At 65.3% G+C, this 454,701-nt stretch carries 430 protein-coding genes, 11 tRNA genes, 1 other RNA gene and 1 riboswitch (2 of these 443 only partly in view); of the genes, 284 read left to right on the top strand and 158 right to left on the bottom strand.

Annotation, left to right across the window (positions count from 1 at the left end; genetic code table 11):
* The 3 genes from AN936_RS10975 to AN936_RS10965 all read right to left on the bottom strand — a co-directional run.
* Positions 1–13: the 5' portion of a hypothetical protein gene (locus tag AN936_RS10975; protein ID WP_054588193.1), read on the bottom strand. Its footprint begins 1,190 nt before the window's first position; only the first 13 of its 1,203 coding nucleotides appear in the window; it begins with the start codon at positions 11–13; the stop codon falls past the left edge of the window.
* Between the two features lie 250 nt (positions 14–263).
* Positions 264–614, bottom strand: a complete 351-nt coding sequence (locus AN936_RS10970) for an EthD family reductase (protein ID WP_054588192.1) — start codon at positions 612–614, stop codon at positions 264–266.
* Positions 615–743: 129 nt separating this feature from the next.
* The gene (locus AN936_RS10965; protein ID WP_158500075.1) at positions 744–1,472 is read right to left on the bottom strand and encodes a GntR family transcriptional regulator; all 729 of its coding nucleotides are present in this window, start codon (positions 1,470–1,472) and stop codon (positions 744–746) included.
* Positions 1,473–1,695: 223 nt separating this feature from the next.
* Here AN936_RS10965 and AN936_RS10960 point away from each other — a divergent pair, with 223 nt between their 5' ends.
* The 8 genes from AN936_RS10960 (at position 1,696) to AN936_RS10925 (ending at position 10,065) form a co-directional block, all read left to right on the top strand.
* Positions 1,696–4,008 (top strand): TonB-dependent receptor, encoded by a 2,313-nt coding sequence (locus tag AN936_RS10960; protein ID WP_149037646.1) that lies wholly within the window; start codon positions 1,696–1,698, stop codon positions 4,006–4,008.
* Positions 4,009–4,176: 168 nt separating this feature from the next.
* On the top strand, positions 4,177–4,917 hold the full coding sequence (locus AN936_RS10955; protein WP_054588189.1) for a helix-turn-helix domain-containing protein: 741 nt from the start codon (positions 4,177–4,179) through the stop codon (positions 4,915–4,917).
* A 371-nt stretch (positions 4,918–5,288) separates the two neighbouring features.
* Complete coding sequence (locus AN936_RS10950; protein ID WP_054588188.1) at positions 5,289–6,350, top strand: zinc-binding dehydrogenase; 1,062 nt, start codon at positions 5,289–5,291, stop codon at positions 6,348–6,350.
* Entirely contained in the window at positions 6,347–7,375 is a 1,029-nt protein-coding gene (locus AN936_RS10945) for a phosphotransferase family protein (protein ID WP_054588187.1), read from the top strand. Before AN936_RS10950 ends, AN936_RS10945 begins: the two co-directional genes overlap by 4 nt.
* Positions 7,372–7,779 carry a hypothetical protein gene (locus tag AN936_RS10940; RefSeq protein ID WP_054588186.1) on the top strand — a complete coding sequence of 136 codons (408 nt, stop codon included), beginning with the start codon at positions 7,372–7,374 and terminating at the stop codon, positions 7,777–7,779. The genes AN936_RS10945 and AN936_RS10940 overlap by 4 nt, the downstream gene beginning before the upstream one ends.
* A gap of 24 nt (positions 7,780–7,803) precedes the next feature.
* A complete protein-coding gene (locus tag AN936_RS10935) occupies positions 7,804–8,916 on the top strand; it encodes a hypothetical protein (protein WP_054588185.1) in 1,113 nt (370 codons plus the stop codon).
* A 4-nt stretch (positions 8,917–8,920) separates the two neighbouring features.
* A complete protein-coding gene (locus AN936_RS10930) occupies positions 8,921–9,694 on the top strand; it encodes an SDR family NAD(P)-dependent oxidoreductase (RefSeq protein WP_054588184.1) in 774 nt (257 codons plus the stop codon).
* The gene (locus AN936_RS10925; protein WP_054588183.1) at positions 9,691–10,065 is read left to right on the top strand and encodes a limonene-1,2-epoxide hydrolase family protein; all 375 of its coding nucleotides are present in this window, start codon (positions 9,691–9,693) and stop codon (positions 10,063–10,065) included. Before AN936_RS10930 ends, AN936_RS10925 begins: the two co-directional genes overlap by 4 nt.
* A gap of 6 nt (positions 10,066–10,071) precedes the next feature.
* Here AN936_RS10925 and AN936_RS10920 read toward each other — a convergent pair whose 3' ends face one another.
* The 4 genes from AN936_RS10920 to AN936_RS10905 all read right to left on the bottom strand — a co-directional run bounded on the left by AN936_RS10920 (position 10,072) and on the right by AN936_RS10905 (position 15,103).
* On the bottom strand, positions 10,072–10,869 hold the full coding sequence (locus tag AN936_RS10920) for an SDR family NAD(P)-dependent oxidoreductase (protein ID WP_054588182.1): 798 nt from the start codon (positions 10,867–10,869) through the stop codon (positions 10,072–10,074).
* A 9-nt stretch (positions 10,870–10,878) separates the two neighbouring features.
* Positions 10,879–11,313 (bottom strand): GFA family protein, encoded by a 435-nt coding sequence (locus tag AN936_RS10915; RefSeq protein WP_054588181.1) that lies wholly within the window; start codon positions 11,311–11,313, stop codon positions 10,879–10,881.
* A 64-nt stretch (positions 11,314–11,377) separates the two neighbouring features.
* A complete protein-coding gene (locus AN936_RS10910) occupies positions 11,378–13,645 on the bottom strand; it encodes a TonB-dependent receptor (RefSeq protein WP_158500074.1) in 2,268 nt (755 codons plus the stop codon).
* A 192-nt stretch (positions 13,646–13,837) separates the two neighbouring features.
* The gene (locus AN936_RS10905; RefSeq protein WP_054588179.1) at positions 13,838–15,103 is read right to left on the bottom strand and encodes a cytochrome P450; all 1,266 of its coding nucleotides are present in this window, start codon (positions 15,101–15,103) and stop codon (positions 13,838–13,840) included.
* A gap of 148 nt (positions 15,104–15,251) precedes the next feature.
* Between AN936_RS10905 and AN936_RS10900 the strand changes: the two genes are divergently transcribed.
* The gene (locus AN936_RS10900) at positions 15,252–16,253 is read left to right on the top strand and encodes a LysR family transcriptional regulator (RefSeq protein WP_054588178.1); all 1,002 of its coding nucleotides are present in this window, start codon (positions 15,252–15,254) and stop codon (positions 16,251–16,253) included.
* Here AN936_RS10900 and AN936_RS10895 read toward each other — a convergent pair whose 3' ends face one another.
* Positions 16,254–16,631 carry a nuclear transport factor 2 family protein gene (locus AN936_RS10895; RefSeq protein ID WP_054588177.1) on the bottom strand — a complete coding sequence of 126 codons (378 nt, stop codon included), beginning with the start codon at positions 16,629–16,631 and terminating at the stop codon, positions 16,254–16,256. It lies immediately after the preceding gene.
* 193 nt (positions 16,632–16,824) lie between these two features.
* Here AN936_RS10895 and AN936_RS10890 point away from each other — a divergent pair, with 193 nt between their 5' ends.
* The 5 genes from AN936_RS10890 to AN936_RS10870 are packed head-to-tail and all read left to right on the top strand — an operon-like array spanning position 16,825 to position 21,930.
* A complete protein-coding gene (locus AN936_RS10890; protein WP_054588176.1) occupies positions 16,825–17,919 on the top strand; it encodes a phosphotransferase family protein in 1,095 nt (364 codons plus the stop codon).
* Positions 17,920–19,335, top strand: a complete 1,416-nt coding sequence (locus tag AN936_RS10885; protein ID WP_054588175.1) for an aldehyde dehydrogenase family protein — start codon at positions 17,920–17,922, stop codon at positions 19,333–19,335. It abuts the gene before it with no gap.
* Positions 19,332–20,099: an SDR family NAD(P)-dependent oxidoreductase gene (locus tag AN936_RS10880; RefSeq protein ID WP_054588174.1), complete on the top strand. Its 768-nt coding sequence runs from the start codon at positions 19,332–19,334 to the stop codon at positions 20,097–20,099. The genes AN936_RS10885 and AN936_RS10880 overlap by 4 nt, the downstream gene beginning before the upstream one ends.
* On the top strand, positions 20,096–20,914 hold the full coding sequence (locus tag AN936_RS10875) for an SDR family NAD(P)-dependent oxidoreductase (RefSeq protein WP_054588173.1): 819 nt from the start codon (positions 20,096–20,098) through the stop codon (positions 20,912–20,914). Before AN936_RS10880 ends, AN936_RS10875 begins: the two co-directional genes overlap by 4 nt.
* Entirely contained in the window at positions 20,914–21,930 is a 1,017-nt protein-coding gene (locus AN936_RS10870; protein WP_234715813.1) for a zinc-dependent alcohol dehydrogenase family protein, read from the top strand. Before AN936_RS10875 ends, AN936_RS10870 begins: the two co-directional genes overlap by 1 nt.
* A 10-nt stretch (positions 21,931–21,940) precedes the next feature.
* Here the strand turns inward: AN936_RS10870 and AN936_RS10865 are convergent, their stop codons facing one another.
* The 6 genes from AN936_RS10865 to AN936_RS10845 form a co-directional block, all read right to left on the bottom strand.
* Positions 21,941–22,546, bottom strand: a complete 606-nt coding sequence (locus tag AN936_RS10865) for a DUF3800 domain-containing protein (protein ID WP_054588172.1) — start codon at positions 22,544–22,546, stop codon at positions 21,941–21,943.
* Positions 22,547–22,551: 5 nt separating this feature from the next.
* Positions 22,552–23,043 (bottom strand): DUF11 domain-containing protein, encoded by a 492-nt coding sequence (locus AN936_RS10860; protein ID WP_084758283.1) that lies wholly within the window; start codon positions 23,041–23,043, stop codon positions 22,552–22,554.
* Between the two features lie 37 nt (positions 23,044–23,080).
* Complete coding sequence (locus AN936_RS10855) at positions 23,081–23,476, bottom strand: hypothetical protein (RefSeq protein ID WP_054588170.1); 396 nt, start codon at positions 23,474–23,476, stop codon at positions 23,081–23,083.
* Positions 23,477–23,535: 59 nt separating this feature from the next.
* Complete coding sequence (gene ftsH, locus AN936_RS10850) at positions 23,536–25,479, bottom strand: ATP-dependent zinc metalloprotease FtsH (protein WP_054588169.1); 1,944 nt, start codon at positions 25,477–25,479, stop codon at positions 23,536–23,538.
* 230 nt (positions 25,480–25,709) lie between these two features.
* Positions 25,710–25,874 (bottom strand): hypothetical protein, encoded by a 165-nt coding sequence (locus AN936_RS25310; protein ID WP_201782982.1) that lies wholly within the window; start codon positions 25,872–25,874, stop codon positions 25,710–25,712.
* Entirely contained in the window at positions 25,871–26,422 is a 552-nt protein-coding gene (locus AN936_RS10845) for a winged helix-turn-helix transcriptional regulator (protein ID WP_201782981.1), read from the bottom strand. The genes AN936_RS25310 and AN936_RS10845 overlap by 4 nt, the downstream gene beginning before the upstream one ends.
* Before the next feature lie 149 nt (positions 26,423–26,571).
* Here AN936_RS10845 and AN936_RS10840 point away from each other — a divergent pair, with 149 nt between their 5' ends.
* The 7 genes from AN936_RS10840 to AN936_RS10810 all read left to right on the top strand — a co-directional run bounded on the left by AN936_RS10840 (position 26,572) and on the right by AN936_RS10810 (position 38,196).
* A complete protein-coding gene (locus AN936_RS10840) occupies positions 26,572–27,708 on the top strand; it encodes an acyl-CoA dehydrogenase family protein (RefSeq protein ID WP_054588168.1) in 1,137 nt (378 codons plus the stop codon).
* A gap of 81 nt (positions 27,709–27,789) precedes the next feature.
* Positions 27,790–29,253: a protein adenylyltransferase SelO gene (locus tag AN936_RS10835; RefSeq protein WP_054588167.1), complete on the top strand. Its 1,464-nt coding sequence runs from the start codon at positions 27,790–27,792 to the stop codon at positions 29,251–29,253.
* A gap of 146 nt (positions 29,254–29,399) precedes the next feature.
* A complete protein-coding gene (locus tag AN936_RS10830) occupies positions 29,400–31,766 on the top strand; it encodes an autotransporter assembly complex protein TamA (protein WP_054588166.1) in 2,367 nt (788 codons plus the stop codon).
* Positions 31,766–35,995: a translocation/assembly module TamB domain-containing protein gene (locus AN936_RS10825; protein WP_054588165.1), complete on the top strand. Its 4,230-nt coding sequence runs from the start codon at positions 31,766–31,768 to the stop codon at positions 35,993–35,995. Before AN936_RS10830 ends, AN936_RS10825 begins: the two co-directional genes overlap by 1 nt.
* Entirely contained in the window at positions 35,995–36,192 is a 198-nt protein-coding gene (locus tag AN936_RS10820; protein WP_054588164.1) for a hypothetical protein, read from the top strand. The genes AN936_RS10825 and AN936_RS10820 overlap by 1 nt, the downstream gene beginning before the upstream one ends.
* A 66-nt stretch (positions 36,193–36,258) precedes the next feature.
* Positions 36,259–37,374 (top strand): acyltransferase family protein, encoded by a 1,116-nt coding sequence (locus AN936_RS10815; protein WP_084758282.1) that lies wholly within the window; start codon positions 36,259–36,261, stop codon positions 37,372–37,374.
* 249 nt (positions 37,375–37,623) lie between these two features.
* Entirely contained in the window at positions 37,624–38,196 is a 573-nt protein-coding gene (locus AN936_RS10810; RefSeq protein WP_054588162.1) for a TMEM165/GDT1 family protein, read from the top strand.
* Positions 38,197–38,204: 8 nt separating this feature from the next.
* Here the strand turns inward: AN936_RS10810 and galE are convergent, their stop codons facing one another.
* Complete coding sequence (galE, locus tag AN936_RS10805; protein WP_234715811.1) at positions 38,205–39,221, bottom strand: UDP-glucose 4-epimerase GalE; 1,017 nt, start codon at positions 39,219–39,221, stop codon at positions 38,205–38,207.
* 329 nt (positions 39,222–39,550) lie between these two features.
* On the opposite strand from galE, the gene rpmF reads away from it, so the two are divergent.
* From rpmF to AN936_RS10780, 5 genes are all read left to right on the top strand, one after another.
* Positions 39,551–39,730, top strand: a complete 180-nt coding sequence (rpmF, locus tag AN936_RS10800; protein ID WP_011541714.1) for a 50S ribosomal protein L32 — start codon at positions 39,551–39,553, stop codon at positions 39,728–39,730.
* Positions 39,731–39,752: 22 nt separating this feature from the next.
* Positions 39,753–40,787, top strand: coding sequence for a phosphate acyltransferase PlsX (plsX, locus tag AN936_RS10795; RefSeq protein WP_054588161.1), 1,035 nt, complete (start codon positions 39,753–39,755; stop codon positions 40,785–40,787).
* Positions 40,784–41,749 carry a beta-ketoacyl-ACP synthase III gene (locus tag AN936_RS10790; protein ID WP_054588160.1) on the top strand — a complete coding sequence of 322 codons (966 nt, stop codon included), beginning with the start codon at positions 40,784–40,786 and terminating at the stop codon, positions 41,747–41,749. Before plsX ends, AN936_RS10790 begins: the two co-directional genes overlap by 4 nt.
* 161 nt (positions 41,750–41,910) lie before the next feature.
* Positions 41,911–42,204, top strand: coding sequence for an integration host factor subunit alpha (locus AN936_RS10785; RefSeq protein WP_054590227.1), 294 nt, complete (start codon positions 41,911–41,913; stop codon positions 42,202–42,204).
* Positions 42,205–42,218: 14 nt separating this feature from the next.
* The gene (locus AN936_RS10780) at positions 42,219–42,623 is read left to right on the top strand and encodes a MerR family transcriptional regulator (RefSeq protein ID WP_054588159.1); all 405 of its coding nucleotides are present in this window, start codon (positions 42,219–42,221) and stop codon (positions 42,621–42,623) included.
* A gap of 12 nt (positions 42,624–42,635) precedes the next feature.
* Here the strand turns inward: AN936_RS10780 and AN936_RS10775 are convergent, their stop codons facing one another.
* Genes AN936_RS10775 through AN936_RS10765 form a run of 3 tightly spaced genes read right to left on the bottom strand, consistent with a single transcriptional unit; the run spans position 42,636 to position 46,414 of the window.
* A complete protein-coding gene (locus AN936_RS10775) occupies positions 42,636–43,187 on the bottom strand; it encodes a SixA phosphatase family protein (RefSeq protein ID WP_054590226.1) in 552 nt (183 codons plus the stop codon).
* A gap of 56 nt (positions 43,188–43,243) precedes the next feature.
* Positions 43,244–45,991, bottom strand: a complete 2,748-nt coding sequence (locus AN936_RS10770; RefSeq protein ID WP_054588158.1) for an ATP-dependent DNA helicase — start codon at positions 45,989–45,991, stop codon at positions 43,244–43,246.
* Between the two features lie 54 nt (positions 45,992–46,045).
* Positions 46,046–46,414 carry a PilZ domain-containing protein gene (locus AN936_RS10765; protein ID WP_054588157.1) on the bottom strand — a complete coding sequence of 123 codons (369 nt, stop codon included), beginning with the start codon at positions 46,412–46,414 and terminating at the stop codon, positions 46,046–46,048.
* Between the two features lie 488 nt (positions 46,415–46,902).
* Between AN936_RS10765 and AN936_RS10760 the strand changes: the two genes are divergently transcribed.
* Together AN936_RS10760 and AN936_RS10755 are read left to right on the top strand one after the other, a co-directional pair.
* Complete coding sequence (locus AN936_RS10760; RefSeq protein WP_054588156.1) at positions 46,903–48,519, top strand: lysine--tRNA ligase; 1,617 nt, start codon at positions 46,903–46,905, stop codon at positions 48,517–48,519.
* Complete coding sequence (locus tag AN936_RS10755) at positions 48,516–48,995, top strand: asparaginase domain-containing protein (protein WP_054588155.1); 480 nt, start codon at positions 48,516–48,518, stop codon at positions 48,993–48,995. The genes AN936_RS10760 and AN936_RS10755 overlap by 4 nt, the downstream gene beginning before the upstream one ends.
* Positions 48,996–48,998: 3 nt before the next feature.
* Here AN936_RS10755 and AN936_RS10750 read toward each other — a convergent pair whose 3' ends face one another.
* Entirely contained in the window at positions 48,999–50,030 is a 1,032-nt protein-coding gene (locus AN936_RS10750; RefSeq protein ID WP_054588154.1) for a fatty acid desaturase family protein, read from the bottom strand.
* 145 nt (positions 50,031–50,175) lie between these two features.
* Between AN936_RS10750 and AN936_RS10745 the strand changes: the two genes are divergently transcribed.
* Positions 50,176–52,827, top strand: a complete 2,652-nt coding sequence (locus AN936_RS10745) for an EAL domain-containing protein (protein WP_054588153.1) — start codon at positions 50,176–50,178, stop codon at positions 52,825–52,827.
* A gap of 70 nt (positions 52,828–52,897) precedes the next feature.
* Here the strand turns inward: AN936_RS10745 and AN936_RS10740 are convergent, their stop codons facing one another.
* Entirely contained in the window at positions 52,898–54,178 is a 1,281-nt protein-coding gene (locus AN936_RS10740) for a metal-dependent hydrolase family protein (RefSeq protein ID WP_054588152.1), read from the bottom strand.
* 120 nt (positions 54,179–54,298) lie between these two features.
* A complete protein-coding gene (locus AN936_RS10735) occupies positions 54,299–54,934 on the bottom strand; it encodes an RcnB family protein (RefSeq protein WP_234715810.1) in 636 nt (211 codons plus the stop codon).
* Between AN936_RS10735 and AN936_RS25460 the strand changes: the two genes are divergently transcribed.
* Positions 54,893–55,363, top strand: a complete 471-nt coding sequence (locus AN936_RS25460; RefSeq protein WP_234715809.1) for a hypothetical protein — start codon at positions 54,893–54,895, stop codon at positions 55,361–55,363. The two genes, AN936_RS10735 and AN936_RS25460, sit on opposite strands and share 42 nt — an antisense overlap.
* 31 nt (positions 55,364–55,394) lie before the next feature.
* On the opposite strand, the gene AN936_RS10730 is transcribed toward AN936_RS25460, so the two are convergent.
* Both AN936_RS10730 and AN936_RS10725 read right to left on the bottom strand, forming a co-directional pair.
* On the bottom strand, positions 55,395–55,940 hold the full coding sequence (locus AN936_RS10730) for a (2Fe-2S)-binding protein (protein ID WP_054588150.1): 546 nt from the start codon (positions 55,938–55,940) through the stop codon (positions 55,395–55,397).
* Positions 55,941–55,967: 27 nt separating this feature from the next.
* Positions 55,968–56,732: a class II aldolase/adducin family protein gene (locus AN936_RS10725; RefSeq protein WP_054588149.1), complete on the bottom strand. Its 765-nt coding sequence runs from the start codon at positions 56,730–56,732 to the stop codon at positions 55,968–55,970.
* A 273-nt stretch (positions 56,733–57,005) separates the two neighbouring features.
* On the opposite strand from AN936_RS10725, the gene rpsU reads away from it, so the two are divergent.
* Together rpsU and AN936_RS10715 are read left to right on the top strand one after the other, a co-directional pair.
* Complete coding sequence (gene rpsU / locus AN936_RS10720) at positions 57,006–57,212, top strand: 30S ribosomal protein S21 (RefSeq protein WP_003047635.1); 207 nt, start codon at positions 57,006–57,008, stop codon at positions 57,210–57,212.
* A gap of 341 nt (positions 57,213–57,553) precedes the next feature.
* Positions 57,554–57,736, top strand: a complete 183-nt coding sequence (locus tag AN936_RS10715) for a CsbD family protein (RefSeq protein ID WP_054588148.1) — start codon at positions 57,554–57,556, stop codon at positions 57,734–57,736.
* A 71-nt stretch (positions 57,737–57,807) separates the two neighbouring features.
* Here AN936_RS10715 and AN936_RS10710 read toward each other — a convergent pair whose 3' ends face one another.
* The 4 genes from AN936_RS10710 to AN936_RS10695 all read right to left on the bottom strand — a co-directional run bounded on the left by AN936_RS10710 (position 57,808) and on the right by AN936_RS10695 (position 60,235).
* Positions 57,808–58,563: a hypothetical protein gene (locus tag AN936_RS10710; RefSeq protein WP_054588147.1), complete on the bottom strand. Its 756-nt coding sequence runs from the start codon at positions 58,561–58,563 to the stop codon at positions 57,808–57,810.
* A gap of 86 nt (positions 58,564–58,649) precedes the next feature.
* A complete protein-coding gene (locus AN936_RS10705) occupies positions 58,650–59,099 on the bottom strand; it encodes a DUF1330 domain-containing protein (RefSeq protein WP_054588146.1) in 450 nt (149 codons plus the stop codon).
* On the bottom strand, positions 59,096–59,647 hold the full coding sequence (locus tag AN936_RS10700) for a GNAT family N-acetyltransferase (protein ID WP_054588145.1): 552 nt from the start codon (positions 59,645–59,647) through the stop codon (positions 59,096–59,098). The genes AN936_RS10705 and AN936_RS10700 overlap by 4 nt, the downstream gene beginning before the upstream one ends.
* 180 nt (positions 59,648–59,827) lie before the next feature.
* Complete coding sequence (locus tag AN936_RS10695; RefSeq protein WP_054588144.1) at positions 59,828–60,235, bottom strand: glycine zipper 2TM domain-containing protein; 408 nt, start codon at positions 60,233–60,235, stop codon at positions 59,828–59,830.
* A 186-nt stretch (positions 60,236–60,421) separates the two neighbouring features.
* On the opposite strand from AN936_RS10695, the gene AN936_RS10690 reads away from it, so the two are divergent.
* The gene (locus AN936_RS10690; RefSeq protein WP_054588143.1) at positions 60,422–60,643 is read left to right on the top strand and encodes a hypothetical protein; all 222 of its coding nucleotides are present in this window, start codon (positions 60,422–60,424) and stop codon (positions 60,641–60,643) included.
* Positions 60,644–60,668: 25 nt separating this feature from the next.
* Positions 60,669–61,586: an EamA family transporter RarD gene (gene rarD / locus AN936_RS10685; RefSeq protein WP_054588142.1), complete on the top strand. Its 918-nt coding sequence runs from the start codon at positions 60,669–60,671 to the stop codon at positions 61,584–61,586.
* Here the strand turns inward: rarD and pyrC are convergent, their stop codons facing one another.
* A complete protein-coding gene (gene pyrC, locus AN936_RS10680; RefSeq protein ID WP_054588141.1) occupies positions 61,587–62,612 on the bottom strand; it encodes a dihydroorotase in 1,026 nt (341 codons plus the stop codon). It lies immediately after the preceding gene.
* 322 nt (positions 62,613–62,934) lie between these two features.
* Between pyrC and AN936_RS10675 the strand changes: the two genes are divergently transcribed.
* The 3 genes from AN936_RS10675 (at position 62,935) to AN936_RS10665 (ending at position 64,926) form a co-directional block, all read left to right on the top strand.
* Positions 62,935–63,660 carry a YgfZ/GcvT domain-containing protein gene (locus AN936_RS10675; protein WP_054588140.1) on the top strand — a complete coding sequence of 242 codons (726 nt, stop codon included), beginning with the start codon at positions 62,935–62,937 and terminating at the stop codon, positions 63,658–63,660.
* 32 nt (positions 63,661–63,692) lie between these two features.
* Positions 63,693–64,304, top strand: coding sequence for a hypothetical protein (locus tag AN936_RS10670; protein WP_054588139.1), 612 nt, complete (start codon positions 63,693–63,695; stop codon positions 64,302–64,304).
* 82 nt (positions 64,305–64,386) lie between these two features.
* Positions 64,387–64,926: a retropepsin-like aspartic protease family protein gene (locus tag AN936_RS10665; RefSeq protein ID WP_234715808.1), complete on the top strand. Its 540-nt coding sequence runs from the start codon at positions 64,387–64,389 to the stop codon at positions 64,924–64,926.
* A gap of 18 nt (positions 64,927–64,944) precedes the next feature.
* On the opposite strand, the gene AN936_RS10660 is transcribed toward AN936_RS10665, so the two are convergent.
* Complete coding sequence (locus tag AN936_RS10660; RefSeq protein WP_054588137.1) at positions 64,945–65,433, bottom strand: Lrp/AsnC family transcriptional regulator; 489 nt, start codon at positions 65,431–65,433, stop codon at positions 64,945–64,947.
* Positions 65,434–65,525: 92 nt separating this feature from the next.
* On the opposite strand from AN936_RS10660, the gene AN936_RS10655 reads away from it, so the two are divergent.
* A complete protein-coding gene (locus tag AN936_RS10655; protein WP_054588136.1) occupies positions 65,526–66,401 on the top strand; it encodes an EamA family transporter in 876 nt (291 codons plus the stop codon).
* Positions 66,402–66,442: 41 nt separating this feature from the next.
* Positions 66,443–67,120 carry an MBL fold metallo-hydrolase gene (locus tag AN936_RS10650; protein WP_054588135.1) on the top strand — a complete coding sequence of 226 codons (678 nt, stop codon included), beginning with the start codon at positions 66,443–66,445 and terminating at the stop codon, positions 67,118–67,120.
* Between the two features lie 6 nt (positions 67,121–67,126).
* On the opposite strand, the gene AN936_RS10645 is transcribed toward AN936_RS10650, so the two are convergent.
* Together AN936_RS10645 and AN936_RS25750 are read right to left on the bottom strand one after the other, a co-directional pair.
* Positions 67,127–67,567, bottom strand: a complete 441-nt coding sequence (locus AN936_RS10645; RefSeq protein ID WP_054588134.1) for an MAPEG family protein — start codon at positions 67,565–67,567, stop codon at positions 67,127–67,129.
* A gap of 87 nt (positions 67,568–67,654) precedes the next feature.
* Positions 67,655–67,783, bottom strand: coding sequence for a hypothetical protein (locus AN936_RS25750; RefSeq protein ID WP_257719800.1), 129 nt, complete (start codon positions 67,781–67,783; stop codon positions 67,655–67,657).
* A gap of 118 nt (positions 67,784–67,901) precedes the next feature.
* Here AN936_RS25750 and AN936_RS10640 point away from each other — a divergent pair.
* Positions 67,902–67,976, top strand: a tRNA-Thr gene (locus tag AN936_RS10640).
* 28 nt (positions 67,977–68,004) lie between these two features.
* Here the strand turns inward: AN936_RS10640 and AN936_RS10635 are convergent.
* A complete protein-coding gene (locus AN936_RS10635; protein WP_054588133.1) occupies positions 68,005–68,883 on the bottom strand; it encodes a LysR substrate-binding domain-containing protein in 879 nt (292 codons plus the stop codon).
* A 165-nt stretch (positions 68,884–69,048) separates the two neighbouring features.
* Here AN936_RS10635 and AN936_RS10630 point away from each other — a divergent pair, with 165 nt between their 5' ends.
* Positions 69,049–71,373, top strand: coding sequence for a CDC48 family AAA ATPase (locus tag AN936_RS10630; protein WP_054588132.1), 2,325 nt, complete (start codon positions 69,049–69,051; stop codon positions 71,371–71,373).
* A 3-nt stretch (positions 71,374–71,376) separates the two neighbouring features.
* On the opposite strand, the gene AN936_RS10625 is transcribed toward AN936_RS10630, so the two are convergent.
* Positions 71,377–72,675, bottom strand: coding sequence for an MFS transporter (locus tag AN936_RS10625; protein WP_054588131.1), 1,299 nt, complete (start codon positions 72,673–72,675; stop codon positions 71,377–71,379).
* A 162-nt stretch (positions 72,676–72,837) separates the two neighbouring features.
* Between AN936_RS10625 and AN936_RS10620 the strand changes: the two genes are divergently transcribed.
* Entirely contained in the window at positions 72,838–73,473 is a 636-nt protein-coding gene (locus tag AN936_RS10620; protein WP_054590225.1) for a class I SAM-dependent methyltransferase, read from the top strand.
* Between the two features lie 3 nt (positions 73,474–73,476).
* Here AN936_RS10620 and AN936_RS10615 read toward each other — a convergent pair whose 3' ends face one another.
* Positions 73,477–74,673, bottom strand: a complete 1,197-nt coding sequence (locus tag AN936_RS10615) for a phospholipase D-like domain-containing protein (protein WP_054588130.1) — start codon at positions 74,671–74,673, stop codon at positions 73,477–73,479.
* A gap of 147 nt (positions 74,674–74,820) precedes the next feature.
* Between AN936_RS10615 and rpoZ the strand changes: the two genes are divergently transcribed.
* Together rpoZ and AN936_RS10605 are read left to right on the top strand one after the other, a co-directional pair.
* The gene (gene rpoZ, locus AN936_RS10610) at positions 74,821–75,165 is read left to right on the top strand and encodes a DNA-directed RNA polymerase subunit omega (RefSeq protein ID WP_054588129.1); all 345 of its coding nucleotides are present in this window, start codon (positions 74,821–74,823) and stop codon (positions 75,163–75,165) included.
* 344 nt (positions 75,166–75,509) lie between these two features.
* Positions 75,510–76,058 (top strand): FKBP-type peptidyl-prolyl cis-trans isomerase, encoded by a 549-nt coding sequence (locus AN936_RS10605; RefSeq protein ID WP_054588128.1) that lies wholly within the window; start codon positions 75,510–75,512, stop codon positions 76,056–76,058.
* Between the two features lie 34 nt (positions 76,059–76,092).
* Here the strand turns inward: AN936_RS10605 and AN936_RS10600 are convergent, their stop codons facing one another.
* The 5 genes from AN936_RS10600 to pyrE are packed head-to-tail and all read right to left on the bottom strand — an operon-like array spanning position 76,093 to position 79,792.
* Complete coding sequence (locus tag AN936_RS10600; protein WP_054588127.1) at positions 76,093–77,196, bottom strand: AI-2E family transporter; 1,104 nt, start codon at positions 77,194–77,196, stop codon at positions 76,093–76,095.
* 11 nt (positions 77,197–77,207) lie between these two features.
* Positions 77,208–78,050: a signal peptidase I gene (gene lepB / locus AN936_RS10595; protein ID WP_084758281.1), complete on the bottom strand. Its 843-nt coding sequence runs from the start codon at positions 78,048–78,050 to the stop codon at positions 77,208–77,210.
* A 7-nt stretch (positions 78,051–78,057) separates the two neighbouring features.
* A complete protein-coding gene (gene acpS / locus AN936_RS10590; protein ID WP_054588125.1) occupies positions 78,058–78,459 on the bottom strand; it encodes a holo-ACP synthase in 402 nt (133 codons plus the stop codon).
* Positions 78,456–79,205 (bottom strand): pyridoxine 5'-phosphate synthase, encoded by a 750-nt coding sequence (locus tag AN936_RS10585; RefSeq protein WP_054588124.1) that lies wholly within the window; start codon positions 79,203–79,205, stop codon positions 78,456–78,458. The genes acpS and AN936_RS10585 overlap by 4 nt, the downstream gene beginning before the upstream one ends.
* Positions 79,202–79,792, bottom strand: coding sequence for an orotate phosphoribosyltransferase (gene pyrE, locus AN936_RS10580; RefSeq protein ID WP_054588123.1), 591 nt, complete (start codon positions 79,790–79,792; stop codon positions 79,202–79,204). Before pyrE ends, AN936_RS10585 begins: the two co-directional genes overlap by 4 nt.
* A gap of 232 nt (positions 79,793–80,024) precedes the next feature.
* Between pyrE and coxB the strand changes: the two genes are divergently transcribed.
* The 20 genes from coxB to AN936_RS10485 all read left to right on the top strand — a co-directional run bounded on the left by coxB (position 80,025) and on the right by AN936_RS10485 (position 104,398).
* A complete protein-coding gene (coxB, locus tag AN936_RS10575; protein ID WP_054588122.1) occupies positions 80,025–81,125 on the top strand; it encodes a cytochrome c oxidase subunit II in 1,101 nt (366 codons plus the stop codon).
* A gap of 17 nt (positions 81,126–81,142) precedes the next feature.
* On the top strand, positions 81,143–82,813 hold the full coding sequence (gene ctaD, locus AN936_RS10570) for a cytochrome c oxidase subunit I (RefSeq protein ID WP_054588121.1): 1,671 nt from the start codon (positions 81,143–81,145) through the stop codon (positions 82,811–82,813).
* A 339-nt stretch (positions 82,814–83,152) separates the two neighbouring features.
* Positions 83,153–84,064, top strand: coding sequence for a heme o synthase (locus AN936_RS10565; RefSeq protein ID WP_054588120.1), 912 nt, complete (start codon positions 83,153–83,155; stop codon positions 84,062–84,064).
* Entirely contained in the window at positions 84,061–84,225 is a 165-nt protein-coding gene (locus tag AN936_RS25240) for a hypothetical protein (RefSeq protein ID WP_173585652.1), read from the top strand. The genes AN936_RS10565 and AN936_RS25240 overlap by 4 nt, the downstream gene beginning before the upstream one ends.
* Positions 84,222–84,779, top strand: a complete 558-nt coding sequence (locus AN936_RS10560) for a cytochrome c oxidase assembly protein (protein ID WP_054588119.1) — start codon at positions 84,222–84,224, stop codon at positions 84,777–84,779. The genes AN936_RS25240 and AN936_RS10560 overlap by 4 nt, the downstream gene beginning before the upstream one ends.
* Before the next feature lie 81 nt (positions 84,780–84,860).
* Positions 84,861–85,736 carry a cytochrome c oxidase subunit 3 gene (locus tag AN936_RS10555; protein WP_054588118.1) on the top strand — a complete coding sequence of 292 codons (876 nt, stop codon included), beginning with the start codon at positions 84,861–84,863 and terminating at the stop codon, positions 85,734–85,736.
* Complete coding sequence (locus tag AN936_RS10550; protein WP_054588117.1) at positions 85,737–86,132, top strand: DUF983 domain-containing protein; 396 nt, start codon at positions 85,737–85,739, stop codon at positions 86,130–86,132.
* Entirely contained in the window at positions 86,125–86,769 is a 645-nt protein-coding gene (locus tag AN936_RS10545) for an SURF1 family protein (RefSeq protein ID WP_054590224.1), read from the top strand. Before AN936_RS10550 ends, AN936_RS10545 begins: the two co-directional genes overlap by 8 nt.
* An 81-nt stretch (positions 86,770–86,850) precedes the next feature.
* Complete coding sequence (gene thrC / locus AN936_RS10540) at positions 86,851–88,248, top strand: threonine synthase (protein WP_054588116.1); 1,398 nt, start codon at positions 86,851–86,853, stop codon at positions 88,246–88,248.
* Positions 88,241–89,131 (top strand): class I SAM-dependent methyltransferase, encoded by an 891-nt coding sequence (locus AN936_RS10535; RefSeq protein ID WP_054588115.1) that lies wholly within the window; start codon positions 88,241–88,243, stop codon positions 89,129–89,131. Before thrC ends, AN936_RS10535 begins: the two co-directional genes overlap by 8 nt.
* 170 nt (positions 89,132–89,301) lie before the next feature.
* Positions 89,302–92,343, top strand: a complete 3,042-nt coding sequence (locus AN936_RS10530; RefSeq protein WP_054588114.1) for a TonB-dependent receptor — start codon at positions 89,302–89,304, stop codon at positions 92,341–92,343.
* A 103-nt stretch (positions 92,344–92,446) separates the two neighbouring features.
* Positions 92,447–94,012 carry a tryptophan halogenase family protein gene (locus tag AN936_RS10525; protein WP_054588113.1) on the top strand — a complete coding sequence of 522 codons (1,566 nt, stop codon included), beginning with the start codon at positions 92,447–92,449 and terminating at the stop codon, positions 94,010–94,012.
* The gene (locus AN936_RS10520; RefSeq protein WP_054588112.1) at positions 94,009–94,728 is read left to right on the top strand and encodes a SapC family protein; all 720 of its coding nucleotides are present in this window, start codon (positions 94,009–94,011) and stop codon (positions 94,726–94,728) included. Before AN936_RS10525 ends, AN936_RS10520 begins: the two co-directional genes overlap by 4 nt.
* Positions 94,721–95,767 (top strand): cupin-like domain-containing protein, encoded by a 1,047-nt coding sequence (locus AN936_RS10515; protein ID WP_054588111.1) that lies wholly within the window; start codon positions 94,721–94,723, stop codon positions 95,765–95,767. Before AN936_RS10520 ends, AN936_RS10515 begins: the two co-directional genes overlap by 8 nt.
* Positions 95,764–97,263: a tryptophan halogenase family protein gene (locus AN936_RS10510; protein ID WP_054588110.1), complete on the top strand. Its 1,500-nt coding sequence runs from the start codon at positions 95,764–95,766 to the stop codon at positions 97,261–97,263. The genes AN936_RS10515 and AN936_RS10510 overlap by 4 nt, the downstream gene beginning before the upstream one ends.
* Positions 97,260–98,192 (top strand): glycoside hydrolase family 16 protein, encoded by a 933-nt coding sequence (locus tag AN936_RS10505; RefSeq protein ID WP_054588109.1) that lies wholly within the window; start codon positions 97,260–97,262, stop codon positions 98,190–98,192. Before AN936_RS10510 ends, AN936_RS10505 begins: the two co-directional genes overlap by 4 nt.
* Positions 98,192–99,256: a LacI family DNA-binding transcriptional regulator gene (locus AN936_RS10500; RefSeq protein ID WP_084758280.1), complete on the top strand. Its 1,065-nt coding sequence runs from the start codon at positions 98,192–98,194 to the stop codon at positions 99,254–99,256. Before AN936_RS10505 ends, AN936_RS10500 begins: the two co-directional genes overlap by 1 nt.
* A 26-nt stretch (positions 99,257–99,282) precedes the next feature.
* Positions 99,283–100,485 (top strand): MFS transporter, encoded by a 1,203-nt coding sequence (locus AN936_RS10495; RefSeq protein ID WP_054588107.1) that lies wholly within the window; start codon positions 99,283–99,285, stop codon positions 100,483–100,485.
* A gap of 92 nt (positions 100,486–100,577) precedes the next feature.
* On the top strand, positions 100,578–103,049 hold the full coding sequence (locus AN936_RS10490) for a glycoside hydrolase family 3 protein (RefSeq protein WP_234715806.1): 2,472 nt from the start codon (positions 100,578–100,580) through the stop codon (positions 103,047–103,049).
* Between the two features lie 44 nt (positions 103,050–103,093).
* Complete coding sequence (locus AN936_RS10485) at positions 103,094–104,398, top strand: sugar MFS transporter (protein WP_084758279.1); 1,305 nt, start codon at positions 103,094–103,096, stop codon at positions 104,396–104,398.
* A gap of 3 nt (positions 104,399–104,401) precedes the next feature.
* On the opposite strand, the gene AN936_RS10480 is transcribed toward AN936_RS10485, so the two are convergent.
* A complete protein-coding gene (locus tag AN936_RS10480) occupies positions 104,402–105,007 on the bottom strand; it encodes a TetR/AcrR family transcriptional regulator (RefSeq protein WP_054588105.1) in 606 nt (201 codons plus the stop codon).
* A 102-nt stretch (positions 105,008–105,109) separates the two neighbouring features.
* Here AN936_RS10480 and AN936_RS10475 point away from each other — a divergent pair, with 102 nt between their 5' ends.
* From AN936_RS10475 to AN936_RS10445, 7 genes are all read left to right on the top strand, one after another.
* Positions 105,110–106,102 carry a 3-oxoacyl-[acyl-carrier-protein] synthase III C-terminal domain-containing protein gene (locus AN936_RS10475; protein WP_054588104.1) on the top strand — a complete coding sequence of 331 codons (993 nt, stop codon included), beginning with the start codon at positions 105,110–105,112 and terminating at the stop codon, positions 106,100–106,102.
* A complete protein-coding gene (locus AN936_RS10470) occupies positions 106,102–107,097 on the top strand; it encodes an NAD-dependent epimerase/dehydratase family protein (protein WP_054588103.1) in 996 nt (331 codons plus the stop codon). The genes AN936_RS10475 and AN936_RS10470 overlap by 1 nt, the downstream gene beginning before the upstream one ends.
* A complete protein-coding gene (locus tag AN936_RS10465; RefSeq protein ID WP_054590222.1) occupies positions 107,094–107,942 on the top strand; it encodes an MBL fold metallo-hydrolase in 849 nt (282 codons plus the stop codon). Before AN936_RS10470 ends, AN936_RS10465 begins: the two co-directional genes overlap by 4 nt.
* On the top strand, positions 107,932–109,179 hold the full coding sequence (locus tag AN936_RS10460; protein WP_149037644.1) for a cell division protein FtsA: 1,248 nt from the start codon (positions 107,932–107,934) through the stop codon (positions 109,177–109,179). The genes AN936_RS10465 and AN936_RS10460 overlap by 11 nt, the downstream gene beginning before the upstream one ends.
* Positions 109,172–110,335 carry a hypothetical protein gene (locus tag AN936_RS10455; protein ID WP_054588101.1) on the top strand — a complete coding sequence of 388 codons (1,164 nt, stop codon included), beginning with the start codon at positions 109,172–109,174 and terminating at the stop codon, positions 110,333–110,335. Before AN936_RS10460 ends, AN936_RS10455 begins: the two co-directional genes overlap by 8 nt.
* The gene (locus AN936_RS10450) at positions 110,332–111,348 is read left to right on the top strand and encodes an aromatic ring-hydroxylating oxygenase subunit alpha (RefSeq protein WP_054588100.1); all 1,017 of its coding nucleotides are present in this window, start codon (positions 110,332–110,334) and stop codon (positions 111,346–111,348) included. The genes AN936_RS10455 and AN936_RS10450 overlap by 4 nt, the downstream gene beginning before the upstream one ends.
* A 69-nt stretch (positions 111,349–111,417) precedes the next feature.
* Complete coding sequence (locus AN936_RS10445; RefSeq protein ID WP_054588099.1) at positions 111,418–112,527, top strand: NAD(P)-dependent alcohol dehydrogenase; 1,110 nt, start codon at positions 111,418–111,420, stop codon at positions 112,525–112,527.
* Between the two features lie 9 nt (positions 112,528–112,536).
* On the opposite strand, the gene AN936_RS10440 is transcribed toward AN936_RS10445, so the two are convergent.
* On the bottom strand, positions 112,537–113,667 hold the full coding sequence (locus AN936_RS10440; RefSeq protein WP_084758278.1) for a GGDEF domain-containing protein: 1,131 nt from the start codon (positions 113,665–113,667) through the stop codon (positions 112,537–112,539).
* A gap of 215 nt (positions 113,668–113,882) precedes the next feature.
* Between AN936_RS10440 and AN936_RS10435 the strand changes: the two genes are divergently transcribed.
* Positions 113,883–114,272 (top strand): hypothetical protein, encoded by a 390-nt coding sequence (locus AN936_RS10435; protein ID WP_054588097.1) that lies wholly within the window; start codon positions 113,883–113,885, stop codon positions 114,270–114,272.
* Positions 114,269–115,273: a pyridoxamine 5'-phosphate oxidase family protein gene (locus AN936_RS10430; RefSeq protein ID WP_054588096.1), complete on the top strand. Its 1,005-nt coding sequence runs from the start codon at positions 114,269–114,271 to the stop codon at positions 115,271–115,273. The genes AN936_RS10435 and AN936_RS10430 overlap by 4 nt, the downstream gene beginning before the upstream one ends.
* 15 nt (positions 115,274–115,288) lie before the next feature.
* Here the strand turns inward: AN936_RS10430 and AN936_RS10425 are convergent, their stop codons facing one another.
* Positions 115,289–115,873, bottom strand: a complete 585-nt coding sequence (locus AN936_RS10425; protein ID WP_054588095.1) for a TetR/AcrR family transcriptional regulator — start codon at positions 115,871–115,873, stop codon at positions 115,289–115,291.
* Between the two features lie 158 nt (positions 115,874–116,031).
* On the opposite strand from AN936_RS10425, the gene AN936_RS10420 reads away from it, so the two are divergent.
* The 12 genes from AN936_RS10420 to AN936_RS10365 all read left to right on the top strand — a co-directional run bounded on the left by AN936_RS10420 (position 116,032) and on the right by AN936_RS10365 (position 134,666).
* Complete coding sequence (locus tag AN936_RS10420; protein ID WP_054588094.1) at positions 116,032–117,219, top strand: efflux RND transporter periplasmic adaptor subunit; 1,188 nt, start codon at positions 116,032–116,034, stop codon at positions 117,217–117,219.
* Positions 117,216–120,407 carry an efflux RND transporter permease subunit gene (locus AN936_RS10415; RefSeq protein ID WP_054588093.1) on the top strand — a complete coding sequence of 1,064 codons (3,192 nt, stop codon included), beginning with the start codon at positions 117,216–117,218 and terminating at the stop codon, positions 120,405–120,407. Before AN936_RS10420 ends, AN936_RS10415 begins: the two co-directional genes overlap by 4 nt.
* Positions 120,407–121,813 (top strand): efflux transporter outer membrane subunit, encoded by a 1,407-nt coding sequence (locus AN936_RS10410; RefSeq protein ID WP_054588092.1) that lies wholly within the window; start codon positions 120,407–120,409, stop codon positions 121,811–121,813. The genes AN936_RS10415 and AN936_RS10410 overlap by 1 nt, the downstream gene beginning before the upstream one ends.
* Before the next feature lie 325 nt (positions 121,814–122,138).
* On the top strand, positions 122,139–124,118 hold the full coding sequence (locus tag AN936_RS10405) for a serine hydrolase domain-containing protein (RefSeq protein ID WP_054590221.1): 1,980 nt from the start codon (positions 122,139–122,141) through the stop codon (positions 124,116–124,118).
* A complete protein-coding gene (locus AN936_RS10400; protein WP_054588091.1) occupies positions 124,118–125,158 on the top strand; it encodes a dipeptide epimerase in 1,041 nt (346 codons plus the stop codon). The genes AN936_RS10405 and AN936_RS10400 overlap by 1 nt, the downstream gene beginning before the upstream one ends.
* 137 nt (positions 125,159–125,295) lie before the next feature.
* Entirely contained in the window at positions 125,296–126,438 is a 1,143-nt protein-coding gene (locus AN936_RS10395) for a dipeptidase (protein WP_054588090.1), read from the top strand.
* Positions 126,439–126,472: 34 nt separating this feature from the next.
* Positions 126,473–128,623 (top strand): TonB-dependent receptor, encoded by a 2,151-nt coding sequence (locus AN936_RS10390; RefSeq protein WP_054588089.1) that lies wholly within the window; start codon positions 126,473–126,475, stop codon positions 128,621–128,623.
* A gap of 20 nt (positions 128,624–128,643) precedes the next feature.
* The gene (locus AN936_RS10385; protein ID WP_054590220.1) at positions 128,644–129,684 is read left to right on the top strand and encodes a DUF1611 domain-containing protein; all 1,041 of its coding nucleotides are present in this window, start codon (positions 128,644–128,646) and stop codon (positions 129,682–129,684) included.
* Positions 129,681–130,820: a hypothetical protein gene (locus tag AN936_RS10380; protein ID WP_054588088.1), complete on the top strand. Its 1,140-nt coding sequence runs from the start codon at positions 129,681–129,683 to the stop codon at positions 130,818–130,820. Before AN936_RS10385 ends, AN936_RS10380 begins: the two co-directional genes overlap by 4 nt.
* Positions 130,817–132,394, top strand: a complete 1,578-nt coding sequence (locus AN936_RS10375; protein ID WP_054588087.1) for a serine hydrolase — start codon at positions 130,817–130,819, stop codon at positions 132,392–132,394. The genes AN936_RS10380 and AN936_RS10375 overlap by 4 nt, the downstream gene beginning before the upstream one ends.
* Complete coding sequence (locus AN936_RS10370) at positions 132,391–133,575, top strand: dipeptidase (RefSeq protein WP_054588086.1); 1,185 nt, start codon at positions 132,391–132,393, stop codon at positions 133,573–133,575. Before AN936_RS10375 ends, AN936_RS10370 begins: the two co-directional genes overlap by 4 nt.
* Positions 133,572–134,666: an amidohydrolase family protein gene (locus AN936_RS10365; RefSeq protein ID WP_054588085.1), complete on the top strand. Its 1,095-nt coding sequence runs from the start codon at positions 133,572–133,574 to the stop codon at positions 134,664–134,666. Before AN936_RS10370 ends, AN936_RS10365 begins: the two co-directional genes overlap by 4 nt.
* Position 134,667: 1 nt before the next feature.
* Here the strand turns inward: AN936_RS10365 and AN936_RS10360 are convergent, their stop codons facing one another.
* Complete coding sequence (locus tag AN936_RS10360) at positions 134,668–137,364, bottom strand: LuxR C-terminal-related transcriptional regulator (RefSeq protein ID WP_054588084.1); 2,697 nt, start codon at positions 137,362–137,364, stop codon at positions 134,668–134,670.
* 180 nt (positions 137,365–137,544) lie between these two features.
* Between AN936_RS10360 and AN936_RS10355 the strand changes: the two genes are divergently transcribed.
* The 4 genes from AN936_RS10355 (at position 137,545) to AN936_RS10340 (ending at position 143,707) form a co-directional block, all read left to right on the top strand.
* Positions 137,545–140,145, top strand: coding sequence for a TonB-dependent receptor (locus AN936_RS10355; RefSeq protein ID WP_234715805.1), 2,601 nt, complete (start codon positions 137,545–137,547; stop codon positions 140,143–140,145).
* A gap of 77 nt (positions 140,146–140,222) precedes the next feature.
* Positions 140,223–140,993, top strand: a complete 771-nt coding sequence (locus tag AN936_RS10350; protein ID WP_054588083.1) for an SDR family NAD(P)-dependent oxidoreductase — start codon at positions 140,223–140,225, stop codon at positions 140,991–140,993.
* 32 nt (positions 140,994–141,025) lie between these two features.
* Entirely contained in the window at positions 141,026–142,150 is a 1,125-nt protein-coding gene (locus tag AN936_RS10345) for a DUF5938 domain-containing protein (protein WP_054588082.1), read from the top strand.
* A gap of 12 nt (positions 142,151–142,162) precedes the next feature.
* On the top strand, positions 142,163–143,707 hold the full coding sequence (locus AN936_RS10340) for an acyl-CoA synthetase (protein WP_054588081.1): 1,545 nt from the start codon (positions 142,163–142,165) through the stop codon (positions 143,705–143,707).
* Here AN936_RS10340 and AN936_RS10335 read toward each other — a convergent pair.
* Positions 143,698–144,774, bottom strand: coding sequence for a threonine aldolase family protein (locus tag AN936_RS10335; protein ID WP_054588080.1), 1,077 nt, complete (start codon positions 144,772–144,774; stop codon positions 143,698–143,700). The two genes, AN936_RS10340 and AN936_RS10335, sit on opposite strands and share 10 nt — an antisense overlap.
* Before the next feature lie 50 nt (positions 144,775–144,824).
* A riboswitch (SAM-I-IV-variant riboswitch) is annotated at positions 144,825–144,933 on the bottom strand.
* Between the two features lie 56 nt (positions 144,934–144,989).
* Positions 144,990–145,907 (bottom strand): MurR/RpiR family transcriptional regulator, encoded by a 918-nt coding sequence (locus AN936_RS10330; RefSeq protein ID WP_054588079.1) that lies wholly within the window; start codon positions 145,905–145,907, stop codon positions 144,990–144,992.
* Positions 145,908–146,058: 151 nt separating this feature from the next.
* Between AN936_RS10330 and AN936_RS10325 the strand changes: the two genes are divergently transcribed.
* Genes AN936_RS10325 through AN936_RS10305 form a run of 5 tightly spaced genes read left to right on the top strand, consistent with a single transcriptional unit; the run spans position 146,059 to position 153,659 of the window.
* The gene (locus AN936_RS10325) at positions 146,059–148,203 is read left to right on the top strand and encodes a TonB-dependent siderophore receptor (protein WP_054588078.1); all 2,145 of its coding nucleotides are present in this window, start codon (positions 146,059–146,061) and stop codon (positions 148,201–148,203) included.
* A gap of 5 nt (positions 148,204–148,208) precedes the next feature.
* Positions 148,209–149,708 (top strand): amidohydrolase family protein, encoded by a 1,500-nt coding sequence (locus AN936_RS10320; protein ID WP_234715804.1) that lies wholly within the window; start codon positions 148,209–148,211, stop codon positions 149,706–149,708.
* Positions 149,705–150,757 (top strand): DUF1611 domain-containing protein, encoded by a 1,053-nt coding sequence (locus tag AN936_RS10315; RefSeq protein WP_054588077.1) that lies wholly within the window; start codon positions 149,705–149,707, stop codon positions 150,755–150,757. The genes AN936_RS10320 and AN936_RS10315 overlap by 4 nt, the downstream gene beginning before the upstream one ends.
* On the top strand, positions 150,754–152,355 hold the full coding sequence (locus AN936_RS10310; protein ID WP_234715803.1) for a serine hydrolase domain-containing protein: 1,602 nt from the start codon (positions 150,754–150,756) through the stop codon (positions 152,353–152,355). Before AN936_RS10315 ends, AN936_RS10310 begins: the two co-directional genes overlap by 4 nt.
* On the top strand, positions 152,352–153,659 hold the full coding sequence (locus tag AN936_RS10305) for an erythromycin esterase family protein (RefSeq protein ID WP_054588075.1): 1,308 nt from the start codon (positions 152,352–152,354) through the stop codon (positions 153,657–153,659). The genes AN936_RS10310 and AN936_RS10305 overlap by 4 nt, the downstream gene beginning before the upstream one ends.
* 34 nt (positions 153,660–153,693) lie before the next feature.
* On the opposite strand, the gene AN936_RS10300 is transcribed toward AN936_RS10305, so the two are convergent.
* Positions 153,694–153,784: transfer RNA gene (locus AN936_RS10300), tRNA-Ser, on the bottom strand.
* Between the two features lie 74 nt (positions 153,785–153,858).
* Between AN936_RS10300 and AN936_RS10295 the strand changes: the two genes are divergently transcribed.
* Together AN936_RS10295 and AN936_RS10290 are read left to right on the top strand one after the other, a co-directional pair.
* Entirely contained in the window at positions 153,859–154,857 is a 999-nt protein-coding gene (locus AN936_RS10295) for a peptidylprolyl isomerase (RefSeq protein ID WP_054588074.1), read from the top strand.
* A gap of 6 nt (positions 154,858–154,863) precedes the next feature.
* On the top strand, positions 154,864–155,178 hold the full coding sequence (locus AN936_RS10290) for a DUF1905 domain-containing protein (protein ID WP_054588073.1): 315 nt from the start codon (positions 154,864–154,866) through the stop codon (positions 155,176–155,178).
* Here AN936_RS10290 and AN936_RS10285 read toward each other — a convergent pair.
* The gene (locus AN936_RS10285; protein ID WP_054588072.1) at positions 155,168–155,431 is read right to left on the bottom strand and encodes a hypothetical protein; all 264 of its coding nucleotides are present in this window, start codon (positions 155,429–155,431) and stop codon (positions 155,168–155,170) included. The genes AN936_RS10290 and AN936_RS10285 overlap by 11 nt on opposite strands.
* Positions 155,432–155,535: 104 nt before the next feature.
* Here AN936_RS10285 and AN936_RS10280 point away from each other — a divergent pair, with 104 nt between their 5' ends.
* On the top strand, positions 155,536–156,996 hold the full coding sequence (locus tag AN936_RS10280) for an ATP-binding protein (protein WP_054588071.1): 1,461 nt from the start codon (positions 155,536–155,538) through the stop codon (positions 156,994–156,996).
* 104 nt (positions 156,997–157,100) lie between these two features.
* Here the strand turns inward: AN936_RS10280 and aguB are convergent, their stop codons facing one another.
* The 3 genes from aguB to AN936_RS10265 all read right to left on the bottom strand — a co-directional run bounded on the left by aguB (position 157,101) and on the right by AN936_RS10265 (position 160,732).
* Positions 157,101–157,952 (bottom strand): N-carbamoylputrescine amidase, encoded by an 852-nt coding sequence (gene aguB / locus AN936_RS10275; protein ID WP_054588070.1) that lies wholly within the window; start codon positions 157,950–157,952, stop codon positions 157,101–157,103.
* A gap of 7 nt (positions 157,953–157,959) precedes the next feature.
* The gene (locus AN936_RS10270) at positions 157,960–158,943 is read right to left on the bottom strand and encodes an agmatine deiminase family protein (protein ID WP_054588069.1); all 984 of its coding nucleotides are present in this window, start codon (positions 158,941–158,943) and stop codon (positions 157,960–157,962) included.
* Between the two features lie 106 nt (positions 158,944–159,049).
* Complete coding sequence (locus tag AN936_RS10265; RefSeq protein WP_054588068.1) at positions 159,050–160,732, bottom strand: M28 family metallopeptidase; 1,683 nt, start codon at positions 160,730–160,732, stop codon at positions 159,050–159,052.
* A gap of 130 nt (positions 160,733–160,862) precedes the next feature.
* On the opposite strand from AN936_RS10265, the gene AN936_RS10260 reads away from it, so the two are divergent.
* Positions 160,863–162,836 carry an alpha/beta hydrolase family protein gene (locus AN936_RS10260; protein WP_054588067.1) on the top strand — a complete coding sequence of 658 codons (1,974 nt, stop codon included), beginning with the start codon at positions 160,863–160,865 and terminating at the stop codon, positions 162,834–162,836.
* Positions 162,837–162,908: 72 nt separating this feature from the next.
* Here the strand turns inward: AN936_RS10260 and rpsD are convergent, their stop codons facing one another.
* Positions 162,909–163,520: a 30S ribosomal protein S4 gene (gene rpsD / locus AN936_RS10255; protein ID WP_037557879.1), complete on the bottom strand. Its 612-nt coding sequence runs from the start codon at positions 163,518–163,520 to the stop codon at positions 162,909–162,911.
* 201 nt (positions 163,521–163,721) lie between these two features.
* Between rpsD and AN936_RS10250 the strand changes: the two genes are divergently transcribed.
* The gene (locus tag AN936_RS10250; RefSeq protein ID WP_054588066.1) at positions 163,722–164,030 is read left to right on the top strand and encodes a chorismate mutase; all 309 of its coding nucleotides are present in this window, start codon (positions 163,722–163,724) and stop codon (positions 164,028–164,030) included.
* On the opposite strand, the gene AN936_RS10245 is transcribed toward AN936_RS10250, so the two are convergent.
* Genes AN936_RS10245 through rpiB form a run of 5 tightly spaced genes read right to left on the bottom strand, consistent with a single transcriptional unit; the run spans position 164,027 to position 167,208 of the window.
* On the bottom strand, positions 164,027–164,764 hold the full coding sequence (locus tag AN936_RS10245) for an RNA methyltransferase (RefSeq protein WP_173585651.1): 738 nt from the start codon (positions 164,762–164,764) through the stop codon (positions 164,027–164,029). The two genes, AN936_RS10250 and AN936_RS10245, sit on opposite strands and share 4 nt — an antisense overlap.
* Positions 164,761–165,225, bottom strand: coding sequence for a transcriptional regulator NrdR (gene nrdR / locus AN936_RS10240; protein ID WP_054588065.1), 465 nt, complete (start codon positions 165,223–165,225; stop codon positions 164,761–164,763). The genes AN936_RS10245 and nrdR overlap by 4 nt, the downstream gene beginning before the upstream one ends.
* A gap of 3 nt (positions 165,226–165,228) precedes the next feature.
* Positions 165,229–165,447: a hypothetical protein gene (locus AN936_RS10235; protein ID WP_054588064.1), complete on the bottom strand. Its 219-nt coding sequence runs from the start codon at positions 165,445–165,447 to the stop codon at positions 165,229–165,231.
* Between the two features lie 4 nt (positions 165,448–165,451).
* Positions 165,452–166,759, bottom strand: coding sequence for a serine hydroxymethyltransferase (gene glyA / locus AN936_RS10230; protein WP_054588063.1), 1,308 nt, complete (start codon positions 166,757–166,759; stop codon positions 165,452–165,454).
* Entirely contained in the window at positions 166,756–167,208 is a 453-nt protein-coding gene (gene rpiB / locus AN936_RS10225) for a ribose 5-phosphate isomerase B (protein ID WP_054588062.1), read from the bottom strand. The genes glyA and rpiB overlap by 4 nt, the downstream gene beginning before the upstream one ends.
* Before the next feature lie 147 nt (positions 167,209–167,355).
* On the opposite strand from rpiB, the gene AN936_RS10220 reads away from it, so the two are divergent.
* Complete coding sequence (locus AN936_RS10220) at positions 167,356–167,550, top strand: hypothetical protein (RefSeq protein ID WP_054588061.1); 195 nt, start codon at positions 167,356–167,358, stop codon at positions 167,548–167,550.
* A gap of 89 nt (positions 167,551–167,639) precedes the next feature.
* A complete protein-coding gene (locus AN936_RS10215; RefSeq protein WP_234715802.1) occupies positions 167,640–168,248 on the top strand; it encodes a DUF3667 domain-containing protein in 609 nt (202 codons plus the stop codon).
* 6 nt (positions 168,249–168,254) lie between these two features.
* Here the strand turns inward: AN936_RS10215 and AN936_RS10210 are convergent, their stop codons facing one another.
* The gene (locus tag AN936_RS10210) at positions 168,255–168,911 is read right to left on the bottom strand and encodes an alpha/beta hydrolase (RefSeq protein WP_054588059.1); all 657 of its coding nucleotides are present in this window, start codon (positions 168,909–168,911) and stop codon (positions 168,255–168,257) included.
* A gap of 139 nt (positions 168,912–169,050) precedes the next feature.
* On the opposite strand from AN936_RS10210, the gene AN936_RS10205 reads away from it, so the two are divergent.
* The 12 genes from AN936_RS10205 (at position 169,051) to AN936_RS10155 (ending at position 179,462) form a co-directional block, all read left to right on the top strand.
* Positions 169,051–170,154 (top strand): cysteine desulfurase family protein, encoded by a 1,104-nt coding sequence (locus AN936_RS10205; protein ID WP_054588058.1) that lies wholly within the window; start codon positions 169,051–169,053, stop codon positions 170,152–170,154.
* Entirely contained in the window at positions 170,151–170,489 is a 339-nt protein-coding gene (locus tag AN936_RS10200; protein WP_149037777.1) for a 2Fe-2S iron-sulfur cluster-binding protein, read from the top strand. Before AN936_RS10205 ends, AN936_RS10200 begins: the two co-directional genes overlap by 4 nt.
* The gene (gene bla / locus AN936_RS10195; RefSeq protein ID WP_054588056.1) at positions 170,489–171,370 is read left to right on the top strand and encodes a class A beta-lactamase; all 882 of its coding nucleotides are present in this window, start codon (positions 170,489–170,491) and stop codon (positions 171,368–171,370) included. Before AN936_RS10200 ends, bla begins: the two co-directional genes overlap by 1 nt.
* 72 nt (positions 171,371–171,442) lie before the next feature.
* An RNA gene (gene ffs, locus AN936_RS24085) (signal recognition particle sRNA small type) lies at positions 171,443–171,540 on the top strand.
* Between the two features lie 43 nt (positions 171,541–171,583).
* Positions 171,584–173,308, top strand: coding sequence for a DNA polymerase III subunit gamma/tau (locus AN936_RS10190; RefSeq protein ID WP_084758274.1), 1,725 nt, complete (start codon positions 171,584–171,586; stop codon positions 173,306–173,308).
* Entirely contained in the window at positions 173,305–173,640 is a 336-nt protein-coding gene (locus AN936_RS10185; RefSeq protein ID WP_054588055.1) for a YbaB/EbfC family nucleoid-associated protein, read from the top strand. The genes AN936_RS10190 and AN936_RS10185 overlap by 4 nt, the downstream gene beginning before the upstream one ends.
* 125 nt (positions 173,641–173,765) lie before the next feature.
* Positions 173,766–176,162: an endopeptidase La gene (gene lon, locus AN936_RS10180; protein WP_054588054.1), complete on the top strand. Its 2,397-nt coding sequence runs from the start codon at positions 173,766–173,768 to the stop codon at positions 176,160–176,162.
* 171 nt (positions 176,163–176,333) lie between these two features.
* Positions 176,334–176,606, top strand: coding sequence for an HU family DNA-binding protein (locus AN936_RS10175; protein ID WP_054588053.1), 273 nt, complete (start codon positions 176,334–176,336; stop codon positions 176,604–176,606).
* 171 nt (positions 176,607–176,777) lie between these two features.
* Positions 176,778–176,852 (top strand) — tRNA-Val (locus AN936_RS10170).
* 101 nt (positions 176,853–176,953) lie between these two features.
* Positions 176,954–177,265, top strand: a complete 312-nt coding sequence (locus AN936_RS10165) for a hypothetical protein (RefSeq protein WP_054588052.1) — start codon at positions 176,954–176,956, stop codon at positions 177,263–177,265.
* 127 nt (positions 177,266–177,392) lie between these two features.
* Positions 177,393–178,055 (top strand): response regulator transcription factor, encoded by a 663-nt coding sequence (locus AN936_RS10160; protein WP_054588051.1) that lies wholly within the window; start codon positions 177,393–177,395, stop codon positions 178,053–178,055.
* 102 nt (positions 178,056–178,157) lie between these two features.
* Entirely contained in the window at positions 178,158–179,462 is a 1,305-nt protein-coding gene (locus AN936_RS10155) for a sensor histidine kinase (RefSeq protein WP_054590215.1), read from the top strand.
* A gap of 39 nt (positions 179,463–179,501) precedes the next feature.
* On the opposite strand, the gene AN936_RS10150 is transcribed toward AN936_RS10155, so the two are convergent.
* Both AN936_RS10150 and AN936_RS10145 read right to left on the bottom strand, forming a co-directional pair.
* Positions 179,502–180,194 carry a glutathione S-transferase N-terminal domain-containing protein gene (locus AN936_RS10150; RefSeq protein WP_054588050.1) on the bottom strand — a complete coding sequence of 231 codons (693 nt, stop codon included), beginning with the start codon at positions 180,192–180,194 and terminating at the stop codon, positions 179,502–179,504.
* Positions 180,191–180,478, bottom strand: coding sequence for a chorismate mutase (locus AN936_RS10145; RefSeq protein WP_054588049.1), 288 nt, complete (start codon positions 180,476–180,478; stop codon positions 180,191–180,193). The genes AN936_RS10150 and AN936_RS10145 overlap by 4 nt, the downstream gene beginning before the upstream one ends.
* Before the next feature lie 108 nt (positions 180,479–180,586).
* Here AN936_RS10145 and AN936_RS10140 point away from each other — a divergent pair, with 108 nt between their 5' ends.
* From AN936_RS10140 to AN936_RS10125, 4 genes are all read left to right on the top strand, one after another.
* On the top strand, positions 180,587–181,600 hold the full coding sequence (locus AN936_RS10140) for a polyprenyl synthetase family protein (RefSeq protein ID WP_054590214.1): 1,014 nt from the start codon (positions 180,587–180,589) through the stop codon (positions 181,598–181,600).
* Between the two features lie 10 nt (positions 181,601–181,610).
* Positions 181,611–181,994, top strand: coding sequence for a DUF1801 domain-containing protein (locus AN936_RS10135; RefSeq protein WP_054588048.1), 384 nt, complete (start codon positions 181,611–181,613; stop codon positions 181,992–181,994).
* Positions 181,991–184,456: an ATP-dependent helicase HrpB gene (gene hrpB, locus AN936_RS10130; protein WP_054588047.1), complete on the top strand. Its 2,466-nt coding sequence runs from the start codon at positions 181,991–181,993 to the stop codon at positions 184,454–184,456. The genes AN936_RS10135 and hrpB overlap by 4 nt, the downstream gene beginning before the upstream one ends.
* A 189-nt stretch (positions 184,457–184,645) precedes the next feature.
* On the top strand, positions 184,646–184,924 hold the full coding sequence (locus tag AN936_RS10125) for an ETC complex I subunit (protein WP_054588046.1): 279 nt from the start codon (positions 184,646–184,648) through the stop codon (positions 184,922–184,924).
* Positions 184,925–185,018: 94 nt separating this feature from the next.
* Here the strand turns inward: AN936_RS10125 and AN936_RS10120 are convergent, their stop codons facing one another.
* From AN936_RS10120 to AN936_RS10100, 5 genes are all read right to left on the bottom strand, one after another.
* The gene (locus AN936_RS10120; protein ID WP_054588045.1) at positions 185,019–185,234 is read right to left on the bottom strand and encodes a DUF4170 domain-containing protein; all 216 of its coding nucleotides are present in this window, start codon (positions 185,232–185,234) and stop codon (positions 185,019–185,021) included.
* Between the two features lie 81 nt (positions 185,235–185,315).
* Positions 185,316–185,672 (bottom strand): hypothetical protein, encoded by a 357-nt coding sequence (locus AN936_RS10115; RefSeq protein WP_054588044.1) that lies wholly within the window; start codon positions 185,670–185,672, stop codon positions 185,316–185,318.
* Positions 185,656–186,048: a hypothetical protein gene (locus tag AN936_RS10110; RefSeq protein ID WP_054588043.1), complete on the bottom strand. Its 393-nt coding sequence runs from the start codon at positions 186,046–186,048 to the stop codon at positions 185,656–185,658. The genes AN936_RS10115 and AN936_RS10110 overlap by 17 nt, the downstream gene beginning before the upstream one ends.
* Positions 186,048–186,497 carry a phage holin family protein gene (locus AN936_RS10105; protein WP_054588042.1) on the bottom strand — a complete coding sequence of 150 codons (450 nt, stop codon included), beginning with the start codon at positions 186,495–186,497 and terminating at the stop codon, positions 186,048–186,050. Before AN936_RS10105 ends, AN936_RS10110 begins: the two co-directional genes overlap by 1 nt.
* Before the next feature lie 6 nt (positions 186,498–186,503).
* Positions 186,504–187,049, bottom strand: a complete 546-nt coding sequence (locus AN936_RS10100; RefSeq protein ID WP_054588041.1) for a hypothetical protein — start codon at positions 187,047–187,049, stop codon at positions 186,504–186,506.
* Between the two features lie 213 nt (positions 187,050–187,262).
* Between AN936_RS10100 and eno the strand changes: the two genes are divergently transcribed.
* The 8 genes from eno to AN936_RS10060 all read left to right on the top strand — a co-directional run bounded on the left by eno (position 187,263) and on the right by AN936_RS10060 (position 195,041).
* Positions 187,263–188,537, top strand: coding sequence for a phosphopyruvate hydratase (gene eno / locus AN936_RS10095; protein ID WP_054588040.1), 1,275 nt, complete (start codon positions 187,263–187,265; stop codon positions 188,535–188,537).
* Between the two features lie 87 nt (positions 188,538–188,624).
* Positions 188,625–190,130 (top strand): EF-hand domain-containing protein, encoded by a 1,506-nt coding sequence (locus AN936_RS10090; protein ID WP_084758272.1) that lies wholly within the window; start codon positions 188,625–188,627, stop codon positions 190,128–190,130.
* A 92-nt stretch (positions 190,131–190,222) separates the two neighbouring features.
* Positions 190,223–190,549, top strand: coding sequence for an FtsB family cell division protein (locus AN936_RS10085; protein WP_054588038.1), 327 nt, complete (start codon positions 190,223–190,225; stop codon positions 190,547–190,549).
* 139 nt (positions 190,550–190,688) lie between these two features.
* Positions 190,689–191,759, top strand: a complete 1,071-nt coding sequence (gene pdhA / locus AN936_RS10080) for a pyruvate dehydrogenase (acetyl-transferring) E1 component subunit alpha (protein ID WP_054588037.1) — start codon at positions 190,689–190,691, stop codon at positions 191,757–191,759.
* 1 nt (position 191,760) lies between these two features.
* A complete protein-coding gene (locus tag AN936_RS10075) occupies positions 191,761–193,149 on the top strand; it encodes a pyruvate dehydrogenase complex E1 component subunit beta (RefSeq protein ID WP_054588036.1) in 1,389 nt (462 codons plus the stop codon).
* A 115-nt stretch (positions 193,150–193,264) separates the two neighbouring features.
* Positions 193,265–193,897 (top strand): hypothetical protein, encoded by a 633-nt coding sequence (locus tag AN936_RS10070; protein WP_054588035.1) that lies wholly within the window; start codon positions 193,265–193,267, stop codon positions 193,895–193,897.
* An 86-nt stretch (positions 193,898–193,983) separates the two neighbouring features.
* Positions 193,984–194,694, top strand: coding sequence for a serine O-acetyltransferase EpsC (gene epsC, locus AN936_RS10065; protein ID WP_054588034.1), 711 nt, complete (start codon positions 193,984–193,986; stop codon positions 194,692–194,694).
* Entirely contained in the window at positions 194,694–195,041 is a 348-nt protein-coding gene (locus AN936_RS10060; RefSeq protein WP_054588033.1) for a DUF2794 domain-containing protein, read from the top strand. The genes epsC and AN936_RS10060 overlap by 1 nt, the downstream gene beginning before the upstream one ends.
* Here the strand turns inward: AN936_RS10060 and AN936_RS10055 are convergent.
* Both AN936_RS10055 and AN936_RS10050 read right to left on the bottom strand, forming a co-directional pair.
* Positions 195,019–196,092 (bottom strand): hypothetical protein, encoded by a 1,074-nt coding sequence (locus AN936_RS10055; protein WP_054588032.1) that lies wholly within the window; start codon positions 196,090–196,092, stop codon positions 195,019–195,021. The genes AN936_RS10060 and AN936_RS10055 overlap by 23 nt on opposite strands.
* Positions 196,093–196,213: 121 nt before the next feature.
* Complete coding sequence (locus tag AN936_RS10050) at positions 196,214–197,116, bottom strand: SDR family oxidoreductase (protein WP_054588031.1); 903 nt, start codon at positions 197,114–197,116, stop codon at positions 196,214–196,216.
* Positions 197,117–197,579: 463 nt separating this feature from the next.
* On the opposite strand from AN936_RS10050, the gene AN936_RS10045 reads away from it, so the two are divergent.
* A complete protein-coding gene (locus tag AN936_RS10045; RefSeq protein ID WP_054588030.1) occupies positions 197,580–198,941 on the top strand; it encodes an OprO/OprP family phosphate-selective porin in 1,362 nt (453 codons plus the stop codon).
* A gap of 231 nt (positions 198,942–199,172) precedes the next feature.
* Complete coding sequence (locus AN936_RS10040; protein ID WP_054588029.1) at positions 199,173–199,580, top strand: hypothetical protein; 408 nt, start codon at positions 199,173–199,175, stop codon at positions 199,578–199,580.
* Positions 199,581–199,655: 75 nt separating this feature from the next.
* Here AN936_RS10040 and phoB read toward each other — a convergent pair whose 3' ends face one another.
* The 7 genes from phoB to AN936_RS10005 all read right to left on the bottom strand — a co-directional run bounded on the left by phoB (position 199,656) and on the right by AN936_RS10005 (position 207,305).
* A complete protein-coding gene (gene phoB / locus AN936_RS10035) occupies positions 199,656–200,351 on the bottom strand; it encodes a phosphate regulon transcriptional regulator PhoB (protein WP_054588028.1) in 696 nt (231 codons plus the stop codon).
* A complete protein-coding gene (phoU, locus tag AN936_RS10030; RefSeq protein WP_054588027.1) occupies positions 200,351–201,070 on the bottom strand; it encodes a phosphate signaling complex protein PhoU in 720 nt (239 codons plus the stop codon). Before phoU ends, phoB begins: the two co-directional genes overlap by 1 nt.
* A gap of 24 nt (positions 201,071–201,094) precedes the next feature.
* Positions 201,095–201,877 (bottom strand): phosphate ABC transporter ATP-binding protein PstB, encoded by a 783-nt coding sequence (gene pstB, locus AN936_RS10025; protein WP_054588026.1) that lies wholly within the window; start codon positions 201,875–201,877, stop codon positions 201,095–201,097.
* 7 nt (positions 201,878–201,884) lie between these two features.
* Complete coding sequence (pstA, locus tag AN936_RS10020) at positions 201,885–203,141, bottom strand: phosphate ABC transporter permease PstA (protein ID WP_054588025.1); 1,257 nt, start codon at positions 203,139–203,141, stop codon at positions 201,885–201,887.
* Positions 203,134–204,510, bottom strand: a complete 1,377-nt coding sequence (pstC, locus tag AN936_RS10015) for a phosphate ABC transporter permease subunit PstC (RefSeq protein ID WP_054588024.1) — start codon at positions 204,508–204,510, stop codon at positions 203,134–203,136. The genes pstA and pstC overlap by 8 nt, the downstream gene beginning before the upstream one ends.
* Before the next feature lie 175 nt (positions 204,511–204,685).
* The gene (locus AN936_RS10010) at positions 204,686–205,735 is read right to left on the bottom strand and encodes a substrate-binding domain-containing protein (RefSeq protein WP_054588023.1); all 1,050 of its coding nucleotides are present in this window, start codon (positions 205,733–205,735) and stop codon (positions 204,686–204,688) included.
* A 355-nt stretch (positions 205,736–206,090) separates the two neighbouring features.
* Positions 206,091–207,305: an IS256-like element ISSpma2 family transposase gene (locus AN936_RS10005; protein WP_006954973.1), complete on the bottom strand. Its 1,215-nt coding sequence runs from the start codon at positions 207,303–207,305 to the stop codon at positions 206,091–206,093.
* A gap of 297 nt (positions 207,306–207,602) precedes the next feature.
* Here AN936_RS10005 and AN936_RS24685 point away from each other — a divergent pair, with 297 nt between their 5' ends.
* The 4 genes from AN936_RS24685 to AN936_RS09995 all read left to right on the top strand — a co-directional run bounded on the left by AN936_RS24685 (position 207,603) and on the right by AN936_RS09995 (position 210,320).
* Positions 207,603–208,361 carry a hypothetical protein gene (locus AN936_RS24685; protein ID WP_149037642.1) on the top strand — a complete coding sequence of 253 codons (759 nt, stop codon included), beginning with the start codon at positions 207,603–207,605 and terminating at the stop codon, positions 208,359–208,361.
* Positions 208,358–209,002, top strand: a complete 645-nt coding sequence (locus tag AN936_RS24080) for a GTP pyrophosphokinase (protein ID WP_084758271.1) — start codon at positions 208,358–208,360, stop codon at positions 209,000–209,002. The genes AN936_RS24685 and AN936_RS24080 overlap by 4 nt, the downstream gene beginning before the upstream one ends.
* Positions 209,003–209,311 carry a putative quinol monooxygenase gene (locus AN936_RS10000; protein ID WP_054588022.1) on the top strand — a complete coding sequence of 103 codons (309 nt, stop codon included), beginning with the start codon at positions 209,003–209,005 and terminating at the stop codon, positions 209,309–209,311.
* Positions 209,312–209,771: 460 nt separating this feature from the next.
* Complete coding sequence (locus AN936_RS09995; protein ID WP_054588021.1) at positions 209,772–210,320, top strand: hypothetical protein; 549 nt, start codon at positions 209,772–209,774, stop codon at positions 210,318–210,320.
* Positions 210,321–210,425: 105 nt separating this feature from the next.
* Here AN936_RS09995 and uvrA read toward each other — a convergent pair whose 3' ends face one another.
* Positions 210,426–213,320, bottom strand: coding sequence for an excinuclease ABC subunit UvrA (uvrA, locus tag AN936_RS09990; protein ID WP_054588020.1), 2,895 nt, complete (start codon positions 213,318–213,320; stop codon positions 210,426–210,428).
* 244 nt (positions 213,321–213,564) lie between these two features.
* Here uvrA and AN936_RS09985 point away from each other — a divergent pair, with 244 nt between their 5' ends.
* Complete coding sequence (locus AN936_RS09985; protein ID WP_054588019.1) at positions 213,565–215,640, top strand: M13 family metallopeptidase; 2,076 nt, start codon at positions 213,565–213,567, stop codon at positions 215,638–215,640.
* Between the two features lie 289 nt (positions 215,641–215,929).
* Here AN936_RS09985 and AN936_RS09980 read toward each other — a convergent pair whose 3' ends face one another.
* Positions 215,930–217,456 (bottom strand): BCCT family transporter, encoded by a 1,527-nt coding sequence (locus tag AN936_RS09980; protein WP_054588018.1) that lies wholly within the window; start codon positions 217,454–217,456, stop codon positions 215,930–215,932.
* On the opposite strand from AN936_RS09980, the gene AN936_RS09975 reads away from it, so the two are divergent.
* A complete protein-coding gene (locus tag AN936_RS09975; RefSeq protein ID WP_149037641.1) occupies positions 217,444–217,998 on the top strand; it encodes a hypothetical protein in 555 nt (184 codons plus the stop codon). The two genes, AN936_RS09980 and AN936_RS09975, sit on opposite strands and share 13 nt — an antisense overlap.
* Before the next feature lie 7 nt (positions 217,999–218,005).
* Here the strand turns inward: AN936_RS09975 and AN936_RS09970 are convergent, their stop codons facing one another.
* The 7 genes from AN936_RS09970 to AN936_RS09940 all read right to left on the bottom strand — a co-directional run bounded on the left by AN936_RS09970 (position 218,006) and on the right by AN936_RS09940 (position 227,415).
* Positions 218,006–218,506 carry a hypothetical protein gene (locus tag AN936_RS09970; RefSeq protein WP_149037640.1) on the bottom strand — a complete coding sequence of 167 codons (501 nt, stop codon included), beginning with the start codon at positions 218,504–218,506 and terminating at the stop codon, positions 218,006–218,008.
* A gap of 62 nt (positions 218,507–218,568) precedes the next feature.
* The gene (locus AN936_RS09965; protein ID WP_054588015.1) at positions 218,569–219,297 is read right to left on the bottom strand and encodes a LytR/AlgR family response regulator transcription factor; all 729 of its coding nucleotides are present in this window, start codon (positions 219,295–219,297) and stop codon (positions 218,569–218,571) included.
* Position 219,298: 1 nt separating this feature from the next.
* On the bottom strand, positions 219,299–220,465 hold the full coding sequence (locus AN936_RS09960) for a sensor histidine kinase (protein ID WP_234715799.1): 1,167 nt from the start codon (positions 220,463–220,465) through the stop codon (positions 219,299–219,301).
* 95 nt (positions 220,466–220,560) lie between these two features.
* Positions 220,561–221,916, bottom strand: a complete 1,356-nt coding sequence (locus AN936_RS09955; protein WP_054590213.1) for an MATE family efflux transporter — start codon at positions 221,914–221,916, stop codon at positions 220,561–220,563.
* 107 nt (positions 221,917–222,023) lie between these two features.
* Positions 222,024–222,509, bottom strand: a complete 486-nt coding sequence (locus AN936_RS09950) for a hypothetical protein (RefSeq protein ID WP_054588013.1) — start codon at positions 222,507–222,509, stop codon at positions 222,024–222,026.
* Positions 222,509–225,190, bottom strand: coding sequence for a valine--tRNA ligase (locus tag AN936_RS09945; protein WP_054588012.1), 2,682 nt, complete (start codon positions 225,188–225,190; stop codon positions 222,509–222,511). The genes AN936_RS09950 and AN936_RS09945 overlap by 1 nt, the downstream gene beginning before the upstream one ends.
* Positions 225,191–225,345: 155 nt before the next feature.
* On the bottom strand, positions 225,346–227,415 hold the full coding sequence (locus AN936_RS09940) for an alpha/beta hydrolase family protein (protein ID WP_054588011.1): 2,070 nt from the start codon (positions 227,413–227,415) through the stop codon (positions 225,346–225,348).
* A gap of 53 nt (positions 227,416–227,468) precedes the next feature.
* Between AN936_RS09940 and AN936_RS24680 the strand changes: the two genes are divergently transcribed.
* From AN936_RS24680 to AN936_RS09930, 3 genes are all read left to right on the top strand, one after another.
* Positions 227,469–227,891: a hypothetical protein gene (locus AN936_RS24680; RefSeq protein WP_149037639.1), complete on the top strand. Its 423-nt coding sequence runs from the start codon at positions 227,469–227,471 to the stop codon at positions 227,889–227,891.
* On the top strand, positions 227,864–228,151 hold the full coding sequence (locus AN936_RS09935; protein WP_054588010.1) for a hypothetical protein: 288 nt from the start codon (positions 227,864–227,866) through the stop codon (positions 228,149–228,151). The genes AN936_RS24680 and AN936_RS09935 overlap by 28 nt, the downstream gene beginning before the upstream one ends.
* Before the next feature lie 116 nt (positions 228,152–228,267).
* A complete protein-coding gene (locus AN936_RS09930; RefSeq protein ID WP_335337310.1) occupies positions 228,268–229,026 on the top strand; it encodes an HPP family protein in 759 nt (252 codons plus the stop codon).
* Here the strand turns inward: AN936_RS09930 and AN936_RS09925 are convergent.
* Together AN936_RS09925 and AN936_RS09920 are read right to left on the bottom strand one after the other, a co-directional pair.
* Positions 229,023–230,309, bottom strand: a complete 1,287-nt coding sequence (locus AN936_RS09925; protein ID WP_054588009.1) for a metal-dependent hydrolase family protein — start codon at positions 230,307–230,309, stop codon at positions 229,023–229,025. The two genes, AN936_RS09930 and AN936_RS09925, sit on opposite strands and share 4 nt — an antisense overlap.
* Positions 230,282–231,187, bottom strand: coding sequence for a neutral zinc metallopeptidase (locus AN936_RS09920; RefSeq protein ID WP_054588008.1), 906 nt, complete (start codon positions 231,185–231,187; stop codon positions 230,282–230,284). The genes AN936_RS09925 and AN936_RS09920 overlap by 28 nt, the downstream gene beginning before the upstream one ends.
* A gap of 156 nt (positions 231,188–231,343) precedes the next feature.
* Here AN936_RS09920 and AN936_RS09915 point away from each other — a divergent pair, with 156 nt between their 5' ends.
* The 5 genes from AN936_RS09915 to AN936_RS09895 all read left to right on the top strand — a co-directional run bounded on the left by AN936_RS09915 (position 231,344) and on the right by AN936_RS09895 (position 236,465).
* Positions 231,344–232,492, top strand: a complete 1,149-nt coding sequence (locus AN936_RS09915; protein ID WP_054588007.1) for a patatin-like phospholipase family protein — start codon at positions 231,344–231,346, stop codon at positions 232,490–232,492.
* Between the two features lie 25 nt (positions 232,493–232,517).
* A complete protein-coding gene (locus tag AN936_RS09910; protein WP_054588006.1) occupies positions 232,518–233,303 on the top strand; it encodes a 3-hydroxybutyrate dehydrogenase in 786 nt (261 codons plus the stop codon).
* A 159-nt stretch (positions 233,304–233,462) separates the two neighbouring features.
* Positions 233,463–234,050 carry a DUF4893 domain-containing protein gene (locus AN936_RS09905; protein WP_234715797.1) on the top strand — a complete coding sequence of 196 codons (588 nt, stop codon included), beginning with the start codon at positions 233,463–233,465 and terminating at the stop codon, positions 234,048–234,050.
* Positions 234,051–234,070: 20 nt separating this feature from the next.
* Complete coding sequence (locus tag AN936_RS09900; RefSeq protein ID WP_054588004.1) at positions 234,071–235,387, top strand: amidohydrolase; 1,317 nt, start codon at positions 234,071–234,073, stop codon at positions 235,385–235,387.
* A gap of 253 nt (positions 235,388–235,640) precedes the next feature.
* Positions 235,641–236,465 carry a helix-turn-helix domain-containing protein gene (locus tag AN936_RS09895; RefSeq protein WP_234715796.1) on the top strand — a complete coding sequence of 275 codons (825 nt, stop codon included), beginning with the start codon at positions 235,641–235,643 and terminating at the stop codon, positions 236,463–236,465.
* A gap of 116 nt (positions 236,466–236,581) precedes the next feature.
* Here the strand turns inward: AN936_RS09895 and AN936_RS09890 are convergent, their stop codons facing one another.
* Both AN936_RS09890 and AN936_RS09885 read right to left on the bottom strand, forming a co-directional pair.
* The gene (locus AN936_RS09890; RefSeq protein ID WP_054588003.1) at positions 236,582–237,469 is read right to left on the bottom strand and encodes an alpha/beta hydrolase family protein; all 888 of its coding nucleotides are present in this window, start codon (positions 237,467–237,469) and stop codon (positions 236,582–236,584) included.
* Positions 237,470–237,471: 2 nt separating this feature from the next.
* The gene (locus AN936_RS09885) at positions 237,472–238,239 is read right to left on the bottom strand and encodes a crotonase/enoyl-CoA hydratase family protein (protein ID WP_054588002.1); all 768 of its coding nucleotides are present in this window, start codon (positions 238,237–238,239) and stop codon (positions 237,472–237,474) included.
* 247 nt (positions 238,240–238,486) lie between these two features.
* Here AN936_RS09885 and AN936_RS09880 point away from each other — a divergent pair, with 247 nt between their 5' ends.
* On the top strand, positions 238,487–238,669 hold the full coding sequence (locus tag AN936_RS09880) for a hypothetical protein (protein ID WP_054590211.1): 183 nt from the start codon (positions 238,487–238,489) through the stop codon (positions 238,667–238,669).
* A gap of 72 nt (positions 238,670–238,741) precedes the next feature.
* Positions 238,742–239,731, top strand: a complete 990-nt coding sequence (locus AN936_RS09875) for a TerC family protein (protein ID WP_054588001.1) — start codon at positions 238,742–238,744, stop codon at positions 239,729–239,731.
* Positions 239,732–239,775: 44 nt separating this feature from the next.
* On the opposite strand, the gene AN936_RS09870 is transcribed toward AN936_RS09875, so the two are convergent.
* Both AN936_RS09870 and AN936_RS09865 read right to left on the bottom strand, forming a co-directional pair.
* Entirely contained in the window at positions 239,776–240,075 is a 300-nt protein-coding gene (locus AN936_RS09870; RefSeq protein ID WP_054588000.1) for a hypothetical protein, read from the bottom strand.
* Positions 240,076–240,292: 217 nt separating this feature from the next.
* Positions 240,293–241,885: an isocitrate lyase gene (locus AN936_RS09865; RefSeq protein ID WP_054587999.1), complete on the bottom strand. Its 1,593-nt coding sequence runs from the start codon at positions 241,883–241,885 to the stop codon at positions 240,293–240,295.
* Between the two features lie 139 nt (positions 241,886–242,024).
* Here AN936_RS09865 and AN936_RS09860 point away from each other — a divergent pair, with 139 nt between their 5' ends.
* Both AN936_RS09860 and AN936_RS09855 read left to right on the top strand, forming a co-directional pair.
* Positions 242,025–243,413, top strand: coding sequence for a helix-turn-helix domain-containing protein (locus AN936_RS09860; RefSeq protein ID WP_054587998.1), 1,389 nt, complete (start codon positions 242,025–242,027; stop codon positions 243,411–243,413).
* A 114-nt stretch (positions 243,414–243,527) separates the two neighbouring features.
* Positions 243,528–244,838 carry a sensor domain-containing diguanylate cyclase gene (locus AN936_RS09855; RefSeq protein ID WP_054587997.1) on the top strand — a complete coding sequence of 437 codons (1,311 nt, stop codon included), beginning with the start codon at positions 243,528–243,530 and terminating at the stop codon, positions 244,836–244,838.
* Positions 244,839–245,198: 360 nt separating this feature from the next.
* On the opposite strand, the gene AN936_RS09850 is transcribed toward AN936_RS09855, so the two are convergent.
* From AN936_RS09850 to AN936_RS09830, 5 genes are all read right to left on the bottom strand, one after another.
* Entirely contained in the window at positions 245,199–247,259 is a 2,061-nt protein-coding gene (locus AN936_RS09850) for a transglycosylase domain-containing protein (protein ID WP_054587996.1), read from the bottom strand.
* Positions 247,260–247,472: 213 nt separating this feature from the next.
* Positions 247,473–249,299: a DUF885 domain-containing protein gene (locus AN936_RS09845; RefSeq protein WP_054587995.1), complete on the bottom strand. Its 1,827-nt coding sequence runs from the start codon at positions 249,297–249,299 to the stop codon at positions 247,473–247,475.
* Between the two features lie 105 nt (positions 249,300–249,404).
* Positions 249,405–250,439 (bottom strand): mannose-1-phosphate guanylyltransferase, encoded by a 1,035-nt coding sequence (locus AN936_RS09840; RefSeq protein ID WP_234715795.1) that lies wholly within the window; start codon positions 250,437–250,439, stop codon positions 249,405–249,407.
* 46 nt (positions 250,440–250,485) lie between these two features.
* A complete protein-coding gene (locus AN936_RS09835; RefSeq protein WP_054587994.1) occupies positions 250,486–251,457 on the bottom strand; it encodes an NAD(P)H-dependent flavin oxidoreductase in 972 nt (323 codons plus the stop codon).
* Between the two features lie 278 nt (positions 251,458–251,735).
* Positions 251,736–252,638, bottom strand: coding sequence for a carbon-nitrogen hydrolase family protein (locus AN936_RS09830; RefSeq protein WP_054587993.1), 903 nt, complete (start codon positions 252,636–252,638; stop codon positions 251,736–251,738).
* Between the two features lie 335 nt (positions 252,639–252,973).
* Here AN936_RS09830 and AN936_RS09825 point away from each other — a divergent pair, with 335 nt between their 5' ends.
* The 4 genes from AN936_RS09825 to AN936_RS09810 are packed head-to-tail and all read left to right on the top strand — an operon-like array spanning position 252,974 to position 259,719.
* Positions 252,974–254,362 (top strand): TIGR03013 family XrtA/PEP-CTERM system glycosyltransferase, encoded by a 1,389-nt coding sequence (locus tag AN936_RS09825; protein ID WP_054587992.1) that lies wholly within the window; start codon positions 252,974–252,976, stop codon positions 254,360–254,362.
* 2 nt (positions 254,363–254,364) lie between these two features.
* Entirely contained in the window at positions 254,365–256,500 is a 2,136-nt protein-coding gene (gene prsK, locus AN936_RS09820) for an XrtA/PEP-CTERM system histidine kinase PrsK (RefSeq protein ID WP_234715794.1), read from the top strand.
* Positions 256,497–257,873, top strand: a complete 1,377-nt coding sequence (prsR, locus tag AN936_RS09815; protein ID WP_054587991.1) for a PEP-CTERM-box response regulator transcription factor — start codon at positions 256,497–256,499, stop codon at positions 257,871–257,873. The genes prsK and prsR overlap by 4 nt, the downstream gene beginning before the upstream one ends.
* Position 257,874: 1 nt before the next feature.
* The gene (locus AN936_RS09810; RefSeq protein WP_054587990.1) at positions 257,875–259,719 is read left to right on the top strand and encodes a tetratricopeptide repeat protein; all 1,845 of its coding nucleotides are present in this window, start codon (positions 257,875–257,877) and stop codon (positions 259,717–259,719) included.
* A 244-nt stretch (positions 259,720–259,963) separates the two neighbouring features.
* Here AN936_RS09810 and AN936_RS09805 read toward each other — a convergent pair whose 3' ends face one another.
* On the bottom strand, positions 259,964–260,311 hold the full coding sequence (locus AN936_RS09805) for a GntR family transcriptional regulator (RefSeq protein WP_054587989.1): 348 nt from the start codon (positions 260,309–260,311) through the stop codon (positions 259,964–259,966).
* A 71-nt stretch (positions 260,312–260,382) separates the two neighbouring features.
* A complete protein-coding gene (locus AN936_RS09800) occupies positions 260,383–260,964 on the bottom strand; it encodes a nitroreductase family protein (RefSeq protein WP_054587988.1) in 582 nt (193 codons plus the stop codon).
* 187 nt (positions 260,965–261,151) lie between these two features.
* Between AN936_RS09800 and AN936_RS09795 the strand changes: the two genes are divergently transcribed.
* From AN936_RS09795 to AN936_RS09775, 5 genes are all read left to right on the top strand, one after another.
* The gene (locus tag AN936_RS09795; protein ID WP_054587987.1) at positions 261,152–262,792 is read left to right on the top strand and encodes a peptide MFS transporter; all 1,641 of its coding nucleotides are present in this window, start codon (positions 261,152–261,154) and stop codon (positions 262,790–262,792) included.
* Positions 262,793–262,795: 3 nt separating this feature from the next.
* The gene (locus AN936_RS09790; RefSeq protein WP_084758268.1) at positions 262,796–264,208 is read left to right on the top strand and encodes an amidohydrolase; all 1,413 of its coding nucleotides are present in this window, start codon (positions 262,796–262,798) and stop codon (positions 264,206–264,208) included.
* Positions 264,209–264,327: 119 nt separating this feature from the next.
* A complete protein-coding gene (locus AN936_RS09785; protein WP_234715793.1) occupies positions 264,328–265,611 on the top strand; it encodes an amidohydrolase family protein in 1,284 nt (427 codons plus the stop codon).
* A 167-nt stretch (positions 265,612–265,778) separates the two neighbouring features.
* Positions 265,779–266,477, top strand: a complete 699-nt coding sequence (locus AN936_RS09780) for an NnrU family protein (protein ID WP_054587985.1) — start codon at positions 265,779–265,781, stop codon at positions 266,475–266,477.
* 7 nt (positions 266,478–266,484) lie between these two features.
* Entirely contained in the window at positions 266,485–267,027 is a 543-nt protein-coding gene (locus tag AN936_RS09775) for a DUF1003 domain-containing protein (RefSeq protein WP_054587984.1), read from the top strand.
* On the opposite strand, the gene arr is transcribed toward AN936_RS09775, so the two are convergent.
* The 3 genes from arr to AN936_RS09760 form a co-directional block, all read right to left on the bottom strand.
* The gene (gene arr / locus AN936_RS09770) at positions 267,020–267,442 is read right to left on the bottom strand and encodes an NAD(+)--rifampin ADP-ribosyltransferase (RefSeq protein WP_054590208.1); all 423 of its coding nucleotides are present in this window, start codon (positions 267,440–267,442) and stop codon (positions 267,020–267,022) included. The two genes, AN936_RS09775 and arr, sit on opposite strands and share 8 nt — an antisense overlap.
* A gap of 242 nt (positions 267,443–267,684) precedes the next feature.
* Entirely contained in the window at positions 267,685–268,680 is a 996-nt protein-coding gene (locus tag AN936_RS09765) for an aldo/keto reductase (RefSeq protein ID WP_054587983.1), read from the bottom strand.
* Positions 268,677–269,930, bottom strand: coding sequence for a dicarboxylate/amino acid:cation symporter (locus AN936_RS09760; protein WP_084758267.1), 1,254 nt, complete (start codon positions 269,928–269,930; stop codon positions 268,677–268,679). The genes AN936_RS09765 and AN936_RS09760 overlap by 4 nt, the downstream gene beginning before the upstream one ends.
* Positions 269,931–270,054: 124 nt before the next feature.
* Between AN936_RS09760 and glmM the strand changes: the two genes are divergently transcribed.
* From glmM to folP, 7 genes are all read left to right on the top strand, one after another.
* Entirely contained in the window at positions 270,055–271,401 is a 1,347-nt protein-coding gene (gene glmM, locus AN936_RS09755; RefSeq protein ID WP_054587982.1) for a phosphoglucosamine mutase, read from the top strand.
* Positions 271,394–271,618 (top strand): DUF1272 domain-containing protein, encoded by a 225-nt coding sequence (locus AN936_RS09750; protein ID WP_054587981.1) that lies wholly within the window; start codon positions 271,394–271,396, stop codon positions 271,616–271,618. Before glmM ends, AN936_RS09750 begins: the two co-directional genes overlap by 8 nt.
* Positions 271,615–272,757 (top strand): bifunctional hydroxymethylpyrimidine kinase/phosphomethylpyrimidine kinase, encoded by a 1,143-nt coding sequence (thiD, locus tag AN936_RS09745; RefSeq protein ID WP_054587980.1) that lies wholly within the window; start codon positions 271,615–271,617, stop codon positions 272,755–272,757. Before AN936_RS09750 ends, thiD begins: the two co-directional genes overlap by 4 nt.
* 136 nt (positions 272,758–272,893) lie before the next feature.
* Positions 272,894–273,448 carry a ribonuclease HII gene (locus tag AN936_RS09740; protein WP_173585649.1) on the top strand — a complete coding sequence of 185 codons (555 nt, stop codon included), beginning with the start codon at positions 272,894–272,896 and terminating at the stop codon, positions 273,446–273,448.
* 18 nt (positions 273,449–273,466) lie between these two features.
* Positions 273,467–274,363, top strand: coding sequence for an oxidoreductase (locus AN936_RS09735; RefSeq protein ID WP_054587978.1), 897 nt, complete (start codon positions 273,467–273,469; stop codon positions 274,361–274,363).
* Positions 274,364–274,708: 345 nt separating this feature from the next.
* Positions 274,709–275,860: a site-specific DNA-methyltransferase gene (locus AN936_RS09730; RefSeq protein WP_054587977.1), complete on the top strand. Its 1,152-nt coding sequence runs from the start codon at positions 274,709–274,711 to the stop codon at positions 275,858–275,860.
* A 99-nt stretch (positions 275,861–275,959) separates the two neighbouring features.
* Positions 275,960–277,090 (top strand): dihydropteroate synthase, encoded by a 1,131-nt coding sequence (gene folP, locus AN936_RS09725; protein ID WP_054587976.1) that lies wholly within the window; start codon positions 275,960–275,962, stop codon positions 277,088–277,090.
* Here the strand turns inward: folP and AN936_RS09720 are convergent.
* The 3 genes from AN936_RS09720 to AN936_RS09710 all read right to left on the bottom strand — a co-directional run bounded on the left by AN936_RS09720 (position 277,087) and on the right by AN936_RS09710 (position 279,608).
* Positions 277,087–277,431, bottom strand: a complete 345-nt coding sequence (locus AN936_RS09720; protein ID WP_234715792.1) for an ArsR/SmtB family transcription factor — start codon at positions 277,429–277,431, stop codon at positions 277,087–277,089. The two genes, folP and AN936_RS09720, sit on opposite strands and share 4 nt — an antisense overlap.
* Positions 277,428–278,084 (bottom strand): SRPBCC family protein, encoded by a 657-nt coding sequence (locus AN936_RS09715; RefSeq protein WP_054587974.1) that lies wholly within the window; start codon positions 278,082–278,084, stop codon positions 277,428–277,430. The genes AN936_RS09720 and AN936_RS09715 overlap by 4 nt, the downstream gene beginning before the upstream one ends.
* Positions 278,085–278,171: 87 nt before the next feature.
* Entirely contained in the window at positions 278,172–279,608 is a 1,437-nt protein-coding gene (locus tag AN936_RS09710; protein ID WP_054587973.1) for a sigma-54-dependent transcriptional regulator, read from the bottom strand.
* 237 nt (positions 279,609–279,845) lie between these two features.
* On the opposite strand from AN936_RS09710, the gene AN936_RS09705 reads away from it, so the two are divergent.
* The 7 genes from AN936_RS09705 (at position 279,846) to AN936_RS09675 (ending at position 285,322) form a co-directional block, all read left to right on the top strand.
* Positions 279,846–279,968, top strand: a complete 123-nt coding sequence (locus AN936_RS09705) for an aa3-type cytochrome c oxidase subunit IV (protein ID WP_054587972.1) — start codon at positions 279,846–279,848, stop codon at positions 279,966–279,968.
* A 12-nt stretch (positions 279,969–279,980) separates the two neighbouring features.
* Entirely contained in the window at positions 279,981–281,102 is a 1,122-nt protein-coding gene (locus AN936_RS09700) for an NAD(P) transhydrogenase subunit alpha (RefSeq protein ID WP_054587971.1), read from the top strand.
* Between the two features lie 107 nt (positions 281,103–281,209).
* Positions 281,210–281,938: a fasciclin domain-containing protein gene (locus tag AN936_RS09695; RefSeq protein ID WP_201782979.1), complete on the top strand. Its 729-nt coding sequence runs from the start codon at positions 281,210–281,212 to the stop codon at positions 281,936–281,938.
* 41 nt (positions 281,939–281,979) lie between these two features.
* On the top strand, positions 281,980–282,564 hold the full coding sequence (locus AN936_RS09690) for a fasciclin domain-containing protein (protein WP_054587970.1): 585 nt from the start codon (positions 281,980–281,982) through the stop codon (positions 282,562–282,564).
* 159 nt (positions 282,565–282,723) lie between these two features.
* Complete coding sequence (locus tag AN936_RS09685; RefSeq protein WP_039573456.1) at positions 282,724–283,005, top strand: proton-translocating transhydrogenase family protein; 282 nt, start codon at positions 282,724–282,726, stop codon at positions 283,003–283,005.
* Position 283,006: 1 nt separating this feature from the next.
* Positions 283,007–284,512 (top strand): NAD(P)(+) transhydrogenase (Re/Si-specific) subunit beta, encoded by a 1,506-nt coding sequence (locus AN936_RS09680; RefSeq protein WP_054587969.1) that lies wholly within the window; start codon positions 283,007–283,009, stop codon positions 284,510–284,512.
* 111 nt (positions 284,513–284,623) lie between these two features.
* Positions 284,624–285,322, top strand: coding sequence for an aspartate/glutamate racemase family protein (locus AN936_RS09675; RefSeq protein ID WP_054587968.1), 699 nt, complete (start codon positions 284,624–284,626; stop codon positions 285,320–285,322).
* 111 nt (positions 285,323–285,433) lie between these two features.
* On the opposite strand, the gene AN936_RS09670 is transcribed toward AN936_RS09675, so the two are convergent.
* Positions 285,434–285,847 carry a DUF2147 domain-containing protein gene (locus tag AN936_RS09670; protein ID WP_054587967.1) on the bottom strand — a complete coding sequence of 138 codons (414 nt, stop codon included), beginning with the start codon at positions 285,845–285,847 and terminating at the stop codon, positions 285,434–285,436.
* A 92-nt stretch (positions 285,848–285,939) separates the two neighbouring features.
* Here AN936_RS09670 and AN936_RS09665 point away from each other — a divergent pair, with 92 nt between their 5' ends.
* The 8 genes from AN936_RS09665 to AN936_RS09630 all read left to right on the top strand — a co-directional run bounded on the left by AN936_RS09665 (position 285,940) and on the right by AN936_RS09630 (position 293,649).
* A complete protein-coding gene (locus tag AN936_RS09665; protein WP_054587966.1) occupies positions 285,940–287,154 on the top strand; it encodes a parallel beta-helix domain-containing protein in 1,215 nt (404 codons plus the stop codon).
* Positions 287,151–288,179, top strand: coding sequence for an SO2930 family diheme c-type cytochrome (locus tag AN936_RS09660; RefSeq protein WP_054587965.1), 1,029 nt, complete (start codon positions 287,151–287,153; stop codon positions 288,177–288,179). The genes AN936_RS09665 and AN936_RS09660 overlap by 4 nt, the downstream gene beginning before the upstream one ends.
* Before the next feature lie 49 nt (positions 288,180–288,228).
* The gene (gene maiA / locus AN936_RS09655; protein WP_054587964.1) at positions 288,229–288,861 is read left to right on the top strand and encodes a maleylacetoacetate isomerase; all 633 of its coding nucleotides are present in this window, start codon (positions 288,229–288,231) and stop codon (positions 288,859–288,861) included.
* A complete protein-coding gene (locus AN936_RS09650; RefSeq protein ID WP_054587963.1) occupies positions 288,858–290,912 on the top strand; it encodes a TonB-dependent receptor in 2,055 nt (684 codons plus the stop codon). Before maiA ends, AN936_RS09650 begins: the two co-directional genes overlap by 4 nt.
* Before the next feature lie 143 nt (positions 290,913–291,055).
* On the top strand, positions 291,056–291,502 hold the full coding sequence (locus tag AN936_RS09645) for a MarR family winged helix-turn-helix transcriptional regulator (protein ID WP_054587962.1): 447 nt from the start codon (positions 291,056–291,058) through the stop codon (positions 291,500–291,502).
* Positions 291,495–291,776, top strand: coding sequence for an HPr-rel-A system PqqD family peptide chaperone (locus tag AN936_RS09640; RefSeq protein ID WP_054587961.1), 282 nt, complete (start codon positions 291,495–291,497; stop codon positions 291,774–291,776). Before AN936_RS09645 ends, AN936_RS09640 begins: the two co-directional genes overlap by 8 nt.
* A complete protein-coding gene (locus AN936_RS09635) occupies positions 291,773–292,639 on the top strand; it encodes an HprK-related kinase A (protein ID WP_054587960.1) in 867 nt (288 codons plus the stop codon). The genes AN936_RS09640 and AN936_RS09635 overlap by 4 nt, the downstream gene beginning before the upstream one ends.
* Positions 292,636–293,649 carry a nucleotidyltransferase family protein gene (locus AN936_RS09630; protein ID WP_054590206.1) on the top strand — a complete coding sequence of 338 codons (1,014 nt, stop codon included), beginning with the start codon at positions 292,636–292,638 and terminating at the stop codon, positions 293,647–293,649. Before AN936_RS09635 ends, AN936_RS09630 begins: the two co-directional genes overlap by 4 nt.
* On the opposite strand, the gene AN936_RS09625 is transcribed toward AN936_RS09630, so the two are convergent.
* The gene (locus AN936_RS09625; RefSeq protein WP_054587959.1) at positions 293,646–294,308 is read right to left on the bottom strand and encodes an HAD-IA family hydrolase; all 663 of its coding nucleotides are present in this window, start codon (positions 294,306–294,308) and stop codon (positions 293,646–293,648) included. The genes AN936_RS09630 and AN936_RS09625 overlap by 4 nt on opposite strands.
* A gap of 59 nt (positions 294,309–294,367) precedes the next feature.
* Between AN936_RS09625 and glmU the strand changes: the two genes are divergently transcribed.
* From glmU to AN936_RS09580, 9 genes are all read left to right on the top strand, one after another.
* On the top strand, positions 294,368–295,726 hold the full coding sequence (gene glmU / locus AN936_RS09620; RefSeq protein WP_234715791.1) for a bifunctional UDP-N-acetylglucosamine diphosphorylase/glucosamine-1-phosphate N-acetyltransferase GlmU: 1,359 nt from the start codon (positions 294,368–294,370) through the stop codon (positions 295,724–295,726).
* Positions 295,727–295,730: 4 nt separating this feature from the next.
* Entirely contained in the window at positions 295,731–296,276 is a 546-nt protein-coding gene (locus tag AN936_RS09615; RefSeq protein ID WP_054587957.1) for a GNAT family N-acetyltransferase, read from the top strand.
* Positions 296,273–296,590, top strand: a complete 318-nt coding sequence (locus AN936_RS09610; RefSeq protein WP_054587956.1) for a hypothetical protein — start codon at positions 296,273–296,275, stop codon at positions 296,588–296,590. Before AN936_RS09615 ends, AN936_RS09610 begins: the two co-directional genes overlap by 4 nt.
* A gap of 172 nt (positions 296,591–296,762) precedes the next feature.
* The gene (locus tag AN936_RS09605; RefSeq protein WP_054587955.1) at positions 296,763–296,987 is read left to right on the top strand and encodes a ribbon-helix-helix domain-containing protein; all 225 of its coding nucleotides are present in this window, start codon (positions 296,763–296,765) and stop codon (positions 296,985–296,987) included.
* Positions 296,984–297,352, top strand: a complete 369-nt coding sequence (locus AN936_RS09600; protein ID WP_054587954.1) for a PIN domain-containing protein — start codon at positions 296,984–296,986, stop codon at positions 297,350–297,352. The genes AN936_RS09605 and AN936_RS09600 overlap by 4 nt, the downstream gene beginning before the upstream one ends.
* A 31-nt stretch (positions 297,353–297,383) precedes the next feature.
* On the top strand, positions 297,384–299,207 hold the full coding sequence (gene glmS / locus AN936_RS09595) for a glutamine--fructose-6-phosphate transaminase (isomerizing) (RefSeq protein WP_054587953.1): 1,824 nt from the start codon (positions 297,384–297,386) through the stop codon (positions 299,205–299,207).
* 6 nt (positions 299,208–299,213) lie between these two features.
* The gene (locus tag AN936_RS09590; protein ID WP_149037638.1) at positions 299,214–300,131 is read left to right on the top strand and encodes a hypothetical protein; all 918 of its coding nucleotides are present in this window, start codon (positions 299,214–299,216) and stop codon (positions 300,129–300,131) included.
* Between the two features lie 36 nt (positions 300,132–300,167).
* Positions 300,168–300,869, top strand: a complete 702-nt coding sequence (locus AN936_RS09585; protein ID WP_054587951.1) for an HAD family hydrolase — start codon at positions 300,168–300,170, stop codon at positions 300,867–300,869.
* Between the two features lie 426 nt (positions 300,870–301,295).
* Positions 301,296–302,174 carry a dienelactone hydrolase family protein gene (locus AN936_RS09580; protein WP_054587950.1) on the top strand — a complete coding sequence of 293 codons (879 nt, stop codon included), beginning with the start codon at positions 301,296–301,298 and terminating at the stop codon, positions 302,172–302,174.
* A gap of 100 nt (positions 302,175–302,274) precedes the next feature.
* Here AN936_RS09580 and AN936_RS09575 read toward each other — a convergent pair whose 3' ends face one another.
* The gene (locus AN936_RS09575; protein ID WP_054587949.1) at positions 302,275–302,742 is read right to left on the bottom strand and encodes a DUF411 domain-containing protein; all 468 of its coding nucleotides are present in this window, start codon (positions 302,740–302,742) and stop codon (positions 302,275–302,277) included.
* A gap of 47 nt (positions 302,743–302,789) precedes the next feature.
* On the opposite strand from AN936_RS09575, the gene AN936_RS09570 reads away from it, so the two are divergent.
* Positions 302,790–303,359 (top strand): hypothetical protein, encoded by a 570-nt coding sequence (locus AN936_RS09570; RefSeq protein WP_054587948.1) that lies wholly within the window; start codon positions 302,790–302,792, stop codon positions 303,357–303,359.
* On the opposite strand, the gene AN936_RS09565 is transcribed toward AN936_RS09570, so the two are convergent.
* Positions 303,344–304,324, bottom strand: a complete 981-nt coding sequence (locus AN936_RS09565) for an aldo/keto reductase (RefSeq protein WP_234715790.1) — start codon at positions 304,322–304,324, stop codon at positions 303,344–303,346. The genes AN936_RS09570 and AN936_RS09565 overlap by 16 nt on opposite strands.
* Positions 304,325–304,428: 104 nt before the next feature.
* A complete protein-coding gene (locus AN936_RS09560) occupies positions 304,429–305,019 on the bottom strand; it encodes a LysE family translocator (RefSeq protein ID WP_054587946.1) in 591 nt (196 codons plus the stop codon).
* 82 nt (positions 305,020–305,101) lie between these two features.
* On the opposite strand from AN936_RS09560, the gene AN936_RS09555 reads away from it, so the two are divergent.
* The 8 genes from AN936_RS09555 to queE all read left to right on the top strand — a co-directional run bounded on the left by AN936_RS09555 (position 305,102) and on the right by queE (position 311,844).
* A complete protein-coding gene (locus AN936_RS09555; protein WP_201782978.1) occupies positions 305,102–305,545 on the top strand; it encodes an Lrp/AsnC family transcriptional regulator in 444 nt (147 codons plus the stop codon).
* 67 nt (positions 305,546–305,612) lie between these two features.
* A complete protein-coding gene (locus AN936_RS09550; RefSeq protein ID WP_173585648.1) occupies positions 305,613–306,599 on the top strand; it encodes an LLM class flavin-dependent oxidoreductase in 987 nt (328 codons plus the stop codon).
* Between the two features lie 115 nt (positions 306,600–306,714).
* Positions 306,715–307,902, top strand: a complete 1,188-nt coding sequence (locus AN936_RS09545) for an aspartate aminotransferase family protein (RefSeq protein WP_054587943.1) — start codon at positions 306,715–306,717, stop codon at positions 307,900–307,902.
* Positions 307,903–307,930: 28 nt separating this feature from the next.
* Positions 307,931–308,857 (top strand): ornithine carbamoyltransferase, encoded by a 927-nt coding sequence (gene argF, locus AN936_RS09540; RefSeq protein ID WP_054587942.1) that lies wholly within the window; start codon positions 307,931–307,933, stop codon positions 308,855–308,857.
* Positions 308,854–309,768, top strand: a complete 915-nt coding sequence (locus tag AN936_RS09535) for an Hsp33 family molecular chaperone HslO (protein WP_054587941.1) — start codon at positions 308,854–308,856, stop codon at positions 309,766–309,768. Before argF ends, AN936_RS09535 begins: the two co-directional genes overlap by 4 nt.
* A 168-nt stretch (positions 309,769–309,936) precedes the next feature.
* The gene (locus AN936_RS09530; RefSeq protein WP_149037637.1) at positions 309,937–310,332 is read left to right on the top strand and encodes a DUF3617 domain-containing protein; all 396 of its coding nucleotides are present in this window, start codon (positions 309,937–309,939) and stop codon (positions 310,330–310,332) included.
* Positions 310,333–310,525: 193 nt separating this feature from the next.
* Positions 310,526–311,215 carry a 7-cyano-7-deazaguanine synthase QueC gene (gene queC / locus AN936_RS09525; protein WP_054590204.1) on the top strand — a complete coding sequence of 230 codons (690 nt, stop codon included), beginning with the start codon at positions 310,526–310,528 and terminating at the stop codon, positions 311,213–311,215.
* Complete coding sequence (gene queE / locus AN936_RS09520) at positions 311,212–311,844, top strand: 7-carboxy-7-deazaguanine synthase (protein ID WP_054587940.1); 633 nt, start codon at positions 311,212–311,214, stop codon at positions 311,842–311,844. Before queC ends, queE begins: the two co-directional genes overlap by 4 nt.
* A gap of 3 nt (positions 311,845–311,847) precedes the next feature.
* Here the strand turns inward: queE and AN936_RS09515 are convergent, their stop codons facing one another.
* Positions 311,848–312,189 carry a hypothetical protein gene (locus AN936_RS09515; protein WP_054587939.1) on the bottom strand — a complete coding sequence of 114 codons (342 nt, stop codon included), beginning with the start codon at positions 312,187–312,189 and terminating at the stop codon, positions 311,848–311,850.
* 9 nt (positions 312,190–312,198) lie between these two features.
* The gene (gene lipB, locus AN936_RS09510) at positions 312,199–312,852 is read right to left on the bottom strand and encodes a lipoyl(octanoyl) transferase LipB (protein WP_054590203.1); all 654 of its coding nucleotides are present in this window, start codon (positions 312,850–312,852) and stop codon (positions 312,199–312,201) included.
* 132 nt (positions 312,853–312,984) lie between these two features.
* On the opposite strand from lipB, the gene AN936_RS09505 reads away from it, so the two are divergent.
* Positions 312,985–313,800, top strand: a complete 816-nt coding sequence (locus AN936_RS09505; protein ID WP_054587938.1) for a hypothetical protein — start codon at positions 312,985–312,987, stop codon at positions 313,798–313,800.
* A gap of 48 nt (positions 313,801–313,848) precedes the next feature.
* Positions 313,849–314,703 (top strand): glycerophosphoryl diester phosphodiesterase membrane domain-containing protein, encoded by an 855-nt coding sequence (locus tag AN936_RS09500; RefSeq protein ID WP_158500073.1) that lies wholly within the window; start codon positions 313,849–313,851, stop codon positions 314,701–314,703.
* Between the two features lie 63 nt (positions 314,704–314,766).
* Here AN936_RS09500 and hemF read toward each other — a convergent pair whose 3' ends face one another.
* The gene (gene hemF / locus AN936_RS09495) at positions 314,767–315,627 is read right to left on the bottom strand and encodes an oxygen-dependent coproporphyrinogen oxidase (RefSeq protein ID WP_054587936.1); all 861 of its coding nucleotides are present in this window, start codon (positions 315,625–315,627) and stop codon (positions 314,767–314,769) included.
* Complete coding sequence (locus AN936_RS09490) at positions 315,624–316,082, bottom strand: tRNA (cytidine(34)-2'-O)-methyltransferase (RefSeq protein WP_054587935.1); 459 nt, start codon at positions 316,080–316,082, stop codon at positions 315,624–315,626. Before AN936_RS09490 ends, hemF begins: the two co-directional genes overlap by 4 nt.
* Positions 316,083–316,304: 222 nt before the next feature.
* On the opposite strand from AN936_RS09490, the gene petA reads away from it, so the two are divergent.
* From petA to AN936_RS09465, 5 genes are all read left to right on the top strand, one after another.
* Positions 316,305–316,862, top strand: a complete 558-nt coding sequence (petA, locus tag AN936_RS09485; RefSeq protein WP_054587934.1) for a ubiquinol-cytochrome c reductase iron-sulfur subunit — start codon at positions 316,305–316,307, stop codon at positions 316,860–316,862.
* 13 nt (positions 316,863–316,875) lie between these two features.
* Positions 316,876–318,156 carry a cytochrome b gene (locus tag AN936_RS09480; protein ID WP_054587933.1) on the top strand — a complete coding sequence of 427 codons (1,281 nt, stop codon included), beginning with the start codon at positions 316,876–316,878 and terminating at the stop codon, positions 318,154–318,156.
* A gap of 31 nt (positions 318,157–318,187) precedes the next feature.
* Positions 318,188–318,997 carry a cytochrome c1 gene (locus tag AN936_RS09475; RefSeq protein WP_054587932.1) on the top strand — a complete coding sequence of 270 codons (810 nt, stop codon included), beginning with the start codon at positions 318,188–318,190 and terminating at the stop codon, positions 318,995–318,997.
* A gap of 26 nt (positions 318,998–319,023) precedes the next feature.
* Complete coding sequence (locus AN936_RS09470) at positions 319,024–319,578, top strand: adenine phosphoribosyltransferase (protein ID WP_054587931.1); 555 nt, start codon at positions 319,024–319,026, stop codon at positions 319,576–319,578.
* Positions 319,579–319,657: 79 nt separating this feature from the next.
* A complete protein-coding gene (locus AN936_RS09465; RefSeq protein WP_054587930.1) occupies positions 319,658–320,161 on the top strand; it encodes a nucleotidyltransferase family protein in 504 nt (167 codons plus the stop codon).
* Between the two features lie 260 nt (positions 320,162–320,421).
* On the opposite strand, the gene AN936_RS09460 is transcribed toward AN936_RS09465, so the two are convergent.
* Together AN936_RS09460 and AN936_RS09455 are read right to left on the bottom strand one after the other, a co-directional pair.
* Positions 320,422–321,210, bottom strand: a complete 789-nt coding sequence (locus tag AN936_RS09460; protein WP_054587929.1) for a DUF1134 domain-containing protein — start codon at positions 321,208–321,210, stop codon at positions 320,422–320,424.
* A gap of 159 nt (positions 321,211–321,369) precedes the next feature.
* Positions 321,370–321,462 (bottom strand) — tRNA-Ser (locus AN936_RS09455).
* A 275-nt stretch (positions 321,463–321,737) separates the two neighbouring features.
* Here AN936_RS09455 and AN936_RS09450 point away from each other — a divergent pair.
* From AN936_RS09450 to AN936_RS09430, 5 genes are all read left to right on the top strand, one after another.
* On the top strand, positions 321,738–322,442 hold the full coding sequence (locus tag AN936_RS09450; protein ID WP_054587928.1) for a glutamine amidotransferase: 705 nt from the start codon (positions 321,738–321,740) through the stop codon (positions 322,440–322,442).
* 86 nt (positions 322,443–322,528) lie between these two features.
* Positions 322,529–323,173: a PepSY-associated TM helix domain-containing protein gene (locus AN936_RS09445; RefSeq protein ID WP_054587927.1), complete on the top strand. Its 645-nt coding sequence runs from the start codon at positions 322,529–322,531 to the stop codon at positions 323,171–323,173.
* Between the two features lie 12 nt (positions 323,174–323,185).
* A complete protein-coding gene (locus tag AN936_RS09440; RefSeq protein ID WP_054587926.1) occupies positions 323,186–323,707 on the top strand; it encodes a DUF2271 domain-containing protein in 522 nt (173 codons plus the stop codon).
* A gap of 18 nt (positions 323,708–323,725) precedes the next feature.
* A complete protein-coding gene (locus AN936_RS09435; RefSeq protein ID WP_054587925.1) occupies positions 323,726–324,556 on the top strand; it encodes a DUF4198 domain-containing protein in 831 nt (276 codons plus the stop codon).
* Between the two features lie 92 nt (positions 324,557–324,648).
* A complete protein-coding gene (locus tag AN936_RS09430; protein ID WP_084758265.1) occupies positions 324,649–325,515 on the top strand; it encodes an FAD:protein FMN transferase in 867 nt (288 codons plus the stop codon).
* Here the strand turns inward: AN936_RS09430 and AN936_RS09425 are convergent.
* The 4 genes from AN936_RS09425 to AN936_RS09410 form a co-directional block, all read right to left on the bottom strand.
* Positions 325,512–326,195 carry a Fe2+-dependent dioxygenase gene (locus AN936_RS09425; RefSeq protein ID WP_054587923.1) on the bottom strand — a complete coding sequence of 228 codons (684 nt, stop codon included), beginning with the start codon at positions 326,193–326,195 and terminating at the stop codon, positions 325,512–325,514. The two genes, AN936_RS09430 and AN936_RS09425, sit on opposite strands and share 4 nt — an antisense overlap.
* A 57-nt stretch (positions 326,196–326,252) precedes the next feature.
* Entirely contained in the window at positions 326,253–328,544 is a 2,292-nt protein-coding gene (locus AN936_RS09420) for a TonB-dependent receptor (protein ID WP_084758264.1), read from the bottom strand.
* A gap of 183 nt (positions 328,545–328,727) precedes the next feature.
* Positions 328,728–329,489, bottom strand: coding sequence for an energy transducer TonB (locus AN936_RS09415; protein WP_234715789.1), 762 nt, complete (start codon positions 329,487–329,489; stop codon positions 328,728–328,730).
* Positions 329,490–329,505: 16 nt separating this feature from the next.
* A complete protein-coding gene (locus tag AN936_RS09410; RefSeq protein WP_054587921.1) occupies positions 329,506–330,372 on the bottom strand; it encodes an alpha/beta fold hydrolase in 867 nt (288 codons plus the stop codon).
* Between the two features lie 104 nt (positions 330,373–330,476).
* Here AN936_RS09410 and AN936_RS09405 point away from each other — a divergent pair, with 104 nt between their 5' ends.
* Positions 330,477–331,268, top strand: coding sequence for an SDR family oxidoreductase (locus tag AN936_RS09405; RefSeq protein ID WP_084758263.1), 792 nt, complete (start codon positions 330,477–330,479; stop codon positions 331,266–331,268).
* 43 nt (positions 331,269–331,311) lie between these two features.
* On the opposite strand, the gene AN936_RS09400 is transcribed toward AN936_RS09405, so the two are convergent.
* A tRNA-Val gene (locus AN936_RS09400) sits at positions 331,312–331,386 on the bottom strand.
* A 71-nt stretch (positions 331,387–331,457) separates the two neighbouring features.
* Positions 331,458–331,835, bottom strand: a complete 378-nt coding sequence (gene cpdR, locus AN936_RS09395) for a cell cycle two-component system response regulator CpdR (RefSeq protein WP_054587920.1) — start codon at positions 331,833–331,835, stop codon at positions 331,458–331,460.
* A gap of 208 nt (positions 331,836–332,043) precedes the next feature.
* Here cpdR and AN936_RS09390 point away from each other — a divergent pair, with 208 nt between their 5' ends.
* Positions 332,044–332,850 carry an N-formylglutamate amidohydrolase gene (locus tag AN936_RS09390; RefSeq protein WP_054590200.1) on the top strand — a complete coding sequence of 269 codons (807 nt, stop codon included), beginning with the start codon at positions 332,044–332,046 and terminating at the stop codon, positions 332,848–332,850.
* A gap of 182 nt (positions 332,851–333,032) precedes the next feature.
* On the opposite strand, the gene AN936_RS09385 is transcribed toward AN936_RS09390, so the two are convergent.
* Both AN936_RS09385 and AN936_RS09380 read right to left on the bottom strand, forming a co-directional pair.
* Positions 333,033–333,109 (bottom strand) — tRNA-Pro (locus tag AN936_RS09385).
* Positions 333,110–333,216: 107 nt separating this feature from the next.
* On the bottom strand, positions 333,217–333,645 hold the full coding sequence (locus AN936_RS09380; protein ID WP_054590199.1) for a JAB domain-containing protein: 429 nt from the start codon (positions 333,643–333,645) through the stop codon (positions 333,217–333,219).
* A 142-nt stretch (positions 333,646–333,787) separates the two neighbouring features.
* On the opposite strand from AN936_RS09380, the gene thyA reads away from it, so the two are divergent.
* From thyA to AN936_RS09360, 4 genes are all read left to right on the top strand, one after another.
* A complete protein-coding gene (gene thyA / locus AN936_RS09375; RefSeq protein WP_234715788.1) occupies positions 333,788–334,723 on the top strand; it encodes a thymidylate synthase in 936 nt (311 codons plus the stop codon).
* Between the two features lie 97 nt (positions 334,724–334,820).
* On the top strand, positions 334,821–336,131 hold the full coding sequence (locus tag AN936_RS09370) for a 3-methyl-2-oxobutanoate dehydrogenase (2-methylpropanoyl-transferring) subunit alpha (RefSeq protein WP_054587919.1): 1,311 nt from the start codon (positions 334,821–334,823) through the stop codon (positions 336,129–336,131).
* A gap of 44 nt (positions 336,132–336,175) precedes the next feature.
* Positions 336,176–337,180, top strand: coding sequence for an alpha-ketoacid dehydrogenase subunit beta (locus AN936_RS09365; RefSeq protein ID WP_054590197.1), 1,005 nt, complete (start codon positions 336,176–336,178; stop codon positions 337,178–337,180).
* Between the two features lie 4 nt (positions 337,181–337,184).
* Positions 337,185–338,471: a dihydrolipoamide acetyltransferase family protein gene (locus tag AN936_RS09360; protein ID WP_054587918.1), complete on the top strand. Its 1,287-nt coding sequence runs from the start codon at positions 337,185–337,187 to the stop codon at positions 338,469–338,471.
* A 107-nt stretch (positions 338,472–338,578) separates the two neighbouring features.
* Here AN936_RS09360 and AN936_RS09355 read toward each other — a convergent pair whose 3' ends face one another.
* The 4 genes from AN936_RS09355 to AN936_RS09340 all read right to left on the bottom strand — a co-directional run bounded on the left by AN936_RS09355 (position 338,579) and on the right by AN936_RS09340 (position 346,267).
* Positions 338,579–343,639, bottom strand: a complete 5,061-nt coding sequence (locus AN936_RS09355; protein ID WP_234715787.1) for a hypothetical protein — start codon at positions 343,637–343,639, stop codon at positions 338,579–338,581.
* A 98-nt stretch (positions 343,640–343,737) separates the two neighbouring features.
* On the bottom strand, positions 343,738–344,802 hold the full coding sequence (locus AN936_RS09350) for a DUF11 domain-containing protein (RefSeq protein ID WP_054587916.1): 1,065 nt from the start codon (positions 344,800–344,802) through the stop codon (positions 343,738–343,740).
* A 74-nt stretch (positions 344,803–344,876) separates the two neighbouring features.
* Positions 344,877–345,341, bottom strand: coding sequence for a hypothetical protein (locus tag AN936_RS09345; RefSeq protein ID WP_234715786.1), 465 nt, complete (start codon positions 345,339–345,341; stop codon positions 344,877–344,879).
* Between the two features lie 11 nt (positions 345,342–345,352).
* Positions 345,353–346,267, bottom strand: coding sequence for a hypothetical protein (locus AN936_RS09340; protein ID WP_234715785.1), 915 nt, complete (start codon positions 346,265–346,267; stop codon positions 345,353–345,355).
* A gap of 292 nt (positions 346,268–346,559) precedes the next feature.
* Between AN936_RS09340 and AN936_RS09335 the strand changes: the two genes are divergently transcribed.
* On the top strand, positions 346,560–347,759 hold the full coding sequence (locus AN936_RS09335) for an AI-2E family transporter (RefSeq protein ID WP_173585647.1): 1,200 nt from the start codon (positions 346,560–346,562) through the stop codon (positions 347,757–347,759).
* Between the two features lie 43 nt (positions 347,760–347,802).
* A tRNA-Asp gene (locus AN936_RS09330) sits at positions 347,803–347,879 on the top strand.
* A gap of 80 nt (positions 347,880–347,959) precedes the next feature.
* On the opposite strand, the gene AN936_RS09325 is transcribed toward AN936_RS09330, so the two are convergent.
* The 4 genes from AN936_RS09325 to AN936_RS09310 all read right to left on the bottom strand — a co-directional run bounded on the left by AN936_RS09325 (position 347,960) and on the right by AN936_RS09310 (position 349,954).
* On the bottom strand, positions 347,960–348,205 hold the full coding sequence (locus AN936_RS09325; protein WP_054587913.1) for a DUF2842 domain-containing protein: 246 nt from the start codon (positions 348,203–348,205) through the stop codon (positions 347,960–347,962).
* Entirely contained in the window at positions 348,202–348,795 is a 594-nt protein-coding gene (locus AN936_RS09320) for a 5-formyltetrahydrofolate cyclo-ligase (protein WP_054587912.1), read from the bottom strand. Before AN936_RS09320 ends, AN936_RS09325 begins: the two co-directional genes overlap by 4 nt.
* Positions 348,796–349,302: 507 nt before the next feature.
* Entirely contained in the window at positions 349,303–349,755 is a 453-nt protein-coding gene (locus AN936_RS09315; RefSeq protein WP_054587911.1) for a cell division protein ZapA, read from the bottom strand.
* Positions 349,748–349,954: a hypothetical protein gene (locus AN936_RS09310; RefSeq protein ID WP_054587910.1), complete on the bottom strand. Its 207-nt coding sequence runs from the start codon at positions 349,952–349,954 to the stop codon at positions 349,748–349,750. The genes AN936_RS09315 and AN936_RS09310 overlap by 8 nt, the downstream gene beginning before the upstream one ends.
* 157 nt (positions 349,955–350,111) lie before the next feature.
* Here AN936_RS09310 and tkt point away from each other — a divergent pair, with 157 nt between their 5' ends.
* From tkt to AN936_RS09280, 6 genes are all read left to right on the top strand, one after another.
* A complete protein-coding gene (gene tkt, locus AN936_RS09305; RefSeq protein WP_054587909.1) occupies positions 350,112–352,079 on the top strand; it encodes a transketolase in 1,968 nt (655 codons plus the stop codon).
* Positions 352,080–352,115: 36 nt separating this feature from the next.
* A complete protein-coding gene (gap, locus tag AN936_RS09300) occupies positions 352,116–353,123 on the top strand; it encodes a type I glyceraldehyde-3-phosphate dehydrogenase (protein WP_054587908.1) in 1,008 nt (335 codons plus the stop codon).
* Positions 353,124–353,140: 17 nt separating this feature from the next.
* Positions 353,141–354,337, top strand: coding sequence for a phosphoglycerate kinase (locus AN936_RS09295; RefSeq protein ID WP_054587907.1), 1,197 nt, complete (start codon positions 353,141–353,143; stop codon positions 354,335–354,337).
* Entirely contained in the window at positions 354,334–354,972 is a 639-nt protein-coding gene (locus AN936_RS09290; RefSeq protein ID WP_054587906.1) for a TIGR02466 family protein, read from the top strand. Before AN936_RS09295 ends, AN936_RS09290 begins: the two co-directional genes overlap by 4 nt.
* 87 nt (positions 354,973–355,059) lie before the next feature.
* Positions 355,060–355,950, top strand: a complete 891-nt coding sequence (locus AN936_RS09285; protein WP_054587905.1) for a fructose bisphosphate aldolase — start codon at positions 355,060–355,062, stop codon at positions 355,948–355,950.
* A 4-nt stretch (positions 355,951–355,954) separates the two neighbouring features.
* The gene (locus AN936_RS09280; protein ID WP_054587904.1) at positions 355,955–356,611 is read left to right on the top strand and encodes an O-methyltransferase; all 657 of its coding nucleotides are present in this window, start codon (positions 355,955–355,957) and stop codon (positions 356,609–356,611) included.
* Here the strand turns inward: AN936_RS09280 and AN936_RS09275 are convergent.
* Positions 356,608–357,009: a hypothetical protein gene (locus AN936_RS09275; RefSeq protein WP_234715784.1), complete on the bottom strand. Its 402-nt coding sequence runs from the start codon at positions 357,007–357,009 to the stop codon at positions 356,608–356,610. The two genes, AN936_RS09280 and AN936_RS09275, sit on opposite strands and share 4 nt — an antisense overlap.
* Positions 357,010–357,044: 35 nt before the next feature.
* Between AN936_RS09275 and thiE the strand changes: the two genes are divergently transcribed.
* From thiE to AN936_RS09260, 3 genes are read left to right on the top strand one after another with little or no spacing between them, the layout of a single operon-like run.
* Complete coding sequence (gene thiE, locus AN936_RS09270) at positions 357,045–357,671, top strand: thiamine phosphate synthase (protein ID WP_084758260.1); 627 nt, start codon at positions 357,045–357,047, stop codon at positions 357,669–357,671.
* Between the two features lie 53 nt (positions 357,672–357,724).
* Positions 357,725–358,852 (top strand): L,D-transpeptidase family protein, encoded by a 1,128-nt coding sequence (locus AN936_RS09265; RefSeq protein ID WP_054590194.1) that lies wholly within the window; start codon positions 357,725–357,727, stop codon positions 358,850–358,852.
* Positions 358,852–359,454 carry a M23 family metallopeptidase gene (locus tag AN936_RS09260; protein ID WP_084758259.1) on the top strand — a complete coding sequence of 201 codons (603 nt, stop codon included), beginning with the start codon at positions 358,852–358,854 and terminating at the stop codon, positions 359,452–359,454. The genes AN936_RS09265 and AN936_RS09260 overlap by 1 nt, the downstream gene beginning before the upstream one ends.
* On the opposite strand, the gene AN936_RS25060 is transcribed toward AN936_RS09260, so the two are convergent.
* Positions 359,451–359,600, bottom strand: coding sequence for a hypothetical protein (locus tag AN936_RS25060; protein WP_158500072.1), 150 nt, complete (start codon positions 359,598–359,600; stop codon positions 359,451–359,453). The genes AN936_RS09260 and AN936_RS25060 overlap by 4 nt on opposite strands.
* A 125-nt stretch (positions 359,601–359,725) precedes the next feature.
* Between AN936_RS25060 and AN936_RS09255 the strand changes: the two genes are divergently transcribed.
* The 3 genes from AN936_RS09255 to AN936_RS09245 all read left to right on the top strand — a co-directional run bounded on the left by AN936_RS09255 (position 359,726) and on the right by AN936_RS09245 (position 363,218).
* Positions 359,726–361,684, top strand: a complete 1,959-nt coding sequence (locus tag AN936_RS09255; protein WP_054587902.1) for an OPT family oligopeptide transporter — start codon at positions 359,726–359,728, stop codon at positions 361,682–361,684.
* 110 nt (positions 361,685–361,794) lie between these two features.
* Complete coding sequence (efp, locus tag AN936_RS09250; RefSeq protein ID WP_054587901.1) at positions 361,795–362,358, top strand: elongation factor P; 564 nt, start codon at positions 361,795–361,797, stop codon at positions 362,356–362,358.
* Positions 362,359–362,399: 41 nt separating this feature from the next.
* Positions 362,400–363,218, top strand: coding sequence for an inositol monophosphatase family protein (locus tag AN936_RS09245; protein ID WP_054587900.1), 819 nt, complete (start codon positions 362,400–362,402; stop codon positions 363,216–363,218).
* Between the two features lie 124 nt (positions 363,219–363,342).
* Here AN936_RS09245 and AN936_RS09240 read toward each other — a convergent pair whose 3' ends face one another.
* Positions 363,343–363,825, bottom strand: a complete 483-nt coding sequence (locus tag AN936_RS09240) for a YbjN domain-containing protein (protein WP_054587899.1) — start codon at positions 363,823–363,825, stop codon at positions 363,343–363,345.
* A 221-nt stretch (positions 363,826–364,046) separates the two neighbouring features.
* Here AN936_RS09240 and AN936_RS09235 point away from each other — a divergent pair, with 221 nt between their 5' ends.
* The 20 genes from AN936_RS09235 (at position 364,047) to AN936_RS09140 (ending at position 383,270) form a co-directional block, all read left to right on the top strand.
* A complete protein-coding gene (locus AN936_RS09235; RefSeq protein ID WP_054587898.1) occupies positions 364,047–364,421 on the top strand; it encodes an NADH-quinone oxidoreductase subunit A in 375 nt (124 codons plus the stop codon).
* Positions 364,418–364,972: a NuoB/complex I 20 kDa subunit family protein gene (locus tag AN936_RS09230; RefSeq protein WP_145923404.1), complete on the top strand. Its 555-nt coding sequence runs from the start codon at positions 364,418–364,420 to the stop codon at positions 364,970–364,972. The genes AN936_RS09235 and AN936_RS09230 overlap by 4 nt, the downstream gene beginning before the upstream one ends.
* Positions 364,972–365,886, top strand: coding sequence for an NADH-quinone oxidoreductase subunit C (locus AN936_RS09225; RefSeq protein WP_054587897.1), 915 nt, complete (start codon positions 364,972–364,974; stop codon positions 365,884–365,886). Before AN936_RS09230 ends, AN936_RS09225 begins: the two co-directional genes overlap by 1 nt.
* Positions 365,887–365,921: 35 nt before the next feature.
* Entirely contained in the window at positions 365,922–367,139 is a 1,218-nt protein-coding gene (locus tag AN936_RS09220) for an NADH-quinone oxidoreductase subunit D (RefSeq protein WP_173585685.1), read from the top strand.
* On the top strand, positions 367,136–367,438 hold the full coding sequence (locus AN936_RS09215) for a hypothetical protein (protein ID WP_149037634.1): 303 nt from the start codon (positions 367,136–367,138) through the stop codon (positions 367,436–367,438). The genes AN936_RS09220 and AN936_RS09215 overlap by 4 nt, the downstream gene beginning before the upstream one ends.
* Positions 367,431–368,099: a complex I 24 kDa subunit family protein gene (locus AN936_RS09210; RefSeq protein ID WP_054587894.1), complete on the top strand. Its 669-nt coding sequence runs from the start codon at positions 367,431–367,433 to the stop codon at positions 368,097–368,099. Before AN936_RS09215 ends, AN936_RS09210 begins: the two co-directional genes overlap by 8 nt.
* Before the next feature lie 142 nt (positions 368,100–368,241).
* Positions 368,242–369,531, top strand: coding sequence for an NADH-quinone oxidoreductase subunit NuoF (gene nuoF / locus AN936_RS09205; RefSeq protein WP_054587893.1), 1,290 nt, complete (start codon positions 368,242–368,244; stop codon positions 369,529–369,531).
* Positions 369,528–370,259, top strand: a complete 732-nt coding sequence (locus tag AN936_RS09200) for a hypothetical protein (protein ID WP_149037633.1) — start codon at positions 369,528–369,530, stop codon at positions 370,257–370,259. Before nuoF ends, AN936_RS09200 begins: the two co-directional genes overlap by 4 nt.
* Positions 370,252–372,264: an NADH-quinone oxidoreductase subunit NuoG gene (nuoG, locus tag AN936_RS09195; RefSeq protein WP_054587891.1), complete on the top strand. Its 2,013-nt coding sequence runs from the start codon at positions 370,252–370,254 to the stop codon at positions 372,262–372,264. The genes AN936_RS09200 and nuoG overlap by 8 nt, the downstream gene beginning before the upstream one ends.
* 91 nt (positions 372,265–372,355) lie before the next feature.
* On the top strand, positions 372,356–373,399 hold the full coding sequence (gene nuoH / locus AN936_RS09190; protein ID WP_054587890.1) for an NADH-quinone oxidoreductase subunit NuoH: 1,044 nt from the start codon (positions 372,356–372,358) through the stop codon (positions 373,397–373,399).
* Positions 373,396–373,884, top strand: coding sequence for an NADH-quinone oxidoreductase subunit NuoI (nuoI, locus tag AN936_RS09185; RefSeq protein WP_054587889.1), 489 nt, complete (start codon positions 373,396–373,398; stop codon positions 373,882–373,884). The genes nuoH and nuoI overlap by 4 nt, the downstream gene beginning before the upstream one ends.
* Positions 373,885–373,896: 12 nt before the next feature.
* Positions 373,897–374,508: an NADH-quinone oxidoreductase subunit J gene (locus AN936_RS09180; RefSeq protein WP_054587888.1), complete on the top strand. Its 612-nt coding sequence runs from the start codon at positions 373,897–373,899 to the stop codon at positions 374,506–374,508.
* Positions 374,505–374,810: an NADH-quinone oxidoreductase subunit NuoK gene (gene nuoK, locus AN936_RS09175; protein WP_003051614.1), complete on the top strand. Its 306-nt coding sequence runs from the start codon at positions 374,505–374,507 to the stop codon at positions 374,808–374,810. The genes AN936_RS09180 and nuoK overlap by 4 nt, the downstream gene beginning before the upstream one ends.
* A 4-nt stretch (positions 374,811–374,814) precedes the next feature.
* On the top strand, positions 374,815–376,869 hold the full coding sequence (gene nuoL, locus AN936_RS09170; protein ID WP_054587887.1) for an NADH-quinone oxidoreductase subunit L: 2,055 nt from the start codon (positions 374,815–374,817) through the stop codon (positions 376,867–376,869).
* Positions 376,866–378,425 (top strand): NADH-quinone oxidoreductase subunit M, encoded by a 1,560-nt coding sequence (locus AN936_RS09165; protein WP_149037632.1) that lies wholly within the window; start codon positions 376,866–376,868, stop codon positions 378,423–378,425. Before nuoL ends, AN936_RS09165 begins: the two co-directional genes overlap by 4 nt.
* The gene (gene nuoN / locus AN936_RS09160; RefSeq protein ID WP_054587886.1) at positions 378,422–379,852 is read left to right on the top strand and encodes an NADH-quinone oxidoreductase subunit NuoN; all 1,431 of its coding nucleotides are present in this window, start codon (positions 378,422–378,424) and stop codon (positions 379,850–379,852) included. Before AN936_RS09165 ends, nuoN begins: the two co-directional genes overlap by 4 nt.
* Positions 379,774–380,574: a biotin--[acetyl-CoA-carboxylase] ligase gene (locus tag AN936_RS09155; protein WP_084758258.1), complete on the top strand. Its 801-nt coding sequence runs from the start codon at positions 379,774–379,776 to the stop codon at positions 380,572–380,574. The genes nuoN and AN936_RS09155 overlap by 79 nt, the downstream gene beginning before the upstream one ends.
* A 1-nt stretch (position 380,575) precedes the next feature.
* Entirely contained in the window at positions 380,576–381,361 is a 786-nt protein-coding gene (locus tag AN936_RS09150; RefSeq protein WP_054587885.1) for a type III pantothenate kinase, read from the top strand.
* Positions 381,358–382,992, top strand: coding sequence for a ribonuclease J (locus AN936_RS09145; RefSeq protein WP_054587884.1), 1,635 nt, complete (start codon positions 381,358–381,360; stop codon positions 382,990–382,992). Before AN936_RS09150 ends, AN936_RS09145 begins: the two co-directional genes overlap by 4 nt.
* Before the next feature lie 17 nt (positions 382,993–383,009).
* Entirely contained in the window at positions 383,010–383,270 is a 261-nt protein-coding gene (locus AN936_RS09140) for a DUF1467 family protein (protein WP_054587883.1), read from the top strand.
* A 191-nt stretch (positions 383,271–383,461) separates the two neighbouring features.
* Here AN936_RS09140 and AN936_RS09135 read toward each other — a convergent pair whose 3' ends face one another.
* Positions 383,462–385,831 carry a hypothetical protein gene (locus tag AN936_RS09135; protein ID WP_054587882.1) on the bottom strand — a complete coding sequence of 790 codons (2,370 nt, stop codon included), beginning with the start codon at positions 385,829–385,831 and terminating at the stop codon, positions 383,462–383,464.
* Between the two features lie 68 nt (positions 385,832–385,899).
* Between AN936_RS09135 and AN936_RS09130 the strand changes: the two genes are divergently transcribed.
* Entirely contained in the window at positions 385,900–386,193 is a 294-nt protein-coding gene (locus AN936_RS09130; RefSeq protein WP_054587881.1) for a hypothetical protein, read from the top strand.
* A 177-nt stretch (positions 386,194–386,370) separates the two neighbouring features.
* Positions 386,371–387,672, top strand: coding sequence for a hypothetical protein (locus AN936_RS09125; RefSeq protein ID WP_054587880.1), 1,302 nt, complete (start codon positions 386,371–386,373; stop codon positions 387,670–387,672).
* Between the two features lie 297 nt (positions 387,673–387,969).
* On the opposite strand, the gene AN936_RS09120 is transcribed toward AN936_RS09125, so the two are convergent.
* Complete coding sequence (locus AN936_RS09120) at positions 387,970–388,443, bottom strand: Lrp/AsnC family transcriptional regulator (RefSeq protein ID WP_054587879.1); 474 nt, start codon at positions 388,441–388,443, stop codon at positions 387,970–387,972.
* A 183-nt stretch (positions 388,444–388,626) separates the two neighbouring features.
* On the opposite strand from AN936_RS09120, the gene AN936_RS09115 reads away from it, so the two are divergent.
* The 4 genes from AN936_RS09115 (at position 388,627) to AN936_RS09100 (ending at position 393,024) form a co-directional block, all read left to right on the top strand.
* Positions 388,627–390,264, top strand: coding sequence for a sensor histidine kinase (locus tag AN936_RS09115; RefSeq protein ID WP_054590189.1), 1,638 nt, complete (start codon positions 388,627–388,629; stop codon positions 390,262–390,264).
* 53 nt (positions 390,265–390,317) lie between these two features.
* A complete protein-coding gene (locus AN936_RS09110) occupies positions 390,318–391,322 on the top strand; it encodes a polysaccharide deacetylase family protein (protein WP_234715783.1) in 1,005 nt (334 codons plus the stop codon).
* 67 nt (positions 391,323–391,389) lie between these two features.
* A tRNA-Ile gene (locus AN936_RS09105) sits at positions 391,390–391,465 on the top strand.
* Between the two features lie 83 nt (positions 391,466–391,548).
* A complete protein-coding gene (locus AN936_RS09100) occupies positions 391,549–393,024 on the top strand; it encodes a M20 family peptidase (protein WP_054587877.1) in 1,476 nt (491 codons plus the stop codon).
* A gap of 12 nt (positions 393,025–393,036) precedes the next feature.
* On the opposite strand, the gene AN936_RS09095 is transcribed toward AN936_RS09100, so the two are convergent.
* From AN936_RS09095 to AN936_RS09080, 4 genes are all read right to left on the bottom strand, one after another.
* Positions 393,037–393,113: transfer RNA gene (locus AN936_RS09095), tRNA-Pro, on the bottom strand.
* A gap of 37 nt (positions 393,114–393,150) precedes the next feature.
* Complete coding sequence (locus AN936_RS09090; RefSeq protein WP_054590188.1) at positions 393,151–393,582, bottom strand: VOC family protein; 432 nt, start codon at positions 393,580–393,582, stop codon at positions 393,151–393,153.
* A gap of 14 nt (positions 393,583–393,596) precedes the next feature.
* Positions 393,597–393,968: a hypothetical protein gene (locus AN936_RS24075; RefSeq protein ID WP_158500071.1), complete on the bottom strand. Its 372-nt coding sequence runs from the start codon at positions 393,966–393,968 to the stop codon at positions 393,597–393,599.
* A 205-nt stretch (positions 393,969–394,173) separates the two neighbouring features.
* Entirely contained in the window at positions 394,174–395,580 is a 1,407-nt protein-coding gene (locus tag AN936_RS09080) for a M28 family peptidase (protein WP_149037775.1), read from the bottom strand.
* 134 nt (positions 395,581–395,714) lie between these two features.
* Here AN936_RS09080 and ettA point away from each other — a divergent pair, with 134 nt between their 5' ends.
* The 3 genes from ettA to AN936_RS09065 are packed head-to-tail and all read left to right on the top strand — an operon-like array spanning position 395,715 to position 398,553.
* A complete protein-coding gene (ettA, locus tag AN936_RS09075) occupies positions 395,715–397,394 on the top strand; it encodes an energy-dependent translational throttle protein EttA (protein ID WP_054587875.1) in 1,680 nt (559 codons plus the stop codon).
* A 5-nt stretch (positions 397,395–397,399) separates the two neighbouring features.
* Positions 397,400–397,858, top strand: a complete 459-nt coding sequence (locus AN936_RS09070) for a PaaI family thioesterase (protein ID WP_054587874.1) — start codon at positions 397,400–397,402, stop codon at positions 397,856–397,858.
* 32 nt (positions 397,859–397,890) lie between these two features.
* Positions 397,891–398,553 carry a hypothetical protein gene (locus AN936_RS09065; RefSeq protein WP_054590186.1) on the top strand — a complete coding sequence of 221 codons (663 nt, stop codon included), beginning with the start codon at positions 397,891–397,893 and terminating at the stop codon, positions 398,551–398,553.
* 81 nt (positions 398,554–398,634) lie between these two features.
* On the opposite strand, the gene AN936_RS09060 is transcribed toward AN936_RS09065, so the two are convergent.
* Positions 398,635–399,354 carry an SDR family oxidoreductase gene (locus AN936_RS09060; RefSeq protein ID WP_054587873.1) on the bottom strand — a complete coding sequence of 240 codons (720 nt, stop codon included), beginning with the start codon at positions 399,352–399,354 and terminating at the stop codon, positions 398,635–398,637.
* Between the two features lie 71 nt (positions 399,355–399,425).
* Here AN936_RS09060 and uvrC point away from each other — a divergent pair, with 71 nt between their 5' ends.
* The 7 genes from uvrC to AN936_RS09025 are packed head-to-tail and all read left to right on the top strand — an operon-like array spanning position 399,426 to position 406,006.
* Positions 399,426–401,360 carry an excinuclease ABC subunit UvrC gene (gene uvrC / locus AN936_RS09055; RefSeq protein ID WP_054587872.1) on the top strand — a complete coding sequence of 645 codons (1,935 nt, stop codon included), beginning with the start codon at positions 399,426–399,428 and terminating at the stop codon, positions 401,358–401,360.
* 13 nt (positions 401,361–401,373) lie between these two features.
* Entirely contained in the window at positions 401,374–401,766 is a 393-nt protein-coding gene (locus AN936_RS09050; protein WP_054587871.1) for a PaaI family thioesterase, read from the top strand.
* On the top strand, positions 401,754–402,491 hold the full coding sequence (gene recO / locus AN936_RS09045; RefSeq protein ID WP_054587870.1) for a DNA repair protein RecO: 738 nt from the start codon (positions 401,754–401,756) through the stop codon (positions 402,489–402,491). Before AN936_RS09050 ends, recO begins: the two co-directional genes overlap by 13 nt.
* 48 nt (positions 402,492–402,539) lie before the next feature.
* On the top strand, positions 402,540–403,586 hold the full coding sequence (gene leuB / locus AN936_RS09040; RefSeq protein WP_054587869.1) for a 3-isopropylmalate dehydrogenase: 1,047 nt from the start codon (positions 402,540–402,542) through the stop codon (positions 403,584–403,586).
* A gap of 4 nt (positions 403,587–403,590) precedes the next feature.
* Positions 403,591–404,799 carry a trans-sulfuration enzyme family protein gene (locus tag AN936_RS09035; protein WP_054587868.1) on the top strand — a complete coding sequence of 403 codons (1,209 nt, stop codon included), beginning with the start codon at positions 403,591–403,593 and terminating at the stop codon, positions 404,797–404,799.
* A gap of 17 nt (positions 404,800–404,816) precedes the next feature.
* Entirely contained in the window at positions 404,817–405,218 is a 402-nt protein-coding gene (apaG, locus tag AN936_RS09030) for a Co2+/Mg2+ efflux protein ApaG (protein WP_054587867.1), read from the top strand.
* The gene (locus AN936_RS09025) at positions 405,215–406,006 is read left to right on the top strand and encodes a LysR substrate-binding domain-containing protein (RefSeq protein WP_054587866.1); all 792 of its coding nucleotides are present in this window, start codon (positions 405,215–405,217) and stop codon (positions 406,004–406,006) included. The genes apaG and AN936_RS09025 overlap by 4 nt, the downstream gene beginning before the upstream one ends.
* 3 nt (positions 406,007–406,009) lie before the next feature.
* Here AN936_RS09025 and AN936_RS09020 read toward each other — a convergent pair whose 3' ends face one another.
* Together AN936_RS09020 and parE are read right to left on the bottom strand one after the other, a co-directional pair.
* A complete protein-coding gene (locus tag AN936_RS09020) occupies positions 406,010–407,323 on the bottom strand; it encodes a serine hydrolase (RefSeq protein ID WP_054587865.1) in 1,314 nt (437 codons plus the stop codon).
* 12 nt (positions 407,324–407,335) lie between these two features.
* Positions 407,336–409,315: a DNA topoisomerase IV subunit B gene (parE, locus tag AN936_RS09015; protein WP_054587864.1), complete on the bottom strand. Its 1,980-nt coding sequence runs from the start codon at positions 409,313–409,315 to the stop codon at positions 407,336–407,338.
* Between the two features lie 170 nt (positions 409,316–409,485).
* Between parE and AN936_RS09010 the strand changes: the two genes are divergently transcribed.
* Positions 409,486–410,331, top strand: a complete 846-nt coding sequence (locus AN936_RS09010; protein WP_054587863.1) for an outer membrane protein — start codon at positions 409,486–409,488, stop codon at positions 410,329–410,331.
* A 51-nt stretch (positions 410,332–410,382) separates the two neighbouring features.
* Here the strand turns inward: AN936_RS09010 and AN936_RS09005 are convergent, their stop codons facing one another.
* Complete coding sequence (locus AN936_RS09005) at positions 410,383–410,781, bottom strand: PaaI family thioesterase (protein WP_054587862.1); 399 nt, start codon at positions 410,779–410,781, stop codon at positions 410,383–410,385.
* Positions 410,778–411,458: a GcrA family cell cycle regulator gene (locus tag AN936_RS09000; RefSeq protein WP_054590185.1), complete on the bottom strand. Its 681-nt coding sequence runs from the start codon at positions 411,456–411,458 to the stop codon at positions 410,778–410,780. Before AN936_RS09000 ends, AN936_RS09005 begins: the two co-directional genes overlap by 4 nt.
* Before the next feature lie 111 nt (positions 411,459–411,569).
* On the opposite strand from AN936_RS09000, the gene AN936_RS08995 reads away from it, so the two are divergent.
* The gene (locus tag AN936_RS08995; protein WP_054587861.1) at positions 411,570–412,442 is read left to right on the top strand and encodes an ABC transporter permease; all 873 of its coding nucleotides are present in this window, start codon (positions 411,570–411,572) and stop codon (positions 412,440–412,442) included.
* Positions 412,443–412,451: 9 nt separating this feature from the next.
* Here the strand turns inward: AN936_RS08995 and hspQ are convergent, their stop codons facing one another.
* The gene (hspQ, locus tag AN936_RS08990) at positions 412,452–412,826 is read right to left on the bottom strand and encodes a heat shock protein HspQ (RefSeq protein WP_054587860.1); all 375 of its coding nucleotides are present in this window, start codon (positions 412,824–412,826) and stop codon (positions 412,452–412,454) included.
* A gap of 178 nt (positions 412,827–413,004) precedes the next feature.
* Between hspQ and AN936_RS08985 the strand changes: the two genes are divergently transcribed.
* Entirely contained in the window at positions 413,005–413,631 is a 627-nt protein-coding gene (locus tag AN936_RS08985; protein ID WP_054587859.1) for a Yip1 family protein, read from the top strand.
* Between the two features lie 65 nt (positions 413,632–413,696).
* Here AN936_RS08985 and AN936_RS08980 read toward each other — a convergent pair.
* Both AN936_RS08980 and AN936_RS08975 read right to left on the bottom strand, forming a co-directional pair.
* Positions 413,697–413,786: transfer RNA gene (locus AN936_RS08980), tRNA-Ser, on the bottom strand.
* Between the two features lie 89 nt (positions 413,787–413,875).
* Complete coding sequence (locus AN936_RS08975) at positions 413,876–417,124, bottom strand: amidohydrolase family protein (RefSeq protein ID WP_054587858.1); 3,249 nt, start codon at positions 417,122–417,124, stop codon at positions 413,876–413,878.
* Positions 417,125–417,271: 147 nt separating this feature from the next.
* Here AN936_RS08975 and AN936_RS08970 point away from each other — a divergent pair, with 147 nt between their 5' ends.
* The 7 genes from AN936_RS08970 to AN936_RS08940 all read left to right on the top strand — a co-directional run bounded on the left by AN936_RS08970 (position 417,272) and on the right by AN936_RS08940 (position 425,361).
* On the top strand, positions 417,272–418,450 hold the full coding sequence (locus tag AN936_RS08970; RefSeq protein ID WP_054590184.1) for a CaiB/BaiF CoA transferase family protein: 1,179 nt from the start codon (positions 417,272–417,274) through the stop codon (positions 418,448–418,450).
* 74 nt (positions 418,451–418,524) lie between these two features.
* Positions 418,525–419,409 carry a glutathione-dependent disulfide-bond oxidoreductase gene (gene yghU, locus AN936_RS08965; RefSeq protein ID WP_054590183.1) on the top strand — a complete coding sequence of 295 codons (885 nt, stop codon included), beginning with the start codon at positions 418,525–418,527 and terminating at the stop codon, positions 419,407–419,409.
* 223 nt (positions 419,410–419,632) lie between these two features.
* Positions 419,633–420,088 carry a TadE/TadG family type IV pilus assembly protein gene (locus AN936_RS08960; RefSeq protein ID WP_054587857.1) on the top strand — a complete coding sequence of 152 codons (456 nt, stop codon included), beginning with the start codon at positions 419,633–419,635 and terminating at the stop codon, positions 420,086–420,088.
* A 4-nt stretch (positions 420,089–420,092) separates the two neighbouring features.
* Positions 420,093–421,721, top strand: coding sequence for a TadG family pilus assembly protein (locus AN936_RS08955; RefSeq protein WP_054587856.1), 1,629 nt, complete (start codon positions 420,093–420,095; stop codon positions 421,719–421,721).
* Positions 421,722–421,837: 116 nt separating this feature from the next.
* Entirely contained in the window at positions 421,838–422,737 is a 900-nt protein-coding gene (locus AN936_RS08950) for a PAS domain-containing protein (RefSeq protein ID WP_054587855.1), read from the top strand.
* A gap of 184 nt (positions 422,738–422,921) precedes the next feature.
* Entirely contained in the window at positions 422,922–424,115 is a 1,194-nt protein-coding gene (locus tag AN936_RS08945; protein ID WP_054587854.1) for an acyl-CoA dehydrogenase family protein, read from the top strand.
* A 106-nt stretch (positions 424,116–424,221) separates the two neighbouring features.
* Complete coding sequence (locus AN936_RS08940; protein WP_054587853.1) at positions 424,222–425,361, top strand: acyl-CoA dehydrogenase family protein; 1,140 nt, start codon at positions 424,222–424,224, stop codon at positions 425,359–425,361.
* Positions 425,362–425,725: 364 nt separating this feature from the next.
* On the opposite strand, the gene AN936_RS08935 is transcribed toward AN936_RS08940, so the two are convergent.
* The 4 genes from AN936_RS08935 to AN936_RS08920 form a co-directional block, all read right to left on the bottom strand.
* On the bottom strand, positions 425,726–428,176 hold the full coding sequence (locus tag AN936_RS08935) for a TonB-dependent receptor domain-containing protein (RefSeq protein ID WP_054587852.1): 2,451 nt from the start codon (positions 428,174–428,176) through the stop codon (positions 425,726–425,728).
* 2 nt (positions 428,177–428,178) lie between these two features.
* Positions 428,179–429,129, bottom strand: coding sequence for a FecR family protein (locus AN936_RS08930; protein WP_054587851.1), 951 nt, complete (start codon positions 429,127–429,129; stop codon positions 428,179–428,181).
* Entirely contained in the window at positions 429,119–429,820 is a 702-nt protein-coding gene (locus AN936_RS08925) for a sigma-70 family RNA polymerase sigma factor (RefSeq protein ID WP_335337309.1), read from the bottom strand. The genes AN936_RS08930 and AN936_RS08925 overlap by 11 nt, the downstream gene beginning before the upstream one ends.
* Before the next feature lie 91 nt (positions 429,821–429,911).
* Positions 429,912–433,121: an autotransporter outer membrane beta-barrel domain-containing protein gene (locus AN936_RS08920; protein ID WP_054587850.1), complete on the bottom strand. Its 3,210-nt coding sequence runs from the start codon at positions 433,119–433,121 to the stop codon at positions 429,912–429,914.
* Positions 433,122–433,324: 203 nt separating this feature from the next.
* Between AN936_RS08920 and AN936_RS08915 the strand changes: the two genes are divergently transcribed.
* The gene (locus AN936_RS08915; protein WP_201782977.1) at positions 433,325–434,044 is read left to right on the top strand and encodes a 2OG-Fe(II) oxygenase; all 720 of its coding nucleotides are present in this window, start codon (positions 433,325–433,327) and stop codon (positions 434,042–434,044) included.
* A gap of 7 nt (positions 434,045–434,051) precedes the next feature.
* Here AN936_RS08915 and AN936_RS08910 read toward each other — a convergent pair.
* A tRNA-Ser gene (locus tag AN936_RS08910) sits at positions 434,052–434,141 on the bottom strand.
* 249 nt (positions 434,142–434,390) lie between these two features.
* Positions 434,391–435,530 carry an NAD(P)/FAD-dependent oxidoreductase gene (locus AN936_RS08905; RefSeq protein WP_054587849.1) on the bottom strand — a complete coding sequence of 380 codons (1,140 nt, stop codon included), beginning with the start codon at positions 435,528–435,530 and terminating at the stop codon, positions 434,391–434,393.
* A 290-nt stretch (positions 435,531–435,820) separates the two neighbouring features.
* Here AN936_RS08905 and AN936_RS08900 point away from each other — a divergent pair, with 290 nt between their 5' ends.
* The 10 genes from AN936_RS08900 to mazG all read left to right on the top strand — a co-directional run bounded on the left by AN936_RS08900 (position 435,821) and on the right by mazG (position 444,832).
* Positions 435,821–436,831, top strand: coding sequence for a lytic murein transglycosylase (locus tag AN936_RS08900; RefSeq protein WP_234715781.1), 1,011 nt, complete (start codon positions 435,821–435,823; stop codon positions 436,829–436,831).
* A complete protein-coding gene (locus AN936_RS08895; protein ID WP_054587848.1) occupies positions 436,815–437,813 on the top strand; it encodes a septal ring lytic transglycosylase RlpA family protein in 999 nt (332 codons plus the stop codon). Before AN936_RS08900 ends, AN936_RS08895 begins: the two co-directional genes overlap by 17 nt.
* Positions 437,814–437,824: 11 nt before the next feature.
* On the top strand, positions 437,825–439,042 hold the full coding sequence (locus tag AN936_RS08890; RefSeq protein WP_084758635.1) for a D-alanyl-D-alanine carboxypeptidase family protein: 1,218 nt from the start codon (positions 437,825–437,827) through the stop codon (positions 439,040–439,042).
* Positions 439,036–439,665 carry a dTMP kinase gene (tmk, locus tag AN936_RS08885; protein WP_054590178.1) on the top strand — a complete coding sequence of 210 codons (630 nt, stop codon included), beginning with the start codon at positions 439,036–439,038 and terminating at the stop codon, positions 439,663–439,665. Before AN936_RS08890 ends, tmk begins: the two co-directional genes overlap by 7 nt.
* Positions 439,662–440,639: a DNA polymerase III subunit delta' gene (locus AN936_RS08880; RefSeq protein ID WP_054587847.1), complete on the top strand. Its 978-nt coding sequence runs from the start codon at positions 439,662–439,664 to the stop codon at positions 440,637–440,639. Before tmk ends, AN936_RS08880 begins: the two co-directional genes overlap by 4 nt.
* A 47-nt stretch (positions 440,640–440,686) precedes the next feature.
* On the top strand, positions 440,687–442,267 hold the full coding sequence (gene metG, locus AN936_RS08875) for a methionine--tRNA ligase (protein WP_054587846.1): 1,581 nt from the start codon (positions 440,687–440,689) through the stop codon (positions 442,265–442,267).
* Entirely contained in the window at positions 442,267–443,043 is a 777-nt protein-coding gene (locus AN936_RS08870; protein ID WP_054587845.1) for a TatD family hydrolase, read from the top strand. The genes metG and AN936_RS08870 overlap by 1 nt, the downstream gene beginning before the upstream one ends.
* Before the next feature lie 13 nt (positions 443,044–443,056).
* Positions 443,057–443,821, top strand: coding sequence for an MBL fold metallo-hydrolase (locus tag AN936_RS08865; protein WP_054587844.1), 765 nt, complete (start codon positions 443,057–443,059; stop codon positions 443,819–443,821).
* The gene (locus tag AN936_RS25050) at positions 443,818–443,994 is read left to right on the top strand and encodes a hypothetical protein (RefSeq protein WP_158500068.1); all 177 of its coding nucleotides are present in this window, start codon (positions 443,818–443,820) and stop codon (positions 443,992–443,994) included. The genes AN936_RS08865 and AN936_RS25050 overlap by 4 nt, the downstream gene beginning before the upstream one ends.
* A 64-nt stretch (positions 443,995–444,058) precedes the next feature.
* Positions 444,059–444,832 (top strand): nucleoside triphosphate pyrophosphohydrolase, encoded by a 774-nt coding sequence (mazG, locus tag AN936_RS08860; RefSeq protein WP_054587843.1) that lies wholly within the window; start codon positions 444,059–444,061, stop codon positions 444,830–444,832.
* Here mazG and hflX read toward each other — a convergent pair.
* From hflX to dusB, 7 genes are all read right to left on the bottom strand, one after another.
* On the bottom strand, positions 444,810–446,165 hold the full coding sequence (gene hflX, locus AN936_RS08855; RefSeq protein WP_054587842.1) for a GTPase HflX: 1,356 nt from the start codon (positions 446,163–446,165) through the stop codon (positions 444,810–444,812). The genes mazG and hflX overlap by 23 nt on opposite strands.
* Before the next feature lie 20 nt (positions 446,166–446,185).
* Positions 446,186–446,740 (bottom strand): RNA chaperone Hfq, encoded by a 555-nt coding sequence (hfq, locus tag AN936_RS08850; RefSeq protein WP_084758255.1) that lies wholly within the window; start codon positions 446,738–446,740, stop codon positions 446,186–446,188.
* A gap of 63 nt (positions 446,741–446,803) precedes the next feature.
* Positions 446,804–448,183, bottom strand: coding sequence for a sigma-54-dependent transcriptional regulator (locus AN936_RS08845; protein WP_054587841.1), 1,380 nt, complete (start codon positions 448,181–448,183; stop codon positions 446,804–446,806).
* Positions 448,173–450,437, bottom strand: coding sequence for an ATP-binding protein (locus AN936_RS08840; protein WP_234715780.1), 2,265 nt, complete (start codon positions 450,435–450,437; stop codon positions 448,173–448,175). Before AN936_RS08840 ends, AN936_RS08845 begins: the two co-directional genes overlap by 11 nt.
* 145 nt (positions 450,438–450,582) lie before the next feature.
* On the bottom strand, positions 450,583–452,001 hold the full coding sequence (ntrC, locus tag AN936_RS08835; protein ID WP_054590176.1) for a nitrogen regulation protein NR(I): 1,419 nt from the start codon (positions 451,999–452,001) through the stop codon (positions 450,583–450,585).
* Positions 451,998–453,095, bottom strand: coding sequence for a two-component system sensor histidine kinase NtrB (locus AN936_RS08830; protein ID WP_054587839.1), 1,098 nt, complete (start codon positions 453,093–453,095; stop codon positions 451,998–452,000). The genes ntrC and AN936_RS08830 overlap by 4 nt, the downstream gene beginning before the upstream one ends.
* Entirely contained in the window at positions 453,092–454,090 is a 999-nt protein-coding gene (dusB, locus tag AN936_RS08825; protein WP_054587838.1) for a tRNA dihydrouridine synthase DusB, read from the bottom strand. The genes AN936_RS08830 and dusB overlap by 4 nt, the downstream gene beginning before the upstream one ends.
* A 96-nt stretch (positions 454,091–454,186) precedes the next feature.
* On the opposite strand from dusB, the gene AN936_RS08820 reads away from it, so the two are divergent.
* Positions 454,187–454,701: the 5' portion of a bifunctional 2-C-methyl-D-erythritol 4-phosphate cytidylyltransferase/2-C-methyl-D-erythritol 2,4-cyclodiphosphate synthase gene (locus tag AN936_RS08820; protein WP_054587837.1), read on the top strand. It continues 667 nt past the right edge of the window; the window shows 515 of its 1,182 coding nt (coding positions 1–515); it begins with the start codon at positions 454,187–454,189; its stop codon lies off the right edge, out of view.

Genomic DNA, 454,701 nt, shown 5'->3' with positions numbered 1-454,701 from the left:
TGTAACCGGACATCGTCGCTCTCCTGGGTGGGTTTGGGTCCGTACTCAATGACCACGCCGTCGAGGCGCCCAAATGGCGAACAGGTCGGGCCGAAAGACGCGCGGGGAAGGCTGGTTGCCTTTCCAAGTGGCGTTCGGCCCGAGATGGAAGCCATTTGGGCGTCCCGCAGGGATTTGATCAAAATGGCCCATCACAGCGTCGAGAAGTCTTGAAATATCGACATATTCCTTCGCCTTTTCTCCTCGTGCTGAGCCATTTTGCTTCAAACCTCGACGGCGTGGTCATTGAGTACGGTCCCATGGGCTGCGGCCAGTTTGCTGACCTGCAGGATGGGGGTGACATTGGTGTAATTGGGAATGTCGGCGAACAGCGTCGCGCCCTCGGCGGCGATGCCGGCGTCGAACGCGGCGCGCGACGTGAAATGCATCTCGCTGACGGCCCAGAAGGGCGGCGGCGATCCGTCGAGCGCGGCGGCGCCGATGGTGGTGCGAATCGCCTTCAGCCCGTGCGGCGCCAGCAGCGCCTGCGCGGTCCTGGCATGCGACATTTGGTAATAGCCGGCGTCGAACCGGCTACCCGGCTCGTTCGGATAAATGGCTGTGATGCACAGCATGACCCACCTCTACCGCGGCGCGCGATTCGTCGCGGCTCGTTGAGAGGGAACTAAACGTGTCGGACGATTTCGTCCAGTGATTTTAACGGACGCATTGCGGGCGTGTGCGACTGTTAAGCTTGAAAATCCCTAGATTTCCAACGATGGGAAGGCGTGAGACGGCAATTCGTGGATCGTTTTTCGCGTGCCGTCGAAGTGCTTTTTAACCGCGCGATCGGCTCCGGCGGGGTCGTTTTCGACGATCGCCTTGGTGATTTTCGCATAGCCCGAGGCGTGCAGCATCCGCTGCCGTTCGGTCTGGATCGTCTCGACCTGCGCGCGGAACAGGTCGGTGCGGCTGAGCGGCATCGCGCGCGCGAGTTCCATATTGCCGCCGATGTCGATCATCGCGTCATAGAATTGCCGCCGGCGATCGAGGTAGAGCCCGCGATTGCGCTCCCTCGTCGCGGTATCAATGTTTGCGGCTGCGGCCAGCATGCGGCGGCGCTGCGCCTCGGTGCCGCAATTTTCGGCAGCGAGTCGCGCGCCCAAGCGCGCCAGCGGTTCGAGCGTGTCGAGCAGGTCGAGCACCGATTTGCGGTCGAGCGTGCTGATATAGGCGCCGCGAAAGCGGTTGAGGGTGACGATCCCGGCCGCCGCGAGATGCTTGAGCGCTTCGCGCAAGGACCCCCGGCTGATGCCGAGCCGGCGCGTCAGATCGGGTTCCAGCAGGTGCTGTCCGGGCACGAATGACCCCGACCTTATGCCCTGCAAGATCGATTCCGAAACGCGGTCGGCGGCGCTGGCGACCGATCCGTCGCTTGCCGTCTTTGCCTCCGCCGCTTCGTCCGCTGTCGCACTTTTCCGTGCCGTTTTCATATTTGTCGCCATTTCGGTTCCTGCCCCTGAATGTCCCGCATGTAACTTATGCGGCACCCGGCGTCCATCATCTGTCTTCGAAACCGTCTTACACTGTCATCACACGAAATCGTCGAACGATATTGACGGATGTCCGTCAATGTGAAATGAAGACGTCCGGCGGGGCGTCCTCGCCGGGACATGGACTCGCGAAAATGCGGGCCACAACGGGAGGAGAGGATCGATGGGTTCCATGCGTGTCGCCATTTCAATCGGCTGTTCGATGCTGGCATTGGGGGCTGCGCCGGCCGCCGCCTATGGCCAGGAAGCAGGGCCGGCCGCGCCCGCGGCGAGCGGGTTCGACGGCAACGAGATCATCGTCACCGCGAACAAGCGCGAGGAATCGATCAACCGCGTCGGGCTGACGATCAAGGCGGTCGGCGCGGAAGACCTCAGCGAACGCCAGATCACCTCCGCCGCCGATATTGCACAGGCGGTCCCCGGCCTCAGCTACACCAACAGCGCCAACAACACGCCGGTGTTCACGCTGCGCGGTGTCGGCTTCTACGACACCTCGCTCGGCTCCTATCCGACCGCCAGCGTCTATCTCGACCAGGTTCCGCTGCCGTTCCCGGTGCTGACCACGCTGACCGCATTCGACCTCGAGCGCATCGAGGTGCTGAAGGGGCCGCAGGGCACGCTGTTCGGGCAGAATTCCACCGGCGGTGCGATCAACTATATCGCCGCCAAACCCACTGCCGATTTCGAGGCGGGGGTCGAGGCGAGCTATGGCCGCTTCAACCATTTTATCGGCAATGCCTATATCAGCGGTCCGCTGAGCGAGACGCTTCGCGCCCGCGTCGCCATTCGCGGCGCGCGCAGCGGGCCCTGGCAGAAAAGCTATACCCGCGACGACGAAAACGGCCGCGTCCGCGAACTCGCGGGCCGCTTCCTGCTCGACTGGGAGCCGAGCGACACGATGAGCTTCCAGCTCAACATCAACGGCTGGCAGGACAAGAGCGACCCGCTCGCGGTGCAATATCTCGCCTTCAACGAACAGGCGGTGTCGAACACCCAGATCGTCCGCGACTATCCGCGATCGCCGCTGACGTCGCGGGCCGCCGACTGGTCGACCGACAACGGCATGTTCATCAACCGCAAGTTCGCGCAGGCTTCGCTGCGCGGCGATATCGAATTGGGCGGCGGTCTGACGCTGACCTCGATTTCGGCGTATAGCCGGTTCAATCAGCGCGGCGCTCTCGATCAGGACGGGATGAACCTGCAGGACATCGACCTGCGCGCTTTTGCCGGGCGCATCCGCAGCCTTTCGCAGGAATTGCGGATCGCCAACGATCCGGCCAGCCGCGTCCGGTTCATCGTCGGCGGTAACTACAGCCGCGACAAGGTCTATTATATCGAGAACCTGCTCTATGGAGACTCGTCGGCCTTTTACAATTTCGGGATCACGACCAGCGAAAATTACAGCGACCAGCGGATGCGCAATCTTGCCGCGTTCGGCAATGTCGAGTTCGACATCGGCGATAAGCTGACCGTCAAGGGCGGCATCCGCTATACCGATGCGCGGCGCAGTGCGACCATCTGTAACCGCGACGGCGGCGACGGCCTGACCTCGGCGCTGTTCACCTTCTTCTCGCGCCTGCTGTCGGGCGACCCGACCCGGCCGGCGCTGGGTCCGACCGACTGTTTCGTGCTCGACGAGAATTTCTTCAACGGGCCGGAGTTCAAGAGCCAGCTCAACGAGGACAATATCTCGTGGCGCGCGGGCGTCGATTTCAAGCCGTCGAGCGACCTGCTCATCTATGCCAATGTGTCGAAGGGCTACAAGGCGGGGACGTTCGGGAACATCAACGCCTCGTCGACCGCGCAGTTCAATCCCGCGGTGCAGGAATCGATCCTCAATTACGAGGGTGGTTTCAAGGCGCAGTTCGCCGATCGCCGCGTGTCGCTGAACGGTGCGGTCTTCTATATGGACTATCGCAACAAGCAGCTTCGCTCGAAACTGATCGATGCGACCTTCGGAATTCTCGATGCGATCATCAACATCCCAAAATCGCATCTTCAGGGCTTCGAACTGGAGTTGCAGGCGCGGCCGACAGAGGGGCTGAGCGTCGGCGCGGCGCTGACCTATGTCGACTCCGAGATCGACCGTTATGTCGGCGTCAATGCGGGCGGCGTGCAGGCGGACTTTGCCGGGACGCGGGTGCCCTTCACCCCGAAGTGGCAGGCCGCCACCAATATGCGCGCCGACATTCCACTGAGCAGCGGACTCAATCTGTTCGGCGGCGCCCAACTGACCTATCGCAGCGCCACCAACGCGATCGTCGGCGAAACGCCGCTGTACAAGATCGACGATTATGCGCTGCTCGACCTGCAACTGGGGATCGAGGAACCCGACGGCCGCTGGAAAGCGACGCTGTGGGGCAAGAATGTCACCGGCACCTATTATTGGACCAACGTCGTTGCGGGGCAGGACACCGTCGTCCGCTATGCGGCAAAACCGGCGACCTATGGCGTGACGCTCGGCTACCGCTTCTGACGGTCCGTCGCGGCGGGCGCCAAGGGGAGGCCGGGTTTCCTTTGCGTCCGTCGCCCGCCAGCCTGTGGACTCCTGTCGCGCGGTCATGGTAGGACGAAATCGTTCAAAGAAGCTTTGAACGGGACGACGCGGCAAAAGCCGTGCGTGAAGGGAGAGGAGCGAGGAAACATGCTGGTTTCACGCGATATTGCGGCCCGGGCCGACCAGATGATCGCATCGTGCGGTCTCGACAGTCTGTCGATCTTCTTTTCGGCGCAGTCACAGGGTGCGACCGACCTGACCTATTTGTTCCACCATGGCGTCTCCGAAGAGGCGCAGCATGCGTACAAGGACGGCCGGGTGTTCGAGGAAGACCCCTTCACACGGGTGATCGATCGCACCGACCGCTGCGGCCGGATGATCCGCTGGGGCGAGGACCGGCTCGACCGCGTCGCCGACGGTGCGACCGAATATCGCCAGTTCATCAACTGCCATTCGGTCGATGTCGTCGGCGCGTGGGTGCAGCAGGTGCTGCCCGATTTCTACCTGCTGATCGGCGCACATTGCCACCCGGACGGGCACCGCAAATCGGACGTCGCGCACGGGTTGCTCGAACGGGAAAGCGCGGCGATTTCGCAGATGGTGGTCAGCCAGTTGTTCGAGGAGATCCTGGCGGGTACCGGGGGCCGCGGCACGTTGCAGGCGGCGCTCTCCGACAGCGGACCCGCCGCCGGCGGGGTCGCGGCGAAACTGTCGTCGCGCGAGTTGCAGATCGCCCAGCTCATCGGTGCGGGAAAGCAGAACAAGCAGGTCGCCTTCATCGCCGGCATCTCCGAATTCACCGTCGAAAACCATTTGCGGCGCATCTATCGCAAGCTGGATGTCCATAATCGCGCAGCGATGACCGCCAAGATTTTCGGCAGTCATTAGGACCCGTGCTCGATTGCAGCGCGGTCGAGGTTTGAAGCAAAATGGCTCAGTGCAAGGAGGGAAGGCGAAGACATATGTCGATATGTCGAGACTTCTCGACGAAGCAATGGGCCATTTTGATCAAATCCCTACGGGACGCCCAAATGGCTTCCCTCCCGGCCTGAAAGCCGCTTGGAAAGGCAACCAGCCTTTCCGGCGCGTCTTTCCGGCCGAGATGTTCGCCATTTGGGCGCCTCGACCGCGCTGCAATCGAGCACGGGTCCCAGGCAATAGCGGGTTTCCGTCACTGGCGATGACGCGCGCCGGACCATAGCCTCTTTCCATGATCCGCAGCGCCTTTCGGGAATGCGGACGATTGGGAATGGAAGTCTATGAAGGCCATGGTCCTCGATGGCGGCACGCTCGCCCTGACCGATATCGCCGAGCCGGTGCCCGGCGCCGGGCAATTGCTGACCCGGCCGCTGGTGTGCGGTGTGTGCGGCAGTGACCTGCATGCCAAGGATCATAGCGATCATCTGTGCAACCTGCTCCACCGTGCGGGTTTTCGCGGCTTCATGGACCCCGCGAAGCCGGTCGTGATGGGGCATGAATATTGCTGCGAGGTCCTCGAAGCCTCGAACGGGTTCGAGCGCGGCCAGCGTGTCGTTGCGCAGCCGTTCATCGCCGGGCCGGACGGCGTCGAACTGATCGGCTATTCGAACCGCTTCAACGGCGCTTTTGCCGAACAGATGCTGCTCCAGGCCGATACGGCCTTCGCGGTGCCCGATCATGTGCCGACCGATATCGCGGCGCTGACCGAACCGCTCTCGGTTGCCGTCCACGCGGTTGCCGAAAGCGGCGCCGATGCGAGCTGTGCCTTTGCCGTCTTCGGTTGCGGCCCGGTGGGATTGTTCGTGATCAGGCGGCTGAAGGCACGCGGCTTCGGGCCGGTGCTCGCGATCGAACCCAATGCGGCGCGGCGCGAGATGGCGGCGCGGCTGGGTGCCGACGCCGTGCTCGCGCCCGGCGATGCGGCGGGCGAGGGGTGGTGGAACGACCTTGGCCTGCCGCTTGGCCTGTCGGATGCGATGGCGCGGGCACCCGAGCTGAAGAAGCGCGAGCGGGCGATCCTGTTCGACTGCGTTGGCAAGCCCGGCATGCTGATGGCGATCGGCGCGGCGGCGCCGGTCGGTGCGACGATCACCGTGGTCGGCACCTGTATGGAAACCGATCCGATCGAGCCTGCCTTCTTCCTGCAAAAGGCGCTGCAACTGCGTTTCGTCTTTGCCTATTCGCCCGCCGATTTCGCCGATGCCTTTGCAATGATCTCGGCCGATCCCGACAGCCTCGCGCCGATGGTCACTGGAACGGTCGGCCTTGCCGACGTCGATCGCGCCTTCGCATCGCTGTCGGGGGGCGGGTCCGACATCAAGCTGATGGTGACCCCGACATGAAAGCGCTGACCGAAGCCGATATGACCGCCTATCTGCAGGCGCGCTTTCCGGATTGGCGCGATGTGCGGATTGACGGGCTGCACCGGCTGCCGCTCGGCGCTTCGCGCGAGACCTACCGGTTCGACCTTTCCTATGCGGATGCCGAGGGGCCCCACCGCGACCGGCTGATCCTGCGCCGCGACCCGCCGGTCAGCAACGTCGATAGCGACCGCCACCACGAATATAGTTCGTACCGCGCGATCCATGGCCATGGCATTCCGGTGCCGCGGATGATCTTGCTCGAGGAAGACCCCGGCCCGATGGGCGGCGCGATCTCGATCGCCGAGGATCTGCGCGGTTATCACAACAGCGAATATCAGCTTCAGGAACCGGATTGGCAGGACAAGCTGCCGCATATCGCCGAGCAGATGTGGGGCACGATGGGGCGCCTCGCCGCGGTGCCGGTCGAAAAACTCGATCTGGAGTTCATGGTCCCCGCGACGCCCGAGAGCACGGCGATGCAGGAACTCGATTTCTGGGAAGCGACGCTCGACAAGAATGACGTCGGCCCCGAACCGGTCACCCGCGCCGCGATCCGCTGGCTGCGCCGCAACCCGCCGCCGCCGGCGCAGAAGCTGGCGATGGTGCATGGCGATTTCCGCGCCGGGAATTTCCTTTACGACGACGGCGGCAATCTGGTCGCGGTGCTCGACTGGGAAATGGCGCATCGCGGCGATCCCTTGGAGGATCTCGCGTGGAGCCTCGCGCGCGTCTTTTCCTTTGGCAAGGACGAGCGGCGCAGCGGCATCGCGCCGCGCGAGGATGCGATCCGCATCTGGGAGGCGGCGAGCGGGCTCAACGCCGATCCCGAGGCCTTGCACTGGTGGGAGTTGCTCAATTGCGTGAAGGGGCAGGGCATCTGGAATAGCTGCGCCCACGCGTGGACGACGACGAGCGGCGAGCGCGAGGTGATCCATGCCTATGCCGCCTGGTGGCTGCGCAATGCGCAGGACCGCGCGATACTCGAACTGATGGGGCATTTATGAAACCGTCGATCCCGGTCGCCGCGCGTGACCTTGCCGCGCGTTTGCGCGCCGAAATCGTCCCCGAACTCACCGGCTTTCGCGCCAATAATGTCGCGATGGGATCGGCGATGATCGACATGATCGCCGAAGAGTTCGACCGCGCCGCGGCGCGATTGTTCGAAGAGAATGCGGCGGTGCGCGCGCTGTTGCAGCGTGGGGGCGTCGCGATCGCGACCCCCGCGGCGCCCGACCTCCGTGTATCGGCGCTCGAAGCCGAGAATGACCGGCTGCGCGCTGCGCTCATCGACTTGCAGGCGGCGCTCGAAGACCGCGACGATGACGAAGCGCGCGCGCTCGATGCCGATATCTGGCGCGAACTCGCACGCTCGGTCGAGCGACGCCGCGTCGCCTCCGCCAATTTCTGATCCCTCCCCATATTGGAGATAAACATGCTGACCGCCGCCGACGATTTCGCGATCCACCAGACTCCCGAGCCGATCGCCTATTCGGGCACCGACCGCAATTTCTATGACCGTTACTGGTTCAACGGCTACGAGCCCGACGGGTCGCTGTTCTTCCTGGCCGGCATGGGCATCTATCCGCACCTCAACATCATCGACTGCGGCATTTCGATTCAGGTCGACGGGGTGCAGCATTGCCTGCGCGGCAGCCGCGTCCTGACCGATCGCATGGACACGTCGGTCGGCCCGATCCGCATCGAGGTGGTCGAGCCGCTCCAGAAGCTGCGGATCGTCGTCGACGAGCATGACGGTATCGCCGCCGACATCACGATCACCGGCCGCGCCTTTCCGATCGAGGAACCGCGCTTCATGCGCCGCGTCGGTACCAAGGGTTTCCTCGACTATACGCGCCTGACCCAGAACGGCCACTGGACCGGCTGGATCAGCATCGACGGCAAACGCATCGATTTGAGCCCGCTGTGCACCGGCACCCGCGACCGGTCGTGGGGGACGCGTCCGATCGGCATGTCGGACCCGCAGCCCAATCCACTGGCGGGCGAGCAGGGCTATTTCTGGCAATGGACCCCGCTCAATTTCAAGGACAAGAGCTTCTTCTTCCACATCGCCGCCGAGCCGAGCGGGCATGTGTGGAACAAAAGGTCGGTGCTCTGCCCCGACGGTACCGGCCCCGAATCCTTCCTCGAAACCGAAAATGCGGAGATGGAAACGGTGCTCGAACCCGGTACGCTGTGGCCGAAGAGCGGCGTGCTGACCGTCGATTACGGCACCGGTCCCTACCGGCTGGAGTTCGAACCGTTCCATCGGATGCAGATGAAGGGCATCGGCTATTTCCACAGCGAATGGTTCCACGGCAATTACCATGGTGCGCTGCGCGTCGAGCGCGAGGATTTCGCGGTCGCCGATCTCGACCCGACAAAGCTTGAGAATTTGCACGTCCAGCGGCTGTCACGGGTCCGGATGACCGAGCCCGACGGCACGGTCGAGGAAACGATCGGCACGTTCGAACAGGCGATACTTGGTGCTTATGCGCCGCTGGGCGTCGAGAGCGCGATGGACATCACGCGCTGGGACAAGGACTGATCCGATGGGAAAATTGAGCGGTAGGGCGGCGATCGTCACCGGCGGCACCGACGGGATCGGCTACGCCATCGTCAGCCGGCTGCTCGACGACGGGGCGCAGGTGCTGTTCTGCGGCCGGACGCAGGCGCGGGGCGACGAGGCGCTGCGGCGCCTCGCCAACCCGGACGCGCATTTCATGGCGACCGACGTCGGCGAAGAGGGCGACGTCGAGGCGCTGATCGCGCATGCGGTCGAACTGTTCGGCGGTCTCGACATCCTTGTCAACAATGCGGCGGTTGCCGCGGTGGCATTGATCCACGAGCATAGCACCGAGGACTGGCGGCGCAGCAATGCGGTGAATTATGACTCGGTCTTCTTCTCCTCGCGCGCCGCGATCCCGCACCTGCGCAAGACCAAGGGCACGATCATCAACATCGCGTCGATTTCGGGGCTGGGCGGCGAGGGGGCCTATCCCTCCTATTCGGCCCAGAAGGGGGCGGTCATCCAGCTGACGCGGGCGATGGCGGTCTATCATGCGCGCGAGGGCGTGCGGATCAACGCCATCTGTCCGGGGTTCATCGAGACCCCGGCCACCGACGCGTTCAAGGCGTTGCCCGACCTGCTCGACCGCTGGATCAAGGAAATCCCGGCGCAGCGCCCGGGGCGGCCGGAAGAGATCGCGAACCTGACCGCCTTCCTCGCTTCCGACGAGGCAGGTTTCATGTTCGGGTCGATCGTCGTCGCCGACGGCGGCGTCAGCGCCGGTTCGGGTCAGCCGACGCAGGTTCCGCTCGGGTGACGGCCGGTCCGGTCGCCGTGGTCGAGGCACTGGTGGCGGCGTTCAATCGCCGCGATGCCACGGCCATCGCCGGATTGCTGGCCGACGATGTCGTGTGCGCGGGTATCCCGCTCGAACCGGCGCATGGCCGCGCGGCGACGATGGACATGCTGGCGCCGTTTCTGGCTGCGGAGGCGATCGACTGGCGCATTCTCGCCATCGCGGCGAACGGCAATATCGTCTTCACCGAGCGCGAGGATCGTTTCCGTTTTGCGGGACAGGGCTGGACATCGGTGCGCGCCGCCGGGATTTTCGAGATCGACGGCAGCGGCCGTATCGCTGCCTGGCGCGATTATTTCGACCTTGCCGAGCTCGAGCGCGCGATGCCCTGACGCCGGTCAGGCGGCGGTATAGCCGCCGTCGGCGATAAATTCGGAACCGGTGATGAAGGCGGCGGCGTCGCTTGCGAGGAAGGCGATCAGCGGCGCGATGTCGTTGGCATCGCCGAGCCGGCCCATCGGGATTAGTTTTGTCCATGCCGCCAGCGCGGCCTCTGGGGTGAGGGGGGTGCCTTCGGCATCGGTGGGCGGGTCCCAACTGGCGCCAAGGTTCGTTGCCACCGGCCCGGGCAGGACGGCATTGACCCGGATGCCCGTGCCGGCCAGCTCGATCGCCACCGCCTTGCTGAGTCCGCGCACCGCACCCTTGGACGCGCTGTAGGCCGCGAACTGCGCGCCGCCGACCTTGCCATAGACCGAAGAGATGTTGACGATCGAGGTGGTCCCAGCGCCTGCGGCGATCGCGGCGCGCATCAGCGGCAACGCGCCCTGCATCCCCATATAGATGCCCTCGACATTGATCGCCATCTGCCGCCGCAGAATGTCGATCCCGGCTTCGGCAAAGGGTTTGGACATCATGATGCCGGCGTTGTTGACGAGGATATCGAGCCGGCCGAATGCCGCGCCCGCCTGCCCGAACACCGCGTGCCATGCGTCGGCGCTGGTGACGTCATGCGTCGCTGTCAGTACGTCGCCGTCGAGCTCGGCAGCAAACGCCTCCAGCCCGGCGGTATCGATGTCGGTCAGCAGCAGCCGCGCGCCCAGCGCATGAAACAGCGTCGCCGTCTGGCGGCCGATGCCCGACGCGGCCCCGGTGATGACGGCGACCTTGCCGTCCAGATTCAGGATTGCGCTCATTCGATTGTCCTAGATGTTCGATCCGGCGTGGCGTTCGGTTCCGGCCAGTGCGGGCAGGAAGGGCAGGGCGCGGTCGCAATAGACCTCGATCGCGGGATGGAGCCCGGTCGGGTCATCGAGCGTGCCCGCCTTGATCAGCATGATGCCCGGCATCGGTTCGATCGTCGACAGGATCGGCGATCCGCAGGCGGGGCAAAAGACGCGCGCGACCGTCCGGCCGCTGTCGCTGCTGTCGTGGAATGTCCGGGTTTCGCCCTGCAGGTCGAAATCCGCTTCGGGCACCGCCGCGACAATCCCGAAGGCGCTGCCCGACTGGCGCTGGCAGTGGCGGCAATGACAGATGGCGGTGAGCAAAGGCGCACCGCCGAAGCTGTAACGCACACTGCCGCAGAGGCAGCCGCCGGTGGTGCGTTCGGATGTCGGCTTGTCGGTCGTCCTATTCATCGGTCGTTGTACGGGAACGGCAACCGGCGGGACCCGAAGACCCCGCCGGCCACTCTCCTTTTTCCTAGAATTTGTAGCGCGCGGTCACGCCATACATGCGCGGCGGTGCGTGGAGCAGATAGTCGTAACCAAAGGCATCGCGCAGGTTGAGGCCGTACATGAAGTATTTCTTGTTGAAGATATTGGTCGCCCACAGCCGGACGGACAATTGCTCGCCTTCCCAGCCCAGCGTCGCGTCGGCGAGCACATGGCCGGGCGAGTTGAGGAACTGGTTGCCGGCCTCGTTGTTGAACGGCGAGAAGAACTGCTTGCTGGTGTAGACGAGGTTCGGCGAGAAGACGACTTCGCCCGATCCGATCGACCCGATCGTCCAGTCGGCACCGGCGTTGATCGTCCATGTCGGCGCATTCGGCAGGTTGTTGCCGTCGAGATTGACCCCCGAAAGCGTCAATTTGTCATAGGTGGCGTCGAGCCAGGTGACCGACAGGTTCGCGGTCAGCGACGACACCGGCCGGATATTGAGTTCGGCCTCGACCCCCTTGATCGTCGACCCCGGTGCCGAGCGGATGAAACCGGTGGTACCGATGACCTCGTTGAGCTGCTGGTTCTTGTATTTGGTCAGGAACGCTGCGGTGGTGAAGGTCGCCATCCCGTCGAACAACCGTGTCTTGGCGCCGATTTCATAGGCATCGACCTGTTCGGGCGGCACGAAATCGATCGGGTTGCCGCCGTAGAACTGGCTGGCGAACGACCCCGCGCGATAGCCGCGGCTATAGTTGGCGTAGAGCATCGATCCGCTGTCGAAAGTGTAGTCGATGCCGACCTTGCCCGTGACGCGGCTGCTCTTGCGGCGCTTCGACGCTTCGGGGGTGATCACCCCGGTCGGCGAGATGCTGCCGTGGGTGAAGGTGATCGCCGCGGCGTCGGGATCGGTCGGATCGAAATCATAGGTGCCGAACGCCGGCGACGTGGTTGGGTCGGCAAAGGCGGTCAGGAAGGAATAGGCATCGTAATGATGGTTGCTGTCCTTCGTATAGCGCACGCCGAGGGTGAAGCCGAAATGGTCGCCGATGTCCTGGTCAAGCTGTGCGAAGGCGGCGTAGCTGTTCCGCTCCTGCCGGTAGTGCTGGTAGAAATAGAGCGTGCTGACGAGACGATATTTGTCGACGTTGTTGATGCTGTCCCAACCGTAATAGACGCCGGCCTGCACATTGGTGCTGTCGCCGCTGTACGCCAGCTTCACTTCCTGGTTGAACTGCTTGTAGACGTCGCCGTAGTTGGTCTGCAGGAAGCCGACGACGGGCGTGCCCGATCCTTCTTGTGACAGCGCCTGCTTCGACCAATCATAGGCGGTCAGCGTCTGGAGCGAGAGGCTGTCGGTCAGTTCGTAATTGATGTTGAACTGGACGCCCGCATTCTTGACGTCGTTGAAGCCGAGGTCGGGCTGGTTGGTCTCGAAGAAGCTGAGATTGTCGTTCGAGCGGAAATAGGTCGAGGTGCCGGTGCCGTCGTTGCGGTGGAAGGCGGCGGCCTGCGTCGGCTTGCCCTTGCTGCCCGTGAACTTCAGCATCATGTCCAGCTTTTCGCTGGGCTTGGCGCGGATGATCAGGCGGCCGGCGATCGAATCCTTGGAATTGGCGTCGGGCTGGCCGGGGAAGATATTCTTCACATAACCGTCGGCCTCGACATAATTGACCGCAGCGCGAAAGCCGAGAACGTCGTCGATCAGCGTGCCTTCGATCGCGCCCTGGCCGCGGACTTCATTGAAGCGGCCATAGCCTGCCTCGACATAACCGCGCGCACCCGGTTCGAGGTTCGGCTTGTTCGAGATGAAGTTGATCGCGCCACCGGTGGTGTTGCGGCCGTAGAGCGTGCCCTGCGGCCCGCGCAGCGCCTCGACGCGTTCGAGGTCGTAAAGCTGCAACCCGTGCATCGTGCGGGCGCTGAGGTAATTGTCGTCGGTATAGACGCCGACCGGCGACACCTGGTTGGCGCCATATTCATTGCCCACGCCGATGCCGCGCATCGTGAAATTGGGCTGCGCCTCGCCGAACGCGCTCGTCACCTGGAGCGAGGGAACCGAGCCGCTGAGGTCGAAGCTGGACGTGATCCCCTGGCGCGTCAGGTCTTCGGTGTTGAGCGCCGAGACGGCGACCGGGACCTTCATCAGCGATTCCGAGCGGCGCTGCGCGGTGACGACGATATCGACGATGCCGCCCGAAGCTTCGGCTTCGGCGGGCGTTTCACCGCCGCTGTCCTGCGCCCATGCCGGCGTCGAAGCCAGCGCGGTCGCGCCGAGCAGAGCAGCCGAAAATACGCGAAATGCTGTCATAAGGTCCTCCATCCCATCTATTTTGTCACCGCGGCTTCGTGGCCGCGGGTCTTGTTGACTGTGTCCCACCCACACCCATGTCCTGTCCAATCGAGACTGTTCGCCGATCCATTGGAAAAAGGCATGGAAAGCCTGCTATTATCTGCCTCTCTCTAGCCAAGATCGCGCAGCGGATAGCGTGACTGATTTCCGTCATCCACCGGTGACGGACGCTGCTCCCTCGCAGCGATAGCGGATCGGCAAGCGTTTGAGCCCCGACACGAAATTGGCCTTCACCCATGCCGGCTCGCCGGCGAGCTCGATGTCATCGATGCGCGCGAGCAGTTCGGTGAAGAGAATCCGGATTTCCATCTTGGCGAGAAACTGGCCGAGGCAGACGTGCGGGCCGTAGCCAAACGCGAGTTGACGGTTCGGTTTGCGGTCTATGCGAAATTCCATCGGATCGTCGAATGCCGCCTCGTCGCGGTTCGCCGAGGGATAGCACATCATCAGGCTGTCGCCGGCCTTCACCGATTGTCCGCCGACCTCGCAATCCGCCACCGCAGTGCGGAAGAAATGTTTTACCGGTGTCGTCCAGCGGATGAACTCGTCAACCGCTTGGGGCATCAGATCGGGGTTGGCGCGCAGCTTCGCCATCTGGTCGGGATTGCGGATCAGCGCCAGCAGGCCGCCCGAGATCGCCGAACTGGTGGTGTCGTGTCCCGCCGCCGCGATGATCAGGAAATAGGCGTTGCGCTCGGCCTCGCCGATCGGCGCGCCGTCGATCGTCGCGGTCGACAACAGCGTCGCGACATCGTCCTGCGGATTCACCAGCCGGTCGGCGACGACGCGGCCGAAATAGTCGTTGAACGCGGCAAAGGCCTCGAGCATCGATGCCATGCCTTCGCCGCCGCCGGTGTCGGCATCGCTGCCGCCGAACACTTTCTGGGACAGTTCGAGCATCAAGGGCTCGTCTTCGCGCGGCACGCCGAGGACGATCATGATCGTGCGCAGCGGATACCAGGCGGCGATCTCCTTCGCAAAGTCGCAGGTGCCGCCCATCGCGACCATGCGGTCGACGGTTTCGCGGGCCAGTTCGGTGATCTTCTCCTCGAGCGCGCGGACGCTCTTGGCGCCGAACCAGTCGGCGGTCAGCGCGCGATAGGCCTTGTGATCGGGGTTATCCATCGCGACGAGGTTGCGCGCGAAATTGCTTTCGCCGGTCTGTTCCTCCATCATCTGCTGGTCGTCGATGGTGACGAGGAACTGGCGCGGCTCGTTGCGGAAATTGGCGGCATCCAGTTCCACCCGCATGATGTCGGCGTGCCGGGTCACCGCCCAGAAGGGGTGATATTGGGCCGGCGCGCACCAATGCACCGGATCGGCGCTGCGCAGTTCGGCGAAGATCTGGTGATACAGCGCTTCGTCCGCGTAAGTCGCCGGATCGGTGATGATCTCGTCGATATTGTCCGCGAGCATATGGGGCACGTCGGTTCTCCTCTCGGCGCCTTGGTAGGGAGCCGGGGCGGGCTGCGTCCAATCGGGTTTCGCGGTGAATCGATAGACCCCGCCAATCGATCTGTTATGCTTGGCGGCAATTGCCGACAGAGCGATTGGGTTAGAGGATATGCAGCATCTCGATTTCAAGCTGCTGCGCAGCTTTGCCGCGGTTGCCCGCGAAAGCTCGGTCACCCGGGCGGCCGAACGGCTGCACCTGACCCAGCCGACGGTGTCGGGGCAGATCAAGGAACTCGAACAGATATTGGGGTTCGTGCTGTTCCACCGCACCTCGCGTAGCGTGACGCTCAGCGAACAGGGGGCGCGGCTGTTGCCCAAGGTCGAAGCGTTGCTGGAGGGCGCCGAAGCGGTGCGCCGCGACGCCGAGGAAATGCAGCATGCGACGACAACGCAATTCCGGCTGGGCGCGGCGATGTACACGATGGACTTCACCGATCGTATCGACCTGCTCGACGCCTTTGCCGCGGCGCGCCCCGAAATCCGGCATACGATCGACAACCGTTTGCAGTCGGACCAGATCCGCGACCTGCTGACCGACCGGCTCGACGCCGCGCTGTTGCTCGGCATCGCGACGGACACACCGGCGAGTGAATTCACTCGCGACGTGCCCTTCGGCCATATCGTCAACGAGGTGCAATATCCCGACGCGCTCGAACGTGTCGTGCTGTGCCGCCGCAAGATCGGGCTGCTGGTTCCGGAAGAGAGCGAACTCGCGGTGATGGACATGATCCCCGGCGCCGCGCTCGCCGGACGTCGGGTCGCGATGCTGAGCGGCGAGCATGGCGATGCCTTTATCAACCCGATGGTCAGTTTCATGCTGTCGCACGGCGCGATTCCGCTCGCACCGTCCGAAGGCAATGCGCTGGCGATCGAACGCTATGCGCTGCGCAGCGGCAATTGCTGTATCGGCATCGGCTGGTTTCCGACCCCGGCCGGGCTGGTGCTGCGGCCCGTCGAGGGCATGAATTTCTTCATGGATTTCTCGGTCGTGCTGGGCACGGCGCCGAACAAGGCGGCGCGGCGCTTCTTCGAATTTGCGGAGCGCTGGCAGGCCGGGCGCGAGGCCGCGGGCGAAAGCGTCGAGCGGCTGCCGATCGCGTCGTTCGGCTGATCAAGCTGCAAGATCGAACGTCGCGTTGACGTGCGCGCTGTCGCTATATTCGCGCACCTCGCATATGGCGTCGCCGCGAAAGTGGAACAGGAAGATATAGCGATTGTCATAGATGCGGCCGTTGATCAGCCGTGCCGCCGATGTCGCTTCGATCATGACGCTGTCGTCCTGCGCCATGATCAGGCCGGTCGTGATGGCGATGCCGCTTTCGGTTTGCGTGTGCAGTGTGGCGAGGAGTGCGGCAAACTCCGCCACCGGCAGATCGAGCCCGCCGTTCCACCACCAGCGTGCGTCGGACGTGAACGGATCGAGCGGGACTGTTCCCGTGCCGATCGCGGCCAATATGGCGAGCGCGTGCTGCGTGCGGTCGTTGGTCATGGCTTTCCTCTCCCGGCGAGGACGTCATCTTCCCGCCGGCGGGGCGGCGATACCAATTGTTTCGGCGGCGCCATCCATCGGAGCCGCCAATAGGTCGGCGGCAAAGGCCGATTGGACTTTGATCCGGTGGCTCCGCATCCTTGCCGCCGGACATGCCGGAACAGGTCCAGAAACCGGCGTCGGGAGAGAATGAGTGAACCTTGCCAACGCGCCCGCGGGTCTTGTCGCGGACCGCCCGGTTCCGCGACCGGAGAATGTCGACGCCGCCTGGATCGAAACCATGCTGGCGGGGGCGGGATATAGCGTTGCGGTTGCCGCGCTCTCGGTCGAACGGATCGGCACCGGACAGCTTGGCGATACGGCGCGCTTCCGCCTGACCTATGCACCCGGCAGCGATGCCGCGCCTGCGACGCTGATCGGCAAGTTTTCGTCGACCGACCCGACCAGCCTCGACGTCGCCGCCACATGGTCGCTCTACACGCGCGAGGTGCGTTTCTATCGCGAACTTGCCGCGAAGGCGCGGATCGTGGTGCCTGTTTGCTATGGTGCACAAATCGACGCGGCGGGCGGTTTTGCCCTCCTGCTCGAAGACCTCGCCCCCGCTGCGCCGGGCGATCAGTTCAAGGGGTTGTCGGACCGCCATGCCGAGCGTGCGGTGCGCGAAGCGGCCCGGCTCCACGCTGCCTTCTGGGAGCAGGGCGAGAGCGCCGAATATAGCTGGCTTGACACCGAGGCGGGCGCGCAGCCCTTTTATACGCCGGGGATATTCCGGTCGACCTGGCCCGGTTTTCGCGATCGCTATGACGCGCTGCTCAGCGACCGGCAAAGAGAGGTCTGCGACGCTCTGGCCGAGGGGTACGATGTTTATGATCGTCCGCGCCCGCGCCCCCGCTGCATCACGCACAATGATTTCCGGCCCGATAACATGCTGTTCGACGACGACCGGCTGGTGGTCGTCGACTGGCAGTCGGTGGCGCTGGGCGCCGGCGCGGTCGACGTCGCCTATCTGATCGGTGGCGGTTATGCGCCCGAAGCGCGGCGCGCCGTCGAACCGGTGCTGATCGACGCCTATCTCGACGAATTGGGCGGGCAGGGGGTGACCGGCTATTCGCGCGCGGAATTCGAAGCCGATTACCGCCACTTCACCTTCGCCGGCATCAATGTCGCGGTCGGCGCCGCGATGCTGGTCCAGCGCACCGAGCGCGGCGACCAGATGTTCCTGACCATGCTCGATCGCCACGTCAGCCACGTGCTCGACCACGACGCCCTGTCCCTGCTCCGGGAGTGAATGATGATCAACACCGCCTTTAACATGACCATCGACGGTCGCCCCGAAAATGCGTCCGACCAGATTGCGGTAGTCAACCCCGCGACCGAAGCGGTGGTCGCGACGATCCCCGACTGTTCGCAGGCGCAACTCGACCGGGCGGTCGCCGCGGCGCGTGCCGCATTTCCCGGCTGGCGCGCGACGTCCTACGCCGACCGGCAGGCGGCGCTGCGGGCGATCGGGGCGCTGGTGGCGGAACATGCCGAGGAACTGAAACAGTTGCTCACCGCCGAACAGGGCAAGCCGCACGCCGCGGCGTTGGCGGAGATCCAGGCGGCGGCGTGGTGGATCGGCGTGGTCGCCGACCAGCAGCTCCCCGAAACGATCAGCGACGCCATGCCCGGGCAGCGCAGCGTGACGCGGCACGTTCCGCTCGGCGTCGTCGGTGCGATCGTGCCGTGGAATTTCCCCGTCCTGCTTGCGATCTGGAAGATCGGCCCGGCATTGCTCACCGGCAATACGATGGTGCTCAAACCCTCGCCCTTCACGCCGCTTGCGACGCTGCGGCTCGGCGAACTGCTGCAGAGCGTGTTGCCGCCGGGGGTGCTCAATATCGTATCGGGCGGCGATGCGCTGGGCCCGATGATGTCGGAGCATGGCGACATCGACAAGATCAGCTTTACCGGATCGACCGCGACGGGGCGGCGGGTGATGGCCAGCGCGGCGGCGAACCTCAAGCGGCTGACGCTCGAACTCGGCGGCAACGACGCCGCGATCGTCCTGCCGGATGCGAAGGTCGCCGATATTGCCGAACCGCTGTTCTGGGCCGCCTTCACCAACAGCGGGCAGGTGTGCGTCGCGGCGAAGCGGATGTTCGTCCACGACAGCATTTATGACGAACTGTCGGCGGCGTTGGTCGAGATCGCGGGTCGCGTCCGCATCGGCGACGGCGCGGACCCCGACAGCGCGTTGGGCCCGGTCCAGAACCGCGCACAATATGAGCGTGTCAAGGCGATGATCGCCGACAGCCGCAATGCGGGGCACCGCTTCATGACCGGCGGCGAGCCGGGCGAGGGGCCGGGTTATTTCGTGCCGGTGACGCTGGTCGACAATCCACCCGACGAGGCGCGGGTCGTCGCCGAAGAGGCGTTCGGGCCGGTGTTGCCGCTGCTGCGCTATCACGATATCGACGAAGCCGTCGCGCGCGCCAATGCGTCCGAATATGGGCTCGGCGGGTCGGTGTGGTCGTCGGATCCCGCCGCCGCCGCCGCGGTTGCTGCGCGGCTGGAAACCGGCACGGTCTGGATCAATTCGGCGCAAGGGCTGACCCCGTTCGCGGCCTTTGCCGGACACAAGCAATCGGGCATCGGCGCCGAAAACGGCATGGACGGCCTGCTCGAATTCACCGTTCCCCAGACGATCCATCACCCGGCATGAGCGGCACGTCCCCCCTTCTCGACGGCAAGGTCGTCATCGTCACCGGCGCCGGGTCGGGCATCGGCCGCGCCGCCGCACGCGTTTTTGCCGAGGACGGTGCGCAGCTGGCGTTGTTCGACCGCGATCCGCGTGGAAACGAAGAGACGCGCGACCTGATCGGCGGCAGCGCGCGGGCGTGGACCTGCAACGTGGCGGACGAAGCCTCGGTTGCGGAGGCGGTTGCCGGGGTGGTCGCGACGTTCGGCCGGCTCGACGGTGCGTTCAACAATGCCGGGATCGAGATGGCGAACAAGCTGGTGCCCGATCTCGACGCCGCCGAATGGGCGCGGATCATGGACATCAACCTGACCGGCGTTTTCCTGTGCATGAAATATCAGACGCGGGCGATGCAGGGGGCCGGCGGCGCGATCGTAAACAATTCGTCGGGCGACGGCATCATCGGCGCGCCCTACGCCAGCGATTATGTCGCGACGAAACATGGCGTGGTCGGCCTGACCCGCGCCGCGGCGTGCGAGACGCGTTATACGGGGGTGCGGGTCAATGCGGTGCTCCCCGGGCTGATCCTGACCCCGATGGTCGAGGAACGGTTGCTCGGCAATCCGGCGTTCGAGGCGCAGGTCGCGCCGATGGTCGAGCGCCATTCGATCGGCCGCTTCGGCCAGCCCGAGGAGGTCGGACAGGCGGCATGCTGGCTGCTCAGCGACCGTGCCTCCTTCGTCAACGGCGCGCTGCTGACTGTCGACGGCGGATATACTGCGCGATGAGTGGACGGTTCGACGGCAAGGTCGCGATCGTCACCGGCGGTGCGTCCGGGATCGGCGAAGCGACGGTACGGCGCCTGCACGGGGAAGGGGCGACGGTGGTCGTCGCCGACATTCGTCAGGAGGCGATCGATACTCTGGCCGCATCGCTGAACAGCGGCCGGATCATCGGCCACCGCGTCGACATGATCGACGCCGCCGATATCGAGGCGATGATCGCCGCGGCCGTCGCCCGCTGCGGCCGGCTCGACATTCTCGTCAACAATGCCGGGATCGGTTCGTTCGGCAAGATCACCGACATCGATCTGGCCCACTGGCGCGAGGTGATGGGGGTCGACGTCGAAGGCGTGATGTGGGCGAGCCGGACGGCGATGCCGCACCTCGAACGCACCGGGGGCAATATTGTCAACGTCGCGTCGATCGCCGGGATTGGCGGCGATTACGGCTTTGCTGCCTATAATGCGGCGAAGGCAGCGGCGATCAACCTGACGCGGGCGATGGCGCTCGACCATGCACCGCGGGTGCGGGTGAATGTCGTCAGCCCGGGACTGACGCGCACCCCGCTCGCGACCGGCCTCACCGAGAATCCCGCGATCATGGCGGCGTGGACCGACGGCCTGCCGCTCGGGCGGCCGGCGGAACCCGCCGAGGTTGCGGCGGCGATCGCTTTCCTTGCCTCGGGCGACGCCAGCTATGTCAACGGCCACAATCTGGTCGTCGACGGGGGCGGGGTTGCGCACACCGGCATGCCCAATTTTACCCGCATCCTCGATGGCGCCAGCCATCTCGACGGGGCCGAGACACTGGTGAAACGCTGATGACGGATATGAGAAACTTCATCGGGCTGACCGAACGGCCGAGCCTCGACAATATCGCGGTCACACAGGGACCGGTTCCGGTTCCGGGGCCGGGCGAGGTGCTGGTCCGCGTTCGTGCGACGTCGCTCAACTATCATGACTATCTGGTGGTCGCCGGTTTTATCCCGCAGCCCGCGGGGCGCATTCCGATGTCCGACGGCGCCGGCGAAATCGCCGCGCTCGACCCCGGGGTCAAGGGCTGGCGGGTCGGCGACCGCGTCATGGGCGCCTTCTTCCCCGACTGGGTCGACGGCCCGCCGACCGACGCGAACAATGCGGCGATTTCGGGTGAGACCGTCGATGGTTTTGCCGCCGATCATGTCGTCGTGCCCGCGCATTCGCTGTCGGCGATGCCTGCGGGATGGTCGTTCGCCGAGGCGGCGACGCTGCCGTGCGCCGGGCTGACGGCCTGGCGCGCGCTCCGTGTCGAGGGACGCCTTGAGGCGGGGGCGACGGTGCTGCTGCCGGGATCGGGCGGGCTGTCGGTGTTCATGCTCCAGATCGCAAAAGCGATCGGCATCCGCACCGTCATGATCTCTTCGTCCGACGACAAGCTGGCGCGCCTGAAAGAACTCGGCGCCGATCATGGCATCAATTACCGCAGCCTACCCGACTGGGCGCCCGCGGTGCGCGAGCTGACCGGGGGAAGGGGCGTCGACCTGGCGCTCGACATCGGCGGCCAGTCGACCTTTGCGCACTCGGTCGCCGCGTGCCGCATGGGCGGGCATCTGCTCGTCGTCGGGTCGACCTCGAACGGCGCGCCCGAACTGCCGCTGCGTGATGTGGTGATGCGGCATATCCGGATCGGGGGTATGGCGGTCGGCAGCGTCGCGCATCTCGCCGATCTGGTCCGTTTCGTCGAAGCGCACGCGATTCGTCCGGTGATCGACCGCGACTTTCCCCTGGCCGAACTCGGCGCCGCCTTCCGTCACCAGCTCTCGGGTGCGCACATGGGCAAGATCACAGTTTCGCTCTGACGCGTCCGCGTCAGGGAATGTGCGTCAACTCCGCGATGCGGATGGCTTTCGATGCGAGCAGCGGGTCGATGATGCGCTGGATGCGCGGCGCGCGGGGGGACCCGATCACGGTGTTGAACAGGCTGTTCGCGATGACGTCGGCGATCTGGACGCCGTCGCTGCGGCGGCTGTCGGCGAGCGACGCGCGGCCCCACTGGCCGAGCCCTGCCTGGATTTCTTCGCGGACGTGCGAAAGGATATTGGGGTCGTAGCGGCCGTCGTCGATCACGACATCGGTGCACACGCCGCCGGTTTCGGGAAGCCAGTGCCCGATCGCGCTGTTGAGCAGGGCTGCGTAGAGCGCAAGGTCGCTGGGCAATGTGCCGCCCGGATTCTGCGCCAGCGTTTCGCGCCGTGCCACCGCGACCCATGCGCGGCCGCCGGCGCGGTCGAACAGTTCGAGCAGGTACGCGCGCTCGACGATGCTGATCCGGCTGCCCTTGAGTTCGCCGCGCAGCCCGGTCACGCTGCGGAAACGACTATGGATGTCGGCGGCCGCCTGCGGGGTCAGCATCACCGCCGAAAAGGTCATGACGCCGGTGTTGAGTCCCCCCGATTCGTCGCAATAGATCGTCATGGGCGCTATTTGACCCGCCCGAAGAAAGCGACCGAACGGCTGCCGCCGACGGGAATGGCATCGGGCCATAGCCAACGGACATGGGTCACATCAGCATTGGCAGCGGCGCGCGGCGCGGCGCCCTCGACCGGGACGCTCAGGGCATCCAGCGAGCCGAATGCCTTGGCGCCGTCGACCGAAACGCTGAACGCGGCAGGATCGTTGGCCCCGTCGAAAACGAGCCCCTCGGGGATCGGGTTGACGATATTGACGCCGGACGCGGGCGCCGTGCCGTTGTTGGTAAAGGTCAGCGTGACGCGGATGCGGTCGCCGGGGACGACGACATCTGGTGCGACAAAAGTGTAAAGTTCCGCATGTCTATCGGTGCCTGTTCCCGGCACCACCTTTTGAAGTTCGATTTTCGAGGTCAGCGCGCCGCCGCCCTGTGCTGCGGCCGGCTGGACGGTCGCCAACAACGCCGCCGCCAATGTCATCGCGCCAGAAAGGCCAATCCTCATCGCCCCATCTCCTTCGGTCCGTCCCTTGTCTGGCGCATCAATTGCGGCACGGATAGCGTTTCTTCATCAGCGCGTCGAAGGCCGAATAGACCGAGACCGACCGGCGCTGGCTGGCCGGATAGTTGCGCAGGTGCGCAAGCCATTCGTCGGGCGAGAGGTCGCCCGATTCGGGCGGGCAGCTTGTCGTTCTGAGCCCCGCCTTGCGCTGCGCGTCGATGCGCGCCTTGTAGCGCTTGCCGGCCGCGATGACTTCGCCCTTCAGCCGGTTGCCTTCGGGCGTCGCCAGCGCGAGCGGGCCGAGCCGCGAAACCGCATCGGCGCGGGCGAGGAAAGCGGCGATGTTCATGTCGCCCGGCGCCATGCCGCAAAGCAGGGCGCCGGCGCCGGCCGCGAGCGCGGCGGTTGCGGCGCGTCTGGATATCCCCCTGATCATGCGAGGGAAATCGCGTCCGGCCGCTGAACCTGTGCTGAATCGCCGGTGCGGATCAGAGCCTACGCACCCTGCGGATTGGCGTCGCCGAACGGGCGCGGCTTGCGCTTGATCTGCGGCATGCCGCCGGCATGACCCGATACGGGACCCCCCGACTTGTCGTGATCGTTTTCGCGGCCGATATCCTCGCCCTTGATCGCGCGCTTCGCTTCCTCGCCCGACAGCGTCTCATATTCGAGCAGCGCGCCGGCGAGCAGGTGGAGTTCGTCGATATTGTCGGTGAGCACCTTGCGCGCGACCTTTTCGCCTTCCTCGACGAGGCGGCGGACTTCGGCGTCGATCAGCTTGGCGGTTTCCTCAGACATATTCTGGGCGCGCGATACGCTGTGGCCGAGGAATACCTCGTCCTGATTGTCGCGATAGCGCAGCCAGCCGAGCTTTTCCGACATGCCATATTCCATGACCATAGCGCGGGCCATGTCGGTCGCCTGCTGGATGTCGTTCGACGCGCCGGTGTTAAGCTCGTCCTTGCCGTAGATAAGCTGCTCGGCGATGCGGCCGCCGAAGCAGAGCGCGAGGCGCGCCTTCATCTGCTTCATATTCTGCGAATAGCGGTCGCGCTCGGGCAGGTTCCAAGTGACGCCCAGCGCGCGGCCGCGCGGGATGATCGTCACCTTGTGCAGCGGATCATTATGCTCGACGTGGAGCGAGACGAGCGCGTGGCCGGCCTCGTGATAGGCGGTCGCCTTCTTCTCGTCCTCGGTCATCACCATCGACCGGCGCTCGGCGCCCATCATGACCTTGTCCTTGGCTTCCTCGAATTCGTTTGAGGCAATGAGGCGCTTGCCCTTGCGCGCCGCGAGCAGTGCCGCTTCGTTGCAAAGATTAGCCAGATCGGCGCCCGAGAAGCCGGGGGTGCCGCGCGCGATGCGGCGGAGATCGACGTCGGGTGCGAGCGGCTTTTTGCGCGTGTGCACCTCGAGAATCTTCTGGCGGCCCTCGATGTCGGGGCGCGGCACGACGACCTGGCGGTCGAAACGGCCCGGACGGAGCAGCGCGGGGTCGAGCACGTCGGGGCGGTTCGTCGCCGCGACGATGATGATGCCCTCGTTCGCCTCGAAGCCGTCCATTTCGACGAGCAGCTGGTTCAGCGTCTGCTCGCGCTCGTCGTTGCCGTTGCCGAGGCCCGCGCCGCGATGGCGGCCGACCGCATCGATTTCGTCGATGAAGACGATGCACGGCGCGTTGCGCTTTGCCTGTTCGAACATGTCGCGGACGCGCGATGCGCCGACGCCGACGAACATTTCGACGAAGTCCGAGCCCGAAATAGTGAAGAAGGGGACGCCTGCTTCACCCGCGATCGCGCGGGCGAGCAGCGTCTTGCCGGTACCCGGCGAGCCGACGAGCAGCGCGCCCTTCGGAATCTGGCCGCCCAGCTTCGAGAATTTGGTCGGGTCCTTCAGGAATTCGACGATTTCCTCCAGCTCCTCGCGCGCCTCGTCGATGCCCGCGACATCGTCGAAGGTGACGCGGCCCTGCTTTTCGGTGAGCATCTTGGCGCGCGACTTGCCGAAACCCATCGCGCCCGAGCCGTTGTTCTTCTGGACCTGGCGGAAGACGAAGAAGGCGATGCCGAGGATCAGCAGGAAGGGCAGCGACTGGACGATCAGATACATCCAGAAATTGGGAACCTCGGTCGGCTTGCCGTCATATTTGACGCCATTGTCGTTGAGCATCTTGAGGAGATCGGGATCGCGCACGACATTGGCGGTGAAGCGGTCGCCGTTCGACAACGTGCCGGTGACCTTGTCCTCCGACAGCACGACGTCCTTGACGCTGCCTTCCTCGACCTTCTGGCGGAACTCGGAATAGGCAAGCGGATTGCCCGCGGGCTGCGAAGCGCCGCCGAACATCGAGGCGACGAGGAGCATGGCAAGCAGGATGCCGCTCCAGATCATCACGCTCTTCATCCAGGGGTTGCCCTGCGGTTCCTTGTCGTCCTGCATGCGGAATCTTTCCCAATCGCCGCGCGAGCGCGCGGCCTTACCCGGACAAGATAGGATAATCCGGTTAAATGACAATGAGCCAATGGCGGCTATTTACGCGGTTTTCGCCTCGGGGCAGCGCCGGATTTCACCGGACTTCCCTTTTCATCCCCGTTGCCGGGGAACCTGAGGTCACGGGGCGGGCCGCTAGCAAAAGCGTGGCGTGGCGGCAATCGCAAATGCTGTCGCGGTTACAACACCTCTTCGCCGCGCTGCGCCGGTGCGGTCCTGGCAAAGGGACTGAGACCGAGCCATGCCTCGATGCTCGCGGCGAGGCCGGCGTCGCCGGTGAGCAGAAAGCGCTGCTCCTCGATCGCCGCCGTCACGTCGTCATAGCCCATCCAGATCGCGGTCATCGTGCCAGGTCGGTCGAGGCGTAAAGATCGATATCCCAGCCGGGGTCGACCGAGCAAAGTTCGGTCTCGGCGCCGGGTTCGACGACCAGCCACCAGGAACGGCGATCGGCGGCGAGTTCGGGATAGCGGAACTGGACGACCACCTTGCGGTCGGGCATCGGGTCGAGATCGACGCCGCGGCGCATGTCCCACATCAAGAGCTGGACATCGAGCCGGGTGAGCGACAGGTCGCCGTCGATCCAGCGCTTTCCCCATATGCCGAACGCCTCGACGACGGGAGCCAGCTCTTGTCCGGCGCGGGTCAGCCGATAGTCGAACACCCCCGATTCCCGCGCAACCGGGGCGCGATAGACGATGCCCGCCGCTTCGAGATCCTTCAGCCGCTGCGAGAGGAGGGCCGGCGACATGCGCGGCACGCCGCGGCGCAAGTCATTGAAACGGGTCGATCCTGCCGCGAGTTCGCGGACGAGGACGATGGTCCAGCGCGTGCAGAGTATCTCGGCCGCCATCGCGACGGGGCAGAATTGGCCGTAACTGGCGTTCGCCATGATATGATCCTCCCGGACTATATATACCGCATGAGTCGCGGACGGCGCGAGTTCAGTTTCTGTATCGGGTCGATTCAGTTCCTGAACTATCCGCCGCCACAGCGGATCGACATGAGCATCGCCAGCATCATTGCTCAGGAGATGACCACATGCTTATCGCTACCAAGACGAAGACGATGCAGGATTGGCTTGATATCGCCGACCGGATTGGCGAACAGATCGGCGCCCGCGCGGCCGCCCATGACCGCGAAGGGCGCTTCGTCGCCGAAAATTTCGCATTGCTCCGCGAAGCCGGACTGATCGGCGCGGCGGTGCCCGTCGACCTTGGCGGCGACGGGCTCGACTATCGGACGCTTTGCGCCATCGTGCGCCGGATCGGTACCCGCTGCGGCTCGACCGCGCTCGCCTTCTCGATGCATTGCCACCTCGTCGCAGCGGCCGTGTGGCGCTGGGAGCGCCAGCAGGCGCCGACCGACGGGTTGCTCCGCCGCGTCGCGGCCGAGAATCTCGTCCTCGTGTCGAGCGGCGGGTCCGACTGGCTGCAAAGCGCGGGCACGGCAACAAGGGTCGATGGCGGTTTCCGCATCGATGCGCGCAAGATTTTCTCGAGCGGTTCGCCAGCGGGCGACCTGTTGATGTCGAGCGCGGTCTACGACGACCCTGAGGCCGGCCCGACGGTGCTGCATTTCGCACTGCCTTTCGCGGCCGAGGGGGTCACCGTCCTCGATACTTGGGATGCGATGGGGATGCGCGGGACGGGCTCGCACGATGTCGAGATCAAGGGTGCTTTCCTCGCCGATGCCGCGGTTTCGGGGCGGCGGCCACAGGGCAAATGGCACCCGCTGTTCCACATCATCAGCATGATCGCCTTTCCGCTGATCTATTCGGCCTATGTCGGCGTCGCCGAAGCGGCGCGCGATGCGGCGCTGGCGGTGGCGCGGCGGAAGCCCGCGAATGCGGGACTCATCGCGCTTGCGGGCGAGATGCAGAACAGCTTGTGGACCGCCGAAACCGCGCTCGATGCGATGATCGCAGCAGCGGAAACGGCCGAGCCGGGGCCGGCCACGACGAGCTATGTGATGACCGGGCGGACGGTTGTCGGCCGTGCCGCGACCCGCACCGTCGAACTGGCGATGGAGCTTGCCGGCGGCGGCGCCTTCTACAAAAGTTCGCCGATCGAACGCGCGTTCCGCGATATCCAGGGTGCCCGTTTTCATCCGCTTCAGGAACCGGCGCAGCGTGACCTCAGCGGTCGCCTCGCGTTGGAACTCGATATCGACGGATAGGATTGCGGCGTCGCCTCTGTCCGCGGAGGCGACGCCCGCCTGCGACCTTGCATAAATGGCGTCGAGGCTCGACAAGGCGCCATGAATTTTGCCTTCGACAACAGCTTTCACGACGCGATGGAAGGTTTTTATGCGCCGGCCGAGGCTGCGAAACCTTCCGCTCCCGCGCTGCTGATCTTCAACCACGCGCTCGCGCACAGGCTGGGGCTCGATGTCGCGCGGGAGAGTGACGCCCTGCTCGCCGGGATCTTCTCGGGGCAGGATATTCCCGGCGGCGCCAACCCGCTCGCCTTTGCCTATGCCGGGCACCAGTTCGGTCATTTCTCGTCGCAGCTCGGCGACGGGCGCGCGCTGCTGCTCGGCGAGATCGTGGCGCCGGACGGGGCGCGATTCGATGTCCAGCTCAAGGGATCGGGCCCGACGCCTTTCTCGCGCAACGGCGACGGCAAGGCGGCGATCGGCCCGGTGCTGCGCGAATATCTGGTGTCGGAGGCGATGGCGGCGATGGGCGTGCCGACGACACGTTCGCTCGCGGCCGTCGCGACCGGCGACCGGGTGCAGCGCGAGCGCGCCCACCCCGGCGCGGTGCTGACGCGCATCGCGAGCAGCCATATCCGCGTGGGCACTTTCCAGTTCTTTGCCGCACATTTCGGCGCCGATCATGTCGTCCAGCTTTCGGATTACTGCATCCGCCGCCATTTTCCCGAGCTCGCTGGCGCGCCGAACCCGCATCTGGCGCTACTCGACCGCGTCGTCGGCCTGCAATGCAAGCTGGTCGCGCACTGGCTGGGGCTCGGCTTCATCCACGGCGTGATGAACACCGACAATGTCGCGATCAGCGGTGAGACGATCGACTATGGCCCCTGTGCCTTCATGGACCGCTTTGCACTCGATACGGTGTTCAGTTCGATCGACGCCAACGGCCGCTATGCCTATGGGCGCCAGCCGCAGATCATGCACTGGAACATGGCGCGCTTCGCCGAGGCACTGCTGCCCGCGATCCATGCGGTCGATCCGGAGGATGTCGAACGCGCAAAGGAGTTGGTGACGGCGATCCCCGAGCGGTTCCGCGCCGCGTGGTTCGCGCGGATGCGCCTGAAGCTCGGCCTCGCCAGCGCCGAGGATGCCGACGCCGATCTGATCGACGGGCTGTTCGGCGAACTTGAACGGTTGCACGTCGATTTCACTTCCTTCTTCCGCGCCCTCGCGATGCTGCTGCGCGGCGACGCGGCGATGATGGAAGCGTTGTTGCCCGAGCCCGATGCGATGGCGGGGTGGATCGCGGACTGGTGGGCCGGGCTGGAGCACGAGGCCACGGGACCGGTCGAGCGGGCGGCCGCCATGGATGCGGTCAACCCGCTCTATATCCCGCGCAACCACCTTGTCGAGGCGGCGCTCGTTGCGGCCGAGGGTGGCGACATGGCGCTGTGGACGAAACTGCTCGAGGTCGTGCGCCATCCCTATGTCGCGCGCGCCGGGTGGGAGGCGTTTGCCGAGCCAGCGCCAAAAGATTCTGCGCCTTATACAACCTTTTGCGGAACCTGATCGCGTCCCGCGTCGTTGGGAGAAGGGGCATGGGCCGGGCAGGGGCGGATCGGGCGACATGAGTAGTTTTCGGGACAAGTCCCTTTCAAAATCCGGTTGCGCCGCGGCGCTGCCGAGGCCACAAGTGCGCCATCGGCTGTGGACAGATGCAAATTTCTGAAAAATCTCGTCAATTGCACCCGCGCCGATTTTCGCGCCTGCGCGGTCTGTTGATCATCTCGACCTCGCTTTTTTCGGCCGGCTGGACGGCATCGACTGCGGCACAGAACGTCGAACCGCCAAAGGTCGTCCCGACCCTCGAGGCGCCGGCGACCGGCCCGATCGCGGTGCCGAGCCCGCCGCCGCCCGAGGCCGTGCTGCCCGAAGTCGCGCCGATCATCGAGGATGACGAGTTCGAAAAGGCGATCCCGCCGATCGGCGCCGAAGACGACCCCGAACTCGACCGCCCGCTCGAATCGATCGCCGAGTTCGAGCAGCGCCAGGCGGCCGAGGCCGCGAAGAAGCCGGCCGACGCGGCCGCCACGTCGACCGTCGAGGCGCAGCCGCCCGTCGTCGACGGCGTTCCCTTGCCGGCCCTGGCCGATGGCGACACCGTCGAGCCCATCGGCGACGCGCCGATCACCGACACTGAACTCGCCGCGCCGCTGCCGCCGCTCGAGAATTTCAACGTCGAGCCGGTCGTTTTTGCCGAGGCCGAGGACCCCGACGCCAACCGTGAGGTTGCGTATACGGTACAGGTCAACGGCCTTGCGCCCGCCGATGACAGCACCGACGTCGACCTTGCCGATCTGTTCGGCGACCTGTCGGCGCTCTACGACGGCGATGGCAAGGCCGACAATGCGGCGATGGTTCGTGCCCGGCTGAGCGCCGATGGCGAACTGATGCAGCGCATCCTGTCGTCCGAGGGCTATTATGACGCCACGGTCAATACGCGGATCGATCGCACCGCGCGCGCCGACGGAGAGGGCGGCAATGCGCAGGCGGGCGCAGGAGGCAATCGCGGCAACCGCGGGCCGCTGGTCGCGGTCATCGATGTGGTCCCCGGCAAACGTTACACATTCTCGGACGTCATCATCAAAGCCGCGGCGACGGTGCCGCCGGGACTGATCAAGGATAATTTCCCGATTGCCGTCGGCGAACCGATCGTCGCCGACCGCGTTCAGGGCGCCGAGGCGGCGATCGCGCTCAAGCTCCCCGAGGAAGGTTATCCTTTCGCCAAGGTCGGGCAGCGCGACATATTGCTCGACGGCGCGACCGGCGACGCGGCCTACACGCTGCCGGTCGATATCGGGAAGCGGTCGCGCTTCGGCGGCATCGAGACGACGGGCGACCTCGCCTTCGATGCCGAGCATGTCGAGGTGCTGGCGCGCTTCAAGCGCGGCGATCTCTACGACAGCCGCAAGGTCGACGACCTGCGGCAGGCGCTCGTCGCAACCGGCCTCTTTTCGAGTATCGCCGCCGAACCGCAGCCGACGGGCGAAAGCGCGGGCGACGATACCGAATATGTGACGATGCTGGTAACGCAGGATGCGGGGCCGCCGCGGACACTCGCCGCCAGCGCCGGTTACGGCACGGGCGAGGGGATCCGGATCGAGGGAAGCTGGACCCACCGCAATCTCTTCCCGCCCGAAGGCGCGCTGATCGGCCGCGCCGTGCTGGGAACGCAGGAGCAAGGCATCGGCGCGACCTTCCGCCGCTCGAACGCGGGCAAGCGCGACCGCACCTTCGAACTCGTCGCCGAAGCGACGCGCAGCAATTACAACGCGTTCGAGGCGTTGACCGGCCGGGTCGGTTTCCGCGTCAGCCGCGATTCGACGCCGATCTGGCAAAAGAAGCTGACCTATGCCTATGGCGCCGAACTGATCGCGACGAGCGAGGACGATTATGATTTTGACCTCGGCCGGCGCAATCGCGATTTCTACATGATCCTTGGCCTGACCGGACAGGTCGGCATCGACCGCACCGACAGCCTGCTCGATCCGACCAAGGGCTTCCGCGTCACCACGCTGATCCAGCCCGAAGGCTCGCTCGCCGGCCGCTTCTCGCCCTATGGACGGCTGCGCATCGATGCGAGCGGCTATTATCCGGTGACCGACAGCATTGTGCTCGCCGGGCGCGTCCGGGTCGGCTCGATCCTCGGCGCCGCGCGCGAACGGCTCGCGCCGTCGCGGCGCTTCTATGCCGGCGGCGGCGGGTCGGTGCGCGGCTTCGGTTACCAGCAACTTGGGCCCAAGGATCCGAACAACGATCCGATCGGCGGGCGCAGCGTCAACGAAGCGGCCTTCGAAGCGCGCTATCGCTTTGGCAATTTCGGCATCGTCGGTTTCGTCGACGCGGGGCAGGTCTATCGCGGATCGACGCCGACTTTCTCCGATCTCCGCTTCGGTGCCGGCATCGGCGCGCGCTACTATACCAATTTCGGGCCGATGCGGCTCGACGTCGCGACGCCGATCGGCCGCAAGCCAGGCGAGGCGCTCGTCGCCGTCTATGTCTCGATCGGGCAGGCGTTCTGATGGCCGACGACGACGCGCCCGAAATCGCGACAAGCGACAAGGCGCCGCCGCAATCCTGGCCGCTCCGCATCCTGCGCTGGATCGGGCTTGCGCTGCTCGGCATCGTCCTGCTCTTTGCGCTGTTCCTTGTGGGTCTCAACAGCGACGCCGGACGGCGGTTCGTCGTCACCCAGATCGAGAAATATGAATTCGAAAACGGGATGAAGATCGGCATCGGCCGGCTCGACGGTTCGCTGTTCAGCGCGATGACGATCCGCGATTTCACCCTGTCCGATCCCAAGGGCGTCTTCCTCGCGTCGCCCGAGGTCAAGGTCGACTGGCGGCCGCTGCGCTATCTTGCCAACCATATCGACGTCCGCTCGGCGACCGCGCAGACGATCACGCTGCGCAAACTGCCCGAATTCAAACCCGTGCCCGATACCGGCGAGCCGTTGCTTCCCGACATCGACATCGACGTCGGCAAATTGCGGGTCGACCGCTTTGTCTTCGAGCCCGGCGTGGCGGGCGAGCGGCAGGAAGCGCGCCTGAACGGCAAGATTGCGATCGCCGACCGGCGTGCGCAGGTGACCGCCGACGCCGAGACGATCGGCGCGAAGGCCAAGGGCGATACGCTGAAGCTGCTGCTCGACGCGGTGCCCGAGGCGAACCGGCTTGCAATGACGCTCGACGTCAACGCCCCGCAAGGCGGCGTGCTCGCGGCGATGGGCGGCTTCAAGGAACCGCTGACCGCCAAGCTCGACGGGCGCGGCGACTGGAAGGTGTGGAACGGCAACCTCACCGCCAATCTCGGCGCAGCGCCGCTCGCGCGGCTGGCGCTGACGGCGCGCGACGGCACCTTCGCGATCAAGGGTACGGCGCAGGCATCGCGGCTGCTCACCGGTCCGGCGGCGGAGATATTGGGCACCGAAACCGCGATCGACCTCACCGCGCGGCTCGCCGAGCGCAAGGCTGCGATCGACGGGCGCCTGTCGTCGGATGCGGCGCGGCTCGGGATCAGTGGCGGCATCGACCTCGCGACCAACCGCTACGACGGCCTGCAGCTGGCCGTGAACATCCTGCGCCCCGGTGCGATCGCGCCTGCGGTACGCGCGAACGGCCTGCGCGCGACCGCGAAGCTCGACGGCGCTTTTGCCCTGCCGACGGTCGAATATCAGGCGAACGCCAACAGCCTTGCGGTCAACGATATCGTCGTCGAAACATTGAGCCTTGCGGGCAAGGCGCGGGTCGATGCCGACCAGATCGTCATCCCCGTCGCCGGGCGCGCAGCGCGCATCCGCGGGCTCGATACCGTCGCGGGCGGCACGCTGGTGCAGGTGCGGCTCGACGGCGACCTTGCCTACAGCAACGGCCGGATTCTCAGCGACAATCTGCGGCTGCGTTCGCCGCGTATCGACGCCAAGGCGATCGTCATCGCCGATCTCAACAAGGGCTTCTACACCGGCGCGATCGATGGACGGATCAACGATTACCGGATCGAAAGCGTCGGCATCTTCGACGTAGACACCGACGCCGATCTAAAGACCGCGCCGCGCGGCGGCTTCGAGATCGTCGGACGCGTCCGCGCGCGCTCGACGCGACTGTTCAATTCGGGGGTGCGCGATTTCCTCGGCGGCAATGCTACCGCGTCGAGCGACGTGCGTTACGGCACCGACGGGATCATCCGTTTCTCGGGTCTGCGGTTGACCGCGCCGCGCCTGCGCGTCACCGGCGGGCAGGGGAGCTATTCGCCGAATGGCCAGATCCAGCTCGCGGCGCGCGCCAATTCGACCGACTATGGCCCCGTCGGCGTCCAGCTTGCGGGGACGATCAGCGATCCGCGCGCGGTGGTCACCGCCGAAAGGCCGGGGCTCGGTATCGGGCTCGCCAATCTCGTCGCACGGATCAACGGCGCCCCCAATGGCTACCGCCTCGCGGCGACGGGGGACACCGATTATGGGCCGCTGTCCGCCGACGTCGTGCTGCTCACCGCGGCCGGACCGCTCACGATCGATATCGAGCGCGGCGACTTGTCGGGAATCGGCTTCGACGGCCGGCTCGTCCAGAGCGCCGCAGGGCCCTTCACCGGGCAACTCAATGCGTCGGGGCAGGGGCTCGGCGGGCTTGCCCGCCTGAGCGCCGCGGGCAAATATCAGGCGGCGGCGATCAATGTCCGGGCCAACAATGTCGTGCTGCCGGGGCCGGCACAGCTCGCGGTCGGATCGGCGATCGTCGATGCCGACGTTACGCTCTACGAGCAGCCGCACATCGTCGCCGATATCCAGATCGCCGACACGCGGATTCGCGACTACGATATCGCGGTCGGGCGCGTGAAGATCGACTATCGCGACGGCAGCGGCAAGGCGCAAGCGCTGGTCGAGGGGACGAGCGGTGTCCCCTTCCGGATCGCCGCCAACGCCGACCTGCAACCGAAGCTGTGGCGCGCATCGGTGCAGGGCCGCGCGACCGGCATCAATTTCCGCACCACATCGCCCGCGCGCATCATCCCCGGCGCCGACGGATACGAGCTGCTGCCGACCAACATCAACCTCGGCCGCGGCAGCAACGCGCGCGTCGCGGGGCGCTTCGGCGACGGGATCATGATCCAGAGCCGCCTCGACCGGGTCAATATGGCGATCCTCAACGCCGTCTATCCCGACATGGGGCTCGGCGGACGAGCGACGGGCAGCCTCGATTTCGAACAGACGAATTCGGATGCCTTCCCGCGCGCCGACGCGCGGCTGACCATCGACGATTTCACCCGTACCACCGCGGCCTCGGTCAGCCAGCCGGTCGACGTCAATTTTGTTGGCAAGCTGCTCAGCGACGGCGGCGAGGCGCGTGCCGTGATGCGCAAGCGCGGCAGCGTGATCGGGCGCATGCAGGCCTCGCTACGGCCGCTCGGTCCCGGCGCCGGCAGCTGGATGGAACGGCTGCAGGCCGCGCCGCTCGGCGGCGGCATCCGCTACAACGGCCCCGCCGATACGCTCTATTCCTTCTTCGGCCCCGCCGACCAGCATGTGACGGGGCCGATCGCGGTCGCCGCCGACTTCAGTTGCAGCGTCGTCGATCCGTGCCTGAACGGTGTCGTGCGCGGCAAGGACATGGCTTATGAAAACCAGACCTTTGGCACGCGCCTGACGAACATGGTCGTGAACGGCCGCTTCACCGGCAACCGGCTGGAGATCGAACAACTTACCGCGACCGCCGGCGACGGTAGCATTCAGGCAAAAGGCTATATCAGCCTCGCCTCGGCCGATGGTTATCCGATGAACATCTCGGCGACCCTCGACAACGCCCGCCTGGCGCGGAGCGAGAATATCGCGGCGCGCGCGACGGGGACGCTGACCCTCGAAAAGGTCGCGGGGCAGGCGGCGCTGCTGTCGGGCGACCTCCGGCTTCCCGAAACGCGCTACAAGGTCGTGCTCGAAGGCGCGGCAAAAGTTCCCGTCCTCACCGGCGTGCGGCGCAAGCCACCCACGGGGCGGCGACGGGTCAGCGGCGACGGGCTTGCGGCGGTCGGCGGCAGCCTGTTCGATCTTATCCGGCTCAATGTCCGCCTCCGTGCCCCCGACGAAATCTATGTAAGCGGCATGGGGCTCGAATCCGAATGGCAGGCCGACGTGACGCTGACCGGAACGACGCAGGCGCCGCGTGTCGCCGGCGAGGTCGAACTGGTGCGCGGCACGCTGGGATTTGCCGGACGTTCGTTTGAATTGCAGGAAGGCCGCGTAACCTTCCCGACCGGCGATGCCTTCGATCCGTCGATCCGCCTCGTCGCGAGCGAGACGATCGAGACGGTGACGGTGAACGTCAATGTCTCCGGCCGTGCGATGAACCCGCAGATCACCTTCTCGAGTGTTCCGGGCCTGCCGCAGGACGAGATCGTCTCGCGCATCCTGTTCGGCGATTCGATCACCTCGCTGTCGCCGTTGCAGGCGGTGCAGCTCGCTTCGTCGCTCAACACGCTGCGCGGCGGGGGCGGGGGACTGAGCCCGCTCGGCGCGCTCCAGTCGGCCACCGGGATCGACCGGCTGCGGGTCCTTGGCCCCGACGATGCCGTCGGGCGCGGCACTGCGCTGGCCGCCGGTCAATATATATCCAAGGACATCTATCTCGAGGTGATCACCGACGCGCGCGGCTACACCGCGACGCAGCTCGAAATCAGCCTGTCGAAAGCCCTTTCGATCCTCAGTCAGGCTGGCGGGTCGGGGCAATCGAACCTCAGTATCCGCTATCGAAAGGATTATTGATGCATCGTATCTTGATCCTCGCCCCCTTGCTGCTGCTCGCTGCCTGCGAGCGCGAGCCCGCCTTCGACGATCGCTACGACGCGACCGCAAAGGAAATCGAGGCGCGCGCCAAGGCGATGGACGCCGAAATTACCGCCGCCGAAAAGGCGAACAGGGCCAACGCCGCGGCGGGCGAGGCCGAACCTGCCTACGACTGACGGCACCGCGTGGTCGGCCGCATGGAATGGCTGGTCAGTGGCCGGCTTTTGCACTAGTCGCCCGGCATGACCGATACAGCATTGCCGGCGAAGGGGCTGGAAAGCCGGGCCTCCGCTGCGAAAGCGGCACTCCACCTCAATAATTTCGATATTGCGCGACTGCTTGCCGCGGCGCAGGTCGCGATCCATCATGCGACCACCCATCTCGGCATGCGGCTGCCGTTCCACGAGGTCACGGCGCCGTTTCTGGACAGCTTCCCCGGCGTCCCGGTCTTCTTCGTGATCAGCGGGTTCCTGATCACGCAATCCTACGTCCGGTCGAAGTCGCTGTGGGATTATGGCCGCAATCGCGCTCTCCGCCTGTTTCCCGCGCTATGGCTCTGCTTTCTCGTCAGTATCGTTCTGATCGCCGTCAGCGGATATTTCGCGAGCAATCCGCCGCCGGCGGGAAATTTCGCGCTCTGGGCGGCCGCCCAGCTATCCTTCGTCCAGTTCTACAATCCGGATTTCATGCGCGAATGGGGTGTCGGCGTCGTCAACGGCAGCTTGTGGACCATTCCCATCGAGATGCAATTCTATGTCCTCGCGCCGATCTTCGTCCTGCTCTTCATGCGCGTGCGATGGCTGTTCTATGTGGCGTTCGTCGCGTTCGCGGCCATCAACGCCGCCCTTCCGTTCGCCGATGAATCCAGCCTGCCCGAAGTGGTGATCAAGCTTGTGGAAGTCACCTTCCTGCCGTGGTTCTACATGTTCATTCTCGGTGCCGTGATCAGCCTTCACTGGGACAGGTTGCGGAGCTTGTTCGAAGGCCGCTTCGCGTGGTGGCTGGCGGCCTATGTGCTCGTCGCGCTTGTCGACATGACTTGGGATATCGGGGCGCATGGCAACACGATCGCCTTCCCGTGGGTCGTCATGATCGCTGGGCTTGTCCTGTCCGGCGCCTTTACCGCGCCCTCGCTCGCCGATCGCCTTTTGCGGCGGAACGACATTTCCTACGGTCTCTATATCTATCACATGCCGGTGTTCAATTTCGTGCTGGTGATGTGGCCGGACCGCGGCGCAGCAGCGAATTGGCTCGCCATCGCGGCCGTGGCCGTCTTTGCGCTCATGTCATGGCGGTTCGTCGAAAAGCCTGCCCTCGCGCTGAAACACAGCACGTTGATGCGGCGTCAGGCGGCGTGACCGAAGACGATGCGGCAATGCTTGCCATGGGCCGCCTTCGCGTCTAACCAGCCTGCGTCATCTGGGGAGTAGCCAGCCGTCCATCAGGACGGGCCGCCGCGTCAACATACTCGGTCGAGAGGCCGTGGTGCGGTGGAAGCGGGATTACCGCTTGGGCGAGACTAATGGCATCGCACCTTTCGCCCGGGCCGGGCGGCGGGGAGCGATGACCGTTGGAACTTGCTCGCCGCCTGGCCCCGGAGAAAATTTGTGGACGCTATCCTGACTTCGACCGCGGTCGTCGCGCTCGCCGAGATCGGCGACAAGACGCAGCTGCTCGCGATCCTGCTCGCGACGCGTTTCAACCGGCCGGTCCCGATCATCCTCGGCATCCTTGTCGCGACGCTTGCCAACCATGCGCTCGCGGCATTGCTCGGCGCGCAGGCGGCGGCCTTCCTCGACAGCCCCGTGTTTCGCTATGCGATCGGCCTGTCGTTCGTCGCGATGGCGGCGTGGACGTTGATCCCCGACAAGTTCGAGGACGATGAGGCGCCGAAGCCGCGTTTCGGCGCTTTCCTGACGACGCTGGTCGCCTTTTTCCTCGTCGAGATGGGCGACAAGACGCAGGTCGCGACGATCGCACTCGGCGCGCAATATCACGACGTCCTCGCGGTCACGACCGGCACGACGCTGGGGATGATGATCGCCAACGTCCCGGCGATTTTCCTCGGCCACGAACTGCTGAAGCGCGTCGACCTTGCCAAGGTGCGGATGGTCGCGGCGGCACTGTTCCTCGTAATCGGCCTCTGGGTGCTGGCGCAGACCGCGGGCTTGATCGGCTAGCGCCGAAGTCAGGCGTTGCGCATCGCGGCGGTTCGTTCGAACCGCCAGGTCGATGCGCACATGTCGTCGAGCCCGCGTTTTGCTTCCCAGCCCAGTTCGTCGCGTGCGCGTGCGGGGCTCGCGTAGCAACTGGCAACGTCACCGGGGCGGCGCGGTTCGATGCGGTGGGGGACGGGAACGTCGTTCACTCGTTCGAAGGCCGAAATCATCTCGAGTACCGAATATCCCTGGCCGGTGCCGAGATTCCAGACCGATAACGGGTCGGTCGCGGCGCCGATGCGGCTGAGCGCGGCGACATGGCCGTCGGCGAGGTCGCCGACATGGATATAATCGCGCACGCCCGTGCCGTCGGGCGTCGCATAATCGTTTCCGAACACGGGAAGCTCGGGCAGGCGGCCCGCCGCAACCCGGCTGATATAAGGCATCAGGTTGTTGGGGGTACCGCCCGGATCTTCGCCGATCAGACCGCTGTCGTGCGCGCCGACCGGGTTGAAGTAACGCAGCACCGCAATGCGCCACGCGGGGTCGGCGGCGGCGATGTCGCCCAGCATTTCCTCGATCATCAGCTTCGTGCGTCCATAGGGGTTGGTCGCCGAGGTCGGATGGGCTTCGTCGAGCGGCAGATACTGCGGTTCGCCATAGACCGTCGCGCTGGATGAAAAGACCAGCGTGCGGACGTCGCAATCGCGCATCGCTTCGATCAGCGACAGCGTTCCGCGGACGTTGTTGTCGTAATATCTGACCGGATCGGTCACCGATTCGCCAACTGCCTTCAGCCCGGCGAAATGGATCACGGCGTCGGCGCCGTGGCTTGCGATCGCTTCGCGCACCCCGTCGCGGTCACGGATATCGCCGACGACGAGCGGCACCAGTTTGCCGGTGATCGACTCGATCCGGTCGATCACATCGGCGCGGCTGTTCGAAAGATTGTCGAAACAGACGATCTCGTGCCCGGCCGCCGCCAGCGATACCGCGACGTGGCTGCCGATATATCCTGCGCCGCCTGTCAGTAGAACCTTCATCATTCCCGCCGCGATTGTTGCTGGAGCCCGAGTGGAGACGCTCTAGCCGATAGTGATATGAATGCCACCCCGAGGTTTCGGCCGCCGACCTCGCTTCTTATTCACGCGGCGAGCCGCCGGGGCTTGCCTTTGCGGGCAAAAACGCTATAGCCGCGCCCGATCCGGCACCCGACACCATCTGGCGTTGAGGCACCTTCCGGCGGAAGATTTTCCGGCCTTTTCGGGCAGGAAACATGCTTCGGCACGGCGGGCGGGCCAGTCATTTCCGGCAACGGAAGCGACAAGTCCGGGTTCGCCGATTCGTATGAACATTTGATAATGCAGGAAATATCATGGCCGTCCCCAAGCGAAAAACCTCGCCCTCGAAGCGCGGCATGCGTCGTAGCCACGACAGCCTGAAGGTCGAAGCCTTCCAGGAATGCCCGAACTGCGGCGAGCTGAAGCGCCCGCACAACCTCTGCAACGCCTGCGGCCATTACAATGGCCGCGAAGTGGTGTCGGTCGGCGCGTAATCATTAGCCGGAGGGCGTCATCATGAGCCTGACACCGCGAATCGCAATCGATGCGATGGGCGGTGACGTCGGCGTGCGCGTGATGTGCGCCGGCGCCGCGATGGCGCGCCACCAGCATGACGGCCTCCGCTTCCTCCTCGTCGGCGACGAGACGCGGATCAAGGCGGCGCTGGAAAACCACCCGAACCTGCGCGCCGCGTCGGATATCATCCACACCGACGGCGTGGTGACCGGTGAGGACAAGCCCAGTCAGGCGCTCCGCAAGGCCCGCAACAGTTCGATGGGGCTCGCGATCGATGCGGTGAAGCGCGGCGATGCCGGCGGCGCCGTGTCGGCAGGCAACACCGGTGCGCTGATGGCGATGGCCAAGCTCGCGTTGCGCACGATGCCGGGGATCGACCGGCCCGCGCTCGCGGCACTGCTGCCGTCGCTTGGCGACAATGACGTCGTCATGCTCGACCTCGGTGCCAACACCGAATGCGACGCCAATAACCTGACCCAGTTCGCGGTGATGGGCGCCGCCTATGCGCGCACCGCGCTCGGCCTCGATCGCCCGCGCGTCGCGCTGCTCAATATCGGCACCGAGGAACTGAAGGGCACCGACGAGATTCGCGATGCCGCGGCGATGCTGCGCGAGACGCAGGGCCTGCCGATGGAGTTCGTCGGCTTCATCGAGGGCGACAAATTGTCGCGCGGCGATGTCGATGTGATCGTCCACGACGGCTTTTCGGGCAACATCGCCTTGAAGACGATCGAGGGGACGGCGCGCTTCGTCACCGACCTGCTCCGCCGCGCCTTCACCTCGTCGGTGCGCTCGAAGATCGGTTTCCTGATCTCGCGCCCGGCGACCGAACTGTTGCGCCATCACCTCGACCCCAACAACCACAACGGTGCGGTGTTCCTCGGCCTCAATGGCGTGGTGCTCAAGAGCCATGGCAGCGCCGATGCGAAGGGCGTGGCGAAGGCCGTGCACCTTTGCGCCGAGCTGATCGAAAAGGATATCACGCGTCAGGTGACCGAGGATCTCGCGAATTTCGGCAACGGGGCGGCGAAGTGACGTTGCGCGCAATATTGGCGGGCACCGGCTCGGCGCTGCCGCGCACCCGCGTTTCGAACGCCGAACTCGCCGACCGCGTCGACACCAGCGACGAATGGATCGTCGAGCGGACCGGTATCCGGTTCCGCCATATCGCCGAACCCGACGAGACGACCGCGACGCTGGGCGCGGCTGCGGCGAAGGAAGCGCTGGCGGCTGCGGGGCTTGACCCTGCCGACATCGGCCTGATCATCGTCGCGACCGCGACCCCCGACAATACCTTCCCGGCCAGCGCGACCAAGGTGCAGGCGCTCCTCGGTGCGCCCGACTGCATCGCCTTCGACGTCGCGGCGGTCTGTTCGGGCTTCCTCTACGCCGTGTCGGTCGCCGATTCGATGCTGCGCACGGGCGCCGCGAAGCATGCGCTGGTGATCGGCAGCGAGACGTTCAGCCGCATCCTCGACTGGGAAGACCGCACGACCTGCGTGCTGTTCGGTGACGGCGCCGGCGCTGTCGTCCTGTCGGCGAAAGACGTCGAAGACGACCAGGGCATCCTTGCGACGCGGCTCCATGCCGAAGGCAAATATACCGACATGCTCTATGTCGACGGCGGCCCGTCGACCACGGGGACGGTCGGCCATGTCCGCATGCAGGGGCGCGAAGTGTTCCGCCATGCCGTCACCAACCTTGCGTCGGTGCTGGGCGAGGTGATGGGCGACGTCGGTCTGTCGGCCGAGGATATCGACTGGGTCGTCCCGCATCAGGCGAACAAGCGGATCATCGACGCGACCGCCAAGAAGCTGGGCCTGCCCGCCGAACGCGTGGTGCTGACGGTCGATCAGCATGCGAATACGTCAGCCGCGTCGGTGCCGCTGGCGCTCGACCTCGCGGTGCGCGACGGGCGGATCAAGCGCGGCGACCTGGTCGTGCTCGAAGCGATGGGCGGCGGTTTTACCTGGGGCGCGGCGGTTCTTCGCGTCTAGAGTCTGGCGCGGCCAAATTCGTCGCGTCAACTTCTCGCTCCATCCGTTTCAGTTTGGCGGATTAATTCGCTTTTGTTACAACACGCATCAGGGACTCGTGACGGTGGGGGCTGTCGGGGGCTTCCCGCATGCATCCGCTTCAGGAGGGGGAAGGGAAGATCATGGCTGCAGGGACATTGACGCGCGCCGATATCGCGACCCGGATCAACCAGCAGATCGGGCTGTCGCGCAACGAATCGGCGACAATCGTCGAATCGATTCTCGATCATATGTCGGACGCGCTGGCGGACGGTCAGAATGTGAAGATTTCGGGCTTCGGCACCTTCGTTCTGCGCGACAAGGCGCAGCGGATCGGCCGCAACCCCAAGACCGGCATCGAGGTGCCGATCCTGCCGCGGCGGGTGATGACCTTTCGCGCCAGCCAGACGATGCGTGCCCGCGTCGCCGGCAAATAGGCGGGGCTCCGGCCATGGCTGAGTTCGACAATCCCGGGGATGGTGGCGGTAAGAGCGCCGGCGCCATGCTCGCCATCGGCGAACTTGCCGACCGCATTGGCGTTCCGACGCATGTGCTGCGCTATTGGGAAACGCGCTTTCCGCAGTTGAAGCCGCTCCAGCGTTCGGGACGCCGCCGCTATTATCGTGCCGAGGATGTCGCGCTCGCCGAGCGGATACACCATCTGCTGCACGTCCAGGGCTTCACGGTCGAGGGCGCGCGCAAGGCGCTTTCGGACGGGAAGGCGCAGCCGGCCGTAGAGGCTACTCCGGCCCGTGCGCCGGAACCGGGGAACGATCCTGTCACGCAGGGCGGCGGCGGGGTATCAGTCGAAGCGCTGGTTGCGCTTCGTGAGCGGCTCGCGGCGGCGCTCGGTTAATCCCGACCGCGCTTAATCCTCGTCCATCGCCGGCGACAGGGCCGGGTCGAGATCGCGCGGGCGGATGAACGCGGCGAAACGGGCGCTGCCGGTGTCGAGCGCGTGCCAGTCGTCGATGTCGAGTTCGAGCCGGGCGAGCGCCGAGGTCGGCAGCTTCTGTTCGACCTGCGCGCGCAGTTCATCGTCCGCCGATTCGGGAACGAGCATCAGGATCAGGTCTTCCAGCCCCGGGTTATGCCCCGAAATCAGCAGGTGCGCCGCATCGCCGCCGATGTCGCGGATGACGTCGATCAGCGTCGCCGCCGACGCGAGGTAGATACGCCGGTCCCACTGCGGTTCGAGCGCGTCGAGGTCGGCGGCGGGCTGGAAGATGTCGAGCGTCTGCGTCACGCGCACCGCAGGCGAGGCGATGATGCGGTCGACGGGCAGCTTCTGGCGCTTCAGCCATTGCCCGATCAATTCGGCGCCGCGCTGGCCGCGAACGTTGATCGGCCGGTCGAAATCGCGCTCCACGGTGGCGTCCCAGCCCGACTTGGCATGGCGCAGGATCGTCAAACTCTTCAAAATCTTCCCCACCGCTCTACTTGATGCTTTGTAATTCGCCGCCTTGTGCCGGAAACTTATGACGGTGAAAAGGCGGCAAAAGCGCTTTTTCGCCGTTCGACGTTGGCGGCGGCGACATGATTGACCACCTCGTCGAGCGGCAGGCGGCGGATCGGCGTGCCCTCGGGAAAGGCACCGAGCAGGCGCGACGGGAAGCTGGGCGAGAGCATCACGAACTGCCCGAAATCGTCGCTGCGCCGGATCAGCCGCCCGAAGGCCTGCGCGATGCGGCCGCGGATCACCATATCGTCATAGGCGCTGCCGCCCTGCGCCGCGCGCCGCGCAGCGTGGAGGATCGTCGGGCGCGGCCAGGGCACCCCCTCCATCACGACGAGCCGCAGCGAATCGCCGGGCACATCGACGCCGTCGCGCAGGGCATCGGTGCCGAGCAGCGAGGCGTGCGGATCGGCGCGGAAAATGTCGACCAGCGTCCCGGTGTCGAGCGGATCGACATGTTGCGCATAGAGCGGCAGCCCGGCACGCGCGAGCCGGTCGGCGATGCGCGCATGGACGATGCGCAGCCGCCGGATCGCGCTGAACAGCCCCAGCGCGCCGCCGCCCGATGCTTCGATCAGCCGGCTGTACGCACCCGCCAGCGCGGGCAGGTCGCCGCGCGCGATATCGGTGACGATCAGCACCTCGGACTGGCGCGCATAATCGAACGGGCTCGGCACCGCGAAATGATGCACCGGCCCGTCCATGTGCCGCGCCCCAGTGCGGATGTCGGCCTCGGTCCAGCCCCCGGGCCCGTTGGCGCCCGCATGACCGCCGCTACGCAGCGTCGCCGACGTCACCAGCACGCCCTGCGCGGGGCGGTAGACGACCTCGGCCACCGGGCGTGCGGGGTCGAGCCAGTGGCGGTGCAGGCCGCAATCATATTCGCGCCCGTCGAAGCGGTCGACCGCCAGCCAGTCAACGAAATCGGGGTCGGCGGGGCCGCCGACGCGCCCGAGCAGCGACAGCCAGCCGCCCAGCGTGTCGATCCGCGTGCCGAGGCTGTGGCGCGCGCCGTCGATGCGGGCGCGCGCTTGCCCGTCGAGCCAGTCGGGCGGATCCTCGATCAGCGCGTCGAGCCGATTGCCGAGCGTCATCAACGGGCGCAGCAGCGCTTCGAGCGCATCGCTCGCGCCCGCGGCCGCCGTCACGAGCGATGCGTCGGGGTCGGCGAGTTCGGTTTCGAGGCCATAGCCGCTGTCGGCGGTCCGCGTGTCGACTGCGCGGGCATAGACCTGCCCGCGCACCTCGGCGAGCAGCTGTTCGATCGCGCCCCACGGGGCATTCTCGCCGAGCCGGCCCAGCCAGCCGTCACCGGGCAGTTCTCCGGCAGCGGCGATCGCCGCCTGGATCGCGCGATCGCCCGCCTCGTCATAGCTCGCGACATCGGCGAGCCGCGCCGCAAGCCCGCGCCGCCGTCCGCGCGACTTGCCCTCGGGGCCCAGCACCCAGCGGCGGATCTCGACCGCTTCCTGCCCGGTCAGCGCCGCCGCGAACATGCTGTCGGCGGCATCCCACAGATGATGCCCCTCGTCGAAGATCAGCCGCGTCGCCGCCGCCCCGGCATCACGCGGGCGCGCCGCCTGCACCATCGTCAGCGCGTGGTTGGCGATGACGATGTCGGCCTGCGTCGCGGCGCGCGCCGAGCGTTCGATGAAGCATTTGCGGAAATGCGGACAGCCGGCATAGATGCACTCGCCGCGCCGGTCGGTCAGCGCGGTGGTGCCGTTGCGGCGGAACAATGCGGGGAGCCAGCCCGGCAGGTCGCCGCCGATCATGTCGCCGTCGCGCGTATAGGCGGCCCAGCGCGCGACAAGCTGCGCGAGGATCGCGGCGCGGCCTGAAAAGCCGCCCTGCAGCGCGTCCTCCAGATTGAGCAGGCAGAGGTAATTTTCGCGCCCCTTGCGCACGACCACCTTTTCTCGGTGCGTTGCGGCGTTGGGATAAAGCTTTTCGGTCTCGCGTGCCAATTGCCGCTGCAGGGCCTTGGTGAAGGTCGAAATGCAGACCGCGCCCGCCGACTGGTCGATCCATTGCTTCGCGGGGGCGAGATAGCCCAGCGTCTTGCCGATCCCCGTGCCCGCTTCGGCCACCAGCATCTGCGGCGCATCCTTGCGCTCGCGCGGTTCGAAGATCGCGGCGGTCGCGCGCGCATAATCCTGTTGCCCCGGCCGCCGTTCGGCCCCGTCGCCGGTCAGGCGGTCGAGCCGCGCCGCGACATCGGCCTCGGCGATGCGCACCTGCCGCGGTTGCGCGCGCGGCGGAACTTCTTCCCACTCGGGCAGGCGGGCGAACAGCCAGCGGTCGGCCTTGTCGGGCGCCGCGAGCGCCGGCTGGACCAGCGGCGTCCATGGCCAGCGCTGGCGGGCCAGCGCCTGCAGCCCGTGCCACGCCCCCTCGCGCTCGGGCCAGCCGGGATCGCCGAGGCTTTCGAGCATCGCCGCGGTCGCGAGCGGCAGGAATGCGGCGATCTCCTCCTCTGCCTTCGGCGCCGCGATGCCAACCGCCGCCGCAATACCGGCGGGGGTCGGAACCGCGAAGCGGGCGGGGTAGAGGAACGCGAAGAGTTCGAGCAGGTCGAGCCCCGAAAGCTCGGGGTAGCCAAGCCGATCGCCGGTCAGCGTCGCATTGATGAACAGGTGCGGCGTTGCTGCGACCGCGGCGATCGCTTCGCCCCGGCCGACCCGCTGGACGCGCCCGCCGGCATCGGCGATCCAGATGCCGACATGGCTGGCGTGGATGGCGGGTAGGGGAAGCGGAGCGGGAGGCACCGCACCAAGCTAGGGACAAAAGGCGAACGCGGCAAGCGTGCCGCGACGAAAGGTTCAGCTCAATCCGCGACGCCCGAAGCTGGCCTGTCGATTGTTGAGGAAGACCTGTCCCGGCGGCAAGGCCGCCGGCCCGCGCGCGCGTTCGAGCGCATTGTACAGCGGGCCGCTGGTCAGTTCATAGGGGAACCGCACGCCCATGCGGTCGAATTCCGACCACATGACGACGGCATAGACCGTCTGCCCCGCATAATGGATTTCGCAGCGCGTCCGCTCGGGCAGGCTCGCGCCGTCGATCCGTGCGCCCCCTTCCGACAGGTCGCGGATGCAGCCTTCGACATGGTTGAGGACGCCATTGACGGTGACGTCGATGGCGACGGCGGTGCGGGCATGGCGGCGGGCGCGGGGTGGGGGCGGAAACGGCATGGCCCCTTGCTACGGCGAAGATGGTAAATTTCGGGTAACCATGATGGCGTCGCAGTTCGGCCGGTGTGGCTCGTTTTGAATATCGACCGCGATCGGCAGGAAACGACCGGTTTTTGCCATCAATGCTGTGTACCCCGGCGAAAGCCGGGGCCCAGAGCGCCATAGCGCAATCTTTGCTTTCCGACGCCCTGGGCCCCGGCTTTCGCCGGGGTACACTGTAAGCGGAACGTCCGCTTCCCACCCCAAAACCGACGTCCACGCGAACTGCCGACAAGTCTTTCCTACATTATCCGGCTGTGCCCAAGCTATTCCGATGCAACTGGCGTTTATCCCAAAAGCCACAAAGGACAGAAAACCGCTGCGCGCGCGCGGGGCGTTTGTGGCTCCAAGCGCCGCCAATCCCATGGCGAACAGGCTATTCCAGTGTAAAGTTACGCAGTTTTCCGCCCTTCTTCCCATCCCGCCTTCTTCCCGCTATGGGCGCTGGCATGACTGACTTGCACCTTCATCCTTCGCTGCGCGAACCTGCGCAAACGTCCAAGGCCTGGCCGTTCGAGGAAGCGCGCAAGCTGGTCAAACGCTATCCAGAGGGCAAGCCCGGCGGTGAGCCGGTGCTGTTCGAGACCGGCTATGGTCCGTCGGGCCTGCCGCATATCGGCACCTTCAATGAAGTGTTGCGCACGACGATGGTTCGCCGCGCCTATGAGACGATCACCGCCAATGAATCCGGGGTGCCTGCGGCGACGCGCCTCGTCGCGTTCAGCGACGACATGGACGGGCTGCGCAAGGTTCCCGACAATGTGCCGCAGCAGGATATGCTGCGCGAATATCTCGGCAAGCCGCTCACCGCGATCCCCGATCCGTTCGGCAAGTATGAAAGTTTCGCGCATCATAACAATGCGATGCTGCGCGAATTTCTCGATCGTTTTGGCTTCGAATATGAATTCGTCAGTTCGACCGAACGCTACACTTCGGGTGCGTTCGACGAGGCGCTGAAGAATGTTCTGCGCCACAATCAGGACATTCTCGACATCATGCTGCCGACGCTCCGCGCCGAGCGCGCGGCGACCTATTCGCCGGTCCTGCCAGTCAGCCCGAAGTCTGGGATCGTGCTGCAGGTGCCGGTGACCGTGGTCGATGCCGATGCGGGGCTGGTGTCGTTCGAGGATGAGGGCGAGACGATCACCCATTCGATCCTCGGCGGCGGCGCCAAGCTGCAATGGAAGGTCGACTGGGCGATGCGCTGGGTCGCGCTCGGCGTCGATTATGAAATGTACGGTAAGGATCTGACCGACAGCGGCATCCAGTCGGGCAAGATCGCGCGCGCGCTCGGCGGGCAAAAGCCCGAGGGGTTGATCTACGAAATGTTCCTCGACGAAAAGGGCGAGAAAATTTCGAAGTCGAAGGGCAATGGCCTCAGCCTCGAGCAATGGCTCGACTATGGCAGCGAGGAAAGCCTGGCCTTTTTCGCCTATCGCGAGCCCAAGGCGGCGAAGCAGCTTCATATCGGCGTGATCCCGAAGGCGGTCGACGAATATCTGCAGATGCGCGGCAATTATCCCGCGCAAGAGGCCGACAAGCGCCTCGGCAACCCCGCGCACCATGTCCATGTCGCGCGCGGCGAGCAGGTTCCGGCCGCCGAACTGCCGGTGACCTTCGGTCTGCTGCTCAACCTCGTCGGGGTGATGGGCGCCGACGCGTCGAAGGATCAGATCTGGGGCTATCTCGGCCAATATGTCGCGGGCGCGAATGCACAGGCTTATCCCGAGCTCGACCGGCTGATCGACAATGCGATGGCGTATAACCGCGACTATGTCGCGCCGACGCTGCAGCGCCGCAAGCCAGCGGGCGGCGAGGGTGCGGCGCTCGCGGAACTCGACGCGAAACTTGCGGCATTGCCCGCCGATGCCTCGGCAGACGATATCCAGAATATCGTGTACGAGATTGGCAAGAACGAGTCCTATGGCTTTGAAAACCTGCGCGATTGGTTCAAGGCGCTCTATGAAACCCTGCTCGGGTCGAGCGCAGGGCCGCGCATGGGCAGCTTCATTGCGTTGTTCGGAATTGCCAACACGCGGCGGCTGATCGCCGAGGCGCTGGCATGATCGACATCTTCACTACCGGCGGCACGATCGACAAGGTCTATTTCGACGCGCTCAGCGAGTTCCAGATCGGCCCCGCGGCGATCCCCGACATGCTGCGCGAAAACAATGTCCATGTCGCGCACCGCGTGACCCAGTTGATGCGCAAGGACAGCCTTGAGCTCGACGACGTCGATCGCGCGGCAATCCGCGCCGCGGTCGAGGCCAGCGATGCGGCGCATGTCCTCGTCACACACGGCACCGACACGATGGTCGTCACCGGCCGCGTGCTCGCCGGTATCGCGGGCAAGTCGATCGTGCTGACGGGGGCGATGCAGCCCGCGTCGGTGCGTGCGAGCGACGCCGAATTCAACGTCGGCTTTGCGCTCGCCGCGGTGCAGACGCTGCCGCCGGGGGTCTATGTCGCGATGAACGGGATGATCTTTGACCCCGAGAAAACGGTAAAGGACCGCGCCGGCGCGCGCTTCGTCAGCGAATAGGGCTCAGACGTTCGTGGTGACCTGCCGCAGCACTGCGCGATAATTGGGCGCGATCGTCATCGCCTCATGCTTGCCCTGCGCACCGAGCATCGCATGGACCGCGGGCAGGCGGTAACAGGGCACGCCCATGAACAGATGATGTTCGGCGTGATAATTGACCCAATAGGGCGCGACCGTCGCGCGCGCCAGCCAGCCGGCATGAGTCGTCCGTGCGTGAGTGAAGGGGTCCTGGCTCCCCGTCGTCGTGCAGGCATGTTCGGCGACATTGCGGATGCGCAGGTAAAGCTGGAACGTCGTTGCCAACCCGGCGAGCCACAGCAGGTAAGGCGTCCAGCCGTATAGCGCGAGGGAGGCAGCGAGCAGCACCGCCTGCACGATCAGGAAGCGGCCGACCGCGCGCGTCACCGTCATTGCACCTGCCACATCGACCGTCGGTGACGTCATGCCGTCGTCCGACTGTTTGTTGAAGGGTGTGCCGGCCTTGGTGCTTGCGCGGCCCTTTTCGACCTTCTCGCCGCGGAGCATCGCCTTCAGCCCGACGAGCGCAAAACCGAACTGGGCGGCACGCTGCTTGAAGAAGGTCTGCCCGGTCAGGTCGCGCAGCACCTTGCGCCACAGGCTTGCCCGCGTCGTCGGAAAGGGTTTCGACAGCGAAAGGTCGGGGTCCTCGGGCTGCTGAGTGAATTTGTGGTGCTGGAGGTGGTAAGTGCGATAGGCGATCAGGTCCGATCCGACCGCCGCGCCGGTCAACCACTGGCCGAGGAAATTGTTCGTTTTGCGGTCCGGATGCAGCAGTCCGTGCGCGGCATCGTGCATCAGGATGGCGAGGCCAAGCTGGCGCCCGCCGACAAGGATGACTGCGATCAACCAGGCCGCCGGGTTCTGCGTCCATGCGGCAAGTCCGATAACGGCAATGCTGACGATCCACGCATGCGCGACAAGCCAGGCACCGCGCCAGCGCGATGCGGTCGTGATCGCGGACCATTCGGCGCGATCGAAGAAGCGGTCGGGCGGCAGGAGGCGGACGGCGGGCATGCCGATGCTATATCAAGTTGCGAAGCGAAACGGAACATCTTCCATTTTGGTACAATATCGGCGCATTTCGCCTGCGATGATAAGGATTTGGCAACCCCTTTCCGACAGAGCTTCGGGCTCCTTCGGATAGGCAGGAAGAGGGCAGTTGGGGGCGCAGCGCAAGATTGTTCGGCCAGTCGTCAGCGATCCGTCCGCGGACGAATCGCTGCTCGATTCGCCCGAATTCGTGACGCGCCTGATGCGTGTCGCGCAGCTGTGGCACTATGTGCTCATCGGCCGCGCGCTGACCTTCTTCGTCTTCGCTTTCGTCCCGGGCGTCGCCGGCTTCCTCGACCGGCCGTCGCAATGGCTGGTGATGGGCATCGGCCTGCTCTGCGACCTCGCGCTGACCGTCGTCGGGCAGGCGATGCGGGGCGGGCGGGCGCTGCACCCCGAACGGCTGCGGCTGGTCATGATCGCCAGTATGGCGCTGATCGCACTGGGCACGTTGCTCAACGCTGTCGCGATGTTCGCGGCGATCGCGGTTCCCGACGGCCGTTTTTTCTTCGATGCCTTCACCGCGATCCAGATCGGGTCGATCCTTGTCGCGGCGTCGGCGGTGGCGATTGCGCGCCCCGCCTTCTTTGCCTTTGCCGGTGCGACGGCACTGGGCGGCGCGGTCGGCATCGCATCATGGCCCTTCGCTGTCGCGGGGCTGGTGTTTCTGGGCCTGCTGATCGTCATGATGCGTGAGGATATCCGCCATCAGCGCCGCGCGACCCGGGCGCAGCGGTTTGCGATCAGCGACCAGCAGCGCGCGCTGGGCCTTGTCCGCGATTTCGAGCGGGCCGGGCGCGGCTGGTTCTGGGAAACCGATCGCTATGGCCAACTCGTCTATATTTCGCCGACCGTCGCGGCGAAGCTTGGGCTGTCGCTGTCCGACATCCTCGGCCGGCCTTTTACCGACATCATTCGCAAGCGAATCGGAAATGACGAGAGCGAAGAGCGCACGCTGGGTTTCAGCCTCTCGTCGCGGACGCCGTTTAACGAATTGACCGTTCAGGCGGCGGTGCAGGGCGAAGAGCGTTGGTGGTCGATTTCGGGCAATCCGATCAGCAACGAACTCGGCAATTTCCAGGGATTCCGTGGCAGCGGGACTGACCTCACTGAAAAGAAAAGGTCGGAGCGCGAGATCAACCAGCTGGCGCGGTACGATACGCTGACCGGGCTGGCGAACCGGCTGCACATCACCGACCTGCTCGAGCGGGCATTGCGCAGTCACGCCGGGCAGGCGCAGCCGTGCGCCCTGCTGATGATGGATCTCGACCGGTTCAAGGCGGTCAACGACACGCTGGGGCATCCGGTCGGCGACCAGCTTCTCCAGCAGGTTGCGGGACGGCTGACCCAGATCGTCGGCGACAAGGGACAGGTCGGACGCCTTGGCGGCGACGAGTTCCAGATCGTGTTGCCGCAGCTCACCCAGCCCGAAAAGCTCGCGGGCATCGCCAACGCGATCATCCTCAGCCTTGCCAAGCCCTTCGCCATCGAGGGCGAGCAGGTCCGGATCGGCTCGTCGATCGGGATTGCCGTGTCGGAAGGGCAGGGCGTGTCCGTTTCGGCGCTGGTCCGCAACGCCGACCTTGCGCTTTATGCCGCCAAGGACGCCGGGCGCGGCGTCTATCGCTTCTACGCCGATGCAATGCACAATCAGGCGAGCGAGCGCAAGGCGATCGAAGATGCGCTGCGCGACGCGCTCGCGCGAGACGAGCTGGCGTTGCTCTATCAGCCGATCGTCGATGTCGGAACCGAGCGGATTTCGGGCTTCGAGGCACTCATCCGCTGGCGGCGCGAACCCGAGGGTGTGATCAGCCCGTCGAAGTTCATACCGATCGCCGAGGAATCCAACCTCATCATCCCGATCGGCGAATGGATCATTCGCACCGCCTGCGCGACGATTGCCCGGCTCGGGCCGGGCTACCGTGTCGCGGTCAATGTCTCGCCGCGACAATTCGCCAATGAAAAGCTGCCGACGACGATCATGAGCGCGGTATCGGCGGCGGGCATCCAGCCCGATCAGCTCGAACTGGAGATCACCGAGGGCGTCTTCCTCGACGAAAGTCCCGAGAATCTTGCGATGTTCCAGAAGCTGAAGCGGACCGGCGTACGGCTGGCGCTCGACGATTTCGGGACCGGCTATTCGGCGCTCGGCTATCTGAAAAAGGCGCCGTTCGACAAGATCAAGATCGACCAGAGCTTCGTGCTCGGTGCCGCCGACCCGAACAGTATGAATGCCGCGATCATCTCGTCGATCGTCGGTCTCGCGACGGCGCTCGACATGGAGACGACCGCCGAGGGGGTCGAGACGCACGACGATCTGGCGCTGATCCGCGGCCTCGGCTGCAGCCATGTCCAAGGCTATATTTATGGCAAGCCAATGGAACTCGGCGAAGTTCTCGTGCTGCTCGGCGAAGGCGGCGGCCGCGTCGAGGCCAAGGGTTACAAGAGCGCCCGCGAGCCGCGACGGACAACCTTCCGCACGATCCAGGTCACCAGCGGCGGTTATCAATATGAAGCGATCGTCCGCAACATATCGTCGCGCGGCGCGCTGATCGAGGGGCTGTGGAACGTGCCCGCCGGTACCGACCTCATCCTCGAATTCGGCTCCGACCTGTCGCTCGACGCGCAGGCGCGCTGGTCGAGCGACAATCGCGTCGGCGTGCAGTTCACCGAAGCCGTCGACATCGAAATGCTCATCAGTCCCGCGCAGGGCCGGGCAACGAGGGCGGCACAGCCGCCACGCATCCAGCGCATCGCCTGAAATCGCGGCTGATTATTTCCCATTCGTCATTCCGGCCCTCGCCGGGATGACGAATTGGGGAAGGTGACCGTCAGCCAGCGATCCGGCCGCGAACCATCACCCAGTCGACCTTTTCGAGCGTTGTCACGTCGCTGAGCGGATCGCCGTCGACCGCGATCATGTCGGCCGACATGCCGGGGGCAATGCGGCCGATCTCATTTTCGAGCGACAGCAGTTTCGCGGCCACCGTCGTCGCGCTTGCCAGCGCCTCGCGCGGGGTTAGCCCATATTTGACGAGCAACTCGAACTCGCCGCCGTTGCGGCCATGTTCGAATACCCCGGCGTCGGTGCCGAAGGCGATCGGCACGCCGAGCGCCTTGGCGCGCGTAACCGCCTTGCCGACGTCGTTCAGCGTCATGCGGACCTTGTCCTCGACCGTCGGCGTATAGATGCCCTTGCCGAGCCGTTCCCTTATGCCCTCGAACGCCATCAACGTCGGCACGAGATAGGTGCCCTTGGCCTTCATCACCCTCAGCGTCGGATCGTCGGCGAAGGTGCCATGCTCGATGCTGTCGATGCCCGCGGCGGCCGACGCGGTGATCCCGCCTGCGCCGTGCGCATGCGCCATGACCTTCAGCCCCAGCGAATGGGCGGTATCGGCGATGCTTTGCAGCTCGGCGCTGGTGAAATGGCCCTCGAGCCCGCGCGCCTGTTGCGACAGGACGCCGCCGGTCGCGGTGATCTTGATGACGTCGGCCCCGGCGCGCGACGCCTTGCGCACCTTCTCGGCGCATTCGAGCGCGCCGGTGCAGGTGTAGCCCTGATCGAGCACGGCATGGACGTCTTCGCGGAAGCCCGTGACGTCGCCGTGGCCGCCGATGATCGACAGCGCCGGGCCCGCTGCGACGATGCGCGGCCCCTCGATAAAGCCGGTCGCGGTCCCGCGGCGGAGCGCATAGGCGGTATATTGCGCCGACCCCGCCTCGCGCACCGTGGTGAAACCCGCGCGCAGCGTGATCGCGGCATTCTTCGCGCCGACGACCACGCCCCATTCGTCGGGGTCGACCGCCGCCGCGCGATAATCGTCGCCGGGGTCGCCGGTGAGGTGGACATGGAGGTCGACGAGCCCGGGAAGCAGGGTCTTGTCGCCGAGATCGACGACCTCGGCGCCCGCCGGCGCTTCCGAACGCCCGGCCGTGATCGACGTGATGCGGTCGTCGGTGACGGTAACGGTCACGGGCCCCTGCATCGGCTTGTCGGCATCGGTGATTACGTGCCCGGCATAGATGACTGTGGTGCGGGCCTCCGCCGAGGCTGCACTCCAAAGCGCCAGCGCGACTGCTGTGGCAGTCGCCAATCCCGATTTTCGCATATTTGCTCCCCTGTTTCGTGGCGTGACCGTGGCGCGTCGGGCAGGGGAGGGCAAGCCCATAAAAAGAGGTGCCGGCGAACCGGCCCCTTCAGTTTATTCATCTGATAACCGAAAGGAATATTACCAGAAGAAGTCGTAGATCACGTCGACCACTTCGCCCGAGTAGGTATCGACCAGAAGCGCGTCGTCATAATAGCGGATCCAGCGATAGCCCCCATAAGCGGGCGGCAGGCGGTAATAGCCCGGATCGTTGATCCAGTAACGCGAGCCGTAGAACAGCGAGCCCAGCGTGAAGCCGATGCTGAACCGCGTGTAGCCGCGTCCGCGATACGGATTGTAATAGCGCGGCATGCGATAATAGCTGCGGTTGTGGTCGCGGTAGCTGCGCCAGTCGTAACGGCGGTCGCTGCGCCAGTCGCGGCTCCAGCGGCTGTTGTTGCGGTCCCAGCGATCGTGGCGGCCGTCGCGATAGCGCCGGTCGACATAGCCGTTGCGGTTGCGGTCGTAACGGCGGTCAACGCGGTTGTTATCGTTCCGGTCCCAGCGGCGATCGAGATCGCCGTTGCGATTGCGGTCATAACGCCGGTCTACTTGGCCATTGCGGTTGCGATCCCACTGCCGGTCGACACGGCCGTTACGGTCGCGGTCCCACTGGCGGTCGACGCGGCCGTCGCGGTTGCGATCATAAGTACCGCGCTGGCCCCGGATCTGCTGTTGGCGAATCTGCTGCTGGCGCTGCGCTTGCTGACGCTGCACCTGCTGCTGGCGCACACGCTGCTGATCGGCGCCGCGCTGCTGCCATTGGCGCTGTTGCTGGCCGTTCCAGCGATTGCCGCGATCGGCCCGCATATCGCGCTGCTGACGCTGGACCTGCTGACGCTGCACCTGCTCGCGTTGCGGCTGCGAACGCGGGGCCTGACGCTGGGCGCGGCCTTCGCCGCCGCCGCCGCGCCGGACTTCGGGGCCGCGCGGACCACGGTCGCCGCGATTGCCGCGATCGTTTTGCGCGATCTGCATTCGCTCGCCGGAGGCCTGTGCCGCGGCGGGAGCGATGGGGGTGAGGACCGTCGCAGCGATCAGCAACCCTCCGAACATCTTCTTCATCTCGCCATACTCCAATTCATGTCCCGCACGCTGGAGGCACCAGCCGGGAAGATGAAGAGAAAGTTACCGCAGGCAATATGATCCGCCGCTGAACCGGGGTGTTGCCTTAGGTTCAGCTTCCCGGGGGCTTGCGCATGGCGGGAACGGCGCGTGCCGCATCCTCGGGGCGGATGCCGGGCGGCGGCGCGGCGGCGATCCGTTCCTCGCCGCGCAGGACACGCCCGGCAAGGCGGATCGCGCCGCGAATCCGCGGATAGGTGCCGCAGCGGCAGATATTGGTGATCGCCGCATCGATTTCGGCGTCGGTCGGATTGCTGTTGGTGCGGAGCAATGCCGCCGCCGCCATGATCATTCCCGACTGGCAGAAACCGCATTGCGGCACCTGTTCGGCGACCCAGGCCTGCTGTACCGGATGGCTGCGGTCGCGCGACAGCGCTTCGATCGTCGTGACGAAGCGGCCCTCGCACTCGGCGATGGTGACGAGGCAACTGCGAATCGCCTCGCCGTCGATATCGACCGTGCACGCGCCGCATTCGCCGGTGCCGCAGCCATATTTGGTTCCCGTCAGGTTCGACGCGTCGCGCAGCGCCCACAGCAGGGGCGTTTCGGGGTCCATGCGATATTCGACCGGGCGGTCGTTGACCGAGAATCGCGTCATGCGTTCCCTGTTAGCGCAGCCGCCGGATTAGTCACGCCAGCTTGTGTCGATCTTGTCGACCTTGCGCACCATCGCGTCGAACTCGGCCTTGCCCGACTGGCCGGGGATGGCGGCCATATAGAGGTCGCGCTGGTGCACCTTGATGACCTCTTCGTCGACGAGGATCGGCTTGCCCATGCTCATCGTCGCGAGCTGGATCTCGCAGGCGCGCTGCAGCGCCCAATATTTGATGAAGGCGTCGGACAGCGACTTGCCCATCACGACGGGGCCGTGGTTGCGCAGCATCAGGATGCGCTTGTTGCCAAGATGCTCGACCAGCCGTGCGCCCTCTTCCTCGCGGACAGTCACGCCCTCGAAATCGTGATAGGCGAGCTGGCCCATGAAGTTGCAGGCATAGAAGTTCGTCGGCTGCAGCCCGCCTTCGAGCCCGCAGACCGCCATCGTCGCGGTCGTGTGCGTGTGGATGATCGCATGCGCGTCGGGCAGGACGCGGTGGAAAAGGCTATGCTGGACGAACCCCGCCTTGTTGACGTGCCAGGGATTATCCTCGTCCAGCTTGTTGCCGTCGATGTCGATCTTGATCAGGCTGGAGGCGGTGACTTCGCTGAAATGCATGCCATAGGGGTTGATCAGGAACGCGCCCTCCTGATCTTCCAGCTTCACGGTGATGTGGTTGAAGATCATCTCGTCCCAGCCCATCATCGCGAAGATGCGATAGCAGGCGGCGAGTTCCTGCCGCGCCGTCCATTCGGCTTCGCTATATTTGCTGTTGCGCTTGAGCTGGGTCGCCATGGCCTGTCCCTTTATCTGATTGGTTTCGTCCTGCTACCTATGCCACAAGGCAGCGGGCAGGCCAATCCCGGCGAGGGCCGCGCTGTCCCGTAGCGGGTGAGGCGCGGTTCGCCGCGTTGGGGCTTGCATTTCGGCGCGAATCCCTCTAGTTGGCGCTTCATTGGAACGTCGCGCTTTCGCGGCGCTCTTTTTATTGCCCGAATATCGGCGATTTACGGCAAACCGGCTCTCCGGTACCGGAATCGTTTTGACGAACAGGAGACGACACGGCGTATGCAGATCATCGTTCGCGACAATAATGTCGACCAGGCCCTTCGCGCGCTCAAGAAGAAGCTGCAGCGTGAGGGCGTGTATCGCGAAATGAAGCTGCGCCGTCACTACGAGAAGCCGAGCGAAAAGCGCGCGCGCGAGCGCGCCGCCGCTGTCCGCCGCGCCCGCAAGATGGAGCGCAAGCGGATGGAGCGCGACGGGATCAAATAAGCCCGTTTCCCGTTCGGGATCCAGTTCGTGAAAGGGGCGCTGCGGGCAACCGCGGCGCCCTTTTTCGTTGGATCTCGGAGGATGACTTGGCTGAAGCGCTTTCAGATATCTCCCTTTCATCATCCCGGACCTGATCCGGGATCCAGGCAACAGCCGTGGTTATGGATCCCGGGTCAAGTCCGGGATGACGAAGGCGAGGACAGGGAGCATTCCTCGATCACGAAGCGCATTTGGCGTTGCTTTGCAACGTCTTGTCTTGCGTCGCGGAACATGCGCCCCGTTCGTCCGTTTCTCCTGCGAGAGGCGAGCCCCTCCCGCCTCTGCGATAAAGGAGAATCCCGATGGGTGAACTCACCGAAAAAGCGAAAGGCCTCGCCAACGAAGCTGCCGGCAATGTGAAGCAGGCGGCGGGCAAGGCGACCGATAGCGAGCGCCTGCGTGCCGAAGGCGAGGCGCAGGAACGCAAGGGCGAAGCCCAGAATCTGAAGGGCAAGGTTCAGGGCGCGCTCGGCGACAAGATCTGACGGGCTGTTCGTCCGCAAAGAAAAGGCTCCGGGAAACCGGGGCCTTTTTTTGTTGCGCGATCGGCGCTCGCTTATTTGCCGCCGGAGGCGACCAGATCGACGTCGGTCATGCCGCCGTCACGCCGCATGAAGAGGACATAGGCAAGCTCGCCCTTGGTGCCGCCGAGGATGTGCTCGTCGCCATTGACCCGGTGGTCGCTGGTGTAGCCGGCGCGGACCGCCATCGTGTGATAATAGTCGAGCACCGCCTGCATCGAGGCTGCGGTCTGGAAATTGACGACGCGGACATTGCACTTGCCGCCGGCGACGCCCGCAGCTTCGCGCAGCGTCGCGCGCGGATAGAGGCGGAAAGCCGGGGGCAGGCGGTCGGCCCACGCGTTGCTATAGGTCAGCTTGGCGTCGCAGCTGCCCTTTGCCTGTTCGCGGGCCAGTGCGCCGATGGTGACCGGGCGCTTGCCGGCGGTGGCGCAATCGCCCTTGCAATCGGCTTCATAGGGAAGCGCCTTGGGCGCGGCGAGCAGCTTGCCGGCTGCTTGCGCTGCCGCGGCTTCGGCGGCAGTCGCCGCCTTGCTTCCGGCGACGCCGGGGACGCCGCCGTCGACGGGCTTGTTACCGGGACCGACGGCGTTCTGGTTCGCCTGGCCGGTCAGCTTCGGATCGACCATGATCTTGTCTTCGAGCGAACCCTTGACCGTCGGGTCGGCGTTGGTCAGGCCGTCGTCGAGCGGCGACAGTTCGGCCTTGGCATTGGGATTGTCCCGGCAGCCGGCCAACGGAGCGGTGGCCACCAGCAAACCCGCAACCAGCCATTTTCCGCGCATGATCATCGCTAACACTCCCTTAACATCTTCTCCGGAATGCCCGATCCTGGTTAAAAAGGTGCGAAGAAAATGCGTTAACGGGTAAGACTTTGTTAGCCGAAAACTGTCTCGGACCGGGACGGATTCAGCCGCGGTGCGGTGCGGATGAGGCGCGACGTCTCGACCGCCGCCTGCCGATGGACGACCGCTTCGCGATATACGGGGTCAGTAACCATGGCCATGAACGCACCGCTGTTCGGATATTCGGCGACGAAGATCGCATCCCAATGCTCGGCGTCGGGACCGATCAACATGGCCTCCATCGTGCCGCGCCAGACGATGCGGCCGCCGACGCGCTGGAAGACCGGGCCGCTGTCGCGGCCGTAGTTCGCATAAGCGTCGGCGCCAGTCAGGTCGTGCCCGGCGAGCGGGTGATCCGTCGGATAGGCGGCCTTGTCCCGGAAGCGGACGAGGTTGAGCATGTGGATCACCGTGTCGCGCGGCAGCGCCTTGAAGGCGTCGAATTGCGCGCGTTCGGGGTCGATGTGACGATCATCGGTCACAGCCTGAATTCCTTGCGTTTGATCCGCCAGGCATCGGCGCTCTGCGTCCAGGCATCGACCGGGGCATCCTGAAACGGCGCGGGGAGGCGGGTTGGGCCGCTGTTGATCGCGCCGAGCCGCTGCGCGAGCGCTTGCGAGCGGACATTGGCGGGATCGATGCTGTGCATCAGCCCGGGCCATTTCAGGAATTCGACCGCGAAATCGCAGGCTGCGATCGCGCCTTCGAACGCATAACCCTTGCCGGCGAATTTCGCGCGCACGCCATAGCCGACCTCGGGCGCCGGCCAGCCCTCGGGCTCCCATGGACCGAGCCGCCCGACCCATTCGCCGGTGTCGCGTTCGATCACCGAAAACATCGAAAAACCGCGGATGTGCCATGCCCCGGCGAGCGTGCACCACATGCGCCACGCCTGCGATCGTTCGCAGGCGCCGCCGATGAACTGCATGGTATCGGCTTCGGTGCACATTTCGGCAAAGCCGTCGAAATCCTCGGTCGCGGGCGGACGGAGGATCAGGCGCTCGGTCACGAGCAGCGGGCCGTTCAGCATGATATCTCTCCGCAGCGTTGGCCGATGCTTCTGCGGGAAGAGTGCGGCAGGGGCAAGCCCCGACGCACGGCGGCCCGCACACGCGATGTTGAGGACGCCGACCTCCCGGCCGGCGTCCTCGCCATCACGCGTGCGGGCGGAGGGGTCTCGGACCCACACCCGTAACGGTAACGCTATCGCTTAGCGGCAGCGATATTTGTCCTTGTCGATCTCACGGCCGAGCAGCGCGCCACCTGCGGCACCGAGCACAGTACCGAGCAGCTTGTCGCCGTTGCCTGCAATCTCGTGCCCGGCGAGGCCGCCCACTGCGCCGCCGATCAGGAGACCGGTCGTGCCATTGTCCTTCTTGCAGCGATAACGTCCGTCGCTGCCACGCCAGACGCGGGTGTTCGAATTCACGCGCTGGTCGTTGCGGGCATAATAGTCGCGGTCGCGATGACGGCGCTTCTTGTAGAAATCGCTCGTCTGTTCGCTGGCGTGATAGCCGGGAGCCTGAACGGCGGTCGAAACGCCGGCAGAAGCGGGGGCCGAAGCCATGACACCGGCCGCGGCGATCGTGCCGAAAAGGGCTTTGGTGAAATTACGCATTCTATTGTCCTTTCCTGGTTCGGCGCCTCGCCCGCTCTTGCAAGAGGGCATCGGGCGCTTCGAAAGGGAAAACGACCGGGGTCCAATTCCCGTTGCATGAACCCAAGGCAACAAGACGAGCCGAGCGATGTCGTCGACGAACCGAAAGGTCTTGCGGGGCGGCAAAGGGCATGCGACATATCGGCCATGCTGAATATCGGATCGCTCGTCATTGGCGTTATCGCGCTGGTTCTGGCCGTTTTCGCCTTCATCCCGCTGCTCGGCTGGGCGAACTGGGTGATCATCCCGTTTGCCGTCGTCGGCCTCGCGCTCGGCGCGATGTCGGACAAGACGAGCGGACGCAATCTCAACATCGTCGTCATCGTGATCGGCGTCATTCGCCTGATGCTGGGCGGCGGCATCATCTGATTTTTCGCCGAAAGGCTTTTTCGTCATGGCATCGCAAGCCGCTCCGGCGGGGAGCAATCAGGGCGGCTTGCCCTATGCCCTCGCGGCCTACGGGTTCTGGGGCTTCGTCCCGCTGTTCTTCAAACTGCTGGAAAGCGTGCCGCCGCTGGAGGTGCTCGCACAGCGGATCGTCTGGTCGCTGCCCTTCTGTTTTCTGGTCATGGCGTTCCGCCGGCAGATCGGCGATTATCTTGTCGCGCTGAAGGACTGGCGCGTGCTGCGGATGTTGCTCGCGAGTGCGGTGCTGATCGCGATCAACTGGCTGGTCTATATCCACTCGATCTTCAGCGGCCATGTGCTCGCGGCCAGCCTTGGCTATTATCTCAACCCGCTGGTCAATGTGATGGTGGGGATGCTTTTCCTCGGCGAGCGGCTTTCGCGGTGGCAGATGGTCGCGGTGGCGATCGCCGCAGTCGGCGTCGCGATCCTGCTCGGCGGGGCGCTCGATACGCTGTGGATCAGCCTGACGCTGGCGTTCAGCTTCAGCCTGTACGGCCTGATCCGCAAGGTCGTGCCGGTCGGTTCGCTGCCCGGCCTCGCGATCGAAACGACGGTGCTGCTGCCGGTTTCGCTGGCGGTCGCGGTTTATTATGTCGGAGCCGGCGACGGGCGCGGGTTTGGCGCCGATAGCGGAATTAGCTGGCTGCTGGTTGCGGGCGGGGTGGTGACCGCGGTGCCGTTGCTGCTCTTTGCGACCGCCGCGCGCCGGATGAGCTATGCCGCGCTGGGCTTCGTCCAGTTTCTCGCGCCCACGATCCAGTTCGTGCTCAGCCTGTTCATATTCCATGAGCCGCTGAAGCCGGCGCAACTGGCCTGCTTCCTGCTGATCTGGATCAGCATCGCGGTGTTCAGTTTCGACATGTGGCGCAAGATGCGCGCCGAACGGATGATCGAGATCGCCTGATCAGTCGGCGAGCCGCCAGCCCAGCGTCTCGCCGGCATGGAACGGAACGACCTCGCCGATGCGATCGGGGACGACGGTTTCGCCCCGTTCGAGCGTCACGGTATCCTCGTTAAGCGGCACGCCGTAAAAGCGCGGGCCGTGCTCGCTCGCGAAACCTTCGAAATGATCGAGCGCGCCGTCTTCGTCGAAGGCGGTGACATAGCTTTCGAGCGCATAGGGGGCGTTGAAAATCCCCGCGCAGCCGCAGGAAGCTTCCTTGGTGTGCACCGCGTGCGGTGCGCTGTCGGTGCCGAGGAAGAATTTCGGCGAGCCCGAGGTTGCGGCCTTGCGTACCGCGAGCCGGTGATGCTCGCGCTTGGCGACGGGCAGGCAATAGGCGTGCGGGCGGATGCCGCCGACAAGCATCGCGTTGCGATTGATGTGCAGATGCTGCGGCGTCACCGTCGCGGCGACATTCGCCGGGGCCTCGGCGACGAACGCGGCGGCTTCGGCGGTCGTGATATGCTCGAAGACGATCTTGAGTGCCGGAAGCCGCTTCACGAGCGGTGCGAGGGTGCGTTCGATGAACACCGCCTCACGGTCGAAGATATCGACATCATGGTCAGTCACCTCGCCGTGGATCAGCAGCGGCATGCCGATGTCCTGCATGCGTTCGAGCACGGGCATGATGTTCGCGATATCGGTGACGCCATGCGCGCTGCCCGTGGTTGCATGCGCCGGATAGAGTTTGGCCGCGGTGAAAACACCTTCGGCATGGCCGCGCGCCATTTCGTCGGGGCTGCTATGGTCGGTAAGATAGGCGACGATCAATGGCGTGAAGTCGAGCTCGGCCGGAACGGCGGCGTTGATCCGGTCGCGATAGGCGCGGCCTTCCTCGGCGGTCGTCACGGGCGGCGACAGGTTCGGCATGACGATCGCGCGGGCGAACTGGCGCGCGGTGTAGGGCGCGACATGTTCGAGCATCGCGCCGTCGCGCAGGTGGACGTGCCAGTCGTCGGGGCGGCGGATGGTCAGGCGGTAGGTCATGCGGGGGCTCGTCAGCTTGGGGTTGGTTTTGGCTGCGGCGTCCTTAGGGACAGAAGCCACAAATTGCACGCTCGAGGCGTCGAAATGGCGAAAATATCGGGTTCGGGCGGGTGCAGCGGGTAGCATCGCTACCCGCAAAGCTGACCGGGCCGGAGATTGAAGCCATTTCGACGTCCCTTCGGGATTTGACCGATTTTGTCCATTGCTTCGTCGGCACGCCTTGACCTATCGACATAGGCCTGCGCCTTGCCGTCTCGCACTGAACAAAATCGCTTCAAACCTCGAGCGTGCAATTTGTGGCTTCTGTCCCTAAATTATCGCCATGGCCAATACCACCCTCAACGACCGCGCCCTGATCCGTCTGTCGGGGGAGGACGTCCGCGGCTTCCTGCAGGGACTTGTCACCAACGACACCGCCGGAAATTTGCCGGTGTGGGCGGCGCTGCTGACCGCGCAGGGCAAGGTGCTGTTCGATTTCCTGCTGTGGGGCGATGGCGACGATGTGCTCGTCGATTGCGAACGCGACGCGGCCGAGGCGCTCGCGAAGCGGCTGACCCTCTATCGTCTGCGCCGCCCGATCACGATCGCGGTCGAACCCGGTCTCGCGGCGCATTGGGCTCCGGCAGGCGACCTCGGCGTCGTCGATCCGCGCCTTGCCGAACTCGGCCAGCGCTGGCTGGCGCCCGCCGGCGAAGGCGAGGGCGCCGATGCTGCCTGGCAAGCGCATCGCCTGTCGCTCGGCGTCACCGAGGGCGGCCGCGAGCTCGGCGACGGCGCGACCTTGTGGCTCGAATGCAATGCCGCCGAACTGAACGGGGTCAGCTTTACCAAGGGCTGCTATGTCGGGCAGGAAAATACCGCGCGGATGAACTGGCGGCAGAAGGTGAACCGGCGGCTCGTCGTGGTTCCGATCGGCGAGGCCGACGAAAAGCGGCAGATGGTCGCTTATCCCGACCTCGGACTGTCGGTCGAGCATCGCCGCGTCGAGAATATCGATCCTTCCACGGCGCCGTTCTGGCTGCGTGAGGGGCTGGCCGCCGGTTCATGACAGGTGCAGCGATCGCTGCTAGTATATCGTCCATGCGCGCGCTTCTGATCCTGTCGGCGCTTGTCGCCGTTTCCGCCGCGACCCCGGCCCTCGCGGCTGGTGATTGCACACCCGGACCTGCATTGGCCGATAATGCCACGCCACTCGTGCCGATCGAGGTCGAAATGACAGTGGTGCCGTCGCTGCTGGCGCCGCTTGCGGCCGACTCACCTTGGCGCGCGCGTTTCGAGGCGGCCGCCGACGAACTGCTGTCGGCGCTGCGGTCGGGCCAGCCGGCCCGCTGGCAGCCCTTGCTCGGCGGACGCTGGCTCGGCGAGCGGGAGCGCGCGGCGGTCGCGACGCTGCTCGCCGATGAATGCGCGGCCTTTGCGCCGCTGCTCACGGCCCGGGGGCCGATCGAACGCCGGATCCTCGGCTGGAATATTCCGGCATCCTACAGCCCCGCCGACGGTGCCGAAATCGCGGCGCGGCCCGAGGCGGAAGCGCTGGTCTGCTGGTCTGCCGGGCAGGGCAACGACGCGGCCTGGCCGCGTACTGCCGCGGAGGCCGACAATGCGGCGGGTCGTCCCTATGCCTGCGCGCGCATCGCCTATTCGCTGCGCGGCGGCATCCCGAGCTGGCGGGCATTCGTCGAGCGCGGCTGATTGCGGCCGGGCGCGCCCGGCACTTAACCAATAACCAACGATAGTCTGCGACAAGCGCCGCATGTTGGGGCGCTTTCTTGGTTTGGCCGCGGTCATCGCGGCGGTATCGGTCGGCATGGCGGGCATCGCCGACCGTTCAACGAATCTGGCCGCTTCCGGGCCGGTTATCGATCGCGGCGGCGACGATAATGAAAACTGGACGACCCAGCGCGGCAAGGACCGAAGCGTTTATACGACCGCACAGGCCCGCGCCTCGTCCGGCGGCGTACGCATCAACCGGTCCGGCGATTCGCACTTTTACGCCACTGCCGAAATCGACGGCGTCGATATCAAGATGATGGTCGACAGCGGGGCATCGATCATTGCGCTGACCCGGCCCGACGCGGAGGCGATCGGCATCGATGTCGACAGCCTGCCCGTTTCGGGCACCGCGCGCACCGCGGGCGGCGACGTGCCGATGCGGACGGTCATGCTCGACAGCGTCGACATCGACGGCATCGAGGTGCGGCGGGTGCAGGCGGCGGTGGTCGATGCCGACATGGGCGTTTCGCTGCTCGGGCAAAGCTATTTGGCAAGGCTCGCCGCCGTGAATGTCGAAGGAGACACAATGACGCTGCGGTGATTCCGCCGCGGTGCGTCGCTATGATATTAGCAGGGCGCTTCCGGCCTTGACCCGATCGAGCGCGATCAGGGTGCGAAAATGGTCGACAAGGTCGCTCTCGGAAAACAGCCGCCGCGTCAGGGCTTCATATTCGCGCATGTCGCGGCAGACGATGATTAGGACGAAGCTGACGCCGCCGGTCGCGTAATAGGCCTGCTGCACCGTCGGCTCGGCGGCAAAGAGCGCCTTGGCCGCATCGACCGTCGCCGCGCGCTCGTCGAGCAGATGCACCTCGACGATGGCGGTGATCGCCAGCGACAGGGCCTCGGGCGCGATGACGGCCACATTGGCTTCGATGACTCCGGCAGCCTCCATCGCGGCGATCCGGCGCTGTACGGCGGCGGCCGACAGGTTGACCGCGTCGGCGATCCGCCGCTGGGGTGTCTTGTTGTCGGACTGGATGATCCGCAGAATCGCCCGGTCGAAATCGTCGAGCGACCGGTTGGCATGAGGGGATGATACGCGCATCGGCACCGTCCTGAGGGATTGTTGCATTTCAGCGCCCGAATTTGCGCGCACAACCCGCTTAAACGAGATTATTTCCCGCTGCGATGATAGACATGCGATCCACCTCGGGCCAGCACGCCGCCGCAATCGGCATCTGCGCGGCGCTGGCGTCTCAGATATCGATGAATCTCGGCGCGGGTTTCGCCAAGCAGCTGTTTCCGATGCTCGGCGCTTATGGCATGACATCGCTTCGGACCGCGCTGGCCGCGGCGATGCTCTTTGCCCTGTATCGCCCGTGGCGACACCCGGTTACCCGCGCCGCCATCCCCGCGCTGCTGATCTATGGCGCGATGCTGGGCACCATGAACCTGACCTATTATCAGGCGCTGGCCCGCATTCCGATCGGGATTGCGACGGGGATCGAGGTGATGGGCCCGCTTGCCGTCGTGCTGCTGGCGTCGCGCCGTCCTCGCGATTTCTTGTGGCTCGGGCTGGCAGTTCTCGGCCTGATCCTGCTTTTGCCGCTCGGGCATGACGACAGGCTCGATCCCGTCGGGATCGCCTTTGCTTTCGCCGCCGCCGCCTGCTGGGCGCTCTACATCATCTTCGGCAAGCGGGTCGCGGGCACGCTCGGGAGCAACGCGGCGCCGTGGGGCATGCTCGTTGCGGCCGTGCTGACCCTGCCGATCGGGCTGGGCACGACGGGAATGATATTATTCTCGCCCGCCGTCCTGCTGATCGGCGCCGGCATTGCGCTCCTGTCGAGCGCGATCCCCTATTCGCTGGAGATCGAAGCGATGCGCCGGTTGCCGGCGCATGTGTTCGGCATGCTGCTGGGCGCGTCCCCGGCGGTCGGGGCGCTGGCGGGCTATGTGATTCTCGATGAGGTAATGACGCCGGTCCAGTGGCTCGCGATCGCCTGCATCATCGTTTCGGCGATCGGCAGCTCGGTCGTCGCATCGCGGCCGACGACCACGCTGGAGACCTGACAGGCTTGCCATTTTGGCCGGCTTTCCCCACATCGGCCGCCATGAACGCTCCCAATCCCCCCCCAAATCCCCCCATGCGCGCGGCGATCGTGCCGGTTACCGCCTTCGAACAGAATTGCACCCTGATGTGGTGCACCGAGACGAACAAGGCGGCCTTCATCGATCCGGGCGGCGATCTCGAAAAGCTCCGGGAAGCGGTGCGGCAGACCGGGGTGGAGGTCGAAAAGATCCTCGTCACCCATGGTCATATGGACCATTGCGGTCAGGCCGGGGTGTTGGCGAAAGAGCTGGGCGTACCGATCGAGGGCCCGCACGAGGACGACCGTTTCTGGATCGAACGGCTGGGCGAGGATGGCGCGCGCTTTGGCATGACGGGCGAAATTTTCGAGCCCGACCGCTGGCTCGTCGACGGCGACACAGTCACCGTCGGCAATCTGGTCATCGACGTCATCCACTGTCCGGGACACACGCCCGGCCATGTCGTCTTCCATCACGCGCCGTCGAAGCTGGCGGTGGTCGGCGACGTGCTGTTCCAGGGATCGATCGGCCGCACCGACTTTCCGCGCGGCAATCACCAGCAGCTGCTCGATTCGATCACGCAGAAGCTGTGGCCGCTCGGCGGCGACACGACCTTCCTGCCCGGACACGGGCCGCACAGTAATTTCGCGCACGAACGGCGGACGAACCCCTATGTCAGCGATATGGCGATGGGCGGGTAAAAGGGCCTATCTGGGCGCGACCGCTTCGGTTTCGACGATCTCGGTTGACGTAAAGCTGACCGGGGTCAGGTAAACCGCGACGAGCGCGGTGATCGCGAGCCCGAGCTGGGCCATTATGGTGATGACCGTTCCCGCTATCCGGCCCCAACGCATGCCGTCCATGCCGAGCGCGTGGAGAATGCGCCCGACAAGATAGAGCGCGCCCGCGCCCCACAGCCATAGCGACGAGCCGATGCCGAGTTCGATCAGCGCGAGCAGGATCAGCACGAAGGCGGTGTTTTCGACGAAATTGCTGTGCGCGCGCATGCGGCGGATCACCGCCTCATTGCCGCCATCGCCGACGAAAATCTTCTCTTGCGTTCGCACCCGCCCGACGCGGACGGTAAGCCAGAGGTTGAGCAGCGCGGCCCCCGCGGCGATGGTCAGGCTGATCGGCAAGATTATCATATCGGGTTCCCCTCCCGGCCGGCGACTGCCGCCCTCGGCCGGGTGTGGCATCGGCTGAAAGAGAGCGCAAGGCCGCGCGGGTTCCGCTCAGCCCTCCGGCGGGGTTTCGGGTTTCGTTTCGCGCGCCTGCGCCTTGCGCTTGCGCAGGTTGGCGCGCAGCGCCTCCGCGAGGCGGCGTTCGCGTTCGAGATCGGTGGGGGAGGGCGGCTTGCTCACGGCGCGATCCTTGCCCGCGAAATCGGCGCATCGTCAAGCCTTCGTACCTTGACAGGCGAAGGGCGCCCCGCCATAGGCCGCGCCTGCCCGGCACCGACGTGCTTCGCGGCATCAGGCTGCTGCTGTAGCTCAGTGGTAGAGCGCACCCTTGGTAAGGGTGAGGTCGAGAGTTCAATCCTCTCCAGCAGCACCATTTCCGGCCCGGCCGGGTCACCGAAAAATCAGATTTTCGCCGCCAGCAGCCAGTCGTGGAACAGCTTGACCGCCGGCTGGCGCAGCGCGCGCGGGCGGCAGACGAACCAGTAGCTGTACGGGCTGTCGACGTCGAAATCGAACAGCCGGACGAGCCGCGGATCCTGCGCATCGTCGAAATGATGGCCGTGCATGAAGGCGACCCCGATGCCCTGCGCCGCCGCTTCGAGCATCAACGGTCCCGAATCGAAGAAATCGGTCCCCGCCGGTTCGAGATAGGGCATGCCGATCGCCTGCTTCCACTCGCTGAACGTCTCGGGCATTTCGCGGTGGAGGAGAATCGTCGAGCGCTGGAGCTGCTCGGGGACGGTGAGCGGGCGGTCGCCGTCGGTCAGCGTGCGCGAGGCGATCGGGAAGACCTTGTCCTGATCGAGCCGCGCCGCATAAAGCGCGGGGTCGATCGCCCGCGCCAGCGCGATCGCGGCGTCGATGCCGTCGCCCAGCCGTGCCTCGCCATGCGACATCGTCTCGATATCGATATGCAGTTCGGGGTGCTCGCGGCGCAGTTCGGGCAGGCGCGGGAAGAGGCGCTGCTGCGCAAAGAGCGGCAGGACGTTGAGGTGAAGACGGAGCGAGGCATCGGGGCTGCCGGCGCGGCTGATCGCGCCCCGCAGTTCGTCGAGGATCGGTGCCAGATGATCCTGCAACTCGCGCCCCGCCTCGGTCAGGCTGAGCCCGTGATGGTGGCGGTTGAACAATGGCCGCCCGACGGCATGTTCGAGCGTCTGGATGCGCCGCGACAGCGCCGGCATCGACAGTCCGAGCTCGGTTGCCGCGGCCTTTACCGTGCCGTGGCGGGCGACCTCGAGAAAGGCCTCCATACTGCTGAGGGGAGGAAGACGTGCCATGTTCGTGCCGGGTACAATGATGCCATGGCGTGCGAAGTCACGCCAGAATTATTGTGCGGTGCAGTATAATTTGCTTTCGCACCGATCGCTGCCCCGGGGGTCGCAAATCGGGAACGACCATCCTATCTTTGCCGTTCGTGCCTTATTTGAGGGAGGAGAAACGCCTTGGCGGATGCACCGGTAAAAGAAAAGCAAGTCAAGCTGCAGGTCGCCAATGCGCGCGCCGAAGAAAGCGGCGGCGGGATCGCGCGGATTTCGCGTGCGGCGATGGCGCAGCTCGGCGTGACCGAGGGCGACATCATCGGAATCCACGGCAAGCGCGAGACCGCCTCGCGCGTGATGGCGCCCTATGCCGAGGACGAGGGACTCGAAGTCGTCCGCCTCGACGGCTTGCAACGCGCCAATGCCGGTGCCGGTGCCGGCGACATGGTGACGCTGAGCCGGGTCGAGACGCGCCCCGCGACGCGCGTGGTGTTCGCGCCGGCGCAGGAGAATCTCCGCCTTCAGGGATCGGCGAACGCGCTGAAGCGCAGCTTCTTCGGGCGGCCGCTGGTCGCGGGGGATACTGTCGCGACCGCGGGGCAGCAGCGGGTGTCGGCCGGCGACATGCCGCCGCAACTCCGTCAGATGCTCAACGCCCCGGCCTATGCTCTCGCCGAGGTACGCCTGCTCGTCGTGTCGGCGAGCCCCAAGGGCGTCGTCTTCATCGACGAGAGTACCGAGGTCGAGCTGCTTCCCGAATTTCAGGAGCCGCAGGATTCGCGCCGCACCGACGTCACCTACGATGATCTCGGCGGGCTCGGCGAGACGATCGACCAGCTTCGCGAGATGGTCGAATTGCCGCTCCGCTACCCCGAACTGTTCCGCCGTCTCGGCGTCGATCCGCCGCGCGGGGTGCTGCTGCACGGCCCGCCGGGAACGGGAAAGACGCGGCTGGCGCGCGCGGTCGCGAACGAAAGCGAGGCGCAATTCTTCCTGATCAACGGGCCCGAGATCATGGGGTCCGCCTATGGCGAATCCGAAAAGCGCCTGCGCGATATCTTCGAACAGGCGGCCAAGTCGGCGCCATCGATCCTGTTCATCGACGAGATCGATTCGATCGCGCCGAAGCGCGGGCAGGTGCAGGGCGAGGCCGAGAAGCGCCTCGTCGCGCAATTGCTGACGCTGATGGACGGGCTCGAACCGCGGACCAACCTCGTCGTCATCGCTGCGACCAATCGTCCCGACGCGATCGACGAGGCGCTGCGGCGGCCCGGCCGCTTCGACCGCGAGATCGTGATCGGCGTGCCCGATGAAAAGGGACGGCGCGAGATATTGGGCATCCACACCCGCGGCATGCCGCTGGGCGAGAATGTCGATCTCGACGAACTTGCCCGGACGACCTTCGGTTTCGTCGGCGCCGACATGGCGGCGCTGACGCGCGAGGCGGCGATCGAGGCGGTGCGGCGGATCATGCCGAAACTGAACCTTGAGGAAGGGACGATCCCGCCCGAGGTGCTCGACGAACTGCGCGTGACCCGCGAGGACTTCAACAATGCGCTGAAGCGCGTGCAGCCGTCGGCGATGCGCGAGGTGATGGTGCAGGCGCCGAAGACGCGGTGGAGCGACATCGGCGGGCTCGACGCCGCGCGCGACAAGCTGATCGAAGGCATCGAACTGCCGCTCAAAAACCCCGAGGCGTTCCGCCGCCTCGGCATCCGTCCGGCCAAGGGCTTCCTGCTCTATGGCCCGCCGGGGACCGGCAAGACCCTGCTCGCGAAGGCGGCGGCGCGCGAATCCGATGCCAATTTCATCTCGATCAAATCGTCGGACCTGCTGTCGAAATGGTATGGCGAGAGCGAGCAGCAGATTGCGCGGCTGTTCGCCCGCGCCCGCGCGGTGGCGCCGACGATCATCTTCATCGACGAACTCGACAGCCTCGTCCCCGCGCGGGGCGGCGGGACGTCGGGCGAGCCGCAGGTGACCGAGCGCGTCGTCAACACGATCCTCGCCGAGATGGACGGGATCGAGGAGATGCAGTCGGTCGTCGTCATCGGCGCGACCAACCGCCCGAACCTTATCGATCCGGCGCTGCTGCGGCCGGGTCGGCTCGACGAACTGATCTATGTGTCGGTGCCGAATGCCGAGGGGCGCCAGCGCATCCTCGAAATCCAGACCGGCAAGATGCCGCTGGCGGACGATGTCGATCTGGCGGCGCTCGCCGAACGGACGGATCGCTTCACCGGCGCCGATCTGGAAGACCTGACACGCCGCGCCGGGCTCGCGGCGCTCAAGCGGTCGATGGACAGTGACACGGTGACGATGGCCGACTTCGAAGAAGCTCTGAAGGACACCCGCGCCTCGGTGACCGAGGCGATGGAGAAAGATTATGAAAAGATCCAGGGCGAGATCAAGCAGGCCGCGATGAGCGTCAATCCGATCGGCTTCTTCGCGCCAGGCATGCTCAAGCCCGTCCGTGAGCGGAAGCATGAGGAAGTCGACAAGGAGTAATTCCTAGGCTTTGGGCTGGTCCAGCCGTAGCGCGGACCAGCCCCACAGCACCAGCCAGCCGCAGAATGCCGCCATCAGGCCATAAGCGACCAGCGGGTGCCAGTTGTAGAGCAGCACGCCGATGGCGGGCGAGACGATATAAGCCGAGCCGTTGATCGACGCGGTCATTCCGGCAACTGCGCCCTGATCGCGGCGGGGCACCGCGAGCGACGATCCTGCGGTGAAACCGGGGCGGAAGAGGCCGAAACCGAGCGAGGCGAGCGCGAAGCCGATAACGATACCGTGCAGGTCCTGCGCGACGCCGGTCATCAATATCCCGGCGATGGCGAGCAGGGCGCCCCACAAAACCGTCGGGCGCGGGGTCAGTTTGAACAGCGGAATCAGCCCCCATTGCGCGAGCAGGGTCGCGAAGGCGCCCGCCATCAGCACCGTTCCGGTCAATCTGGCGGCGGTGTCGGGATCAGTCCGCAAATCGAGCCGGTCTAGGATCAGGAACCCGATAACCCCGAGCATCATCGCCTGCGCCTGTCCGCCCCAGAAGCCGGCGAGCAGCCACGGGCGAACGCGCTGGTCGCGCCAACTCAGCGCTTCCTGCGGCGGCGCGTCAGGATCATTCTCTGCCTCGCTGGTCGGTTCGGCCGGTCCGGCGGACAGCGGGTAGGGCGCAATCGCGCCGCGCGCCGCGAACCGCGGCGTGTCGTTCGGCAGGCGCCAGCGCAAAAGGATTAGCACAACCAAGCCGATGACCGCGAAAACGATCATCGGCCCCGCGAGGCCGACGACGGGCAGGATGAAATAGGGGGCGACCGCCGGTCCGATCACCGTTCCGAGGCCGAAGGAGGAGGAGACGAGCGACAGCGCTTGCGTGCGTTCCGCCGGGTCGGTGCGCGAGGCGACATAGGCCTGTACCGCTGGCGGCGCGGCCGAACCGAGCCCGCCGTAAAGGCTGCGGAACAGCGCGAAGACGATGAAGGTGATGCCGGCGCCGATCAGGCCCTTCAGCCCCGCCCAGAGCACAATGCCGCAGAGCGCCATCGACGAAAGGAAGCCGACGACGCCAAGCGCCATCAGCGCCTTGCGGCCGCGCTTGTCCGACTGGCGCGCCCAGTGCGGCGCGGTGAGGACCCAGAGCAGCGCCGACCAGCTGAAGGCCAGGCTGACCCACACGTCGGGGATGTGCAACGTCGTCCCGATCGCGGGAAGGATCGACTGCATCGCGGTATTTCCGGCCGCCGCGACCAGCATGACCGCGAACAGCACCGCCATCCGGTCGGCGGGGATGGAATGCGAAGCGGTCGCCATGTCCTGTTCCCCTGCCTGTGCCTGCCGCCTTCGGCTCGTCGCGTGCGACACTCTCCCTACACCGGCAGGGCGTTCTGTCCAGAGTCAACCCCCACTCTTTCCTTGCGCCCGCGCGCCGATTTTGCCACGCAATTGGCCAGCCGCAACAACGCGAAAGCCATCATGACCAATCCCCGGGCGCAGGCCCAATCGAACGTCGCGCCGATCCGCAAGATCCGCGAAAGGCTGAAGCGCTTTTTCGGGCCGTGGGGCATGTTCGTCCGCGGGTTCATCAAGCACCCGGTGATGGTGGGATCGATCGTGCCGTCGTCGCCGACGCTGATCCGCCACATGCTGAAGCCCGTCGACTGGAAGAACACCAAGCTGTTCGTCGAATACGGCCCCGGTGTCGGCACCTTCTGCCGTCCCGTGCTGGAAAAGATGGCGGGCGATGCGACGCTGATCGCGATCGACACCAACGAGGATTTCATCGACTATCTGCGGGGGGATATCCGCGACAGCCGCCTCATCGCGGTTCACGGGTCGGCGGCGGATGTCGAGGAAATCATCGCCGCGCACGGCTTCGCGCATGCCGATTATATCCTCTCCGGCCTCCCGTTCTCGACGCTGCCTGCCGGTGTCGGCCCGGCGATCGCGGCGGCGACGCATCGCGCGCTGCGCCCCGGTGGCGCTTTCCTCGTCTATCAGTTCCGCGCTCGCGCGCGCGATTTCCTTGCGGCGCATTTCAACCGCATCGACAATGCGTTCGAATGGGTGAATGTGCCGCCCTGTTTCCTCTTCTGGGGCTGGAAAGACTGAGGCCTAAACCTCGGTATCGGGATCGGATTCGGCGAGACCGAAGTTGAGCCTTCGCGTGACGGTATAGTCGGCGACGCCGACGACGAACCACGACAATATCCAGCGCAGCCGGGTCAGCCAGCCAGCGCGTGCTTTCTGGATTTCGGGCGTGATGACGTCGCAATCGCCTTCCAGCCCGGCGATGAAATCGCGCATCTGCTGCGCGAACCCGGCGTCGGCGACGCGCAGCATCACCTCGACATTGACGAACAGGCTGCGCATGTCGAAGTTCGCGGTGCCGACATGGACAACGTCGTCGATGACGATCAGCTTCATGTGCAGCCGGCACGGGAGATATTCCCAGACCGTCGCTTTCTTTCGCAGCAGATAGCCGAACAGCAGACGCGAAGCGCCGATCGTCGCCGGATTGTCGGACTTTGCCGCCATCACGAAGCGGGCGCGGCCGCGCTTCGCCAGCCGCCCGAGCCGTCGCAGCATGCCTTGGCCGGGCGAAAAATAGGCCATCGCCATGTCGAGTTGCTTCGCACCGTCGAGATCGGCGCGCACCGACCGCGCCCAGGGCGACAGCCGCTGGGTCGGGCCGCCGACGAGCCACGACACCGGTCCGCCGTCGACCGGCCATTCGCGGATCAGCCGGCGCAGCATCAGGAGCTTGCCGTCGTGGTGGACGGTGTAGTCATGGATTTCGGCAAACCATTCGACCATGCGCGCGACAGTCGGTCCGCGCACGACGATGCCAAGGTCGAACCAGCAATGCGTCCGCCGGTTGCTGAGATAGGGATCGGCGATGTTGAAGCCGCCGGTCACCGCGACATGGTCGTCGATCAGCAGCAATTTCTGGTGGTTGCGGACCAGATAGCTCGACCGCCAGTGGCGCGAGAAAAAGGTCACGCTGCCCCCCGCGGCGCGGAGCGGGCCGAACACGCTGTCGGAGATGTCGGAGGAACCGAAGCTGTCGATCACCGCGCGAACGCGGACGCCGCGCTTTGCCGCCGCGGTCATCGCGTCGAGCACCCGGCTGCCCGCGGCATCGTGCTTGAAGATGTACATGACCATGTCGATGCTGCGGATCGCGCCGCCGAGCAGCGACAGGATGCGCGCGAGCCGAGCTTCGCCGTCGACGATGACCTCGAGCCGATGCCCGGCCACATCGGCCGTCAGCGTCCTAGCGTCGCCGACGGGGAGGGGATCTGCGGACATGGGTCGCTCATAGGCCGGGCGCGGCGACGGGGGCAAGGGGGCGACGAGCGGGCGGTTTGATTGACATTCGCCCGCGCCGCTGCTAGCGCGCAGCGCTTGCCGCCAGCCCCCCCAAAAGGCTGGCCTCTCCTCTATCAAGGAATTACCATGGCCCGCGTTACCGTCGAGGATTGCGTCGACAAAGTTCCCAACCGTTTCGACCTGGTTCTGCTCTCGGCGCACCGCGCGCGCGAGATTTCGGGTGGCTCGGAGCTGACCATCGACCGCGACCGCGACAAGAATCCCGTCGTCGCGCTGCGCGAGATCGCCGAACAGACCGTGCGCCCGAAAGATCTGTCGGAAACGCTGGTCGGTTCGATGCAGAAGGTCGTCGTCGACGATGACGATACCCCCGATGAAATCAGCTCGATCAGCCGTTCGGCCGAAGCGCTTCGCCTCACGGCCGCGGCTCCGCCGCGCAGCCCGGCCGGCGGTGGCGGCGACTTCGAATAAGCGCCAACGCTCGACCGGACAAAAAAGGGGCCGCGGGAAACCGTGGCCTTTTTGTTTGCGGTTTGAGGACGTCGGCTTTCGGGTGAAAGCTGCCGTAACGGGCATGTGCCCCGGCGAAGGCCGGGGTCCAGGGTGCAAGTGCGCGGCGCTGGTTTTTCAACGCTCTGGACCCCGGCCTTCGCCGGGGTACACAAAGCGGGCGAACGCCCACCGTCCACCTCAAAGCGGACTGGCCCCTCCCGCGCTTTTGTCGCGCAATTGCCTCTGGACCGCTTGGCGCCGCTCCGCCTATAGGCGAGCCCGGTATTCGCGCCCCGGCCGGGGCAGGGGAAGGATCAGCGGTCATGAGCGTCACAACGGTTCCATTGCGTCCGGTAAGCAAGGGCGGCCTGTGGCTGCTGTGGGTTGGTGTGATCGTGCTGCTGATTGCAGGCTCAGCCTTCGCTTGGCAGCAAACAGTCGTTCGCGATTTCGAGGTTGTCAAAGCGGGTGAAGGCAAGAGCCCGACCGATGGCGATCTGGTGTTGATCAAATATACCGGCCGTCTCGGCGACGGGACGATTTTTGACCAGCAAGAGCAGGCGCCGATGCCTGTTACCGGCGTCGTGCCCGGTTTTAGCGAGGCACTGAAAAAGATGCAAAAGGGCGGCAAGTACAAGATCGTCATTCCGCCCGAAAAGGGCTATGGTGCAGAAGCCAAGGGGCCGATCCCCGCCAACAGCACGCTTTATTTCGATGTCGAACTGATTGATTTCCGGTCGGAAGCGGAAGTCCGCGCGATGCAGCAGATGATGCAGCAGCAACAGATGATGCAGCAAGGCGGTCCGGGCGGTCCCGGCGGCCCCGGTGCACCGGCGGGTCCGCCCCCGGGCGCGCCGCAGCCGCAGCAATAAGCGGCCAATCAGGGTTTTCGGAAGCGGCGGCGGGTCAGGGACTCGCCGCCGCTTTCGTGTTAGGCAGCGCCCCCGCGTTGCGTTCGGCCTCGCGCTCCAATGCGACCTTGATCATCGCGACGATCGGGTCGGCGAGGAACAGGCCCATGATGCCGAGCAGCGCGCCGAACAATATCTGTGCGCCGAGGACGAGGGCGGGCGCGAGGTCGACCGTCTGCTTCGCGACCATCGGCACGATCAGATAGCCGTCGACGGTCTGGACGATGAAATAGATGGCGATCGCCCACAGGCCGGTGTCGGTGCCCGCCGAAAAGCCGACGAGAACGAGCAGCACGCCCGAAACGATCGCCCCGATATTGGGAATGAAGGCGAGCAGGCCGGTGAGGAGGCCCATCAGCGCGGCCATCGGAATGCCGACCATCAGGCAGGCAAGCCAGGTTCCGATGCCCTCGACCAGCATGCCGAGCAGGCGTCCCGCCATCAGCCGCCGCAGCGTGAATCCCATGCGCGCGGTGGTGATATAGAAATTCTCGCGGCTTTTCATCGGCAGCATCCACGCGACGCCGCGTTCGTAGAGTCGCGGTTCGATCGCGATGAAGATGCCGAGAACGAGGACCATGACGAGACTGGTCAGCGCGCCGAGCACCGTACCGACTGCCGCCGTGACCCGGCCGAAGGTGCCGGCCAGATTGTCGGTGATCGTCTTTGTGTCGAGTTGCAAATTGCCCATGCCATGCTCGCTCGCCCAAGCGGCGATGCGCTCGACCTGTCCCATCACCACGGTCTGGAGCGTTGCGGCCTGATCGGCGATCTGCGAGCCCGCGAACATCATCGTCCAGACAAGGAAGACGACAAGCGACAGGCAGACGATCAGCAAACGCCAGCCGCGGGCGATCGGCAGAACGCGGCCAAGCAGGCGGGTGCCGCCGTCGAGCATCGACGCCATGACGATGCCGGCAAAGATCAGCAGGATCGGCTGGATCAGGACGACGCAGATGCCGATGAACAGCGCAAGGCCGATCCAGACGCTCGCCTTCAAAAGCTCGCTACGCACGAGCTGGCTGCGGATTTCGGTCGGGCCTGGGGCGTTGGCGGTGGCCTTGGCGCGGGCCTGCGCGCGCTCTTTCCGCTCAACCATGTCCCGCGCTCCTACTTTGCCTTGGCGTCACGCTCCGGCCGCAGATCGGTTCCCGCGCGGCCCGACCGCAGCGCCTGGAACCAGCTCAGCGGATTAAGCCATTTTGCCGTGCCGTCGGTCGAAAAGCTGATGATTTCCGCGCGCCCCGCAATGGCGTCGAACGGGACGGGGCCGCCCAGCCCCTTGCGGTCGGTCGATACGCGGCTGTCGGCGCTGCCGTCACGATTGTCGCCCATCAGGAACACGTGATTGGCGGGCACCGTGATCGGTCCATAATCGTCGGTCGTATAGCCCGGTCCCATGTCGATCGTGTCGAAGGTCGCGCCGCCGGGCAGTGTTTCGCGAACGATCGGCAGCTCGAGGACCGTTCGCCCGTCGGCGCCGCGGGTGATGAAACGGAACAGGCTGCTGTCGGGGCCGGGCGTGTTGGCGTCGGCCGGGATCGACAGCATCGGCTGGACTTCGCGCTTCACCGCTTTGCCGTTGATGCTGAGTTCGCCGTTCCTGAGTTCGATCGTGTCGCCGGGCAGGCCGATCACGCGCTTGATATAGTCGATCCGCGTCACCGGATGCTCGAGCACCACGATGTCGCCGCGTTGGGGCAGCTTGCCGAACAACCGGCCTTCGATCTTGGGCGCGAGGTGGAAGCTGACCGACGAATAGGACCAGCCATAGGGATATTTGCTGACGATCAGCCGGTCGCCGTTGCGCAGCACCGGCATCATCGAATCGGACGGGATATAGAAGGGCTTGGCGACGCAGCTATGGATGCCGAGAACGAGCAGAAGTATGACCACGATATCGCGGATCAGCTTGCCCCAGCTTCCGTCATCCTTGTTCGCCTGCTTCGCCATAACCCGGTCAGCCCCTGATTGCTTCGATAATGACGAAGGCCTGCGCCCAAGGATGGTCGTCGGTCAGCGTCAGGTGGATATGCGCGGTGTGACCGGCGGGGATCATTTGCGCCAGCCGTTCGGCCGCACCGCCGGTGAGCGCGAGCGTCGGCGCCCCCGACGGGGCATTGACGACGCCGATATCCTTCATGAACACGCCGCGCTTGAAACCGGTGCCGACCGCTTTCGAAAAAGCCTCCTTGGCGGCGAAGCGCTTTGCGTAGGTTCCCGCGCGGGTGAAAGGGCGACGCGCCGCCTTGGCGCGCTCGACGTCGGTAAAGACGCGCTTTTCGAAACGTTCGCCGAAACGGTCGAGCGAATTCTGGATACGCTCGATATTGCAGAGGTCGGAGCCGAGACCGATGATCACACCGCGCCTCGCGCCTCGTCCATCAGGTCGCGCATCCGCCGGACCGCGGTATCGAGTCCGGTGAAGATCGCCTCGCCGATCAGATAATGGCCGATGTTGAGTTCGGCGAGTTGGGGGATCGCGGCGACCGGAATGACGTTATCATAAGTAAGACCGTGCCCGGCGTGCGGTTCGATGCCGTTTTTGCATGCGAGCGCAGCGGCGTCGGCGAGGCGGCGCAGCTCGGCGGCGCGCTCTTCGCCCTCGCAATGCGCATAGCGGCCGGTATGGAATTCGACGACGGGCGCCTTTAGCCGCATCGCCGCCTCGATCTGGCGCGGATCGGGTTCGATGAACAGGCTGACGCGGATTCCCGCATCGTTAAGGCGGCCGACGATCGGGGCGAGGTGGTTGTGCTGCCCAGCGGCGTCGAGCCCGCCTTCGGTCGTGCGCTCCTCGCGCTTTTCGGGGACGATGCACGCGGCATGCGGCATGTGGCGCAGCGCGATCTCGAGCATCTCGTCGGTTGCCGCCATCTCGAGATTGAGCGGCAGATCGGTCGCCGCCTGAATGCGGGCAAGATCGTCGTCGCGGATATGACGCCGGTCCTCGCGCAGATGCGCGGTGATGCCGTCGCCGCCAACCGCCGCGACGATCTCGGCGGCGCGCACCGGGTCGGGATGCTCGCCGCCGCGCGCGTTGCGGATCGTCGCGACATGGTCGATGTTGACGCCGAGCCGCAGGCGGGAAGGGGTGGTGCCGGTCAAGCGGCGACGCTCCGGCTGCCCGGCTTGATCGCGGGAGTGCCCGCGAGTTCGGGCGGCAGCTCGTCCGCCGCATAGGTCGGGAAGTTGATCGCGACGAGCGGATAGAAGGGCACGCCAAGGTCGATGTTGCTGCCCGCCGAACGGTCGACGAGCGCGGCCTCGGCGATCACGTCGCCGCCCGCGGCGCGCACGGCATCCATCGCTTCGCGCGAGGACAGGCCGGTCGTCACGACATCCTCGACCATCAGCACCTTGGCGCCGGGATCGATCGCGAAGCCGCGGCGCAGTTCGAAGGTTCCCGTCGGACGCTCGACGAAGAGCGCCGGCTTGCCAAGCGCTCGGCCCATTTCATGCCCGATGATGACGCCGCCCATCGCGGGCGAAACGACGATGTCGATCGCCTGGCGAAGGTCACGCGGCAGCTTCGCGGCGAGAGCGCTCGCGAGCCGGCCGGCGCGTGCCGTGTCCATCAGGACGCGCGCGCACTGCAGATAATATTCGCTGTGGCGGCCGGAGGAGAGAAGGAAATGGCCCTGCAGCAGGGCGTCGGCGGCGCGGAATTCGGCCAGGATTTCATCGTCGGTCATCGGGAGATCGGTCTTTTGTTGCTGCCGTCGTCCATGGTGGACGGCGGGGTTTGGGCGGCCGGGATTTGCCTGCCGTAAAATAGTGTTAGAGATGCTTGAGGCAAGCGGCAAGCGGGTCTATAGCGCCCGCGAGATTCAGCCCGCCGGACGGCGGCCGCGACGCATGTCCGCGGTCGGCGAAGGCGGGAATGAAGCATCAGAATAACAACAAGCAACGGGCGGCACTATCCTTATGAAGAGCTTGAAAACCCTTGTAATCGCGGCGGCTTTGTCGCTCGGCGCCGTGGGCGCCGGCCATGCGCAGGCGCCGGCGGCGGCTCCTGCCGAAGCACCCGCCGCGACGACGGCTGCGACTCCGGCACCGGCAGCGCCTGACTCGGCGGCTCCGGTTGCTGCGCCGGCTGCAAAGGATGCCGCCGTTCCCGCGGGCGACGCGACTTACGTCCCGATGAAGCCGACCCCCGGGGTCGGCCAGCCGGTCGATGCGGGCATCAACTTCCAGCCGCAGGTCACCCCGATCGGCGAACAGGCCTATTGGTTCAACCATGTGATCCTGCTGCCGGTGATCACGGTGATCTCGCTCCTGGTTCTCGGCCTGCTCTTCTGGGTGGTCGTCCGCTACCGCGCCAAGGCGAACCCGGTGCCGTCGAAGACGACGCACAACACCTTCATCGAAATTATCTGGACCGCGATCCCCGTGCTGATCCTCGCCGTGATCGCGGTGCCTTCGATTCGCCTGCTCGCCGCGCAGTACGAACCGCCGAAGAAGGACGCGCTGACGATCAAGGTCACCGGCTACCAATGGTATTGGGGCTATGCCTATCCCGATCAGGGCATCGGCGAATATGTCTCGAAAATCCTGACCGAAGACCAGGCGAAGGCTGCGGGCGAGCCCTATCACCTCGCCGTCGACAACCGCATGGTTGTTCCGGTCGGCCGCCAGGTGAAGCTGATCATCACCGGCGCCGACGTGATCCACAGCTTCGCGGTTCCGGCCTTCTGGACCAAGATGGACGCGGTTCCGGGGCGTGCCAACGAGACGACCTTCACCCCGACCAAGGTCGGCGTCTATTACGGCCAGTGCTCGGAACTGTGCGGCGTCGATCACGGCTATATGCCGATCGCCGTCGAGGTTCTGCCGGTCGACAAGTGGGAGGCTTGGGTCCGCTCGAAGGGCGGTAACCCCGCCGGTCCCGAGGCTGCGGCGCCTGCCGCGGCCGCGCCGGCTCCCGCCGCGGCTGCGCCCGCTCCCGCGCCGGCCACGCCGGCTGCCGCCACGACTGAAGCAGCGCCGGCTGCGGCTCCCGCCGCTGCCCCGGCCGCCAAGAAATAATCCAAGGGGTCCGACAGATGACCGATATCGCAGCGACTGCACCCGCGCACGGCCACGACCATGCGCATGACGACCATGATCACGACACCCCGGGCTTTTTCGTCCGCTGGTTCATGTCGACGAACCACAAGGACATCGGCACGCTCTATCTGATCTTCGCGATCATCGCCGGCATCGTCGGCGGCGCGATTTCGGGCATGATGCGCCTCGAACTCGCCGAGCCCGGCATCCAGTATCTGCCCGGCTGGGCGGCGTTTCTGGGTAGCGGTGCCGACGAGGTTGCGGGCAAGCACCTGTGGAACGTGCTGATCACCGCCCACGGCCTGATCATGGTCTTCTTCATGGTCATGCCGGCGATGATCGGCGGTTTCGGCAACTGGTTCGTGCCGCTGATGATCGGCGCACCCGACATGGCGTTCCCGCGCATGAACAACGTCAGCTTCTGGCTCACCGCCGTCGCTTTCGTCATGCTCGTCGGATCGAGCTTCGTTCCGGGGGGTAGCGGTCATGGCGCCGGCACCGGCTGGACGGTCTATGCGCCGCTGTCGACCAGCGGCTCTGCGGGCCCTGCGGTCGACATGGCGATCTTCTCGCTCCACCTTGCGGGCGCGGCGTCGATCCTCGGCGCGATCAACTTCATCACCACCATCTTCAACATGCGCGCACCGGGCATGACCCTGCACAAGATGCCGCTGTTCGTGTGGTCGGTGCTCGTCACCGCCTTCCTGCTGCTGCTCGCGTTGCCGGTTCTCGCTGCGGCGATCACCATGCTGCTCACCGACCGCAACTTCGGCACCACCTTCTACGACGCCACCGGCGGCGGCGATCCGGTGCTGTACCAGCATCTCTTCTGGTTCTTCGGCCATCCCGAAGTGTACATCATGATCCTGCCGGGCTTCGGCATCGTCAGCCAGATCATCTCGACCTTCAGCCGCAAGCCGGTGTTCGGTTATCTCGGCATGGCCTATGCCATGGTCGCGATCGGCGTCGTCGGCTTCATCGTGTGGGCGCACCACATGTTCACCGTCGGCATGAGCGTGAACCTCAAGATGTACTTCACCGCCGCGACGATGGTCATCGCCGTCCCGACGGGCATCAAGATCTTCAGCTGGATTGCCACCATGTGGGGCGGTTCGATGAGCTTCAAGACCCCGATGGTCTGGTCGCTAGGCTTCATTTTCATGTTCACCGTGGGCGGCGTCACCGGCGTCGTCCTCGCCAACGGCGGTGTCGACACCAACCTGCACGACACCTACTATGTTGTCGCGCACTTCCACTATGTGTTGTCGCTGGGCGCGGTCTTCTCGCTCTTCGCCGGCTTCTATTACTGGTTCCCGAAGATGTCGGGTCGGATGTACAACGAGTTCCTTGGACAGTTGCACTTCTGGGTCTTCTTCATCGGCGTCAACGTGATGTTCTTCCCCCAGCACTTCCTGGGCCAGCAGGGCATGCCGCGCCGTTATCCCGACTATGCGGAAGCCTATGCCTATTGGCACCATATCTCGTCGCTCGGCTATGTGATCATGGCCGTGGGCATGGTCTTCTTCTTCGTGAACATCCTCTACTCGTTGTTCGCGGGCAAGCGTGCCGCCGACAATCCGTGGGGCGAAGGCGCGACGACGCTCGAATGGACGCTGTCGAGCCCGCCGCCGTTTCACCAGTTCAACGAACTGCCCCGGATCGCGTAAGACTATCGCCTGATCGGTTTCGCCCCCTGCTAATCTTCGGCAGGGGGCGTCGCCCCTTAGGGCCGGAAGAAGGGTCAGTTCCTGTGCACTGCGCGGCCGAGGTTTGAGGCCAATTTGTTCAGTGCTAGGAAGAGCGGCGCAGGCATATGAGAATATTCCAAGGCGCTCTGACGCGGCAATGGACAAATTGGGTCAAATCCCGAAGGGACGGCAAAATGGCTTCCATCTCGAACCAAATGCCCCTGGGCCATGGAACCGCCATGTCCGGCGGGGCCTTCGGTCCGATATGTTCGCCATTTTGCCGCCTCGGCCGCGCAGTGCACAGGAACTGACCCTGCTATGGCGCAGAGCCTGACCCATAGCGAAACGGCGCTTCCCGCCGACTGGCGCGACCTGTTTGCGCTGACCAAACCGCGCGTCATGTCGCTGGTGGTGTTCACGGCGCTGTGCGGCCTGCTTGCCGCGCCGGGCAGCGTCCACCCGGTGCTTGCCTTTTCGTCGATCCTCGCGATCGCGCTGGGGGCAGGGGCATCGGGTGCGCTCAACCAATGGTATGAAGCCGGTCTCGACGCAAAGATGAAGCGTACCGCCGGGCGGCCGCTGCCCGCCGGCCGCCTCGATCCGCAGACCGCACTGCAGTTCGGGATCGGCCTGGCGGCCTTCTCGGTCTTTCTGATGCTGTTCGCATCGAACTGGCAGGCGGCGCTGCTGCTGACCGTCTCGATCCTGTTCTACGTCTTCGTCTATACGATGTGGCTGAAGCCGCGGACGCCGCAGAATATCGTCATCGGCGGCGCGGCGGGCGCCTTTCCGCCGCTTATTGGCTGGGTTGCCGCGACGGGTAGCATCGCACCGCTGCCGGTGTTGCTCTTCCTGCTCATCTTCCTGTGGACGCCGCCGCATTTCTGGGCGCTCGCGCTGTTCGTGCGCTCGGATTATGCTTCCGCGGGGATCCCGATGATGCCGGTGGTGGCCGGCGAAAAATCGACGCGGCGCCAGATTCTCTTTTATGCACTGATCATGGCGGTCGCCGCGATCGCGCCTTGGCCACTCGGTTATGCCGGTGCGCTCTATGGCTGGACGGCGATCGGCCTGTCGGCGCTGTTCGTGCTGCTGTCGATCCAGGTCGCGACGCGCGTGTCGCGCGAGGGCGATCCGATGCAGCCCGAAAAGCGGCTTTTCGCTTATTCGATCGCCTATCTTTTCATTCTCTTCGGCGCTGTCGTCGCCGACCATTGGTGGACATTATGACCGAAGAGCCGCGCCAAGAACCGTTCGACCCCGAAACGTTCGACGAAGCAGAATATCGCCGCCGCCAGCGCAGCCGGGCCAATCTGATGGGCTGGCTGCTCGGCGGACTGGCCTTCCTCTTCTTCTTCATCACGATCGCGCGTATGGTGGGCCCCAAATGAAGACAATGTCGCGAAATGCCAAGACGGGCAGCCTTGCCGCCCTGCTCGCCGTAGCGATGGTCGGGCTCGGCTTCGCGGCGGTCCCGCTCTATAATCTGTTTTGCCGCGTGACTGGCTTCGGCGGCACGACGCAGCGCTACGATCCGGTCGCCGCCGCCGAGACGCCGAAGATCCTCAGCGACACTATCTCGGTTCGCTTCGACGCCAATGTCTCGCCGAAGCTGCCGTGGAAATTCTATCCCGAACATCCGACCGATACGGTCAGCATCGGCGCGCGCGACATGGCGATCTTCATCGCCGAGAATCAATCGGCGCATCCGGTCGTCGGGACCGCGAGCTTCAATGTCACCCCCGATCAGGCGGGCAAATATTTCACCAAGATCCAGTGTTTCTGCTTCACCCAGCAACGGCTGGAACCGGGGCAGCAGATGCGCATGCCGGTGCTGTTTTTCGTCGATCCCAAGATCATGGACGACCCCGACGCGCGCGACGTTCAGGAAATCACCCTCAGCTACACCTTCCACCCTGTAGACGAGGACAAAAACGCGAGCTAAGGCCGCGATCGACAGAGTCTTTCAAGACCGGCGGGCGATGGGGAATCGCGATGCTGGGGCTGCAAAAACGGGAAATATGCAATGTCCGGTGCAAAACATCATGACTATCACCTCGTAAATCCCAGCGTCTGGCCGCTGATCGGCTCGGTCGCGGCTCTGGTGATGTTCTTCGGGCTCGTGATGGCGATGCACGCCGATTATTTCGGCGGCGCCGGCAAATGGGTGCTCGGCCTCGGCTTCATGGGCGTGATCGCGACCTTCTTCAGCTGGTGGTCGGACGTCATCAACGAAGCGCATGCCGGCGACCATACCCCGGTCGTCCAGCTCCATCTGCGCTACGGCATGATCCTGTTCATCGCGTCCGAAGTGATGTTCTTCGTCGGCTGGTTCTGGGCATGGTTCGATTTCTCGCTCTTCCCGGTGCCCGTCGAACTCGTCGACGGTGCGGTGACCTCGCTGTTCGGGCAGGACGGCGCCGCCGCCGCGACCATGTGGCCGCCGAAGGGCATCCACGTCATCGACGCTTTCTCGCTGCCGTTGCTCAACACGCTGATCCTGCTCTGCTCGGGTACGACGATCACTTGGGCGCACCATTCGCTGATCCACGGCGACCGCGAAGGGCTGAAGAAAGGCCTGTGGGCGACGATCATCCTGGGCGCGGTCTTCAGCTGCATCCAGGCCTATGAATATGCCGAGGCACCGTTCCCCTTCGGCACGATCAACTACACCTCGGCCTTCTTCATGGCGACGGGTTTCCACGGCTTCCACGTCCTCGTCGGCACGATCTTCCTGATCGTCTGCCTCGTTCGTACCTACAAGGGCCACTTCACCCCGCAGCAGCACTTCGGTTTCGAAGCGGCTGCCTGGTACTGGCACTTCGTCGACGTCGTATGGCTGTTCCTCTTCATCATCGTCTATGTCTGGGGCGGCTGGGGCGCGCCTGTCGCCGCGCACTAAGTGACGGTCGACAACCAGTCTCAAAAGGGGCAGCCGCCGGTCTGGCGCGCTGCCCTTTTTGGTCTGTGTCCCGAATGCGGCGCGCCGACATTGTTCGAGGGGCCGGTAAAGTTCGGCGACCGCTGCCCGGCGTGCGGGCTCGACTATGGCGCCTATAATGTCGGCGATGGGCCCGCCGCGTTCCTGACCCTGATCATCGGCGCGCTGCTGATTGCGGCTGCGCTGACGCTCGATTCCCTGGTCCGGCCGCCGCTTTGGGTGCATATCGTGCTCTGGGTGCCGCTGACCGCCTCGGCGGTGGTCTATGGCCTCAGAGTCGGCAAGGGCGCGCTGCTGGCGAGCGAGCATCAGCGCAAGGCAGCGGAAGGGCGCCGCATGGATGAACCGCATGACTGACGAGACACCGCAGGCCGGAACGCGCTGGCCGCTGATCCCGACGATCCTGGTCCTCGCCGCCGTCGCGGTGATGATCGCGCTCGGCGTGTGGCAGTTGCAGCGCAAGGGCGAGAAGGAAGCGCTGATTGCGCTCTATCAGCGCAACATGGCGATGTCGTCGCTGGTCACCTATCCCGAACTGCCGCCGGTCGAGGACAGGTTCCTGTATCGCAAGAGCAGCGTCGTCTGCCTCGAGCCGTTACGCTGGGACCCGCGTAGCGGCACCGACCGCGCCGGCAAGGCGGGGATCCGGATGGTCGCCGATTGCCGCACCGGCGCCGAAGGGCCGGGCGTGCTGGTCGATATCGGCATCGGCGATGATTTCGCGCCGCCGAAATGGACCGGCGGCATCGTGCAGGGAACGATCGTCCCAGGCCCCGAGCAGCCGACGCTGATCGCGCGGATGACGGGCAAGGCGACGCCGGCGCGCGCGATGCTTGTCGCCGATGCGCCTGTGGCCGGTTTGCGGGCGAGCGCAGTACCGTCGGCCGCCGACACGCCGAACAATCATCTCGCCTATGCCGGGCAATGGTTCCTGTTCGCCGTCGCGGCGCTGGTCATCTATATCTTGGCGGTCCGTCGCCGCTTGCGGCCTTGAGCAGCCGCCGAAGTTTTTCAGCGATTTCCGCGCCGCGGAATGTTCCATTTCGCCTGAAACCGCTCTAGGCGCATCGGCGTCATGGAATATATCAGCACCCGCGGCTCTGCGCCGACCCTCGACTTTCGTGCCGCGACGCTTGCGGGGCTTGCCAGTGACGGCGGGCTTTATGTGCCGGCGCGCTGGCCGCAAATGTCGATCGACGAGATTCGCGCGCTTGCCGGGCTCGATTATGTCGAAACCGCGGTGCGCGTCATGCGCCCGTTCGTCGAGGGCGTGCTGACTGAGGACGAATTGCGCGAGCTGTGCCGCGCTGCCTACGGCCGCTTCGGGCACGATGCCGTGACACCGCTGGTCCAGCTCGATCATCGCCACTGGCTGCTCGAACTGTTCCACGGCCCGACCCTCGCGTTCAAGGACGTCGCGTTGCAATTGCTCGGCCAATTGTTCGAGAAATTCCTTGCGGGCGGCGACACCGACATCACCATCGTCGGCGCGACCTCGGGCGATACCGGATCGGCGGCGATCGAAGCGGTGGCGGGGCGCGAGCATATCCGCATCTTCATGCTCCATCCCGAAGGCCGGGTCAGCGACGTCCAGCGGCGCCAGATGACGACGGTGCTCGCACCAAACGTCCATAATATCGCGATCGACGGCAGCTTCGACGATGCGCAGGCGATGGTGAAGCGGCTGTTCGGCGACGAGGAAGCGCGCGGGCAGATCACGCTGTCGGCGGTGAACAGCATCAACTGGGCGCGGCTGATGGCGCAGGTCGTCTATTATTTCTACGCCGCGGTGCGGCTCGGCGGGCCCGACCGACCGGTGGCTTTCAGCGTCCCGACGGGCAATTTCGGCGATATCTTTGCGGGCTATGTCGCGGCGCAGATCGGACTGCCCGTCGCGCGGCTGGTCGTCGCGACCAACGTCAACGATATCCTCCACCGCGCGCTGACCAGCGGCGACTATAGCGCCGGCACGGTCACCCCGACCGCGACGCCGAGCATGGACATCCAGGTCAGCAGCAATTTCGAACGATTGCTGTTCGACCTGTCCGGCCGCGACGGCGCGGCGATTAGCGGCATGATGGGCGATTTCGACCGCAACCGCGCGATGACCATTCCCGCCGACATGCTCGCGGGATCGCGCGGGCTCTTTTCGAGCGCCAGCATCGACGGCGATGCGATGACGCTGGCGCTGCGCTGGGCGCAGGAGCATGGCGGCCAGATCATCGATCCGCATAGCGCGGTCGGACTGGCAGCGGCGCGCGGGCTCGACATCGATCCGGCGATTCCCGTGGTCACGCTCGCGACCGCACACCCGGCGAAATTCCGCGACGCGGTCGAGCGCGCGACGGGCGTCCGTCCGCCGCTCCCGGCGCGGCTCGGCAATCTTTTCGATCGCGAAGAGCGCTATATGAAGCTGCCCGGCGATTATGACGCGGTAAAGGCCCATATCCTCGCCGAGGCGGCGCGTGGCTGAGCTTGCGCCCCTGCGCACCCTCGTCGGGGAGGCTTGGGATGATTACGGGCTGATCGACAGCGGCGGCGGGCGCAAGCTCGAACGCTATGGCGGCTATCGCTTCATCCGCCCCGAACCGCAGGCGATGTGGCAGCCCGCGTTGGCTGCCAGCGAATGGGATGCCGCCGATGGCGAGTTCATCCCCGCGTCGGACGATGATGGTGGCGGCCGCTGGTATTACAGCAAACCGGTACCTTCCGGAGGCTGGCCGCTCGGCTGGCGCGAAACGCGGTTCACCGCGTCGTGCACGCCGTTCCGCCACCTCGGCTTCTTTCCTGACATGGCGCCGGTGTGGGACTGGTTGCGCGAAAGGCTTGCGGACAAACCCGATTCGGCCTTTCTCAACCTGTTCGGCTATACCGGGGTCGGCAGCCAGGCACTGGCCGCAATCGGCGCGTCGGTAACGCACGTCGATGCGTCGAAGAAATCGGTGGCGCAGGCGCGCGAGAATGCGGCGCTCGCCGACATGGCCGACAAGCCGGTGCGCTGGATCGTTGACGACGCCGGCAAATTCACGGCGCGCGAGGTGCGGCGCGAGCGCCGGTACGACGCGATCCTGCTCGATCCGCCTAAGTTCGGCCGCGGTCCGGGCGGCGAACGCTGGCAGATCGAGGAGGGGCTGGCGCCGCTGCTCGCCGACTGCCGCCGGTTGCTCGACGCCGACAGCCGCGCGCTGTTCCTGACTGTTTATGCCGTGCGTATGTCGGCGCTGGCGATCGGCGAATTGCTGGCGCAATTGTTCGCTGATCTGCCCGGGACGATCGAATGCGGCGAACTCGCGGTGCGGGAGGAGGCGAGGGGGCTGTTGCTGCCTACGGCGATTTTCGCGCGCTGGAGTCGCTGAAGCTTACTGTCAGCAAGATTATGTTGCATACGTTTGCTGCATCAAATGCGCAGCAAAATGTCCGGAAACGGACAGTCGATGCGTTGACAATGATAACGTTCCCATTTAGATAACGTTCACATAACGGGTATGCCGCCACGAAAAGAGCGGTCGATGTGGGAGGAAAAGGGATGCGGGCGTCTCAGCAACAGTGGTTTGCCAAATTTCTGGCCGGGAGTTCCGCGCTGGCCCTGATGGGCATGGCGCAGGCGGCAATGGCGCAGGAAGCTCCCGTCGACGGCGAAGCAGGCGGCGACGAGATCGTCGTCACCGGCATCCGCGCCAGCCTCGAGGCGTCGGCGAACATCAAGCGCGAAGCGCAGGGTGTCGTCGATGCGATCTCGGCCGAAGATATCGGCAAGTTCCCCGACACCAACCTCGCCGAATCGCTCCAGCGGATCACGGGCGTGTCGATCGACCGCTCGAACGGCGAAGGATCGCTGGTCACGGTCCGCGGCTTCGGCCCCGAGTTCAACCTCGTGACGCTGAACGGCCGCCAGATGCCGACCGCGCTGATCGGCGACGGCGGCAGTGCGCCGTCGTCGCGCTCGTTCGACTTCGCCAATCTGGCGTCCGAAGGCATTGCCGCGGTCGAAGTCTATAAGAGCGGCCGCGCAACGAACGAGTCGGGCGGCATCGGTTCGACGATCAACATCCGCACCCCGCGCCCCCTCGACAAGCCTGGCACGCACGGCAGTCTCGCGGTCAAGGGCGTCTATGATTCATCGCGCAACGAGGGCAATCCGGTGACGCCCGAGATTTCGGGTATTGTCAGTTCGACCTTCGCCGACGACCGGATCGGCATCATGATTGCGGGATCGTACCAGAAGCGCAAGGCGAGCGTGAACACCGCCAATGTCGGTTGGCGCGACGGCTATCTGGGCAACGAAAACAATTGGGGGTCGCTGGCCAACCCGACGCGCATCGTCAATGGCGTGGAAGTTCCCGATCCGCGTTACGACAATATCACCAACCGTCCGGGGCCGACCGACGTCTATCAGGTGCCGCAGAACGCCTCATATGACCTCAACGACATCAATCGCGAGCGGATCAACGGGCAGGCGGTCCTGCAATTCCGTCCGACCGACGATCTGACCGCGACGATCGACTACGTCTATTCGCGCAACACGGTCGAAACGCGGAACAGCAACGTCGGCGTCTGGTTCAATCACGAGGATACGTCGAGCGCGTGGACCGACGGTCCGATCGCCGGCCCGCTCTTTTATTCGGAAATCTTCGGGCCGCCATCGGGGACGCCGGGGCCGAACGCGCTCTATGGCGGCAAGGATCTTTCGTACAGCGGCGCGCTGACCGAGAATCGCGGCGAAAACAAGTCGCTGGGCACCAACCTGAAATGGGACGCGCCGGGCGGCGTGACGATCGAGTTCGATGCGCATCATTCGGTCTCGACGGTGAAGCCGGTCAACCGCTTCGGTTCGAGCATGTCGCTGGGCAACGCCGTGTTCGGGGTTCGGGGGCAAGGAATCAATTTCGAAAATGATCTCCCGGTGATTTCGTACGAAATGTATCCGGGGATCGACCCGCTTGACGTCTCGTTGATCACCCCCACCGGCAATGCCTTCCGCAACGCCTATTTCCGCAACCGGATCAATCAGGTCCAGTTCCGCGGTCATTACGACCATGATGCGGGTTTCCTCGACACCATCGATTTCGGGGTCTCCTATATCGACAGCAAGGTGCGTTCGGCCTTCGGCACGATCCAGAACGACGACACCTGGGGCGGCGCGGGGCCGGCGTCGGACATTCCCGACGATATTTTCAAGCTGGTGACGGTGCCCGACAAGTTCCCGGGATTGGCGCAGCCGGGAATGATCGAGAGCTTTTACACTTTCGATTTCGAGCGGATGGCCGACCTCGTCGAACAGAATTACCAGACGTGCAGCAACCCGCTGACCGGTGCTGCGCAGCCGGGCACCTGCCTTGCCGTGTTCAACACCGACCGCCGCATCACCGAACGCACGATCGCACCCTATCTGCAGGTCGCCACCGAATTCGACCTGTTCCAGAATCCGGCGCATTTCGTCGCGGGCATCCGGTACGAAACGACCGATATTCTGTCGGCGGCGCTGGTGCCGGCGCCCGCCACCACCGACTGGGTCGGCGAGAACGAGTTCAACGTCGTCTTCTCGGGCGAAAGTCAATTCACCCGCTTTAAGGGATCTTACGACAACTGGTTGCCGGCATTCGACCTCGACGTTTCGCCGATGGAGAATGTCAAGCTGCGCGCGTCGTATAGCCACACGATCACCCGTCCCGACTATGCCAATATGCAGGGCGGACGGACGCTCGACACACTGTTCCGTGTCGGCGGCGGCACCGGCGCGCAAGGCAACCCGGGTCTCGTCCCATACAAGTCGAAGAACATCGACCTGTCGGCCGAATGGTATTATGCGCCCGACAGCTATGTGTCGGTGGGTTATTTCCACAAGGATGTCAGCAATTTCATCTCGACCACCCGCGTCGACACCAACGCCTTCGGATTGACCACCCCGGTCAACGGGCCCCGGTGGCAGGCGGCAATTGCGGCACTGGGAACCGGTGCGACCGTCGGCGACATTCGGCAATATATCTTCGAGAATTTCCCCGACTCGGTGACGATCACCGGCGGTGGCGGGAACACGCCCTTTACCGGGGTCATCCATGCGGCAGCCGGCGATCCGTTGGTGAATTTCGAGGTGACCCAGCCGGTCAACAGCGACCAGACCGCATCGCTCAACGGATGGGAGTTCGCGCTCCAGCACAGCTTCTGGGATACCGGCTTCGGCGTTATCCTGAACTATACGATCGTCAACGGCAGTGCGACTTATGACAATACGCAGCCGTCGTCGGTGACGCAGTTCGCGCTGACCGGTCTCAGCGACAGTGCGAACGCCGTCCTTTATTACGACAAGGGGCCGATCCAGGCGCGCGTCGCATGGAACTGGCGCGACAAGTTCCTCTCACAGACGGGCGCCAACCCGACCTATATCGAGGAATATTGGCAGATCGACGCCAGCGCGAGTTACGAGTTCATGCCCGGCCTGACGGCCTTCGTCGAGGCGATCAACCTGACCGGGGAAAGCCGGCGCGGACACCTTCGGCACACGAACAACGTGACCTTCGCATCGCCCGGCTTTGCCCGCTATGCGGCCGGGGTGAGGTTCAGCTTCTAGGACGGGCTTTGTCAGCCAGTCCCCCTGGCGAGAGAGCCGCGCCCGCGCCGGGTGCGGCTCTTTTGCGTGACGCGGCGCCATCGCGGGCCTAGGATCGGGTGCAATGAGCGACTTGGTGGAGAGGGTTGTCATCGTCGGCGGGGGGACCGCCGGCTGGCTGGCGGCAGCACTGATCGCGGGTTCGCGCCGCGCGAAGGCGGCGCCGCTCTCGATCACGCTGGTCGAGGCACCCGATGTGCCGATCGTCGGTGTCGGCGAAGGCACCTGGCCGACGATCCGGACGACGCTGGCGACGATCGGCCTCGACGAGAGCGAGTTTCTTGCCGCGTGCGACGGGGCGTTCAAGCAGGCGTCACGCTTCGATGGCTGGGTCGATGGTTCGGCGGGCGACAGCTACCTTCATCCCTTCACCACGCCGCCGGCGCTGCCGACCGGCGAGTTGCTTGCCGCCTGGCAGGTTTCGGCGTCCGACCAGCCTTTCGCCGCGGCGATGAGCGCGCAGGCGGCGGTGTGCAATCTCCACCTCGCGCCGCGCCAGCGCTCGATGCCCGACTATCAGGGCGCGACCAACTATGCCTATCACTTTGCGACGGAGAAATTCGGTGCCTTGCTCGCGCGACATGCGAAGCAGAGCCCGCTGATCACCCATATCCTCGACCATGTCACCGGCGTCCGGCATAGCGACAACGGCGACATCGCGGCGCTGACGACGCGCAGCGGCCGGGAGATCGCGGGCGATCTGTTCATCGATTGCAGCGGCTTCAAGGGGCTGCTGATCGGCGACGCGCTGGGGGTCGACTGGATCGATCGCAGCGATCATGCCTTCAACGACCGCGCGATCGCGTCGCAGGTGCCGGTGCCGCCGGGCAGCCCCATCGCGTCGCAGACGATCGCGACCGCGCACGAAGCGGGATGGATCTGGGACATCGGCCTGCCGTCGCGGCGCGGCATCGGCTGCGTCTATTCGAGCCGCTTCATGGACGCCGAGCGGGCGGAGGCGGTCCTGCGCGACTATATCGCGCGCGAATTGCCCGGAGCGGTGCCGGAGACGAAGGCGTTCGGGGTGCCGTTCAAGCATATCAGTTTTCGCACCGGGCACCGCGCGCGTTTCTGGGAAAGAAACTGCCTGTCGATCGGGCTGGCGGCGGGGTTCATCGAGCCGCTCGAAGCCTCGGCGATCGTGCTCATCGAACTGTCGCTGCGCGCGCTGACCGACAATTTTCCCGCTGACCGCGCCGCGATGGATATCCATGCCGGGCGCTTCAACAAATTGTTCCGCTATCGCTGGGACCGCATCGTCGAGTTTCTGAAGCTCCATTATGTCCTCAGTCGCCGCGACGAGCCCTATTGGCGCGCGCATCGCGACCCGGCGCACATCCCGCCGCACCTTGCCGAACTGCTCGAACTGTGGCGCGGCCAGCCGCCCTCGGCATGGGACTTTCCCTATGTCGACGAGATTTTCTCGGCGCAGAGCCACCAATATATCCTCTATGGCATGGGTTTCCCGGCGCCGGCCGGCTGGCCCGCGAGCGACCGCGCGCTGGCCGCGCTGGCCGAGATGCGGCAGCGGGCGCGCACGCTGGCCGCCGGGTTGCCGACCAACCGCCTTTATCTCGATACGCTGGCGGACGACCGCGCCGCGGCCGAACAGAAAGAAGCTGCCGAATGACCAGTCACGCCGTCCTCGACAGCAACGGCCACCGTGAGTTGCGCGTGCGCGCCGATGCCGGGGCGGAACTGGGCGACGGGGTGATGGCGACGCTGACCGTGCCGAGCGAGTTTCGCAGCGTGCAGGGCCATTTCCCGATACTGTTCCGGCGCGAGACCGGACGCGACGATTTTACTGCGCTGGCGCTGTTCGGCTTTGAACCCGCCGAAAATCTTTTCCTCGACGGTGGCCGCTGGGACGCGCGCTATCGCCCTTGGTCGCTGGCGATCCAGCCCTTCCTGATCGGACGCCCGGCGAGCGGCGAGGGGCCGGGTCAGGTCCATATCGACCTCGATCACCCGCGTATCGCGACCGGCGGAGAAGGTGTGCGGCTGTTCGACGCCGAGGGCGGTCCGACGCCCTATCTCGAGGAAATTGCTGAGCGGATGGGCGACCTCGACGACGGTCACCGGGCGAGCGGCGCATTTTTCGCTGCGCTGCGCGAGCATGACCTGCTCGAACCGTTCAGCCTCGAGGTGACGCTCGACGACGGTTCGCTCCATTCGCTCGTCGGCTTTCACATCATCGACGAGACGAAGCTGCAGGCGCTCGACGTCAGCGCACTGGCGCGCCTGCATGCCGACGGGCATCTGATGCCCATTTTCATGGCGCTGGCATCGCTGTCGCAGCTTTCGGCGCTCGTCGCGCGAAAGAACCGCAGGCTCGCCAGTGGCTGAACGCGATACGCCCATTTACGAGCGCATCGCGCCGGTGCCCGAGCGCATATGGGATAAGGGGGCAGGGCTCGACGCGTTGCTGGAAGGCGCGCGCGAGCCCTTTGTCCTGCGCGAACTGGTCGCCGACTGGCCGCTGGTCGCGGCGGGCCAAAGTGCGGCCGGCCGTGATGGAGCCCGCGCGGCGCGCCGTTACCTGCTCGACCACGCCCGCGATCGCGCATTCAAGGTCTCGATCGGTCCGCCGGGGCACGACGGACGCCTGTTTTACGATGACGCGATGGAAATGAACTTCCGCGTCGGGACGGGCAAGCTCGGCGATATCTTCGCCGGGCTCGACAAGGCCGAAGAGCTCCGCGACATCCGCACCGTCTATCTCGCGTCGATTGATATCCCGTCGCATTTCGACGGACTCGACGAAGCGAATCCGGTCGGTCTTGGCGCGCGCGATCCGTTGAAAAGCATCTGGATCGGGACGCGGACAAGGATCGCGGCGCATAACGACTTTCCCGACAATCTTGCATGCTGCGCGGTGGGGCGCCGGCGCTTCACGCTATTCCCGCCGCAGCAGTTTCCCAATCTCTATCTAGGGCCGATCGACAATACCCCCGCCGGCCGGGTGGTCAGCATGGTCGATTTCGACGCGCCCGACCTCGCCGCGCACCCGCGCTTCGTCGATGCAATGGCCGAAGCGCGGACCGTCGAACTGGAACCCGGCGACGCGATCTTCATCCCGTCGATGTGGTGGCACCATGTCGAAGGGCTCGAAGATTTCAATGTGCTGGTCAATTACTGGTGGCGGCGCAGCCCGGCCTGGCTCGGCCAGCCGCAGGACGCGCTGCATCACGCGATCCTCGCGATCCGCGACCTGCCCGACGCCGACAAGGCGATCTGGCGCACGATGTTCGACCATTATGTCTTCGACAATGGCGCGCATGTGACCGACCATATTCCCGAACCGGCCCGCGGCATATTGGCCCCGCTCACTCCCGAGAGTGCGGGGCGGCTGCGCGCCTTCCTGTTAAGGATGTTCAGCCGATGAATGAAGACAAACCCGTCCGCCGTATCGTGATCGCAGGCGGCGGCACCGCCGGCTGGATGATGGCGGCAGCGATCGCGCGGACGATGGGGCCGACCGTCGACCTGACATTGGTCGAGTCCGAAGCGATCGGGACGATCGGGGTCGGGGAATCGACGATCCCGCCGCTGGTCAATTTCAACCGCATCCTCGGTATCCCCGAACCCGAATTCATGCGCGCAGCGCAGGCGACGTTCAAGCTCGGCATATTGTTCGACAACTGGAAGCACGACGGCCACAGCTATTTCCACAGCTTCGGCCTGTCGGGGAAGGACCATTGGTCGGCGGGCTTCCAGCATTTCTGGCTGCACGGCAAGGCGCGCGGGCACGAGCAATCCTACGATGATTATTGCGTCGAACTGGTCGCGGGGCTGCAGGGCAAGTTCGCGCACTTGCCCGAAGAGCGGATGAACTACGCTTATCATGTCGACGCGACGCTTTATGGCCGCTTCCTCCGCAAGCTCGCCGAGGCGGATGGCGCGCGGCGCGTCGAGGGCAAGATCGCGCGCGTCGAACTCGACAGCGAGAGCGGCGACATTGCGGCGCTATTGCTCGACGGCGACCGGCGGATCGAGGGCGACATGTTCGTCGACTGCACGGGCTTTCGCGGCCTGCTGATCGACGGCGCGCTGCACGCGGGGTTCGAGGATTGGGGGCACTGGCTGCCGAACGACAGCGCGATCGCGGTCCAGTCCGACCATCTCGGCCCGCCGATGCCCTATACGCAGGCGATCGCGCACGATGCGGGGTGGCAGTGGCGCATCCCGCTGCAGCACCGGATGGGCGCGGGCATCGTCTATTCGAGCGGCTACCTGTCGCGCGACGCCGCTTATGAGCGGCTGATGTCGAGCGTCGGCACGCCGCGGATCGAACCGTTCGATATCAAGTTCAGGGGCGGGGTGCGGCGCAAGCAGTGGTTCCGCAACTGCGTCGCTGTCGGGCTGGCCGGCGGCTTCGTCGAGCCGCTCGAGGCGACGACGGTCCACCTGATCCAGCGCGCGGTACTGCGCTTTATCCGCATGATGCCGAACGGCCGGGTCAGCGAGCGCGATGCCGCCGAGTTCAACGACCAGCAGCGGCTGGACATCGAACAGATCCGCGACTTCGTAATCCTGCATTACAAGGCGACCAACCGCCGCGACAGCCCGTTCTGGCGCCATGTCGCGAACATGCCGATCCCCGCCTCGCTCGAGCAGAAGATCGAGCTGTTCCGCGAAACCGGCCGCGTCTTCCGCAAGAATGAGGAGTTGTTCGCCGAGAATAGCTGGGTGCAGGTGATGATGGGGCAGGGGATCGAACCGCAAAGCTATCACCCGATCGCCGAGAAATTGCGCGACGACGAACTCGACCGGCTGCTGAGGATGCTCCGCGAGAATGTGACGAACACCGTCGCGACGCTGCCCGAACACCACGCCTATGTTGCGCGCTATTGCGGGGCGGAGGCTCCGGCGACGGAATGACCGCTGCCGCTGCGATCCTTTTGCTGGCGAGCGGCGCCGCGGCCGGATCGGCCGGGGATGGATGGCGGCTGATGTGGTCGGACGAGTTCGACGGCCCGGCCATCGACCGGAGCAAATGGGATTTCGATGTCGATTGCTGGGGCGGCGGCAATGACGAACGGCAATGCTACACCGACAAGGCCGCCAACGCTGCGATCGAAGACGGCCGGCTGGTCATCACGGCGCGGCGGGAGCGGACGAGGGGCCCGGCTTTCCCCCTGTCGCAGCGGGGCGATGCCGCAAAGGCGCAAGCGACCGCGACAAAGGACTATAGTTCCGCGCGCCTCGTCACGCGCGGCCGGGCGGCGTGGACCTATGGCAAGATCGAGGTGCGCGCGAAATTGCCGCAGGGGCAGGGGACCTGGCCGGCGATCTGGATGTTGCCCGAACGGCCCATCTATGGACCGTGGGCAGCGTCGGGCGAGATCGACATATTGGAGGCGGTGAACCTGGGCGTCCGCTGCGAAAGCTGCGCCGGCGGAATCGAGAACCGCATCCTCGGCACCCTGCATTTCGGCGGGGCGTGGCCAAACAACAAGCATAAGGGCGACGAAACGGCGCTGCCCGCACCGCTCGACGGATTTCATGTCTTCGGCATCGTTTGGGAAAAGGGGAAGATCGTCTGGACGGTCGATGGCCAGCCTTATGCCACGCGCGTTGCGAGCGAATGGTCGACGAGCGGGGCTGGCGATCCGGCGGCGCCCTTCGACCGGCCCTTTCACCTGATTCTGAACCTCGCCATCGGCGGCGGGCTCGCCGAAGGACGCGGAGTGAAGGGCGTTGATGAAAGCGGATATCCCAAAATTATGGAAATAGACTGGGTTCGCGTCTGGCAATGTGGTGACGATGCCATTAGCGATTGCAGCGCAATCGGCCACCGGGGAAGATGATGGGGCGGCGACGTCAATCGGTTACGATCAAGCATGTAGCTGCCGACGCGGGGGTGTCGCTGCAGACGGTGAGCCGCGTCATCAACAACGAACCCAATGTGCGTCCCGAGATGAAGGAGCGCGTGCAGGCGTCGATCGACAAACTCGGCTATGTCCCGTCGATCGCGGCGCAACGGATGAGCGGTTCGCGATCCTATCTGATCCTTGCGATCAACGACCGCGAACGGACGATCGCCGACTGGCGCGGGCGGCAGGGGGTCGACTGGGTCGACCAGATGCTGCTCGGCGGGATGCTGAAATGCGCCGAGCTTGGTTACCGGATGATCTTCGAACTGGTCGACACGCACAGCGATCATGTCGAACGCGAATTGCGCGCGACGATCGCCGCGTTGCAGCCCGACGGCGTGATCCTGACCCCGCCGCATTCGGACAATGTGCTGATCGTCAATCTGCTCCATCACCAGAAGATTCCCTTCGCACGTATCGGGTCGCACGGCGGTGAGGCCGGCATCGCGTTGACGATGGACGATGAGGGCTCCGCCGAACTCGCGACGCGGCATTTGATCGACCTGGGGCACAGGCGCATCGGCTTTATCGCCGGATCGTCGGAATATAATCTGAGCGGGTGGCGGGTCGACGGCTGGCGGGCGGCGATGGCCGAAGCCGGGGTGGCCACCGATGGCCTGCTTGCGGAGGGCGATTTCGGTTTTGCGTCGGGCGAAGCGGCGGCAGCACAATTGCTCGACGGTGCCGACCGCCCGACCGCGATCATCGCGAGCAACGACCAGATGGCGCTCGCGACGCTCGAAACCGCGCGGTCGCGCGGTCTCGAGGTGCCGCGCGACCTGTCGATCGTCAGTTTCGACAACACGCCGATCGTGCGCTTCACGCAGCCGCCGTTGACTGCGGTCGACCAGCCGGTCGCCGACACCGTGTCGCGTGCGGTCGAACTGATCATCGCGGCGCAGCGCGGCGGACCGCGTCCCGACACTCCGACGGTGGTCAAGGGCAGCCTCGTCCAGCGCGGTTCGACGGCTGCCCCGCCAGCGGATCGCAATGACTGAGGAGGGCGCTCCGCAAGCGGATCGCCGTGGCTGACACGGGGGTCTCGCGCCGCCAGTCAATCCGCTTTCTGCTGCTCTATGCGCTCGCTTCGGCTGGCGGTGCGATCGCCTATGTCCCCTTTCTGACGATCTGGCTGCCCGCGCGGATGAGCGGGCTCGCGGGTGCGGCCGACGTGCAGTCGCTCGGCTATGTCACCTTCTTCGGCGCGGTTGCCGCGAGCGTCGGCGGGATCGTGTTCGGCTGGCTGAGCGACCGGACGCAGAGCCGGAGGCCTTGGGTGGCCGCCGGCCTCCTGCTCACCATCGGATTACTGATCGCGATGCCGCTGGCACAGGATGTCGCGACGCTCGTCGGGCTGATCGTCGCCTGGCAACTGGCGCTGAACATGATCCTCGGTCCGCTTGCCGCATGGGCGGGCGATTGCGTCCCCGACGACCAGAAGGGGCTGCTCGGCGGGCTCCTCGCCTTCTCGCCAGCGCTCGGTGCCTGGTCGGGGGCGCTGGTGACGCTGCCCGGACTGGTCTCGGCGAATGACCGGCTGGTTCTGATCGCTGCGCTGGTCGCCGCAGCCGTGCTGCCGGTACTTCTGTTCGGCCGGCCGCGCGCCTTTCCCGAACTTAGCGCGCCGGCGTCGGCCGTCGCGGGCGATCGCGCGGTGCGCCCGACAGGCCCCGCGGTGCGGATGTGGCTTGCCCGGCTGCTGGTCCAGATCGCCGAGGCGGCGCTGTTCGCCTATCTCTATTTCTGGTTCCGGTCGATCGACCCGGATATGCACGACAATGAAAAGGCGCGTATCTTCAGTCTCGCGCTGACGCTCGCGGTGCCGATCGCACTGACGGCAGGGCGCTGGGCCGACCGCCACGACCGGCCCTTTCGTCCGCTCGTCTTCGCGGCGGGAATTTCGGCGGTCGGTATGGTCGGGATGGCGCTGTCGGCGACGCCCGATCTGGCCAAGGCAAGCTATCTGGTCTTCGGCATCGCGACGACCGTATTCCTGTCGCTGCACACCGGCCAGACCCTGCGCATCCTGCCGCGTCCCGAACATCGCGCCCGCGATCTCGGCATCTTCAACCTGACCAACACCGTGCCGTCGCTGATCATGCCCTGGCTGACGATTTCGCTCGTTCCCGGCTTCGGCTTCGATGCGCTGTTCCTGCTGCTCGCCGCGCTGACGAGCGTGGCAGTGCTGTTGCTCGCGACGATGCCCCAGCGCCCCCGGTTCGCCTGAAACAACCGCTTGCTTTCACATCGGGGCTATGCGAGAGGGTGTTTTGATAACGTTCACAATATGAGGCGGGAGAGATTATGCGGCGACAGGCGATGGCTGTGGCGAGCATGCTGCTGTTGGCAGGCACCGCACTGGCGACGGCGCCGGAGCAGGTGGGCACCGAGGCCGCGGCCGTACATTCCGAACTCTGGCCCGCCGCCAAGAGTCCCGCCGCGATCACCGATCCCAAGACCGAAGCGGCGATCGATGCGCTGATCGCGAAGATGACGGTCGAGCAGAAGGTCGGCCAGCTCGTGCAGGGCGACATCAGCACGATTACGCCGAAGGATCTCGAAACCTATCCGCTCGGTTCGATCCTCGCGGGCGGCAACAGCGGCCCCAATGGCAATGAGCGGTCGAGCGCGGCCGACTGGGCGAAGCTCGTCGGCGAGTTTCGCGCGGTGTCGCTGCGCCCGCAGGCGAACGGCGTGGCGATCCCGATCATCTTCGGCGTCGATGCCGTCCACGGACATAATAATATTCCCGGCGCGACGCTGTTTCCGCACAACATCGGGCTCGGCGCGGCGCGCGATCCCGAATTGATCCAACGGATCGGCGCGGTCACAGCTGCGGAGATCGCGGGTAGCGGCATCGAATGGACCTTCGCGCCGACGCTTGCGGTCCCGCAGGACCTGCGCTGGGGCCGCAGCTATGAAGGCTATGCCGCCGACCCAAAACTGATCGCGAAATATGCCAAGGCCATGGTGCTCGGCCTGCAGGGGCCACTGGTCGCCGGAAAGACTGTCGATGCGACGCACGTCGCGGCGACGGCCAAGCATTTCCTTGCCGATGGCGGGACGTTCGAGGGTAGGGACCAGGGCGACGCCAAGGTCGACGAAAAGGAGCTGATTGCCAAGCACGCACAGGGCTATCCGGCGGCGATCGATGCCGGGGCGCTGACCGTCATGGCGAGCTTTTCGAGCTGGCAGGGAATCAAGCACCACGGCAACAAGGGTCTGCTGACCGACGCGCTCAAGGACAGGATGGGCTTTGAAGGGTTTGTCGTCGGCGACTGGAACGGTCATGGTCAGGTCGCCGGATGCAGCGTCACCGATTGCGCCCAGTCGATCAACGCCGGGCTCGACATGTTCATGGCGCCCGATAGCTGGAAGGGGCTGTACGAGACGACGCTGGCGCAGGCGAAGGATGGCCGGATTGCCGCAGCGCGGCTCGACGATGCGGTGCGGCGCATCCTGCGGGTGAAATACAAGCTCGGGCTGTTCGACGCCGGGCATGGCAGCCGCGGCGATTTTGCCGCCGTGGGCGCGCCCGCGCATCTCGAAGTCGCGCGCGAAGCGGTCGCCAAATCGCTGGTTCTGCTCAAGAATAATGGCAGCGTGTTGCCGATCAAACCCGGCGCGAAGCTGCTCGTCGCGGGGCCTGGCGCCGATAATATGGCGATGCAGTCGGGTGGCTGGACGATCAGTTGGCAGGGAACCGACGTGACCCACGCCGACTTTCCGAACGGGCAGACGATCTGGGAAGCGTTGAACAAGGCGGTCGGCGAGGCGGGCGGCAAGGCGACGCTCTCGGCCGACGGCAGCTTCACCGAAAAGCCCGATGTCGCGATCGTCGTGTTCGGCGAGGAGCCTTATGCCGAATTCCAGGGCGACGTCCCGACACTCGACTATCAGCCGGCGGAAGCGAAAGACCTCGCGACGCTGAAGAAGCTGAAGGCGGCGGGTATCCCGGTCGTTGCGCTGTTCCTGTCGGGGCGGCCGTTGTTCACCAACCCTGAGATCAATGCCGCCGACGCCTTTGTCGCGGGCTGGTTGCCCGGATCGCAGGCGGTGGGGGTGGCCGATGTCCTGGTTGCGGGCAAGGACGGCAAGACGGCGCGCGGCTTTACCGGCAAGCTGCCCTTCGCCTGGCCCGCCGACGCGCGATCGCCGTTCGAAAAGCCGCAGTTCGCGGTCGGTTATGGGCTGGCCTATGGTGACAAGACCGCGGTGCCGCAGCTGCCTGAAGCGCCCGGCGTCGACATCGCCGGCATGCTCAACGTCGAGAAATATTTCAGCGGCGGCCGCGCGCGGGCGCCGTGGACCTTGTCGATCGTCGACGCGGGCGGCTCCCGGCAGGTTGGATCGGCGCCGGTCGACAGCAGCTATGGCCTGCTCAAAACGCGCTCGGTCGACGTGAAGGCGCAGGAAGACGGCAAGAGCTTCGTCTGGAGCGGCCCGGCCTCGTTCACCTTGGCGGGCCCCAACGCCGACCTGTCGCGCCAGCTCAATAACAGCTTCGCGCTGCGTCTCGACTGGCGCGTCGACGCGGTTGGGCAGGGGCCGGTCAGTATCGCGCTCGGCGGCCCGGCGTTCGACATTTCTGCGCTGGTCAGCGCCGCGCCGAAAGGGCAGGTTTCGACGATCAAGCTGCCGCTGCGCTGCTTCGCCGACGGGGGTGCCGACCTGACGCGCGTCGCCCATGCGGTGACGCTCGGCGGCGACAAGGGGCTGGCAGTGACGCTGCTGAATGCGAATGTCGAGGCGGTCGGGGAGAATCTGCCCTGTCCGCCAGCCGCGAAATGACCAGACCCGCAAACTAGCGGGCAAGCGTGGAAGGGGAGAAGAGCATGGCACTGGCGCCGAATGTTGCGACGAGCGCAGACCCGAACCCGGCCGGACGGCCGGGCAAGAGCGGTGGCGGCACGCTGGTCGTGCTGATCCTTGCCTTTGCGGTGTTTTTCCTGCTGGGCGGGGTAACCAACATCAACGACCTGCTGGTCGGCAAGTTCAAGTCGATGTTCCATCTGACGCATGCGCAGGCGAACCTCGTCCAGATGGCGTTCTTCATCGCCTATGCGGCCTTTTCGATCCCCGCCGGCATCATCATGTCGAAGCTGGGCTATATTCGCACCTTCGTGCTGGGGTTCGTTCTGGTTGCGGCGGCGGCGTTCCTGTTCGTTCCGGCTTCGGCGGCGGCATCCTATCCCGGTTTCCTTGCGGCGCTGTTCTGCATCGGCGCCGGAATCACGGTTTTGCAGGTGGCGATGAATCCGGTGATCACGACGCTGGGGCCGATCGAAACCTCGCACAGCCGCCTGACCTTTGCGCAGGCGTTCAATTCGATCGGCGTGTTCCTGATGGTCTATGGCGGCGCAACCTTCCTGCTCGGAGATTCCAAGCCTCTCGACCCCGAAACTTCGACCGAAGCGCAAATTCAGGCTTATCGTGTCGCCGAGGGCGCTTCGATCGGTACCGCCTATATGTGGCTTGGTGTGCTGATGCTGGTCATTGCGGCGGTGTTCTGGATGTTCCGCGGCGCGCTCGACCACGCCAAGGCCGACGATGTTAAGCTTGAGGGGACGTGGAACCTGCTCACCCATAATCGCCGTGTGCAGCTCGGCGCACTGTGTATCTTCACCTATGTCGGCGCCGAGGTTGCCATCGGATCGAACCTCATCGCCTATCTCGGCGACCCGAGCGTAATGGGGCTGGGAATGCAGGATGCCGGCAAGTTGGTCGCCATCTATTGGCTGGGCGCACTGGTCGGCCGGCTGCTCGGCGGTTTCATCCTGCGGCTGGCGAAGCCCGGACGCGTACTCGCGACCTTCGCGGCGGGGGCGATTTCGCTGATCATCCTCTCGGCGGTGACGACCGGGGCGCTGTCGGGCTGGGCGCTGATCCTCGTCGGCTTCTGCAATTCGCTGATGTTCCCGACGATCTTCAGCCTCGGGACCGAGGGACTGGGCGAACGGACGCCGCAGGGGTCGGGCATCCTATGCACCGCGATCGTCGGCGGCGCGATCGTCCCCTATCTGTTCGGAACGGTGGCGGATATCAGCGGCAATCTCCGGCTCGCTCTGGCGGTGCCGCTGATTTGCTACGCGATCATCGCGGGCTTCGGGCTGTGGGTGGCGCGCCGGGCAGCGGCCTAGCGATTAGGCGCGGACGCCGTTCGCTCCCAAAATTTCGTGCACGCGGGCGATGGCCTGCGCCGTCGGATCGGGTTCGTCCATCAGGGCATAGCTGCCGCCGAGATGCAGTGCGCAATGCCCGTGCACCGTCGCGATGAGCGAACGGACCAGGCGGCGCGTGGCATCGCCTTCGTCGCGTCCGAGCGCCGCAGTCACTTCACGATCGACGATCGCGGTCAGCCGATGCCGCTCGCGCATGTCCGCCTCGTCGAGCGACAGGCCGGATGGGCGGCGATGGTCATAGATCGCCATCCAGCAGTGGCGGTTCGCCTCGGCGAAAGAGAAATAGCTGCGCACCAATGCTTCGATCCTTGCGTCGCGGTCGTCGCAGCGCGCCAGTGCCGCTTCGAGCCAGTCGGCCCATAGCGTGAAGGTGTGCGTGTTGATCGCGAGCAGGTAAGAATCGAGCGATCCGAAAACGTTGTAGATCGTCCCGACGGTATAACCCGCCCGCCGCGCCGCGGCCCGCGCGGAGAATTTGGCAAAGCCCGTTTCGGCCATCAGCGCATGACCGCAATTCACCAGAAGCTGGCGCAATTCCCGGGGTGTGTGATCGGAGCGACGGGCCATGACCTCGCGCTAGCACCAAAATTGGACACTGTCTAATTTAGATATTGAACAGTGCATAATTAATCGGGTAGAAGTTGCGTCATGTTGATGGGAAGACGAGACATGATCCCGATGAAGATCGCTGGCTGGGGCGCTTACCGTCCCGAGCGGGTGGTGACCTCCGACGAACTCGACGTGCGTTTCGACCGGCCACGCGGCTGGAGCGAGGCCGAGTTCGGGATCGCGGCACGGCATGTCGCCGGGCCGGACGAGACGAGCTCGATGATGGCGGCAACCGCGGCGCAGGGGGCGTTGTCGCGCGCGGGCTGGGACGACGGGGCGTTCGACGTGCTGATCGGCGGCTGCGGTGTGATGGAACAGCCGATCCCGTCGACCGCCGCGCTGGTGCAGGACCGCCTCGGCCTCGGCCGGTCGGGGATCATGGCGTTCGACGTCAACCAGACGTGCCTGTCGTTCCTGACCGCGCTCGACATCGCGGCCATGGGGCTGTCGACCGGCCGCTGGCGCCGCGCGCTCGTCTTCGCGAGCGATATCGCTTCGGCCGGGCTCGACCCGTCGCGGCCCAAGACAATGTCGATCTTCGGCGACGGGGCCGCCGCGCTGGCGGTCGAGGCGGCGCCGGGCGGAACCGCGGGGCTGCTGTCGTCGCATTTCGTTACCAACGGTGCCGATCATGCGCTCGCGCAGCTCCGCGCCGGGGGCACGCGGATTCGCGTCGAGCAAGGCTATGACGCGCTGGTCGCTGGGTCGCGGTTCGAGATGGATGCGTTCGGCATCTTCAAGGCGGCGGCACGCTGCCTGCCCGGCGTGCTCGACCGCGTCCTTGCCGATGCCGGTTGCACAATCGACGATGTCGACACCGTCGTCTGCCATCAGGCGAGCGCGCCGGGGGTGGAGCATGTCCGCCGCCTGTTCGAGCCGCGGCCCGAACGGGTGATCGACATTTTCGCGCACACCGGCAACCAGATCGCGGCGTCGATCCCCACCGTGCTCGCGCACGGGCTGGAGACCGGGCGGATTGCGCCAGGGTCGACGGTGCTGATGCTCGGTACGGCGGCGGGGATCAGCGCCGGTGCGATGGTGCTGCGCGTCTGATGGCGCGGCGCCTCCTCGTCACCGGCGCGACCGGCGGGCTCGGCGCCGCGCTGGTGCGCGCGGCGCGCGCGCGCGGGCATGAGGTGGTCGCAACGGGGCGCTCGGCGGACAAGGGGCAGGCGCTGGAAGCGCTGGGTGCGCGGTTCGTACCCGCCGACCTTGCCGAAGCCCGCGACCTTGCGCCGCTCGTCACAAGTGTCGATTCGGTTATTCACGCGGCGGGCCTGTCGGCGAGCTGGGGGGCGAGGGAGGCTTTCGTCCGTGCCAATGTCACGGCGACCGCGCGGTTGCTCGATGCTGCGCGCGCGGCGGGGTGCCGGCGCTTCGTTTTCATTTCCTCACCGTCGATTTTTGCCTCCTTCCGCGATCGCGAGAATATCGGCATCGACGCCGCTCCTGCCGATCCGCCGCTCAACGATTATGCACGGACCAAGCTCGCCGCCGAGCAGATGGTGCTCGCGGCCGATTCGGCCGACATGGCCTGCTGCGCCATCCGCCCGCGCGCACTGGTCGGGCCGGGCGACCGGGTGATCCTGCCGAAGCTGGCGGAACTTGCGATGCGGCGGCGGATGCTGCTGCCCGGCGGCGGCCATGCGCGCGTCGAGTTCACCGACCTTCGCGACGCCGCCGAAGCGATCATGCTTGCCGAAGACCGCGCCCCCGATATCGGCGGGATCGCGATCAATATTTCGGGCGGACGGCCGGTCGCGGTGCGCGACGTCGCGGTGCGGCTGGCGGCGGCGCTGGGCACCAACTCGGAACTGGTCACGCTCCCGGTGCCGCTCGCGCGCAGTATCGCCGTGGTGGCGGAGGGGTGGGGGCGGCTGACACGATCCGCCGCCGAGCCGGTGCTGACGCGCTATACGCTGGCGACGCTCGCCTGTTCGCAAAGCTTCGACATGGCGCCCGCCGAGCGGCTGCTCGGTTTTCGCCCGCGCCACGATGCGCTGGAAACCCTGCTGGCCGAGGCCGCGCAATGGAAGGCGAAGCGATGAGGCGCGTCGAACTGCAATGGCTGGCGCGCGGATCGTGCCGCCATCCCGAATATATGACGATGCGCGGCGCCAGCCTGTGCGCGACCGACTTTCCGGCGATGGTCGGCGTGATCCGCCATCCCGAACGCGGGATCATCCTGTTCGACACCGGCTATGATCCGGCCTTTATCGAGGCGACGAGGCCGTTTCCCGAGCGCCTCTATCGCTGGACCACGCCGGTGCGGATTTCGCCCGATCTTGCCTGGCAGACGTGGCTCGCGACGCATGGCATCGCGGCGGACGAGATCGCCGCGGTCGTGGTGTCGCATTTCCACGGCGACCATGTCGCGGGGCTGCGCAATCTCGCGGGCTTGCCGATCCATTGCTCGGCGGCGGGGCTGACCGAATTGCGCCGCCCCGGCCGGTTGCGCCGGGTTCGGCAGGGCCTGCTTGCCGATCTGGTCCCCGCCGACTGCGACGCCGATTGCTCTTTCTTCGAGGATGCGCCGGTCGTGGCGCTTCCCGCCGACTTCGCGCCCTTCACCGAAGGCGCCGACATATTGGGCGACGGCAGCCTGATCGCAGTGCCGCTGCCGGGGCATTGCAAGGGACATTGGGGCCTTGCCCTGCGCGATCGGGCCGACCGCGCGGTGCTGCTCGCGGGCGATGCGTCCTGGTCGATCGACGGGATCCGGCGCTGCGTACCGCCACCGCGGCTGACGACCGCATTGCTCGGCGAAACGCGGGCCTATCGCGACACGCTCGCCAGCTTGCACGCGGCGCTGGCGAACAACCGCGCGCTGGCCATCCTGCCGTCGCACTGCTCCCGCGCGGCTGCGGCCTATGCAGACGGCGATGCAGTCTAGCGCTATCCTCGCCTCGATCCTGCGCACGCGCCGGGCGATGCGCATGACGGCGCCCGAACTGGCGCGGCAGCGCGATCGCCAATGGGCGGCGTTGCAGCCCGCGCTGCGGCGGACGCCCGCGCTTGCCGATCTGGCGGGCAAGGAACCGGGCGCCTTTCCCGTTGTCGCTCCCGCCGATATGCGGCGCGACTATGGCGCATGGAACAGCCTCGGCCTCGATCACGATCGCCTGTGCCGCGCCGCCGATGCCGCGGAAACCGGGTCGGCGGAGGGGATCATCGACGGGCTCGGGGTCGGCTGGTCGACGGGGACGAGCGGCCAGCGCGGCCTGTTCATCGCCGATGCGAATGAGCGCGCCGACTATATCGGACAAAGCCTCGCGCGCCTGCTGCCGCTTCGCGCGATGCTCCGGCCGCAGCGCATCGCGCTCCACCTTCGCGCAAACAGCAACCTCTACAGCGACGTCGGCGGCCGCTTCTTTGCCTTTCGCTATTTTCCGCTGGCGGAGCCGGCGGCTGCGACGCGCGAAGCCTTGGCGGCGTTTGCACCGACGATCCTGATCGCACCGCCGCATCGCTTGCTCGCACTCGCCGAGGGTAACGGCTGCGGCGTTAGCATGCCGGCGTTGCGACACATCTTCTTCGGTTCGGAACCGATGAGCGAGGCGGAAATCGATTGGGTGGGGGAGGTGTTCGGGGTGCGGCCGCGTTCGATCTATCAGGCGACCGAAGGATTTGTCGGTGCCGCCTGTACCGCCGGCGCGTTGCACCTCAACGAGCACAGCCTAGCCATCGAGCTCGAACCGGTCGCGGATACCCCCGGTTTTCGTCCGGTCGTCACCGATCTTCGCCGCCACAGCCAGCCGGTCGTCCGGGTCCGGCTCGACGATTATCTCGAACTGGCGGGGGAAAGTTGCGCCTGCGGTTATGCGGGGCGTGTCGTGCGCCCCGTTGCCGGGCGGGTCGGCGATATCTGGCGCTGGGGCAGACAAGCGATCGCACCGGGCGCGGTCGCGGATTGTCTCGACAGCCTGCTCGGCGTCCCCGCGCTCTGGCAGGTGATCGGCGGTCCGCAGACAGTCGAACTGCGCCTCGACCCCCGCGTTCCGGCCGAAAGCGCCGAGCGGGCGGCCGCGCAGTTTCGGGAACGGCTCTCCATTCCGGTTGCCGTCAGCCTGTCGCACGGACGGCCCGCCGAGCCCTTTCCGAAGCGGCGAAGGGTCGTCTGGCATGACTAGGACGGTCCTGGTCACCGGCGCGCGCGCTGCCGCGGCGCTCGATATCGCCCGCGACTTCGTGGCGGCGGGGTACCGGACCTTTTGCGCCGACAGCGCATCGGCACGGATCAGCCGCTGGTCGCGGCGGACCGGGACATTCCTGTCCTATCCCGCGCCGCGCGCGGATGCTGCGGCCTTTGGCAAGCGCGTCTGCGAACTGGTTGATGAACTGTCGGTCGATCTGATCGTCCCGACGTGCGAGGAGGCGTTCCACCTTGCGGCGCCGGGACTTGCAGGGCGGCTGGCGGGCAAGCTTTTCCAGCCGCCGCTCGCGACCCTGCGCGACCTGCACGACAAATATCGCTTCGCCCGGCTGGCGGCGGGTTTTGACCTGCCGGTGCCCGAAACGCATTTGCTGGAGAGCGAGGCCGACGTCGCGCGCTTCGCCGACGAGTCTGCGGGGTGGGTGTTCAAACCCTGCTTCAGCCGCTTCGGCGAAGCCGCGCTCGTCGGTCCGGCGCGTGACCGGCTGGACAACATCCACGCGACGCGCGAACGCCCGCGGATTGCGCAGCGCCGTGTGGTGGGCGGTGAGGCCTGCTTTTACGCCGTCGCCCGTGACGGCGTATTGCGCGCATTCGCCGCCTATCGATCGGACTGGCGCCTCGGCGGCGGTGCGAGTTTCGGGTTCGAGCCGCTCGATGCAGCGAAGGCGGCGGCCTTGCGCGATATTACGGCCGCACTCGCGGAGCGCCTGTCGCTGACCGGGCAGTTCGCCTGCGACGCGATCTTCGACGCAAACGGGCAGCCGTGGCTGATCGAATGCAACCCGCGCGCGACAAGCGGGGTCCATTTCCTCGCCGACGAAGGGCGGCTGGCTGCGGCGATTGACGGCGGCGGCGATGGCTGCCTTGCCGGTGACGGGCAGCCGCGGCATCTGCTTCCCGCGATGCTGAGTTTCGGGCTCGGGGTCGCATTGCGGCGCCGCGACCTTCGCGGTTGGATCGCGGCGTTGCGGGAAGGCCGCGACGTGATCGGTCGGCCCGGCGACCGGCTTCCTGCCTTCGGTGCATTTGCCGATGGACTGGGCTTTACCTTCAGAGGCATGCTGCGCGGGACGAGCGCCAGCGCGATGACGGTCGCCGATATCGCATGGGATGGAGAGGATCTGCCATGATGAAGCTCCCCGACGCGGTGCGCAGTGCCTGGCACCTTGTCGCCTTGTCGCGCCAGCTCAAGGACGGACAGGTGCGCGGGCTTAAGCTCTGCGGCGTGCCGATCGTCCTGTTCCGCGCGGATGGCAGGGCGGGGGCGCTGGTCGATCGCTGTCCGCACCGCAACTTTCCGCTGTCCGAAGGGCGGGTGCATCAAGGCGGCATCGAATGCCCCTATCATGGCTGGCGTTTCGATACGGCGGGCGAATGCCTTGCGGTGCCGGGCTGCCGGATCAATGCGGCGCGCAGCGAGACATTGCGCGCCGACGCGCTGCGCGTTGCCGAGCGGCATGGCGGGATATTCGTGGCGCTGAGCGAGGCGGCGCCGGCCGAGCCCCCGCTGCCCCCGACGCTTGGTGCGGCGGGTCACGATCATTTCTGGTGGCAGCAGGGCACATGGCGCGGGCGGGCGTTCGACGCGATCGAAAATGTGATGGACCCGTTCCACACCAACCACCTCCATCACGGCTTCATCCGCCGTCGCGACAAACGGCTGCCCGTCTCGCTGCTGGTCGAAAGCGACGGCGCGGGCATTGCGATGGTGATCGAGCAGCAGCAGCCCGATCTCGGGCTGATGTCGCGTTTCCTCGAACGCGACCGGTCGCGCAGCATATCGCGCTATTATCCGCCGACCGTCGTGCAGGCGCGCTGGGAAGGACTCGAAAAGCTGACGCTGTGCGTCACCGCCTTCTTCACCCCGTCGACCGACGACAGCTTTATGCCCTTCGCCTGTTTCACCACCCCGCGCGGGATCGCGCCCGGCTGGCTCAAGCAGGCGGCGATCCGGTTGTTCCTGGCGCCCGTCGTTGCGCAGGACCGCCGCGCGCTGGCAAGCCAGTCGGAGGTGATGACGACCTTCGGCTTTCCGCGCTTTACCGCCGGACCCGGCGACATATTGGGCAGCCGCCTGTCGCGGCTGTGGCAGGGCGAGACGATCGCCGCCGGGCAGGATGCGCCGGTCGATGCGATGCTGTGACGGAGCGGGGCGCGCGGCGATTGCCGTCGGCGGACGCCGCCGCTACACGACCAAAAACAGGAGAAGAGGATGACCCAGGCCACCGCAGCCGTGGCGCGCGCGCCGCATGCCGATTTTTCGGTCGAACAACTCGAACTGGAGGGCCCGCGCGCGGGCGAGGTGCTGGTGCGCATCGCGGGGGTGGGGCTTTGTCACACCGACCTGATCTTTCGCGACCAGTTCGTCCCCTATCAACTGCCCGCGGTACTCGGGCATGAAGGGGCCGGGGTGATCGAGGCGGTAGGCGAAGGGGTCGAGGGTCTCGCGGTCGGCGATAAGGTCGTGCTCGGCTTTTCGAGCTGCGGCACCTGCCCGCGCTGCGATGAGGGGCTGCCGAGCTATTGCCGGAGCTTCGTGCCGCTCAACTATGCGGGGATGCGGCTCGAGGACGGATCGAAATCATGGGCCGACGGCGAGGGGCCAGTGGGGTCGCATTTCTTCGGCCAATCCTCGTTCGCGAGCCACGCGATTACGCGCGCGCGCAACGTCGTCAAAGTGACCGGCAGCGCCGCGCCGCTCGAACTGCTGGGGCCGCTCGGCTGCGGGTTCCAGACTGGCGCGGGCGGGGTGATGCGCTCGCTCGCCTGCCCGGCGGGGTCGAGCATCGCGATCTTCGGCGGCGGGCCGGTTGGCCTAGCCGCGGTGATGGGCGCGGTGATCCAGGGCTGTTCGCCGATCATCCTCGTCGAACCTGTCGCGGCGCGCCGCGATATCGCGATCGAACTCGGCGCGACGCATGTGATCGATCCGGGCGCCGGCGACATTGCCGAAGCGATCCGCGCGATCGTCCCCGATGGCGTCGATTTCGCGTTCGACAGCAGCGGCCGGACCGAAGTAATCGAGGCGGGGCTGGCCGCGCTCGGCAGCCATGGCGCGATCGGGCTGGTTGGCGTGCCGGCAAAGGCCGACGCGTCGATCAACGTCAATATCGCGGCGCTGATGACCCCCGGTCACCGGATCATCGGGATCATCGAGGGCGACAGCGATCCACAGACCTTCATTCCCGAGCTGATCGCGCATCATGCCGCGGGGCGTTTCCCCTTCGACCGGCTGATCAAGACCTTTCCGCTGGCCGAGATCAACGAGGCAATCGCCGCGCAGGCGCGCGGAGATTGCATCAAGGTCGTGCTGATTCCCTGACTGTAGCGGTCAGGCAAGTTCGATGCGGTTCCGGCCGGCTTGCTTGGCGCGGTACAGCGCCTCGTCGGCCGCTTTCAGCGCCTCGCGCACCTCGCCATAGCCGAAGACGTCGGCCACTCCGCCCGAGAAGGTGATCTGCCCGAACGGCGCGTCGGTCTTGCGGTTGATCAGCCGCCGTTCGGCGAGCTGCTCGCGCGCCTCGTCGAGCCGCTTCGCCGCTTCGCTGGGGGCGAGGCCGCGGAACAGCATGACGAACTCCTCGCCGCCGTGGCGCGCGACATGGCAATGGTCGTCCGAAATCTTCGACAGCGTGTCGGCGATCAGCTTGATCACCCGGTCGCCTGCTTCATGGCCATGGATATCGTTGACGCGCTTGAATTCGTCGATGTCGCAGAAGGCAACGCTCAACGGTTCGCACGCGGCGCGGGCTTCGGCATGGTGGCGTTCGAGCAGCACCTCGAAGGCGCGGCGGTTGGGCAGGCCGGTCAGATAGTCGATTTCGGCGTCGCGCTTGGCGCGCGCGAGGCTGCGGCGCAGCGCCTTTGCTTCGTCCTCGCTCTTGCGCATATCGTCTTCGGCGCGGCGGGTGCGTTCGAGCATCGCCTTGGCAAGGTCGGCGAGGCTCGAGACGAGCTGCCCGGTCTTTTGCACCTGTTCGAGGTCGAGGACGTGGCGTTCGAGTTCGCTGCCATAGTCGCTGGTGACGCTACGGGCGGCCTTGGTGTGGGTCTGGAAGGCGTCGAGGTTCGATTCGAGGCGGGCGACGATGCGGTCGATTTCGCTATGGTCGAGCCCTGCTGCCTCTTCCTTGGCGAACTCGTCGAGCCATTGCTGGGTAATGGCCTCACCCGATGCGATCCGTGCGTTGATCTGCCGCGCGAGGCCGGGGTTGCTGCCCGAAAAGACGCCATGGGAAAGCGACAGGTTGGACGCCGATATGTCGAGATCATGATCGAGCAGGAAGCCGGTGATCGCCTGCGCGAGTTGCTGCCGAGCCTGCCGCGCGAGGTCGAGCGAGGCAGGCCGCGCGCCGGGTGGCGGACTCTCCTGCATCGGGGCGTTGCCGTGCGGGTTGCGCAGCCCCAGCCAATCTAGGAGCCGCCCTACCGGCTCGTTCGATGATGTCGCTTTTGTGGTCATGCGACGTTTAACGGGCGCTGGTTGCCAGATTTAAGCGGGTTTCAGCGCTTTTCGGCGACGGGTCCGGAGCGGGCGAGTAGGAGAGAATCGCACCCGCAGAAACAGGCTGCAATATCATTGGCTTGATCGTGGTGAATGACTTATTGCGAATCATTCGCAAATATGGCATAGGCTTTGTAACGGGTTTTGAGGGGCCGCAAACGAAGGAAAAGACGATGATGCATGTCGCGATCGACGGCACCGCGGTTTCGCCCGACCGGGCCGAATTGGCGACGGCCGCGGCGCGCTGCTGGCGATCGGCGCGCGACAAGGGCGAAGCGACGCAACCGCGCTTGCACGCCTTGTTGTCGGAAAGGCGCTGCCCGATGCTCGCCGCGGCGTTCGACAGCCTGCTGAACCTGTACGAACAGGCGCTCGACCATCCTTTCGCGGTCGGCAGGGCGGACGGGCTGTCGGAAGACGAAATACGCCTTGCCAAGCTGCTCGGCGGAGGTGGAAGCGTGCCCGGCTGCCTTGCCGTGAGGGAGGGCGCCGCCACGGCGCTCGACTGTGCGCTCTGCTCGACGCGGATCCTCCTCACTCTTGCGCCGCGGGACCTTCAATGAGCGCCATCGATAACCTCGCGGCGCTCGAAGGCGTGATCGGGAAGACGCCGGCACCGGTCAATTTGAAGGTGATCGACCATGCCGATGCCAACGCGCGGTGCTGGCTTGCCGCTTCGCCGCTGATGTTCGCCGGATTCGGGGACGGGCAGGGGATCGCGATCACACTCGGCGGTGGGGATCCGAGCTTTGCTTCCGCCGCGGACCCGGCCGTGCTGGCGATACCGCTCGACCTGATCGACGATCCCGCACTCGCGGTGCCTGGAGCCGGATTCGGATCGCTTTTCCTCATTCCCGGTGTCGGCGAAACTTTGCGCATCAATGGCCGCGTCGCCGGCACCGATGGCGGCATCCTGCGCGTCGCCATCGAGGAATGCTACGGCCATTGCGCCAAGGCGCTCATCCGCTCCGATTTCTGGTCGGCCGCGCCGCTCGGCGAGTGGCCCGGCGACCCGGGCAGCTTCGTCAACGCGAGCCGCTTCATGGCGCTTGCGACGATCGACGGCGGCGGCGGCGCCGACCTCAGCCCGAAAGGCGATCCCGCGGGCAGCATGGCGCGGACGGGTGCCGACGGGCTGTGGTTTGCCGATCGGCCGGGCAACCGCCGCGCCGACAGTTTTCGAAACATCGTCGTCCAGCCGCGAATCGCTGCGGCGCTGCTGATTCCCGGATCGACGGGGGTGGTGTCGGTGCGGGGGCAGGCCCGGCTGACCGCCGACGAATCAGCGCGGGCGGCCTTTGCGGTTCGTGACAAGACGCCGCTGCTGGTGGCGCGCATCGACGATGTGACGATGGAAATGCGCGCCAGCGCGGCGCTCAGTCGCGCGCGGTTGTGGCCCGCGGCCGCCGCGCCCGGCGATATCCGGCCGGCCAGGATGTTCGCGGATCATGTCAAACTGAACAAGAACAAGGGGCTCGCCGCGCGGCTGGCCGGTGCCTTCGTATCGATGCCGGGCCTGATGGAGCGCGGCCTCGCCAAGGATTATAAGGACAATCTCTATTGAGGCCGGGACATGGCGTCAGCAGGTCAGCGCCGCCTCGAACAGGCAGCGGAAGCGTTCGGTGCATTCGTCGCGGTCGGCGCCGCTGCCGCCGAAATTGTCGACCCGCATGATGGTCGACAATACGCCGATGCCCATCAGGATTGCGAGCAGCATGTTGGCGCGCAGCTCGCTATGTTCGCCGCCGATCAGTTCGGCGAGCGGCCCGAGGACGTCGAGATGGACAAGGTCGCGGATGATCTCGCCTGCCTTGGGCGAAGAGGCCGAACGCAGCATGATGATGAACATTTCCATGCGCAATTGGCGGTCGTCGCCTTCGTCCTCGACGACGAGCTGGGCGAGGAAACCCGGCAGTTCGGCGATGCTTTTCGGTTCGCGAAAAACACCCGGTCGGTCGTCATGGCTGACGACTTCGCGGAACAGGCCTTCCTTGCCGCCGAAATAGCGGCTGATCAGCGCGACATCGACGCCGGCGTCGCCGGCGATGTCGCGCAGCCCGACGCTGTCATAGCTTTCGCGCAGGAAACGCTGACGCGCGGCGGCCAATATGGTGGCGCGTGTCGCGATGGCATCGCGCTTTTTGATGGATGTGGTCCGCTCCATGATGGCGCCTTTGCACGGGTCTGGACATAAATCAACATCTGTTGACTTGTTTTGGCTTGCGCATTAGTCGGCGTTGTCCGGCATCGCGCTGCGCTTCCCCCCTCCCTGCGGCGCGATGTCGGAACATGCCCCTAGAAAAAAGACATAGGTCCAAAACCATGCGCTCTCCCTTCCTCGCGCCCGTAATCTTTCTTTCGCTGCTGCTGACCGCATGTTCGGGCGGCGGCGACCAGCAGGGCGGGCCTCCCGCCTTGCCCGTGACCGTCGCGGCCCCGCTCGTCCGCGAGGTCACCGAATGGGACGATTATGTCGGCCGGTTCGAAGCCGTCTCCAGCGTCGAGGTGCGTCCGCGCGCCTCGGGCTATCTGCAGCGCGCCCATTTCACCGACGGTCAATATGTGCGCGCCGGGCAATTGCTGTTCACCATCGACGCGCGCCCGTCGCAGGCGACGCTCGACCAGGCGCGGGCGCAGCTCGCACGCGCGCAGGCTACGCTTGCCAATGCACGCACCGAACTGGCGCGTTCGGAAACGCTCGCGGCATCGCAGGCGGCGAGCAAGGAAGAGGTCGAGCAGCGCCGCGCCGCGGTGCGGACGGGCGAGGCCGATGTCGCGGCCAATCGCGCCGCGATTCGCGGTGCCGAGCTCAACGTCGGCTTCACCCGCGTGACGGCGCCGATTTCGGGCCGTGTGTCGCAGCGGCTGGTCGACCCCGGCAACTCGGTCACCGCCGACCAGACGATCCTGACGACGATCGTGTCGACCAATCCGCTACACTTCACTTTTCAGGGATCGGAAGCGAGCCTGCTCGAATATGAGCGGCGCGGCGACACGATCGACGGCTCGCCGGTGCGCATCCGGTTGCAGGGCGAAGACGATTACCGCCTGAACGGGCGGATCGACTTCGTCGACAATGCCCTGAGCAACGGATCGGGCACGATCGCCGTGCGCGCGGTCGTCCAGAACCCCGACGGCAAGCTGCGCCCCGGCCTGTTCGGCCAGCTCCAGCTCGCGGCGTCGGCGCCGCGGTCCGCGATCCTGCTGCCCGATACGGCGATCGTCACCGACGCCGCCCGCCGCCTCGTCTATGTCGTCGGGCCCAAGGATGTGGTGCAAGCGCGTCCGGTCGAACTCGGTCCGGTGGTCGACGGGCTGCGCGTAATCCGTTCGGGCGTGACCGCCAAGGACCGTGTCATCGTCAACGGTATCCAGCGCGCGATGCCGGGCAAGCCGGTCAAGACGCAGCAGGGCCGGATCGCGCCTGACGGCAAGGTGCTGATGCCCAAGGGCGCAGCGCCGGCAGGGCAGGCGAAGAAGGCGCCGGCGAACAAGGAAGCCGGCAAGTGAATTTCAGCCGCTTCTTCGTCGACCGCCCGATCTTCGCGGCGGTCATCGCGATCTTCATCACGCTGATCGGCGCCTTCGCCTATCCGCAGCTTCCGCTCGCCCAATATCCGGAGATCGCCCCGCCGACGATCAGCATCAACGCCGCCTATCCCGGCGCCTCGCCCGACACGATCGCCGAAACGGTCGCCTCGACGCTGGAGCAGGAGATCAACGGCGTCGAGAATATGCTGTATATCCAGTCGTCGTCGACGCAGGGGGCGGCGCAGATCACCGTCACCTTCCAGCCCGGCACCGACCTCGATGCCGCGCAGGTGCTGGTACAGAACCGCGTTGCGCTCGCCGAACCGCGGCTGCCCGAACAGGTGCGCCAGATCGGCGTACAGGTGAACAAGCAGGAATCGGGCTTCCTGATGATCGTCGCGCTGAAGTCGACCGATCCGGCGATCGATATCGACTATGTCGGCAACTATGCGAACTCGACGCTGCGCGACCGCCTGCTGCGGCTCGAGGGCGTCGGCGGCGTGCAGATTTTCGGTGGCGGCTTCTATTCGATGCGCGTCTGGATCGACCCCGACAAGGCGGCGGCGCGCAACATGACCGCGACCGAAATCGTCGCCGCCCTGCAAAGCCAGAACGTGCAGGTTGCCGGCGGTTCGGTCGGTGCGCCGCCGTATGGCAAGGGCAATCCTGCCTTCGAATTGCCGGTCGAAGTCCCCGGCCGCCTCGTCACGCCCGAACAGTTCCAGAATGTCGTCGTCAAGACCGATACGACAAACGGCGCGATTACCCGCCTGAAAGATGTCGCGCGCGTCGAACTCGGCGCACAGGATTATGGCGTGCGCGGCGTGTTCAACGGGCAAAAAGGCGTCGGGATGGGGGTGATCCAGCAGCCCGGTGCCAATGCGCTCAACGCCGCCAATCTGGTGCTCAAGGAAGTCCAGGACGCGTCGAAGGATTTCCCGCCCGGGCTCGAATATGAGATTCCGTTCAACCCGACCGAATATGTCCAGGCGTCGGTGACCGCGGTGCAGGAAACGCTGCTCGAGGCGATCGTGCTGGTTGTGCTCGTCGTGCTCGTTTTCCTGCAGACATGGCGCGCCGCGATCATCCCGATCGTTGCCATTCCGGTCGCGCTCGTCGGCACCTTCGCTGTCCAGCTCGCGCTCGGTTTCTCGATCAACTCGCTCTCGCTCTTCGCTCTGGTACTTGCGGTCGGGATCGTCGTCGACGATGCGATCGTCGTCGTCGAGGCAGTCGAAAAGCACATCCGCGAGGGGCTGACCCCGCGCGAGGCGGCGCACCGGACGATGGGCGAGGTGTCGGGCGCGCTGATCGCGATCGGGCTGGTGCTCGTCGCGGTGTTCGTGCCGACCGCCTTCGTGCCCGGCATTCCGGGTATCTTCTACCAGCAGTTCGCGGTGACGATCGCGGCGGCGACGGTTTTCTCGCTGCTCACCTCGCTGACGCTGTCGCCGGCGATGGCGGCACTGTTCCTGAAGCCGCACGAAGAGCATCACGCCGAACCGAAGAACCCGGTGATGCGCTTCGTCCGCCGCGCCGCCGACAAGTTCAACAGCGGCTTCGACAAGCTGTCCGACCGTTATGGCCGGACGACGGCGTCGCTGATCCGCAAGACCGGAATGATGCTGGTCATCTATGCGGTGCTGCTCGCCTTCACCGGCTGGCGCCTCACTGCGACCCCGACGGGCTTCATTCCTGATCAGGATCAGGGCGTGCTGATCGGCGTCGTCCAATTGCCGCCGGGCGCATCGCTCGACCGCACGAGCGAGGTCTTGGCGCGGGCGCGGACGACCGTGTCGGGCATCGACGGGGTCGAGAGTATCGCCGCCTTTTCGGGGCTCGACGGGTCGAGTTTCTCGACCGCATCGAACGCCGGTACGATGTTCATCCGCCTGAAGGACTGGGAAGAGCGCGGCAAGGATTTGAGCGCTGCGGCGCTGTCGGGACAGCTTTCGGGCGCGCTCGCCAATGCACTCCCCGAAGCCAATGCCTTCGTCATCGCACCGCCCGCGGTGCAGGGCCTCGGCAACGGCAATGGCTTCACGATGATGCTGCAGGCGCGCGGCGGCGAAAGCTATCGCGAGCTTGAACAGGCCACAATGGCGATGATGGGCGGGGCGCAGCAGGTGCCCGAGGTGACGCAGGTTTTCTCGCTCTTCAACACCGGCAGCCCGCGCATCTTCGCCGAGGTCGACCGCGACAAGGCGCAGATCCTGGGCGTCGACCCGACGCAGGTCTACTCGGCGCTTGGCACCTATCTGGCGTCGACCTATGTCAACGACTTCAACTTCCTCGGCCGCACTTTCCGTGTGACCGCGCAGGCCGAACCGTCGGCGCGCAGCAAGATCGAGGACGTCGGCCGCCTGCAGGTGCGTTCGACGTCGGGTGAGATGGTGCCTTTGTCGTCGGTCGCGACCTTCCGCAACGACAGCGGGCCGACGCGCGTCGTGCGCTACAATCTGTTCCCCGCGGTCGAATTGCAGGGACAGGCGGCGCCGGGCGTCTCGTCGGGGGCGGCGCTGACCGCGATGGAAGGGCTGGCGGCGAAGACGCTGCCTGCCGGGTTCGCCTATGAATGGACCGGCCTTGCCTATCAGGAAAAGGCGGCGGGGAGCAGCGCGGTGCTGATCTTCCTGCTCGCGGTGGTGTTCGTCTTCCTCGTGCTTGCGGCGCAGTATGAATCGCTGCCGCTGCCGCTCGCGGTGATCCTGATCGTGCCGATGTGTATCCTCGCGGCGATGCTCGGCGTGAATCTGCGCGGGATGGACAACAACATCCTGACGCAGGTCGGGCTGGTCGTGCTCATCGCGCTGGCGGCGAAGAATGCGATCCTGATCGTCGAATTTGCCAAGCAGGCCGAGGAACAGGACGGCATGAGCCCGCTCGACGCGGCGGTCCACGCGGCGCGCTCGCGCCTGCGGCCGATCCTGATGACCAGCTTTGCCTTCATCTTCGGCGTGATCCCGCTCGCGATCGCGAGCGGGCCGGGGCAGGAGATGCGGCAGGCGCTGGGCACCGCGGTGACTTTCGGTATGCTCGGCGTCACCATCTTCGGGCTGATCTTCACGCCTGTCTTCTACGTCGTCTGCCGCAAGCTCGGCGACAAGGCGAAGCGGCTGATGGGGCCGCGCGACAAACACAAAGATACGCCGCTGGAGGCGCAGTGATGATCCGTAATCTGTTTATCGGGGCCAGCGCGCTGGCGCTTTCGGCCTGCACGGTGGGCCCCGCCTATGTCTCGCCGACCCCTGCGGCGCCGTCGCAGGCGCCGTTCCTCGAAACCGGCAAGTCGCCCGCCTTCACCGGCGACCAGCCGCCGGGCGAATGGTGGAGCCTGTTCGCCGACCCGACGCTCGACGCGCTTGTCGAGCAGGCGCTGACCGCCAACACCGACCTGCGCGTCGCCGCCGCCAATCTGGCGCAGGCGCGTGCGGTGCTGCGCGAGTCGCGAGCCGGGCGGCTGCCCACCACCAGCGTCGGTGCCAGCGGCACCTATGCGCGGCAGCGCAATCCGCTGGGGCCGGGGACGGTCGAGGGCGAAAGCTACGACGTCGGCCTCGACGTCGGTTATCAGGTGGACCTGTTCGGGCGTGTCGGCAGCGCGATCCGCGCCAGCCGTGCCGATGCCGAGGCGGTGCAGGCGGCGTTCGACCTGACGCGCATCACCGTCGCCGCCGAAACGACGCGCGCCTATGCCGACGTCTGCTCGTTCAACCGCCAGATCGCGGTCGCCGAAGAAACGCTGCGCATCCAGCAGCAGACATTCGACCTGACGCGCCGCCTTTATGAGGGCGGCCGCGCGACGCGGCTCGAAACGGGACAGGCGGGGGCGCTGCTCGAACAGACGCGCGCGACGATCCCGACGCTGAACGCGCAGCGGTCGGCGGCGCTTTACCGGCTCGCGGTGCTGACCGGCAAGCCGCCGGCGGAAGCGCCCGCTGCGGCGGTTCTCGCCTGCGAGGCGCCGCCCGAACTCGACCGGCCGATTCCGGTTGGTGACGGAGCGTCGCTGCTCGCGCGCCGGCCCGACATTCGCCGCGCCGAACGCGAACTTGCGGCGGCATCGGCGCGGGTCAATGTTGCCACTGCCGACCTCTATCCGAGCATCAGCCTCGGCGGCTCGATCGGATCGACCGCGGATTCGATCTCGGGGCTCGGCAAGTCGGATGGCTTCCGTTTCTCGCTCGGGCCGCTGATTTCGTGGAACTTTCCCAATATGGAGGTCGCGCGGTCGCGGCTGAAACAGGCCGAAGCCGGCGCCGATGCGGCGCTGGCGAGCTTCGACGGGAGCTGGCTGTCGGCGCTCGAGGAAACCGAAAGCGCGCTCGCCGCCTATGCCGGTGAACTCGACCGGCTTGCGGCGCTGCGCCGTGCGGCGGGCGAGGCGGGCGAGGCGGCCCGCATCGCACGGCTGCGCTATGAAGCCGGGCGCGAGGATTTCCAGGTCGTCCTCGACGCCGAACGCTCGCTGGCGCAGATCCAGGCCACTATCGCCCAGTCCGAACAGCAACGCGCGACCTATCTCGTGTCGCTGTTCCTCGCGCTTGGCGGCGGCTGGCAGGACGCGGCCTGAGGCGGCTTTCGGCCGGTTGCGGTTATCTCCTTCTTCGTCACCCCGGACTTGATCCGGAGTCCATGACTTCGACGCCGCAGTGGATCCCGGATCAAGTCCGGGATGACGAAACTGGGGTGGAGCTACGTCGGCTCCCACCCCGAAACCGACGACATTCTGGTCCATGACGGCATCGGCCAATCCGCCATATCGGCCGCGTTTCATTTCCCGTTTGACAATTTTCCAATCAGGATCATTATGTCCCTATCGGGCCAATATGTGTTGGCGTGGATAATGGGGCTGCGCGGCTGCGAAAGGCCGGCGCGGCGGGAACAAGGGGATGACGATGCGTTTCCTTCGCAAGTTGATGATCGGATTGACCGCGCTGGTCGCGCTGCCGCTGGCGGCGCAGGGACCGATACCGCCCGAGCCGGCGAAAAAGGCCGTAACTGCGGCGGCGCCGGAGACTCCGAAAACGGGCCAGCCGGTCGCGCTCGACCGCGCCGACCTCGAGGCATGGCTCGACGGCTATCTCCCCTATGCGCTGGAACGCGCGAATATTCCGGGGGCGGTCGTCGTCGTGGTGCGCGGCAATCAGGTCGTGCTCGAAAAGGGCTATGGCTATAGCAACGTCGCGAAGCGCGCACCGGTCAACCCCGAAACCACGCTTTTCCGGCCGGGTTCGGTGTCGAAGCTGTTCACCTGGACTGCGGTGATGCAGCAGGTCGAGGCGGGGAAGATCGATCTCGACAAGGACGTCAACACCTATCTCGACTTCAAGATTCCGCCCTATCAGGGCAGGCCGGTGACGATGCGTAACATCATGACGCACACCGCAGGCTTTCAGGAATCGGTCCGATATCTGATCAGCAGCGATCCCAAGGCGGTGATGGCGCTGAAGCAGCAGATGCCGCTCGCGCTCCCCGACCGCGTCTTTGCGCCAGGCACCACGCCGGCCTATTCGAACTACGCGACCGCGCTTGCCGGCTATATCGTCGAGCGGGTCAGCGGCGAGCCGTTCGACAATTATGTCGAGAACCACATCTTCAAGCCGCTCGGCATGAATTATGCGACCTTCCGCCAGCCGTTGCCGGCGCGGCTCGCGCCCTTCATGTCGAACGGTTATCCCGATATCACAAAGAAGGCGCAGCCCTTCGAGATCGTGATCCCGGCCCCGGCGGGCAGCCTGTCGGCGAGCGGCGCCGACATGGGCAAGTTCATGATCGCGCACCTCAACGACGGCGCGGGGCTGCTGAAGCCCGAAACCGCGAAGATCATGCATGATTTCAAGGCGCCCGGCGTCGGCCCGCTCAACAGCATGGCGCTCGGCTTCTACGAACAATGGGTCAACGGCCACCGCGCGATCGCGCATGGCGGCGATACCGTGTGGTTCCACTCCTATCTGTGGCTGTTCCCCGATGCCGACATCGGCGTCTTCATCTCGATGAACAGCGCTGGCAAGGCGGGCGATGCGGGCGCGGTACGCAGCGCGCTGTTCCACAAATTCGCCGATCGCTACCTGCCCGGCACTGCAACGCCTGGCACCGTCGATGCCAAGACCGCCCGCCAGCATGCACAGATGATGGTCGGCCATTATGAGAGCAGCCGCGGCAGCTTCACCAACTTCATGAGCCTGTTCGGCCTGCTCGGGCAGGCGCAGGTCGGGATGACCGAGGACGGCAAGCTCAGCATCCCGGGTCTCGATGGGCTTGGCGCCGGCGCGCGCGACTGGGTCGAGGTCGAACCCTTCGTGTGGCGCGACACCGGCACCGGCGAACGCCTTGCCGCCGAAGTGAAGGACGGCCGGGTTACCCGCTGGAGTCTCGATCCCGGATCGCCGTTCATGGTGTTCGAACCCGCGCGGGCAAGCGCCAATGCCGCCTGGCTCATCCCGGCGCTGATCGCGGCACTTGGCATCGTGCTGCTCGCGGCACTCGCCTGGCCGGTCCGGGCGCTGGTCCGCCGCAACTTCGGCGCGACCTTCGCGCTCGAAGGGAACGCGCGGCGCGCTTATCGCCTATCGCGCCTGTTCGCCTGGCTGGTGCTGGCGGCGCTTGCCGGCTGGATCGGCCTGATCGCTGCCTTCTCGGCCGATATCGGCAGCATCGGCGGTCCGCTCGACTGGCTGATCCACCTGCTGCGCATCCTGACGCCGGTCGCTGCGTTCGGCCTGCTCGCCACTGCCGGCTGGCATCTGTGGCTCAGCATCAAGGACAAGCGCAAATGGACGATGAAGTTCGGCGCGGCGCTGCTCCTGCTCGCAGGACTGGTGCTGGTCTGGGTGACGCTGGTCTTCCACCTCTACGGTTTTGGAATGGTATATTGATGACGACGCAATCGGTACGAAATCTGGCGCTCGACCTTCGGGTCGAGCGCTTTCCCTATCACCGGCCGTTCCGCATTTCGGGGCATGTCTTCACCGAAACCGAGCTTCTGGTCGCCGAAATTTCGGATGGGACGCACAGCGGGCGCGGCGAGGGCGCCGGCGTCTATTATCTCGGCGACGACATTGCCCATATGACGTCGGAGGCCGAGCGCGTGCGCGGTGCGATCGAAAGCGGCGCAACGCGCGAGGATCTGCAGCAGCTCTTGCCGCCGGGCGGCGCGCGCAATGCGCTCGATTGCGCCTATTGGGATCTCGAGGCGAAACAGGCCGGCCGGCCCGTCTGGGACCTTGCGGGGCTCGACGCGCCGAAACCCCTGCGCTCGACGATGACGCTCGGCGCCGACCGGCCCGAGCTGATGGTGGAAGGGATGCTGGCATTCGATCCCGAGACCCCGATCAAGGTCAAGCTGACCGGCGATGTCGAGGAGGATATTGCGCGCGTCATCGCGATCCGCTCGGCGCGTCCCGATGCATGGATCGGCGTCGATGCGAACCAGGGCTATAGTATCGAGACGTTGCCGGGTCTGCTCCCGACGCTCGTCGCGAACGGCGTTTCGCTGCTCGAACAGCCGCTCCGGCGCGGGCGTGAGGCGGACCTCGACGGCTTCGCGCGGCCGCTGCCGTTCGCTGCCGATGAAAGCGCGGTGACGCTGGCCGATACGGCATCGCTGGTCGGGCGTTTCGACGTGGTGAACATCAAGCTCGACAAATGCGGCGGGCTGACCGAGGGGCTGGCGATCGCGCGCGAGGCGCGGCGGCTCGGGCTCGACGTGATGGTCGGCAACATGATGGGCAGCAGCCTGTCGATGGCGCCGTCCTATGTGGTCGGGCAGCTCTGCGACATCGTCGATCTCGATGGACCGATCTTCCTGGCCCGTGATCGCGAGCCCGGGGTCCGTTACGCCGGCGGCATGGTCCATTGTCCGGCAGAAATTTGGGGCTCTCCTGTCACCCCGGCGCAGGCCGGGGTCTCGCCTTAGGGTCAGGACGCCCCGGCGAGATCCCGGCTTTCGCCGCGCTGACGAAATAAACTGTAACATTTGTCCTAAATGGGTTGACATTTTTCTGATCAGGACAATAGTCTTGAGAGTGAAACTTACCTGAGGTGGAGGGTGGAATGACATCATCATTCCCGATGACGCGCCGCGCACTGGTTGCGGGCGCGGTGGGTGCGGCTGTGTCGATGCCGATGATCAATCGCGGTGCTTATGCCTTCGCTGCGGCGCCGGGGCGCAGCTATTCGCGGCGGGCGGTCGACCTTGTCGGTTCGTCGCTGGTGATCGACATGCTGGCGCCGCTCAAGATCACGCTGTCAGAAGACTATGTCGCGCATCGCCTGACCGATGCCGAGGCGGAGGAGTTTCGCAGCAGCGGCATCACCGGTTTCCATAATGCCTATGGGCTTGGCGGACCGAATGCGAAGCAGCAGGCACTTGAATTTCTCGCCGGCTGGCAGGGTTTTGCCGGGCGCAACAGCCATGTGTTGACGCTGGTCGACGGCGTCGCCGATCTCGATCAGGCGAAAAAGGACCGCAAATGCGCGGTCATCATGGGTATCCAGAATGCGGAACAGTTCCAGAGCATCGAGGATGTCGCGCTGTTCCGCCGCCTCGGCCTGCGCTGCGCGCAGCTCACCTATAACAGCCAGAACCTGATCGGGTCGGGCAGCACCGAGCGCGTCGACGGCGGCGTCAGCGATTATGGCGCCGCGATCATCGCCGAAATGGAAAAGCAGAAGATGCTGGTTGACGTGTCGCATTGCGGCGACAAGACCACATTGGATGCCATCGAATTGGCCAAAGGGCCGATCGCGATCACCCACAGCAACGCCCGCGCACTGATCGACCATCCGCGCGTCAAGACCGACGAGGCGATTAAAGCGCTCGCGGCGAAAGGCGGGGTGATGGGAATCACCGGGGTGCGCATGTTCATTCGCGCGACCGATCCCACCAATGTGGGCCATATGGCCGATCATATCGACCATGTCGCGAAGCTGGTCGGGATCGACCATGTCGGCATCGGTTCGGATGCCGACCTCAACGGCTATGACGATATGAAGCCCGACGAATATGCCGCCCTGAAGGGCAGCTACAAGGGCAGCTACGCCTTTCGCGACAAGATCGACATCGACGGGTTCGATCATCCGAAGAAGGTCTTCGACCTGACCGAGGAACTGATCCGTCGCGGATATTCCAACGAAAATATCACGGCCGTGCTGGGGGGCAATTTCCGCCGCCTGCTCGCTCAAGTCTGGGGGTAAGACGATGAATAAGGGATTTCTTATTGCAGGAAGCATGGCCGCGCTGACGGCGGCGATGCCGGCCGGGGCGCAGGAAGCGGAACTCGCCGAAGCTGAAAGCGAAGTGATCGTCGTGACGGCACAGAAGCGCGAGGAAGCGCTTCAGGATGTTCCGATCTCGATCACCGTCGTCAACGGCGAAGCGCTGCGCGATCAGGGTGCCGGATCGCTGGTCGACTATGCCGGCTATGTTCCCGGGATGACGGTGATCAGCTCGCAGCCCGGTACGTCGATCATTTCGCTTCGCGGTATCGCGCCGGTGGGCTCGGCACAGGCGGTCGGCATATACCTCGATGACGCGCCGGTAGGATCGAGCAGCCTTTACGCCCGCAGCGCGACCTATTCGCTCGACCTGATGCCGTACGACATCGCCGGGCTGGAAATCCTGCGCGGGCCGCAGGGCACGCTTTACGGTGCAAGCTCGATCGGCGGTTTGCTGAAATACCGGACCGTCGCGCCGAGCACGACCGATTTCAGCGTCAAGGCCGGCGGCGAACTCTTCACGATCGATCATGCCGGCAATCCCGGCTGGGCGGCGCAGGTGATGGTTAATGCGCCGATCGTCCAGGACAAGCTCGGAATGACGGGCAGCTTCTCGTGGCGCAAGACTCCGGGTTATGTCAGCTCGGTCAACAATCCGGCGCTCAACGATGCGAATTCGGTCGAGCAGGTCGGCGGCCGGGTAAGCCTGCTCTGGAATGCGACCGAGGATTTCACCGTTCGCCTCGGCGGCATCTGGCAAACCATCGACGCGAACGCGACCAACAATATCGTGTCGACCGTCGCGGGCGTCCCGATCGGCGACGGCTGGTCCTACAACGCCTTCTTGCCCGAGCCTTTCCACAAGAGCATCGATTATTATTCGGCGGTGCTCGACTATGACCTCGGCTTTGCAACGCTGACCTCGGTTTCGACCTATAGCGAAACCAAAACCACCAGCGTGCAGGATGCCTCGCTCGTTTTCGGTGTCGCGTTCCCGGCGCTGAGCGGCGGGGCGGTGCCCGAAGGCCTCGCGCCGTTCAGCATCGAGCTCGGCCTTGAAAAGTTCACGCAGGAAATCCGCCTCGCGTCGCCGAGCAACGACCGCTTCGAGTGGATGATCGGCGCCTTCTACACGAAGGAGACGAGCGAGAATCACCAGCTGGTCCGCACCTTCGACTTCTCGGGCGAACCGAATCTATTCGATCCGGGCGCCATCGTGTCGCTGCCCTCGACGTTCAAGGAAATGGCAGTGTTCGCGAATGCGACGGCCTATTTCGGCGACGTGTTCGCGCTGTCGGGCGGCCTGCGTTACGCCAAGAACAAGCAGAACTTCCAGCAGATCAGCGAAGGCCCGTTCATCGGCGTTGCCAATTTCACCGGCTCGTCCAAGGAAGATGTCTTCATCTACAGCATCAGCCCGCAGATCCACATCAGCGAAGATGCCATGCTCTATGCGCGCGTCGCCAATGGCTATCGTCCCGGCGGCCCGAACGTCGTGTTCCCCGGGGTGCCGCCGCAGGTCGCGGCAGACACGCTGGTCAATTACGAAATCGGCTTCAAGGGCAATCTGGGCAGCACGCTCGCGGTCGAAGTGGCCGGTTTCTATATGGACTGGACCGACATCCAGGTGGTGCAACCCTTCGGCGGCGTGACGGGGCAGGCCAATGGCCCGTCGGCGGTCAGCAAGGGCGTCGAAGGCACCGTGACCTGGCGGCCGGTGCGCGGACTGTCGCTGGTGGCGAGCGCCGCCTATGCTGATGCGAAGCTGACCGCCGATGCGCCCGAAATCTCCGGCGTCGACGGCGCGCGCCTGCCCAGCGTGCCGAAATTCACCGGGTCGGTGCAGGCCGATTACAGCTTCGGGATCGGCGAAAATGCGTCAGGCAAGGTCGGTGTGGGACTGCGGCATTCGTCGCGGTTGGCGTCGCTGCCGTCCAGCAGCCCGAACAATCTGTGGTCGGACCCCTATACCGCGCTCGATGCCAATGCCGCCGTCACCTTCGACGACCATTGGACGGTGCGCGTCTATGCACGCAACCTGACCAACAAGCGGGCATCGACGCAGCGTAGCTATACGTTGAACGCCTTTGGTGCGCAGGCCTATCAGACGAACGTGCCGCTACAGCCGCGCACGATCGGCGTCGCGCTCGACATGGCCTTTTGAGCGAATTGGAGTTGAACCAGATGAACGCGCCGACCGGCAGGCTTGCCGACAGCCTTGTGCTGCCGCAGCCCTATCTTCTCTTCCTCGGCGACACGGTGGAGGCGAGCTATGCCAAGACCGCTTTCGGCCTTGCCGACTGGGCGCCCGATCGCTGCGTCGGCGAAATGGCGATCGGCGGCTGTACGGTAACCACCGGCCTCGAACGCCTCTCGCCCGCCGATGCGCGGGCGGCAGGTGCGCGGTCGGTGGTGATCGGGGTCGCGAACCAGGGCGGCGTGCTCGCCGATAGCTGGGTCGCGGCGCTGATCGAGGCGATGGAAGCGGGGCTCGACGTGATCAGCGGCCTGCACGTCCGGCTCGCAAGCGTGCCTGCGCTTGCCGAGGCGGCGCGCCGTACCGGCCAGCGGCTGATCGACGTGCGTACGCCGCCTGCGGGCATTCCGATCGGCAACGGGCGGAAGCGCAGCGGCAAGCGGCTGTTGACCGTCGGGACCGACTGCGCCCTCGGCAAGAAATATACCGCACTTGCGCTACATCGGGCGTTCGTCCAGCGCGGCCTCGACGCCGATTTTCGCGCGACCGGCCAGACCGGGATCATGATTGCCGGCGGCGGTATCCCGATGGACGCGGTGATTTCGGATTTCGAGGCGGGAGCCGCCGAAATCCTCAGCCCCGACGCGCCCGACGCTCATTGGGATGTCGTCGAGGGACAGGGCTCGATCTTCAACCCCGCCTATGCCGCGGTGTCGCTGGGACTGCTTCACGGCAGCCAGCCCGACGTCTTCGTCGTCTGCCACGATCCGGCGCGCACGGTGATCCTCGGCATGGAAAGCTTCGCGATGCCGAGCATCGACGAGGTCATCGACCTGACCATCCGCCTCGGCAGCCGGACCAATCCGGCGATCCGTTGCGGGGGCGTCAGCCTCAACACCTCGGCCTATTCGGCCGAAGCGGCCGAAGCGCTGATGGCGGCGGAAAGCGAACGGCTCGGTCTGCCCGTTGCCGATCCCATTCGCGGCGGCGCGGCGTTCGACGCGCTGGTCGACAGCTGTCTCGCATGAGTGTGGGCGAGACGGGCGGCAGGTCGAGCTGGTTTCAGCGCTTCCTGCTGCCCGGTTTTGCATTGAAGGCCGTCATCATCGGCGGCGGCTATGCGACCGGACGCGAACTGGCCGAATATTTCGTGCCATCGGGCCCGTGGGGTGGGCTCGCTGCGATGCTGCTTGCAACGTTGATCTGGAGCGTCGTCGCGGCGCTGACCTTTGCGCTCGCTCGCAAGCTCGGCGCCTATGATTATCGCGCTTTCTTCAAAGGGCTGTTGGGCCCGGCCTGGGGAGCGTTCGAGGCCGCCTATATCATTTTCGTCATCCTGATCCTTGCGGTGTTCGGCGCCGCCGCAGGCGCGATCGGCGCCGCGACCTTCGGCTGGCCCGAATGGACGGGCTCGTTGCTCCTCGCCGTATCGATCGTCGCGGTCACCGCGTGGGGCACGGGTGCGGTCGAGCAGATGTTCAAATATGTCTCGATCCTGCTCTACGCCGTCTACGGCTTGTTCCTGATCCTTGCGCTTGCGAGCTTCGGCGGGCTGATCGGGCAGGGCTTCGCGAGCGCGCCGCCGCCGTCGGGCAACTGGATGGCGGGCGGGCTGACCTATGCGAGCTATAATATTGTCGGCGCCGTCGTGATCCTGCCGGTGCTGCGCCACCTGACCAGCCAGCGCGACGCGGTCGTCGCCGGGCTGATCGCCGGCCCGTTGTCGATGCTGCCCGCGATCCTGTTCTTCGTCGCGATGATGGCCTTTTATCCTGCAATCGGCGACGAGACGCTGCCGTCGGACTTCCTGCTGCGCCAGATGACGGTGCCGGGTTTCCACATCCTGTTCCAGGTGATGATCTTCGCGGCGCTGCTCGAAAGCGGCGCCGGTGCGGTCCATGCGATCAACGAGCGTATCTCGGGCGCGGTCGAAAGCTGCGGCCGGCGCGCGCTGACGCCGGGAACGCGTGCCGTCATCGGCGCCGTTATCCTCGCGGGATGCATGTTCGTCGCCGGCCGCATCGGGCTCGTCGATCTGATCGCCAGCGGATACCGCTTCCTCGCCTGGCTGTTCCTCGCCGTTTTTGTCGCACCGCTCCTGACTATCGGCGTCTGGCGCCTGCTACGCGGCACCCCGCTTTCCCAACTGGAGACTGCATCATGACCTCCGCCCGTCTGATCACCCTGTCGCTTTTGCTCGGCGTCGCTGTGCCGGCATGGGCGGAGCCGCCGCAGGACCTCGTCGAAAAGGTCGAGGCGCTGCGGCAGGAAATCGGCGCCACGGGCGTGTCGATCGCGATCGTCGAGGATGGCAAGACGACGCTGTCGCGCGGCTGGGGTGTGCGCAAGCTCGGCGAGCGCGCCGCGGTCGACGGCCAGACGATCTTCCAGACCGGTTCCACCGGAAAGGCAATGACCGCGGCGGCGCTAGCGATCCTCGTCGACGAGGGCAAGATCGGCTGGGACGACCCGGTGATCCAGCATATGCCATGGTTCCGCATGTACGACCCCTGGGTTACGCGCGAGATCACGATCCGCGACCTGCTCGTTCACCGCAGCGGGCTCGGGCTGGGGCAGGGCGATCTGATGTTCGTGCCGCGCACGCACCTGAGCCGCAAGCAAACGGTCGAGCGTGTCGCCTACCTTAAACCGCAGACGAGTTTCCGGTCTTCCTACGCCTATGACAACATCCTCTATGCGGTCGCAGGGCAGTTGATCGAGGAGGTCACCGGGCAGACGTGGGAAGCCTTCATGCGCGACCGCGTGCTGCGGCCCGGCGGGATGAAGAACGCGACGAGCGACAGCGAGGATCGCTTTCGCATCCCGAACCGTTCGTGGCCGCACGCGCGGCTGTCGGGGCCGCTGCGCGGGCTCGGCGACCAGCAGGCGCTGAACGAACGCGATGAACTCGGCCGCAACGGCGCGCCCGCCGGCGGGCTGGCGCTCAGCGCCGACGACATGGCGGCGTGGCTGAAGATACAACTCGCGCACGGCGCGCTGCCGAACGGCAAGCGGCTGTTCAGCGAGGCGCAGGCGGCCGAGATGTGGAAGCCGGTGACGATGATGCCGATCACCCCGCTGCCCGACGCGCTCAAACCCGCGCAGCCGACGATGCAATCCTATGCGCTCGGCTGGCAGGTGCAGGATTATCGCGGCCACCAGATCATTTCGCACGGCGGCGGCGTGTTCGGGTCGATCACCCGCGTCGTGGTGATCCCCGAAAAAAATGTCGGCTTTGCGATCATGATGAATAGCGAAGAGAGCGGCATGCTGCTCGGGCTGACGTACAAGTTGCTCGACCATTATCTCGACCAGCCCGACGAAGGCTGGACCAAAAAATGGCAGGATTGGTACAAGGAACGGCTTGCCGGCGGCGTCGAATATCTGAAGCAGGCACAGGCCGCCCCGGCGAAGGTCGGCCCGTCGCTCGACCCCGCCCGCTATGCCGGGCGTTATCGTGATCCGTGGTACGGCGATGTCGTGGTAGCCTCGACGCCGCAGGGGCTGACGATCGACTTTACGTCAACGCCGCGGATGGCCGGGCGGCTCAAGCATTGGCAATATGACAGCTTCGTCACCGATTTCGACGAGCCGGCGATCGAGCCCGCCTATGTGACCTTCGCGCTCGACGCCGACGGCAAGGTGACCGGCGTGACGATGAAGGCGGTGAGCAAGATCGCCGACTTCAGTTGGGACTATCACGACCTCGACCTGAAACCCGTGGAGGACAGGAAGTGAAGCGGATCGCGATTCTGGTGACCGCCGCCGCGCTGTCGGCGTGCTCGACCGGCGGCGACAAGCCCAAGGCGCCTGAAGCGCCGCTCCACAGCCGGATGCTGGTGCTCGACACCCATCTCGACACGCCGCTGCATTTCGAGCGCAAGGGCTGGAATTTCGCTGATCGCCACGACCTCGCGACCGACCTGTCGCAGCTCGACATCCCGCGGATGAAGGATGGCAATCTCGATGGCGGCTTTTTCGCTATCTATACCGATCAGGGGCCGCTGACCCCGGCTGGCTATGCCGCGGCGCTCGACCATGCGCGCAAACGGTCGGACCTGATCGACCGGACGATTGCGGTGCACAAGGATGCGATCGGCCCGGCGCTGACCGCCGACGATGCCCGGCGGCTCAACAAGGAAGGCAAGCTGATTGCCTTCAAGTCGATCGAGAACAGCTATCCGCTCGGCGAAGACCTGTCGCTGCTCGAGGAATTCTACCAAAAGGGCGTCCGGCTGGCGGGGCCGGTGCATTCGAAGGACAACCAGTTCGCCGACAGCGCGACGGGCGAGGGGCGCTGGAAAGGGCTCAGCCCGCTCGGCAAGCAATGGGTCGCCGAAATGAACCGGCTCGGCATCGTGATCGACGCGAGCCATTCTTCCGACGCGACCTTCGACCAGATCCTCGCGCTGTCGAAATATCCGATCCTCCTCTCGCATTCCAGCCTGCGTTCGGCGAACGACCATCCGCGCAACCTCGACGAGGGGCGGCTGAAGGCGCTGGCGGCGAAGGGCGGCGCGATGTGCATCTCGACGATCTTCCTATCCGATATGAAGATGTCGCCCGAACGCGCGGAATTGTTCGGAAAATATGAGACGATAGGTACATTGTCGCCGGCCGAGCAAGCGGAACTCACGCGCCGCTGGCGCGAACTCGACAAGACCGAGACGCTGTGGGCGGCCGATTTCGAAAAATATATGGCGATGGTGCTGCGCGCGATCGAGGTCGGCGGCGTCGATCATATCTGTTTCGGCGCCGACTGGGACGGCGGCGGCGGACTGACCGGGATCGAGGATATCTCGGCGCTACCCAAGGTCACCGAACGGCTGAAAGCGGCGGGCTATTCGGACGCCGACATCGAAAAAATGTGGAGCGGCAATATTCTGCGCGTCTTGGCGGCGCAGGGAAAAGCCGGGTGATCCGTTCGGTTGCCCCGTTCGCGGCGCTGCTGCTGTTTGGCGCCATCCCGGCGCTGGCACAGGATGCGAAGCGCTCCGATCCGGTGCCGCGGGCCGACCATCATATGCATATCCAGAGCAAGCTGATCGTCGATCAGTTGCGCGCAATGCAGGCGGCCGAACCCGATATATTCGACGGCATTTCCGCTGACCTGTTCGCCGAACGCACCGGGGCCGATGCGCTGCGCGAACTCGACCGGGCGGGCATCGACAAGGGCGTATTGCTGTCCACCGGCTATATGTTCGGTTTCACCGCCGTGCCGATGGAACCGGCGGTCAGAGCCGAAAAAATGCGCGGCGAAAACCGCTTCAACGTCGATGCGGCGCTGGCATCGAAGGGGCGGCTCTTCGCCTTTGTGGGGATCAATCCCTTCGCAGCCAATGCGTTCGACGAGCTCGAATATTGGTCGAAGCAGCCCGGCGCGTCGGGGGTCAAGCTGCACCTCGGCAACAGCGGGTTCGATACCGCCAACCGCGAACAGGTCGAAGCGCTCGGCCGCTTCTTTGCCGCGGCGAACAAGGCTCGGATGCCGCTCGTCGTCCATCTTCGCGGTGCGGCACCATTCAGCACTGCCGGCGTCAATATCTTCCTCGACCGGGTTGTTTCGCAGGCGGGCGATTTGCCGATCCAGATCGCTCATGGTGGCGGCTATGCCGGGATCGATCAGCCGACGCTCGACGCGCTGGCCGCTTATGGTGACGCGATCGCGCGCAAGGCCCCGGGTACAGCCAATCTCGTTCTCGATATTTCGGCGGTGATGCAGTTCGATCCGTCCAAGCTGCCCGACGCCAAAACCTCGACCGAGAAACGCAGCTATGACGAACTTCGCGGCATTTATGTCGCGGGAATGCGCAAGATCGGGCTTGATCGGTTCGTTCTCGCCAGCGACTGGCCTGCGATCGCGCCGCCCGCCGAATATTTCGCCGCGGAAAAGCTGGCGCTTCCGGTAACGCCGGCCGAATGGAAACAGCTTTGCGAGAATGTGGCGCCCTATCTGCGCCCCGAATGGCTGGCAAAGCGGGAGACGGCCGGCGAGGCCGCGACGCGCTAGTTCAGTCCGCCTGTTCGGCCATGCGCAGGCCGAGCGTTGCGGCGTTCTGGACCGCTTCTTCGCGGCTTGTCGCGCGCAGCTTGCGCATGACATTCTTGAGGTGCCATTTCACCGTTTCGGGCGCCAGATTCAGCGTCCGCGCGATCTCCTTGTTCGACTCGCCCGCTTTCAACGCCCCCAATATGTCGATTTCGCGTTCGGTGAGGAAAGAGAAGTCCTCTCCCGGCGCGGTCGCATGATGCCCTTCCAGCCGGTGGTCGCGGCGCGACGGATCGGCGAGTTTGAGCAGCGCGAGGAACGAGCCCGACGAATAGGCCTCGCTGCAGAAATTCTGCACCGCACGAACGCCGGTGACGTCGAGAACGTCGACGATCGTACGCCGGAAACCGGTGCTCGCGGCGTGATTGAGGAACCGCACGGTTTCGAGCGCGACCATCTTGTCGCAGCGCCCGCTGAGCTGGGGCAGGATGTTGAACAGCGTTGCCGAAGCACGCAGTTCGGCATCGTCGGCGTTCGAAGCGAGCCGCAACAGCCGTTCGGCGACCAGCGTCAGGCGCGGACGATCGCCAAGGGCAATCGCTTCATAAGCACGCATTTCGGACAACAGGGCAAAGGCGCGGCCGGGCGCCGACAGGGGATCGCATACCGCCGCGTCCTCGTCGGCGATGGCAATGACCGCTTCGGGGTCGATCGTCTGCGGCAGGCGAAGGCGCGCGCGCTCGATGACGCATAGCGCCTTCAGCGGGGCCCAGTTGCGTTCGAACGCGATCACTTCGGCCCGGTCGATCAGCGAGGCCGCGCGATCGGGCTGATCGAGCCCGGCCGCAGCGCGGATGCTGACGAGAAGGGTCTGGATCAGCGCGTCCTGAAAACAGCTTCGCGCAAGGTGAGGGAGCGCATCGGCCGCCAGTCCGGCGGCCTTGCCGACCTCGTCGCGTTCATAGGCGCATCGCGCCAGCGCGGCGTCGACCAGCGCGGTGGCGAGGGTGGGTGCGGCGGCGCCACTCCGCGCCTCGCGAAGCACGCGTTCTGCCTCTCCCAACTGGCCCTGCGCGCGTGCAGCGGCGGCACGAGTGCAAACCGCCAGCGCAAAGGGCAGGTCGAGCGGGCTTCCGGCGCTGCGCAGCGACAGGGGACGGATCGCGTCATGCACCAGCCCGAACAAACCGCGTTTCAGGGCGCCTTGCGCCTGCATGACGCGGATCATCGACACCGCGAAAGCCGATGCGTCGCCCGATGCGGCCAGAAACCGGTCGCATGTTTCGATCACCGCCTCGGGCCGGTCTTCGACGCAGGCCCGGTGGAACAAGGCCAGCGCGCGGGCTTCCGCCGCTCCGGTGCTTTCCAGCGCGGCAATTGCCCCGTTGGCGTCCCGATCCGCGGTCAGGGTCAGGAGCCACGCATGGGCTTCCGGAAGGCCGGGCGTCGTCTCGATCTGTGTGGGCGCGAGTTGCCCCATCCAGCCGGAAAGCATGGCAATTTCGCCGCGTTCGAGCATCGAAGCGGCGAGGCCGGCGATCAGCGTTGCCGCTTCGCCGGCATCGCCGCACGCCAGAAGCTGTTCGATCGCGTCCGCCGTCATGCCCTGCGCCGCATAATATCGTGCGGCCACCCGGTGCAACTGGCGCGCCTGGCCCGGTTCGGCGATATCGAGGCGCGATCGCAGCGCGGCGCGAAAGGCGGGATGGAGGCGGTACCAAGTGCCGCCCGGGCGCGGCGCGTCGACGAAAACACCCCGCGCCGCGAGGTCTTCGAGCAGCCTAGCGGGCTGCTTTTCGCCGCCGAGCAGGCGGCACAGATCGGCGCTGAGAGAGGGGGCGATGCCGTAACGTTGCAGGAGCAGTTGCGCTGTGGGGGGCAGTTCGTCGAGCAAGGCGGCAAAATAGGCGTCGAGACGGCCGGTCAGCGCCCGTGAATCGGTGAGGTCCGGAGAGGACGCCGCGCGCATTGCAAACCTCAGTCCCGCCGGCCAGCCTTCGAGGGCATTGTTGAGCGCCGTGCAGCCGGGCGCATCGACCGGCGTTCCGGCGTTCTGCAGGAACTTATGGACCTCCTCGTCGGTCAGCCCCAGATCGGTGCGTCCGACGTGCAGCACCATGTCGCGGCGCTCCGCCGCTTCGATCTGCACGGCGGGCTGCGCGCAGCCCGCCAGCACGAGGCGCAATTGCCGCGGCGGATGGCGGAGCAACCGATTGAGCACGTCGATCGCGCGCGCGTCGGTCAACCGGTCGACATCGTCGAGGACGAGGAGCAGCGGCCGGTCTGCCGCATCGATCCGCTGCGCGAGGATATCGGCGAGGATCGGGGCGGAAGCCGGTGCGGACGGCTCCCCGGCGATGCTGTCCTCGGCGGCCGCATGGCGTGCGATGCGGACGGCTTCGAAAACATGGGCGATGGCGGCCGGTTCATTGTCTTCGGGATCGAACGAAACCCAGCCGGCGTCCCATCCGATGCCCTCGGCTTCGGCAAACAGCGTCGCGCAAAAGGCGGTCTTGCCATATCCTGCGGGCGCCCGGACCAGACAAATCTCGCGCTCTGCCAATGCCTCGAGCCATCGGGCGCGCCGGTCGCGGCCGACGAGGTCGGAGGGAAAACGCGGCGGCATGAACTTGCGGTGGGCGAAGGGCGTGACGCCGTGCGCCTTTGCCGTTTCATGCTGCGGCCTGATGTCTATCCTCGATCCCGGCTGGATGGTCATCGCTTGCCCTCCATCTGTTTATGCTGGCTATCGCGCCCGCGCGCGAACGGCAAGGCGAAGCCGCCATCCCCCCCATCGCTCCCCCCGCCGCCTTGTCTGTCGTACCCGCGCCCGTCGCCATAGCCTCCATCCCGACGAAGGCCTTGCACAGAACGGGCCTCCAACCACGGGAGAGAAGGCGTGACCAACAAAGCTTTTCTGGCAACCTGCCTGTCGACCACGATGCTGATGGGATGGCATGACGCCGCATCGGCCCAAGAGGCGCCCGTGGCTCCCGAAGCCACCGGGACGGAGAGCGGCGGGATCGCCGAGATCGTCGTGACCGCGCAGAAGCGCGAACAGAGGTTGCAGGATGTTCCCGCGGCGGTGTCGGCGATCGGCGGCGATGCGCTCGCGGCGCGGGGCATCAACGAAACCTCCGACCTGATGGGTGCGGTGCCGAGCCTCCAGATCTCGACCCCCTACGGCAAGACCCAGCCGAACTTCTCGCTGCGCGGGATTTCGGTGGCGAACGAATTCTCCGCATCCACCGCGTCGCCGGTCGGCGTCTATGTCGACGAGGTCTATCAGAGCTTCCGCGCCAGCCATGGCGGGCAGCTTTACGATATCGACCGCGTCGAGGTGCTGCGCGGTCCGCAGGGCACGCTCTATGGCCGCAATACCACCGGCGGCGCGATCAGCTTCTTCACCCGGAAACCGAAGCTGGGCGAAGACGAGGGCTATTTCACCATCGGCTACGCCAATTACGACACCAAGACGGTCGAGGGCGGTTTCGAAAAGACGTTGATCCCCGACGTCCTCGGCATACGCATCGCGGGGACGGTCGCGAAGGGCGACGGCTGGCAATATAATCCGGCGCAGGATCGCCATGTGGCCACCACCGATTCGATGGCCGGCCGTATTTCGTTGCGCTGGAAGCCGACCGACACCCTCGACATCAACCTGAAAGCCTATGCGGCGAAGGACGATCCCTGGACGGCGAACGCCTATTCGATCGGCCAGTTCGCGAACGGCGAGGATATCGTCGGCTATTCGCGCTTCAATCCCGCGCAGAACGGCGGCCGCGCGCTCGGCAAGAACGAGGTCTCCGCCGATCAGGGCGGCAAGTCGCTCTCCTCGTCGAAGGGGGTCGCGCTCAACATCGAGCTGGAACTCAATGACTATTTCACGCTGACCTCGATCACCGGCTATGACACGGGCAAATACAGCATCTCGCCCAACGACTGCGACGGTTCGCCGCTGGACGTCTGCTCGATCCGGTTCAACAGCACCAGCAAGAATTTCAACCAGGATCTCCGCCTGAACTACTCCGACGACAACATCGATTTCGTCGGCGGGCTCTATTATGGCAAGGACACCATCAAGACGCGGAACGAGCCCGACTTCTTCGGTGCGCTGAGGCCGATGCTGCTGGGGCTGGGGGTTCCCGGCGGTTACAACAACGCCCCGATCGGGACGCCGGACTCGATCCGCGTGCTCCCTGCGTTTGCGCTCGATCCGACCCTGACCCCGGGCTCGGCGGGCTTTTGCGATCCCGTCGTCGTCAATCCGAACGGCTTTTTCGATGCGCGGACGCTGGTCGCGTACCAGACCGATGCCGCGATCAACAATTCGGGCAATTTCCCCGCTGGCGGTGCCTATTATCAAGGGTGCCTCGCCGCTGGCGCCGGCCCGTTTGGCCCGATCCTGGGCGAGCAGAAGTTCGATGTGCAGCGGCCGTCGAAGGCGATCTACGGCGACCTCACATGGAAGGCGACCGACCAGCTGACGGTCGCGATCGGCCTGCGTTACACGATGGACAAGGTGAAGTTCCGGAACGGCAGCACGATCATCTACGCCCTCGATGGCGTGACGCCGGTGGTCAACCTGATCCCCTATGCCTTCCCCTACGACCCCGACCTGCCGACGATGAACCTGCAGGAAAAGGCGAACCGTCTGACCGGCCGCGCCAATATCAGCTACAAGTTCACCGACGATGTCATGGGCTACATCCAGTACAGCCGCGGCTATCGCAGCGGCAGCTATAACGGTCTCGCGTATCAGGGCACGAACCAAGTCTATTATATCAAGCCCGAAAAGGTGAACGCTTATGAAGGCGGTTTGAAGACCCAGTTCCTCGACCGCCGCGTCCAGCTCAACCTTGCGGGCTTCTATTACGACTATTCGAACCAGCAGACGACGCAGGTCGTCGGTGCGACCACCTTCACCCGCAGCGCCAACGGCCGCGTCTGGGGCGGCGAGGCCGAACTGACCGTCGCGCCAGCCGACGGCCTTCAGCTCAACGCATCCTTCGGTTACCTCAACAGCAAATATAAGGGCAATGTTGTCGACCCGGCCGATCCCGCGACGCAGTTCACGCGGAACGTCAACGGCAATCCCTTCCCGAATGCGCCGAAGGTCACCTTCAACGCGGGCTTCGACTGGGATATCTTCGAGCGCGGCGACAGCAAGCTGACGCTGCGCGGCGACGCCAGCTATATGGGCAAATATTATTTCGATGCCTTTGGCGACTACGGGCTTGATCCGTGCGACAAGCCCGGCGCCCCCGGCGCCGTCCGCCCTGCCGGCGTTGCCTTTACCTGCGGCAATCCGGGTTACTGGCTCTTCAACAGCCGCCTGACCTATAAGGCCAACGACAATCTGTCGGTCAGCGCGTGGGTCAAGAACCTGACCAACAAATATTACTACACCTACGGCCTCAATATCGATGTCTTCGGGCTCGATTATCTGAACCGCGGCACGCCGCGCACTTACGGCGTCGAAGCGACGTTCAGTTTCTGAACCTCCGGAGCAGGGAACGGCGGGCACCCCCTCCCGCCCGTCGTTCCCGATCCCGATATTTACGAGAGGAGCGTCGCATGATGCGATTTACGGGCAAGAGCGTACTGATCACGGGCGCAGCGCGAGGGATAGGCCTCGCGGCCGCGCAGGAGTTTGCGCGCGAGGGCGCATCGGTGACGATCACCGATATCGATGCCGAAGAAGCGGAACACGCGGCTGGCGCAATCCGCGCCGAGGGGCTGAAGGCAGAGGCGCGCCGTCAGGACGTCGCCGACGAGACCGCGTGGGAAGCGCTGGTCGCCGAGGTCGTGGCGCGCGAGGGCAAACTCGACATTCTCGTCAACAACGCGGGCATGGGGTTTCTGAAATCGGTCGTCGATACCGATATCGCCGAATGGCAGCGCTTGATGGCGGTCAACCTCGAGAGCGTGTTCCTCGGCGTTCGCGTCGGGATCGCGGCGATGAAGGAGCGGGGCGGGGTGATCGTCAACGTCGCGTCGATCGCGGCGAACGTCGCCGAGCCGCTCTTCCCCGCCTATAACGCCAGCAAGGCCGGGGTCGCGATGCTGACCAAGGCGGTCGCGGTCGATTGCGCGCGCAATGGCTGGCCGGTGCGGATCAACTCGCTGCACCCCGGCTATTGCGAGACCAAGCTGGTCGCCGATGCGGTTGGGGCGCTCGGAGAGGAGGCGGCGGGCTTTGCCGCCGCGACCGCCGCCGCCATTCCGCTGGGCCGCATGGCGACGACGCGCGAGATTGCGCGGCCGCTGCTGTTCCTCGCCAGCGACGACGCGGCGTACATGTGCGGCAGCGAGCTGATCGTCGACGGTGGCTACACCGCAATTTGACCAATGAAATCAATGAAAGAGGGATCGGGGTTATGAGCAAGAAGAAACCTGTCATCGTCTATGGCGCCTCGGGCTACACCGGCCGCCTCGTCTGCGAATATCTGCGCGAACTCGGCATCCCGTTCATCGCGGCCGGGCGCGACGCGAAGCGCGTGCAGGAGGTGATGGACAAGATCCCCGGCATCGAAACCGCCGATTATGAGGTCGCGGAGGTCGACCATAGCGTCAAGGCGCTGACCAAGCTGTTCAAGGACGCGAAGGTCGTGTGCAACATGGTCGGGCCGTTCATCAAATATGGGCCCGAAACGGTCGAGGCGTGCCTTGCCGCGGGCGTCCATTATCTCGACACCACCGGCGAGCAGGACTGGATGCTGTTGGCGCAGGAAAAATGGGGCGACGCCTTTGCCAAAAAGGGCCTGCTGCTGTCGCCCTGCGTCGCGCAGATGTACACGGCCGGTGAGATCGCGGCGAACATCGCGCTGGAGACGATGCCCGGGCTCGACACGCTCGACATGCTCGTCCTGTGGAAGGGGTTCCCGACCTATGCCTCGGTCCAGACGATCTTCACGATTCTGAAGGCCGACTGGTATTATCTTGAAAACAATAAATATGTTCAGTGGCCGACCCTGACCGCAACCGAATGCCAGGTGCCGGGCCAGCATGCTACAGCGCTGACCCTGCCGTGGGGCGGCACCTCGCACCCGATCTGGTTCAAGGACGACCCGCGCGTTTCGACGGTCAAGGTCTATGGCGGCGTGTTCGCGCGCGAGGTCATGGACAATGTCGTCAACATGACGAAGATGATCGATACCGACATCAAGCCGCTGCCCTTCGCCGAGCAGGAAGCGGCGCTGTCGAAAATGGCGGAATCGGTACAGGGCGACATGCCGCCGCGCGAAAATCCGCGGCTCAACACCAGCATCGATTCGGTCTACGCCTCGGGGCCTCTCGGCCGCGTGCATGTGCTGATCCACGGCAACTGCAATTACAAGCAGACCGGGCTGATGCAGGCGTGGTGTGCGGCGAACCTGCTGCAACAGCCGCCGCGCCGCGCCGGCTTCGCTTCGGCCTGCCAGGCGTTCGGGCATCGCGAGATATTCGGGGCGATGCGCCAGTTCGGACTGGTGCTGAAACCGATCGTCACGGTCCACGACTGAGGAGAAGGCCTGATGCGGCTGGTCGACTGGCTCGACAAGGGGGCATCGCTCGGCGCCGATGCGCCCTGCCTGACGATGGACGGCGAAAGCCTGTCCTATGGCGAGGTGCAGGCGTTGACGCACCATGTTGCGCGCGGGCTCCACGCGTCGGGGATCAGCCCCGGCAAACATGTCGCGATCCTGTCGGGCAACGATCCGGCCGCTTTCGCCTGTGTCTTTGCCATCTCGCGCGCCGCCGCTGTCTGGTGTCCGATTAACCCGCGCAACGAAGCCGCCGAGAACGCCTATGTGCTCGACAATTTCGACTGCGCGGCCTTGTTTTTCCACAGCAAATTCGCCGAACTGGTCGATGTGCTCAGGAAGGATCTGCCCAAGCTCGAGCTGCTTGTCTGCCTCGATGCCGAACAGCCCTTCGCTCCGTCGCTCGACGAGTGGCTGGCGGGCGCCCCCGACACCCCATTCACGGCGGCGCCCGTCAGCGATCTGGCGATGATCCCCGGCACCGGCGGTACGACCGGGCATCCCAAGGGCGTCATGCTGACGAACCGCAATCTGGAAGCGATGACCGCGCTCACCCTGATGGGTTATCCGTTCGAGGGGCGGCCGGTCTATCTCGCGATGGCGCCGCTCACCCATGCGGCGGGCGTGCTTGCTTTCCCGATCATGGCGCATGGCGGCGAGATCGTGATCATGCCCTATCCCGATATCGGGCAATTTCTGGCGCTCGCGGCGCGGCACCGGGCAACGCATACCTTTCTGCCGCCGACGCTGATTTACATGCTGCTCGACCATCCCGACCTCGCGGCAACCGACCTCTCTTCGCTGCAATGTTTCTGGTACGGCGCGGCGCCGATATCGGCGGCGCGGCTCGAAGAGGCGATCGGCAAGCTCGGTCCCGTGGTGGCGCAGCTTTTCGGCCAGACGGAAGCGCCGATGATGATCTCGATGATGGCACCGAAGGATCATTTCAATCCCGACGGAACGATCGCGCGCTATCGCCTGTCGTCGGCCGGCCGGCCGGGGCCGCTGGTGCAGGTCGCCATTCTGGACGGCGGGGGCCATCCGGTTCCGAAGGGCGAGCGCGGCGAAATCGTCGTGCGCGGTTCGCTGGTGATGGACGGCTATTACAAGAATCCCGCCGCGACCGCCGAAGCGACCGTGGACGGCTGGCACCGCACAGGCGACATCGGCTATCTGGATCCCGACAATTTCCTGTTCATCGTCGACCGCGCCAAGGACATGATCATCACCGGCGGCTTCAACGTCTATTCGGCCGAGGTCGAACAGGCATTGCTGGCGCATCCGGCGGTGCAGGACGGCGCGGTGTTCGGCCTGCCCGACGACAAATGGGGCGAGCGCGTCTGCGCGGTCGTCCAGCTTCGCGCGGGGCAGAGCGCCGATCCGCAAGCGATCATCGCCCACGTCAAGGCGGCGATCGGCAGCGTCAAGGCGCCGAAAGAGCTCGAGATCTGGGACGACCTGCCGCGCTCGAAGGTCGGCAAGGTGCTGAAGAAGGACATCCGCGCGGGCAAGCTCGCGACCCTCGATCAGCCATAGCTCGATTGTGGTGCCGGCGGCATTCCGGCCGCGGGCGCGCACAGTTCGACGATATCCTGTCCCAGCGCCCGGACCACCGCGATGTCCGAATCCCACGCGAACATGAAGCGGGCGCTGCCGCCGATGAAGGTGTAGAACAGCCAGCCGCGCTCGCGCAGCCCGTCGAGCACCGTGTCGGGAGCGCTGAGGAACACCGAATTGGCCTCGACGGGGAAGGCGAGCCGGACGCCGGGGAGACCGGCGATCGTTGTCGCGAGGCTGGCGGCGCAATCATTGGCGTGGCGGGCGTTGCCCAGCCAGGCGCCGCTTTCGAGCAGCCCGATCCACGGCGCCGACAGGAAGCGCATCTTCGAGGCAAGCTGTCCCGCCTGCTTGCACCGGTAGTCGAAATCGGTCGCGAGGCTCGTGTCGAAGAAGATGATCGCCTCGCCTGCCGCCATGCCGTTCTTCGTGCCGCCGAAGCACAGGACATCGACTCCGGCGCGCCACGTAATGTCCGCGGGTGTGCAGCCGAGCGTCGCGCAGGCATGCGCGAAGCGGGCGCCATCCATATGCAGCTTCAGCCCCAGTTCGCGGCACGTCGCCGAGATCGCGCTGATTTCGTCGATAGAATAAACCTGCCCGGTCTCGGTCGGCTGGGTGATCGTCACCACGCGCGGCTTGGGGAAGTGAATATCCGACCGGCCGCAGGCGAGGGCGCGGATCGCCTCGGGGTTCAGTTTTCCGTCGGGGGTTTGCGCGACGAGCAGTTTCGACCCGTTGGAGAAAAATTCGGGCGCGCCGCACTCGTCGGTTTCGACATGCGCCGACGAGGAACAGATCACGCTGTGATAGGATTGGCAAAGCGCGGCGAGCGCGAGCGAATTGGCGGCGGTGCCGTTGAAGGCGAAAAACACTTCGCACTTCGTCTCGAACAGCGTGCGGAACGCGTCCGCGGCGCGCTGCGTCCATATATCGTCGCCATAGGCCCGCGCCGAACCGTCATTGGCGGCGGCCGTCGCCGCCCAGGCTTCGGGGCAGATACCGGCATAATTATCGCTGGCGAATTGTTGCGGCTTTCCTGTCATGTCGAACTCCCTTTCGAAATATCGAGAAGCGGTTCGACGCAGGTGCGGCTGATGGTCCCGTTTTTTGCCGGTCCGGCCACATCCCCCGTCGTTGACGGGGTACCACCTTGCTCGGGAGCAGGTTGGTGTCAGGCGTCGGCCCGACTCTTGATGTATGGCCGCCCCCTAGTCGGCAGCGCGGGCGGCGTCAATCCATGCGGCGCAATGGTCCGTGGTCAGGACAATTTCGGCCGCGGCGGCTGATGCCCGGCATAGCCGGTGAACGCCTGATGGAGCTGTGTCAGCCTTTCGAGCCGCTGTTCGACGCGCGTCCCGATCGTCTTGATCACGCTGTTGACGAGCAGATTGACCGCGCAGACGAGCGCGACGGGCGAACTCCAGAACATCCCCGTCTGCGTCGGCACGGCCAGCACATGCGGCGTAAACCGCGGCGCCCAGTCGCAGAACAGGTCGGTGAGGACGATCAGCGGGATGCCCTGCTGGCTCGCTTGCTCGGCGAGCAGATAGGATTGGCGCGAATAGCGCCGGATATCGATGACGACGAGGCAGCGGTCGGTCTCGTCGGCGGCGAATACGTCGGCATAATTGCCCGCGCTGAGGTCGACCAGGCCGACCCCGTCGCGCATGAATTGCAGATGGTTGGCGAGCAGCATCGCAATCCCGCGTTCGGTCTGGAATCCCGCGATCTGGACGCGCTGCGACCGGGCGAGCAGTTCGACCGCCTTCGCGAATTGCGGGGTCTCGGCAAGCCTGTAAACTTCGATCAGCGACTTCATTTCGCGCTGGATGCTCGTTTCGCTTTCGTCCCCGGCATCGCCCGATTCGACGAACTCGGCGAGCTGGTCGCCCATCAACCAGGGAAAACCTTCTTCGCTATTGTCCTTCAGTTCATTCTTCAGCGCCTTGAAGTTGCGATAGCCGAGCCGGCGGGCAAAGCGGCCGATGGTGATTTCGGCGACCCCTACCTTGTCGGCCAGCGAAAGCGCCGTCTCGAACGCCAGCGTCGCATAATGGCCGAGGATATAGGCCGCGATCGCGCGTTCGGCCGGTGAATAATGTTCGAGATCGGCCTGCAGCCGCTGGAGCAGCGGCACGTTGGGGATCGCTGGCCGATCGGTGTTCTGGTCGCTCATGTCCCGATTTCCTTCGGCATATGTTAGTAATTTTGTCAAAACTATCAATTGACAGAAATATGTCAAATCACTTTTAATTAAGTCACACCGGCCCCGCATCTCGCGAAATGGGGCCGTTCGATGATCACTGGTCGTTTGAGGGGAATGGGCAATGAACGGACTTTGCCGGAACGGGTATCGGGTTGGATCGGGCCGCACACGGCTGCGGCTGGCAGCAGGGGCGCTGGCGATGCAGGCGGCGCTCGCAGCCACGGGCGCCTATGCGCAGGAAGCGGGTGACAAAGGCGGCCAAGGCGATGCGATCGTCGTCAGCGGCTATCGCTACCTTGCCGAGGACACCAGCGGCACGACCGGGCTTCCGGTGCCGATCGAGAAGGTCCCGCAGTCGATCAGCCTCGTCAGCGAAGACTTCATGGACGCGACCGATGTCCGCTCGCTGGGCGATGTTGCGCAATATACGCCAGGCGCGCTGTTCGACGGCAATCCGGGCGGCACCGCGTCGATCGTCAAGCTGCGCGGCTTTGCCGCCGGCAATGCGATCGACGGGCTGAACGTCGGCGCGCTCGATTACGAGCCCGACTTCGCGACGCTCGAACGGCTCGAAATCGTCAAGGGCCCGACGTCGGTGGTCTATGGCGCTGCCAATCCCGGCGGCATCATCAATCAGGTGACCAAGAGCGCGAAAGCGAACACGCCTTCGCATATCGAACTGCTCGGCGGTTCGTGGGATCGCTGGCGGATCGAGGGGCAGGTCGCCGCTTCGCTGAACGCGGCGGGCACGGTAAATGTCATTGGTATCGCCGCCCACGAAGAGGCGGGCAGTTTCATGCAGCGCGTCGATTCGACGAAGACGGTGCTCTACGCCGGGATCGATGCCGAGCTGACGCCCGGCCTCACCGGCTATATCCATGGCGGCTACGAACGCTATCGGCGTACCTCGTTCGACGGCATCCCGACCTTTCCCGACGGATCGCCGGCGCCGGTCGGCCGGTCCTTCTTCATCGGGTCGGGCGATTTCGACCTTGTGACCCCGGTCGTGCGCGTGAACGGCGGGCTGGACTGGGAGGCGTCGGAGGCGCTGTCGGTCAGCTTGAAGCTCAACTATCTCCGTTCGAACACGACGGGAGAGAGCGGGTTCGGCTTCGGGCTCGAAGACAATGGCGACTTCTTCCTCGCGATCAACAACATCACCAAAAGCGTGACCAAGGCGTTCAGTGCCGGACTTTCGGCAGTGTACAAGCTCGACGACCTCGGGCTGGCCGACAGCTTCGTCACCGTCGCTGCCAATTATCAGCATTACGACACGAAGCAGGCCGGGACGATCCCCGATATGCCGGAAGGCGATGTCGCGAACATTTTCGACGGCGTCGACGCGATCGAGGCGCTGTTCAACACGCGGACCTATCCCGGGATCTTCGATTACAGCCTCAATCGCCGACTCCGCTATTTGACCCTGTCGACGCAGGCGAACATCAAGGTCGCGGAGCCGCTGACGCTGCTCGGCGGCATCAGCTGGGCCAAGCCCGATGTGAGCAAGCAGTCGGGCACGGCGCCGTGGGAGGATTTCAGCGGCGACAGCCAGACCAGCCTGCGCCTCGCCGCGACACTGGAGCCAGTCCAGGGCCTCAATTTCTATCTGTCGTACAGCGAATCCTTCCAGCCGCAGTTGTTCATCGACGCGGTCGGCGACGTGCTGCCGCCGCTGACCGGCGAGCAATATGAAGCCGGGGTCAAATATGTGTCGCCCGACCGGCGGCTGTTGCTCACCGCGGCAGTCTTCGACGTCCGGCAGGCCAATCAGGCGCGCTACGACCAGACCATCGACCTGATCGATCGCTATTCGCCGGTCGGCAAGGTGCGGCACCGCGGCTTCGAATTGCAGGCGGTCGGCGAGGTTGTGAAGGGCTGGCAGGTCAACGCCGGGCTCGCCATCCTCGATCCGACAATCCGCGAGGATGACGATCCGACGCTGATCGGCAAGACGGTCGCCTTTCTGCCCAAGAGCACGGCGAGCCTCTACACCAGCTATGAATTCGGCGGCGGCGCTTTCGTCGGGGGCGGCATCCGCTATGTCGATTCGGTGAAGACCGACATCGACCGCGCGACCCGCGACCTGCCGTCCTATGTATTGGCCGACGTGTCGGCGGGCTATGATTTCGAGCGTTTCCGTGTCCAGCTCAACGTCAAGAACCTGTTCGACAAGCATTATTTCGTGAACAATTATCAGACGCTGTTTTACGGCAATGTCGTCGGTGAACCGCGGAGCGTGACGGTTTCGCTGCGCGCGAACTTCTGATCGTCATGGCTGGCGGCCGGACGGCGATGATAGTGCGCGGGGCGATGCTGCTGGCGGCCGCCCTCTCGGCAACCGGCGCGCGTGCCCAGCCGGTCCACGACATCGTCTTTACCGGCGCGCGCGCGATCGATCCCGAAACGGGGCTCGACGCCATCCGCAACGTTGCGGTTGACGGCGACCGGATCGTCGCCGTGACCGCGGCCAGGCTCGACGGGAGGCGGATGATCGACGCGCGCGGGCTGGTTGCGGCGCCGGGTTTCATCGACCTCCACTCGCACGCAACGACGCGCGAGGCGGCCACCTATCAGGTCAGGGACGGGGTGACGACGCGGCTCGAGCTGGAGATCGGGACCTGGCCGGTGGCCGACTGGTATCAGGCGAAGCGCGGCCGCGAGTTGCTGAACTATGGCACCAGCGTCGGGCATACCGCCGTCCGCTATTATCTCCAGAAGGGCGAGGGGGAGGCGGGCCTTGCAGCGCTGCGCGATCCGGCCGAAAAATTCGCGGCGCCCGAAGCCGACCGGCCGATCGCCGATACCGCCTATCCGCGACTCGCATCGCTCCTCGAACAGGGGCTTGAGGAAGGGGCGATCGGGATCGGCAGCGGCACGCAATATGCGCCGGGCATCACACATCGCGAGCTGCTCGACGTCACGCGTGTCGCGGCGCGGAGCAAGAGCTGCCTCTTCACCCATATCCGCTTCGGCAGTCTCGTCGAGCCCGACAGCACGCTGGAAGCGGTGCAGGAAAATATTGCCAATGCGGCGATCACCGGCGCTTGCGTCCATATCGCGCATATCAACAGCATGGCGATGTCAGAGGCGCCGGCGATGGTCGCACTGATGCGCGACGCGCGCGGACGCGGCGTCGATATCTCGACCGAAACCTATCCATGGGGCGGATCGGTCGACGCGGTACGCAGCCATTTCTTCGATCCGGGGTGGGAAAAGCGCTGGGGCGTCGGCGTCGGCGATCTGCAGTCGCGCAGGACCGGCAAGCGGCTGACGCAGGCCGACTTCGACGTGTTGCGCGCGGGCAGCGGCGATGACGGCATCATCATGCATATGAACAGCGAGGCGACGATCGCCGCGCTGCTCGCCGACCCGACGGTGATCGTCGCGAGCGACGGCGGCCGGATCGAGGGGCCGAACGGCCACCCGCGTTCCGCCGGCACCTTTGCGCGCGTGCTCGGCCATTATGTGCGCGAGACCAAGGCGCTCGGGCTGAGCGAAGCGATCCGCAAGATGACGCTGGCACCGGCGCAGCGGTTGCAGTCCTTCGTGCCCGCGATGGCGCGCAAGGGGCGGCTCCAGCCCGGTGCCGACGCCGACATCGTCCTGTTCGATCCCGCCACCGTCGGGACGAAGGCGACCTATGGCGACGCTGCGCGGCCGTCGGAGGGTTTTCGCTATGTGATGGTCAATGGTGTGTTCGTGGTCGACGGGGGCGAACTGGTCGAGGGTGTCTCGCCCGGGCGGCCGATACAATCGGAGATCGCACGATGAGCGACGTCATCGATATCGCACCGTCGGTCGCGGGCGTCCGGATCGACCTGCCGCAACCCTATCTCCTCTTTCTCGGCGACGCCGACGACACCACCTATCTGAAGACCGGACAGGGCCTGATCGACTGGGCCCCGGGGCTCTGTATCGCCGAGTATAAATGCGCCGGCGCTGCCGCCTCGCTCGGCCTGCCGGTCATGCGGCCGCGCGAGGCCTATGCGGCAGGGGCGCGGGGGCTGGTGCTTGCCGCGGCGTCGATCGGCGGGGCGATCCGGCCCGGCTGGATTCCCTGCCTGATCGAGGCGCTCGAAGCGGGGCTCGATATCGTCAGCGGCGCGCACGATCGCCTTGCCGACGATCCGCGCCTGAAGCGCGTCGCCGAGGCCGAGGGGCGGCGCCTGATCGACGTCCGTTCGCCGCCGCCGGGGCTGCCGATCGCGACCGGCCGCCGTCGCAGCGGTAGGCGGCTGCTCACCGTCGGCACCGACTGCGCGCTCGGCAAGAAATATACCGCGCTGGCGCTCACCGGGGCATTCCGCACCCGCGGCCTTGCCGCCGATTTTCGTGCGACGGGCCAGACCGGGATCATGATCGCCGGATCGGGCATCCCCATCGACGCGGTGGTGAGCGATTTCGTCGCCGGCGCGGCCGAACTGCTCAGCCCCGACGCCGATCCCGCGCATTGGGACGTGATCGAGGGGCAGGGGTCGCTCTTTCATCCTTCCTATGCCGGCGTGTCGCTCGGCCTGCTTCATGGCTCGCAGCCCGACGTGCTTGTGCTATGCCATGCGCATGGGCGCGAGCGGATCGTCGGCCTGACGGGCTATCCGCTGCCGTCGATCGCTCGTGCGATCGAGGTGACGCTCGATCAGGCGCGACTGACCAATCCGCGTGTGCGCTGTGCGGGGGTCTCGCTCAACACGGTGGGGCTGCGGGCAGAGGAGGCCGAAGCGGCGATGGCGGCACTGTCGATCGAGTGGGGCATGCCCGTTGCCGACCCGATGCGGCGCGGGGCGGCATTCGATCGGCTGGTGGATGCATGCCTCGCATGACCCGTCTGTTCCTGTTTCTCGCCTCGATGCTCGGGCTGGCGAGTGCGGCTTTCGGCCAGACCGCGCTTTCGCAGCAGGCACTCGACGATGTCCGCGCGATGGTCGAGGGGGCGCCGAGCGAATATGGGTTGGTGGTCGCGGTCACCGATCGCGAACGGATGCGGCTCGTCGCGACCCACGGCTATGCCGATATCGCACGCAAACAGCCGGTGACGGCGGACACCCGCTTCGCGATCGGGTCGATCTCCAAATCCTTCACCGCGATCGCGCTGATGCAGATGGCCGACGAAGGGCGCTTCGACCCCGACGCGCCGGTCGCGCGCTATCTTCCCGATTTTCGCCCGGCACCGACATCCACGCCGATCACCGGCCATTCGCTGCTGCGGCATACGTCGGGGTTCCCCAATTATCTGGCGCATGCCGCCTCGATGCGCTTCCTGATCAAGGCACTCGACGGTTTCGAGCCGCGCTACGCCCCGGGCGCACATTTCTGGTATTCGAACTCGGGATACCAGTTGCTTGGCTATATCGCCGAGCGGATCGACGGCGAGCCCTTTCCGCTGATCCTGCAACGGCGCGTGCTGGGCCGGCTCGGGATGGCGGCGACCTCGCCGCAGATCGACGACCGGCTGCGCGGGCAGATCGCGACCAGCTACGCGCGGACGCCCGACGGCAAGTTCGCCGAAGCGCCGTGGTTCGACTATCTATCGGCCGATGGCGCGGTGGTGTCCGACGCGGCCGATATGGGTGCTTATGCGCGGATGCTGCTGGCACGCGGGGATACGCCGAACGGGCGGCTGATATCCGACGCTGCCTTCGATCGCTTCGCGACCCCCGGGCTCGACGATTACGGCTATGGCGTCGACGTGCTGGAAGGCGGACGCGTGCTCGCGCACAGCGGGTCGATCGCTGGTTTCCAGGCCTATCTCTCGGCGCATGTGGCGGACGGCTTCGCGGTCGTTTTTCTCGGCAACGGGCCGATCGACAAGGCATTGCGCGACCGCATCGTCGCGCGGCTGGCGGGTGGCGAACCCCACACGCCGCAAGCGTCCGCCGCATGGCGGGACGCGAACAGCTTTGCGGGCAGCTTCGCAGGGGCAGGGGGACGCAGGCTTGCATTCCGGGCCGACATGTCGGGCGGGCTCGGTCTCGTCGAAGGCGACAAGACCGTACCGCTCGACCGCCTCGGGAGGGAGACCTGGGGGCTCTACCAGACCGCGACCGGCCCCCGCGCCTTCCTGTTCTTTCGCGATGCCGCCGGCGCGGTAACCGATGTGTCCGACGGCGCCGCGAGCTACGCGAGGCAAGGCACGCCGCCTGTCGAGGCGCCCGCTGCCGCGCTGCCGCTCGTCGGCCGCTATGCCGCGCATGGCGAAGAGGGGCCAAGCGTCCGCGTCTTCGTGCGCAAGGGCCGGCTGACCTTCGCCTATGCCGACGCAAGCCTCGCAACCGAACTGGTCGAAGAGGCGCCGGGCCGTTTTCGCTTCGCCGAGCCGGCGCACGCGCCCGAATGGCTGGCCTTCGACACGATCATCGACGGACAGGCGCAGCGGCTGATCTTCAGCGGGGTGCCGCTGTACCGGATCGATTTGCCGTGAGGTTGCTCGCCGCAGCCGGGCTCGCGCTTCTGGCGATCGCGCCGGCCCGGGCTGCGGACGATGCCGCCTTTGTCGCATGGGCGCGGGCGAACGCCAGCCCGCTGTCGCTTTGCACCCGCCTTGACGCCGCCGGCAAGGTCATCGGCGATGCGCCGGTCGTCGCGCTGGGCGAACCCTTGCACGGGGGGCACGAACCGCTCGCCTTTCGCAACTGCCTGTTCCGTTATCTGGTCGAGGAGCGCGGTTTCACGGCAATCGCGCTGGAAACGGGGCTCAGCGAATCGCGAGCGCTCGATAATTATGCCGCGGGCGGCGGTGGAACCGCGCGCGACGTGGCGCGGCACGGTTTCACGTGGGGTTTCTGGCGCTTCCCTGAGAATATCGAGCTGCTGGAGTGGGTCCGTGCCTATAATGCCGATCCCCGGCATGGCCGGAAGATCCGCATCTACGGCATCGATATGAGCGGTGGCGAGGCGAGCGGCGAGTGGCGCAACGCGCGCCGGACGCTCGACGCCACCATGGCGTTCCTTGCCCGCGCCGCGCCATCGGACTCCATGGGGCTTCGCGGGTCCCTCGCGCCGTTTGCGGGCCGGTTCAACCTGACCGGATACCGGGAACTGCCGGCGCGCGAGCGGGCGCGATTGCGATCGGCGATCGGCGAGCTTGGCGCTTTCTTCGACGCGCACCGCGCCGCGCTGATCGCCGCCGCGTCGCAGGCCGATTATGACTGGGCGCGGCAGAATGCGGTCGCGGCCCGGCAGCTCGAAACGCTGTTTGCGGTATCGGGCAGGCCCGATCCCGACGGCAATCTGTCGCCCGGCGATTATCGAAGCGACGCCGCGCGCGACGCCGCAATGGCCGCCAATGTTCGCTGGGTTATCGACCGCGAAGGCGCGGCGGGCCGCATTCTCGTCTTCGCGCACAACGGCCATGTCATGAATGGCCGGACCCGCGGCGGCATCTGGTCGGTCTATACGCGCCCGCCCGCCGCGATGGGGGAGCATCTTCGCGCTGCACTGGGCCAGAAACTGGTGATTATCGGGACCAGCGGATCGGTTCGCGGCGGCGCTCCGGAGGGGAAGCCGGCAACGCTGGACGCCGCGCTGGCGAAGGTCGGCGCCGATCATTTCCTGCTGGATATCCGGCAACCGGACGGTCCCGTCGCGCGATCCTGGCTGCGGCGGACACAGTCGCTGCAGGTCAATTCCAGCACCGAAAACCTGATCGTTCCGGCAAGGGCGTTCGACGCGATGCTCTTCTTCCGGACGATCAGCCCGGTTCGGCGTCTCGACGACGGAGGCTGACGCCGGTTTCGATCCGGCCGGCGAGACGGGATGATGGCGGAGCGGGAGGGATTCGAACCCTCGATACGCTTTTGACGTATACTCACTTTCCAGGCGAGCGCCTTCGACCACTCGGCCACCGCTCCGCATGCTCTGGAGAGGGCGCCCTAATCGCTCGGCAGGGGTTTCGCAAGTCGCATGGCGATGGCAGACAGGGGCGATGAAACATATGCTTCTGGCGGCCGCCGCCGTTTCGTTCGCTGTTCCTGCGCTGGCCGAGGATGCGGCGCCGCCTCCGTCGCCAGGCGAGATTGCGGCGGCTGCACCCGCGAGCGATTGGGTCGCGATCGCAGCGTCTGACCTGCTGGTCATGGACCTTGCGCCCGATGCTGCCGGCAAGGCGCGGCGCGTCGTCATCCAGTTGATGCCCGCACCCTTCAGCCAAGGCTGGATTGGCAATATCCGCAAGCTGGCCACCGCGCACTGGTGGGACGGGACGAGCGTCAACCGCGTGCAGGACAATTATGTCGCGCAATGGGGCGATGCGACCGAGAAAAAGCCGTTGCCCGAGGGGTTGGCGGTGGTGCCGGAGAGCGAATATGACGTGCAGGCCGAGCATATTCTCGTGGGGCGCGGCCCGGTCGCCCACATGCCCGATGTGAAGCATATCCGACGCACGGACCCATATGCGAAAGGCACCGGCTTTTCGGGCGGGTGGCCGGTCGCCTTCACCGATGATTTCGGTCGCTTTTCGGCACGCGATCTGAAGGCCGACCCGCAAGCGTCGGTCAACCGGGTTTGGTCGCCGCATTGCTACGGTGCCGTCGGCGTGGGGCGCAACATGTCGCCGGACACCGGCAGCGGCGCCGAGCTTTACGCGGTCATCGGCCATGCGCCGCGTCATCTCGACCGGAACATCGCGCTGGTCGGCCGGGTGACCAGCGGCATCGAACATCTGTCGAGCCTGCCGCGCGGGACTGAGGCGCTGGGATTTTACGCCGAGGAGAAGGAGCGCGTGCCGATCGTGTCGATCCGGCTCGCCAGCGACTTGCCTGCGGCCGAACAGCCGAAGTTCGAATATCTGTCGACCGAGAGCGAGAGCTTCGCGCGTTACGCCGATGCCCGCGCCAATCGCCGCGACCCGTTCTTCATCAAGCCCGCGGGCGGCGCCGATATCTGCAATATCCCTGTGCCGGTGCGCGCGGTGACCGCCAAGTAGGGCAGGGTGGAGGATTTCACCGTCACGACGCCGCTCTGGCGCTGGCAGGCCGCGACGGCGCCCGCGGCGTGGTTCTTCGTGACCATATCGGGCGACGTCGCCGACGGCATACGCCTTGCCGCGATCGGCGGGCAGTGGCTCGACGGGCGCAAGGGCTTCGGCTCGGCGCGGGTCGAGGCGGCGATCGGCGATACGCGGTGGAAAACGTCGGTGTTTCCGCACCGCGAAAGCGGCGGCTGGCTGCTGCCGGTCAAGGCGGCGGTGCGCAAGGCCGAGGGGCTGGCCGAGGGCGATATGGTGACCGTGACGGTCAGTCTTTAGGTTGCACCCGGTCGACGAGGTCCATGAAATCGCGCGCCGAATCGCGCTCGGCCTCGTCCTTGAACGCCACATCGAGGTCGGGCGCAGCGCCGAGCATATACATGAACGTCCACAGCGCGAAGCGGCGGCCATTGTTCGTTTCGAGCCCGAAATCGACCTGCATGCGTTCGGTGCCAGCCTCCAGCGCTTCCGGACGCAGCGAGGCGAGGTCGGTCGTGCCGAAATAGCGGCGCAATTGGTCGTCGAAATCCATGCGCCTTCCTTGGCGTTCGGGCGCCGCTTGGCAAGATGGCAAAATTCGGCTGCCGCGCGGCGCACTCGGTTGTCATCGAGCAGGCGGACCGGTAGGGCGGCGGCGTGAGCAGCAGCATCGAAATCGGGACCGACGGCACGGGCAGGGCGGTGCATATCGACGTCCACGAACTGCTGGCGACCCGCCTGCTCGTCCAGGGCAATTCGGGCTCGGGGAAATCGCATCTCCTGCGCCGCCTGCTCGAGGAAAGCGCCGGGCTGGTGCAGCAGGTGATCATCGATCCCGAGGGCGATTTCGTTACGCTTGCCGACGCCTACAACCATGTCGTGATCAACGCCGGCGACTATAACGAGCGCGAAATCGCGGCGATCGGCGCGCGCATCCGCGAACATCGCGCGTCGGTGATCCTCGCGCTCGATACGCTGGAGATCGAGGCGCAGATGACCTGCGCCGCCGCGTTCCTGAATGCGATGTTCGATGCGCCGCGCGCGCACTGGTTTCCGGCGCTGGTCGTCGTCGACGAAGCGCAGATGTTCGCGCCGAGCGCGTCGGGCGATGTGTCCGATACGGTGCGCCGCGCCAGCCTTTCCGCGATGACGAACCTGATGTGCCGCGGCCGCAAGCGCGGGCTCGCCGGCGCGATCGCGACGCAGCGGCTCGCCAAGCTCGCGAAAAATGTCGCGGCGGAGGCGAGCAATTTCCTGATGGGACGCACCTTCCTCGACATCGACATGGCGCGCGCCGCCGACCTGCTCGGCATGGAGCGGCGGCAGGCCGAGACAATCCGCGACCTCGAGCGCGGTCATTTCCTTGGGCTCGGCCCCGCCATCTCGCGCCGCCCGGTATCGGTGCGGATCGGCTCGACGCGCACCTCGACGCAATCGGGAACGCACGAGCTGCTGCCGCTGCCCGCTGCCGAGACCGCCGAGATGCGGACGATGCTGTTCGCCGAGATGGAGCTGGCACCCGCGCCTGCGCCGGCATTCGAACCGGCGCCCGTCGAGGCGAGCGAACTCATCCGCCGGATTGCCGAACGGGAGGGCGAGGCGGACCCCGCACCGCCCGGCGATCTTGTCGAAGCGGTGCAGGACGCGGTCGACGCCGAAGCGATCGTCATTGCGACGCTGGAGGATATGCTCGCCGATCCCGACTGCGCCTTTCATCCCGAAGCCTTCCTGTATCAGGATTTCTCGGTGCGCTGCCGGATGCAGAGGATCGGGCGCGTGCCGCTCGACCTTGCGGCGTTCCGCCGCCGCTTCGCGCTGGCGAAGGGTGGGGTGTTCGACCCGGCTGATCCCAGGTGGCGCGCGCCGCTCGACGCCGCGGCGCGGCTTCCCGACGACATGCTCGCGCCCTTCCTGCAGATCGCACGCGCGGCGATGGAGGGCAGCGCCTGCCCCGACGACGACGCGCTCGGCCGCGCCTATGGCACGCGTTCGCCCGGCCGCATCCGCCGCCTCGTCGAATATATGGAAAAGCAGGGCGCGATCGTCGTGCGCTCGGATTTCGGCGGGCGGCGCTCGATCGGCATTCCCGAACTGGGGCTCAGCACCGAAGCGGAGTGATACTTCGTAATAGAGCAAAAGCTACGTGCTCCCGCGAGGGCGGGAGCACGTAGCTTTATGGTGCTTGGTTGCTCTGGATCCCCGCCTTCGCGGGGATGCACGAATTAGATATCCTCGGCGAGGCGCCCGTAAAGCTGCGGGCGGCGGTCGCGGAAAAAGCCCATGCCGGCGCGGTGTTTCGCGGCGCGGTCGAGGTCGATCGTTTCGATCAGCACGCCGGTTTCGTCGGCCCCGAACTCCTGCGTCAGGTCGCCCCATTCGTCGCTAATGAAGCTGTGGCCATAGAAAGTCGCATCGCCCTCGGCGCCGATACGGTTTGCGGCGATCACCGGCATGCAGTTCGACACCGCATGACCCTGCATTGCGCGGCGCCACATGCGGCTGGTGTCGAGGTCGGCATCATAGGGTTCCGACCCGATCGCGGTCGGGTAAAAGAGCAGTTCGGCGCCCATCAGCGCCATCGCGCGCGCGCATTCGGGATACCATTGGTCCCAGCAGACGCCGACGCCGATCCGCGTGCCGAAGACGTCCCAGACCTTGAACCCGGTATTGCCGGGCCGGAAATAATATTTCTCTTCATAGCCCGGGCCGTCGGGGATGTGGCTCTTGCGGTAAATGCCCATGATCTCCCCGTCGGGGCCGATCATCGCCAGCGTATTGTAATAATGCGGCCCGTCCTTTTCGAAATAGCTCGTCGGGATCGCGACCTTCAGCTTTGCCGCGAGCGCCTGCATCGCGATGACGCTGGGGTGCTCGGTCGTCGGGCGTGCGCTGGCGAAGAGTTCTTCCTCCTCGACTTGGCAGAAATAGGGCCCCTCGAAAAGTTCGGGCGGCAGGATTACCTGCGCGCCCTTCGCGGCCGCTTCCTCGACGAGCGCGGTGACCGCGTCGATATTCGGCGCGACGGGACCGGGCAGGGGAAGCTGCAGCGCGGCGACGGTGATGGTGCGGGTCATGGCGCCCCTATGCCGGAAGCTGCTGGCTCGAGCAATGGAAGCTGCCGCCACCAGTGATGATCCCACGCGCATCGACCCCGACGGCGCGGCGATTGGGGAAGAGCGCCGCCAGCGCATCGACCGCGGCGTGGTCGTTGGCGACGCCATAGGTCGGCACGACGACGACGCTGTTGCCGATGTAGAAATTCATATAGCTCGCCGCGGCGATTTCGCCGCCCACCTCGACGCGACCGGGCGAGGGGAGGTCGACGATCTCGACGCCGCCGAACGCTTTGGTCCGCGCGCGCGCGTCGGCGTAGATATGCGCGTTGGGATCGTCATCGCCCGCCGCGACCGGCAGCGCGAGCCGTCCTTCGCCGACGAAGCGCGCGAGATTGTCGACATGGCCGTCGGTGTGGTCGCCGGTGAGCCCGTTCCCGAGCCAGAGCAGCCGGTCGATGCCGAGCGACTGGTGGAGCCGCACCGCGATATCCTCACGCGTCAGCGTCGGGTTGCGGTTCGTGTTGAGCAGGCACTCTTCCGTGGTGACGCAGAGGCCGGTGCCGTCGACGTCGATGCCGCCGCCTTCGAGCACCCAGTCCTGATCGTCGACCGGCAGGCCCGATCCGGCAGCGAGCGCCGCGCCGACTTCCTGATCCCCCGGCATGACGAATTTCTCGCCCCACCAGTTGAATTCGAAATTGCGCGCGCGGCGTGCTGCGCCGGTGCCGGCGATGATCGGCCCGGTGTCGCGCAGCCAGATGTCGCCGAGCGGCTGGATCAGGATGCGGACGCCGGGATCGACGAGCGCCGCGGCGATATCGGCCTGCCGCGCATCGTTGACGACCAGCCGCACCTCCTCGCCGCGGCCGCCGTCATGGACAGCGTTGGCGAAAGCGGCGACGTCGCGCCGGCCGGCGTCGATCTGTCCCGACCATTCCTCGGCAAGGTGCGGAAAGCCGATCCACACTGCTTCGTGCGGCGCCCATTCGGCGGGCATCGTGAGGGTCATTATGTTTTTCCTCTTTCGTCATTGCGAGCGAAGCGAAGCAATCTAGGGCGATTTACACCCACTCTGGATTGCCGCGTCGCTTCGCTCCTCGCAATGACGAGGGAGACTATTTCGCGGGCCGCGACTTGTCGCGGGCGGCACGGAATTCGTCGCCGGGGGCCCAGTTCGGCCATGCATCGCTCATCGCCAGCATCCGGCCCGCGACATAATAGAGGCGCAGGTCGGCGAGCATGCCGTCCCAGTTAGTGATCGCCTCATATTCGTCGCCGGGGGCGTGATAGCGGTTCTTCTCATAATCTTCCGAACCCTTCTTGCCCGCTTCGACACCGCCCGTGACAAGATCCTCGCCGCTGCCGAAGTTGAACATCGGCACGCCGAGCTTGGCAAAGCTGAAATGGTCCGAACGATAGTAGAAGCCCTTTTCGGGGGTCGGCTCGTCCTTGATCACGCGCTTGTCGAGCTTGGCGAGCTTTTCGACATAGGCGTCGAGCTCGGACTTGCCGCGACCGACCACGACGATGTCCTTTGTCGGACCCACCGCATTGAGCGCGTCCATGTTGACCCCGCCGACGGTCTGGGCGAGCGGGAAGACCGGGTTTTCGGCATAATATTTCGACCCGAGCAGGCCCGATTCCTCGGCCGTAACGGCAAGGAACACGATGCTCCGGTCGGCGGCACCGGCCTTCTGATAGGCCTGCGCCAGGGTCACGAGACCGGCGGTGCCGGTCGCATTGTCGACCGCGCCGTTGCAGATGTCGTCACCCGCAACCGGCTGGCAGCGACCGAGATGATCCCAGTGCGCGGTGTAAAGGACATATTCGTCGGGCCGCTTGGTTCCCGGCAGCACGCCGATGACGTTGCGCGACATCTTCTTCGAAATCGTGTTGTCGAAGCTGAACGACGCTTTGACGCCGGTCAGCGCGACGGGCTTGAAGCCCTTCACCTTCGCCGCATCGCGCAGCTTGTCGAAATCCTGCCCGGCGCTGGCGAAGAGTTCCTTCGCCTTGCCAAGCTGCATCCAGCCGTTGGCGACGGTTTCCTTGGCGCCGCCATCCTTGCTGTCGGCGAGGTACTGGGTACCGGTGTTGCTCGATTCGACGACGTTCCAGCCATAAGCGGCGGGTTCGGTGTCGTGGACGATCAGCGCTGCGGCAGCGCCCTGCCGCGCCGCTTCCTCATATTTATACGTCCAGCGGCCGTAATAGGTCATCGCGCGGCCTTTGAATTCGCCCTTGGCTTCCTTGGTCTGCCAGTCGGGGTCGTTGACGAGGATGACGACGGTCTTCCCCTTCACGTCGAGCCCGGCATAGTTGTTCCAGCCCTTTTCGGGGGCGTTGATGCCATAGCCGACGAAGACGACGTCGCTGTCCTTGATCTCGGTCTTCGGCTGGACGCGATAGCTGAAGCCGACATAGTCCTTCGCATATTGCAGCGTGACCGGCGTCTTGCCGCCGGTGAAGGAAAGCGGCGTCGCGTTCTTCGCGGCGATCTCGACCAGCGGCACGTCCTGCGTCCACTTGCCGTTGTTGCCGGGCTTCAGCCCCGCTTCCTCGAACTTCTTGATCAGATAGGCGACGGTCTTTTCCTCGCCCGCGGTACCGGGCGAGCGGCCTTCGAACGCGTCCGACGACAGTTCCTTCGTCACATCCTGCAACGTGGTCAGCGACAGGTCGGGCAGCGCGATGTCGGGAATGACCGGAGCCGCGGTGGGGGTGTCGCCCTGTTTGCAGGCGGCAAGCATCGCGAGGCCCGCAAGCCCGGCGACCTTCAGCGTGGAAGAAATGCGCATATCGTTCCTCTTTGTAATAATGTTGCGAACCCTGCCAGACCCGGGCGGCGGGCGCAAGCGAGCAGGCGGTGATTTGGCCTTGCCTCCATCGCGGCCGGGCGGCAGATATGGCGCCAACAGGGGGAGTATCATGCTGAGAAACGGGTTTTTCCTTGGCGTGCTGGCGGTGCTGGGCGCGTCGCCGGCATCGGTGGCGGCGCAGGCCGACAACGCAACGCTTTACGGCATGCGCGAAAGTATCGGCGACATCAGCATGTCGCCCGACGGAACGCAGCTCGCTTTCATCCAGCCGGCACGTGATCGCGGTCTGGTTCTGTTCGTCGCGAGCACCGAGGGCGGCGCGCCGAAACCGGTTTTCCAGTCCGACGGCGCGCCCTGGCATCTCGCCTGGTGCAACTGGGCGTCGAACGTACGGATCGTGTGCTATCTTTATGGCGTGTCCGACCCGGGTCATGGCCAGGTCTTGCCGTTCACGCGGCTGGTCGCGGTGGGCGCCGATGGCAGCAACGTCAAACAACTTGGCCAGAACAGCCTGAACAGCGCCTATGGACTGCGGCAGTTCGATGGTCAGATCATCGCCTGGCCCGCCGCTGACAATGGTCAGGTCGTGATGACCCGCGAATATCGTCAGGAAGAGCAGACGAATACACGGCTTGCGAGCGTGACCGAGGGCGTCGGCGTCGATATGGTCGACACCGCCAGCCTGCGGGTCCGGCGTATCGAGAATCCGCGCATCGACGCTTCGCGCTATCTGGCCGACGAGACGGGCGCGGTCCGCATTGTCGGGGTGCGTTCGACCGACGCGCAGGGGATGATGCGCGACCTGATGATCTACAGCTACCGCAAACCCGGATCGCGCGACTGGAAACCGCTGTCGCGGGTGACGAGCGAGGGCGATGCCTTCGATCCCGAGGCGGTCAATGCCGAGCGAAACCTTGCTTATGGTTTCAAGAATAAGGACGGGCGCCGCGCCGCCTATGCCGTGACGCTTGGCGAGACCGCACCCGAAACATTGCTGTTCGCGCACGACCGCGTCGATGTCGGCGAATTTATCCGGATCGGGCGGACGGGCCGGGTGATCGGCGTGTCCTACACGACCGACAAACCCGAATATAAGCTGTTCGACGAGGAATATGCCGCGCTGGCGGCGAAGCTGCAGAAGGCGCTGCCGGGTCTGCCGATCGTCAATTTCATCGATGCGAGCCGCGATGAGAGCCGGCTGCTGCTGTTCGCGGGCAGCGATACCGATCCCGGCCGCTATTATGTCTATGACAAGGCAAGCCGGAAGCTGGGAGAGGTTGCGCTGGCGCGCCCGGACCTCGAAGGAAGGCCGCAGGCCGAGGTCAAGCCGGTCAGCTATCCGGCCGCCGACGGTACGTCCATTCCCGCCTATCTGACCTTGCCGCCGGGGAGCGACGGCCGCAAGCTGCCGGCGATCGTGATGCCGCACGGCGGCCCCTCGGCGCGCGACGAATGGGGTTTCGACTGGCTGGCGCAATATTATGCGGCGCAGGGCTATGCCGTCATCCAGCCCAATTTTCGCGGATCGGCGGGCTATGGCGACGACTGGTACGTCGAAAACGGCTTCAGGAGCTGGCGGGTCGCGGTGGGCGACGTCAACGACGCGGGGCGCTGGCTGGTGAAGGAAGGGATTGCCGACCCGGCGAAGCTCGCCGTCGTCGGCTGGTCCTATGGCGGCTATGCGGCTTTGCAGTCCGCCGCGCTCGATCCCGACCTGTTCAAGGCGACGGTTGCCATCGCCCCGGTAACCGACCTCAAGGCACTCGTCGGCAAGGCGCGGAACTTCACCAATGCGCGGCTGGTTAGCGACTTCATCGGGACCGGGCCGCATCTGGTCGAGGGTTCGCCGGTGCAGCAGGTGGCGAAGATTAAGGCGCCGGTGCTGATGTTCAGCGGCGACCAGGATCTGAACGTCGATATCTCGCAGGCGCGGTCGATGGAAGCGGCGCTGAAGGCGGCGGGCAAACCGGTCGAGATGGTTACCTATCCCGGGCTCGATCACCAGCTTTACGATTCGTCGGCGCGCGCCGATATGCTGCGGCGCTCCGACATGTTCCTGAAGAAGACGCTGGGCCTGCCGTAAACGCGGCCCCCAACGAAAAAGGGGCGGCCCGTACAGGCCGCCCCTTTGCGTTCGATATCGAAGGAAATCCGATCAGCGCGAATAGAATTCGACGACCAGATTCGGTTCCATCTTCACCGGATAGGGCACTTCGTCGAGCGTCGGGACGCGGACGAAGGTCGCCTTGGTGCCGTCGATGGCGAGATATTCGGGCAGGTCGCGCTCGGGCAGGCTCTGCGCTTCGGCGACCAGCGCCATTTCCTGCGCCTTCTTGCCGAGGGTGACTTCGTCGCCCGGCTTCACGAGGCGGCTGGCGATGTTGCACTTCACGCCGTTGACATAGACGTGGCCGTGGCTGACGAGCTGGCGCGCCGAGAAGATGGTCGGGGTGAACTTCGAGCGGTAGACGACCGCGTCGAGACGGCGCTCGAGCAAGCCGATCAGGTTCTGGCCGGTGTCGCCCTTCATCCGCGACGCTTCGAAATAGTTCTTCTTGAACTGCTTCTCGGTGATGTCGCCGTAATAGCCCTTGAGCTTCTGCTTCGCGCGGAGCTGGATGCCGAAGTCCGACATCTTGCCCTTGCGGCGCTGGCCGTGCTGGCCGGGGCCATATTCGCGGCGGTTGACCGGGCTCTTCGGGCGACCCCAGATGTTTTCGCCCATCCGGCGGTCGAGTTTATACTTGGCGCTCTGGCGCTTCGACATATGTCGTCTCCAATTTGCTGTGTGCCGAAGGATTTCGGCGGGTCCCGGGTCGCACCATATGGACCGATGCCATATGCGACCGCCGCTTCACCGGGGTGCGGGGTCCATTGCGAAGGCGCGCGACTAGACGGCGGCCGGCGTAAAGTCAAGCCTTGCAGCCGCGGCTCGACAGGGCGGAAAAAGCCGCTAAAGGCAGCGGCCATGACGTCCGCCAAACTTCCCGAACAGTGCGAAACGATGATCGAGGTCCGCGCCGGGGTCGACCAGGTCGACCGCGAACTGGTCACGCTGCTCGTCCGCCGCTTCGGCTATATGGATGCGGCCGCCCGGATCAAGCCCGACCGCGAGGCGGTCCGCGACGAGGCCCGCAAGGCCGAGGTGCTCGACAATGTCGCGCGCGCGGCCGCGGCTGCGGGGCTCGAACCCGACCGGCTGCGCGCGGTGTGGAACGAGCTGGTCGAACAGTCGATCGCCTATGAATTCGACCGCTGGGACCGCGAACGGGCTTAATCCGCGGTTCGTGCCGATTTGCGCGCTTTACCCAGCGTCGCAACGATGCCGTGCATCATCCTGATATCGTTATAGGACCAGCCGGTCTTCGTCAGCATGGTTCGCAGCGTCCGCAGCGTCGCCTCGGTGCGGTCGGCGGGGAAGAAATAGCCCGTCTTGTCGAGGTCGCGGATGAAATGCTGGATCAGCTGCTCCATCTCGCCATGATCCGCCGGCGGGTCGAGCGGGACTTCGGGGGGGCTCGCCAGCGCGACGCCCTTCGACCATTCATAGGCAAGCAGGATCACCGCCTGCGCAAGGTTGAGCGACCCGAATTCGGGATTGATCGGCACCGTGACGATGCTGTGCGCGAGCGCGACGTCGTCGGTTTCGAGGCCGGACCGCTCCGGACCGAAGATATAGGCCGATCGCCCGGCGGTCGCATGGACCTGTTTCGCCGCCGCTTCGGGGGTGAGCACCGGCTTGGTGACCCCGCGTTTGCGCACCGTGGTCGCATAGATATGCGTGCAATCGGCAACCGCCTCGGCGACGCTGTCGAATACCTGCGCCCCGGCCAGCACGATATCGGCGCCCGACGCGGCCGGCCCGGCATCGGGATTCGGCCAGCCGTCGCGCGGTGCGACGAGGCGTAGCTCGGTCAGCCCGAAATTGAGCATCGCGCGCGCCGCCTTGCCGATATTCTCGCCAAGCTGCGGACGGACGAGGACGATGACGGGGGGCGGGGCGAGGTTCAACTTTTTTTCGCCGCCTCGGCGACGCTCGAGGCGAATTCCTCGAAATCCCTGGCCTCGGTGAAGTCGCGATAGACGCTGGCGAAGCGGATATAGGCGACATTGTCGAAGCCCTTCAGCGCTTCCATCACCATCGCGCCGATCTGCGCCGCCTGCACCTCGCTCTCGCCCGAGGTTTCGAGCTGGCGCTGGATACCCGACACCAGCCGCTCGATCCGCGCGCCGTCGATCGGCCGCTTGCGGCACGCGATCTGGACGCTGCGCATCAATTTTTCGCGGTCGAACGGCTCGCGGCTGCCGCCTGCCTTCAGGACCGCGACTTCGCGGAGCTGGATACGCTCGAAGGTCGTGAAGCGCGCGCCGCAATCCTCGCACTGGCGGCGACGGCGAATCGCGGCGCCGTCCTCGGTCGGACGGCTGTCCTTCACCTGGCTGTCTTCATGGCCGCAATAGGGGCAACGCATCGGTTAGCGCTTCACCCGATTGAACAGCACGACCGCCGCCCCGACAAAAAGGCCGACCGGCCAACTCACCACCGGCAGCGCCGCACCCAGCACGGTACCGATCCCAGCTCCAACGAGCACCGGGCGCGTCGAGGGATGGTCCAATCCTTGCTTGCCCATCGCTTTGACCTCTTCGATCGTCAGTTCGACCAGCGTCGGCTCTTCGGGGTGCTGCCGCGCCATCGCCTTATCCCTGATAGATGGGGAAACGCTCGCACAGCGCGCGGACGCGCCCCCGCACATCGGCCTCGACATCGGCATCGCCATGCTCGCCCTTGTCGCGCAGCGCTTCGAGCACGTCGGCGACCATATCGCCGATTTCCTCGAACTCGGCGACGCCGAAGCCGCGCGTCGTGCCCGCGGGCGAGCCGACGCGGATGCCGCTGGTCTTGATCGGCGGCAGCGGATCGAAGGGGATGCCATTCTTGTTGCAGGTGATCGCGCTGCGTTCGAGCGCCTCGTCAGCATCGCGGCCGGTGACGCCGAGCGGGCGGAGGTCGATCAGCGCGAGGTGCGTGTCGGTGCCGCCCGCGACCACGTCAGCGCCGCGTGCCTTGAGCCGGCCGGCGAGCGCCTGCGCATTGGCGACGGTCGCATGCGCGTAATCCTTGAATTCGGGACGAAGCGCTTCGCCGAATGCCACTGCCTTGGCGGCGATGACGTGCATCAATGGGCCGCCCTGCAGGCCCGGGAAGACCGCCGAGTTGATCCGCTTGGCGATCGCTTCGTCGTTGGTCAGGATCATGCCGCCGCGCGGACCGCGCAGCGTCTTGTGCGTCGTCGTCGTGACGACATGCGCGTGCGGGAGCGGCGAGGGGTGCGCGCCGCCGGCGACGAGGCCGGCGAAATGCGCCATGTCGACCATCAGCAGCGCGCCGACATCGTCGGCGATCTGGCGGAAGCGCGCGAAGTCGAGCGTGCGCGGATAGGCCGAACCGCCGGCGATGATCAGTGAGGGACGATGTTCCTTCGCCAGCGCCTCGACCTGGTCGAAATCGACAAGATGGTCGTCGGGGCGGACGCCGTACTGAACCGCGTTGAACCATTTGCCCGACATGGCGGGCGGGGCGCCGTGGGTCAGGTGGCCGCCGGCGTCGAGGCTCATGCCGAGGATCGTCGCGCCGGGCTTGGTCAGCGCCAGCATCACCGCGCCGTTGGCTTGCGCGCCCGAGTGCGGCTGGACGTTGACATAGCCGCAGTCGAAAAGCTGCTTGGCGCGGTCGATCGCGAGCTGTTCGACCTCGTCCGAGGGGGCGCAGCCCTGATAGTAGCGGCGGCCGGGATAACCCTCGGCATATTTGTTGGTGAAGACGCTGCCCTGCGCCTCGAGCACCGCCTTCGAGACGATGTTCTCCGACGCGATCAGTTCGATCTGATGCTGTTCGCGTTCGAGTTCATGCTTCATCGCTGCCGCGACGGCGGGATCGGTCGCGCCGACGCCATCGGTGAAATAGCCGGCCGATTTGATGGGCTTGTCGAGCGTGTTGGTGGTCATCGGCTGGTCTCCAGTTGTGGCGGATTGGAAAGCTTGTCGACGCGGCGCGCGTGGCGGTCGCCGGCGAATTCGGTCGAGAGGAAGGCGTCGAGGCAGGCCTTTGCCATGTCGATGCCGGTCAGGCGCGCGCCCATCGCGATGACATTGGCATCGTTGTGTTCGCGCGACAGCTTCGCCGACAGCGGCTCGGAAACGAGGGCGCAGCGCGCGGCGGGGTTGCGGTTGACCGAGATCGAGATGCCGATGCCCGAACCGCAAAGCGCAACGCCGCGCTCGGCGCGTCCGTCGGCGATCGCTTCGGCGAGGCGGTAGCCATAATCGGGATAGTCGACGCTGTCGGGACCGTTAGTGCCGAGATCCTCGACCTCATGCCCCTGTTCGCGAAGCCAGTCGGCGAGCAGGGCTTTCAGCTCCCAGGCGGCATGGTCAGAGGCTATGGCAAGGCGCATCGGCGCGGCTCCCGCAAGGGTTAGGGAATCGATGAGCGCGCTTTAGGCGAAGCCGCCCGGCTTGGCCATAAGCGGCGGCGCCTTTTTGACCGTATTTTGTCACAAAGCCGGTTTGACCACTTGGGAGTGCTCGCATAGAGCGTCGCCATGGGCGACCTTCTGCTTTCGATCGTGATGCTGACCGGGCTGGCATTGCTCGGCGGTGCGGTGATGGTGTTCCGGCATGGCGACCGGCGCCGCGCGTTGCTGATGGTGATCGCGGCGCTCGTCATGTTCGCCAATGTGGCGATCTGGACGATCCCGACCAAGGAAGCCGCCGCCAGCGTCCACGGCGGCGAATGACCGCCGATTGCGCACACCGGCGGGTTGGGCGATATTGCCCCGATTGCGGCAAGGATTTGCAACCCCAACCGATCGACCGCCGTACCGTGATGAGCGAACTCGCCGAAAACTGGTGGGAAAAGGGCGTCCTCCACACGCTGATCGGGCTGTTCCGGCAACCCGGCGCGCTGATCCGCCGCTACATCGAAAGCGACCGCGACATATTGGTCAAGGCGGTGCCCTATATCGCGGTTGCGCTCGCCTTGAATTACGCACTGCGCGCGCGCTTTCTGCCGGGCAGCACGACGACCGAGCTGTCGGTGATCGAGACGCTGCAGCAGGAGCCGCTTGTCATCCCGCTGCTCTCGGCACTGATTTCGGCGCTGGTGCTGCACTTCGTCTTCTATCGCGGCGGGTCAGCCGGCCTGTTCGGTACGATGGTGATGCGGCTCTACGTCCTCGCACAGGCGACATTGCTCGTCGTCGCGGTCGATCTGGCGATGCAATTGTTCCTGACCGACCGCAGCATCGGGCGCAACCTGACGCGGCTTGCCTTTGGGCTCGGCTTCACCATCTTCGCCGTCCGCCAATATTATGCCGGCGAAGGACGCGGCGGTTGGATCCGCGCGATCGCCGCGATCCTCTGCGGCGAGCTTGCGCTAATCCTGTTCGTCTATATGCCCGCCGCGATGATCGAGCAGGCGGGCCTGCTCGATTAGCGTTGGTCAGCGGATCGGCGAATCGGGCGCGAGCCGCATATCCAGATAGTTGTCGAGCGACTTCATCAACTGGTCGAGCTCATGCTCGAAGAAATGGTTGGCGCGCGGAATCTCGTCGTGATGGATCGTGATGCCCTTTTGGGTGCGCAGCTTGTCGACCAGCTTCTGCACCGCCCCCGGCGGCACGATCTCGTCCTGTCCGCCCGCGACGATGATGCCCGACGAGGGGCAGGGGGCGAGGAAGCTGAAGTCGTACATGTTCGCCGGCGGTGCGACCGACAGGAAGCCGCGGATTTCGGGGCGGCGCATCAAAAGCTGCATGCCGATCCATGCGCCGAAGCTGAAGCCCGCGATCCACGTCGTCTGCGCTTCGGGGTGGATCGACTGCACCCAGTCGAGCGCCGATGCGGCATCGGAGAGTTCGCCGATGCCGTTGTCGAACGTGCCCTGGCTGCGGCCGACGCCGCGAAAGTTGAAGCGTAGCACCGCAAAGCCGCGCGCGACGAAGCTCTTGTACATCGCCTGGGTGATGCGGTCGTTCATCGTGCCGCCGCCCTGCGGATGCGGGTGCAGGATCAGCGCGACCGGCGCGCGCGGCCGCGGCGGCGGCGAGAAACGGCCTTCGATACGGCCTTCGGGGCCGGGGAAAATCACGTCGGGCATGGGCGCACCTTTATGTTTCTGGGGCTTGCCACCGATTCGCCGGACGGCGGGGTGGCGGAGCGAGGATGGCGCCTATATAGAAAATAGGTCTCAACATGCAAATTTTGCGAATGGTTCGCAATAAGGACTCTCGCGGCGAATGATTTACCTCGACTATCAAGCCACTACGCCGCTCGCTCCCGAGGCGCGCGAGGCGATGCTGCGCTGGCTTGAAGGAGCCGGCGCCGACGATTTCGGGGGGGATGGCTTCGCAAACCCGTCGAGCACGCACAAGGCCGGCCGTGCCGCCGCCGCCGCGGTCGAGGTCGCGCGCGATCAGGTCGCGGCGCTGCTGCCGCAGGGCGGGCGCGTCATCTTCACCTCAGGCGCGACCGAAGCGCTCAATTGGGCGCTGTTCAACGGCGCCAAGGCGAAACCTGGAGGCGTCGCGGGGCTCAGCATCGAGCATGCGGCATCGCTGCAATGTCTCGAACGGCTGAGCGCCCAAAACCTCCCCGTCGACAGCGCGGGGCTGGCGCTGCCGCCCGACGCGGCGCTGATCCCCGAAAACGGCATCGTCGCGACGATGCTGGTCAACAACGAGGTCGGCACGGTACAGCCCGTCGCTGATTTTGCTGCCGCTGCGCACGCGAAAAACAGCCTTCTCCTCTGCGACGCGGTGCAGGGCTATGGCCGCGTCGCGATCCCCGACGGCGCCGACCTTATCGCGCTCTCGGCGCATAAGATCCATGGCCCCAAGGGGATCGGCGCGCTGTGGGTGCGCGACGGGATCGATCTCGAACCTCTGATGTTCGGCGGCGCGCAGGAGCAGGGAATGCGTTCGGGAACCGTCTCGCCCGCGCTATGTGCCGGCTTCGGCGCCGCCGCGGCGCTGGCGGCCGAGCGTTTCGACGCGGACGCTGCGCATGTCGAACGCCTCTGGTCGCTCGCGCTCGACATGCTCCCCGAATGGACGATCAACGGCGATGCGGAGCGCCGCTATCACGGCAATCTCAACGTGCGGCGGGAGGGCGTGAACGGTCTCCGGCTGATGTCCGACGCGCGCGAAGTCGCCTTCTCGCTCGGCAGCGCGTGCGGCAGCGGGTCGGGCAAGGTCAGCCATGTGCTGCGCGCGATGGGCGTCAGCGAAGCCGACGCGCGCGCCTCGATCCGCCTCGGCTGGGGACGCTATACGTCGGAGCAGGACCTGCGCGACGGCCTGACTGCGATCAGGGAAGCCGCGCGTCTTCAGGGGGTGAACTGATGCGCGTCACTTTCATCCATGCCGACGGCAAACAGCGCACCGAGGCTGAGGCCGAGCCCGGCTCGATCCTGCTCGACGTCGCGCAGGCGCATCTGATGCCGCTCGAGGGCACCTGCGAAGGCCAGATGGCCTGTTCAACCTGCCATGTCATCGTCGCCAAAGAGGATTTCGACCGGTTGCCCGAAGCGAGCGAGATGGAAGAGGATATGCTCGACCTCGCCGCCGGGGTGCGCCGCACCAGCCGGCTCGCCTGCCAGATCGTGCTGACCGATGCGCTCGACGGGCTGACGGTCCATATTCCGGCCGAAAGCCGCAACATGCAGGGGCCGCGCTGATGCGGATACTTTTCGCTGCCGTTCTGCTCGCGACGTCTGCCTGCGCCGCGTTGCCCGGCGAGCCGACCGGCGATTCGGTGATCCAGGCCAAGGCGATCCGCGATCTCGAAGCGCGCAGCGGCGGCCGGCTCGGCATCGCGGTCGTCGATGCGCGCGGCAAGCTGGTCTCCGCCGACCGCGGTCACGAACGCTTCGCGATGTGCTCGACCTTCAAGCTGCTGCTGGCGGGGCAGGTGCTCGAACGCGCGGCGAAGGGCGTTTCGCTGCGGACGCCGCTCGCCTTTACCCGCGCCGATCTGGTGTCCTGGTCGCCGGGCACCGAGAAACGCGTCGGCCCCGACGGGCGCGGCGAGCAGCAGCTCGGCATGGCGGCGCGCGACGCGGTGGTGCTCAGCGACAACAGCGCCGCGAACCTGATCCTGAAGCAGATGGGCGGGCCCGCTGCCTTCACGGCCGCGCTGCGCCGGGCGGGCGACAGCGTCACGCGGCTCGACCGGATCGAGCCGGAACTCAATGAAAATGCACCGGGCGACCAACGCGATACCACGACGCCGATCGCGATGGCGACCAGCGCTGCCGGCTATGTTTTTGGCAACCGGCTGGGCGCCGGGCATCGCCAGCAGCTCCGCGGCTGGATGATCGAAAGCGAAACCGGCCGCAAGCGTATCCGTGCCGGATTGCCGCAAGGCTGGATCGCGGGCGACAAGACGGGAACCTGCGGCAACGCCTATAACGACGTCGCGTTTGTCGAGGCGCCGGACGGGCGCAAATATGTCATCGCGATCTACCTCGACCGGTCGGCAGTGACGGGGGATGAGGCCAGCGCGGTGATTGCCGAGGCGACACGCCTGACGGTGGAGACGATCGAAACCACCGGCTGACCGCCATCCGCGAACCTGACCGGCCTCTGGCAGGCACGCCTTGCAATTCGCCGTCTTCCCCGCCATATGCGCCGCGGGAGTCGGGCGGACGCAGTCTTCGCCAACCCGGTCAGGTCCGGAAGGAAGCAGCCGCAACGAATTCGCTGCGGGTCGTTCCGGCTCCCACCCATATCACCCTTCGACAAGACCGCGGCGCGCCCCTAAGACGGGGCCATGGATGATTCCGCCGACGACGATACCCCGATGCTGGGAATGGACCTGCCCGAGGTGAAGCCGCAGGCATCGAGCGGCCCTTACCGCGTCCTCGCCCGCAAATATCGCCCGCAAACTTTCGCCGAGCTGATCGGGCAGGATGCGATGGTGAAGACGCTGGGCAACGCGATCGCGCGCGACCGGCTGGCGCATGCGTTTCTGATGACCGGGGTGCGCGGGGTCGGCAAGACGTCGACCGCGCGCTTGATCGCCAAGGCGCTCAATTGCATCGGTCCCGACGGGCAGGGCGGGCCGACGATCGACCCGTGCGGGGTCTGCGAGCCGTGCCGCGCGATCACCGAAGGCCGCCATATCGACGTGATCGAGATGGACGCCGCGTCGAACACCGGCGTCGATGATGTGCGCGAGATTATCGAGGCGGTGCGCTATGCCGCTGTGTCGGCGCGCTACAAGATCTATATCATCGACGAAGTGCACATGTTGTCGCGTAACGCCTTCAACGCGCTGCTGAAAACTCTCGAAGAGCCGCCGCCGCACGTCAAATTCCTGTTCGCGACCACCGAGGTGAACAAGGTGCCGGTGACGGTGCTATCGCGCTGCCAGCGGTTCGATCTCCGCCGCATCACCCCCGACATGCTGTTCGCGCATTTCAGCGCGATTTTGCAGAAAGAGGGCGTCGAGGCCGAGGCGCCGGCAATCTGGCTGATCGCCAACGCCGCCGAAGGCTCGGTGCGCGACGGGCTGTCGATCCTCGATCAGGCGATCGCGCACGCCGACCTGGAATCGGAAGAAGGGGGCGGCGGCAAGATCGGCGCCGACCAGGTGCGCGCGATGCTCGGCCTGTCGGACCGCACCGCGATCACGCAGTTGATGGCGACGATCCTCGGCGGCGACAGCGGCGGCGCGATCGACTTTGCCCGCGCGCAATATGCGCTGGGCATCGAACCCGTGGCGATGGTGCGCGGGCTGATGGACCTGACGCATGCGATCACGCTCGCCAAGGTGTCGCGCCACGACGACCCCGCGCTCGCCGCCGCCGATCGCGAGCGCATCGGCGACTGGGCGCAAAAGCTCGGATTCGCACCGCTCAACCGCCTCTGGCAGCTCCTCCTCAAGGGGCATGACGAGGTGCTGCGCGCGAACAATCCGCTCGAACATCTCGAAATGCTGCTGCTCCGAGTGATCTATGCGGCGTCGATGCCCGATCCGGGCGAGCTGGCGAAGCTCCTCGAATCGGGAAACCTGCCGACGATGCCGCTGGCGCCGCCGACCCCGGCATCGGTGCAGGACGGGCCGTCCGACAGCGCCGAGATCCCTATCGATGCGGCGGCAGGTACCGAGCCGCCGGCAACGGCGCTGACAGTGGCGCAAATCCATCAACTGCTCGAAACGACAGGAAATCACAGACTTGCAGTGCAAGTTTATGATTATTTGCGAATTATCGAGCTGGACCCCGGCAATATCGTTTTTGCCGCCGTCCCCGCGCTCGGCGGCTCGTTCGCCCGCGACCTCGGCGATGCTCTGCTGACCCAGACGGGCAGCCGCTGGCACGTCCGCCCCGGCGAGGGCGAGGCCCGGCCGAGCCTTGGCGAAATCCGCGCGGCGCGCGTGGCCGACAATGGCGAACGGATTCGCGAACTGCCGGTCGTCAAGGCCGCCCTGGCCGCTTTTCCCGATGCGAAGCTTGTCGAAGACGACGACAATCGCCATAAGTCCCAGTCATGAAATCGATCGAAGAGATGATGAAGGCGGCGCAGGAAGCCGCCGCCACCGTGCAGGCCCAGATGCAGGAGGCGCAGGCGAAGCTCGACGCCCTTGAGGTCGAGGGCGTGTCGGGCGGCGGGCTGGTACGCATCCGGGCGAGCGCCAAGGGGCGGATCAAGGCGATCGCCATCGATGACAGCCTGATCGTCCCTGCCGACAAGCAGATGCTCGAGGATTTGCTCGCCGCCGCGTTCAACGATGCGCGCGAAAAGGCCGATCAGGTCAGCAACGAGGAAATGGGCAAGATGACCAGCGGCCTGCCGTTGCCGCCGGGGTTCAAGCTGCCCTTCTGAGCCGCATCGTGCCGTGGTCATTCACCGCAGCGACATTGAATGCGGCGCAACTTACGCCATATTAGCCGGGAACATCCTATAACAGGGGTGGCGCGTCGATTCCGGACGCCCGCCCAGGAGCCGTAATGACGCAATCTTATCCCCTTCTTCCGCTGCGTGACATCGTCGTTTTCCCGCACATGATCGTGCCGCTGTTCGTCGGCCGCGACCGTTCGGTCGCTGCGCTCGAAACCGCGATGGAAAACGACAAGGAAATCTTCCTCGTCGCCCAGCTCGATCCGGGCGAGGACGACCCGCAGCGCGACGATCTCTATGACGTCGGCGTAATCGCCACGGTGCTCCAGCTCCTGAAGCTGCCCGACGGCACTGTCCGCGTGCTGGTCGAGGGCAAGGAACGGGCGAAGCTCCTCGCGCTCAAGACCGAAGAAAAGGCCGTGATGGCCAGCGTGAAGCCGATTGCCGACACGATCGACGACAGCGTCGACACTGCCGCGCTGATGCGCTCGGTGATCGATCAGTTCGAAAATTACGCCAAGCTCAACAAGAAGATGCCCGCCGAAACCGCGGTCCAGCTCTCGCAGATCGAAGAGGCTTCGCGCTTGGCGGATTCAGTGGCCGGCAACCTCAACATCAAGGTGTCCGACAAGCAGGCGCTGCTCGTCGAGGATGCACCGTCGAAGCGGCTCGAAATGGTTTTCGCCTTCATGGAAGGCGAACTCGGCGTGCTGCAGGTCGAAAAGAAGATTCGCGGCCGCGTGAAGCGCCAGATGGAAAAGAGCCAGCGCGAATATTATCTCAACGAGCAATTGAAGGCGATCCAGCGCGAACTCGGCAATGACAGTGGCGAGGGCGGCGACGACCTTGCCGAGCTGCAGCTCAAGATCGACAGCCTCAAAATGTCGAAGGAAGCCAAGGCCAAGGCGCAGGCCGAAATGAAAAAGCTGCGCGCGATGGCGCCGATGTCGGCTGAAGCGACGGTTGTCCGCAACTATCTCGACACGCTGATCGGGCTGCCGTGGGGCAAGAAGTCGAAGCTCAAGAAGGACATCGCCAAGGCGCAGGACGTCCTCGACGACGACCATTATGCGCTCGAAAAGGTCAAGGACCGGATCGTCGAATATCTGGCGGTGCAGGCGCGCACCAACAAGCTGAAGGGGCCGATCCTCTGCCTCGTCGGCCCGCCCGGCGTCGGCAAGACCAGCCTTGGCAAATCGATCGCCAAGGCGACCGGGCGCGAGTTCATTCGCCAGTCGCTCGGCGGCGTGCGTGACGAGGCCGAAATCCGCGGCCATCGCCGGACTTATATTGGCTCGCTGCCGGGCAAGATCGTGACCAACCTCAAAAAGGCCGGCACGATGAACCCGTTGTTCCTGCTCGACGAGATCGACAAGCTCGGCCAGGATTTCCGCGGCGATCCGGCCTCGGCGCTGCTTGAGGTGCTCGACCCCGAACAGAATGGCAAGTTCCAGGACCATTATCTGGAAATCGACGTCGACCTCTCCGACATCATGTTCGTCACCACGGCAAACTCGCTCAATCTGCCGCAGCCGTTGCTCGACCGCATGGAGATCATCCGGCTCGAAGGCTATACCGAGGATGAGAAGGTCGAAATCGCCAAACGCCATCTCGTCGCCAAGCAGGTCGAGGCGCATGGCCTGAAAGCCGGCGAGTTCGAGCTGACCGAAGACGGGCTGCGCGACCTTATCCGTTATTATACGCGCGAAGCGGGCGTCCGCACGCTCGAGCGCGAAATCGCGAAGCTGGCGCGCAAGGCACTGCGCCGCATCCTCGAAGGCAAGGCCGAGGCGGTCGTCGTGACGCCCGAAAACCTCGCCGAATTCTCGGGCGTGCGCAAATACAAGCATGGCATCAGCGATCTCGAGGACCAGATCGGCGCCGTCACCGGCCTTGCCTGGACAGAGGTCGGTGGCGAACTGCTGACGATCGAGGCGGTCACCGCCTCGGGCAAGGGTCAGGTCCGCACCACCGGCAAGCTTGGCGAAGTGATGACCGAATCGGTGCAGGCGGCGCTGTCCTTCGTGAAGGCGCGCGCGCCCAGCTATGGCATCAAGCCCAGCCTGTTCGCGCGCAAGGACATCCACATTCACCTTCCCGAAGGCGCGGTGCCGAAGGATGGTCCGTCGGCGGGTGTCGGCATGGTGACCGCGATGATCTCGACGTTGACCGGCATCGCGGTCCGCAAGGATGTCGCGATGACCGGCGAAGTGACGCTGCGCGGCCGCGTGCTCGCGATCGGCGGCCTCAAGGAAAAGCTGCTGGCGGCGCTGCGTGGCGGGATCAAGACGGTGCTGATCCCCGAGGAGAATGAAAAGGACCTCGTGGAAATTCCGGCCAATATTACAAGCGGCCTGAAGATCATCCCGGTCAACCACGTCGACCAGGTGCTGGCTGAGGCGCTCGTTTCGCCGGTTGAACCGATCGAGTGGACCGAGGCCGACGAACTCGCCGCTTCGCCGCCGATCGTGCCGGGTTCGGACCCCGAAACGGCGATTCGGCACTGACCGGATCGCCACTGGTCTCAGTCCGGGCGGCTTTTCGTCGCAAAAACGTCATTTTGGGGCGTTTTTCGCGGTTTTTTGCTTTGACAAGGCAGGGTCAAACAGCGTTAGTGGCGCGCCATGGCTTCGGGCCATGAATCATTTTAACCAACCATCTGCAGGGGTTCCTTAGGCATGAACAAACAAGACCTGATCGCCACCGTCGCTGACTCGAGCGGCCTTACCAAGGGTGATGCGAGCAAGGCGGTTGAAGCCGTTTTCGACGCGGTCACCGCGGCACTGAAGAAGGGCGGCGAAGTCCGTCTGGTCGGTTTCGGGACGTTCTCGGTCAGCAAGCGCAAGGCGTCGACCGGCCGCAACCCGCGCACCGGCGAAACGATGACCATCGCGGCATCGAACCAGCCGAAGTTCAAGGCCGGCAAGGCCCTCAAGGACGCCTGCAACTGATTGCCGGCAACTTCTGGTGAAAAACATCTCGGGCCGCGGCATCTGCTGCGGCCCGATTTGCATGTACCGGACCTGTTTGTGCGTGAAGATCGAGCAAAGGCCGTTGCAATCATCGCCGCAGCGGCTATGGACGTCCGGCTTTCGGACGCCGGACTTCGGTCTGCACCGGGCGGGCGCGTAGCTCAGCGGTAGAGCACACCCTTCACACGGGTGGGGTCACAGGTTCAATCCCTGTCGCGCCCACCATGGCCCCGGGGGCCATGGCCGAAACTGGAACGCCGAAACAAAACAGGGGCTGACCCGGCCATTCATCACCTATTCAATGCGTTCGCACTAGGTATCGGGGCATGATCCGCAAGCTCATCCTCTCCGCCGCTGCTTCGGCACTGATGCTCACCGCAGGGGCACCCGCGGCCGCGCGCGGCGACCGCGACCAGGACAATTTGCGCGAAGCCGCTGCGCAGGGGCAGGTGATCCCGCTTGGTCGGCTGATCGCCGATGTGAAGTCGCGTCCGCCCTATAACGACATGACCTATCTCGGCGGGCCGCAGTTCGATGCGCGCCGGATGATCTATGCGCTGAAGTTCATGGACGGCAGCCAGGTCGTCGTCGTCTATGTCGACGCCCGCACCGGCCGGATCGTCGGACGCAAACCCTGACATCGGAAGACCCTGACATCGGAAAGACGGCGCCATCGCAACGAGATTTTGCGATGACCGTCCGGACTTGATACACAGTCGAAACATAGCGGCCGGCCGGTCCGGTGCGCAGAGGAAAGGCGCCTGAATGCGGATTTTGATTGTCGAAGACGAACCCACGCTCGGCCCGCAGCTCAAGGCGACGCTGGAAGGCGCCGGCTATGCCGTCGATCTCGCGACCGACGGCGAGGACGGTCATTTCCTGGGCTCGACCGAAAGCTACGACGCCGCGATCCTCGACCTCGGCTTGCCCGAGATCGACGGGCTCACCGTGCTCGACCGCTGGCGCAAGGAAAAGCGCAATTTCCCGGTGCTCGTCCTGACCGCGCGCGACAGCTGGTCGGACAAGGTGGCAGGGCTCGACGCCGGCGCCGACGATTATCTGGCCAAGCCTTTCCAGACCGAAGAGCTGATCGCCCGCCTGCGCGCGCTGATCCGCCGGGCCGCGGGCAATGCATCGAGCGAACTCATTGCGGGCGATGTCCGTCTCGATACGCGCTCGGGCCGCGTGACGCTCGACGGCGCGCCGGTGAAGCTGACCGCACAGGAATATAAGCTGTTGTCGTACCTGCTCCACCACAAGGGCAAGGTCGTATCGCGGACCGAACTGATCGAACATATCTACGATCAGGATTTCGATCGCGATTCGAACACGATCGAAGTGTTCGTGACGCGTATCCGCAAAAAGCTGGGCGCCGACATCATCACGACGATCCGCGGCCTCGGTTATCAGCTCGACGATCCGTCATAGGGAATGGCCGAGGCGGACGCCGCTCCGGCGGAAGCCGATTCCGACGCGGCGGCGAAACCCGCGGCGCTGACCAGTCGCATCACCGGCTCGCTCGCGCGCCGGATGATCGCGATCGCGGCGCTGTGGATTTCGGTGCTGCTGATCGGCGGCGGCTTTGCGCTCGACCGGGTGCTGACCGGGGCGATCACCCGCAATTTCGATTCGAGCCTCGAATATGTGCTGATCGCGATGATCCGCTCGTCGGAGATCGGCCCCGATGGCGAGGTGCGGCTGATCGAACCGCTCGGCGACCAGCGCTTCCTCGAGCCCTATAGCGGCCTCTACTGGCAGATCAGCGGCGGCGAGCAGGAGCCCTATCGCTCGCGTTCGCTGTGGGAACGCTCGCTGAAGGCGCCGACGCCGCACATCGACGATGAAATTCACACCTACGACAGCACCCAATTCCCCGACGAGGAGTTGCGCGTGCTCGAACGCAACGTCCTGCTGCCCGGCAGCAAGGTGAGTTGGCGGTACCAGATCGCCCAGTCGCGCGAAGCGCTGGACCTGCAGGTTGGCGCGGTGCGCGCGACGCTGATCCCCAGCCTCGCGTTGCTCGGGCTCGGGCTTATCATTCTCGCTGCCCTCCAGACCTTCTACGGCCTGTGGCCGCTCCGCCACATCCGCCGCGCGATCGCGGCGATGCGCGGGGGCCATCACCGGCGCGTCACCGCACCGCTGCCCCTCGAAGTGCAGCCGATGGTCGACGAACTCAATGCGTTGCTCGCGCATAACGAGAAGCAGGCGGAAGAAGCGCGGCTGCATGCGGGCAACCTCGCGCATGCGCTCAAGACCCCGCTCACCGTCCTCGTCAACAGCGCGACGAGTTCGGACTCGGAGCTTGCCGACACGGTGCGGCGCGAAGCCGCGACGATGCAGCGGCAGGTCGATCACCATCTGGCGCGTGCACGCGCCGTCGGTCGGCGCGGGGCGGCGCAAGCGCGCGCGGTCGTCTGGGACAGCGCGAACAGCGTGTCGCGCGCCGTCGCGGCGCTCCATCCCGACGTGCGGCTCGATGTCGCGGGCGACAAGACAATCGTCGCGCGGGTCGAGCGTCAGGATCTCGACGAGCTGGTCGGGAATTTGCTCGAGAATGCGGCCAAATATGGCGGCGGCAGCGTCTTCGTCACCATCCAGCGCGACGGCGACATGGCCGAGATACTGGTCGAGGACGACGGCACCGGGATATCGCTCGCCGACCGCGATCGGGTCATCGACCGCGGCGTGCGGCTCGACAGCGGCAAGCCCGGTACCGGGCTGGGGCTGGCGATCGTCCGCGACGTCGCCGAAATCTATGGCGGGAGCATCGCGCTCGAAGAGAGCGACGATCTGGGCGGGCTGTTGGTGCGGCTGCGGTTGCCGGCGGGTTAATTGCTAGACGCTTGCCGACCGATCATCGACCCGAACGCTTCAGGCGGCGGTGACCTCCAGCCCGCGCTGCACCCCCGGCCGCGCCAGCCCGGTATCGAGCCAGCGCTGGACATTCCGGAACCGGTCGAACCCGACGATCTCGCGCGCGCCGTAGAAGCCGATCAGGTTGCCCACCCAGCCGAGCAGCGAGATATCGGCGATGCTGTAATCGTCGCCCATCACCCATTCACGGTTCGCCAACCGGTCGTCGAGGACGCCGAGCAGCCGCGCGGATTCGGCCGCGTAACGATCGCGTGGGCGCTTGTCTTCATAATCCTTGCCGGCGAATTTGTGGAAGAAGCCGAGCTGTCCGAACATCGGGCCGACGCCGCCCATTTGCCACATTACCCACTGGATCGCTTCGTAACGCCCGCCCGCATCGGCCGGCAGGAACTGTCCGCTTTTGTCGGCAAGATAGATCAGAATTGCCCCCGATTCGAACAGCGCCAGCGGCTTGCCGTCGGGGCCGTCTGGGTCGTAGATCGCCGGGATCTTGCCGTTGGGATTGAGTGAGAGGAAGGCAGGGTCGTGGCTTTCGTTCGCCGTGATGTCGATGCGATGCGGCTCATAGGGCAGGCCCGTTTCCTCGAGCATGATGCCGACCTTGACGCCGTTCGGCGTCGGGGCCGAAAAAAGCTGCAGCCGATCGGGGTGTTCCGCGGGCCAGCGATCGAAGATCGGATGCGTGCTCATGCGCCATTCTCCCGCTTCGCCTGCTCATGGTGGCGGATCACCTCATCGATGATGAAGCGCAGGAATTTCTCGCTGAATTCGGGGTCGAGGTCGGCGTCGCGCGCTAGGTCGCGCAGCCGTTCGATCTGCCGCTCCTCGCGGGCCGGGTCGGCGGGCGGCAGGCCGCCCTTCGCCTTGAGTTCGCCCACCGCCTTGGTAACCTTGAAGCGCTCGGCCAGCATATAGACGAGCGCCGCGTCGATATTGTCGATGCTCTGGCGATAGCGGCTCAGTTGGTCGTCCATGGGTACGCGGCTCCTCTTGTGCCTGGCACGCTTGGCATCGGCAAGGGGGCGCTGGCAAGCCGAAAGTCGTTGCAAAATCGCGGCCGCGGCGCCAAGGCGGCCCACGTCATGACTGCGGAAATTCACCAACTGCACGGCGACCGGCCGCCCTCGCTCGACCCGATGATGGCGCTCGTCGCCGCCGACATGAACGAGATGAATTCGGTCATTCTCGACCGGATGCAGTCCGAAGTGCCCCTGATCCCCGAACTGGCGGGCCATCTGATCGCCGGCGGCGGCAAGCGGATGCGGCCGATGCTGACGCTCGCCTGCGGCAAACTGCTCGACTATCCCGGCCGCCGCCACTGCAAGCTCGCCGCCGCGGTCGAATTCATCCACACCGCGACGCTGCTCCACGACGATGTCGTCGACAAATCGGACCTCCGCCGCGGCCGCAAGACCGCGAACCTCATCTGGGGCAACAGCGCCTCCGTGCTCGTCGGCGATTTCCTCTTCAGCCGCGCCTTCGAGGTGATGGTCGAGGATGGGTCGCTGAAGGTGCTGAAAATCCTGAGCCGCGCCTCAGCGGTGATCGCCGAGGGCGAGGTCAACCAGCTTTCGGCACAGCGGCGGATCGAGACGAGCGAGGACCAGTATCTCGCGATCATCAACGCCAAGACCGCCGAACTGTTCGCCGCGGCGTGCAAGATCGCGGCGGTCGTCGCCGAACGCGACGAAGCGACCGAAGCCGCGCTCGACGCCTATGGCCGCAACCTCGGCATCGCCTTCCAGCTCGTCGACGATGCGATCGACTATGTCTCGGACGCCGAGACGATGGGGAAGGGCGTCGGCGACGACTTCCGCGACGGCAAGGTGACGCTGCCCGTCATCCTCGCCTATGCCCGCGGCAGCGCCGAGGAGCGCGAGTTCTGGAAGCAGGCGATCGTCGGTCATCGCACCTCGGACGAGGATCTTGCTTTCGCGACCAGCCTGCTCCGCAGGCATGACACGATCGCCGACACGCTCGCGCGGGCGCGTCATTATGGCCAGCGCGCGGTCGACGCGATCGGCGGCTTCGGCGCCAGCCAGGCGAAAGCGGCGCTCACCGAAGCGGTCGCCTTCGCGGTCGCGCGCGCCTATTGAGGCCGGCGCGATGACGATGGGGCGGGCCGCCGAAAGCCCCGATGCCTATATTGCCGCGTTGTCGGGCTGGCAGCGCGAGCGCTGCGAAATGATGCGCTCTACGATCATGACGGCGGCGCCGTTTGCAGAAACGATCAAATGGACCAACCTCGTCTTTCTGGCGAATGGTCCGTGCATCCTGATCCGCGCCGAGGAAAGCCGCGTCCTGCTCGGTTTCTGGCGCGGCAAGCGGCTCCGCGACATCGAACCGCGGATCAAGGCGAGCGGAAAATACGAGCTCGGTAATCTGGTGCTAACTGTGGAGGCCGAAGTGTCGCCCGCGATGGTGACGCAGCTCGCTTCCGAAGCCTTCCGGCTCAACGCCGAACTCGGCAATCCGGCAGCGCGCGCATGACGATCCCGCTGCCGATCGATATCGTGCTCCCCGACATCATGGCGGCGCTGGTGCTGAAGCCCAATGCGGTCGTCGTCGCGCCGCCGGGCGCGGGCAAGACGACGCGCGTCGCCCCGGCGCTGCTCGATCAGCCCTGGTGCAAGGGCGAGGTGTGGCTGCTGTCGCCGCGGCGGCTTGCCGCGCGCGCTGCCGCCGAGCGGATCGCCGAAGAGATGGGCGTCGCGGTCGGCGGGCCGGTCGGTTACGCAACCCGCCTCGACAGCAAGCAGTCGGCGGCGACGCGCCTGCTCGTGATGACGCCGGGGCTGTTCCGCAATCGCATCCTCGCCGATCCCGAACTTGCCGGCGTGTCGGCGGTGCTGTTCGACGAAGTCCATGAACGCAGCCTCGACGGCGATTTCGCGCTGGCGCTGGCGATCGACGCGCAACAGGGGCTGCGCGACGATCTTCGCCTCGTCGCAATGTCGGCGACGCTCGACGGGGCGCGCTTCGGGGCGCTCCTCGGCGATGCGCCGGTGGTGCGGAGCGAGGGCAAGATCTGGCCGCTCGAACTCCGTCATATCGGCCGCCGCGCCGAAGACCGGCTGGAGGCCAGCGTGCTGGGCGCGGTGCGGCAGGCACTGGTCGAAGAGAGTGAGGGCGACATGCTCGCCTTCCTGCCCGGTGCCGCCGATATCGAACGGGCTGCGGCGGCGGTCGAGGACGCACGCCTGCCGCTCGTCGTCCATCGCCTGCACGGGCAGATCGACCCGGCGATGCAGCGGCGGGCGCTCGTCCGCGATCCCGGCGGCGCGCGCAAGCTGATCCTCGCGACGAGCATCGCCGAAACCAGCCTGACGATCGAGGGCGTGCGGATTGTGATCGACGCCGGCCTGTCGCGACGCCCGCGCTTCGACAAGGCGGCGGGCATCACGCGTCTTGTCACCGAACGTGCGAGCCAGGCGTCGGCCACCCAGCGTGCCGGGCGTGCGGCGCGGCAGGGGCCGGGGGTCGCCTATCGCCTGTGGGAAGCGCCGGCAACGGCGGGCATGCCGCCGTTCGACCCGCCCGAAATCCACGAGAATGACCTGATGCCCGTCGTGCTCGATTGCGCGAGCTGGGGCATCGTTGATCCGCGCCAGCTCGGCTGGCTCGACCCGCCGTCGCCCGCCGCGGTCGCCGAGGCGAAATCGCGGCTGCAGGTGATCGGGGCGCTGACCGCCGACGGACGCATCACCGCGCACGGCAAGGCGCTCGCCGCCATCCCCCTGCCGGTGCCGCTCGCGCATATGCTGCTCGATGCCGCGCGCGCGGATGAAAGCGAACTGGCGGCGCGGCTGGCGGTGCTGCTCACCGAACCCGGGCTCGGCGGACGCGGTGTCGATGTCGAGGCGCGGCTGGCGCGCTGGAAAGGGTCGAAGGGCGACCGCGCCGAAGGGGCGTGGCGGCTCGCGCGGCGGCTGGCCGGGATCGGCGAGAGGCTGGCGGCCGATACAGGCGCCATCGATACGCGTTCGGTCGGCGGCTGGATTGCGACGGCTTGGCCCGACCGGGTGGCGCGAGCGCGCGCCGGCCAGCGCGGCGACTATCTGAGTGTGGGCGGGCGTGCCTATCGCATCGATCCGCTCGACCCGCTGGCGGGCAGCGAGTGGCTCGCGATTGCCGACGCGCAGGGCCATGCTGCGGGGGTACGCATCCTCGCCGCGGCGGCGATCGACCGCGCCGAGGTCGAGGCCATTTTTGCCGGACAGATCGTGTCGCATCAGGCGAGCAGCTATGACGCCGCGACCGACCGCGTCGATCATCGCCGCGAACGCCGGCTCGGCGCCATCGCGCTGGCGAGCGGCCAGGCGGGGCGTAGCGAGGGCGCCGAAGACGATATGGCGGTGCGTCTCGCGGCCGTCCGCGAGAAGGGGCTCGGGCTCATCGGCTGGGGGCCGACATCGCACGCGCTACGTCAGCGCGCGTCCTTCGCCGGGCTCGATACGCTCTCTGCGCCGGCGCTCGCCGACAGCCTCGACATCTGGCTCGCGCCGTTGCTCGAAAAATCGCGCGGGCTCCGCGATATCGGCGACCAGCGGCTTGCCGATGCGCTGATGCAGCTGCTCGACTGGCCGGCGCGGCAATTGCTCGAAAAGCTGGCGCCGGCGGATTATGCGACGCCGGCGGGCAGCCGCCACGCGATCGATTATGGCGCCGATGGCGGCCCTACGGTGGCGGTGCGCGCGCAGGAGATGTTCGGGCTCGCGCGTCATCCGGTGATCGGCGATCCGCCCGTGCCGCTCGTCCTCGCGCTCACGTCGCCGGCGCATCGCCCGATCCAAACGACGCGCGATATCGCATCCTTCTGGAGCGGAAGCTGGGCGGAGGTCGCGAAGGAGATGCGCGGCCGCTATCCCAAGCATAGCTGGCCCGACGACCCGGCGAATGCGCGTCCGACGCTGATGACCAAAGCGGCACAGGCACGCCGCGACGCGCAATAATTGCCCGATCCGCCCAAATCTTCGTCATCCCGGACTTGATTCGGGATCCATTCTTCCAGCGCCGGCGCAAATGGACCCCGGATCAAGTCCGGGGTGACGATGGAAAGGATTGCATCGGGGCTTTCCCTCTTTTCGTCAGAAACGCTTCCCGCTAAGGCGGCGGCACAGCCACTTGATCAGGACGACCCGATGAAAGCGCGTATTTTCCAGAAGCCCAAGAATGCCATGCAGTCGGGGCGCGCGGGAACGCAGCGCTGGATGCTGGAATTCGCTCCGGCCGAAGCGCGCAAGGCCGACCCGCTGATGGGCTGGGCCGGCAGCGGCGACACGCAGCGCCAGTTGCGGCTGGGCTTTGCGAGTTGCGAAGAGGCGCTCGCCTACGCCGAGAAGAACGGCATCGAGGTGGAGGTGACCGCGACGCCCGTCCGGACGCTCAAGATTCAGGCATACGCCGACAATTTCCGCTGACTCTTAATTCGCGTCATTGCGAGCGTAGCGAAGCAATCCAGGGCGGTTTACGCCTACTCTGGATTGCTTCGCTACGCTCGCAATGACGAAGGGCTTACTCTGCGTCCGGCTGCAGCAGCTTGTGCAGATGGACGACGACATATTTCATCTCGGCATCGTCGACGGTGCGCTGCGCGGCGGCGCGCCACGCTTTTTCGGCGGACTTATAGTCGGGGAACAGCCCAACGACGTCCAGATTGCTGAGATCGACGAAGTCGAGCGTCTGCGGATCGCTGACGCGTCCACCGAACACGAGATGCAATTTGCTCATGATGCTTTCCTTGCGGGCTAGCGCCGGGGAGGGGAGAAGCCGCGGCCCCTACCAGTGCGGCGCCATTCCGGCAAGTCCGCCTCAGTCCTCGTTCTGGCGGCCCTTGGGAAGCAACGAACCGAGCAGCGCCCCGACCGCGACCGCGCCGGCGAGCAATGCCAGCGGCTGTTCCTCGGCCACCGTCTTGAGCTTGCTGCCCGCGCGCTTGGCCTGCACCTTGCCTTTTTCATAAGCCTGACCCGCGGCTTCGCGTGCGACCTCGGCCTGTTCGCTTGCCTTTGCGGCAAGCTCACCCGTCGCGGCGCGGGCGCGGCCATAACCGTCCTGGATGCGGGCCTTCGCCGCCTCGGCGGTGGCGCGGGCGTTTTCGGCGGTCTTCTCGGCAAGTTCGCTCGCTTTGGCGCGGGCGTCGCTGGCGGTTTCACTGAGCGGCTTCATTATCGTCCTCCACTATCTCGATATCGTCGTCATCCGCTGGTTCGGCGTCACCGGGATGCAGCCGGTCGGCGACCGAGGCCGCGAGTTCCTGTATTTTGCGCCCCAGCCGGGGCACATGTTCCTTGATCGGTTCGCGAAACAGCCACGCGACGCCCGCAACCGCGGCGAGCGCTATCGGCAGGCGGTTGCTCTGAAATTCCTTGCGAACCGCATGCGCGGCATCGTCGACCTTTTCGCCGACGCGATATTTGCCGCGGCTGAGCAATGCGCCGGGCTTCAGCGCGTTGCCGGCCACCCCCAGCTTGCGGCGCAATTCGGCACGTTCGATCATCGATCGGCGCGCGGCGTTGATCAGGCGGGTTCGGGAAGGGCGCATCAATCGTCTCCCTCCGCGAGCAGATCGTCACGGAACGCCGCTTTGACGTCGCCATAGCTGAGGCGCGCGCGCCATCCGGCAAAGGCGGCGATCGCCAGCAGCACCGCAAAGACGATCAGCGTCGCGAGCAGCGGCCCGATATGCTGGGCAAGCACGAGGATCGCGCCGAACGCGAGCGCCAGCATCGCGACAAGCAGCGCGCAGGCGGCGACGAAGCCCCACGCCGAAGTCCAGCCGACGCCGTGGTACGCCAGCGCGCCGCGCGCCTTGAGCAGGGTTAGCTCAGCCTCTGCCGCCGATTGCAGATTGTCGACGACGTCGCCGACGATCTTTTCGAGCGGCACCGGCGGCGGCGTGATCGGCCGTCCGCCGGGAGCGTAGCCGTGACTTATGCCATCAAAGCTGCGCTGATCCGGGGAAGGCGAGGTGTCATGATCGGGAGAGGGCAAGTCGGATCAGCCGTTGTTCGAGCCCTTGAGCATGCGGGCAAGGACAAAGCCGATCACCGTGGCGGCGCCGACGGCGATCGCCGGGTTCTTCTTGACCATATCCTTGGTCGAAGCGGCGAGCTCGTCGAGATCCTTCTTGTCGAGCGTCGTCGCAAGGCCGGCGACGGTCGAGGCAGCCGAACGGGCATAGTCGCCATATTGCTTGCCGAATTTCGTATCGACGGTGCCGGCGCTGTCCTCGAGCAGCTTGGCGAGGCTGCCGACGGCCTCGGCCGCCTTGTCCTTGCCCTTCGTCGCGGCGTCGCGCGCCTTGGCGGAGGCTTGGTTCTTCAGCGCCGTCGCTTCGTCTTTCAGCGAGGCGGCCTTCTTTGACGCTTCGGACTTGATCGTATCGCGCGTCGCGGCGATCTGGTCGCGGATCGGATGATCCTGGACGGCCTTTGCCGCGGCAGGCTTGCGCGCGGGCGCGGCCTTGGTGGCGGCGGCCTTCGCGGGCGCCTTGGGACGGGGAGCGGCAACTTTCTTCGTCGCGGGAGTAGCGGCTTTGGCCATCGGCTTTGTCCTCTTCTTCTTTTGTCGGGCGCCGCGTCAGCGAACGTCCCCTTTGGTCCTGTCTGGATATATAGCAAGGCGGGCCCAATGGTTCCATAGGCCAGCAAAATTCCTGCACGGCCGATCGAACGGTTGCACTAGCGGCAAGCCGTCGATAACAGGCGGGCGCCTTTCCCATCCGGCCCGTCTGCGGCCATCAGCAGGACCCGAACCATGACCGCCATCATCGACATCCACGGCCGCGAAATCCTCGATAGCCGCGGCAATCCGACCGTCGAAGTCGACGTGTTGCTCGAGGATGGCAGCTTCGGCCGCGCCGCGGTGCCCTCGGGCGCGTCGACCGGCGCGCACGAGGCGGTCGAACTGCGCGATGGCGACAAGGGCCGTTATTTCGGCAAGGGCGTGACCAAAGCAGTCGCGGCGGTGAACGGCGAGATCGCCGAAGCGCTCATCGGCCTCGATGCCGAGGACCAGCGCGAAATCGACATGGCGATGATCGACCTCGACGGCACGCCGAACAAGAGCCGCCTCGGCGCCAATGCGATCCTCGGCGTCAGCCTCGCCGCCGCGAAGGCCGCGGCCGATGCGCGCGGCCTGCCGCTCTATCGTTACGTCGGCGGCGTCTCGGCGCGCACGCTGCCGGTGCCGATGATGAACATCATCAACGGCGGCGAGCATGCCGACAATCCGATCGACGTGCAGGAATTCATGATCATGCCCGTCGGCGCCGGCAGCATCGCCGAGGCGGTGCGTTGGGGCAGCGAAATCTTCCACACGCTCAAGAAGGGCCTGTCGGCGAAGGGCCTCGCGACCGCGGTCGGCGACGAGGGCGGCTTTGCCCCGAACCTCGCTTCGACGCGCGATGCGCTCGACTTTATCGCCGCGTCGATCGACCAGGCAGGTTTCAAGCTCGGCACCGACGTCGTGCTCGCGCTCGACTGCGCCGCGACCGAATTCTTCAAGAACGGCAAGTACGAGATCAGCGGTGAAGGTTTGTCGCTGAGCCCCGAACAGATGGCCGATTATCTCGCTGCACTCGTCAACGACTATCCGATAAACTCGATCGAGGACGGCATGAGCGAAGACGACTTCACCGGCTGGAAGGCGCTGACCGACCTCGTCGGCGACAAGTGCCAGCTCGTCGGCGACGATCTGTTCGTCACCAACCCGCTACGGCTGGAGCAGGGCATCAAGGACGGCCTCGCCAACTCGCTGCTCGTCAAGGTCAACCAGATCGGCACACTGTCCGAAACATTGGACGCGGTCGATATGGCGCACCGCGCGCGCTACACTGCGGTGATGTCGCACCGTTCGGGCGAGACCGAGGATTCGACCATCGCCGACCTCGCGGTCGCCACCAACTGCGGCCAGATCAAGACCGGCAGCCTCGCGCGCTCCGACCGGCTCGCCAAGTACAACCAGCTCATCCGCATCGAGGAAGAGCTGGGCGACATGGCGCGCTATCCGGGAGCGGCGATTTTCGGTTGATGGGATGGATCGCGGATAGCATGCGTTAACCCCGCGCTGATAAATCGGCCGGCCGGTCATCGGCCGGTTTGGCAGGGGTAAAGCTGCATGCGGGTCAAAGGTAAAAGCGCTCTGGTGGCGGGCGCGGCGGCGATGGCAACCGCGGTGGTCGTGGCGGCGGTGGCGAAGGCTTCGCAAGAGAATGGCTTGGCCGAAATCGCCGAGCCGCTGGCCGAAGGACTCAACCCCGGTACCCATATCGAACAATATATCGCCCAGGTGGTGAGCCGCCTTCGCGCGATCGACCGGGACGGTGACGGCCTCGACCGGGCCGACATCGATTTTCAGCGGTTGCAGGGCGAAACGCAGGAGCGGGCGCGGAACATCCAGCAGATCCTGTCATATGATTATGACGGCGATTTTCGCGTGACGCGCGCGGAAATCGAACTGGGGGCGGGCCGCGACGCCGATCAGCGGTCGCGGGAGGCCGAGGCGATGATGGGGCTTTACGACGCCGACGGCGATGGCGTCGTGACCTTGCGCGAAGCGGCGGACCGCGAACCCGGCGGCCGCCGCGACCGTTCGTTCGACGGCTTTCTGGCGCTGGATCCGGACGGCGACGGCAAGCTGACTGCGGTCGAATTGATCGCGCGCGCCGAACAATTGTTCAAACGCTTCGACAGCGACGGCGACGGGACGCTGTCGAAGGACGAATATGCCCAAATCGCGGATCGCTTGCAGCAAATTCGGACGGCGCGCAATGCTCCGATTTGTAACCTTGCGGCATTGCCGCCCGATGCGCAGCTGCTTGTCTTTGGCACCTATGACGGTCAGGCCATTTCGTCGGCGGTGATTGGCGGCCAGGACAGCGAGACCAATTTGATCGACGTGACGATCGAGCCGGGTTCGAGGCCGCTTTATTTGATCCTGACCTCTTATGAATCGATGATCTGGCGGCTACGCGGCGCGACCGGCCGGGTGCGCCAGGTGGTGGCGTCTTCGTTGAAGGCAGCGCCAGGCGGAACGTCGGCCTCGGGGGTGACCGGCGTTTCGCCGGACAAGGTGCAGATCGCGCCGGCCGGATGTCCGAACTATTTCAGCCAACTCGGCGAGCCCGATGCCCAAAGGTCGCTCGCCTCGATCCGGTCCTCTCTGCAGCGCGAGCCTGACGCGGTGTTCGCGACCTATTCGCCGCAGGGCATTTCCCTGCCGTCGGGACAGATCGCATCGGCCCGGGAAACGGACGCTGCGTTGCCGAAGGGTTTCGATGCAGCGACTTGGGCCGATGCCGTGCGCTATTGGCCGGCGGGGCTGGTAAGGGTCGATCCGCGGCAGGTGGTTTCGAAATCGAAGGTCGAAAAATATCTCGTGCTTCCCAGTCAGATGGGAATCTCGCAACTCGTCGGTTCGGGCGCGGTGAAACGCGAAAAAAGTGACGTGTTTCGCGTTTTGCGTCCCATAGCCCATATGCCGCCCAGCATGGGCGGGGCGCATTCGATGACGTTGATTTTCTCGAAGGGCGTACCGGTTGCGACGGGCGATAAGGGGCACAGTTGCATCGTGAACGAAAATAGCGGCGAGTCCCGTGGTACGAGGTGTCGTTCGTCGCAATAGCGGCAAAGGCTGTGCATATTTCGTCGGGATACTGTGGAAGGATCGGCAATGACGCCTTGACGCCACGAATCAACTCTGATTCAAGGGCCGAAATGACGCAGCGCCACAAATTCCGCAAATCGATGAACCGGGCCGTCGGCCCCGCGGTGGCGGTGATCGCGGTACTGGCGATGATCGGCTATATCATCTTTGGTCCGACCGGGCTTTATGCCTGGGGCGACTATGGCCAGTCGGTCGAAAAGAAACGTGTCGTCCTGACCGAGCTGACCAAGCGGCAGAACGAACTGCAGAACCGCGTCAACCTCCTCGACCGGCGGCGCGTCGACCCCGACCTCGCCGAGGAATATGTGCGCGAGAAGCTCGGCGCCTATCACCCGGACGAGGTGATCATTCCGATGGAGCCGGACGCGAAACCCTGAGCGCTGCTACGGGTAGTTTTTCCTATTTTGCTGCATACGTAAGACAATGGCGCGCCGCCGTTCGGGGGCGTTGCCAAGCATGACATGGCGGTCCTATAGGGAGCCTTGCCGTAACGGCTAAATGCAAAGGAAACCTCCCTTGGCCAAAGCACCCGCGCGCAAGACTGCCGCGCCAAAAAAAGTCGCTTCCACCCCAGCTCCCGCGACCAATCGCGAATCCCCGCGCGATCCCGCACCCTATGACGCCACGCCCGAAGAACTCGAGAAGTTCTACCGCGAGATGCTGCTCATCCGCCGCTTCGAGGAAAAGGCCGGGCAGCTTTACGGTCTCGGCCTGATCGGCGGTTTCTGCCATCTCTATATCGGCCAGGAAGCCGTGGCGGTTGGCCTGCAGTCGGCGCTCGATGGCGACAAGGACAGCGTCATCACCGGTTATCGCGACCATGGCCACATGCTCGCCTACGGCATCGATCCCAAGGTGATCATGGCCGAACTGACCGGCCGCGCCGCGGGCATTTCGCGCGGCAAGGGCGGTTCGATGCACATGTTCAGCGTCGAGCATAAATTCTATGGCGGCCACGGCATCGTCGGCGCGCAGGTGTCGCTGGGCACCGGGCTTGCCTTTGCGCACAAATATCGCGGCGACGGCGGCGTCGCCATGGCCTATTTCGGCGACGGTGCCTCGAACCAGGGGCAGGTCTATGAAAGCTTCAACATGGCCGAGCTGTGGAAGCTGCCGATCATCTTCGTGATCGAGAACAACCAATATGCGATGGGCACGTCGGTCAATCGGTCGTCGGCCGAGGACCAGCTCTACCGCCGCGGCGAAAGTTTCCGCATCCCCGGCATGCAGGTCGACGGCATGGACGTGCTCGCGGTGCGCGGCGCCGCCGAAGCGGCGCTCGAATGGGTGCGCGCGGGCAAGGGGCCGGTGCTGATGGAACTCAAGACCTATCGCTATCGCGGCCATTCGATGTCCGATCCCGCCAAATATCGCAGCCGCGAGGAGGTGCAGGCGGTGCGCGACAAGTCGGATGCGATCGAGCATCTCAAGAAGCTGATGGTCGACGCCGGTATCACCGAAGACAAGATCAAGGATATCGACAAGGAAATCCGCCAGATCGTCGCGGAATCGGCCGACTTTGCGGAAAGCGCGCCCGAACCCGAACTTCACGAACTTTATACCGACGTGCTGGTGGAGCAATATTGAGATGGCCATCGAATTGAAGATGCCGGCGCTGTCGCCGACGATGGAAGAAGGCACGCTCGCCAAGTGGCTCGTCAAGGAAGGCGACACGGTGAAGTCGGGCGATATCCTGGCAGAAATCGAAACCGACAAGGCGACGATGGAGTTCGAAGCGGTCGATGAAGGCACGGTCGGACAGATCCTCGTCGCCGAAGGAACCGACAATGTGAAGGTCGGCACCGTGATCGCGACGATCACGGGCGAGGGCGAAGAAGCGGCGGCACCTGCGGCCGCGCCCGCACCGGCGCCCGCCGAGGACCCCAAGGCCGCCGAGCCGGCTCCGGCACCCGCGCCGAGCCCTGCGCCTGCGGTTGAAAAGCCTGCCGCGACCGAACGCGCCGCCGATCCCGCGATCCCCGAAGGCACCGCAATGGCGAAGCTCACCGTTCGCGAGGCACTGCGCGATGCGATGGCCGAGGAAATGCGCAAGGACGACCGCGTATTTGTAATGGGCGAGGAAGTCGCCGAATATCAGGGCGCCTACAAGGTCACGCAGGGGCTGCTCGAGGAGTTCGGCGCGCAGCGCGTCGTCGACACCCCGATCACCGAATATGGCTTTGCCGGGCTTGGCACCGGCGCCGCGATGGGCGGCCTCCGGCCGATCATCGAATTCATGACCTTCAACTTCGCGATGCAGGCGATCGACCACATCATCAACTCGGCGGCGAAGACCAATTATATGTCGGGGGGCCAGATGCGCTGTCCGATCGTCTTCCGCGGCCCGAACGGCGCCGCGGCGCGCGTCGGGGCGCAGCACAGCCAGAATTATGCGCCTTGGTACGCCAGCGTTCCCGGCCTGATCGTGATCTCGCCCTATGACGCCGCCGACGCCAAGGGGCTGCTGAAAGCGGCGATCCGCACCGAAGACCCGGTCGTCTTCCTCGAAAACGAGCTGCTCTACGGCCGCAGCTTCGAGGTGCCCGAGGTCGATGATTTCGTGCTGCCAATCGGCAAGGCGCGGATCATGCGTCAGGGCAGCGATGTCACCATCGTCAGCTATTCGATCGGCGTCGGGCTGGCGCTCGAAGCCGCCGACGCGCTGGCGGGCGAGGGGATCGACGCCGAGGTGATCGATCTGCGCACCCTGCGTCCGCTCGATACGGTGACGGTGCTCGCCAGCCTCAAGAAGACGAACCGTCTCGTCGTCGTCGAGGAAGGCTGGCCGACCTGTTCGATCGCGAGCGAAATCGCGATGGTTGCGATGGAGCATGGCTTCGACGATCTCGATGCGCCCGTCATGCGCGTGTGCAACGAGGACGTGCCGCTGCCCTATGCGCACAATCTCGAAAAGGCGGCGCTCGTCGATACGCCGCGCGTCATCGCGGCGGTGAAGGCTGTCTGCAATCGCGCTTGAACATCCTCGTCATTGCGAGGAGCGAAGCGACGCGGCAATCCAGAGTGTGCGTAAACCGCTCTGGATTGCTTCGCTTCGCTCGCAATGACGATGTTCTGGTGGTAGCGGCCCGACCATGGAGGACGCTGTTACCGAAACCCTCAGCTATCCGGACATCCGCGATCCGCGCGTGATGGTGGCGGTGCCTCGCGAGAGGCGCCCCGCCATCGCCGCGCTTTGGGCGCTGGCCGAACGGCTGACCAAGCTGCTGCATGACGCACGCGAGCCGCTGATCGGCCAGATCAAGCTCGCCTGGTGGCGCGACATGGCGGCGTTGCTGGCGAGCGACCCGGCGGCGCTGCCCAAGGGCGAGCCCTTGCTCGCCGAACTGCAGGCGACATGGAGTGGCGAGGAAGGGCTCGACACGCTCGTCGATGCCGCCGAAGCGATGCTGCTCGCCGAGGATGAAGCGGCGCGGAACGTCGCGGCGGCGGCGTTCGGCGAAGCGCTGTTCGCGCTGTCGGGCGGCGAAGGCGGTGCGCGTTGGGGTTTGCTGTGGGGCGCGGGCCTCCAGCAAGGCATGGCCGATGCCAGGCAATTTTTCGCCAATGCGCGAAACGAGAGCGCGCCGCAAACTCGGTCTTTCAGCGATAACAAGGCCTTGCTGATGCTCGACCGCTGGGCGGCGGCGATTGCCGCGCGCGATGGCGAGCGGCGCTGGCGCAGCGAGGGCCTGTTGCTGCTCCGTATCGGCCTGTTCGGGCGCTGACGATTAAAACACGCTCGGGGGTGGAAATGCTGCCATCGAACATCTATCTTGCCCGGTACAGAAATAGGGTCGCAGGGGACATACGGATGTTCAACGGGCTGATCGCCTATCTCGATTCGATCAAGGCGCGCGATCCGGCGCCGCGTTCGCGTTGGGAAATCCTTCTTTATCCGGGCCTGCTGGCGGTCGGGATGCACCGCATCGCGCACTGGCTGTTCGAGGCGGACCTGTTCTTCCTCGCGCGTTTCGTGAATCATTTCTCGCGCTGGCTGACCGCGATCGACATCCATCCGGGCGCGAAGATCGGCCGTCATCTGTTCATCGATCATGGCTTTACCGTGATCGGCGAGACCGCCGAGATCGGCGACAATGTCACCATCTATCAGTGCGTGACGCTGGGCGGGACCGATCCCGCCAATGGCATCGCAGGCAAGCGCCACCCGACCTTGGCAAACGACGTCATCGTGGGGTCGGGCGCGCAGATCCTCGGCCCCGTCATTGTCAACGCGCGTGCGCGGGTCGGCGCCAATGCGGTGGTGACCAAGGACGTGCCCGAGGGCGCCGTGATGGTCGGCATCCCGGCGCGCTCGACGCTGCTCGACGCAACCGAATATGCGCGCGAATTCGTGCCCTATGGCACGCCGTGCAGTGAAACCTTCGACCCGGCGACGCAGAAGGTCGAACTGTTGCAATGCCAGCTCGAACAGATGCAGAAGCAGCTCGCAGCGCTGCTTGCCGAGCGCGAGGTTGCCGAAGAGCAGGCGCCGCGGCGCAAAGGGAGCCGGAATAGCGCCTGATGGGAACGGTGACGCCTCTGCCGTTCGCGAACCGGGCGGCACCGCAGCAGACCGGTTTCGAGCGCACCGAACTCCTGCGCATCCTCGACCTCTATGGGCGGATGGTCGCCGCAGGGCACTGGCGCGACTATGCAATGGACTTCCACCGCGACGCCGCAATCTTCTCGGCCTTTCGCCGCACCGCCGAGCGGCCCGAATATCGCATCGAAAAACGCCCCGCCTTGCGGAGCCGGCAGGGCATGTGGGCCCTTGTCTCCGAAGCCGGGGCGATTTTGAAACGCGGGGACGAGCTTGCCAATGTGCTCGCCCCCGTCGAACGCAAGCTTATGAAGCTGGTTGGGGACTGACCGGCCGCGCCGTTGCCGGCAACTGGTTGGCCAGATTTTCGGGCAGCAGCCCGACCACCGCGGCCCTGGCATTCTGCCAGAAGGCCGACAGCAACAGCAGCGCCGATCCGATGACGAACGCCGTCAGCGCGACGTTGAGCTCGACCGCGCCGAAGGTGTTGAAGAGCTGCGTCATCGCGAACAGCACATAGGCGAGCGCCGAGACGAGCAGCGCGCGGCGGTCGATCGCCAGCGCGACGAGCCCGAAAGCGATATAGATGCCGACGACAAGGATCGCCGCACCGCTGCCGATATCGTCGCCCTGCGTAACGCCGAGCAGGTGGAAGATCGGATGGACGATCATCGGCGCGGCGAGCAGGTGAAGCCAGAAGGCGACGTCGCTGCGCCGCGTCTGGCGCACCCGGTCGCTGCGGTCCCACCACATCGCAAGGGTGAAGACGCCGAGACCGGCGATCAGCACGAGGATCATCGGCAGGGTGCCGTCGGGGCTCGGCACGCCGGTCACCGCGAGCACGAGCGCAACAGCCGTCGCGGCGAGCGCGGCGGTTCCGGCGGCGACGGTGATCGGCACCATGAAGCGTTTCCAGTGCAGCCAGGTCGCCGCTGCGGTGACGAGCGCGATGCCGCCAACCAGCAACGCTCCGACCGTATCGCCCGGATTGTTGCCGAAAATATCCTCGCCATGCTTGACGAGGAAGCCGACCATCGTCGCAAAGACGCCGCCCGAAAAGGCGAGGACGAGGACTATGCTGGGGAGCGCCATGCGGCGCTGGCGGGTGAAATATTCGGCGAGGAACCACGCCGACGCGGCGACGAAGGCGCCGCCGAGCGCGGGATGGATCGAGGCGCCGATCCAGCCGACCGCGACGAGCAGGATCACCGCCGCGATGCTGACGAAAATATCGTTGAAGCCGGTAATCAGGCGGAATGATTCCTCATCCGCCCCCGGCGCCGCGCGAACCGATGCGATATGCGACCGAAAGGCCAGCGCGGCCTCCGGCGTCAAGACGTTCGCATCGACCGCGGCTTGCAGGTCGCTTTCACTATACATCGGGGTCGTCCTTCTGTCCGATCCCCTTGCCCCGCTGACGTTATGCCATTGGCGTATTGGTGTGTCAATACAGTGATGCGCCAAGTCCTCCCCATCGCTTTGCGACGGGGAGGGTCTATCGTCAGCCCAGCGCCTGCAGCGCGCGCATCACGGCCATCGACTGCTCGCTGCCCGATTGCGGGACGACTTCGCCGTTGCGGTCGATGATCTTCTCCCACGCCGCCGCGACGCCTTCGGGGGTGCGCTCGTCTTCGGGAAGCGCGACGCCGGGGGTCATGGTGACATAGGCGGCGTGGAACGCGCCGGCGCCCGCGCCGACGATCATGTTCGTCGGGGCATCCTCGCTGACGAGGAACAGCGCGGCGGGCGCGACATTTTCAGGGGTGAATTTTTCGAACAGTTCGGCGGGGAAGATGTCCTCGGTCATCCGCGTGCCGGCGACCGGCGCGATCGTGTTGCAACGGATGTTATACTTCGCGCCTTCGAGGTGCAGCGTCTTGGTGAGCCCGGCGAGGCCGAGCTTGGCGGCGCCGTAATTGGCCTGACCGAAATTGCCGTATAGGCCGGTCGACGATGCGGTCATCAGGATGCGGCCATAGGCTTGTTCGCGCATGATGTCCCAACACGCCTTGGTGACATTGGCGCTGCCCGACACATGAACCTTCAGAACCAGGTCGAAATCGGCAGGCTCCATCTTGGCGAAGCTCTTGTCGCGCAGAATGCCGGCATTGTTGATCAGGACGTGGACGCCGCCCCATTCTTCCTTCGCCTTGGCGACCATTTCGACCATCTGCTCATATTCGGTGACGCTGCCGCCGTTCGACATGGCGGTGCCGCCCGCGGCGCGGATTTCCTCGACCACCTGCAGCGCGGCGTCCGAATGGCCGGTGCCGTCGCGCGCGCCGCCGAGGTCGTTGACGACCACCTTGGCACCGCGCCGCGCGAGTTCGAGCGCATAGGCGCGACCGAGTCCGCCGCCGGCGCCGGTCACAATAGCAACGCGCCCGTCAAATTTGATCGTCATGATGGTCTCCCGGAAGGGGCGCCCCGTGAAAGGTTGCCCGAAAAAACCGGAACGTCCTTAACCGTTCGCACTTCGCTGGCAAGAGGGTGCGAAAATCGATCTGTGAAACAAAAATGTCATCCAATTGACGTGCATCTGTCACGAACCGGTCATAACAGCGCCACGGGACCAGAACCCATGGATCGCACGTTCGAGGTTTGGAGCGATTTTGCTCAGGGCAAGGAGGCGGGGCGCAGGAATATGTCGATATTTCAAGACCTGCCGACGCAGCCATGGGCAAAATCGGCCAAATCCCGAAGGGACGTCAAAATGGCGTCGATTTAGTTTCCGCGTAACCTTGCGGGTAGCGCCGCCACCCGCGGCGACTACGCGAAATCTATATCTTTGCCATTTCGACGCCTCGAATGTGCGATCCATGGGTTCTGGTCCCCGTTTGTCACCCTTTCGCAACGGAGCAACAACCATGCGTTCCTTCCTGACTGCCGCCCTGCTGGGCACTTCGATGCTCGGCGTCCCGACGCTCGCCCACGCGCAGGCGATGAGCGCCGAGGAAGCCGCCGCGCTGCGCGCCGAACTTGCCGCGCTGAAGGCGCAGGTCCAGACGCTCGAAACGCGGCTCGACGCCGCAACCGGGCAGGCGCCGGCCTCCGCTCCGGTACCGACCGCGCCCGCCGCCCCCGCCGTGACCGCGAAACCCGCGACCGAAATCAGCTGGAAGGGGGCGCCCGAGATCAAGACTGCCGACGGCTGGAGCTTCAAGCCGCGCGGCCGGATCCAGCTCGACCTCGCGGGCATCGACGCCCCCGACGGGGTGACCGGCGCGCGCGGCGGGCTCAAGACCGAATTCCGCCGTGTCTATCTGGGCGTCGACGGCAAGATTCCCGGCGGCTTTTCCTATCGCGTCGAAGCCGATATCGCGAACAGCTCGGTCGAACTGACCGATGTCTATATGACTTACGGCCCCGGACCGCTGTCGGTCACCGCCGGTCAGCTCAAGCCCTTTTCGTCGCTCGACGATATGACCAGCGACCTGTTCACCAGCTTCACCGAACGTGCGGCCTTTACCCAGGCCTTCGGTCTCGAGCGCCGGGTCGGCTTGTCGACGCAATATAAGGGCAAGGCGGTGCTGGTGCAGGCGGGCGTGTTCGGCGACAATGCCAACGACCTGCTCGACGATGCGAACAACAGCATCGGCGTCGACGGCCGCGTCGTCTGGATGCCGAAGTTCGGCAATACGCAGCTCCATCTCGGCGGTTCGGCGCATTGGCGCGATCTGAACGACCCTGCGGCGACGCTGCGCTACCGGTCGCGGCCGTTCGCGCATACCACCGACCTGCGCCTTGTCGATACGCGCGCCCTCGGCGCGAGCGGCGAGCGCGGGATGGGGCTGGAGGCCGCGATCGTTTCGGGGCCGTTCCATGCCGCGGGCGAAGGCTTCTGGCAGACGATGCGGCGGACGGGCGATACCGATCCGACCTTCTTCGGCGGTTATGCCGAAGCGGGCTTGGTGCTGACCGGCGAAAGCCGCGGCTATAAGGATGGCGCCTTCGATCGTCTGAAGCCGGCAAAGCCGATCACCGACGGCGGTATCGGCGCGATCGAGATCAACGCGCGCTACGATCATCTCGACCTCAACGACGGCGGGATCATCGGCGGGCGTCAACGCACCGCGCTGATCGGCGTGGTGTGGGCGCCGATCGACTATATCCGGATCACCGCCAACTACGGCCGGGTGAAGATCAACGACGCCGCGATCGCCAGCGCGACCGGCGACCGCGACTATTCGGCCGACGTGTTCGGGCTGCGCACGCAGGTCGATTTCTGATCGGGTGGGCGCCGTCCGGGGTTCGGACGGCACTGCACTTCGCGCCTCTTGCCGTTCGCGTCGAGCGCAATCGGGACGCCTCTTGGCTGTACGCCGGTCGGTGGTGCCTCGACGTCGTCCGACAGAAGCGGAACCGGGGTAAGGGCGCTCCCTACCCAAACCTATTTGACTGCAGCAGCATGAGCCGAAATCGGACGTTGCTGCGGGATAAATTTTGGACGATGACGAGCTATGCGCTCGTTGCGAATTCTATCTCTATTCGTTGCAGGGCTGGCGCAATGTTCGTTCGCGTCGGCCGATATTGTTGCCAACGGTCCTTTCTATCTGAGATACGGGCCGGACGGCAGTGAGGAGGATCGCGCACGCGTGCTCTCGAACGTCATCGAGACTGCGAAGCTGACCCCCAACGGCGCGGTTTATCTTTGCTCCACGGCATCGCCGCCGGAGCATCCGCCGGATGTTTTGCTCGCGATGACACGCAAGTCTTTGGTTGATAACGGGCTCGCCGGCGAGCGCATATTTATTGGCGGGACATGCACGGAAGCGGTGATCGCGCTGCCGCTCGGCGCCGCGCCCAAAGAAGCGGTATTTGCCGCTATCGGGTCCCGTGAATGGTTGGAGACCGTTCACGGGAAGTGAATGTGGGATAAGCCGCCTCCGTCCGGCCCCTGTATCAAGCGGTCGCATCCAGCCACCGCAAAATGGAGCGGCGCGTCAGCCCTTGCCCGCATCCAGCGCATAGCCCGCCGAGCGCACGGTGCGGATGATGTCCGCGGTGCCGGGCAGGTTGATCGCCTTGCGCAGGCGGCGAATATGGACATCGACGGTCCTGAGTTCGATGTCGCTGTCCTGGCCCCAGACGCTGTCGAGCAACTGCCCGCGCGAGAAGACACGGCCCGGATGCTCCATGAAATGGCGGAGCAGGCGGAATTCGGTCGGGCCCATCGCGACGATCTGGCCGGCGCGAACGACCTTGTGCGCGACCGAATCGAGTTCGATGTCGGCATAGCTCAGCATCTCGCCGGCGAGCGCGGGGCGCAGGCGGCGGAGCACCGCCTGGACGCGCGCGACCAGTTCGCGCGGGCTGAACGGCTTGGTGACATAATCGTCGGCGCCGGTTTCGAGGCCGCGGATGCGGTCCTCCTCCTCGCCGCGCGCGGTGAGCATGATGATCGGCACATTCGCCGATTTGGGGTTGCGGCGCAGGCGCCGGCACACTTCGATCCCGGGCAGGCTTTCGATCATCCAGTCGAGCAGGACGATATCGGGGACGCGTTCCTCGACGAGGACCAGCGCCTGTTCGCCGTCGGGGGTCTGGCGGACCGAAAAGCCTTCGCGTGCAAAGTGCCAGACGATGAGTTCGGCGATCGCCTCGTCATCCTCGATCAGCAGCAGGTCGGGCTGCGGCATCAGCCTTGCTCCTGCTCCGCGGCGCCGTCTTCGGGCTGGTCGCCGCGTTCGCGTTCCTCCATCCGTTCGCCGGTGACGACATAATAGACCATCTCGGCGATGTTGGTCGCGTGGTCGCCTATGCGTTCGAGGTTCTTGGCGACGAACAGCAAATGCGCACTTTCCGAGATATATTTCGGATTTTCCATCATGAAGGTGACGAGGGTGCGGAAGATGCTGTTGTAGAAATCGTCGACATTCTTGTCGCGAACCGTCACTCGCACCGCGAGCTCGGCGTCGCGCGCCGCAAAGCTGTCGAGCGCGTCGTGGACCAGTTCGGCGACGATCGACGACATCGACATCAGCACCGGGATCGCCTCGATCGAGCGGGTCTGGTCCATCAGCGCGACGCGCTTGGCGATATTCTTCGCATAGTCGCCGATCCGCTCGACGACCGAGACGATTTTCAGCGCCGCGATCATTTCGCGCAGGTCGTCGGCCATCGGCGCGCGGAGCGCGATCGTCTGGACCGTAAGCTGTTCGACCTCGGCTTCGAGTGCGTCGATCTTCTTGTCGTCGCGTACGACCTGCGCCGCGAGGTCTAGGTCGCCGTTGTTGAGCGCGTTCATCGCCTGGAGCAGCGCCTGTTCGGCGCGGCCGCCCATTTCGCTGATCAGGCCGCGGAGGCGGTTCAGATCTTCGTCGAAGGCCTTGACGGTGTGATCGTTGGTAACTGCCATTGCTTCGTCCTTTTTCGGCCGGACTTAACCGTAACGGCCGGTGATATAGTCCTTGGTGCGTTCCTGCCGCGGGTTGGTGAAGATGTCGGTGGTCTTGCCATATTCGACCAGCGTTCCGAGGTGGAAAAAGGCGGTGCGCTGCGACACGCGCGCCGCCTGCTGCATGTTGTGCGTGACGATCACGATGGCATATTTGCCGCGCAATTCGTGGATCAGCTCCTCGATCTTCGCGGTCGCGATCGGGTCGAGCGCCGAGCAGGGCTCGTCCATCAAAATAACTTCGGGGTCGACCGCGATCGCGCGGGCGATACACAGCCGCTGCTGCTGGCCGCCCGATAGCGCGGTGCCGCTCTCGCCGAGCCGGTCCTTGACCTCGTCCCACAGGCCGGCGCGAACCAGCGCGCGCTCGACGATCACGTCCAGCTCGGCCTTCGACGGCGCAAGCCCGTGGATGCGCGGGCCATAGCCGACATTGTCATAGATCGACTTGGGAAAGGGGTTCGGCTTCTGGAACACCATGCCGACGCGGGCGCGGAGCTGCACGACGTCCATCGACGGCGCATAGATATCCTCGCCGTCGAGTTCGATCCGGCCGGTCACCTTCGCGATCGCAACCGTGTCGTTCATCCGGTTGAGCGAGCGCAGGAAGGTCGACTTGCCGCAGCCCGACGGGCCGATGAAGGCGGTGACGAGGTCGGTGCCGACGTCGATCGACACATCCTTGATCGCCTGTTTCTCGCCATAGAAAACGTCGACGCCGTGCGCCTTCATCTTGGGATCGGCGATAGTGAGATCGTCTTGGGTCATTGTGGGGTCACCAGCGTTTTTCGAATTTGTTGCGAAGATAGATCGCAAAGGCGTTCATCGACAGCAGCACGATAAGCAGCACGATGATCGCGGCGGAGGTTTTCTCGACAAAGCCCCGGTCGACTTCGTCCGACCAGAGGAAGATCTGCATCGGCAGCACGGTCGACGGCGAGCAGATGCCGCCCGGAACGTCGCCGATAAAGGCGCGCATGCCGACGAGGAGGAGCGGCGCGGTCTCACCCAGCGCGCGCGCCATCCCGATGATCGTGCCGGTGAGGATGCCGGGAAGGGCGAGGGGAAGTACATGGTGGAACACCACCTGCACCGGACTGGCGCCCACACCCAAAGCGGCATCGCGGATCGACGGCGGTACCGATTTGATCGCGTTGCGGCTGGCGATCACGATCACCGGCATCGTCATCAGCGCCAGCGTCAGCCCGCCGACGAGCGGGCTCGCCTGGCATAGCCCGAACCAGTTGATGAACACCGCGAGCGCGAGCAGGCCGAAGATGATCGACGGCACCGCGGCAAGGTTGTTGATCGACACTTCGATCAGGTCGGTCCAGCGGTTTTTCGCTGCATATTCCTCAAGATAGAGCGCCGCGAGCACCCCGGTCGGAAAGGCGATCAGGAAGGCGATGAAGATCGTCAGCACCGATCCCTTGAGCGCGCCCCAGATGCCGGCGACCGCAGGATCGGTGGCGTCGGCATTCTTGAAGAAGGGCCAGTGGATGCCGGTCGACAGCTTGCCGTCTTTCTCCAGCGCGTCGACCTTCGCGCCGAGCGCGCCCTTGGCGCCTTCCTTGGCGGCGATGTCGACCTCGCTCGACGCGGGCAGTTCGAACACCGTCTTGCTCCCCAGCAATTCGGGGTCGGCCTTGATCGCCGAGCGCACTTCCTTCCACGCATTTTCGCTGATCAGCTTCGACCCGTCGGCCCCCAGCGCCTCGTCGGCGGCGAAGGCGACGATGTCGGCGAGCCCCGCGCCCGCGATCACCTGGTCGGCGTCGGCATCGCCCAACCGCGTCGTGTCGATCGTCAGCGGCATGGCCTTGAAATCGACCGGCACCGACACATGCGTATAGGTGAAGCCGCGGGCGCCGTTGCCGACCATCACGAACAGCAGGAAGGCGAGGAAGGCGCCCGAGAGCAGCACCGCGCCCAGCCCCATCAGCCTGAAGCGGCGTTCGGCGGCGTAGCGGCCTGCGATGCGTTTTTGCATCGCCGCGCCCTTCCAGTCGGTGGGGGTGGTCTGCCTATTCATAAGCTTCCCGATATTTTTTGACGATGCGCAGCGCGACGATGTTGAGCAGCAGCGTGACGAGGAAGAGGACGAGGCCGAGCGCGAAGGCCGCCAGCGTCTTGGCGCTGTCGAATTCCTGATCGCCGGTGAGCAATTTGACGATCTGCGCGGTCACCGTGGTGACGCTGGCAAAGGGGTTGGCGGTCATGTTGGCGGAGAGGCCCGCCGCCATCACCACGATCATCGTCTCGCCGATCGCGCGGCTGACCGCGAGCAAAATGCCGCCCATCACGCCGGGCAGCGCGGCGGGGATCAGCACCTGGCGGATCGTCTCGTTCGGCGTTGCGCCGAGCGCCAGCGATCCGTCGCGCATCGCCTGCGGCACTGCGTTGATGCTGTCGTCGGCCATTGAGGAGACGAAGGGGATGATCATCACGCCCATCACGATCCCCGCGGCGAGCGCGCTTTCGGTCGAGGCGTTCGGAATGCCCAGCATCACCGCAAACTCGCGCAGCGCCGGGGCGACGGTCAGCGCGGCGAAATAGCCGTAGACGACGGTCGGCACGCCCGCGAGAATCTCGAGCAGCGGCTTCACCCATTTGCGCACCGTCGGCGCGGCATATTGGGTGAGGTAGACCGCGGTCATCATCCCGATGGGAATGGCAACGATCATCGCGATGATCGCGCCGATCAAAATCGTGCCCCAGAACAGCGGGATGCCGCCAAAGGTACCCGGCTGCGGCGCGCCGCTCGTCGGCGCCCATGTCGTACCGAACAGCAGTTCGGCGGGCGAGACGAGGCGGAAGAAGCGGATCGATTCGAACAAGAGCGACAGCACGATGCCAAAGGTCGTGAGGATCGCGACCAGCGACGCGAGCAGCAGGAACAGCATCACGATCTTTTCGACCCGCGTCCGCGCCCGGAAATCGGGGCGGATGCGCGTGAAGGCGTACAGGCCGCCCGCCAGCGCCAGCGCCAGCATCGCGGCGATGCCGATCCACGCATATGTGTGGGCAGCGTCGGCATAGGGCTGCACCAGCGGCGCCGCGGCGGGCAGCCGCACCGCGGCCTGCTTGCCCTCGGCGACGTTGCGCGCGTCGGAGAGGATCGCGCCGCGCTCGAACCCGAACGACGGCAGGCTTTGCGCCGCCTCGCTCGCCAGCACCTGGTTGGTGATCAGCGCCGGCGACACCGACGACCAGACGGCAAGAAACAGCGCGGCGGGGGCGAACAGCCACAGCGCGACATACCAGCCATGATATTGCGGGCGCGAGTGGAGCTTGGTCCCCGCCCGGCCGGCGAGCAGGCTCGACCGCGCGCGGCCGGCAAGCCAGCCGATCAGGGCTAACCCTGCGATCAATAGCAAAAGGGCGGCGGCGTTGAAGGTCACGTCTCAGCTATTCCAATAATTCCCGCTCGCATCGAGCATCCCATTCCCGCTCGTGTCGAGCGAAGTCGAGACACCCATCGGCAGTGTCCGACTTCTGGGCATCTCGACTTCGCTCGATGCGAACGGAGAGGCAGGAAGCTCGACACGAACGGAGAAGGGAGAGCGGTTCGATAATTTACTTCAGCACCGACCCGTCGAGGACGGTCATGCCCTTGCCGTTGGCGGCGGCGGTCGCCGCGATATCCTTCGGCGACACGATCAGGCCCTTGGCGTTCAGATAACCGCCTTCGCCGGCGCCCTTCAGGAACTCGGCGACATATTCGGCGAGGCCGGGGACGACGCCGACATGCGCCTTCTTGACATAGATGAACAGCGGCCGCGAACCGGGGTAGCTGCCGTCGGCGATCGCGGCATAGGTCGGGGCGACGCCCTGCACCGGCACCGCCTTGATCTTGTCCTTGTTGGCATCGAGATAGCTGAAGCCAAAGATGCCGAGGCTGGTCGGGTTCTTGTCGAGCTTCGAGATGATCAGGTTGTCGTTCTCGCCCTGCTCGACATAATAGGGCGCGCCGCGCAGCGTCGTGCAGGTCGCCTCATGCTTGTCCTTGTCGCTGTCCTTCAGCGCCTTCATCTCCGCATTGGCATCGCAGCCCTTGCCGAGGATCAGCTCCTTGAACGCATCGTAAGTGCCGCTGGTCGATGGCGGCCCGAAGACCGAGATCGCAACCGCGGGGAGGGCGGGGTTGACGTCCTTCCACGTCTTCGCGGTGTTCGGCTTGCCATAGGGGTTGGCGGCGAGCGCCTTATAGACATCTTCTTCGCTCAGCTTGAAGCCCGGGCCGCGCTGCGCTTCGCCGAGCGCGATACCGTCGATGCCGACCTGGATTTCGACGATGTCCTTGACGCCGTTCTTGGCGCAGGTGTCGAATTCCTTCTTCTTGATGCGGCGCGATGCGTTCGCGATGTCGGGCGTGTCGCCGCCGACGCCGGCGCAGAAGCGCTCGAAGCCGCCGCCGGTGCCGGTGCTGTCGATCTTGGGGGTCTTGTTGCCCGTCGCTTCGGCGAACTTCTCACCGACCGCGGTGGCAAAGGGATAGACCGTCGAGGAACCGACCGCGCTGATATAATCGCGCGCGCCGCCGCCCGACGACGCCTGATCCTGACACGCGGAAAGCGCCAGCGCGCACGTCGCGGCACCAGCGATAAGGGCGAATTTCTGCAGCATGGAATTGATCCTGTCGGGGGTCGTTACCAAACCAAGCCGCCACCCCCGCGGCGACTCGCTGAGCCGCCAATGGGGGTTTTGTGTGACGTGTTTGTGACAGGGAGTGTCATATAATTGTCATGGTGTGAGAGCTTCTTGGGACTCTAAACCTTGTCAGTTCAGTTTTGTTTTGCTTAATCACCGCAATGTCAATTTCGGCGATCCATGCATATCTTGTCCATCCGGGTAGAAATGACCCGTCGGCTACGATCTCGGGGAACGAAGTTCCGCTGTCAGGTAAGGTCTATGAAATGCTCAATGGCATCGGTCGCGTCCGTCAAGGTGGTGTAATTTCGGCTGTGGCCGTGGGCCATCGTCAGGCGGCTTTGGCGGTGATGTGTAGGGGCTGATTTTCCTCCTCGATCATGGGTTGGTTGAGTTCGGCCATGCCTTCGATCTGCATGTATCGGTGCTGGAGCTGCCACTCGTCGTTCTGCTCCATCAGCACAGCCCCGACGAGGCGGATGATGCTGTCTTCGTTCGGGAAGATTCCGACGACGTCGGCGCGGCGCTTGACCTCCTTGTTGAGCCGCTCGAGCGGATTGGTTGAGTGTAACTTCGTGCGGTGCTGGGTGGGGAAGCCGGTGTAGGCGAGCACGTCGGTTTCGGCCTCGTCCATGCAGGCGCCGAGCTTGGGCCAACGGGTGCGCAACTGGTCGGCGACCTGTCGCCAGACCTGCGTTGCGCTTTTCTGATCGGGCTGCAGGAAGACCTGGCGGATCGCGGCGGCGACGACAGTGTTCTGGCCCTTGGGCACATAGGACAGGGCATTGCGCATGAAGTGCACCCGGCAGCGCTGCCAGGTGGCGCCCATGACGCGGGTGATCGCGCCCTTGAGGCCCTCGTGAGCATCGGAGATGACCAGCTTCACGCCGGTAAGACCGCGCCGAACAAGGTCCTTCAGGAAGTCGGACCAGAAGACCTCCGCTTCCGAGGGGCCGATATGCAGGCCGACGATCTCGCGCCGGCCCTCGGTGTTGACGGCCATGGCGATTATTGCGGCAACGCTGATGATCCGCCCGCCTTCGCGTACCTTGAGATAGGTGGCATCGAGCCAGAGATACGGCCATTCGCCGGTGAGCGGGCGTTTCAGAAAGGCATGGACGCGCTCGTCAATGTCCTTGCAAAGCTTGGAGACGGTGGACTTGGAGATGCCGGTCATGCCCATGGCCTGGACGAGTTCATCGACCCGCCGGGTGCTGACCCCGCCGATCCACGCTTCCTGGATCACCGCAACCAGCGCTTTCTCGACCATCTTGCGGGGCTCAAGGAAGCCCGGAAAATAGGACCCAGCACGCAGCTTGGGGATTTTCAGGTTCAGCGTGCCTACCCGGGTATCCAGCGAACGGTCGCGATAGCCGTTGCGCCAGGTCGCGCGCTCGCTGCTGCGTTCGTGGCGACCCGCGCCGATCAGGCCATCAACGTCGGCCTCCATGATCAGCTGCAGCACGTTCTCGGCGATGGTGCGCAAAAAATCCGGTTGGCCGCCCTTTGCAGCCAGCTCTTCGATCAGTAATCTGTCCTCGGTCATCGGGAACTCCTCTTCGTCACGGTTGAAGTGTGCAAACTCCACCATAACGATGAACCCGGTGGCCACCAGCGACGCCGCATTCCGGGGTGGGGCATGCCCCACCCCGGAATACACCATCGCCTACACCGGAAATTACACCACGAGCGCGGACGCTAACCTGGCATCTTTGTAGCTGGGCCGGAAAGCAGAGACTTCGAGGTTACCTTTAAGCCGCTATCAGCGAGCATCCAGCAAAACGATTGTCGAGATCTTCTAATAGCGTACCAGAGCGCGCCCACACTCGAAACTGGGCGAAAGGTGGCGGAAAGACTTCGAAGCGTTACGGACAAGCGGTCAGGTATTGGCTTAATGTTCTTGATATCTGGCCAACATGGCCCGCTTCAACGGCTCGTAATTTCTCGCTTTCCCGCAAACCAAGCCATTTTGGCCGAAGTTAGTGAGAAGGGACTGGGTGTTGAGTTCCTCGAGCAAGTCTTCATTCGGCGGATGACAGCTTACAAGGCCTTGATGCTTGACCATCAAAATCCTTCAGCTGGCTTTTGGAGTGGTATGGCAACTGATCGCCAAGCGGGAGGCGAAGCAGAAAACATCTCGAATTATTGGATTACGGATTTCCTGTCTGCTGATTTTTCAGAAACGCCGGCTGCTGGAACGCGCCGCTTAGCCGATGCGCTGAAGAGTGCGATAAAAAAGAATCCCAACGTTCAGGTTAAGAGCGAAATTGCTGCCGCTGTTTCTCTGGCTGGTAGCGTATTTTCTGATAAAGTTACGTCGATCGATGAATTTTGCGATCATTTTGGATTTAGCCAAACAACCCGTCAGACCATTATGAATGAACTCAGTAAGCCGTCATTGTCGAGTAAGAAGTTCGTTTTTAGCGCGCAGGAATTCAAAACTAAGCTCCCCTATCGTACTGTTGAACTTGAAAATGGAGCGATCCTTACAGCGCCGAGCGGAAAATTTGAACAGGTGTTCGAGGTTCGGCAAAAAGACGGAGGCAAAGTGGAGTATGCGACCGAGGGAAAAGTCGCTGACCAACGAATGGAAAAACGGTGACCCTAAATTCTCAGTATCAAAGCCGCTACAGTGAGGTTCTTGTTGATACTGCAGATCGGCTTAAGGCTTATATCAAATCTCTTTTTTCTGATATCGAGCGAGTGGACGCAATAGTAGCCCGTGCAAAATCTCCTGATCGCTTTCTTGCTAAAGCTGCCAAGACAGGTGAGGATGGATTGCCTAAGTACAGTGATCCATTAAATCAAATACAAGATCAGATCGGCGCTAGGATTACGGTATTTTATCTTACGGATGTAGAAATTGTTAAAGCTGAAACCGAAAAATATTTTAGCTTTATTGAGTCTCAGTCAAAATTTCCCGAAAACGATTCTGAGTTTGGATATTTTGGCGCCCACATGATCCTAAAATTGCCAGATGATGTTATAGACGACCGACATTCATCTTCTTGCCCCGAGTTTTTTGAGCTTCAGATCAAGACGCTTTTCCAGCACGCTTGGTCCGAGGCTCATCATGACCTCGGATACAAGGCACCCCGTCCTTTGACGGGTCTCGAACGGCGTCAGGTTGCATTTTCGGCAGCACAGGCGTGGGGCGCGGATCAAATTTTTGAACAGCTTCGCTCGGCTATATTGTCCTATGCCAATGACGATGAGCAGGCAAATGATCCAGACGGAAACTAGATGATCCTCATCACCGGCCACGTCATCCTAACCCCCGAGCATCGCGAGCGCATGATCGCGCTCGGCGCCGAACATAGCGCGCTGTCGCGGTCCGAACCGGGGTGCCTCGCGCATAACTGCCATATCGATGTCGAAAATCCCGACCGGCTGATGTTCGTCGAGGAGTGGGAGAGCGTCGACGCGGTGCGCGCCCATTTCGCGCTGCCCGCCGCGCGCGGCTTCGTCGCCGAAATGCGCGCGCTGTCGCCCGCGCCGCCGGTGATCCGCATCTATGCGGCGGAGGATATCACCGCAACGCTGATGGGGTAGGGTGGCACGCCTGCGGATAGCCGGGGGACTATTTCCTTCGTTATGCCGGATTTGATCCGGCATCCATACAGGGGCCGTCGATGGCCCCCGGATCCAGTCCGGGTGACGAAATGAAAAAAGCGCTGTCCTACAATATTGCGCCATGCCACCGTCGCACCGGCTCTTTGATGTCGTCGATCGTTTCACCGCTGCGGCCGCCCGGGCTCGGGGCCAAGTCCGCAAGGCGACAAAGCCTGTCCTGGGCGCCCGCCCGGGCGGCAGCCGAAGGGGTGACGGTTTCGCGCGCTTGCATGCGTATCTTTTGTCGCTTTAACGGGGTCGCCGCTGCTCATCTCCATAACCGGCAAGTCCTTGTTTTTACGAAGGCAGGGGTGACAAGTTTGACAACTTATCCGCGTCGCCCGCTTGCCCGCCGCGCGGCATTTTGCCACAGCATCGGCAGGGCATATCCGGGGGGCAAATGAGCGGGTTCGAATTCATCTTTTCGCTGTTCGGGCTGATCCTCGGCCTTGCGCTGGCCGAGGGGCTGGGCGGTCTGGCGCGGGCGCTGAAGGCCAGCCACCATGTCCGCATCGGCTGGCCGACCGCGCTGCTCGGCCTGTTCGTGTCGTGCGACGTCGTCACTTTCTGGATGTACGGTTGGGCGATGCGCGATCTGTTGCCGCTGAGTTGGCCGCTGCTCTTCGGCGGTTTCATCGTCACCGCCATCTATTTCATCGCCGCCAGCCTCGTCTTTCCCGACGATCCCGCGGCCTGGGCCGACCTCGACGCGCATTTCGACCGCCAGCGGCGCAAGGTGCTCGGCGGCATCCTGCTCGCCAATATCGCGCTGATGGCAACTGTCGCGGCCTATGCCGGGGCGCCATCGTTCGGCGCGCGCAACCTTGTGGTGAGTTGGTCCTTCTTCCCCATCGCGCTGCTCGGGGTGTGGACAAAGCACCGCCGCGTCACCGTCGCCTGCCTCGTCTGGCTGATCGCGCTCTACCCGCTGTCGGCGGTGTGGCATTGATCCGGTTCCCCTCCCGCTTGCGGGAGGGGTTAGGGGAGGGCATGTTTCGGTGTTCGGGAAGGGCACAGGCCCTCCCCAAACCCCACCCCGAAGGGAGGGGCTTAGCTACTTCCCCAGCAACGGCGCCAGATACTGCCCCGTAAAGCTGCGCTTTTCCTTCACCACCTGCTCGGGCGTCCCCGCGGCGACGATCTCGCCGCCCTTGACGCCGCCTTCGGGGCCGAGGTCGACGATCCAGTCGGCGGTCTTGATGACGTCGAGATTATGCTCGATCACCACGACGCTGTTGCCCTGGTCGACGAGCGCCTGCAGCACTTCGAGCAGCTTCCTCACATCCTCGAAATGCAGGCCCGTGGTCGGCTCGTCGAGGATGTAGAGCGTCTGCCCGGTCGAGCGCCGCGACAGTTCCTTGGCAAGCTTCACCCGCTGCGCCTCGCCGCCCGACAAGGTCGTGGCCTGTTGCCCGACCTTGATATAGCCGAGCCCGACGCGCACCAGCATCGCCATCTTGTCGCGGATCGCGGGCACCGCCTTGAAGAACTCGGCCGCATCCTCGACCGTCATGTCGAGCACGTCGGCGATGCTCATCCCCTTGAACTTCACCTCCAGCGTTTCGCGGTTGTAGCGTTTGCCGTGGCACGTCTCGCACGTCACATAGACGTCGGGCAGGAAGTGCATCTCGATCTTGATCAGCCCGTCGCCGGTGCAGGTCTCGCAGCGCCCGCCCTTGACGTTGAAGCTGAACCGCCCGGGCTTGTAGCCGCGCGCCTGCGCCTCGGGCAGTCCGGCGAACCAGTCGCGGATCACGGTGAAGGCGCCCGTATAAGTGGCGGGGTTCGACCGCGGGGTGCGGCCGATCGGCGACTGGTCGATGTCGATCACCTTGTCGCAATGTTCCAGCCCCTTCAGGCTGTCGTGCGGCCCGGCGATCATCCGCGCGCCGTTGAGCGTCCGCGCCGCGCTGGCGTAGAGGGTGTCGATGATCAGGCTCGACTTGCCCGACCCCGACAGGCCGGTGACGCAGGTGAAGGTGCCGAGCGGGATCTTCGCGGTGACGTTCTGGAGGTTGTTGGCGCGCGCGCCCTTGAGCACCAGGTCGAAGCCGTTGCCGGGGCGGCGGCGCGCCGGCACCTCGATCTTCTTCGCGCCGGTGAGATAGGCGGCGGTCAGGCTGTTCTTGTTCGCGAGCACCTGTTTCAGCGTGCCTTCGGCGACGATCTCGCCGCCGTGCACACCGGCGCCGGGTCCCATGTCGACGACATAGTCGGCGTGGCGGATCGCATCCTCGTCATGCTCGACGACAATGACGGTGTTGCCAAGGTCGCGGAGGCGCTTCAGCGTCGCGAGCAGCCGGTCGTTGTCGCGCTGATGGAGGCCGATGCTGGGCTCGTCGAGGACGTAGAGCACGCCGCTGAGCCCGCTGCCGATCTGGCTGGCGAGACGGATGCGCTGGCTTTCGCCGCCGGACAGCGTGCCCGAGGTGCGGTTGAGGTTGAGATAGTCGAGCCCGACATTGTTCAGGAAGCCGAGCCGCTCGTTGATCTCTTTGAGGATCGCCTTGGCGATCTGCTTCTGCGTGTCGTTCAGCTTCTCCTCGAGCGTGCTGAACCAGCCGAGCGCGTCGGCGACCGAGCGCTGCGCCGACATGCTGATGTCCTCGCCCGCGATCTTCACCGCGAGCGGTTCGGGGCGCAGGCGCGCGCCGTGGCAGGTCTCGCAGGGCTGCGCCGCCTGATATTTGCTGAGCTCCTCGCGCATCCACGCGCTTTCGGTCTGCAACATGCGGCGGTTGAGATTGCCGATCACCCCCTCGAACGCCTTGTGCGTCGTGTACGTGCGTTTGCCATCCTTGAAGGTCAGCTCGACCGGCTTGCCGCCAGTGCCGTAGAGAATGATGAGCTGGACCTCGCCGGGCAGGTCTTGCCACGGCGTCGTCAGGTCGAAACCATAGGCTTTGCCAAGGCTTTCGAGCACCTGCATATAATAAGGCGAGGGCGGGTTTGATTTCGCCCACGGCACGACCGCGCCTTTTTTCAGGCTCAGCGCATGGTTGGGGACGACGAGGTCGGGGTCGAACTCCTGCCGTTCGCCGAGTCCGTCGCACGCCGGGCAGGCGCCCTGCGGCGCGTTGAAGCTGAACAGCCGCGGTTCGATCTCGGCGATGGTAAAGCCCGACACCGGGCAGGCGAATTTCTCGGAGAAGATCAGGCGGTTCGCGGGGATGCCGGCGCCCTTCATCGCCCCGCCGGTGTCTTCCTCCTCGCGCCCCGGTACCGGGCCGTCGGCGAGGTCGACATAGGCGAGTCCTTCGGCGAGCTTGAGCGCGGTCTCGAAGCTGTCGGCGAGCCGGCTGCCGAGCCCCTCGCGGACCGCGATGCGATCGACGACGACCTCGATGTCATGCTTGTATTTCTTGTCCAGCGCCGGGGCGTCACCGATCTCGTAAAATTCGCCGTCGATGCGGACGCGGGTGAAGCCGTCCTTCTGCCACTGCGCGAGTTCCTTCCTATACTCGCCCTTGCGGCCGCGGACGACGGGGGCGAGCAGGTAGGCGCGTGTTCCTTCGGGCAATTCCATCACCCGGTCGACCATCTGGCTGACCGTCTGCGCGCTGATCGGCTCGCCCGTCGCGGGCGAATAGGGAATGCCGACGCGCGCCCACAAGAGGCGCATATAGTCGTAGATCTCTGTCACCGTCGCGACCGTCGAGCGCGGGTTCCGGCTCGTCGTCTTCTGTTCGATGCTGATCGCCGGCGACAGCCCGTCGATATGCTCGACATCGGGCTTCTGCATCATCTCGAGGAACTGGCGCGCATAGGCCGACAGACTCTCGACATAGCGCCGCTGGCCTTCGGCATAGATGGTGTCGAAGGCAAGGCTCGATTTGCCAGAGCCCGACAGGCCGGTGATGACGATCAGCGCATCGCGCGGCAGGTCGACGTCGACGCCCTTCAGATTATGCTCGCGCGCGCCGCGCACCGAAATATGGGTGAGACTCATGGGAGAGGTATGTTCCAGATTTGTTCTTGAGGCGCAAGAGGGGCTTGCGGGCTTTGGCGATAAGATAGGAACTGTGTGCAGCCGCTGCAATGCGGGCGCGGCGGAACAAGTTTCCACCAACTCCCCAAGGGCTTCGACCAATGGCACCCCGTCCGCTTGACCGCTTGACGTCGCGGGCGGACAACTCTGGTCATGCTCGCCGTGCCTTTCGGTACGGCGCGGATGCGTTTCAGGAGTTGGGGACATGAAAGCAGTTTTTACAGGCGCGGCGTCGCTGGCGATTGCCGCGGCGCTGGCATCGCTGCCGGCATCGGCAAAGGATATGGGGCCGGCGGCAAGTCTGACGGCGGGCGCCGAGGAGGCGGGTGCTGCGGGCGACGCATCGCTGACGGCGCTGACCTTTGGCAAATGGGGCGTCGACCTGTCGGCGCGCGACGAGACGGTCAAGCCCGGTGACGATTTCGACAAATATGCCAATGGTGGCTGGTTCGCGCGCACCGAAATTCCTGCCGATCAGGCGTCGGCGGGGGTCGATTACGACGTCTATAACCTGACCCAGCGCCAGCTCCGCAAGCTGGTGACCGAAGCGCCCGCGACGAGCCAGGTCGGTGGCCTGTACCAAAGCTTCATGGACGAGAAGCGTGTCGACGCGCTCGGCTCGAAACCGCTGATGGCGGACATCGCCGCGGTCGCCGCGATCAAGGACAAGAGCGCGATGGCCCGTTTCATGGGCACGACGCAGGGCACGTTCGGGGCGACGATCGTTGGCGGTGGCCCTTATGCCGACACTGACGATCCGACAACGAACGTGCTGTGGCTGGGGCAGGGGGGGCTGGGGCTGCCCGACCGCGAATATTATCTGACCGACGCCTTCAAACCGCAGCGCGATGCCTATCGCGCCTATATCGCACGGTCGATGAAGATGATCGGCAACCTCGATCCCGAAAAGGCGGCCGATGCGATCCTCGCGTTCGAGACCGAGATCGCCAAGGTAAGCTGGGCGATCGCCGACCGCCGCGACGTCAGCAAGATCAACAATCCGATGTCGTCGAGCGAACTCGCCGCCTATGCCCCCGGGCTCGACTGGACGGCATGGTTTGCGGGCGCCGGGATCGCGCCGCAGAACCGCATCATCGTCAACGAAAATACCGCGATCCGCGACATTGCCGCGCTCTATGCGAAAACGCCGCTCGAAACGATCAAGTTGTGGCAGCAATTCCATGTTGCCGACAATGCCGCGACCTATCTGTCGAAAGACTGGGTCGACAGCCGCTTCGAATATACCAAGGCACTGAGCGGTGTCGGCGAGTTGCGGCCGCGCTGGAAGCGCGGGCTGACGCTGGTCGACGGCAGCCTCGGCGAACTTGTCGGCGAAACCTATTCGCAGCAATATTTCCCGGCGAGCGCCAAGGCGAAAATGGAGACGCTGGTTGCGAACCTGAAGCTCGCGATGGGCGACCGCATCCGGAACAACAGCTGGATGGCGCCGGCGACGAAGGAAGCGGCGCTTGCCAAGCTCGAAAAAATGGACGTCATGGTCGGCTATCCCGACAAATGGCGCGACTATTCGGGCCTCAAGATCGACCCCGCCGACCTTTACGGCAATGTGAAGCGCAGCGCGGCGTTCGAATATGCCTATGGCCTGTCGGATCTTGGCAAGCCGGTCGACCGCAAGAAATGGTCGATGAACCCGCAGGAAGTGAACGCCTACAATGGCGGGCTCGAAAACAAGATCGTCTTCCCCGCCGGCATACTGCAGGCGCCCTATTTTGCCGAGAATGTCGACGACGCGGTGAACTATGGCGCGATCGGCGCGGTGATCGGCCACGAGATCACCCATGGTTTCGACGATCAGGGACGCAAGATCGACGCCAGTGGCGCGGTCCGCGACTGGTGGACGCCCGAAGACGCTGCGCGCTTCGAGGCGCAGGCGAAGGCGTTCGGGGCGCAATATGCAACCTATGAGGCGGCACCCGGCGCATTCGTCAATCCGGACCTGACGATGGGCGAGAATATCGCCGACCTTGCGGGGCTCGAAGTCGCCTATGACGCCTATCACCGTTCGCTGAACGGCAAGGAAGCGCCGGTGATCGACGGGCTGACCGGCGACCAGCGCTTCTTCCTCGCCTTTGCGCAGGCGTGGCGCGACAAGGCGCGCGAGGATGCGATCAAGCAGCAGGTGGCGAGCGATCCGCACAGCCCGGCGCGCTGGCGCATCATCGGGCCGGTGCGCAACGTCGATGCTTGGTACAAGGCGTTTAATGTCGATGCGGGCGCGAAATATTATCTGAAGCCCGACGATCGCACGCGTATCTGGTAAGTCCTGGGACCCCTTTCTCAGGACCAGGGTCTGTATTCAATTACAGAGCCATCGAGGCGCCCAAATGGCGAACATATCGGACCGAAAGACGCGCCGGGAAGGCTGGTTGCCTTTCCAAGCGGCTTTCGGGCCGAGATGGAAGCCATTTGGGCGTCCCGAAGGGATTTGATTAAAATGGCGCATTGCTTCGTCGAGAAGTCTTGAAATATCGACATATTCCTTCGCCTTCTCTCCTCGCACTGAGCCATTTTGCTTCAAACCTCGATGGCTCTGTAATTGAATACAGACCCTAGGCGGGGGCGGCCTCGCGCCGTCCCCGTATCGTCATCACGACCAGCGACAGCGCCGCACCGATGATGACGAACAGGGCGGGAAAGCCGCCAAGCACAGACATCATGCGGATGCCGTCGATCCCCGACGAGGCGACCAGCATCACCGCGACCAGCCCGACGGTGACGCCCCAGACGGCCTGGACGCCCAGCGGCGCCTCGGGCGCGTCGGGGGAGATGCCGTGCGTCGACAGCGCGCTCATCGCCGAGACATTGGCATCGGCGCCTGCGACATAGGACAGGAAGATGGCGAACAGCACGGTCGCGGTGACGATCGGGCCGCCGCCGAGCGCGTCGAACAGGCGGAACAGCACCGGGTCGGGGCCTTGGGCGCTCAATATGGCGTAGAGGCTGGCGCCGCTCTGCTGGTCGAGGGCGATCGTCGCCCCGGCAATCGCGGTCATCCACACCGCGCCGAACAACGCCGGGAGGATCAGGTTGACGAGGATGAAGGCGCGGACGCTGTAGCCGACCGCGAGCCGCCCGAGGAACAGCGCGGTCACCGGCGCCCAGGCAAACCAGTTCGCCCAGTTGAAGATCGTCCATTGCCGGTGCCAGTCGCCATCGACGTCGAGCCCGAGGTTGCGGGGTACGAAGGTCGCGAAATAATCGGCGGCGCCGCGCAGCGACAGGCCGAGCATCTTCGCGGTTGGCCCCGCGACCAGAACGAAAGCGATAATCGCGAAGAACAGCCAAGTGTTGAGCACCGACAGCCCGGCAATGCCCTTTTGCAGTCCGGTCGCGGCCGAGATCAGGAAACTGCCGACGATCAGTGCCGCGATCCCCCAGCGCAGGGGCGTGCCGCCGACGAAGTCGCCGAGCCCCTCGATCCCGCCCGCGAGTGACAATATGCCCGCGCCGAGCGATGCGGCCATGCCGGCGACGAGTGCGTAGAGGCAGACGATGTCGACCGTCGTGCCGACCGGCCCGTGCGCGCGCTGGCCGATCAGCGGGACGAACAGCGACGACAGGCTGAACGGTTCGCGGCGGTTGTAATAGACCAGCGCGAAGGCGAGCCCGGCGACGGTGTAGATGGCATAGGGCGTCAGCGTCCAGTGGAGGAACATCGTCGACATCGCGAAGGTCGCTGCCGCGTCGCTGCCGGGTTCGAGCCCGAGCATCGCAGGCGGCGCGTTGAGGTGAAACAGTGGCTCGGCGGCGCCCCAGAACAATATGCCGGTGGCGATGGTGGTGCACAGCATGACCGCGAACCAGCGCCACCGCCCCAGCAGCGGCTGTGCGCCGGCTCCGCCGATGATCACCTTGCCGAGCGGCGATAGCGCCACGACCGCGAGAAGGACGAGAAAGGCGACGCCCGCGAGCGCGAAGGTGGGGCCGAAGACGCGCAATATCCAGTCATTGACCGCCGTTTCGGCCGCGACAAAGGCGGCCCCCTGCCACACGCTGACGATCAACGCCGCCGACAGCACCGCTAGCGGGATAAAAAATACGGGGCGATTGATCGGATGGCGCGATGATGGTGGCAAATGATCCGCCGTTCGGACAAGAGTGGCAGGTCAGCATGACGGCGCCGCGCGCCGAGGTCAAACTGTCGGGAACGGCCGCTCCGCAAGAACGTTGGGCGGGCAGGGATATGATGGAAGGATATGCTTCGATGAACAGGAACATATTGGCGGCCGCTACGGCACTTGCGCTGATCGCTTCGGGGCAGGCCATGGCTTTTCAGGCCGAGCCCGAATCCGAAGCGCCCGTCGCGGGCAAGACATTGCCTGACGGCACGACGCCCGAAGAGCGTTCGAACACCGCCCGGCTCAACGCCGAACAGGCGGCCCGGGCCAAGGCGGAAAATGTCACCTATGAGCAGGAAGTGTCCGCCGCCGCACAGCAGATCGCTGCCGATCAGGCCGCGTTCGCCGAAGAAACTGCGGCCTATGAGGCTGAAAAGGCGCGCGTCGCGGCGATGTCGGCCGAGGAGCGGATGAAGTGGGAGGCCGATGTCGCGGCGTGCAAGGCCGGCGACGTGACCCGCTGCGCCAAGCCCGCAAGCTCGCCACCGCCACAGCCCTGATCGCGCTTCATTCCTGAACGACTGGCGGTGCGTCGGCAGGGGGCAGTTCTGGGGCCGGAATCGTCTCCGGCATTTCGCCGTCCAGCGCGGCGACGATCGGCGCTCGTTCGCTTGCTATCGCCGGATCCCGGTCGGGAAAGCGCCCCCCATAGACATAATCGTCCGTGGGCTGGTGGATCGGCGGATAGTCGATTTCCACCGCGCCGAGCTTGCGAAAACTTTCGTCGCTGCGCACCGCATGGATCGCGCGCAGCCGCGCGGCGGCGCCATAACTGCCGGGGCAGTCGATGCAATCCGGCGCCGCTATGCTGTCGGCGGTCAAAGCGTCGGGATTGGCGCTGAGCGCGGCGTAGGAGGGGCCGCTTCCGGAGCCGCGGAGGCCGTTCCCGACCGTAACGTCACCGAGCAGAATGCCGCCGGCAATGCCAGCGCCGCCAAGCGTCAACGCGATGAGGAGCCGGGTGAAACCGGCATCGCGACTCGCGGTGCGATCCCTTCTTCTCGCCATGGCGGGCAGGAGGCCATGTCGTGCGGCCAATAGCAAGCCTGCGCTTTCCCCCACGCGTCTGTTCAAGGCTGCATGATCGCCTTGACGTCGTGCAGATAGGTGCGGCCGATGCGGTGGACGCCGCCTTCGCCGAGGTCCACGCTCCATGCGCCGTCGCCGTGATGCTTGAGCCCGACGATGCCGTCGCGGCGGACCATCTTCGACCGGTGGATACGCATGAACCGGTCGGGGTCCATGCGCGCCTCAAGCGACTTGATCGTCTGGTGGATCAGCCAGCTTCGCGCGCCGACGTGCAGTCGCATATAGTCGCGTTCGGCTTCGATGAGGTCGACCTGGTCCGCGTCGATGCGCAGCATCTCGCCGCGGTTCTGGACCCAGAACTCGCCGATCCACTTGCTCTTTTCGGCGCCGCTGCGATCGGCGGCGCGCCATTCGCGAACTCGCGCCAGCGCGCGTGCCAGCCGGTCGGGCGACACCGGCTTCAACAGATAATCGACCGCCGCGACGTCGAAGGCGGCGACGGCATATTGGTCGAAGGCGGTTACGAAAACGACCGCCGGCGGATTATCCAGCCGTTCGATCGCCGCCGCGACATCGATGCCGCTGAGACCCGGCATCGCGATGTCGCAGAGCAGGAGATCGGGCGCTAGCGCATCGACCATGCGCAAAGCCGACGCACCGTCGCTGGCCGTGCCGACGAGCGAAACCCCTTCCTGCTGGCCGGCCAGAATCTGCAACCGCTCGATCGCGAGCGGTTCGTCGTCGACAATCAGCGTGCGGAGCGTCTGCATCTCAGCATCCGTTCCGTGCCAGTGGCAGCCAGAGCGACACGGCGAAGCCGCCATTGTCCGAACGCCCCCACTCGCACCCCGCCGCGGGGCCATAGCGCGTCAGCAACCGCTCGCGGACATTGCCGAGGCCAAGGCCTGTGCCGGGCGCCGGCGCCGGCGCTTTCGGATCGATATCATTTTCGACCCGGATCACGAGCAGCCCGTATTCGCTGGTCGCGGTCAGGCGGACCGCGATCTTTCCTTTGCTCGGCGCGACGCCATATTTGATCGCGTTTTCGATGATCGGTTGCAGGATCAGCACCGGGACGCAGGCATCCTCCAGCTCTTCGGGGATCGTCACTTCGACCTGCAGACGGTCGGGAAAGCGCGCCTGTTCGATGTCGAGATAGAGCCGCTGGAGCCGGATTTCCTCGTCGAGCGCAACGAGCTGTTCGGGATCGACGGCAAGGCTGGAGCGCAGGAAAGACGACAGGTTCATGATCATCGTCTCGGCCTCGGCCTTCGAACCGCGCATCACCAGCGTCGACAGCGAATTGAGCGTGTTGAACAGGAAGTGCGGATTGACCTGATAATGCAGCGCGCGAAGCTGTGCGTTCTTCGCCTCCAGCCGGAAATGGTTGGCGCGCCGCTCGACGGCGCGCATTTCGTTCGCGTAACCGAAGGCGACGTAAAGCGCCGCCCACACCGCGAAGAAGAAATACCAGCGGATCGAACTGTCGAGGATCAGCACGGTTTCCCATGCCACCGGATATTGGGCCTGTAGCTCCTCGATAATCTGGTGCGTATCGGCGGCGGGGAACCAGTAATAGAAGACGAGCAGATTGACGCTGGCGTAGATGAGGACCAGCGGCACGGCGGCGCCCATTGCGACTGCGAGGCGGGCGCCAAAACTACGCGGCTGGATCCGCTGCAGCAGCTTGTAGAGGACGAACGTACAGAGGATCCCCGCAACCACCACAATTCCGCGCCGTCCGACGAATTCCCATTGATCCGACGCCCCGGTGAGCAGCGCCAGCCCGGTGCTGATCAGGAAATAGAGCAGCCACATCGCGACGATCGAACCGATGGCTACCCGAGGGTTGACGCGGGCGTCCGACGCGCGCCAGTCGGGCGCCGCCGCCAGCATGCGGGCGCGCTGGTCGCGCTGGCTGTTGTCGTCGATCGTCATCTTCATCGCCTCTGCTTTAGCGCCAAAGGCGATGCAAGGGCCAGCGGCCGCCGGGACATCAGTCGAACGCGCGCGCGCTTTGGTCGAAAGCCACCTTAGGCGGGCTGCGGCATCGGGCCGCGCCAATTGCCGCGCCGGTAGATGACCCATGCCATCGCGAGCGAGGCGAGCGACGACAGCGGGAAGCTCCACCAGATGATGTCGCTGCCGATCAGCGGATAACCGAAATGATAGATGCCGAAGCGGATCGGAAACATCGACAGGAACAGGATGATCAGCGGCGGGACCACCGAGCCGTTGGCGCGCAGGGTGCTGATCAGCACGATCGTCGTGCCGAACGGTAGGAAGGTCCACGTCGCGATAAGCTGGATATTACGCGACACCTCGATCGCGGGGCTTTCGCTGCCGAGAAACAGCGCGAGGGCGGCGCGGTCGAACAGCAGCAGGAGGACGATCAGCACGCCCGTCATCGCAAGGTTGATCGTGATGCCGCTGGTGGTAACCGCCGACACCCGGTCCCAGCGCCGCGCGCCGATATTCTGCGCCGCCATCGAACTGACCGCAGCACCGACCGCGAGCGCGGGCATCTGGATATAGTTCCAGAGCTGCAGCGTCGCGCCATAGGCGGCGGCGGTCACGAGGCCCTCGCGGTTGACGAGGCCGATCATGACGAGGCCCGCCCCCGAAATCACGAACATCTGCGCGCCCATCGGCAGACCGCGGCCGATGATGAAACGCAGTTCCGACCATTTGGGATAGAGATAGGAGAGCTCGCGGCCGCGGAGGCGCAGCACATGGTTCTTGCGATAGAACCACGCGATCATCCCGATCAGGCTGATCGTCCCCGCCGCCGCCGTGGCCAGCGCGCTCCCCGCGATACCGAGCCGCGGGAAGGGACCGAGGCCGAGGATCAGCACCGGGTTGAAGACGACATCGAGCACCACGGCGAGGATCATGAAGCGGAGCGGCGTGATTGCGTCGCCGGCGCCCCGCGAGGCCATCATCAGTGTCACCGACAGCATCGAGGCGGGCACGGCGAGGAAGGTGACGCGGAGATAATCGTGCGCGAGCGTGAAGGCCTCCGGCGGGGTCTCGAGCCAGCGCAGGATGCGATCCGACGCAAACCAGCCGACCACCGCGATCAGGACCGAGAAGAGCAGCGCAAGGCCGATCACACCGCCGGTCGCGCGGCGTGCCGCGTCGATGTCGCCGCGCCCCATCGACTGACCGATGAGGACGGTCGCCGCCATGCCGAAGCCGAAGAAGGCGCCGAACATCAGGAACATGATGATGTTCGCATTGGCGGTCGCGGCGAGCGCGCCCTCGCCGAGGAACTGGCCGACCCAGATCGAGTTCACCGAACCCGACAGCGTCTGGAGGATGTTCGAGGCAAGCGTCGGCAGCGCAAACAGGATCAGCGTCTTGGTGATCGGACCGCTGGTCAGGTCCATCCGCCCGCCGCCGCGCGCCGTCTGCCGCGGCGGCACGGGGCTCGCGGCCGGGTCCGCTGCCGCCGCGACGGGCGTCGGGGTGATCGGGACATCGTTCAAATCGGCGCTCATTCGGGTCCGCCTTCGAGATCGCCGACGCATTGCAGGTCGGGATCGCTTTTTGCCGAGCGTGCGAGGCCGCTGGTCTGCCGGGTCACGTCGGGAAAAAGCCGATCAGGCACGATGTGGTACGATTCGATCAGTTCGATGGCCCACGCATAATGCCGCGCGCCGGCGGCACAGCTATCGCTGCCGCCATCGCCCTCGGCCCAGACGGTGCGCCAGCCCGTCTGGCCGTCGCGCGTCAGGATCGACTTGAAACCGCCGATGACGCCATTGTCGCCCTCGGCATAAGCGATGGCGCGGTCGCCGTCGCGCCACACCCGCAGATAGCGGAAGGTGAAGCGCATGTCGGGATGGGTCCGCAGCGCTGCCAATATGGCGGTGCGGTCGGCGCTGCCGGCGGCGGGCGTCAACGGCGAGGCGTCCCTGGCAGCCAGCGGAACGGCGCCAAGCAGCGCCGTGGCCAGAAGCAGGATTCGCCCGTTCCGCATTACCCCAGCCGCGCCAGTGCGGCGGTCAGGCGATCGGCCTCGGCTTCCTTCGCCGCATGGTCGGCGCGCGCCTTTTCGACCGCTTCGGGCTTGGCACGTTCGACGAACGACGGGTTGCCCAAGCGCCCGGCAAGGCCGTCGCGTTCCTTAACGGCTGCGGCGAGCGCCTTGGTCAGGCGGTCGCGCTCGGCGGCGATGTCGATGACGCCTTCCAGCGGAACCGTGATCGTCTCGCCCTCGACGACAAGCTGCGCCGATGCGCCCGCGGGGGCCGGATCGAAGCTGACCGCGTCGAGACGTGCGAGACGATCGAGCTGCGCCGCGAGCTTGTCGGTGCGGCCATTGAGCGACGCCGGGAAATGCACGGTCAGGCGTGCGCCCGGCGGCAGGCCGAGCTCGGCCTTGGCGGTGCGAAGCTCGCTGACCAGTTTGATCAGCCAGTCGATGTCGGCGCTCGCGTCGGTGTCGCGCTCGGCCTTCGGTTCGGGCCATTTAGCGGTGATCAGCGGATAATCGGCGCGGTCGCCGAGCCCGGTCCACAGTTCTTCGGTGATGAAGGGCATGAAGGGATGGAGCATGACGAGAATCTGGTCGAGCACCCAGCCGGCGACCGCCTTGGTCTCGTCGTCGATCGCGCCCTTGATCAGTTCCAGATACCAGTCGCAGAAGCGATCCCAGGCGAAGCTGTAGATCGCGTTGGCGGCCTCGTCGAAGCGATAGGCCGCAAACGCTGTTTCCATCGCGGCGACGGTCGCAGCGACTTCGCCGATGATCCAGCGGTTGACCGGCAGGCTCGCGGGCGGCGCTTCGAAGCTGGTCGAGGCCGAAATGCCGTTTGCTTCGCAGAAACGCGCGGCGTTCCACAGCTTGGTCGCGAAGTTGCGATAGCCCGCGAGGCGCGCATCATCCATCTTGATGTCGCGGCCCTGGCTTTCCATCGCCGACATGAAGAAACGGAGGGCATCGGCGCCATATTGGTCGATCAGCCCGAGCGGATCGACGACATTGCCCTTCGACTTCGACATCTTCGCGCCGTCGGGCGCGCGGACGAGGCCGTGGAGATAGAGCGTCTTCCACGGCACATCGCCCATGAACTCCATCCCCTGCATCGCCATCCGCGCATCCCAGAAGAAGAGGATGTCGAAACCCGAGACGAGCACGTCATTGGGATAGTGGCGGCGCAGCAGCGCGGTGTCTTCGGGCCAGCCGAGCGTTGCGAAGGGCCAGAGCGCAGAGGAGAACCAGGTATCGAGGACGTCCTCGTCGCGCGTCAATGCAACGCCCGCGCCGGCTTCTGCCTGCGCTTCCTCTTCGGTTTCGGCGACGAAGATGCGGCCATCCTCGGCATACCACGCCGGAATCCGGTGACCCCACCAGAGCTGGCGCGAGACGCACCACGGCTGGATATTCTCCATCCAGTTGAAGAAGGTCTTTTCCCAAGTCTTGGGGACAATGTTGATGCGTCCGTCGCGTACCGCGGCCATCGGCGGCTGCGCCAGCGTTTCCGCATCGACATACCATTGATCGGTCAGCCAGGGCTCGATCACCACGCCGCCGCGATCCCCAAACGGGGTCTGGATCGTGCGCGGCTCGGCGTCGTGCGCGTTGCCGTCCTTGTCGGTGTGGGGGATCAGGAAGCCGAGTTCCTTCATCCGCGTCACGACCAGTTCACGCGCCCCGTCCTTGCCGTCGCGCTTGAAGCGGTGGAGGCCGAGATATTCGGCGGGGATCAGCCCGTCGCTCGTCTGAACGACATTCGCGTCGCCATCGAGCATGTTGAGCATCTCGCCGGGCTTGAACCCCGCGCGCTTCCCGACCTCGAAGTCGTTGAAGTCATGCCCCGGGGTGATCTTCACCGCGCCGCTGCCCAGTTCGGGATCGGCATGCTCGTCGGCGACGACCTTGAAACGGCGGCCGGTGATCGGCTGGAGGATGTCCTTGCCGATCACGCTCCTGTAGCGCGCATCGTCTGGATGTACCGCGACCGCCATGTCGGCGAGCATCGTTTCGGGGCGCGTCGTCGCGACCTCGATATAATCGCGTCCGTCATCGAGCGTCACGCCGTCGGCGAGCGGATATTTGAAGTGCCAGAAGCCGCCCGCCACCTCGTGCGTCTCGACCTCGAGGTCCGAGATCGCGGTCCTGAGCTTCGGGTCCCAGTTCACCAGCCGCTTGTCGCGGTAGATCAGTCCCTTTTTGTGCAAGTCGACGAACACCTTGGCGACCGCGCGGTTGAGCCCGTCGTCCATCGTGAAGCGTTCGTTCGCCCAGTCCATCGAGCAGCCGAGGCGGCGGAGCTGGCCGGTGATCTGGCCGCCGCTCTCCGCCTTCCACTGCCACACCTTTTCGACGAACTCGTCGCGCGTGTAATTGGTGCGCTTGTCCTGCCGCTCTTCCATCTGGCGTTCGACGACCATCTGCGTCGCGATGCCGGCATGGTCCATGCCGACGACCCACAGCGCATCCTTGCCGCGCAGCCGCTCGTAGCGGATCAGTACGTCCTGCAGCGTGTTGTCGAGCGCATGGCCGATGTGCAGCGCGCCGGTGACGTTCGGCGGCGGGTTGACGATCGTGAACGGTGTCGCGTCGGGACGCGCGGGACGGAAGAGTCCACGGCTTTCCCATTCATGGGCCCATTTCGCCTCGATAGCGGCGGGATCGAAGGTTTTTTCCATCGGCATAGCCGGGCGCCTTTGCCAGCCGGGGAGCGCAGCGGCAAGGGGAGACTCCTCTTTCTCGTCATGCCGGACTTGATCCGGCATCCCGCTTTCGGCCTCGGAAGGAAAAAGCGGGGCCCCGGATCAAGTCCGGGGTGACGACGAAAGCAAAAGTCGCCCTATTTACCCGTATAGGTCTTGAGCCAGTTGAACACGCTCTGGTGCCACTGGACGCTGTTCGCGCCCTTCAGCACCCAGTGATTCTCGTCGGGGAAGACGAGCAGTTCGGACGGCACGCCGCGGCGCTGGAGCACGGTATAGGGCGCGATGCTCTGATAATAGGGAACGCGGTAATCCAGTTCGCCGGTGATCACGAGCGTCGGCGTCTTCCATTTGTCGACATGGTTCACCGGATTCCATTTTTCGCCGTCGGTGCGTTCCCACCACGGGCCGCCATGATCCCATTCGTCGAACCACAGTTCCTCGGTTTCCATCGACATGGCGCGCAGGTCGAAGATGCCGGCATGGGTGACGAGGCATTTGAACCCATCGGGCCAGTTGCCCGCGATCCAGTTCATCATATAGCCGCCGTACGATCCCCCGAGCGCGCAGGCGTTGGCGACGTCGATCCCGGCATCCTGCTTGCCCGCCGCGGCGAGGCCGAGCTTCAGGTCTTCGAGCGGCTTGCCGCCCCAATCCTTGTTGATGCTGTCGGTGAAGGCCTGTCCGTAGCCGGTCGAGCCGTGGAAATCGATCGTGAGCGTGCCATAGCCCTGCTGCGCGAAGAGCCGCGGGTTCCAGCGCGTCGACCAGGCGTTGCCGAAGCTGCCCTGCGGCCCGCCGTGGACGAGCAGCGCGACGGGCAGCTTGCCGGTGGCGTTCGCGGGCTTGAGAATCTGCCCCCACACCTTGTCGCCGCCCGCGCCTGCAAATTGCAGGCGCTCGACCTTGACCGGGTCGAACTGCGCCAACTCGGCGGCATTGACGCTGGTCAGCTGTGCGGCCTTGCCCTTGGCATCGCGGACCCAGAGGTCGGTCGGCAGGAGGACGGTGTTGCGCGAATAGAGCAGCTCGCCGTTCGCCAACGGGGTCACGTCGCCGATATTGCCGTCATATTCTTCGATCGATGCCTTCAACTTCTCGACCTGGCCGCTCGCGGCATCGACGCGGAAGAGGGGATGGTCGAGCACGTCCTGCGCGGTCACATAAAGCGACTTGCCGTCCGCGGCCCAGGCGATCGAGGCAACCGAGCGGTCCCATGCGTCGGTGAGCTTCTTGGTCTCGCCGCTTTCGAGATTACGCAGCATCAGCACCTGCCGGTCGGACTCGTAACCGGGGCGTGCCATCGCCGCATAGGCGAGCCATTTGCCGTCGGGCGAAGGGGCGGGCAGCGTGTCGGTCGCCTGATTGGCCTCGGTCAGGTTGATCGGTGGCATCCGCGCATCGACGAGCGTGCTGTAGATATCGAGATTGGTCGAGGTCGGTTCGTTGCGGTCGGCCTTGCGCAGCGTGAAATAGACGGTGCGGCTGTCGGGGCCCCAGGCGAGTTCGCTGCCGTCGCCGAACGGTTTCGACGGCGTGTCGCCGACGAGGCCGCCGTCGATCGCGCGATCCGTGGTCGCCTTGCCGCCCTCAAGGTTGAAGACGAAGGGGCGGCTGTAGGTGCCCGGCGTTTCCCACTGGTCCCAGTGGCGAACGAAGCCGCTCCCGTCCTTGTAAAGGCGGCCGGTGCCGGGGCCGGGTTGCGCGCCCTTATCCTTCGCGTCGCAGCCAAAGCTGGTGCATTCACGCGGCACATCCCCCCATGCGAGCAGTTTCGTACCGTCGGGTGAAATCTTGAAGCCGGCGACATCGGCCTTGGCATTGGTGACCTGCGTCGCGGCAGCGTTCGCAGCCTTGGGATCGATCCGCCAGACCTGATCGCTGCCCGAAGCGTTCGAAAGGAAGAAAAGCGCGCCGTCCTTGTCGAAGGCGGGCGAGGTTTCATTCTTGCCGGGCGTGTCGGCGATGCGCACCGGCTGCGCGCCCTTCGCATTGCGGTCGACGACCCACAGCCCGGTCGAACGCTTGTAGGTCGCCGGCTCGGTTTCGGTCATCTGATACACGACCCAGCGTCCGTCGGGCGACGCCGCGGGCGCGGCAACGCGTTTCAGCGTTGCCAGATCGACCTCGGTCATCGGCCGGGCGAAGGCGGGGGAGGAAAGGGCGGCGGCGAGCGCGATCGCGCTGGGGAGGAGGTGGTTACGCATGAAAGCGGTTTAGCGGCGCGGCGGGCAGGTTCAAGGACCGATTGCCAACGCTGATGTGGGCCGATACGTCGGAATTCATGCTCTCTGCCATTCTTGCGATCCTGCTTTCGACCCAAACAACTACTCCACCGCAACTGATCGATATCGAGGGGCTGTCGACCGAAAAAGCCGGTGACTTGGTCCTTGCGGGATTCGAACACCGTCCGATCGTCGCGATAAGCGAGCAAAAAACATTTGGCCCTCCTGGGATGGTCGAATTGAAACTGGCGGAAAGCCCTGAACGGCGAGGATCCGGATGTCAGCGCCGGGTATGGACGGCGAGTTTTCTGTCGCCGATCGAAGGCCGGATCGGAACTGGGCGTATGCGACCGCCTTATGCGTCAAGAGAAGTGGCGCTTTCATCAAATCTGCCATGCGAACTGGCGATCTATTCGGCCTATCCGCCGAATTGTCTGTCGAGCGTGGCGTCGAACTGATCGCGGCGCTCAAGTCGTTTGCTCTCGAAGCGACAGCGGTTCGTTTCCGATGTTCGGATTCAACCCGCAGCGGCTTATGTCGCGATGACGAGCGAATTGGGGCAGCGCTGCGCGATCTTCGGGCATGGCATGTGAAGGAAAATGGCGGCGAGGCGGTGATGTGGCTGGGCGAACCGCAGCAGATCGTCACCGAAGTGCGTTTTATTTTCCCCGATCCGCATGTTGTGAAAATCAACCGCTTCGTTCCCGCACCACCTTAATCGTCGATTGGTGAGCGAAATTGGACTTGGTGCCGGCAAACCAAAGCTCTCTGGCGAAAAACTTCGCGGCGCTCCATCGGATCGCGCCTCCCGTGAGAGATGCTGGCATGCCCCGATTGAAATCCCTCCCCAAAAAGCTGTTCGTGCCGTTGCTCGCCGGCGCGAGCCTGCGCGACCGGATGATTGCGAGCATCGGGGCGCTGGTCGGCATTGGGCTGGCCGGTGCGGTGTGCGCGGCGCTGTTTCCCGCATCGATGCCGTGGTTGATAGCCCCGATCGGCGCGTCGGCCGTGTTGCTGTTCGCAGTCCCGGCGAGCCCGCTCGCACAACCCTGGTCGATCGTCGGCGGCAATTTCCTGTCGGCTGTCTTCGGCGTTGTCGTCGCGCAGGCGGTCGCCGAGCCGGCGCTCGCCGCGGCGCTGGCGGTTTCGACCGCAATTCTGATGATGTCGCTGCTGCGCTGCCTCCATCCGCCCGGCGGTGCCGCGGCACTGAGCGCCGTGCTCGGGTGGCAGAGCTTCGCGGGGCATGCGACCGACTTTCTGGTGCCGGTATTGCTCAATTCGCTGATCCTCGTCGGGATCGGCATGCTGTTCCATCGTTTCTCGGGGCACAGCTATCCGCACCGAGCCCGGCCGGTCGACGGAAAGGCCGTGGCTCAGGAACCGGTCGGCCTGTTGATGGACGATATCGACGGGGCGCTCGCCGATCTTGGCGAGACCTTCGATATCAGCCGCGAAGATCTGGCATTGCTGCTGCGTCGTGCCGAAACCCATGCCGCCGCGCGCGCGGCGAAGGCAAAAATAGCGGCTGCCGGCAAAAAAGTTGCCGCTGCGAAACGCAAAGGGCGGCCGCGCGAAAAAGTCGGCCCCTAACGGACGAGGGCGCCGCCCTTCATCACATGGTCGATCTTTTCGAGCACGCCGATGTCGGCGAGCGGATCGGCCCTTACTGCAACCAGATCGGCATAGCGCCCCGGAACGATCGCGCCGACGTCGGCGCGGCCCATTTCCTCGGCGGCGCGGCCGGTGGCCGACCGGATCGCCTGCATCGGCGTCATCCCGTATTTTACCATATTGCGGAACTGGCGGCCGTTGAGCCCGTGCGGATAGACCCCCGCGTCGGTGCCATAGCCGATATTGACGCCCAGCTCGACCGCGCGCCGGAAGGCGACGCGCTGGGTATCGGTGGTTTCACGATTCTTGCGCAGATATTCTTCCGGCCAGCCTTCCTTCGTGCCTTCCTCGTCGATGTAGGTGCCGTTGTAGATATCCATCACCAGCCAGGTGCCGTGCTTTTTCGCAAGTTGCAGCGTGGCTTCGTCGGCGAGGCTGGCATGCTCGATACTGTCGACCCCCGCGTTGATCGCATTCTGGATGCCGATCGCGCCATGGGCATGCGCGGTCACCCTCTTGCCGCGGGCATGCGCCACCGTCACGATCGCGCGGAGCTGTTCCTCGGTGAGTTCGGGCGCCCCAGGTTCGGTGCCGATGGCAAGCACGGCGCCGGTCGCGATCGCCTTGATGAAGTCGGCACCGTGATCGAGCAGGTAAGTTACCTTTGCGGCCGCTTCCTCCGGCGTCGCGGCGACGCCGAGGCGCATGTCGGGCGGCAATTGCTCGTTCGGGACGACGCCGTTGAGCTCGCCGCCGCCCTTCGGAATAGTGAGATAGGCGCCCGCAACCCACATGCGCGGCCCCGGTACGTCGCCGCGGTCGATCGCGTTACGCAAGGTCACATCGGTGAGCCCGCGATAGGTGCCGACGTCGCGCACGCTGGTAAAGCCCGCGTCGAGGGTCACGCGCGCGTTTCGCGCGCCGACGAGCGCGGTTTCGGCGGGCGAGGCCTTCATGGGCGCGGCGAGGTCGGCGCTCTGGCCAAGGTCGGCGAGGTGGGTGTGAAGATCGATAAGGCCGGGGAGGACGGTGAAGCCCGACCAATCGACCACCGTCGCGCCGTCCGGTGCTTTGCCGCATGCGCCGACAGCCTTGATCTTCTCCGCTTCGATGGTGATGCACTGGCCGGTGCGGACTTCGTTCGTCACGCCATCGATCAGCCGCCCCGTCTCGACATAGACGGTGGCAGCGAACGCCGGCGATGCCGCGAAGAAGGCCCCCGCGAGCGCGGCCGTCAGATAGCCGTGTCGAAAGCGTTGCACTGGCGCGGATCTCCGGTCTGCAGGCCGCGGCGCAGCCAGGTCATGCGTTGTTCGCTGGTACCGTGGGTAAAGCTTTCGGGAACGGGACGCTGCCCTGCGGATCGCATCAGCGTATCGTCGCCGATCGCATTGGCGGCGCGCATCGCTTCTTCCATGTCGCCCGCTTCCATCACCGGCTGGCCGTCGCGAGTCTTGGCGCGCGCCGCCCAGACGCCGGCGTAACAGTCGGCCTGCAACTCCATCCGTACCTGCAGCGCGTTGCCGTCGGCCTGCGACCCGCGCGCCTGCGCCCGGCGCACCTGCTCCGAAATGCCGCTGATCGTCTGGATATGATGGCCGACCTCGTGCGCGACGACATAGGCCTGCGCGGCATCGCCGGCGGCACCGAATTTGCGGTCGAGTTCGTTGAAAAAGCTGGTGTCGAGATAGACGCCCTGATCGGCCGGGCAATAGAAGGGGCCCATCGCGGCCTGAGCGGCACCGCATTTCGATTCATTCTCGTCCTGATAGAAATTGAGCGTCGGCTTCTGATAGCCGCTGATCAGGCTGCCCCAGACCTGATGGGTCGAGCCGAACACGTTGCAGGCAAAGCGCTCGCCTTCGGTGTCGCATGCGACGCCCTGCGCGCCGCGGCTGTCGGCCATCGGGTCGGCGCTGCTGCCGCCGCTGCTGAACATGTTGGCGCCGGGGCCGAGAAGGAAAAAGGCGACCGCGCCGATCAGAAGCAGGGTGCCGCAGCCCATCTTGCGCCCGAGCAGCATCGGCAGGAGCCCGATGAGGAGGCCGCCTATGCCGCCGCCCCCGCCGCCGCCGAAACCACCGCCGCCGCGGCCGAGGTCGCGGATATCGTCGCCGGGATCATAATCGTCGAGACGCATCTCAGCCACTCCAGAAATTGGTCCGTTTGTCCCGGTTCTGACAGTAGCGTGCGGCAATTGGAAGAGGCTTCGCGCCGCTTCGATTCATCGCGAGCTTGCAAAGGCTTGTGTTGCGGTGCACCAAATGGCCCCGCGTCAAAGGATCGTCCCGAGTCCATGCCCCGCCGCGCTGCCCGTGCTGCCTTGCCACTGCCCGATCTTGTCGTCCTTGTGCTGCAGGGCGGGGGCGCGCTCGGCGCGTTTCAGGCCGGGGTATATGAGGCGCTGATCGACCTTGGTATCGAACTCGACTGGGTCGCGGGGATTTCGATCGGCGCGGTCAACGCCGCGATCATCGCCGGTAACGAGCGCGATCAGGCGGTCGGCAAGATGCGCGAGTTCTGGGAGGGCGTATCGTCGGCGCTGCCAGAGTTGCCAGCCGTCGACAATGACCTGTTTCGCGAATGGACGCATTGGGCGGCGGCAGGACAGGTCGCGGCTTTCGGCGTGCCCGGTTTCTTCACGCCGCGCTGGCCGCCACCGGCGTTTGCCGAGCGGCAGACCCCCGCTGCGGTCAGCTTCTACGATACGGCACCGCTGATCGAAACGCTGGGTCGGCTGGTCGACTGGGACCGGGTGAACCACGGCAAGGTGCGGTTGTCGGTCGGCGCGGTCGAGGTGGAGACGGGGAATTTCCGTTACTTCGATACGAAATCCGACACCCTCGATGCCCGCCATATCCTCGCGTCGGGCGCGTTGCCGCCCGGGCTGCCGCCGGTCGAGATCGACGGCAAATGGTATTGGGACGGCGGGCTCGTATCCAACACCCCGCTCGAACATGTCGTCGAGGCGGCGAAGGAGGATATGCTCGCCTTTCAGGTCGATCTGTTTCCGGCGCGCGGCGAGCGTCCGCACGATATGGAAGAAGCCTGGTCGCGCGAGAAGGACATTCGTTTTTCCAGCCGTACGCGCCGGATTTCGGACGGCCTCGTGCGGCGGCGCAAGGAGCATGCGCTGATCGACCGGATGCTCGACAGGCTGCCGCCCGAGTTCGCCGATCTTGCCGAAGTGAAGGCGGTGCGGCGGATCGTCGATTGCAAGGCGCTCAACGTCGTTCAGCTCATCCACCAGCCGCCCGCCTGGCAGACCGGCGCGCGCGATTTCGAATTTTCGCGCACGACGATGGAGGTCAACTGGGCGCTCGGCCGCGCGGCGGTCGAGGCCGCGATGAAGGACGGCCATCTGCTTGCCGAAAGCATCGCCGAAGGGCGCTCCGACAGTTTCGCCGTCCAGTCGGGCGACCTCCGTCCCAAGGCCGGCTCCTGATCTCCCCCACCGAAAGGATTACGCCATGCACCTCAAAGGCAAGACCGCCCTCGTCACCGGTTCGACCTCGGGCATCGGGCTCGGCATCGCCAAGGCGCTCGCCGCCGACGGCGCGAATATCATCATCAATGGCTTTGGCGACGCGGCGGCGATCGAGGCCGAACGTGCGGCGCTCGAGGTGCTGAACGGCGGCAAGGCCGCTTATGACGGCGCCGATCTCACCAAGCCCGAAGAAATTGCAGCCATGTTCGCGCGCGCCGACAAGGATTTGGGCGGCGTCGATATTCTCGTCAACAACGCCGGGATGCAGTTCGTCGCGCCGGTCGAAGATTTCCCGGTCGAGAAATGGGACATGATCATCGCGCTCAACCTGACCGCGTCTTTCCATACGATCCGTCATGCCGTGCCGGGGATGCGCAAGAAGAAATGGGGCCGGATCATCGCCACTGCCTCGGCGCACTCGCTCGTCGCTTCGCCGTTCAAATCGGCCTATGTCACCGCGAAGCACGGGCTGGCGGGGCTGACCAAGACCGTCGCGCTCGAAGTCGCCGAGGCAGGCATCACGGTGAATTGCATCAGTCCTGGCTATGTCTGGACGCCGCTGGTCGAAAACCAGATTCCCGACACGATGAAGGCGCGCAAGATGACGCGCGAGCAGGTGATCAACGATGTGCTGCTCGCCGGCCAGCCGACCAAGCAGTTCGTTACCGTCGAACAGGTCGCGGCACTTGCATCCTTCCTGACCCGCGATGAGGCGGCAAATATCACCGGCGCGAACCTCAGCGTCGATGGCGGCTGGACGGCGGCATAGGGACCTGCGGCAAAGCTATAGATTTGTTGCAGCCTTGAGCATTCCCGTTCGTCCTCCTATGGTTAAGACGAACCGGACCGGGAGAGACGGACCATGCGGGGTCGCGCCACATCGATATCCACCCTTGCGCTCGGGCTATGCCTTGGCGCCTGTCAGACGGTGCCGTCGCAGCCGCCCTCGGCGGCCGACGCGCCCGTGCAGCCATCCGATGCCGGCACATGGCGTGCGACCGCGACCGAACAGGACAAGGGACGCGTCCGCGGCTGGTATTCGAGCTGGGAAGCCGCGCTCGCCGACGCGCGCGCCAAGGGATTTGGCGGCGCCGTCCAGCGCGAGGGCGTCCTGCTGCAGCCGACGGCCGCCTTGCCCAACCCGCACCTGCCGGCAGGCGAGTACAGGTGCCGCACGATCAAGCTCGGCACGCAGGGGCGCGGCGGGCTCGGTTACATTGCCTATGACTGGTTCCGCTGCCGCGTCGCGGCCGAGCAGGGGCTTTACAGCCTCGTCAAGCTCACCGGATCGCAGCGCCCGGTGGGGCTGATCTTCCCCGACAATCTGAACCGCCAGATATTTCTCGGTACCCTCGAACTTGGCGACGAGAGTCTGCCGGTCAACTACGGCAGCGACCGGATGCGCGACATGGCGGGGCTGGTCGAACGGGTCGGCGACAACCGCTGGCGGCTCGTGCTGCCGGCGCCGGCCTATGAATCCTTGCTCGACGTGATCGAACTGGTCCCGGCGGGCTGACGAAAAGCAGGGGAATAAGGATGCGGATTTTGTGGACCGGCGCGGCGGCGCTGGCTTTGGCCATGCCTGCGGCGGCGCAGACGCTGCGCAGCGACGTGGAAAAGCAGATGCCGTCGCTGATGACGATCTACAAGGATCTGCACGCCAATCCCGAACTCAGCTTCATGGAGGTGCGCTCGGCGGGCATCCTCGCCGCCGAGGCGCGCAAGCTGGGTTTCGAGGTGACGGAAAAGGTCGGCGGAACGGGCGTCGTTGCCGTGATGAAAAACGGCCCCGGGCCGGTGGTGATGGTCCGCGCCGATATGGACGGGCTGCCGGTGACCGAGCAGACCGGGCTTCACGGCGCGTCGAAAGTACGCGTCACCACGAAGGAGGGCGTCGAGACGGGCGTGATGCACGCGTGCGGCCACGACACGCATATGACCGCGTGGATCGGCGTCGCGCGGCTGATGGCGGCGAAAAAGGCGAACTGGTCGGGCACGCTGGTGATGATCGGCCAGCCTGCCGAGGAACGCGGCGCGGGGGCGCGGATGATGCTCGCCGACGGCCTCTACAAGCGCTTTCCGAAGCCGCAATATGCGCTCGCCTTTCACGACGCGGCGCAGTTTCCGGCAGGCAAGATCGGCTACACGCCGGGCTATGCGCTCGCCAACGTCGACAGCGTCGACATATTGGTGAAGGGGCTCGGCGGCCATGGCGCCTATCCGCAGACGACGAAGGATCCGATCGTGCTCGCAAGCCGGATCGTCGGGGCGCTCCAGACGCTCGTCTCGCGCGAGATCAGCCCGCTCGACAGCGCGGTGGTGACGGTCGGCAGTTTCCACGCGGGTGCCAAGCACAACATCATTTCGGACGAAGCGCGGTTGCAACTGACGGTGCGCAGCTACACCGACGAGGTGCGCGAGCATCTGCTGGACGGGATCGCCCGCATCGCCAAGGGCGAGGCGATCGCGGCGGGCATTCCCGACGATCGCATGCCCGTCGTGTCGGTGCAAAAGGATGAATATACGCCCGCGACGTACAACACGCCCGAATTTGCCGAAGAGATGGCGGCCTATCTGAAGACAGGTTTCGGCGAGGAGCGCGTCGTGAAAATGCCGCCGGTCATGGGCGGCGAGGATTTCAGCCGCTTTTCGCGCGACGAACACAAGGATGTGAAGGGCCTGATCGTCTGGGTCGGGGGTGTGCCGCAGGCCGAGTATGACGCGGCGAAAAAGGAAGGCCGCACCCTGCCGAGCCTGCACTCGCCCTTCTGGGCGCCCGATGCGCCCGCGGTGATCTCGACCGCGACCGAAGCGCTGACCTCGATGGCGATGAAGCTGATGGCGAAGAAATAGGGATCGTCTGCTGACGGCCGATGTTTGCCGTTTCTTACTTCGTCACCCTGAACTTGTTTCAGGGTCCATGGCCTGCCGTCTCCTTCGGAGCAGCACTGGATCGGAGTTCACGCCATGTATCCTGAAACAAGTTCAGCATGACGAGGTTGGATGGCAGCCTTCCGTCGCTTCTCTAGATGCTCGACCTGGCGCGCCTCCGTTTCCCAAATAAATTGGGATGGACCTGTTCGTGAGGCTGTGGTGAGCAAAAGACATGTCTGCCGATGAACCCGCTTCCGGTGTTTCTGCCTTCCTCACCGACCGGGAAATGGAAGTTCTGCGCCTGTTGGTCGCGGGGCATACCGTAAAAACCATCGCAGCGCGGCTAGGCCGTTCGGAAACGTCGATTAATGAACGTTTGCGCTCCGCCCGGCGCAAGACGGGCGTCGGCAGCAGCCGCGAATTGGCGCGCCTTCTCGACCGCCAAAAAACTTGTGACGAAAATATCGATCTTTCGAGATCGCGTTCCACCGTGAAGGACGTGGCGCACACCGCAACCATAGGGGTTCGCGGTTCGAAAGGAATGATCGTCATGCTATTCGCAATACCCATGGCTGCCGCTGGATTGATGGTCGCAGCCGCGCCCTCCACCGATCAGGCCGGAACGGCGAACGCCGTTTACAGCGCCGCATCCAGTCAGTTACCGCTGGTCGGAAGCTGGTCGCTCGACGCATCGCTCATGCCGGAGAAAGAACGGCCGCAACGGGTGACGATGACGTTCCGCGCATCGCAAGATGGCAAATGGACGACGCGCGTCGAAATCGTCGCGCCGGACGGCTCCATCAGGCATTCGGAATCGACGGCCGCCCTTGATGGCGTCCCCGTGCCGATCACCGGCAACATGGATTTCATCGACAGCGTTGCCTTGCGCCAACCGGCGCCGGACACATTGGTCATGACATTGGGGAAGGGCGGCGCGCGGGTGTCGACGCGAGTCTATACCGTTGCCAAGGATCTGAAATCCATGACCGAAACGATTGTGTGGTCGAGCGACAATCGTCAAAAACTGGAAACGACGCATTTCAACCGGATCGGTTGACCGCGGTCTGACTCCCCGGCCGGGCATTGCGCGACGATGGCGCATCTATTGTCGATCAGCCTGCCTGGCCAGGGACGTCGATGAATGCGCGGCGGTTGCAGCGGCGTAGCGGCGGTTCATTCTCTGGTCTTCAGGGTTTCGAGCCATCGCAAAACCTCCGTTTGCAACCGCACGCGGGCATCCGACCAGCTATGGTCCGTTGCGACGTGCAGCGTCCTCAGCTTTGTTCCGCCACTGTCACGGATATTTGCAGCCAGCGCATCGGTTCCGGGAGCGAGGCCGTCGTCGGAGGAGAGAATGAACAGGCTGGTGTTCGTCAGCGCGGGCGCGGCTTTCAGGAAGTCGAAGGCGTCGCCCTTTGCGATCAGTTCGTCGGCCATTATCTCGGGCGAAGTGCCGGCGAGCGCCTCCTGACCATTGGCCTTCATCCCGGCGGCAAGCTGCTCGCGCGGCATCTGGCCGAAGGCGCCGAGATTCGCGGCCGAAATCATCGCGGCGCCGAGCAGCTTCTTGTCCTTGGCTGCGGTCAACGCGCTGACCCAACCGCCCATGCTGTGCCCCATGATGACGAGACGTTCGGGGTCGATGCGCAGCTTCGCCGCGTTGGCGGGATCGCGCGCAAAGGCGAGGACAGCGTCGGCATCCTCAAGGTTCTGTCCGAAGCGATATTGACCGGGGCTGCCCCATGAGCCGCGATAGTTGAAGGTGATCACCGTCCAGCCCGCGCGGCGCATCGCCTGCGCCAGGTCGAGGCTTTTCTCATTGCCGGGCAGGCCATGGCAAAGGATCACCGCCGGGTGCGGGCCGGCACCCGCCGGAATATAGACGACGCCGTTGATTTCGACGCCGCCGCTCGGGATGTGGACGACCTCCATTGCTGCGGGATGCGCCTTGTCGGCGGGCGGATCGGTGTAGATGGCGGCAGGAAGGTCGGGAGCCTGCGCCAGCGCTGGCAGCGGCAGCGCGAGCAGCGCGGCCGCGATCGTTATCCTGATTGCTTTCATCGTCAGTCCCCTTTGAAAGCGGCGAAGCTGCCGCTGCGTCCGGCGCCTTCGGTAAAGCGTCTGGCGCCCGCCGCGGCGCCTTCGCGCAGCGGCGCCACCCCGGCGCGGGCTTCGTGCGCGAGGGCGCCGTCGATATCGAAATCCCACTGGCGATAGGCGCTCAACCGGTCGCTGTTCATGCAGAGCTGCGGAAAGGCGGCGATCTGTTTGGCAAGTTCGACTGCCGTGGACAGTGCTTCGCCGTCGGCGACCAGCCGGTCGGCGAGGCCGATACGCTGCGCTTCGTCGGCGGCGACCGGCCGGCCGGTCAGGATCATGTCGAGCGCGCGGCCCTGCCCGACGATACGCGGCAGGCGAACGGTGCCGCCGTCGATCAACGGGACGCCCCAGCGCCGGCAATAGACGCCGAAGACCGCGCTCGCCGCGGCAACGCGAAGATCGCACCAAAGCGCGAGTTCGAGCCCGCCGGCGACGGCATGCCCCTCGACCGCGGCGATGACAGGCTTTTCGAGCAGCATCCGTGTCGGTCCCATCGGACCGGGGCCGTCGGGATCGTAACGCGACGTGCCGACCGCGCGGAGATCGAAGCCCGCGCAGAAATGTCCGTCGCTGCCGGTCAGGATCGCGACGCGCGCCGTTGCGTCCTCGGCAAAGGCGGCGAAGGCTCCGCGAAGCGCGCTCGCGGTATCCGGATCGACGGCATTGCGCTTTCCGGGGCGGTCGATCGTGACGATCAGGACGGGACCGTCGCGGTCGATAAGGACGGACATGGCAATATATTCCTTGTGGTAAGCCCGGCGCGAAGGTGCCGCGCGTGCCGGGGACTTGCAAGTGCTGCGTCGATTTCCTAAATAGTCGTTGTGCGGGCCGGGCCCCTCTGGCGTCGGCAGGATTTTTCCTGCCACGTGATGTCGGACCGCATCGGGTGACACCGATGCTCTGCGGCCCTCCTCCCCCCTGAACCGGGGTCCTTGCATCGGCGTCACCTGCTTGATTTTCAATCAGGAGGCCCTTTTCTTGACATATAATCCCAACCTCTACCGGTTGACCGTCCTGCATCGCCAGCTCGACGATGCCGCGCGCCACGAGCAGCGCCGGCGCGGTGCCGACCCGTTCCGCCTGCTCCGGCTCAAGACGCTCAAGCTTGCTGTGAAGCGTCGGCTCGCGGCGCTGTCGCCGCGGCCCGTGCTTGCCTTTTAAGCCGATATAACCGTCGTCGGGACGCGCTGCTTGAAAGGGCGGCGCGTTCGGCGCGTTTCAGGGATCGTCATCATGGATTTTCTTTTCGCCGACTGGCTGGGTACCCCGGCTTGGTTCTGGCTCGCCTTCATCACGCTCGTGGCCCTGCTGACCGCCTTTGACCTTGGCATATTGAACAAGGAAAACAAGGAAATGGGTATCAAGGAGAGCCTGAAGCTCTCCACCCTCTATATCGGTATCGCGCTGGCATTCGGCGGCTGGATCTGGGCCGCGAAGGGCGGCGAGGCCGGTCTCCAATATTTCACCGGCTTCTTCATCGAGAAGGCGCTGTCGATCGACAATATCTTCGTCATCTCGCTGATCTTCGCGACCTTCGCGATCCCGCCGCGCTATCAGTATCGCGCGCTCCTCTGGGGCATTGTCGCGGTGATCGTGCTGCGCGGGATCATGATCGCGGGCGGAGCGGCGCTGGTCACCGAATATGGCTGGCTGCTCTATGTCTTCGCCGCCTTCCTCGTTTTTACCGGCGTGAAGATGTTGTTCGCGGGCGAAAAGCCGATGGACGTTGCGGGCAACCCCGTCGTCAAATGGCTTTCGCGGCACATTCCGATCACCAGCGAGTTGCATGGCGAGAAATTCTTCGTCCGTGTGCCCGACACGAAGACGGGCAAGCTGGTGCTCGCGGCGACGCCGCTGTTCCTCGCGCTGGTGGTGATCAATCTCGCCGACCTCGTGTTCGCGGTCGACAGCGTGCCGGCGATCTTTGCGATCACCACCGACACCTTCATCGTCTACACATCGAACATCATGGCGATTCTCGGCCTGCGCGCGCTCTATTTCGCGCTCGCGGCGATGGTCCACCGCTTCCACTATCTCAAATATGCGCTTGCGCTGGTGCTCGTCTTCATCGGGTCCAAGATCTTCGTCGCCGACTTCGTGCTGGGCGGCGATAAATTCCCGCCGCTCGTCAGCCTCGGCGTTACCGTAGCGCTGATCGCGGGCGGGGTGATCTGGTCGCTGGTCAAGACGCGCGAAGAAGGCAAGGCGGCGCTGCCGATGTAGCGATCGCGCCCGCAAAGAGGGGCGGGCCTTCGCGTGTCCGCCCCTCAGATCGCGAGAACCAGCGTGTCCTCTTCGTGCGGCGGCACCGCCTCATAGGTGGGGAGCGGGTCGAAACCCTCCTCCTGCACCTCGGTCGCGGCAAGGCCGTCGAGCTTGAAATAGCCGAGGCGCCAGTCGTCGGCCGAACGCCAGTTCTTGCTGAGGTTGAGGGCGCTGACGAACAGGTCGCCGCGCCGCTCGAACATCAGGTGCGGGGCAAGCAGCATCTGGTTGCCATTATATTGGGCGGTGACCTTTCGCCGCCGCGCGATGGCTTCCATCATCTTGAGGCGGGTATCGCTCATGCGCTGGCCGCCGCCGGGATAAATTCGTTGTGCATTGCAACATAATTTCACAAGCCCCGCGTTCTGACAAGGGCCAAACCGACAAGTTTCTTTACGAATTCGTCTGCGGTGCACCAAAAAATGTCCGCCGGAGGCCCGGAGGCTTCCGACGGACAGGCTTTCCTCCCCAGGAAAGCTCGGGAGGCGCGGGGCCATAATGCCCCGTGCCAATTCGGGATCAGGCGGCGAACTGGTTCATCGTATTGTCCTTGCCTGCAGCCTTGAGGGCCGCTTCGCCGGCGAAATATTCCTTGTGGTCGTCGCCGATGTCGCTGCCCGACATATTCTGGTGCTTCACGCAGGCGATGCCCTGACGGATTTCGGCGCGCTGGACGCCCTTGACGTAACCGAGCATCGCTTCGTCGCCGAAATATTCCTTGGCGAGATTGTCGGTGCTGAGCGCCGCGGTGTGATAGGTCGGCAGCGTGATCAGGTGGTGGAAGATGCCCGCCCGCTTCGCCGCGTCGCGCTGGAAAGTGCGAATGCGGTTGTCGGCCTCTTCGCCCAGTTCCGTGCCGTCATAATCGACGCTCATCAGCTTGGCGCGGTCATAGCCGCTGACGTCCTTGCCTTCCTTCTCCCACGCGTCGAACACCTGCTGGCGGAAGTTCAGCGTCCAGTTGAAGCTGGGCGAGTTATTGTACGCGAGCTTCGCATTGGGAACGACTTCGCGGATGCGGTCGACCATGCCGGCAATCTGTTCGATGTGCGGCTTTTCGGTTTCGATCCAGAGCAGGTCGGCCCCGTTCTGAAGGCTGGCGATGCAGTCCATCACGCAGCGGTCCTCACCGGTTCCGGGACGGAACTGATAGAGGTTCGAGGGCAGGCGCTTCGGGCGCATCAGCTTGCCGTCGCGGTTGATCAGGACGTCGCCGGGGTTTCCCGCGCCGGTGACCTCTTCGCAATCGAGGAAGCTGTTATACTGGTCGCCAAGGTCGCCGGCCTCCTTCGAGAAGGCGATCTGCTTGGTGAGACCCGCGCCGAGGCTGTCGGTGCGCGTGACGATGATGCCGTCCTCGACGCCGAGTTCCATGAAGGCGTAGCGGCAGGCACGGATTTTCGCGATGAAATCCTCGTGCGGCACGGTGACCTTGCCGTCCTGGTGGCCGCACTGCTTTTCGTCCGAGACCTGGTTTTCGATCTGCAGCGCGCAGGCGCCGGCCTCGATCATCTTCTTGGCGAGGAGGTACGTCGCCTCGGCGTTGCCGAAGCCCGCGTCGATATCGGCGATGATCGGCACGACGTGCGTTTCATGATTGTCGATTGCGGCCTGCACCTGCTTGGCCTTGAGTTCGTCGCCCTCGGCGCGCGCGGCGTCGAGGTCGCGGAACAGCATGCCGAGTTCGCGGGCGTCGGCCTGACGCAGGAATGTGTAGATTTCCTCGATCAGCGCCGGAACGCTGGTCTTTTCGTGCATCGACTGGTCGGGCAGCGGCCCGAATTCGCTGCGCAGCGCCGCGATCATCCAGCCCGACAGATAGATGTAGCGGCCCTTGACGGTGCCGAAATGCTTCTTGACCGAAATCATCTTCTGCTGCGCGATGAAGCCATGCCAGCAGCCCAAGGACTGGGTGTAGTTCGCAGGGTCGGCGTCATAGGCCGCCATGTCGGCGCGCATGATCCGCGCGGTATAGCGGGCGATGTCGATCCCGGTGCGGAACTTGTTCTGGGCGCGCATGCGGGCGACGCTTTCGCCGCTGATGCCGTCCCACGTGCCGTCGTAATCGCGGATGAGGCGGCCCGCCTGCGCCATGTCTTCCTGATAACCCATCGTCTTGATCCTTGTGAGGAGGTGATGGGTGGAAGTTGGCGAAAGTGCCGCGCAAAGTGAAAAGCTTTGTCAATAATATTTGTGAAATATAGCGTGTAGGTGTAAAAATGCGTGTAAATTAGTAAAGAAAGTTACAAATATGGCAGAGCGGCGGGTGTTTGCGGGGCCGGCGGTGCGCAAGGTGCGCCGCGAGGCGGGGATGACGCAGGCGGCGATGGCCGAGGCGCTCGCCATTTCGCCAAGCTACCTCAACCTGATCGAGCATGGCCAGCGGCCGCTTTCCGCCACGGTGATCGTCAAGCTCGCCGAACGCTTCGGTTTCGACGCCGCAAAGCTTGGCGCCGAGGACCTGCCCGGGGGCATCGCCGGGCTGCGGCGGCGGCTCGCCGATCCGCGCTTCGCCGATCTCGGCATCGGGGCGCAGGAGGTCGAGGAATGGCTGCAAAGCGCGCCCGCGACCGCCGCGGCCTTTGCGCGGCTGTTCGATGCCGCACCCGAGGGCCGCGCCGAAGCGCAAGGCGATGCGCCCGAAGTTGCCGCGGTGCGCCGCGCGATCGAGAAATGGCGCAACCATTTCCCCGATCTCGACGCGCGCGCCGAGGAACTGGCGGACGAACTGCGCCTTGCGGGCGGCGACCTGTACGGCACGATTTCGGAGCGGCTGCGCACGCGCCACCAGCTCGGTATCCGCATCCTGCCGAGCGACGTGATGCCCGACCGCCTCCGCTGGCTCGACTGGCATGCGCGGCAGTTGATGCTGAACGAACTGCTGCGTCCCGCTTCGCGCACCTTCCAGGCGGCGGCGACGCTTGCCCAGATCGAGGCGAAGGACGAGATCGACGCGCTCGTCGCCGGCGCCGAATTTGCCGAAAACGCCGCGGCGCGGCTGTTCGAACGCCACCTGATCCAATATTTCGCCGCGGCGCTGATGATGCCCTACGGCCGCTTCCTCCGCGCATGCGACGCGACCGGTTACGATCTGCTGCTGCTCCAGCGCCGTTTCGGCGCCGGCTATGAGCAGGTGGCGCATCGGCTGACCACGCTCCAGCGCGTCGGCGCGCGCGGGCTGCCCTTCTTCATGTTGCGCATCGATCGCGCCGGGCAGGGGAGCAAGCGCTATGCCGGCGCCAGCCAGTCGCCGCTGGTCGATGGCGATGCGCGTTGCCCGCTGTGGGGCGTCCATGATGCGTTCGCGCGGCCGGGAGAGGTCGTCGCCGATCTTGTCGAGTTGGAGGACGGATCGCGGTGGTTCACCCAGTCGCGCTCGGTCGCGGCACCCGGCGCGACGGGCAGCGGCACGCCCGCGCGCTTTGCGGTGTGTGTCGGCGTCGATGCGAAGGTCGCCGCGCCGCTGATCGCCGCACGCGGGATCGACCTGATGCGGTCGCCTGCCACGCCGATCGGTCTTGGTTGCCGCCGCTGCACGCGCAACGGCTGCGTCCAGCGTTCGATGCCGCCGCTCGGTCGGCCGCTGCGCTTCCGCGAAGGAGAGCGCGGGGTGAGCGCGTTCGATTTCGCGGGCGACTAGCGCTGAATAGCAACGGGCTGCAACACCGGGGGATTTGAACGAAGCTTGTCGCCGAGACTGGTGGAACGGCTTGAAAACTGCCACCATATGCCGATTCGTGGATGAGGTCGGACATTGAACAAGATCAGCGCCGAAGGCTTCCGAACCCTGTTGGAGGGCGTTCCCGACGGCTTTTTCGTCCATGACGAAACCGGGCGCCTGCTCGATCTCAGCGAGCGTTGCTGTGCCGACCTCGGTTATACCCGCGATGAGCTGCTGGGCATGTCGATCCTCGACATTTCGGGCGGCGAGGCGAAGGAAGCCAATCTGGCGACCTGGCAGGCGGCACGCGCCGGCCTGTCGATGAGCTATCGCGACGTCGCGGTCCACAAGGATGGATCGCGCTTTCCGGTCGAGGTCCGGTTGACCTGTCAGGTCGTCGACGACCGCAAGCTGTTCCTCGGTGTAGCGCTGGACGTGGCCGAGGCCGAGAGCACCGACGATCGCACCGCCGACCTGCGTGCGGCGCACGAGCGGCTGGCGATCGCGGCGGCGGTCGGCGGGCTGGGCATCTGGGACTATGATATCGCCCGCGATGCGATGCAGTGCGACCCGCAATGGTATCGCATCATGGGCCGCGATCCCGCGCGTCCGGTCCGGTCGATTGCCGAATTTCGCGGCTTCATCCACCCCGACGACGCCGACCGCGCGACCGAAGTCCATCAGGCGGCGAGGAGGATCTCCGACAGTGCGGACAATTATGGCATCGTCTTCCGCATCGTCCGGCCCGACGGGGAGATACGCTGGATCCGTTCGACCGCGTCGGTCGTCTCGGACGACGCTGGCCTGCCGGTGCGGGCGGTCGGCTTCGTCGTCGACGTCACCGATGTGCAGCATGCGACGGCGCGGCTCGAACAGCAGACGCGCGAAGATCCGCTGACCGGCCTCGCCAACCGGCGGCGGCTCGACGAAGAGCTGACGAAGGCCTGTTTTCATGCGACGCGAACCGGCGAGCCGCTGACGCTCGCGATGATCGATGTCGACCATTTCAAACTGTACAACGATGCCGAAGGGTATGTGCGCGGCGACGAGGCGCTGAAGGCGGTGGCCGATATCTTGCAGTCGGTGGCGCGGCGCCCCTATGATCTCGCGGCGCGCTACGGCGGCGACGAATATCTGTTGATGCTGCCCGGCGTCGACGAGCCCGAACCGATCCTCGACCATATCATCGCGGAACTCGCGAAACGGCAGATCGCCCATCGGGGGTCGCCGGCGGGCCCGATGCTGACGATCAGTTGCGGAAGCGTCGTCGCGCCCGAACTCGCCGATGTCGGCCCTGTCGAGCTACTCAAACAGTGCGACCGGGCACTCTACCAGGCCAAGGCCGAAGGCCGGAATCGCGTTCATGTGGTGCGGCTCGACGAGCGAAGAGTGGCGACGGCGTAGCGGCGGGAAGCGAATGTTGTGAGACGTGGCCGGTTGCGGTCGAAACGCTACATTAGCCTAAACCACATCTGTCACCCCGGGCTTGACCCGGGGCCTGTCTTTTATTTGATCCGACGTCGAAAGAAGGAAGGCGGATCGCGGGTCAAGCCCGGGATGACGAAGAGTGGGAAGCGGCGGGCTTCGAGCGATTGCGGGCATGGCTGGCGTGTACCCCGGCGAAGGCCGGGGTCCAGAGCACCAGTGCGCGACGCTGGCTTTCCAACACTCTGGACCCCGGCCTTCGCCGGGGTGCACAAAACGGGCGGACGTCCGCTTCCCACCCCAAAGCCGACAGCTCCGTTGCCCGGACCGCGAGCGGCACTATTCGCGTTGCGCTGGCTGGGGTGGCGGCGCCGGCGCTGGCGGCGGGGTTTCGGCCGGCCGGTTTTCGCCCAGCGGCAGTTTCAGGTCGATGCGTGTCCCGCCGATTTCGGTCGAGATCACCGCGTTGCCGTCCTGTACGCCGACGCGCGTCGTCTCGCCCACCGGAATGGCGCCGATGTCGGGAATGTCGAGCGGTTCGACCGGGCCGGCGGGGTTCTTCGCCGCAGGGGCGGGGCGCTTTTTCGCGCCGCTGGCGTCGGTCATGAAGCTGCGCCAGATGCGCGCCGGCACGCCGCCGCCCGACACGCCCTTCAGCGGCGAATTATCGTCGTTGCCGACCCACACGCCGACGACAAGCCCGTTGGCATAGCCGACGAACAGCGCGTCGCGATTGTCCTGGCTGGTCCCCGTCTTGCCGAAATTGGCCTGCGGCAGCCGCGCCGCGCGGCCGGTGCCGCGATTGACCGCGGCACGCAGCATTTTCTCGATGTCCTCGTGCACGCCCGAGCGGAAGCTGGCGGGGCCGGAGAAAAAGCGCTCGAACCACCCCGGCTCCTCGGCCTTGAACGCATGCGGGGCGACCGGGTAGGCGTTCGCTGCGACGCCGGCATAGGCGGCGGTGAGTTCGAGCAGCGTCATGCTCGACGTGCCGAGCGCAAGGCTGGGATCGCCGCTGGCGAGCGGCGCGGTGACGCCAAGGTCGCGCGCCATGTCGATCACCTTGTCGTCGCCGACCTCGCGGAGCAGGCGGACCGCGGCGACGTTGCTCGACGAGGCAAAGGCATCCTCGAGCGTGATCGTCTTCGAATAAGCGTCGCCGGCATTTTTCGGGCGGTAGGAGCCGGTTTCGATCGGGCCGTTGGCGATGGTATCGCCGGGCTCCCAGCCGGCGCGGAGCGCGGCGAGATAGACGAACAGCTTGAAGGTCGATCCCGGCTGGCGCCGCGCCTGCGTCACCCTGTTGAACGGGGAATCGGCGTAATCGCGTCCGCCGACCATCGCGACGACCTCGCCATTCGGGCGCATCGCGACGAGCGCGACCTGCGCCTTGCCGAGGCTGGCGCCGTTGATTGCGCGGCGGGCGGCGGCCTGCAATCGGGAATCGAGCGTCGTGCGGATCGTCTGGCGCGCATAGCCGACGTCGCTGAGCTTGCGTGCCTCGGGCAGCGCCCAGTCGGCGAAATAGGTTCCCGTCGGCAGCGCGCCCTTCGTGCGGACGTCGAGGCGCGGCGAACGGATCGCCTTCGCCTCGCCGGCGGTCAGATAGCCGGTGTCGACCATCGCATCGACGACGAGCTCCATGCGTTTCTTCGCGAGATCGGGGTTGCGCGTCGGCGCGAGGCGCGACGGCGCCTGCACCAGCCCCGCGAGCATCGCCGCCTGCGCCGGGGTGAGCTTTTCGGGCTGGCGATGGAAATAATGCATCGACGCGGCGCGCAGGCCATAGGTGTTGTCGCCGAAATAGGCGTTGGAAAGATAGCGTTCGAGAATCTCGTCCTTGCTCAGCCAGGCTTCGAGCCAGAAGGCGATCAGTGCTTCGCGCGCCTTGCGCCCCAGTGTGCGTTTCGGGGTCAGGAAGGTGAATTTGGCGAGCTGCTGGGTGATCGTGCTGCCGCCCTGCGTGCGGCCGCCGGTGACATTGCTCCACACCGCCCGCGCGATGCTGCGCGGATCGACCCCCCAATGGGTGTAGAAACGCCGGTCCTCGATTGCGAGGAACGCGCCGGTGACATGTTTCGGCAGGTCGGCGGCCTTGACCGGCGTGTCGACGACCGCGCCCATGCGCGCGATCGGCGTGCCGTCGGAGGCGAGCAGGGTGATCTGCGGCGGCGCGATCGGTTCGAGCGATTTCGACAGCGGCGCGGTGATCGCGAGCCAGCCGACAAGCAGGATGAAGAGGATCGAAAAGACCGCGAAACCGCGCGAGATGCGGCGCAGCCACTTGCGGCGCGGTGACAGCGGCGCGGCGGGCGCAGGCTGCGCGGCATCCGGAAAGGGCGGGATGCCGGCCGGAACGGGCTCGGGCTGGGGGGCGGCGGGGCGGCGAAAAAACAGCATCTACCGCCCCGTATTACAGGGCCAACACAGCATAAGCAAATATCTTGAGCGATGCCTGGACGTTCTCTGATCCTCCCTGTGCCGCAGGCATGGGGAGGTGGCAGCGCGAAGCGCTGACGGAGGGGCATTTGGCGCACCGTTGCGGCCCCTCCACCAACCGCTTTGCGGTCGGTCCCCCTCCCCATCGCTGCGCGACAGGGAGGAATGGGAAAGTCAGGCCTTCAGCCCCGCCGTCCATCGTTCGATCACCGATTCGAGCACCTCGATCGGCATCGCGCCTGCCGACAGCGCGGTGTCGTGGAAGCCGCGGAGGTCGAATTTGTCGCCGAGCGCCGCCTTCGCCGTTTCGCGGATGCGGACCCAGCTTGTCTGCCCGACCATGTAGCTCGTCGCTTGGCCCGGCCAGACGCAATAGCGTTCGATCTCGGTAACGTTCGATCCCTCGGGGGTGCCGAGTGCCTCGTTATAATATTGGATCGCCTTCTCGCGGCTCCAGCGATAATGGTGGAGCCCGGTGTCGACGACGAGGCGTGCGGCGCGGAACATATAGCTTTGCAGATAGCCGAGGCGGCCCCACGGGTCGCTGGCATAGACGCCCATTTCGTCGGCGAGCTGTTCGGCGTAGAGCCCCCAGCCTTCGGTATAGACCGAATAGGCGGGAAGGCGGCGGAGGCTCGGGATGCCTTCGGCCTCTTGCGCGAGCGCGATCTGGTGGTGATGGCCGGGCGTCGCTTCGTGATAGGTCAGCGTCGGCAGCGTCCACGACGGATTTTCCGCGGTATCGCGCAGGTTGATATAATAAGCGCCGGGGCGCGAGCCGTCGAGCGCGGGGATCTGGTAATAGCCGCCCGGCGCGCCCGCCTCGATCTCCGGCGGTACGCGGCGGATGTCGCATTTGGCTTTCGGCAGGCGGCCGAAGGCTTCGGGCAGGCGGCGCTGCATTTCCTGGATCTGCTCGTTGAGCTTGGCGATCAGCTCGGCCTTGCCGGCGTCGGTGTTCGGATAGATGAAGCGCGGGTCCTTGCCGAGCGCGCGCATCCGTTCGGCGACGCTGCCCTTGCTCATCCCCTGTTCCTTGAAGATCGCATCGGCGCGCGCCGACAGCTCGGCCATACGATCGAGCCCCAGCTTGTGGACCTCCTCGGCCGACATGCCGGTCGTCGTCGCATAGCGCAGCGCATAGGCATAATATTCGTCGCCCTTGGGCAGGCGCCAGACGCCGGCGTCGTGCGTCGCGCGCGGGCGGACGGCGCGGAGCTCGCCGGCCTGCCGCTGCATCGCCGGATAGATTTTGTCCTTGATGATCGCGGCGCAGCGGCTGGCCCAGTCGCCGGGGATTTCGGCCGTCTTCGCCTGGATATTCTTCGTCAGCACATTGGCGTCGGGGGCGGGTGCCATGATGCTCTCGAACAGGTTCAGCGTGCGGTCGATGACGAAATCGGGCGGGATGATGCCCGCGGCATGGTCGTCCTTGATCCGCCCCGTCTCATTGTCGAGCTGCGCGGCGAAATCGATGCAGCGCGCCAGATAGGCCTCGGCATCGGCGGCGTTCGCGATGCTGTGCTGGTTGACGAGGAAGTCGGGGATCGAGCGATAGGTGCCGCTGAGCTGGGTCACCGGATGCGGTTCGGGCCAGCTATGAAGACCGTAGGAGAAGCTGTCGTAAGCCTTGACATAATCTTCCCACGGACCGCGGAAGGTGTCGTAGTTGACGAGGTCCATCCCCGACAGTTTCGACGCGTCGATCGCCTGCAGTTCCTTGAGCCCGAGGCGATAGAGATCCTGCCCGCGCTTGATCCCGGCGGGCGAACGGTCGGCGAGCTTCGATTTTGCCGCCGCACGCTCGCCCTTGTCGAGTCCGAGCGCCGTCGCGAATTCGGGGTCCTGATCGACGAGCATGTTGTAGATGCGCTCGTAGAGCGCGGTGAGCTTCGCGCCCTCGCCGTCGGGCGCCGCGAGCGCCGCCTGCGCGGGCGAGCGCATGGCCGCGAGCAGCGAGGAGGCCGCCGCAGCGGCCAGCAGAGTACGACGTTCGAGCATGTTGGATCTCCCGGAAACGAGCTTGGCGGGGCCCTCGGCCCGCGCCTCATAGGTGTACTGTTATAGCAAGACGCCGCTGGTGCAAGCGCTTGATGTCGCGGCGCTCTATTCGCGCGCCTTCGCGGCGGCGCGGACCTCCTGCGACCGTTCGAGCGGGATGATCAAGATATCGTCGCCGTCGACGATCACCGCGATATCGTTCATGCCGAGGATCGACACGCGCTTGTTGCCGGCGCGGACCAGATTGCCGCGGCTTTCGTGCAGAAAGGCGTCGCCGGTGACGGCATTGTCGGCGCCGTCCTTTTCGGCGAGCGCGTGGATCGTGTGCCAGTTGCCGAGATCGGACCAGCCCATCGCGGCGGGGACCACTGCGACGCGATCGTCCTTTTCCATCACGGCATAATCGATCGAGTCGGACGGCGCTCTGGCGAATTCGATGGCGTCGGCATAGACGGCATCGCCATCGCGCATCCCCGCCGCGAGCGCCTTGTCGGCCGCTTCGAAGATCGCGCGGCAATGCGTCAGCATCGCGTCGCGCATCCGGCCGGCGCGGAACAGGAAAATGCCGGCGTTCCAGCTATATCCGCCCGCCGCCAGCATCGCCTCGGCATCGGCGAGCGGCGGCTTTTCGACGAACCGGTCGACCGCAAAGCCATCTTCGCCAAGCGGGCTGCCGGCGGCGATATAGCCGAAGCCGGTTTCGGGGCGGTCGGGCGTAATACCGAAGGTGACGAGCCAGTCCTGTTGTGCGAGCCGCACGCCCTTGCCGATGGCGGCGTGAAACGCCGCGACGTCGGCAATCACATGGTCGCTCGGCATCACGAGCAACAGCGTATCGGCATCGGCCTGCGCGACGGCGAGCGCGATGGCGGCGGCGGTGTTGCGCGGCATCGGTTCGACGAGCAGCATCTCCTCGCGGCCGTCCATCTGTTCGCGGACCATCGCGACATGCCCGTCGCCGCACAGCACGATGGGCGGCAGGAAATCGGGGCCGGCGGGGGTGCGCTCGACGGTCTGGCGGAACAGGCTGCGCTGGCCGTGGAGCAGCAGGAATTGCTTCGCCCGGGTGCCGCGCGATTCGGGCCACAGCCGCGTTCCGGCGCCGCCGCAGAGGATGACGGGTTGGATCATCAGGGTCATGCGGCGAGCCTATCGCGGCGCGCGGCGATGGTCACCCCCTATCGGATCAGAGACGAACCTTCGCCTCCAGCTCGCGGCGCGCGGCGACATATTGCGCTTCGAGTTCGGCGACGAATTCTGCCACCGGGCGGACGGCGCTGACCGGGCCGATGCCCTGACCCGAACCCCAGATATCCTTCCACGCCTTGACCTTGGTGTTGCCGCCCGAACCGAAGTTCATCGTCTTCAAATCGCCCTCGGGAAGATTTTCGGGGTCCATCCCTGCGGCGACGATCGACTGGCGGAGATAATTGCCGTGCACCCCGGTGAAGAGGTTCGAATAGACGATGTCGGCGGCGCGCCCCTCGACGATGCCGTTCTTGTAGCCGTCCTCGGCATTCGCCTCGGCGGTAGCGATGAAGGCGCTGCCGATATAGGCGAGGTCGGCGCCGCACGCCTGCGCGGCGAGGATCGAGCGGCCATGGCCGATCGCCCCCGACAGTGCGACGGGGCCGTCGAACCATTCGCGGATTTCCTGAACGAGGGCGAACGGCGACTGGCGGCCGGCATGCCCGCCGGCGCCCGCGGCGACCGGAATCAGCCCGTCGGCGCCCTTTTCGACCGCCTTGCGCGCGAAGCGGTCGTCGATGACGTCATGCAGCGTGATGCCGCCCCAGTTGTGGACGGCCTGATTGAGTTCCTCGCGCGCGCCCAATGAGGTGATGGTGATCGGCACCTTCCACTTCTCGCAGGTCGCGATGTCCTGTTCGAGGCGGTCGTTCGACTTGTGGACGATCTGGTTGACCGCGAAAGGCGCCGACAGACGGTCGGGATTGGCGCGATCCCACGCCGCCAGCTCCTCGGTGATCCGGTGCAGCCACTCGTCGAGCAAGGTCTGCGGGCGCGCGTTAAGCGCCGGAAAGCTGCCGACGATTCCCGCCTTGCACTGCGCAATCACCAGATCGGGGCCCGACACGATAAACAACGGCGAACCGATAACGGGCAGGCGCAGACGGTCGAAAATCGGGGGAAGGGCCATGAATCACTCTCCGGTTGCCAATTGCAACTGACCTTAACGTAAACGGAAAGCTGTGCAAGAGGGAGCCGGAGCGAATTGTGCGGGCGGGAGTGGTCGCGGGTTTCGGCGGGTTGCGGCCGTTAGGCCAACCCTTATCCGTTCGCATCGAGCGAAGTCGAGATGCCCCTCGGGCTGGGCACAACCTCGATGGGTGTCTCGACTTCGCTCGACACGAACGGAAACGGGACAGTCTGGATACCACCCCAATGCGGACAATCGTTACCGGGTATCGCGACGGTTCAATCGAGCCATTCGACCTTGTAGAGATCGAGCCGCCGGTCGGCGAGATTGCGGACCGCGCCGCCTTCGCGGGCCTTGCGCAGATCGGCGAGCGAGAGGTCGGCGACCGCCATGCCTTCGCTGTTCGGGGTGACTTCGGCCGCGATGCCGTCGCGGGCGAAAGGGAAGTCCGACGGCGTCAGGATCGCGCTTTCGGCGTGGTGGATGTCCATGTTGAAGACGTTCGGCAGGTTGCCGGTCACCCCTGCGGTCACGACATAGCATTGATTTTCGACCGCGCGCGCCGCGCAGCAATAGCGGACGCGCAAATGGCCGCGGCGGTCGTCGGTGCAATAGGGGACGAACAGGACCGTCGCGCCCTGGTCGACGAGGCGGCGCGCGAGTTCGGGAAATTCGCTGTCGTAACAGATCATCAGGCCGACCGGGCCGCAATCGGTTTCGATGACGTCGGCGTCGCGCGCCGTGCCGCCCTCGATCCCCCATGCCTCACGCTCGGAGGGGGTGGGATGGATTTTGTCGCGGTGGTGCGTGGCGCCGTCGCGCAGGAAGATATGGCCCCGATTGCGCATCGCGCCGCCGGCGATCCGCACCGGATGCGAGCCGCCGATGATGTTGATGCGATATTGCTTCGCCAGCCCCGCCATGAAGGCGTTGAAGCGCGGGGTCAGCGCGTCGATCGCGTCCATCGCCGCGGCGGCGGACAGGCGCGCGGTCGAGAGCAACTGCATCGGAAACAGCTCGGGGAAGGTGATGAAATCGCACCCGTAATCCGATGCCGACGCAGTGAAATATTCGACCTGCCGTTCGAGTTCGTCGGGCGATGATATGCCGTGCAGCCGGTATTGAACGGCGGCGACGCGAATCTTGTCGGGGGCGGCGGCGGGCGAGGCGGGTGCGGTCATGGCGGGCTTTTAGGCTGGCCATCGGGTGGCTGTCCATCGGCATGCCGGGGAGGGCGAGGCAGGGTCTGATTAGGGGTGGATTCCTGACCGTCCTCTATTTCCGTTCGTGTCGAGCGAAGTCGAGACACCCATCGAGGTTGCGCCTGGCCCGAGGGGCATCTCGACTTCGCTCGATGCGAACGGGTAAGGTTGGCCCAAACGGCAACAACCGGCCGAAACCACCCATCCGTACTTTCGATTTGCAGCCCATCCCGACCCGGCATAAACATGTGTAAAATTAACCGACACTTCACGCCTGTCGCTTAGGGTCGCGGCCCGAAAGGGCGCAGTGCTGCATGTTTCGTTTGTTCAAACATTATGTTCCCCATGCGGTCGTCTGGCTGGCGCTGGTCGATTTCCTCGCGCTGCTCCTTTCGGCGGAGGGGGCGTGGCACATTTATGCGCACCAGGCCAATTTCGACGCGGGGACGTTCGGCGACCGGCTGCTTCCCGTTGCCACCTTTGCGATCGCCAATTCGCTCGCGATGATGGCGACCGGCATGTACGGGACCGAGGCGCTGCGTTCGATGCGTTTCGCGACCGCGCGGCTGCTCGTCGCCGTATCGCTGGGCGTCATTTTCCTCGCGGTGGTGGGGTTCCTGTTGCCGACCGCGACGTTGTGGCGCGCCAACAGCCTCTACGCGATGGTGATCGCGATCGCCGCCCTGCTCCTGATCCGGCTCGCGCTGACCCAGACCGCGGCGCCCGAAGCGTTTCGCCGCCGCGTCCTCGTGCTCGGCGCCGGGCCGCGCGCGGCGCGGTTGCAGGCACTGGCCGACCAGCCGGGAAGCGGGCTGACGATCGCCGGCTTCGTCGCGATGGCCGATGTCGAAAAGACGATGACGCGCGCGGTGCCGCGCGAGAAGATCGCGAACCTGTCCGATCATGTCGTCGCGCTCGGCGCCGGCGAGGTCGTGCTGGCGCTCGAGGAACGGCGCAACGCCTTGCCGTTGGCCGACCTCTTGCGCGTCAAGACGACGGGGGTCCATGTCAACGATATCGCCAGTTTCATCGAGCGTGAAACGGGACGCGTCGACCTTGCGACGACCAATCCTAGCGGGCTGATCTTTTCGGACGGTTTTTCGGCAGGACAGCGGATTTCGAAGGCGGGCAAGCGCCTGTTCGACATCGTCGCCAGCCTGCTCGTGCTGGTCATCGGCCTGCCGCTGATGCTGATCGCCGCAATTGCGGTGAAACTCGACAGCAAGGGACCGGTTTTCTATCGCCAGTCGCGCGTCGGCATGTTCGGCGAGCCCTATGACATATTGAAAATCCGGTCGATGCGGACCGACGCCGAAGCCGCCGGCAAGGCGGTGTGGGCGAGCGAGAACGACCCGCGCATCACCCGCGTCGGCAACATCATCCGCAAGCTGCGGATCGACGAACTGCCGCAGCTCTGGTGCGTGCTGAAGGGCGATATGAGCTTTGTCGGCCCGCGCCCCGAACGCCCGAGTTTCGTCGAGGAACTCGAACAGCAACTTCCCTATTATGCCGAGCGGCACATGGTGAAACCCGGCCTGACCGGCTGGGCGCAGATCAATTACCCCTATGGCGCGTCGGTCGAGGATGCGCGCGTGAAGCTCGAATATGATCTCTATTACGCCAAGAATTACTCGCCCTTCCTCGACCTGTTGATCCTGCTGCAGACGGTTCGTGTCGTGCTGTGGCCGGAGGGTGCACGCTGACGATGGTGCTGGGGGGCGCCTCGCACATCCTGTCGGGACTGGCGCTGCTCGGCTTCGTCGGGGTCACCCTGTGGCTGCTGGCGCGGCCGCGGGCGCGTATGGCGGTGCTGGTGCCCGCACCGCGCTGGCTAATTGCCGCCGCCGCCGCGACCGGACTGTGGTGCGCCGCGCTTTATCTCTTCGATTCCGGGTCGTCCGAGGCGCTCGTCGTGCAGTCGCTGCGCAACGCGGTAATGCTCGGCTGGCTCGCCGCAACCTTCTGGTCGCCCGCGGCGCCGATGTCGCGGCCGCTGCGCCTGATCGTCCGCTTGCTCGTCACGATCAGCCTGATCAGTCTGATCATGGGCGCGGCGGCGCATCTGCGCGACAGCACCGCGGCGGGGCAATGGCTCGACCCGGCGCTGGGGATTGCGGCGATGATCGTCGCATCGGGCGGCCTCCTGATCATCGATGGCGGCGTTCGCCATGCGAGCACGACGCTGCGCATGCCGGTGATGGCGGTCGCCGGCGGTTTTGCGATGCTGTGGGGCTATGAGCTCAATTTCCAGTTGCTCGGCGCGCTGACCGGCAAGCCGGCGTCGGCGCTGATCGCGCTGCTCCCGGCGATGGCCTTGCTGACCCTGCCGGCCTATGTCGTCGCGGCGATGGATATCGGGCGCGAGCGGATGCAATTGTCGCGCACCGCGGCGATGCGGACGATTATCCTGCTCGGCGCCGCCGCCTATCTGATCCTGATCGGGCTGACCGGCGCGGTCGCGCGGCTGGTCGGGGGCGATTATGGCGATCTGGCGCAGGGCATCTCGCTGATCGTCGCGCTCGGTGCGGGCGGGCTGCTGTTTCTGTCGGGCCGCGCGCGCGCCTGGCTGTCGGTGACCATCTCGAAGCATTTTTTCGAGCATCGCTATGACTATCGCACCGAATGGATGCGCTTCACCGCGACGCTCGGCGACGGGGGCGAGCAGGCGGGACCCGACGACGACAATCTCCACCGCCGCGTCGCCAAGGCGCTTGCCGAACTGACCGGCAGCCCGGCGGCGCTGCTGATGCGTCCCGACGCGCTCGGCGGGTTTCGCGTCACCGACCATTGGCACTGGCCGACGGAAGAGGCGGACGAGACCACGCTGTCGCTGCGGTCGGCTTTCATGCTGCAGGAAACGCGGCATATCGTCGAACTCGACGCGCTGCGCCGCGGCGCTATGGGGGTCGCCGCCGATCTGGCGATTCCCGACTGGCTGGTCGCCGATCCGCGGGCGTGGGTGATCGTGCCGGTGCTGCATTTCCAGCGGATGATCGCGGTCGTCGTCCTCCACCGTCCTGCGATCTCGCGCGCGCTCGACTGGGAGGATCTCGACGTGCTGCGTATCGCGGGGCAGCAGGCGGCAAGCTACCTCGCCGAGGCGCAGAGCCAGCAGGCGCTGTCCGAAGCGCGGCGCTTCGACGAATTCAACCGCCGCTTTGCCTTCATCATGCACGATATCAAGAATCTCGCGAGCCAGCTCGGCCTGCTCGCGCGCAATGCCGAGCGCCACGCCGACAAGCCCGAATTCCGCGCCGACATGGTCGAAACGCTGAAGATTTCGGCCGGCCGCCTGTCGGACCTGCTCGTCCGCCTGTCGCCGCGCGCCCGCGGCCGCGCGGCGGAGGCGGAGCGGGTGCTCGTCGAACCGGTGCTTCAGGCGGTGGCGGCCGAATTGCGGCCGCGCCGGGTGCTGTTCGTCGGCTGCCAGGCCGGGCTCGCGACATGGGGCGACGCGGCATCGCTTCGCCAGATCGTCCAGCATCTCGCCGCCAACGCGATCGATGCGTCGCCGCCGGGCAGCGTGGTGCAGCTCGTCGCGGCGAACGAGCAGGGGCGGGTGCGCATCGACGTGATCGACGAGGGCAGCGGGATGAGCCGCGCCTTTGTCCGCGAGCAATTGTTCAAGCCCTTCGTCTCGACCAAGGACGCCGGTTTCGGCCTCGGCGCTTTCGAGGCGTTGCAACTGGCGCAGGCGATGGGCGGAACGATCGACGTGGCGAGCGAGCCGGGACGCGGCAGCAAATTCTCGCTGTGGCTGCCGGAGGGCAGTGCAGGGGGCGACGTGGGGTCGCCCGAACCGATGGTGCCCGAACCGATAGTGAAAGTGACGACGAAATGAGCGAGACCGGCTCCGACCTTCCCGCGCTGCTGATCGTCGAGGACGATCCGGGGCTACAGACGCAGCTCAAATGGGCCTATGACGGCTATCGGGTGCTGATCGCGGGCGATCATGACAGCGCGATCGACCTGCTGCGCGCCGAGGAGCCGGCGGTGGTGACGCTCGATCTTGGCCTGCCGCCCGATCCCGACGGGACGCGCGAGGGGTTTCGGGTGCTGAAGGCGATCCTGGAGGCAAAACCCGACACCAAGGTGATCGTCGTATCGGGGCATGGCGAACGCGCCAGCGCGCTCAATGCCATCGCGAGCGGCGCGTGGGACTTCTACCAGAAACCGATCGATATCGACGAACTGGGATTGATCGTCCGCCGCGCCTTCCATGTCCGCGAGCTCGAGGTCGAGAATGCCCGGCTCGCCGAGCAGGGCGCGAGCGACAATCGCATCCTCGGCGGGATGATCACCGGCGCGCCCGAGATGCTGAAGGTCGCGCGGACGATCGAACGCGTCGCGAATCTCGACGTCTCGGTCATGCTGCTCGGCGCCAGCGGGACCGGCAAGGAATTGCTGGCGCGCGGGCTGCACGAGGCTAGCGGCCGCCGCGACGGTGCCTTCGTCGCGATCAACTGCGCCGCGATCCCCGAGAATCTGCTCGAAAGCGAGCTGTTCGGGCACGAGAAGGGCGCCTTCACCGGCGCGGTCAAGACGACCGAGGGCAAGATCGAACTGGCGCATGGCGGCACGCTGTTCCTCGACGAGGTCGGCGACATCCCGCTGCCGCTTCAGGTCAAGCTGCTGCGCTTCCTGCAGGAACGGACGATCGAGCGCATCGGCGGGCGAAAGGCGATAGCCGTCGATACCCGCATCATCTGCGCGACGCACCGCGACCTCGATGCGATGATCGCCGCGCAAAGCTTTCGCGACGATCTTTATTACCGGCTCGCCGAAATGGTCGTGAAAATCCCTGCGCTCGCCGAGCGGCCCGGCGACGCGGTGCTGCTCGCGCGGCATTTCCTCCATCATTACGCGCCGGAGATGAACCCGGCGGTGCGCGGCTTCGCGCCCGATGCATTGCAGGCGATCGACGAGGCGCGCTGGCCGGGGAATGTCCGCGAACTGGAAAACCGGATCAAGCGCGCGGTGATCATGGCCGACGGCAAGCTGGTGACGCGGGATGACCTCGACATGTCGGGCGGGGCGGACGGCGACGACGAGGCGTGGCTGAATCTGCGCAGCGCGCGCGAGGCGGCCGACCGCGTCGCGATCCGCCGCGCCGTGACGCAGAGCGAGGGCAATATTTCGGCCGCCGCCAAGCTGCTCGGGATCAGCCGGCCGACGCTTTACGACCTGCTCAAGCAATATCGGATGCACGCCTGAAATGAGGCAAGGCCGTTTCTGGACAGGCACGCTGCTGGTCGCGGCGCTGCTGGCCGGATGCGGCGGCCCGCGTCCGGTCGATACGCGCCAGGCTCTCGAACAGCGGCGCGCCGAATTGCAGGACGCGGTTGCGGACAATCCGGAAGCGATCGCCGAACGCGTCGAACTGGCACGCATCGCGTTCCGGCTGGGCGACGGGGTGGCGGCCGGAGCGGCGGTGAAAGCGGCAATCGACGCCGGCGGCAACGAGGCGACGCTCCGCCCGCTGCTGGCGCGCGCCTTTGCCATGCAGGGCGACGGAATGCGGGCGCTCCAGACGCTCGACGCCGGACCGATCGCGCCGGAAGCGATGGGCGAGGCGGCGTGGGTCGCGGGCAATGTCCATCTCGACGACGGCGATCTCGGTGCGGCGCGCGACGCCTATGACCGCGCGGTGCGCGAACTGCCGCGTTCGTCGGCGCTGTGGGTCGATGTCGCGCGCTTTCGCGATGCCAATGCCGACACATTGGGCGCTCGCGACGCGATCGACTATGCCATCGAGCTCGACAAGGCGAACGGCGCGGCGCTCGCCTACAAGGCGAACCTCATCCGCACCGAAGAAGGGCTGACCGCCTCGCTCATATGGTATGACGCGGCGCTTGCCGCCGATCCCGACAACGCCGGTGCGCTGATCGACCAGGCGGCGACGCTCGGCGACCTCGGCCGCTACCACGACATGCTCGGCGCACTCCGCCATGCCGCGACGCTCACGCCCGGCAATCCGCGCATCTATTATCTGCAAGCCGTGCTTGCGGCGCGCGGCGGCAATTACCGGCTGGCGCGCAGCCTGCTGCAGCGCACGCGCGGGCAGATGGACGAAGTTCCCGGTTTCATGCTGCTGAGCGCGATCGTCGAACTGGAGCTGGGCGGCGAAGCCGTCGCGGCGACTTGGGCCGACCGGCTGCTGTCCGAACAGCCCGACAATATGACCGCGCGGCGGATCCTCGCGCTGTCGGACTGGGCGGGCGGCGATGCCGACGGCGCGGCCGAAGCGCTGATCCCGATCGTCGACCGCGGCGATGCCGATAGCTGGTCGCTGCTGCTCGCCGGACGCGTGGCGGCAGAACTAGGCCGGCGCGGCGAGTCGGCCGACTATCTCGCGCGCGCGGCGTCGCTGTCGCGCGGCGATGCGGCGCCGTTCGCGGTCGATAACGACTATGGGTTCCTGTCGATGGCCGCCGACGCCGAGCCGCTCAATCCGGCGCGGGCGATCCCGGCGATCGGCGCCGACATCATGGCGGGGCAGGCGGGGCGCGCGATCGAGCGGGCGACACGGCTGCGCGATGCCAACCGCGGGGTTGCCGACGCGCATATCCTGCTCGGCGATGCTGCGATGGCGGGCGGGCAGTTCGCGCTTGCGGTCCAATCCTATCGCGCGGCGCGCGATCTCGATGCCGGTGAGCGGACGACGCTGCGGTTGGCGCACGCGCTGTTCCGCGCCGGCGATGCCGCCGGTTCGGGCGCCGCGATCCTCGCGTTGCGCGACAGCCAGCCGTCGAGCATCGCCGCCGACCGGCTGGCGGGGCATCTCGCGATGGACCTCGAACATTGGGATCAGGCGATCGCGCATTTCGAGCGCGTCCGGCGCCGCATCGGCAACCGCGACGTCGTCGTGCTGCGCGAATTGTCGAAGGCCTGGAGTGCAAAGGGAGACGGCGCGCAGGCGACGAGGCTGATCGCGCGCGCCTATCGGCTGCAGCCGCTGAATACAGAGATCATGCGGCTCTATGCCGACCGGCTCGCCGAGGCGGGCGATGCGCAGGGCGCCGCCGATTTGCGCGACAAGGCGCGGCAGATCGGGCGGTAAGGGGGAAGTCAGGTTTCAGGGTTCGGATGACGGCTAACAGCTGGAAGCTGCCGTCTCTTTCATCGTCATCCTGAACTTGGTTCAGGATCCATGGTCTGTCGTTTACTTCGGCGCTGCGCCAAATTCGAGTTCGGGCCATGGATGCTGAAACGAGTTCAGCATGACGAGATTTGAAGGGCAGCTCCCCACCCCAAAGCCCGTCAAGCCGATAAGGCCGCCACGACCGAGCCGGGTTTCGTCCGTCTCAGGCCTCGGTCAGGTCGAGAAGCGTCCGCGCGTCCAGCCCGATGCGCCGCATCTGCTCCGCGACCGGGGGCCAGACATTGGCGAGAAAGTCTTCGCGCATCAGCGTCCGCAGCCGCTCGGTCGCACCTTGCGCGACGAACATTCCGACGCCGCGCTTTACCGTTACCAGCCCTTCGTCCTGAAAGGTCTGATACGCCTTGGCGACGGTCAGCGGGTTCGCGCCCTGCTCGGCCGCGAGCGAGCGTACCGACGGCAACATGTCGCCGTCGCGGAAGCTGCCGTCGAGGATGGCGTTGGCGATGACATCGCGCAGGCGCTGGTACACGGGTTTGGACTGATCGAGCATGCCGCCTTAATGCCATAAGACAGCAGCACAGTCAAACGTGCTTCCTTACAAACTAGGGCGCACTTCTGAAATTAAATGTCCCAAGCGCTCACGACGTCGTCATATTCGGGCCGTGGCCGTTCCGACAGCGCGCCGCCGGCGGTGCCGAGGAAGAAATAGCCGACGATCGTATCGCCCGCGCGCGCGCCGAAAGCCTGCGCCACCTGAGGGCTATACGCGGCCCAGCCGGTCAGCCAGCTTCCGACGAAACCATGTGCGTGCGCGGCGTGGAGCAGGTTCATGCCGACCGCGCCGGCCGACATCTGTTGTTCCCACAGCGGAATTTTCACGCCCTGCGCGGGGGTGGAAAGAAGGACGAGCAGCGTCGGGGCCTGATGCGCGAACTGGTCGAGCGCCGACAGGTCCATTCCCGCCGCGCCGGGATTCTCGGCGACCCAGGCATTTTTGAGCAAGGTCGCGAAGGCGCCGCGCTGGTCGTCGGCGACGGTGACGACGCGCCAGGGGGCGAGCTTGCCATGGTCGGGGGTGCGCAGCGCGAGCGCGATAATGTCCTTCAGCGTGGCGGCATCGGGGCCCGGCGCGACCATGTCGCGCGCCTTTCCCGAGCGGCGGGTGGCGAGGTGGGCGAGCAGCGAGGAGGTGTCGTTGAACATGGCAGCGCATGTGGCGTTTTCGGGCGCCAAACGCAAGTGTTGCGAATCGTTCGCAACAGTTTTTGGCCCGGATGAACCGGTTTCACGCGCAATTAGATTCTTCCCATGAGAAATTTTCGCGCTAGGTTGCCCCATTCGCGCGGCGGGAAGCCGCGGTCAAAATATCCGGGAAAAGGGACACATTTACATGAAAGACATGGGCCTTTGGGACGAAGGCGACTGGATCGCGGTGATCGCGCTGGTCGTGCTGGGGGTGTTCCTGACCATCGGGGCACTGATTGCAGGCAGCAAGAAACCCGAATTCGCCGGCCACCCCAAGGGCCTGTACATGTTGTTCTTCGCCGAGATGTGGGAGCGTTTCTCCTACTACGGCATGCGCGCGCTGCTGATCTTCTACCTGACGCAGCACTGGCTGTTTTCGGACGGCAAATCGAACCTGATCTATGGGGCCTATACCAGCCTTGTGTATATCACCCCGGTGCTCGGCGGCTATCTGGCCGACCGCTATCTGGGACAGCGCAAGGCGGTGTTGTTCGGCGGCGTCCTGCTCGCGCTCGGCCATTTGTTCATGGCGGTCGAGGGCGATCACGGGATCACCGATGCCGCGGTCAAGCAGTCCGAAGGCGCGATCAACGTCTTCTGGCTGGCGCTGGCGCTGATCATCGTCGGTTCGGGCTTCCTGAAAGCGAACATCTCGGTGATGGTCGGTCAGCTCTATCGCCTGACCGATGCCCGCCGCGACGCTGCCTATACCATCTTCTATATGGGGATTAACGTCGGCGCCGCGCTCGGCACGATCCTCGTCGGCTATCTCGGCCAGAAGATCGGCTGGTCGTACGGCTTCGGCCTCGCCGGCATCGGCATGGTCGCCGGCCTGATCGTCTTCGTCCTCGGAAAGAACGTCCTGCTCGGCGCGGGCGAGGCACCGGCGCCGCTGGCGCGCAACAAGGAAATCTCCATCTATGGCATCGGCATCGCCGCGGTCGCGGTGATGTGGGCGCTGGTCCAGTATCAGGACGTCATCCAGAATATCCTGATCGTCTCGGGCCTCGCGCTGCTCGGCTATGTCCTCTACGAAAGTTTCAAGCTCGACAAGGAACCGCGCGAGCGTATGTTCGCAATCCTGTTCCTGATCGCATTGAACCCGCTGTTCTGGGGTCTGTTCGAACAGGCCGGCGGCAGCTTCAACCTCTATACCGACCGTTTTGTCGACAAGGGCGGCGTCCCCGCGTCGGTGTTCCAGTCGATCAACCCCATCTACATCATCCTCTTCGCGCCGGTCTTTGCGGCGCTGTGGCAATGGCTCGGCAAGCGCGGGCTCGAACCGTCGGCGCCCGCGAAGTTCGCGCTGGCGCTCGCGCAGGTCGGCCTTGGCTTCCTCGTCTTCGTCTGGGGCGCGAACAGCGTCGGGCCCGCGGTCGCGACGCCGGTCTTCTTCGTCTTCATGCTCTATCTGCTCCATACGACGGGCGAGCTTTGCCTGTCGCCGGTCGGGCTCAGCGCGATGAACCGGCTGGCGCCGAGCTTCCTTGCGTCGCTGATCATGGGGGCCTGGTTCTACATGACAGCCGTCGGCAATTTCGTCGCCGGCAAGATCGGCGAGGCGACGGGCGGCGAAAGCGGCAACATGACCAAGGAAGCGACGCTCGGCATCTATTGGGAAATCGGGCTGATAACGATCGGCGTTAGCGTCGTCGTGCTTGCGCTGTCGCCGATCGTCAAGAAGTGGATGCATCTCGAAACGCTGCGCGACCGGGAGATTCCCGGCCGCGAAGAACTGGGCGAACCGCAGGCCGCCGGCACCCATCCCGAACCGAAGGGGGCGTAAGCGATGATCCGGGGCGTGAAGGGCGGCCTGCTCGCCGCGGTGTCGCTGGCGTTCGCCGGTTGTGCCGCGACGGGGTCCGATGCGAAGTCGGCGGGCGACGAGCCCACCGCGCCGGCGGCGAAGCCGGTCAAGTTCGACAAGGACCCCTATCCCTCGACCTACAAGCCTTATCCGGGCCGCCCGACGGCGGTGCGCGGCGTCACCATCTTCGACGGCGAGGGCGGGCGGATCGACAATGGCACCGTGCTGCTCGCGGGCGGCAAGGTCGAGGCGGTCGGCGGCGCCGACACGCCGGTCCCCGAGGGCGCCGATATCGTCGACGGGACCGGCAAATATGTAACGCCGGGCGTGATCGACATCCACAGCCACCTCGGCGACTATCCTTCGCCCAGCGTCGATGCGCATTCGGACGGCAATGAAGCAACCTCGCCGACGACGCCCGAGGTCTGGTCCGAACATAGCGTCTGGCCGCAGGATCCGGGCTTCAGCCGCGCGCTGGCCAATGGCGGCGTGACCTCGCTCCAGATCTTGCCGGGCAGCGCCAATCTGATGGGCGGCCGCTCGATCACGCTCAAGAATGTGCCGTCGCGCACGGTGCAGGGGATGAAATTCCCCGGCGCCCCCTATGGCCTCAAAATGGCATGCGGCGAAAATCCGAAGCGTGTCTATGGCGCCAAGGGACGGATGCCCTCGACCCGCATGGGCAATTTCGCCGTCAACCGCGCGACGTGGCAGAAGGCGGCGGCGTACAAGAAAAAGATGGACGACGGCAAGGTCGTCGACCGCGACCTCGCGATGGAAACGCTCGCGGGCGTGCTGGCGGGCGAAATCCTCGTCCACAATCATTGCTACCGCGCCGACGAGATGGCGCTGGTCATCGATATGTCGAAGGAATTCGGTTACAAGGTATCGACCTTCCACCACGCGGTCGAGGCGTACAAGATCGCCGATATCCTTGCGAAAGAGAATATCTGCTCGGCAATGTGGGCCGACTGGTGGGGCTTCAAGATGGAAGCCTATGACAGTGTCAACGAGAATATTCCGCTGGTGTACAAGGCGGGCGCCTGCACGATCGTCCATTCGGATGACGCCAACCAGATCCAGCGGCTGAATCAGGAAGCGGCGAAGGCGCTGAAGGCCGGCCGCCGCATGGGGATGCAGATCAGCGACGAACAGGCGTGGACCTGGCTGTCGTGGAACCCGGCGAAGGCGCTGGGGATCGGCGAAAAGACGGGCAGCCTGAAACCCGGCAAGATGGCCGACGTCGTGCTGTGGAACGGCAATCCGTTCAGCGCCTATACGCGCCCCGAAAAGGTATGGATCGACGGCGCGTTGATGTTCGACGCGATGGACCCGAAACGGCGGCCGGTGAGCGACTTCGAGCTCGGCCACCCGGGCGAGGGAGATGTGAAATGAGAAATCTCGTCACCTTCCTCAATTTCCGTTCGCATCGAGCGCAGTCGAGATGCCCATCAGTCGTGCGCGCCTTCGGGGTGTCTCGACTTCGCTCGACACGAGCGGAATTGGGGAGTGCATTGGTTGCAGCCCTGGCGCTTACCACGCCCGCCGCCGCGCAGGACGTCGCGATCGTCAATGCAAAGCTCGTCATCGGCGACGGCAGCGCCCCGGTCGAGGGCGGTTCGGTCGTCATCCGCGGCGGCAAGGTCGTCGCGGCAGGCGCCGGGGTTGCCGTGCCCGCCGGGATCGAACGTGTCGATGCGCAGGGCCGTTATGTCACGCCGGGCATCGTTGCGGCATTCAGCCGCGTCGGGCTGGTCGAGGTCGACGCCGTTACCGGGACGAACGACCGCGGCGCGGCGCGGTCGCGCTTTTCCGCCGGGCTCGACATCGCGCCCGCGCTCAACCCGATGGGCTCGCCGGTCGCGGTCAACCGCGCCTCGGGCGTCACCCGGGCGATCGTCGCGCCGAGCGCGAGCAGCAACTTGTTCGCCGGGCAGGGCGCCGTCGTCGACCTGGCCGACGACATGGACATGGTGACGCGCCCGCGCGCGCTGCAATTCGTCGCCTTTGGTGAAGACGGTTCGGCGAAGGCCGGCGGCAGCCGCGCCGCGACCTTCCTTCTGTTTCGCGAACAATTGCTCGCCGCGCGCAGCTACGCCCGCAACCCCGCGACCTTGGCCGAATGGGGCAATGACGCGATGATCCAGCGCGCCGATGCCGAGGCGCTGGTGCGGGTGATCGACGGCAAGACGCCGCTGTTCGTCCGCGTCGACCGCGCCGCCGATATATTGAACGTCATCAAGCTGAAGGGCGAATTCCCTGCGCTGAAGCTCGTCCTCGTCGGCGTCACCGAAGGCTGGCTGGTCGCGCGCGAGGTCGCGGCAGCGAAGGTGCCGGTGCTCGTGTCGCCGCTCAGCGACCTGCCCGACAGTTTCGAACGGCTGGGCGCGACCCAGTCGAACGCCGGGCGGTTGAAGGCGGCGGGTGTCGACATCTCGGTCGGCGTCTTCGACGACGACGATGCGCATAAAATGGGCTATGCCACCCAATATGCTGGCAACCTCGTCGGGCTGGCGAAGCTGCCGGGCGCGAGCGGGCTGAGCTGGGATCAGGCCTTCGCCTCGATCAGCAGCGCCCCGGCGCGCGCGGTCGGAATGGAGGGCAGCATCGGATCGCTGCGCCCCGGCCGCGTCGGCGACGTCGTGATCTGGGACGACGATCCGCTCGAACTCGGCAGCCGGCCGACCGCGGTGTGGATCGACGGCAAGGCGCAGTCGCTGACGACACGGCAGGACCGCCTGCGCGACCGCTATGCGACGCCGGGCGAGGGCGCATTGCCGAAAGCCTATGACAGATAGTCATTTCGGGCGTTGCATTGGACCGCGCGACACCCCTCATTTCGTCATCCCGGCGAAGGCCGGGATCTCGCCCTCGCGTCTTGCGGCTACGGCGAGATCCCGGCCTTCGCCGGGATGACGGATGTGATATGATCGAAGGGTGTTGATGGGAGAGGGAGAGCGCTCCAATGCAACCGATGTCGCTGCTGGTCACCACATGCGTCCTGTTCGTCGGCACGCATTTCGCGCTGTCGCATCCGCTGCGCGCGCCGCTCGCCGGTCGGATGGGCGAGCGGGCGTTCCTGATCGTCTATTCGATCGTCGCGATCGCGACGTTCATCATGGTGGTGCAGGCGTGGCGCGGAATGCCGCCCGAGCCGCCTTTGTGGGTCGCCGGCGATTTGCTCTGGGCCTTTGCGTCCTTGCTCGTCCTGTTCGCGAGCATATTGTTCATGGGGTCGCTGATCGGCAACCCGGCGCTGCCGGCGCCGAACGCCGCCTTTGCCGCGCAGGGCGCACCGCGCGGCGTTTTTGCGATCACGCGCCATCCGATGATGTGGGGCTTCGCGCTCTGGGCTTTCGCGCATGCGCTGGTGATGCCGACGCCGGCGCAGTTCGTCCTTTCGGGGATGATTGCCTTCCTCGCGCTCGCCGGGTCGGCGGGGCAGGACGTCAAGAAGGCGCGGTTGATGGGCGATAGCTGGCGGCACTGGGCGGCGCGGACGAGCTTCGTGCCCTTCGCCCGCCAACTGGGCGGGGCGCCATGGGGCGATACGCTGCCGCGGCCGCACGCCTTGTTCGGTGGCATCGTGCTGTGGATCGCCGCGACCTGGGCGCATGGCGCGCTCGGCTATATGGTCGCGGGCGTCTGGCGCTGGATCGGATAGGAGCGGCATGAACGCGGGCACGCATCTCAACGACCTGTCGCTGCGCCTGCTCGGCCGCGCCTTCGATCAGCTCGATCCCGAAGAAGTCCGCGTCGTGCAGGCGATCGCCGCGCGCGCGCCGAGCAGCCGCGACGCCGCCGATATCGGCGATGCGCAGGCGAGCACCGGCGACCGGCTCGCCGACCGCGTCGCGGCGGTCGGCGGCTCGTGGGGGTTCATCATCGTTTTCACACTGGTGCTGCTCGGCTGGATGCTGCTCAATTCGGAGGTTTTGCAGCGCTTCGGGCTCGCCTTCGACCCCTATCCCTTCATCTTCCTCAACCTGATGCTCTCGACGCTCGCCGCGGTGCAGGCGCCGATCATCATGATGAGCCAGAACCGCCAGTCGGCAAAGGACCGGCTGACCGCGAGCGTCGACTACGAGATCAACCTGCGCGCCGAGCTCGAAATCATGCGGCTGCACGAAAAGCTCGACCAGATGCGGATCGGCGAGCTGGCAGCAAAGGTCGACGAGCTATGCGCGCGGATGGATCAAAAGGGCATCAGTTGATGATTTCGCCGCGTTGGTCCGAAGGCAGCGCGATCAGCCTTTCGCGCCACATCTGCAGCGCTTCGGGCGTCAATCGGGGCCAATCGGTGATTTCGCCAAGGATCCTGAGCGGCGCGCTGCTGCGGTAAGAGCGGGTGGGATTGCCCGGAAATTTCTTGTCGGTGACATTGGGGTCATTCTCATATGCCCCGGTCGGCTCGACGAGGTAGACGCGCGGGACGGCGTCGCCTTCGATAAGTTCTGCCGCAATTTCAGCGGCAAGCCCTGCACCACTTACGAGCGCTGTGAAGTAGATATGGTTCATCACCACTTCGGGGCGATAGTTCGAGGGGCGGCCCGCCATGAGGAAATCGCCGACGCGCAAATCGGCGATCGTGCCGTGAAAGAACGGCCCCTCGTCCAGCACTTCGGCCATCGTCATCGTCCTTGTCTTTGCGAGCCCGCTTTTTGGCCGGCGACCCCATCCGTCGTCACCCCGGACTTGATCCGGGGTCCATCGCAGCGCGGAAGTATGGACCCCGGATCAAGTCGGCGCTTATCCCTCTCGAACAAGTAGATGTACCCCGGCGAAAGCCGGGGTACACATGTTACTAGCCTATACGGCATAACTCCCGATCAAGTCCGGGGTGACGAAGAGAGGAAATTCGCGGTCGATCGCTATAGCCGCACCATCCGCATGCCTTGTTCCCCGTAGCGCGGTCCGTTCGTCCCGCCTTTCGGCGCGGCTGCGTCAATCGCGGCAAGGTCGTCGGCGGTCAGCGTCACCTCGGCGGCGCCGACGCTGTCCTCCATCGTCGCGCGGCGCTTGGTGCCGGGGATGGGGACGATATCGTCGCCCTGCGCGAGCAGCCAGGCGAGCGCGACCTGCGCGTTCGACACGCCGTGCTTCGCCGCGACCCCGGCAATCGCATCGACGATCGCGAGGTTGGCGGGGAGGTTCTCCTCCGAATAGCGCGGATCGTTCCGCCGCCAGTCATTTTCGGGCAATTCGTCGCGGCTGCGGATCGTGCCGGCAAGGAAACCGCGGCCGAGCGGCGAATAGGGGATGAAGCCGATGCCGTTGTCGCGGCAGGCGGGCAGGATTTCGTCCTCCACCTCGCGTTCCCAGATCGAATATTCGCTCTGCAATGCGGTGATCGGCGCCGCCTTGGCGGCGCGGCGGATCGTCTCGGGTCCGGCTTCGGACAGCGCGATGTGGCGGACCTTGCCCTCCTTGACCAGCTCCATCATCCCGCCGACGACCTCCTCGATCGCGATCGAGGGATCGACGCGGTGCTGGTAGAACAGGTCGATCGTGTCGATGCCGAGACGCTGGAGCGAGCCTTCGCACGCGGCGCGGGCGTTGGCGGGCGATCCGTCGACCCCGACGATCTTCTGGCCTTCGAACCGGAAACCGAATTTGGTCGCGATGACCAGCCCGTCGCGCTTGCCGCGGATCGCTTCGCCGAGCAGTTCCTCGTTGCTGAACGGGCCATAGATTTGCGCGGTGTCGAAAAAGGTGACGCCAAGGTCGATCGCGCGATGAATAGTGCGCGTCGATTCGCCGAGGTCGGCATTTTCGCCATAGAGGATGTTGCCGCCCTTGATCATCGGCATGCAGCCGATGCCGATGGCGGAGACTTTAAGGCCGTGGCCGAGCGTGCGATATTTCATGGGGTGACTCCTGCGGGGGGACTGTCGTCTTCTACACCGTCGGCGGCATATTTGGTCGCCGCGACGTCCGCCACGACATTGCCGAGGGTGCGGAAGATATCGGGAAAGGTTTCGACCGCGACGAGCAGGCCGAGTGGCGCGACGGGCACGCCCATCGCAATCGCGATCGGCGCGATCGAGGTTACGAAGCTGATCGAGCCCGGCAGGCTGACCGAAGAGAGCGCCGCGGCCAGCGCGACGCCGAGGCCGACCGCCATTTCCAGCGGCGTCAGTTCGACCCCGAACAGCCACGCGACATAGACGACGACCGCGAGGTTCATCGCCGGACTGGTGAAGCGGAACAAGGCGACCGCGAGCGGCAGCACGATATCGGCCTTCTTGGGCTCGACGCCGAGCTCGGCCGACGATTTGAGCATCGCGGGCAGGCTGGCGAGCGAGCTTTGCGTGCTGATCGCGACCGCAAAGGTCGGCACCATCGCACGGACGAAGCGCGGCAAGGGTATGCCGACGACGAACACCGCAAGCGCGATCCCGAGGATGATTGTGCAGACGCCGATCGCCGACAGCATCAGCACATAATGGACGAGCCCGCCGAAAGCGGCGACCCCGGCCTTGACCGCGAGCGCATAGCCGAGCGCGAAGACGCCGAGCGGCGCGAGCGCCAGCACCCAGCCGATGACGACGAGCATCGCGTCGCCCAAGGCCTTGAAAAACCCCGACAGCGTTGCGCGCTCGGTGTCGCCGATGCGGCTGATCGCGAAGGCGAAAATGGTCGTGAAGACGATCAGCGGCAGGATCGAGGTGTCGGCCGCCGCGGCGATCGGATTGGTCGGGATCAGGCCGAGGACGAAATCGGTCAAGGTGGGCGAGGGGACGGCGTCGGTCGAACCGCCGAGCCCATGCCGCAGCCCGTCGGCGGCCGCGGCGGACATCGGAAAGGCGCGCAGCAGGAGCGGCAGCACCAGCAGGGTCATCAGCCCGGCGAGCAGGTTGGCGCCGATGAAGATCGCCACGGCGCGGCCCGCCAGCTTGCCCGCCCGCGCGGCATCGGCGGTCGCGGTGATACCGGTGATCAGCAACGCGACGATCAGCGGGATGATCGTCATCTTGAGCGCATTGAGCCAGAGCAGGCCGACCCATTCGATATAGGGCAGCGATGCCGTGCCCCATTCGACCGAGATCGTCTCGACCGCGACGCCCAGCAACATACCGGCGATCAGCGCCGAGAGGATGATCCATGCGGATTTCACGACCGATTCACCTGCGAACCCCTCCGGCCAGCTTGCCAAGCAAAAACGGGTGACCTAGGGCCGTCGCCGGGGGTGGCCGGGACAAGCTCTTGTCTCGATGTTCCGCTTAAGTAGCAGAGGTGGCATGCGCAAGTTTTTCGGAACCGACGGTATCCGCGGACTGACCAACCAGATTCCGATGACCGTCGAGGTCGCGATGCGCGTCGGCATGGCGGCGGGCGCGCATTTCCTGCGCGGCGACCACAAACATCGCGTCGTGATCGGCAAGGATACGCGTATTTCGGGCTATATGCTCGAAAATGCGCTCGTCGCGGGTTTTACCAGCGTCGGCATGGATGTCGTGCAGGTCGGGCCGATGCCGACCCCGGCGGTAGCGATGCTGACGCGCTCGATGCGCGCCGACCTTGGCGTCATGCTGTCGGCCAGCCACAACCCCTTTTACGACAACGGGATCAAGCTGTTCGGGCCCGACGGCTATAAATTATCCGACGAGGACGAGGTCCAGATCGAAATGTTGCTCGCGAGCGAACCGAAGCTCGCCGAACCGGCGCAGATCGGCCGTGCCAAGCGGATCGAGGACGCGCGCGGCCGTTATATCCACGCGGTGAAGCAGAGCCTGCCCGAATCGGTTCGCCTCGACGGACTGAAGATCGTCCTCGATTGCGCCAATGGCGCCGCTTACAACAGCGCCCCGACGGTGTTCTGGGAACTCGGCGCCGACGTGATTTCGGTCGGGGTTTCTCCCAACGGCACCAACATCAACGACAAATGCGGCTCGACCGCACCGCAGTTGCTCCAGGAAACCGTCGTCGCGAGCGGAGCCGACATCGGTATCGCGCTCGACGGCGATGCCGACCGGCTGATCGTCGTCGACGAAAAGGGCGCGATCGTCGACGGCGACCAGATCATGGGACTGATCGGCGCGAGCTGGGCGCGGCAGGGGCGGCTGAAGGGCGGCGGCGTCGTCGCGACGGTGATGTCGAACCTTGGCCTCGAGCGCTTCCTCGAAGGCGAGGGGCTGCGGCTCGAACGCACCAAGGTCGGCGACCGCTATGTCCTCGAACGGATGAAGGAAGGCGGCTTCAACGTCGGCGGCGAACAGTCGGGGCATATGATTCTGTCGGACCATGCGACGACCGGCGACGGCACGCTGGCCGGGCTGCAGGTGCTCGCCGAGCTCGTCGCGGCGGACCGGCCGGCGAGCGAATTGCTCCACCAGTTCGATGCGGTGCCGCAGCTTTTGAAGAATGTCCGCTTCGCGGGCGGCAAGCCGCTCGAAAACGGCAATGTCCAGACCGCCATCGCCGACGGCGAGGCGGCGCTCGCCGGGCGCGGGCGCCTCGTCATCCGCGCCTCGGGCACCGAGCCCGTCATCCGCGTGATGGCGGAGGGCGACGATGCCGGACAAGTTGAACAGGTCGTCGATATGATATGCGACGCCGTAAAGGAGGCAGCGAACCGCCATGCTTGAAATGCGACCCGATTGTGAAAAGTGCGGGCGTGATCTGCCCGCGAACGCCCATGGGGCGTTCATCTGCTCGTTCGAATGCACCTTCTGTGCGAATTGCGCCGACCGGCTCGACGAGCAATGCCCCAATTGCGGCGGCGACCTGCTCGACCGGCCGCTGCGCGAAGGCGCGGCGCTGGCGAAATTCCCCGGATCGACGGTGCGAAAGTATAAGGGTTGACCGCACGCGTCCTGATCATTGCCGGATCGGACAGCGGCGGCGGCGCCGGCATCCAGGCCGATATCAAGACGGTGACGATGCTTGGCGGCCATGCGATGACCGCGATTGCCGCAATCACCGCGCAGAACAGCATGGGCGTGCAGGGCGTGCACGCGATCCCGGCCGAGATGGTGCTGATGCAGATCGACAGCGTCGTTCAGGACATCGGCGTCGATGCGGTCAAGATCGGCATGATCGGCAGCGCCGAAACGGCGGCGGCGGTGGCCGAACGGCTCGCGCGCGCCGACCTGGCGACGACGCCGGTCGTGTTCGACCCCGTGATGGTGTCGACGAGCGGGTCGGTGCTTGCCGACGCCGCGACGATCCGCGCGTTCGAGGCGCTGATGCAGCGCGCCACGGTCGCAACGCCCAATCTGGGCGAACTCGACGCCTTGGGTGGCGAGGCGGCAGTGCTCGCGCACGGCTGCGCGCTGCTCGTCAAGGGCGGGCATGGCGCGGGCGAGACGGTGACCGACCGCCTGCTCGAACCCGATGCGGGCGAGGTCGCGCGCTGGGAGGCGCCGCGCATCGACAGCCGGCACACCCACGGCACCGGCTGCACGCTGGCGAGCGCGATCGCGTGCGGGCTGGCGCAGGGCATGCCGCTTGAGCCCGCAGTGGCGCGGGCGCGCGATTTCGTGCGGCTGGCGCTGCTCGATGCGCCGGGACTGGGCGAGGGGCATGGCCCGATGGGACAGCAGGCGGTGCGCAACGACGGGCTGTTCACCGGCCCGGCGCTCAACCAGTTCACGCTGCCCGCAACCGATTATGCGGCGTCGGTCGGCTTCTACAAACAACTCGGCCTGACGCAGATCGTCGACAGCCCGGACAATGGTTATGCGCGCTTCGAGGCGATCAATGGCGTGACGCTGTCGATCCATGTGGGCGACGGCGAGGCGGGCGGCGCGACGGCCTATCTGGAAAGCGGCGCGCTCGACGCGTGGGTCGCCTATCTGGCGCGGCGCGGGGTTCGTTTCGACCAGATGCCGAAGGACGAGGACTGGGGCTGGCGCGAGGCGCGGCTGACCGATCCGGCTGGCAACCGGCTGTGCCTGTACCAGGCGGGCGAATATCGGAGGTATCCGCCGTGGCGTATCTGATCTTGCGCGGCGTTTCCTTGTCCCGTTCGTGTCGAGCGAAGTCGAGACACCCTTCGACCTTGCGCCATGCTGACGGGCATCTCGACTTCGCTCGATGCGAACGGGAACTAAACCCCGGTTCGCTGGATCGCTCCGAATGATTGTCGGGGTCGACGAGGCCGGCCGCGGGCCGCTCGCCGGGCCGGTCGTCGCGGCGGCGGTGCTGCTCTGCGAAGGCGGTATCACCGGGCTCGACGATTCGAAGAAGCTCTCCGCCAGGCGTCGCGGCGAGCTGGAGATCGAAATCAAGGCGCGCTGCCGCTGGGGCGTTGGCGAGGCGAGTGTCGCCGAGATCGACCGCATCAACATCCTGCAGGCGACCTTCCTCGCGATGACGCGCGCGGTCGAGGCGCTGGGTTTCGAGCCCGCCGAAGTGCTCGTCGACGGCAACCGGCTGCCGCGTTGGCGCTATACGGCGACCGCGGTGATCGGCGGCGACGCGATCCACCCGTGCATCTCGGCGGCGAGCATCATCGCGAAAGAGCATCGCGACCGCTATATGATTACGATGGCGCGCGAGTTTCCTGCTTTTGGCTGGGAGACCAACATGGGCTATGGTACCGCGCACCATCTCGCGGCGTTACGGCAACACGGCCCGACACCGCTCCATCGGACCAGTTTTGCGCCGGTCGCTCAACTGCATCTGGTCTGAAACACGCAGGAGAGCGTCATGCGCAGCGGGTTCACGGCCGACGATGTCGGCACGCAGACGGGGCGCTCCTTCCTGGTTACCGGTGCCAATGCCGGGATCGGTTTCGAGACAGCACGCGTGCTGGCGGCGCGCGGCGCGCATGTCATCCTCGCGTGCCGCGATGCCGATCGGGCCGAGGCGGCGATGAACCGCATCCGGGCCGACGTTCCGGCGGCCGAACTGTCGTTCCAGCCGCTCGACCTTGCCGACCTCGATCAGGTCCGCGACGCGGCAAACGCGGTGCTCGCCGGGTCACGGATCGACGTGCTGGTGAACAATGCCGGGATCATGATCCCGCCGAAAACACTCACCAGGCAAGGGTTTGAATCGCAATTCGGGGTCAATCACCTCGGCACCTTTGCCTTTACCGGGCTGGTGCACCCCCATGTCGACGACCGCATCGTCATCACCTCCAGCATCGCTCACAAGGGCGGCGAGATCGATTTCAGCGACCTGTCGGCCAGCCGCAGCTACCACAATTGGCAGCGCTACCAGACGAGCAAGCTCGCCAACCTGCTCCATATGTTCGAACTCGACCGGCGATTGGGCGCCGCCGGCCGCGCGACGCAGGCGATCGGCTGCCATCCCGGCGTCGCGCTCACCGAACTGACGCGCCACCTGCCGCTGCCGCTGCGCAGCATGACGCCGCTCGCCGCGCCCTTTTTCAACAGCGCCGCGCAGGGCGCCTGGCCGACGTTGCAGGCAGCGACCGGAGTCAATGTGCAGGGCGGCGATTATCTGGGGCCGCAGGGGCTCGGCGAAATATCGGGCCGCTCGGGCCCGGCGCGCGCGACGCGCACCGCGCGCGATCCGAAGCTCGCGCGCGAACTGTGGGTGCGTTCGGTCGAACTGACCGGTGTCGACCCCGGGATATAATTCCTCCCTGCCGCTAAGCGGTGGGGAGGGGGACCATGCGAAGCATGGTGGAGGGGCTAAGGCGTCGCGTTAAAGCCCCTCCGTCAGCGCTTCGCGCTGCCACCTCCCCATGGCTTCGCCACAGGGAGGAGCAATTTTGAAATTTTTTTCGCCACTGAGTCCCCATCGACACACCACCAGTGGTTGAGTCTCCGAGTCGCGACGGACTCCATATGTCGTGGCAGACTCCTTTCGTTCTCATCCCGTTAACCAGTTGGTGACGCGGAATCCCTAGAGTCCTGCGCTTGACGGCGGACTCCGCCTGACTCATCAGGGCCTTCTTTCGGACGAAGACAGGGGCGAAACATGGGTGTGATGGAACGGGTCAAGGCCCCGGCGGCGAAGCAGCGCGCGGCGAAACCGGCGCCACAATCGACGCACGCCGACCTGCCGCTCGACAGCATCCTGCAGGGCGATTGCGTCGAAATGATGCGCAGCCTGCCGGCCGCATCGGTCGACATGATTTTTGCCGATCCGCCGTATAATCTCCAGCTCGGCGGCGACCTGCTGCGTCCCGACGGCAGCCAGGTCGATGCGGTCGACGACGACTGGGACAAGTTCGATAGCCTCGCGACCTATGACCGTTTTACCCACGCGTGGCTTAGGGAAGCGAAGCGCATCCTGAAGCCCGGCGGCAGCATCTGGGTGATCGGCAGCTATCACAACATCTTCCGCGTCGGCACCGCGCTGCAGGACCAAGGCTATTGGATCCTCAACGACATCGTGTGGCGCAAGGCGAACCCGATGCCCAATTTCAAGGGCACCCGCTTCACCAACGCGCATGAGACGCTGATCTGGGCATCGATGGGCGAAAAGGCGCGCTACACCTTCAACTATCGCGCGATGAAGACGCTGAACGACGAGCTGCAGATGCGCAGCGACTGGCTGATCCCGATCTGCGGCGGTCCCGAACGGCTCAAGAAGGGCGGCCACAAGGTCCATCCGACCCAAAAGCCCGAAGCCTTGCTTTATCGCATCCTGCTCGCCTGCTCGAACCCCGGCGACGTGATCCTCGATCCCTTTTTCGGCACCGGCACGACGGGCGCCGTCGCCAAGCGGCTCGGACGCCATTTCATCGGGATCGAGCGCGAGGACGACTATATCGAGGCCGCGCTGGAGCGGATCGAGATGGCGCTGCCGCTCGACGAAAGCGCGGTGAAGACGATGATGGCACCCAAGGCCGCGACCCGCGTCGCTTTCGGCACGCTCGTCGAATGCGGCATGATCGCGCCGGGGACGGTGCTGACCGACACCAAGCGTCGCTGGAAAGCGAAGGTGCGCGTCGACGGCAGCCTCGAATGCCAGGGGCAGCCGGCCGGGTCGATCCACAAGGTTGGCGCCGGATTGCAAGGCGCGCCGAGCTGCAACGGCTGGACCTTCTGGCACCTCGATACCGGCAAGGAATTGCGCGTGATCGATGCGGTGCGGCAGGACTGGCTGCTGGCCAACGAGGCGTAACAGCACGGCGTCATTGCGAGCGAAGCGAAGCAATCCAGAGCTGGCGTAAACCGCCCTGGATTGCTTCGCTTCGCTCGCAATGACGGGTAAGGGAGAGCGATGTTTACCCCACTCACCAAACCCGCCCTCGGCAGCGCCTCGGCGGACGCCCAAATCTATTGCCGCCCCGCCTGCTTTGTCGACCGGCCGCACGAACTGGACGACGGCTGTCAGCGCATCGCCGACACGATGGTCTGGTTCGCTGCGTGGCAGGTCAGCCTGCGCGACGATGGCGTGGTGAAATCCGCCATCGTGACCGTCGCCGAATTCGACGACTGGATCGCCGCGATGCCCGATACGCTCGCGCGGGCGGCTACCACGCAGCGTGCCGCGACCGTGCGTCCGCGCGGCGCGCTCCAACTCGGCGAGCGAACGATCCGGCTGAACGAACCGCAGTTGATGGGCATATTGAACGTCACGCCCGACAGCTTTTCGGACGGCGGCAAGCATGTCGATACCGCAGCGGCGGTCGATGCGGGCTTTGCGATGGCGTCGGCTGGCGCAGCGATCATCGACGTCGGGGGCGAATCGACGCGCCCGGGCGCGCCGCTCGTCTGGGAAGGCGACGAGATTCAGCGGATCGAGGGCGTCGTCGCGGGGCTGGCGAAAGGCGGCGTCGCGGTCTCGATCGACACGCGCAAGGCCGCGGTGATGGAGGCCGCGCTCGGGGCGGGGGCGGGGATCGTCAACGATATTTCGGCGCTGCGTTACGACGATCGCGCGATGGAGGTCGTTGTCCGCGCCCGCTGCCCGGTCGTGCTGATGCACGCCCCGGCCGCCAAGAGCGATCCGCATGCGGGCGGCGGTTATGACCATGTGCTGTTCGACGTGTACGACATGCTCGCCGAGCGGGTCGCGGCATGCGTCGCGGCGGGGATCGATCCGGCAAGGATTATCGTCGATCCGGGGCTGGGTTTCGGCAAGGGAATTGCCGACAATCTCGCGCTGATCAACGGTCTCGCGCTGTTCCATACATTGGGTTGCCCGATCCTGTTCGGCGCCAGCCGCAAGCGGATGATCGGCGCGCTCGACAATGAAGCGCCCGCCGACCAGCGGCTCGGCGGAACGGTGGCGCTCCATTATCAGGCGGCATCGCAGGGCGCGCAGATGCTGCGCATTCACGATGTCTCCGAAAACCGGCAGGCGCTGAGGGTGTGGCGCGGGCTGCGCGATGCGGCGCTGACCGCCTAGCTTTCCTGCTCTCTGCGCCGCGCCTTCTTGCCCCGCGCCACTTCGGTCGCGAGGGCTTCGAAGCGCGGTTCCCATGTGCCGCGGAAACGCTGCACCCATGCATCGACTTCGTCGAAGCGTTCGGGCGCGACCGCATAGAGCCGTCGCCGTCCTTCGGCGCGCGATGTCGCGAAGCCGCTGTCGCGCAATATACGCAGGTGCTGCGACACCGCAGGCTGCGAAATCGAAAATTCGGCGGCGATCACCTCGACGATCGCGCCCGACGCCTGCGTGCCGTCCGCAAGCAGTTCGAGGATGCGGCGGCGGACCGGATCGCCGAGGATATCGAAGGCGTGCATCATTCGGGGGCGGCGGTGCCGGTATAGAAGGCGGTCGTGCTGGCGCCCGCGCGGCTCGCGGCATCTGCGGCGGTGCCATAGGCGATCGAGGCGGCGGTCCATGAATCGCTGCTCGACGTCGCGAAGGCCCTGCCTTCATCACTCAGCGGCCAGCTATCCTCGGCAAAGCGCTCCTGCACCGCCGCGCCGGTTTCGAGGTGCCAGGCGAGGCCGAGTAGCGACAGGTCCCAGCCGACGCCGACGGCGCCGGGACCGAATTTGTCCCAGAACTCCTCGGACTTGTCGTCGAGCGGGGCGATATGGCGCAGGGTCAGGCGCGTGCTGTCGTCGCCGGTTTCGGCCAGTTCGACCTCGACCCAGCTCATCCCGCCGCCGAACTCCCAGGTCAGCGCGAAATGGCGCGGCGGCGTGCACGCGGTGACGGTGCCGCCGGCATTGCCCTTGATCTGATATCTGCCGCCAAGCGAAAGGTCGCCTTCGACCGGCGCGAACCAGCGCGGAATGCGTTCCTTGTCGGTGATCGCGTTCCACAGATCGTCGATACCGGTGGCATAGTCGCGCGACGCGACGACGGCGCGGCAGGGCTCGCCCGCATGCGTCACATCTTCGACCTTGCGGACGACCATGGCGGCTTGGGCGGCGGTATCGAACGGCATGATGATTCTCGCGGTTGGTGCCGGGATATTTATATAAGTACAAACTTATATATCAAGCGCGATCGGCTGGACGGAGTTCGCAGCGGGTCAGGCCGCGGTGTCGATCCCCAGATCGGCGAGCTTGCGGTACAGCGTCGAGCGGCCGATGCCGAGCCGCCGCGCCACTTCGCTCATCCGGCCGCGATAATGGCCGATGGCCAGGCGGATGACGTCGGCCTCGATCTCTTCGAGCGGGCGGAGGTTGCCGTCGGGCAGGTACAGGGTGACCCCGATCGCTTCGCCGTTGATCGCGACATTGCCGTCGCTCGTCACGCCGCCGCTGCCGCCGAGCGTCGCCTCGATCGCCTTGAAATCGGCGCTGGTGAGGACGTCGGTCTTGCTCTCGACCGCGGCGCGGAACAGCACGTCCTGAAGCTGGCGGACATTGCCCGGCCAGGCATAGGCGGCGAGCAGGCGCAGCGCGTCGTCGGTAACTCCGATCGTGCCCATCCCCGGCAAGCTGCTGATCCGCTGGAGCAGATGCCGCGCCAGCGGGCCGACGTCGCCGCGGCGTTCGCTGAGCGAGGGCAGGGTGAATTGCGCGCTCGACAGCGCGTAGAACAGGTCTTCGCGGAAATGCCCCGCCTCGATCAGCTTGTCGAGCGGGCTGGCGCTCGTCGCGATGATGCGGACGTCGACGCTCTGGCGGATGCTGCCGCCGATCATCTGCACTTCGCCGCTGCCCAGGAATTCGACGAGCTTCGCCTGCGTTTCCAGCGGGATGCATTCGACATGGTCGATGATGATGCTGCCCGCATCGGCCTGCACCAGCCGGCCGACCTGGCGATCGAACGCGCCGGGGAAGGCGCCGCGTTCGTGGCCGAACAGTCCCGATCCGATCAGGCCGGGCGACACCGCCGAACAATCGACCATCACCAGCGCGCCGCGGGCGCGCGGGCTGGCGCTGTGGATCGCGCGGGCGAAAACTTCCTTGCCGGTGCCGGGGCGGCCGTTGATCATCACCGGCACCCGCGCCCGCGCTGCCTTGGCGGCAATGGCGAGCGCGCTGCGGAAATTGGGGCTCGACCCGATGATTTCCTCGAAAGCGAGCGGCGCGCGCAATTTTTCGGTGAGCGGGCGGAGTTCGCCCTGCGGGCCGCTCGTCGAAACGATGCGGTCGAGCGCGCTCAGCAGGCGGTCGGGGGCGATCGGCTTCTGGACGAAATCGCTTGCCCCGGCGCGCATCGCGCCGACCGCGACCTCGACCCCGTTGCGCATCGTGATGACGATCAGCGGCAGCGCGGGGCGCCAGCGGCGCAGTTCGGCGACGAATTCGGGGATCGACAGCCCGGAGATGCCCTGATCGACGATCACCGCATCGAGCGCCATGCCCTCCTGCGTCCCCAGTTTGGCCAGCGCGGTGTCGGTATCGGCGGCGATGACGCTGCGCCAGCCGCCGCGCGAGACGAGCGCTGACAGAAAGCGCTGCTGGGCAGGCTCGCTGTCGACGATCATCACCATTCGCGTGTCGCGGGTACTTGCCATCGCCTTCGAATCTGCCCCTTTATCGGCATGTTATGCCATTGTTCCGCCGTAGCGAACCCATTTAACGGATAGGGGTAAAAGGGCGATTAAGGCCATCGGGCTTTTGCCCAGCGGCGCGATTTTCCGCCAAAGCGGCACTTGAGCATATGGCATGGCGTGGCTAAGACCGGCGCGAAATCCGATTCTGCGGCGCGCGGCTGCGCGTGACGAAGCGGAAACTGGCTAAGGGGAACAGCGATGGCACAGCAGGAAATGAAGGCAGCGGAAGAAACCTACACGGGGTTCCTCAGCCTGCTGAAAATCGGATCGATCATCACTGCGATCGTCACGGTTTTCGTCGTCCTCCTCATCGCGTCCTGATCGGCCGCCGCCATGCGCATCGCTGTCCTGAAGGAACTCGCCGCCGGCGAGACCCGCGTCGCTGCAACACCCGAAACCGTGAAGAAATTCATCGGACTGGGCGCTGAAGTCGCGGTCGAGTCCGGGGCGGGCGAAGCCGCTTCGATCGCCGACGCCGACTATGGCGCCGCGGGCGCGAGCGTCGGCAGCCGCGCCGATGTGCTGAAGGGCGCGAACATCATCCTCGCCATCCAGGGCCCCGACCCGAAAGGACTCAAGGGCTTCGCCGACGGCGCCTGGCTTGCTGCTGGCCTGAACCCGTTCGGCGAGCGTGCGCGCGTCGACGACTATGCCAAGCTCGGCCTCGAGGCGCTGGCGATGGAATTCATGCCGCGCATCACGCGCGCGCAGTCGATGGACATCCTGTCGAGCCAGGCCAATCTCGCGGGTTACAAGGCGGTGCTGATGGCGGCGAACGCCTATGGCCGCGCCTTTCCGATGATGATGACCGCCGCGGGCACGGTCAGCGCCGCGAAGGCGTTCGTGATGGGCGTCGGCGTCGCGGGGCTGCAGGCGATCGCGACCGCGCGCCGTCTGGGCGCGCAGGTCAGCGCGACCGACGTGCGCGCCGCGACCAAGGAACAGATTCTCAGCCTCGGCGCCAAGCCGATCTTCGTCGAGACGGTCGCGGGGATCGAGGGTGAGGGCGCCGGCGGCTATGCCACCGAAATGTCGGACGAATATAAGGCGGCGCAGGCCGAACTCGTGTCGTCGCACATCGCGAAGCAGGACATCGTGATCACCACCGCGCTGATCCCGGGGCGCCCCGCGCCGCGGCTGATTTCGGACGCGCAGCTCGCGACGATGCGCGCGGGCAGCGTCATCGTCGACATGGCGGCCGAAAGCGGCGGCAATGTCGAGGGCGCGGTCGCCGGCGAGGCGAAGAAGATCCATGGCGTCACCGTCATCGGCGCGCAAAATATCGCCGCATTGATGCCCGCCGACACCAGCGCGCTGTTCAGCCGCAACCTGTTCAACTTCCTTTCTGCCTTCTGGGACAAGGAGCAGGGCAAGCCCGTGCTCGACGAGGAAATCGGCAACGCTGTTCGCCTGACGCAGGGCGGCAAGGTCGTGAACGAACGCCTGCTGGGGTAGAATTTCTATCCGAAAATGGCCGATTTCGGCCTTTTCATGAAACTTTCCGGGGGTAAGATGCGTTCAGGGTTTGAACACCCTGACGTTTCAACAACCGGAGATGATTGATGTTGCGTGCGAAGTTTTTCGCTTTTCCCCTTTTTGCCCTGACCGCCGCCGCGATGACCTTGCCCGCTTCTTATGCGCGGGCCGATGAAGGCGAAGAGACCGCTGCCGAAGCCGATGCCGCTGCCGGCGCGATGCAGGACGGCTGGAATATCGTCCAGAATGCGACGAGTTCGCCCGAACACAAGACGCTGGTGCAGGCGATCACCGCCGCCGGCCTAGCCGACACGCTGAGCGCCGCTGGCCCCTTTACCGTTTTCGCGCCGACCGATCAGGCATTTGCCGCGGTGCCGCAGCCGATGACCGCCTATCTGATGGATCCGATCAACAAGGATCATCTGGCGCAGGTGCTGAAATATCACGTCGTTCCCGGCGCCATCACCTCGACCGACCTATATGCCAAGATCAAGGCCGGCGGCGGCAAGACCACGCTGACCACGGTCGAGGGCGAGCCGCTGACCTTCACCGAGGTGCAGGGCAATATCAAGGTCGATGGCACGCAGGGCAGCTCGGGCTATGTGACACAGGCCGATGTCGCGCAGTCGAACGGCGTCATCCATGTCCTCAACGGCGTGCTGATGCCGACGCTGAAGGCAGCGGAGCCCGCCGCGGCCCCGGCTGCTCCCGCGACCGGCGCGGCTCCGGCCGCACCGGCCACTGACGCTGCACCGGCGACTGCCGAGCCTGCTCCGGCGGACGAAGCTGCTCCGGCAACCGACCCCGCGAACTGACGCAACAAAACTGTAACCCGCCGGGCCTAGGGGCGCTTCGCATGAAGAGCCATTTTGCAACGGCGCTGATCGCCGCAGGCCTCGGCCTGGCGGGTTGCAGCAGCAAATCCGACCCCGCACCGACCGAAAAGCAGAGCGTCGCGAGCCAGATCGCCGCCACCGTCGCGGCCGACCGGAACGGCACCATCGCCGCCGCGGTCGCGGCATCGCCGACGCACAAGATGCTCGCCACCGTGTTGCAACAGGCCGGGCTTGCGGCAAGCTTGTCGGGCACCGGCCCCTTCACGCTCTTCGCGCCGACCGACGACGCTTTCATCCAGGTGCCGCCGACGACGCGCGACGGCTGGATGCTGCCGGCGCAGAAACAGCTGCTTGCCGGCATTCTCCAATATCATGTCGTGCCCGGCAAGCTGACCGTCGCCGACCTGTCGGCGAAGATCGCCGCGGACGGCGGCAAGACGTTGCTCAAGACGGCCAGCGGCGAGGAACTGACCGCCAGCCTCAGCGGCAAGGCGATCCTGCTTACCAGCGCAAGCGGCAACCGGGCGACGGTGACGGCACCCGACATTCAGCAGGCCAACGGCGTGGTCCATGTCGTCGATGCGGTGCTGCTTCCGGCGATGTGACGCGCAACTTTGTTGCACTGCGACATTTTATGTCGTGAATTCCAGACATTTCCTGCTTTTTTGGGAGCTGAAGCGCGTTTTTTAGACCGCTTAGGAGTCGACACGCCTGCATCGCCACGGCAAGAGGTGCGCCACGCGGAATCAGCAGGGGAGCGCGCCGTGGATTTCATTGCGATTTTTTCGATTTTCGTGCTGGCGTGTTTCGTCGGCTATTTCGTTGTCTGGTCGGTGACCCCGGCGCTGCACACGCCGCTGATGAGCGTGACCAACGCCATTTCGTCGGTGATCATCGTTGGCGCGCTGATCGCCAGCGCCGCGGCGGGCTCGGCCTCGTCGAAGTGGCTCGGGCTGGCCGCGGTGGTGATGGCGAGCATCAACATCTTCGGCGGTTTCGCGGTCACCGCGCGCATGCTCGCGATGTACAAGAAGAAGGAGCGCTGAGATGGACATCCAGTCGATCCTTTCCGCCGCGACCGGCGGCCATGGCCTTGCCGTCAACCCGTGGGCGGCCGTCGCCTATCTCGTAGCCGGCGTCCTCTTCATCCTCTCGCTGCGCGGGCTTTCGTCGCCGGCGACGGCGCAGAGCGGCAACCGCTTCGGCATGATCGGAATGACGATCGCGGTCGTCACCACCTTGCTGACGCATATGCCGATGAAGGTCGGCGATGCCATGAACAGCTATGTCGGCATCGATCCCGTCGCCTTGGTCGAGATCCTCGCCGCGATCGGTATCGGCGCGGTGATCGGTATCGTCATGGCGCGCAAGATCGCGATGACCGCGATGCCGCAGCTCGTCGCGGCCTTCCACAGCCTTGTCGGCCTTGCCGCCGTGGCGGTTGCCGCTGCCGCCTATCTCAATCCGCTCGCCTTCGGCATTGCCGATGCGGCGGGGCAGATCCACACCGTCAGCCGCATCGAAATGGGCCTCGGCATCGCGATCGGCGCGATCACCTTCTCGGGGTCGGTGATCGCCTTCCTCAAGCTCAACGGCAATATGTCGGGCTCGCCGATTATGCTGCCGGGGCGGCACATCATCAATCTCGGTACGCTTGCCGCGATCATCGGCCTTGTCGCCTATTTCACCGTCGACCAGTCGCCGTGGGTGTTCTGGACCGTCACCGGGCTCAGCTTCGTCATCGGCTTCCTGCTGATCATCCCGATCGGCGGTGCCGACATGCCGGTCGTCGTGTCGATGCTCAACAGCTATTCGGGCTGGGCCGCGGCGGCGATGGGCTTCACGCTCGGCAATACCGCGATGATCATCACCGGCGCGCTCGTCGGCTCGTCGGGTGCGATCCTGTCGTACATCATGTGCCGCGCGATGAACCGCAGCTTCATCAGCGTGATCGCCGGCGGATTCGGCGCCGATGATTCGGGCGGCGGTTCGGGCGGCACGAAGGAACAGCGCCCGTGGAAACCGGGCAGCGCCGACGACGCCGCCTTCCTGATGAGCCAGGCGGAGAATGTCATCATCGTCCCCGGCTACGGCATGGCGGTCGCGCAGGCGCAGCATGCGCTGCGCGAAATGGGCGACCTCCTCAAGAAGGAAGGCGTCAACGTCAAATATGCCATCCACCCGGTCGCGGGACGTATGCCCGGCCATATGAACGTGCTGCTCGCCGAAGCGAACGTCCCTTATGACGAGGTGTTCGAGCTCGAGGACATCAACGGCGAATTTGCGCAATGCGACGTCGCCTTCGTCATCGGCGCCAACGACGTGACCAATCCGTCGGCAAAGACCGACAAGTCGTCGCCGATCTATGGCATGCCCGTTCTCGACGTCGAAAAGGCGAAGACCGTGCTGTTCGTGAAGCGCTCGATGGGCGGGGTCGGCTATGCCGGCGTCGACAACGACGTCTTCTATATGGACCAGACGATGATGCTGCTCGGCGACGCCAAGAAGATGACCGACGACATCGTCAAGGCACTGAACGGCGGCGGGCACTGACGCTTCGTCTCAAATAACCGCCTGCGGCTTGCCCGGGGGCGGTTCTTTATCTAGCCATGACATGGACCGGGTCCCCGAGGGCCCGGTCCTGTTGCTATCCGGAGAATGAATTTGCGTAAAATCGGCCTGATCGGGGGAATCAGCTGGGCATCGACCGAGCTCTATTACCGCCATCTCAACAAGGGGGTGCAGAAGCGCCTCGGGACGGCCTGTTCGGCGCCGATCATTCTCGAAAGCCTCAACTATTGCGAGCTGTCGCGGCTGACGACCCCCGAACAATGGGCGCATGCGAAGGATGTGCTGATCGCTTCGGCGCAGCGGCTCGAGGCGGCGGGGGCGACGGCGCTGATGATCGCCGCCAATTCGATGCACAGGGTCGCCGAGGACGTCGCGGCGGCGATCTCGATCCCGCTGATCCATATCGTCGACGAGACGGGCGAGAAGATGAAGGCCGACGGCATCAAGGCCGCGGCGGTGATCGGCACGCGCAATGTGATGACCGAGGCGTGGTTCCGCCAGCGGCTCGTCCGCCACGGGCTGACGCTCGCGCCTTATGACGCGACGCGCGCCGAGGCGATCGACAATATCATCTATGACCAGCTCATGCAGGGCAAGGTGCTCGAGGAATCGCGCCGGACGATGAAGACCTTCATCACTGATATCGCCAAGCAGGACATTCAGGCGCTGGTCCTGGCGAGCACCGAACTGGTGATGCTCGTCGATCCCGACGCCAATGTCCTGCCGATCTACGACACGACGCGGATCCATGTCGCCGCGGGCGTCGACTGGATTCTGGGCGAAGGCTCTTAAATCGCCTCTACAATCCGTTCGCATCGAGCGAAGTCGAGATGCCCCTCGGCCAAAGGCTCCGCTGATGGGTGTCTCGACTTCGCTCGACACGAACGGAAAATCAAAGTGGCGCTACCCCAGCCGGGTCCATGTCACGGTGCGGCAGAACACCGAAACGCAGCCCTTCATCGTCATCTTGTTGCCCTTCGCGCGCAGGTGCGCCTTGTAATAGCGGCCATCCTCGGGGCTGTAGCCTTCACCTTTCCAACCGTCACCGTTTGGCACGAGATCCCAGTAGATTTGCAGCCCGGCAACCTTGCGGTCGCGCTTCTGCTTGTCGGGGTTGCGTTCGTCGCGCTGGCCTCCCGCCGGTTCCTTGATCAGCAGCCGTTCGATGCGGCCGCACATCTTGGCACCGCACGGCACCATCGCGACGATCCCCTTACCGTCGTCGGTCTTCCAGCGCCCGGCTATCGATGGCGGCGCGGCGGCCATCGTCGGCACGGCAATAAGGGCGCCAAGCGCCAAGGCGTATCTGTGAAACATTGCGACCTCTCCTGTTGTTACAGGCATGTCAGCAACAGGCTTGGCTTCCGTCAAGTCTTGCCGCATGTTTCGTGTGAAACAGGGAGAGACTTATGCGAATCCATGGCCTGTCGCGAACGGCTTATCTGACCTTCGCCGCCGCCGCGCTTGTTGCGGCACCGGCGTCGGCCAAAACGATCAGCGTCAGTGCAGATACGCCCGACGCCAATGAAAAGCTGCAAGAGGCGCTGATCATGGCGGTGTCGGGCGACGTCGTCGAACTCGGCGCGGGAACGTGGAAGCTCACCGACGGCCTGTCGCTCGACGTCGCCAATGTCACCATCCGCGGCGCGGGGACCGACGCCAATGGATCGATCCTCGACTTTTCGGACCAGCAGGGGGCGGGCGAGGGGCTGCTCGTCACCTCTGACGATGTGCTGCTCACCAATTTTGCGGTGCTGAACACCAAGGGCGACGGGATCAAGTCGAAGGGCGCCGACCGCATCGTCTATCACGAACTGCGCGTCGAATGGACCGCCGGGCCGAAGGAAACCAACGGCGCCTACGGCATCTACCCGGTCGAAAGCACCGATGTGCTGATCGACAGCGTGTTCGTGCGCGGCGCGTCGGACGCCGGCATCTATGTCGGCCAGTCGAAGAATATCGTGGTCCGCGACAGCTTCGCGATCGAGAATGTCGCCGGGATCGAGATCGAGAACAGCTACGACGCCGACGTCCACGACAATATTGCGATGCGCAACACCGGCGGCATCCTCGTATTCGACCTGCCGAGCCTGCCGATGCAGGGCGGGCACAATGTCCGCGTCTTCGACAATATCGTGAAGGACAACAGCACGCCCAATTTCGCGCCGAAGGGCAACATCGTCGCAAGCGTCCCGACCGGTACCGGGGTGCTGGTGATGGCGAACAACAATGTCGAGATTTTCGACAATGCCTTCGAGGATAACGGCACCGCCAACATCATGATCGTCGGCTATCGCTATCCTTACAAGGACGACAAATATCAGCCGTTGCCGCGCCAGATCTTCGTGCGCGACAATGCGCACGGGCGGGCGGGCTTCGCCCCCGGTTTTCCCGGAGGCGCCGAGATGGCGGCGGCGATGGGCGGATCGATCCCGCCGATCCTGTGGGACGGGTCGGGTAATGCCATCGTCAACGACGACGTCGGCGTGCTGTCGCTGAACCTGCCCGACGTGCAGACGCCGCAGAGCGAGGCGAAGCCGTCGCCGGTCGACCTCAAGGACAGCGCGCCCGCCGCGCTGCCCGGCATCAAGCTGCCCGCGAGCATGGAGGCGAAGGTCCAGTGAAGCGCCTTGCCGCCGCCTTTGCTGCGGCGCTGTTATGTGCGAGCGGCGGCGCCGCGGTTCCGGTGGCGGGTCCCGATCAGGCGCTGATCGACGGCGACAAGATGCCGCGCAAGCTGTCGGAGTTCGGCTTGTTCGTATCGGGCGGCGCTGCGTTGCAGGCGGGCGTGGTGCCGTACGAACTGCACACGCCGCTGTTCAGCGACTATGCCGACAAGGCGCGCGCGATCTGGCTGCCCGCGGGGACGAAGGCCGAAGTCGGCGGTGACGGCACCGTCGCCTTTCCGGTCGGCACGGTGCTGATCAAGAGTTTCTCGTGGAGCGGGCAGGGCGGCGGCAAGCCGGTCGAGACAAGGCTGCTGATCCACCGCAAGGACGGCTGGACCGCGCTTCCTTACGTGTGGGACGCCGACGGACGCGACGCGACGCTGGCGATCGGCGGGCGGCGCGTGCCGGTAAGCTTTACCGAGCCCGACGGCACGCCGCAGGCGATCAGCTATGCCGTGCCGAACAAGAATCAGTGCAAGGAATGCCACGCCGAGGCGGGGGCGATCATCCCGATCGGTCCCAAGGGGCGCAACCTCGTCTTCGCGCCGCAATGGCAAGCGTTCCGGAGCGGCCGTTTCACCTGGCCCGCCAACCGCATCGCGCCGCTGCCGCGCTGGGACGACCCGAAGAGCGGCAGCGTCGCGGAGCGCGCGCGCGCCTATCTCGACGTCAATTGCGCGCATTGCCACAACCCGAAGGGCAGTGCGTCGAACAGCGGCCTGTTCCTGCGCTGGACCGACGATCCGACGGGCGTCAATTACGGGATCGGCAAGCGCCCGACCGCCGCGGGACGCGGCAGCGGCGGGATGGAATTTGCGATCAAGCCGGGCGATCCCGATCACAGCTTCCTGATCTATCGTCTCGAAAGCCTCGATCCCGGCATCGCGATGCCCGAACTCGGCCGCGGCGCGGTACACAAGGAAGGCGCGGCGCTGCTCCGGCAATGGATCGCCGATATGCCTGAGGCGAAGAAAAACTGACGGCCGGACGAGCTTGCGCGGTTCACCGGAAATAGTATGCGCTGTCGCCATGACCCAACTTGTCCTTCACGATTATTATCGCTCGTCGGCCAGCTTCCGCGTCCGCATCGCGCTCAATCTCAAGGGGCTCGCCTATGAGCGTGTCGAGGTCAGCCTGATCGCGGGCGAGCAGCGCAGCGACGCCTATCTCGAACAGAATGCGCAGGGTTTCGTGCCGATGCTGGTCGTCGACGGCGAACCGATGATCCAGAGCATGGCGATCATCGACTGGCTCGACCGCAGCTATCCCGAGCCGCGGCTGATCCCCGACGATGCCATGCCGCGCGCGGTGGCGCTGGCGCAGGCGCAGGTGGTCGCAAGCGACATCCATCCTCTCAACAATTTGCGGGTGCTCAAATATCTGACCAAGGACCTCGGCCTCAACGAGCAGACCAAGGACCGCTGGATCGCAACGTGGATCGCACAGGGCTTCGAGGCCTTGGAAGCGATGGCGGGCGACGGACGCTATCTCGGCGGCGCCACCCCCGGGATCGCCGACTGTTGCCTCGTGCCGCAAATGTACAACGCCCGGCGCTTCGAGGTGCCGCTCGACGATTACCCGCGGCTCGTGGAGATCGACGCAGCGTGCATGGAACTGGGCGCGTTCCAGAACGCGCATCCCGATGCGGTGAAACCGGCATGATCCGATTGCTGACCGGGGGCGCGGCGCTGGTATTGCCGCTTGCAGCGATGGCGCAGGATATCAACGACGGCAAGGCTATCGACCCGGTTGTCGAGGCGCGAAAGCCCGCCAACTGGGACGAGCTGATCGTCGTCACCGCAGGCGGCCTGCTCCGCCCTGCTTCGGGCGACGAGGTGCAGACGACGGCGATATTGAGCGACCTCGATCCGGGCCTCGGCGCGCGTATCGAAAACCGCCTTCGGGACGAGGCTGGCATCGTCCAGTTCCGCCGCTCGGACGGACGCAGCGCGCATCCGACGAGCCAGGGGGTAACCTTGCGCGGGCTCGGCGGCAATGCGTCGAGCCGCGCACTGGTGACGCTCGACGGCGTGCCGCAGGCGGACCCTTTCGGCGGGTGGGTCGCATGGAGCGCCTATGACGCGATCCGGCTGGGCGGTATCTCGATTACCCGCGGCGGCGGCAGCGGCGCCGATGGCTCCGGCGCGCTCGCCGGCACGATCGGCCTCTATTCCGAAATGACCGACGGCGTGACCGCGAGCGCCGCTTATGGCAGCCGCGACAGCTTCGATGCGTCGGCGAGCGCGGGGACCGAACTCGGCAGCGGGCAGGTCGCGATCGACGGCCGCTACAGCCGCGGCGACGGCTTCGTGCCCGTCGCGAAAGGTCAGCGCGGCGCAGTCGACCGCGCGGCGCCCTACGAACAGGGCGGGCTCGGCGTGCGGTTGCGCTTCGACGCCGGCGACAACAGCCGCATCGAGGCGAGCGTGCGCGGCTTCGCCGACCGGCGCGACCGCGGCACCGACTTTACCGAGAGCAAGGTCGACGGGCTCGATGCGAGCCTGCGCGTCGTTCACGACCCGGCGGGGGCGACGCAGTGGCTCGCGCTCACCTATATCCAGCTCCGCGACTTCGAGAGCGGTTTCGCCAGCGTTGCCGCCGGACGGAACAGCATCAATCCGGCGCTGTTCCAGCGCGTTCCCGCGACGGGTATCGGCGCGCGTGTCGAACTGCGCCCGGCGATCGGCAACGCCAATCCGCTGCGTGTCGGCGCCGACTGGCGCCGCACGACGGGCCGCACCGAGGAGGATTTCTTCTTCACCAATGGCGTGCCCGGCCGTCACCGCATCGCCGGCGGCAGCAGCGACACCGTCGGCGCCTTTGCCGAATGGACATCGGCCGACCCGGACGACGGTCTGCTCTGGACCTTGAGCGGCCGCGTCGATCGCTGGTGGCTCGGCGCGGGCTACCGGCTCGAACGCAATATCGCCGGACCGCTGATCACCGATCTCGACTTCGCGGCACGGCAGGGCTGGGAAGGCAGCGGGCGCGCCGGGTTGCGCTGGACGTCGAACGGCTTTTCGCTGCGCGCCGCGGGCTATCGCGGTTGGCGCCTGCCCACGCTCAACGAGTTGTATCGCCCCTTCCGCGTCGGCGCCGAGGTGACGACCGCGAACGAAGCGCTGAAGCCCGAACGGCTGTGGGGCGGCGAGATCGGGGCCGACTGGAGCGGCGGCGCAACGAAGCTTTCGGCGACGTTGTTCGCCAACCACCTCACCAACGCGATCGCCAATGTGACGCTGGCGCCCAACCTCAACCAGCGCCAGAATCTCGACGCCATCGACAGCAAGGGCATCGAGCTCGCCGCGGAACAGGGCGTCGGTCCGGTCACCCTGCGCGCGACCTACGCCTATACCGATGCGAAGGTCGATGCTTCGGGTGCCGCCGCGACGCTCGACGGACGCCGCCCGGCGCAGATCGCCAAACATGGCGGCAGCGTGTCGCTGCGCAGCGACGGCGATGGCCCCTTCGGCGGTTTCGCGACACTGCGCTATGTCGGCAAGCAGAATGAGGACGACCTCGGGCTCCTCATCCTCGGCGATGCGCTGACGTTCGATGCCGGCCTGTCGTGGCGGCTCGCCAAGGCGATCAGCATCGAAGCGCGCGGCGAGAATATCTTCGACGAACTCGTCCCCGCAGCGATCTCGTCGACGGGCATTGTCGAACGCGCCACGCCGCGAACCATATGGGTTGGGGCGCGGGTGTCGTTCTAAGCAGCACATCGTCATTGCGAGCGCAGCGAAGCAATCCAGAGCGGTTTACGCCTGCTCTGGATTGCTTCGCTGCGCTCGCAATGACGAGCTACTTTGGTTGAAATCGCGCTTCACAGACGGCGATCAGGCGATATGGATAGCACATGGCCGCCAAGAAACTGAACCTCGACAATTTCCTGCCATATCGGCTGTCGATCGCGTCGAACGCGCTGTCGAGCCGCATCGCCGCCGAATATCAGAACCGCTTCGGCCTCAAGATCCCCGAATGGCGGCTGATGGCGGTGCTCGGCGAAGGCAAGCCGCTGACCCAGCGCGAACTCGTCGCGGCGACGCGGATGGACAAGGTGACGGTCAATCGCGCGGCCAAGGCGCTCGCCGATCGTCACCTGATCGCGCGCCAGGCGCACGAGGCCGACGGACGCTCGCATCATCTGGAACTCACCGAGACCGGCCGTTCGCTCTACGACGCGATCGTCCCCGCGGCGCTGGCGAGCGAGGCGCAGCTTGAATCGACGATCAGCGAACGCGAACGCGCGACGCTGCTCACTATCCTCGCCAAGCTGACTGCCGCCGCCGAAGATTATGCCTGACCGGGCCTATCGCGCAGCCCCGCCCGACGCATTACGCATCGAGCCGCTTGGCGAACTCACCGCCATTTTCGACCGCCGTTCGATGCAGACGCACCTCGTCGCACCGCCGATGCCCGAAATACTCGCCCTGATGGGCAGCGACATGTGCGATGCCGCCACGCTCGCCGACCGGCTCGCCGCGGCGTTCGATCTCGATGCGGATGGCGATGCACCGGCGATCGTCGCCGACCGCTTGGCCGAACTCGCCGCGCTGGGGCTGGTGGAGCGCGCGTGAGGCACAGCATGCGGATTGCCGTCGGCCCCGTCCAGTTTCGCGTCGGCAGCGACTGGCCCGAACCGATCGCGGCGCTCGACCGGCTCTACGCCGCCTATCCGCAGGACGACGCACGCCCGGCCGACGCCACGGTGCGCCTGTTCGCGGCGCGGCCGTGGCGGCGCTGGCTGCGCCCCTCGGTGCATATCGGCGGCGATTTCATCGTCCCTGACGCGCTGCCGCTGCCGCTGTCGATGGGACTGCTCGCCGCCGAGATGGCGATGAACCTGCAGGTCGCTCTGGGCTGGCGGCGGCATATGCTGCTCCATGCCAGCGCGGTCGCGAAGGATGGCCGCGCGCTGATCATGTCGGGTGAATCGGGATCGGGAAAATCGACGCTTGCCGCGCTGCTGGGCGAGGGCGACTGGCGGCTGATGGGCGACGAGTTCACCCTGATCGAGCCCTTGAGCGGCGATGCGCTTGCCTTCCCGCGTGCGGTCAGCCTCAAGAATGCAGCGATCGCCGAAATGGCATCGCGGGTCGACGCGTCGCGGCTCGGGCCGCTGCTCGCAGGGACACCGAAGGGCGACATCCGCCACCTGATCCCGAGGAGCAATGCCATAGCCGCGATGCGCGAACCCGTGCGCCCGGCGCTGCTCCTCTTTCCGCGCTTCGGGGGCGAGGCGGCGATCGAGCCGATGGGGGAGGGCGAAGCCTTCGTGCGCCTCACCGAATCATCGACCAATTATGTCACGCTCGGCGAGGCGGGCTTCGCGGCGCTGACCCGGCTGGTGCGCGAGACGCCGGCCTTCGGCATTTCCTATCCCGACAGCGCGACGGGGATCGCGCTCGCCGAACAATTATGGGCGGAGGCGGCGCGATGAGCGCGGTGCAGACGCTCGTCGACCTGATGGCCGGTCGCCGTGCCGCCGCCGACCTCGGTCCGCGTGACTGGGACGGCGTGATCGGCGTCGCGCGTAGCGAAGCGATGCTCGCGACGCTCGCCTGCCGGCTCGAAGCGGCCGACCTGCCGCCTTCGGTCGCCGCGCTGTTCGCCGACCAGCGCACCGCGGCCGAGGTCGCGCAGCGACAGGCGCTATGGGAAGCCGAGATGGCGCACCGCGCGCTCAAGGAACAGCGCATCGAATTCGTGCTGCTCAAGGGGACGGCCTATGCCGCGGCTGGCCTCTCCTGTTCGGCGGGCCGCCAGATCGGCGACCTCGATATCCTCGTCCTGCAAAGCGATATCGGCCGCGCCGAGAATGAATTGCTCGAAGCCGAATGGGAGTGGGTGAAGTCCGATCCCTATGACGACGCCTATTACCGCGATCATATGCACGAACTGCCGCCGCTGATCCACAAGGCGCGCGACCGGATGATCGACGTCCACCACACGATCCTGCCGAGGACCCACCGGATCACGCCCGATGCGCTGGCGCTGATGAGCGATGCGGTGCCGACGGCAAGCGGGCATGCGGTGCTTTGCCCCGCCGACATGGCGTGCCATTGCGCGGCGCATATGCTCGCCGATGGCGATTTGCAGGGGGGCTTGCGCAATCTCTGGGATTTCCACTGCCTGACGCGCGACTTTGCCGCTGCCGATCCCGGCTTCTGGGGCAAGCTCGACACGCGCGCCGACATGCACGGGTTGCGCGCCCCGGTTCGCCGCGCCGCCCGGCTGTCGCGTGATCTCTATGGCAGCGATCTTCCTTCGGGCTGGGACGGACAGGACCCGGGCGACGGCTGGTATCGCCGCCGGTTGCTGGCGCGCGACGACTGGGGGCGTTCGACCGATTTCGCGCTCCAGCAGGCCTTCTACATCCGCTCGCACTGGCTGCGCATGCCGCCCGCGATGCTCGCGCGGCATTTGTGGACCAAGTGGCGGAAGCGCTAGAGACGATCGAGCAGCGGGATCAGTTCGCTATAATCGTCGATGACATGATCGGCGCCGAGGTCTGCCGCCGGCCGGTCGAGGAAGCCGAAGCTGACTGCGATGCTGGGCACACCGGCGTTCGTGGCCGCCATCACGTCGTAGATGCTGTCGCCGACGAACGCCGCACGGCCGCCGCCGCATTGCCGGACCATCGCGAGGATCGGTTCGGCCGCGGGTTTGCGGACGCCCAGCGTGTCGCCGCCAATGATCGTCGCCATCCGGTCGGCCAGCCCGAGTTCGCCGAGCAGCAGGCGCGCCAGCCGCTCCATCTTGTTGGTGACCACCGCGGTATGCACGCCGAGCGCGTCGAGCTGGCCGAGCGCTTCGGTCAAGCCGGGGAAGGGGCGGCTGTGCACCGCGATATGGTCTTCGTAATAGCGCAGCAGTTCGGGATAGAGCCGCTCGACATCGTCGTCCGGGACACCGCCGGTCGCCGCCAGCCCCTGTTCGAGCATATGCTTCGCGCCCAGCCCGATCATCGGCCGCACCGCCGCTTCGGGCAGCGGCGCGCGCCCGACGAGCGACAGCGCATGGTTGACCGCCGCGGTCAGGTCGCCCGCCGTATCGACCAGCGTGCCGTCGAGGTCGAATCCGACGATCCGGAAAGGGAAATCATTCATCGCGTGCGCATGGCCCGCCAGTCTGGAAACCGCAATGATTTGCTGGCATGGGAGCGCGCATGACCACAAACCGACCGATCGCCGCTATCGTCCTCGCCGCCGGCAAGGGCACCCGCATGAAATCCGACCTGCACAAGGTGCTGCACCCGATCGCGGGGCGGCCGATGCTGCTGCATTTAATGGCGCGCGTCGACGCGCTGAGCCCCGCGAAGAAGGTGGTGATCGTCGGCGACAAGGCCGACCAGCTCGAAACCGCGCTCGGCGGTTCGGCCGAACTGGCAGTGCAGGACCCGCAACTCGGCACCGGCCATGCGGTGCAGCAGGCCGAGGGCGCGCTGGCCGGTTTCGACGGCGATGTGCTGATCCTCTATGGCGACGTGCCTTTCGTCCCGACCGCGACGATGCAGTCGATGATCGACCGGCTGAACGCTGAGGACACTCCCGCGGTCGTCGTCCTCGCGTTCGAACCCGCAGACCCGCTGCAATATGGCCGCGTCATCACCGATGGCGACCGGGTGACCAAGATGGTCGAGCACAAGGATGCGACCGACGCCGAGCGCGCGGTCCGGCTCTGCAATTCGGGGCTGATGGCGGCAAAGGCGCGCGATCTGTTCGCGCTGCTCGCACGCGTCACCGACGACAATGCGGCGAAGGAGTTTTACCTTGTCGACATCGTCAACATCGCGAACGCCGACGGGCGGTCGTGCGCTGTCGTGACGACCGATCCGAACGATGTCGCCGGTATCAACAGCCGCGCCGAACTCGCCACCGCGGAAGCGCAGTGGCAGGCGTTCAAGCGCGAGGAGGCGATGGCGGGCGGCGCGTCGCTGCGCGCCCCCGATACCGTCTGGTTCTCCTGGGATACCGAGCTGGGCCGCGACGTGACGATCGAGCCCAATGTCTTTTTCGGCCCCGGCGTGACCGTCGCCGACAATGTGACGATCCGCGCCAACAGCCATATCGAGGGCGCGAGCATCGGCGCCGGCTGCGAGATCGGCCCGTTCGCGCGTCTCCGCCCCGGCACGGTGCTCGAAGAGAAAGCGAAGATCGGCAATTTCGTCGAAACCAAGAAGGCGCATCTGGGGAAGGGCGCCAAGGCGAACCACCTCACCTACCTAGGCGACGCGACGGTCGGCGCGGGCGCCAATATCGGCGCGGGGACGATCACCTGCAATTATGACGGCTATTTCAAATATCAGACGGTGATCGGCGAAAATGCCTTCATTGGATCGAACAGTGCGCTGATCGCGCCGGTGACGATCGGCCGCGACGCCATCGTCGCCGCGGGCAGTGCGGTATCGCGCGATGTCGGCGACGGCGACCTCCGCATGGTGCGCGCCGAACAGCTCGTCAAACCGGGCTGGGCCGACCGCTTCCACGACACGATGCGCAAGAAAAAGGCGGCGGAGAAGAAATAGGACGATGGCCGCCCCGACGCTGACCACCGCGCGGCTGGTGCTGCGCCAGCTCCGCGCCGGCGATGCCGCGGCGCTGTTCGCGGTGCTGTCCGATGCCGAACTGATGACCTGGTGGTCGAGCGGTCCGCATCAGTCGCTCGCCGAGACCGAGGCCTATGTCGCGCGCAACGCCGAAGAAGGGCAGGGCTGGCTCTGCTGGGCGATCACCGAAGGAAATGACGAGGCGCTCGGTTGGGTGATCCTGATGGACGGCAAGCCCGGGGTCGGCGAGGTCGGTTATATCCTCCGCCGCGACCGCTGGGGCGCGGGGCTGGCACGCGAGGCGGTCGCCTGCGTCGTCGCGCATGGCTTTACCGAAGGCGGGCTACGGCGTATCTTCGCCGACACCGACCCCGACAACGCCGGGTCGATCGCGCTCCTCGAAAAGCTGGGATTCCGGCGCGAGGGGCATCTGCGGGGCGAATGGGAAACGCATATCGGCGTCCGTGATTCATTGATTTTCGGCCTGCTCAAGGACGAGTGGCAAAAAGTGGAGACCCAGTTCAAGTGAGCGACCGTTACGAAGACAAACCCTTCCTGCGCTTCGTCGATGCCTGGGTGCTGAAGGCGATCGGCCATCTTGACCCGGCGACGGAGGATTACTGCAAGGCCATGGTACCGCAGCTCCGCCAGAGCTTCGGCGTGGCCGGTGGAAGCTGGGAAGAGATCGTCGCGCAGCAGATGAAATTCACCCCCGAACTGCCGGCGCAGATCCAGCGGATCTGGGCCGGCGGGCAGCAGCGTTTCGTAGCCGGCAATGGTGAAACGGCCGATCCGTGGCAGTTCGCGATGATCTTCGTCGACCGGAATTTCGGGCGGAGTTGAGGGAGGCGGGTCGCAGCTGGGAACCTTCTCGTCACCCCGGACTTGATCCGGGATCCCGCTTTCCTGCGCCGCTGCGCGGGATCCCGGATCAAGTCCGGGATGACGAAAAAAGGTAAGAACCGTCTACCGGCATGCCGATTGACTTGATATCATGATATGATATCAATCTTGCATGCGCTTCCTCGCCGATATTCCCGATGACGATGTCCAGTGGCTCGATGCGCTCGCGGCGTCGCAGGGCGTGTCGCGCGCCGAACTGATGCGCCGCGCGGTGAGCGCGTACCGCGCCGACATATCGGGCGACGCGATCGACAATGCGTTCGGGATATGGCGTTTGCGTGACGATATCGGCGACGGGCTCAAATATCAGCGCCGCCTCAGGGGCAAGCGCGAATGATCGAGGCACAATTCGACAGCGATATCCTCATCGACGCGCTGAACGGCGTCGAGGGCGCGCGCAGCGAGATCCGCCGCGCCGGACGCAAGAGCGTCAGCCGGATCAGCTGGACCGAGGTGATGTCGGCCGCCGACCCAGCGTCGGTGAAGGCGGTCGAGGCCTTTCTCGGCTGTTTCGCGATCGAGGAGGTCGGCGATGCGGTGGCCCGACGCGCTGCTGCGTTGAGGGCCGAACGCAAGGGGTTGACGATGGCCGACGCCTTCGTCTTAGCAACCGCGCAAATATCGGGCCGCATCCTCGTTACGCGCAATATCAAGGTGTTTCCGGCATCGATGCCGGGTATTCGCGTTCCCTACACGCTATAGGGCCCCGCCCTCAGAAGAAAGCCAGACCTACATGTGCGGAATTATCGGAATCATCGGCACAACCCAAGTGGCGGACCGTTTGGTCGATGGCCTGAGGCGCATGGAGTATCGCGGCTATGACTCGGCGGGCGTCTGCACGGTCGAGGGCGGCGAGCTCGTCCGCCGCCGCGCCGAGGGCAAACTTGCCAATCTGGTGAAGGAACTCGCCGGCAATCCCGCCCCCGGCCTCGTCGGCATCGCGCACACGCGCTGGGCGACCCATGGCGCGCCGACGACGAGCAACGCCCACCCGCACGCGACCGCCGACGTCGCGCTGGTCCACAACGGGATCATCGAGAATTTCAAGCCGCTCCGCGAAGCGTTGCAGGCACGCGGGCGCACGTTCGAAAGCGAAACCGATACCGAAGTCGTTGCGCATCTCGTCTCGGAAGAGATCGAGGCCGGCAAGTCGCCCGAGGAAGCGGTGCAGGCGGTGCTGCCGCAGCTTCGGGGCGCTTTCGCGCTCGCCATCGCCTTTCGCAGCCACCCCGACCTCTTGATCGGCGCGCGCCTCGGCTCGCCGCTGGTCGTCGGCTATGGTGACGGCGAAACCTATCTCGGCTCCGATGCGCTCGCGCTCGCCCCGCTGACGCAGCAGATCGCCTATCTCGAGGAAGGCGACTGGGTCGTCATCACCCGCGACGGCGCGCGCATTTTCGACGAGAACAACAACCCGGTCGAGCGCGAGATCACGACCAGCGGCGTCAGCGCCGCGACGATCGAGAAGGGCAATTACCGCCACTTCATGCAAAAGGAGATTTTCGAGCAGCCGACGGTGGTCGCGCAGACGCTCTCCTCCTACATCCGTCCGCTCGAACAGACGGTCGCGCTGCCGCAGATGGATTTCGACCTCAGCAAGATCGACCGCATCACCATCGTCGCCTGCGGCACCAGCTTCTACGCCGGCATGGTCGCCAAATATTGGTTCGAAACCTTCGCGCGCGTCCCCGTCGACATCGATGTCGCGTCCGAATTCCGCTACCGCGACCCGGTGCTCCAGCCCGGCGGGCTCGCGCTCTTCATCTCGCAGTCGGGCGAGACCGCCGACACGCTCGCGGCGCTGCGCCACTGCAAGGCGAACGGGCAGACGATCGCGGTCGTCGTCAACGTGCCGACCAGCAGCATGGCGCGCGAAGCCGACCTGCTGCTGCCGACGCACGCCGGCCCCGAGATCGGCGTCGCCTCGACCAAGGCCTTCACCTGCCAGCTCGCGGTGCTCGCGGCGCTCGCCGCGCACCTTGCCCTCAAGAAGGGCAAGCTCACCGAGGCCGACGAGCGTGAGATCGTCCGCCACCTGATCGAGGCGCCCGCCGCGCTCAATGCCGCGCTCCAGCATGACGAGGATATCGCGGCGATGGCGCATCTCGTCGCCCCGGCGCGCGACGTCCTCTACCTCGGCCGCGGCCCTGACTATCCGCTGGCGCTCGAAGGCGCGCTGAAGCTCAAGGAAATCAGCTACATCCACGCCGAAGGTTACGCCTCGGGCGAAATGAAGCACGGCCCCATCGCGCTGATCGACGAAGCGGTGCCGGTGATCGTGCTCGCCCCCTCGGGCCCGCTGTTCGAAAAGACCGTCAGCAACATGCAGGAAGTCCGCGCCCGCGGCGGCAAGGTCGTCCTGATCAGCGACGCCGAAGGCCTCGCCGAAGCCGGCGACGGCTGCATGGCGACGATCGAGATGCCCAAAGTCCACCCGCTGATCGCGCCGCTGGTCTATGCGGTGCCGGTGCAACTCCTAGCCTATCATGTGGCGGTGGCGAAGGGCACCGACGTCGACCAGCCGCGAAACTTGGCGAAAAGCGTTACGGTGGAGTAACCACCAGTGTCAAACTTCTTTGGCAACTTGCGCAGTATGTTCTCCGCAGGCCAAATGCCGCAAAATCTGGATGTCGGTGATGCGCCAACTGTAGGCTACGTTTATTCGTTTCTCACGTCGCCTTTCTCAGAGTTCGCAGCTCCGGAGACAGGGCGTTATGCAGCATTCAAAATAATTGGCACCAGCACGGACAAGCTCGTTGTTGCAGTATATGACGGAATTTGGACATTACCCCCGTCGTTGGCAGAATTTCGCAAAGCAAAAATATTAAAGGAGTATAGGTTCGCACATACCGGTCGCGAAGCGATTTTCGGTACGTTGTTACAATGGTGGAGCATCAACGAGTTCAAAGAGTTGCGGATAATCGGTATCGATCGACCGACCAACCACGAATTGATGGAAGCGGAGAAAAACTTCGCCCACGCCGTTGGGTCGAGAACGGCATCTCCACGCTTTGTAAACTATGCTGCTGAAGGCGAATGGCGTTGGCACAACGAACGCGAAAACTTCGAGCGAGAGGCGGAGTTGAAGAAAGCCAAAAATGAGGCTGAAGCGAAGGCGAAGGAAGAGCGCTACAAAAATCGACTGTCAAAGCTGACTTGGGATCAACTTCTCGAAGAAAAGCCGTTTGAGAATTGGATGCCGTCACCCCCCTATCCACCCGCTGAGTTCGCCGATGCAGCTCGATCAAAAATCTACGAAGTTTGCAGGGAGTTGAAGGCGATCGGGCCAAGGCCCCGCAAGGCCGACGTGCGGCGGATACTCAAGGGCTGCGTGGCGTGGTTCAACCTAGCCGATGAAAGGGCGGGAGGGGTCATCGAGACCGAAGAGCGAGAAGACATCTGCTTGCTTCTTGAAGAGATCGCTTTCGTTGCTCGGCATCCGGGTTTGAGTGAAGAGGTCGATGAATGGCGCGACTGGTGATTTTCTTGAGACGCTGTCGTCTCTTCATGTAGTACTATGTTATTGAAGGAAATATTCCCTATCTCTACGGCCCCCGCCGCCATCATCTTCGACTTCGACGGCGTCATCGCCGACAGCGAGGTACGCGCAAACCTGTCGCTGTCCGAAAGCCTGACTGCGGCGGGCATGCCGACGACCTACGACGAATGCCTGCGCGACTATTACGGGCATAACTGGCAGGAGACGCAGCGGCGGATCGAGGCGCGTTTCGGCCGCGCGCTGCCCGCCGATTTTCGCGAGACGCATCGGACCCGCGCGCGGGCGCGCTTCATGGAGGGGTTCGACGCGGTCCCCGGGGCGCCGGCCTTTCTCGACACGCTGGGGGAGTTGCCGCGCGCGATCGCTTCGTCGAGCCGCGCCGAATATATCGGCTGGGCGCTCGGCCTGTTCGGGCTCGATCGTCATTTCGGCGGGCATGTGTACAGCGCCGACGGCTGGGATCGCGGCAAACCCTTTCCCGATATCTATCTCGCCGCCGCCAGGGGACTCGGCGTCGATCCCGCGACCTGCCTGGCGATCGAGGATTCGCCGACCGGGGCCATGGCCGCGATTGCGGCGGGGATGACCGTCGTCGGCTTCTGCGGCGCGGGCCATATCGCCGACCGCGCGGCGCATGGCGAAATGCTGCGTGGGGTCGGGGTGCATCATGTGGCGCATAGCTTCGACGAGATTGCACTGGCGCCGCCGATATCGAACTGATCCTCCCTGTCGCGTAGCGATGGGGAGGGGGACCGTCCGCGAAGCGGATGGTGGAGGGGCCGCAACGCTGCGCAATGGCCCCTCCGTCAGCGCTTCGCGCTGCCACCTCCCCATGGCTGCGCCACAGGGAGGAAAAAACGCTGTCCTAAAAAAGATCGCCATATTAGCCTGCGGCGGTGCGAGGCGCTGACCGGTTTGCCCGCGTAACCGAAAGGCCAATCGCGAATGAAGTTACGCAGTTTTCTGTCGTTTTTGGCACACGGCATTTGCTGCGCCCCGGCGAGAGCCGGGGTCCAGACCTGTGATGGACCCTTCGCCGCACGGCCTCCGGCTTGCGCCCCGGGGAACACAACGCCCCTGATATGAATCGCGCGTAAAGTTACGCAGTTTTCCGCCACTTTCTCGAATCCCCCAAGGAGAGACATCATGTGTACCGAAGCCACCGAAGCCGATCTCGACCGCGCCGGAATGCCCGTCGGGCGACGCAGCTTCACCGCGCTTGCCGGCGCGTGTGCGCTCGCGACGATGCTCCCGGTGCAGGCGATGGCGGGCAAGCCGGTGAAGGGCCGCGACGTCACGATCGCGACCGACGACGGGACCGCCGACGCCTATTTCGTCGCGCCCGCCGAGGGCAAGCATCCCGGCGTGCTGGTGTGGCCAGACATCCGGGGTTTACGTCCGGCCTTCCGCCAGATGGCCGACCGCCTGGCCGCAGAGGGCTATGCGGTGCTGACCGTCAACCCCTTCTACCGCTGGCAGAAGTCGCCCGTCGTCGATGCGGCGAACGATTTCAACGTGCCCGCGGTGCGCGAGAAACTCTTCGGTTATCTGAAACAGCTCACCCGGGCACCGGTGGAGGTCGATGCAAAGGCGCATCTCGCGTTTCTCGATGCGCAGCCGGAGGTCGATACGAAGCGCCGGATCGGCACCACCGGCTATTGCATGGGCGGCGCGATGACGATTTACACAGCCGCGCTCAGCCCGAACCGCGTCGGCGCCGCGGCGAGTTTTCACGGCGGCGGCGTCGCCACCGACAAGCCCGACAGTCCGCACTTGCTGATCGGCGATACCAACGCGGGCTATCTGTTCGCGATCGCCGACAATGACGACAAGGAAACGCCGAACGAGAAGGTCTTGCTGAAGGAAGTGCTCGCGCCGTCGCCGCACTGGCACGAGGTCGAAGTTTATGAAGGTGCGATGCACGGCTGGTGCCCGCCCGACGGCCGCGCCTATAACGAAGCCGCTGCCGAAAAGGCGTGGGGCCGGATGCTCGAGCTGTTCAAGGCCGAGTTAAAGCCTGTCTAGCTTTCCGTTCGTGTCGAGCGAAGTCGAGACACCGAAGGCGTGCACGACCGAGGGGCATCTCGACTTCGCTCGATGCGAACGGATACGAAAATGTCGCCGCTCAGTGCGCGTGGGCGCCGCCGCTTGCGGCATAGCTCGCATAGACGCGCTGGCCGGCGGGGCCAAAGGTCATGACCTTATAGGCTTCGCGGTGATCGCCATGCTCCATGCCGGGCGACCCCATCGGCATCCCGCCGACCGCAAGACCCTTGACGCCCTTGGGCTTCTCGCGGAGCAGGCGGGCGATCTCCTTGGCGGGAACATGGCCCTCGATCACATAGCCGCCGACGAGCACGGTGTGGCAGCTACGCAGGGCCTGCGGCACGCCCTGCTTGTCCTTCACCGCGGTCATGTCCCGCGAGTTGATGATCACCGCCTTCTTGCCGAACGATGCCTGCACCTGTTCCAGCCATTTCAGGCAGCAACCGCAGCCGGCGTCGCGGAACATCGTCGGATTGGCGGCATGCGCGGTGCCGATTACGGCGGAGAATGCGGCGAGGGCGTAAAACGCGCGGCGGACAGAGGTCATCGCAAATCCTTTTGGCAGAGGGTGCGGCGAGCCTATAGGGGGGACACGTGAAAGTCCATTTCATCCGTTCGGGCGAACGCCGCTACAGCATGCGTATCGAGCGCGGCGCCGGCCCGGCGCTCGTCATGGATCCGGCGCCCGGTTTCGATCCCGACCTGCCGCATGACATGGTCCATTTCGTCGTCGAGGCTGCGCTCGGCCTGAAAAACGGCGTGTTCGGTCAGATCGCGGCGGGTGGCGATGCCGGGTCGTTCCATGTCGAGGCTGGCGGGGAGCTGTCGGCGAAGGAACGCCAGCGTGCGGCGCGCAAACAGGTCGCCAAGGGCGCGAAGCTGGTGAGGGCGCAGGGGCGCGAGGGCGAATTGTCCGAACTCGCCGCTTTCCTGTTCGACGTCGACTGGCGGAGCGCCACCCGGCCCGACAGCGCCGCACAGCGCGCCGCGCGCGGCGAGGCCGACCGGACGCGCGCATCGCTGAGCGCCGACGAGCGCGCCCGGCTGGACGCCGCTAGGCCGCAGGTGTTCGGTGCGTTCGACCGGCTCGCAAAGGCATGGCGGGCGCTCCGCCCCGGCGAAGCGCTCGTCCTCGAATGGCCGGGCCTTCACCCCATCGGGTAGAGGATGTCCCGGCTTACCTTGTGCAGCGCCTTCATCACATCGTCGTCGAGCACCAGTTCCATCGCATCGAGGATCGGCTGGACCTGATCGTCGGCGCTGACCCCGACGATCGTCGAGGCGACGAAGTCGTGCTGTTTCGACCAAGCCGTCGCCATCGTCACCGGGTGCAGTCCGGCGTCGGCGGCGATCTTGAGGTAACGTTCGGTTGCGGCGAGGCTCCGTTCGTTGACGAACCGCCGCCCCATCGCCGCTTGCCGGCCTTCCATCTTCAGGTAGCGCGAAAAACGGGCGCCTTCGGGCGTCGCGCCGCCCTGATATTTGCCCGACAGCACCCCGCCCGCGAGCGGCGAATAGGGGATCAGGCTGACTCCCTCCTGCCGGCAAACCTGCGCCAGCTCGTCCTCGAAACGGCGGTTGTTGAGGCTGAAATTATTCTGGATCGTGTGATAGCGCGCGACGCCGAGCTTTTCCGAGGCCGCGAGCGATTTCATCAGCCCCCAGCTCGTCTCGTTCGAGCAGCCGAGGATGCGGACTTTGCCGACGCGGACGAGTTCGTCGAGCGCATCCATCATCTCGTCATAGGGCGCATCATGGTCGGGCCAATGCGTCTGGTACAGGTCGACATAGTCGGTCTGGAGGCGGGTCAGGCTGTCATCGATCGCCTGGAAGATGTTCTTGCGGTCGAGCGCGGTCATTCCGCCGCGGCACGGCGACTTGAACCAGACATGGCTCGGTCCCGAAACCTTGGTTGCCATGATGATCGCGTCGCGCGGCTTGGTCTTCATCCAGCGGCCGACGATCTCCTCGGTGCGGCCTACCCATTTGGTGTCAGGCGGCACGGGATAGCCCTCGGCAGTGTCGTAGAAGTTGATCCCGGCGTCGAAACAGCGGTCGAGGACGCGAAACGCTTCCGCTTCGTCGGTCTGGCTGCCGAAGGTCATCGTCCCCATGCAGATGTCGGACACATGGATGGCACTTTTTCCGAGGCGGCGGCTCTGCATGGCTCTGTTCTCCGGTCAGGGGAAGGGAGCGCCGTGCATAGGTTGCGTCTCGCAACCTTGCAATCGGGTCAGATCAGCAGCACGAGCGATCCGACGAGCAGCGCCGCCATCGTCCAGTTGAAGGCCCTGAGCCGTACCGGGCTCGACAGCCAGCCGCGCAGCGCGGTGCCCATCACCGCCCACAGGCTGGTCGACGGCAGGTTGACGAGACCGAAGACGATCGCAACGAGCAGCACCGCGGCGAGATTGCGGTCGGGCGCGTAGAGCGCGATCGCGGTCAGCGCCATCGACCAGGCCTTGGGGTTGACCCACTGGAACAGCATCGCCTGCACGAAGGTCATCGGCCTGCCGCGGGCGCCGCTTTCGGTGTCGGGTGCGGCGGCGTGGGCGATCTTCCACGCCAGCCACAGGAGATAGGCGACGCTCACCACCTTGAGCACGAGGTTCAGCACCGGGAACAGGTCGAACAGGCCCATCAGCCCGATCCCGACGAGGACGATCATCAGCGTGAAGCCGATCCCGACGCCGAGGGCGTGCGGCACGGTGCGGCGCAGGCCAAAATTGGCGCCCGACGCCATCAGCATCATATTGTTCGGCCCCGGCGTGATCGACGAGACGAGCGCGAAGGCGGAAAGCGCGGCGAGGGTGGTCTGTTCCATGCGCACAACATAATGCGTTTCATAACGCGATGGATTGCAAAGATCGGCGGCGATGGTCTAGAATATGCAATCAATGACTAGGATGGATGACATAGGCCGCAAGATATTGCACGAGCTATCGTTCGATGGGCGAATCTCGAACCTCGAACTCGCCGAGCGGGTCGGGCTTTCGCCTTCGGCGTGCCTGCGCCGCGTTCAGGAACTCGAACGCAGCGGTGTCATAACCGGCTATCGCGCGCAGATCGACCCCGCGAAGCGCGGTCTCTCGTTCATCGCCTATGTCGCCGTCGGACTGTCGTCGCATACGAAGAAGTCGCAGGTCGGTTTCGAGGCGGCGATGGCGACCGCGCCCGAAGTGCGCGAATGCCACAATGTCACCGGCACGATCGAATATCTGCTTCGTGTCGAGACCGAGGATCTGGCGGCGTACAAGCATTTCCACACCGAGGTGCTTGGGGTGCTGCCGCAGGTGCATTCGATCACCACCTATGTGCTGATGGGCTCGCCCAAGGACGAGCGGGCATAGTTTTTCTTCGTCATGCTCGCGCAGCGCTGCGGTTGAACCCGCTGCCCCGCCACCGCATATCAGTTTCATGACGAAACTCTCCTTCCTCGATCTCGTGCCCGTCACCGACACCGGTTCGATCGCCCAGTCGCTCGCCAACGCCGCCGATCTCGCCCGTCATGCCGAGGCGCTCGGTTACGAACGCTATTGGGTCGCCGAACATCACGGGATGGCGGGGATCGCCAGTGCTGCGACGTCGGTCGTGCTCGCGCATATCGGGCAGGCGACCTCGACGATCCGCATCGGCGCGGGCGGCATCATGCTGCCGAACCATGCGCCGATGGTGATCGCCGAGCAGTTCGGGACATTGGAGGCGCTGTTTCCGGGCCGGGTCGATCTCGGGCTCGGGCGCGCGCCGGGGTCGGACGGCATTGTCGCGAGGGCGCTCCGCCGCAATCTCGCGAGCGACGAGCGGCAGTTTCCGCAGGACGTCGTCGAGCTCCAGGCCTTTCTGGCGGGTGACGAGCAACTCGGCATTCGCGCCGTGCCCGGGGAGGGGACGAACGTTCCGCTCTGGATATTGGGATCGAGCCTGTTCGGCGCGCAGCTCGCGGCGATGCTCGGGCTACCCTATGCCTTCGCCAGCCATTTCGCGCCCGACGCGCTCGACGAAGCGCTCGACATCTATCGCCGCAACTTCAAGCCCTCGGCACAATTGTCCGAGCCTTATACCGCGGCGGCGTTCAATGTCTTTGCCGCCGACACCCGCGAGGAAGCCGAACTGCTTGCCTCGTCGCAGCAACAGGCCTTCGTCGCATTGCGCACCGGCAATCCGGGCAAGATGAAACCGCCGCTTGCGGGCTATAAGGACAGCCTGCCGCCGAATGCGCGCGCGATCCTCGACCATGTCTTGCAATGTTCGGCGGTCGGAACCGCCGACGACGTTGCTGCGGGGCTCAAGGCCTTCGTCGAACGCACGGGCGTCGATGAAGTGATCGTCGCGTCGTCAATGTACGATCCCGAAGCGCGCAAGCATTCGCTGACGCTGACGATGGAGGCCGGCAAGTCGCTCTGAACCCGTCGCGCCCCGCGTGTTGACGCGGCTCCGGCTGCGGCAGTATAGGGGCGGTCCGACCAAGGGCGGCCCGTTTTGGGGTCGCCTTTTTACTTTTGACTGAAAGGTGAAGCCCATGACGATCACGCCGCTGATGCCCGTATACCCCCGGTGCGGTGTGCGTCCGGTGCGTGGCGAGGGCGCTTATCTGATCGGCGAGCGCGACGAGCGTTATCTTGACTTTGCGAGCGGCATCGCGGTCAACCTGCTCGGTCATGGCCATCCGCACCTGACGAAAGCGATCCAGGATCAGGCGGCGACGCTGATGCACGTCTCGAACCTCTACGGCAGCCCGCAGGGCGAGGCCTATGCCGCGCGGCTGGTCGAGAACACTTTTGCCGACACGGTCTTCCTGACCAATTCGGGCGCCGAGGCGGTCGAATGTGCGATCAAGACGGCGCGCGCCTATCATTCGAGCGGGGACAATCCGCAGAAGCACACGCTGATCACCTTCAACAATGCCTTCCACGGCCGCACGCTCGGGACGATCTCGGCGACCAATCAGGAGAAGCTGCGCAAGGGTTTCGATCCGCTGCTGCCCGGCTTCGCTTATGCGCCGTTCGACGACATCAACGCCGCGCTCGATCTGGTCGACGACAATACGGGGGGCTTCCTTGTCGAACCGATCCAGGGCGAGGGCGGCATTCGCCCGGCGTCGCAGCCGTTCCTGCAGGCGCTGCGCGACGTCTGCGACCAGCGCGACCTGATGCTCGTCTTCGACGAAGTCCAGTGCGGCGTCGCGCGGACCGGCCATCTCTATGCCTATGAACATTATGGCGTCACCCCCGATATCATGGCGAGCGCCAAGGGTATCGGCGGCGGCTTCCCGATGGGCGCGTGCCTCGCGACCGAGAAAGCGGCGCGCGGCATGGTCATCGGCACGCACGGGTCGACCTATGGCGGCAACCCGCTCGCCTGCGCGGCGGGGCAGGCGGTACTCGACGTCGTGCTCGAGGACGGTTTCCTCGATCAGGTGAAGGCGACCGGCGAACGGCTGCGCGGTGCGCTCGAGCAGCTCATTCCGAACCACGACCAGCTCTTCGACAGCGTCCGCGGCGTCGGCCTGATGCTCGGCCTCAAGCTCAATTCGGACAGCCGCGCCTTCGTCGCGCATCTGCGCGACAACCACGGGCTGCTCACCGTCGCGGCGGGGGAGAATGTCGTCCGCGTGCTGCCGCCGCTCAACATCGACGACAGCCATATCGCTGAATTCATCGAGAAACTGTCGGCGGGCGCGGCGAGCTATACGCCGCCCGAGTCCTGATGTTTTCCGTTCCTGCAGAACGGAGGGCGTGATGCGGAATTTCCTGAACCTGTCCGACGCGGGCGGGGACGCGGTCGCGGCGATGCTTGCCGACGCGATCGATCGCAAGGCGGCGCGCGCGGGCTGGCCCAAGGCGAAAGCCGATGCCGATGCCCCGCTCGCCGGGCATGTGCTGGCGATGGTGTTCGAGAAGAATTCGACGCGCACCCGCGCGTCGTTCGACATCGCGATCCGCCAGCTTGGCGGCGCGTCGATGATCATGGATGCGGGCGTGACCCAGCTCGGCCGCGGCGAGACGATCGCCGACACGGCGCGCGTCCTGTCGCGCTATGCCGATGCGATCATGATCCGCACCGACCATCATGAAAAGGCCGAGGAACTCGCCGAATATGCGAGCGTCCCGGTGATCAACGGGCTGACCGACCTGTCGCACCCGTGCCAGATCGTCGCCGATCTGCTGACGATCGTCGAAAACGGCAAGTCGCTCCCCGGCCTTGAACTCGCCTGGCTCGGCGACGGCAACAATGTGCTCGCTTCGCTGATCGAGGCGGCCGGACTGTTCGGCTTTCATATCCGCGCCGGCGTCCCGCAGGGCTATGATCCCGATGCGACGTTCGTCGAGGCGGCGCGCGCAAAGGGCAGCCGCATCGACATCGTGCGCAACGCACGCGAAGCGGCGGCCGGCGCTGACCTCGTCGTCACCGACACCTGGGTGTCGATGGGACAGGATCATGCGCATAACAAGCTCGCGGCGATGGCGCCCTATCAGGTCGACGAGCGGCTGATGGCCGCGGCGAAGGATGACGCGATCTTCCTCCACTGCCTTCCCGCGCATCGCGGCGAAGAAGTGGTCGACGCGGTGATGGACGGCCCGCAATCGCGCATCTGGGACGAAGCCGAAAACCGCGTCCACGCGCAGAAGTCGATCCTGCTCTGGGCACTCGGCAAGCTATGAGCGAAACGATCGAAACCTGGTTCGACCAGCCGTTGGTCTTCACCATCGCCGCGCGGCATGTCCGCGGCCGGTTCGTGCGGCTCGGCCCCGTGCTCAACACGATCATGGCGGCGCACAGCTATCCGCCGGTCGCCGAAAAGCTACTCGCCGAAGCGCTCGTCCTGACCGTGTTGCTCGGCTCGACGCTCAAGACCGAAGGCGGGCAGATGACGTTGCAGGCGCAGACCGGCGGCGGGCCGGTCGAACTGCTCGTCTGCGATTATCGCGGCGGCGAGCTGCGCGGCTATCTGAAGTTCGATGCCGAACGGCTGGCCGAAGTGGGTTCGGACCCGACGCTGTTCGCGCTGTTCGGCGAGGGCTTCCTTGCGATCACCTTCGACCAGGAGGCGACCGGCGAGCGCTATCAGGGCATCGTTCCGCTCGAGGGCGCGTCGATCGGCGCCGCGGCCGAGCATTATTTCGAGCAGTCGGAGCAGATTTCGAGTTTGATCAAGCTCGCCGCGCGCCACGACGCCGAGGCGGGCTGCGTCGCCGGCGGGATGCTGCTCCAGCACCTTCCCGAGGGCGAGGTGGGGCGCGACCGCCTGCACGTCCGCCACGACCTTCCCGAGTGGGAGCATGCGAAGACGATCGGTGCGACCTTGAAGGACGAGGAATTGACCGATCCGGCGACCTCGCTCGAAACGCTCGCCTGGCGGCTGTTTCACGAGGACGAGGTGCGGATCGAGCCCGGCGTTGCGGTATCGCGCGGCTGCCGGTGCAGCCCCGATTATTTCGCCGGCGTGCTCGCACAATTTCCCGAGACCGAGCGGCAGGACATGGCCGACGAGCAAGGGAAGATCGTCGTCGACTGCGCCTTTTGCTCGCGCATCTTCCCGATCGCGCTCGACGACATCGCGTCGCGTTCCTGAGCCGCCGGGCGACATTTCGTCGCAAATCGAGACGGCGAAACGAGGCAATCCAGCGCCAAACGGTTGAAATCCTGTCGAGGTATCGCTACCTTGTGTCAAACGGGGTCGCAATTTCGCCCGTGCCGGGCGGCCAGTGGATAGGTGGAAATGGCGATCTTGGCTCCCTTCATGCGATGGTCTGTGGCGGCATTTGCCTTTGCCGGTGCGAGCACCGTCCCCGCGCAAGCGCCATCGCTGGCGATGCTCGACCGGCTCGAAAAGGGCAGCTGGCAGCTTCGCGAACGCGGCAAACCCGATGTGGTGAAAACCTTCTGCCTCGGTGACGCGCGGCGGATGATCCAGATCTACCACCCGCGCTCGGGCTGCTCGCGCTATGTCATCGAGGATGTGCCCAATTCGGTGACGGTCCATTACACCTGCCCCGGCGCCGGGCACGGCCGCACCAGCATTCGCGCCGAAACCAACCGGCTGGTCCAGATCGACACGCAGGGCATTGCCGAAGGCCGGCCCTTCTCGCAGGCGATCGAGGCGCGGCGGGTGGGGGCTTGCACCGCGGCGAACTGACCGCCGGTTTCGTAACGCGATGTTAACCATCGGCGATTAGCTTCGGAATCACGACGCACCGATGTGTGTCCTTCTCCCTAACGGCTTCTTGCCGACTTGGGCCGTATAGCGAGAGCCGTGCGGCCCTTTCTTTTGGGAAGCGCTCGCCGAGCCGCCCCTTGCGCCGCCTTTGGCGCAGGCGTATCGGGCGCCGATGCAGAATCTTGCCGAAAGAACGCTGATCGTCCTGCTCTCGGGCGGACTGGACTCGATGGTTTGTGCTGGGCTGGCGCGCGAAGCCGGGGCGCGCATCGTCGCGCTGACGATCGATTATAACCAACGCCACCGCGTCGAGCTTGAGTCCGCGGCGCGCATCGCCGACCATGTCGGTGCGGCGGAGCATATCGTGCTGCCGCTCGACCTGCGCCGCTTCGGGGGCTCGGCGCTGACCGCCGACATCGACGTGCCCAAGGACGGAGTGGGGGACGAGGTTCCCGTCACCTACGTCCCCGCGCGCAACCTCATTTTCCTGTCGCTGACGCTCGGGCTTGCCGAAGCGCGGCAGGCGCAGGATATCGTCATCGGGGTCAACGCGCTCGACTATTCGGGCTACCCCGATTGCCGCCCTGAATTCATCGCCGGATTTCAGGATCTCGCGCGGCTTGCGACGCGCGACGGCGACAAGGGCATCGATTTCCACATCCACGCCCCGCTCCAGCATATGACCAAGGCCGACATCGCGGCCGAGGCGGCGCGGCTGGGAATGGACGCTGGGATGAGCTGGTCCTGCTACGATCCTACCCCCGATCATCTCCATTGCGGCCTGTGCGACAGTTGCCGCCTGCGCAGCAAGGGCTTCGCCGACGCGGGGCTGCCCGACCCGACCCGCTACGCCGGAGCATGACCTACGCGGTCAAAGAGATTTTCCTCACGCTGCAGGGGGAGGGCGCGCAGGCCGGCCGGCGCGCGGTCTTCTGCCGCTTTGCCGGGTGCAACCTATGGACCGGCCGCGAACAGGACCGGGCGAAGGCGGTCTGCAAATTCTGCGATACCGATTTCGTCGGTACCGACGGCACCCTCGGCGGCAAATATCGCGACGCCAAGACGCTTGCCGCGGTGATTGCGGAAAGCTGGGGTGAGGCGTCGGCGGATCGCTATGTCGTGCTCACCGGCGGCGAACCGATGCTGCAGGTTGACGACGCCCTGATCGACGCGCTTCATGCTCAGGGCTTCACGATCGCGATCGAAAGCAACGGCACGCTGCCGGTGCCCCGCAGCATCGACTGGATCTGCATCAGCCCCAAGGCGGGCAGCGAACTGGTGCAGCGAAGCGGCGACGAACTCAAACTGGTCTGGCCGCAGCCGGGCAGCGATGTCGACATGCTGGCGTCGCTCGATTTCGCGCACCGGCTGATCCAGCCGCTCGACGATCCGCACGCCGCCGACAATGTCCGGCGCTGCATCGATCTGGTGATGGCCGATCCGCGCTGGCGCCTGTCGCTCCAGACGCACAAAAGCCTCGGGCTGCGCTGAGCGCTATTCGCTCTTCTTCGCGGCGGGTTCGGCGGCAGCGGCCTTCTTGACCGCGGACACGGCAACGGCGTCGGGATTTTCGCTACCGCTGCTCGTTTCGTCGTCAGCCTCTTCCTTGTTCGCTTCGGACTTCGCCGCCGGCTTTGCGGTGCCGTCGTCGGGGACGCTGTTGTCGACCGCCGTTCCGTCGGTCGCCGCATCGTCGAGGATGATCATCGAATCGCTGATCGTTCCCGGCTGCACCTCGACCGCGTCGAGCTTGGCGGTCGATTTGCCCGCATTGTCGCCGCCGCCGCAGGCGGCAAGCGAGATAAGCAGGAGCGAGGGGAGGAGGATGCGGGTCATGCGCCGTTCCTAATCTTTTGGCCGAAGCTTGTCGAGAAAGGCGGGCAGGCTTGCCGCCAGCGCCGCATCGACGTCGGCGAACGACGTCTGTTTGCCGAGCGCGGCGAGGCTGGTGACGGGAAACTCGGCGATGCCGCACGGCACGATGCCGCCGAAATGCGACAGGTCGGGCGCCACGTTGAGCGAAAAGCCGTGCATCGTCACCCAGCGTTTCACGCGCACGCCGATCGCGCCGATCTTTGCCTCGCGGCCGTGCGGGTCGTCGGTCCAGATGCCGATCCGGCCCTCGGCGCGGCGGGATTCGACCCCCAGCAAGGCGAGCGTGTCGATCACCCAGCCTTCGAGCGCCGACACATAGGCGCGCACGTCGCGCCCGCGCCGGCTGAGGTCGAGCTGGACATAGCCGACGCGCTGTCCCGGTCCGTGATAGGTGTAACGTCCGCCGCGGCCGGCATCATAGACCGGAAATCGCGGGTCGAGCAGTTCGGCGGGATCGGCGCTGGTCCCGGCGGTATAGAGCGGCGGATGCTCAAGCAGCCAGATACGCTCGCCCGCTTCGCCCGCATGGATCGCCGCGGCGCGCGTTTCCATGTCGGCGAGCGCGGTTTCGTAATCGGTATGGCCGGGCGAGACGATCCATTCGGGGGGCGGGGGCGGCGTCATTTCGCGCGCTTCCTGCCCCGATGCGGCGCGCGGCGCAAGGGGCGGACGAACGATCGGCGACAAGGCTGGACAGACAGAGCGAAGATTGTCAGTCTCGCCGCGTTCAGGAACATAAAAAACAACGGGGTATCAATGGCAAAATTCGACATGGGCGCGGCGTGGGAAGACAGCATGACGCTGCTCAAATCGCACAGTGCGCTGACCGGCACCATTGCCGCGGTGTTTTTGTTCCTGCCGACGCTGGCGGTCAGCTGGTTCGGTCCCACGCCGATCGAACCCGCTGCCGGGGCGACATTCGATCAGATGATGACGACTTTTCGCGAAAGTGCGCGGCAGGCGGTGCCGTACCAGTTGCTCGTCGCGGTGATCGCGGCCATCGGCGGGATCGGTATCCTTCGCCTGTGGTTGTCGCGGTCGAGCGTCAGCGTCGGCGATGCGCTGACCTTCGCATTCAAGATGATCCCGACGATGATCGCCGTGCAATTCCTCATGGGCCTCGCGATCGCCCTGATCGCGGTGGCGCTTATCGTCCCCGGCGCCGCGATCGGCGGCGCGCCGGGCATGCTGCTGCTGTTCGTCGGCCTGATCGCGTTCGCTGCGCTTTGCGCCTATCTGTGGGGGCGGGTGGCGGTGGTGTCGCCTCTGATCGCCGACCGTGTCCAATATAATCCAGCGGCGGCGCTGCAGGAAAGCTGGGCGCTGACGCGCGACAATGGCTGGCGAATCTTTCTGTTTCTGTTTCTTGTCACGCTTGTCCTTTTCATCGGGGCGATGATCGTCGGCCTTATCATTGGGGTCGTCGCGGGGACCGGCGAGGGCGTCGGCCGGATAATGACCGGGTTCGCCGAAGCCGGCTTCGCTGCGATCAGCGGCATCGTGACGTTGGCGATCAGCGCGGCGACCTATCGCCAGCTGACCATTGGCGCGGACGGCGGTGTGTTCGCATAAATTCGAGGTACGATATCGGGAGTGTCAGGAAAAAGGGGGAGAATGACCATGAACAGGATTAGCATCAGTCAAGCATGGTCCTATGCAACAAGCTTCTTTGCCGGGCAGGGCGCCAATCACGCAATCGCCCTGATTGGTATGGGAATATTTGTCCCAATGATCATGCAGTTTGTCATTGGCGGCGGTGCGGCGATGGCCGATCCCATGGCATTCGCCGCGGGCGGCGGGTTTGCGGCGATGGGCGCGCTCGCAATTCTGCTCAGCTTGGTCAGTTACATCCTTCAGACGGGCAGTTATTTCGCTTCGTGGCGGCTCGGACTGACGAACGGCGCTGAACCGCTCAGTTCCGCGTTGGGTTTCGGACTCATTGCGGCACTTCCTACGCTGCTGCTCGCCATTGTATTCGTTCTCGCGCTCGTGCTGATCGGCTTTGTGTTGTTTGGTGGTGCGATGGCCCCGATGATGATGGGCGGCCAGCCGAGCCAAGCCTTATCGGCGGGAACCGGAATGCTCCTGTTGTTACTTATACCGTTGTTTTTCCTGTTCCTGGTGTGGCTCGCTGCGCGCTTCTGCTGCACCGGACCGGTGATGGCGGATCAGCGGACGTTCAATGTTCTGACTGGTCTGGGAGAATCCTGGCGGATAACCGCCGCATCGCAATGGAAGATCTTTGGTTATTTCATCCTTATCGGCATTGCGCTCTTTATCATCTTCATGCTTCTGGCAATGATCGTCGGGGTATCGATGTTCGCTGGCGGCGGCGTACCCAGCGAAGGGTCGATGATTGGAGTCATCGTCGGCATGTTGTTGCTCAGCATCCCGATGGCCTATCTGCAGGTCGGCGTTCCCGCGGGCATCTATCGTGCGCTGGGGGGGCGTAGCGAATCCGACGTCTTTGCCTGAGCCATTGCAGCTTCGATTAAAATTAGAGGGGGCGCTCCGGCAACGGGGCGCCCTTTCGCTATCTCAGCTCCATTTGGCGAGCGGGGGCAGGCTCATCAGGATGGCGTCGATATTGCCGCCGGTCTTGAGCCCGAACAGCGTCCCCCGGTCATAGACGAGGTTGAATTCGGCATAGCGGCCGCGCCAGACGAGTTGTTCGTCGCGCTCGGCCTCGGTGAAGCCCTGCCCCATCCGGCGGCGGACGATCTGGGGAAATATGTCGAGGAAGGCCTCGCCGACCGCTTGCGTCAGCTGGAAGTTGCGGTCGAACTCGGCGTCGTCGCCGCATTCGAGATGGTCGTAGAAGATGCCGCCGACGCCGCGGTGGACGCCGCGGTGCGGGATATAGAAATAATCTTCGGCCCATTTGGCATAGCGCTCATAAACCTCGGGGCCGAAGGGCGTGCACGCGGCGCGCAGCCGTGCGTGAAAGGCGTCGGTGTCCTCGGCATAGGGAATCGGCGGATTGAGATCCGCACCGCCGCCGAACCAGCGTTTGGTCGTCACAAGGAAGCGCGTGTTCATATGCACCGCGGGGACATGCGGGTTCGCCATATGCGCGACTAGGCTGATCCCGGTCGCGAAAAAGCTCGGGTCTTCGCCCGCGCCATGAATCGAAGCGGCGAAGTCCGGCGCGAACTGCCCGCCGACGGTCGAAACATTGACCCCGACCTTCTCGAATACCTTGCCGGTCATTACCCCGCGCACACCGCCGCCGCCCTCGCCGGGCGCGATTCCTTCGGCTTCGCGATCCCACGGCGTGTAGTCGAAGCGCGCGTCGCTGCCGGCTTCGCGTTCGATCGTCTCGAATTCGGCGCAAATCCGGTCGCGAAGCGATTCGAACCAGCGACGCGCCGCCTGCTGCTGGGGATCGAGCGAAATCATGACGGAAAGCCTTTCGTCTGTCTGAGAGCTTCGGCGAGCGCGATGCCAGCCGCCACCGCGACATTCAAGGAGCGAAAGCCCGCCCGCATCGGAATCGCGACCCGCGCGTCCGCCGCATCGTGGACATGTGGCGGCACCCCCGACGATTCCGAGCCGAGCAGCAGGATATCGCCGGCTGTGAAGGAAAAGCCGGGCAGGGGAGTCGCGCCGCCCGTCGTCAACAGGACCAGGCGGAGCCCGGCATCGGCGCTCCACGCCTGAAACCCCGTCCAATCGGCGTGGCGCCTGACGTTGGCGCGCGTCGCATAATCCATCCCCGCGCGCTTCAACGCAGCGTCGGAAAAGGGGAAGCCGCATGGCTCTATGATATGCGCCGGCACGTCGAAGCAGGCGGCGGTGCGCAGCGTCGTGCCGACATTACCCGCAATATCCGGCTGAAACAGGGCGATTTCCATGGTCACGCCATAACCGCGGCGGTTCGCGGAATCGAGTGGCTTCGCCGCCGCATCGCTGCACAGTGACGGAAGCGGAAATTGCCTGTTGGCAAGCCCCGGATGTGCGGCTATCAGGCCCGCAATTCCCGGAGGGGCCGCCGGGGCGCGCCATTTCGTGCGTGCGTGGCAGGGCGGCTCACCTTCCGGGAAATATTGTCGTTTCACCCATGCAAGGGCAGTCGAATGGCCAGTGAATCCGAACTCAACGCCGGCATCGAAGATGGCGTGCGGCGCCGGGACTTTATCAATATCGCGGCAGTGAGTTTCGCGGGTGTCGGTGCGGCGGCGGTTGTTTTGCCGCTCGTCAACCAGATGAACCCCTCGGCCGACGTGCTCGCGCTGTCGACGACCGAGATCGATATTTCGGCGATCCAGCCCGGACAGGCGATCAAAACGAGCTGGCGCAAGCAGCCGGTGTTCGTCCGCAACCTCGTTGCCAAGGAAATCGCCGAGGCCAAGGCCGTGCCGCTCGGCGACCTGCGCGACCCGCAGACGATCGACGAACGCACCAAGCCCGGCAAGGAAAACTGGCTGATCACGCTGGGCGTCTGCACCCACCTGGGTTGCGTGCCGCTCGGTGCTGCCGAGGGCGAGAACAAGGGCGATTTCGGCGGCTATTTCTGCCCGTGCCACGGTTCGCACTACGACACCGCGGCGCGCATCCGGAAGGGCCCGGCACCCAAGAATCTGGTTGTGCCGCCCTATGAATTCACCAGCGACACCGTCGTGACGATCGGCTGAGGAGCGAGATAAGATGAGCTTTCCCTGGGCCAAGAATTATGAACCGCAGCAGCCGCTGATGAAGTGGCTGGACGAGAAGCTGCCGCTGCCGCGCCTCGTCTACAACGCGATCGGCGCCGGCTATCCCGTGCCGCGCAACCTCAACTATTTCTGGAACTTCGGCGTTCTCGCCGGTGCGGCGCTGGCGATCCAGATCATCACCGGCATTGTGCTGGCGATGCATTACGCCGCCAATGCGGCGGTCGCCTTCAATTCGGTCGAGCATATCATGCGCGACGTGAACGCCGGCTGGTTCATCCGCTACGCGCATATGAACGGCGCGAGCATGTTCTTTATCGTCGTCTATCTCCACATTTTCCGCGGCCTTTATTACGGTTCGTACAAGGCGCCGCGCGAAATGGTGTGGCTGCTCGGCGTCGTGATCTTCCTCCTCATGATGGCGACCGCCTTCATGGGCTATGTGCTGCCGTGGGGCCAGATGAGCTTCTGGGGTGCGCAGGTGATCACCGGCTTCTTCTCGGCGATTCCGCTGGTTGGCGAGCCGGTGCGCGAATGGCTGTTGGGCGGCTTCGTCCCCGATAATGCCACGCTCAACCGCTTCTTCTCGCTGCACTATCTGCTGCCGTTCGTGATCCTGGGTGTCGTCATCCTGCACATCTGGGCGCTGCACATCCCGGGTTCGAACAACCCGACCGGTATCGAGGTAAAGGACGAACAGGACACGGTTCCCTTTCATCCTTACTACACCGCGAAGGACGGCTTCGGGCTCGGCATCTTCCTGTTGATCTTCGTCGCGCTGACCTTCTTCAGCCCGAACACGCTGGGTCATGCCGACAACTATATCCCGGCCAACTCGCTTTCGACCCCGGCGCACATCGTGCCCGAATGGTACTTCCTGCCCTTCTACGCGATCCTGAAGGCGTTCACCTTCAACTTCCTGTGGATCGACGCGAAGCTGTGGGGCGTCATCGCGATGTTCGCATCGATCGCGCTGCTGTTCTTCCTGCCCTGGCTCGACAGCTCGCCGGTGAAGTCGTCGACCTATCGTCCGCTGTATCGCTGGTTCTTCTGGGTCCTCGTCGCCGACGTCCTGCTGCTGGGCTGGTGCGGCATGCAGCCGGCGGAACAGCCGTGGGTCATCCTCAGCCAGATCGGCGCGATCTACTACTTCGCCCACTTCTTGATCATTCTGCCGATCGTGTCGCGGATCGAACGTCCGCTGCCGATGCCGAATTCGATCACCGAGGCGGTTCTCGCCAAGCATGCCGACAAATCGTCGGCGGCCACGGCCTGAGCGCCGGACTTTAATAGGAGCTGATAAAGCCATGGTTCGCCCGCTCGGTTTTCTCGTCGGTCTTGGTTTCATCACGGCGCTGGTGCTCGCGATCTTCACGACGCCGCTGTCCAATGAGCCGAATGTCGCGCACGAGTTCCACAAGCATCCCAAGCATCTGAAGCTCGCCAGCGACGGCTTGCTCCCGCATTGGGACAAGCAGCAGCTCCAGCGCGGGATGCAGGTGTACAAGGAAGTCTGCTCGGCCTGTCACAGCCTGCACCTCGTCGCGTTCCGCGATATCGGCGATCTCGGCTATACCGAAGGCCAGGTGAAGACCTTCGCCAAGGGCTTCCAGGTGCCGTCGATCAACCCCGACACGGGCGAGCCGGCGACGCGCGACGGCCTGCCGTCGGATTATTTCCCGTCGCCCTATGCGAACGAGACGGCTGCCCGCGCGGCGAACAACAATGCGCTGCCGCCCGACCTGTCGCTGATCACCAAGGCGCGCGAAGGCGGCAAGGACTATGTCTATTCGCTGCTTACCGGGTTCCAGAACCCGCCGAAGAACCTGCCGGCCGAGCTGAAGCCGGGCACGGGGCTCCACTACAACCCCTATTTCGCGAACCTCAACCTCGCGATGGCACCGCCGCTTGCGGACGGTCAGGTGACCTATGCCGACGGGACCAAGGCGACGGTCGACCAGATGTCGAAGGACGTCACCGCGTTCCTCGTCTGGACCGCCGAACCGAAGCTGGTGAAGCGCGTGCAGGTGGGCTGGGCCGCCTTCATCTTCCTGCTGATCTTCAGCGGGCTGACCTATCTGTCGTACCGGAACATCTGGGCCGACAAGAAGCATTGAGGACAGAAGGGAGGGCGGCCAGTTCGATGATCGCCCTCCCGCCTCGACCGGACCTCGACCTCGCGTCGCTCGTCCGCACCATCCCGGACTTTCCCAAGCCGGGCATCCAGTTTCGCGATATCACGACGCTGATCGGCGACGCCGCCGGTTTCAGCGAGACCGTGCGGCGCCTGTGCGCGCTCGCCGCCGTCCATCGCCCCGACTTCATTGTTGCTGTCGAGGCGCGCGGCTTCCTGTTCGGCGCCGCGATGGCCACCGCGATGGGGCTGGGCGTCGTCCCGGTGCGCAAGGCCGGCAAGCTGCCCGGCGTGACGATCGGCGTCGATTACGAACTCGAATATGGCGTCGACCGGCTCGAATTGCACGAGGGCGCCGTCCTGCCGGGGCATCGCGTCGTGCTTGTCGACGACCTGCTCGCGACGGGCGGCACGATCCTCGCGACCGCGGCACTGATGCGCAACGCCGGCGCGGAGGTTGCGGCGGCGCTGTTCGTCATCGACCTTCCCGATCTCGGCGGTTCGCGGCGGCTCGCCGATGCGGGGCTGGCTTGCGAGACATTGATCGCCTTCGACGGCGACTGATCGGAGCGTGAGCGGGGAAGGCGCGCGCCTCGAGCAGCGTGCCCTTCTTGAAAAACTCCTGGCGGGCGACCCTTTGCGGATGAGGGCATTGGCGGCGGTCGCTGAATTAAAGCTGCCCGATTGCTGGATCGGGGCCGGCTTCGTTCGCGATGCCGTCTGGGACGATCGGCATGGCCAATCGCCAATGCCGCCGTCTGGCGACGTCGACGTTTTGTGGTTCGCGCCCGACGTCACGGATAAGGAGGCCGATCGCGATATCGAGCGGCAGCTTCGATCCTCGATGCCGGATTTGCTCTGGTCGGTCAAAAATCAGGCGCGAATGCATCGGCATAATGGCGATGCGCCCTATCATTCGGTCGCCGATGCCATGACGCATTGGCCCGAAACGGCGACGGCGGTCGCGGCGCGCCTTGCCGGTGGTCGGGTGGAAATCAGCGCGCCGCTTGGGCTCGACGATCTCTTTGCCTTGCGGGTGCGGCCGACCGCAGCCTTTCGTTCGGAGAAGCGTAGCATTTTCGACGAACGCATCGCGTCGAAGCGCTGGATTGAGCGCTATCCGTTGCTGATCATCCTCGACGAATAGGCGAGGTTGAGGGAATGGGACGCGATCGGCCAGAAGCTGCCGTATCTAGCGTGTACCCCGGCGAAGGCCGGGGTCCAGGGCGTAATCACGTGGCGCTTGCTCTCCAACGCTCTGGACCCCGGCCTTCGCCGGGGTACACAGTGGCTGACCGAACGTCCGCTCCCCACTGCAAAGCAGACTTCTTTCGTTGCGGCTCACAGCCCCAAAGAAAAAGCCCGCGCCGAAGCGCGGGCTTCGCCCCCTTGGCAAATGCGTCGGGTTTAGAACGGTACCCAGCTCTGCTTCTTGCGGAATTTCATATAGCCGACGTTGGCGCCGAGGCGTGCGCCGACGCCGACGCGGATCGGGATCAGCACGATGTCGCCGCTGCGCAGATAGGAGGCGTTAAAGCCGCCGATCAGATAGGCGGCGCCTTCGCCGGCCGGGAAGCGCTTATAGAGATCTTCGCTGTCGAAGAGATTGTAGACGAGGACGAAGGTGTTGCCGGCGTTGGCGCCCGCGTCGAAACCGATCGACGGCCCCGTCCAATAGGCCGGACGTTCGCCTTCGACCTTGTGATAGAGCGTGCCCGAACCGTAGCGGACGCCGAGGACAAGCGCGCCGCTGGCCTCGCGGCCGACGATATAGGCGTTGGGCTCGCCCTGCTTTTTCAAGATATCTTCGATCATGCTCGCGAGACCCTGCGCGCCCTTGCCGAACACACCCTCGGCGGCGCCGATCAGGTCGTCTTCCTTATAGGTCGTGGACGGGTCGGCATTCGTTGCCGCCGCTTCGGGATTGGTTGCGACGGTGGGTACGGTGTCGGGCGCCGGGGCCGTCTGCTGGTCGCCGGTCGCAAGATCGCTGTTGATGTCGCTGTCCGGCGCGCTGTCATAGCCGGTCGATGTATCGGCGGGGGGTGGCGGCGTCGGATTGGGATTGTCGAGATCCGAATCGATCGCGGTGTTCGGATCGACCTGGGTCATTTGCGCCGCTGCCGGAATCGGCGAGGCGGCCAGCCCGATCGCGGCGAGGGCCGTGACGGCAAAGGCGGCGAACTTGTTACGCATATTATCCCCCAATCGGTCGGCGCGCCGTGGCGCCACGCGGATTAACCATGACTCGCTCTTTGAATCGCGGGCAATGAATGGGCGATGACTTGAGTCGATTTTGCGTCAGGCCGCATCATTTTGGCCACAGGCCGCATGGCGAAGGCAAAATGAAGAAGGTGGCGGAGACGGAGGGATTCGAACCCTCGGTACCGGATTTACCAGTACGACGGTTTAGCAAACCGTTGGTTTCAGCCACTCACCCACGTCTCCGCATGGTCTACCGCGCTAACGGCAGTCTGGCCTAGGCGGGTCGCTATAGCCATGCCTCTCGCGCCCCGCAACGCCAAACATTGCCCTTGCGGTGCGAAATGGAATCCTTTGGTGGAGGCAGGGAAGCTCGACGCGAGATCAAGCTGAGCTATGCCCCACAGCATTATCTCTACTAAATGAGTAGAGTGACAAGAGCAGGGCGTTCTGGCTAGATTGGTGCCGGCCGGAGAAGCCCGGCCAAACATCATTCATCGAACTTCCTGTATCGACCCGCCATGACCCAGACCAAGCAAGGCCTTATCATCCGCCATGTGCCGCACGAGGGGATCGCGGGGTATCGCGATCCGGTCGAGGCGGCGGGTTATGCGCTCGACCGGATCGATGTCGGCGACGCGGCGTTCGACGGGATCGACCTCTGCGAGCCCGAACTGCTGATCATGATGGGCGGCCCGATGGGCGTGTACGAACAGGACAGCTATCCATGGATCGCGTGCCAGCTCCGCATGCTCGCGCGCCGCATCGAGGCGGGTTTGCCGACGCTCGGCGTCTGCTTCGGCGCGCAGATGATCGCCGCCGCAATGGGCGCGCGCGTCTATGCCGGGCCGGTCAAGGAGGTCGGCTTTCATCCGCTAAGCTTCGTCGATCCCGCGTCGCCGCTCGGCGAACTCGCGGATGTTCCCCTCCTCCACTGGCATGGCGACACGTTCGACTTGCCGCCCGATGTCGAGTTGCTGGCGTCGTCAAAGGCCTATCGCCACCAGGCCTTTCGCCGCGGGCCCAATATATTGGCGCTGCAATTCCATGCCGAAATGGGCCTCGACCCGCGGTTCGACGAATGGATGCGGCAATGGCCCGAAGCCGCCGTCGAGGCCGGGAGCACCGCAGAAGCGCTCGACCGCGATCACCGGCTGCATGGCCCCGCCGCTGTCGCTGCGGGCCGGCGGATGATCGCGCAGTGGCTTTCCGGGCTTCGGCACTGAAAGTCCGCGAAAAAGCTGCAATAGATATTGTAATTGAGAATCGTTCTCGATAATGGCCGGATAGTCTCTCCGCCCAGAAATCATCGATGCACGCACCGACAACCTCGCGACCGGCAACTAAAAAGAGCCGGAAGGCCTTTTGGCTGAAACAGCTCCACATGTGGCACTGGATGAGCTCGGCCATCAGCCTGATCGGGCTGTTGCTGTTCGCGATTACCGGCTTCACGCTCAACCACGCCGCCGACATCGAAGCGTCGCCGGTGGTCACCGAAAAGGCGGGGCAATTGCCGCCGCCGCTGCTGCGCCAGCTCGCGTCGGCCGATCCCGCTGATGGCAAGGCGCCGCTGCCGAAACCGGTCGCCGCATGGGTCGAGGATAATTTTCCGGTGCGCGCGTCGGCGGAGGCCGAATGGTCGGCCGATGAAGTCTATCTGCCCGCGCCGCGGCCCGGTGGCGACGCGTGGGTCGCGATCGACCGCGCGAGTGGGGCGGTGACGAGCGAGATCACTAGCCGCGGCTGGATTTCCTATCTCAACGACCTCCACAAGGGCCGCAATTCGGGCGGCGCATGGAGCCTGTTCATCGATATCTTCGCGGGCGCCTGCCTGATCTTCGCGATCACCGGCCTGTTCCTGCTCTGGCTGCATTCGGCCAAGCGCAAAAGCACCTGGCCGCTCGTCGGCGCCGGGATCGCGATCCCGGCAGCGATCGCCGTCATTTTTATTCACTAGGAGATTGTCGCCGTGCCGCTGCCCTACCGTATCGTCCTGTCCGTCGGCGCCAGCGCGACGCTTGCCGTGCCCGCGCTCGCTGCCGATCCGGGCACCATGGACGTCACCATCGCTATCCCGCGACTGAAGGTCGCCGAATATCACAAACCCTATGTCGCGATCTGGGTCGAAAAGGCGGGCGCGAAGGCGAAGACGGTCGCGGTCTGGTACGACCATGACATGAAGGCGAACGAGGGCACCAAATGGCTGCGCGACGTTCGCCAGTGGTGGCGCGCATCGGGACGGTCGATGAGCTTCCCGGCCAATGGCATCACGGGCGCGACGCGGGCGCCGGGAACGCACAAAATCTCTTTCACGCGGGCGCAGCTCGGCGCGCAGGCGGCGGGTCAGTACACGCTGGTCATCGAAGCGGCGCGCGAGGTCGGTGGCCGCGAATTGCTCCGCGTTCCCTTCACCTGGCCGGCGAAGGCCGGGGCGGGCGGACGCGCCGCAGGAACGACAGAATTGGGGGGCGTTTCGGTCGCTTTCCGCTGAAATCGAAGGGACAGGGATATGAAGAAGCATATTTGGGGTTTTGCGGCGACCGCCGTGCTTGCTGCCTTGGCGGCGGTTCCGGCGAGCGCGCATCGCCAGTGGATGCTGCCGTCGTCGACCGTGCTGTCGGGCGACGATGTGTGGGTGACGGTCGATGCCGCGGTGTCGAACGACCTTTTCTATTTCGAGCACCAGCCGATGCGGCTCGACGCGCTGAAGGCATGGGCGCCCGATGGCAACGAGGCAGCGATCGAGAACAAGGCGACCGGCCGCTATCGCAGCACCTTCGACGTTCACCTGACGCAGAAGGGGACGTGGCGGATCGCGTCGGTATCCGACGGCGTGATGGGAACCTATGACCTGAACGGCAAGACCGAGCGCCTGCCGCGCGGCACGACGACCGCAAACCTTGCCGAGCGGATTCCGGCGGGGGCAACCAATGTGAAAACCGCCGAATCGAACAACCGTAACGAGATTTTCGTGACGGTTGGTGAACCGACCACAACGCTGTTCAAACCGACGGGCAAGGGTATCGAACTGGTTCCGGTCACCCATCCCAACGATCTGTTTGCCGGCGAAGCTTCGACCTTCCAGTTCCTGCTCGATGGCAAGCCCGCCGCGGGCCTGCCAGTGACGGTCATCCCCGGCGGTATCCGCTATCGCGACCAGCTCGGGCAGGTCGATCTCAAGACCGACGCCGAGGGCAAGGTCGAAGTCACCTGGCCCGAACCCGGCATGTACTGGCTGAACGTCACCACGCCGCAGGCTGACGGCGCTGTCGAGGGCGCGCCGCCGCCGGTCGCGCGCCGCGCGAGCTATGTGACGACGCTCGAGGTGATGGCGCCCTGACCGACCGCATCCTGATTCCCCGCGCGCTGACGCCGGCGGCCTTCGCCGCGCGCGATGCGACGGCGGCAATCGGGAGCTTTGCGGGCGAAACGATGGGAACGAGCTGGTCGCTGCAGGCGGTGTCGCCGCCCGCGGCGACCGCGCATGGCGTGCAGGCGGCGTTCGACCTCGTCGTCGCCCAGATGAGCCAGTGGGAGCCGGATTCCGATCTGTCGCGCTTCAATTGCGCCGCGCCCGGTGGCTGGCATGCGATCCCGGGGGAGTTCGCCCGGGTCGTTGAGGCCGCGCTCGACATTTCGCGCGCCAGCGGCGGCGCGTTCGACCCCGGGCTTGGCCAGTTGACCGAAGCCTGGGGGTTCGGCAGCCGCAAGTCCGTGGACGCTGTTCCCGATATGGCCGCGATATCCGCCGGGCGGGCGGTCGACTTCGATCCCGCCGGTCCGCGCATCCGGCGCGAAGCGGCCGCGGCGCTCGACCTGTCCGGAATCGCCAAGGGCTATGGCGTCGACCTCGCCGCCGAATGGCTCCTCGACATAGGCGTACGGCATTTCCTTCTCGAAGTTGGCGGCGAACTGCGCGGGGAGGGGATTCGTCCCGACGGCCAGCCGTGGTGGGTCGATACCGAGATGCCGCCTGCGACAGCGGTCACGCCCTATCGCATCGCGCTGCACGACCTGTCGGTCGCGACCTCGGGAAATTATCGCCGCGGTTTCGCAGCCGACGGGCAATATTATTCGCACAGCTTCGACCCGCGTACCGGCCGGCCGATCGAAGGCGACGTGACGTCGGTGACCATATTGCACCGGAGCTGCATGATGGCCGACGGTTGGGCGACGGCGCTGACCGTGCTGGGCCCCGAGCAAGCGATCGCGCTGGCCGACGAGCAGAGTCTAGCCGCCTGTCTGATCGCCGGTAACGTCGAATATCTGTCGCGCGTGTGGCGCGAGATGCTGGACTAGCTGTCCGCCCAGCGGCGCAGCAAATTGTGATAGACGCCAGTGAGGCGCACGACCGTTGCATCGCCCTGACCCATCGCTGCTGCTGCGCCTTGCACCCCCATGTCGAGGTCGAACAGCAGGTTTCGTTGGCCTTGGTCGCGCACCATCGACTGGATCCAGAAGAAGCTGGCGACGCGGGCGCCTGCGGTCACGGGCTCGACGCGGTGCACCGTCGTTGCGGGGTAAAGCACAAGATGGCCCGCCGGCAGCTTAATGCCCGGCGCCTCCGCCATGCCTTCGACGATCAGCCCGCCGCCCTCGTAACTGTCGGGTTCGGCGAGGAAGAGTGTCGCCGACAGGTCGCTGCGCAGCCGGAAATCGCTGCCGCGGCGCATGCGGATCGCGTTGTCGATATGATCGCCGAAGCTTTCCCCGCCGGCGTAGCGGTTGAAATAGGGCGGATAGATTTTGAGCGGCAGCGCGGCGGCGATGAACAACGGGCTGCGGCCAAGCGCATCGAGCACCAGCCGTCCGGCCTCTGCCGCCGCCTCGCCGAATTCGGGGAGCTGTTCGTTGTGCTTGGCAAGCGCGGCCTGCGGGCCCGAGGTTTCGTTGCCGTCGATCCACTGCGCGGCGTCGAGGATGGCGCGGAGTCTTGCGACGCCATCGGCGTCGAGCACATCGGGGATGATCCGGATCATGCGGGCTTTTATGCGAAAAAGGGCGGGAACGGCAATGCGCCGCGCCCGCCCTTTCGATCAGAAGTTATAGAAGAGGCTGAACACCGCCGAACGCGAGTCGCCGGGGGTTGCCCAGCCGCCGGTGATGATCCCCGTCGTCGCATTCGCATTGTTGCGGACGCCGGTGTAATAATCCTCGTTCGTCACGTTGCTGACGTTGACCTGCGCCACGAGGCCGTTCTTGAAGTCGTACGACGCAAAGAGCCGGTGGATCAGATAGTCGTCGACCATGAACTGCGTCCGCTGCAGCGCATTGCGCTGATTGGTCGCGAACTTGCCCTGATAGCTGAGGCCGTAGCCGATCTGTAGCCCGAACGGGAAGGCGTAGGTCGTGAACAGGCTGCCCGAATGCTTCGGCGTCTGGATCAGGCGGTCGCCCGCCTGCGGATCGACGCATCCGCTTTCAAGGCAGAAGTCCGACACGCTCTGCTTCACCTTGCTGTCGAGGTAGGTGTAATTGGCGAACACCGCCCATTCGGGCGTGATGTTGCCGGTCAGGCCAAGCGCTACCCCGTCGACGCGCGAACGGCCGTCGAGCACCTGCAGCGAGGCGGGCTGAGCCGGATCGTTCGAGGGGACACGGAAATTGGTGCGTTCGTTGCGGAACAGTGCGGCGGTGAGCAGCAGCTTCTTGTCGGCGAGTTCAGCCTTCGCGCCGAATTCGATGTTGCGGGCCTTTTCGGGCGCGGTTGCGCAGGGATCGGCAGCGCCGGGCGCGGTCGGCAGGCCGCAGCCCGCGCGAACCGTTGCAGAGGTCGGCGTCCTGGCATTGCCATAGGCGGCATAGAGGCTGACGTTCTCGATCGGGTGGAACACCGCGCCGATGCGATAGGAGAAGAGATTCTCGTCGCTGATCTGGTCGGCACCGCGGGTATAGACCGCGCCGGTCGCTGGCGTCGTCACCGTATCGGCGCGGAAGACGGTGCGCGCATTTTCATAGCGCACGCCGGCGTTGATCTCGAACATCGGCGAGATTTCGAGTGTGTCGAAGGCATAGATCGCCCAGTTGCGCGTGTCGCCATAGCTGTTGCCGGTGCGGACGTAATTGACCGGACCGTTCCAGGCGGTGTTCGGGTTCGACAGGCTGATCGGCGGCTGCGCCGGGTTCGGCGTCGCGCCGCCCGGATTGCGGAGCAGTTGCGCATTTTCGATCGAATAGTCCTCCTGCGAGTAGGAGGCGCCGATGACCAGCGTGTTGAAGAAACCGCCCTTGGCGCCGCTGAGGATCGTCAGGTCGGTCTGGTTGTGGAGCAGGTCGTTGACCTGGTCGCGCACGAGGCCGCGCGGGCCCGCCGGGTAATAGAAGCCGGGGGCATCCTGACCGGCGGGGCAGGGCGCACCGACGGTTGAGTCGGGGCCGGTACCAATCGGCTGAAGGCCGTTCGCGAGGCAGAAGACGCCCTGCGGCGCGCTGGTCTGGCTTAGCTGGTGGACGCGCTGCCAGCGCGTCAGGTTGCGGATCGAGACATTGTCGCTGAACGCGTGGCGGAAGGTCGCGGTCAGGCGATCGACCTTGGTCTTTTGCTCGTCGAGATTGACGATGCCGAAATAGTCGCTGTCATCGACGCCGGGCAGCGGGCCGTTGTTCACGCCGCTGAGGAAGAAGGGGACGCCATAGATCGGGGTGTTGTTATCGTCCTGGTGAATATAGGCGAGCGTCAGGCTGGTGTCGCTGTCGACGCCGATGGTGAACGACGGCGCGACGCCCCAGCGCTTGAAGTTTTCGACGTCGCGGCCGGGCACGTCGTTCTCGTGATACATCGCGTTGAGGCGGACCGCGATCAGCTCGTTGAGCCGCCAGTTGCTGTCGATCGCACCACGGTAATAATTGTCGGTGCCGATCGCGCCCTGCACGGTCGTCGCATCGCGGGCGAAGGGGATCTTGCTGACGAGGTTGATCGTGCCGCCGACGCTGCCCGAACCGTTGAACACCGAATTGGCGCCGTTGTAGACTTCGATCTGCTGCAGGTTGAAGGGGTCGGTGCGGCTGTACTGCGCGCTGTCGCGGACGCCGTCGATGGTGAGGTCGTTGTTCGCCGAATAGCCGCGCAGGTTGATCGAGTCGCCATAGCCGCCGCCGCCTTCGCCGGCGCCAAAGGTGATGCCGGGGATCGTCGACAGCGCGTCGCGCAGTGTCAGCAGATTCTGCTGGCGGAGCTGTTCCTGCGAAACCACCGTGATCGTCTGCGGCGTGTCGACGATCGGCGCCGTCGCTTTCGGTGATTCGACTTCGGTCGCCAGCGTGCCGCTCACGACGATGTCGCTGCGGGTACCCGGCGCATCCTGTGCCTCGTCGACATTCGCGGCCATGGCGGGGGCGCTGACGAGGCTGCCGACGCACGACAGTGCGAGGAAAGTGGCGGATGTGGACTGCTTCACGGTGAACCCCCTTGTTATTGACGGGTGCCCGCTATTGCGAGTCTGTTGCAAAGTCAATGAAATTGAGAATCGTTCTCGATAAAGTCGCAACTTGTCGCAAATCGATGCTTCGCGTCAGCGTCTGCGCTCGAGCCACCAGCTTTGCCGCCAGCCATATTGGCTGGCGATGGGTTCGCCGCTCGCGTTGGTTGCCGGTCTGAAGCGGAAGCGCTTTTCGATCAGGCGGCAGGTCGTGGCGTCGAGCGAGGCGTCGCCGCTCGACCGCGTCACGCGGCACCCGGTAACGCGTCCGGTGGGCAGGATGGTGAAGAGAGTCTCGACTTCGCCGCCGATCTTCGCCCGGCTCGCTGCGGCCGGATAATCGTCGTCGTCGATCCGGCCGCTGCGCCAGACCGGGCGCGTGCCGCCCGAGCCGGTACCTTTGCCCGCGCCGCCGGTCCCCGTCCCGTCACCGGTCCCGCCGGCGCCCGAACCGGGGCCGGGGATCGGCGCCGCTCCCGCCGACGCATCGCTGCCGGTGCCAGGATGCGAGGCGGCCGCCACGGGCGGCGGCACCAGTGGCGGGATTTTGGGTTTCGGCGCGACTATCGCTGCCGCTTTGGCGTGGCGATTGGCCGGCGCGGCTTTACCGCTTGCCTTTTCGCTCGGCTTTTCCGGAGGCACGACCGTTTCGGGGGACGGTTTCGGTGCTGGGATTGCGATCGCCGTAATCGCTTCGCTCAGCTTGCGAACGACATGGAGGTCCAGCCCGGTCACGAGCCCGAAGCCGACCGCGGCGACCGCCAGCAAGGCGCCGCTTCCTGCCGCGATTCGCTGCCGTGCTGAAATCTGCCCCGTATAGGCCATCGACGCCGCCTCGACGCGCGTGCCCGTCACGCGCAACGGACGGGGTTTAGAGGAATTCGTCTAGCGTGGACATGAACCGGTCGAACTGGTCGTGGTGGAGCCAGTGTCCGGCATTTTCGAACTCGATCACTTTCGCGGTGCTGAAATGCTCGATCCGCCCGTCCTTCTCGGGGTTCGATGCCCAGCTATCGGCGCCGTACAGCAGCAATGTCGGGCAGGTGATATTCGCCCACAGCCGGTGCAGATCGTCCTGCGGCATGTCGAAGATCGTCCAGATGTTCAGATAATTGTCGAACTTCCAGCTCCAGCTTCCGTCCTCGTTGCGGTTGATGCCGTGGATGGTCAGGTGGCGCGCCTGTTCGGGCGTCAAATAGCTGTTCTCCGCCGCCATGCGGGCCAGCGCGTCGTCGAGCGTTGCGTAACGCTTCGGCGAGCGCCCCGCCGCATGCCTCTTGTCGGCGATCCATTGCCGCATGCGTTCGTCGAACGACGTCTTTGCCCGCTCTTCCTGTACTGCGGGCGAGGGGCCGAGGCCTTCGATCGACACCAGCTTCTTCACATTGCCGGGATAGAGGCCGGTATAGCGCGTCGCGATATTGCCGCCCATCGAATGGGCGACGATTGTCACCGGCGCGAGATCGAGCTGATGGATCAATTGCGCGAGGTCATAGACGAAGGCGCCCATCTCGTAATTGCCGTCGGGCGACCAGGCGCTGTCGCCATGGCCGCGAAGGTCGGGCGCGATGATATGATAGCGGTCGGCCAATCGCTCGGCGACCCAGTCCCAGCTGCGGCAATGGTCGCGCCCGCCGTGGACGAGCAAGAGCGGCGGCGCGTCCTGATTGCCCCAGTCGGCATAGTGGAGCTTCAGCCGCTGCGAAATGAAGCTGTTCGAAGTGGGGCCGCTTGCCATCGTTTCATCCTTGCTGTCTTGTCGGGTTTCAAAAGGCGACTGATTCATTTCCGTCAACCCCGCACGCGCGGCGCCGGCGGATCACCACATCGGGGAGAAGGATTATGAGTACGTTTCGCGACGACTTGCTGGCGGGCAAGACGGCCTTCGTGGCCGGCGGCACCAGCGGTATCAACCTCGGCATCGCGAAGCGTTTTGCCGAACTGGGTGCCAAAGTCGCCGTAGCGGGCCGTGATCCGGAAAAGGCGCAGCGCGCAGCGGCGGAGATCGGCCATGACGCGATCGGCCTGTCGGGCGACGTTCGGGATTATGCGGCGATTCGCGGCGTGATGGAAACCGTCGCGGACAAGCTCGGGCCGATGGATATCGTCATATCGGGCGCGGCGGGCAATTTCCTCGCGCCCGTACTCGGCATGTCGGCGAATGCGTTTCGCACGGTGGTCGACATCGATCTCAACGGCACCTTCAATGTCTTCCGCGGCTGTCACGACCTGCTCAATCGGCCGGGGGCGTCGCTGATCGCGATCACGGCGGGGCAGGCGGTCAACGCCTCGGCGCTCCAAGCACATGCCTGCGCCGCAAAGGCCGGGATCAACCAGCTCATCCGCGTCCTCGCCCTCGAATGGGGTCCCGAAGTGCGCGTCAACGGCATTTCGCCGGGACCGATCGAGGGAACCGAGGGTATGGCGCGGCTCGCACCCGATGCCGCCTCGCGGCAGGCGCATTACGACCGGATCGCGATGAAGCGTTGGGGCGAAATCGGAGAGGTCGCCGAATCGGCAGTGTTTCTCTGCTCGCCGGCGGCTGGCTATATCACCGGTACGATCCTCGATTGCGACGGAGGCAGCCAGATCGGCGACGCCTCGCGCGGCGATCTGGCAAAGGGAATGGCCTGAACGCAAAAACGCCGCCAACCCTGACGGGTGGCGGCGTTTTTAATGGTGGGCGTGGCAAGGATTGAACTTGCGACCCCTGCGATGTCAACACAGTGCTCTACCACTGAGCTACACGCCCATCCCTTGGGGTGACGCGCCCCCTAATATCCCCTGCATCGCTTGGCAAGCCCTTCGCTTGCCGCGACCTTATTATTGTTGGCTCGACCGGTCGGCCCGGCCGAACAGATTGTCGACCTCGCGCACCAGATCCTTGAGGTGGAAAGGCTTCGACAGCAATTTCGCCTGCGGCACATTTTCTTCGGCGCGCAGCGATACCGCGGCGAAGCCCGTGATAAACATGACCTGTGTCTGCGGCGCGACCTTGGCCGTATGCTGGGCGAGTTCGATCCCGTCCATTTCGGGCATGACGATATCGGACAGCAGCAGGTCGAAGGTACCCGAATCGATATAGGGGACGGCTTCGGTGCCGCGGTCGACCGCGGTGACATGGTAACCGGCGCTGGTCAGCGCCCGCGCCAGATACTCGCGCATCACATCGTCGTCTTCGGCCAGCAAAATGCGAATCATGTCGAACGTCTGTCCCCGGTCCCTCGGCGGCGCCGGCTATTGCCTGCCGCTCCAATCTGAAGTCGTGTCATAGCGCGAGAGATTTAACAAATTCCGGTGCGTGCTGGATTTCGCGAACCTTTTTTGCCACCTTCGCCAAATGCCGCACCGCACCATCCCGCCGGCCGCCATCGCTGTCAATCGACCCGCGGCAAACGGACCGGTTATCGTGTCCATTCCCCACGCCGGACGAATCTATCCACCCGAAATTCTGGCCGCAGCACGAGTCGGGCGCCCCGAACTCGAACGGCTCGAGGATGGCTGGTGCGACCTGATCGCTTCGGGTGCCTGCACGGCCGGCGCGACCGTCGTGCAGGCATTGTGGGCCCGCGCCGTCGCCGATTGCAATCGCGGTGAAAACCAGATGGCGCCGGGCGAGGTTGCGATTCCGCTTCGCGCGCAGTTTTCCGCACCGGGCCGCAAGGAGCGCGCCGGGCTGGGGGTTGTGCCGACGCGGCTCGCCGATTGTGGCCCCTTGTGGAAACGGCCGATCGACCGCGCCGGGCTTCACTGGCGTCTCGAATCCTTCCATCGCCCCTATCAGGCGGCGCTCGCCGAAGAGCTGGCGGCGGCGTACGATCGTTTCGGCTATGCGATCTTGATCGATCTTCACAGCATGCCGCCAATTCCGGCCGGGCAGCCGGGGCATGGCGCACGTATCGTGATCGGCGACCGCTTCGGCGCTACCGCGGGAGCGTCGCTCGTCGAGCTGATCGTCGAAGCGGCGACGCGGCTGGAGGTTCCGGTGACGCGCAACCAGCCCTATGCGGGCGGGCACATCGTCCGGACGCACGGGCGGCCCGAACGGGGGATCCACGCGGTGCAGATCGAAATCGACCGCAGCCTCTATCTGACGCCGGACCGGTCGCCCGATCCGGCGCGGCTGGCGCCGATTTCGGAATGGTTTGCGGAACTTGTGAAGCGCGCGGCTCTGGTGTCGCCGGCAGCCGAAGTTCCGCCGCTCGCTGCCGAATAAAAAACCACCCCATACCGAAGTACGGGGTGGCCAGGGTCCAGGGAGGACGCACCCGCGTCACAGGGACGGGGCACTCACCGCGATGGAAAGGGGGAAAACCATAGCGGCGTGCAACTTATTTAGGGTGTAATGCGCCGCGTTACAAGACGAAGCAGCGTAAAATCTTCAATTAGAGAAGAAATTGGTCGGGGAGAGAGGATTCGAACCTCCGGCCCCTGCCTCCCGAAGACAGTGCTCTACCAGGCTGAGCTACTCCCCGACCGATCTGCGCGCCGACCGGGGTCGCCGCGAAGGCAGGGCGGTCCTCTAGACGCGCAATCTGCGAACTTCAAGCGTCAATCGGCACATTCGGCGCGATTGCCGTTTCTACAGTAATTCTGCACGGCGGAAGCTGAAATGACCGCTCTCGACGAAAATCAGATGATCGACCAGCTCGACGTCCAGCGTGCGCAGGAAAAGCGCCGCTTCCTGCGTGCAGCGGCGGTCGGCATCGCTCGGCCGGGCGATGCCCGAGGGGTGGTTGTGCGCCATCAGGACGCGGACGACGCCGCTGCACAGCAAGCTGCGCCAGCTCTGCGGATAGATGATGCAGCGGCCGCTGCGGTCGCCTTCTGCCTGTTCCAGCCGCACCAGCCGCTCGTAACCGTCGAATCCGGCCAGCAGGAGCGTTTCGCGGTCGGGCGGGAAATGCGGGCGCAGCAGCTCGCACGCGATACCGTCCTCGGATTGGCGCGCGACAAATCCGGGCGGCGCCAGCGGATCGAGCCGTTGGCCGACGGGCTCATGAAGGGTCATTTCCGTGACCATGCATGCCGCGCGGCAAAGTCCAACCGCGGGCCGCGCCATATCGGATATATGGAAGCGATGGCGTTCGCCGCGCCCTTGTCGCTCACCCGCGCGAAGCCTAGCAAAGAGCTTCCAGACCCGGGAGCGACTCTTGCCTGATTCCATCCATTATGAGCTGCAATATCTCGACCTGATGCGCCGCATCTGGGTGGAGGGCGACGAACGCGTCGATCGTACTGGCGTCGGTACGCGATCGCTGTTCGGCGAGACAATGCGATTCTCACTGCGCGATGACGCGATTCCGCTGCTGACGACCAAGCGCGTCTATTGGAAGACCGCGCTCCGCGAACTGCTGTGGTTCCTGACCGGCGACACCAATATCCGGCCGCTGGTTGCGCAGGGGGTGCGGATCTGGACCGACTGGCCGCTGGAAAAATATCGCCGCGAAACTGGCGAAGCGATCAGCGCCGAGGATTTCGAGGCGCGGGTGATCGCCGACGAAGCCTTTGCGACGCAATGGGGCGACCTCGGCCCGGTCTATGGCCACCAGTGGGTCAACTGGCCGCGCTACGAGGCGGCGGGCGAGGGGCTTTTCCGCCGCGCGGCGCAGGGACACAACCAGATTGCGGCACTGGTCGACGGGCTGCGGAGCAATCCGGGCTCGCGGCGCCATATCTTTACGGGTTGGAATGTCGCCGATCTGGATCGGATGGCGCTGCCGCCCTGCCACATGACCTATCAATTCCACGTGCGTAGCGACGGCGGGCTGTCGTGCCTGCTCTTCCAGCGTTCGTGCGACCTCGGCCTCGGCTTCGCCTTCAACGTGTTCGAGGCGGCGTTGCTGACGCGGATGATCGCGCAGCAATGCGATCTCACTGCGCACGAGCTCGTCTGGACCGGCGGCGACGTCCATCTGTACCTCAACCATCAGGAGCTGGTGGAGCAACAGCTGTCGCGCGTACCCGATGGCGCCCCGAAGCTGCGCATCCTGCGCCGGCCGGACAGCATTTTCGACTATAAATTCGAGGATTTCGCCGTCGAATCCTATGCGCCGCAAGCGCATATTTCCGCGCCCGTCGCCGTGTGAGGCGGGCATTGCAATGCCTTCGTGTCGGTAATAATATGTCGTCACGTTGAAATATTAATAAACGGAGCAATGATTCGCTCCGCGAAGGGATGAAGAGATGACCGAGACGCTTCCCAAGGCGAATTTGGGGCGCCCGGCGAGCAACCTGCCGCCGCTGTCGCTCCATATTCCGGAACCGCGCTATCGTCCCGGCGACACGCCCGATTTCGGCGATATCGCAATCCCTGCGGTCGACGCGACGCCGCGTCCCGGCGAAGCGACCAAGCCCGACGCGATGCGCGACCTTTGCTACGGCCTCGTCCGGGTGCTCGATTTCGACGGACAGGCGAAGGGCCCGTGGGATCCGAAGCTGACACCCGACCGCCTGCGCGCGATGCTGCGCTATATGATGCTCGTCCGCGCGTTCGACGATCGGATGTTCCGCGCCCAACGGCAGGGCAAGACCAGCTTCTACATGAAATCGACGGGCGAGGAGGCGACCTCGGTCGCTTCGACGATGGCGATCGACCGGTCCGACATGTGTTTCCCGAGCTATCGCCAGCAGGGCATCCTGATCGTGCGTGATTATCCGCTGATCCAGATGATGAACCAGATCTATTCGAACCGCGGCGATCATCTGCTCGGCCGCCAGTTGCCGATCATGTATTCGGCGCCCGAGCATGGCTTTTTCAGCATCTCGGGCAATCTCGCGACGCAATATCCGCAGGCGGTGGGCTGGGCGATGGCTTCGGCGTCGAAAGGCGACAGCCGGATCGCGACCGTCTGGTGCGGCGAAGGCTCGTCGGCCGAGGGCGACTTCCACTCGGCGCTGACCTTTGCGACTGTCTATAATGCGCCGGTCATCTTCAACGTCGTCAACAACCAGTGGGCGATTTCCAGCTTTTCGGGTTTTGCCGGCGGCGAACGCACGACGTTCGCGGCGCGTGCGGTCGGTTACGGCATCGCCGGGCTGCGCGTCGACGGCAATGATCCGCTTGCGGTCTATGCCGCGACGCAATGGGCGGCCGACCGGGCGCGGACGAACAACGGCCCGACGCTGATCGAGCATTTCACCTACCGCGCCGAAGGCCATAGCACCTCGGATGACCCGAGCGCCTATCGCGCCGCCGACGAAGCGACCGCCTGGCCGTTCGGTGACCCGATCGCGCGCCTCGCCCAGCATCTCGAGACGCTCGGCGAATGGGACGGCGAACGTCAGGAAGCGCTGCGCAAGGAACTCGACGATCTGGTCAAGACGACCCAGAAACAGTCGGAAAAGCTCGGGATTTTGGGTCACGGCATGCACCAGCCGTTCGAAACCATGTTCCAGGACGTGTTCGAAGAGATGCCCTGGCACCTCAAGGAACAGAGCAAGCAGATGCTGGCAGAGCAAGAGGCCAAGTTCGGCCCCAACTGGAAGCCCGAATGATGAGCGCCGAAACCGATACCGTGGCGGGCACCGCCACCAAGACGATGAACATGATCGAGGCGATCAACAGCGCCATGGACGTCATGCTCGGGCGTGACGACAAGATGGTCGTGATGGGCGAGGACGTCGGCTTTTTCGGCGGCGTTTTCCGCGCCACCGCGGGCCTGCAGAAAAAGCACGGCAAGACGCGGGTGTTCGACACGCCGATCAACGAATGCGGCATCATCGGCGTCGCGGTCGGCATGGGGGCCTATGGCCTGCGCCCGGTCCCCGAAATCCAGTTCGCTGACTATATCTATCCCGGTCTCGACCAGCTCGTCAGCGAAGCGGCGCGGCTGCGCTATCGCTCGGCGGGCGACTTCATCTGTCCGATGACCGTGCGCACGCCGTTCGGCGGCGGCATTTTTGGCGGCCAGACGCACAGCCAGTCGCCCGAAAGCATCATGACCCACATCTGCGGCGTCAAGACGGTGATCCCGTCGAACCCCTATGATGCCAAGGGCCTGCTGATCGCGGCGATCGAGGATAACGACCCGGTCGTGTTCCTCGAACCCAAGCGCATCTACAACGGCCCGTTCAGCGGCTATTACGACCGCCCGGTCGAGCCCTGGTCGAAGCATGAAGCGAGTGCGGTTCCCGAGGATTATTACCGCATCGAACTCGGCAAGGCGGCGACGGTACGCGCCGGCGAGGCACTGACGATCCTCGCCTATGGCACGATGGTCCATGTGACCAAGACGATCGTCGAGGAAATGGGCGTCGATGCCGAAATCATCGACCTGCGCACGCTGCTGCCGCTCGACATCGAAGCGATCGAAACCTCGGTGAAAAAGACCGGCCGCTGCCTGATCATCCACGAAGCCACGCGCACCTCGGGCTTCGGCGCCGAACTCGCGGCGCTGGTGCAGGAGCGTTGCTTCTATCATCTCGAGGCGCCGGTCGAACGCGTGACCGGTTTCGACACGCCTTATCCGCATAGCCTCGAATGGGCCTATTTCCCCGGCCCGGTGCGCATCGCGACTGCGCTGACCAATATCTTGAAGGACTGACGCCATGGCTCGCTATTCATTCCGTCTGCCCGACATCGGCGAAGGCATCGCCGAGGCCGAAATCGTCGCCTGGCACGTCAAGATCGGCGAGCGTGTCGAGGAAGACGCGCAGCTTGCCGACATGATGACCGACAAGGCGACCGTCGAAATGGAATCGCCCGTTTCGGGGATCGTCGTCGAACTGGCGGGCGAGGTCGGTGACCTGATCGCGATCGGTTCGACCCTCGCGGTGATCGAAACCGACGGCGACGGCGACGTTGAGGCGCCGCCGGCCGATACGCCGGTCGAGGAAGCGATCGAAGCCGAGACACCCGGTGCTGAAGAGATTTCGGTGGCGGAAGTCGTCGAACCCGCTCCGGCCCCGGTTCCCGTTGCGACAGCGCCGGCGCCCGCTCCCGCGCCGGCACCTGCGCCCGCTGCTGCACATGCCAAGGCCGTGCTGGCCTCGCCCGCGGTTCGCGCGCGCGCCAGGGATCTCGGTGTCGATCTCGGACAGGTTCACGCCGAGGGAGACCGCATCCGTCACGCCGATCTCGACGCCTTCCTGCGCTACAGCGGCGGGCAGGGCTATCATGCGCCGGGCGCCAGCCGCGCCCGCGCCGACGAACCGATCAAGGTCATCGGCATGCGCCGCAAGATCGCCGAGAATATGGCGGCATCGAAGCGCGCGATCCCGCACTTCACCTATGTCGAGGAAATGGACGTTACCGCGCTCGAAGACATGCGCGCCGACCTCAATGCCAATCGCGGCGGCCGTCCGAAGCTGACGATGCTGCCCTTCCTGATCGTCGCGATCTGCCGCACGATCCCTGAGTTCCCGATGATCAACGCGTGCTACGACGACGAGGGCGGCGTAGTGACGCGTTACGGCGCGGTGCATCTCGGCATGGCCACGCAGACCGACGCGGGCCTGATGGTCCCGGTGATTCGCGATGCGCAGGACAAGAATGTCTGGCAACTTGCGAGCGAAATCACGCGCCTCGCCGAGGCTGCGCGCAACGGCAAGGCGAAGGTCGAGGAACTGACCGGTGGCACGTTGACCGTGACCTCGCTCGGCCCGCTCGGCGGCATTGCGACGACGCCGGTGATCAACCGCCCCGAAGTCGCGATCATCGGCCCGAACAAGATCGTCGAGCGCCCGGTCTTCGACGGCGACGAGATTCGCCGTGCGAAGCTGATGAACCTGTCGATCAGCTGCGACCACCGCGTCGTCGATGGCTGGGATGCCGCGAGCTATGTGCAGGCGCTCAAGAAGCTGATCGAAACGCCGGTCCTGCTGTTCGCGGATTGAAAATCATCGTCATTGCGAGGAGCGTAGCGACGAAGCAATCTCCAGCAGGCGGACTTACGGGCCGTTAGCTGGAGATTGCTTCGCTACGCTCGCAATGACAGAGCAGCTTACAACCCCAACCCCTGAAAGCTCGTCTGGTCTAACTTCAGCTTGAAGGTCACATAGGCCCCCGACCGCGAATAGCGGCTGTCCTCGAAATCGCGGTCGTGGAAGCCCGCGAAATTATAGCCGAGCGTCACATTGGCGTTCTTCATCGGCGCCAGCGTCACCGTCGGCCCGCCGGCCCAGCTCGCCGTGTCGGCGTCGGTGCCGACCCGCACGGTGCCCGACGCGCCGACATCGACATGTTCGCCCAGATTGAAGCGGAAGTCGGCGCCGAGCAGGTTCGACCAGCCCCCAACACTGTCCGCGTCGTCGTCCTCGCCGAACCTGTCGAAATTATAGCGCGTGCCCCAGAAAAAGCCGAATTCGGCGCGTTCATACCAGCCGTCGCCGCTGCCGATCCCGCGGTCGCCGAGCGGCGTCCAGTTCAGCGACAGGCTGTTGAGCAGGCGGCGGCTCGTCGCGTCGCCGTCGATCGTCAGCGCGCCGCCGCCGATCGGGCCGGGCTGTCCGGCGACGGCACCCCGCACCTTGTCCGAACGGAACTCGCTCTTGTTGAGCCACGATACGCGCGATTCGGCGGGGCGATGCGCCCAGCTCATCTCGAAATTGATGACCTCGGTCGTCGGCGTCGTGCCGCTGCCGCTCGCCTTGGCATAGGTGAAGAGCGCGCCGAGCGCCCGGCCTTCGCCGAGCTGGCGGAGACCGCCGAGGGTCAGGCCGTAACGATCGGCAAGCTCCCCGTCGCGATATTCGGCGCGGCCCGTCAGCGTCCAGCGGTCGGCGCGCCAGGTGGCGCCGGTGCTGATCGCAAGGAAATCCTCGGTCAGCGTTCCATTGCCGCCAAGAAAGCCGCCCGATGCGACGGGATGATCGACATTGAGCACATCCCTGGCGCGAATGCCGCCGAGCGTCCGGTTGCCGTCGACCGACAGATCGACCGACCAGCGCTCGCCGAGCTTCAGCGACTGCGACAGGCCATAGGCGGCGAAGCTGCGCGGGCCATATTCGCCAATATCCTGTTGGTTGGCGGTGGCGAGCAGACGTGCACCGGCCCATGGCGCAAGGTCGAAGCCCAGCCGTGCGGTGCGCGCCTCGATGCTGTCGCCATCAGCGATTTCATAGCTGCCGACGAGATTGACGTCGCGGTTGATCGCGAAGCGCGCGCCGAGGCGGTGACGGGTCGGGAAATCCACGCTCGCGTCCTTGCCGCCCAGTGCGAAGTCGGTCTGTGCGTCGAGTTCGAGCCGCTTGCCCATTAGGCGCTGGGTGGCGCCGAGCTGGACAAGGTTCGACGTGTTGCGCGCGCCATCCGACAGGCGATCGTCGGCATGGGTCAGGCCGGCGCGCGCCACCGTGGTACCATTGTCGTATTCGGCGAGGACACGCGCGGCGCGGCGGCGCGAGCCGACGTCGAGATAATCTTCCTGCCAGGCACTGCCCGTAACCGACAAGGTCTTGGTCGCCCGCAGCCGGGCGTCGACGCCGAATTTGCGCGTGCCGTCCTCGCCGCGATTGAGCTGCCCGGCGCCGAAACCCGTCTCGCGCTCGCGGACATAGGCAAGGACGTCCATCTTGCTGCTGTGGTGCTCGGCCTCGACCAGCCACGCCTTCGCGCTTCCCGCGGTAGCGGCGGGGCTGCCATTCTGCGCCTTGGCATCGCTGATCGCCATTTCGGCGCGGATTTCGGTATCGATGCCGGGGCGATAACGGGCGTCGACGCCGCCGAGATTCGTCTTGGCGTTGCCATCCTCGTCGTGGATCAGCGTTGCGCCGACGCGCAGCTTCTCGTCGTGCGACGACAGGCTGACGCGGCCGCCCGCGTTGAGCACGCGCTGGCCGACGCCATCGACTTCATATTCGGCGACAATGAACTGGGGATCGAGCCCCGACGAGCGGCTGAGCACCGGTTCGCGGAAGCGGAGCGTCCCCGCCAGATAGTCGATATCGTAATCGACATGCCGGGTCAGCGTGATCGTTTCGACGATCCGTTCGCTATGCAGCCGGTCGCGCGTTTCGATGACAATCCGTTCGCTGTTCGGCAATATGTCCCTGGCGCCGAGCTGGTACGGCCCGGTCAGGCCGTTGCCCTGAATCTCGTCGCGGCGGAAGCGATAGGGGGTGTCGGCGACGAAGGCGGTCGCAGCGAGATTGCGGCCGCGATATTCCGCCTTGCCGCCGTTCAGTGCGCGCTGGTAGCGGGCGAGTTGGGGCTCCGAAATGCCGGTCTCGATATCGCCGAACATCGCGTAGAATTGCGGGCGCTCGAGCCGGAGATAGAGCTTGCGCACCGACGCTGCATCGTACCGCGTCTCGTTGCGGTCGGCGTAGATGGTGTAATAGGCGCGCGGGTCGATGACGCCGCCGAAGCGCGTGTCGTCCTGATCCTTGTCGCTGTCATAAGCCAGCGTCATCAGCCATTTGCCGCGCACCCGGCCCTTGGCATAGAGCGCGAGGCGGGCGTCGGCGTTGAGATCGTCGAGCGTTTCGGCGACGGGCTCCATCCGGTCGTCGAGCGTGTTGTAGCCGAGCGTGCCCGCGGCGAAGCCGACGACGGTCCATGGCCGATCGCCGGGATCGAGCCAGGTTTCGACGGTCTGCTTGCGCTCGATCTTGTCGTCGCGAAAGGTGAAGTCCATCGCCAGCGTGCCCGAGGCGGTCGTGGGTTCGAGTTCGATGTACGCGACGCCGTCGTCGCCATCGATCTTCCACACCGGCCGCGCGCGTTCGAGCCCCGACAATTGGCGCGCCTGCTGGGCATCGGCCTCGACCGCCGGATAATAGGGCGCCGGGACGCTGAAATCGCCGGTCAGCCCGCTGCGCACGGGCTTGCCGTCGCGATCGGTCAGGCGCACCGCGATGACGGGCCGCGTCACGCCGTCGGCGATCAGCACAGAGCGTTCACGGATCAGCGTCGCGCGCATCGGGGTGATCGAATAATGGACGCTGCGTTCGAGCGTCTCGACCGTGGCGCCGGCGGCGTCCTTTACCTCGGCGGAAAGGCGATTCTCGCCGTCGCCGATTTCGATGCCGCGCCACATGCTGACGATGACGCTGCCGTCGGCCGACTTGCGTTCGCCTTCATAGCTGAGATCGCTGACCGGCTTGCCGTTGACGCGCAAGGTGACGGTCTGGCCCGGCAGATGCTTGACCACGGCGCGCACCGACTTGGCGCGCGGGTTATGATCGGTGCCGGGGAAGACCCAGCCGGTGCCCGGCGTCTCGCCCGCCAGCCAGTCGCGGTTCGCGCCGGCGGCGTCCTGATCGCTGAGCACCGTCGGCGCGACGGTGGCAGCGGTCTTGGGCGCTGCGCGCGGGGCGCTGGCGATGGCCCGGAAATCGGCGCGTTTCAGCGCGCCGCCGCGGCCTTCGACGAAGCGCGAGATCGGGCTGCCCGCGCTCTGCGTCGAACGCGCGCAGTCGATCGCCTCGCGGTCGAGCGGCAGCGTCGACGGATCGATCTGCACGACATGCAGGCCCGGACGCACGCCCTCGAAATGATAGCGGCCGCCTTCGTCGGTGACGGCGTAGCTGCCGTCCTGCAACATGACACGGACGCCCGGGATTCCGTTCGCCTTGCCGGGATTGACGCCGCAGCCGCCGTCGGTGATGCGGCCGATGATCGTCATCCGGTCGCCGAGCTGGTCGCGTTTGATCGATATCGTCGCCTCGGCGATATTGCTCTGTGTTCCGCGGTTGTCGGTGGCGGTGGCGCGGTTGAGGGCATTGCCCGGCTGGGCCGAAACGACGACCTCCGCAAGATAGGTGAGCAGCGCCGAACGCCCCGCAGCAATGCCGGGCAGGGTGACCGAAAATTCGCGGCCGTCCGCGGCGACATCGGCGGTAACCAGCACGCCATCGACGCGCACCGTATCGGCACGCAGGCGCATCCCGGCGGGCAGCACGTCGCTGACCGTCACAGCACCGGTACGCCGGCGGGTGTCGCGGTTTGCGACCTCGATGCGATACTGAATGACGTCGCCGGGTACCGCGACCTGCGTCGAGGTCGTCTTGCGCAGCACCAGCGGCAGGCCCGGCTGGTCGACGGGAATGTCGACCCGTACCGGTGCAGGGCTGTCGAGCGTGAAGGGCGAGCCATAGCTCGCGCCGTTGATCACGAACGGCAGACCGTCGTCGGGGCGGCGCAACCCCGCGAGGTCGGCGGGGCTCGATTTCGAGGGCGCGGTGTAAGGCGCCGGCGGTTCGACGACGAGGCGGTAGGTGCCCGGCGCGACGAAGGGGAAGCGATAGTCGCCGGGCGGAAAATCATAGATCGTGCCGCCTGAATCGCGGACGCTCTGGCCGGTGATCACGCTGGACGGATAGATCGACACGCCGTCGTCGCCGAACACCTGCGCGGGTCGGCCGGTCGAGGCGTCGACTATCGTGACGCGGCTGCCCGGCACCGGCGCGCCGTCGCCGCTGTCGAACACGATACCGAAAGGATCGACAAGGAAGTCGAGCGTGGCGAGCGCGACAAGGCTGGCGTCGGCGCGGTCGGTGACCTGCAGCTTGACCGGCGAGCCGGGCGTCACCGACAGGCGGCAATCGCCCGCGACGATCGCGGGCGGAACCCCGATCGTGTTGATGATACCGACAAATTCGCCGCTGTTCGCCGCCGTTTCGGTCAGCGTGATCTGCTCGCGGTCGCCGTTTTCGAGCGCCAAGGTGACGGGCAGGGCGTCGCGCTGCTGCGGGTCGCGATTTGCCGACGCAAGGACGACGCCGACGACGACGATTTCGCCGGCGCGGAAGCTGTCGCTGCTTTGCAGCGCGGCGGGGCTGGTTGCGATCCCGGCATAGGCGCCGGCAAGATCGATCCGCTTCGTGCCCGCGATGCTCTCGCATTGCGTGGGAGCCAGCGGCGCCGATTTCGTACCGGTCTCACCGAGGCGATAGGTGGTGATCCGCGGCGGCTCGGGCGGGCGCTGGCGGACCGTCAGGTCGACGCGATTCGACAATACCTCGCTCGCACCGCCGCTCCACGACGCGGACGCGGTGTTGGAAATGACCTGCGCGCCCGCGCCGGTCGCAGGCAGCAACGCTGCCGCGACCAGGGCGGTCACGAGGCCTAAATATTTGGTGGAGAGCGCCATTGCAGCCCCGAAGGGAGCAGCGGTCCCCGGATCGATCCGGGGTTATCCGCTGCTCCGTCCGTTTCCGATCAGTTGACCGTGGCCTGGAAGACGAGCGTCAGCGTCTGCCCCGCTGCGACCGTCGCGAGCGACCCCGAGACGACCGGCGCGGCATAGCTGCCTCCCGCCGTCCCGTTGAAGTCGCACGTGGCACCGGTGACGGTACCGCCCAGCTTGATCGAACCGGGAACGAAGGTGAGCAGCGTCGGCACGCTGTCGGTAATGTTGACCGGCGAAGCTGCCGCGCCGCCGGCCGCATTCGCGACCGCGATGCAATATTCGACGACTGCGCCGGGGATCAGTTTCGGATTGCTCGTCAGGTTGACGGGGTCCGAAACGACGCGGCTGGTCTTGGTGACCGTCAGCGTCGCCGTTTTGACCGTATAATCGTCGTCGTCGCTGTGCGAACCGTCCCGCGCGGCATCGGAAACGCCCGCTGCGTCGGCGAACACCGTATCCTTGCCGGCTGTGTTGGCGCCGGCGGTCTGGGTGACGAGCGCACCCTGCGAACCCACCGTGCCGCCTTCGTTGGCCGTCGCGGTCAGGCGGATCCCCGCCACCGCGTTCGTGGCAAGCCCGGCCGGAATGTCGGCGAGCACGAACAACCGGATCGACGCGTCGATCCCGACCTCGTCGGCATAGGTGACGAGTGCGTCGCCCGCGTCCCAGCTTCCGACCGTACCGGTCGTCGGATTATCGCGATAAATGCGCACGTTGCTGACGTTGAACGAGTCCGTCCCGCCGTGCGCCGCCGTGCCGCCGGTGATTTGCGATACCGCGAGCGCGAAATCGAGCACTTCGTTGGTCTTGTTGGTCAGGCGAAAGGTCGTGATCGCGTCGGACTGGCCCGGCGCCACTTCGGTGGTCGTCGTCCCATCCTCTTCAACCAGCAGTTCGACCCTGCGGTCGACCGTGATCGTGTTCGAGGCGTTCTGCGCACCCTGTGCGACGCCGCCGACCTGATAATTGACGGTGGCGGTATTGGTGATCTGGGTACCCGCGGTTGTCCCCGCCGCGGCGAATGCCGGGGCGGCAGCGACGCATGAGAACGCCGCCAGACCGATGGTGCCCATATAAGTCAGCTTGCTGGTCATAGCTGAGCTCCTAGGCTTTGGTTGATCGCCTGTTCCCCACCGCTGGCAATCATTAAGCGGTTTATTTCATATGTTTATTTGACAACTCCCCGAAACATGAGCTTGCCGCTCGCGCCGGCGGGGATGGGTTTCTGGAAGGCCCAGCGGATGTGCGTGACATCGGCGGGCTGCGCCGCGCGGCGGCTGCCATCGGCCTGTTGAATCGTGAGTTCGTCGAGTTGTCCCCACCCGCGGCCGCCATCGACCGAGACGAGCGGATGCGTGTCGCCCGCATCGGCGAAACGCACCGCCGAGGGCAGCGGGTTGGTGATGACGAACTTGTCGGCCGCCTGCGCGCCTGCATTGCGATAGTTGAGCACGAAGACGAGCCGGTCGCCCGGAACCACGACTTTCGGTTCCTCGAGCAGCACGCGCTGCTTGCCGGCGGCGTCGGTCGTCACCCGTTCGATGAAAACGCTGTTGTCGAGCGCGACCTGGTTGGCGGCCAGCGCCTGACCCGGCAGCAGCGCGGCGAGCAGAAAAAGGAAGGTGGTACGCATGCGCATCTCCATCAATCGATTATGGCTTTGAAAGTAACAGTGCGGGTCTGGCCGCCCGCGACGGTGCCCAGCGCGACGGCGACCTTGGTGCCGTCGTAACTGCCCGCATCGCTGTCGGCCGCGTCGGACAGCGCGGTGGTGCCGAGCCTGATCGACCCTGCGACATAGCTCGTATTGGCCGGCACATTGTCCGAGATGGTGAGGCCGTTCAGCGAGCCGCTGCCCGCCGTCGTCGCGGTGATCGTATAGGTGATCGTCGCGCCCGGAACGGGTTCGGCGCCGCCGAAGGGATCGACGACGACCGCCGATTTGACGAGGGTCACCGTGGCCGCCGAGACGCGGAAGGCGCCATTGTCCTGGCCGTCGGCGCGCGTCGAGCCGACGACGGCGTCGCCGCCGCCTTCGCCCTTGCCGGCAAAGCTCGTCCCCGGATTACCGGTGCCGGTCTGCGCTGCGGCGACGAGGCTGACGATGCCGCGATCGCCGTCGCTGACCATCGACGGGGTCGTCGCGATCACGAAAACCGTGATGCTTTCGTCGGGATCGAGCACCGGATTGTTGCTGCCCGGCGTGTAGAGTGTGTCGGTGCCGGCGTCGAAAACGCCGTCGCCGTTGTCGAGATAGATCTGGGTGACGGTCGGATTATACTGGTCGCCGCCGCCGTTCGCGATCGTGCTGAGCACGAAGGCTTCCTCGCCATTGCCGTTGTTGGTCACCGAAAAGGTCAGGACCTGGTTGGTCGCGCCCGGGGTCGTCGGGACGTCGGCCGGGTTGTTCGAATCGACAGTGACGTCGAGCAGTTCGTCGACGAGCAGGTCGACCTTGTTCGAATCGATCGTCTGTGTCCCGCCGCCATTGTCGAAGCTGGCGCTGGCGGTATTGCTGATCGTCGAACCGGCCCGGGTGCCGGCGGCGTGCGCATGCATCGGCAGCGCAAGCGCAGCGAGCAGGGCGATGGCTGAACAGGAGGTTATGCGAAGCCGATGCTGCGCGCCCCCCACAGGCGCTTTCATCATGACAATATTGACTCCAAATGGCTGGTCCGGAGCCTGTCATGACGATGAAAGGGTAATTTCTGGTTAAATTGCAGGTAGGAATCAGGGTTCTGGCCCAGATGAGGACAGAAGATGCCGCATCGGGTCGCGGCAGCGAGCCGCTGGCGTGCGGGATCAAGCTCGCGTAAGACGGGCGAACGGAACAAAAAGGGAGTGACGGGGCGTGGCCGAGGACAGGGGGAGGAAGGAGGCACGCCAGCCGCGCGCCAATCCCCTGCATCAGATCGAGATCGACGATTTCCGCCGCGACCGCCTGCTCGCGGCGCTGGCGCTGATATTGGGTGCGGGATTCTGTCTCGGGCTGCCGTTCGCCTTACAGGCGGGCGCTGAATTCTTCCTGCCGCTGACCGCCGCGATCGTCATCGCGATCGCGCTGGTGCCGCTCCTTGAATGGCTCGAGCGTCGCGGCGTGCCGTCGGCGCTGGCATCTTTCCTGTCGCTCTCGGCCTTCCTGATGATCGTCAATGCGGCGCTGGCGATCATCGTCGTACCCGCGACGGGCTGGTTCGCGCGGCTGCCCGAATCGATCCCGCGCATCCAGAGCAACCTTGCGCCTTTGATCGATTTCTATTCGACGCTGCAGAAATTCGTCGACCGCACGCTGACCTCGGTCGCGACGGGGACCGAGGCGACCGCGCAAGCCGTTGCGGCGACCGCGCCGACATCGGTGGTCGATTATTTCATCACCTCGGCGCCGTCGGCGGCGATCCAGCTCTTTTTCGCGGTGCTGGTGATCTTCTTCTTTCTCGCCGGCTGGACGCGGCTGCGGCGCGGGACGATTCGCCGGCGCGGCAGCTTCGACGGGGCCATGCAGACCGCGCGCGTGATCCAGAATGTCGTCGATGCGACGGCGGACTATCTGGCGACGATCACGATGATCAACGCAATCCTAGGGCTGATCGTTTCCCTCCTGTTATGGGCGCTCGGCATGCCGTCGCCGTTCATGTGGGGCGGGATCGTCACCATCTGCAATTTCGTGCCCTATCTGGGACCGATCGTCGCTGCGGTGCTGCTCGCGCTCGGCGGTCTGATGACCTTCGATGCGGTGGGGCTGGCGCTGCTGCCCGCGCTGATCTTCGTCGGGGTGCATCTGGTCGAGGCGAATCTGGTGACGCCGCTGGTGCTCGGCAAGCGGCTCACGGTGAATCCTCTCCTGATTCTCGTGTCGCTGAGCTTCTGGGGATGGGTGTGGGGGACGCCGGGCGCGCTGCTCGCGGTGCCGCTCCTGCTCATCCTGCAAACGATCCTGCATTCGACCGGGACGCCTGATCTCGCGGGTTTCCTGTTCGAGCATGGCACGCTCACCACCACCGACGATGTGCGCGACCGATTAAATCGCACGAACGGTGAAAGCGACGGTTGACAGGGTGGAGCGCGGCGCATATTGGCGCCTCTCCCAAGCACACGCGGGTGTAGCTCAGTTGGTTAGAGTGCCGGCCTGTCACGCCGGAGGTCGCGGGTTCGAGCCCCGTCACTCGCGCCATTTCCTTCATTTTCGGAAGGGGATGGCCACCGCAGCTTGGGACTTCCCACTATCGGAATGTTACGGGATGGCGCGGCGCTTCAGCCGCGCCACCGCCCCAACTCCATCCAGCGGAGCAGGGGCTTCAGCGGCATGATCCAGATCACGCCCGTCACCAGATAAAAAACCGCCTGAACCAGCACCGGCCAGGTACCGACCCACGGCGACAGGCTGACGATGATCGCCGCCCATACGGCGATCAGCAGCAGGATCAGGAATATGCCCGCAGGCTTGCGCCAGGTCGGTTGATGCTGGTCCCCGACGGGGTTCTGGCGATCCTGATTCACAAACGGTCTCCACAGACGATAAATTCTTGTTCGGTCAGCACCGCGTCGAGAGCGATGTCGGTCGGTTCGCGCGGCACGCCATCGACTTCCTGCACCGACCAGGCAACACCGATCCGCAAGGCGGTCGGATGGGCCGCAAAATAGCGGTCGTAATGGCCGCCCCCCTGACCGATTCGCCCGCCGTGCCGGTCGAATCCGACCAGCGGGCAAAAGATGATGTCGGGAAGCGCCGAAGGGGCGTCGTCAACCGGCTGCCGGGTGCCCCAAGGCCCCTTCGTCAGCGTCTCGCCCGGCTTCCAGCGCCGAAAGTCCATCGTTTCGATGCGCGCGGCGTGGTGGGGCAGGGCAAGCGCGCCGGCTTCGCCGATCGGCGCGAACATCGGTATCACATCGGGCTCGTCACCCCATGCGGCATAAGCGCCGACGACCGCGTGATCGGCGAGGAGACCGGCGAGCGGAGCAGGGAGCGCGCGGAAAGCCGCGAGCTGCGCGATGCCGTCAAGGTTTGCCGCGAAATGGCGGCGCCGGAAGCGCAGTTTTTCGCGCAATTGCTGCTTTCGAAGGGGCAGGTCGGCGGACAAGTCGGTCAACGCCTCCTCTGGACGTAGGGTTCAGGCCCACTATTTACCGGCCCGAGGCGTCGAAATGGCAAAGATATTGGGGCCGGGTGGCCGCCGCGGGTAGCATCGCTACCCGCAAGGCCACCCGGCCCAAGATCGAAGCCATTTCGACGTCCCTTCGGGATTTGACCGATTTTGTCCATGGCCGCGTCAGCAAGTCTTGGAATATTATTATATGCCTTCGCCTTGCTTCCTCGCCCTGAACAAAATCGCTTCAAACCTCGGACCTGTAAATAGTGGGTCTGAACCCTGTTAGCGGTTGGCGGGACCGCCGTGGTCGTTTGCCGGAAAATCCTCTGACGCCAGTAACGTCAGGTGGGGACCATATACGTCGGACCAGGGTCCGGGCAGGGACAGCCCCCTTGGATGATGTATCGCCTCAGGGATATTCGCAGCGGCTCGTGCCGGGCAGTGCCCGCCGTCCTCTATGTAGGGGTCCGGGGGCTGAGCCTCAAGGGGTTTGCACTGCGCGGGGTGTCAGGGGATCTGCTCGACCTTGACCGCCAGCGCTTCGATCCGGTCGGCGATCTGGGCCAGCGCGCGATCGTGAGCCGGGCTCGCTGCTGCGGGCGCCGGGGCGGCCGATGCCGCCTGCCGCAGGCTTTCGAGTTCCTTCAGCGCCGCCTGTTCGCGCGCCAGCGCATCGCGCAGCTCGTCGCGTGCCGTGGCTTCGCGGCTCTCGGCGAGCGCGACGGCGGCGCGGAGCGAATCGGATTGCGGTTCGGTCTTTTCGACCTTCGCGCGCGCTTCCTGCGTTTCGTCGGCGAGCATCAGCGCCGCGAAAAGCAATTGGCGAACTTCGGTCCCGCCCTGAATTTCACGGGCTTTTTCATCGACGAGCGCCGCGAGTTGCAAGAGCTGCGACTCCTGCCCGTCGGCGCAATGGACGTCGTAAGGGCGACCGGCGACGGTCAGTTTGACGTCAGCCATGTTTCGCCTCCGCGATCAGCCGGTCGAGTTCGCCGATCACCGCGGCAACCTCCGCTTTCAGGCCGCTCTGGTCGCTTGCAGCCGCGAGCAACGGGGCGGGAGGGCGGTTCGCCTGTTCGGTGAGAGCCTTTTCGAGACGGCTGAGCGCGCGTTCGATCCGGCCAATGGCCAGGCTGGATTCGTCGAGATCGAGTTCCATGCCCAAGGGGTAGCAGCGTGACTTCGGGCGCGCAATCGCCTCTCGGCGCCGAAATAGCCGCGATTTTGTGCCGCTGGCGGTTGACTCCTGCCCCCACCCCCGCAAAGGGCTGTCCCCACCGAATCCGGCCATCCCATAATCCATCCCCGGGGGAAAAATGACACTACCCGACCGCCAACTCGCCAACGCCATCCGCGCGCTTGCGATGGACGCCGTACAGGCCGCAAACAGCGGCCATCCGGGGATGCCGATGGGCATGGCCGACGTCGCGACGGTGCTTTATTCGGATTATCTGAAGTTCGATCCGGCCGATCCCAAATGGGCCGATCGCGACCGATTCGTCCTCTCCGCGGGTCACGGGTCGATGCTCGCCTATGCGACGCTGCATCTCGCCGGCTATGCGCGCCCGACGATCGACGACATCCGCAATTTCCGCCAAATCCACAGCCCGTGCGCCGGGCATCCGGAGAATTTCGAGCTCGAAGGCATCGAGACGACGACCGGACCGCTGGGGCAGGGGCTCGCGACCGCGGTCGGCATGGCGATCGCCGAACGCCATCTCAACGCGCTTTACGGCGACGATCTGGTCGACCATCGCACCTGGGTGATCGCCGGCGACGGCTGCCTGATGGAGGGCATCAACCACGAAGCCATCGGCCTTGCCGGGCATCTGGGGCTCGGTCGCCTCGTCGTGCTGTGGGACGATAACAAGATCACGATCGATGGATCGACCGACCTGTCGACGAGCGAGGACGTCAAGGCCCGCTACACCGCGACCGGCTGGCATGTCGAGAGCTGCGACGGGCATGATCCGGCGGATATCCGCCGCGCGATCGATGCGGCGATCGCCGACGGCCGCCCGTCGTTGATCGCATGCCGCACGCTGATCGGATTCGGCGCCCCGAACAAGCAGGGGACGTCGGCGACTCATGGTTCGCCGCTCGGTGCCGACGAAATTACCGCGACGCGCGAGAATATCGGCTGGACTGCCGAACCCTTCGTCATCCCGGCCGACATCGCCGTCGCGTGGGCAGCGTTCGGCGAGAAGGGTAAGAAACTTCATGCCGAATGGAATGATCGCCTTGCAGGCAGCGAGAAGAAAAGTGAATTTTCTGAACGGCTGAGCGGCAACGTCGTTCCGGGCGATGCCTTCAAGGCCTATCTGGCCGGGCTGGTCGCCGAACCGCCGAAGGTCGCGACGCGCAAGGCTTCGGAAAATACGCTGACCGCGCTGACCGCCGATATTGCCGCGCTCGTCGGCGGCAGCGCCGACCTCACCGGTTCGAACAATACCAAAACATCGTCGACCAAGCCGTTGACCAAGACCGATTATTCGGGGCGCTATATCTATTATGGCATCCGCGAGTTCGGCATGGCCGCGGCGATGAACGGCATGGCGCTGCACGGCGGCGTCGTCCCCTATGGCGGCACTTTCCTCGTTTTCGCTGATTATTGCCGCGCCGCGATCCGTCTCTCGGCGCTCCAGAAGCAGCGCGTCATTTATGTGATGACGCACGACAGCATCGGGCTCGGCGAGGACGGCCCGACGCACCAGCCGATCGAGCATCTCCAGTCGCTGCGGGCGATGCCGAACCTGCTCGTCATGCGTCCCGCCGATGCGGTCGAGACCGCCGAATGCTGGGCCTTGGCGCTGGCGCAAGGCGACCGTCCGTCGCTGCTCGCGCTGACCCGCCAGAATCTCGCGCCGCTGCGTCATGACGTCACAGAAAATCTTTGCGCCAAGGGCGGTTACCGCCTCCGCGCCGCTTCCGCCGGACGCAAGGTCGTGCTGGTGGCGACGGGCTCCGAAGTGTCGCTGGCCCTCGATATCGCCGACAAGCTCGAAGCCGCGGGTCAGGGCGCCGATGTCGTCTCGATGGTCTCGACCGAATTATTCGACGAACAGACCGCCGCCTATCAGGCCGATATCCTTCCCGACGACGCGCTGATCGTTTCGATCGAAGCAGGCACAACCTTTGGGTGGGAGCGGTATACGGGGCGCCATGGCCTTCGGTTTGGCATCGACAGCTTCGGCGCGTCGGCGCCGATCGACGATCTTTACGCGCATTTCGGCCTGACCGTCGACGCGATCACCCCCCAGATTCTGGCAAAGCTCGGCAATTAAGGACCGGCTGGCCCCTCCGCAGAAAGGAAATTCGACATGCCAGTGAAGGTTGCAATCAACGGTTTCGGACGCATCGGCCGCAATGTCGCGCGCGCCATTTTGGAGCGGACCGACCATGATCTCGAACTCGTGTCGATCAACGATCTGGCCGACGCCAAGGCGAACGCCCGCCTGTTCCAGCGCGATTCGGTCCATGGCCCGTTCAACGGTACCGTCGAAGTCGACGGCAACGACCTGATCGTCAACGGCAAGCGCATTCAGGTAACCGCCGAGCGCGATCCCGCCAAGCTGCCCCACGCCGCCAACGGCATCGACATCGCGCTCGAATGCACGGGCTTTTTCACCGACCGCAAGGGCGGTCAGGCGCATCTCGACGCCGGCGCCAAGCGCGTGCTGATTTCGGCCCCCGCCAAGGAAGTCGACCTGACCGTCGTCTATGGCGTGAACCACGACAAGATCGGCGCCGAGCATGTGATCGTGTCGAACGCGTCGTGCACCACCAACTGCCTCGCGCCGATGGCCAAGGTGCTGCACGAAAAGATCGGTATCGAGCGCGGCCTGATGACCACGATCCACGCCTATACCAACGACCAGAAGATCCTTGACCAGATCCACTCGGACCCGCGCCGCGCCCGCGCCGCCGCGATGTCGATGATCCCGACCTCGACCGGTGCGGCGGTTGCCGTCGGCCTCGTCCTGCCCGAACTCAAGGGCAAGCTCGACGGCTCGTCGATCCGCGTCCCGACCCCCAATGTCTCGGTCGTTGACCTGACCTTCACGCCCAGCCGCGACACGACCGCCGAAGAAGTCAACAAGCTGCTGAAGGAAGCCGCCGAGGGTGAGCTGAAGGGCGTGCTCGGCTTCACCGACGAGCCGCTGGTCTCGATCGATTTCAACCATGATGCGCATAGCTCGACGATCGACAGCCTCGAAACCGCGGTGATCGACGGCAAGCTGGTCCGCGTGCTGAGCTGGTACGACAATGAATGGGGCTTCTCGAACCGCATGATCGACACGGCGGGCGTGATCGCCAAGTTCCTCTGAGCCAAAGGAAAGCAGCGATGACCGCGTTCAAGACCCTCGACGACATCGGCGACGTTACCGGCAAGAAAGTGCTGGTGCGCGTCGACCTGAATGTCCCGATGATCGACGGCGCGGTCGGCGACAAGACGCGGATCGAAGCAGCGATGCCGACGATCCGCGAACTGTCCGACAAGGGCGCCATCGTCCTGCTGCTCGCGCATTTCGGACGCCCGAAGGGCGCGAAAAACCCGACGCAATCGCTGAGCCTCGTCATGGGCGGGGTTGAGGACGTGCTCGGCCACTCGGTGATGTATATCCCCGAATGCGTCGGCGAGGGCGCCAAGGCTGGCGTCGCGGTGCTCGCCCCCGGCGATGTCGCGGTGCTGGAAAACACCCGCTTCAATCCCGGCGAAGAAAAGAACGATCCGGCTTTTGCCGACGCCTTGGCCGAAATCGGCGATCTTTACGTCAATGATGCCTTTTCGGCGGCGCACCGCGCACATGGCTCGACCGAGGGCGTAGCGCGGCGGCTCCCCGCCTATGCCGGGCGCGCGATGGAAGCCGAACTGAAGGCGCTCGACGCCGCGCTCGGCAACCCGGCGCATCCTGTTGCCGCGGTGGTCGGCGGCGCCAAGGTGTCGAGCAAGATCGACGTGCTGCGCAACCTTGTCGGCAAGGTCGATCATCTGATCATCGGCGGCGGCATGGCCAACACCTTCCTCGCCGCGCGCGGGGTCGATGTCGGCAAGTCGCTGTGCGAGCATGACCTGGTCGACACGGCCAATGCGATCTTCGACGCCGCCGACGCGGCGGGTTGCACGATCCACCTGCCGTACGACGTCGTGGTGGCGAAGCAATTCGCGCCGAACCCGCCGACCCGGACCGTCAATGTCCATGAGGTCGCCGCCGACGAAATGATCCTCGACGTCGGTCCGGCGGCGGTCGAAGCGCTGGCGGATGTGCTCAAAAACTGCCGCACCCTCGTCTGGAACGGTCCGCTCGGCGCGTTCGAGACCCCGCCGTTCGACACCGCCACGGTGGCGCTGGCGAAGACCGCGGCGGCGTTGACCCGCGAAGGGTCGCTGATCTCGGTTGCCGGGGGCGGCGATACGGTCGCCGCGCTCAACCATGCCGGGGTCGCGGGCGACTTCACCTTCGTCTCGACCGCGGGCGGCGCCTTCCTCGAATGGATGGAAGGCAAGCCTTTGCCGGGCGTGGAGGCGCTGCTGCAATGACGGCGCAGGTGGTCGGCCTTTTCGACACGCCCATCGTCGTCGATGAGTTGCCGAACGCCGCCGCCGTCAACGCCGCGCTCAAGCCGCTGATCCTCGCCCGCCGCGCCGAAGGGCCCGGGGTGAACATCTCCAACATCGGCGGCTGGCAGTCGGAGCATGACGTCGCTGCCTGGGGCGGCGAGCCGCTGCAGCATCTGCTCCGTCACATTTTCGCGCTCGCCGATGCGCATTGCGTCGACATCGTCTCGCCGGGGGCGGCGCGCCATCGCTGGGCCAGCGACATCTGGGCCAATGTCTCGCCGCCGCAGGCGTCGAACCAGATGCACACGCATCCGGGCGCCTATTGGTCGGCGGTCTATTATGTCGACGATGGCGGCCAGCCCGACGGCGCGACCGGCGGTGAATTGATCATCGAAGACCCGCGGATGCCGATGATCCTGATGACGATGCCCAATTTGCGGCTGCGCAGCGCGAATGGCGCGGTGCACGAGCCGCAACTGAAGATGAAGGTGCGGAGCGGACGGATCATCATGTTTCCGTCGTGGCTGAACCATGGCGTGATGCCGCATCAGGGGACGCGCGAGCGTATTTCGATCGCGATCAACCTGCTGGCGGTGCCGATAAACCCGGCTTGAGAGAGCCACTTTCGCGGCGCATTTGCATCCTTTCGCGAGGGTCGCTATGCGCGCCACCACATACGTATGCAACGAACCGGAGACGTTATGACCACCGCCAATGCCGACATGCTGAACCAGATCAAATCGGGGCAGGGCTTTATCGCCGCGCTCGACCAGAGCGGTGGTTCGACGCCCAAGGCACTGAAGGGCTATGGCATCGACGAAGATGCCTTTTCGAACGATGAGGAAATGTTCGGGCTGATCCACGCGATGCGCAGCCGAATCGTCACGTCGCCCTGCTTCAACGGCGAAAAGGTGATCGGCGCGATCCTGTTCGAACGCACGATGGACGGCGATGCCGGCGGCAAGCCGGTGCCCGCGCTGCTGTGGGAGCGTGGCGTCGTGCCGTTCCTGAAAGTCGACAAGGGCCTCGAAGCCGAAGAAAATGGCGTCCAGTTGATGAAGGCCAACCCCGATCTCGACGCCCTGTGCGAGCGCGCGGTCGCCAAGGGCGTTTTCGGGACCAAGATGCGCAGCGTCGTCAATCTGGCCAATGCCGCCGGGATCAAGGCGATCGTCGAGCAGCAGTTCGCCGAGGCGAAGCGCATCGCCGCGCACGGGCTGGTGCCGATCATCGAGCCCGAAGTTAACATCAAGAGCGCCGAGCGCGACGCGGCCGACCGCCTGCTGCTTCAGGAAACGCTGGCGGCGCTCGAAGCCTGGGACGGCGCGCCGGTGATGCTCAAGCTGTCGCTGCCGACCGAGGCCGGTCTGTTCCAGCCGCTGGTCGATCATCCGAAGGTGCTGCGCGTCGTCGCGCTGTCGGGCGGTTTCGCGCGTCCCGAGGCCTGCGCCGAACTGGCGAAGAACCCCGGCATCATCGCGAGCTTCAGCCGTGCGTTGCTCGAAGACCTGCGGCACCAAATGAGCGACGCCGAATTCGACAAGTCGCTGGGCGGCGCGATCGACGAAATCCACGCGGCTTCGGTCGCCTGACGCGATGAAGGGCGGTTGGCAGGCCGTCGACGATTATATCGCCGGGACGCTTCTCGGCGACGACGACGGGCTTGCCGGCGCTCTCGCCAACAATGCCGCCGAAGGACTGCCGCCGATCGACGTGTCGGCGGCGCAGGGCAAGATGCTGTACCTGCTCGCCGAGATGGCAGGTGCCCGGCGCATTCTCGAAGTCGGGACGCTCGGCGGCTATTCGATGATCTGGCTGGCGCGGGCGCTGCCCGACGACGGGCGGCTGGTCACGCTGGAGCTCGAACCGCATCACGCCGCGGTGGCGCGCGCCAATCTGGAGCGGGCAGGCGTATCGGCGAAGGTCGATATCCGTGTCGGCGCCGCGAGCCAAAGCCTTGCCGCGATGGTCGACGAACCGCCGTTCGACCTTGTCTTCATCGATGCCGACAAGCAGAGCAATGTCCATTATGTCGCCGAAGCGATCCGCCTCGGCCGTCCGGGTACGACGATCATCGTCGACAATGTGGTGCGCGAGGGTGGGGTGCTGGAAGCCGGGAGCGACGACGAGCGGATCGTCGGCACGCGCGCGCTGTTCGACATGCTCGCGGCCGACAAGCGGCTCGACGCGACTGCGGTGCAGACCGTGGGGTCGAAGGGGTGGGACGGGTTCGTGCTGGCGCGGGTGCGCTAAAGCCCACCCGCAAAGCGGAACGAGAAGCGATAATCCTCCGGCCTGATCGTCACGTCGGTGCGCTTTTCCGGTCGCACCGATTCGAGCGTGATGCTGCCGTCGGCGAGCGGCGTCGCTGCGCCGAGGGTCACTTCGAACGGCTGCTTTTCGCCGGTTGGCCGGAGCCACAGCATCTTCAGCTTCACCCGCCCCGCCCAGATGCAGCGGGCGTTCATCGGGCAGCGGCTGTCCTCGATTACCGCGACCGGCTGGATCACCGGGCCATCGGCATAAGCGCGCTGGCCAAGCGCGACGTTGCTGGCATCCGGAAGCGGGGTTTGCTGGCCGGTGGCGGCGCATGCCGACAGGGCGAGCGCGGCGATGACGGCGGTGGCGGCGAGGCGGGGTGCGTTCTGCATTTGCCGGAGATTGGCGCCGTCGCTATGAACCCGCCATGACCACGCCCAACTGCCAGCTTTACCTGATCTCGCCGCTCGATGTCGGCGGCGATTTTCCTTCGAAACTGGAGGCGGCGCTGTCCGCGGGGCCGGTCGCGGCGTTCCAGTTTCGCGTCAAGGGCATCGACCAGCACGAAGCGGCGCGGCTCGCCGAACCGCTGCAGGCGATTTGCGCAGCGCACGAGGTGGCCTTCATCGTCAACGACGATGTCGCGCTGGCCAAGCGGCTCGGCGCCGACGGCGTCCATCTGGGGCAGGGCGACGGCGACCCCAGGGACGCGCGGCGGCTGCTCGGGCCGAATGCGCAGATCGGCGTCACCTGCCACGCCAGCCGCCACCTGGCCATGGAGGCGGGCGATGCGGGGGCGGACTATATTGCCTTCGGCGCTTTTTTCCCGACGACGACCAAGGCGGTCGAGCATCATGCCGAGCCGGAAATCCTCGAGTGGTGGCAGGGATTGTTCGAACTGCCGTGCGTCGCGATCGGCGGCATTACGCCGGATAATGCGGCGATATTGATCGAGGCGGGGGCCGATTTTCTCGCTGTATCGGGCGCCGTGTGGAACGACTCCGACGGACCCGCGGCCGCGGTCGAACGGTTCGAAAAGCTGCTTGCGGGATGAACCGCCGGCGATTCCGTGCGTTGGAAAAATATGTCCAACGACAGGAATTGCCGATGAAATTTCCGACCCTGCTCTGCACCGCCGCCCTGATTGCGCTGTCCGCCTGCGGCGGTTCGGGCGACAAAGCCGATTCGCCGCCGAAGAGCGAGGCGGCGGCGAAAACGCTCGAATGGAAGGACGACGGCATGGTGTCGCGCGATGGCGACGCGGCCGCCGACGATGTGGCGCGGCCCGAAATGCAGTTGCAGGTCGTGCTCGACCGCCTCGGCTTTTCGCCGGGGGTCGTCGACGGCAAGCTGGGGATGTCGACCACCAATGCGCTGAAGGGGTTCCAGGAAGCGAAGGGGCTGAGTGTCAGCGGCGAATGGGATGCGGCGACCAAGGCGGCGCTGGCCGACAGCGCGAAAATTCCGGCGACGCGTATGGTAACGGTCCCGGCAAGCTACGCCGAGGCCGCTTTCGCGCCGCTGCCCGAAAAACCGGCCGAGCAGGCGAAGCTGGCGAGCATGGGCTATGAAACGCTCCTCGAAAAGCTCGCCGAGCGGTTTCACACTACGCCCGATGTGCTGCGTGACCTGAATCCGGAACTCGCGGGTCCGGCGCCTGCGGCTGGCGAACCCGCCTCCGGGCCGGCGCCCACGCCCGTCGCCGCGGGCACAAAATTGCGGGTGCCGAACGTTGGTGCCGATCAAATCGTCGCCGCCGATGTCGACAACGCCGACTGGCTGGCAACGCTGTCTTCGCTCGGCGTCGGAAGCAGCCAGCCGCAGGCCGACCGGGTCGAGGTGTCGAAGAAGGCGGGTACGATGAAGGTCTTCGACGCGGGCGGCAAGCTGATCGCGCTGTTCACCGTCACCACCGGATCGGCGCACGATCCGCTGCCGATCGGCAAGTGGAAGGTAAAGGGGGTCGGCCGCAACCCCGATTACGCCTTCGACCCGGCGCTGCTGCGCGGCGTCGCGGCGAGCGAAGGCAAGCATCGGCTGCCGCCGGGGCCGAACAGTCCGGTCGGGGTGGTGTGGATCGACCTGAACAAGGAGCATTACGGCCTTCACGGCACGCCCGAGCCGCAGAATATCGGGCGCACCGAAAGCAACGGCTGCGTCCGGCTGACCAACTGGGATGCGGCGCGGCTGGCGCAGATGGTGTCGGTCGGCACCAAGGTCGATTTCGTCGCCTGATGCGCTGGCAGGCCGCCATCAAATTGGTGCTGTGGACGGCGACCGTCACCGCGATCCTGACCTCGATCTATTGGGTCACCGCCTATGACCTGCTCGATGCGCCTCCGGCCGAGCCGAAGCGAGTCAGCGGGGCGGCGCTCGATGCCGCTGCTCCGAAAAGCAGGGGGATCGGCATTCCGGTCGCCGGGATTCGCGCGTCCGAACTGATCGACAGCTGGAGCCAGAGCCGGTCGGAGGGGCGGTTGCATGCGGCGATCGATATCCCCGCGCCGGCGGGAACCCCAGTCCTCGCGGCGATGGACGGCACGATCGAAAAGCTCTTCTCATCCGGCCGCGGCGGTCGCACGATCTACCAGCGGTCGGCCGACGGGACGCTGATGCTCTATTATGCGCATTTGCAAGGCTATCGCCGCGGGCTGGCGGAAGGGCAGGCGGTGCGGCGCGGGGAGGTGATCGCGACCGTCGGCGCCAGCGGCAATGCCGATCCGGCGGTGCCGCACCTGCATTTCCAGATGATGCGGACGACACCCGGTGCCGACTGGAACGCGGGCGAGCCGGTCAACCCCTATCCGCTGCTGACCGGGCTGCGCCCCGCGCCCTAGCGCGCGCCGGGCGCGGCGCCGTCCTTGCGGTCGTCTTCGTTCGAGGCTTGCGGTTTGCGCCAGCCGAACAGGCCGGCGGCCAGCACGGGGCGCAGCGGCTTGCGCGGCCTTTTGTCGTTGCGATCGGCGAGATGGATGTGTGTCATGTCGATGGAATCGCAGCTTTTCATGCGACTGGATTGGATCGATGCGTCAAAACGGCATCGCTTCGTCGCCTTTTCGCTTGCGTCGGGCGCGGGGCCCCGCAAGACAGCGGACGGGGAGAGAACCGATGACCGAAGCCAGCAAGCCGACAACGGGAATGCGCGAACTGACGCTCCGCGCGATCGTGCTCGGCGGCATATTGACGCTGATGTTCACCGCGGCGAACGTCTATCTGGGGCTGAAGGTCGGACTGACCTTTGCGACCTCGATTCCCGCCGCGGTCATTTCGATGGCGCTGCTGCGTTTCATGACCGGGTCGACGATCCTCGAGAATAATATCGTCCAGACGATCGCCAGCGCCGCGGGGACGCTGGCGGCGATCATCTTCGTGCTGCCGGGGCTGGTCATGGTCGGTTACTGGCAAGGCTTTCCGCTGCTCGAGACGACCGCGATCACGATGCTCGGCGGTATCCTCGGTGTGCTCTTCTCGGTCCCGCTGCGCCGCGCGCTCGTCGTCGATGCCGACCTGCCCTATCCCGAAGGTCGCGCCGCCGCCGAAGTGCTGCAGGTCGGCGCCGCGAGCGCCGAGGGGGCAGCGGAGAACAAGGCCGGACTGTCGGCCCTGCTGTGGAACAGCCTTGTAGCGGCGGGATTTACGTTGCTGACGCAGATGAAGGTCGCGGCGGGCGAAGTGTCGAAATGGTTTGCGGTCGGTGCGGGTGCGACGGGCGTTGCGGGCGGACTGGGTTTCGCGCTGGTCGGCGTCGGCCATCTGGTGGGCCTCTCCGTCGGTATGGCGCAGCTCGTGGGACTGATCACCGGCTGGTGGGTGCTGTTGCCGATCCTCACGCAGGGTGGAAGCGGCGACGCCGAAACGCTGGCGAATACGGTGTTCCGCTCCGACGTCCGCTTTTTCGGCGCCGGCGTGATCGCGGTGGCGGCGATCTGGACGCTGATCAAGATTGCTGGCCCGGTGATCGGCGGGATTCGCTCCGCCATGGCCGCAAGCAAGGCGCGCCACGCCGGTACCGTGCTCGCGGTCGGCGAACGCGACATCCCGATCGGCTGGGTGTTCGGCGGCTCGCTCCTCGTGCTTGTCCCGATCGCCTGGCTGCTCTGGTCGATCCTCGCCGGCGGGCCGCTCGCCGGTTCGGCGGCGATCCTCGTCGCCGGTGCGCTGGTCTTCGTCGTGGTGATCGGCCTGATGATCGCGTCGGTCACCGGCTATATGGCGGGGCTGATCGGCGCGTCGAACTCGCCGGTGTCGGGCATCGGCATCCTCGCGATCATCGCCTCGTCGTTGCTGCTCGTCGGGCTTCTCGGGCGCGGCGGCGGTGAGGAAGCGAGCGCGGCGATGGTCGCCTATGCGCTGATCGTCACTGGCGTCGTGTTCGGCATCGCGACGATCTCGAACGACAATCTGCAAGACCTCAAAACCGGTCAGCTCGTCGGTGCGACACCGTGGAAACAGCAGGTCGCGCTGATCATCGGCGTCTTTTTCGGCTCGCTCGTCGTGCCGCCGGTGCTCAACGTCCTCAACGAGACGCTGGGATTCGTCGGTGTGCCGGGCGCAGGCCCCAATGCCCTCGCGGCGCCGCAGGCGGGGCTGATTTCGTCGTTGGCGAAGGGCGTGCTCGGCGGCGATCTCAACTGGACGATGCTCGGCTACGGCGCGCTGGCGGGCGTCGGTTTCATCCTTGTCGACGAATTGCTGGGCCGCGCGGGCAAGCTGCGGCTGCCGCCGCTCGCGATCGGGATCGGGATCTATCTGCCGATGGCGGTCATCCTGCCGGTGGTGGTCGGCGCCGTCCTCGGCTGGTTCTATGATCGCTGGGCCGAAGGCCGCGCCAATCCCGGCTTTGCCCATCGCATGGGCGTGTTGACCGCGACGGGGCTGATCGTCGGCGAAAGCCTGTTCGGTGTCTTCTATGCCGGCCTCGTCTATGCGACCGACAGCGACGCGCCGCTGGCCGTGGTCGGCGACGGTTTTCAGATACCGTCGATCTTCGTCGGCCTTGGCCTGTTCGCGGGGCTGATCGCGCTCAGCTATGCGCGGACGCGCAAGGCGGTCACGACGACGGTGTAGCCATGCACCGCTTGCCCTTCGCCGCCGGCGCGGCTAAAGGCGCGCTCCTGTGACCGGCATGCGGATGCGTGCCGGCGGCTCTTTCCATCCTTGTGTAGCGAGTGTGCGCGATGAAAATCACCGGCGTTGAAATCCGTCCCGGCAATATTATCGAATATGAAGGCGGCATCTGGAAGGTCACCAAGATCCAGCACACCCAGCCGGGCAAGGGCGGCGCCTACATGCAGGTCGAAGCCAAGAATCTGATCGACGGGCGCAAGCTCAACAACCGTTTCCGCAGCGCCGACACGGTCGAAAAGGTCCGCCTCGACACCAAGGATTTCCAGTTCCTCTATGCCGAGGGCGACGATCTGGTGTTCATGGACAAGGACAGCTTCGAACAGATCAACATCGGCAAGGATGTCGTCGGCGAGGCGCACGAGTTCCTGCAGGACGGCATGGATGTCGTGCTCGAGCTTTGGGAAGAACGTCCGATCTCGGTCGAACTCCCCGAAACGATCGAAGCGACGATCGTCGAGGCCGACGCGGTGGTGAAGGGCCAGACGGCGTCGTCGTCGTACAAGCCCGCGATCCTCGACAATGGCGTGCGCGTGATGGTGCCGCCGCACATCACCAGCGGTACCCGCATCGTCGTGCATGTGTACGACCGCGAATATGTTCGCCGCGCCGACTAACTGAAATCACCGCCCGCAATTCGGGCGGGTGGAGATTTGACATGGCCGTATCGGGCATCATCACCGTCATGGAACGCGCCGCGCGCAAGGCGGGCACGAAGCTGCGCCGCGACTTCGGCGAGATCGAGCATTTGCAGGTCTCGCAAAAGGGTCCGGCCGACTTCGTGTCGAAGGCCGATCAGGCCGCCGAGCGGACGCTGTACGACGAGCTGACCCGCGACCGCCCGGGCTGGGGCTTCGTGCTCGAAGAGGGCGGGGTGATCGAAGGCGAACCAGGCAAGCCGCGCTTCATCATCGACCCGCTCGACGGCACGTCGAACTTCCTGCACGCCATCCCGCATTTCGCGATCTCGATCGCGGTGCAGGAGCCGAAGCCCGGCGGCGGCTGGGGCGATGTCACCTCCGCGCTGATCTACCAGCCGGTGACCGATGAAAGCTATTGGGCCGAGCGCGGCCGCGGCGCCTGGCTGCACGACCGGCGCCTGCGGGTGTCGTCGCGCCGCCACCTCAACGAATGCCTGATCGCCACCGGCATCCCCTATATGGGGCATGGCAATATGGCGCAGTGGAGCCGCATTTTCGGCGCGGTCGCCCCCGAGGTTGCGGGCATCCGCCGTTTCGGCGCTGCCAGCCTCGACCTCGCATGGGTCGCGGCGGGCCGCTATGACGGCTTCTGGGAAAGCGACCTTCAGGTCTGGGACGTCGCGGCGGGCATGCTGCTGGTGCGCGAAGCCGGCGGTTTCGTCAGCGATTATCGCGGCGGCGACCGCGCGATCGAGCGCAGCGAATATATCGCCGGCAGCGGCGCCGTGCACTCGAAGCTGCAGAAGCTGGTGGCGGGCGCACTGCGCAACGCGTGAACCCTCTGTCGTCATGCCGGACTTGATCCGGCATCCATCGTGGCGTTGAAGTCATGGACCCCGGATCAAGTCCGGGGTGACGAGAAAGAGTGAGGGCTCGTTTCGTTCGAGCGGCACGCCGGACTTACTTCTCGAAAACAAACTCGCGGAAGCTGTCCATCAGCGATGCCCAGGTGTTGAGGCTTTCGCCGACATTCTCGCGCGGGATGCCGGCGAAGTCGAGATCGACGTCCATTTCGAGCACCGGATCGCCTTCATCGTCCTTGTAGGCGCGGGCAAAGCGCTTGTCCTTGTTCCACTGGTTGAGCCGGGTCAGCGCGAGGTCCTTCGCGTCGTTGAAGCCCATATAATATTGGATCGTCTTGCACCGTTTGTTGTCGGTGCAGTTCATGAAGATCACCAGGAACTTCATGTCGTTGCGGCTGCTTTCGATATAGGGATCGTCGCCGTCCTTCTGGATCAGCGTTGCGGGCCAGCCCTGCGACTCGAGGATCGTCTTAATCGTCGCCGGGTTCTGGGCGTTGACCAGTTCCGCCCGCGCCGGAGTCGCCGCGATCGCGCTTGCTGCGCCCAGTGCCAGTGCCGTCCGCAAGATATGTTTTTGCATGAAAACTCCCCATTCGAAGCCGGGCGCTGGTTGCCCGGAAGGCCGACCCCTGCGCGAGGCGTAACACAGCGATAGCGCCCGCCGCCACCCGCTCCTGTGCTTTTGATCATAATGATGCGAATTTCGCGCCCGCAGCGCTTGCGAGGTGCGACTTGCTGGCCTAAAGCGCCCCGCAAGAACGGCGCCACAAGAGCGTCAGCAACACAGGACTGCGCGCCCCCATGGTCGACCTGACGCAATATTTGCCGATCCTGATCTTTCTGGCCATTGCGGTCGGATTGTCGGCGGCCTTCGTTTTTCTGCCGATGGGCGTCGCCCGTCTGACCGGTGCGCACCAGCCCGATCCGGCGAAGCTCACCGAATATGAATGCGGCTTTCCCGCGTTCGAGGATGCGCGCAGCCAGTTCGACGTGCGCTTCTATCTTGTCGCGATCCTCTTCATCATCTTCGACCTCGAAGCGGCCTTCCTCTTCCCGTGGGCGGTCAGCCTCGAGGAGATCGGCTGGGCCGGTTGGGCCACGATGATGATTTTCCTCGCCGAACTCACGCTCGGCCTTGTGTACGCGTGGAAAAAAGGCGCGTTGGATTGGGAATGAGCACTTCCAGCATCATCATGCCCGGCCAGATGCCGGTTGCGCCCGGTACGAACCCGGACCAGAACTTCTTCGACGACCTCAATAGCGAAGTCGGCGACAAGGGCTTTCTCGTCACCTCGACCGAGGACTTGTTCAACTGGGCGCGGACCGGTTCGCTGTGGTGGATGACCTTCGGCCTCGCATGCTGCGCGGTCGAGATGATCCACGTCAACATGCCGCGCTATGACATGGAGCGCTTCGGCGCCGCGCCGCGCGCATCGCCGCGCCAGTCCGACGTGATGATCGTCGCGGGGACGCTGTGCAACAAGATGGCACCGGCGCTGCGCCGGGTTTACGACCAGATGTCGAACCCGAAATATGTCATTTCGATGGGTAGCTGTGCCAATGGCGGCGGTTATTATCACTACAGCTATTCGGTGGTGCGCGGCTGCGATCGCATCGTGCCCGTGGACATCTATGTCCCCGGCTGCCCGCCGACCGCCGAGGCCCTGCTGTACGGCGTGATGCAGTTGCAGCGGAAGATCCGCCGCACCGGGACGATCGAACGCTGATGGCCAGTCCCGCTCCCCTGATCGCGCCCCGCGAGGGCATTGGCGCTGCGCTGGAAAAGCTGCTCGGCACCGACCTGATCGAGCATGTCTTCACGGTCGGCGAGGACAGCATCACGGTGCGCCGCGAAGCGGTGGCCGGCGTGATGATCGCGCTGCGCGACAATCTCGAATATCAGTCGCTGATGGAAATCGCCGGGGTCGACTATCCCGAACGCGCCGAGCGTTTCGAGGTCGTCTATCACCTGCTCAGCGTGACGAAGAATCACCGCCTGCGCGTGCGCGTCTGCACCGACGAAGCGACGCCGGTGCCGAGCATCGTGCCGGTCTGGCCGGTCGCCGGCTGGCTCGAACGCGAAGTGTTCGACATGTACGGCGTGCTGTTCGCGGGCAACCCCGACCTCCGCCGCATCCTGACCGACTATGGTTTCCAGGGGCATCCGCAGCGCAAGGACTTCCCGCTCACCGGCTATATCGAGCTCCGGTACAGCGAAGAGGACAAGCGCGTTGTCTATGAGCCGGTGAAGCTGGCGCAGGATTTCCGCAATTTCGACTTCCTGAGCCCGTGGGAAGGCGCCGACTATGTGCTGCCCGGCGACGAAAAGGCCGGCGGCACCGGCGAAGCGCCGGGCAAGGGCGCGCCGACGCCGCTGACCGCCGCCGAGGTCAAGAAGGCCGACGACAAAGCGAAGGCGCCCCCGCCGCCGACCCCGAAGACGACCGAAAAGCCGGCCGATACCGGGGCAGGGGCGAAAACCAATCTGAAGGCCGCCAAGACGAGCCATGACGGCGCGAAGGCAAAGCCGGCGACCAAGGCCGCCAAAACGCCCGCGATCGCCAAGGCCGAGAAAGCGCCCGCCAAACCGCGCGCGCCGCGCAAGCCGAGGACGGCCAAGGACGATGGAGGTGACGCATGACCGACTCTCCTTATGTGAAGCACCACGGCAGCGACATGTTCGAGGGCTATCCGGTCGATACGGCGGATACCGCCGGCGATCAGGTCGTCACCAACTATACGATCAACTTCGGCCCGCAGCATCCCGCGGCGCATGGCGTGCTCCGCATGGTGATGGAGCTCGACGGCGAGATCATCGAGCGTGTCGATCCGCACGTCGGGCTGCTCCACCGCGGCACCGAAAAGCTGATCGAGTACAAGACCTATCTGCAGGCTTTGCCCTATTTCGACCGGCTCGACTATTGCTCGCCGCTCGGCATGGAGCATAGCTATGTCCTCGCGATCGAGAAATTGCTCGACCTCGAGGTGCCCGATCGCGCGCAATATCTGCGGACTTTGTTCGCCGAGCTGACGCGCATCTGCAACCATATGCTCAATATCGGGTCGCACGTCATGGACGTCGGCGCAATGACGCCGAACCTGTGGGTGTTCGAGCTGCGCGAGGATTGCCTGAACTTCTTCGAGCGCGCGTCGGGCGCGCGGATGCACTCGGCCTATTTCCGGCCCGGCGGCGTCCATCAGGACGTCCCCGAAAAGCTGCTCTACGACATCGGCGAATGGTGCGAAAAGCGGCTGCCGAAGCTGTTCGGCGACGCGATGAGTCTGGTCATCGACAACCGCATCTTCAAGCAGCGCAACGTCGATATCGCGACGGTGAGCAAGGAAGATGCGCTGGCCTGGGGCTTTTCGGGCCCGATGATCCGCGGCAGCGGCATCGCATGGGATCTGCGCAAGTCGCAGCCCTATGACGCCTATGCCAAGATGAACTTCGACATTCCCGTCGGCACGCGCGGCGACTGCTACGACCGCTTCATGGTCCGCGTGCAGGAAGTCTATCAGTCGGCGCGGATCATCCTGCAATGCATCAACGAGATGCCCGCCGGTCCGATCGCCAGCCTCGACCGCAAGGTCGTGCCGCCGAAGCGCGGCGAGATGAAGCAGTCGATGGAATCGCTGATCCATCACTTCAAGCTCTATACCGAGGGCTTCCACGTCCCCGCGGGCGAGGTTTATGTGGCGACCGAAAGCCCGAAGGGCGAGTTCGGCGTCTATCTGGTCAGCGACGGCACCAACAAACCGTACCGCTGCAAGATCCGCCCGACGGCGTTTTCGCATCTGCAGGCGATGGACATGATGTCGAAGGGCCACATGCTCGCGGATACGACTGCAATCATCGGCGCGATCGACGTGGTGTTCGGGGAGTGTGACCGGTGAGTCGGCTTCCCCGATACTGGAACCTCGTACACACCGAAGACGTCCGGTTTGGGCGTGCGCCGAAACCGGCACCGTCGGCGTTGCCGGAATTTGCCGCGTTGGCATTTGCTTTCGTCATCGCCGGAACCGTCATCTGGCAAATTGTTGCGTTTGAGCGATTGCAGTTGAGCGTTTGGCTGCAAAATTTGGCTGCAATTTTGCTTTTGTCTGCCTCGGGCCTTTATTTCCGGAGGCGGAGGCAGCGCTTGGCGCAGGCCGAAAAGACATTCTACGCCGGAAAGATTACAGCAAATGGCTGACGCACCCCAAATCCCCGATGAAGCCGAAACCCGCGCGCGCTGGGGCGCTTTTGCGTGGACGGCCGAAAATGCCGAGAAGGCGAAGGCGGTCATCGCGCGCTATCCCGCGGGGCGCCAGCGTTCGGCGGTGATGCCGCTGCTCGACCTCGCGCAGCGTCAGGTCGGCGCTGAGACGGGCACGCAGGGCTGGCTGCCCGTGCCGGTGATCGAATATGTCGCGGCTGAGCTCGATATGCCGTTCATGCGCGCCTATGAGGTCGCGACTTTCTACACCATGTACAATCTCGTCCCGGTCGGTCGCTATCACGTCCAGGTGTGCGGGACGACGCCGTGCCTGCTGCGCGGGTCGGACGATGTGATGGCCGCGTGCAAGAACCGCGGCATGGTGAAGGGCAAGACGACGCCCGACGGCCTGTTCACGCTGACCGAGGTCGAGTGCATGGGCACCTGCACCAACGCGCCGATGGTCCAGATCAACGACGATAATTATGAGGACCTCGATTTCGACAGCATGTCGCGCATCCTCGACGATCTCGCGGCGGGCAAGCAGCCCAAGACCGGCCCCCAGAACCCGAAGCGTCACACGAGCGAGCCCGAAGGCGGCCCGACCACGCTGAAGGAAATGGTCAAGGCCAACCATGATTACCGGAAGGAGTGGTGAGCATGAGCCACGCTTCATTTCTTCGTCATGCTGAACTTGTTTCAGCATCCATGGTCAGTGCTCTCGTTCGGCGCGGCGCTTGTGGAACGGTCGGGCCATGGACCCTGAAACAAGTTCAGGGTGACGAGCTGGGAGATGTCGCATGAGCCTTGCCGACAAGGATCGCATCTTCACCAATCTCTACGGCTTCCAGCCGTGGAACCTCAAATCCGCGCAGGCGCGCGGCGATTGGGACAAGACGAAAGACCTGATGAAGCGCGGCCAGGACGCGATCATCGAGGAGATCAAGGCGTCGGGCCTGCGCGGCCGCGGCGGCGCGGGCTTCCCGACGGGGCTCAAGTGGAGCTTCATGCCGAAGGAGCCGCGCGCCGACCGCCCGAGCTTCCTCGTCATCAACGCCGACGAATCCGAGCCCGGCTCGTGCAAGGACCGCGAGATCATCCGCCACGATCCGCACAAGCTGATCGAAGGCGCGCTCATCGCGGGCTATGCGATGCGCGCGCGTGCGGCGTATATCTATATCCGCGGCGAGTTTATCCGCGAGGCCGAGACGTTGTTCGCGGCGGTGCAGGAGGCGTATGACGCCGGGCTGCTCGGCAAGAATGCCGCCAAGTCGGGTTATGATTTCGACGTCTTCGTCCATCGCGGCGCCGGCGCCTATATCTGCGGCGAAGAAACCGCGATGATCGAAAGCCTTGAGGGCAAGAAGGGCCAGCCGCGGCTGAAACCCCCGTTCCCGGCGGGCGCTGGCCTTTATGGTTGCCCGACGACGGTGAACAACGTGGAATCGATCGCGGTCGTCCCGACGATCCTGCGCCGAGGCGCGCCGTGGTTCGCAAGTTTCGGGCGCGAGAATAACAAGGGCACCAAGCTCTTCCAGATCTCGGGCCATGTCGAGCGCCCGTGCGTCGTCGAGGAAGAGATGGGCATCACCTTCCGCGAACTGATCGACAAGCATTGCGGCGGCATTCGCGGCGGCTGGGACAATCTGCTCGCGGTGATCCCGGGCGGTTCGTCGGTGCCGCTCGTTCCCGCAGCCGAAATCATGGACGCGCCGATGGATTTCGACGGGCTGAAGGCCGTCGGTTCGGGCCTCGGCACCGCCGCCGCGATCGTGATGGACAAGTCGACCGACGTCGTTCAGGCGATCAGCCGCATCAGCTATTTCTACAAGCATGAAAGCTGCGGCCAGTGCACGCCGTGCCGCGAAGGCACCGGCTGGATGTGGCGCGTGATGGAGCGGCTGCGCACCGGCGACGCCGACATCAGCGAAATCGACACGCTATACGATGTGACCAAGCAGGTCGAAGGCCACACGATCTGCGCGCTCGGCGATGCCGCGGCGTGGCCGATCCAGGGCCTGATCAAGCATTTCCGCCCCGAAATCGAACGCCGCATCCGCGAGAATGGCGCGCTGGAGGCGGCCGAGTGAAGCTGGCCTCTTCCCGATTGGCGGGCCTTGCCTGCGCCGCGATGGTTGCGTTGCAGCCGTCGGCGGCTGCGGTCGCCCAGCAGGGATCGCACCTGCACGCGCCGGATGCGCCCAACGTGCCGCTGGTCGCCGATAACGCCGCCAAGCAGCGCGAAATCGTCATGAAATCCTTTGCCGATTGCGTGGTCGACAGCGCGCGCGCGCGTCGTCTGGCGCTGGAATTCATTGCGATGGATCCGCAATCGGAAGACGCCGGAAAATTCGGCGACAAGATCACCGAGCCCGGTTGCCTGCCGAACGTCGGTCAGACGCAATTTGCGTCGAAGCTGGCGTTCACGCCGTTTCTCTTTCGCTACGAGTTGCTCGGTGCCCTTTATCGCAAGGCCTATCGCGATGCGCCCACCCCGGCGCTCAAGGATTTGCCGGTGCGCGATTATGCGAAAGAATTCGCGTCCGGCACCGTCCCGAACACGATATTGTCGTTGCGGCAATTCGGCGATTGCGTTGCGCGCATCGCGCCCGCCGAAAGCCACAATCTGGTGACATCCGATATCTATACCGCCGAAGAAAATGCCGCGCTGACCGCGGTTCTGCCGAATTTGCAGGCCTGCATGCCGCCGGGGCAGAGCATAAGCTTCGGACGGGGAATCCTCCGTGGCGCGCTCGCCGAGGGGCTATATCGCCTGCGCGAAGCCAGCAATTCATCTGAAAGTTCTACCGATGCCTAAGGTCACCGTAGATGGCATAGAGCTCGACGTTCCGCAGGGCGCAACCGTCTTGCAGGCGTGCGAGATGGCGGGGAAGGAAATTCCGCGCTTCTGCTATCATGAGCGTCTGTCGATCGCCGGTAATTGCCGCATGTGCCTCGTCGAGGTCGCGCCCGGGCCGCCCAAGCCGCAGGCGTCGTGCGCGCTGCCGACCGCCGAAGGGCAGGTGATCAAGACCGACAGCCCGATGGTCAAGAAGGCGCGCGAAGGCGTGATGGAGTTCCTGCTCATCAACCACCCGCTTGACTGCCCGATCTGCGATCAGGGCGGCGAATGCGATTTGCAGGACCAGTCGGTCGCCTATGGCCGCGGCGCCACGCGCTATGACGAGAACAAGCGCGCGGTCACCGAAAAATATATGGGCCCCATCGTCAAGACGGTGATGACCCGTTGCATCCAGTGCACGCGCTGCGTCCGCTTTGCGGAGGAAGTCGCGGGCGTGGAAGATATCGGCGCGATCTATCGCGGCGAGAATATGCAGATCACCTCCTATCTCGAACATGCGGTGGCGAGCGAGCTGTCGGGCAATATCGTCGATCTGTGCCCGGTCGGGGCGTTGACCAGCAAGCCCTATGCCTTCGAAGCGCGGCCGTGGGAGCTGACCAAGACGCTGGGCATCGACATGATGGACGCGGTCGGCACCAACGTGCGTATCGACAGCCGCGGGCGGCAGGTGCTGCGCGTGCTGCCGCGCGTCAATGACGATGTGAATGAGGAATGGGCGAGCGACAAGACGCGCCATCATGTCGATGGCCTGATCCGCCGCCGCCTCGACCAGCCTTATGTGCGCGTCAATGGCGCGCTCCAGCCCGCCAGTTGGGCCGAAGCCTTTGCCGCGATCAAGGCGGTGAACGCCGGATCGTCGGTTGCGGCGATTGCGGGCGACCTTGCCGATTGCGAGACGATGTTCGCGGCGAAATCGCTGGTCAACGCGCTCGGCGGTAATCTGCTCGAAGGGCGCCAGACCGGGCTCGACTATGACGTGACCAGCCTGTCGGCGGTCAATTTCAACACGACGATCGCCGAGGCCGAGAATGCCGACGTGATCCTGCTCGTCGGCACCAATCTCCGCTGGGAAGCGCCGCTGATCAACACGCGCGTCCGCAAAGCGGTGTGGAAGAAGGGCGCGAAGGTCTTCGCCATCGGTCCCGAAACCGACCTCACCTACAAGACCGAATGGCTCGGCGACGATGCGTCGCTCGTCGCGAAGCTGCCGACGCATGTCACCGACGCTCTCAAGGGCGCCGAGCGGCCGATGCTGATCTTCGGCGGCGGCGCGCTGTCGGTGCCCGGCGTTCACGGCGCGGGCCTCGCGCTCGCCAAGACGGTGAATGCGGTCAAGGACGGCTGGAACGGCTTCAACGTCGTGCATTTCTCGGCCGCGCGCATGGGCTCGCTGATGCTCGGCTATGGCCTGCCCGGCGGGATCAGGGATGTCGTCGCGGCCAAGCCCAAGCTCGCCTTCTTCCTCGGCGCCGACGAGGTCGATTTCGCGGCGCTGCCCGATACGTTCAAGGTCTATGTCGGCCACCATGGCGACAAGGGCGCCCATGCCGCCGACGTCATCCTGCCGGCGGCGGCGTGGACCGAAAAGGACTTCACCACGGTCAACACCGAAGGCCGCGTCCAGCGCAGCGAAAAGGCGGTGTTCGCGCCGGGCGACGCGCGCGAGGACTGGAGCATTTTCCGCGCGCTCGCCGACGCGCTCGGCGTGTCGGTCGGCTTCGACAGCTTTGCCGAGTGTCGCGCCGCGATGATCGCCGCGGTGCCGGCGCTGGGCGTCGAAGGGCTGGCCGATTACGGCTGGACGGTGCCCAAGCTGCCAGCCAAGCCCGAAGCGCGCGCGATCCCGTCGCCGATCAAGGATTTCTACCTCACCAACGCCATCTGCCGCGCGTCGCCGACGATGCAGCGTTGCTCGGACGAACTGCTCCACGGCGCCGATTATGCGGAGGCCGCGGAATGAGCCGCGCGTTCAACAGCTTCGTCACCCCGGACTTGATCCGGGGTCCATGGATGCCGGATCAAGTCCGGGGTGACGACAGGGAGTGGTCGCTGTGACCGAGTTTTTCCAAAATCTTGGTATGTCCTATGAATGGGCGTGGGGCGTCGCCACCGTCGCCGGCATCCTGCTCATCGCGCTGCCGCTGATGCTCGCGGTCGCGATGATCATCTATGCCGACCGCAAGATCTGGGCGGCGATTGCGCTGCGCCGCGGTCCGAACGTCGTCGGCCCCTTCGGCCTGCTGCAGAGCTTCGCCGACGGGCTGAAGGTGTTCCTGCAGGAAACGATTATCCCGAGTTCGGCAAACCGGGGCCTGTTCCTGATCGCGCCGATCATCACCTTCACGGTCGCGCTGCTGGCGTGGGCGGTGATCCCGTTCAATTCGGGCGCGGTGCTGGCCGACATCAACGTCGGGCTGCTCTACATCCTCGCGGTGTCGTCGCTCGGCGTGTACGGCGTGATCCTGTCGGGCTGGGCGTCGAACTCGAAATATCCGTTCTTCTCGGCGATGCGCGCTTCGGCGCAGATGATCAGCTACGAAGTCTCGATCGGCTTCATCCTGATCGGTGTCGTGCTGTTCGCCGACAGCTTCAACATGAACGAAATCGTCAAGGCGCAGGTCGGGCACGGGCTCGGCTTCGTCAACGCCTTCGGCTTCAACCTGCTGCTGTTCCCGCTCGCGGTGATGTTCCTCATTTCGTCGCTCGCCGAAACCGCGCGCGCGCCGTTCGACCTGACCGAGGCCGAAAGCGAGCTCGTCGCGGGGTATCAGACCGAATATTCGTCGATGAGCTTCGCGCTCTTCTGGCTCGGCGAATATGCCAACGTGCTGCTGATGTGCACGCTCAACGCGGTGCTCTTCTGGGGCGGCTGGCTGCCGCCGGTCGACTGGGCGCCGCTCTATGCCGTGCCCGGCATCATCTGGCTGTTCGCGAAAATCCTGTTCTTCTTCTTCGTCTTCAGCTGGGTGAAGGCGACTGTCCCGCGTTACCGCTATGACCAGCTGATGCGGCTGGGCTGGAAAGTCTTTCTGCCGATTTCGCTTCTCTGGATCTTCCTGATCTCCGGCTATCTGATGCTGACGAGGTATTCATGAGTTACGTCGCCCATCTCGTCAAAAGCTTCACGCTGTGGGAGTTTGTGAAGGCGCACGCCCTCACGCTGAAATATTTCTTCAAGCCGAAGGCGACGATCAACTATCCGTTCGAGAAGAACCCGCTGTCGCCGCGCTTCCGCGGCGAACATGCGCTGCGCCGTTATCCGAACGGCGAGGAGCGCTGCATCGCGTGCAAGCTGTGCGAAGCGGTGTGCCCGGCGCAGGCGATCACGATCGAGGCCGAGCCGCGCGACGACGGCTCGCGCCGCACGACGCGCTACGACATCGACATGACCAAGTGCATCTATTGCGGCTTCTGCCAGGAAGCGTGCCCGGTCGATGCGGTGGTCGAGGGGCCGAACTTCGAATTCGCGACCGAAACGCGCGAGGAGCTGCTCTATGATAAGGCCAAGCTGCTCGCCAATGGCGACAAATGGGAACGCGCGATCGCGGCGAATCTTGCCGCCGACGCGCCCTATCGGTAAGGGCGCGCGCACATGATCCAGCTCTTTGCCTTTTACCTGTTCGCGACCGTCGTCATCGCCTCGGCGGCGATGGTGATTTTCGCGCGCAACCCCGTCCACAGCGTGATGTGGCTGATCCTCGCCTTCTTCAACGCGGCTGGGCTGATGCTGCTCGCGGGCGCCGAATTTATCGCGATGCTGCTCGTCATCGTCTATGTCGGCGCGGTCGCGGTGCTGTTCCTGTTCGTCGTGATGATGCTCGACATCGATTTCGCCGAACTGCGCGCCGGTTTCGTGCGCTATCTGCCGCTCGGCGCGCTGGTGGCGATCATCCTGGCCGCCGAACTGATCTTTGCGGTCGGCGCCTGGCAGGCGGGCGGGGTCGATCTGGCTGCGCGCGCGGCGCCGGCGGCGACCGATACCAGCAATATCCAGCAGATCGGCGAACTGCTCTACACGCGCTATATCTTCCTGTTCGAGGCGGCGGGCATCGTCCTGCTCGTCGCGATGATCGGCGCGATCGTGCTGACGCATCGGACCCGCGGCGGGGTGCGCATCCAGAATATCTCGGCGCAGAACCGGCGCCGCCCCGAGGATGCGACGCGCCTTGTCGATCCGGGCACCGGGCAGGGGGTTGAACTGTGATTTCGGTCGGCCATTATCTCGCCGTTTCGGCGGTGCTGTTTACGCTCGGCGTGCTCGGCATCTTCATCAACCGCAAGAATATCATCGTCATCCTGATGGCGATCGAGCTCATCCTGCTGGCGGTGAACATCAACCTCGTCGCGTTCAGCGCGGCGCTGGGCGATCTCGTCGGGCAGGTGTTCTCGATGTTCGTGCTGACCGTTGCCGCGGGTGAAGCGGCGATTGGTCTTGCCATTCTCGTTATCTATTTCCGCGGCCGCGGCACCATTGCCGTTGACGATGCCAACCGGATGAAGGGGTAAGCCGGTGATCCAGGCGATCGTTTTCCTGCCGCTGCTCGCGGCGATTGTCGCAGGGCTCGGCCAGCGGGTCATCGGCCCGTTTGCGTCGAAAATCGTCACGACGGGCGCGCTGTTCATCAGCTGCGCGCTGAGCTGGCCGATCTTCCTGTCCTTCGTGGCGGGAACGGGCGAGGCCGGGGTGACGCCGGTGCTGCACTGGGTGTCGTCGGGCGCGCTGCAGTTCAACTGGGAATTGCGTGTCGATACGCTGACCGCGGTGATGCTCGTCGTGATCACGACGGTGTCGGCGCTCGTCCACCTCTATAGCTGGAGCTATATGGAGGAGGACCCGGACCAGCCGCGCTTCTTTGCCTATCTCTCGCTCTTCACCTTCGCGATGCTGATGCTCGTGACCGCGAACAACCTCGTCCAGATGTTCTTCGGCTGGGAAGGCGTCGGTCTCGCATCCTATCTGCTGATCGGTTTCTGGTACAAGAAGCCGAGCGCCAATGCCGCGGCGATCAAGGCGTTCGTCGTCAACCGCGTCGGCGACCTTGGCTTCATGCTCGGCATCTTCGGCACCTTCCTCGTGTTCGGCACCGTCTCGATCCCCGAGATCCTCGCTGCCGCGCCGGGCATGGCGGGTTCGACGATCACCTTCATGGGGATGCGGCTCGACACGATGACGATCCTCTGCCTGCTGCTGTTCGTCGGCGCGATGGGCAAGTCGGCGCAGCTCGGTCTGCACACCTGGCTTCCCGACGCGATGGAGGGTCCGACCCCGGTGTCGGCGCTGATCCACGCGGCGACGATGGTCACCGCGGGCGTCTTCATGGTCTGCCGCCTGTCGCCGATGTTCGAGACCTCGGCCGTAGCACTCGGCGTCGTCACCTTCGTCGGCGCCGCGACCTGCCTGTTCGCCGCGACGGTCGGCACGACGCAGTGGGACATCAAGCGCGTCATCGCCTATTCGACCTGTTCGCAGCTCGGTTACATGTTCTTTGCCGCGGGGGTCGGCGCTTATGGCGCCGCGATGTTCCACCTGTTCACGCACGCCTTCTTCAAGGCGCTGCTGTTCCTCGGTGCGGGTTCGGTCATCCATTCGATGCACCACGAACAGGACATGCGCTATTACGGCGGCCTCAGGAAGCATATCCCGATCACCTTCTGGGCGATGATGGCGGGGACGCTGGCGATCACCGGCGTCGGCATCGCGGGCGTCGCGGGTTTTGCCGGCTTCCACTCGAAGGACGGCATCCTCGAGGCGGCGTTCGCTGCCGGGGGCGGCGGCCAGATCGCTTTCTGGGTCGGCATCTTCGCCGCGCTGCTCACCAGCTTCTATTCGTGGCGGCTCGTCTTCCTGACCTTTTACGGCAAGCCGCGCTGGGAACAGAGCGAGCATATCCAGCATGCGGTGCATGACGACCATGGTCACGGCCATGACGATCACGCGCACACGCACGCGGCGCACGACGATCATCACCACCATGATGCGTCGAGCGACGGCACGGCGGGTTATCACCCGCACGAAAGCCCGTTGCCGATGCTGATCCCGCTGATCGTCCTGTCGATCGGCGCGGTGTTCGCGGGCTTCGTCTTCGCGCACCCGTTCATCTACCCCGAGGAAGGCCTTGCCTTCTGGAAGGGCAGCATCGCGTTCGACGAGCATCTGATGCACGCCGCGCACGAGGTGCCGACCTGGGTCAAATGGACGCCGTTCACGGTGATGGCGATCGGTCTGTTCCTCGCGTGGAACAGCTATATCCGCAACACCAGCCTGCCGGGGCGCTTCGTGGCGCAGTTCAAGCTGCTCCACCAGTTCCTGTACAACAAATGGTATTTCGACGAGCTCTATAACATCCTCTTCGTGAAGCCTGCCTTCGCGATCGGCCGCTTCTTCTGGAAGCGCGGGGATGAAGGCACCATCGACCGCTTCGGTCCGGATGGCGCCGCGGCGCTCGTGCAAGGGGGGACCCGGCTCGCGGTCCGGCTGCAATCGGGTTATGTTTATGGATATGCGTTCGTGATGCTGCTTGGGCTTGTCGGCCTCGCCAGCTGGGCCATGGTGAATTTCCTGTGAGCGGCGGTCTTCCCATCCTCTCGCTGATGCTCGCGGTACCGCTGATCGCGGCCGTCCTCTGCATCTATGCCGGCGACCGCAATGCACGGATGATCGCGCTCGTCGCGACCCTGGTCGACTTCGTGCTCGGCTGCGTCCTGTGGGCGCAGTTCGACATCGGCGGGGCGCAGTGGCAGTTCACCGAACGCGCCGATTTGTTCGGGCGTTTCCAGTGGGCGCTCGGCATCGACGGCATGGCGCTGATGCTGATCATGCTCAGCGTCTTCCTGATGCCGCTTTGCATCCTTGCGAGTTGGGACGCGATCAAGAGCCGTGTCGGCCTCTACATGGCGATGTTCCTGATCATGGAAACGATCATGATCGGCGTGTTCTGCGCGCAGGATCTGCTGCTGTTCTACATCTTCTTCGAAGCCGGGCTGATCCCGATGTATTTCATCATCGGCATCTGGGGCGGCGCGAACCGCATCTATGCGGCGTTCAAATTCTTCCTCTACACGCTGCTCGGCTCGGTGCTGATGCTGATCGCGATGATCGCGATGATCCGCGAAGCGGGCACGACCGACATCCCGACGCTGCTCGCTTATAATTTTCCGCCGGAAATGCAGACGTGGCTGTGGCTTGCCTTCTTTGCCAGCCTTGCGGTAAAGATGCCGATGTGGCCCGTCCACACATGGCTTCCCGACGCGCATGTGCAGGCACCGACCGCGGGTTCGATGATCCTCGCGGGCGTGCTGCTCAAGCTCGGCGCCTATGGCTTTCTGCGCTTCATGATGCCGATGTTCCCCGACGCGTCGGCGCAGCTCATGTGGATCGTCTTCGCGCTGTCGATGGTGGCGGTGGTCTACACCAGCCTCGTCGCGCTGGTGCAGAACGACATGAAGAAGCTGATCGCTTACTCGTCGGTCGCCCATATGGCGATCGTCACCGCGGGCCTCTTCGCGTTCAACCAGCAGGGGATCGAAGGCGCGCTGATCATCATGCTCAGCCACGGTGTCGTCTCGGCGGCGCTCTTCTTCTGCGTCGGCGTGATCTACGACCGGCTCCACACGCGTGAGATCGACCGTTACGGCGGGCTCGCGGTGAACATGCCGGCCTATGCATTGTTCTTCATGCTGTTCACCATGGCGTCGATCGGCCTGCCGGGCACGTCGGGCTTCGTCGGCGAATTCCTGAGCCTGCTCGGCATCTATGAAGCGTCGAGCGTCGTGGCGTTCGTGTGCACCACCGGCATCATCCTCGGCGCCGCCTATATGCTCTATCTCTATCGCCGCGTCGTGTTCGGCGAACTGACCAAGGACGATGTGAAGGCGATGCCGGACCTCAGCGCACGCGAATGGACGATCATGGCACCGCTCGCCGCCGTGGCGCTGTGGATGGGGGTCTATCCCGAAAGCTTCCTCGCGCCGATGCGCGGCGACGTGACGACCGTCGTCGCGCGGCTCGCGCCCGCCAAGCCCACCGGCGACGCCCATCTCGCCGCAGCCAAGCCGAAGGCGGCCAGTGCGCATGAAGGCGAAGCCGCCCACGGATCGAGCCATGTGGGAGGCGTCCAATGAGCGCCGATCTTGCCCTCATCTGGCCCGAACTGATCCTGACGATCGGCGGGCTGATCACCCTGATGCTCGGCACCTTCGCGGGGGACCGGCAGGTCGGCCTGTATCAGGGGGCGTCGTTGCTGACGCTCGCTGCCGCTGCGGCAGCGGTCGTGGCGCTGTTCGGTGTCAACGCCACGGTTTTTTCGGGCACGCTGTCGGTCGACGGTTTCGGCGGCTTTGCCAAGCTGCTGATCTATGCCGCGAGCTTCGTCTGCATCCTCGTCGCGCCGCGCTTCTTCAACGTGGGCATGCGCGCCGAATATCCGGTGCTGATCCTGTTCGCGGCGCTCGGCATGGGCATCATGGCGTCGTCGCGCGACCTGATGACGCTCTATGTCGGGCTCGAACTCAACAGCCTTGCCGCCTATGTGCTCGCCAGCTTCATGCGCACCGACGAGCGGTCGAGCGAAGCGGGGCTCAAATATTTCGTCCTCGGGGCGCTCGCATCGGGGATGCTGCTTTACGGCATCTCGCTGCTCTATGGCTTTTCGGGCACTACCGATTTCGCCGGGATCGCGGCGCGGATGGGCGGCGAGATCAATATCGGGCTGATCTTCGGCATCGTGTTCGTGCTCGCGGGGCTCGGCTTCAAGATCAGCGCCGTGCCGTTCCACATGTGGACCCCCGACGTCTATGAAGGCGCACCGACCCCGGTGACGACCTTCTTCGCCAGCGCCCCGAAAGTGGCGGCGATGGCACTGACAACGCGCGTCGTGATCGACGCGATGGGCCCGGCGGTCGGTGCGTGGCAGCAGATCGTGATCTTCCTCGCGCTCGCGTCGATCATCCTCGGCGCGGTCGGCGCGATCGGGCAGAAGAATATCAAGCGCCTGCTTGCCTATTCGTCGATCAACAATGTCGGCTTCATGCTGATCGGCCTTGCTGCCGGTACGCAGCAGGGGGTCGAGGGTGTGCTGACCTATCTGCTCGTATATGTCGTGACGACGCTCGGCGCCTTCCTTGTCGTGCTGCAACTGCGCGACCCGCAAGGCAACCAGATCGAGAGCATCCCGGCACTTGCCGGCCTGTCGCAGCGCCGTCCGGGGCTTGCCGCGGCGATGGCGGTGTTCCTGTTCAGCCTTGCCGGCATCCCGCCGCTGTTCGGCTTCTGGCCGAAGTATCTGGTGTTTGAGGCCGCGGTGAACGCCAATCTCGTGCCGCTCGCGGTTGCGGGGATCGTCGCCTCGGTGATCGGCGCCTTCTATTATATCGCGATCATCAAGACGATGTACTTCGACGACAAGTCGGACGTCGAAGTGACCGGCGGCGGCAATGTCGTCGAGGGTGCGATCGTCGCGGTCAGCGCGCTGTGGCTGTCAGTGATCGGCTATCTGTTCATTCCCATGCTGGCGATCGCTTCGGCGGGCGCCGCGTCGGTGCTGTTCTGATCCCCCCGATAGAGCAGGTAGCGCAGACAGGTTCGACCAACGCCGACCTGCTGGCGCGACTGGCGGGCGGCGAGCATGTCGGCGAGGGCCATTGGCTCGTCGCCGACCGCCAGACCGCCGGGCGCGGCCGCCTAGGCCGTGGCTGGAACGACGGGCAGGGCAATTTCATGGGCTCGACCGTCGTCCACCTGACCGCCGGCGATCCATCGCCTGCAACGCTCGCGCTGGTCGCGGGGGTTGCGCTGGCGAAAGCGGTGGCGGCGATGGCGCCCGGGCTCGACGCCCGGCTCAAATGGCCGAACGACCTGCTCGTCGACGGCGCCAAATGCGCCGGCATATTGATGGAGCGCACGGGCAATGCGGTGGTGATCGGGATCGGCGTCAATCTGGTCGCCGCGCCCGAACTGCCCGATCGCCCGACGGCGGCGCTCGCTGCCAAGGGTGCGGTGCTCGACCGCGACCGCTTCGCCGAGGCCCTGGCGATCGCGATGGTCGATACATTATGGACATGGCGGCAGGAGGGCGTCGACAGCATCGTCCGCGCGTGGCTGCCGCAAGGCCATCCGGTCGGAACGCCGCTCCGTGTATCGGAGCAGGGGATCGACGGCAGCTTCGACGGGCTGGCGCCCGACGGCGCGCTGCGCTTGCGCCGCGCCGATGGGGAGGTCATGCTGGTCCATGCCGGGGACGTCGAGCTACGCCGCCCGGTCGAGGGGAATTGAGATGCTGCTCGCGATCGATGTCGGCAACACCAACGCCAAATTCGCGCTGTTTCGCGATACCGAACTGCTCGCACGCTGGCGGATTGCGACCGACGACCGCCGCACCGCCGACGAATATATGGTCTGGCTCGACCAGCTCCTGCGCATCGAGGGACACGACCGCGCCGAGGTAAGCGACGTGATCATTTCGACCGTCGTGCCGCGCGCGCTCCACAATCTGCAACTGCTCGCGCATAAATATTTCGGCGTCGATGCGCTCGTCGCGGGGCGCGAGCCGGTGACCTGGGGGATCGCGCTCAAGGTCGACGAGCCGCAGTCGGTCGGCGCCGACCGCGCGGTCAATGCGATTTCGGGGCAAGCCGTCGCGCCGGGCAGGGACAAGCTCGTCATCAGCTTCGGCACCGCGACGACGCTCGACCATATCGGGCCGGACGGCGCCTATCTGGGCGGCATCATCGCGCCCGGGGTGAATTTGTCGCTTGAAGCGCTTGTCGCGGCGGCGGCGAAGTTGCCGCGTATCGCCATCGAAGCGCCCGAAACCGATAGCGTCATCGGGCGTACCACCGAAAGCCAGATGCTGATCGGCGTCTATTGGGGCTATGTGTCGATGATGGAAGGCCTGATCGCGCGAATGAAGGCCGAGATCGGTAAACCGCTTACCGTCATCGCGACGGGCGGCCTGGCGACGCTGTTCCAGGAACAGGCGCAGTTGTTCGACCGTATCGAACCCGATCTGACGCTCAACGGGTTGATGCACCTCTATAACCAACGGAACCAGAACAGATGACCATCCCCGGCAAGGAGTTGCTTTTCCTCGCATTGGGGGGCTCGGGCGAGATCGGCATGAACGCCAATCTCTATGGCTGCGACGGCAAATGGATCATGGCCGACCTCGGCGTGACCTTCGGCAGCCACGACTATCCGGGTATCGACATCGTGATGCCCGACCTCGAATTCATCGAGGATCGCAAGAAGGACCTGCTTGGCATCGTGCTGACCCACGGGCACGAGGACCATATCGGCGCGATCCCTTATCTGGCCGCCGACCTTGGCGTGCCGCTCTATGCCAACCGCTTCACTGCGGGGCTGATCGCGCACAAGCTTGCCGAAGAAGGGCTGGAGAAAGAGGTCGAGATCAAGGTCGTCGATATCGACGCCAGTTTCCGGATCGGCCCCTTCGGCATCCGGCTCGTCCCGCTGGCGCATTCGATCCTCGAAATGAGCGCGGTGGTGATCGACACGCCTTATGGCCGCGCTTTCCATACCGGCGACTGGAAGCTCGACGAAGAGCCCATCCTCGGGCAGCCCGCGACCGCCGCGGCGCTGACCGCGATCGGCGACGAGGGCGTCGATGTCCTCGTCTGCGATTCGACCAATGCGTTCAACGCCGAGGCATCGGGCAGCGAGGGCGGGCTGCGCGCCGGGCTGACGCAGGCGGTCGGCGCTGCAAAGGGCAGGGTGGTCGTCACCACTTTCGCCTCGAACGCCGCGCGGCTGGCAACGCTGGGCGCGGTCGCGAAGGCGACGGGACGGACCTTGTGCGTCGCGGGCCGCTCGCTCGACCGCATTCTCGGGGTGGCGCGCTCGGTCGGTTATCTCAAGGATTTCCCGCCGACGGTCGATTTCGACGAGGCGATGCGCCTGCCGCGCGACAAGATGATGGTGATCGCCACCGGCGGGCAGGGCGAGCCGCGCGCGGCGCTGGCGCGCATGGCCGCCGACGGGCACCAGATCAAGCTCGAGGCGGGCGATACCGTCGTCTTCTCGTCGAAGCAGATTCCCGGCAACGAGGTCGCGATCGGGCGGATCATGAACCAGCTCGCCGCAAAGGACGTGCTGACGGTCACCGAAAAGCAGGCGCATATCCACGTCAGCGGCCATCCGGGGCAGCCCGAACTTGCCGCGCTCTATGGCTGGCTGCGGCCTAAGCTGGTCGTGCCGGTGCACGGCGAGATCCGCCATATGCACGAACAGGCGCGTTTCGCGCTGGAACAGGGCGTGCCCGATGCGCTGATCCAGGAAAATGGCGATCTCGTCCGCCTGTCGCCGGGACCTGCGAAGATCGTCGATCACGTACGTTCGGGGCGGCTGATCCTCGACGGCGACGTGATTCTACCCGCCGACGGCGAGACGATCAACGAGCGGCGCAAGCTGGCGCTCAACGGCCAGATTTCGGTCGCGGTGATCTTTTCGGACAAGCGCTTCGTCGACAGCGCAGTGAGCTATCGCGGCGTTCCGGTCGAGGACGAGCGCGAAACCTTCGTCGACGAACTGCGCGAAGCCGCCGAGCAGGCGGCGACCGGCCCGGCCCGCGACGAGGAAAAGCTGCGCGAGGCGATCCGGCTCGGCGTGCGGCGCGTCGCGACCAACTGGACGGGCAAGAAACCCGTCGTCGACGTCATGCTCGTCGATATCTGACCCACGGAAGCACGACGATGAAATGGACCTCGGCACTCGCCATCTATCTGCTGTTCTGGGCGTTCAGTGCCTTTTTCGTGCTGCCGTTTCACGGGCGCCGGGCAAGCGATGAGAGCACGCCGCTGGTGCGCGGGCAGGAGCCCGGCGCTCCCGCGAGCTTCCGGCCCCGGCGTATCCTGCTACAGATGACGATCGTCGCGACGGTGGCCTTCGGGCTCTATTACCTTGCGTATGTGAATGGCTGGGCCGATCCGGATGTGCTGAGCGGGCGGGCCTGAAGCGTCGTCTGGATTGGGGTAGGGAGCGGGCGTTTGCTAATTTGTGTACCCCGGCGAAGGCCGGGGTCCAGGGCGTAAGTATGCAGCGCTGGCTTTCCAACGCTCTGGACCCCGGCCTTCGCCGGGGTACATGTTACTTAGGTCCGCTTCCAGCCGAGACCCGTCGCCCGTCCGATTCCGTCTGAACGCAATCAGTTCCGCAGGCGGTCGATTGCCTGCGCCATGGCGACATAGAGCTTGCCGATATCCGACGACAGCAGGGTCACGCTGATCGCCGACCCGTCGCGTGCGCCGATCAGCAGGCGCAGCATCGCTTCGAAATCGTGAATGAACTGGTTCACCGCGGCGTGGAAATTGTCGTCATTCTGGTAGACGCGGAGGATTTCCTTCGCTTCGCTATTCTCGATCAGCTTCACCGCGCGCCGCGCAAAGACGCCGCGGTCGCCCTTCAGATAAGCATCCCATGCGGCGTCGCTGACCTCGGTCGAGAGGATCTTGGTGACGTCGATCGCCGTCGACTTCAGCGCTTCGGTGAGCACGCCGACCTGCTTGGCGAGCGAATCGCGATCGGAGGCGGCGATCGCCTGTTCGGCCTCGAGCGCGCGCTGCTCGACGCTGGCGCTGGTGTCCATGATCGTGATGAGCTGGCGCATCAGCCGGTCGGCGGCGGCGTTCGCGGCTGTAACCGCGCGCTGCGAGGCATCCTCGATCGCGTTGAGCTGGGCCATGATCTCGGTCTTGAACGCCGCATCGATCGCGTCGCTGGCGGTCGCCTGCATCGTCTCGCGGGCGCCGGCGATCAGCCGGTCGAGCGTCTCGCGCGCCTGTTCGGCGGCCGAATCGGCAGTGCTGCGCACCTCTGCCAGCGTCGCGATCATCCGCGCGCCGCCCTGTTCGGCAAAGTCGTCGGCGCCGTCGCGCAGCTTTGCCAAGGCGGCATCGGCTTCGGCAAGCGCGGCGTTGACCTGTTCTACGAGCAGCCGCTGGTTTTCGGCATGGCTGGTCATCTGCGCTTCGTTGGTCTTCAGCGTCGCCTGCACGGCATTGACGTGCGACAGCGTAGATTGTGCGACGAGTTCGGAGGCGTCGAGCATCGGGCGCAGTTCGGACAGCGCGGTCTGCGTCGTCTTGCCGTGCGCGGTCATGCGGCCAAGGGCGTGCGGCAGCGACTCGTCGAGTTCGCGCGTCACCGCATCGAGCGCGAGGAGCAGCGATTCGGCATGGCCGACAAGCTGCTGCGCCGAGCCGTTACCGCGCGTCACTTGATCGGCAAAGGCGCCAAGCTGCGCCTTGGTATCGGCAATGGCGCGGCCGATCACGTCGGTCCGTTTGGCAACGCTGGCATCGAGACCGGCAAGCTGCTGTTCAACCTCGGCGACATGCGCGCCGATGCGGGCAGCAAGCGCTTCGCTCGCTTTGCCATGGGCCGTCAACTGATCGCCGATCGCGTCGCCGGCTTCGCGTGCCGCTGACAGCTTCGCGTCCATCTGCGCGGCAGCGGCATCGACGCCGTCGCGGAACTGTCGCCAGCTCTCGTCCATCTGACCGGTCACCGCGGCCACGGTTGCGGACATATCGTTGCGTGCCGACGCCGCGCCCTTCGCGATTTGCGCCAGCGCCGTGCCATGCGCGCCGGTAACCTGCGCCGAAGCGGCAAGCAGGTCGGCCTCGGTTTCCTTCGTCTGTCCCTGCAGCGCGACCATCGCTTCGAGGACGCTGGTCGTAGCGGCTTCGCTGATCTGGGCGGTTTTGGCGGCTTCCTCGCCGAGCGCCGCCAGTCGCGCTTCGAGATTCGCGCCCTGCTGGTGGGCGACCAGCCCGGCTTCGCGGAAATTCACCGCAAGCCGCTGCGCCACATCGTCGATGCGCGGCAGGCCCGCGAGCAGGCCGTCCATCCGCTGCATCGCGACGTCGCCCGACCGCGCGAGCTGGTCGTGCGCGTTGGCGATTACCGACGCGTTGCTGGCGAGCCGGTCGCTGCTGTCGTGCAGCCGCGCGACCGTGTCGAGCCCGAGTTGCTGGACGATCTTCGCTTGCTCGGCGAGCTGCTTCTGCGCGTCGGCGAGATGCAGGCCGAGCGAATGCATCGACTGGCCGAGCATCATATTCTCGTTGCGAAGCGACGTCGTGATCCGCGCGAATCGCGCCTGCTCCGACCGGCTCGAACGGAGCAGTGCCATCCACAATATGGCGAGCAAGGTGAGCGGCATCGAGATGGTGGCGATCAGCGCCGGCCAAGCCTCTGCCGCAGGCGCCGAAGCGAAGCCGCCGGTCGCGCCATAAAGCGCAAACAATGTCCAGCCGGTGCCGAGCAGCACGAGAAGGCCTGGGGCGAGGCGATCGTGCCATGCCGAGGGCGGGGCAGGAGCGTCGCTCGCGTTATCCGCGGTTTCGGCTTCGGTAAGCGGCGACATATCCAGCCAGTCCCGTTCGGCGGCGGGCGCAGTTTCGGGCGCAGGCGCTGCTTCGGGCGCAGCGGCCTGTTCCGGAACCTTGCCGTCCGTTTCCTGGTTTGCCGCGGAATCCCGCCACAATCCGACGATCTTCTTTTCCCCCGTCATCCCCCCATCTTAGCACCAAATGACGCCCGAGAAACCGAAACTTAACCACAAGCTGCCAAGCCTGTGGAATGTCTTTCGATAGTGGCCCTCTCGACCGGTATCTGAGTTCCGCCGTCGGTGACGACGCAGCGATCACGCTCGAACTGCGCAACGTCTTTACTGGCAGTGCGCGCGAGCTGGCCGATCTGATGCGCCGCGCCCGTTGCGACGCGAACTGGCACGTCGCGGCCCTGCGGCTCAAGGGGCTGGCCGCGACGTTCGGCATCGTGCCGCTCATCCAGCTTTCCGAAGCGGCGATGGCCGGCGCGCCCGGCGATCCGGCGGTGCTGCGTCAGATCAACCGGGCGATTGACGAGGTCTGAACGCTCCACTTGCGCCGATCCGGGTTCAATCCCCGTTCAGCCGCGCCTCTCCATGATAAATATCGACCCCGGCTGTCTTGCCTTGGCAACGCGACGGGTTTAGCCGCGTTACCGAACCGCGGCCGAGCCCATTTGTGTGCCGAGGCGAGGCGGCCGTATCTTTGAGGAGAGATTTCGATGTTCAAGCGTTTTCGCTCGATGCCCGCGACGGCGATGGCCGCTGCGCTGGGCTGCGCGCTGATGATGTCCGCTGCCCCCGCTGGTGCCAAGGAAAAGAAGGAAAAGGATAAGAAGGAAGAGTCCGGCAAAGGAGGCGGCATTTCGGTCAGCAAGGGCTTCATCCCCGCCGCGAAGAAGATGGAAGAAGCGTCGAAGGCCAAGGACGCCGCCGCATTGCAAGCCGCGCTCGCCGAAGGTCAGGCGTCGGCCACGACCCCCGACGATAAATATCTCGCGGGCTTCTACCAGCTCCAGCTCGGCATCCTGAACAAGGATCAGGCGGTGCAGAGCCAGGGGCTGGATGCGATGCTCGACACGGGCGTCACGCCGGCGGAAAATGCCGCGACCTATAATTTCTTCTCGGGCAACTTTGCCTATGGCGCCAAGGATTATGCGAAGGCGGTGAAGCGTCTCGAAGCGGCGAAGGCCGCGGGTTCGACCGAGGCGCAACTGCCGCTCTTGCTGATGGACAGCTATCTGCAGCAGGGCCAGATCGACCAGGGGCTCGCAATCGCCAAGGCCGGGATCGAAGCCAGCCGGGCCGCCGGACAGCGTCCCTCGGACGAGCTTTATGTGCGTCCGATCCAGGCGCTGCAAAAGGCGAACCGCAATCCCGAGGCGCTCGACCTGATGACGCTCCGCATGCGCGACTATAACCAGCCGCAAGTGTGGCGCCAGACGCTGTTCATCCTGTTGCAGCAGACCGGCGAGAACAAGGAAATCGCGCTCGACACGCTGCGGTTGATGCGCGCGACCAAATCGATGCTCCAGCGCCCCGAATATTCGGAATATGCGGCGCTCGCCACCGAAGCTGCGCTTCCCGGCGAAGTCGTTGCGCTGGTCGCCGAAGGCAAGGCGAGCAAGGTCATTCCGACGCCCGACGCCAATTTCGACGGAATCGCGAAGACGCAGGGCGAACGCGCGGGCGACGAGGAATCGACGCTCACCGCCTATGCCGCCAAGCCTTCGACGCAGTCGAACCCGAAGGTTGCGGGCGCGACCGGCGACGCTCTGGTCAGCTATCGCCGCTATGCCGATGCGGTGCCGCTCTACAAGGCGGCGATCGCCGCCGGCGGCGACAAGGAGCTCTGGACCTACCGGATGGGCGTGGCGCAGGCGCTGGCCGGCGATGCCGCCGGTGCGAAAGCCAGCTTCGCGCAGGTCACCGGTCCCCGCAAGCGGCTTGCCGACCTGTGGGTGATCAAGATCGACGGCGGCGCCGCGCCGGCGCCCGCCGCGGCCCCCGCAACGGGAAGCTGATCCGTCTGCCGAACGCGCGCAAAGGGGCGCTGTCCTGATCAGGCAGCGCCCTCTTTTGTTGGCGACCTGCGTGGATTGGAGCGGCTGGAACCGGCCGGTTGTTGCCGTTTGGGCCAACCTTACCCGTTCGCATCGAGCGAAGTCGAGATGCCCCTCGGGCCAGGCGCAACCTCGATGGGTGTCTCGACTTCGCTCGACACGAACGGAAATAGAGGACGGTCAGGAATCCACCCCAGAACTGCCGTGCCTCGATTCCGGTATCGGCATGGCACCCCGGCTGTGCGCGGCGGCGCCGCGCTATTCCTCGACGGGAATTCCGGCGAGCTGCTTTGCGGTGCGGATCGTCAGCGAGGTCTTCACGCTGGTGACATTGGGCGCCGACGTCAGATGCGCGGTCAGGAACGACTGGAAGCTCTGGAGATCGCGCGCGACAACCTTCAGCAAGAAGTCGATCTCGCCGTTCAGCATATAGCATTCGCGCACTTCGGGCAGGCCGCCGACATAATCCTCGAACGCCTTGAGGTCCGACTCGGCCTGGCTGCGCAGGCTGACCATCGCGAACACCGTGATGCCATAGCCGAGCTTCGCGGCGTCGAGGTCGGCGTGGTACGACCGGATAACTCCCGATTCTTCGAGTGCACGGACGCGGCGCAGGCACGGCGGGGCGGTCAGCCCGACCATCTGCGCCAGCTCCACATTCGTCATCCGCCCGTTTTTTTGCAGCTCGCCCAATATCTGCAAATCGATCTGATCGAATTTTTGGCTCGCCATTTTGTAACTTCCGCTGTCCTTGCAAGCCGCTGACCATAATATTATTTCAGGCGAATGCAATTGTCCCACAATGCGACGCGGATGGTTAAGGTGCTTTCATGACCCGTTGATTCACGCTAGCCGCTAAGGATACGCTAACCAACGAAATGAGGGTGGGGCCGGCTTCGCGTGACTGCTGACTCGATGATTACGACCATCTTGCGCCAGGCGCCTTCGGACCGCCGGGCGAGCATCGCTGCGTGGCGTCAACTCTCCGATATTCTGGCGCAGCGCGGCAATCAACTGCGCGATGGCGATATTCGTCGCAGCTTGCATGCGCTCGCCGTCCTGCGGCCGCAGGTCCCCGAAAATGTCCGCCGCGATTGTGCGCGGGCGATCGCGCGCCATGGGCGGTTTGCGCCGCTCGTCGCGCTTTATGCCAATGACGTGCCCGCGGTATCGGCCGCGATGCTCGGCGGCGCGCGTTTGTCGGAAGCCGACTGGCTCGCGCTGCTCCCGGCGACGGGCGCGATGGCGCGGTCGATCCTTGCCGGGCGCGACGACCTGCCGGTCAATGTCCGCCGCGCGCTGGCCAGCCTCGGCAGCGGATCGGTTGCCTTGCCCCAGCCGGCGAACGCGATCGAAGCGCCGCTCGCCGTCGCCGAGGCCGGCGCCGAGATCGCGGCGGCTTCCCCGGCCAACGATACCGGGTCGAACCAGATCAGCGAACTCGTCCGGCGGATCGACAAGTTCCAGTCGACGCGCGGTCAGCCGACGGCGGCGCGCAAGCCGCGCACCGGTTTCCTTTTCGAAACCGGCCCCGATGGTGTCATCCATTGGGTCGACGGCATCGCACGCGGCAGCGCGATCGGCCTGTCGATCGCCGAGGCTGCCTTCGGCGGCGAGCCGGGCACCGATGGCGTTGCCGCCGGCGCGTTTCGCCAGCGGGCGGAGATGATCAACGCGCGCATGATCCTCGACGGCACGCCCGCCGATGCAGGCGAGTGGCGTTTCTCGGCCTTGCCCTGGTTCGATCCGGCGACCGGACAGTTTCGCGGATACCGCGGTACCGCGCGGCGGCCCTACCGCAACGAGACGCCTTACGGCCATCCGCCAGCGCCGGATTCGGGCGATTCGATCCGCCAGCTCATCCATGAACTGCGCAGCCCGCTCAACGCGATCTCGGGTTTTGCCCAGATCATCTCGGGGCAGATGTTCGGTCCGGTCAGCGGGGCGTATCGCGGGATGGCGGAGACGATCGTCGCCGACGCCGCTTCGATCCAGGCGATCATCGACGACCTCGAAACGGCGGCGCGGGCCGGCGAAAGCGCGGCGAGCGAGCCGGTCGGCGAAACGGTCGACGTCGCGGCGATCGTGGCGCAGGTCGAGCACGACCTTGCCGGGCTGCTCGCGGAACAGCGGATCGACCTCAGCATCTCGCGCGTCGGCGGGTCGTTTTTCGCCCGGGCGGGCGATGCCAACGCGCGCCGGATGATCGGCCGCCTGCTCACCGCGCTGGTCGATGTCTCCGAACCGGGGACGATCATGGTCGGACAGCTTGTCACCGAAACGGCACATGACGACATCTTGCAATTGCGCATCGTCCGCCCGGCGTCGATTCGCTTCGCGACCGCCGCAAACCTGCTCGATCCCGGTTTCAGTCCCGAAGGCGAAGCGCCCGGCGCGGCGATCCTCAGCCTCGGCTTTTCGCTCCGTCTTGTCGACAGCCTCGCGCGCAGTGCCGGGGGACGACTCGAAATCGGGCATAACGCCTTGACCTTGCATCTGCCCTCGGCCAACCCGGGCGCTGGCAGCGGGCTGGACGTCCAGCAAAGCGAATAGAGCGCAGACCGGGGCCGACGGGGGAAATTGCGGTGCAGCCTGCGGGCAATCTCTTGGCACATCCAGCAGCGTCGAGCCTGATTCGGCTCGGGGCCGGCGAGCGGCCGCGCTTCTGGGTGACGATCGACACCGAGGAAGATTTCGACTGGCGGGCGCCCTTCGCGCGCAGCGGCTATCGCCTCGACTCAGTTCCCGCGCTCGCCGAATGCCAGGCGTGGTTCGAGCGCGCAGGCGTGCGGCCGATTTATCTGGTCGACTGGCCGATCGTCACCGACGACCGCGCGGTCGAGATATTGGGCGGGGGGGCGGCGGACGGGCGCTGCGAAATCGGCGCGCAGCTTCATCCCTGGGTGACCCCGCCGCATGACGAGGAGGTGAGCGAGCAAAACAGCTATACCGGCAACTTGCCCGTCCAACTCCAGCGCGCCAAGATGACGGCGCTGCGCGACGGGATCCGCGACCGCTTTCGCCTTTCGCCACTCGTCTATCGGGCCGGCCGCTATGGCCTTGGCCCCGAAACGGCGGCGATCCTCGCCGAACTCGGTTTCCGCTGCGATACGTCGGTCCGCTCGGGCTTCGATTACCGCGCCGGACATGGCCCCGACTATCGCGCCGCGCCGCTCGCGCCCTGGTGGGTGCCGGCCGGGCAGGGCGATATCCTCGAGGTGCCCGTGACGACGGTGTTCGGCGGTTTGCTGGGGCGGGCAGGCAGCAGCCTTTACCATCGGCTCGCGCGGCAAGGCACCCATGTCGGCGCAGCGCTCGCGCGGCTGGGGCTTGTCGAACGGATTGCCCTGACGCCCGAGGGTATTCCTGCCGAACGCGCCTGCCGCGCGGTCGATATCGCGCTCGACCAGCAGGTCCCGATCCTCAACTTCTCCTTTCATTCGCCGTCACTGCAGCCCGGCAACACGCCCTATGTCCGCAGCGCTGCCGATCTCGACCTCTTCTATCGCTGGTGGGACGTCTTGCTGGAACATCTGGCGCGGCGCGGGGTCGAAGCGACGACCGCGGCGGAGATATTGGCGATGGCCGAACGCAGGGCGAATGCCGCCTGAGCGCGTTGCCGCTTGCCAATCCGCCGCCTGCTCCGCTATCGCCCGCACACCCCGCCGGGTAAAGGAGGGGCCTGTAGCTCAATGGTTAGAGCTGGCCGCTCATAACGGCTAGGTTGCGGGTTCGAGTCCTGCCGGGCCCACCATTTTCTCCCGCCGCACCGGCATTTCCCTTGCATCTTGCAACCGATCGCGGTCCATTGGCCGCAGATGGCGGAGGGGGATTATTATGGCGAAACGGCGGATCATCATCCTGGGCGGTCTTGCGGTGCTTGCACTGGCCGCGGGAACGGTCGCAGTGCGCACGGCAGGCTTCGCGCCCAAGGACATCGCCGATGGCAGCGACATCCGCCTTGCCGCCGCTCCGCCCTATGATCTCGATGCCGCCGTCGCCCATCTCAGCGCAGCGGCGCAGATCCGGACGATCTCGCATCAGGATCCCGCCGAAAACGAGATTGCCGAATGGGACCGGCTGCACGGCTGGCTGGCGAAAACCTATCCGGCGATGCACCGGGCGATGACGCGCACCATTCTGCCGAACCGGACGCTCATCTATTACTGGCCGGGCAGCGATCCGGCGGCGAAGCCGATCATCGTGATGGCGCATCAGGATGTCGTCCCGGTCACCGAAGGCACCGAGGGCGACTGGAAATACCCGCCTTTCGCCGGGACGATCGCTGAAAACGCCGTCTGGGGTCGCGGTACGGTCGACGACAAGGGATCGCTGATCGGCCTGTTCGAGGCGCTGGAGGCGCTGGCGGCGCAGGGTTTCAAACCGAAACGCGGCATCTATCTCGTGTCGGGGCATGACGAGGAAGCCGGCGGATCGGGCGCGGTCGCGGCGGCGGCGAAGCTCAAGGCCGACGGCGTCCGCGCGCTGTTCACGCTCGACGAGGGCAGCGTCGTGCTGCGCGATACGCCGGTAATCAATGGCCCGGCAATCCTGATCGGCGTCGCCGAAAAGGGCTACGCGACGCTCAAGGTCACCGCCAATGCCCCCGGCGGGCACAGTTCGATGCCGCCGCCGGAAACCGGGGTGACAACACTCGCGCGTGCGGTGCTGGCGATCACCGAGAAACCTTTCCCGATCGAGATGCGCGGCCCCGGCGCGGCGATGATCGAGGCACTGGCAGCGCACAAGGGTGGAACGACCAAGATGGCGGTCGCCAACCAGTGGCTGCTCGGCTCGCTTGTCAAGCGCGAGGTGGCGGGATCGCCATCGTCGGCGGCCGCATTCCACACGACCATCGCGCCGACGATGTTGCAGGGGAGCCCGAAGGAGAATGTGCTGCCGCAATCGGCTTCGGCGCTGATCAACTATCGCATCGCGCCCTGGAACAGCTCGGCCGATGTCATGGCGCGCGCCAAGGCCGCGGTCGGCGACGCGCCGGTCGAACTGACCTGGGTCAAACCGCCGAACGAGCCTTCGCGCGTGTCGTCGAGCAGTTCGCCGGGCTGGAAATATGTCGTCGCCGCGGCGCGCGCCGATGCGCCCGACGCGGTGGTTTCGCCCTATCTCGTCGTCGCGGCAACCGACAGCCGCAGCATGGAGCCGATTTCGGACGATGTGTACCGCTTCATGCCGATGCACTTCACGCTCAAGGAAACCGCGATGATCCACGGCACCAACGAACATATGACGATAGACAGCTTTCGCCGCATGATCGATTATTATGCGCGATTGATCGCGACGTCGGCGGGGTGACGACGGAGGCAGTGGTCGGGGAGACAGGATTCGAACCTGCGACATCTTGCTCCCAAAGCAAGCGCGCTACCGGGCTGCGCCACTCCCCGACGCCGTGGGCGCCTTAGACGGCGTCGAAGGGCAAGTCTATACGCTGTGCTCTGCGGGCCCCTTGAGTTCGATCAGATTTCCTTCGGGATCGCGGAAATAGACCGACGGACCTTCGCCTTCGGCGCCATAACGCGGCCCCGACTGCTCGATCGCGACGCCATGGCGGGAGAGATGCGCGCGGATCGCATCTTCATCGAAAGGATGGATGGCGAGAGCGAAATGGTCGAGGTTGCGGCCCTCGCGGCCCGGTGCGGCGCCGCCGGCGGCGCCCAGCTTGCCGTCGATCGTCACCAGATCGATCAGCGAGCGCCCGGCGCGGAGCTGGAACAGCCCGATTTCGGCCTGCGTACGCTCGTCGCTGCATCCCAGGACGTCATGATAGAAATCGAGCATCGTCGGCAGATCGGAAACGCGCAGGACGATATGGTCGAGACCTGCCATCGTGAAGGGGATCGTGGTTTCGAACATGCGCGTCTCCATCCTTAGGCTCGCCGAATGGACGCATGGCGGCACCCGACCGTTCCGGATGGCGGAAGCCAAACAAAAAAAGACGGCCTTCCCGAAGGAAGGCCGTCCCTTTTCGTTTCAGTCATTGCCCCGAAGGGCTGCGACTTACTTCTTTTCTTCAGCCGGAGCAGCAGCCTTGGCGTCAGCAGCCGGAGCGGCAGCAGCGTCGGCAGCCGGAGCAGCAGCGGCGTCAGCGGCCGGAGCGGCAGCAGCGTCGGCGCCAGCAGCGGCAGCGTCGGCACCAGCGGCAGCGGCGTCGGCGCCAGCAGCAGCGGCGTCAGCGCCTTCTTCCGCAACAGCTTCAGCAGCCGGGGCGTCGGTGGTGGCTTCTTCAGCAGCCTTTTCACCGCAAGCGGCGAGGGCGAACATGCTGGCAGCAACGGCGATAGCAGCAAACTTCTTCATGATGTGTGGGCTCCCTAAAATGCCTTTCCGCGTCCGGGAAAACTTCCCGTACCGCGAGCGGCGGGATTTAGCCGTTCCGCATGAATCGTCAACAAAAATAATTGAGATGGCCGACGGGCTCGGAATTCTGTCATTTAGTTGAAACGATCATGGCAACTCGGCATCGCTGCTGTTGGCGAGAATCGCCAGAACTGCCGTCCAGACCACGACATTCTGCCGCAATTGGGCGGGGTCGACCTTGTCGAGCGTGTCGTCGGGCGTGTGGTGCAGGTCGAAGTAACGTGTCCCATCCTGTTGCAGGTCGAGCGCCGGTACGCCCGCTGCGATCAGGGCGCCGACATCGGCGCCGCCGCCGGCGGGATGCTGGCCCATCGTGACGCCGAAGGGCGCGACGGCGAGGGCGATGCGATGCGAGAGTAACTTGGCACTGTCGGGCAGCTTGAAGTCGACCCGCCAGATCCGGTCGGCGCCGAAGTCGGATTCCATCGCCACGGCGTGTTGTTCTCTCCCATGCGCCTCGAAATAGGCCTTGCCGCCGAACACGCCGACCTCTTCGGCGCCCGCCCACAGCAGCCGGATCGTCCGGCGCGGCTGGCCGGCCGCCATCACATGCTTCGCGGCAGCGGTAATGATGCCGCAGCCCGCGGCATCGTCGATCGCGCCGGTGCCCTGGTCCCAGCTATCGAGATGGCAGGCGATAATGACCGGGCTCGCGGCAGGATCGCTACCCACCACTTCGGCGATGACATTGCCCGAATGTTTCGTGCCGAGGTTCCGCGGCGTCAGGACCAGCTTCATGCGAAGCGGCTCTGCATCTTCATTCGCCGTGGCGGGATTGGCGAGGCGCTGCGCGCGATGCCATTGCCGTACCAACTGGTCGGCGTCGGGGTTGGACAGGGCGCCGGCGGGGATCGGCGTGACGCCCGCTTCGAAATTGGTCCCGCCGGTGTGCGGCACCCGGTGGCTGTCGGTGCCGATCGAGCGGATCACGACCGCGACCGCGCCCTTCTTCGCCGCGACATTGGCGCCCGTAAAGCGCGCCCGGCCATACTGGCCATAGCCGCTGCCGTCCTGCGCGGCTTTCATCTGATGGTCGATGAAGACGATCTTGCCCTTTACCTGCCCGGAAGGGGCCGCGACCAGCTCGTCATAGGTCGCGAAATAGGCGATCTCGCCTTCGATTCCCTTTGGTCCGGTCGAAGCGCTGTTGCCGAGCGTGGCGATCGCCAGCTTCTGGGGCAGGAAGGGGCTGGTCAACGACGCTTCCTCCGCACCGCGCACCCAGACGGGCATATCGAACTGTTCTTCGCGGACGTTGGCGAAACCCATCGATTGCAGTCGCGCGGCCGCCCAGCGCCGCGCCGCGGCTTCCGCCTCGGTACCCGCCATGCGCGGGCCGATCTCGGTCGTCAGATCCTCGGTGATCGACCATGCGATGTCGTCGCCGCGCTGCGCGAGGTCCACTGCTGTAGGCGGTGGCGGGAGCGATGCCGAGGCGCTGGCGGTGGTCAAGAGAAGGGTGGCAATCCCGGCAAGGCGGGCAAAGGAAGGCATAGTTTTCATGCCGCTGTCGTAACGGTCCGACCCGCGGGTGCAAGCGCCGATTGCCAAGCCCGCGCCCATTCGCTAACCGGCGCCCAACTCTTCCGGCCGCGCATCTGTGGCCCAGCCCATACCGGAGCATTTCCATGGCCGCCCAATATAGTTTCGTGATGAAGGGTCTGAACAAGACCTATCCCGGCGCGCAAAAGCCGACGCTGAAGGACCTCAGCCTGCAATTCTATCCCGATGCCAAGATCGGCATCGTCGGCCCGAACGGCACGGGCAAGTCGACGCTGATGAAGATCATGGCGGGGATCGACACCGAATTTACCGGCGAAGCGTGGCCGGGCGAGGGGATCACCGTCGGCTATCTGGCGCAGGAGCCCGAGCTCGATCCGACCAAGACCGTCAAGGAAAATGTCATGGACGGCGTCCGCGGCGTTGCCGACATGATGGAGCGTTTCAACGAGATCAGCACGCTGATGGCCGACCCGCCCGCCGACGCCGATTTCGACGCGTTGATGGAGGAAATGGGCTCGCTGCAGGAAAAGATCGACGCGGTCGATGGCTGGACGCTCGATAACCAGCTCGAAATCGCGATGGAAGCGCTGCGCTGCCCGCCGGGCGACTGGAGCGTCGAAAATCTTTCGGGCGGCGAGCGTCGCCGCATCGCGCTCACCCGCCTGCTGCTCGAAAAGCCGTCGATCCTGCTGCTCGACGAACCGACCAACCATTTGGACGCCGAAAGCGTCGCGTGGCTCGAAAAGCATCTCGTCGACTATCCGGGCAACGTCATCCTCGTCACCCACGATCGCTACTTCCTCGACAATGTCGTGAACTGGATCCTCGAACTCGATCGCGGCCGCTATTTCGTCTACGAAGGCAATTATTCGACCTATCTGGAGAAGAAGGGCAAGCGCCTCGAACAGGAAGCGCGCGAGGATGCCGGTCGCCAGAAGGCGATCAAGGACGAGCTCGAATGGATCCGGCAATCGCCCAAGGCGCGCCAAGCCAAGTCGAAGGCGCGTATCAAGAGCTTCGACCAGCTCGTCGAAGCACAGGAAAAGCGCATCCCCGGCAAGGCCCAGATCGTCATCCAGGTTCCCGAACGCCTCGGCGGCAAGGTCATCGAGGTCGAGGGCATCTCGAAAGCCTATGGCGACAAGCTGCTGTTCGAGAACCTCAGCTTCTCGCTGCCGCCCGGCGGCATCGTCGGGGTGATCGGGCCGAATGGCGCGGGTAAATCGACGCTGTTCAAGCTGATCACCGGACAGGAAACCCCCGACAGCGGCAAGGTGACGATCGGCGACACCGTCCGCCTCGGCTTCGTCGACCAGAGCCGCGACGATTTGAACCCCGACAACAATGTCTGGCAGGAAATCTCGGGCGGCCACGAGCTGATGAACATCGGCAAGCACGAGATGCAGACGCGAGCCTATGTCGGCGCCTTCAACTTCAAGGGCGTCGACCAGCAGAAGAAGGTCGGCCAGTTGTCGGGCGGTGAACGCAACCGCGTCCATATGGCGAAGATGCTGAAGCAGGGCGGCAACGTGCTGCTGCTCGACGAACCGACCAACGATCTCGACACCGAAACCCTCGCGGCGCTCGAAGAAGCGCTCGAAAATTTCGCGGGTTGCGCGGTGGTCATTAGCCACGACCGCTTCTTCCTCGACCGCCTCGCGACGCACATCCTCGCGTTCGAGGGCGACAGCCATGTCGAATGGTTCGAAGGCAATTTCGAATCCTATGAAGAGGACAAGATCCGCCGCCTCGGCGACGATGCGACGCGCCCGCACGCGACGTCGTACAAGAAGTTGACGCGCTGATCGCAATGGCGGGGGAGGCGGTTGCGACCTCGGTGCCCATATCGTCGGGCGCGATCCGTTTGGATGCGGACGCGCTCAACGTCTTCATGGCCGAGGCCTTCCCGCAGTCGGAACCCGGCTCGCGCGGCCATGTCGTGTCCGTCGTACCGGGACATGTCCGGGCGCGGCTCGATCCCACCGACAAGGCGCTGCGCCCCGGCGGGTTGATCTCGGGCCCGACGCAGATGGGTTTTGCCGACATGGCGGCCTATGCCCTCGTCCTCGCGCATATCGGTCCGGTTGCGATGGCGGTGACCAGCGCGCTCAATTACCAGTTCCTGCGGCCGTGCCGTCCCGGACCGCTGTTTGCCGACGCGCATCTGTTGCGGCTCGGCAAGCGGCTCGCGGTGATGGATATCCGCATCTGGGCCGACGATGCCGACAAACCGGTAGGTCAGGCGAACGTCACTTACGCGATTCCCTGACAGTGTGGCCCCCGACCTGCTAGGTATTGGGCATGAGCAACAAGGCACGCCGCGGCGCCATCGGTCTGCGCCAGTTTCTGGATCTCGACGAGCAGCAGGACTGGATCGAGGGCAAGGCCGATCTGGGCGATGCCGATGCGCGTTCGGAGTTGCTCGAACAACGGTTCAAATATGCCGCGCGGGTCGAAAAGCTGCTGCAGCGCCTGCAGGCGCAGGAGGTTCTGGACGTCCTCGGATTGTATGGCGCGAACCGCATCCCGATGCCGCGGCGGACCGAACGCGAATATTGGTCGGTTTCGTGTCTTCCGTCGACATCGGACAAGCCCTTGGTCCGCGTCAATGCGAGCTGGATGGAACTGTTCACCCTCTATGCGGACGGCGAGGGCATCCGGTCACGCTTCATCGTCCACCTGTCGGATTTCACCGATGACAGTTCGGTGATGCAGGACCGTCTCGACGAGGCGTTTCTGGAGGGGGCCGTCGCGGCGCCCGAGGATGTGAGCCATTATTTTCCGCGCGGCGCCGATATATTCATCGTCAACGTGCGCGGCGCCGCATCGACCCGCCCCTTCATGGGCTCCAATCGGGTGCTGCGTGCGATCCGGAGGTTCAATCTGACGCACATGAACCGGGGCCGGAACGCGTATCAGGCGAGCCATTGCTATGGCATCGCCGATTATATGATCGGCGATTGAGGTCGATTTCGGCCGATCTCAGCCTTCTCCTTCTCCGTTAGTCCGGGATGACGAAGGTAGGTTGAGCCAAAAAGCCCCAAGTCAAAACTCGATCATGATCCGCCGGGCAAGCGCTGGCGAGATGCTGTGGACGAACTGAAGCAGCTTCACCATCCCGGCGTTGACCTCGCGCTTGCCGGTGCGGATACCGTGGACGATCTCGGCGGCGCAATCATGTGCGCTCATCTTCTTGCCCGCGCGCGCGGCGGTCATATTGGTTTCGACGACCGGCGGCAGCGCCTCGATGACGCGGACGTTGCTGTCCTTGAGCAGGTGGCGGATCGCCTGCGTATAGCTGCGGAGGCCCGCCTTGGTCGCGCAATAGATCGAACCGCCCGCGCGCGGCGCGATGGCAAGGCCCGAGGTGACATTGACGATGGCGGCCTCGGGCTGTGCGCGCAGGGTAGGTAACAGCCGCGTACAAAGCGCGACCGGCGCGTCTAGATTGGTGCGGATACACTCCGCAGCGCTAGCCAGCGAGGCCGGGTCGTCGAGTTCATATTCGCTGCCGACCCCGGCGTTGTTGACAAGCAGCGCGAGCGGCTTGCCCGCGACGCCATCGACGACCGCATCGACCCCGGCGGGCGTCGAAAGATCGCCGGCGATCGTGCCGAAGCCCAGCGCCGCCATCGCCTGCAATTTTTCCGCCGAGCGCCCGGTGACGATCACCTGCGCGCCCGCGGCCTGCAGTTGCAGCGCGATTTCGCGCCCGATTCCGTCGCTGCCGCCCGTTACGAGCGCCAGCTTGCCGCGAACATCCATAAGACCCCTCCTATGTCGTTTTACCTCCGACACTATGGCGAGGCGGATCGCCTTCGCCTACATGCAAAATCATGGTTCGCCCGAATGCTCCCGACCGATTCAACGAAGAGAAAGCGACCTATGTCGTCCGCGGCGGCGGCGAGGAGGGCGACAAGCCCGACCTTGAGCGTGGTGCCGAAGCGATCCGTAGTGTCGTGCGCAAATTGCCGGTGCGTCCGGGCGTCTATCGCATGCTCGATGCGCGCGGCGACGTGCTCTATGTCGGCAAGGCGCGGGCGCTGAAAAACCGCGTCACCAACTACACACAGGTCGCCAAACTGCCGCAGCGGTTGCAGCGCATGGTGTCGCAGACGCGCGCGATGGAGATCATCACGACGACGAGCGAGGCGGAGGCGCTGTTGCTCGAGGCGCAACTGATCAAGCGCTATCGCCCGCCGTACAACGTCCTGCTGCGCGACGACAAAAGCTTTCCGTTCATCCTGCTGCGCATGGATCATGATTTTCCGCGCGTGCAGAAACATCGCGGGGCGCGGCGGGCCAAGGGGCGCTATTACGGCCCGTTCGCGAGCGCGGGGTCGGTGGCGCGGACCCTCAATGCGCTGCAAAAAACCTTCCTGCTGCGCAGTTGCACCGACAGTTTCTTCGCCAACCGCTCGCGGCCGTGCCTGCTGTACCAGATCCGGCGTTGCTCGGCGCCATGCGTCGATCGCATCTCGAAGGAGGATTATGCCGGGCTGGTGAGCGATGCACAGGATTTCCTCGAAGGCCGCTCGACCGCCGTCCAGAAGCGGCTCGGCGACGCCATGACCAGCGCCGCGGACGCGATGGACTATGAGCAGGCCGCGGTGCTGCGCGACCGGCTGAAGTCGCTGACCTTCATTCAGGGCAGCCAGTCGGTCCACGCCGATGGCCTCGGCGATGCCGATGTGTTTGCACTGGCTGCGAAGGGCGGGCAACTCTGTATCGCGGGCTTCTTCATTCGTGGCGGGCAGAATTGGGGGCATCGCAGTTTCTTCCCCGCGCACGTGTCGGGTGTGCCCGAGGAAGAGGTGCTCGAAAGCTTCCTGATGCAGTTTTACGAGGGCGTCCCGCCGCCGAAACTGATCCTTGTCGACCGCGAACCTGCCGAATGCGCGTTGCTGGCGGAGGCGCTGGGCGCGGTGGCCGAGCGCAAGATCGAGATCAGCGTGCCGCAGCGTGGCAACCGTCGTCGTCTGCTTGAACAGGCTGTCCGCAACGCGGGCGAGGAGCTCGACCGGCGGCTGGCCGAAAGCAGCTCGCAGGCGAAGCTGGGCCGCGAACTCGCCGATCTTTTCGACCTCGACGAGCCGCCGCAGCGCATCGAAATCTACGACAACAGCCATATTCAGGGCACTAATGCACTGGGCGCCATGGTCGTCGCGGGGCCCGAGGGCTGGATCAAGGGCGCGTACCGCAAGTTCAACATCAAGCGGTTGGAAACCCAACCGGGCGACGATTTTGCGATGATGCGCGAAGTGTTCCAGCGCCGCTTTGCGCGTGCGATCGAGGAAGACCCCGAGCGGACAAAGGGCGAATGGCCCGATCTGGTGCTGATCGACGGCGGCAAGGGACAGGTATCGGTGGTATCGGCGGTGTTCGCCGAACTGGGCATCGACGACCTGCCCTATGTCGGAGTCGCCAAGGGTCCCGACCGCAACGCCGGGCGCGAGACCTTTTATTTGCCCGACGGGCGCGAATTCACCTTGCCGCCGAACAATGCCGTGCTCTTCTACATCCAGCGGCTGCGCGACGAAGCGCATCGCTTTGCGATCGGTGCGCACCGGCAGAAGCGCGCGAAGGCGATGGGTTCGTCGCCGCTCGACGAGGTGCCGGGGATCGGTCCGTCGCGCAAGAAGGCGCTGCTGATGCATTTCGGTACCGGCCGCGCGGTGCGCAACGCGAGCCTCGAAGATCTGCGCAAGGCGCCGGGGGTCAGCGCGGCGGTCGCGCAGGCCGTCTATGATTTCTATCATCCGGGAAGCTGAGAGAGGAAGGCCTATGGATTTCGCGGCGGTGATGCCGCTGGCGGGAACGCTGGGGGTGATGATCCACGAGGGCAGCAAGGAGCGCGTCGCCGGCAAGCTGCTGGTGCAGCGCGAAATCTGCACCGCGGGCAATATCGTCCACGGCGGCGCGATCATGGCCTTTGCCGACTGCCTCGGCGCGGTCGGCGCCTTCCTGACGCTGCCCGAGGGCGCGAGCGGCACGACGACGATCGAGAGCAAGACCAATTTCCTCGGCGCCGGGCCGGTCGGCGCGATGCTGGTCGGCGAAGCCACGCCGGTGAAGGTCGGTAAGCGCGTGTCGGTGTGGCAGACCCGGATTCGCACCGAAGAGGGCGCCGAGGTCGCGCTGGTGACGCAAACGCAGATGGTGCTTTGGCCAGCCTGACCGCCGAAGCCATCGTTTGCGCGGTGCGCACGCATGGCGAGCATGGCGCGATCGTGCGGGCGTTGACCGCCGAGGCAGGGCTAGTCGCGGGCTATGTCCGTGGCGCGCGGTCGCGGCGGGTCCGGCCGATCCTGGTGCCCGGCAATCTGGTGGCGCTCGAACTGCGGGCACGGACCGAGGAGCAACTGGCCGGGGCGACAGCAGAGCTGCTTGCGAGCCGGGCGCCGCTGCTCGCCGAACCGCTGGCGGCGGCGGCGATCGACTGGCTGACGAGCGTGACCGCGGCGATCCTTCCCGAAAGCCAGCCCTATCCGGCGCTTTACGCGGCATTGTCCGCGGTGCTCGACGCGATCGGCGTCGCGCCGTCGGCGCGGCAATGGGCGGCGGCGCTGGCGCGATACGAACTGCTGCTGCTCGCCGAACTCGGTTTCGGGCTCAATCTCGACGAATGCGTGGTGACCGGTACAGCCGATGATCTGGCGTTCGTCAGCCCGAAGTCGGGCGGCGCGGTGAGTGTCGGCGCAGCGGCCGGTTATGAACAAAGGCTGCTCCGCCTGCCGCCCTTTTTGCGCGGCGCGGATGTCGATCCGTCGCTCGCCGATGTGATCGACGGGCTGGTCATTACGGGCCTCTTTCTCGACCGCGATTTGCTCGAAGGCCGCAACCGCGACCTGCTTGCCGTAAGGGCACGGTTGATCGACCGCCTCAACAGGGCGGTTGCGTGACTCGCCGCCGCTCCCTAAGCGGCTGGCGAGATAGGAAAGGGCGAAGCGTTGAAGATCCTGTTGCTGGCCGGGGACGGCATTGGTCCGGAAATCATGGCGGAGGCCGAGAAGGTGCTTGCGGCGCTTACGCTGCCGGTGACGCTCGACCGCGCGCTGGTCGGCGGGGCGGCCTATGCAGCGACCGGCCATCCGCTGCCGCCCGAAACGCTCGCCAAGGCCAAGGCGGCCGACGGCATTCTCTTTGGCGCGGTCGGCGATCCGCGTTTCGACAATGTCGAGCGCCATTTGCGGCCCGAGCAGGCGATCCTCGGGCTGCGCTCCGAACTCGGGCTGTTCGCCAATCTGCGCCCGGCGAAGCTGTTTGCCGGTCTGGAGGACAGCTCGACGCTGCGCCCCGAGGTTGCCTCGGCGATCGACCTGTTGATCGTCCGCGAACTCAATGGCGACGTCTATTTCGGCGAAAAGGGCACGCGCACGACCGAGAGCGGCGAACGCGAGGGTTATGACATCATGTCATACAGCGAGAGCGAGGTGCGGCGCATCGCGCATGTCGCCTTCCGCGCCGCGCAGGGCCGGGCGAAGCGGCTATGCTCGGTCGACAAGGCCAACGTCCTCGAAACCTCGCAGCTCTGGCGCGATGTGGTGATCGAGGTCGCGGCCGACTATCCCGATGTGGCGCTCAGCCATATGTATGTCGACAATGCCGCAATGCAGCTGGTCCGCAATCCGGGCCAGTTCGACGTCGTCGTCACCGGCAATCTGTTCGGTGACATCTTGTCCGATCAGGCGTCGATGTGTGTCGGGTCGATCGGGCTGCTCGCTTCGGCTTCGCTCAGCGAGGGCAAGCAGGGACTGTACGAGCCTATCCATGGCAGCGCACCTGACATTGCCGGCAAGGGCATCGCCAATCCGCTGGCGATGATCCTGTCGCTCGCGATGCTGCTCCGCCATTCGGGCGGCGACGAAGCGAGTGCGGCGCGGATCGAGGCGGCGGTGGCAAAAGTCCTCGCCGATGGATGCCGCGGCGCCGATCTCGGCGGTACTCTGGGCACGGCGGCGCTGGGTGATGCGGTCGTGGCAGCTTTGAACGGGTGACGAGATGAAGAAGACGACGGGTTTCGATCGCAACAAGACGAAGAGCTGGCATCCGGCGACGCAGGCGGTACGCGGCGGGACGTGGCGCAGCGAGCATGGCGAGACGTCGGAAGCGCTCTTCCTGAGCTCCGGCTTTACCTATGAAAGTGCCGAAGAGGTTGCGGCGCGCTTTGCCGGCGAAGCGCAGGGCATGACCTATTCGCGGCTGCAGAACCCGACCGTCGCGATGCTCGAGGAACGTATCGCGCTGATGGAAGGCGCCGAAGCGTGCCGCACGCAGGCGACGGGCATGGCGGCGATGACGACCGCTTTGCTCTGCCAGCTATCGGCGGGCGACCATATCGTCGCGGCGAAGGCCGCGTTCGGCTCGTGCCGCTGGCTCGTCGATCATCTTTGTCCGCGCTTCGGGATCGAGACGACGGTTATCGACGGGCGCGACAATGACGCGTGGGAAAAGGCGATCCGGCCCAACACCAAGGTCTTCTTCTTCGAAACCCCGGCGAACCCGACAATGGATATCGTCGACATGAAGCATGTGTGCGGGCTGGCAAAGGCGCATGGCATCACCAGCGTCGTCGACAATGCCTTTGCGACTGCGGTGCTCCAGCGTCCGATGGATTTTGGTGCCGACGTCGTCGCCTATTCGGCGACCAAGCTGATGGACGGGCAGGGGCGGGTGCTCGCCGGCGCGGTGTGCGGCAGCGAAAAGTTCATCAACGACGTGCTGCTGCCGTTCCAGCGCAACACCGGACCGAACCTGTCGCCGTTCAATGCGTGGGTCGTGCTGAAGGGGCTCGAAACGCTCGATCTGCGGGCTCGGCGCCAGTCCGAAAATGCGCTCGCGGTCGGGAAAGCGATCGAGGGCCGTGTCGCGCGCATCCTGCATCCGGGGCTGGCCAGCCATCCGCAGCACAATCTAGCGAAAAGCCAGATGGAAGCCTGCGGACCAATCTTCTCCTTCATCCTCGACGGTGGCCGCGAGCAGGCGATGGCGTTCCTCAACGCGCTCGAACTCGTCGACATCAGCAACAATATCGGCGATTCGCGCAGCCTCTGCTGCCATCCGGCGTCGACCACCCATTATGGCGTCAGCGCCGAGGCGCGCGCCGATATGGGGGTCGTCGAGGGCATGCTGCGGATCAATATCGGGCTCGAGGATCCGCGCGACGTCATCGCCGATCTGGAGCAGGCATTGACCAAGGTCGGGCTTTAGGCGACTTTGGCGTGGTGATGATCGACTCCTTCTTTCCCTTTGCGGCGACCACCGGGTCGATCACGGTGCGCGTGTCGGTTAGCTATCTGCCCGAACAGTCGCACCCGGCGCTGGGACGCTGGTTCTGGGCTTATCATGTCCGGGTCGAAAATCACGGCGACGTGGCAGTGCAATTGTTGACGCGCCACTGGCGGATCAGCGACGGGCGTGGCCAGATCAGCGAGGTCGAGGGCGAAGGCGTCGTCGGCGAGCAGCCGCTGATCGGCCCCGGCGGCGCGTTCGACTATGTATCGGGCTGTCCGCTGCCGACGCCCGAAGGATCGATGGTGGGAAGCTATATGATGGAAATGGGTGACGGTTCGGAAATGCTGGTCGCCATTCCACATTTCCCGCTTGTGGCGCCTGCGACCGCGTCATGAAGCGCACCCACCTGCCGCTCAACGCGCTTCGCGTTTTCGATGCCGCTGCCCGGCACCTGAGCTTCACGCGTGCCGCCGACGAACTTGCGGTGACGCCGGCGGCGGTCGGCCAGCAGATTCGCGCGCTCGAGGATATGCTGGGCGTCGTGCTGTTCCGGCGAACCCCAAAGGGGCTGGAACTGACCGGGGAGGCCAATGCCGGACTCGACGCGCTGCGGCAGGGCTTCTTGCAGTTCGAGGAATCGGTGCGCGCGATGCAGGCAGGGCAATCGTCGCAGTCGCTGACGATCGCGGCGCCGCGCGACCTGACCGCCAAATGGCTGGCGCCGCGGCTTGCCCGCTACAGCCAGCAGGCGCCGGATGTCCGCTTCACGCTGGTTTCGGCCGATGCGGGGATCGACTTTACCGAGGCGAACCTCGATCTCGCGATCTTCTGGACCGACGGGGCGGGCGACCATGAGGGCGTGCCGCTGGCCGACGCGACGATGGTGACGGTCGCGGGGCCCGGCGTCGGCAGCGATACGCGCATCGCCTGGCCGGGCTGTCCGGTCGACGATGGCGAGCCGGCGCTGCGGCTCGGCGACGCGGGGCTGGCGATCGATGCCGCGGCGAACGGGCTGGGGCAGGCGAATGTCCCGGCGATGCTCGCCGAGGCCGACATCGCGGCGGGCCGGGTGCGGCTGGTGCAGGAACCCTTTGCGGTTAAGCGCGGCTATTGGCTCGTCGCGCCGACGCCGCAGTGGCGGCAGGCCAAGGTCAAGGCGCTGGTGGCGGCTTTGACCGCCTGATCCCTATTTCGCGGCGAGCGCCAGCAGCCGCGTGACGAAGCCGACCAACTTGTCGGCGTCGAGGTTGGCCTTCGGATCGTTCCAGCTTGCGGTCACCACGAACCATTTGCCGTCGGCCTTGCGCTCGCCGAGCAGGCTCATCGACAGCACGCCATTTTCCGAGCCGCCCTTGTAACCGAGATAGCGCCACGGCTCGCCTGCGGCCGGGCCGACGCCATTGTTGATGGCGAGCACCGACATCAGCGTCGTCGAGCGACGCGCCCGCAGGTTGATAAAGGCGCGTGCGATATCGTTCGGGCTGGCAAACCATTCGAGGCTGTCGATGAAACGCGGGCCGTCGATGAAGCTGACCCCGTCGACGTTGGCCAGAACCAGCCGACCGCGGTTCGCATCGATCAGTTTGCGCTGCGCCTTGTCGTCGCTAGCGATAAAAGCGGGGCGGATATCGGCGAAATTATTTCCTTTGAGGGCGAAGGCTTCGACCGTCGTCAGGAAGGGAATATTGCGCGACGGATCGCTATGCCCGGCGGCGCGCATCCGTGCCTCGATCCGTTCGCGGCCGAGGAGATGGATCAGCGTGTCGGTCGCGCCATTGTCGCTCACCGAGATCATCCAGTTGGCGAGCGTCTGAAGCGTGACCGGCGTGTCTTTTGGCCAATTCGCGGTACCGGCCGAGGAAAAGCTGAGGTGCGACAGCGGCGCGACATCGCTCCATTGGCGTTCGCCAGCGGCGATCTGCGCCGCGAGTTCGTCGAGGACATAGAGTTTGAAGGTCGATCCAATGGCGAATTGCTTGTCGCTATTTGCCATCGCGAGCGGGCGAATGGCCGCGCCATCGAGTTCGGCGACGAGGAAACCTGTGTTGCCCGGCAGGGCGGCGAGTTCGGCCGCGACGCGATCATAGCTGTCGTCGGCCATCTGGAACCCGGTGAGGCGCAGGCCGATGACGCGCTCGTCGGCATCGGCGCCGACGTCGAGCGTCACGCTGCCGATGCCTTTTTCGAAGCGCAATTGCAGCGTTCCCGACCGGCCGTCCTTCGATGTCGCGTGCTCGACGGCGACCGCGCGGCCATATTGGGCGATCAGGCTGGCGGTCATCGTCTTGAATTGCGCTTCGGGGATAGCCTGCTGGAAGGAAGGCGCGAAATAGTCGGCAAAGGCGATCTTGCCGTTGAGCAGGTCGACAAGTTCGCCTGCGCGCCGGTCGAATGCTGTCGTCTGGGCGCTTTGCGTTTCGGGCGTTTGCGCGCTCGCGGTCATGGGAAGCCAGACAGCGCATAATGCCGCTGCGATCAGGCCATACCATCGGTTGCGCATAGGGCTCTCTCCTCAGGCGTCGATCGCTGCCTCGTCGAGGCTCGCGGCATTGGCCTGGATGAACTGGAAGCGATGCTCGGGGTGTTTGCCCATCAGCCGGTCGACCAGATCCTTGACGAGATGGCGTTCCTCATATTCCTGCGGCAGCGTGACGCGAAGCATCGAACGCGTTGCCGGGTCCATTGTCGTTTCTTTGAGCTGGTTGGGGTTCATTTCTCCCAAGCCCTTGAAGCGGCCGACCTCGACCTTCTTGCCCTTGAACATCGTCGCCTCGAGCTCGGCGCGATGCTCGTCGTCGCGCGCATAGGCCGAGGTGCTGCCTGCCGTGAGGCGGTAGAGCGGCGGCTGCGCCAGATAGACATGGCCGTTGCGGACGATGTCGGGCATTTCCTGAAAGAAGAAGGTCATGAGCAAGGTCGCGATATGCGCGCCGTCGACGTCAGCATCGGTCATGATGACGATCTTTTCGTAGCGCAGCCGGTCGGCGTCGCAATCCTTGCGCATGCCGCAGCCCAGCGCGAGGGCGAGGTCGGCGATTTCCTGATTGGCGCGGATCTTGTCGGTACTGGCGCTGGCGACGTTCAATATCTTGCCGCGGATCGGCAGGATCGCCTGCGTCTTGCGGTCGCGCGCCTGCTTGGCGCTGCCGCCGGCGCTGTCGCCTTCGACGATAAACAATTCAGTGCCTTCGGGGCCGTCATTCGCACAGTCGGTGAGCTTGCCGGGTAGGCGAAGCTTGCGCGCGCTCGTCGCGGTCTTGCGCTTGACCTCGCGCTCCGCCTTGCGCTTGAGCCGCTCGTCCATGCGTTCGAGGATCAGGCCGAGCAGCGCGCGGCCACGATCCATATTATCCGACAGGAAATGGTCGAAATGGTCGCGCACCGCGTTTTCGGTGAAACGCGCCGCCTCGGGGCTCGACAGCCGGTCCTTGGTCTGGCTCTGGAACTGCGGGTCGCGGATGAACACCGACAGCATCATCTCGCCGCCGTTGAAGACATCTTCGGCAGTGATCTGCGCTGCCTTTTTCTGGCCGATGAGTTCGCCGAATGCCCGCAGGCCCTTGGTCAGCGCGGCGCGCAGCCCGGCTTCATGGGTGCCGCCGGCAGGCGTCGGGATGGTGTTGCAATACCAACTATACGATCCGTCGGACCATAACGGCCAGGCGATCGCCCATTCGGCGCGGCCCTGATCGCCGGGGAAATCCTGCCGTCCGACGAAGGGCTCGGCGGTCGCGCATTCGCGGGTGCCGATCTGTTCCTTGAGGTGATCGGCAAGCCCGCCGGGGAACTGGAACACCGCCTCGGCAGGCGTATCGTCGCCGATCAGCTCGGGGGCGCATTTCCAGCGGATTTCGACGCCGGCGAACAGATAGGCCTTCGACCGCGCCATGCGATAGAGGCGCTGCGGCTTGAAACGGCCATGCTCGCCGAAGATTTCCGGATCGGGAACGAAGGACACGCTGGTACCACGGCGGTTAGGCGTCGGTCCGAGCTCTTCCAGCGGCGCGAGCGGCGTACCGCGCGAAAAGCGCTGACGGTAAAGCTGTTTGCCGCGCGCGACCTCGATCTCGGTATCGACCGACAGCGCGTTGACGACGCTGACCCCGACGCCGTGCAGACCGCCCGACGTTGCATAAGCCTTGCCTTCGAACTTGCCGCCCGAATGGAGCATGGTCAGGATCACTTCGAGCGCTGATTTGCCCGGGAATTTCGGATGCGGGTCGACCGGCATGCCGCGGCCATTGTCGACGATGGTCAGGCGATTGCCGACATCGAGCGTCACCTCGATCCGGTTCGCATGGCCTGCGACGGCCTCGTCCATGCTGTTGTCGATGACCTCGGCGGCGAGGTGGTGCAACGCGCGTTCGTCGGTGCCGCCGATATACATGCCGGGGCGGCGGCGAACGGGCTCAAGCCCTTCGAGCACCTCGATCTGAGAGGCATTGTAGCTGTCGGTCGCGGGGGCGGAGCTGTCGAACAAATCGTGACTCATATGCTGGCTATAGGGGGCCGGAATGGCCGCTGGCAAGCGCGGTTTTCAGGGCCTCGGGCATATCTCGCGCCGGGCTCGGTTCATCGCATTTCCCGGTTGGCGGGGAACTTTGGATTGGAGGGAGGGTTTGGCTCCTGACTGCAAAGTCATCAAAAAGTGGAGTAATAACAATGAAATTCACTTCTCTCCTCGCCGCTGCGGCGGTCAGCGCGTTTGCCGTTCCCGCCATGGCCCAAGACACAACGGGCGGCGGCCGCGACACCTCGCAGGACTTCAACGGACCCTATATCGCCCTCGGCGGCGGCTACACCGTTCAGGGCAACGACCGCCGCGAAACGCTGGTCTTCGACAATGATCTCGACGGCACCTACGGTGACACCGTGAACACTTCGGGCGGCGCCAATGCCTTCTCGCCGGGCTTCTGTAACGGCGCCGCGACCGGCACCGCCAATCAGGGCTGCCGCAACGACAAGGACGGTCCCGAATATTTCGCCCGCGTCGGCTATGACCGCCGCATGGGCAATTTCGTCGTCGGTGCGGTCCTCGAAGGCGGTCGCAGCGAGGCCCGCGACAGCGTATCGGGTTTTTCCACCACCCCCGCGGCCTACACGATGAGCCGTGAGGCCGATTATCAGGCGGGCGCCCGTCTGCGTGCCGGTTACACGCCCGGCGGCGGCGCGCTTTTCTATGTCACCGGCGGCGGCGCCTATGCGCGGCTCGACAACAAGTTCGTGACGACCAACACCGCGAACAGCTTTGCCGACAATGGCAAGACCAATGCCTGGGGCTATTCGGCTGGCGGCGGTGCGGAGATCATGGTCACGAACAACATCGGACTTGGCCTCGAGTATCTCTATACCGACGTGAAGGACAAGGATTATACGGTGAATGTCGGCCCGGGCACCGCCCCGGCGACCAACCCCTTCCTGATCGAAGCGGGCGGCACCGATATCCAGCGCAGTGATCCGCATTTCCGGACGCACAGCATCCGGGGAACCGTGAGCTTCCGCTTCTGACCTCTTGGGAGCCGGAAGGAGGCGTCGGATCGCAAGATCCGGCGCCTTTCCCTATGCGGCGGCCGGCGCCGCGAAGATCGCGAAATTGCCGTTCGCGCTGCTGACCAGACGACCTTCCTGATAAAGGCGCGCGTCGACATTGGCGATGCGCTTGCCGCGGTGCAGGACCTCGGCTTCGCAGGTCAGGCGGCCTTCGCCGACGCGGACATGATAGTTGAACTTGATTTCAAGCGTCGCGCACCATTGGTCGTCGCCGAGCAGGCTGGTGAGCGCGCCGCCCATCGCCGTATCGGCCAGCGAATAGGCGACGCCGCCATGCGCTGCACCCTGCGGGCTGAAATGACGCGCCGGATCGATATCGATCGCCATCGTGCAACGCCCGTCGCCACGCTCGACCATCTGGAAGCCGAGCATGCGCGCAAATTCGAACTCCTGCCCGAAGGGCTTCACCGGACGCGCGGTCCGCCGAACGGCGGGGGCGGGGGCGGGCGGCGCGTACCGCGCGGCAGTTGCGCCTGATAGGCGCGGCCGCAATGCTCGACGCAATAGGGGAAGCCGGGGTTCACCGCTTCGCCGCAGAAATGGAAATCGGGCTCGCCCGGATGCCCCATCGGCCAGCGGCAGATGCGGTCGTTGAGATCGAGCAGGCTCGTCTTGTCGGCAATCTCCGGGCTCGGCTTCGCGGGCACGAGGCGGCGCGGCGGTGCGGGCGGGATCGGCGCCTGCTGATCGCCGGGGCCCTGGCGGATGAAGCCGCCGGGGCCGATCGAGACGATGCGCGGCGCGTCGGGCTTCGGCGGCGCGTCGCCGGCGGCGGGGCTTTCCGCCGCGTCGACCGCGGGCTTGGGTTCGGGCCTCGCCGGCGCCACCGGGCGCGGCGCGACAGGCGCTGCCGCACGCGGGGCAGGCGGCGGCGCTGCCGGCTTGGGCGCAGCGGGCTTGGGAGCCTTGGCGACCTTCTCGGTCGCCTTCACGGGCGAGGGCCGCGATTTGAGGCCGAGGCGATGCGCCTTGCCGATCACCGCATTGCGGCTCACGCCGCCGAGTTCGTCGGCGATCTGGCTGGCCGTGAGGCCCTTTTCCCACATGCTGCGCAGGCTTTCGATGCGCTCATCGGTCCATGACATGTTCAATTCCTCATCATTCCACGCCGCGGGCCGTTCGGCGATCCGGTTCGGGATCGGCTCCGTCACGGCCCAGCTTGCGGTAGGATCGGGGAGGCGATAGGCGAGAACGCCATGAACGACCAGCCCCAAATTTCGCACTCCGACTCGGGCGATTTCGCCGCAGTTCCGGCTTTCGCCGAGCCGGGCGTCCCGCATATCCACACCCTGAACGTTCCGGGCATGCAGGCCCTATATGTCAAGGAGGTGCGGCGGTTTTTCAAGGTGCAGCTGCAAACTATCTGGGCCCCGGCGATCACCACCCTTTTGTTCCTTGTCATTTTCACCGTTGCGCTGGGCGGCGCCGGGCGCACGGTCATCGGGGTGCCCTTCGCCGATTTCATCGCGCCGGGGCTGATCATGATGGCGATGCTGCAGAACAGCTTCGCCAATTCCAGCTTTTCGCTGCTCGTCGGCAAGATTCAGGGGACGATCGTCGACTATCTGATGCCGCCGCTCGCGGTCGGCGAGCTGATCATTGCGCTGATCGGGGCGGCGATCACCCGCGCGATCCTCGTCGGGCTGGCGCTGTGGCTGGCGATGCTGCTGTGGCCCGGCGTCCATGTGATCCCCCACCATTTGTGGGCGGTGGCGCTGTTCGGAGTGCTGGGTGCCGCAATGCTCGGCTTCCTCGGTCTGATTACCTCGGTCTGGGCCGAGAAGTTCGACCATGCGGCGGCGGTGACGAACTTTGTCGTCACCCCGCTCGCGCTGCTGTCGGGGACCTTTTATTCGGTCGACCGATTGGCGCCCTGGTTCCAGTCGATCGCGCACGGCAACCCGGTCTATTATGCGATCATGGGTTTTCGCTACGGCTTCATCGGCACCGTCGATTCCACGATCGCCAACCCGGTCCTCACCGCGGCGCTGGCGCTGGTCGCAGTCAACATCGTGCTCGGCGTGCTGACCTATCGCCTGCTCGCGTCGGGCTGGAAATTGAAAGCCTGATCTTGCCGATCAGTGGCGATGGATCGCCCGGATGCGGTACCGCCCGCGTTCGAGCCCGTCGAACATCGCGTCGATCTGCGGATGGTCGATCGGTCCGCCGTCGCCGTCGGCGACCAGATTCTGCTGGCTGACATAGGCGATATAGGAGGAATCCTCGCTCTCGGCGAGCAGGTGGTAATAGGGTTGTTCCTTCGCGGGGCGGATGGCCTCGGGGATCGCCTCATACCATTCGTCGCTGTTCGCGAAGACCGGATCGATATCGAACACGACGCCGCGGAAATCGAACATGCGGTGACGCACGATATCGCCCGGCGCAAAGCGTGCGCGTTCGATCAGCGGCGCGGTAACCGCTTTGGGAAGTTCGGAAGAGGATTCGGGCGTCATAGGAACAATCTATGGCGGTTTACGCCTGTTTCAAGTCCGTTAAGTTCATGCACGCTGCGGTTTGCCGAATCGGGCTGTGATCGAGGTTACAGAAGTATCGGCCGTTCAGGCTAAATGCTCGTGCCGCTTCGCATCTCCGTATGAGGTTGCGGGCCGCCATCATCAGGGGAGACGCATTATGGCCGACCTACCACCCAATAGCTCCAGCCCGGCTTCGGGCATCGTGCAGCGGGCAAAGGATATCATTCTGAAGCCGAAAGAGACTTGGCCCGTCATCGCCGCGGAGCCTGCCACGACCCAGTCCGTCTTTGTGCCCTACGTCGTCGTGCTGGCCGCGATCGGCCCTGTCGCGCAGTTCATCGGCGGGCAGATTTTCGGATTTACCGCTTTCGGAATCACCTATCACCCGCCGATCGGAAGTGCGCTGGTTTCGGCGATACTGTCCTATGGCCTGACCTTCGCGACCGTCTTCATCCTCGCGCTCGTCATCGACGGGCTGGCGCCGAATTTCGGCGGACAAAAGGATCAGGTCCAGGCGCTCAAGGTCGCTGCCTATTCGGCGACCGCGGGCTGGGTCGGCGGCATTTTCGGGCTGCTTCCCGCGCTCGCGCTGGTCGGGGCGCTGTTCGCACTGTACGGCCTCTATCTTCTCTACCTCGGCCTGCCGGTGCTGATGAAAGTGCCGCAGGAAAAGGCGCTCGGCTATACGGTGGTGGTCGTCGTCGTCGCGATCGTGCTGTTCCTGATCGTCGGGGCGGTCGTCGGCGCACTGACCGCGCCTTCGCTGCTCAGCGTCAGGGGCTGACGCGCGCCAGCCGTCCCGGCAAAGTCCGGGGCGGCTGTCCGCCGCCGGTCGATTTCAAGGTAAAATGGAGGAGAGTGAGGGATTCGAACCCTCGGTACCGTTGCCGGCACTTCGCATTTCGAGTGCGACGCTTTCGACCACTCAGCCAACTCTCCTCGCTGAGGCAGACGCCCCTAGCGGCGCCCCGCGCGACTTGCAACCCTCTCGTCACAAAATCGCGGCGGATTGCCGGATTCGAGGATGATCATGGTTTGTCCGCCTCCCACCAATAGGGCTCGCGCTTGCGGCTACCTGTCTCCGCCTCGTTCATCGTCAGCGGATCGTAGAGCCGTCCGCCGAGCATCACCCGGTGGATCTGTTCGGTATTGCGGATGTTTTCCGTCGGGTCGGCGTCGAGGATCAGCAGGTCGGCGAGCTTGCCCGCCTCGAGCGATCCGACATCCTTCGCGTAGCCGAGCGCGGTTGCCGGCATGATCGTCGCGGCGCGCAACGCATCGATGTTGCTCCAGCCGCCGCGGACGAAGGACCATATCTCCCAGTGCGCGCCCACGCCGGCCTGCTGGCCGTGCGCGCCGATCGATACGTTGCGACCGGTGGCGGCAATCTTGGCGGCTTCGCGTGCCGAATCGTCGTCGACATAATCGCCTTCCGGCGCGATGACGCGGCGCTTGTTGTCGGCGGCGAGGATCGTCGGCGGGATATGCCGCGCGAGGATCGGCTGTTCCCAGACATTGGTATGCGCGCGCCAATAGGGATCGCCCGCAGGCCCGCCGTAAGTAACGACGAGCGTCGGCGTATAATCGACCTGCGTCTGGCCCCAGAGCTGCACCAGATCCTTGTAGAAGGTGTGGAGCGGGACGTTATGCTCGACGGTCGAGTTGCCGTCCTGGATCAGCGTCACGTCCTGCGTGTAGAGCGAGCCGCCTTCGGGCACGACGGTGATCCCTTCGGCCTGCGCGGCACGCACGACCATCTGGCGCTGTTCGCGCCGCGGCTGGTTGTAATTCTTGACGCTGTACGCCCCTTGCGCCTTCAGCCGCCGGACATGCGCGAGCGCGTCGTCGTAGCTGTTGATCTCCGAATAGCTCGTCAGCGACTTGGCGCCGTAAATGACCTCGCCGGTCGAAAAGATGCGCGGTGCGAGGATCAGCCCGGCGCGCTGCATTTCGGACGAGACGAAGATTTCGGCGGCGCGCGACGACGGGTTGTGGCTAGTGGTCGTGCCCATCGCGAGATTGACGAGTTCGGACCAGTTCTGTTGCGGTACCAGTTCGTCGTCGCCATGCGGGCCGTGCGCGTGACCATCGACGAAGCCGGGGACGATCGTCTTGCCGGTGGCGTCGATGACCACCGCATCGGCGGGCAACGGCCTTCTCGCCGCGTCGGCGGGACCGACGAAGACGACCCGGTCGCCTTCGATATCGATCACGCCATTCTCGATGACGCCGCCATCCTTGCCGGCCATGGTGAGGATCTTTGCGCCGCGGATTACGACGGACCCTTTGTGCTTCGATGCCGTCTGTGTCATCGACAGCGACACGCCATCGACGGGCGGGGTAAATTTCGGCGCTTTGTCGTCGCTCGGCGCGGTGGCGAAGAAGCTGGCAAGGTCGGCGCTGAACAATGTCGGACCGCGCGTCCAGTGGAGACGGCTGCCGCCGTTCGACCAGTGGATATAATCGGCGCCGCTGCCGCTGACCCGGGTAACGGGGAGGGCGCCGCTCTTCGTCCCCAGCGAGACGTCCTGCCCGCCGGGCATCAGCGGTGTGACATAGGCGTCGAAATTCTCCCGGAAAGCCAGCGTGCGGCCATCGGGGGAAATCTCGTAATCGCTGACCAGTTCGCCATTGGCGTGGACGCGTTTGTCCTGGCCGCTGAGGTCGGTGCTGACGAGCTGGCTTTTGCTGTCGGCAACGACGATCATGAAGACACGGTCGTTGTCCGCACCGAACTGGGGTTTGGCGCCATTATCGGCGACGCGATCGGGTGTGCCTCCCGAAGCCGCGACGCGATAGATGCCGGGATTGTCGCCCCAGCGCTCGGAGGTCAGGTTGCCGCCGGCCCGGCGCTCGAAGACGATCGTCTGACCGTCGGGTGAGAAGCGCGGTTCGGCATAATGGCCGGGGGTAGCCGTGATCTTGCGCGAGGCGCCACCGCCTGCACCGACGACGTGCACTTCGCCAAGCCCGGTGTCGGTCCAGCGGACGAAGACGACCGAGCGGCTGTCGCGCGACCAGCTCGGCCACATTTCGAATGCGCCGTCTTTTGCCGTAGTCAGCCGCCGCGCGGTGCCGCCGGTCGCGGGCTTGACCCACAATTTGCCGAGCGTTTCGAACACGACCTGTCGTCCGTCGGGCGACACTTCGGCCCAGCGCGGCATCTTCGTCGCGAAACTGTCGGGTGCGACTTCGACGGCGGGATGCGTTGCGTCGACGATCACGCGATCGTCGTTGATGCTGAAGGGGATGACGCGCGCTTCGCCGCCATTGCCGCTCACGCGGCGCAGCTTGCCGCCGGCCCAGAAGACGATGTCGCCGCTGTCGGGGGTCCATGCCATATTCGGATAGACGCCGGTCACCGCCCAGGTTTCCTGAACATCCTGATCGAGCGCGTCGTAAACCTTGCGCTCGATGCCCGAGGCGAGGTCCTTGACGTAAAGCTTTGAATCCATGCCTTCGCGGCGAACGAAGGCGAGGCGCTTGCCGTCTGGCGAAGGCGTCGGACGAACCGCGCCGCCAGCCCCCGACGCGGCCGTCGTGACCTCGCCGTCGTTCAGATCATAACGTTCGATGTGAAAGAGGTCGGTGTTGCTGTCCTGCGCATATTCGAAGATCGGTCCCGGCGTGACGTTGCGCGTGTAATAGATGCCCTTGCCGTCGGCCGCGAAGACCGGTTCACCGAGCTCCTTCTGATGCTTTTCGCTCACTCGTTTGACCAAGGGCACGCCGGCGCCGCCCGAAACATGATACATCCACACCTCGCCGGTCCCGAGCGAGCGCCCCGTCGTGAAATGTTTCTTGGCGACGATGAACTGGCCGTCGGGGCTCCAGCCCGGCTGATTGAGAAGGCGGAAATCCTCCTTGCTGAGCTGGCGCCGGTCACTCCCGTCGCGCTTCATGATCCAGATATTGTCGCCGCCACCAGCGTCCGAAACGAAAGCGATGCGGCGGCCGTCGGGCGAAAAGCGCGGCTGATGCTCATAAGCCAGTCCCGCCGCGATCCGCGTTGGCGTGCCGCCCTCGATGGGCATGGTATAGATATCACCGAGCAGGTCGAACGCGATGGTACGGCCGTCGGGGGCGACGTCGACATTCATCCAGCTGCCTTCGTCGACGGTAATCGGAACCTTGCGGGTCGTCATGCCCGGCGGCGCATTGACGTCCCACTTTTCCGCCTTTGCATCGGCCGCTGCAGCCGCGGGCGCGGCCTGTTGTGCGAATACCGAGGTTGAACAGGCCAGTGTCGCCAGAACGGCGAGGGTGAAACGCGTCATATAACATCCCCTGTCGAAATTATCGGGCGACCATATGGTTGAAGTCCGGACTTGCAAGTGACAGTCTTCGACGAAGAACTGGCAGGGTCGACGGGCGGCGGATCGCGATCGCCGCTTGCTTGGCGGGAATTCGGGGAGAGCCAACGCGTGCCTTTAACGGGAATTCGTGTCATCGATTTCGGGCGTTATATCGCCGGGCCCTATTGCGCCGCGCTGCTCGCCGATTACGGAGCCGACGTCATCCGGATCGAGGCCCCCGAAGGCAATGAGGATCGCTATTCGGTTCCGGTCGCCGACGACGGGTCGGGGGCGATGTTCCTCCAGATGAACCGCAACAAGCGCAGCCTGGGGCTGAAGCCGGGCAGCGAGGCGGGACGCGAGGTCGTCCGGCGGCTGATCCGCACCGCCGATGTCGTGGTGGCGAACATGCCCGACGATGCGCTCGAAAAGCTGGGGCTCGACTATCCGACACTCTCGGCACTCAATCCTGCGATCATCCTCGTTACCGCTTCGGCGTTCGGCAGCGAAGGGCCGCTCGCGCAGCGGGTCGGGTTCGATGCGGTGGGGCAGGCGATGTCGGGCGCGGTGTATCTCGGCGGTGCCGACGGGACACCCGCCCGCGCGCAGGTCAATTATGTCGACTTCACGACCGCGCTCCATTGCGCCTTCGGGGTAATGCTCGCGCTGCGCGAACGCGAACGGACGGGCAGGGGGCAGCGGGTGAGCGGATCGTTGCTCGGCTCCGCGCTCGCCATCTCGAACGGGCTGACGATCGACCATGCCCTCAACGGCGTCGACCGCGGCATGATGGGCAGCCGCGCCTTCAGTTCGGCGCCGACCGATATTTTCGCGACGCGCGACGGCTGGGTGATGACGCAGGTGGTCGGCAACCCAATCTTCGCGCGCTGGGCCGCGCTGATCGGACGGCCCGAACTTGCCGACGATCCGCGTTTTGGATCGGACATCGCGCGCGGCGAATATGGCGCCGAATTGAGCGGGCTGATGGCGGAGTGGTGCGCCGCGCGGACGACCGACGACGCGATCGCCGAACTCGGCGCGGCGCGCGTTCCCGCCGGGCCGGTGCTACGGCCATCGGAGGTGCTGGCGGAACCGCAGGTCGCGGCGGCCCGGCTTGTCGAGCCGATGGCGTATCCGGGAGTCAAAGGCACGGCGCCGATTGTGCGGACGCCGATCACGCTGTCTGCAAGCGCCAAGGCCGAGCTTTCTCCCGCGCCGCGTGTCGGCGAGCATGGTGAGGCGATCCTCGCGGAGCTGGGATATGATCCCGACGCCATTTCGGCTTTGCGACGGGATAGGATTATTTGAGCCATTGGCGGTGGACGTCGCGGGCGGTCGTGTTTAAGTACCGGTCAGTATGAAATTGAACGATGGAGTCCGCGATGACCGAGCAAAATGAATATGTGCCGCCCAGCATCTGGACCTGGGACAAGGAAAGCGGCGGGCGCTTTGCCAATATCAACCGCCCGATCGCGGGACCGACGCACGACAAGGATCTGCCGGTCGGCAAGCATCCGCTGCAGCTCTATTCGCTCGGCACGCCGAATGGCGTCAAGGTGACCGTGATGCTCGAGGAACTGCTCGCGGCAGGGCATGGCGACGCCGAATATGACGCTTGGCTGATCAACATCGGCGAGGGCGACCAGTTTTCGAGCGGTTTCGTCGGTGCCAATCCGAACAGCAAGATCCCCGCGCTGGTCGACCGCAGCGGTTCCGAGCCGATCCGCGTCTTTGAATCGGGCGCGATCCTGATCTATCTCGCCGAAAAATTCGGTGCCTTCCTGCCGACCGAAACGGCGAAGCGTGCCGAAACCTTGTCGTGGCTGATGTGGCAGATGGGAAGCACGCCCTTTCTCGGGGGAGGGTTCGGCCATTTTTACGCCTATGCCCCGACCAAGCAGGAATATCCGATCAACCGCTATGCGATGGAAGTGAAGCGGCAGTTGGATGTGCTCGACCGGCGGCTTGCGGAGAGCGAATACCTGGGCGGGACCGACTATACGATCGCCGACATGGCGGTCTGGCCCTGGTACGGCGCGCTTGTGAAGGGGCTGGTCTATGACGCCGGCGAGTTCCTGCAGGTGCAGGACTATAAACATGTCCAGCGCTGGACCGATCAGATTGCGGCGCGCCCGGCGGTCAAGCGCGGGCGAATGGTCAATCGCGTGACGGGCGACCCGGCCAGCCAGCTTCACGAGCGTCACGACGCGTCGGATTTCGATTTGCGGACGCAGGACAAGCTGGCACCGGAGCCTGCGGCCGAATAGGCACGTCATCCTTCCGAAATGCGATTTTTGCAGAAGCGAGCGTTCGGCAGGCGTTAAGGTTTCGGAGGGGTTTCGCGGAGGTTTCGCAGCGAAGAGGCAGTTTTCTGCCTCGTCGCCCGGCTGCACCGCCCGTGTGTCGCAAGCCATTTTTGCGTAAAATACGAAAAACCGGTGTCGCCGCGAGGCGACCCGGCTTTCATCATGTGGGCCCATCCTGGACCGCATGACAGATCCGCTTTTCCTTTCCCGGTTGACCCGCCCATTCGTCGAAGTCCGCCAAGCGCTGGTACGGCACGAGCGCGGCGCGGCGATGATCGAGATGGCGCTCGTCCTGCCGCTCTTCCTCGCATTGCTGATGGGCATCCTGGTCTACGGGCAATATTTCCTGCTCGCGCACAGCGTGCAGCAGGCCGCGAACGACGGCGCGCGCGCCGCGATCGTCGGGCTCGATGCCGCCGATCGCCGCGCCATCGCCACGCGCGCGGTCGACCGGAGCCTGCAAGGCACACCGCAGATCACTCCCAACAAGCGAAGCATCGCCGTCTCCGAAACGGGCGACGCGATTACGGTCGGCGTGACCTACACCGTGCCGGCAGACAGCTTCCTGCGCACGTCGATCGTTCCCGTGCCCGGCAACGTCATCCGCGCCGACGCGACCTTTGAACTGCCGGTGGAGTGACGCCATGACCTTCTTTTCGTTCCTGTCCACCCTCGTCCGCGACCTGCGCGCGGGAATCAGCATCATGTCGGCGCTGGGGCTGACGATGCTGATCGGTTCGGCGGCGCTCGCGGTCGATGTCGGCTCGCTCTATCTCGATCGCCGCAAGCTGCAGGGGATCGCCGACGCTGCGGCGATGGCGGCCGCCGCGAGGCCGGGCGAAGAGCGGGCTGCTGCACAGCGGATCATCGCGGCAAGCTGTGCGTGCACGATCACCGTCGCAGCACTGACTAGCGGCACCTATACCCCCGACGCGGCGGTCGAGGCCGAGAGGCGGTTCGTCGCGGGCGGCGGCTCGCCCAATGCGGTGCGGGTGACGCTGACGCGGAATCGCCCGCTCTTCTTCGGCCGCTTCCTGACCGGTCGCAGCGAAAGCATGATCAGCGCAACCGCAACCGGTGCGCGGCGTGGCTATGCCGCCTTCTCGCTGGGGTCGCGGGTGGCGGCCGTGCACGGCGGCGTGCCCAATGCGCTGCTGTCGGCGCTGACGGGCAGCCAGGTCAATTTGTCGGTGATGGATTATAATGCGCTGGCGAGCGCCGATATCGATTTGCTTGCCTTTTCGGACGCTCTGCGGACCGAGATAGGCGCCGACGTGCTGACCTTCGGCCAGACGCTCGACACGCAAGTGACGACGCCGCAGGTGCTGTCGGCGCTGGCGCAGGCGTCGGACGGGCAGGTGGCGACCGCGCTCGAACATCTCGCCTCGAAGGCGTTGCCGCGCGCGCTGGTTCCTTCGCGGGCGATCGACCTCGGGCCGCGCTCGTCGAGCATTCGCATCGATGCTGCCAATCCGGTGAAGGTCAACGCGCTCGACCTCGCGCGGGCGATGCTGCTGCTCGGCAATGCCAACCGGCAGCTCGACCTGTCGCTGGCGAGCAGCCTGCCTGGCGGGTCGGGGGTCGATCTGGCGCTGATGATCGGCGAGCCGCCTGCCCATTCGCCGTTGATCGCGGTGACCGATACCAACGATGTCGTGGTGCGTACCGCGCAGGTGCGGTTCAAGCTCGACGCCAAGGTATCGACGCCGCTCGCCGCGGTGCAGATTCCGGTGCTGGCCGAACTCGGATCGGCCTCGGCGCGCATTTCGGATATTCAGTGTCAGGGCGCGGGGAATGGTTCTGTCTCGCTAGCGGTGACCACCACCCCGGCGACGCTGGCGATCGGCACGGTCGCCAGCGCCGATTTCCAGAATATGCAGCGGCAACTCGATCCGCAGCCGGCGCGGCTGCTGCGCCTCCCGCTGGCGAGCGTCGATGGCGAGGCCGAACTGGTGCTGTCGGACCTCGCCGAAAAGCCGCTCGGCTTTTCGCGCGCCGAGATCGATGCGGGGAAGATGAAGACGGTGGAGAGCTCCGGGCTGGTCGCGGGGGCCGCCAAGTCGCTCTCCAACCGCATGGACCTGCGCGTCAACATTCTCGGCCTTGGGCTCAACGCGAAGGCGCTGACGACGCTGGTCGGCGATACCGTCGGGCTGGCGGCGCCGGTACTCGATACGCTGATCGCCGACATCACCGGGGTACTCGGCGTCCATGTCGGCGAGGCCGACGCGCGGGTCAACGCGCTACGCTGCGGGAGGGCGAAGCTGGTTTGATCTCCGCAATGGTATCAGAACGGGCAAAAATGCGACGCCGTTGCATCCCTTCCAGACCCAATGCCACTGATCCTCGATTATACGCATGGTGGGGGCGCGAGTTTCAGGAGGGCGATGTGGCAACAGCACGCGAACCGCAACGCGTATCGGCGGCGGAGTTCATCCGTGGCTTCGCGAACTGGCGGATGCAGGCGGCGCGAAAGCCCGTGGTGGTGACGCACCATGGCAAGGACGCGCATGTGCTGATCTCGCTCGACGACTATCGGCGCCTCGACGGCGAAAGCGGCGCGGGGAGGGCGTCGACCGACACATTGCAGGACTCATTGGCGCTCCTCATTGAATCGATCCCCGACGGCGCGATCGTCGTCGATCGCCAGTGGCGCATCCTGTCGGTCAACCCGGCCGCTAGCGACATGATCGAACGCGCTGCGGCGGACCTGATCGGCGCGGAACTCGCCGCCGCGCTGCCGGAGCTCGGCGGAAGCCTGCTGTTCCAGCGCATCATCCGCCTGCTCGACCATCGCGAGCGCTTTTCGGGCGATATGCCGGGCCTCCTGCGTCCGCGCCAATGGTTGCATGTCGACCTGGTGCCGTTGCCCGTTGGCGGCGCAATCCTGCTGCGCGATGTCAGCGAGGCGATGGACGATATTACCGCGATCGATCTACGGCATGCGCTGGCGACCGTAGTCGATATCGACGGCAGTGTCGGTCATGCCCGGCTTTCGGTGCGCGAAACCGTCGATACTGCGAACGAGGCGTTGACGGCCATGGTCGGGGTCGACGTGGCGGCGATTCGGCGGGTGCGCTTTTCGGCGTTGCTCGCCGTCGGACATCGGGCCGCCTTTTCGGACGCGATCGAGAGCGTATTCCGTAGCGGCGAGCCGGTGCGCATCGCCTCGCAGATCGTGACTCGCGACGGGATCGCGATCGACGTCATGCTGTCGATCGCCGAGGTTCGCGGCGCCTATGCCAGCGAGGGTGCGGTTGTGCTCGTGACGCGGTACAGCGCCGGCTAGGATCAAGCCATTATGTCGGATTGGCCCTGCTACCTCCGAGGTGGCGGGGCGAAACTGCATGCGATCGCTGGACATGCGGCGGAAGTTGTTGAAGGTGTCACGCATCGCGTTGCGAAAGACAACTTACCTTTACGTAAGCGTGAACCGATAATATAAGGGCGGTATTGCCCAAGGGAGAATCGTCATGGACATGGAGTTCAGCCCCGAAGACCTCGCATTCCAGAAGGAAGTGCGCGAGTTCATCGCCGAAAACTACCCCGCCGAGCTGCGCGACAAGCAGGACGAAGGCGAGGAGATGTCCAAGGAGGATTTCCTCGCCTGGCACAAGATCCTGTACAAGAAGGGCTGGATCGCCCCGGCATGGCCGGTCGAATATGGCGGCACTGGCTGGACCCCGACGCAGCGCTTCATCTGGTCGGAGGAAACCGCGCGCGCCGACTGTATCCGCCTGATGCCCTTCGGCCTCGCGATGGTCGGCCCGGTGATCTATACCTTCGGCACTCCCGAACAGAAGGCGCATTTCCTGCCGCGCATCCTGTCGGGCGAGGATTGGTGGTGCCAGGGCTATTCGGAGCCCGGATCGGGGTCCGATCTCGCCAGCCTGCGCACCGCGGCGGTCAAGGACGGCGACGATTATATCGTCAACGGGCAGAAGACGTGGACGACGCTGGCGCAGCATGCCGACTGGGGCTTTTTCCTCGTCCGCACCGACAAGGAAGCGAAGCAGCAGGAAGGGATCAGCTTCCTTTTGATCGACATGAAATCGCCCGGCATCACCGTGCGCCCGATCATCACGCTGGGCGGCGAGCATGAGGTCAACGAAGTGTGGCTCGAGGATGTCCGCGTGCCGCAATCGCAGCGGGTCTATGAAGAGAATAAGGGCTGGACCTGCGCCAAATTCCTGCTCGCGCACGAACGCACCGGCATCGCCGGCGTCGCGGCGTCGAAGCGCGGGATCGAGAAGGTGAAGGCGATCGCGCGCACCGAGCTCGACGGCGATGAGCCGCTGATCGCCAACGCCTTCTTCAAGCGCAAGCTGGCCGAACTCGAGATCGACCTGACCGCGCTCGAATTTACCGAGCTGCGCAGTCTTGCCGGCCCGAACGCGGGCAGGGGCCCGGGGCCGGAGTCGAGTCTGCTCAAGATCAAGGGGTCTGAAATCCAGCAGCGGCTGACCGAACTGACGCTGGAAGCCGTCGGCCATTATGGTGCGCCCTATTTCCGTGGGTTCGGGGAAAGCGACAACGAGCATCCGATCGGGCCCGATTATGCCCATCGCGCCGCGCCGACCTATTTCAACATGCGCAAGACGACGATCTATGGCGGGTCGAACGAAATCCAGCGCAACATCATCGCGAAGATGGTTTTGGGATTGTGATCCCGAAACCACCCCGGACTTGATCCGGGGTCTCCATCGGCCTTGAGGGCCGTTTGCGGCAATGGGCCCCGGCTTTCGCCGGGGAACATAGAAAGAGATAACGACAATGGATTTCACCTACACCGAAACGCAGGACATGATCCGCGATACGCTGTCGCGTTTTCTTGCCGACACCTATGATTTCGAGACGCGTCAGAAGTTCATCGCGAGCGACAGCGGGCGCGACCCGGCGATCTGGACTGCGCTGGCGCAGGAACTCGGCATGCTTGGCGCCGCCTTTGCCGAGGAACATGGCGGACTGGGTGGCGGTGCGCTCGAAAATGCGATCGTGATGGAGGAACTGGGCAAGGTGCTGGGCATCGAACCCTATCTGCCCACCGTGGTCATCGCCGGCGGCGCGCTGAAGGCCGTTGGCGGCGCGCAGGCCGACGCCATGATCCCGGAGATTATCGCCGGCAATGCGATTGTTTCTTTCGCTTATGCCGAGCCGCAGGGACGCTACGACCTTGCCAACCTCAAGACGGCGGCGAAGAAGGACGGCGCGGGCTATGTGCTGAGCGGCCACAAGAGCGTCGTCTACGCCGCGCCGTGGGCGAGCCACCTGCTCGTCACCGCACGCACCGGCGGCGGCCAGCGCGACCGGGACGGCGTGTCGCTGTTCCTGATCGACGCGAAGCTGCCGGGCATCGTGCGCCGCGACTATCCGACCGTCGACGGCAGCCGCGCGTCGGAAATCTATTTCGAGAATGTCGCGATCCCCGGCGATGCGCTGCTCGGCGCCGAGGGAGCCGGTCTGCCCCTGGTCGAACGGATCGTCGACGAGGCGACCGTCGCGGTATGTGCCGAGGCGACCGGCGTGATGCAGAAACTGCACGAAGGCACATTGGAATATACGCAGCAGCGCAAGCAGTTCGGCGTGCCGATCGCGAAGTTCCAGGTCCTTCAGCACCGCATGGTCGATATGTTCATGGAAGTCGAACAGGCGCGCTCGATGACGATCATGGGGACGCTGAAGCTGGACCTGCCCGCGAACGAGCGCATGGCGGCGGTGTCGGCGTGCAAGGCGAAGGTCGCGCGCGGCGCGAATTTCGTCGGCCAGAATGCGATCCAGACGCACGGCGGCATCGGCATCACGCAGGAATTGGCGATCGGCCATTATTTCAAGCGCGCGACGATGATCGAAGGCCAGTTCGGCAGCGCCGATCATCATCTGGGGCGGTACGAACGGATCGTGCTGGCGGACTGATTGGGGCGGCGGTGGCGGCTGGTAGCGGCCGTCAATATCCTCCCTGCGGCGCAGCCGTGGGTAGGGGGACCGCCGCGCAGCGGTGGTGGAGGGGCGACGACCTTAGCGCCATTTGCCCCTCCGTCAGCGCTTCGCGCTGCCACCTCCCCATACCTGCGGTACAGGGAGGATCGTCCAAAAACGGCCGGAAGCGGACCTTCTCCCCTCCCGCTTGCGGGAGGGGTCGGGGGAGGTCTGTAACGGCGCAACACGCCCTCCCCGCTGCGGCTAGCCAGCAAGCTGGCAAGCCTCGCTACCCCTCCCGCAAGCGGGAGGGGAATATAGGCGTACCCTCAAACGTCCGCTTCCCACCCCATAGCCGACATCAATAAGCGATATCGATCGCCAGCCGCAGCGTGCGCGGGCGCAACGGGGTGAGGAAGCCGGCGCTGCCTTCGACGAAGGGGGTGCCGAGCGCGAAACGGTTGCCGCGGGCGTCGAACAGGTTGGTCAGGGTCAGCGACAATCCCCGCCGATCGTCGCCGATCCGCGCGGCGAGGCCGGTGTCGAGATATTTGCCCTGACCCTCGCCGAGGATCGGCCCGATGCCGAGCCGCGACGGGCCGACATAATTGGCCCAGCCGTTCAGCCGGAAGTCCTCGTCGCCCATTGGCGCGGCATAGTTGAACGAGCCGCGCACGGCGTAGCGGGCGACGTTCGGGATCTGCCCCAGCCGGGCGAGCAGCGTCGCCTGCGGGATCGTCACGCCGACCTGCCCATCCATGGCAGCCGCGCGCATCGCAATGGCGCGCAGTTCGGCGTCGAACAGTTCGGAGACGCGGCTGTGGTTATAAACGGCGCCCAGCTCGAACGACAGCGCGGGCGTTGGCCGCACCGCCAATGCTCCGGTGATGCTGGTGATCCGCCCGTCGCCGATATTCGCGGTGGTGGGGAAGCCGTTGGCGTCGATGAAATCGGCCTGGATATCGCGCCAGCGGCTGCGCGAGACCGCGATGCTGGCGTCGAAGGGCGTCCGCCCCTTTTCGCCGAAGCGTACGCCCGCTTCCCACGTCCGTACCTGATCGTTGCGAAAGCGGCGGACGAACTGGCTGTCGACCGCCAGCCCGCCGGGACGGAAACCTTCCTGATAACGGACGTAGAGGGTGACGTTGGCAAATGGCGATGCGAGCAACGACGCCGATGGCAGGAGGTCGGTTTCGTTCCGGTGGGCAGTAACTTCGCGCCCCGCATAGGCGATATCGAACGGCACATCCTCGCCGCTGCCGCCGAGCCTTGCGTGGGAAAGCCGCAGGCCCCCCGAGGCGATGACGTGTGGCACGACCTCGACCGTCGCCTCGGCATAGCCCGTGAATTCGGTGATGCGGTTGGTAACGCCGGTCAGCGGCGTGAGGGTGAACGCATCGCCGACCTCGCGGTTCTGGCGGGTGCGGTTGTCGAGGAAGCTGGCGCCGACGACCCAGCCGAAGCCATTGTGAAAGGGGCGCGACAGGCGCGTTTCGCTGACGAACATGCGGGTGTCGTTATGCTGGTCGAGAATGCGCGGCGGATTGTCCGGGGCGGTTGCGTCGAAGCGTTCGAACAGGCGGTGATTGACGTAGGCGTTCGACGAGCGGAAATGCAGCCCGTCCCAGTCCTTCATCACGACCAGGGTGCCGAGTCCGTAGCGCGCCTTGGCATTCTGCTCGACCATCGAGTTGCGGATCAGCGGCGGCGCGTCGCGATCGGCATATTGCGCATCTTCGGAGATGATCGATTGATAGACGCCGCCGAGGTCGACGGTCCAGTCGTCGCCGAGATCGAGCCGCAGCGTGCCACGTCCGCCATAGACATTGACGCGATTGACGTCGTTCTGGCCGCGCAGCGGATTGTCGATATAGCCGCCGTCGCTGAGCATATAGCCGACGAGGCGCACCGCATGCCCGTTGTCGCCCAAGGGCACGTTGGCGATGGCGCCAAGGTCACCGCCGGGGTCGCCGTGCTGGGTCAGCGAGACGCCGGCGATCGCCTGCACCGTTTGGCGGTCGGGATCGGGCGGGGTAGGCACGACGCGGATAATGCCGCCGAGCGAGCCCGCGCCGTAGAGCGTCCCCTGCGGTCCTTCGAGGATTTCGACGTTCTGGATGTCGTAGAGGCGAAGGTCGGGATCGGGCGCATTATAGCTGAGGCGGATATCGCCGAGATACTGGCCGACCGTCGCCTGCGTCGGGCCGGTGAAGCTCGAATCGGCGATGCCGCGGATAAACAGCTTGTTGCGCCCCGAACCGAGATGGGTCGAAGATACGGTGGCCATGCGCGACAGGATCGAATCCATTCCGCGCTCGCCGCCGAACGCCAAATCGTCGCCATCGAGAACGGTGGCGACGCCCGCATAATTTGCGTAGGGAATATCGGTTTTCGAGGCGGTGACGATGATCTCGTCGTCGGGCCCGGCGACGAGATTGTCGGGCTCCCGCGCCCTCGGCGGCGGCGGAGCACGCGGCGGCGACGTGGCGCGGCGGGCGACCTTCGGCGGTGGGGAACGGCGCTCGATCCGCCAGCTTGTCGCGCTGACCCGGACGATGCGCGCGTCCGAACCGGCGAGCATCCGCTTGATCGCCTTTTCGACGCTCATCCGCCCGCGCACGGGTTTGACCGTGGATTGCCAGAGCTTTGCATCGGCGACGCTGATGCTGACCCCAGCCTGCCGGCTGAGGATCGGTAGCGAGCCCGAAAGACTGCCGCTCGGCACATCGAATGCGCGCTCCTCGGCCGCACGCGCCTGCGCCGGGACGCTCGCCAGTGCGGCTGCAACCAGAAGGGGCAGGGCGCGCGTCATCGTCAGCGGGTCAAGGTCCAGCCGTCGCCCTGCCGTGCCGCCTTCGTTCCCGACAGCGCGGCGAGGTCGGCGACGGTACGGGCGCGATTTTTGTCGACGATCAGGGCGCCGCGGAACGACACGTCGGCCGCCTCGGGCACCACCGAAATGTCGAGACCGGCGGTACGTTTCAGATCTTCGGCGACGATGGTGAGCGGCGTGCCGTTGTAGACGAGCAGGCCGGTGCGCCAGCCGCCGACGCTGCCGACATCGACATCGCGAACCGCAGGCGGCGCCTTGTCGTCGTCGTGCGCTTCGATCGCCTTGCCCGCGTTCATGCGGACATTGTCCTTGCCCGGATTGTAAACGACGATCCCTTCGGAAACCGCGACCGAGGTGGCGCGATTTCGCCGCACGACGTTGAAGGCCGTACCAAGGTCGACGATCCTCGACGCGCCCGCCTCGACGACAAACGGGTCGCCGTCGCGGTGGACGACATGGAACATCGCCTCACCCGACGCGAGCCGGGCAAAGCGCGGGCGATCCTTGTCGAGTTCGACCACCGAACCGCCGTTGATCTCGATCCGTGAGCCGTCGGCGAGAGCGATTGTGCGATGCTCGCCCGCCGCGGTTTCGATCCGGTTTGCGTCGCCGAACAGGCCGAGGCTCGACAGGCTGACGGCGCCGACGAGTGCTGCTGCGATCGCACCGCCGAACCAGGCGCGGCGCGACGGGCGGCGCGGGGCGTCGTGCGGGATGATGACGACCGCCGGCTTGGCCGGCTCGGGCGCGCCTTTCGGCAGGGCGTCGAGGTCGAGGTCGAGACTGGCCATCGCGTCATACACCGCCGAATGACCGGGGTCTTCGGCGAGCCAGTCGGCAAAACCGTCCCAATCGGCAAAGCCGGGATCGCGCTGGCGGATCAGCCAGTCGATGGCGCGCGTTTCGGCGAGGGTGCGGGGGTCAGCCGGCATCGAATTGCCTCCGGAGATCGGCCAGCATGGCATAGACCTTGCGCAAATCGGCTTCGACGGTGCTCAGGCTGACGCCCATTTCGCCGGCGATGTCGCGCTGGCTGATCCCGTCGATCCGGAAACGGCGGAAAATAGCGGCCGGGCGTTCACCGGTCCCATCGATCGCCCGGTCAACGAGGAGAAGCTGTTCGCGCGAGATGAGCAGCGTTTCGGCCGAGGGTTTCGGCAGGGCGGCGCTTTCACCCCATGCCTTGTCGCGAAGTTCGCTGCGCTGTGCCGAGCGATAGCGGTCGAGCATCAGATTGTTCGCGGCGCGCATCACATAGGAGAGCGGGTCGGAAATCGGTCCGGTACTGCGGTCGGTCAGGCGCATCCACAGATCCTGGAACAGGTCTTCCGCGGCATCGCCGGCGCCGCGAACCATCAGGAAACGGACGATCCGGTCCCGGTTGGCGAGCAATACGCCTTCGATGCCTTGTCCGGCGTCGGTTCGTTCAGTCGCCTCTGTCATCGATCGCTTTGTCTGGAATGCCGTCTGTCGCTGTTCGGCGCGGCCCGCACGCGCGCCGTCCGGCCCCCTGATGATCCCGTCATATAGCGCCATCGCCCAGCCGTGCAACCGCGGCGCGCGCAGGGCGACGCCCGCGGGCTGCGGGAGGCTGGCAGGACAGGAGGCGGCATATGCGAACATTGATTTCTTCATTCTGCTGATGCCGTAGCAAGGGGGAAGCGAGAGTGGGAGGGTGCTTCCCCCTTGCGGCAAGGTCGGCCCCGGGGGGCTGTTAGAGACCGACCCGCAAGCTGGCGCGGACAGACCAGCCCATATGGCTCTGCTGCTCTTCCGCGGAGAACTCGCCCCCGACCTGGAACGCCGAGTTGCCGGCGATGCCGCGCAGGCGGCCGACCCAGCCGCTGGTGCGGTCGTCGGGAACGAGAGTGAAGGGGGTGCCGTCCTTGAACGAGGCGGTGGTCGCGCCGAGCGAGCCCCCGACGATCTGGCGGCGGCCGCCCTCGATTTCGAAGCGCGTCCAGCCGTCATATTCGTCGCGGCCGCCGAAATCGAAGCCGACCGCGACGGTGCCGGACACTGCCAGTTCGTCGCTGTCGCGGCCGAGGACCTTAAGGTCGAGCGAGTCGCCGCCGCCGGTTTCCTGATAGCCCTTCTCGGTCAGCTTGTAATAATCCACCGCGACAACCGGCCGGATCGAGAAGCCGCCGTTCGTGACCGCATCATAGGCAACCGAACCCGAGGCGGACCAAAGCGTGCCGTCCCATTTGCCGCGGATCGTCTTTTCGATGTCCTCGGCCCCGGCTTCGGCGCGGAAGATGCGCGTGCCCTTCATCTTGATCGGCGCCCCCGAAATGCGGGCATTCGCCATCAGGCGGTCCGAGCGCAGGCGCCAGTGTAGCGCGCCTTCGAACTGGCTGGTGCTGACTTCATTGTCGTTGCTGCCGTTGCCGTCCTTGCCCTTGAGGTAAGCGATCGACGCGCCGAAGTTACCGACATCGCTCTCGATCTCCGCACCCATCGAAATGCCCCAGCCGCTGACATCGTAGCTTGAGGTGTCGCCGAGGCTCTTCGAGGTGCCCCAGACGGCCTGGTTGACCCAGTATCCCCATTTGCCTTCGTCCTGGAACGGTGCGTTCGGGTCCTGCAGGTAGCGCGACAGTGCGCGCGAGCCCGAGGTGACGGTTTCGAAGACGCCGCCTTCATGTTCGGGGAGCATCTGCTGCAACTGATTGCGGAACTGGCCGCCGTCGACGATGTCGAGGAACACATCCTCGATGTCCTCGTCGCCGCCGAGTGCGTCGATCACCGCATTGAACGCGCTCGCTTCGGAGCGGTTGAGGCCGAGTTCGGTCGTGCTCTTGCGCGACACATCGACGATGAGCTGCGTCGCGTTCGAGGTCAGCGTGCCCTTGTAGAGGAAGGGCAGCAACGTCTGCGACGTCGTGAGGTTGCTGGCGCCGGTCAGCGAGCCTGCGGTCAGGACGATATGCTCGCCCTCGGCATTCTCGATGCTCGACAGTTTGAGCGCCAGCGTCGATTCGGTGCCGAAGCTGGCGTTGCCGGTGACCTGCAACGCCGTGCCCGTGTTGCCGGTGTCGAGCGTCACGCCCAGCACACCCTTGTCGGTGATCGACAGCGACGAGATGGTTGCGGCGCCGACAACGTCGAAGGTGCCGCCACTGACGCTGACCGCCAGTCCGCCCGAATTTTGCAGACGGCCCGAGAAGACCGACGTGCCGCCGATGTTAAGCGTGTCGGCACCGCCGCCGAAATCGGCGGTGCCGCTGAACTTCGAGGTCCCGGCGAGCGTCATGGCGTCGGCGCCGCTGCCGAAGCGGGCGGTGCCGTCATAGGTCGCGTCGCCAGACAGCGCGAGGCGGTTGGTGCCCGCACCGAAGAAGGTGTCGCCCTTGACCGAGCCATCGGCGATGTCGAACACATCGTTGCCGCCGCCGAAGCGCACGTCGCCGACGATGCTCGGCGCGGTGACCCCCGATGCGACCGCGGTCTGCTTGACCGTCGCGCCGCCGGCATTCGCCGACAGGTCGATCGCGATGTTGCGCCCGGAGGCCGCCGCCGCTCCGCTGGCACTGATTGCACCGCTGTTCTCGACCGTATCGACGTTGCCCGACAGGTCGACGATGGCGCGCGCGGTGCCGTTGTCGCCGCCGGTCTTCGCCGTGATCGTGCCGCTGTTGCGGATCAAGGCGACATCGCTGCCCGCTTCGACGAGGATGCCGGTCGCGACCGCATTGGCGCTGTTACCACCGCTCGTCGCCTCGACCTTGCCCGCGACGCGAATTTCGGGGGTGGCCGAACCGGCGCCCATGCGGATTCCGGTTGCCGCGACATCTTTTGAATTCGCCGTGACGGTGCCGCCGATGGCGATGCCGCCGGCGATGGTGACGTTGCCGCCCATGCCGCCGATCTGGATCGCATTGCCTGCGGTGCCGGCATAGAGGCCGTTGCCTTGCACCGAACCGTCTATGATCAGGCCGAAACCGGTGCCGGTGCCATTGACGGCGCCGATCGTGACGTCACGGTTCGCGGCGCCGATGCGCAGCGCCGGCGCTGAGCCGAACGAGCTGACCGCAGCGGAGCCTTCCTTGGCGTCCTCGATGCCGTCCTTGTCCTCGTCCTTGTCGTCCTTGTTATTGTCCTTCGGCGGCACGGCGAGGACGATGCCGCCCGTCACATCGCCTTCGATCGACAGCGCCGGGCCGCCGATCAGAAGGTCGTCGGCGTCGAGCTTCGACGGGTCGGCAGGTGCGGTCGTGGTGCGATAGCCGGTCGCGACGACGGTGCCCTGGACGACGAGCGCACCGGTGATGTTACCGGAAAGCCGTGCTGCGACGGCGTCGACGCCCTGCGCGCTGATCGAGCCGGCGAGGCGGACGTTGCCGGTGACGTCCTGAAGTCCGACGCCGAGCGCACGGTCGCCGAGGACCGAGATGGTGCCGTCGTTGGTGAAATTGCCGGTCAGCGGGCCGCCGAGGCGGATGCCCGCCGAGTCATTACCCTCGATCGTGATCGTGCCCGAATTGACGATATTGCCGGTGAAGGCGCCGCCGGTCGCGATGCCAACGCGATTGCTGCCGACCGCAAAGGGGCCGTCGATGTCGCCGTCCTTGTCGATGTCGGTCGGCGCATAACTTTCGTCGATGATGATCTTGCCCGACGCGCTATTGGTGATCGAACCGACGGTGCCGGCGTTGGCGAAGATGCCCCGCGCATTGTCGGAATTGGTGATCTGGATCGTGCCTTCGTTGACCACCTTGTGATTGCTGTCGATCGTCACCGCGGTGCCGCTGGTCGGCTTCACCGATCCGGCCGAGGTAATCTTCACATCGTCGGGCGTGCCCGACTTGACCGTCGAGGTGCGGACGGGTGCGGTGGTCGCGGTGGTGATGGTGGTTTCGGCGAGGGCGGGGGTGGCCGACACCGCCGCCAGGCAGGTGGACGCTAGCAGGATCTTGCGCATTGGGTTCCTCTTGTGATCGCGATCGGGATGTCCTCCCGGGACAATCACAAGACGGAGGCGGTTCGCCCTAGCCTTGGAAAAATCTTTGGCGGCGCATCGACGCCGGTGTTCGGGCGCAAGAAACGGGGTGTCCTGACGCCATTCGCAGGCAAAGACTGGCGCGAAACTCGCAGGAAGGCGTGGATTTGCCGATGACTATGACGATGACGGACAAGCAAAGCATCGAGGGTCGCGCCGCGGCGCTGGACGTGGAGGCGCTGGCAAGCGACCTTGGCGAGAAGGGCTGGCATATCGTGCCGCGCCTGCTGACGCCCGAAAGCTGCACCGCCCTGCGCAGCGCCTATGACAGGGACGACCTCTATCGCAGCACGGTGGTCATGCAGCGGCACGGCTTCGGACGTGGCGCCTATCGCTATTATCGCTACCCGCTGCCCGATATCGTCGGGGCGATCCGCGCCGCGCTTTATCCGCCGCTGGCGGGGATCGCGAACCGCTGGGCGGAAGCGCTGGGTCAGGGGCCGCATTTTCCCGAGGAGCACGCCGCCTTTATCGATATCTGCCAGGCGGCCGGGCAGCGACGGCCGACCCCGCTGCTGCTCCGCTATGTCGCGGGCGATTACAACTGCCTGCATCAGGATCTGTATGGCGCGGTGCATTTCCCGTTCCAGATCGCGGTCCTCCTGTCGCAGCCCGGGACCGAGTTCGATGGCGGCGAATTCGTCCTGACCGAACAACGCCCACGCATGCAGTCGCGCGCGCATGTTGTGCCGTTGCAGCAGGGCGATGCGGTAATCTTCGCAGTCAACGAGGCGCTGCGCGCGGGAACGCGCGGATATTATCACGTCAAGCTACGCCATGGCGTCAGCGAAGTCCGCGACGGGGAGCGGCATACGCTGGGGGTGATCTTTCATGATGCGAGCTGAAAGCGCGTGGCGGACAGGGTGGGATTCGAACCCACGGTGAGCTTGCACCCACGGCGGTTTTCAAGACCGCTGCCTTAAACCACTCGGCCACCTGTCCGCACGGCGGATACCGCCCTTCATTCCAAGCTGCGGCCCGCGAAACCATTGTGGCGTGGGGCACCTGCCGGGACACCTCCTTGGCAGCGACTTGCTCCCCGGCGGTGAAATATGGCCGATACTCTGCTGCCTGCCGGATTGTCGAGAGTGCTATTTCGCCTGGCAGTCGATAAATATTGCCGCCGCTCGTGAGGCGCCGCGTGGGGCGCTCGCTGTTCGTTGACTGCTTCCCGGCGCCCGGATGGTCGATCTAATGTCCTGCGATCTGGAGCCGTTCGACCGCAAGATCGGCCCGATCGACGCCCCAATCCGTCAAGCCGGCGGGCCAGTTGCCGCCGGTGATCAGCGCCTCCGCTGCGGCGGCCATCGCGGGGGCGGTCTGCAGACCATATCCGCCCTGACCGGCCAGCCAGAAAAATCCCTCTGCATCGGGCGCGAAGCCGGCGACCGGAATGCGGTCATGCGTGAAGGTGCGCAGCCCCGCCCAGCTATGACTGATCCGCCGGACCGCAAGCGAAGTATAATGTTCGACCTTCGCTGCGGCGAGGGCGATGTCATATTCCTCCGGCTGGGCGTCGGTCGGCTCGCTCGGCACTTCGTCGACGGGACAGGCGAGCAGGCGACCCGATTCGGGCAGCATGTAGAAATCGTCGACCGCGGTCTTGGTGAAGGGCCAGTCGCCGATCTGCTGATCCGGCGGGGCATCGAAGCCAATGATCGTCCGGCGCAGCGGCTGGAGGCCGAGCGGGGCGACGCCCGCGAGGCGCGCGATCTCGTCGCACCAGGCGCCCGCCGCGTTGACGAGGGTCGGTGCCGAGAAGCGATCGCCGGCCGCTGTGGTCGCGACCCAGTTCGTTCCTTCACGCGCGACCGCGACGACGCGGGCACCCGAGATCGACTGGCCGCCCGCTCGCTTGATCGCCGCGCGATAATCCTGCTGCAGCATTTCGCTGTCGAGGCGGCGAGCAGTGCGGTCGAGCACCGCGGCGACGATCCCGTCGCCGCCGCAGCGGAGTACCGGCACGACGTCGCGCGCGGCGTCGGCGTCGAGCCGTTCGAGCCGGTCGCTATAGGGCCGCATTTCTGCCTCAAGCGCGTCGAGCCCCGCGAGCATCTCCGGCGGCGCGATGAACAGCGCGGCGGAGGGGCGCGACAGCGCGGTGCCATTTGCGCTGGGTGTTTCGAAATGCGCGCGGCTGAATGCTGTCATGCCGCGCACCACCGATTTGCCGATGCCGAAATGATAATAGGTCGCGCTGCGGCCGCTCGAATGATAGCCGAAGCCACTCTCTGCTTCGAGCAGCACGGTCCGTCCATGCGGGGCAAGCCGCGCGGCTGCCGATACGCCAGCGATGCCGCCGCCCACGATCAGAAAATCGGCTGTCTGCAATTCCCGTTCCTCTCCGGCAATCTTCGGTACCGCGTCTCGCTGTTCCGGCGAGCGGCAATTCGAATGACGCCGACGCTTCTTATAACCTCGATCCGCACGCCGAAAGGGCCGGAACCGTTCGAGCACGCGGCAAGCGAACCGGGTTATCGGTCCGGCGCGCGAATGACTCGGCCCGTCTTGCCGCGGGGTGGTCAAGGCGCTCGCATCTGTGCAAGACATTGCCTATGGGTGGGGACGTCATGCACGCTAGCAGTTTCAGAATCGGACGTGTTTTCAAGCTGGCAGCCACGATGCTGTCGGCCTGGGTGCTCACCGCATCGGCGCCGCTCCACGCACAGGGGAGCGATGCCGGCTTTACCACCTATGTCCAGTCGCTGTGGCCGAAGGCGCAGCAGCGCGGGGTGTCGCGCGCGACCTTCGACCGGGTGACCGCGGGGCTGGTCTATAACCCCCGTGTCGTGGCGCTCGATCGCGACAACCTTGGCGCACCGCCGAATCCCAACACGCCGATCCCGGCCTTTGCGCCCTATAAGGCGAAGCATGTCGATGCGGCGCGGATCGGTGGCGGGCGCGCGGTTCACGACCGGCTGCTGCCGATGCTGTCGCGGATCGAACAGCGCACCGGCGTGCCGACGAGCATCATGATCGCGATTTTCGGGCATGAGACCGCATACGGCAAGGTGACGGGCAATTTCGACTTGCCCGAGGCACTGGCGACATTGGCCTATGAAGGCCGCCGCCGCAGCCTGTTCGAACCCGAATTTCTCGCGACGCTGGAAATGGTCGAAAAGGGCGTGCCGCGCAGCGTGCTGAAAGGAAGCTGGGCGGGCGCATTCGGTTATCCGCAATTCCTGCCGTCGGTCTATCTGGCGGTCGCCGAAGACGGCGACGGCGACGGTGTCGCGCGTATCTGGTCGAGCGAGGCCGATGCGATCGAATCGATCGGTGCCTATCTGCGCCGCGCCGGCTGGCGCGCCGGGCAGCCGTGGGGTGTCGCGGTGCGTGTGCCCGCCGGTTTCGACCGCAATCGTTTTGCGACACGGCTGCAGCCGACCCGCTGCCCGCGGGTTTTCGCGCGTTACAGCCGCTGGCGGAGCATGGCCGAATGGCGCGCCGACGGCTTCCAGCCGCTGAACGGCCGCTGGCCCGACGGGCAGGTGCAGGCGACGTTGCTCGAACCCGATGGTCCCGGCAACACCGCCTATTTGCTGACCGGCAATTATCGTGCGATACTCGACTATAATTGTTCCAACTTTTACGCGCTTTCTGTGGGGTTGCTGGCGGATGAAATCGATCGTTAGGGGCGGGGGCCTGATGGCAGGAGCGGCGTTGCTGCTCAGCGGATGCGGCAATTTGGGGGGCGGCAAGGGCGATAGCAGGCCCATAGCGGGGCCGGCGCCTGCGACGGCCGGCGTCGATGGACCGGCCAAGCTTGGCGAACCCTTCACGATCGGCGGCACGACCTATACGCCCGCCGATATCGCCGATTATGACGATGTCGGCTATGCGGGCTGGTATGGCGAGGAACTGGCCGGGCGCCCGACAGCCAATGGCGAAGCGTTCGATCCCGCCGCGATCACCGCCGCGCACAAGACACTGCCGCTGCCGAGCTATGTCGAGGTCACCGCGCTCGATACCGGACGCACCATCCTTGTGCGCGTCAACGATCGCGGCCCGATGGTGAACGACCGGCTGATCGACCTGTCGCGCGGCGCGGCGGAACAGCTTGGCCTGACCGGCGGCGTCGCCGCCGTCCGCGTCCGGCGCACCAATCCGCCGGCGGCCGAAAGGGCGCAGTTGCGCGCGGGGGGTGCAGTTCCTGACCGGATCGCTACCCCCGACTCGCTGCTGATGATCCTGCGTAGCAAGCTCAAGGGCATTCCAGTGCCGGCGGGCGTTTCCGCCAATGTCGCGGCGGCGACGCCATCGACGCCGACCGCTCCGGCGCCGGCGCAGCCCGCCGGCGGCGACCGTTTCATCGTCGAAGGCCCCGGCGCGAAAAAGCCGGCGGCAAAGCCTGCCGCCAAACCGGCCACACCCGTCGCCAAGCCTGCGCCGGCGCCGTCCGCCGCGAGCGGTAGCCACGCCGTGCAGGTGGCGGCGTTCAGCAGCCAGAGCCGCGCCAATGCCGCCGCGAAGTCGGTCGGCGGCAGCGTCGTCAAGGCGGGCAATCTCTGGCGGGTCCGTATGGGACCGTTCGCCAGCGACGCCGAGGCGCAGGCGGCGCTCGGCAAGGCAAAGGCAAAGGGTTTCCGCGACGCAGTGGTCGTTCGCGACCGGTGACCCGCCGGCGGATGCGACGGGCGATCATCATCAGGGGCGGTGCTGCGGCGCTTGCCGCGCTGGCGGTTGCCGCGGCGTTGCCAGCTGCCTCGGCAGGGGGCAAGGCGCCGCCAGCACCGGTCAGCCGCCCGCTCTATGTCACGCAGGCGCCGATCGTGATGCTCAAGGATCTCGATTCGGGGGCGATCCTCTTCTCGCGCGGCGCCGACAAGCGCTTTGCCCCCGCGTCGATGGCGAAGGTGATGACCGCCTATGTCGTGCTCGACCTGATCCGCAAGGGCGAATTATCGCGCGACAAGCCGTTCACCGTCGACGAAGCGACGTGGAAAAAGTGGAACGGCAGCACCGGCGGCTCGACGATGTTTCTGCGCCCGCGCGAGAAGGTGTCGGTCGACGAACTGCTCAAGGGGCTGATCACCGTTTCGGGCAATGATGCCGCCGCGGTGCTGGCCGTCGGCATCGACGGCAGCGAGGAAGCATTCGTCAAACGAATGAATGCCATAGCGGCCAATATTGGTATGTCGTCGAGCAAGTTCGGGACGCCGAACGGCTGGCCCGACGGCGGGGTGACCAAGGTGAGCGCCGCTGATCTGATCACGCTTGCCGACCGGCTGATCCGCGATCATCCCGAAGGCTATGCGCGTTATTTTTCGCTGCCGCGGCTCCAGCACGGCACATCGCCCGACGGCAAACCGATCGTCCAGCCGAATCGCAATCCGATCCTTGGCCGTTTCGCGGGCGCCGACGGGCTCAAGACCGGGCACACCGCCGAAGCCGGTTATTGCTTCCTCGGCTCGGCGAAGCGCGGCGGGCGGCGGTTGATCATGGTTGTTGCCGGGATGAGCAGCGAGAAAGCGCGGCGCGACGAGGCCGAACGGCTGATGAGCTGGGGTTTCGATCAATGGGAGGGCCGCGAGCTGGTTCCTGCGGGTGCCAGCGTCGGCCGCATCGATGTCGGCAAGGGCGCCAAGCCGGTCGTCGCGACCGAAACCGGCATGGCGGTTCGGATGACGGTGCCGAAAGGCTATTCGGGCGGTTATCGCGCGGTGATGCGCACCCGCTCGCCGCTCGCCGCGCCCGTCGTGCGCGGGACGCCAATCGCCGATCTGGTCGTTACCCCGGACGGGTTGCCGCCGCAGACGACGCCGCTGCTTGCCGCGGCCGACGTCGGCGAAGGCGGCTGGTGGGCGCGGGCGCGCACCGGCTTTTACCGGCTGACGGGCTGGTGAGCGGGCGTTTCATCACCCTCGAAGGCGGGGAGGGGGTCGGGAAATCGACGCAGATCCGCGCGCTCGCCGCGGCGCTGGCCGAACGCGGCATCGAAAGCGTCGAGACGCGCGAACCCGGGGGCAGCACGGGCGCCGAGGCGATCCGCGCGCTGTTGATGGAAGGCAGCGACGACCGCTGGGACGCGCGGAGCGAAGCGCTGCTTTTCGCCGCGGCGCGCGCCGACCATGTCGCGCGAACAATCCGGCCCGCGATCGAACGCGGCGCGTGGGTGCTGTGCGATCGCTTCGTCGATTCGTCGCGTGCCTATCAGGGCGGCGGCGGCGGGATCACCGACGCCGACATCATGGCGCTCCATGGGTTCGGCTCGCTGGGGTTGCTTCCCGACCGGACCTTCCTGCTCACCGTCGGCGCCGATGAAACTGCGCGGCGGCTGGCAGCGCGCGATGCGGACGGCGCCGACCGCATGGGCAGCAAGCCCGCCGACTATCAGGCGCGCCTCGCTGCGCGCTTTGCCGAGATGGCGGCGAGCGAACCCGGGCGCTGGCGGGTGATCGAGGCCGACGCTCCTGCCGATGCGGTCACCGCGGCGATCCTCGCCGATCTCCAGGAGTGGCTGGCATGATCGGCCATCAGGACGCCGAAAGCGCCTTCGTCGAGGCATGGGCCGCTGGGCGGCTTCACCATGCATGGCTGCTCGCGGGGCCGCAGGGGATGGGGAAGGGTGCCTTTGCCGAGCGGGTGGCGCGGTTCCTCGTCACTCACGGAAGCGGCGGCGATGGCGTGCCGGTATCGCTCAACGACCCCGGCGATGCCGCTGCAGCGCGCCTTGTCGACGCCGGCAACCATCCGGAGATTCTTTCGCTGACGCGTCAACCGAAGGACAAGGGCAAGGAGCTCGCGCGCAATATCACGATCGACCAGGTACGTGGTATCATCCGCCGTCTGCACCTGTCGCTGTCGCTCGGTGAGTGGCGGGTGATCATCGTCGATGCGGTCGACGACCTTGAGACCGATGGCGCGAATGCCTTGCTCAAGACGCTCGAGGAGCCGCCAGCCAAAACGCTGTTCCTGCTGATCAGTCACTCACCCGGGCGCTTGCTGCCGACGATCCGTTCGCGGTGCAGAACGCTTCGTTTTCAACCGGTTGCACATGACGTCATGACATCGTGGCTGCACGAATTGCGCCCGATGCTCGAAATGGCGGAGGTGCGTGCGATCGTTGCCGCATCGGGCGGGGTGCCCGGAAAGGCCATCGCCTTGATCGACAGCGATGTTGCAGCGATGGAGAAAAAGCTGCTGGCGATCGCGGCGAACGGCGACCCCGGTAACCGCCTGCGCGAAGCGCTGGCGCGCGACGTTTCTGGCACCAGCAACCGCGCCCGGCTCGAACTGGTGATCGACATCGTTCCCGGGCTGCTCGCGCGGCTGGCGCGCGAGCGCCCGGTAGCGGAGATCGCGCCGGTGCTGGCGCAATGGGACCGCATCCAGCGGACGGTGCGCGATGCCATCCGCGGTTCCTACGACGGCGCAATGGTCGGGTTCGAGATCGGCAATTGCCTTGCCGAACTCGCGCCGAAAGTCGCGGCGGCGCGATAATCGTCGGGATACTTCCCCTCCTGCTCCGCACCCGCTAAGGCGCGGGCATGTCAGACCCCTTTTATATCACCACCGCGATCAGCTACCCTAACGGCCGTCCGCATATCGGGCATGCTTATGAAGCGATCGCCACCGATGTCATGGCCCGCTTCCAGCGCGCCCGCGGTCGCGACGTGCGGCTGATCACCGGCACCGACGAGCATGGGCTGAAGATGTTCCAGACGGCGCGCGACCAGGGCCGCGCGACGATCGACCTCGCCGATGAAATGTCAGGATATTTCCGTGAGATGTATGCCAGGCTGAATATCAGCTATGACAATTTCATGCGTACCTCCGATGCCGCGCACCATGCCGCGTCGCAGGCGATCTGGAAGGCGATGGAGGCCAATGGCGACCTCTATCTCGACCGCTACGAAGGCTGGTATTCGGTCCGCGACGAAGCCTTTTACGACGAGAGCGAACTGACGCAGGGGGAAGGGGAGACCAAACTCTCGCCGCAAGGCACGCCGGTCGAATGGACGGTCGAGGAGAGCTGGTTCTTTCGCCTGTCGAATTATCAGGACAGGCTGCTCGCACTGTACAACGATCAGCCCGATTTCATCCGTCCCGAAAGCCGCCGCAACGAAGTGCTGCGCTTCGTCGAGGGCGGGCTCAAGGATCTCAGCGTCTCGCGCACCAGCTTCGACTGGGGCGTGCCGGTGCCGGGCTCGCCGGGGCATGTCATGTATGTCTGGGTCGATGCGCTGACCACCTATCTCTCGGGGCTCGGCTATCCCGATCCCGCTAGCGATTTCGGCAAGTTCTGGCCGGCGAATATCCACATGATCGGCAAGGATATCGTTCGTTTTCATACGGTTTACTGGCCGGCCTTCCTGATGAGCGCCGGTCTGCCGCTGCCCAAACAGGTGTTCGGCCACGGCTTCCTGCTCAACCGCGGCGAGAAGATGTCGAAGTCGCTGGGCAATGTCGTCGACCCGATGGCGCTCGCCGAACAGTTCGGCGTGGATCCGCTGCGCTATTATCTGCTCCGCGAAGTCAGCTTCGGGCAGGACGGCACCTATTCGGCCGAGGCGATCGTGCGCACCGCCAATGCCGATCTCGCGAACAGTTTCGGCAATCTGGCGCAGCGCAGCTTGTCGATGATTTTCAAGAATTTGGATGGCGCTCTTTCCTCTGGCTATGGGCAGGCGCAAGATGATCTCGACCTGCTCGGCGAAGTCAATGAAATGGCACGCAATTGCCTGCCACATGCCTTCGAGCAACTGGCCTTTTCGGTCGGTATCGAGGATTGGCTACGCGCGGTGTTCGCGTGCAATCAATATGTCGACGCGCAGGCGCCTTGGGCGCTGCGCAAGACCGACCCCGAGCGGATGCGGGCGGTGCTGATGACTTTGTTCAAGGCGGTCCGGACGCTCGCGATCGCGATCCGTCCAGTCGTGCCGGCGGCCGCCGACAAGTTGCTCGACCAGATGGGGATCGCCGAAGACGCACGCGATTTTGCCGCGCTGGCCGAAACCGACTGGTTCGCGAAGCTCGCCGCCAGCGGCTTCACCATAGGCCAGCCCGTCCCGATCTTCCCGCGCCTCGAACTGCCTGCCGAAGAGAATGAGGGGGAAGGGGAGGCGTAATGCTCGTCGATTCGCACTGCCACCTCAATTACAAGGGGCTTGCCGAACAGCAGGGCGAGGTGCTGGCGCGTGCGCGTGAAAAGGGCGTCACCGCGATGCTCAACATTGCGACGCGTGAAAGCGAATGGGACGATGTGCTCGCGGCGGCCGAAGCCAATCCCGATGTCTGGGCGAGCGTCGGCATCCATCCGCATGACGCCGACCAGCATCCCGATGTAGATACCGCCAAGCTCATTGAACGCGCCGCGCATCCGCGCGTGATCGGGATTGGCGAGACCGGGCTCGACTATTATTACGACAAGAGCGACCGGCAGCGGCAGCAGGACAGTTTCCGCCGCCATATCCACGCCTCGCAGCAGAGCGGTTTGCCGGTGATCGTCCATACGCGCGATGCCGAGGACGATACGCTGGCGCTGCTCGGCGAGGAAATGGGCAGGGCGGTCTTCCCCGGCGTCATCCATTGCTTCACCGCCAGCGACGATTTCGCGCGCAAGGCGCTCGATCTCGGCCTCTATATCTCGATCTCGGGAATCGTGACCTTCAAAAATGCCGCCGACCTTCAGGCGACCGCGAAATGGCTGCCGCAGGACCGCCTGCTGATCGAAACCGACTCCCCCTTCCTCGCCCCCGTGCCGCACCGCGGCAAGACCGGCGAACCGGCGTTCGTCGCCGATACGCTGACCTATCTCGCCGATTTGCGCGGTGATGATCGCGACGAACTGGCATCGACGACAAGCGCCAATTTCTACAGGCTTTTCAACAAGGCGGCGCCGTGACGTCAGACGCGCCATGAAGCTTCGGATCCTCGGCTGCGGGACGTCTTCTGGCGTGCCGCGGATCGGCAACGACTGGGGGCAGTGCGATCCCGACAATCCGCGCAACCTGCGGAGCCGCGCCTCGATCCTGATCTCGCTCGGCGGCTTCCGGCTGCTCGTCGACACCAGCCCCGACATGCGGCTGCAATTGCTCGACGCGGAGGTCGGCGAGGTCGATGCGGTCATCTGGACGCACGAGCATGCCGATCATTGCCACGGGCTCGACGACCTGCGGCAGATCATGCATTTGCGGCGGTCGGCGGTGCCGGCTTACGCGCGCGACCATGTGCTCGACATATTGAAGTGGCGCTTCACCTATGCCTTTGCGGGCAATGCCGGCTATCCGGCGTCGGTCGATCCGGTCGAATTGTTGGACCATCAATCGATCGGGCCAATCGAGGTGTCGGCGATCGAAATGCCGCATGGGCCGATCAAGGCGACCGGGCTCATCTTCAGCGACGGTGCGCACAAGATCGCCTATGCTACGGATTTTTCGAAGTTTACCGATGAGATGGTCGACTTTTTCCAAGGCGTCGATCTGTTCGTGATCGACGCGTTGCGGCGCTATCCGCATCCGACGCATCCGCACCTGCAAATGTCGCTCGAAGGCCTCGCCAAAGTCGGCAACCCGCGTGCGATCATCACGCACATGGACAATACGATGGACTATGACGATCTGGCGGCCGAGTTGCCGACGGGGGTCGAGCCGGGTTATGACGGGCTGGAGGTGCAGCTATGACGATGGAAACCGGCGCCGACATGCTGTGGTTCGCGATGGCGCTGACGCTCGTTGTCAGTGCGCTCGTCGCGCGTCAGCTAAAACTGGCCGACTGGCTCAAGATGGGGCTGGCCTGGCTCGCGATCTTCGCGCTCGTGTTCATCGTCATCCGGACGTATCAACTCGTGGCGTGAGGAGGCCTTTGCTTTCCCGCTTATATAAAATAATTTAACATAATATATATTATCGGATAATAGGATGGCCGACACGACAAGCCTGTCCCCCATCGATCGCCTGCTCGCCATCATGCGCCAATTGCGTAACCCCGACGGCGGTTGCGAATGGGATCTGGCGCAGGATTTCTCGACGATCGCGCCCTATACTATCGAGGAAGCCTATGAGGTTGCCGACGCGATCGCCGGCGGCAATCCCGCTGCGATCTGCGACGAACTTGGTGACCTGCTGCTCCAGGTCGTCTTTCACAGCCAGATCGCGACCGACGACGGGCTCTTCACGTTCGACGACGTCGCGGCGGCGATCAGCGACAAGATGGAGCGCCGCCATCCGCACATCTTCGGCGACACCAAGGCCCATGACGTCCGGATGCAATGGGAGCAGATCAAGGCGGCGGAGCGCGCCGCCGACGGTCCGCAGGGCGCGCTGGCGGGCGTTGCGCTGTCGCTGCCGGCACTGCTTCGCGCGCAGAAACTACAGGCGCGCGCCGTGCGGGTCGGCTTCGACTGGCCCGACATCCAGGGTCCGCGCGACAAGATTGCCGAGGAACTGGCCGAGGTCGCCGATGCGGACAGCGATGCGGCGCGGCACGAGGAGGTTGGCGACCTGCTGTTCGCGGTGGTCAATTATGCGCGCAAGCTCGGCGTCGATGCCGAAGGCGCGCTGCGCGATGCCAATCTCAAATTCGCGCGCCGTTTTGCCGCCATGGAGGATCGCGCCGGCGGCACCCTCGCCGGGCTGTCGCTCGATGCGCAGGAAGCGCATTGGCAGGCCGTCAAGGCGTCGGAGCGCTCGTAGAGTCGGGTCTGGCTGGCCACAATCGCTCGAAACGTGCCCGGTCGGCGGGGTCGAGCCGGACCGTGAGCAAATGCCCCTTGCCCTGCACTTCGTCGCTCAGCACCTCGCCGCGCGCGTGCAGCCATGCCATCGCGTCGCCTTGGTCGAAGCCGAGGAAAATCCGCAGCGTCTGGTGCTGCGCGGTCAATTGCGACGTCATGAGGATACGCGCGGCGTCGACGCCTTCGCCGGTGACGGCCGAGATCAGCGCGACGTCGGGCCGCCGCGCCGCCATTTCCGCGATCGCCGCGCGGCGTTCGGGATCGGCGGTATCGATCTTGTTCCAGATTTCGATTTGCGGAATGGCGTCGGGCGCATCGCCGCCCCCTTCCCCGTCCTGCGCACCGTTGACGCCCAGCGAGTCGAGGATCGCGCGGACATCGTCATATTGCGCCTCGCTGTCGGGATGGACGATGTCGCGGACGTGGACGATCAGGTCGGCGGTTGTCACTTCCTCGAGCGTCGCGCGGAACGCCGCGACGAGCTGGGTCGGCAGGTCGGAGACGAAACCCACGGTGTCGGACAAGATCGCCTTGTCGATCCCCGGCAACCCGATCTCGCGCATCGTCGGATCGAGGGTTGCGAACAGCATATCTTCCGCCATGACGTCACTTCCGGTCAAGCGGTTGAAAAAGGTCGATTTCCCGGCGTTGGTATAGCCGACAAGCGCGATCACCGGCCACGGCGCGCGCTGGCGCTTAGCGCGTTGTAGCTGGCGCGTGCGGCGCGCATCCTCGAGCTGGCGGCGGATGCGTGCCATGCGGTCGCGGATCATCCGCCGGTCGGCCTCAATCTGCGTTTCGCCGGGGCCGCCGAGGAAGCCGAAGCCGCCGCGCTGGCGTTCAAGGTGGGTCCAGCTTCGGACAAGTCGCCCCGCCTGATAGTCGAGATGCGCGAGTTCGACCTGCAGCCGCCCTTCGGCGGTCGCGGCACGCTCGCCGAAGATTTCGAGGATCAGTCCGGTCCGGTCGATCACCTTCGCCCCGAACGCGGTTTCGAGATTGCGCTGCTGGATCGCGGTCAGCGGCGCGTCGACGATGACGACCTGGACGTCGTGCGCCGCGATATCGGGCTTGATCGCATCGATCTGCCCGACGCCGAGCAAGGTGGCGGCGCGTGTCTGGCGCAGCCGGATCGGATGCGCCGCGACGACGACGAGCCCGATCGCGATGGCGAGCCCCTTTGCTTCCTCGACGCGCGCATCAAGGTCGCGCGACAACCGCTGGCCATGCCATTCGGGCACGACCAGCAGCGCTGCGGCGCCGCGCGTCACTTCGCCAATGTCATCGTTCATCGGAGCGTTCGGGCGATCGATCAGGCGTCGCCGGCGTCGTCGTCGCCGTTGTCAGTCAGGTTGATCGGCCCGTTCGGCTGGACGGTCGAAATGGCGTGCTTGTAGACAAGCTGCACCTGCCGCTCGCGTTCGAGCAGCATGCAGAACAGGTCGAAGGCGACGATATCGCCCTGCAGCATCACCCCGTTGACGAGGAACATCGTCACCGACTCGTCCGAACGCCGCACTGCGTTCAGGAAAACATCCTGCAAGGCCTTACCCTTGCTGGCAGGCGCATCGCGCAGATTGTCGCCGAGAAGGGAGAGGTCGAAGTCATGCGAGGGCATGACCGTCGAGATGGCGTGTTTGTAGACGAGCTGCGACTGGCCGTCGCGGCGGAGAAGGAGCGAAAAATTGTCGAACCAGGTGATGATTCCCTGCAGCTTGACGCCCTTGACGAGGAACATCGTGACGGGGGTCTTGCTGCGGCGCAGGGCGTTTAGGAAAAGATCCTGGAGATTCTGATTCTTATCGGACACATTGGCCTCCTGTTCTTGGCGGTATAACCCGCGGTGCGATGTCGGCGCAGCCGGCATCTTTGACCTTCTTCGCACACGCAATATGCGGCATAGCGCGCCGCAGGTCTACGTCAAAGCCCCTTACCCTTCGCCATCGCTATTGTCGGTCAATCCGAGCAGCTTCAGTTTGCGGTGCAATGCCGAACGCTCCATCCCGATGAAGGTTGCGGTACGCGAGATATTGCCCGAAAAACGATTGATCTGGATGCGCAGATATTCGCGTTCGAAATTCTCGCGGGCTTCCTTGAGCGGAATGGCGGTGATCGATTCGCTGTTCGGCAAAATATCGGCGCCGCCGCGCACCAGTTCGGCAGGCAGCATGTCGGCGTCGATCCGTGCGAGCCGGTCGCTGGGAGCCAGGATCATCACGCGTTCGATGACGTTGCGAAGCTCGCGGACATTGCCCGGCCAGTCGTGCGCCTGCAGCGCCGCCATCGCTTCGGCACTGATTTCGGGCGGCGGGACACGGCGGTCGGCGGCGTAGCGGCGAACGAAATGGTCGCAAAGGCTGGCAATATCGTCGCGCCGTTCGCGCAGCGGCGGGATATGCACCGGCACGACATTCAGGCGGTAATAAAGATCCTCGCGAAAGCGGTTCTCGGCGATTTCGGCCATTAGGTCACGCGCCGAACCCGAGATGATCCGGACATCGACGCGGATCATCGTCCGTCCGCCGACGCGCGTGAAACTCTGGTCGGTCAGCACGCGCAGAATCTTGCCCTGCGTGGTGAGCGGCATGTCGGCGACCTCGTCGAGGAACAAAGTGCCGCCATGCGCCTGTTCGAGCAGGCCGACGCGGATCGATCCGTCGTCGGATTCGGAACCGAAGAGCTCGATCTCGACTGTCTCGGGATCCATTCGCGCCGAAGAAATGACGCGAAACGGCGCGTTGTGCCGGCCGCTCCAACCATGGAGCACGCGGGATGCGACTTCCTTGCCGACGCCCGGCGCGCCAGTGATCAGTACCCGGCTGCCGGTACCGGCGACGCGCTTCAGCGTGGCGCGGACATTGTTGATCGCGGCGCTGGTGCCGGTCAGTTCGTCGGCGGGACCAGCCTTTTCGCGAAGCTGCTCATATTCGAATTTCAGCCGCTCGTTCTCGGTCGCGCGCGCGACGAGATGGAGCAGCCGCTCGGCCTCGAACGGCTTTTCGATGAAGTCGAAGGCACCGCGCCGGATCGCCGCGACCGCCGTATCGAGCCCGCCGTGCCCCGAAATGACGATGATCGGCAGCGTCGGGTCGAACGCCTTGATTGCCTCGACCAGTCCCAGACCGTCGAGCCGCGAGCCCTGCAGCCAGACGTCGATCAGCGCGAGCGACGGCCGCCGCTGGCGGATCGCTTCCAGCGCCGCGTCGCTGTCGGATGCCGTGCGCGCTTCATAGCCTTCGTCCTCCATGACGCCGGCGACCAGGTCGCAAATGTCGCGCTCATCGTCGACGATCAGAATATCAAGCGCCATGTTCTTCTCTGTCCTGCCGGTGCCGCATCCGCCCCGGTACCGATTCTGCCTGCCCTATCACTTTCCCCTCGCCGCCCTTGCCGGCCCCCCGGTCCGCAAGCGCGCGCAACCGGTCGGGGTGCAGGGTCATCGTCACGCACGCACCCTGCCCCGCCGGATTGTCCGAAAATTCCAGCTCGCCATAATGTTGCTCGACGATCTTTTTGACGATCGCGAGCCCTAGCCCCGTTCCGCCCTGCCGCGTCGTCATATAGGGCTCGGCGATCGCTTCGCGCGCTTCGGGGAGTCCTATCCCGTCGTCGCAAATGCGGATGATCAGCGAATCGCGCGCGCCCGTTTCGAGTTCCGCGAGAATATGGCCGACCGGGTTGGCTTCGGCATCTTTCGGCTTTTCTTCAATCGCTTCGACGGCATTTTTGACGATATTGGTGAGCGCCTGCGAAAGCAGGCGGCGGTCGCAAACCAGCGGTTCGATCTCGTCGGCCGTCTTGATCGTGAAGGCAATTTCCGGTTTCGCCACCTCGAACAGGAATACCGCCTGGCGGAGGATGTCGCGGACATCCTCGACGCCGAAGGTCGGCTTCGGCATGCGCGCAAAGCTGGAAAACTCGTCGACCATCCGCCGCATATCATGGACCTGGCGGATCACCGTATCGGTCAGCTTGCGGAAGGTGGCGCTGTCGCCTTCCACCTTGTCGCCGAACCGGCGCTGGAGACGCTCCGCCGCGAGCTGGATCGGGGTGAGCGGATTCTTGATCTCATGCGCAATGCGCCGCGCGACGTCGGACCAGGCGGCGCGGCGCTGATCGAGCAATTGCTGGGTGATATCCTCGAAGCTCAGCACGAAGCCGTCACCCTGCGCCACCGCTTTGGCGGCGAGCGTGGCCGGTTCGGCATCCTTGCGCGCGAGTTGGACGATTGCTTCGCGCTCGTCGCTGGCGAGCAGTTCGGCGAGTTCTGGCGCGAAGTCGGCGAGATTGCGACCGGTCAGGCAGTCGCTCGACTGGCAGATCAGCCGCTCGGCCGCGGCGTTGGCGAGCAGGATGCGATGATCGGCGTCGACCGATACCACCGCGGAGGACACGCCGCTGAGCACCGCTTCGATGAAGCTGCGGCGCGCTTCGAGTTGCTCGTTGACGCTGACGAGCGCCCCGGTCTGCCCTTCAAGTTGCTCGGTCATGCGGTTGAAGGCGCGCGTCAGCACCGAAATTTCGTCGTCGCGCGCCGGGGGCGTCACCCGCACCGAAAGATCGCCGTCGGCCGCGGTACGCGTCGCCCCGACCAGCGTTCCGAGCGGGCGGACGATACGGTCGGCGACGACGATCGCCGCGACCACCGCCAGCGCCAAGAGCAGCAGCGCACCGAGGAACAGCGCGCCGTTGAACTGCAACTGCAAAAGCTGCGAACGCTTGAACAGCGCATTATAGTCGGCGAGCACATTGCCGGCGCGCACCGACTGCTGGAAGCCGGGGACGTTGAAATCGCGCGAGGCATAGAGATAGGCGCGTTCCGTCCCGGGCAGCCGGGTCGCCGCCTCGATCCGGTCGGGCTGGCGGACGACGACCACGTCTTCGCCGGCATCGAGGCGGCTCACCATCATCTTCGAGAGCCGGTTTTCGGCCGCGCGATTGTCGGGATCGACCCCCGCCGCCGTTCGAGCGACGCCATCCTTGCCGATTTCGATAATCGCCGATTCATTGAGGTTACGGACGACGACCTGCTGGAAATAATAGTTGGAGAAACCGGGATCGTTGATCGGCACCCGATCGAGATAGGCGCCGAGATCGGTCGCCATGGCGCCCGTGTTGGCGGCGACCTCGCGCTGGTTTTCCTGATAATAGCCCTCGGCCAGGTTCGCCGCATTCTCGAACATGCCGCGCGATTTGTCCGAAAACCAGAAGTCGACGCCGAACTGGAACAGCAGCGACGCGAAGATGACGACCAGCAGGGTCGGCGTTGCCGCGAGCAGCGAGAAAAGCGCGACGAGGCGGACGTGGAGGCGGCCATTGCCGCCCGCCATCGACCGCACGGCGCGCGCCCGCGCGACGCGGCTGCCGATCAGCACGATCAGCGCCATCGCGGGCACGAGGTTAGCGACCATGATCGCCGCGACAATCGCGGGGGTCAGCAGCCGTTGGCTCTGACTGTCGCCGGTCACGAAGATATAGGTCGCGATCGCGACGCTGATCATGATGCCGAGCGTATAATATTCGGGCGCCGCAAACTGCCAGCCATTCGCCCGTGCGTCGTCCACGCCCGAATCGATGTCATTGGCGGGGGGAGCGAGTTGCGCCATTGTTGCTGCGTTACGACAAACCTGTTGCATAGAAAACACACAAAGTGCGTTTCGCGGTTCGATCGGCCCGATTTCCGCCCGGTCGAACCGGGCGCGGAGCGGATCAGGGATGCGCCGGGTCGATGTCGAGCTGTCCCAGCCGCTTGCGCAGCGTGTTGCGGTTGATGCCAAGGCGCCGCGCCGCCTCGAGCTGGTTGCCGCGAACCTCGCGCAAGATGCGGCGGAACAAAGCCGCTTCAACGATTGCCTCGAGGCGTTCGTGGATATCGCCGTCCGCCGCGCCTTCGGCCACCTGGTCGCGTGCCCAGTCGTCGACGGCGCGGGCCAGCAGGTCGGCCGGTTCGGCGGTGCCGACGCCGTCGATGTTGTCGTGCAGCACCGCCTGGACGTCGCGCGCGGTGACCACCGTGTCTCGCGACAGCACGGCGAGGCGTTGTACGACGTTGCCGAGTTCGCGGACGTTGCCGGGCCAGTCATGGCGTTCGAGCATCTGCATCGCGGCGGGCGCGAACTGGCGGTCGGGGAGCCCCGAATGCCGCCCGGCATCGACGAAATGGCGCACGAGTGCGGCGATGTCGCTGCGCCGGTCGCGCAGCGGCGGCAAGGTTACAGGGATGACGTTGAGCCGGTAAAACAGATCCTCGCGAAACCGCCCGTCGGCGACGAGCGCCCGCATGTCACGGTGCGTCGCCGCGACGACGCGAACGTCGGCGCGCAGCGCCTGACTGCCGCCGACGGTCGAATATTCGTTGCTCTGCAGGACGCGCAGCAGCCGCGTCTGCGCTTCCAGCGGCATGTCGCCGATTTCGTCGAGGAACAGCGTCCCGCCCGCCGCCTGCTCGAAGCGCCCCGCATTGCGGCTGTGCGCGCCGGTGAAGGCGCCCTTTTCGTGGCCGAAAAGCTCGGCCTCGATCAATTCGCGCGGGATCGCGGCCATATTGATGGCGACGAACGGCCCGGCGCGGCGCAGCCCGGTGGCGTGGACCGCGCGCGCGACGACCTCCTTGCCCGTTCCCGACTCGCCGAGGATCAGAACGGCAAGGTCGTTCGAGGCAAGCCGTGCGATGGTGCGATAGACCGCCTGCATCGCCGGGGCGCGGCCGACGAGGCCGTGGCTGTCGGCCTGTCCAGCATCGGCTTTTGCCGCCGGTTCGGCGCGGCGCTGCAGCGCGGCCCGAACGCTCGCGGTCAGTTCTTCAAGGTCGAACGGCTTGGGCAGATAATCATAGCTGCCGATCCCGGTCGCCCGGACCGCAGTATCGAGCGTATTTTGTGCAGACAGCACGATCACCGGGGTGGCCGGGTCGACCCCGACGCCGGGTAGCGAATCGATACCGTCGCCGTCGGGCAGCACGACATCGGTGATGATCAGGTCGGGGCGGTGGTCGGCAAGCCAGGCATTGCGTTCGGCGATGCTGCCGACCGAGGCAAAAGTGCCGCATTCGTCGACGAGCGTTTCGCGGATAATCAGCGCGATCGCGGGATCGTCCTCGACCAGCAGAACCGTCTTGCCGTCTGTCACCGGGCGCCCCCCTTCCCCGCCGGCGCGGCAGGCAGGTGGATGCGGAAGCGCGTCCATTCACCGTCGCGCATATGCTGGACCGTGCCGCCCATATCGCGCGCCAGCTTGGCGACGAGTGCAAGACCGAGCCCGCGCCCCTCGCGTTTCGTGGTGACAAAGGGATCGAACAGGTCGCCGCGAATCTCTGCGGGGACGCCCGGCCCGTTGTCGCTGACGCTGACCTCGATCGGCAATGCGATGCGGCCGCGCCCATCGCCGTTGTCGATCGACAGCCCGTGACGATAAGCGGTCGCGATGCGCACCGTGCCGTCCCGCTGGCCGCTCAGCGCCTCGCACCCGTTGGTGACGAGGTTGAGCAATATTTGCACCATGGCGTCATGGTTGCCCAGCACCAGCGGCAGCGATGGATCGAAATCCTCGACGAAGCGGATATCGGGCAATTGCCGCGCGCGCACCGCCTCCATCGCCTGATGGATCGCCTGATAGAGATTGATCGCCGAGCAGGCGATCGGTTGACCGCGCGAAAAATGCTCCATCTGGTCGATCAGCGTCGTGATGCGGTCGACCTCGGCGCAGATCAGCGTGGTGAAGCGTTCGCCGCTGGCGTCGGTCTTGCGCGCGAGCAGTTGCGCAGCCCCCTTGATGCCGGCGAGCGGGTTCTTGATCTCGTGCGCCAGCATCGATGCCGCGGCGCCGGCGGCGCGTCCCGAGCGCCCGATCGCACCGCCCATCAGCTCGGCCTCATTCTGCGACGGCACCAGCGCGAGGATGCGGTGGCCGCTCTGGCCATAGGACACCATCTGCATGTCGACGAAGATCGAACGGCGGGCGCCGACCGAAATTTCGGCGCGATGCGCGAACAGCGCCGAATAGCCGGGATCGTTCATCCGCTGGCGATAGCTGCGGTCCATGCTGATCACGTCATAGACGACGCGGCCGACCATCGCGGCGCGGCCGACGTTGCAAAGCTGTTCGGCGGCGGCGTTGACGAACAATATCACCCCGCCCTTGTCGATCATCAGCGTCGCGATCGGGTGCGACTGGATCAACTCGTCGTGATCGAAGGTCGGGATGCTCGACGTGAGCGCGCTCACGCGGCGGCCTTGGTCAGATGCGGGCCGTAGAATTCCTCGAGCGCGTCGAGCACGCCGCGGCTGGTCGGGATCTGATTGACCTTGTTGCGGAACTCGGCCGAGCCGTGCAGCCCCTTGACGTACCAGCCAAGATGCTTGCGCGCCATATTGACCCCGGTCATCTCGCCATAATGGTCGATCATCGCGCGGTAGTGCGATGTAATGACGTCATATTGTTCGTCGATACCCGGATCGGGCCGCTCGACTTCGCCGCGTAGCGCCGCGATCACCTGTCCGAGCAGCCAAGGCCGGCCATAAGCGCCACGGCCGATCATGACGCCATCGGCGCCGCTCTGCGCGAGCGCGGCCTTGGCGTCGTCGGACGAGCAGATGTCGCCGTTGACGATGACGGGGATCGATACCGCGTCCTTGACGGTGCGGATGAAACGCCAGTCGGCTTCGCCGCGGTACATCTGGTTCCGCGTCCGGCCATGAACCGTCACCAGCTTGGCGCCGAGATCCTCGGCGATATGGGCGAGTTCGGGGGCGTTCAGGCTGTCGTGGCACCAGCCCATGCGCATCTTGACCGTAACCGGGACCGACACCGCTTTCACGCAGCTATCGATGAGGGCGGCGGCGAGCTTCAGGTCGCGCATCAGCGCCGAACCCGCATCGCCATTGGTGACCTTGCGCACCGGGCAGCCCATGTTGATGTCGATGATCGCGGCGCCGCGATCTTCGTTGAGCTTCGCCGCTTCGCCCATTTCATAGGGGGTGCAGCCGACGAGCTGCATCGATACCGGCTCCTCGACCGGATCCCATGCGGCTTTCTGGATCGACTGGCGCGTTTCGCGGATCGCAGCCTGGCTGGCAATCATTTCGGTGACGTTGAGCCCCGAGCCATAATAGCGAACGAGCTTGCGGAACGGCAGGTCGGAGACGCCCGTCATCGGCGCGAGGATCACCGGATCCGCGATGGTGATGTTGCCGATCTGGATGGGCCGCAGCGGCGCCATGGCGGGGAGCTTTCGTCGGATTGCCTAAAAATTGAGCACGCCCCTACACGCTAAGCCGCTTCCCCGCAAGCCGATGCTGCGCTAACCGCGCGGGCGATGAACGAGTCCGCATCCTCCCCTGCCCCGCGTGTCGTCGCCATATTGCTGGCCGGCGGTCTGGGTAAGCGCGCGGGATTCGAATTGCCGAAACAACTCGCGGAGCTGGCGGGCAAGCCAGTGCTGCGCTGGAGCCTCGACGCCTTGGCGGCGCATGAAGCGATTGCGGCGGGCGTGCTGGTCGCAAGCGAAGACGTCGCTGCGGCGATCGGGCCGCTGCCGGCGGGGTGGGAAATCGCCGTGCCGGGCGCGGAACGGCAGGATTCGGTAGCCAACGCCCTCGCGGCCCTCGCCGACCGGGACGATGACGCGTTGGTGCTGGTGCACGATGCCGCGCGGCCCGGTGTGTCGGCGGTGGTGATCGACCGGCTGCTCGATGCGCTAAAGGATGGCGCCAAGGCAGCCATCCCGACGCTGCCCGTCCCCGATACACTTGTCGAACAGGCGGATGGCGAAGCGGGCGCGGTCGTCGATCGCGGCGCGCTGGCGCGGGTGCAGACGCCGCAGGCGTTTCA

The organism is Sphingopyxis macrogoltabida, assembly GCF_001307295.1.
Taxonomy (GTDB): Bacteria; Pseudomonadota; Alphaproteobacteria; order Sphingomonadales; family Sphingomonadaceae; genus Sphingopyxis; species Sphingopyxis macrogoltabida_B.
This window is presented reverse-complemented; position numbering and strand designations above follow the sequence as displayed.

Bases quoted from the DNA above. Each gene is read 5' to 3' on its own strand.
- AN936_RS10970 (WP_054588192.1), bottom strand. From the start codon at position 614: ATGCTGTGCATCACAGCCATTTATCCGAACGAGCCGGGTAGCCGGTTC.
- AN936_RS10965 (WP_158500075.1), bottom strand. From the start codon at position 1,472: ATGAAAACGGCACGGAAAAGTGCGACAGCGGACGAAGCGGCGGAGGCA.
- AN936_RS10960 (WP_149037646.1), top strand. From the start codon at position 1,696: ATGGGTTCCATGCGTGTCGCCATTTCAATCGGCTGTTCGATGCTGGCA.
- AN936_RS10955 (WP_054588189.1), top strand. From the start codon at position 4,177: ATGCTGGTTTCACGCGATATTGCGGCCCGGGCCGACCAGATGATCGCA.
- AN936_RS10950 (WP_054588188.1), top strand. From the start codon at position 5,289: ATGAAGGCCATGGTCCTCGATGGCGGCACGCTCGCCCTGACCGATATC.
- AN936_RS10945 (WP_054588187.1), top strand. From the start codon at position 6,347: ATGAAAGCGCTGACCGAAGCCGATATGACCGCCTATCTGCAGGCGCGC.
- AN936_RS10940 (WP_054588186.1), top strand. From the start codon at position 7,372: ATGAAACCGTCGATCCCGGTCGCCGCGCGTGACCTTGCCGCGCGTTTG.
- AN936_RS10935 (WP_054588185.1), top strand. From the start codon at position 7,804: ATGCTGACCGCCGCCGACGATTTCGCGATCCACCAGACTCCCGAGCCG.
- AN936_RS10930 (WP_054588184.1), top strand. From the start codon at position 8,921: ATGGGAAAATTGAGCGGTAGGGCGGCGATCGTCACCGGCGGCACCGAC.
- AN936_RS10920 (WP_054588182.1), bottom strand. From the start codon at position 10,869: ATGAGCGCAATCCTGAATCTGGACGGCAAGGTCGCCGTCATCACCGGG.
- AN936_RS10915 (WP_054588181.1), bottom strand. From the start codon at position 11,313: ATGAATAGGACGACCGACAAGCCGACATCCGAACGCACCACCGGCGGC.
- AN936_RS10910 (WP_158500074.1), bottom strand. From the start codon at position 13,645: ATGACAGCATTTCGCGTATTTTCGGCTGCTCTGCTCGGCGCGACCGCG.
- AN936_RS10905 (WP_054588179.1), bottom strand. From the start codon at position 15,103: ATGCTCGCGGACAATATCGACGAGATCATCACCGATCCGGCGACTTAC.
- AN936_RS10900 (WP_054588178.1), top strand. From the start codon at position 15,252: ATGCAGCATCTCGATTTCAAGCTGCTGCGCAGCTTTGCCGCGGTTGCC.
- AN936_RS10895 (WP_054588177.1), bottom strand. From the start codon at position 16,631: ATGACCAACGACCGCACGCAGCACGCGCTCGCCATATTGGCCGCGATC.
- AN936_RS10885 (WP_054588175.1), top strand. From the start codon at position 17,920: ATGATGATCAACACCGCCTTTAACATGACCATCGACGGTCGCCCCGAA.
- AN936_RS10880 (WP_054588174.1), top strand. From the start codon at position 19,332: ATGAGCGGCACGTCCCCCCTTCTCGACGGCAAGGTCGTCATCGTCACC.
- AN936_RS10875 (WP_054588173.1), top strand. From the start codon at position 20,096: ATGAGTGGACGGTTCGACGGCAAGGTCGCGATCGTCACCGGCGGTGCG.
- AN936_RS10870 (WP_234715813.1), top strand. From the start codon at position 20,914: ATGACGGATATGAGAAACTTCATCGGGCTGACCGAACGGCCGAGCCTC.
- AN936_RS10865 (WP_054588172.1), bottom strand. From the start codon at position 22,546: ATGACGATCTATTGCGACGAATCGGGGGGACTCAACACCGGCGTCATG.
- AN936_RS10860 (WP_084758283.1), bottom strand. From the start codon at position 23,043: ATGAGGATTGGCCTTTCTGGCGCGATGACATTGGCGGCGGCGTTGTTG.
- AN936_RS10855 (WP_054588170.1), bottom strand. From the start codon at position 23,476: ATGATCAGGGGGATATCCAGACGCGCCGCAACCGCCGCGCTCGCGGCC.
- ftsH (WP_054588169.1), bottom strand. From the start codon at position 25,479: ATGCAGGACGACAAGGAACCGCAGGGCAACCCCTGGATGAAGAGCGTG.
- AN936_RS25310 (WP_201782982.1), bottom strand. From the start codon at position 25,874: ATGACCGCGATCTGGATGGGCTATGACGACGTGACGGCGGCGATCGAG.
- AN936_RS10845 (WP_201782981.1), bottom strand. From the start codon at position 26,422: ATGGCGAACGCCAGTTACGGCCAATTCTGCCCCGTCGCGATGGCGGCC.
- AN936_RS10840 (WP_054588168.1), top strand. From the start codon at position 26,572: ATGCTTATCGCTACCAAGACGAAGACGATGCAGGATTGGCTTGATATC.
- AN936_RS10835 (WP_054588167.1), top strand. From the start codon at position 27,790: ATGAATTTTGCCTTCGACAACAGCTTTCACGACGCGATGGAAGGTTTT.
- AN936_RS10830 (WP_054588166.1), top strand. From the start codon at position 29,400: ATGCAAATTTCTGAAAAATCTCGTCAATTGCACCCGCGCCGATTTTCG.
- AN936_RS10825 (WP_054588165.1), top strand. From the start codon at position 31,766: ATGGCCGACGACGACGCGCCCGAAATCGCGACAAGCGACAAGGCGCCG.
- AN936_RS10820 (WP_054588164.1), top strand. From the start codon at position 35,995: ATGCATCGTATCTTGATCCTCGCCCCCTTGCTGCTGCTCGCTGCCTGC.
- AN936_RS10815 (WP_084758282.1), top strand. From the start codon at position 36,259: ATGACCGATACAGCATTGCCGGCGAAGGGGCTGGAAAGCCGGGCCTCC.
- galE (WP_234715811.1), bottom strand. From the start codon at position 39,221: ATGATGAAGGTTCTACTGACAGGCGGCGCAGGATATATCGGCAGCCAC.
- rpmF (WP_011541714.1), top strand. From the start codon at position 39,551: ATGGCCGTCCCCAAGCGAAAAACCTCGCCCTCGAAGCGCGGCATGCGT.
- plsX (WP_054588161.1), top strand. From the start codon at position 39,753: ATGAGCCTGACACCGCGAATCGCAATCGATGCGATGGGCGGTGACGTC.
- AN936_RS10785 (WP_054590227.1), top strand. From the start codon at position 41,911: ATGGCTGCAGGGACATTGACGCGCGCCGATATCGCGACCCGGATCAAC.
- AN936_RS10780 (WP_054588159.1), top strand. From the start codon at position 42,219: ATGGCTGAGTTCGACAATCCCGGGGATGGTGGCGGTAAGAGCGCCGGC.
- AN936_RS10765 (WP_054588157.1), bottom strand. From the start codon at position 46,414: ATGCCGTTTCCGCCCCCACCCCGCGCCCGCCGCCATGCCCGCACCGCC.
- AN936_RS10760 (WP_054588156.1), top strand. From the start codon at position 46,903: ATGACTGACTTGCACCTTCATCCTTCGCTGCGCGAACCTGCGCAAACG.
- AN936_RS10755 (WP_054588155.1), top strand. From the start codon at position 48,516: ATGATCGACATCTTCACTACCGGCGGCACGATCGACAAGGTCTATTTC.
- AN936_RS10750 (WP_054588154.1), bottom strand. From the start codon at position 50,030: ATGCCCGCCGTCCGCCTCCTGCCGCCCGACCGCTTCTTCGATCGCGCC.
- AN936_RS10740 (WP_054588152.1), bottom strand. From the start codon at position 54,178: ATGCGAAAATCGGGATTGGCGACTGCCACAGCAGTCGCGCTGGCGCTT.
- AN936_RS10730 (WP_054588150.1), bottom strand. From the start codon at position 55,940: ATGACGCGATTCTCGGTCAACGACCGCCCGGTCGAATATCGCATGGAC.
- AN936_RS10725 (WP_054588149.1), bottom strand. From the start codon at position 56,732: ATGGCGACCCAGCTCAAGCGCAACAGCAAATATAGCGAAGCCGAATGG.
- rpsU (WP_003047635.1), top strand. From the start codon at position 57,006: ATGCAGATCATCGTTCGCGACAATAATGTCGACCAGGCCCTTCGCGCG.
- AN936_RS10715 (WP_054588148.1), top strand. From the start codon at position 57,554: ATGGGTGAACTCACCGAAAAAGCGAAAGGCCTCGCCAACGAAGCTGCC.
- AN936_RS10710 (WP_054588147.1), bottom strand. From the start codon at position 58,563: ATGATCATGCGCGGAAAATGGCTGGTTGCGGGTTTGCTGGTGGCCACC.
- AN936_RS10700 (WP_054588145.1), bottom strand. From the start codon at position 59,647: ATGCTGAACGGCCCGCTGCTCGTGACCGAGCGCCTGATCCTCCGTCCG.
- AN936_RS10695 (WP_054588144.1), bottom strand. From the start codon at position 60,235: ATGCGTAATTTCACCAAAGCCCTTTTCGGCACGATCGCCGCGGCCGGT.
- AN936_RS10690 (WP_054588143.1), top strand. From the start codon at position 60,422: ATGCTGAATATCGGATCGCTCGTCATTGGCGTTATCGCGCTGGTTCTG.
- rarD (WP_054588142.1), top strand. From the start codon at position 60,669: ATGGCATCGCAAGCCGCTCCGGCGGGGAGCAATCAGGGCGGCTTGCCC.
- pyrC (WP_054588141.1), bottom strand. From the start codon at position 62,612: ATGACCTACCGCCTGACCATCCGCCGCCCCGACGACTGGCACGTCCAC.
- AN936_RS10675 (WP_054588140.1), top strand. From the start codon at position 62,935: ATGGCCAATACCACCCTCAACGACCGCGCCCTGATCCGTCTGTCGGGG.
- AN936_RS10670 (WP_054588139.1), top strand. From the start codon at position 63,693: ATGCGCGCGCTTCTGATCCTGTCGGCGCTTGTCGCCGTTTCCGCCGCG.
- AN936_RS10660 (WP_054588137.1), bottom strand. From the start codon at position 65,433: ATGCGCGTATCATCCCCTCATGCCAACCGGTCGCTCGACGATTTCGAC.
- AN936_RS10655 (WP_054588136.1), top strand. From the start codon at position 65,526: ATGCGATCCACCTCGGGCCAGCACGCCGCCGCAATCGGCATCTGCGCG.
- AN936_RS10650 (WP_054588135.1), top strand. From the start codon at position 66,443: ATGAACGCTCCCAATCCCCCCCCAAATCCCCCCATGCGCGCGGCGATC.
- AN936_RS10645 (WP_054588134.1), bottom strand. From the start codon at position 67,567: ATGATAATCTTGCCGATCAGCCTGACCATCGCCGCGGGGGCCGCGCTG.
- AN936_RS10635 (WP_054588133.1), bottom strand. From the start codon at position 68,883: ATGGCACGTCTTCCTCCCCTCAGCAGTATGGAGGCCTTTCTCGAGGTC.
- AN936_RS10625 (WP_054588131.1), bottom strand. From the start codon at position 72,675: ATGGCGACCGCTTCGCATTCCATCCCCGCCGACCGGATGGCGGTGCTG.
- AN936_RS10620 (WP_054590225.1), top strand. From the start codon at position 72,838: ATGACCAATCCCCGGGCGCAGGCCCAATCGAACGTCGCGCCGATCCGC.
- AN936_RS10615 (WP_054588130.1), bottom strand. From the start codon at position 74,673: ATGTCCGCAGATCCCCTCCCCGTCGGCGACGCTAGGACGCTGACGGCC.
- rpoZ (WP_054588129.1), top strand. From the start codon at position 74,821: ATGGCCCGCGTTACCGTCGAGGATTGCGTCGACAAAGTTCCCAACCGT.
- AN936_RS10605 (WP_054588128.1), top strand. From the start codon at position 75,510: ATGAGCGTCACAACGGTTCCATTGCGTCCGGTAAGCAAGGGCGGCCTG.
- AN936_RS10600 (WP_054588127.1), bottom strand. From the start codon at position 77,196: ATGGTTGAGCGGAAAGAGCGCGCGCAGGCCCGCGCCAAGGCCACCGCC.
- lepB (WP_084758281.1), bottom strand. From the start codon at position 78,050: ATGGCGAAGCAGGCGAACAAGGATGACGGAAGCTGGGGCAAGCTGATC.
- pyrE (WP_054588123.1), bottom strand. From the start codon at position 79,792: ATGACCGACGATGAAATCCTGGCCGAATTCCGCGCCGCCGACGCCCTG.
- coxB (WP_054588122.1), top strand. From the start codon at position 80,025: ATGAAGAGCTTGAAAACCCTTGTAATCGCGGCGGCTTTGTCGCTCGGC.
- ctaD (WP_054588121.1), top strand. From the start codon at position 81,143: ATGACCGATATCGCAGCGACTGCACCCGCGCACGGCCACGACCATGCG.
- AN936_RS10565 (WP_054588120.1), top strand. From the start codon at position 83,153: ATGGCGCAGAGCCTGACCCATAGCGAAACGGCGCTTCCCGCCGACTGG.
- AN936_RS25240 (WP_173585652.1), top strand. From the start codon at position 84,061: ATGACCGAAGAGCCGCGCCAAGAACCGTTCGACCCCGAAACGTTCGAC.
- AN936_RS10560 (WP_054588119.1), top strand. From the start codon at position 84,222: ATGAAGACAATGTCGCGAAATGCCAAGACGGGCAGCCTTGCCGCCCTG.
- AN936_RS10555 (WP_054588118.1), top strand. From the start codon at position 84,861: ATGTCCGGTGCAAAACATCATGACTATCACCTCGTAAATCCCAGCGTC.
- AN936_RS10545 (WP_054590224.1), top strand. From the start codon at position 86,125: ATGACTGACGAGACACCGCAGGCCGGAACGCGCTGGCCGCTGATCCCG.
- thrC (WP_054588116.1), top strand. From the start codon at position 86,851: ATGGAATATATCAGCACCCGCGGCTCTGCGCCGACCCTCGACTTTCGT.
- AN936_RS10530 (WP_054588114.1), top strand. From the start codon at position 89,302: ATGCGGGCGTCTCAGCAACAGTGGTTTGCCAAATTTCTGGCCGGGAGT.
- AN936_RS10525 (WP_054588113.1), top strand. From the start codon at position 92,447: ATGAGCGACTTGGTGGAGAGGGTTGTCATCGTCGGCGGGGGGACCGCC.
- AN936_RS10520 (WP_054588112.1), top strand. From the start codon at position 94,009: ATGACCAGTCACGCCGTCCTCGACAGCAACGGCCACCGTGAGTTGCGC.
- AN936_RS10510 (WP_054588110.1), top strand. From the start codon at position 95,764: ATGAATGAAGACAAACCCGTCCGCCGTATCGTGATCGCAGGCGGCGGC.
- AN936_RS10505 (WP_054588109.1), top strand. From the start codon at position 97,260: ATGACCGCTGCCGCTGCGATCCTTTTGCTGGCGAGCGGCGCCGCGGCC.
- AN936_RS10500 (WP_084758280.1), top strand. From the start codon at position 98,192: ATGGGGCGGCGACGTCAATCGGTTACGATCAAGCATGTAGCTGCCGAC.
- AN936_RS10490 (WP_234715806.1), top strand. From the start codon at position 100,578: ATGGCTGTGGCGAGCATGCTGCTGTTGGCAGGCACCGCACTGGCGACG.
- AN936_RS10485 (WP_084758279.1), top strand. From the start codon at position 103,094: ATGGCACTGGCGCCGAATGTTGCGACGAGCGCAGACCCGAACCCGGCC.
- AN936_RS10480 (WP_054588105.1), bottom strand. From the start codon at position 105,007: ATGGCCCGTCGCTCCGATCACACACCCCGGGAATTGCGCCAGCTTCTG.
- AN936_RS10475 (WP_054588104.1), top strand. From the start codon at position 105,110: ATGATCCCGATGAAGATCGCTGGCTGGGGCGCTTACCGTCCCGAGCGG.
- AN936_RS10470 (WP_054588103.1), top strand. From the start codon at position 106,102: ATGGCGCGGCGCCTCCTCGTCACCGGCGCGACCGGCGGGCTCGGCGCC.
- AN936_RS10465 (WP_054590222.1), top strand. From the start codon at position 107,094: ATGAGGCGCGTCGAACTGCAATGGCTGGCGCGCGGATCGTGCCGCCAT.
- AN936_RS10460 (WP_149037644.1), top strand. From the start codon at position 107,932: ATGCAGTCTAGCGCTATCCTCGCCTCGATCCTGCGCACGCGCCGGGCG.
- AN936_RS10455 (WP_054588101.1), top strand. From the start codon at position 109,172: ATGACTAGGACGGTCCTGGTCACCGGCGCGCGCGCTGCCGCGGCGCTC.
- AN936_RS10450 (WP_054588100.1), top strand. From the start codon at position 110,332: ATGATGAAGCTCCCCGACGCGGTGCGCAGTGCCTGGCACCTTGTCGCC.
- AN936_RS10445 (WP_054588099.1), top strand. From the start codon at position 111,418: ATGACCCAGGCCACCGCAGCCGTGGCGCGCGCGCCGCATGCCGATTTT.
- AN936_RS10440 (WP_084758278.1), bottom strand. From the start codon at position 113,667: ATGACCACAAAAGCGACATCATCGAACGAGCCGGTAGGGCGGCTCCTA.
- AN936_RS10435 (WP_054588097.1), top strand. From the start codon at position 113,883: ATGATGCATGTCGCGATCGACGGCACCGCGGTTTCGCCCGACCGGGCC.
- AN936_RS10430 (WP_054588096.1), top strand. From the start codon at position 114,269: ATGAGCGCCATCGATAACCTCGCGGCGCTCGAAGGCGTGATCGGGAAG.
- AN936_RS10425 (WP_054588095.1), bottom strand. From the start codon at position 115,873: ATGGAGCGGACCACATCCATCAAAAAGCGCGATGCCATCGCGACACGC.
- AN936_RS10420 (WP_054588094.1), top strand. From the start codon at position 116,032: ATGCGCTCTCCCTTCCTCGCGCCCGTAATCTTTCTTTCGCTGCTGCTG.
- AN936_RS10410 (WP_054588092.1), top strand. From the start codon at position 120,407: ATGATCCGTAATCTGTTTATCGGGGCCAGCGCGCTGGCGCTTTCGGCC.
- AN936_RS10405 (WP_054590221.1), top strand. From the start codon at position 122,139: ATGCGTTTCCTTCGCAAGTTGATGATCGGATTGACCGCGCTGGTCGCG.
- AN936_RS10400 (WP_054588091.1), top strand. From the start codon at position 124,118: ATGACGACGCAATCGGTACGAAATCTGGCGCTCGACCTTCGGGTCGAG.
- AN936_RS10395 (WP_054588090.1), top strand. From the start codon at position 125,296: ATGACATCATCATTCCCGATGACGCGCCGCGCACTGGTTGCGGGCGCG.
- AN936_RS10390 (WP_054588089.1), top strand. From the start codon at position 126,473: ATGGCCGCGCTGACGGCGGCGATGCCGGCCGGGGCGCAGGAAGCGGAA.
- AN936_RS10385 (WP_054590220.1), top strand. From the start codon at position 128,644: ATGAACGCGCCGACCGGCAGGCTTGCCGACAGCCTTGTGCTGCCGCAG.
- AN936_RS10380 (WP_054588088.1), top strand. From the start codon at position 129,681: ATGAGTGTGGGCGAGACGGGCGGCAGGTCGAGCTGGTTTCAGCGCTTC.
- AN936_RS10375 (WP_054588087.1), top strand. From the start codon at position 130,817: ATGACCTCCGCCCGTCTGATCACCCTGTCGCTTTTGCTCGGCGTCGCT.
- AN936_RS10360 (WP_054588084.1), bottom strand. From the start codon at position 137,364: ATGACCATCCAGCCGGGATCGAGGATAGACATCAGGCCGCAGCATGAA.
- AN936_RS10350 (WP_054588083.1), top strand. From the start codon at position 140,223: ATGATGCGATTTACGGGCAAGAGCGTACTGATCACGGGCGCAGCGCGA.
- AN936_RS10345 (WP_054588082.1), top strand. From the start codon at position 141,026: ATGAGCAAGAAGAAACCTGTCATCGTCTATGGCGCCTCGGGCTACACC.
- AN936_RS10340 (WP_054588081.1), top strand. From the start codon at position 142,163: ATGCGGCTGGTCGACTGGCTCGACAAGGGGGCATCGCTCGGCGCCGAT.
- AN936_RS10335 (WP_054588080.1), bottom strand. From the start codon at position 144,774: ATGACAGGAAAGCCGCAACAATTCGCCAGCGATAATTATGCCGGTATC.
- AN936_RS10330 (WP_054588079.1), bottom strand. From the start codon at position 145,907: ATGAGCGACCAGAACACCGATCGGCCAGCGATCCCCAACGTGCCGCTG.
- AN936_RS10325 (WP_054588078.1), top strand. From the start codon at position 146,059: ATGAACGGACTTTGCCGGAACGGGTATCGGGTTGGATCGGGCCGCACA.
- AN936_RS10320 (WP_234715804.1), top strand. From the start codon at position 148,209: ATGGCTGGCGGCCGGACGGCGATGATAGTGCGCGGGGCGATGCTGCTG.
- AN936_RS10315 (WP_054588077.1), top strand. From the start codon at position 149,705: ATGAGCGACGTCATCGATATCGCACCGTCGGTCGCGGGCGTCCGGATC.
- AN936_RS10310 (WP_234715803.1), top strand. From the start codon at position 150,754: ATGACCCGTCTGTTCCTGTTTCTCGCCTCGATGCTCGGGCTGGCGAGT.
- AN936_RS10295 (WP_054588074.1), top strand. From the start codon at position 153,859: ATGAAACATATGCTTCTGGCGGCCGCCGCCGTTTCGTTCGCTGTTCCT.
- AN936_RS10285 (WP_054588072.1), bottom strand. From the start codon at position 155,431: ATGGATTTCGACGACCAATTGCGCCGCTATTTCGGCACGACCGACCTC.
- aguB (WP_054588070.1), bottom strand. From the start codon at position 157,952: ATGACCCGCACCATCACCGTCGCCGCGCTGCAGCTTCCCCTGCCCGGT.
- AN936_RS10270 (WP_054588069.1), bottom strand. From the start codon at position 158,943: ATGACCCTCACGATGCCCGCCGAATGGGCGCCGCACGAAGCAGTGTGG.
- AN936_RS10265 (WP_054588068.1), bottom strand. From the start codon at position 160,732: ATGCGCATTTCTTCCACGCTGAAGGTCGCCGGGCTTGCGGGCCTCGCG.
- AN936_RS10260 (WP_054588067.1), top strand. From the start codon at position 160,863: ATGCTGAGAAACGGGTTTTTCCTTGGCGTGCTGGCGGTGCTGGGCGCG.
- rpsD (WP_037557879.1), bottom strand. From the start codon at position 163,520: ATGTCGAAGCGCCAGAGCGCCAAGTATAAACTCGACCGCCGGATGGGC.
- AN936_RS10250 (WP_054588066.1), top strand. From the start codon at position 163,722: ATGACGTCCGCCAAACTTCCCGAACAGTGCGAAACGATGATCGAGGTC.
- nrdR (WP_054588065.1), bottom strand. From the start codon at position 165,225: ATGCGTTGCCCCTATTGCGGCCATGAAGACAGCCAGGTGAAGGACAGC.
- AN936_RS10235 (WP_054588064.1), bottom strand. From the start codon at position 165,447: ATGGCGCGGCAGCACCCCGAAGAGCCGACGCTGGTCGAACTGACGATC.
- glyA (WP_054588063.1), bottom strand. From the start codon at position 166,759: ATGACCACCAACACGCTCGACAAGCCCATCAAATCGGCCGGCTATTTC.
- rpiB (WP_054588062.1), bottom strand. From the start codon at position 167,208: ATGCGCCTTGCCATAGCCTCTGACCATGCCGCCTGGGAGCTGAAAGCC.
- AN936_RS10220 (WP_054588061.1), top strand. From the start codon at position 167,356: ATGGGCGACCTTCTGCTTTCGATCGTGATGCTGACCGGGCTGGCATTG.
- AN936_RS10215 (WP_234715802.1), top strand. From the start codon at position 167,640: ATGAGCGAACTCGCCGAAAACTGGTGGGAAAAGGGCGTCCTCCACACG.
- AN936_RS10210 (WP_054588059.1), bottom strand. From the start codon at position 168,911: ATGCCCGACGTGATTTTCCCCGGCCCCGAAGGCCGTATCGAAGGCCGT.
- AN936_RS10205 (WP_054588058.1), top strand. From the start codon at position 169,051: ATGATTTACCTCGACTATCAAGCCACTACGCCGCTCGCTCCCGAGGCG.
- bla (WP_054588056.1), top strand. From the start codon at position 170,489: ATGCGGATACTTTTCGCTGCCGTTCTGCTCGCGACGTCTGCCTGCGCC.
- AN936_RS10190 (WP_084758274.1), top strand. From the start codon at position 171,584: ATGGATGATTCCGCCGACGACGATACCCCGATGCTGGGAATGGACCTG.
- AN936_RS10185 (WP_054588055.1), top strand. From the start codon at position 173,305: ATGAAATCGATCGAAGAGATGATGAAGGCGGCGCAGGAAGCCGCCGCC.
- lon (WP_054588054.1), top strand. From the start codon at position 173,766: ATGACGCAATCTTATCCCCTTCTTCCGCTGCGTGACATCGTCGTTTTC.
- AN936_RS10175 (WP_054588053.1), top strand. From the start codon at position 176,334: ATGAACAAACAAGACCTGATCGCCACCGTCGCTGACTCGAGCGGCCTT.
- AN936_RS10165 (WP_054588052.1), top strand. From the start codon at position 176,954: ATGATCCGCAAGCTCATCCTCTCCGCCGCTGCTTCGGCACTGATGCTC.
- AN936_RS10160 (WP_054588051.1), top strand. From the start codon at position 177,393: ATGCGGATTTTGATTGTCGAAGACGAACCCACGCTCGGCCCGCAGCTC.
- AN936_RS10155 (WP_054590215.1), top strand. From the start codon at position 178,158: ATGATCGCGATCGCGGCGCTGTGGATTTCGGTGCTGCTGATCGGCGGC.
- AN936_RS10150 (WP_054588050.1), bottom strand. From the start codon at position 180,194: ATGAGCACGCATCCGATCTTCGATCGCTGGCCCGCGGAACACCCCGAT.
- AN936_RS10145 (WP_054588049.1), bottom strand. From the start codon at position 180,478: ATGGACGACCAACTGAGCCGCTATCGCCAGAGCATCGACAATATCGAC.
- AN936_RS10140 (WP_054590214.1), top strand. From the start codon at position 180,587: ATGACTGCGGAAATTCACCAACTGCACGGCGACCGGCCGCCCTCGCTC.
- AN936_RS10135 (WP_054588048.1), top strand. From the start codon at position 181,611: ATGACGATGGGGCGGGCCGCCGAAAGCCCCGATGCCTATATTGCCGCG.
- hrpB (WP_054588047.1), top strand. From the start codon at position 181,991: ATGACGATCCCGCTGCCGATCGATATCGTGCTCCCCGACATCATGGCG.
- AN936_RS10125 (WP_054588046.1), top strand. From the start codon at position 184,646: ATGAAAGCGCGTATTTTCCAGAAGCCCAAGAATGCCATGCAGTCGGGG.
- AN936_RS10120 (WP_054588045.1), bottom strand. From the start codon at position 185,234: ATGAGCAAATTGCATCTCGTGTTCGGTGGACGCGTCAGCGATCCGCAG.
- AN936_RS10115 (WP_054588044.1), bottom strand. From the start codon at position 185,672: ATGAAGCCGCTCAGTGAAACCGCCAGCGACGCCCGCGCCAAAGCGAGC.
- AN936_RS10110 (WP_054588043.1), bottom strand. From the start codon at position 186,048: ATGCGCCCTTCCCGAACCCGCCTGATCAACGCCGCGCGCCGATCGATG.
- AN936_RS10100 (WP_054588041.1), bottom strand. From the start codon at position 187,049: ATGGCCAAAGCCGCTACTCCCGCGACGAAGAAAGTTGCCGCTCCCCGT.
- eno (WP_054588040.1), top strand. From the start codon at position 187,263: ATGACCGCCATCATCGACATCCACGGCCGCGAAATCCTCGATAGCCGC.
- AN936_RS10090 (WP_084758272.1), top strand. From the start codon at position 188,625: ATGCGGGTCAAAGGTAAAAGCGCTCTGGTGGCGGGCGCGGCGGCGATG.
- AN936_RS10085 (WP_054588038.1), top strand. From the start codon at position 190,223: ATGACGCAGCGCCACAAATTCCGCAAATCGATGAACCGGGCCGTCGGC.
- AN936_RS10075 (WP_054588036.1), top strand. From the start codon at position 191,761: ATGGCCATCGAATTGAAGATGCCGGCGCTGTCGCCGACGATGGAAGAA.
- AN936_RS10070 (WP_054588035.1), top strand. From the start codon at position 193,265: ATGGAGGACGCTGTTACCGAAACCCTCAGCTATCCGGACATCCGCGAT.
- epsC (WP_054588034.1), top strand. From the start codon at position 193,984: ATGTTCAACGGGCTGATCGCCTATCTCGATTCGATCAAGGCGCGCGAT.
- AN936_RS10060 (WP_054588033.1), top strand. From the start codon at position 194,694: ATGGGAACGGTGACGCCTCTGCCGTTCGCGAACCGGGCGGCACCGCAG.
- AN936_RS10055 (WP_054588032.1), bottom strand. From the start codon at position 196,092: ATGTATAGTGAAAGCGACCTGCAAGCCGCGGTCGATGCGAACGTCTTG.
- AN936_RS10050 (WP_054588031.1), bottom strand. From the start codon at position 197,116: ATGACGATCAAATTTGACGGGCGCGTTGCTATTGTGACCGGCGCCGGC.
- AN936_RS10045 (WP_054588030.1), top strand. From the start codon at position 197,580: ATGCGTTCCTTCCTGACTGCCGCCCTGCTGGGCACTTCGATGCTCGGC.
- AN936_RS10040 (WP_054588029.1), top strand. From the start codon at position 199,173: ATGCGCTCGTTGCGAATTCTATCTCTATTCGTTGCAGGGCTGGCGCAA.
- phoB (WP_054588028.1), bottom strand. From the start codon at position 200,351: ATGCCGCAGCCCGACCTGCTGCTGATCGAGGATGACGAGGCGATCGCC.
- phoU (WP_054588027.1), bottom strand. From the start codon at position 201,070: ATGGCAGTTACCAACGATCACACCGTCAAGGCCTTCGACGAAGATCTG.
- pstB (WP_054588026.1), bottom strand. From the start codon at position 201,877: ATGACCCAAGACGATCTCACTATCGCCGATCCCAAGATGAAGGCGCAC.
- pstA (WP_054588025.1), bottom strand. From the start codon at position 203,141: ATGAATAGGCAGACCACCCCCACCGACTGGAAGGGCGCGGCGATGCAA.
- AN936_RS10010 (WP_054588023.1), bottom strand. From the start codon at position 205,735: ATGCTGCAGAAATTCGCCCTTATCGCTGGTGCCGCGACGTGCGCGCTG.
- AN936_RS10005 (WP_006954973.1), bottom strand. From the start codon at position 207,305: ATGACCGAGGACAGATTACTGATCGAAGAGCTGGCTGCAAAGGGCGGC.
- AN936_RS10000 (WP_054588022.1), top strand. From the start codon at position 209,003: ATGATCCTCATCACCGGCCACGTCATCCTAACCCCCGAGCATCGCGAG.
- AN936_RS09995 (WP_054588021.1), top strand. From the start codon at position 209,772: ATGAGCGGGTTCGAATTCATCTTTTCGCTGTTCGGGCTGATCCTCGGC.
- uvrA (WP_054588020.1), bottom strand. From the start codon at position 213,320: ATGAGTCTCACCCATATTTCGGTGCGCGGCGCGCGCGAGCATAATCTG.
- AN936_RS09985 (WP_054588019.1), top strand. From the start codon at position 213,565: ATGAAAGCAGTTTTTACAGGCGCGGCGTCGCTGGCGATTGCCGCGGCG.
- AN936_RS09975 (WP_149037641.1), top strand. From the start codon at position 217,444: ATGATGGTGGCAAATGATCCGCCGTTCGGACAAGAGTGGCAGGTCAGC.
- AN936_RS09970 (WP_149037640.1), bottom strand. From the start codon at position 218,506: ATGGCGAGAAGAAGGGATCGCACCGCGAGTCGCGATGCCGGTTTCACC.
- AN936_RS09965 (WP_054588015.1), bottom strand. From the start codon at position 219,297: ATGCAGACGCTCCGCACGCTGATTGTCGACGACGAACCGCTCGCGATC.
- AN936_RS09960 (WP_234715799.1), bottom strand. From the start codon at position 220,465: ATGACGATCGACGACAACAGCCAGCGCGACCAGCGCGCCCGCATGCTG.
- AN936_RS09955 (WP_054590213.1), bottom strand. From the start codon at position 221,916: ATGGACCTGACCAGCGGTCCGATCACCAAGACGCTGATCCTGTTTGCG.
- AN936_RS09950 (WP_054588013.1), bottom strand. From the start codon at position 222,509: ATGCGGAACGGGCGAATCCTGCTTCTGGCCACGGCGCTGCTTGGCGCC.
- AN936_RS09945 (WP_054588012.1), bottom strand. From the start codon at position 225,190: ATGCCGATGGAAAAAACCTTCGATCCCGCCGCTATCGAGGCGAAATGG.
- AN936_RS09940 (WP_054588011.1), bottom strand. From the start codon at position 227,415: ATGCGTAACCACCTCCTCCCCAGCGCGATCGCGCTCGCCGCCGCCCTT.
- AN936_RS24680 (WP_149037639.1), top strand. From the start codon at position 227,469: ATGTGGGCCGATACGTCGGAATTCATGCTCTCTGCCATTCTTGCGATC.
- AN936_RS09920 (WP_054588008.1), bottom strand. From the start codon at position 231,187: ATGCGTCTCGACGATTATGATCCCGGCGACGATATCCGCGACCTCGGC.
- AN936_RS09915 (WP_054588007.1), top strand. From the start codon at position 231,344: ATGCCCCGCCGCGCTGCCCGTGCTGCCTTGCCACTGCCCGATCTTGTC.
- AN936_RS09910 (WP_054588006.1), top strand. From the start codon at position 232,518: ATGCACCTCAAAGGCAAGACCGCCCTCGTCACCGGTTCGACCTCGGGC.
- AN936_RS09900 (WP_054588004.1), top strand. From the start codon at position 234,071: ATGCGGATTTTGTGGACCGGCGCGGCGGCGCTGGCTTTGGCCATGCCT.
- AN936_RS09895 (WP_234715796.1), top strand. From the start codon at position 235,641: ATGTCTGCCGATGAACCCGCTTCCGGTGTTTCTGCCTTCCTCACCGAC.
- AN936_RS09890 (WP_054588003.1), bottom strand. From the start codon at position 237,469: ATGAAAGCAATCAGGATAACGATCGCGGCCGCGCTGCTCGCGCTGCCG.
- AN936_RS09885 (WP_054588002.1), bottom strand. From the start codon at position 238,239: ATGTCCGTCCTTATCGACCGCGACGGTCCCGTCCTGATCGTCACGATC.
- AN936_RS09875 (WP_054588001.1), top strand. From the start codon at position 238,742: ATGGATTTTCTTTTCGCCGACTGGCTGGGTACCCCGGCTTGGTTCTGG.
- AN936_RS09870 (WP_054588000.1), bottom strand. From the start codon at position 240,075: ATGAGCGATACCCGCCTCAAGATGATGGAAGCCATCGCGCGGCGGCGA.
- AN936_RS09865 (WP_054587999.1), bottom strand. From the start codon at position 241,885: ATGGGTTATCAGGAAGACATGGCGCAGGCGGGCCGCCTCATCCGCGAT.
- AN936_RS09860 (WP_054587998.1), top strand. From the start codon at position 242,025: ATGGCAGAGCGGCGGGTGTTTGCGGGGCCGGCGGTGCGCAAGGTGCGC.
- AN936_RS09850 (WP_054587996.1), bottom strand. From the start codon at position 247,259: ATGCTGTTTTTTCGCCGCCCCGCCGCCCCCCAGCCCGAGCCCGTTCCG.
- AN936_RS09845 (WP_054587995.1), bottom strand. From the start codon at position 249,299: ATGCTCGAACGTCGTACTCTGCTGGCCGCTGCGGCGGCCTCCTCGCTG.
- AN936_RS09840 (WP_234715795.1), bottom strand. From the start codon at position 250,439: ATGACCCTGATGATCCAACCCGTCATCCTCTGCGGCGGCGCCGGAACG.
- AN936_RS09835 (WP_054587994.1), bottom strand. From the start codon at position 251,457: ATGGCCCTTCCCCCGATTTTCGACCGTCTGCGCCTGCCCGTTATCGGT.
- AN936_RS09830 (WP_054587993.1), bottom strand. From the start codon at position 252,638: ATGACCGCACCCGCCTCGCCCGCCGCCGCCCCCGACAAGATTCGCGTC.
- AN936_RS09825 (WP_054587992.1), top strand. From the start codon at position 252,974: ATGTTTCGTTTGTTCAAACATTATGTTCCCCATGCGGTCGTCTGGCTG.
- prsK (WP_234715794.1), top strand. From the start codon at position 254,365: ATGGTGCTGGGGGGCGCCTCGCACATCCTGTCGGGACTGGCGCTGCTC.
- prsR (WP_054587991.1), top strand. From the start codon at position 256,497: ATGAGCGAGACCGGCTCCGACCTTCCCGCGCTGCTGATCGTCGAGGAC.
- AN936_RS09810 (WP_054587990.1), top strand. From the start codon at position 257,875: ATGAGGCAAGGCCGTTTCTGGACAGGCACGCTGCTGGTCGCGGCGCTG.
- AN936_RS09805 (WP_054587989.1), bottom strand. From the start codon at position 260,311: ATGCTCGATCAGTCCAAACCCGTGTACCAGCGCCTGCGCGATGTCATC.
- AN936_RS09800 (WP_054587988.1), bottom strand. From the start codon at position 260,964: ATGTTCAACGACACCTCCTCGCTGCTCGCCCACCTCGCCACCCGCCGC.
- AN936_RS09795 (WP_054587987.1), top strand. From the start codon at position 261,152: ATGAAAGACATGGGCCTTTGGGACGAAGGCGACTGGATCGCGGTGATC.
- AN936_RS09790 (WP_084758268.1), top strand. From the start codon at position 262,796: ATGATCCGGGGCGTGAAGGGCGGCCTGCTCGCCGCGGTGTCGCTGGCG.
- AN936_RS09780 (WP_054587985.1), top strand. From the start codon at position 265,779: ATGCAACCGATGTCGCTGCTGGTCACCACATGCGTCCTGTTCGTCGGC.
- AN936_RS09775 (WP_054587984.1), top strand. From the start codon at position 266,485: ATGAACGCGGGCACGCATCTCAACGACCTGTCGCTGCGCCTGCTCGGC.
- arr (WP_054590208.1), bottom strand. From the start codon at position 267,442: ATGGCCGAAGTGCTGGACGAGGGGCCGTTCTTTCACGGCACGATCGCC.
- AN936_RS09765 (WP_054587983.1), bottom strand. From the start codon at position 268,680: ATGAAATATCGCACGCTCGGCCACGGCCTTAAAGTCTCCGCCATCGGC.
- glmM (WP_054587982.1), top strand. From the start codon at position 270,055: ATGCGCAAGTTTTTCGGAACCGACGGTATCCGCGGACTGACCAACCAG.
- AN936_RS09750 (WP_054587981.1), top strand. From the start codon at position 271,394: ATGCTTGAAATGCGACCCGATTGTGAAAAGTGCGGGCGTGATCTGCCC.
- AN936_RS09740 (WP_173585649.1), top strand. From the start codon at position 272,894: ATGATTGTCGGGGTCGACGAGGCCGGCCGCGGGCCGCTCGCCGGGCCG.
- AN936_RS09735 (WP_054587978.1), top strand. From the start codon at position 273,467: ATGCGCAGCGGGTTCACGGCCGACGATGTCGGCACGCAGACGGGGCGC.
- AN936_RS09730 (WP_054587977.1), top strand. From the start codon at position 274,709: ATGGGTGTGATGGAACGGGTCAAGGCCCCGGCGGCGAAGCAGCGCGCG.
- folP (WP_054587976.1), top strand. From the start codon at position 275,960: ATGTTTACCCCACTCACCAAACCCGCCCTCGGCAGCGCCTCGGCGGAC.
- AN936_RS09720 (WP_234715792.1), bottom strand. From the start codon at position 277,431: ATGATGCACGCCTTCGATATCCTCGGCGATCCGGTCCGCCGCCGCATC.
- AN936_RS09715 (WP_054587974.1), bottom strand. From the start codon at position 278,084: ATGCCGTTCGATACCGCCGCCCAAGCCGCCATGGTCGTCCGCAAGGTC.
- AN936_RS09710 (WP_054587973.1), bottom strand. From the start codon at position 279,608: ATGGCAAGTACCCGCGACACGCGAATGGTGATGATCGTCGACAGCGAG.
- AN936_RS09705 (WP_054587972.1), top strand. From the start codon at position 279,846: ATGGCACAGCAGGAAATGAAGGCAGCGGAAGAAACCTACACGGGGTTC.
- AN936_RS09700 (WP_054587971.1), top strand. From the start codon at position 279,981: ATGCGCATCGCTGTCCTGAAGGAACTCGCCGCCGGCGAGACCCGCGTC.
- AN936_RS09695 (WP_201782979.1), top strand. From the start codon at position 281,210: ATGTTGCGTGCGAAGTTTTTCGCTTTTCCCCTTTTTGCCCTGACCGCC.
- AN936_RS09690 (WP_054587970.1), top strand. From the start codon at position 281,980: ATGAAGAGCCATTTTGCAACGGCGCTGATCGCCGCAGGCCTCGGCCTG.
- AN936_RS09680 (WP_054587969.1), top strand. From the start codon at position 283,007: ATGGACATCCAGTCGATCCTTTCCGCCGCGACCGGCGGCCATGGCCTT.
- AN936_RS09670 (WP_054587967.1), bottom strand. From the start codon at position 285,847: ATGTTTCACAGATACGCCTTGGCGCTTGGCGCCCTTATTGCCGTGCCG.
- AN936_RS09665 (WP_054587966.1), top strand. From the start codon at position 285,940: ATGCGAATCCATGGCCTGTCGCGAACGGCTTATCTGACCTTCGCCGCC.
- maiA (WP_054587964.1), top strand. From the start codon at position 288,229: ATGACCCAACTTGTCCTTCACGATTATTATCGCTCGTCGGCCAGCTTC.
- AN936_RS09650 (WP_054587963.1), top strand. From the start codon at position 288,858: ATGATCCGATTGCTGACCGGGGGCGCGGCGCTGGTATTGCCGCTTGCA.
- AN936_RS09645 (WP_054587962.1), top strand. From the start codon at position 291,056: ATGGCCGCCAAGAAACTGAACCTCGACAATTTCCTGCCATATCGGCTG.
- AN936_RS09640 (WP_054587961.1), top strand. From the start codon at position 291,495: ATGCCTGACCGGGCCTATCGCGCAGCCCCGCCCGACGCATTACGCATC.
- AN936_RS09630 (WP_054590206.1), top strand. From the start codon at position 292,636: ATGAGCGCGGTGCAGACGCTCGTCGACCTGATGGCCGGTCGCCGTGCC.
- AN936_RS09625 (WP_054587959.1), bottom strand. From the start codon at position 294,308: ATGAATGATTTCCCTTTCCGGATCGTCGGATTCGACCTCGACGGCACG.
- glmU (WP_234715791.1), top strand. From the start codon at position 294,368: ATGACCACAAACCGACCGATCGCCGCTATCGTCCTCGCCGCCGGCAAG.
- AN936_RS09615 (WP_054587957.1), top strand. From the start codon at position 295,731: ATGGCCGCCCCGACGCTGACCACCGCGCGGCTGGTGCTGCGCCAGCTC.
- AN936_RS09605 (WP_054587955.1), top strand. From the start codon at position 296,763: ATGCGCTTCCTCGCCGATATTCCCGATGACGATGTCCAGTGGCTCGAT.
- AN936_RS09600 (WP_054587954.1), top strand. From the start codon at position 296,984: ATGATCGAGGCACAATTCGACAGCGATATCCTCATCGACGCGCTGAAC.
- glmS (WP_054587953.1), top strand. From the start codon at position 297,384: ATGTGCGGAATTATCGGAATCATCGGCACAACCCAAGTGGCGGACCGT.
- AN936_RS09585 (WP_054587951.1), top strand. From the start codon at position 300,168: ATGTTATTGAAGGAAATATTCCCTATCTCTACGGCCCCCGCCGCCATC.
- AN936_RS09580 (WP_054587950.1), top strand. From the start codon at position 301,296: ATGTGTACCGAAGCCACCGAAGCCGATCTCGACCGCGCCGGAATGCCC.
- AN936_RS09575 (WP_054587949.1), bottom strand. From the start codon at position 302,742: ATGACCTCTGTCCGCCGCGCGTTTTACGCCCTCGCCGCATTCTCCGCC.
- AN936_RS09560 (WP_054587946.1), bottom strand. From the start codon at position 305,019: ATGGAACAGACCACCCTCGCCGCGCTTTCCGCCTTCGCGCTCGTCTCG.
- AN936_RS09555 (WP_201782978.1), top strand. From the start codon at position 305,102: ATGGATGACATAGGCCGCAAGATATTGCACGAGCTATCGTTCGATGGG.
- AN936_RS09550 (WP_173585648.1), top strand. From the start codon at position 305,613: ATGACGAAACTCTCCTTCCTCGATCTCGTGCCCGTCACCGACACCGGT.
- AN936_RS09545 (WP_054587943.1), top strand. From the start codon at position 306,715: ATGACGATCACGCCGCTGATGCCCGTATACCCCCGGTGCGGTGTGCGT.
- AN936_RS09535 (WP_054587941.1), top strand. From the start codon at position 308,854: ATGAGCGAAACGATCGAAACCTGGTTCGACCAGCCGTTGGTCTTCACC.
- AN936_RS09530 (WP_149037637.1), top strand. From the start codon at position 309,937: ATGCGATGGTCTGTGGCGGCATTTGCCTTTGCCGGTGCGAGCACCGTC.
- queC (WP_054590204.1), top strand. From the start codon at position 310,526: ATGCAGAATCTTGCCGAAAGAACGCTGATCGTCCTGCTCTCGGGCGGA.
- queE (WP_054587940.1), top strand. From the start codon at position 311,212: ATGACCTACGCGGTCAAAGAGATTTTCCTCACGCTGCAGGGGGAGGGC.
- AN936_RS09515 (WP_054587939.1), bottom strand. From the start codon at position 312,189: ATGACCCGCATCCTCCTCCCCTCGCTCCTGCTTATCTCGCTTGCCGCC.
- lipB (WP_054590203.1), bottom strand. From the start codon at position 312,852: ATGACGCCGCCCCCGCCCCCCGAATGGATCGTCTCGCCCGGCCATACC.
- AN936_RS09505 (WP_054587938.1), top strand. From the start codon at position 312,985: ATGGCAAAATTCGACATGGGCGCGGCGTGGGAAGACAGCATGACGCTG.
- AN936_RS09500 (WP_158500073.1), top strand. From the start codon at position 313,849: ATGAACAGGATTAGCATCAGTCAAGCATGGTCCTATGCAACAAGCTTC.
- hemF (WP_054587936.1), bottom strand. From the start codon at position 315,627: ATGATTTCGCTCGATCCCCAGCAGCAGGCGGCGCGTCGCTGGTTCGAA.
- AN936_RS09490 (WP_054587935.1), bottom strand. From the start codon at position 316,082: ATGGAAATCGCCCTGTTTCAGCCGGATATTGCGGGTAATGTCGGCACG.
- petA (WP_054587934.1), top strand. From the start codon at position 316,305: ATGGCCAGTGAATCCGAACTCAACGCCGGCATCGAAGATGGCGTGCGG.
- AN936_RS09480 (WP_054587933.1), top strand. From the start codon at position 316,876: ATGAGCTTTCCCTGGGCCAAGAATTATGAACCGCAGCAGCCGCTGATG.
- AN936_RS09475 (WP_054587932.1), top strand. From the start codon at position 318,188: ATGGTTCGCCCGCTCGGTTTTCTCGTCGGTCTTGGTTTCATCACGGCG.
- AN936_RS09470 (WP_054587931.1), top strand. From the start codon at position 319,024: ATGATCGCCCTCCCGCCTCGACCGGACCTCGACCTCGCGTCGCTCGTC.
- AN936_RS09465 (WP_054587930.1), top strand. From the start codon at position 319,658: ATGAGGGCATTGGCGGCGGTCGCTGAATTAAAGCTGCCCGATTGCTGG.
- AN936_RS09460 (WP_054587929.1), bottom strand. From the start codon at position 321,210: ATGCGTAACAAGTTCGCCGCCTTTGCCGTCACGGCCCTCGCCGCGATC.
- AN936_RS09450 (WP_054587928.1), top strand. From the start codon at position 321,738: ATGACCCAGACCAAGCAAGGCCTTATCATCCGCCATGTGCCGCACGAG.
- AN936_RS09445 (WP_054587927.1), top strand. From the start codon at position 322,529: ATGCACGCACCGACAACCTCGCGACCGGCAACTAAAAAGAGCCGGAAG.
- AN936_RS09435 (WP_054587925.1), top strand. From the start codon at position 323,726: ATGAAGAAGCATATTTGGGGTTTTGCGGCGACCGCCGTGCTTGCTGCC.
- AN936_RS09430 (WP_084758265.1), top strand. From the start codon at position 324,649: ATGGGAACGAGCTGGTCGCTGCAGGCGGTGTCGCCGCCCGCGGCGACC.
- AN936_RS09425 (WP_054587923.1), bottom strand. From the start codon at position 326,195: ATGATCCGGATCATCCCCGATGTGCTCGACGCCGATGGCGTCGCAAGA.
- AN936_RS09420 (WP_084758264.1), bottom strand. From the start codon at position 328,544: ATGGCCGCGAATGTCGACGAGGCACAGGATGCGCCGGGTACCCGCAGC.
- AN936_RS09410 (WP_054587921.1), bottom strand. From the start codon at position 330,372: ATGGCAAGCGGCCCCACTTCGAACAGCTTCATTTCGCAGCGGCTGAAG.
- AN936_RS09405 (WP_084758263.1), top strand. From the start codon at position 330,477: ATGAGTACGTTTCGCGACGACTTGCTGGCGGGCAAGACGGCCTTCGTG.
- cpdR (WP_054587920.1), bottom strand. From the start codon at position 331,835: ATGATTCGCATTTTGCTGGCCGAAGACGACGATGTGATGCGCGAGTAT.
- AN936_RS09380 (WP_054590199.1), bottom strand. From the start codon at position 333,645: ATGACCCTTCATGAGCCCGTCGGCCAACGGCTCGATCCGCTGGCGCCG.
- AN936_RS09370 (WP_054587919.1), top strand. From the start codon at position 334,821: ATGACCGAGACGCTTCCCAAGGCGAATTTGGGGCGCCCGGCGAGCAAC.
- AN936_RS09365 (WP_054590197.1), top strand. From the start codon at position 336,176: ATGAACATGATCGAGGCGATCAACAGCGCCATGGACGTCATGCTCGGG.
- AN936_RS09360 (WP_054587918.1), top strand. From the start codon at position 337,185: ATGGCTCGCTATTCATTCCGTCTGCCCGACATCGGCGAAGGCATCGCC.
- AN936_RS09350 (WP_054587916.1), bottom strand. From the start codon at position 344,802: ATGACCAGCAAGCTGACTTATATGGGCACCATCGGTCTGGCGGCGTTC.
- AN936_RS09345 (WP_234715786.1), bottom strand. From the start codon at position 345,341: ATGCGTACCACCTTCCTTTTTCTGCTCGCCGCGCTGCTGCCGGGTCAG.
- AN936_RS09340 (WP_234715785.1), bottom strand. From the start codon at position 346,267: ATGCATGCGCACGCCGCCGGCACCCGGGCCGGTTCGACGATCAGCAAT.
- AN936_RS09315 (WP_054587911.1), bottom strand. From the start codon at position 349,755: ATGGCTGACGTCAAACTGACCGTCGCCGGTCGCCCTTACGACGTCCAT.
- AN936_RS09310 (WP_054587910.1), bottom strand. From the start codon at position 349,954: ATGGAACTCGATCTCGACGAATCCAGCCTGGCCATTGGCCGGATCGAA.
- tkt (WP_054587909.1), top strand. From the start codon at position 350,112: ATGACACTACCCGACCGCCAACTCGCCAACGCCATCCGCGCGCTTGCG.
- gap (WP_054587908.1), top strand. From the start codon at position 352,116: ATGCCAGTGAAGGTTGCAATCAACGGTTTCGGACGCATCGGCCGCAAT.
- AN936_RS09295 (WP_054587907.1), top strand. From the start codon at position 353,141: ATGACCGCGTTCAAGACCCTCGACGACATCGGCGACGTTACCGGCAAG.
- AN936_RS09290 (WP_054587906.1), top strand. From the start codon at position 354,334: ATGACGGCGCAGGTGGTCGGCCTTTTCGACACGCCCATCGTCGTCGAT.
- AN936_RS09285 (WP_054587905.1), top strand. From the start codon at position 355,060: ATGACCACCGCCAATGCCGACATGCTGAACCAGATCAAATCGGGGCAG.
- AN936_RS09280 (WP_054587904.1), top strand. From the start codon at position 355,955: ATGAAGGGCGGTTGGCAGGCCGTCGACGATTATATCGCCGGGACGCTT.
- AN936_RS09275 (WP_234715784.1), bottom strand. From the start codon at position 357,009: ATGCAGAACGCACCCCGCCTCGCCGCCACCGCCGTCATCGCCGCGCTC.
- thiE (WP_084758260.1), top strand. From the start codon at position 357,045: ATGACCACGCCCAACTGCCAGCTTTACCTGATCTCGCCGCTCGATGTC.
- AN936_RS09265 (WP_054590194.1), top strand. From the start codon at position 357,725: ATGAAATTTCCGACCCTGCTCTGCACCGCCGCCCTGATTGCGCTGTCC.
- AN936_RS09260 (WP_084758259.1), top strand. From the start codon at position 358,852: ATGCGCTGGCAGGCCGCCATCAAATTGGTGCTGTGGACGGCGACCGTC.
- AN936_RS25060 (WP_158500072.1), bottom strand. From the start codon at position 359,600: ATGACACACATCCATCTCGCCGATCGCAACGACAAAAGGCCGCGCAAG.
- AN936_RS09255 (WP_054587902.1), top strand. From the start codon at position 359,726: ATGACCGAAGCCAGCAAGCCGACAACGGGAATGCGCGAACTGACGCTC.
- efp (WP_054587901.1), top strand. From the start codon at position 361,795: ATGAAAATCACCGGCGTTGAAATCCGTCCCGGCAATATTATCGAATAT.
- AN936_RS09245 (WP_054587900.1), top strand. From the start codon at position 362,400: ATGGCCGTATCGGGCATCATCACCGTCATGGAACGCGCCGCGCGCAAG.
- AN936_RS09240 (WP_054587899.1), bottom strand. From the start codon at position 363,825: ATGCAAAAACATATCTTGCGGACGGCACTGGCACTGGGCGCAGCAAGC.
- AN936_RS09235 (WP_054587898.1), top strand. From the start codon at position 364,047: ATGGTCGACCTGACGCAATATTTGCCGATCCTGATCTTTCTGGCCATT.
- AN936_RS09230 (WP_145923404.1), top strand. From the start codon at position 364,418: ATGAGCACTTCCAGCATCATCATGCCCGGCCAGATGCCGGTTGCGCCC.
- AN936_RS09225 (WP_054587897.1), top strand. From the start codon at position 364,972: ATGGCCAGTCCCGCTCCCCTGATCGCGCCCCGCGAGGGCATTGGCGCT.
- AN936_RS09220 (WP_173585685.1), top strand. From the start codon at position 365,922: ATGTTCGAGGGCTATCCGGTCGATACGGCGGATACCGCCGGCGATCAG.
- AN936_RS09210 (WP_054587894.1), top strand. From the start codon at position 367,431: ATGGCTGACGCACCCCAAATCCCCGATGAAGCCGAAACCCGCGCGCGC.
- nuoF (WP_054587893.1), top strand. From the start codon at position 368,242: ATGAGCCTTGCCGACAAGGATCGCATCTTCACCAATCTCTACGGCTTC.
- nuoG (WP_054587891.1), top strand. From the start codon at position 370,252: ATGCCTAAGGTCACCGTAGATGGCATAGAGCTCGACGTTCCGCAGGGC.
- nuoI (WP_054587889.1), top strand. From the start codon at position 373,396: ATGAGTTACGTCGCCCATCTCGTCAAAAGCTTCACGCTGTGGGAGTTT.
- AN936_RS09180 (WP_054587888.1), top strand. From the start codon at position 373,897: ATGATCCAGCTCTTTGCCTTTTACCTGTTCGCGACCGTCGTCATCGCC.
- nuoN (WP_054587886.1), top strand. From the start codon at position 378,422: ATGAGCGCCGATCTTGCCCTCATCTGGCCCGAACTGATCCTGACGATC.
- AN936_RS09150 (WP_054587885.1), top strand. From the start codon at position 380,576: ATGCTGCTCGCGATCGATGTCGGCAACACCAACGCCAAATTCGCGCTG.
- AN936_RS09145 (WP_054587884.1), top strand. From the start codon at position 381,358: ATGACCATCCCCGGCAAGGAGTTGCTTTTCCTCGCATTGGGGGGCTCG.
- AN936_RS09140 (WP_054587883.1), top strand. From the start codon at position 383,010: ATGAAATGGACCTCGGCACTCGCCATCTATCTGCTGTTCTGGGCGTTC.
- AN936_RS09135 (WP_054587882.1), bottom strand. From the start codon at position 385,831: ATGACGGGGGAAAAGAAGATCGTCGGATTGTGGCGGGATTCCGCGGCA.
- AN936_RS09130 (WP_054587881.1), top strand. From the start codon at position 385,900: ATGTCTTTCGATAGTGGCCCTCTCGACCGGTATCTGAGTTCCGCCGTC.
- AN936_RS09125 (WP_054587880.1), top strand. From the start codon at position 386,371: ATGTTCAAGCGTTTTCGCTCGATGCCCGCGACGGCGATGGCCGCTGCG.
- AN936_RS09120 (WP_054587879.1), bottom strand. From the start codon at position 388,443: ATGGCGAGCCAAAAATTCGATCAGATCGATTTGCAGATATTGGGCGAG.
- AN936_RS09115 (WP_054590189.1), top strand. From the start codon at position 388,627: ATGATTACGACCATCTTGCGCCAGGCGCCTTCGGACCGCCGGGCGAGC.
- AN936_RS09100 (WP_054587877.1), top strand. From the start codon at position 391,549: ATGGCGAAACGGCGGATCATCATCCTGGGCGGTCTTGCGGTGCTTGCA.
- AN936_RS09090 (WP_054590188.1), bottom strand. From the start codon at position 393,582: ATGTTCGAAACCACGATCCCCTTCACGATGGCAGGTCTCGACCATATC.
- AN936_RS09080 (WP_149037775.1), bottom strand. From the start codon at position 395,580: ATGCCTTCCTTTGCCCGCCTTGCCGGGATTGCCACCCTTCTCTTGACC.
- ettA (WP_054587875.1), top strand. From the start codon at position 395,715: ATGGCCGCCCAATATAGTTTCGTGATGAAGGGTCTGAACAAGACCTAT.
- AN936_RS09070 (WP_054587874.1), top strand. From the start codon at position 397,400: ATGGCGGGGGAGGCGGTTGCGACCTCGGTGCCCATATCGTCGGGCGCG.
- AN936_RS09065 (WP_054590186.1), top strand. From the start codon at position 397,891: ATGAGCAACAAGGCACGCCGCGGCGCCATCGGTCTGCGCCAGTTTCTG.
- AN936_RS09060 (WP_054587873.1), bottom strand. From the start codon at position 399,354: ATGGATGTTCGCGGCAAGCTGGCGCTCGTAACGGGCGGCAGCGACGGA.
- uvrC (WP_054587872.1), top strand. From the start codon at position 399,426: ATGGTTCGCCCGAATGCTCCCGACCGATTCAACGAAGAGAAAGCGACC.
- AN936_RS09050 (WP_054587871.1), top strand. From the start codon at position 401,374: ATGGATTTCGCGGCGGTGATGCCGCTGGCGGGAACGCTGGGGGTGATG.
- AN936_RS09035 (WP_054587868.1), top strand. From the start codon at position 403,591: ATGAAGAAGACGACGGGTTTCGATCGCAACAAGACGAAGAGCTGGCAT.
- apaG (WP_054587867.1), top strand. From the start codon at position 404,817: ATGATCGACTCCTTCTTTCCCTTTGCGGCGACCACCGGGTCGATCACG.
- AN936_RS09025 (WP_054587866.1), top strand. From the start codon at position 405,215: ATGAAGCGCACCCACCTGCCGCTCAACGCGCTTCGCGTTTTCGATGCC.
- AN936_RS09020 (WP_054587865.1), bottom strand. From the start codon at position 407,323: ATGCGCAACCGATGGTATGGCCTGATCGCAGCGGCATTATGCGCTGTC.
- parE (WP_054587864.1), bottom strand. From the start codon at position 409,315: ATGAGTCACGATTTGTTCGACAGCTCCGCCCCCGCGACCGACAGCTAC.
- AN936_RS09010 (WP_054587863.1), top strand. From the start codon at position 409,486: ATGAAATTCACTTCTCTCCTCGCCGCTGCGGCGGTCAGCGCGTTTGCC.
- AN936_RS09000 (WP_054590185.1), bottom strand. From the start codon at position 411,458: ATGTCATGGACCGATGAGCGCATCGAAAGCCTGCGCAGCATGTGGGAA.
- AN936_RS08995 (WP_054587861.1), top strand. From the start codon at position 411,570: ATGAACGACCAGCCCCAAATTTCGCACTCCGACTCGGGCGATTTCGCC.
- hspQ (WP_054587860.1), bottom strand. From the start codon at position 412,826: ATGACGCCCGAATCCTCTTCCGAACTTCCCAAAGCGGTTACCGCGCCG.
- AN936_RS08985 (WP_054587859.1), top strand. From the start codon at position 413,005: ATGGCCGACCTACCACCCAATAGCTCCAGCCCGGCTTCGGGCATCGTG.
- AN936_RS08975 (WP_054587858.1), bottom strand. From the start codon at position 417,124: ATGACGCGTTTCACCCTCGCCGTTCTGGCGACACTGGCCTGTTCAACC.
- yghU (WP_054590183.1), top strand. From the start codon at position 418,525: ATGACCGAGCAAAATGAATATGTGCCGCCCAGCATCTGGACCTGGGAC.
- AN936_RS08960 (WP_054587857.1), top strand. From the start codon at position 419,633: ATGACAGATCCGCTTTTCCTTTCCCGGTTGACCCGCCCATTCGTCGAA.
- AN936_RS08955 (WP_054587856.1), top strand. From the start codon at position 420,093: ATGACCTTCTTTTCGTTCCTGTCCACCCTCGTCCGCGACCTGCGCGCG.
- AN936_RS08945 (WP_054587854.1), top strand. From the start codon at position 422,922: ATGGACATGGAGTTCAGCCCCGAAGACCTCGCATTCCAGAAGGAAGTG.
- AN936_RS08940 (WP_054587853.1), top strand. From the start codon at position 424,222: ATGGATTTCACCTACACCGAAACGCAGGACATGATCCGCGATACGCTG.
- AN936_RS08935 (WP_054587852.1), bottom strand. From the start codon at position 428,176: ATGACGCGCGCCCTGCCCCTTCTGGTTGCAGCCGCACTGGCGAGCGTC.
- AN936_RS08930 (WP_054587851.1), bottom strand. From the start codon at position 429,129: ATGCCGGCTGACCCCCGCACCCTCGCCGAAACGCGCGCCATCGACTGG.
- AN936_RS08925 (WP_335337309.1), bottom strand. From the start codon at position 429,820: ATGTTCGCATATGCCGCCTCCTGTCCTGCCAGCCTCCCGCAGCCCGCG.
- AN936_RS08920 (WP_054587850.1), bottom strand. From the start codon at position 433,121: ATGCGCAAGATCCTGCTAGCGTCCACCTGCCTGGCGGCGGTGTCGGCC.
- AN936_RS08915 (WP_201782977.1), top strand. From the start codon at position 433,325: ATGACGGACAAGCAAAGCATCGAGGGTCGCGCCGCGGCGCTGGACGTG.
- AN936_RS08900 (WP_234715781.1), top strand. From the start codon at position 435,821: ATGCTGTCGGCCTGGGTGCTCACCGCATCGGCGCCGCTCCACGCACAG.
- AN936_RS08895 (WP_054587848.1), top strand. From the start codon at position 436,815: ATGAAATCGATCGTTAGGGGCGGGGGCCTGATGGCAGGAGCGGCGTTG.
- AN936_RS08890 (WP_084758635.1), top strand. From the start codon at position 437,825: ATGCGACGGGCGATCATCATCAGGGGCGGTGCTGCGGCGCTTGCCGCG.
- AN936_RS08880 (WP_054587847.1), top strand. From the start codon at position 439,662: ATGATCGGCCATCAGGACGCCGAAAGCGCCTTCGTCGAGGCATGGGCC.
- metG (WP_054587846.1), top strand. From the start codon at position 440,687: ATGTCAGACCCCTTTTATATCACCACCGCGATCAGCTACCCTAACGGC.
- AN936_RS08870 (WP_054587845.1), top strand. From the start codon at position 442,267: ATGCTCGTCGATTCGCACTGCCACCTCAATTACAAGGGGCTTGCCGAA.
- AN936_RS08865 (WP_054587844.1), top strand. From the start codon at position 443,057: ATGAAGCTTCGGATCCTCGGCTGCGGGACGTCTTCTGGCGTGCCGCGG.
- AN936_RS25050 (WP_158500068.1), top strand. From the start codon at position 443,818: ATGACGATGGAAACCGGCGCCGACATGCTGTGGTTCGCGATGGCGCTG.
- mazG (WP_054587843.1), top strand. From the start codon at position 444,059: ATGGCCGACACGACAAGCCTGTCCCCCATCGATCGCCTGCTCGCCATC.
- hflX (WP_054587842.1), bottom strand. From the start codon at position 446,165: ATGAACGATGACATTGGCGAAGTGACGCGCGGCGCCGCAGCGCTGCTG.
- hfq (WP_084758255.1), bottom strand. From the start codon at position 446,740: ATGCCGGCTGCGCCGACATCGCACCGCGGGTTATACCGCCAAGAACAG.
- AN936_RS08845 (WP_054587841.1), bottom strand. From the start codon at position 448,183: ATGGCGCTTGATATTCTGATCGTCGACGATGAGCGCGACATTTGCGAC.
- dusB (WP_054587838.1), bottom strand. From the start codon at position 454,090: ATGGCGCCGCTGCGGCCCATCCAGATCGGCAACATCACCATCGCGGAT.